Genomic DNA, 461,373 nt, shown 5'->3' on the forward strand with positions numbered 1-461,373 from the left:
ATCAATACCGCTGCGCCGGATGCCCTCACCCACGCCCGCTTCGTTGCCGTACTTGGCTGCCGTGTCGATGTGGCGGTACCCGAGCTCGATGGCGGTCGGAACAACAACAGCGACTTCAGCGTCGCCGAGGGGCCACGTGCCGAGACCGAGTTGGGGGATGCTGTGGCCGTCGTTGAGCGCAATCGAAGGGATCATCTTCTTAGGCTAAGCGACGGCGAGGACAGTGCGCGAGGACTCGCTCAAGCGAATCCCCGCGCACCAACGTGAGCTGGGTTGACGAACGCCCTTAGACCTCGAGGGCCGCCATCGCCGGGTCGGGGTTTCCGAAACGGTGAGCTGTGATCGAGAGCGACTGCTCGTGCACAAAGATCAACAGTTCGACGCGACCCGACGTTGTGACTGGACCGCTCCAGATCGCGACGTCAGGGTTGCCCTTAACCGCTTCCGAGAGCGCGACGGCCGAGCCCCCGATGAGGCGAACGCGACTTGTCTTGAGGCCATTCTGTGCAGCACGTTCAAGCCAACGAGCATCCGACTCGACGACGACGTCGGCCACCGACACCGCGGTGCCCGAGTCGAACGATTCGGTGAGCAGTGATGGCAGCGGAACGGCCGAGCTGATGTGGATCGTGGAACCGATGCGAGCCGCACCGGCAATCATGCGCACCAGGAGGCCAAGCGGTTCGCCCTCCGAGAGACGAATAGTCACCGGCACCGGACGGTAGCGGAACACGTTGCGCTCTACCCCAAGGTTCGACACATCGCGGCTGACACCGAACTCGGTCTCCCACGCACGCTGATCGCTTTCCGCGGCACGGCGAACACGGTCGAACTCATCAAATTCCATGCCCGACTGTGCCTTCTTGATGACCGACGACACCTGATCACTCAGGCCGCGCACCTGAATGTTGCCCGACGTGGGCTGCTCAACGGCTTCCCATTCGCCCAACGTCATCAGGTAGTTGGGGCCACCAGCCTTGGCGCTGCGGCCCACGGTCGAACGCTTCCAGCCGCCAAAGGGCTGACGCCGGACGATAGCTCCCGTGATTCCGCGGTTGACGTAGGCGTTTCCGGCCTCAACTTCGTCGAGCCACCGAGCGACTTCGTCGGGATCGAGAGAGTGGATGCCCGCCGTGAGCCCGTAATCCACGGCGTTCTGAATCTCGATTGCTTCAGCCAAGTTCTTGGCGCGCATGATGCCGAGCACGGGGCCAAAGTATTCCGTCATGTGGAATTCACTGCCGGGAACAACGCCAGTGCGAACGCCGGGGGTCCACTGCTTGCCTTCGTCGTCGAGCTGGCGAGGCTTCACAAGCCAGCTTTCACCGGGAGCGAGAGTGGTGAGCGCGCCGAGCAGCTTGCCCTGGGCGGGCTCCACAATCGGACCCATGGTGGTGAGGGGGTTCTGCGGAAGCCCCACGCGCAGCGTGCGTACCGAGTCGACGAGTTGGCGTTCGAAGCGCTCGCTTGTGCCCACTGATCCGACAAGAATCACAAGAGAAGCAGCCGAGCATTTTTGGCCGGCGTGGCCAAACGCGCTCTTGGTGACATCCGCTACAGCAAGGTCAAGGTCGGCGCTCGGAGTGACGATGATCGCGTTCTTGCCGCTGGTTTCCGCGAGGATCGGCAGGTCGCTGCGCCATTCGCGGAACATCGCAGCGGTCTCCCACGCCCCCGTGAGGATGACGCGGTCGACGGCGGGGTCGGCGATGAGGGTGCGCCCCAGCTCGCGATCTTTGAGGTCGACAAGAACGAGAACTTCGCGCGGCACACCAGCCTCCCAGAGAGCTTCCACCATGACGGCGGCGCTGCGCTGCGAGAGCTTGGCTGGCTTGATGATGACACCACTTCCCGCAGCGAGCGCGGAAAGCACGCTGCCGGCGGGAATAGCTACCGGGAAGTTCCACGGCGGGGTCACCACGGTCAGAGCGGAGGGCACGAACTTCGCATCCTCGATGGTTTCGAGGTCACGAGCGCGCTCAGCGTAGTAATGCGCGAAGTCGATGGCTTCACTAACCTCAACGTCGCCCTCGGCGATCGTCTTGCCGGCCTCGTTCGCCATAATCTCAATGAGGCGAGCACGGGACTTCTCCATCGAATCACCGGCGCGGTGCAGAATGGCAGCGCGCTCGGCTGCGGGCATCCCACCCCAGTTACGACCGGCGACTGCGGTACTGGCAATGATTCTCCACATCTGTTCGTGCGTCGTAACCGCACCGGCCTTGATCGAGTCGATGCCAAGTTGCGAATCGGCGCTGCGAGCCAGAATGGCACGACCCCACGTGCGGTTCTCGCCGATAGCAGGATCCGTATCTGCCACGTTATTGAAGGGGCGGTCACCGATCAGCGCCGCCGGCTGGGTGCGATCCTGCACGCGGTTCGTGGTCTGAGCCGGCTTATCGAGGTTTGCGAGCGACGCCAAGAAGCGATCCCGCTCGCGGATGAAAATGGCTTCGTTACTGGAGAGCTCGAACAGCCCCGACATGAAGTTTTCAGTGCTCGCGTTCTCTTCGAGGCGACGAACGAGGTAGCTGATGGCGGAGTCAAACTCGCTCGGCTGAACAACGGGCGTGTAGAGGAGGAGACTACCGACATCACGCTTGATCGCTTCGGCCTGCCCGGTGGCCATGCCGAGAAGCATCTCAAACTCAACGCGCTCGGTAACGCCACGCTCTTGAGCGAGGTGCCAGGCGAAAGCGATGTCGAAGAGGTTGTGACCGGCAACACCAATGCGCACAGCGTCCATGCGTTCGGGAGTGAAAGCCCAGTCGAGTACGCGCTTGTAGTGAGTATCGCTGTCTTGCTTGGCGCCCCACGTCGCGAGCGGCCAGTGGTGAGTGATGGCGTCGACGTGTTCCATGGCAAGGTTGGCGCCCTTGACGACGCGAACCTTAATGCCAGCGCCGCCGCGAGCGCGACGCTCCATCGACCAGCGAGTCAACTCCTGCAGCGCCGTGAGGGCATCCGGCAGGTAGGCCTGAAGCACGATGCCGGCCTCAAGTTCGAGCAGTTCGGGCTGATCCATGAGTTTCTCAAAGACCGCGATGGTGAGGTCGAGGTCTTTGAACTCTTCCATGTCGAGGTTGATGAACTTCTTGTCGGGGGCGTTCAGCGCGAGCATGTAGAGCGGGGTCAGACGGTCGACAACGCGGTCGACGGTCTCGTCGAAGGCCCACATGGAGAGTTGGGAGACAACCGACGACACCTTGATGGAGACATAGTTGACGTCATCCCGGCGCAATAGGGCTTTGGTGCCAGCTAGACGGCGATCGGCCTCGTCGTCACCGAGCACCGCTTCACCGAGCAGGTTGAGGTTCAAGTTCGAACCGTTGTCGCGCAGGTGGGTGAGCGCCTTGTCGAGCTTGGACGGCGTCGCGTCGATGATGAGGTGGCTCACCATCTGACGGAGCACCCGACGGGCGATCGGAACGATGATCCAGGGCAGTAGCGGCGCGAAGCCGCCACCGACGAGGATCGCGAAGCGGAGGTACCACGGCAGGAACGCGGGGATGATGTGGGTGAGGCGCTCGAGGTTGCGACCGGCAACGCGCACATCTTCGGGGCGCACGACCGTGTCGATGAACCCGAGCGTGAACTCGAGACCGTTCGGATCCTTCAGAACGCCAGCGAGGCGCGTGGCACTCGCATCGGCGGGAAACTCTTCACTTTCGGCCAGCCACCGGCGCACGGTACTGATCGTTTGATCCGCGATGTGCTGGTGTGAAGCACTGAGGTTGTCGGCAGTCGTTGACATGCTCACGAGAATAGGCCTCCGAACGGGGGTTGGGCTGGAACTCTCAGTGTGCGGCCAGAAAGGCCTTTAGCAAAAGCGACGGAATTCGCACGATATCGCTTAGAATAAGTTAACTATTGGAGGAGAGATGCTCGACGTTCGCCGGCTGCGCCTTTTGCGAGAACTCAAGCTTCGCGGCACCATCGCTGCCGTCGCAAGCGCCCTCAGCTACACCCCCTCCGCCGTGTCTCAACAACTGGCCCTTCTCGAGGAAGAAGCGCGGGTTCCGCTGCTCGTGAAAGCGGGTCGCCGTGTGCAACTGACGCCCGAAGCCGAACTGCTCGTGGAGCACACCGTCGCCCTTCTCGAACGACTCGAACTGATGGAAGCGGAGATCCATTCCTCCCTCACCGAAGTGCGCGGCACCGTTCGACTCGCCGTCTTCCAATCGGCCGCGCTCGGCATTATCCCGCAAGCCCTCAGCGTTATCGCTCAGGACTACCCGCAGCTCCGTATCGAGATGACGCAGCGTGAGCCCGAGAGCGCCCTCTTCGAAACCTGGACCCGCGAATTCGATCTGGTGATCGCCGAGCAGTACCCCGGTCACGCCGCGCCGCGGCATCCCGACCTCGACATGATCCCGCTCTACGCCGATCAGCTGTCACTTGCTGTGCCCGCCGGCAGCGACATCACAACCCTCGCCGAAGCTGCCTCAAGCTCGTGGGTGATGGAGCCCCGCGGCACCGCCTCCCGCCACTGGGCAGAACAACAGTGCCGACGCGCCGGCATCGAGCCCGACGTACGCTTCGAAACCGCCGACCTGCAGGCGCACATCCGCCTGGTCGAGTCCGGCCACGCCACCGCCATCTTGCCGGGGCTCGTCTGGGGTAGCCGCACCCCCACCGTCGAACTGCGGCCGATGCCCGGCCTGCCGCGACGGTCGGTTTTCACCTCAGTGCGCGAATCGAGCGTGAGCCGGCCGTCGATTGTGGCGTGCCGCGAAGTGCTCGAACAGGTTGTGCAGTCGTTCGCCGCGGAATAGCGGCTACGCCGAATCGCGGATGACGAGCTCGGTACTGAGCGTCGTCACGGTATCCACAGCGCGCTTCTCAATCAGCGCCACGATCTTCTCGGCCATGCAGCGGCCCATCTCTACCGACGGCTGGCGCACGGTCGTGAGCGGCGGAGTCGCGGTGCTCCCGTAGTTGTCGTCGTCGAAGCCGACCACGGCAATGTCTCCCGGCACCGACAAGCCAGCTTCACGGATGGCCGAGTACGCGCCAATCGCCATCTGGTCGTTGGCGGCAAAGATGCCATCGATGGGTTCGCCGCGCGCCAAAAGGCGGCGCATTGCCGCGGCGCCCGAGGGCGGCGAGAAGTCGCCGGTCTCCACGAGGTCGCTCGTGAGCCCGTGCTGCGACAGCGTGCTGTGAAAAGCCGAGAGGCGATCGACACCCGGGGGCATATCCTGCGGTCCCGCAATCGTAGCGAGACGCGTGCGACCGGATGCCACCAAATGCTCAACGGCAGAGCAGGCTCCCGTGAAGTTGTCGACATCCACGTAGTAGTTATCGCCGTCAACGTCGCTGAGCGGACGCCCACCGAACACGACGGGAAGGTTTCGGCTGAGCTCGGAGTAGGAGTGATCGCCGGTGTGGTGCGAGACGACAAGCGCACCATCCACATTGCCACCCAGGAGGTAACGACGAGTCTTGTGCGACGCCGAACCCGACTCGATGATCATGTTGAGCGTGTAATCGGTGTCTTCGAGATACTGCGCAACGCCCTGCACCACCGCAGCGAAGAAGGGGTCGTCGAAGACTTTGGCTGCCGATTCCGGAACCACCATCGCGATGGCTTGCGTGCGGCGGCTCACGAGCGAACGGGCAGCGCGATTGGGCACATAGTTCAGGTGCTCAATCGCGGCCTGCACAACTGCCGCAACATCCGGACTCACCTTGGGAGACTGATTGACCACGCGCGAAACGGTGGCGCGCGAAACGCCCGCCTCTGCCGCCACCATCTCTAGTGTCGGCATCGAACCGCTGCGCAATTTTTCAGCCACGAGCTCGCTCTCTACCTAATCGTTTCTCTAAGAGTAGCGATCAGACCGCGGCTTTCGTGGCCGCGATGAGCGCGGCGTACTCCTTGGCACTCTGCTTCGGGATGCGTTCCTGCGTCTCGTAATCGACGTAGACGATGCCGAAACGCTTGTTGTAGCCCCAGGCCCACTCGAAGTTGTCGAGCAGTGACCACACGAAGTAGCCGCGCACATCAGCACCGTCAGCAATGGCATCCGCCACCGCCTGAATGTGTTGCGCAATATAGCTAGCGCGCTTCGGGTCGTCGATGGAGTCGCCCTCGCGAGTGTCGTCGTACGAGGCGCCGTTTTCGGTGACGTACAGCGGCGGCAGCGTGGGGTATTCCTGGCCGAGTCGAACAAGGAGGTGGTGTAGACCGCTCGGGTTGACTTCCCAATCCATCGCGGTGCGAGGCAGGTCACGCGGCGGCATCGTCACAAACTCGCTCCCGACGAACATGGAGCGACCGGGCTTAGTGGTGGGGCGAAGTCCGGGTGCTGCATCAGCGGGAGCGGGATGACCGCTCACGTTGTCGTCGTGGTAGTGATTGACGCCCAAGAAATCGATGGGCGCCGAAATGATCTCCAAGTCTCCGGGCTGAACGTGCTGCTCGAAGTCGTAGTCGCGCATGTCTTCGATCACATCGGCCGGGTAGGCGCCCAGCACGAGAGGCTCAAGGAACATGCGGTTCCAGATGCCATCGATGCGACGAGCGGCGTCGAGGTCGACGGGATCGCTCGGGTCGTTCGGCACGGCGTTCGTGAGGTTCAGCGTAATGCCGAGCTCGATCTCGCGGCCCTGTTCGGTAGCGATCTCGCGCAACCGATTCGCTGCCAAGCCGTGCGCGAGGTGCTGGTGGTGCAACGCGGCAAGACCCTGGTGGGGGTCGGTGAGACCGGGAGCGTGCTCGCCCGCGATGTACCCGATGAGCGACGAACACAGCGGCTCGTTGAAGGTCGTCCAGTGGTTCACGCGATCGCCCAATACCGAATAGACAGCCTCGGCGTAATCAGCGAAACGGTACGCGGTATCGCGGTTAGCCCATCCGCCCTTCTCCTGCAGCGCCTGCGGCAAATCCCAGTGGTACAGCGTGAGCCAGGGCAGGATACCGGCCTCAAGCAGCGAGTCAACGAGACGGCTGTAGAAGTCGAGTCCCTCCGCGTTCGGGGTGCGATCGCCGGGAACGACTCGGGCCCAGCTTGTGGAAAAGCGGTATGAGTCGAGGCCGAGCTCTTTCATGAGCTGAACGTCGTCGGCCATGCGGTGGTAATGGTCGACCGCAACTTCGGGGGTGTCACCGTTGGCGACGGCAAGAGGCTGGCGGGCGTAGTGGTCCCAGATTGAATCTTCTTTGCCGCCCTCGTGAGCTGCTCCCTCAATTTGGGCAGCCGCGGTAGCGGAACCCCAGAGAAAACCCTTCGGCCAGGTGGTGGTACTGAGTGAATTCATTAGCCTTTTACTGCTCCTGCCATGATGCCCGAGACGAGTTGCCGTCCCGCGAGAATGAAGACGATCAGCAGTGGCAGTGTTGCCAATACTGCGCCCGAAAGAACGACTGAGTAATCGACGTATTTGGCGCTCTGCAGCTGACTGAGCGCCACCTGCAGAGTGGGGTTCTGCGGCGCAACGAGCAGCGGCCACAGGTAGTCGGTCCACGCGGTCATGAACGTGAAGAGACCGAGGATCGCCATGGCCGGGCGCGCGGCCGGAAGCCCCACGCTGAGGAAGGTGCGGAACATGTTCGCCCCGTCGACACGGGCAGCTTCGATGAGTTCATCGGGAATGACATCCACCAGGTATTGCCGCATGAAGAACACCCCGAAGGCGGTGACAAGGGTCGGTACCACTACCGCGCCGAGCGTGCCGGTCCAGCCGAGTTCTTTCATGAGCATGAACTGCGGGATGACTCCCAGCTGGGTCGGTACCGCGAGCGTCGCGATCACAAAGATCATGAGCCCTTCGCGGCCCCTGAAGCGCAACTTAGCGAAGGCATAGCCGGCGAGCGTGGAGAAGAAAACGACGGACGTCGTGATGATCGTCGAGACGATGATGCTGTTCAGTAGCGCCTGCCAGAAGGGAACCGTGTTGAGCACTTCGCCGACGTTGATCCAGAACCGACCGCCGGGCAAGAAGGGTGGCCACGTTTCGGTGAGTACGGTGTTGTCGCTTGAGCCGACAATGTACGACCACCACAGCGGGTAGGAGCCGCCAAGGAACAACGCAAGCAGGATCCCGTAGACGAAGAACCCGGGGCGCTCGGCAAGGCCGCGGGCACGGCCACGACCACGGCGGCTCTGCTGACCGTGCGGGCGCGCATCCGTCACGTTATCGGGGGCACGTGTGGCGCTTGTGGTGCTCATGAGCGCTTCTCCTCATCTACGACGGTTGCCGCCGGCACGCCGGTCGGGTTGGCCGCGGTGGTGGCGCGGTAGCGGGCAAGTTTTTTGGCGCGGCGCTTGGAGATGACCTTGACTTCGGTGGAGGCGATCCTGCGTGAGATCGCGAAGTTCAACAGTCCGAAGCCGACGATGATCAGGAACAGCAGCCACGCGATGGCAGAAGCTTTACCGAAGTCACCGCGGTTGAACGCCATGTCCCACAGGTAGAGCACGGTGGTTTGGTATTCACGATGGGCTCCGCCCAGGTTCGCGCTGGTGGGGTTGAAGAGCTTGGGCTCGGTGAAGATCTGCAGGCCACCGATGGTGGCGGTAATGATCACAAAGATCATGGTGGGGCGGATGCTCGGCAACGTCATCGAGAAGAAGCGACGCACAGCGCCCGCTCCGTCGAGCGCTGCCGATTCGTAAATGTCGCGGGGAACGGCCTGCATCGCGGCGAGAAGAATGAGGGCGTTGTAGCCGGTCCAGCGCCAATTGACCATCGAGGCAATCGCGAAGTGGCTTGCAAAGACTTCGCTCTTCCAGAGCACCGGCTCAATGTTGAATGAGGTCAGGATGTTGTTAATAAGCCCGTACTTTTCGCCAAACGCGCTCGAAAAGATGATCGCGACCGCTACCGGGGTAACGATGTACGGGATGAGGATGCTCATGCGCCAGAACGTCTTCGCGCGCAGGTTCTGGTCGAGCACTGCCGCGATGAAAACGGCAGCAACGAGCTGCGGAATCGCGCTCAGCAGGAAGATGCTCATTGTGTTGAAGAGCGAATTCCAAAAGTAGGGGTCGTTGAGTTCGGCGATGTAGTTGTCGAAGCCGATCCAGTCGCCGGCGCCACTCAAGATGTCCCAGTCGTTGAGAGAGACAACGAAGGTGTAGACGAGTGGGAAGAGCCCAATGAGCGCGAAGAGCACAAAGAAGGGGGCGATGTAGAGGTAGGGGGATGCTTTCACATCGAGACGACTAAGACGCTGCCGTCTGGTGAGCGTGGCCTGTGTCGGCCTAGAGCGTTTCTTCGCCGCACCAGTGTCTGGTCGAGGCGGGCTCGTCGTGGTCGTCATGAGAAAAGTCGCTTTCAAGAAATGAGGCCCCCGGCACGGGGCACGCCGGGGGCCTCAGTCGTTGCTAGGTGGTTAGTTGAGGTCGAGGTTCTTCAGAGCCTCAAGAGCGTTGTTCCACGCCGTGTCACCGTCAACGCCTGCGTCGAGCTCCTTGGTGGCGGGACCAAAGACCTGCTCCTGAACGACAGCGTCGTTCGGGCCCTTGAATTGCGCCTTGACGCCCTCTGCGCGCGATCCGAGGATCGTGCCGACGGGAGCGTCGTTGAAGAAGGTGCTGAGTTCGCTGCTCCCGGTGACACCGTCATCCGTCTGAGCTGCTACGACGCTGGGGAAGGTTCCCGCAGCCTGGAAGGCGGCAACTTCGGACTCAGCCGAGGTGAGGTACGCGGCAAGCTTTGCTGCCTCTTCCGGGTGCTCCGACTGGGTCGGAACGGTCAGGAAGGCGCCACCCCAGTTAGCTGCTCCACCGGGGAAGACATCGGCGAAGTCCCAGCCGCTGCTGGCGTCTCCGCCTGCTGCTTCAACCTGTCCCTTGACGACTCCGAGCATCCAGCCGGGGCACATGAACGTTGCGAAGGAGCCATCAACGAAGGCCTTTCCCCCGCCCCAGTCCCACGCGGTCTGCTCAGCCGAGAGGCCGGATGCTGCGCCATCGGCGAGCTTGTCCCATTGAGCCTTGAGGTCGGCGTTGCCTTCGATGTCGAGCTCACCGTCAGCGGTGTAGTAGCCCTCGTCGAGCTGGTTGACCATGGCGTTCCAAACGAATCCGGAGTGGTCGTAGAAAGCTTTGCCGGTTGCGGCGTTGTAGTCCTTACCAACTTGGAAGAAGTCATCCCACGTTGCGCTGTCCCCACCGAAGAGCTCGGCTACGGCGTCGCGGTCAGAGGGCATGCCGGCGGCCTCCAGGAGGTCTCCGTTGTAGCAGAGACCTTCGGGGCCGATGTCGGTTCCGTAGCCGATGATGCGGCCTTCTGCGTCGGTTCCCTGAGCCAGCTTCCAGTCGACCCAGCGGTCTTTGATGTCGTCGGCACCATAGTCACGAAGGTCGTGGAAGGTGTCAGAGACCTGCATGACCTGACCGAGCCATCCTTCTTCAACGGCTTGAACGTCGGGGAGACCGGCGCCAGCGGCCTGCTTGGTCTTCCAGTCTGTGAGGGCGTTTCCACCGGTGTCGATGTTGGTGGCCTTGATGGTGATGTTGGGGTTCTCGGCTTCGTACGCTGCGTACAGTTCGTCGAGACCCATCGTGCCGAAGGTGGTCACGGTGAGGGTGATGTCGCCATCGCTACCTCCACCGTCAGTTGCCGAGCAACCCGTGGCGAGAAGGGCAATGGATGCTGCGCCTGCGACGGCTGCAACCATCTTGGTGCGTCGTAGAGATTTCACGGTCACTTCCTTGTGAATGAGGGATGTTGGTGTCCGAAAGAGGTCCCCCATCAGGAATGAGAGCGCTCTCACGATTGCAGACTGATCTTATGAGAGCGCTCTCTTGAATGTCAAGAGAGCGCTCTCATATCCGCACAAGTCGTAGAAACAACTGCAAACGCTTGCTTCTCGACGCGATCACGATTACCTGCCCGCGCTAGGTGGCCGCGCACTCGCACACTCACGGGTCTAGGCTGACCACATGGAACTCGTTCAGACGTACCTTGCTGCACTGGCCGCCTCTGACACCGCAGCAATCTTGCCGCTCTTCGCCGAAGACGCTGTGGTGATCTCACCGCTCTACGGTGAACGTGCGCCCGCAGAGTTTTATCCGGCACTTTTCGCGGATTCGCAGAGCGCAACCCTCACTCTACGATCTGTGATGCGCGGAGAAAATGAAGACGGTGCCCCCACGGTCGCCTTCTGGTTCAACTTCGATTGGGTCTTGAGTGACGGAGTCCCCGCGCCATTCGTCGTGGTGGATGTCGCTGAACTCGACGAACACGGATTGATCACGCGGCTACACATCATTTACGACACGGTGACCGTGCGACCCGCGTTCGACAACGCCACCGTCAAGTAAATTTCTGAACGCGCTTACGTCCAGAGGGATGGAGCGTCGGCGCGACTGACGGGCAGCGCAACGTGGTCGGCCCACTCCTGAACCCACTCGGGCATGACGGGCTGTTCGTCATCCCATCCGATGGTTTCAAGAAGCTCGGCGACCGGCACCGTGCCGCCGCCGCGCTTCAGGAAGCGGGCGCGGGTCATGGCCTGCGCGTAAATCTGACCGTCAACGACGAAGCGCTGTTCGACAAAGACGGCCTTCTCATCGTAGCCAACGACGCGCGATTCGAGCTGAAACTTCTTCCACAAATCGAGCGACTTGCGAAAGCTGATCGTCTCGTTCGCCATCACCGGATAGAAGCCCTTGCGTTCGAGCTTCTGCCAGCCGCCGGCGCGAATCAGCAAGTCCATGCGGCCGATATCCATGATGGAGAAATAGCGGCCGTTATTCATGTGGCGCAGCAGATCAACATCGGTGGGCAACACCCGCATCGTCATGCTGCCGACATCGGTGATGCCAAGAGGCGAGCGACGTGTGCTGAGGATGCGGTGCAAGATGGTGCGGAAGATCAGATTCACTTGCCCAGATTAGGTGAATCGTGATCGAGTTCGTAAATCATTTGTAGGGATGCTCTAGCTCGCCGCTGCGCCAGAAACGCTGACCGGATGTCTCTGGACAGCCATATCCTGATTGAACCATGTACCTACTCACCGAGTCCGCTCTCGTTACGAGCGCCAGCGATCTGACCCAAGCCTCGAACTGCGAGTTTGGGTTTCTGCGCGTGCTCGACAAGCGGTTGGGGTTCTCGACCGATCCGCTGCCCGACGACGACGCAATGCTCATGCGGGCGGCCGAACTCGGCAACGCGCACGAGGCTCGGCTGCGGGATCGCTACCGCGCAGAGTTCGGTGACGCGATGGTCGAGTTCGACAAGCCTCCGGGGCGGGATGCCGCTGTGCTGCGCGACTACGCGGCACGCACGCGCGACGCGCTTCTAGCGGGCGCACCCGTCGTTTTTCAGGGCGTTTTCTTTGACGAATCCGACCCCGAGTCGCCGTTCATTGGTTACGCCGACTTTCTGGTCAAGCAGCCCGACGGCAGCTATCGGGTGGTCGACTCGAAGCTCTCGCGCCACGTGCGCGTCACCGCCCTACTGCAACTGGCGGCGTACCACGAGCAGCTTCAGAAGCTTGGGGTTCCCGCCGACGGCACCGTCGAGCTGATTCTCGGCAATGACATCTCCGAGCTCGCTGCGGTGGCCGACATCGCCCCCGTGTTTCGGCGCCGCCGAGCCCGCATGCACGCGATCATCGCTGAGCACCGCGCCGAAGGTAAACCGGTCGAGTGGAACGATGAGCGTTACGCGCGCGATGGCCGCTGCAAGTTCTGCAAGGAACCTTCCCAGCATGCCGATGACCTGTTTACGGTGGCAGGGCTGCGCGCCGGGCAGCGTACGAAGTTCATGACGGCGGGCATCCGCACCCTCACTGATCTTGCTGAAACCTCCGAGCGACCCGACGACCTGGCTATCCCGAAAGCGAGCTTCGCCAAGCTTCATCTGCAGGCCAAACTGCAGCACACCGTTGATCCGACTGACGCGCACGCGGTGCCGCCCGTCGTGGTCGTTGACCCGCTGCCGATCGCTAGCCTGCCGGCGCCCAACCCCGGTGATCTGTTCTTCGACTTCGAGGGTGACCCGATGTACTCCGAGCCGGGAATTGGTGGCGTCCCGCGCTGGGGGCTCGACTATCTCTTCGGCTGGGTCGACGCCGAGAGCGACTTCGATTGCCTCTGGGCTCACTCGCACGCGGAAGAAAAGATCGCGCTGCGGTCATTCCTCGAGTTCGTCACGAAGCGGCGGCAGCAGCATCCGGGTCTCCACATTTATCACTACGCCAGCTATGAGAAGACGCACCTGCTGAGCATCGCCGCCCGGCACGGTGAGGGTGAGGATGTCGTCGACCAGTTGCTGCGCGATGGCGTGCTCGTGGACCTGTACCCGATCGTGCGAGGTGCGCTGCGCATCGGAACGCCGTCGTATTCGATCAAGAAGCTTGAGCCGCTCTATATGGGTGAGGCCGAGCGCGCCGGGGTGACGAACGCCGCCGACTCCATCGGTGAGTACGTGGAGTCGAGTGTGGCGGCCGCGAACGGCAACGTGCAGCGCGCAACCGAGATTCGCGATGCGATCGCCCGCTACAACGAGTACGACTGCGTTTCGACACTCAAGCTGCGCGACTGGCTGCGGGCACTGCCCGAGGTGCAAGGCGTGAGGGTGGAGCCGGTGGATGAGGAATTCGAGGGCAAGGTCTTCGAACCCAGTGCGCTCGACCTCCAACTGCAGTCGCTGGGCGACAACGCCGAAGAGGCGGGCGATGACACCACTGCGAGCGCCTATCGCATGGCCGCAGCCGCCATCGATTATCACCGGCGCGAGGTCAAGAGTTTTTGGTGGGAGCACTACGACCGTCTCGAACAACCCTCGGATTTGTGGGAAGACACCCGCGGTATCTTCATCGTTGACAGCGGTTCGCTCGCTCGCGACTGGCACAAGGAGGGACGCCAGCGCACCGAACGTCGTCACCTTTATCTCCGCGGGCAGTGGGCACCGGGTAGTGGTGCTCCGCGCCCGGGCGGCGACGTTTTTCTCGTTTACGGCGACCCGCTGCCGTATCTTCCACCGGGCCATCGTGCCGGTGCGCGCCTCGCCCGCGGGGTTCGTTTCGCTGACCCCGCCGAGGATGAGGGCGGCATTTTCGTCATCGAATCGCGGCCCGATGACATTCCGGCATGGGATGAAATCCCCACCCACATCACGCCGGGGCCGCCACCGCGCGCCGACAGCATTGTCGCCGCGATTGAGGCGTGGGGTGAGACTGTCGTCGACGCTGCTCCGGCCTGGCCTGATGACGCGATGTCGGATCTTCTGCTGCGCAAAGCGCCCGCTGAGGTCGCTGCCCTTGAACCCATGACGAGCGCGGATGATGGCGTGCGCGCTGTGATCGCCTCACTGCTGTCGCGCGAGAGCGGCTACCTCGCGGTGCAGGGCCCACCCGGCACCGGCAAGACGTATCTCGCGGCGCACGTTATTCAGCGCCTGGTCGAGAAGCATCACTGGAAGGTCGGCATCACCGCGCAGTCGCACAAGGTGGTGGAGAACGTTCTCGACGCTGTGGTTCTCGATGCGAGCCTCGACCGGGAGCTTGTCGCCAAGGCGGTGCCGGGTGAGTTCGGCGTTGGTTATTACGCCGATGGCCCGTTCAGCGAGTTGCCGGCGAATGGTCACGCGGGCTTTGCGCGCGAGCATGACTCGGAGGGCTATGTCATCGGCGGCACTGCGTGGGATATGACGAATCGCAAGCGGGTGCAGGCCGACCAGCTCGATCTGCTCGTCATCGATGAGGCGGGGCAGTTCTCCCTCGCGAACACGATCGGCGTTGCGGCGAGTGCGAAACGCATTCTGTTGCTGGGCGACCCGCAGCAGCTCCCGCAGGTGAGCCAGGGCATCCACCCGGCACCGGTCGATGGTTCGGCGCTCGGTCATGTGATCGGCGAGCTCGCTGTGCTTCCGGATGACTTCGGCTACTTCCTCGAAGAGAGCCGCCGCATGGATGAGGCCGTCACGCGCCCCGTCTCGCTGCTCTCCTACGACGGACTGCTGCGGTCACACGCATCAACCGAGGGGCGGATGCTCGAGGGCTTTGCCCCCGGCCTGCACTCGGTTCCGACCGCTCACGTCGACAACTCGACGTTTTCCGCGGAGGAGGCCGAGCGGGTTGTCGAGTTAGTTCGTGCGCACCTCGGAGCACTGTGGACTTCGGAAGCCGGTGGCAAGGCGAAGCCGCTCGACGAGGACGGCATCATTGTGGTGACGCCCTACAACGCTCAGGTGGAACTCATCCGTGGCCGTCTCGATGCTGCTGGCTATTCGCGCGTCGTCGTGGGCACAGTGGACAAGTTTCAAGGTCGAGAAGCAGTCATCTCGATCGTCAGCCTCGCTGCTTCGAGCGCCGACGATGTGCCCCGCGGCCTCGACTTCCTGCTCTCCCGCAACCGCCTCAACGTCTCCATCTCGCGCGCCCAGTGGGCGGCGTATCTCGTCTACTCGCCGGCGCTGCTCGACTCGCTGCCGCAGTCGGCGGAAGGGGTAGCGACGTTGAGTCGGTTTATCTCGTTGGTCGAAGGTGCTGGGGCCTAAAGCGATGACCGACTAGCAGCGAATGGTTAGCAGCTTCGCAGGCTCTGACTCACCTATGACATTGGCGTGAAAAGGTCGAACGCTACTACACCCCCACATCTGGGGTGAGGGGTCGGGGACCGGCTGGTTGATAGGCCAAAGTGCGCGACGAACACGCTCGCAGCCGCTAATTTATTGACTATTCGTTGGATAGAGTGGCAAAGCCCGCATCGACGTAGCCGTCATGTCTGGGCGTAAGGGGATGACGTGACCGATGTACTTGCAACTGCTGGGGCACATGCTGGCGAGCTAGCCGTGGCGCCGGGCTCAATCGTCGAGGTTCGTGACGCGGTGTGGCTCGTGACGAAAGCGACCATGACGACGTCAGGCATGTTCGTCGAGGTGCAGGGACTCTCTGACCTTGTGCGCGACACGAAGGCCGGTTTCTACAGCGACATCGACACGATTGTTCCTCTCGACCCGGCTAAAGCGTCTGTGGTCGGCGACGACTCCACCGGGTATCGCAAGGCGAAACTTTGGCTGGAAGCAACTCTTCGCAAGTCGCCGGTTCCCCTCAACTCCCCCGGGCTAACGGTCGCCACACAAATGTTGGCTGACCCGCTTGGCTATCAGCAGGCGGCAGTGCGCAAGGCGCTTGATCCGCAAAACTTGCGTCCGCGCATCCTCATCGCCGACGCGGTGGGTCTGGGTAAGACTCTCGAGATCGGCATGATCTTGTCGGAGTTGGTGCGGCGGGGGCGCGGCGAGCGCATCTTGATCGTGACTCCGCGCCATGTTCTTGAGCAGATGCAGCACGAGATGTGGACGCGTTTTGCGCTTCCGTTCGTGCGGCTCGACTCGGTCGGCATCCAGCGGGTGCGGCAGAAGTTGCCCGCAACCCGCAACCCGTTCAGTCTGTACAAGAGGGCGATCATCTCGATCGATACGCTCAAGCAGGAGAAGTACCGCGCGCATTTGGCGAAGCATAAGTGGGATGCGGTTGTCATTGATGAGTCTCACAACATCACCGGTGCGACTCTCAACAACCGCCTCGCACGAATTCTTGCTCCCAACACCGAGGCGCTGATTCTGGCGAGCGCGACTCCCCACAATGGCAAGAAGGAATCGTTCGCCGAGTTGATTCGTTTGCTTGAGCCGACGGCCGTGACTCCAGATGGCGACATCATCGAGTCGGAGGCGGCCCGTCTCATTATTCGACGTCACCGTCACAGCGAAGAGGTTGCCCGCGAGGTTGGCGGTGACTGGGCCGAGCGTCTCGAGCCTCAAAACTTCTTGGTGGATGCGTCAGCCGAGGAAAACGCGGTCGCCGATGAACTGTCGAGCGTGTGGTTGCACCCCAGCGGTTCGTCCCCGTACTCCGGCGCGACATCGGCGCTGTTCCCATGGACTCTCGCGAAGGCTTTTCTGTCCTCGCCCGCCGCATTGCTTGAATCGATCAAGCAAAGGCTGAGTAAGCTCGACGCTTCTAAAAACGCCGCAGAGGCAAGGGAGGTCGAAGCGCTTGAACATCTGCACGACCTGGCCCAGTTCTCTCTCGCCGGCACGTCGGCCAAGTACGCAAAATTGCTCGACTATCTAAAGAGCATCAAGGTCGGCCCGAAGAGTTCCGAGCGCGCAGTAGTGTTCTCCGAGCGAGTGGCAAGCCTTAGTTGGTTGCGCGACAAGCTCATGAAAGATTTGGGGTTGAGCGCCGACCAGATCAAGGTGCTCCACGGCGGCCTGAGCGATGTTGAGCAGCAAGAAACGGTCGAGAGCTTCAAGCAATCGTCGTCTCCGATTCGAGTACTCATTACGGGTGATGTGGCATCCGAGGGTGTCAACCTTCATTCGCAGTGCCATGAGCTGATCCACTTCGACATCCCGTGGAGCCTTATCCGCATTGAGCAACGCAACGGGCGCATTGACCGTTATGGCCAGAAACACCCGCCGCAGATCAGCACACTGCTGCTCAACCCGACCAACGACAAGTTCTCCGGCGATGTACGCGTGCTGCAGCGCCTGCTGCAGCGAGAGCGCGAGGCCCACACAGCGCTGGGCGATGTCGCCTCCCTTATGGGCAAGTACGATCCTGGTGCCGAAGAAGACGAGATCAAGAAGGCTCTTGCTGCTGGTCGCGATGTGGACGAGATTGTCTCGACGGTCGAGCAGGTGAGCGCGAGCACCGACGATCCTATTGCCGCCCTCTTGGCGCAGCTTGCAAATGCGCAGGGCAGCGAAAGCAAGCCTGCCGCCGTAGCCCCGGAGCACACGGTAGATGCCACAACCGGTTTGTTTGCCGATGACACGTCCTTCCTCCGCGAGGCATTGGTGGAGACGTTCGTTGCCCCCGCTGCTTCCGCGGCGAACAATGGCGTGGAGTGGCTCGAAGACAAAGCCCATTCATTCGTCTCGTTGGTGCCGACCCGCGACCTCGTGCAGCGGCTCGAAGTGTTGCCGCAAAGTTATCTTCGTGACCGCAAGGTGACCGAGAAACTGAAGTTGGTGGTCGCAGAGCCCCCGGCGAAAGAACTGCTCAAGGACGCGCGCGACAACAAGGCAAGCACCTCGCTCTGGCCAGAGGCGCACTTTCTTGGCCCGCTACATCCGGTGTTGGAATGGGCGAGTGATCGCGCACTCTCAAAGCTGGGGCGCAATCAGGTGTTCGCCGTGCGTGGCGATGTTGAGTATCCGACGGTTCTGCTGCTGGCGTCATTGACTAATCGCCGAGGTCAAGTCGTGGCGAGTTCGCACGTGACTGTGCAGTTTCCCGATCCCAGCAATACGAAGCTGGCTCTAACCAATATCCATGCGACTGCGCAGGAGGCGTTGGCGGAGGTAGGCTTCGCCGCGGCCACCCGCGTGAACCCGGGAGCGGTGAAGACCGGCTCTCTGCAGCAACTCATCGCCCCGGCGGTGGAGAACGCCGCGTCGAGTGCTCGCCAGCTTGCAGTGTCGTCGACAGAGGCGATCGAGGCCCGCATTGAGTCGTGGTCGTCTCGAATCGAGGAGTGGGAGCGTAGCGCCGATGCCATGCCTCAACTCGAGGGGCTCAAGTCTCGTCGGGTGACGGTGGAAGAGGAGCGCACCATGGCTGAGTCGATGAAGCCAAACCAGCAGTTGGTCCGTCCGCTGCTCGTGGTGGTTCCGCAAGATTTCGTCGGCGAAGATACGGCAGAAGGAGTAGCCCATGGCTGATGAAGCGATCGTTATCGGTGAGGGTTGGCTCAGCGAGCACTATTTCACGACGGAGGCGAAGTCTCAGTCGTTCCGCGCGCAGGTGCTGGCCAGTCGCAAGCTGTGGGATGAGCAGGATGATGACGGCCACCCATCGGTGCGGGCACGGTTCAGCGCGATTCGGGCTCAGGTCGAGTCGCGATTGGCTGCTCTAGAAGCTGGCGACAACGATCTCTCAATTCGCGACGAGTTGTATCTACCGCTGCGACAGGCACTGGGCTTCAACGGCAGTGGCTACCACCTCGAGCAGGAGGGGCCGCTGCTGCGGCTGACCCAGCCGGGGCTATCGGAGGGCGCTCCGTTGGCGATTGTGGAGGGCCGCCCGGTCGACACGGTTGACGATTTGCTGGCGAAAGATGCACACACGCTTCTGGTTCCTTTCGAAGTCGATGACAACTCGAACCACGACATCGTTTCGGTGGCACGTCTCCTGTCGACGCTTTTTACTGAAGAGGAGGGCCCCAGCTTTGCGCTGGTATTCGCCGGCAAATGGATGCTGGTGGCCGAGCGTGAGCGTTGGGCTGAGGGTCGCTACTTGGCTCTCGATCTGCAGCTTGTGGCAGCTCGCAATGATGCCAAGAAGGGTGGCGAGATTGATCGCGCCCTCTGCTGTGTTTCTGCGGATGCTCTTGCTCCGGATGCTGAGGGCGACATCTGGTGGAACTCGATTCTGGATGAGTCGATCAAACACACGGTCGGAGTCTCGCAGGACCTCCGCGAGGGCGTACGTCTGTCGATCGAGATCATTGCGAACGATGTGGTGGCTCGTCGTGCCCGCGCTCAGCTTCCACCGTTGCCGCAGTCTGAGGCGCAGGTGCTGGCGAAGCAGTCGTTGCGATTCTTGTACCGCATCCTGTTCCTCTTATACGCGGAGTCGTCGCCAGAACTCAAGGTTCTGCCGGTCGGCACTTCCGAGTATGAAGAGGGCTACAGTCTTGACCGCCTGCGTGAGTTGACTCTGGTGTCGTTACCGACCGAAGAGTCGGAGCACGCAACACACTTCTACGAGTCGCTTGCGGTTCTCTTCCGCCTTGTCGACCAGGGTCACGGAACAACAGCAGCGCACAACGACGATTCACAAGACGACAACTCCGAACTACGCGAGGGCTTAGTCTTCAACTCGCTTCGGGCCGATCTCTTCCTGCCGAAGGCCACCCGCCACATCGACGAAGTTGGGCTGAGCGATTCCGAGCTGCAGAAGGTGCTTGCCCACTTGCTGCTCAGCAAGGAGCAGAAGGGCCGCGATCGGGGGTTCATCAGCTATGCCGATCTGGGTATCAACCAGTTGGGTGCCGTGTATGAGGGCTTGATGTCATACACGGGCTTCTTTGCAGAGACCGAGCTCTATGAGGTTGCCAAGGATGGTAACGCGGAGAAGGGCTCGTGGGTCGTTCCGGTTGAGCGGTCGCACAACATTGCCTCAAAGGATTTCGTTAAGACCACGAACCCGCTGACGGGCGAGGAGGTTGCGGTCATTCATGAGCCGGGCAGCTTCGTTTACCGTCTTGCCGGTCGTGAGCGTCAACAGTCGGCGTCCTATTACACGCCAGAGGTTCTTACCCGTTTCACGGTGTCGCAGGCACTAGAAGAGTTGCTCGATCAGGACGGCACCACCACAACTGCTGAGGAAATTTTGGGTCTAACGGTGTGTGAGCCCGCCTTGGGTTCGGGTGCCTTCGCCATTGAGGCGGTTCGGCAGCTTGCGGAACAGTATCTGAAGCGTCGACAGGAGGAGCTGGGCGAACGAATTGACCCGGACGCGTACCCTCGCGAATTGCAAAAAGTGAAGGCGTCGATCGCTCTCCACCAGGTCTACGGTGTGGATCTCAACGCGACCGCGGTCGAGCTGGCCGAGATCTCGCTGTGGCTCGACACGATGTCTTCGGATCTCAAGGCCCCGTGGTTTGGCCTCCACCTGCGTCGAGGAAACTCGCTCATCGGCTCGCGCCGTGCCGTCTACAGTCGTGACTCCATCAATTCGAAGTCGTGGTTGAAATCGGCACCACGGGATGTTCCCATGGCAAGCCTGCGTGAGGATATTGATACAGGCACGGTCGGTTCGGGTCTCTCGGGCTCGATTCATCATTTCCTCCTCCCGGCTGAGGGCTGGGGAAGCGCGGTAGACGCGAAGGAAGCCAAAGAGTTGGCTCCCGAGGCACTAGCCGCGTTGAAGGCGTGGAGACGTCAAATTGTCGCGAAGCCCAGCAAGAAGCAGCTTGATCAGCTTGTGGCGCTGTCGATGCGCGTGGAGACTCTGTGGCAATTTGCCCTGCGTCGACTTGAGATTGCGGAGCACGAGATCCGTCGCCACATCCCTCTCTGGGGAAGCGGCGAGAATCTCACAGCGAGAGAAGCTGGTGCACACGAAACTGTGACGCGCGAAGAGATCGAGGCCAAGCTCAGCGACGCCAATGGTGCCTACCAACGCCTGCGCCGGATCATGGATGCGTGGAACGCGTTGTGGTTCTGGCCACTCACCGACACCCTCACGCAGGGCGTTCAGCCGCCCACGCTCGACGAGTGGCTGGCTGGTGCTCGGGCAGTGTTGGGCGAACACACCGAGCGCAGCAAGAGCGCAACGGCGCACGGCGCCGTGACCCTCGGCTCTAGCGCGACAGGTTGGGCGGCGCTCAATGATGAGGAGCAGTACAACCTCGACTTCGCCGCAGCATGGTCAATCAACGATGCTCTGGCTCAACACCCGTGGCTAAAGGTGACCGAAGGAATCGCTGAGCAGCAAGGTTTCTTCCATTGGAACCTCGACTTCGCCACAGTCTTCGCCCGCGGAGGTTTCGACATGCAAGTCGGTAACCCCCCTTGGGTTAAGCCCGACTGGGATGAGACTGCGGCGCTAGCCGAGTATGACGTCTGGTGGGCCCTCACGAACAAGCCGTCCGTCACCAAGGCACAAGAGCATCGCTCCGCGGTACTCGCGGCCCCGAAAGCAGTATCGTTTTACCTCGATATGTTGACGGGAGCTATCAGCACTCGGTCAGCTGTCTCAAACGTAACGAGCTATCCGAGTTTGCTCGGTCTCCGCCCGGATCTCTATCGATGCTTCATGGAACTCACTTGGAGGCATAGTTCAGAGAGCGGAACGGTTGGCCTCATCCATCCCGAGTCGCACTTTACTGACGAGAAGGCCGGAACGCTGCGCGCGGAGACCTACTCGCGGCTACGTCGCCACTGGCAATTTATGAATGCGCTAATGCTGTTCGAAGTCCATGATCAGGTCTCATACGGCGTGCATGTTTACGGGAAAAGCGGCGAGGTTCGTTTCGAGATGGCGACTTCGCTCTACCACCCCGACACCGTCGAGCGTTCACGAGTGCACGACGGGACTGGAGCGGAACCTGGCCTAAAAGGCGCCGACGGCAAGTGGGACGTCCGCCCTCACCTCAATCGCGTCATTCGTGTCAATACCGAGACGCTCAAGACCTGGCATGCTGTGCTTGAAGATGAAGCAGTTCCGATTCGCAACACACGTATGGTCTACGCTGTAAACCAGGCAACTGCTGCTGTGCTCGACAAGCTATCCCGGAGCAAACGGCTTGGGGAACTCGGGCTCGAGTTTTCACAAGGTTGGAACGAAACCACTGATTTCAAGAACGGCTATTTCGCGAAACAGTGGGGCAAAGCAGCTTCCTGGAAGGACGCGATATTTCAGGGGCCGCACCTTTTCGTAGCGAACCCTTTCTACAAGTCGCCCAACGAGACCATGCTGCACAACCAAGACTGGTCTGCGGTCGACTTAGAAACGCTCGCGCCCGACGCACTCCCCGTCACGTCGTACAAACCGACAAAGCTTGCCGCCGAATACGACGCCGCCTACACTCACTGGGGCCCAGACCGCATCCCGGCCCGAGACCACTACCGTATTGCATGGCGAAGAATGGCCGCGAATACTGGCGAGCGCACACTGATACCAGCTGTGATTCCGCCCGGTGCGGCGCATATTGGCGGTCTTTCGTCGATTGCGTTTCCTGACCAGCCCGGAAATACGCTGGCGCTTGCAGGTGCATATATGTCTAGTTTCGTCGCGGATCTTTCAATTCGAGCGGCACCGAAATCAGATATTCGACAGTCAAGTGTCGAACGAATCCCAGTGTCTACCGGTCTACTCAACTCTGAACTTGTATTGCGGGCGGCAAGGCTGAATTGCCTAACGAGTGCGTATTCGGCACTTTGGGCAGAGAGCTATGAACCTGCATTCGCAAAGTCGACTTGGACGGGGGGACTTCCATATTCGGAGCGCCAGTCTCTAGGCCGAGTCGGCCCTGACTGGTCCGAAACTGTGCCCCTTCGGCGAGCGGCGGACCGCCGTCAAGCGTTGGTCGAAATTGACGCCCTTGTAGCGTTGACGCTAGGTCTGACTGCTGACGAATTGTGCACTATCTATCGAACGCAATTTGCCGTGCTTTACGGTTATGACCGGAACTCCTACCTGTATGACGCGAATGGCCGCCTAGTGCCGAAATCCGTATTGACTGTGTGGAGACAGAAACAAGATCGCATCAGCGAAGACGAGCGAACCGCAACAAACGCCTCGGGCAACAGCTGCACCTACGAGCTGCCCTTCGTGACGCTCGACCGCGAGGCAGACATGCGGCAGGCGTACGCGCACTTCGAGAAGATTCTGGAGGAGCGCTCATGAGTGAACTGCTCCCCACGCTGCAGGCCGAAGACGTGCGCAAGGGCCTAGTCGACTATCTCTCCACCACCTTCGCGCTTGCCGACGAAGACGCGCGTGAGGCGCTCGACAGCTTCTTGCGGCATCCAGAGAACGGCATCTTCAAAGGGCCCTACGTTCGGCTGCGGCTGCCATTCCGCCCAGCCGCAGAAGGATGGCGACAGAGCCTCGAATGGCACGAAGGGTTCCCGCCCTACGGACACCAAGCCGCTGCGTTTGCCCGGCTGAGCAGCGCCAACCTTGGGCCAGACAAACCGCGACCGCAGCCCACACTCGTCACCACCGGAACCGGGTCCGGAAAAACCGAAGCGTTCCTCTACCCGATCCTCGATCACGTGCTGCGGGCAAAACGTGAAGGCACCGGCGGCATCAAAGCGCTCATCCTCTACCCGATGAACGCCCTCGCCAACGACCAAGCACGCCGTCTCACCGAACTCATCACCACCAGCCCCGCGCTCTCCGGCGTGCGAGCCGCCCTCTACACCGGGCAAACCGGCCCCACCCGCAGCAAAGTCACCCCCGACGGCCTCATCACCGACCGCAAGACGATTCAGGATGACGCCCCCGACATCCTGCTCACCAACTACAAAATGCTCGACCAGCTACTGCTGCGCCCCTCCGACCAGAAACTGTGGAAGCAAAGCGCCACCAGCCTGCAATATCTCGTACTCGACGAATTCCACACCTACGACGGCGCCCAAGGCACCGACGTCGCCATGCTCCTGCGCAGGCTTGGCCTCGCCCTCAAACGGCACTGGCCCGACGGCGACGAAGATTCCGCCGCACATGTTGGCATCGATGACGCTGACCGTGCCCGTCCGCTCGGTCTCATCACACCCGTCGCCACCTCAGCAACCCTCGGTGACAAAGGCGACCCCAGCCGCATGGTCGAGTTCGCACGAACCGTGTTCGGTGACGAATTCGACGACGACAGCATCATCACCGAAACCCGTCTCGAACTCGACGAATGGGCTGACGGCGCCGGTGAGCGAATCGCTTCGGCTGGACTCATACCTCGAACCGTCGACGCCGCACTCGTCGCCCACATGGCCGACGTCATCAAAGAGCTCGGTGGTGATGGCCAGCGTGACGCAAAAATCGTTAGTGCAGCCATTCTCGGCAACCTGTACGAGCTCAACGGCAGTGACGCTGTCGAGTTCTTCGCGCAAGCCGCACCGGATTTGCTGCTCGACGCTGCCAAGGCACACCCCTTCATCCGCTCGCTCATCGCCGAGGCCCACGACGCTGTGTCGCTCGACACACTCGCGGGAGCGCTCTTCCCCGCAGGACTCACCGTTACCGAAACTGCCGAAGACCGAGACACCAGCCGAGCCAACTTTCTCCGCTCTCTTCTTGGCGCGCTCAGCCACATCCGCGCCGTTGTCGGACGCTCCGCCGCATCCGTCGACCTGCACCTCTGGGTGCGCGCCCTCAGCCGCGTCGACCGTGTCGCCGGCCCCAGCGTCGCCTACGACTGGACCGACGACGGCGGCAACGACGAACACGACAACACCGACGCCAACAGCAGCGAAGGCCGCCCACGATTCCCCGCCATCTACTGCCGACACTGCGGACGAAGCGGATGGGGTGTGCAGCTCGGACCCACCGGCTATGATCTCGACACCAGCGATACCGACATTCGCCGTAATCACGCCAGCAACTCGGCCAGCACCTCGCGGTTCCGCGCTCTCATTTACGCACCGCGCGAAGCCGACCAACAGGAACGCCTCGCCGCCGGCGCCTCACCAGTCGAAGGCCTCTTCTGGTTCGACGTAAAGCAACGCCAACTCAGCATCGAACACCCCCGCTACGACGCCGACGACATCTCCACCAACGTGCTGCCCGTGCTCACCCTTAACGGTGACGACGCCGACGACAACAGCAAGAAAGACGTCTGCCCCAACTGCCTCAAACCAGAAGGCATCCGCTTCCTCGGAAGCGCCATCTCCACCCTGCTCTCGGTGAGCATCAACACCATCTTTGGCGACCGCCACCTCGACCAGGGCGAAAAGAAAGCCCTCGTCTTCACCGACAGCGTGCAGGATGCCGCACACCGGGCCGGATTCGTGCAGAGCCGATCGCACGTCTTCAGCCTGCGCAACGCCATCCGTGAAGCCATCGGCGACGGTTCAGCCACCCTCGACGACCTTGCCGAAGAGTTGCTCCGACGAGCAGGAGACGACAAGTTCCGGCGCTACCGCCTGCTCTCGCCAGAGCTCGTAGATCGTGACACTTTCGCCCCGTTCTGGGAAACCGAAAAACTCAGCAAGGTACCCACCGCCACCATGCGTCTCGTGCGCCGACGCATCAAGTTCGACCTCGCCATGGAATTCGGATTGCAATCACGCGTCGGTCGCACTCTCGAACTCACCGGAGCGATCGCCGCCGAAGTCGACGGCGGACCAGCCTCACGGCTCGAAACCATCGGCCGCGCCACCGTCAGAGACTTCGACACCGCTGGCTACCTCGACGACGAAAGCGGCGGCGAAGTCAGCACCGAGAACCTTGTGCGCTGGGTGCGCGGAACCCTCGAACGCATGCGGGAACGCGGCGCCATCCAACACGAATGGTTTAAGCGCTACCTCGAAAACGACGGTGACGACTGGACCCTGTGGGGCGGTAGGCCTAAGGGCCAGGGAATGCCTGCGTTCCCCCGTGATCGCGAAGCGCCCGCCTACCCGAAAGTGGGTAGTACCAACTTTGGTACAGCCAAACGCCCCTCACGCCTCGACACCGTCACCTCCGCCCGCGGTTGGTACGCCCAGTGGACTCGAAAAGTTCTCGACGTCAGCGCCTCCGACGGCGCCAAGCTCAGCAAATTACTCCTCGCCGAACTCGCCAAGAGCGAGATCATCGAAAGTGTCACCATCGGCGGCAGCGGAGCCATCGCCTACCAGCTGAGCCCAAGCCGCATTCTCGTCAGCCCGGTCACGCTCGACGAGCAAACGCATGAGTACCCGATGCTCGAGTGCGACACCTGCCAGACTCCGGTTCCCGGAGCGTCGACCATCACCTCGCAACTCGGCGGTGGTCCCTGCCTAGTCGGGCGCTGCCTCGGCACCCTGCGACTTCATTCCAGCGGCACCAACTACTACCGGGACCAATACAACGACGGCGACATTCGCCGCGTCGTCGCGCGCGAGCACACCAGTCTGCTCAAGGATGACGTTCGGCTCGCGTACGAGAACGGTTTCAAAGCATCCATCGATCGACCGGATGCCCCCAACGTGCTCGTTGCCACCCCCACGCTCGAAATGGGTATCGACATCGGGGACCTCTCTGCAGTCTTTCTCGCCGGCCTGCCTCGATCCGTCGCCTCATATTTGCAGCGTGTCGGACGAGCCGGTCGTCTCACCGGAAACTCGCTCACCATGGCATTCGTCGTCGGGCGAGGCGACCAACTGCCGAAACTTGGCGATCCGCTCTCCGTCATTAACGGAGAAGTGCGCCCACCGGCTACCTACCTCAACGCAGAAGAGATTCTGCGCCGCCAGTACAGCGCCTCGATCATCGACAGGCTCTCCGCTGGCGGCAAATTGGGCATGGTCGCTACCGCGCGTGATGTGCTGGCCAGCACCAACGACAAGTCGTTCCTTGCGACGGTGATCGCAGACGCCGAGAGCAATGCAGCTGAGCACCTCAACGCGTTCCTCTCTACGTTCCAACACGTCGACACCACCTCAGCAGACGCACTCACCGGGTGGGCGACCCCCAGCGATGAGCCTCGCAGTAGCGCCCTTTCACAAACCCTCATCGGGGCTTGTGCCCGCTGGAACTCCGAAATTGAGACACTCGGCCACCGGCGCAAAGCCATCATGGAGTCGCTACCTGAACTCCAAACACAGGCGGATCACCCAGCCGCGACAGATGACGACAAAGTTGCCCTCCGCTCGGCAAAAGCCTCGCTCAAGATGGTGGATCGCCAACTGTACGAGCTGCGCACGGAACACTGGGTCGCCGCACTCGAACGATTCGGGGTTCTACCCAACTACACGCTTCTCGACGACAGCGTGCGGCTTGATGTCTCGCTCAGCTGGATCGACCCCGAAAGCCAAGAGTTCCAACACGACGCCATCAGCTACGACCGCGGAGCCGGAATCGCCATCCGCGAACTCGCGCCCGGCGCAACCTTCTACGCCCAAGGTGTCGAAATTCGCATCGATGCAGTCGACCTCGGCAGCGACGGGGCGCGCATCCAATCCTGGATCTATTGTCCAGAATGCGGTTACGCCCATGATGCGGGGGTGCCCGCAGAAGGTTCCAGCGCAAACGGCCCCGCTTCGTGCCCGCGCTGCGAAAGCCCCGGCATCGCCGACGCCAACCAGAGGTTCGACGTCGTAGAACTGGAACAAGTGTCGGCAGAAGTTCGCCGCGACGAGTCGAGTATCAGCGACAGCCGCGAAGAACGCCAGCGCGAGAGCTTCAGCGTTCAGATCGCCGCCGACATTGACCCCGCCAACGTCACACAACAGTGGTACGTCGAAGGCTCCGGATTCGGCGTCAAGTACATGCGCGAACTCACCATTCGATGGCTTAACCTCGGCAAGCAAGGTGGCGCTGGCGCACCCCGCATGATTGCTGGCGAAGAGCTCAGCCCACCTCTCTTCAGAGTGTGTGAGGCCTGCGGCAAGCTCGACCAAAAGGGTGAGACAAACAGCGCCCGGGAACACCGTGCTTGGTGCCGATACCGCAATTCCAAGACAGAGAATACTCGCCAACTCGCCCTCAGTCGCACCCTCAAGACGCAGGGTGTGCTGCTGCGCATCCCGAACTCCATCACGATCGGAGATGGACTCGGGCTACCCAGCATCACCGCCGCCCTTCAACTAGGCCTGCGTGAAGTGATCGGCGGAGACCCCGACCACCTGAGACTTGCCACCATCGTTGAACCGCTGCTTGGGAACGATTTCAACAACACCGCGATCCTCATTCACGATGCTGTGCCCGGCGGCACCGGTTACTTGGCGGACCTCGCCAACCAGGACAAGATCCGCAACATTCTTGAACTCGCGTGGAAGATCGTCGCCAACTGCGAATGCCGCAACGAAGGGCGCAGCGCCTGCCACCGCTGCCTGCTGCCCTTTGCTCCCGCAGGTGACCTCAACAACGTTTCACGGGCTAGCGCCGAGCGGAGCCTGCGGCTCATCCTTGGCATCAATGAGGAAGGAACCGGCGAAGCGTGGACAGTCACTGACATCGATCCAGGCACACAAGACCCTGAGTCGATGTTGGAACAATGGTTCCGGAAGGTGTTCAAGGACCGAGCCGCCGCGCTCGGAGCGACGATCAAAGAGATCCCGAGCGAGTGGGGCAACCGCCTTCAGATCACACTGCCCAACTCGAAACTCGTCTGGCGACTCGAACCTCAGCCATCCTTGGACTTCACCAGACCAGACTTCGTGCTCGAGCCGCTCGGCGGCGGCGGAACCAAGCTCGCCATTTACACCGATGGGCAGAAGTATCACGCTTCAGCACACCACAACGTGCTCGCCAAAGACGCAGAGAAGCGGCGCGGACTGCGGGCCAAAGGCTACTTCGTGCTCGGAATCACCTATGCCGACATCATGCGCGCCGACGCAGGCGAACCTGAACCTCAAGCGGACTGGTTCAGCCGTGACTTTGCGACGCAATTCGTCAGCAGCTTCACCCTGTCGCCGTCCGCAATCGATCACGTCACGGCGAATCCCATGACGCAAATCATGGAATGGATGCAAGACCCGGCGGCCGCGAAAGGACATTGGGAAGGCATCGCTGAATCTCTCCCGATGTTGACTATCAAACCGATAAGCGACTTCATTGCACCGATCGAGGCTGAGAGCAGCCTCGTCGCGCTAGCTGAATCGGAGCTCACCGGAACTCCAGCGGAAGCTCAAGGCAACCCCACACAGTGGCGCCTCAAGCGCGGGCCGCTAGTTATGTTGTCGCGAATGCTGGAGGGCGCCAAGCACCCCGAAGTCGTGCTCATGCTCGACGACCGTGATGCCGCTGTCTCCGCTGAAGACCATGCAGAGGGGTGGCGACTCTGGCTCAGACTCTCGAACCTTCTTGGCCCACGTCCCGAATTCCCGCCGACAACCATCATGACCGTGACCGAAGCACAGAAATTCGAACCGGCACAACAGATCGACGATTCGTTCACCGTTATCGGGCTCGAGTGGGAAGAAGTCATGGCTCTGGCGAACGACGGAGACAGGCAGCTCGTGAAGCTGTTGTCAGAAGTCCCCGACATGCCCGTGCCCGAAATCGGCAGCGAGGTCGGCGACGGCATCCCCCTCGACATCGCATGGCGCGACCGCAAAGTCACGGTGACTGGCGACCTTCAGCAGGACGAAATTTCTGAGCTCGAAGCATCCGGATGGATCATCGTGCCCGCAACCCTCGAAGACATTACCGCTGCGCTCCAACTGGAAAGGTAACCCCACCTGATGCCAAACATTGTGTTAACCAAGCTCAAAGGTCAGGACTACGACAAAGACGTCAAGTCCAAGATCATGACTTTTCTGATGAAACTTGCCGACGACGACACATCGGCAGGGCTCCACATCGAGAAGATGAACCACGCCGCCGACAAGCGAGCGCGCACCGCACGAGTGGATCTGTCGCTCCGAGCCGTGCTATATCGCATGGATGTGCCCGGCGAACCAGAGCGCACCTATGTTTATGCGGGAACGTGGGAGCACGACACCGCAAATAAACGCGCCATGAACCAAATATTGCGAAACAACCCCATCAATGGGGTGCCGGAACTAATCGACGCCACCGTCCCTGAGACCGCGCCGCAATCCGCACCCGAGTTCACGGCCGTTGAGGAAACGGTCGCACCGACTTCGTTCCTTGCTGATAACGGCTACCTCCTCAACGACCTGACCGAGGAGCTAGGGTTCGATTCCGCCGACGCGCAACGCATCTTCGCCGCGACGAGCGCCGATCAACTGCTCACCATGAGCGACAGTTTCGAGAACCAGTGGCAGTCGACAGCAATCATCGGCCTTGCGGTTGTCGATGCGGTCTCTAAGATCCGCACCGATCTTGGCTTCGACGACGCCGCAATCGCTAGTGACTCTGATGACGAAGATGCGCGACTGGTGAAATCGTTCCAGCTCCCCGCAGCGAAGATGCAGTTCGCCTTCGTCGAAGACGACGAAGAACTTCGCCGGGTGATCGAGGGCGGTGATTTCGGCGCTTGGCGAGTCTTCCTCCACCCCGAACAGCGTGCGTATGCCGATAAGGACTACAACGGCCCCTTCCGCCTCACTGGCGGAGCTGGAACCGGCAAGACTGTCGTATTGCTTCACCGCGCCAAGCGACTTGCGGATGCGGAACCCGCCAGCAGAACAATTCTTACGACGTTCACTAAGGCTCTCTCAGAGGCGCTGGAACGAGATCTCGAGCGACTCGACCCGTCCATCCCACGTGCGGCGTCGCTCGGAGGCGCTGGCGTTCTGGTGCGAGGAATCGATCAACTCGCAGCTGCAGTCAAAGAACAGGGCGGCGCTGATTTTTGGAAGGCTGCCCGCCACGTTTTTGGAGAAGAAACAGAACCTCGCCCCAACTTCGAGGTGAGCGATGATGCGTGGGAGAAAGTTTTCGATCTCGTGCCTGATCTCCCAGAATCGCTGCGCAATACTGCCTTTTTCACCGGAGAGTACCTGCAGGTGATCCTCCCTCACCGCATCACAACCGCACAGGACTACTTCAAGGTGCGCCGTCCAGGTCGCGGTGTGGCACTTGATCGACGCAAACGCGCAAACGTCTGGAAAGTGATCGAGCTCTACCGCCAGACCGGCCGCCAAGAAGGTCGAATCAGTTTTGCCGAGCTGAGCGCAGTCGCCGCTTCATATCTGAACGAGCATGCCGACCGCCGCGTAGCCGACCACGTGCTCGTCGACGAAGCACAAGACCTCTCGCCGTTGCACTGGCAGCTACTCCGCGCGTTGGTTGGCGAACACAAGAATGACCTATTCATTGCCGAAGACACCCACCAACGCATTTACGGCCAGCATGTCGTGCTCTCGCGTTACGGCATAAAAATCACCGGGCGTTCGCGCCGCCTAACGCTCAACTACAGAACGACGCAGCAAAACCTCAACTACGCACTGGGAATACTCGCGGGTGGGCTGTACCTCGACAGTGAAGAGTCACCCGAGGTTGATCACGGATACCGTTCTTCGCGCACCGGGCCAACGCCCCGTTCGCTACCCGCGAGTAACGTTGCTGAGCAATATGACGCCGTCGCGGAGGAGATCAAGAAGTGGAGCGTAGACCCAGACATTCGGGCGAGCACCATTGCAATTCTCACGCGTACGAACAAGCAAGCGGCAGAAGTGCGTGGACAGCTCGCCGATCGCGGAGTGGTAGTCAAAGAAAGCCACACGGGCGAGTCCGCGGGCGAAAAGCCGCTAGTGCTGACGATGCACAAGTCCAAGGGGCTGGAGTTCTCTCGCGTGGTCTTGTTCGACATCTCGCAGGGCTCGATCCCGGCAACGTGGATGCTCAAGGGGGTAGCTGAAGAAGAGATTGCGGACGTTCTGCTGCGCGAGCGCTCGCTGCTCTACGTGGCCGCAAGCCGCGCTCGTGATGAAGTCGTCGTGAGCTGGCAAGGAGAGCCATCGGAGCTTCTGAGCGGAATCAAGAATTCTGGGGAGGCTGTCTAGCCCATCCCCCACAGGCATCGGCGCTCGGGACATCCCACTGATCTAGCGAGCGGCGAGCCTGGGACCATGCGCCCGCGAACTATAGGTGCATGGCAAGCCTCAGCTACGAACGCTCAAAAACGATCCCGCTGCGCAACGGAAGACAAATAGTTGACCGCGTGTCCGATCTCGTGGGTGCAGCGAGCAGTGCACGGCTCTGGGTGCTCTTGCTCAACTCTGAGCGCGCGCAAATGCGGCACATGTTCATGGTCGACACCCAAGGCGTCAGCGGCGAACAAATCGCGCCCGGCGCAGCAGGGCTCGTTGCTGGAGCTTCGTCAATTGAAGGAGCTCAGTCTGCGATCTTCGTACTAGAGCGAGTCGGCGGAGAGAAGTTCACCGCCGTCGATCGTTCATGGGCAAAGTCGATCTCAGCGGCATGCCGATTGGAGTCCATCTTCTTGGCAGGGCTCGTCATCAGCCATTCTCAAGGCGTCCGTTGGCTCGCCGAGGACGACTTTGTTGCCTAGCATTCGTTTAGTTTCTAGATAAGTGCGCGCAGAACCGTAGACCAATCTGAAGCCTGCCGGGAGTCATCGCGCTAGGCGAATCGATTTGCCGTAGGTTCGAACGACGATCTGAATCTATCGGGGGAATACTTGTCTACAGCGGCGTCGACGTTCACCACTCATCCTTACTTTCTGAAGGACTTGCTTCGGGATTGCGAGTCAGGCAAGCTTCAGCTCCCCGACTTTCAACGGAGTTGGGTATGGGATGAAGACCGCATTAGTAGCCTGATTGCATCCGTTTCGCGAGGCTTTCCAGTCGGTGCGCTCATGACTCTTGAGTCTGGCGGCAACGTGGAATTCAAACCGCGTCCAGTTGAAGGCGCCCCGGAACAAGCGCGCACAGTGCTCTCGCCAGAGTCTCTGCTTCTAGACGGCCAACAGCGCATGACGTCTCTCTACCAAGTGACACTTCGCGACCAAGTCGTTCACACTGTGACTCCCAAGCACAAAAAGGTGAAGCGCTGGTTCTACATCGATATTAACAAGGCTCTGGATCCCGATATCGACCGCGAAGAAGCAATCGTGGGGGTTCCCGAAGATCGCATCGTGCGATCAAACTTTGGTCGCGAGGTCTCGCTAGACCTCTCCACTCGAGAGCTAGAAATCGAGAACTTGATGTACCCGATGTCCATGGTTTTCCGTTGGGACGACTGGATGGATGCGGTATTTGAGTGGGGCGAAGATCGAGAAAACTTTAAAGAGCTGCGAACGAAGGTGCGCCAGTTCAAGACAGAAGTGCTCGACAACTTTGCGAACTATCAAGTGCCCGTGATCGCGCTAGGAAAGTCCACTTCCAAAGAAGCAGTGTGCGTTGTTTTCGAAAAGGTGAACACCGGAGGCAAGCCCTTAGACGCGTTCGAACTAATCACCGCGATGTATGCCGTTGACGGCCATGAGCTGAGACGTGACTGGTACGGCGATGAGCAGTCGATCGGCCGGCAAGCGCGCCTCAAGGAGGCCTTGCGCCTTCCCTCCGAAAAATCAGGCGTTCTCAGCGGAGTCGGAAATACTGATTTTCTTCAGGTGGTCTCCCTGTTCCACACGCGAGACAACCGACGGAAGGCTGCGGAAGAAGGTAAACAGGGCAAGGATCTGCCGAAGGTTTCTGCAAACCGCCAGTCGCTGTTGAGCCTGCCGCTTGAGTCATACCTGCGCTACCAAGATCTTGCCGACGACGGATTTCTACGGGCGGCAAAGTTCCTCATCGGCCTGGGGATCTACCGGGTTTATGACCTCCCGTACCAGAGCCAGATCGTGCCTCTAGCGGCGATCCTCGCGGACTTGGGGAACAGAATCGAAATCACCTCGGTGCGAGACAAAGTAGTGCAGTGGTATTGGAACGGTGTTTTTGGCGAACTCTACGGTTCAACAACCGATACCCGAATCGCGAAAGACTTTCTGGAAGTTCCCGCATGGATCGACGGAGGGGCTGAGCCGTCTACTGTCTCCGACGCCGCCTTCCGTGCTGAGCGCCTCAAGACAATGCGCATGCGCCTATCCGCTGCGTATAAGGGTGTCAACGCGTTACTGCTGCGCGCCGGTGCAAAGGACTTTCGCACCGGACAACAATTCGTCCACACTGTTTTTTTCGATGAAAACGTGGATATTCACCACATTTTCCCTCAAGACTGGTGCAAGACACAGGGCATCGATCGCACCGACTTCGACTCGATCATCAATAAGACGCCTCTTTCTGCGAGAACGAATCGCATCATTGGAGGGTCTGCTCCTAGCGCATACTTGGGCAAACTTGAGAGTGCCGATACCAGCGACCACGCAGAGTCACATGCCGTAGACGAAGCGCTGCGAAGCCATCTCATTGATCCCGCGCTTCTGAGATCCGATGACTTCGCCGGGTTCATGCGAGCCCGCCAAGAGCAACTAGTGCTGCTGATCGAGGAGGCCACCGGGCGCCCTGTATTCCGCGAATTCAACACTGCCCAGGAAGATGACGCAGAGGACGACACGGACGACAACGAAGCTGAGATGACTATCGCGTCGTAGCTTTCAGCGAATAGAAGTTGGGTTGCGCGACGCGGGCATACCTCGGCTAACGTCCAGCGCGAGATCAGTCTTGGGTTGCAGCACGCTACGGTTGCCCCATGACCACCCCTCACGTATTCGTCACTCTTGGAGATCTCACGCACGTCCAGTGTGACGCGTGGATGCTTCCGACAGATTCCGACTTCACCGTCGAAGATAACTGGACTGACAACGTGAGCGGTCTCGCGGAGAAGATCGCTGGGTCGAAGACCGAGCTATTCGAACAGGGCTCGATGCTCGCTACCGAAATCCTCGACTGGGATTCAGATAGGCCACTACCTATCCTCACCGCGGTCCCATTCGAGGGCGTCGACGCGGATGCAAATCGCGCAAAGTTGGCGAGTGCCGTACGCGCGTTCATCACGCTCGGGGCAGCGCTGGCGAATAACCGCCGATCTAAGCACAGGCGCCCGAAACCACTTCTTGCGATGCCCGCATTGGGCACTGGCAAAGGCGGCGGCGGCGAGATACGTGGGCAAGTGCTTGAAACTCTTCTTGAGAGCGCGAGAGCTGGCGCTTTTGAGAATGACGTCGACGTCGTCATCGTCTTGAGAGACCCACAGATCTTTGCGCTCGCTCAGCAGAAGCGCGCCGGGGACGAGTGGCCCGAGTTGGGCCCGGCGCTCATCAAAAAAGCGCAGGAGCTGGCGGCATTCGCCCGGAAGGGAAAACTCGTGCCGTTTATGGGCGCAGGAGTGAGTGTGAGCGCTGGCGGCCCGAGCTGGAGTGAACTGATTAAGAAGCTAGCTGCGGGTATCGAGATGGGCGAATCCGAAACCGAGTCGCTCACTCGGGCAGATCGAAGCGCCCTCGACCAAGCCGCCTATCTGCGGGAGCGCTATCTCGATCGCGCACACGAAAGTGGCGTGGAGTCGGGCGCCGAAGACTTCGGCGCAGCAATAGCCGCAGCGGTGTCCGTCGAACGGTACGGGCTCGCACCCGCCTTGTTGGCGAGCCTGAGAACAGAGCAAGCCATCACACTTAACTACGATGATCTCTTCGAACGCGCAGCCTCGGATGCCAATGACCCCCGCACCGTAATCCCCGGTGCCACCTCCAAAACGGTGTCGAACAAATGGCTTCTCAAACTCCACGGATCAGTCGACGACCCCGCGAGCATCGTGCTCACTCGCGATGACTACCTCGGGTACAACACGACCCGCGAAGCACTCTCGGCCATCGTCAAAGCGAACCTCATCACCCATCACTTGATGTTCGTAGGCTTTGGGCTTGCCGATGATCACTTTCACCAGATCATCCACGACGTGCGTCAATCACTCCCGAACGATCCGAGTGGCCCAGGGTATGCCACCGCGATAACCATGCTGGCTGACCCTCTCGACTCGACACTCTGGAAGGGTCAACTCGATCTCCTGCCCATGGAGGGCTCGTTGCCCACCGAGGCCACGAGCACTGTCTCCGAACGAATTGCTCACTCTGGCCGAAAACTCGAGATCTTCCTCGATGCGCTACTAGTGTTCGCGACCGATTCCCACTCGTACTTGCTCAATGATGACTTCGCGTCGGCGCTCTCACCAGGCGAGAGTTCTCTTCGAGAAAAGCTCCTCGCTCTCAAAACCAGTGCGACCTCCGGCGAGAGGGATGCCGCTGGCTGGCGACTCGTTGAGCAGATGTTTGACGAGCTTGGTAGCTCAGACCTGAGCGAATAGCCGCGCAGGCTTCCCCACCGTCCCCGCCGCAACCTCGCCCGTCGGGCGCAGCTGCGGCTCCATCGCACGCCGAAAACGGTCGCGCATTAGCGATTCCCCTGCGACCGCCTCGTGCAGGTCCTGGAGCTGGCGGAGGGTGAAGGCGCCGTCCAAGAGGTGGAGCGGATCGGGCGCCGACGCATAGCTCGAGCGCAGCGTCGCCACCGCACGGTCGAGGATCTCGTTGTGCCCATAGGGCAGGGTGCCAACATCCGTCACCGGCACCACCCGCGCGAGGGCGGCATCAATGCTGAGGCGTGACCACGGCACGGCGTCCAGGTGCGCGACCGAGAGCACCCAGCCGCGATTGTCGCGGGCGGGGTCGTCGAAGACGTGGAGCTGGCGAGGCGACAAACCCGAGACTCCGGCCTTGGTCTGCAGCGAACGCAGCACGGCACCCGCGAGCCTCTCCCCCTCGTGGAGGAAGGTTCCGGGAAGGCGCCAGTCGTCACCAGTGCGCACCAGCAGCACGCTGAGGGCAGCGCCCGGCGGGACGGTCAGCACGGCGGTGTCGACGGCGACGGAGGGCCGCGGGTAGTCGGTGAGAGCTCGGTCGTGCGAGTCGCGGTAGGTCTCCATGACGCAATTATCGCAGATCCGCGCTAAATGTCAGTGGGGTGTCATACTCTGAATTTGCGCAACAATGCGCTAACTATCGGAGGCGCCATGAACGGACACACGAACAGCCACCCCAACAGACAAATCCCCCAACTCCACGTGGGGCACGGCAGCCACCACGGCAGCCTCAGCATCTTCCCCGTCTGGGTCGACTCGCCCAGAGTCACCGGCCTCGACTGGAAGGCCTCCAGCATCCGCACCGCCGAACGCGAAGGCTCCCCGTCGTCGGCGAACTCGTGCTGCACAACAGCACCGCCCGCCCGGTTGTCGCCCTCGAAGGCGATCTCCTGAAAGGCGGTTGGCAGGATCGGATGCTCGCCGCCAGCCTCCTCCTCGAACCGTTCGAAGCGCGGGTCGTCGCAGCGCTCTGCGTCGAGCACGGGCGGTGGGGCTCACGCACGTCGGAGGCCCAAGGCATCCACGAAACCAGCGGTCGGCGCAGCGCACTCAGCGTGCGGCACGGCAACGTTCGTGGCGTCGATCAACAGGGCGAGGTGTGGCGACGCATCGGCCGCTACGAGAACTCCCTTGGCGCTACCGCCAGTTCGTCGATGCTCGACCACCTCGACCGCTCCGCCCCCATTGACGCTCGCCTGCTCGATGGGCAGCGCGGCGTAATCATCGGCATCGGTGGTCGCGTGGTCGGCGCCGAACTCTTCGGCAGCCCCACCGGGCTGCGAACGCGGTGGCAGGGCATCCTCGATGCTGCCGCCCTCGATGCCCGGCTCGCCCCACACCGTCGCACCACCGCCCACGATGCTCGCGTTTTCGCTCGCCACCTGCAGGCCGTGACCCTCGAAGACGGAGCAGACGCGGGACTGGCCCGAGCGGTACGTTCACAAGAGGGCCGACTGCGGGCATCCGGAATCGTGCAAGCAAACGCAAGTGCAGCAATTCCGAGCATCATCCACCTGACTGCGTTTGACGACGCGCACCCACTATTGGAGAACGCATGAACGAGCTGAACACCACCCCGGAACGCCCCGCCATCGAGCCACAACGCTTCTACACCCGGTTCACCGACACCGGCTTTCTGCACGTCGGCACGTTCACCGGCATCACCCTTGACGGCGAGCGCCGCTACTTCATGTGGCAATCCGGAGCGTGGGGTGAGATCGACCTCGACCTTTTTGAGCACTATCGGGATGACGACGACACCCACTTCGCCGAAAGCACCCGCAGCGACATCGAGCAGCTTCACCCTGGCGCCGTCGACAGCATCCCGCGACACCTCCACCTCGCGGATGACAACGAAGAAGACGACATGCTCATGACCGAAGTGGATGCGATGGTGCAGCACGGCATCGCGGTCGGCATTGCGACGATCGCCCACCGCGGGCAGCTCGACAAGCTCGGCTACGACTACATCGATCATCCGGCGAGGGTTGCCGAGAGCTTCGATTGGCTAAATGAGCCGGTCGAGCACTGCACCGCGTGGTTGCACGATGTGATCGAAGACACCGACGTGAGCGCCTCCGACCTGTTGAAGGCGGGGATGCTGCCCGAGATCGTGACGGCGGTCGAGCTGATGACCCGGCGGGCGGATGTCGCTGACGCCGACTACTACGACCTCATCCGCCAGAACCCTGCTGCTCTCGCGGTGAAGCTCGCGGATATCAACGACAACCTCGCCGATTGGCGCTTTCGCAAACTCGACTACGACACTCAGGTGCGGTTGTCGAACAAGTACTTCCACGCACGGCAGCTTCTGCAGCCCGCGACGGACGAAACGGAGAACTCATGAAACTCACCTCTGCACAGAACGACCGCGCCAGTGGCGTCATGCTCGCGATGGCCTGTGGCGATGCGCTCGGCGCCGGCTACGAATTCGGCCCGCCCTTCGAGGGCGAGGTGCTCATGAAGGGCGGCAACGGCTTCAACTGGGCTCCCGGCGAGTGGACGGATGACACCTCCATGGCCATCCCGATTCTGCGGGCTGCGGCATCCGGCCGTGACCTGCGCGACGAAACGGTTCTCGACGAGGTCGTCGCCGCGTGGATCGACTGGGCGACAACGGCACCGGATGTCGGCGTGCAGACCAGCGGGGTGCTCCGCGGTATCGAGCCCACGGCATCCGCAGCTCGCGCCTCAGCGAGACGTGTCCACGACACTCGCGGCCGCAGCGGTGGAAATGGCTCGCTCATGCGCACGGCGCCGGTCGCTCTCGCCTACCTCAAAGACCCGACCGGGCTGGCCGAAGCCGCTCGTGCGATCAGCGATCTCACGCACTTTGACGAGGATGCCGGCGACGCCTGCGTGCTCTGGTGCCTCGCCATCCGTCACGCGATCCTCACCGGCGAAGCGGACGTTCGGGTCGGGCTCTCGGCGCTGGACCCCGATCGCGCTGCACTCTGGTCCGAGCGCATTGACGAAGCCGAGACGAAGCAGCCGCGCGACTTCACCAAGAACGGCTGGGTCGTCGAAGCGCTGCAAGCGGCCTGGTCGGCGATCGTGAACGGCGAGGGTCTCGTCGATACCCTCGAGCGCGCGGTGCGCGGCGGTCGTGATGCGGACACCGTCGCCGCGATTGCGGGCGGACTCGTCGGCGCCCAGTGGGGACTCTCCGCGATTCCCGCCGCCTGGCAACGAATCGTGCACGGCTGGCCCGGGCTGCGCAGCCTCGACCTCGTGCGCCTCTCCACCGAAGTGCTGCGGGGCAAGCCGACGGCGGAACGCGTCGACTACGCCGGGTATGGCGACGTGTCGACGCTCGTGCAGCATCCGCACGACCCCGGCGTCTGGCTCGGCGCGGTCGGGGCTCTCGACACCCTTCCACCCGAAGTGGATGCCGTGGTGTCGCTCTGCCGAATCGGCTCGAAGCAGGTGCCGGCCCGCATCCGCGAGCGCCTCGAGATTCGTCTGATCGACAGAGTCGAGCCCGCCGAGAACCCGAACCTCAGCTTCGTTCTGGCGGATGCTGCGGATGCCGTCGCCACTCTCCGCGCCGAAGGCCACACGGTGCTGCTCCACTGCGTGCAGGCGCAGAGCCGCACCCCTACGGTCGCGGTACTCTATGCGGCACGGCACCTCGACATCCCAATCGACCGCGCCCTGTCAGAAGTCTCAGCAGCGCTGCCGCACGCTCGCCCCAATAGCGCCTTCAGAAGCGCACTGTCGGCTCCCCACCTGAGCGGCAGCGTACGTCCGCGCTAGCGTAGCAACTTCGCCTGCTCGCCGACGCCGCCGACGCCGACGCCGACGACCATCACCAGTACCGAACCCAGAACGTCTGATCCTGGTGGAACAGCTCGCTCTCCCCATGGCGCGCGACAGGATAGTAGGTGCCGTGCAGCCAGCCGTAGTGCGCGGTGTGGGCGCCAGTGCGGCGAACATCGTCTGAGCCCTCGACCGGTTCTAGCGCGAAGGCAGCGTCGGTGGCGGCATCCGATACTCGGTCAAAGAGTTGGCGTCGCGGGTCGGTGGCGCAGGTGGCGCTAGCTTGGAATCCGGCACCGAAATCAGTGGACCAGAGCGCGCTGTCGATCGCGATGTGGTCGGGATGCGGGTAGGCGAAGCATCCGGTGTAGCCGCCTTCAGGTGTGGAGTACGAGCCCACGATTCCCGCAATGTGCACATCATCACCGGCCAGCTCGGGAACAAAGGTATCGATAGTGGCTCGCAGCGCCCACTCCACCTCTGCTTCGCTCAGGTCGCCATCGCCGAGGTCAAAAACCAGCAAGGCTCCGCGATCATCAAGGTCTCGATAAACATCGACCGTCGTAGTGCCCGCGCAGTCATCGGTGTCGTCGTGCCGGCACACGACACCCTCCGGGTCAGGCAGCGGTGCAGACGCCGTGGGGGCGTCGAACCGGCCAGGCACAGTCTCATCCTCCTGCGCCATGTCGACAAAATAGTTCACAAACGAGTTCACTCGCGCCTCGGCGCATGACTCGCTGTACTGCGCTTCGGGAAGAGGCTGGGGTGCCGGCTCCAGATCGGCCTGCCATCCCGCTTCAAGGCTCTCGGGAACACAGAAACCGGTTTGTTCGCCGCGCGTTAAGAGCACGACCACGCTGTACACATCGGCGCGGTCTTCGAACAACGACCAGTACTGAAATTCGTCATCCGGATGCGGCCCGACGTAAATCACAGCGCTCGGCTCGGCCGCGGTGCGTGCCTGCGCGACCACGCCCAAACTCACCGTCACACCACAGATCAGTGCGACGGCAACCAGCCACCTGAGAGTTCGACGACCGCTCATGGTTTCACGTACCAACCTCGACGGTGCAGCGCAATAACGAGGAGCACCCAGGCGGCGAGCCACAGCGTCGTCCACACTAGTTGCGCCAGCATCGCCGACGGGAAGAGGCTTGCGAAAGCGTCAGTAATCGACGTGCCATTGGGCAGCGGGCGACGCAGCAGCGCCATCAGCAGGTGGGAGCCGAAGTAGGCCAACAGGCTGTTGCGTCCGAGCGCAACCCACGGCATCCACACTCGGCTCTGTTGCTTCGTTCGGAATGCGCTTGACGGCAACGCGAGTTGGCCCAGCCACAGCAGCACACCGGCGAGCGCCGCAATGCTCAACGCAAAGGGTGCAGTCCACAGCCGCTTCATCGGAGGAACCGGGCCGCCGGCCAACAGATCGGAGCCCAGCCACAGCAGCGCTGCGAGGCCGAGCAAGGCGGCGATCGCCAGAGCAAGCGGCACGGTGGTGATGGGGATGCGTGTCGTGCTCGTGGCTTCAGCCGAGCGCAACTGCAAGATGAGGTGCCCCAGAGTGGCACCGGCCGCAGTAGAGGCAAGCGCGCCGAAAATCGCAATAATGCCCTCGGGGTCGTGCCCGGCAACACCGTTGGTGTAAATGTGCGATGCCCCAAAAAGCAGCGAGTCGAGTGGACCCGAGGGGTTGCACTCCGGGGTGAGCAAGGTAGCGACGCAAGCGCGAGCGAAAATCGACAGCATCGCCGTGTGCGCAACAGCGAGCAGGATGGTCAGCACTGCCCAGCCGCGCCAGCTGCGCGTCACGAGATGCAAGAGCGCCATCACGATGATGACCACGGCATAGAGTTGCAGCACTCCGGTGAACCGCAGCTCAGAGAATGATGTGGTCGCATCAACGACCGCGTTATAGCCGAGCCCTAAAACGAGAAGCACAAGCGCGCGCCTGACCACTCCCCATGGTTCCACACGCCGGTGGAAGGCGAACGCCATGCCGCACCCTGCGAGCGTGACGAAGAGCGGGAAGATCAGGTCGATGGGCATGACGCTTGCCCACGACGCATGACCGAGCAGCGGGATCGAGATGATTGCGCTATTAACGCCCAGGCTTGCGACGAGCATCCATCCTCGCGCCCAGTCGAGAGCGTCGATTCGCACTTTCGCCGCCGGTCGGAGTGGCGTCGATCGAGCGGCAGTTTCCGCCTCACGCTCGTTGGCCATGCGCTCCCGAATCCCGGCTCCCGGCCGACGTGACTGACGCAATCAGTGCCCCCAGCGGGCGGTGACTGCTCTGCAGCAGAATACCACCGGGGTCACTTCGGCAAGCGGAGCCCAGACACAAGAAAGAGGGCGGGTAGCACGCTAGTGCCGACGGTGGTCCTGAATCGTCATCCGCGGCCCGAAGGCCGGCTTGCGAAACCCGGATGCCGTGATGAGTCGCACGACCCGCTGGCGGTGTCCGCGCCACGGCTCGAGCAGTTCGAGCATCCGCTCATCGTCGACGGGTTCGCCAATCAGGGCCCAGCCGACGACGGCAGCCAGGTGGTAATCGCCGACGCTGGGGCTGTCGGGGTCGGCGTGGGCGCGCTGCATGGTTTCGGCGGCCGTCCACACACCAACGCCTACGACTGATCGCAGCGCAGCCTCGATGCGCGGCCCGCCTCGCCCCCAGTCGGTCGTGCGCTCAAGGGATGCCGCCACTTGTGTTGCGCGCATCACGGTCGCCGAGCGCTGCGGCCCGACTCCCGCGCGGTGCCACTCCCACGACGGAATTCGCGCCCAACCCTGCGGCGTCGGCACCACGCGCATCCCGGCCGGGGCTGGCCCGGGTGCCGGCGAACCATGCTTGGTGACGAGGATGCGCCACCCCCGTTTCGCTTCAATCCCGGTGACTTTCTGCTCGAGAATCGCCATCACGAGCGCTTCGAACACGAGCTTGGTGCGGGTGAGCCGCAGGCCGGGGTTCTGACGCTGAGCTTCGGCGGCAAACGGAAGCGCCGAGATATCGAAGTCGCTCCAGTCGTCGCCCTCCCCCAGCAGCTCGGGAACGCTGTCGATCGCCCACTCGGCTCCGGCACCCCACGCGGTGCACTCCACATGCGACTGGTGCTGCACGAGACGCAGAGTCGCGGGGCCGTGCGGCGTGAGCATCGTGCGCCAGGTGCCCGTGGCATCCACCTGCATGGTCGGGTCACCGACACCGCGCTTGAGCGGTCGCAGCGTCGCGCGAACATCGACGGGCCGCCCGGGCGCAAAACGCATGCGCACCGGCTCGTCGACGGCGAGCGCTTCGGTCATGAGCCCTAGATTACGCGCCACCCCTGACGTAGAGTTTGGCTCATGATATGGCTGATGATTATGACTCTCAGCGGGGCAAGCCTCGGCGTCTACCAAGCGCTCGCGACGGTGCCGCGGCTACGAGTGTTGCCTTTCGTTGGCGGAGCAGTACTCATCATGGGGCTGATCGTGTGGCCGAACATTCCGCCTAACGATGTCGTCACCCCGGCGTGGCTCAACCTCACCGGAATGGCCGCATTTCTCATCGCCACAGTGGTCGCCAACACTTTGTATTCGGCCAAGTTGTGGGTAGATTGCTTCCCCGAGGCCGGTCTCACGTACTGGCAATTCGTAAGGCGCGACTTCAGCGGCGCCCCCTACGTGCGACAGCAGTACGCGGCGATGCTCGCTGACCGTGAGGAACTGCGAGCGACTTGGGACTACGACGACCGTGGCGGCGGGTTAGGCACAACCAGCAAAAACAGCAACAACCACGGCCCTGCCGCAGCCGAAGAGTCTGCCCCCAGCCAACAGCCGTAAACTTGCCCTGTGGCTGTTCCCAAGATCCTTCTCTTCTATGTGTTCACGCCGCTAGCCGATCCGGAGGCTGTGCGGCTGTGGCAGCGCGACCTCTGTGAGTCCCTCGGGCTCGGCGGTCGCATCATCCTCTCCAAAGACGGCATGAATGGCACCGTCGGTGGCGAGCTCAAAGACGTGAAGCGTTATGTGCGCAAAACGCGCGAGTACCCGGCGTTCAAGAACATCGACTTCAAGTGGAGCGAGGGTCAGGGCAACGACTTCCCTCGCCTCAGCGTGAAGGTGCGCGACGAGATCGTCAGCTTCGGCGCTCCCGGCGAGTTGCAGGTCGATGAGAATGGCGTGGTCGGCGGCGGCACGAAACTCAGCCCCGAAGAGCTCCACGAGCTCGTGGCTCGCAAAGACGTCACCTTCTTCGACGGGCGCAATCCCATCGAGGCGGCAATCGGTAAGTTCGCCGATGCGATTGTTCCGGATGTCGACACCACTCGTGATTTCGTCGCCGAACTCGACAGCGGCAAATACGACCACCTCAAAGACACACCAGTCGTCACGTACTGCACGGGCGGCATCCGTTGCGAGGTGCTCTCCTCCCTCATGCGCAGCCGCGGCTTCGGCGAGGTCTACCAACTCGATGGTGGCATCGTTCGCTATGGCGAAAAGTACGGCAACTCCGGCCTCTGGAATGGTTCGCTCTACGTCTTCGACAAACGCATGGCCATCGACTTCACCGCCGAGACGAAACCGATCGGTGAGTGCTATCAGTGCGGCACCGCAACGAAACGGATCGAAAATTGCCACGATCTCTCCTGCCGCCACCAGTTCGTGGTCTGCGATGAGCACGCCGGTAGCGCTGCCTGCGCCGAGCATCCGATTGCCATAGTCTCCCGACCTCAATAATCGGCAAAGTTAACATTTTCTGGCTTTCGTGGCTTTCCGGCCGAAAAGTATGCGCCATGATGGTTGCATGAAGATCGGAATCCTGACCAGCGGTGGCGACTGCCCCGGCCTCAACGCCGTGATTCGCGGAGTGGTACTCAAAGGCACTCAGGTCTACGACAAAGAGTTCGTCGGCTTCCGCGACGGCTGGCGCGGTGTTGTTGAAGGCGACGCGATGCCGCTCGAGCGCAAAGACATCCAGGGGATCTCCAAGCAGGGTGGCACCATTCTGGGCACCTCGCGCACTAACCCCTTCGAGGGCACTGATGGCGCAGAAACGGTGCGCGAGAACATGGAACGCCTCGGCGTCGACTCCCTTATCGCCATCGGCGGCGAAGGCACTCTCGCTGCTGCCAAGCGGTTGACGGATGCCGGAATCAAGATTGTGGGCGTTCCCAAGACGGTAGACAACGACCTTTCGGCCACCGACTACACGTTCGGCTTCGACACTGCCACGCAGATCGCCACCGACGCCATGGACCGCCTACGCACCACCGGTGACTCGCACGGCCGCTGCATGGTTGCCGAGGTGATGGGCCGCCACGTCGGGTGGATCGCTCTCCACTCGGGTATGGCTGCCGGCGCGCACGCCATCCTCATCCCCGAGCAGAAGACGAGCATGGCGCAGATCGTGGAGTGGGTGAATTCAGCTCGCGACCGCGGCCGCGCTCCCCTCGTTGTTGTGGCCGAAGGTTTCACCCTCGACACCATGGACGACGCCCACTCCGAGCGCGGACTCGACGCGTTCGGCCGCCCCCGCCTCGGCGGTATCGGCGACCAGCTCGCGCCCGAAATCGAAGCCCTCACGGGCCTCGAGACGCGTTCGACCACTCTGGGTCACATCCAGCGCGGTGGAACCCCCAGCGCCTACGACCGCGTTCTCGCTACCCGCTACGGAATGGCCGCCATCGACTCCGTGATTCACGGCCGCTGGGGACGCATGGTTTCCCTGCGTGGCACCGAGATCACTCACGTGGCGTTCGAGGATGCCCTCGGCAAGCTCAATACGGTGTCCCAGTCGCGCTACGACGAGGCCGCCATCCTCTTCGGCTAACACCGTTGACACAGAATTCAGCCTGCGGTTCTAGGCTGACGGTATGTGGCGTGGAATCGAAGTAGTCAGGAACGAGTCAGACCCGAAAGCTCCGGCACACGTCGAGCTATCTGAACAGTTGGATGACAGCATCCTGATGCCGGGTGACGTCACGATCGACGTCGAGTTCTCCAGCCTTAACTTCAAAGACGGCATCGCTCTCACGGGCAAGCCGGGCATCGTTCGCGCGCCTCGCCTCATCGCCGGTATCGACCTGGTCGGGGTTGTTGCTGAGTCGAGCGATGACCGCTTTTCTGCTGGTCAGCGCGTGCTGGTGAACGGCTGCGGTCTGAGTGAAACCCACCATGGTGGGTTCGCTGAACGCGCCTGCGTTCCCGGTGACTGGGTCGTTCCCGTGCCCGCGGGCATCAGCAACCATCAAGCGGCTGCGATCGGCACCGCCGGGTTCACCGCGATGCTCTCCGTGCTCGCGATCGAGCGCGGCGGAGTCTCCGGCGAAGTACTCGTGACCGGCGCGGCCGGCGGGGTGGGATCAGTGGCAATCGCTCTACTGAACACACTCGGCTACAGCGTGACGGCATCCACTGGTCGCGAAAGTGAGCACGACTACCTGCGCCAGCTCGGGGCCACCACGATCATTGACCGTGCCGAACTCAGCGCGGAACCACGAGCGCTCATGAAGCAGCGCTGGGCTGGTGCGATCGACGCCGTGGGCGGCACGACGCTCGCCTCGGCCATCGCCGCCACCGAGTATGGCGGCACCGTGACGGCGTGCGGCAACGCACAGTCGAGCGAGCTGCACACGAGCGTGATGCCGTTCATTCTGCGCGGTGTCAGCCTCGTCGGCATCAACTCGGTGTTCACGCCGCGGCAGCTGCGGCTTGAAGCGTGGGGCCGCCTCGAACGAGATCTTGACCTCGGCACCCTCGAATCGACAACGTCCACGATCGGACTGAGCACTACGATCGCAGCAGGTGCGGACATCCTGGCCGGCCGCATCCGTGGCCGCACCGTTGTCGATGTGCGCGGGTAACAATCGCGCCTGTGCCATGCTTTTGGGCATGAACAGTCTTTTCGCCATTATCGGATCAGCCTTTGTCTTTCTCGCCGCCCTTGTTCACCTCATGATCTTCTTCATGGAGAGCGTGCTGTTTCACACTCCCCGCGTGCAACAGATTTTCGGCGTGCGGGCCCAAGACGTGGATGCCGTCAAGCCGTGGGCCTATAACCAGGGCTTTTACAACGTCTTTCTCGCACTCGGCGCCGGAACCGGCTTGGTGCTCATGGGCACCATCAGCATGTGGCCAGCGGGCATTGCACTCGCGATGTTTGCCGCGCTCAGCATGCTTCTCGCGGCCGTAGTCTTGATCACCTCGCAGCCTAAGCGGATGGCTCGCGCCGCCGTCATCCAGGGCGTACCGCCGCTGCTCGGAATTATCTGCCTCGTCTTAGCGCTCAACCTCGGCTAACTAGCCACCCTCGCGCTGAACACCGCGAACTTTGGCTGCTGGCGGAACTCACCACTCCGCTAGCGGTCGAGGTACTCCGCGAGGGTGTCGACAAGGGATTCGCTTGAGCGGTCTTCGGCAATGACGTGCACCGTGAGTCCCGCATCCCGAGCATCGAAGGCAGTTCGTGGCCCGATGCACGCAACGATCGTTTCGTCGGGCAGCGGCGCCAGCTGCTGAGCGACCTGCCGAGCCACCGATCCCGAACTCACCAGAATCGCTGAGATTCGTCCGGAGGCGACGTCGTCTCGCACAGAGTCCGCGACAGGAATTCCCACGGTGCTGTAGGCCGCTACCGCCACAACCTCATGGCCGAGAGCTCCGAGCCCATCGACGAGAGTGGTGTCGGCAAGATTGGATTGGGGCGCGAGTACACGCAACCCCGAACGAGAATCAGGCCACTCCTTAACGAGACCACGACCCGAGTTATCGAGCTCGGGGACGAAGTCGACGCGATGCCCGGCGAGAGTGAGGGCACTGGCAGTGGTCTCTCCCACCGCGGCAATTTTGGTGTTCTCCGGAATCTTCACGCCACTCACGGTCAACACATCGACCGTTGTCGCGCTCGTGACCGCGATCCAATCGAACTGTCCATCGTTGAGCTCATGGAACGCATTAGCGAGCGCGGGGATGTTCTCCGATGGCGCGAAATTGATGAGCGGAGCGATCACGGGAACTGCTGAGTGACCCCTCAGCAATGCCGCGACGCTGTCGCCCCAATTGCCGCCACGTGGAACAAGCACGCGCAAACCATCGAGTGCTTTGCTTGCCATGCTCTCTATACTCCACCTGTTGGGGAGTAAGACGCTAATCGAGCTAGTCGTCGTCGCTCAGAATCGCCCAGGCGACTACGGCAACAACCGAGACTGCGGCCGCTGCAGCGCCGATAATCCAGGGAAGTGGATTGGTCTCGTACGAGGTGCGAACGCGGGTTGCGACCTCGTCAACGCGCTTACCCACGTTGAACTTATCTTCGATCGCATCGAGCGTTGCTTCAAGTTCTGCACGAGCCTGCTCGAGCTTGTCACTCGTGTTCTCTGACATATCGGTACTTTCAGACATTATGACCTCCGCTTTCGAGTGCCCTTGATGGCACGAACGTCGCTCTTAATACTTTCGATCGTCTCAGTAGGAGCGGGCGGGGTGCCCTTCTTCACGAGAGCAACACCCACCAGTACGAGAATCGCTACGATCACCAGCAGAATGCCGGCGACGATGAGCGCTGCCGCCCAGGCAGGAACTACTTCAGCAAAGCCAAGTACTGCCGCAGCGATGAGTACCATGAGGGCGAAGAGCGCGAAGAACGCCGCCCCCGCAAACAATCCGATACCGATGCCGGCATGCTTGAGCTTGCCGACCATTTCGCTCTTGAGCGATTCAATTTCGCCGCGAACGAGTTCGCCCAAGAGACGCGGAACGTCTGCAACGAGAGCAGCGAGCGAACGCTTCGGGTCTGACTTCGGTGTGTCACCGTTCATGGCAGCCCCTATTTCGAGTTAGTGGACTTCGTCGTTGATGTCGATGACGAAGACTTCTTGGCGGCAGGCTTCTTGCTTGAGGAGCCGCTGGACGACGTCGAGGACTCCGACGCTGTGGCGCGTGACGAAGAGTTGCTGCTGTTGCTCTTGCTGCTCGCAACCTGCTTAACAACCTTCTTGGCGCCGTCTGCGAGGAACTCCGCAACATCCGGGGCCTTGTCTTTTACAAAGTCTTCAGCGTGGTGGCGCTGCTCCGCAATGCGGGGATCGTTCCACAGCTTGTTGGCGGTGGCTTTGATCTTTTCGTACTTTTCGCGGCCAGCGCGGGTGCCCAGCACGTAGCCGATGCCGAGTCCTACTACTAGGAGGATCTTGCCCTTCATGGTGAACTCCGTTTCTTGTTGGCGGTTGGTTATTCCAACATACTCGCGATAGCTGCAGCCCGTGGTCAGGGTTTTCTGGTATCGCAGGTAGCCAGTTTGGAGCATATTCTCAGATAGGCATAGCCCTAACGCGAGAACTCACACAGAGTTTGCAGTTCTGTTGCTGCGCGTTGTTCTACTCGGGAGCGGATGCCGCGGCGGCAGCCTTTGCGGCGGCGGGCAGTGCTTCGACAATCTTCGACACCACGCCATCGTCGTGGGCTGCCGACACAAACCATGCTTCGAAAACGCTCGGAGGTAGCGAAACTCCCGACTCCAGCATGGAGTGGAAGAACGGTGAGTAACGGTAGCCCTGCTGCGCCTTCACGTCAGTGAAGTTGAGGGGCGCTTCGGGCGCGAACACGAACGAAAACAGGTTGCCTGCGTGCTGCACAACGTGCTCAACGCCCTCGGCGGAGAGTGCGGCAGAGGTTTCAGTCGAGAGCGTTTCGGCAACTTGGTTCAGCCGGGAGTACACGGCGTCGTCAGCGAGCCGCAGCGTAGCGAGACCCGCTGCGACGGCGACGGGGTTTCCGCTCAGGGTGCCTGCTTGGTAAACGGGGCCGAGGGGAGCCAGCAACTCCATGATGCGGGCCGAACCGCCCAAGGCGGCCAACGGCATCCCGCCACCAATGACCTTGCCAAAGGTGACGAGGTCGGGAACCCAACGCGCCTCAGGCGCGTCAGGGTTCGCGACCGCCGCGGCACGCGCATCCAAGCCCCAGTAGCCGGCGGGGTCGACACGGAAGCCCGTGAGAACTTCGTCGCTGATCGCGAGGGCGCCGTGCTCGTGGGCGATGCGCACCACGGTTTCGTTGAAGCCGGGCTGCGGGGCGAGAACGCCCATGTTCGCGGCGGCGGCTTCGAAGATGACACCGGCGATGTCGTGGCCGTGTTCGGCGAAGACCTGCTCAAGAGCGGCAACGTTGTTGTACTCGATCACGAGCGTTTGAGCTGCGGTCTCGGCGGTGACTCCGGCAGAGCCGGGCATCGAGAGCGTGGCAAGACCCGAACCAGCTTCAGCCAAGAGTCCGTCGGAGTGACCGTGGTAGTGACCGGCGAACTTTACGAGCAGGCGGCGACCGGTGGCACCGCGAGCCAGACGGATGGCCGTCATGGTCGCTTCGGTGCCGGTGGAAACGAGACGCAAGCGCTCGATCGGGCTCACTCCCCCGACGCTAATGCGGGCACGCACGAGTTCGGCGAGCTCGGTCTCGGCGGGAGTGGATGCTCCAAAGCCGAGGCCGCGCGACGCCGCCTGCTGAACGGCGTCAATCACTTCAGGATGAGCGTGACCGAGGATGGCGGGGCCCCAGGAGTTGACGAGGTCGATGTACGACCGACCCTCAACATCCGTTACGTACGAGCCGGAGGCCTTCACATAGAAGCGGGGCGTTCCGCCGACGGAACCGAAGGCACGCACGGGCGAGTTCACGCCGCCCGGCAGCACGCCGCGAGCGCGGTCGAACGACTGCTGGTTGGTGGCGGGGGCGGGCGGGGTGTTGGACGTGGTGTCGCTCATCGGCGTAGCCATTCTGCAAGTTCGGTTGCGTAGTAGGTGAGCACCGCTTCGGCGCCCGCCCTCTGGATGCTGAGTACTGATTCTTCGATAGCGCGGCGGCGGTCGATCCAGCCGTTCGCTGCGGCGGCCTCGATCATCGCGTATTCGCCGGAGACTTGGTAGGCCCACACCGGCACGCTGCTGATGGCGCTGGCGTCGGCCAGCACGTCGAGGAAGCTCATGGCGGGCTTGACCATCACGACGTCGGCGCCTTCGTCGATGTCGAGTTCGACTTCGCGGATGCCTTCGCGGCGGTTGGCCGGGTTCTGTTGGTAGGCGCGGCGGTCGCCCTCAAGCGAGGACTGCACGGCTTCACGGAACGGGCCGTAGAAAGCCGAGGCGTACTTGGCGGCGTAACCGAGCAAGGGGGTGTCGGTGTGCCCGGCGGCGTCGAGCGCGTCGCGCACTTCGGCGACTTGGCCGTCCATCATGCCGCTGAGGCCCAGCAGTTGTGAGCCGGCTTCGGCCTGAGCTACGCCCATTTCGCGGTAGCGCTCGAGAGAGGCGTCGTTGTCGACGACGAGCTCGGTCGCACCGGTCACGGGATGAGTGCGCTCACGCAGCACACCGCAGTGGCCGTGATCGGTGAATTCGTCAAGGCAGAGATCGGTCTGCACCACGAGGGCGTCACCGGCCTCAGCGACAGCCGCGCGCGCAGCGACGTTGAGGATTCCGTTCGGGTCAATGGCACCCGAGCCTTCGGCATCCTTGTTCTCAGGAACACCGAACAGCATGACGCCACCGACGCCCAGCTCGGCGGCTTCGGCAATCGCACGGCGCATCGAATCGAGAGAGTGCTGCTGCACGCCCGGCATCGAACTAATCGGCACCGGTTCGCTCAGCCCTTCGCGCACGAACATCGGCAAGATGAGCTGGCCCGGGTGAGTGCGGTTTTCGGCGACCAGGCGACGCATCGCCGGGCTCGACCGCAAACGGCGGGGGCGGATGATCACGCCCGCGCTCCCGTGAGATCCCCGGCGCCCTGCGACAGTAGTTCGTCGGCGACCCGCTGTGCTGCCTCGCGCGCCGGGTCTTCGACGTCATTGACGTACAGCGCGTGCGAGCTGGTGAGGTAGCGCGAGCCATCGAGGGCGTAGACCCGGGCATCCAAGAACAGGAGGCCGTCGTCGATCACGGCGTGCGCTCCGAGGGGAGCCGAGCATCCGGCGTCGAGAAGGGCCAGAACGTAGCGTTCGGCCTCGGTCTTGGTGCGGCTGGGCTTGTGGTCGAGAACCCTGACGAGCTTCTCGTCACCGTCGCGAACCTCGATGGCGAGGGCACCCTGACCGGGAGCGGTGGGCCAGCCCGAAAGTCCGAGGTATTCGGTGATGGCGGCCGCACGACCGGCGCGGGCGAGGCCGGCGGCGGCGAGGATAACGGCATCCAACTCACCGTTCGTCACCTTGTCGAGACGCGAATCGATGTTGCCGCGAATGTCGACAACTTCAAGGTCGGGGCGACGCGAACGCAGTTGCGCTTGACGTCGCGGCGAACCGGTGCCGACGCGAGCGCCAGCCGGAAGAGTGTCGAGGGTGAGCTCATCGCGAGCACACAGCACGTCACGCTCGTCGGCGCGCTTGGGCACCGCCGCAATCGTGAGGCCAGGCACATTGGCGGTCGGCAAGTCTTTCAACGAGTGAACGACAACGTCGCACTCCCCGGCGAGCAGTGCTTCGCGAAGCGCGTTCGCGAACACACCCTGGCCACCGATAGTGGAGAGCGACTCGGTTGAGCGGTCGCCCTGAGTGGAGATCGGGATGATCTCCGTCTCGACGCCGGTCTTGCTTTCGAGCTGGCGAGCCACCGTGGTGGTCTGCGCCATGGCGAGAGTGCTTCCTCGCGTGCCAATTCGGATGACGGTCACGGTGCTACCCCCGCGGCTGCGGGCTTAAAGCCGAGCCGCACATTCTCACAGCACCCGGGACGACACACGTCGTACCAGGGGCCGAGCTTGGTCAGTGCGGGGCGATCTGCCACCGGCACTCCGTCCCGACGCTCCAACACGAGGTCAACAAGACCCGTGACGAACGCCGGATGCACGCCAGGCGTCGGAACGCGGACGGCAAACATGTTGTGCCCTCCCGCCGTTTCGAGCGCCTCCGTGTCGAGATCCCACTTCACTTCCATGTGGTCGGAGATGAAGCCGACCGGAACGATAACGACCGCTTCGATTCCATCGGCGGCGAGCGCATCAATCGCATCATTGATGTCGGGCTCGAGCCACGGCATCGAGGGCGGGCCACTGCGCGACTGGTACACGAGGCTGTGGGCCGGAAGCGGAGCCTCGGGCGAATCAACAGCCTGCGCTGCCATGACAACTTCGGAGACAGCGAGGTGCTGCGCGGCGTACGCGCCGCCTTCGCCAAAGCCACGCGACTCGGGGCCGCTCTTGGCGGCATCCGTCGAGGGGATGGAGTGAGTGACGAAAAGTACGTGCGTCTTTTCGGGAGCGATGCCCTGAGCAGCAACCTTCGCGAGGCCGTCGCGAACACCGTCGATGAACGGCTGAACGAAACCGGGGTGATCGAAGAACTGGCGAACCTTGTCGATCTGAATCGTGCCTTCGAGACCGGTCTGCTCGAGCGCGATCGCGTAATCTTCGCGGTACTGGCGGCAGCTGGAGTACGAGCTGTAGGCGCTCGTGCCGACGGCAATCAGCTTCTTGTAGCCGCGTTCGTTGGCCTCGGTGAGCGCATCGCTCAAGTAGGGATTCCAGTTACGGTTTCCCCACAGCACCGGCAAATCGATACCGCGGCGAGCAAGCTCTGCTTCGAGAGCGGCCTTCAGCTCGCGGTTCTGGTCGTTGATGGGGCTGACGCCACCAAAGGCGCGGTAGTGATGCGCCACCTCTTCGAGACGCTCTTCGGGGATGCCGCGGCCGCGCGTGACGTTGCGCAAGAACGGGATGACATCGTCTTGACCCTCGGGTCCGCCGAAGCTGGCGAGCAGAATGGCGTCGTAGGCCACCGCTTCTTCAACGTGTTCGGGGCCGGATGCTGCGGCATCCGTTGCTCCCAGAATGCGAGTCACGACAGCACCTCGGCAATCTCGTCGAGCGTGATGCGTCGGCCCGTGTAGAACGGGACCTCTTCGCGCACGTGCATGCGGGCATCCGTTTGACGCAGGTGACGCATGAGGTCGACAAGGTCAACGAGTTCGGGGGCTTCGAGCGCGAGCATCCACTCGTAGTCGCCGAGCGCGAAGCTGGCGACGGTGTTGGCGAGAACCTGCGGCATCTCGGACCCCTTGATGCCGTGGTCGCGCAACATCTTGCTGCGCTCGGCGTCGGGGAGCAAGTACCACTCGTAGCTGCGCACGAAGGGGTAAATGGTCAGCCACGCTTCGGGCTCCTTGCCGCGCATAAACGCGGGCATGTGGCTCTTCGAGAACTCGGCGTCGCGGTGCACACCCATGGCGTTCCACGTGGGGAGCAAGGAGGCGAGCGGCTCGCTGCGGCGCAATTCACGCAGCGCCCACTGGATGTCTTCGGGATTGTTGCCGTGCAGCCAGATCATGAGGTCGGCATCGGCACGCATTCCCGACACATCGTAGAAGCCACGAACGGTGACTCCACGGGCTTCGACCGCAGCAACGGCGGGAGCGAGATCGCCGGCGGCAGCGGGACGGTGCGGATCGCGACGGAACACCGCCCACAGGGTGTATCCCAAAACTTCGGCGGGCTTCTCGACGTCAGTCATGTCTTCCATTCTCTCCCCTGCCTTCTGGGCAAACGGGGAGAATACCTGTGAGTTAGGCGAACCTAACTAGCTTACCTCTTTGCTTGCGGTGGTCGGCCCATCGCCGGTCGCGGCACCCTCGTCGCCGGCCGCGGCATCCTCGTCATCAGCGGCGCCATCGGCCGCGAGCGCCAGAAGCCGATCCGCCGCAGCGTTCGCGTGCGTAACGATGCCGGCCAGCCCGGTGCCTCCGACGGTTTCGCCGACAACCACCACACCATCCGTGCGTTCAGCGGGGGCCAGCGGTGCGGGGCGAGTCCACTCGCGACGAGCGAAATCAACGACGGCCTCGACGGGAAGCGAGACGCCCAAGAGAACTTCGGCATCGCGGCGAGCAACCTCGGCAAAGTCACCGGCGGGCACTTCGTTGTACGAGAGGCGCACCACGTGACGACCCTCCGCCTGTTCCTTGAGCCACTGCCACTTCGCCGTGGCGTGTGTGAGTGCACGAGCAGAGACCTTCGTGCAGCCGGGCGCAACGAGCACTCCCGAGCCGCGGGGTTCGGCATCCAACTCCGGCGCATCGAGCACGAGAGTCGCGAGCGTGACCGTGCGACCACGAACCGGCGCGAGGATGCCGGGAGCAGCCACGATCACCGTGCCGTCGAGATCGGCGAGCGCCTCAACACTCTCGATGCGGCGTTCGAACTCAACGGCGACGCCGTACGTCGTGAGGTCGGCCGCGAGCTCGGTAACCAGTCGGTTGATGCCACCCCGGATGCCCTGAACCGCTGTTCCGGCCGGCATCGCGTGGCGCATCGAGCGCACCGCTGCCGCCAACGAACCGTGCAGCGCGAGGCGCTCCTTGAGGGTGGCGACGCGCTCGAGCGGCAAGTCGTTGGGGTGCAGCGAGTACACGCCGTGCACGACGGGAGCGACGAGCTTCTCCACGACGGCCTTGCCCATGCGGCGACGCACGAGCGCGCCAAGAGAAACGTCGGTGCGCTTGCCGAACCACGGAATCAGCGAATCGAGTTGAGCGCGAAAAGCGCCGCCCAGGCCAATTACCGCGATGGTGTCTTTGTCGAGCGGCGTCGCCGGAATGCCGAGAATGCCGGTGGCGGGCAACGGCAGGGCCGGGCCATCCACGGGCTGTAGCCACGCACCCTCGTCGCCCGGCGACACAATGTCATCGCCCAGACCCAGCTCGCGAGCGAGGTCGGCAACAGTATTGCCGCGGGTGGCGAAGCTTTCGGCTCCGGCATCCAGGTTGAGGCCGCCAACAAGGTGGGATGCCACGGTGCCGCCCAGATGATCGCTCGCCTCAATGAGACGCACGGTCCGTCCCGCCATAGCGAGGCGACGCGCCACAACGAGTCCGGCAATGCCGCCGCCAACGACGGTGAATTCTGTCGTGCTCACGGCACTAACCTTCCTGGTGAACGAGCTCCACGATCTTGGTGAGCACATCCGGATCGGTGTCGGGGCCAACGCCGTGGCCAAGGTTTACGACGTGCGAAGGAGCAACGCGGCCGCGGCTCATGACGTCGCGCACGTGTGCTTCGAGCACATGCCAGGGGGCGCCAAGAAGAGCGGGGTCAATGTTGCCCTGCAGCGGAACGCCGCCACCGAGGCGACGGTCGGCCTCGTCGAGCGGGATACGCCAGTCGACGCCCATGACGTCGGCGCCGACCGAGTGCATGGCCTGCAGCACTTCGCCGCTGCCGACACCGAAGTGAACTTTGGGTACGTCGTAGCCGCGCAAGTGCGAAAGCGCGCGCTTGGAGTGTGGGGCAACCCGGCGCACGTACTGCTGCTCTGAGAGCGAACCGACCCACGAGTCGAAGAGCTGAGCTGCCGAAGCGCCCGCCTCGATCTGGGCCTTCAAGAATTCGCCCGCAATGTCTGCACACCAGTTGAGCAGCGTGGCCCAGGTCTGCGGGTCGGAGTACATGAGCGTGCGAGCACGCTGCTGGTCCTTGCTCGGGCCACCCTCGACCATGTACGACGCGAGAGTGAAGGGGGCTCCAGCGAAGCCAATGAGCGGAGTCGTGCCCAACTGAGCAACGGTTTGCGCGACAGCTTCCCGGATGGGCGCGAATGCCGCAGGGTCGATGGGGTGCAGCGTGGCGACATCCGCCGCTGTGCGAATCGGGTTCGCGAAGACGGGCCCGCGGCCAGGAACGATCTCTACCTCAACTCCGGCGAGCTTGGCCGGAATCACGATGTCGCTAAAGAAGATGGCGGCGTCGACGTGGTGGCGACGCACGGGCTGCATCGTGATCTCGCTCGCGAGGTCGGGCGTGAGGCACGCCTCCAGCATCTCGTTGCCTTCACGCAGTTTGCGGTACTCGGGAAGCGAGCGGCCGGCTTGGCGCATAAACCAGACGGGGGTGGTTTCGGGGCGATCACCGCGGTAGGCCCGGATGATAGGCGAGTTAGCTGTGCGGCCGTCGAGAAGAGGATGGTCAGAATTCAAAGTCACGGGGTTAACATTAGGTTGTGCTCCTGTGTCTTAGCTCGAATCATCGCAACGCGAGCTTAGACGTACTCGAAAGTCTGTCTGAGGTCGCCGCTGCGGCTACTAACGACCTCGTTTCGACCAACGATTTCGTTGCCGGAGCCGTTCTCGTTGCCACCTGCAACCGCTTCGAGGCCTACCTCGACGTCGAAGAACCCCTCACTGCTGGTTCGGCCATCACCGTGTGTTCGCTGCTCGAATCGCTGAGTGAGCGCACCGGCCTCAGCGTCGACACCCTCCACTCCTCCATCGCCGTTCATGAGGGCGCGGATGCCGCAGCTCATCTCTTTGCGGTGACCTCTGGTCTTGAGTCCGTCGTGATCGGTGAAGCTGAAATCTCTGGCCAGGTCAGCCGAGCTCTCGATCAGGCTCGCAAGGATGGCACCACTACCCGCGACCTCGAGCGCCTCTTTCAGCGCGCAACGCACACGAGTCGCGGCATCAAGAACAACACCGCCATCGGCGGGGCAGGCAAGTCCCTCGTGCGCCTTGCGCTCGAACTGGCCTCAAGCCGCGTTGCCGACTGGTCGACCGCGAGCGTTCTTGTCGTGGGCACCGGCCGCTACGCCGTCACCACCGTCAACGCGCTGCGCGACAAGGGCGCCCTCGATCTGCGCGTCTTCTCGCCATCGGGCCGCGACGCTGCGTTCGCCCTCAAGCACGGCCTCACCCCCAGCGAAGACTTCGACGTTGATGTCATCGTCACGTGTACCGCGAGCGCCGTTCTCGGCACCGAACGATTCTCGGCCGCCCGCAAGTGCCTCGTGCTCGACCTCGGCCTCCCCCGCAACGTTGACCCCGCCGTGGGCCAGCTCGACGGCGTTGACCTGCTCGACCTCGAAACCATCAGCCTGCACGCACCACTCGAAGAACTGAACGCGCATGCGGATGCTCGCGACCTAGTTCGCACGGCCGCCCACGAATTCGCTGCCGAAAGCCAGGCGGAACCAGCCATCGTTGCGCTTCGCAAGCACCACTTCGCTCTCCTTGAGGCGGAAATTGCTCGCGCCACCGCCCGCGGAGCCGGCGACGAAACCATCTCCGCGCTGCGCCACCTCGGCGGAGTGCTGCTGCACGGCCCGTCTGTGCGTGCTCGCGAGTTTGCGGCTGAAGGCCGCGTGGCGGAGTTCGATGCTGCGCTCTCGGCGCTGTACAACATCCCGGTAGAGCGTTCGACTACGTCGGCGGATGCTCGCGCTCGACCACACTCGGCCTAACCGACTCCCCTCACTACCCACAACGACGAGGGTCTCCGCTGAGACCGTATGACTCGCTCGCTCCGATCGCCACCGAAGCTCTCGCCGTCACCAACGACTACCTGCAGCTGGCCATTGACCTGCTGGATGCCGTGCCTCCGGAGGCCGTGCAAAGCACGGCGGCCACTGATGCCAACGGCTCTGCGGCCGCCACCACTACCTCAGCCTCCGCCTCCCCCGGAGCCACGACCGAACCGCCCTCAGAGCGCCGCACCGTGATGATCGGCACACTGTATTTCAAGCTCACCAACGCCGAGCAGTCCACCGCAGAAATCGGCTGGGCCCTGCATCCGAATTTTCAGGGCAAGGGCTATGCCCGGGAGGCAGCATCCGCACTCCTCGATGCGGCTTTCGGCGAGATGGAGCTGCACCGAGTGACCGCGCTTCTCGACCCGCGCAACGGCGACTCCATCCGGTTGTGCGAGGCCCTGGGCATGCGGCGAGAGGCTCACTTTGTGGAAGACCTGTGGTTCCGCGGCGCCTGGGAAGACACCTACAGTTACGGAATTCTGGCTCGCGAATGGGCCTCGCGCTCACGCCGCTGAACAGGAACAGGATGGCGCGGAGCCTCCCAACTCTCCGTAAAGATGCCTGAGAAGCTCGCGTTTTTGCGAGAAAAACTTACACCCATTTACGGGGACAGACAGAACGTTCTGGTGCAGTTTTCCGGGGGTCGTGTCACCATGTCCCCCAAGTGGGGACTCGCGCATGGTGGCATCGCCTACGAGTCTGAATACAGCGCCAGTACAACCCGACTCGTACCGCCGCTATCTAGGCGCATCGTTTTGGCGCCTCTCACCGCACTCCAACCAACCGAAGTGGATCTATGTCTGAGCATGTCGTTTTGTTCGCTGGCCCGATGGGCTCCGGCAAGACGACCGCCATTCGCAGCCTGAGTGAGATCGACGTGGTGTCCACCGAGGCTACCAACACTGATCGCGACACCGCAGATAAAGAGACCACTACCGTTGCTCTCGACTACGGCGAGATCACGATCGACGACACCACGAAGGTGCGACTCTACGGAGTTCCGGGGCAAAAGCGTTTCGATTTCATGTGGTCAATTTTGGCTGGCCGCGCGCGCGGTCTGCTGCTGCTGATCAACAACGATGCACCCGACGCCGTCGACCTGCTCGTGGAGTATCTCAGCGACTTCCGCGAACTTCATGAGCGCGGCGCCGTCATCGTCGGCGTTACGAAGTCCGATGTTGCCTCCACTCCGACAGTCGCCGAGTACTCGGCCGCTCTCACGGCTGCCGTTCCCGAACAACTCATTCCCGTGTTCACCGTCGACCCCCGCAACGCTGAAGAGATGCGCACCCTTCTCTTGAGTTTGGTTGCCAGCGTCGAGATGCGTGAACTGCTCGCACCCGCACCGGAAAAGATCTGATGAACCAGCCACTTGCGCCCGCACCCGTTCCATCGCACCTCAACCCTGTCCACATTGAGGCAGGCCACCGTACGCTCGCTGAAATGCAAGACCTCGCGAGCTCACTCACTTTCGCGGCAATGCTCACCGACGACGGTTTCGAGATCGTTCACCTCAATGGTGCTCACACCGACGGCGGGCGCTTTGCCAGCATGTCCAGCTCGGTTCAGGCCCTCAGCGACGCTGTCGCCCACGAACTGAAAATTGGCGCGAACGAGTACGTGATCATCGCGTCTGAACTCGGCCACGTCATCCAGCTGCGCGTACAGGGTCACCCCATCGTGCTCGCCGCACTATTCGACACTCACGAAACTTTGGGCAAAGGCCTTTCGATCGCGCGCATCGCCGCGCGACGGATGGCCGAGCTCATCGCGTAACCACGCACAACTCGAAGTAACACCAACCCGACACCATAAACGGAGAACACAATGTCAAACATCACCGAAACCCTCACCGCTCTTCTCGACACCGATGGCGCCATGGCAGCCGCCGTGGTCGACAGTGGCTCGGGCATGCTCCTCGGAAGCGCTGGCAGTGGCATCGACCTCGATGCCGCAGCAGCCGGCAACACCGAGGTAGTGCGCGCCAAGCTCAAGACCATGAAGGCGCTGGGGCTCAACGACACCATCGATGACATCCTCATCACGCTGTCGAGCCAGTACCACATCATCCGCCCGCTGGCGTCGAACCCCGAGGTCTTCATCTACTTCGTGCTCGACAAGGCGAAGTCGAACCTGGCTCTCGCTCGCATCAACGCCAAGAGCGCCGACACGAGCTTGAGCCTCTAAATAACTTCAACTGTGGCGGTCACTGAATGTGACCGCCACAGTGGGCTCATCACCCAGAAAGATTCACTATGACCGACGGCACCGACGTTCCCGCAGGGTGGTATCGCGACCCGCTGGGTGGCGAACACCTCCGCTGGTGGGACTCACGTTCGTGGACCGAGCACATCGCGCAACTCGATAGCTCACCACAACCGCCCACGTCATCGGTGAACAGCACGACCGATTCCTTCACTACCGCATCGACTGCGCGCGAGCCCGAAGTCATGATCATTCACCCCTCGTCGAGCAAGCGCAGCACGCGCGGCACACGCGCTGGATCATCGTCGTCTGCAGCAGTCGGCGGTACGGGTTCGGATGACAACGGGACCGTTCTTGAGGAACCTACGCGCGCCAGCATCAAAGCGGCGGCCGCGGCCGCCGCCGCCAAGGAACCGGGTAAATCGGGTTTCTCCGACATTGCACTGACAGTGGAGACCTGGAACAAGCTCAACCGTGCCATCACCGATGCGGTCAACTCACCCACCGAGCCTCTCGTTGAGTTGCGCTTCTCCGATGCCCCCACGTTGGTCATCGATCCCCGTGGTTGCGCCTACTGGTGGGCAGATTCTCTCGACAACCTTGCAACGGCATCCGCCGACGGGGACGTCGAGACCGTTCCCCGCCCGCTCGGTATTCATCAGGATGAGGCTGGCCGCGACTGGGAACCCCTCGTCTGGTTGATCGGCACACACGCCCAACCCGACTCTTTCGACCCACTGAGCCTCTCGGGCGCGCGCTTCAAACTGCGACGCTGGCCGAACCTCACGACGCTGAGCCATACGACTGAGCAAATGGGTATGACAGCCATGCTCGGTGCCGCGTACCTCACCGTCACCGAACTCGCCTCGTTGGCCAAAGTCGAAGTAGATGAGGCTCGCCGCCTCATTTCCACATTCGAGCTCATGGGCCTGTTGACCCACACCGTCGACACCATTGCCGACGAGGCTCGCCAGCCCCTGGCTGCTCGGCCCGCGAAAGAGGGAATTTTCTCTCGCTTGAAGTCCCGCTTCAGCCGCTAACTACTCCCCACGGGCAGAGTTGCGCGGGCCGCGGTGCAGGCCCCACGCCCCTTAGTGCACATACTCCCCTTAGTGCACGTACTCCATGAGATCGAGTCCGAACGTGCGGAGCGCTTCGATCACTTGCAGGCGAGAGTGCATGCTCTTGTCATCAAACTGGATGGATGCCGCGTAGGCCACCGCACGCTTGTTGCCTCGCAGCGCTCCGGCTTCCGCTCGCACGCCTCGGTCGATGCCGGTCTTGTTCACCAGCAGAGTGTTGTGGTCGGCACCACGATGAGCCAAAGGATCAAGCCCGAACGCGCTCGACACGAGTGACAAGTCAGTGTTGAGCGAGAGCCAGCCAAGCACGCGTTGACTCGCAATGGAGTTCACGATTTCGCCGCGCGCAAGGGCGCCGAACAACCAGCTGAGTTCCACGGCGGATCCGACAGAAAGCTGAGGAGCATCGTCGGGGCCGCGGGTGTCACGCACGAGATCGAGCAGGGCCGTTTTGGTCAGGCCGAGGGATTCGGTGCGCGCCCGCACGGCATCCAGCCCAATCAGTCGAAGCAGAATGTTCGTTGCGAGATTGTCGCTGGTGGCGCCCACGAGGGCAGCGAGGTCAGCGACCGGCAGTGATGGCGCCTGCAAGTGTTGCCACAGACCGGCGGCACCGACGGATGCCCCGAGGACCTTGTCGAGAATGCCGTAGGGTGCAAAGTCGCTGCTGTCGAAGCGCGCCGAGACTTCGATCAAGAGCAGGATCTTGCCGATGCTGGCCGTGGGCAGTGCGACACGGTCGTCGATGCTGAGAACGGTGCGACCACTGTTGATGTCGACGGCGCTGGCAGACACGCGAACGCTGCGATCAGCGAGCTTCAGCTTTCCAAGCGCGGCAAAGGTGCTGGTGAAGTTGGGCTCTTCGCCAGCTCCGGCGTGCTTCGCAACTCGGGGGGTGCGAATGCGACTCCGGCGTTCTCGGGTTTGCTCGATCTCTACCAAATAGTGACGCGATCTTTCGGGTCCAGCCACAACGAATCGGATTTCGTCACACCAAATGTCTCATAGAACGCATCGATATTGCGAACAATTTGGTTGCATCGAAATTCGTTCGGCGAGTGCGGGTCGATCGCGAGCAGTCGAATGACCTCTTCGTCGCGCCCTTTCTGCTGCCAGGACTGTGCCCACGACATGAAGAATCGCTGCGCACCAGTGAGGCCGTCGATAACGGGCGCTTCGGCTCCATCGAGTGAGATTTGGTAGGCCTTCCAGGCGATCATGAGACCGCCGAGGTCGCCAATGTTCTCGCCGATCGTGAGCGAACCATTCACGTGGTGCTCAGGAACCTGAGCCGGCGCGAGCGCGTTGTACTGGTCGATCAGCGACTTCGTGCGCTCTTCGAATGCGGCCTTGTCTTCGGGAGTCCACCAGTCAATCAAACGACCATCGCCGTCGTACTTGGCACCCTGGTCGTCAAAGCCGTGACCGATCTCGTGGCCAATGACGGCACCGATCGCACCGTAGTTAGCGGCGTCATCCCGCGACTCGTCAAAGAACGGGTACTGCAGAATCGCTGCGGGGAACACGATCTCGTTGAAGCCGGGGTTGTAGTACGCGTTGATCGTCTGCGGAGTCATGAACCACTCGTCGCGGTCGAGCTCTTTGCCGATCTTGCCGAGTTCGCGCTGGAACTCGAATTCGTTGGCGGCGCGCACGTTGCCGGCGAGGTCATCCGCACTGATCTCAAGCGTGGAGTAGTCGCGCCACTTTTCGGGGAAACCGATCTTGGGAGTGAACTTCTCAAGTTTCTCGAGCGCACGCTGCTGCGTGGTTGGCGTCATCCATTCGAGGCCGTTGATCGACTGGCGGTATGCCTCGACCAGGTTGGCGACAAGAACGTCCATGGCCGACTTGGCGGTCGGCGGGAAGTGGCGCTCAACATAAATCTTGCCGACGGCTTCGCCGAGCACGCCCTCGACGAGGGAGACGCCGCGCTTCCAGCGTGCACGCAGTTGGGGCGTGCCCGAAAGGGTGCGACCGTAGAAGTCGAAGTTGGCCTCTACAAAATCACCGGACAAGTACGCAGCGTTATTGCGGATGACCTGCCACGACAGCCAGTCCCGCCACGCCTGCAGGTGGTCGTCGCTCAAGATCGCCTCAAGCCCCTCCACGAAGCTGGGCTGGCGCACAACGACCTCATCGAAGGAGTGGGCCGGAACATCGATGGCGTCGAGCCAGACGTTCAAGTCAATGGCACCCGTGAGCTCGTTGGCAGCCTGCCACGTCATCGGGTTGTAGGTCTTTTCGCTGTCGCGGTTGGCGACGTTATCCCAGTGCTTCGACGCGATCTCGGTCTCGAGAGCGACGATGCGAGCGGCGCGCTCGGCGGGAGCATCGAGACCGGCGAGCGTGAGCATCCGCTCGATGAAGGTTTCGTACTTGGTCAGAATCTCAGCGAACTTCTCGTCGCGGTAGTACGACTCATCGGGAAGGCCAAGGCCGCCCTGCTCGAGGAAGACGAGGTAGCGCTCGGGGTTGCCGGGATCGTTGTCGACGAAGAGCTGGAAGAAGCCGCTCGTGCCACCGCGTTCGAGGCGACCGAGGGTGCTGAGCAGAGTCGGGATGGAATCGACGGCAGCCGCCTCAGCGAGCGGCGCGGCGATCGGGGCTGCCCCAAGCTCGTCGGCGCGAGCTTCGTCGAGGAAGCTCGCGTAAAGATCGCCCACCTTGCGCGCTTCAGTGCCGGGCTCTGCCGATTGCGACTCGATGATGATGTCACGGACAGCCTCCTCGGCCTCCTCGGCAAGAACCATGAACGAGCCATAGCGGGCCTTGTCGGAAGGGATCTCGGTGCGGTCTATCCACGCGCCATTCACATGACGATAGAGGTCGTCTTGAGGGCGCACCGTCTCATCAAGATCGTTAACGGCAATTCCGGAGGACAATGACGATTCGGCACTCATGCACCCCAGCCTAGAGCGTTCTTCATAGGCGCACGCTGCAAATTTCAGACCCGTGGATAGCCCTACACTTAACTGATGACAGCCTCTGACTCGGCCGCCACACCACCATCCCTCCCCCACGGTCTCACCAACCGCAACGTGCTTTCATGGCGCAACGCGATCGCCACCCTCTTCGCACTCGCTGGCTTCTCTTTCTCCAGCTGGGTGGGCCGCATCCCGACGGTGCGAGACACCTTCGATGCCAGTCATTCGGAGATTGGCATCCTGCTCTTTGGGCTCGCTATTGGGTCTCTTTTGGGGCTCGTCGTTGCAGGCAAGCTTGTGGAACGGTTCGGCGCCAAGATTGTCGTGCGGGCGTGCGTAGTGCTCTTCGTGGCGTCACTCGCTGCCACTGCAATCATCATCGGAGTGTTCGGCAGCTTCTTCGGTGCGGTGATTTCCCTCGCCGTGTTTGGGCTCGCGTTCAGCACCTACGACGTCGCCATCAACCTGTCGGGCACAGCGAACGAACGGCTCCTCGGCCGCTCAAGCATGCCGACCCTGCACGGTTTTTACAGCCTCGGCACAATGGCCGGCGCAGGATTCGGCGCAGCGGCGGAAGCCCTCCACGTTCCCCTCGCCACTCACCTCGTGATCGTGTCGGCGATCGTGCTGATCACCGCACTCGTCGTTTCCGCGTTCATCCTGCCCGAACGCCTCGCAGACCCACCGCCCAACACCGTCGAGATGAAGATCGCCGCGGGAGAGTTGACCGTCCCGAAGCTCAAGAGCGTCTGGCTTGAACCCCGCACCGTCCTGATCGGCATCATCGTGCTGGGCATGGCCTTTGCCGAAGGCTCGGCGATCGACTGGCTAGCTCTCGCCATGGTTGACGGCTACGAAATCTCCAACGCCTTCGGCACTCTGATCTTCGGTATCTTCGTGACGGCAATGACGGCAACTCGCTTCTTTGGTGTTCGCGCCCTCGACCGCTTCGGTCGCGTTCCCGTGCTGCGGGCATCCGCTGGCCTGGCCGCTGCTGGCCTCTTGCTCGTCATTTTCTCGCCGGCGGTCTGGCTCGCCGTCATCGGCACCGCGCTCTGGGGCGCTGGTGCTGCACTCGGTTTCCCCGTCGGCATCTCCGCCGCTGCGGATGACCCCAAGCGCGCCACTGCGCGCGTCACCGCCGTGGCAACCATCGCCTACGCCTCGACTCTGATCGGGCCGCCGATGATCGGCGTTCTCAGTGACCAGGTCGGCGTGCTGCACGCGCTGTTGCTGATTGTGGTTCTCGCGATCATCTCTGGACTGCTCTCGCCCTACGCCCGCGAGCTGGCAGGCCGCCACGCGTACCCGTACGTCGACTTCTCGTCGCCGGGTCCGACATCCGCTGCCGTCACGATGGCGACCACCGAGATGCACTTCGTCATCACGCCCGAGCAAATCGAAGAAGCGCAGCGCGAGAACGCACGTCGCGGCCTCGGCAAGTTCAAGCGCAAGCGCAAGCGCCCCAGCAAATAACGCGGCATCAAATAGCACCACCTGTCGCACACCGTTAGGCTCATCGGGTGCGACTTGTCATAGCCAAATGCTCCGTTGATTACGCCGGACGACTCAGTGCCCACCTGCCCCTCGCGACGCGACTGCTGTTGCTGAAGGCCGACGGCAGTGTGCTCGTGCACTCCGATGCGCTCTCCTACAAGCCGCTCAACTGGATGAGCCCGCCCTGCGTGCTTTCCACCCTTGAACCCGAAGCCGAGCAGTCGGATGCCGGAGTCACCGAGATCTGGAAAGTCGCCCACACCAAGTCGGCCGACATGCTCATCGTCTCGATTCACGAAATCCTGCACGACTCAAGCCACGAACTGGGCGTCGACCCCGGACTGCAAAAGGATGGCGTCGAGGCCCACCTGCAGAAGTTACTGGCTGAGCACATCGACATTTTGGGTGACGGCTACCGTCTCGTGCGCCGCGAATACATGACCGCTATTGGGCCGGTCGACATTCTCGCCACCGACGAGAAGGGCGCGAGCGTTGCCGTGGAGCTCAAGCGCCGCGGCGATATCGATGGCGTGGAGCAGCTGACGCGCTACCTCGAGCTGATGAACCGCGACCCGCTGCTGGCTCCCGTCACTGGCGTGTTTGCCGCCCAGGAAATCAAGCCACAGGCACGCACGCTCGCGAAGGACCGGGGCATCCGCTGTGTGCTGTTGGACTACGACGAGATGCGCGGCCTCGACGACCCCAACATGCGCCTGTTCTAGTCTTCAGGCGTTGTTTTAGTGTTCAGGCACACGGCCTAGGCTGGTAGCGATGGCTACTAATTGGACTTGCATTCTCGTTGACCTTGACGGCACGATCGCTGACTCGGCGCCCGGAATTACGGCGTCGCTCGCGTACATGTTTGAGGAAATGGGCTACCCCGTGCCCTCCGCTGACGAGCTGCGCGCGTACGTTGGCCCGCCCATTGTTGACTCGTTCCGCGACCGCGCCGGGTTCACTCCCGTTGAAGCAGCGCAGGCACTCTCGATCTACCGCCGCCACTACATGGAGGGCAACAGCGCCAACGGAAGCGACATCTTCCCCGGCATGCCCGAGGTGCTGAAGACGCTGCACGCGACCGGCATCCCGCTGTCGCTGGCGACCTCGAAGCCCGAGTTTCCGGCATCCGTAATCTTGGATCACGCGAACCTCACGCAGTACTTCCGCGTAATGGCAGGTGCCTCGATCGACGAGATTCGTAGCGCCAAGAAGGATGTCGTGGCCGAGGCCATCACACGCCTCAAGATGATCGGGGCCGACGTGAGCAACCCGGTGATGATCGGTGACCGCTTCTACGACATCGAGGGCGCTGCCGAGCACAACATCCCCACGATTTATGTCGACTGGGGTTACGGCAACCCCGGCGAATCCGAGGGATCGCTCGCGGTCGTCTCGAAGGCTGAAGAGTTGCTGCCGCTGCTGCTTCCTAGCTAGCGGGCGAGAATGTGACGACCCGCGCTCTTAGGGAACCCGAAGCTCCTTAAGGGGGTCGCGGCGTGCGGCGGCCAGCGCCGGAATGAGCGCAGCAATGAGCCCGGTGACGATCGCCAAGATGGCTACCGCGAGGAAGAAGTTCAACCCCGGTAGCGGGTCACCGCTCAATTGCAGTCCAATCGCCGCGGCGACACTTCCGATGGTCGCGCCGATGCTGCTCAGAACTGCTACCTGTGTGAGGAGCAGCCCCACGATGAGCCCTTGGGAGGCTCCCAACGCGCGACGGCGGCCAAAGTCTTTTCGACGCAACATCACGAGCCCGTACAGAATTGCGGCAGCAAGCACTGCCGTTAACGCGAAGACCACGAGCACCAGGTTGCGGCCGAAACTGCCGAGCTGACCCTGCACTAGCGACCGCAACTCCGCCAAAGATTCACTCGTGGCAATGGTCACTTTGGTCGGGTCATCCACCGCGAGCACTGAGCGAACAGCCGCAGCAATCGGCGCAACGAGGTCTGGGCGCTCCGCAATCACGACGAGAACACTGACGTCCGCCGGCGCCGCCCCCGACTCCTGCTGCTGAGGCACGACAACGAGCGGTTCGAGAAAGGCGAGATAGTCGGGCACTGTGATGCGACCCGTGATCGCATAGTCGGCACCGCTGGAGGAAACTACTCCCCCGGTCTCGTCCGGCATCCCTAACTGTTCGAGCGCCATTTCTGACGCCAAGGCCGACACGTCGCTCAGCGGCAGCGCTCCAGTCAATGCCTGAATATCGTCACCGTAGGCCAGCCGCACCGGCACCGGCGGGCCATCCAGAATCGCAGCGTTGTGAACGTCGAGCGCTCCCCCGAAGGCACCCGCCCACGCGATGCCGTCCACGTTGGCTAGGCGCTCGAGAACGGAGGAGTTCAGACCGGCACCGCTCTCGGCACGCACCACCACAGCGCGAGTTCCCGTGGAATCGATGGTGCCAAGAACGGCCTGCTCGGCACCGACAGTGCGCCCCGTTGTCAGCAAGACGGTCGCGCACATTCCGGCGATCATGATGATCGTGACAACGGAGGCGACGGGCTGGCTGCGTGCCGTCGCAGTCCCCTCACGCAGGATGGCGAGCATCCGCCGCAGGGCACTCATAGTTGGATCACCCTGTCGCAGCGAGCAACGAGCGCAGGGTCGTGGGTGGCAACAACAACTGTGCCGCCGTGCGCCGCCTGCGCCCTCATCGCGTCGACGACGATGGTCGCCGAGTCGGGATCCAGGTTTCCGGTGGGTTCGTCAGCGAGCAGGATGCGAGGGTTGTTGAGCAGTGCCCGGCAGAGAGCAATGCGTTGAGCTTGCCCTCCCGATACCTGTCCTGGAGTGTGGTGCGCCCGCAGGTTGACGCCGAACTGAGACATCAGTTCAAGCGCGCGGCGCTGCGCGGTATCGCGTGGCTCGCCGCGGTAGAGAGCAGTCTCGATCACGTTATCGAGCACTGTGCGAGTCGCGTCGAGGGCGGCATCCTGAAACACGAAGCCGAAAAGGGTTGCCCGCAGGCGGGCGCGCTGGGCATCCGGCAGGCGCGTTGACTCGACGCCATCGAGCAGCACGTCCCCGGCGCCCGGTTTAAGCATGAGCCCGAGGAGGTAGAGCAGCGTTGACTTGCCTCGGCCCGAGGGCCCAGTGAGGGCGACGACTTCTCCGGCTGAGAAGGTGGCATCCCAGTCGGTGAGGATGGGCGTGTTTCGGTTGTAACCGAAAGTGATTCCGCGTGCTTCGAGCAGCTCGTGGGGCACGGCGCTACTCTCCAGACGTCGGGACCCGCACGCGCGTTCCCGCTGGCACGCCTTCGATCACAGACATGCCACGAGCGCTCGTGACGACGGTGACGTCATGGGCAACGGCCTCGGAGTCGATCACGCTGATGGTGCCGTCAGCGCCACTGAGCAATGCAGCCGAGGGAACGACAAGTCCGCTGACGGTCTCAACGGTGACAATGCGAGATGACAGCAGCGTTTGTCCCGTCACCGGGATCGTGGAGCATTCGTCGCCGCAAATGACACTGTCATCAGGGCCCGCGAGAATGATCGTGGTCTCCCCCGACTCCGAGGTTTCGCGATCGACAACGACCGCATCCCACACCGCGTCGCCGTTCGTGATTTCTACCCGGGTGCCGTTAGGCATGAGTGAGGACTGTGATTCGGTAACCGGAATTTCAAAAGTAGGCGCCGGGGGTAAGCCCTTCACGACGGCTTCGCCCCCGCTGAGACTTGCGCCGCGTTTGACCACGTCGGTGTCGAGCGCAAGGCGCGAGGGCAGCGAGGGGACAAAAACGAGATCGCCCGACTGCACGACTCCATCGCGCTCAAGGCCAAGGCTTTCTTGCCAGGCTCGAACAGCCCAGTAGGTGGCGTAATCGAACTCTCCATCGGGCGTCCACTCATAGAAACCGAGGTCGGACAGCATTGTCTGCAACTGCTTCACATCTGCGCCCTCTGCCCACAGTTCGAGAGAGCGGAACGCGGGGATCGATCCCTGGGCGACGACGACGGGCCGCAAGTTCACCGTGTAGAGGATGCTGCCCTGCTTCGCTTCATCGCCAGCCGCAATTGCCACACTCGTGACTGTTCCGGAGGCCTGATTGCTTCCCACCGGAACAGGCGTCCATTCAGCAACGGTGTTCAGGTTGATGCTCGATCCGACCTCACCGTCGACAACCTCGACAAAGGTGAACGCCGTTGAATCAAGTACATCCTTCGCCGGGGTGAGAACAGTGGATGCCGCCCAGCCCACACCGGCGCCCACGAGAAGCACAACGAAGCCGAGAGCCAACGCGGGCACGATGCGGCGCCGCGGTTTTTCGTAGAGGCTCAGTTCCGTCGACGAATCTGTCATTGTGAGGCACTTTCAATTTGAAGGAGTATTGAAAGAATACCTATGTTGCGCCGGCTGGTGCAGTGTGCGATCACCCGAAGAGGCCCTCGGGGTTCTGGGGACACTGCTCATTCAACGCCAACCACTCCGATACACCTGTTGCACTGGCGTACGGGGTCCACGAGCCTGCGCTGTAGGTTTCGAGGAACTTTTGGCGGCTGGGAGGTTCCTCAACAGTGATTCCTTCCGCAGTGAGGCAGTCGGTGAGGTCACCGGTGTAGTAGTCGTAAAGGTAATTGAGCTGCGCATCGCTGAACGGCACGGTATAGCGCGGGTCCATGGGGTACTTGATACTGCACGCGTACATCGCCACTGCATAGGGTTCCTTCTGAGCATCGGTCAATGTACCGCCTACGCCCTCATCCACCACATTGGTCTCAAACCCTTCCTCGTTCAGGCATTTGCTCATCACGTGGGGCCATTCCTTCAACGACACCAAGGCGACCTGCGATACTGTCGGCACGGAAGCATCCGGGTAAGAGACACGAAGTTCGGCGAGCAGGCGCTCATTCTCTTGCTCTACCGCGGCCATCGCTTCCTCCGGCGAAAGCGAAGACTCCACAGGCCCACCATTCCCGCCGAGGATCGAGCAGCCTCCCAGAGTCAGAACACCGACAAGGAGCAGAGAGGCCAACTTCGATACGTGATGCACGTTTTCCTCCTCGATTGAGAGCTGAACTGCACTCTCCCGCTGAGATTAGTTGCCGGGTGAGACCCAAGCAATGCAATTCAGCACATTTAGAGAGTATTAGTCGATTTTGGTGGGCGCGTAGCGCGCGGCATGCCCTCAGTCTCCGGAAGATGGCGTACTCAGCGGATGACGATCGCACGCGCTATCGCGCAGATTCAGCGCGCCAAACTCTCCACCACGCGGCCGTAAACGCGCGGCAGTCGCGCGGCGAAGGGCACGATGGCTCGGCGCAGCGGTGAGTTCGCCGCCGCCACAAGCCCGGTGGTGAGCATCCGAAAGTCGCGGGTCACTCGCCGCCATTCGCGCTCGTACCGTTCGGGTTCACCAGCAATGATGCACTCGATCGCGGCGCGCGCTTCCGCCAGCCCTAAGCGGATGCCCTCCCCCGTGATCGCATCGACGTAACCGGCGGCATCGCCCACGAGCAGCACTCGGCCCGCTCGCTGCCCGGTCGTGTTCTGCAATAGCGGACCAGCTCCCCGCACGCTCGACGCGGGAGTCGCGCCGCGCAGTCGTGCGGCGAGCGCCGGCACACTCGCCAGCGCCTCCTCGAACGACGTTCCGCGCGGACCCAGCACCGCAACGCCCACTTCGGTATCGCTCACCGGCGTGACATACAACTCCGCGGTCGGCGCCCAATGCACCTCCACAAGATCAGTCCACGGAGCAACCTCAAAGTGCTGCCGGATGCCGAACCGCCGAGAATCACGTCGCCTCACGCGGCGAGGGCGCGCGGCCAAGCCAACCAGCTCACGCACCGTGGAGTGCAGACCATCGCAACCGAGCATCCACCGCCCCTCGATGGTGCGACCGTCAGCGAGGTGCGCGGATACCGCGCCGCCAGGCTGCTCATCGTCGCCAGGCTGCTCAATCGCCTCAACCTTGCCGTGCTTAAACTCGACACCGAGCTCAACCGCGCGTTCGCTGAGCGCCCGGTGCAGTTCGGTGCGACGGACGCCGAGCGCAGCATCCGAAGCGAATCGGTGCTCGGCGGTGCGGGTGCCGTCTTGATAGCTGATGCCGGCGATCCTGCGCCCGTGCGGGTGAACCCCGAGGGCGGCGAGTTCGGTGACGGCTCCGGGCATGACTCCTTCGCCGCAGGCTTTGTCGATGGTGCCGGTGCGGGGTTCGATCACGAGCACGGTGAGGCCGTGCGTCCGCGCGTTGATGGCGGCAGCGAGACCGATCGGCCCACCACCGACGACGACTACGTCGACGACCGGCGAAACGCTCGGTTCTGCCACAACATCATCGGCCGCACCTGCAGCGACCGCATCCTCGCCCGCCGCACTCATGGCGTCAGTTCGCGCAGCGCCCGGTTTTCGGTCGGGATGCGGAACGCCAACAGCAGCACCGCATTCAGCACGGTGAAGACGATCGCGGTGACCCAGGCGGTGTGCACGAGCGGCAACGCGATGCCCTCGATCGCGACAACCAGGTAGTTGGGATGCGGCAGCCACGTCAGCTTGTACGGTCCGCGGTTCTGCACGCGGCCGGCCCCGGGCACCACGACTACGCGCGTGTTCCACTGGGCGCCGAGCGAGTTGATGATCCAGTAGCGCGCCGCTTGGCAGAGCAGGGTGATCACGAGCATCGGGATTCCGAGCCACAACAGGAAGGGGCGATCGGCGACGATCACTTCGACAACGCAGGCGATCAGCAAGCCGGTATGCAGGGCCACCATCCACGGAAAGTGCTTCTGACCATACTCACGACCGCCACGCTCGAACGCCGCAGCAGCGTTGCGCTTGGAGATGCGCAGCTCATAGAGACGCTCCATGCTCGTGCCCACGATGAGGGCGATATAGGCAATGACGGTCATGCTCACCACTCCAAGAGAACGAATTCGGCGCTCACGCCCGGACCGAGAGCGAAGGCGAGAGCGTGACTACCGGGGGCTGGCGAGGGGTCGGTGTGCAGAGCATCCGCCAGCACATGCAGCACGGCCGCCGACGACAGGTTGCCGACGCGAGCGAGGCAATCCCAACTCGACTGCAGGTCGCGGCGCTCGAGCCCAAGCGAACTCTCGAACGCTTCGAGCACACGCGGGCCACCCGGATGCGCGATCCAGGTGTCGATGTCGGCGATCGTCAGACCGTTGCGGCCCAGAAAATCGCTCACCTCACCCGGAAAGCTGTTCTGAATCACGTCGGCCACGCCCGCGCTCAGCACAATCTCGAAACCGGTGCCGCCCACGTTCCAGCCGATCACGTCGTGACTGTCGGCAACGAACGTGCTGCGGGTGTCGATCACGCGCGGGCCCGGCTCGTTGCGGTTCTCCCCCACCATCACGACCGCCGCGGCACCGTCGCCGAAGAGGCCGGTGGCGACAAAATTGGCCATGCTGTGGTCATCGCGCTGCAGGGTGAGCGAGCACAGTTCGACGCTCAGCAGTACGCCGACCTCATCCGGATGCCCGACCAGATAGTCATGCACACGGGCCAAGCCCGCGGCCCCCGCCAAACAACCCAAGCCAAACGAAGGAACCCGTTTCACGTCGGGGCGCAGCCCCAGCCGAGGAATCAGCAGCGCGTCGATCGACGGTGCCGAGATGCCGGTGACGGAAGTGAAGAAGACGAAGTCGACGTCGCTCGGGGCGAGGCCGGCATCCGCGAGCGCCGTGGTGAGAGCTCGGTCGAGTAACTCGGTCGAGATGCGGATGAACTCATCGTTGGTCTCACGAAAACTGCCGAGTTCGGGATACCGCTCGAGCGGAAGCGCCATGTGGCGACGGTCGATTCCGCTGGCGCCGTGCATCCGCTCGATCACCGCTCGATGGCGGGAATTCTCGGCCAAGAGTGGCGCGAGCATGCCGGTCATTTCGGCTTGCGTGTAGCTATATTCGGGCACCACCGGGGCGACTGCCACAACTCTGCTCATTCAGAGACTCCGCTCATTCACAGAAGTTATCACGCGCCGAGGGTGCGACCTCAGCAAAGCCTGTGCGCGCCTACGAGTCTTCGGGATCGCGTTGGTTGTGCGTTCGCGCCCACTGCCCTGAATTGCCGGGGATACCAAGCTCTCCTCGCCGTTTCGCTGACGCAACTTTCGCGTTGGAGCGCTGAGGCGAGCCAAGCGGGGCCGCACGCATTTCTAGGGCCCTATCACGGTTCGGCCCATCGATTGCTCGTCGTGAAGCCTCTGCAGCTTCGGGTGAAATTCCGTAGCCTAGGGCGATCTTCATCCAGTCGCTCGTGCGCTCCGCAACATCCCGCACAATCGCTGAGGCCTCGTCGCTACTGAGCCGAAACGCATCGTGGGCGTCGCGCAGTTCGCGAATATCTCGGCCATACCGTTCTCCGCCTTCAACGATGGGTGTTGCTTCGACCTGCTCTGGGCGGCGGTTGGGTTCGAGGTCGAATACTGGCGACAGCTTCCAGCCCGCATAGTCGCGGAGAAACCCGTGATTGCGAAAGTGATCATCAACGTTGCCGATGAGAAGACTGAGCGCAATCCGACGGAATAGCTCCGCTTGGTCAGCCCGCGGTGCGGGGCTGTGCTGGGCGAGCGTGTCGGAAATGTCGCTGTAAGACAGCGTCTGATTGTCACCCTTAGTTGTCAATGAATGTGCACTGATGTAACCGATTCGGCGGTCTTGTTCTCGGTCGAAACGGCGAGTGAGGAGAATCGACTGCGACTCCGAAAGACGCACAAGATCGAACTCGGGAGTGTCGACACCAGCACTTTTTGCCAGTGCAAGCGCGGCAGCTTCCCACGCCATTGGATCAAAAAACTCGGTTTCTCGAGCGAACTTCGCGATCCACAGTTCGCCGTTTTTACTGACCGTTGCTTTGGGGCGCGCACCGCCAGCGCTAGTGCCCGCTTCGACAAGAACCTGGAGTTCCTCATCCGTTTCTGCGCCTTCTTCAAAAGCACGGGCAGCAGCAACAATCCTGTCGAGGTCGTGCACTTCGGCTACCGGATGATTGCGGCCCCCCAGGTATGCGCCGCGCCCATCACGAAATCGGAGTGCCCCCTGCCTGGTGGCGTCGTTGACGTGCGCGAGGAAGTCAAAGGTTGTGCGCGCGGGGGTTCCCGCACGGATGATTCGTTTGCCCCAGTCGTCGGGCATCGAGTCACCAAATGCGCCGAGGTTTTCACGGCCGGACCATGTTCGGATGCGCCCGCCGGTTCGCGGCATGTCTGGAGAGAGAGCGTACCCGCGCGGATCGGTGAGGTAGCTGTCGGCGTACCTAAAAACGAGCGAGGCAGCAGCAGAACCAGGTGCTCCTTCGGTCGCGACGGTGCCTGCAGTAACTTCGTCGCCGTCGGGGAGAACAACGCGAACCTCAGCAGTGGTGAGCTGGTCAGCCATCAGTCCCCCTCGGTTCGCTTGGATGAGCGGGGAATCCGCACGCGTTCCACGCTTGCGCGCGCAAGGTTAAGGGAGCCAAAATCGCTCGCGACCGGGTCAGAGGCATCAACAACCGCTGCGAGGATTCCGACAGCACGCATCACCGCGAGCAAGTTCTCGGATGACGTAGAGCGGCCCGTTTCGATCGCTCGAAGAGTGTCACGGGATACGCCAGCGCGTTCGGCAGCGATCTGTGCCGTCAGCCCAGAAATTTTGCGCCACGACCTCATGTTGCGGCCGAGACGTTCCATCTCGCGCGAAAGACCCGCGCTCTGTGACGCCATAGTTTCTCCCCTATTAGTGCCGTAATATATATCCACTATAGCGCTTTATGACGGACTTTTACGGCACTAATAATTGGACTACTAGCCCTCCAACGCATTTTCGTCACGGCGATAGGCACGCCACGCGCGCCAGGCGCCGGTCGACCATAGTGCCCAGAGAACAAGCACGGGCTGGAACGGCATCCGAATCCAGCGTTTGAGGTCGGTGTCGAGCCCGAGCGAGTCGACCTGATTCACGAGCTGCGAGATGTTGCCGGGGTAAATCGCGATGAAGAACGCAGCGGCAACCCAGCCCACGTGCGGGCGGTACTTCTTGGCGAAGATGAGTGCACTGCCGAGCGCGATTTCGACAACACCGGATGCCACGACCACGAGGTCTTGGTCGAACGGTTGCCAATCGGGCACTTGGGCTTGAAAGTCCTCGCGCGCGAACGTGAGGTGGCTGATGCCGGCAAACACAAGCGAGGCACCGAGCGCGATGCGTCCGACGCGACGGCCGATATGGCTGGCTCGCGATGGCTCGTCGAGGGTGCTGGTGGATGTCGCGGGGTCAGTGCGCTCTGGTGTCTGCTCCATTTCTTCATTCTCGTGGGGTGGGCTTGGCATCTACCGAGTGTGGTTGCGCATTGCGGTCGCTCGGCACGCCGAATGCGGTCTCCGAATGCGGTCTCCGGATGCGCGGGTGCACACTGTTGGCATGACTGAAGACTCTGCGTCCTCCTCGCCTATTGCTTCTACACCCGCGGAGCCATCGCCCGATCTCGGCGTGACGTCGCCACCTGCAACCCGCGAGCGCCCTGTACTTCTCCGCCACTGGAATGCCGCCGCGATCACTTTCGCGGCGCTTTCCCTCGTCGGCTTAGTCGGCACATGGATCTTCAACGCGCTAGCGATCGTGCAGATGCGCGACTACCTCGGCGACTGGTTCGGCAGCGGCCCGGCCGTCAACTCGCTCGGCGTCGACCTTCTCGTCGTTGCCGTGGCGGGCAGCATCCTGATCATCATCGAAGCACGCCGCCTCGGGATGAAGCGGGCCTGGCTCTATATCGTGCTCTCAGGCATCACGGCCTTCGCGTTCACCTTCCCGCTGTTCCTCGCGATGCGCGAGCGCAAGCTCGTGGAGCTCGGGCGCCGCTAGCTTAGGGCACAAAAAAGGGGAGCAGCCGCAACGCGGCCACTCCCCTAATCACACAACTACGCCCGACGTATGAGCTTGCGGTTCACGAATTCGGCCATGCCGTATTCGCCAAGCTCTCGGCCCATTCCTGATGACTTCACTCCACCGAAGGGGAGGTCAGCCTGGGTTTGCGACGGGGCGTTGATTGCGACCATGCCGACTTCGAGCTGTTCGGCAACAGCTTGCGCACGCGCGTCGTCAGAGGTGAAGATCACACTTCCGAGTCCATACGGCGAATCGTTGGCGAGACGAATTGCGGCATCCTGATCCGCAACCCGGTACACCGCGGCGACCGGCCCGAAGATCTCTTCTGTGTAAGCGCGGGTGCCCGGCTGAACATCCGCGATCACTGTCGGCTCGACGTAGGCTCCGGGACGATCGATGCGCCCACCGCCGGTAAGGAGCGTTGCGCCATTGGCTACCGCATCCTCAACCTGTCCAACGACCTGAGCAGCAGCAGCTTCAGAAGACAAGGGGCCGAAGGCGACACCTCCCTCTCTAGGCTCACCCACCTTCAGCGCCTGAACCTGAGCCACGAAGCCCTCAACGAAACGGTCGTAGATCGCATCGAGCACAATGATGCGCTTCGAGTTGTTGCAGGCCTGACCGGCGTTGCCCATGCGGCCGGCAACCGCCCCCGCGATCGCCGCATCGAGGTCGGCGTCGTCGAGCACAATGAACGGGTCTGATCCACCCAGTTCGAGCACGAGCTTCTTCATCTCGCGGCCCGCGATCGCACCCACGGCACGCCCGGCACGCTCAGAACCGGTCAACGAGACACCCTGGATGACGGGGCTTTCGATGATGGTTTCAACCTGCTCGTTGGTCGCGAAAATGTTGACGTACACGCCCTCCGGGAATCCGGCATCCGCAAAGATTTCGGCAATAGCTTCGGCCGATTCTGGGCAGCTTGGGGCGTGCTTGAGCAGCATCGTGTTGCCCAATGCGAGGTTCGGCGCCGCAAAGCGGGCCACCTGGTAGTACGGGTAGTTCCACGGCATGATGCCCAGCAGGGCGCCAATGGGTTCGCTTCGAACATAAGCCGAACCGGATGCCACGTCGATGGGCTTGTCCGCCGCGAACGCCTCCGCGTTGTCGGCGTAGAAAGCGTAAATGCTCACGCACAGGTCTACTTCGCCAAGAGCTTCCGCGGTGGTTTTGCCCATCTCGCGGATGATGATCTCAGCAAGCCGTTCGCGATCGGAAGCATAGCGATCAGCAACCTTCCGCAGCATGGCCGCGCGCTCGGCGATCGGAACTTCACGCCAGGTGCGGTACGCCTCTCCCACCATGGCGAGCGCGTCACCCACTTGCTCATCAGTTGCAGTATCGAAGCTCTTGACGAGAGTTCCAGTCGCGGGGTCTGTTACGGCGTAGTGGGTCACGATAGTTCCTTCTCTTCGATTCCTGAGGTCGGGGCAAGCTCACCCTGCACGAGACGACGTGTGACGTCGGCCATCACGGCTAGCCCCGCCACGAGATCTTCATCCTTGGTGTATTCACCCTCGTTGTGAGAGATTCCATCAACCGACGGCACAAAAAGCATGACCGTCGGAACAAGGTCCTTCATGTTGGTGGAATCGTGACCAGCAACGGTCATGATGTCCATGTGCGAAAGTCCCAACTTTTCTGCGGATGAGCGGCTGACGTCGACACCAGCGGGCTGATAGGGGTTGATTCCCCACGAGTGCGAGAGTTCGCTCACAACAGCAACTTTGGCTTCCGCCTCGATTTCAGCAATCGTTGCGGCCAGAATTTCGTCCGCTTCGCGAAGCACGGCTTCATCTCCCGAACGCAGGTCGAGCAATAACGTCACCTGCGATGCCACAACGACTGGCGAATTCGGGTAGACGTCGAGCTGCCCAATGGCGGTGTGCAACTGGCCGGGGAATCGATCAGCGAGCCGACGCGCAGCGACAACCAGCAGCGAGGCACCAAACAGGGCATCCTGACGATCTTCCATCACGGTCGCGCCCGAATGTGCCTGAGCGCCGTTGACAACCACACGGTACTTGCTCGCCGCCCATGTCGCCGTAACAAGACCGATCGTGACGTGAGCATTCTCAAGCAGACGACCCTGCTCAATGTGGATTTCAGCACATCCGACCGCCAGCGGCCCATTCTCTGTGCCCACAAACCCAGTGTCCGCTAGAGCGCGTTCGACGCTCATCCCGCTGTGATCCGTAACCGCGAGCGCGGTTTCCAAGGCCATTTTTCCGGTGTAGACAGAACTGCCCATCATGGATGGGGCGAAGCGTGAACCCTCTTCATTGAACCAGTTGACCACCGCCAGGTTGTAGACCGGAGTGATTTCGCCACGTTCCCATTGATCTTTAAGTCTGAAGGCGGAGTGAGCTGCAGCGAGCACGCCGTACGCGCCGTCAAACTTTCCCGCCGTGGGCTGTGAGTCCATGTGCGAACCCACGATGATGTACGGCGCCCCCGGCACGAGTTCAAGCAGTCCAAATTGGTTAGCGATGCGGTCGTAGTGAACAGTGAAGCCACGCGACTCAAGCAATCCAGCGAACCAGCGACGCTGCTCGTTATCAGCCTCACTGGCAGCCTGCCGGTCAACCCCGCCGGAGCCTGTCGCTCCAAAGAGACTCATCGTGGCAAAGTCCGCCAAGAAGGCGGCGTCTGTGGTGATGTCGTTAGCGTCCACTAGAGAGGTACCCCTTCTCAGCCGTTCCTAGCCCAAGCGCTCGAGTCACGCTCAGCACACCCGGTTGTTGAAGAGTGCCGTCAGCGCTCAAAACTCCAAGAATCCACTGCACGTGCTCGGTAGCACCGTGGGCGTTCGAGTCCTCAATCGTGGCCCAACGAGAGACCTCGATGAATTCGTTCTCGTCCTCCACTCCTTGGTGAATAGCCCAACCAAGGCATCCGGGCTCTGCATGAGTCGCAAGGGCGATCGACTCGAACGCCTCCTTGACTGTTTCGCGTTGCTCCGGCGTCGCGATTGCGCGATACACAACCACAACTTCAGTTTCCATGCTCACGGGGTTCCTCTCTCAGTACTGTTGTTTGAGAATCGTTGATGGTCATCAAGCGCTCATTTCGGGTGCCGCAACAGGATGCGAGTTCACCGAGACAAGCGTGGAGTCCAGTTGCTCAGCCACACGGTTAGCCCGCGCCTGATCACTGCTCCAGACACTGGCCGAGAACATCGAGCGCACACCGTTGGCAAGCGCGATCGCCTCGGCTTCAGAGTCGAAGCGTTGTACAGCGATCACAGGGCCCAGAACGCGGCGTTGTGCGAGCAGATCTGCGGGCAAGACCCCCGAAACAATAGTGGGGGCGTAATAGAAGCCGCGGTCGCCAACGCGGTGACCCCCAGTTTCAATTGTGCTGTGATCCGGAAGTGACTGCAGAAGCATTTCCACCTGATCGCGATGGGCGCCGCTGATCAACGGGCCATAGAACGTGGTGGGGCTGTGCGCTCCCCCGGTTACCGTGCCAACGGCAGCATTCGCGAGTTGCGTGACCAACGAGGTGTGGATGTGTGAATGCGCAAGAACTCGAGATATGGCGCGGGAATCTTGCCCCGCGTTGAAGAAGCCAGAACTCACAATCTCCGCCGCAACGCCCCCAAGATCCACGTCATCAAACACCACCGCTGTGGGGTTCCCCGCAAAAATCGAGGTATCCGGATGCGCTTTGCGCAGTAGTGCCTTACTCGTTGCTGGCCCGCCAAAAATCACGTTCACAACACCGGGCGGCACGATTTCAGCCAACAGTTTCGCGAGAGTCCAGGCTGACACTGGCGTTGAATCCGAGGGAAGCAGAACTATGGTGCGTCCTTCAGCGAGTGTTCGCGCCAGAGTAGATACAGCACGCATGAAGGGGTAGGTCCAGGGAACTTGCACCGCGACGACACCCTGCAGCTCACGGCGGTCCGCGTCCCCGGTGGCACGGCTGAAAGTAGCGGTCGGATCCATACTCGCAAGCAACCCCGCGAGTTCTCGCACGTGCTCTGCCGACCGCAAAATTTCATCGTGACGCGTGGTCTCCGTTGGCTTGCCTGTGTTGCGAACCTCAGCCTCAAGAAGTTGCTGAGCATGCGCTTCAATGGCGTCCGCAATGCAAATCAGAAGCGCGCTTCGCTCCTCGTGCGAAGTGGCCTCCCAGTCAGCTACAGCCGCAGAGGCAGCGGCGAGAGCACGGTCAACATCGGCTTGACCCGAGTCAGGGGAGGTCGCGAAAACGAGCTCGGTCGCGGGGTCGACAATGTCGATGCGCGCGCTGGATGCGGCATCCACAAATTCCCCAGCAATGAAGTTGCGCAAGTAGAGCGCGTTCCCGCTCAACTGATCATTCCTTTTGCCCGGCGGTGGCGTTCGCGAGAACCGCAAGGAGGATGACGGCGCCCGTGACGATCGTCTGCCAGTAAGGCGGAACGCCCATCATGTTGAAGGCATTTTGGAGCAGCGCAAGGAGAAGCACTCCCACGACAGTGCGCCACATTGCTCCCCGGCCACCGGCAATGCTGGTGCCGCCGATAACTACCGCAGCAATCGCATTCAGCGTCATAGCGTCGGCACTCGAAAGCACACGGCCGACTCCCGTTCGTGAAGCCAGAATCATTCCTGCTAACGCTGCCGCGAATGCACCCAACACGTATACAAGCGTTCGGATGCGCACCTCAGAGATACCAGACAGTCGAGCGGCTTCTTTATTCGCACCGAGAGCAAAAATGTGCCGGCCAATCTTCGTGTACCGCAGAATTACAGTGAAAACGACAAACACCACGAGGCAGATAACGACCGAGATCGGCACGACGTCGCCGATGCGAGTTGTTCCTACGAAGGTGAACGTGTTGTTTGCAGACAAGTCGATGAGTTTTCCGGCAGTCGCATAGAGCGCGATGCCCGAAATGATCAAGCTGGAAGCCAGCGTGGTCAGGAACGAGTTGATCTTGAAGCGACTAATGATGAAGCCGTTGAACGCACCAATCGGGATTGCTACGAGAACTGCGACCAGAATCCCGAGAATCGGATTCGAGAACAGGTAAGTGAACTGAGTGCAGAGCACAATTGTGAGCGACATGATCTGCCCACTGGAGAGATCAAACGCCCCGGTAATAATCACGAACGTTGTCCCGAGCGCAATCAACATGAGGGGTGCATTCTGGTCGAGAATGTTCATGAGGTTGCGGGCAGTGAGAAAGTTCTCGGCCGAGAAACTGAGGGCGATGAAAAGCGCCACAAGAATGAGCAAGACACCGTAGTCACGAACGAGCGCCTTGTTTATCTTCCGACCGGAACCGATCGAACTAAGAGTCTGAGTCATTTCGTTGCCTTTGTTGTCTCGTGCGAGATGGGGTCAGTGGGAGTTGCTGCAAGAGCATCGGTGCCTATGGCCGCCGTCAGTAGTTGGCTTTCGTCGACATCGCCGTGATCAAACCACTCCGCGATGCTGCCCTTTGAGAACACAGCCGTGCGGTGGCAGAGATGAAGCACTTCTGCTTGCTCCGACGAAATCAGGATGACTGCGGTGCCCTGCGCGGCAATTTTCACGATGACGTCGTAGATGGCACGTTTCGCACCGATGTCGACACCGCGAGTCGGCTCATCCAAAATCAACAATGCCGGCTTAGTGAGAAGGCATTTAGCGAACAGCACCTTCTGTTGGTTGCCGCCAGAGAAGTTTCCGACTTCTTCGTCGAGTCGGTTTCCTCCGCGTAGCGCGAGCGGTTCGAGCACTTCAGTGACCTCTGCCCGCTCGCGCTTACGATTAACAAACCCGAAGATGTTCGTAAAACGGTCGAGGGATGCAGCAGAAGTGTTGGCGGCGACCGAAAGCCCCAGAAACAGACCTTGGTCTTTTCGGCTCTCGGGCAGCAATGTGATTCCGGAGTCGATCGAAGCGTGCGGCGAAGACACGTTCGCTACGCGGCCATCGACCAGAACCTCGCCCGCGAATTTTCCTGCCGCGCCCGCGAGAACGTGAGCGAACTCTGAGCGCCCGCTACCCACCAGTCCGTAGATTCCGACGATCTCGCCGGGGAACACATTCAGGGTGATGTCGGAGAGCACTCCTGGTTGCGAGACTCCTCGCACAGCGAGGGCCGGCTGAACGCTGATGTCCGGATGCGGAGGAAGGGGCGGGAACGCCGCCTCCATGCTCGTGCCGATCATAAGTTCGATCATCGACTCTTCGTCGAGGCTGGACGCCGGCCGAGTGGCGATCAGTTCACCGTTGGCAAGAACCGTAACGGTGTCCGCGATGGCGAGTACCTCGTCAAGGAAGTGCGAAACATAGACGACGGCAATTCCTTCGGCGGCGAGTCTGCGTGCTGTGTCGAGTAGTCGGTGCGCGTCTGTGCGATCCAAAGACGCCGTCGGCTCATCCATGACCACAAGACGAGCGTGCCGCGCGAGTGCCCAGAGCACGGCGACTTGCTGTTGCTCGCCCACGCGAAGCTCATCGACGATCGCGTTGGGATCAATCTCGAAGCCGGTGCGCTGTCGAAGCAGTTCGAACTCTTCTGCTTGGTGCTTGCGACGGAGGAAACCTGCTTGAGCAAACTCGGTTCCCAAGAAAACATTGTCGACCACACTCAGCTTTCCGGCGAGCGCGATCTCCTGCTGCATGATGGCGATTCCGTAACGCAACGCATCCGCAGGTGTCGAGAACGATACCTGTCGTCCGTCGACGGTGATGGTGCCGCCATCTAGGGCGTGCACGCCGGCAAGTACCTTACCCAGAGTTGATTTGCCTGCACCGTTGGCTCCAACGAGTGCGTGAATTTTTCCGGCCTCTATTTCAACGGACACTCCGTCAAGAGCCGAAGCCCCGGCGAACCGCTTCGAGACGTTGTGCATTGTCACGAAGGGTGCGCCGGGGTCGGTCGCGGGAAGTCCCGCGTGTGGTGTTGTAGCCATGAGCTGATCCGATTCGGAGCTTTAGTACGCCCGGTCGAGGATGTCGGGAACGTCGTTGACGGTCTCCGGGAAGATGGAGAGGCCGATGGCATCCAAGTCCTGAGTGTCAACGTTTTCCGGAATTTCGTCTCCCGCAAGACTTGTCAGCAGCAGGTCTACAGCTGCGCGTCCGTCGGCATTGGGCCGCGAGAAGGTGCTCATAACCCACTTGCCGTCAATGATCTGCTGGACTCCGTACTTCCGTGCGTAGGCACCGATGATCTTGATGTCGCTGTCGCCAAGGCCGAAAGTCATGCCGGCATCGTCAATTGCAAGTTCAGCTCCGTGAGCGGACTCGTCCGAACCCATTACGAGAACATCGAGGTCGGGATTTGCCGAGAGGCAGTCTGCGACAACGGTCTTACCCGAGTCTTCGGCGTACCCCGCGTCTGCTTCACACACGACGTTAATGTTCGAGTGCTCTGCGAGCATATTCAGCATCGGATCAACCTTGGCGGCGTCGAACGCAAGCGAACGAACACCCCAGCCAATACCGACCAAACAAGGGTCGACACCATCGCAGGTATCAATGGCTGCTTGAGCTTGAGCTTCAGCGATTCCGACGACGTCTTCGCGGATCTGCGCGACGACGCCCTCGACCTGCAGCGAGTCAGCAGTAACGTCGGCACCGATAGGGAACTCAATGCTCACAATCGAGATTCCGGCGTCAATTGCCTGCTTGGCGCATTCGACGATGCTCGCGCTGTCGATGGTCTGCATGATGATCGCTTGGAAGCGACCGGACGTTGCGGCGTCGCACAGCAGTGCGGACTGTGCGAGAGGATCGTAGCTGGGCGGGCCGGAGAATTCGGCCGTCGCACCGTAAAGCTCGGCCTCCGCAATAACCGCGTCCGCGAATGCGTTAGCGAGGTTGTTGTCCTGACCGAACCCGGTGAACATGATATTGATTCCGTCACCCGAGCCTTCAGCCGGCGTGGGAATTGTAACGGCGCCGCCTTCGTTCCACGAACGGTCGTTGCTGGAGTTCGCCGTTGAGGTGTCCTCGGCGTTGGTGCCAGTTTGATCAACTGCACACCCGGTGAGCAGGAGCGCGACCGAACCAAGCGCAATGATCGACCCCCCGATACTTTTGGTGATGTTCAGCATGAGCTGTGCCTTCTCTCAAGTAAATGTCATGTAATTGCGGCCCCTGATTGGCGCTGGGGAAAACCGATTGGTCAATGCTCGCAAGGTTGCGCCGGGGCGGCAATCGACGATTCGCGTATCATTGAGAGCAGATAGTGTGCAATTGCACAATTAGAAATCTGCCTGAAACGTGGCCGACATTGACTGAGCTCCCGATCCCCGAAATCCTGACGAACGCGACTCGCGCCTGCCTTTCAGAGGTCGATACGCTCGTCGCACGTTGGGCCGTCCACCTCGGTGCGATCTCCGCCTATAGCGAGGGATTAGTCGAGCGGGAACGCGTCGAGGCAGATTGTCGCCTCGTTTTCATCCGACTCCTGAGCGACATCGGCGGTCACGCGATCCCGTCCGAAGCGCGGGGTGTCTCTGAGCGTGTTGGCCACTCTCGTGCACTGCAAGGAATTCCGCTGAACGACCTGATGGGTGCCATCCGGCTCGACTATCGCATCATGTGGGAGGCAATCTCTGCCCACACCGATGATTCCGAGATGCGTGATGTCTTCGACGGCGTGCCCCGCATCTGGGATGCCATCGAACGCCACAGCCAAGAGCTCACGAACGCCTACATGGCAACCCAGTATGGGATGGCGCAAGTACGGCAGGATGAGCGCCGCCTCTGGTTTACGCGCATCCAAGAAACCGACGGCAAGAACCACGTACTCAATACACGCGCGTGCAAGATCTTGTCATTCTCGCCCGAAGGCGATTTCACCGTCTTCGCCCATGCAGACAAAGTCGATGAATCGCTCGAGAGCCTCCACACCACTCTGGAGCGCGCCGGAATCATCGCCCACCACCACGAAACGGAATCCGGGCCGGTGCTGATCGCCCAGTTACCCCGCGAAGGTTCACTTCCGCTCAATGCCATCAAGCACGAACAAAAAGTGCTCATGCTGGATAACATCCACGGGATCTCCTCGGTCCCTGCCGCCATTCGTGTTGCCCAGGGAGTCGCGTTGGTGTTGCCTCCCACCGACGCCCGGCTCATCAGCGTTGCGGACCATTGGCACGTTTCGGTCTTTCAGAATCCCTTCGATACTGGCCGCATCATCCACCAGCGCCACATCGACGCGCTGCTCAAACTTCCCTCTGCCGAACGCACCGTGCTCGAACGCACCGCGGAAGAATTTCTCTCTAGCGGCTCGATCGCGACAGCCGCACGCACCCTGTTTTGCCACCGCAATACGATCACGAACCGCCTTGACCAGCTCGAGCGTGTCACCAAGCTCGACCTGCGGCTGCCTTTAGAAGCCTCGCTGTACATTTTGGCTCGCAATGCTGGACGGGCCGAAGCCACCTAGCGCGCGATGAAAGTGGGAGAATCGAAGGATGAAGATCCTCTCGATTCAGTCCGCAGTAGCGTTTGGTCATGTCGGCAACTCTGCTGCGGTGTTCCCGCTGCAGCGCATCGGCGTTGAGGTGTTGCCGGTTTATACGGTCAACTTCTCTAACCACACTGGCTATGGCGCGTGGCGCGGACCAATGATCGACCCGAGCGATGTCTCTGAAGTCATCGCTGGCATCGAGGATCGCGGCGTCTTCCCGCAGATCGACGTCATCCTTTCGGGATACCAGGGTGGCGACGGCATCGGCGATGTCATCATCGACACTGTGGCTCGCGTCAAAGCGGCGAATCCGAACGCGATCTACGCGTGCGATCCCGTGATGGGCAATGCGAAATCCGGATGCTTCGTGGCCCCCGCCATCCCCATCCTGCTGCGTGAGCGCGTGGTTCCGGTCGCCGATATCATCACGCCCAACCAGTTCGAACTTGGCTTCCTTACTCATACGGAGCCCGACACGATCGAGTCGACTTTGGCATCCGCCGATCTCGCGCGCGCTATGGGCCCCAGCACGGTACTCGTGACGAGCGTTGAGCGCCCCGATCGTGAGGCCGACACCATCGAGATGTTGGTCGTGACGGATGCCGGAGCCTGGATCGTGCAGACCCCGCAGCTTCCCATGAAGGCCAATGGTTCCGGTGACGTGACCGCGGCCCTCTTCACCGCCCACTTCACTCAGACCGGCGACGCGGCGGATGCGCTCGCCCGCACGGCATCCAGTGTTTTCGACCTTCTCACCAAGACCCTCGAGTCGGGCGAACGCGAACTCCAGCTCGTCGAGTCGCAAGAGTTTTACGCGAACCCGCGGATGCAGTTCACTGCGCGCCAGGTTCGCTAGCCGGCAGAGAACCGGGGCAATCCCCTACAGACCAATAAGAAAAAGCCCACCAACCGGTGGGCCTTTTCTTTTACTTCTACTGTGCGATTGCACTGTGCGCGAGGGGGGACTTGAACCCCCACGTCCTTTCGAACACACGGACCTGAACCGTGCGCGTCTACCAATTCCGCCACTCACGCGTGGGTTGAGTTGAACACTCAACTGAGTGAGATTATCACAGCGTCGGGCTGTTCAACGATTCGTCGGCGAGGAGATGTTCAGTGACGATTCACAGCTTCGTCATATAAGCTCGATAGTTGTCCGTGTGCCTACAGCTGCGGGTAGAACCAGACTTGATCCACAACTGTCCAACCAGACAGAACACAGACCACACCCCTGGGGGTTACCGCGTGAAACGATTGCTGACACTCAGCGCAATCATGGCTGTTGTCGTGAGCGTGACTGTTCCAGCCGCTGCACACATGGAACCTTCGTCGCGCGATATCGAATCAACCGCATCCGCGGCGTCGGCATCGGCCGCCCTGCAGCAGGCCGTCGAGATCGCCGATACAGAGCCAGCGCAAACGGTGCCGATCCAGTCGTTCGCTTCGACCGTCGAAACCGAAATTTCCGCCGCTACCCGCGACAAGCTCACCATTAAGGAACCCGAGCCCGAACCCGAGCCCGAACCCGTCTACTCAGGACCATCTGGCTCGTTCGCTGGAACGTACGGTGGAGAGTTCGCCGGGTTCCTCGCGGTCTGGCCCGCCAATGCTCCCGTCAATGACGGCTTCGGCTACCGCGGGTCAGAGTTTCACGGCGGCATCGACATCATGACCGGTAGCGGAGCGACAATCGTCTCGGCATCGCCCGGTGTCGTCACCCAAGTCTCCTACGGGGGCGGCTGGGGCCAGTACGTCAAGGTTGATCACGGCAGCGGGGTTTCTACCCTTTACTCGCACATGATCGCCGGCTCGCAAATGGTCTCCCCCGGTCAAACTGTTGCGGCAGGCACTCCGCTGGGGCTGAGTGGAGCTACCGGATACGTCACCGTCGCCCACCTCCACTTCGAGACCTACGTCAACGGCACTCGCGTTGACCCCATGGGCCTCCTTCCTTAAATAGCTCGACCCCGGAGTAACGGGTTAGCCACACACACCGGCTAACATCGACGTACTACACCGAGCCACTACGAGGAGAGCTTTGGGTCTTCTGGACAACTTTGAGCGAGGTCTCGAACGCGCAGTAAACGGCGCTTTCGCTAAGACCTTCAAAAGTGGTCTGCAACCCGTCGAAATCACTAGCGCCCTGCGCCGCGAACTCGACACGCAGGCCGCGGTGGTGTCGCGCGACCGCATCCTCGTGCCCAACAACTTCACCGTTCGCCTGAGCGACACCGACTACCAGCGCATGGCCGGCCTCGGCAGCACGCTCATCTCCGAACTCACCGAGCTCGTTCAGCGACACGCCACCGCGCAGCACTATTCCTTCTCCGGCGGCATCTCAATCTCGCTCAGTCCCGACAGTTCACTGAGCCAAGGCATGATCGAAGTTGATTCCGTCAGCGTCAAGGGCACCGTGGCGTGGACTCCGGTCGTCGATATCAACGGCAACCGCCACACGCTTGTGCACTCACGCACCATCATCGGCCGCGGCAGCGAGGCCGATATCACGGTGGATGACACCGGAATCTCTCGCAAGCACGTCGAGATCCTCTGGGACGGCTCGCGCGCCGAAGTCAACGACCTCAACTCCACCAACGGGTCCAAATTGAACGGATCCCCAGTTTCTCGCGCACCACTCGCACCGGAATCCGTGATTGATATCGGTCGAACCCGTATCGTGTTCCGTGTGCTTGCCCAATCTGCCGATGCCGACCAGTCCGCTGATCGCCGCAATGACCGGGGGTTCACCTTATGAGTGAACTCACGCTCCTCCTACTGCGCATCGCGTTCCTCGCCATCATGTGGGGTTTCATTTTTGCGATCGTCTACGCCCTGCGCTCCGACCTCTTCGGAGAGAAGGTGCGTCGAATGCCCGTGCAGAGCGCTGCTCAGGCGCAACAAGCTCCCGCCACTCCCCCGACACCCGCTGCCGCGCAACCCACTCGTCCCGTAGCACCCACAGCGCCCGCTACCGGCAGTTCCCTCGATGCCACCCGCCTGGTGATTGTGTCCGGTTCTAAAGAGGGTCTGGAAATTTCTCTTCCCGAGGAGCAGCTCACGATCGGGCGTTCCAGCGAATCAGGCCTCGTTATTCGCGATGACTACACCTCAACGCACCACGCTCGGCTGTTGCGCTGGGCCGACAGCTGGGTTGTTCAGGACCTCGACTCCACTAACGGCACTTTCTTGGCAGGGCAGCGCGTGAGCGTGCCTACTCCGGTTCCGTTGAACACGCCGATCAAGATCGGCACTACTAGCTTCGAACTGCGACGGTAACTGAATGGCCACTTCGGGCAACAGTGCTGCCGCATCCCATGTGGGTAAGGTTCGGGCTAACAACCAGGACAGTGCCTACGCTGGCAGTCACCTCTTTATTGTCGCTGACGGTATGGGTGGCCACGCAGGTGGCGATGTTGCTTCGGCCATCACAATTAAGCACGTAGCGGAAGCAGATCGCAGTTTCGAGTCCGCGGACGATGCTGCTCAAGTACTCCACGACACTCTTCTTGCCGCCAACGGCATCCTTTCTGACACCGTCATCGAGCACAATGAGCTCACGGGAATGGGAACCACGGTCAGCGGAATGATCCGCGTGGGCAACAAAATGGCGATGGCTCACATCGGCGACTCTCGTATTTACTTGCTGCGCAAGGGTGAGATGACGCAGATAACGCACGACCACACCTTCGTGCAACGGCTGGTCGAGAGCGGTCGCATCACGCTCGAAGAGGCGGCCGTGCATCCACGACGCTCGGTTCTCATGCGCGTTCTTGGTGACGTCGATGCGTCCCCTGAGATTGACACCGAGATCTTCTCGACCGAACCGGGCGACCGTTGGCTGCTCTGCTCTGACGGCCTCAGTAGCTTTGTGGCCGAAGATAAAATCGCCGCGACACTGCGCCGGGTAACGGATCCCGAACTGGCTACCGAACGTCTTGTGCAGGCGAGCCTCGATCAAGGAGCCCCCGACAATGTGACCGTCGTGCTCGTCGATATCGGTGACGACGATTCATCAGCCCACGAGCCGCCCCTCATGGTGGGTTCGGCCGCCTCACCGCTCTCGTTCGAGCCGTCGATCGTCAAAAAGCCCGTCCGCCTACCGAACCTGCTGCTTCACCCGCTCAAGGCAACTCAGCCCGACGACAGCCACTTCGAACCCGAATCAGACGAGTACTATCAGGCGATCATCCGCGAAGACCGCCGACGTGTGCGTAATCGCCGCATCTCCTGGATTACCTTCATCACTCTTACCATCGCCGCCATCGTCACCGGCCTCGTTCTCGGGTACCAGTACACGCAACAGCAGCACTTCGTTGGCATCGAGGATGGCAAGGTCGCCATCTATCAGGGGGTGCAACAAGATATTGGTCCCATCTCTCTCTCCCACGTGTACCAAGTGACGGATGTGCGCGTCGTCGACCTTCCGCTTTACTTGAGGGCGAGCGTTGAAAATACGATCAACGCGACTGACCTCAATGACGCCCGCCGCATCGTAAGAATGTTGTCTGATGCCCAAGTCCCCTAGCGCCGACGCTCGTGCCTCGGCTTCGACCGGCCCACGAGAGATCACCGAGAACATCCGTCTCAAGCTGCGGGTGCCTGCGCGCTTGCGCAATCTTGAACTGTTGCTGATTATTGTGGCGATCTCGATCAACCTCGGGTCGATCGCTCTCGTGCAACTCGGCGCCATGGGTCACCTAGGGTTAACAGTTCTGGGGCTTTCTGGTTTGTTGGGCGTGCTGATTCTCGCCATGCACATCACACTGCGGGTGACAGCTCGGGATGCTGATCCGCTGATCCTGCCCATCATTACCGTGCTCAATGGTCTCGGTATCGCCATGATCTACCGCATCGATCTCGCGGACGAAGCTACCGGATGGTCTAGCGGCGGCATCCGTCAGATTGTGTGGACAGGTATCGCCATTGTTATCGCGATAGGCGTACTCATCATCATCAAAAATCACCGCATCCTGCAGCGGTACCGCTATATCGCAATGTTCGGTGGTATCGCTCTGCTTCTGCTTCCGCTCGCCCCCGTTATCGGAGATACCCGCTTCGGCGCCCGCCTCTGGGTTCAGATTGGTGCGTTCTCCTTCCAGCCGGGTGAGCTCGCCAAAATCGCTCTGGCCATCTTCTTCGCCGGTTATCTGGTCTCGGCACGTGACTCTCTCTCCATGGTCGGCCGCAAGTTCTTGGGGATGACCTTCCCGCGTGCCCGGGATCTGGGGCCCATCATCGTTGTCTTCGTCGCTTCCATGCTGGTGTTGATCTTCCAGCGCGATATGGGAACGGCCCTGCTTTACTTCGGTCTGTTCCTCGTGATGATTTATGTGGCCACAGGCCGCTCGAGCTGGATTCTGCTCGGCATGGGCATGTTCCTCGGCGGCGCCTTCATCGCCAGCCAATACCTCACGTATATTTCTGGACGCATCGACGCGTGGCTCGATCCGTTCAATCCGGATGTTTATCAAGCCACGGGTGGCAGCTACCAGTTAGTGCAGGGCCTCTTCGGGCTCGCTGAAGGCGGACTCATCGGAACAGGCCTCGGGCGCGGAAGCCCCGAAATCACGCCACTCGCCGAAAGCGACTACATCATCGCTTCGCTGGGAGAAGAACTGGGCCTTATCGGCATCTTCGCAATCCTCGCGCTATATCTTCTCTTTGTGTCTCGTGGATTCCGTATCGGTTTTGCCGGTCAAGATGATTTCGGCCGCCTCTTAGGCGTCGGGCTTGCCTTCGTGCTCGCGCTCCAGGTATTTGTGGTTATCGGCGGAGTAACGCGCGTCATTCCGTTGACCGGGCTAACAACTCCGTTCCTAGCGGCCGGCGGTTCGTCTCTCGTTGCCAACTGGATCATTGCAGCGCTGCTATTGCGGCTCTCGGACACCGTGCGGCATCAGCCGCAGCTCGTAATCGAGCCGACGATCGACAACCGATTGGTGGTGGGACAGTGAATCGCGAACTCAAGCGAGTCAGTACGGTAGTGCTTCTCATGTTCGTGAGCTTGTTCATTTCAAGCTCCGTCATTCAAGTTGTTACCGCCGACCAGCTTCAGGCGGATGGCCGCAACGTTCGCACTCTGTACGCCAGTTACTCCGCCGAACGTGGCCCGATTCTCGTCAATGGCGAACCAATCGCATACTCAGAACCGGTCGATGACGAGTTCAAGTTCTTGCGCGTCTACCCAAAACCCGAACTGTACGCCCCGGTCACCGGCTATCTGACTCTGAATCAGGGCAATACCGGTCTCGAAAACTCACTCAATGACTACCTCAGCGGTTCGTCAAACGACCAGTTCTTCGATCAGGTCAACTCGATCCTCACTGGCCAGAACCCAACAGGCGCGGCCGTAGAACTCACACTGGATCCGGTTATTCAGCAGGCGGCGTGGGATGCGCTTGGTGATCTCAAGGGTGCTGTCGTAGCCATCGACCCAAAGACCGGCGAGATTCTCGCGATGGTGTCAAAGCCCTCCTACGACCCCAACGAACTTGCCGTGCACAACACGAGCGACGTCATTGACGCTTACGATCGTTTGCTGAACGATCCCGATGAACCGTTCTTCAACCGTACGCTTGCGGGCCCCCTGGATCCGCCCGGCTCAACATTCAAACTCGTTGTTGCCGCGGCTGCTCTAGAGAGTGGCGACTACACCGCCGAAAGCTCTTTCGCTAACCCCGCCGAGCTGCAACTTCCCGAGAGCACCTTCAAGATCAGCAACGCAGACAGTGGCACGTGTGGCAGCGGAAGCAAAGCAACCATCGCCACGGCCATCCGGCTGTCCTGCAACATCCCATTCGCAGAACTGGGCGATGAGTTGGGCTCGAATGCGATTCGCGAGCAGGCGAATAAGTTTGGATTCAACGAGAGCGTTTCTGTGCCCCTCGCCTCGACAGAGAGTGTGTACCCTCGCGCGCTTGACCGCCCTCAGACGATGCTTTCGGCATTTGGGCAATCGAGCGTCCGCGCTTCCCCACTTCAAATGGCTATGGTGTCGATGGCGATCGCCAATAGCGGCACCCTCATGCAACCCAATCTTGTTGAGAGCATCGTTTCTTCTGATCTCACAACCATTCAGTCCTTCGAACCGGCGCTGTTCAATCAGGCAATTAGTCCGCAGACCGCGGCCTCTCTCACTCAGATGATGGTGGATGGGGTCAGTAACGGTGCAGCGAACACTGCCGCGATCGATGGTGTCGAGGTCGCAGGAAAAACCGGCACAGCAGAGAACGGAGAAGGCGAGCCATACACGCTATGGTTCACCGGATTCGCGCCGGCTAATGATCCAGAAGTTGTAGTAGCGGTAGTGGTGCAAGACGGTGGCGGGCTGGGACAGTCCGGTACCTCGAGTGGCCTCTCCGCACCAATTGGGCGTCAAGTACTAGAGGCGGTGCTAAACAGATGAGACCGACCAGTGGACTCACTTTCGGTGGCAGATACCAGCTGTCCAGTCGTGTAGCGATTGGTGGCATGGGCGAGGTGTGGGAAGCCACAGACCTTGTTATCGGTCGAACGGTCGCGATCAAGATTCTCAAAGATGAGTATCTGGGCGACCCCGGGTTCCTTGAGCGTTTTCGCGCCGAAGCTCGTCATGCGGCTCTCGTCAATCACGAGGGCATCGCCAACGTCTTCGACTACGGCGAGGAAGAGGGTAGCGCCTACCTCGTCATGGAGCTTGTTCCTGGCGAGGCCTTGAGCGCCATCCTCGAGCGTGAACGGATGCTCGACCCCGACCGCGTGCTCGATATTGTTGCGCAGACAGCGGCCGCCCTTCAGGCTGCCCATGCTGCGGGACTCGTGCACCGCGATATCAAGCCCGGAAATCTCCTCATCACCCCCGAGGGCCGAGTAAAGATCACTGACTTCGGTATCGCGCGCATTGCTGACCAGGTTCCGCTAACCGCCACTGGACAGGTTATGGGAACGGTGCAGTATCTGTCGCCGGAGCAGGCCAGTGGTCACCCCGCGTCTCCCACTACCGATATTTATTCGCTCGGCATTGTCGCCTACGAAGCCCTCGCTGGCCGTCGTCCGTTCACGGGCGAGTCCCAAGTTGCGATCGCCATGGCGCAAATCAACGAGACTCCGCCGGAGTTGCCGATCACGGTCGCTGAGCCCGTGAGGAATCTTGTCTACGCGTGCTTGGCGAAATCGCCCGGCGATCGCCCCGCGTCCGCGTCGCATCTGTCGCGCGCCGCTCAGTCACTTCGCCGCGGCGACATCGCTGCCGCGGCTGCGGCGGTTCCTGGAATCATGGGGGACAACTCCCACGCCGCGACGGTTGGGCTTAACTACGGCAACGCGACACAGGCGACACGCGTTTTGACGACTGCCGGTGCAGCTGGAGTAGCGGGTACGGCTGGGGAGCCTGCGACGGCTGCCGAAATTGCCGCAGAGTCGAAGCCCCGCAACCCGTGGACATGGCCCATCGTTGCCGTGATCTCGCTTCTGGCAGTCGTATTGATCGGCGTCATCATTGCGTTGCTTGCCAGCCCGGGAGAGGAAGAACCTCCCGTAACCAGCAGCGCAGCGCCGTCAACGCCATCCCAGACATCGGAACCAGAACCCACGCCGAGCTCGACCTTAGTGGCGCTCAGCGAGGACGAACTTCTCGATCGCAAAGAAGCAGCCGTTGAGAGTCTGCTCACCGAGAAGGGCTTGCTTCTCGACGCCCAAACCGGAACCGTTGCCCCTGCGCCAGAAAAGGTCGGATTCTCGTACCGTGCGGCGCCCACGGGGAACGTTGCTCAAGGAGAGACCATCACGGTGTACTTCTACGACGCTATTCCTGAGACACCGACACCTCCGCAGCCTCAGGCAAATCTCTTGGAGCCTGCGGGTCCCTACGCACCCGGTGACACGGTCACGGTGAAGTGGAATGCCTACGAGGATTGCCCTTCCGGGCATCCTCGCTCGGGCTACAGCTTCTTGATCCAGGGTGGTCCCAGTGCTGGCTCGTCGACATGGGGTACGAACGATACTGAGTTCGACATCACGTTGCCCGACGATCCAACCGTCGAAACCAAGATCTCATACTCGGTCTCATGCACGGATCTATCGTCACCGGCTTCCGAGCAGGTCATTGTGAGCGTTACAGCTCCGTAAGCAAAAATCACCTTTCCCAGCCGATAGACTGAACCGGTACTTTCCGCGACCATTAACAGGAGTGAACACGTGAGCGAAGGCGTTGCACAGGGCGTACGCCAGCTCGCTGGGCGGTACCAGATTGGCGAGCTTCTCGGCCATGGCGGTATGGCCGATGTTCACCTCGGTATGGATTCACGGCTCGGGCGTCGGGTCGCTATCAAGCTACTCAAGCCGACGCTCGCCAACGATCCCGCGTTCCGCACCCGGTTCCGTCGCGAAGCTCACGATGCAGCGAAGATGGCGCACCCGACCATCGTGCGTATTTTTGATGCGGGTGAAGAATCCGTCATTGATGCTTCAGGTCATGAGACGCTCATCCCGTTCATCATCATGGAATACGTCGACGGTCGCCTGCTGAAAGACATCGTTGCCGAAGGCCCGCTCGCACCAGAAGAAGCAGCGCGCATCGTTTCGCAAGTGCTCACCGCGCTCGAGTACTCGCATCGCGCCGGCGTCGTTCACCGCGACATCAAGCCCGGCAACATCATGGTCACCAATGGTGGCCAGGTGAAGGTCATGGACTTCGGTATCGCCCGCGCGGTCTCCGATTCTGCCGCTACCATCGCCGAGTCCAGTGCCATCGTCGGCACTGCGCAGTACTTCTCGCCGGAGCAAGCTCGCGGTGAAGGAGTGGATGCTCGCTCCGATCTGTACTCGACCGGCGTCGTGCTGTTCGAGCTACTCACCGGCAAGCCTCCGTTCAACGGGGCGAACCCCGTTGCCGTTGCCTACAAGCACGTTAATTCGGAACCCGTTCCGCCGAGCACAACCACCGCTGCCGTATCGCCGGCACTGGATGCTGTTGTGTTGCGTGCACTCGCGAAAGATCGCTTCGATCGGTATCAGAGCGCGGCTGAGTTTCGCACAGACGTCGAGGCTGCTGCCGCGGGTTCGGTACCTGAGCGCAAACAGCTCGCCTCGACGGAATTCAATGCGACACTCTTTGGTGTTAACCCGAGTTCCACGGCGGGCAGTGATGCTACCTTCCGCCAACTCGCCGTCGACGAAAACGATCGCACTCCCCGCACCCAGAACCGACCGCCCGTCGCCTGGATTTGGGGCGGTATCGCCCTCATGGCGGTCATCATCGTCTCTGTCGTCGTGTGGGCTTTCAGTCTCAGTCCGGCTCAGCTCAGCGGAACGAGTGCCGTCGACATTCCCGATGTCGCTGCGATGACCTACGACGACGGCGCCGCGCTACTGACTGAGTTGGAGTTAGTTCCCAAGCGCGTGAATCAGGCGAGCGAAACCGTCGAAGAAGGTGTCATCATCCGCACGGATCCTGGCCCTGGCCAAACGGTATCCCTCGGTTTCGAAGTCCAAGTGGTGGTATCACTCGGCCGCACCCCTGTGACCGTTCCCAATGTGGCAAACATGCAAGAGGACGCTGCCATCAAGCTACTTGAGTCAGCCGGCCTCGTTTATGGCTCCACTTCGCAGACCTACTCACCCAACCTCAAAAAGGGAACCGTAATCAGTTCTGACCCGCGCGGTGACGCCGAGCGAAACTCTGACGGTGAAATCATTCGCGAGGGTGAGACGGTGAACCTCGTTGTCTCGAACGGTCTTGTACAAGTCCCCGATGTCACAGGTAAAGACATCGGCGAAGCCAATAGCACTCTCACCGGTATTCAACTGAGTGTGAGGCTCAGTGCTGACTTCGGGTGCTCAGGCAATGTCGTGAGTTACCAGTCGATTGTGGGCGATCAGCCTCAGAAGTCCGAGATCACGCTTCAGTACTGCGCCGGTGAATAACGCTGTTGCGAACTATTCGTATTCGCATTCGCTGAACATTGGCTAGTGGTGCACTAGCGGCGTGAGCGTTTTCGCAAGGGCCGGGGCTTCAGGCATACCGATCTCGGAAAGCCAATTTCCTAACATGAGGTAGCCGCCCTGAGTAAGCACAGACTCCGGATGGAACTGCACTCCGTACACCGGTTGCGTTGCGTGCTGAACACCCATGATCACCCCACCCGGCGTACGCGCTGTCACCACGAGTTCCTCGGGCACGGTCCCATCCACAATCGCGAGCGAGTGATAGCGCGTAGCGGTGAACGGCTGCGGTAGATCGCGGAAGATGAGGCTGTCGTCGTGCTCGATCAGCGAAGTCTTGCCATGCATTAATTCGTCGGCGTGAGTGACCGTTGCTCCCAAGGCTTCAGCAATCGCTTGGTGGCCAAGGCAGACTCCGAACAGTGGTTTGCTCGCGGCAAGCGCGGCATGAACGATTGGGATGCTCACGCCGGCGTCGGCCGGGGTGCCGGGACCGGGCGAGAGTAGAACGGCGTCGTACTCGGCGATACGTTCCGCTGCGTCATCCGCGCCGAAAGCATCGTTGCGTACAACATCGGTTGTGGCGCCGAGCTCGAGAAGATACCCGTTGAGGGTGTAGACGAAGCTGTCGTAGTTGTCGACGACGAGAATGCGGGTCACTGTTGCACCGTCGCATCCAGTGGGGTCACCAGGGGCAGAACCCACGGGAACACCCACGCGAAGAGCACGGCAACAACGGCTGCTGCCAAGACCAGCAGAAGCAGAACCCGCACGAGGGCTGGGCCGGGAAGAACACGCCAGAGTGCTGCATACATTAGCCAGCTCCTTCGAGGTTTTGGGCGATCGCGGCGATCTCAGAGGGAGCTCCCTCTGCGCGGGGATACCACGTGTCATACACCGCGTAGGCGATAATCCGCTCATCGGCCGTGTGAATGGGGTTGCAGCTCGTGAGCGTCATGATGCGGTCGCTCGCGGCGGCGCCTTCGAACTGCGGGACTGGGTTCAGGACTCCAACACCTGATGCCATCACATATTCCAGAGAGCGGAACACGTAGCGGTACCAGCCAGCTTCAGTTTCGACGTAAATGCTGTCGCCGATCTGCAGCTTATTGATGTCGTAGAAGGGATCTCCCCACCCGGTGCGGTGTGCGGCGACAGCAAAGTTGCCGACCTCACCGGGCATCTGGGTGCCCGTGTAGTGTCCGACACCGCGAGTATTGAGTACCTGCTCGAGGCTGACACTCTCGGCGATGGGTCGCGTGTAGTCAGCACCGAAACGCGGAACGATCAGGGTACCGAACACTTCAGCACGTGCCGGAGCCTCATCCACGACCGGTACACCGGGATCGGCGCGCTCGTCGGGCGCGAGCTTTACGGCCTCGCCCTTGTTCCACTCTTGGCTCAGCTCAACGGCTTCGTCACGCTGTGTATTGCTGACGAATATGTTGTTCACCCAGGTTTGCCAGACCAAGAAGAGCAGCACGACTACGCCGGCGGTAATGAAGATTTCGCCGAGAATTCCAATGAAGGAGACAGGGCGGTGGGCTTTCGCACTGCGCCGCGGTCGGCGGCCGTCTTCGAGAACCATAGGCGCAATTCTATCCGCAGTCTTCCGTGCGTTTCCGCGCAACCGATCGTCACTCAGGGGCTTCGCGCTAGAATCTCACCCATGGCCCGTAATTCTGCAGAAAAGTCACCGTCGCGTCCCGCTGAAGACGCCCCCAATCCGGTCTGGTTTAAGCCCGTCATGTTCGGCTTCATGCTGATCGGGCTCGCCTGGATCATTGTGTTCTACGTCAGCAACCAGCAGCTGCCTGTTGCATCGCTAGGCAGCTGGAACATCCTCGTCGGCTTTGGCATTCTCTTCATCGGATTCCTGATGACAACCCGGTGGCGCTAGAAATTACACGCGTGTAGTTATACCCAGTGTTAATAAACCTGTGGATAACTTTTAGTCACCTATAGAACGAAGATCCGCACCAAAGTCAGACTGATGAGGGCGGCAACGACGAGGGCAACAAGGGCAATTTCTGCGTTCGCGGATGCCTTGTTGCGCTGCCGAAGGAAGACCAGGGCAAGCACCGCACCGGTGATCAGTCCACCCACATGCGCCTGCCATGAAATGTTAAGTCCGGGAATAAAGCCTGCGACTAAGTTCACCGCGAGAACGATGAGAAGAACGCGGTTATTCACTCCCATGCGCCGCTGAATAACAAAGAACGCGGCAACGATGCCAAAGATTGCTCCCGATGCTCCGAGCACAACGGAACCGGGAGCGAGAAGCAACACCGCAACCGAGCCGCCCAGTGCGCTCACGAGATACAGCGCGATGAAGCGAGCTCGTCCCAGCGGTAGCTCCAAAGCACGCCCGAAAATGAAGAGCGTGAACATGTTGAATCCGATGTGGAAAACACTGTTCGTGGAGTGTAAGAACGCCGACGTTATCATCCGCCACGGTTCGAACTCAGTCAGCGGCGGGTAGTAAACAAGCGCCTGAGTAACACCTAAGCCGGGGATCAACTGAAGAAGAAAAATCAGGCCAGTCAAGGCCATGAGGGTGTAAGTGACTACCGGTTTGCCTCGCGAGGCGCGAGACGCGCGAACTAAGACTGGCTTGCGCTTTGGCCCATTAGCGCGGGCTTCCTTGACGCATTCAGGGCAGTGTACGCCCACAGCTGCCTGCGTTTGGCAGCTGGGGCATACAGTACGCCCACATCGTTGGCAGAGAGTGAAACTTTGCCGGTCTGGATGCCGATAGCAGTAATTACCGCTGGCATCCGGCGATGTGGTCACGAAGGTTAGACCTCGTCGATCGTGACGCTCTCAATGACAACGTCGGTGAGGGGCTTGTCGCTACCGTCGGTGTCGACGGCCTCAATGGCGTCAACAACCTTCTTCGACTCCTCATCAGCAACCGCACCGAAGATGGTGTGCTTGCCCTGGAGCCACGGAGTAGCGACCGTGGTGATGAAGAACTGCGAACCGTTGGTTCCCTTGCCACCGCGCGTGCCGGCGTTTGCCATGGCGAGGATGTAGGGAGCCGAGAAGTCGAGCTCGGGGTGGATTTCGTCGTCGAAGTTGTAGCCTGGGCCGCCGATGCCCTTACCCAGGGGATCTCCACCCTGAAGCATGAATTGCTTGATGATGCGGTGGAAGATGACACCGTCGTAAAGAGGTGCGGTGGTCTTCTGACCGGTGGCGGGGTGAGTCCATTCGATGTCGCCCTTGGCGAGACCGACGAAATTGGCAACGGTCTTCGGCGCGTGGTTGCCGAAGAGGTTGAGACGGATTTCTCCGTGGTTTGTCTTGATCGTGGCAACTGCGGTGTGTTGAGACATAGCGTCAATTCTTACATAGCGAAGCTGAGCCTCAGATACCAGTTCTTCAGCCTGCTCACAGGTAAAGCAGTGCGGACTCGGAAGGCACCGTGGCAGTATGGAGTCACCGTTCGACCATCTTTGGAGGTTTCCCGTGGCACTAACTCGCAAACGCCGGAAAGAACTCAAGCGCTTGAAAGGTCAAGCTGAAGACCTGTGGCATGACCAGAAAGAGCTGCTCGACCATGCATCTGCCGTCGTCCGAGAGGCGAGCCAGCAAGCCGCCAACTACGCTCGTGAAGAAGTAAGCCCCAAGATTCACAACACGATCGATACTCGGGTGAAGCCCGTTGTTTCCTCGTCAGTTGCCGGCGCGCGCTCGGCTGCGCACAGCACTAAGTCCAAGATTAAGGGCGACGTACTGCCTGCGGTCACTTCGGCGCTCGGTACAGCTCTCGCAGCGCTCGAGGTAGCTAAGAATCAGCAGGTTCGGGATGCCTTCGCTCGCGTCTCCGGACTCGCGGCAACCGCGGGCGAAAAGACTGGCCTTGTTAAGCCTCAGCCGAAGTCGGCTGGCTTCGGCCGCTACATCCTCATCGGTGTCGGCGTAGTAGCTGCTGCCGGCGTCGCCTACGCCGCTTGGCAAACGCTTCGCGCAGACGATGACCTGTGGATTGACGACGAAGCAGAGACTGCCTAATTTCTCTCTGCTGCTCACCGCCTGCGGTGTAGCCACAACCTCTTAAACAGTTCTGGCCCGGTTCTTGTGAATCGGGCCAGAACTGTTTTGTCGTTGAAGGAGGGGCTAGGCAAGCCCGCCGTTAGCGAAAACTACCTGCCCGTTCATCCACCGCGCAGGGCCTGCCAGGAATGCCACAACCTCGGCAATGTCCTCAGGCTGCCCGAGTCGCTCGAGCGGAGTCGCCTGCGCGAGCCGTTCAATCGTCGCGTCATCCTTGCCGTCAAGAAAGAGGCTGGTTGCCGTCGGCCCCGGAGCAACCGCATTGACCGTCACGTCTCGGCCGCGAAGCTCGCGTGCCAGCGTCAAGGTCAGGCTTTCCACCGCCGCCTTGCTCGCCGAGTATGCCCCGTAGTTGGGAAACTGCGTGCGGGTGACCGAGGTCGAAAAGTTGATGATGGCTCCCCCGGCGCGAATTCGACGGGCGGCCTGCTGCGAGACGACGAACGTTCCGCGAACATTTGTGCGGTGCATCCGATCGAAGTCATCAAGGCTGAGCTCGGCAATTGGCGCCAGGGTCATGATGCCGGCAGTGTTCACGACCACATCGACTCCGCCGAATTCCGCTTCGACGGCAGTGAACGCGCCAGCTACGTCGCGGTCGTCTGCGACGTCACCGCTTACCGCGAGAGCGCGACCACCCGAAGCAATGATCTCTTTCACCATGTCGAGGGCTCCGATCTCATTCCCGCTGTAATGAACGGCCACTGCCATGCCATCGTGCGCAAGACGCAACGCCACCGCGCGACCGATACCGCCGGAACCACCGAACACAAGCGCAACCCGCTCCGAGGACTCCCGGTCGGTCTGGAGAGCATCCGCTGTCGCGTGCTCCCGACTGTGCCTGTTTTCCGCGTTGTATGTCATGAGTGTGCTCCTTCGACTGTCGAAACGGTGTCGTCTGTGTTGAATCGGGCGAGCCACTCATCGAGGAGCGTTTGCTCGGCGCCGGTAAAGATCGGCGCATCCAGCCGGGGTAGCGCCGCACGCAGCGTGATCGCCGCGGCCACGACCGCCTCTGATTTGGAGCCAGATGCACCCTCAGCCTTCGCAGCCAGGCCAGCGGGGGTCGATGGCTCGCCCACTCCCCCACCGACAAGGATCGAATGGATGACGCTCTCCCGCATTCGCTCGGAGAGCTGCGGGTCGTCGCTCTGCTCCGGTCGCAGAATCATGGCAAGCGCTACACCGCTGTTTGCGGCCATCACGTGCTGCGCGGCGACCTCGGGTGTCACCCGCAGGTGTCCTTGGGCCGCCAGACGCTCTAGGACGCCCTGCAGGAGCCGAACAGCCTCGGTGCCAGACTCTGCCCGCGCAACCGCGTTTGAGCCGAAGAGCAGCCTGTAGGCGTTCGGGTTGGCGAGCGCAAAGGCGGTGTGGCCATCCCAGCCCCGGCGAAGATCGGCAAGCGGGTCACTCGAGGCCTCCGCTGCCCGCTTCATGCTCAGATATTTGTTCCACACGTGATCAACAGTTGCTTCAAGCAGGGCGGCTTTATCGCCGAAGATTCGATACAAGGCGGGTTGTTGAATCCCGGATGCCTCACACACCGCCCGTGTGGAGATATCGCCGTCGGCAGACTGAGCCAGCAATCGCGCTGCGGCCTCGATGATCGTGAGTTTCGCATCCATGATAGCGACGCTAACATTAATATGTAATCAACGCTATCGCGGAGTTGGCTTCAGAGTTCGGTGCAAGGGCTTGGCGAACGCGACGGCGGAGCGCGGATACGCAAAAACCCCGACCAGATAACTGGCCGGGGTTTTTGTTGTCGTGCTGTGGAGCCTAGGGGAATCGAACCCCTGACCTCCTGCTTGCAAAGCAGGCGCTCTACCAATTGAGCTAAGGCCCCAGTTGAGGAACTTCTTGTGGAAATTCCAGTGGGGGTACGTGGACTTGAACCACGGACCTCTTCGTTATCAGCGAAGCGCTCTAACCGCCTGAGCTATACCCCCGTTGGGCAGATACGAGAGTACCGCATTCTGCCCGTTTGGCGTAATCGACTAGTTGTTAGTGAAACCCACGAGGATTCCACCGGTCAGTCGCACGCTGAAGTTATAAAGCATACTCGCAATCGCACCGAGTGCAGTACCCACGAGAACATTGAGAATTGCGACTACAAACGAGAACCCGGCGACCTGCCCCAGCGAGAAACTCGTCGCAACGCTGAAAGTTTCATCACTCAAAACGTCGCGGAAGATCTCGTCGAGCTTTCCAAAAATTCCAGTGGAGTTGAGAACGATCCAAATCAGGAGCGATGCCACCACAAGAACGATGCCGAGCGACACGGCCACGAGGAACGAGAACTTCACGGCCGACCAGAAATCGATGTACACCAGCTTGAGGCGAACCTGTTTGACTGATGTTTGGCGCTGCGACTTGCGCTGCAGCTTCTCTGCGACACTACTCATCTACCGACTCGTCCTTCCCAGCAGGGGCATCTTCACTCGGAACACTATCGTCCCCAGCTTCAAGTTCTTTGTTGTCTAGATTTCGTTCGCTATTTCGTGCGATTGCAATGATCTTGTCTTCCGCTGCAAAACGAGCGAAGACAACGCCCATCGTGTCACGGCCCTTGGCCGGAACCTCAGCGACAGAAGAGCGTACCACCTTGCCACTGGCGAGAACCACAAGAACTTCGTCCTCATCCCCCACCATGAGAGCACCCGCCAAATCTCCGCGAGTTCCGTCGAGTTTGGCAACCTTGATACCCAAACCACCACGGCCCTGAACGCGATACTGGTCCGCGGCAGTACGCTTCGCGAAGCCACCCTCGGTGACCACAAAGACGAAACCACTCTCGGGAACAACGCTGGCGCTCAGCAACTGGTCGTCTTCACGGAAGCTCATGCCCATGACACCCGAGGTCGAACGACCCATGGGACGCAGGGCTTCATCGGATGCCGTGAAGCGAATCGACATTCCCTTGCGAGATACGAGCAAGACATCGTCCGTGCTCTCCACGAGCATTGCCGAAACGAGTTCATCGCCCTCGCGCAGGTTGACGGCGATGATTCCACCGCTGCGATTCGTATCGTATTCAGCGAGGGCCGTCTTCTTGACGAGACCATTTCGCGTGGCAAGCACAAGGTACGTTGACTGCTCGTAGTCACGGATGTCGAGAATCTGAGCAATTTCTTCACCCGGCTGCAGCGCCAAGAAATTGGCTACGTGCTGACCCTTCGCGTCGCGGCCGCCCTCTTGCAGTTCGTAAGCCTTCGCACGGTACACGCGACCGGTGTTGGTGAAGAACAGCAACCAGTGGTGAGTAGTAGTGACAAACAAGTGGTCGACCACGTCATCCGCTCGCAGCTGCGCGCCCTTGACGCCTTTGCCGCCGCGGTGCTGGCTGCGGTAGTTGTCGCTGCGCGTGCGCTTGACGTAACCGCCGCGCGTGACCGTGACCACCATCTCCTCCTCAGGGATGAGGTCTTCCATGCTCATGTCGCCGTCGAAACCCATCATGATTTCGGTGCGACGATCGTCGCCATACTTAGCGAGGAGTTCAGTCAGTTCTTCACTGACGATGTTGCTTTGACGTTCCTTGCTGGCAATGATCGCCTTGAAATCGACAATTTGCGCTTCGATTTCGTCGTGTTCATCAATAATCTTTTGACGTTCGAGCGCGGCAAGGCGACGCAACTGCATGTCAAGAATTGCGCGGGCCTGAATTTCGTCGATGTCGAGCAGCTCGATGAGGCCGTTGCGGGCATCGTCGACGGTAGGTGAACGCCGAATGAGTGCAATGACCTCGTCGAGTGCATCCAACGCCTTGAGATAGCCACGCAAAATGTGAGCACGCTCTTCGGCCTTACGCAAACGGAACTCGGTACGGCGAACAATCACGTCGATCTGGTGGGTGGCCCACTCAGTGATGAAACCGTCGATCGAGAGCGTACGCGGGATGCCGTCGACGATCGCAAGCATGTTTGCGCCGAAGTTTTCCTGCAACTGAGTGTGCTTGTAAAGGTTGTTGAGAACAACTTTGGCCACCGCGTCGCGCTTGAGCACGATGACAAGACGCTGACCGGTGCGGCCCGACGTCTCATCACGGATGTCGGCAATGCCGGCGAGTTTGCCATCCTTGACGAGGTCGGCAATTTTTAGTGCCAGGTTGTCAGGGTTTACTTGGTACGGCAGTTCGGTGACGACGAGGCAGGTACGACCCTGCAGCTCTTCGACGTTGACCACGGCACGCATCGTGATCGATCCGCGACCCGTACGGTAGGCATCCTGAATTCCTTTGACGCCAAGAATCTGTGCGCCCGTCGGGAAGTCCGGTCCCTTGATGCGTTGAATGAGTGCTTCGACGAGCTCTTCACGAGTCGCGTCGGGATTGGCAAGGTGCCAGAGGGCACCCTCTCCCACTTCGCGCAGGTTGTGCGGCGGAATGTTCGTGGCCATACCGACCGCGATACCGACCGATCCGTTGACGAGAAGATTGGGGAAACGGCTCGGCAGAACCGTAGGTTCCTGCGTGCGACCGTCGTAGTTGTCTTGGAAGTCGACAGTTTCTTCCTCGATGTCCCGAACCATTTCCATGGCAAGTTGGGCCATTTTGGTTTCGGTATAACGGTGAGCCGCAGCGCCGTCATTTCCGGGTGAACCAAAGTTTCCCTGGCCCAGCGCCAGTGGGTAGCGAAGGCTCCACGGCTGAACCAAACGAACGAGTGCGTCGTAGACCGACGAGTCACCGTGCGGGTGGAACTGGCCCATCACGTCGCCGATGACACGGGTGCACTTGGAGAACCCCTTGTCGGGACGGTAGCCGCCGTCATACATCGCGTAGATCACCCGACGGTGCACGGGCTTGAGACCATCGCGCACTTCAGGAAGCGCACGCCCCACGATGACGCTCATGGCGTAGTCGAGGTAGGAACGCTGCATTTCCAGTTGGAGATCAACCTGGTTGATCTTGTCGTGACGCTCGTCTACGGGTGCGTCCTCGAAGGTCTTCTTCGGAGTTTCTTCGTCAGCCATTGAATTTCAGTTCCAGTCTGTATCTGTCGCGAGTGCGGGCGCCGAGAGCTCGGTGAGAGCTAGATGTCCAAGAAGCGGACGTCTTTGGCGTTGCGCTGGATGAAGTTTCGGCGAGACTCAACGTCTTCACCCATGAGAGTTGAGAAGATTTCGTCGGCTGCGGCAGCGTCATCCAAGGTGACTTGAAGAAGCGTGCGAGTGGCGGGGTCCATCGTGGTTTCCCACAGTTCCTTGTAGTCCATCTCACCAAGACCCTTGTAACGCTGGATGCCATTGTCCTTGGGCATGCGCTTACCTTCTGAAAGCCCCAGTTCGGTTAACGCATCGCGCTCAGCGTCGCTGTAGACGTATTGGTGTTGCGCGTTGCTCCACTTCAGGCGGTACAGCGGCGGCTGAGCTAAGTAGACATAACCGAGATCAATGAGCGGACGCATGTAGCGGAACAGCAGGGTCAGCAGCAGCGTCGTGATGTGCTGGCCGTCGACATCAGCATCGGCCATCAAAACGATCTTGTGATACCGAGCCTTCTCGGGGTCGAAGTCTTCGCCGACTCCGGCACCGAAAGCGGTGATCATGGCCTGAACTTCGGCATTGCCGAGGGCACGGTCAAGACGCGCCTTCTCGACGTTCAGGATTTTGCCTCGCAGCGGAAGAATCGCCTGGAACTCGGGGTTACGGCCCTGAACGGCGGAGCCGCCAGCCGAGTCACCCTCAACCATGAAAATCTCGGAGAGCGAAGGATCCTTGCTCGAGCAATCCCGCAGCTTTCCGGGCATTCCGCTCGATTCAAGCAGGCCCTTACGTCGAGTCTGCTCGCGAGCCTTGCGAGCAGCGAGTCGCGCTTGCGATGCCTGAATCGCCTTGCGAATTACATCGCGGGCCTGAGAAGGGTTGCGATCGAACCAATCACCGAGTTGTTGACCGGCGATGCGCTGAACAAAGGCCTTCGCTTCGGTATTGCCGAGCTTGGTCTTGGTTTGGCCTTCGAACTGAGGTTCACCGAGTTTGATGGAGATGACGGCGGTCAACCCCTCGCGAACGTCGTCGCCGGAAAGGTTGTCGTCCTTTTCCTTGATGATGTTTTTTTCGCGCGCGTAGCGGTTGACAAGAGTGGTCAACGCAGCGCGGAAGCCCTCTTCGTGGGTTCCACCCTCGTGAGTGTTGATGGTGTTCGCGTAGGTATGAACACTTTCGGAGTATCCTCCGGTCCACTGCATCGCGACTTCGAGCGAGATTTTCTTCTCGGTATCTTCTGATTCGAACGCGATGACATCCGGATGAATGAGCTCGTTCTTTTTGGCCTTGTTCAAGTACTCGACATAGTCAACAAGGCCACGCTCGTACATGTAGCTCTCAGTGACTTCTTCTTCGCCACGCTCATCGGAGATCGTGATGCGGAGCCCCTTGTTGAGGAAGGCCATCTGCTGGAAGCGGGCGCGGAGCGTCTCGAAATCGAACTCGACGGTCTCAAACGTGTCTTTGCTCGGCCAGAAAGTTTGTTGGGTTCCTGTTTCGTCGGAACTTTCGCCCTGAGTCAAGGGCCCCGTAGGCACGCCGTTCTCAAATCCGATACGCCACACGTGGCCCTGTCGACGAACTTCGGTTTCGACTTTCTCCGACAGCGCGTTGACAACGGAGATACCCACACCGTGGAGTCCACCCGATACGGCGTAGCCGCCGCCGCCGAACTTTCCCCCTGCGTGCAGGATCGTCATGACAACTTCAACCGTCGACTTCTGCTCTTGTTGGTTGAGGTCGACGGGGATGCCGCGGCCGTTATCGCGGACTCGAACGGAACCATCTTTGCGAATCCACACATTGATGGTGTCGCAGTAGCCGGCGAGGGCTTCATCAACAGAGTTGTCGACGACTTCATAAACCAGGTGGTGCAAGCCGCGAGGCCCGGTGGAACCGATGTACATACCGGGGCGCTTGCGCACAGCTTCAAGACCCTCGAGGATCTGAATCTGGTCGGCGCCATAGCTATCAGCGGCAACATGACCGTTGGCGGTAATTTGGCTCTCGGGCACGTCGTTCTCGGGCGTCGATGTCATCTGAAGTTAGGCTCCTGCCGCTAGTTCACACAGGCCATTCAGAGCGGATAACTCCACAAGGAGGTGCGTCCGACGGCTCCTGAGATTCTAACAAATTCCGAGCGGTCGCGACGGTCAAATCGCGTTCTGCGGGAGTTTCTTTAGCAGCGTGACCTATTTTGTCTCCCTAACCGTAAGTATCGCGCGGGCCCCTACCTGGAATTGATCTGGGGCCTCTTTTCCATGAAGGGGCGTTGGGGCCTTCGAAGCGCACCGTTTCTACACCCGCTTCTGGATACTGTTGGGCAATCGTCGTGGTGATGTGTCCACGCATCAGTCGCAGCTGTGTCGCCCACGCTGTGGAATCGCACCGAATGGTAAGTACTCCTTCTTCGATTCCTACCGGTTCGGAGTGCTCCGCTGTTTCAGCGCCGACGATCGTGGTCCACGCCAGAATGAGTTCCGAACGAGCAAGCGGGGACTTCCATCCCATAGTGGAAGTGAGGCTGTCCATCACATCGCCTAATCCGTGCGGATCGCGGCCTGGAGCAAAGGGAACACTGGTTCCGGGCTCCTTCTTGTTGCGCTTTCGCGCCATATACGAACGTTTCGTGGCGTCGCCAAAGACATCGCGAAATCTCAGATAAACGGCGACGTGTTCGTCAATGTTGGGATCGCGCTCATTCACCGACGATCACCTCGCCCGCTTTGATGCGCACCACGTTGGCTGCGAGTTCTTCAGGAACATCTCCGAATACAGCGGCCGTGATCAGTACCTGTTCGAATCCGGAGATCGAACTTGCCAATCGTTCGCGACGCGACTGGTCGAGTTCGGCGAACACATCATCCAAGATCAGCACTGGGTCACCGGCCGATGAATCGCGACGCAACAGCTCAGCGGATGCCAGTTTGAGCGCCAGCGCGAATGACCACGATTCGCCGTGGCTGGCATAGCCTCGAGCCGGCAAGCCGTTGAGTCCGAAAATTAGGTCGTCGCGGTGCGGGCCAACCAGAGTGATTGCACGATCACGTTCAGCTTTTCGTACGGAAGCGAGGGCGGCCGTGAATGCTGACGTCGCGTCAGCGACCGAAATTATTTCGCCGACGGCGTTGGTAGCGACAGCATTGTCCGGATCATCCTGTCGCGAAATGATGCTCAATGAGTTCGCAAGGGATGCGCCATGATCTGCGCCCACGATGCGCTCGTACGCGCGGGCCACTTCAGGGCTGAGATCGGCGATGAGCGCGCTTCGAGCACTGATGATTTCTGAACCGAAAGCGACAAGCCGTTCATCCCACACCTCAAGGGTGCTCAACTGTGTGTCACGAACGCCGGATGCACGGGCCGATTTGAGCAGCATGTTCCGTTGTTTCACGACGCGCTCGTAATCACTCATCACTCCGCTGAAGCGGGGTGACCGCAACACAAGGAGGTCATCAATGAAACGTCGGCGGCCGGACGGTTCACCGCGAACGAGAGCGAGATCTTCGGGAGCAAAGAGAACACTCGAAAAGTATCGTGGTAGTTCTCGGGTGCGGATGACGGAACGATTAATCTGAGCACGATTGGCCCCGGAACGGTTGATCTGCACTTCGACCAAGAACGTGCGATCGTTGTGTTCGAGACGAGCTCGAATGATCGCGGCATCCATTGCTTGGCGCACCATTGCATGATCGGTGGAGACTCGATGCGATCCGAGGGTGCTCAGAAATCCGAGTGCCTCGACCAAATTTGTTTTGCCCTGGCCATTCGATCCGACAATGAGAGTTGGCCCAGCACCGAGCTCGAGAGTGAGCTCTTTGTAATTTCGAAAATCTTTGAGTTCGACGTGAGTGACGCGCATTGCCAGCAGAGCTTAGCTCTTGCGGACGCTGTGCCCGCCAAACTGATTGCGGAGAGCAGCGACGGCCTTCATCGACGGCGAGTCTTCTTGACGAGACACAAAGCGGGCGAAGATTGCCGCGCTGATAGTAGGGACAGCAACGGCCTGATTAAGTGCTTCGTGCACTGTCCACCGGCCCTCCCCCGAATCTTCGACGTAACCGGCGATGTCAGCGAACTCGGGATCTTCTTCTATTGCTTTCACCAGGAGTTCGAGCAACCATGATCGAACGACCGTGCCGCGTTGCCAGGCTTTAAATGTTCCGGGAACGTCTTGGATGAGGTCTTTGCGACTTTCGAGCAGTTCGAATCCTTCAGCCCAGGCCTGCATCAACGCATATTCGATGCCGTTGTGAACCATTTTCGCGTAGTGCCCAGCGCCAACGGGGCCAGCATGCACGAATCCTTCATCGCGAGGGCCTTCAGGGCGAAGCGCGTCGAATATCGGCATCGCACGCTCGATGTCAGCTTTTTCGCCGCCGGCCATAAGCCCGTACCCGTTTTCGAGGCCCCACACTCCGCCCGAAACTCCGACATCCACGAAGTTAAGCTCTAATTCAGCTAGCTGGTCTCGGTGCAGCTGGTCATCGGTGAAACGGGTGTTTCCGCCATCGATGACGAGATCGCCCGGCTCAAGAAGCGCTGCTACGTCGCTAATTACCGAGTCGGTAATGTGCCCAGAAGGCACCATGACCCACACGATTCGTGGTGTGGGCAATGCATCCACGAGGTCGGTTAGTGCGGCAACATCGGAGACTTCGGCGTTCGGGTCGTAACCGGTGACCGTGAGACCGGAAGCTCGCATGCGCTCGCGCATGTTGCCGCCCATTTTTCCGAGCCCGATGATTCCGACGTGAGTGGTGTCTGTCATGAACTACCTCAACAACAGATTGGGCTGCAGAAGGTACTTGTAGTTGTCACTGCCCGGTTGGTCTTTCGACGATTGACTAGTGATCAACACGGGACCTGGCTTGTTCGGGTTTTCTGTCTTGGTGAACGAAATGCGCACAAACTCAGAGTGCACGGAACTCAAGCCATCAATGAGGAATTGTGGTTTCAGCGAGACGACCGTCTCATCACCGGTCAAGAACGCATCGATTGTTTCGGATGCCTGAGCCTGCTCAGATCCGATCGCCTCGAGCGTGACACCTTCATCGGTGAACGTAAAGCGCAATGCGGCTTCGCGTTCGAGCACGAGAGAAACACGACGAACAGCTTCGATCAGTTCTCCCGTGTTCATGACGGCGAAGTTATCCACAGTCTCGGGAAAAAGTCGGCGAACCGGTGGAAAGTTGCCCTTGATGAGCAACGACGTCACAGTTTTCTTGTCTGCTTGGAAGGCGATGAGCTCGCGCTCGTCGGTGCTCGTGATGGCCACGGAAATTTCTCCGCTATTTCCGAAGGTTTTCCCGACCTCCATCAGCGTCTTCGCCGGTACGAGAGCGGTGGCGGTTTCAACGCCCGATGCGCCGGCATCCCATTCGATGTCGCGAACGGCAACGCGGTAGCGGTCTGTCGCGACCAGCGAGATGTTGTTTTGAGAAACCTCGAGTTGCACACCGGTAATGACCGGGGTGACATCGTCGCGCGAAGCGGCAACGGCAACCTGCGAGATCGCGGCCGAGAACAGATCCGCTTTGAGAGTCCCCACCTTGTCGGAAATCTGCGGAAGGCTTGGATACTCCTCGACGGGCATGCTCGACAATGTGAAATGCCCGGTTCCGCAAGCAACGATGATCTTGTTGTCATCAGTACTGAAACGCACGGGAGCATTGGGGAGGCGGCTGGCAATATCGGCGAGGAGCTTGCCAGAGACGAGGATGCGGCCAGACTCTTCAACTTCAGCAGCGATCTGCGTGCGAGCAGAAACCTCGTAGTCGAAGGACGACAGTGTCAGACCCTCATCGGTGGCTTCAATTAAGACTCCACTCAAAATGGGCAGCGTTGTGCGCTGCGGCAGCAGTTTGACCGCAAACGAAACGGCCTCGCTGAAGATGTCACGATTGACCTGAAACTTCATGAACTACCCCTAACCGGATCACGCTCTGGCCGTTAATACTGGCACAGCCGGTCCACTTGCGAACTACAGGTTATTTGGGATTCACATTTCATTCTTTAAAGGTCACACTCTTAACCGCTGTGGATTGTGTGTATAACTCGGTGAAATTCTTGTAATTACTGGAAACTACATCCTTGTGAGTTGTTGACGATCCGTGGAGAACACTCTCACTGCTCGTGGAAACCGGAGTTACAAGAATTTTCAATTCCACAGAAAGATTTTTGTGATCAACAATCTTTCCGGCGAGTTGACGAGGTTATCCCCAAGTTATCCCCAAGTGGGAAACCCTATTTCTGAGTGAAACGGTGATTTTGTTTGATGCGACTGGTCAGTTCAGTGACCTGGTTGTAGATCGAACGTCGTTCTTTCATCAGCTCGGTGATCTTCTTGTTCGCATACATGACCGTCGTGTGATCGCGATTGCCAAAGAGCTGCCCAATTTTGGGCAGTGACAGATTCGTCATCTCTCTACAGAGATACATCGCGATCTGTCGTGCGGTCGCTACGGCTTGAGAACGAGACGACCCATAGAGGTCATCGACCGTGAGTTTGAAGTAGTCAGCCGTGTGATTAATGATGTCAACCGGTGCAATGACGTTGTCTTCGTCGAGAGTGATGAGGTCTTTCAGTACGGTTTGAACCAGTGCCATGTCGACTTCTGTGCGATTGAGGCTTGCAAAAGCGGTCACGCGGATAAGCGTGCCTTCAAGTTCGCGGATGTTCGATGAGACCTTGGAGGCCATAAATTCGAGAATGTCGTTGCCGACTTGCATCTTCTCGCTCTGCGCTTTCTTACGCAGAATGGCGATGCGCGTTTCGAGATCTGGCGCCTGTACATCCGTGATCAGGCCCCATTCGAAGCGCGACCGCATCCGATCTTCGAAACCGGTGAGATGTTTGGGAGGCAGGTCGCTCGTGATGACCACTTGTTTGTTGTGGTCATGCAGGGTGTTGAAGGTGTGGAAGAACGCTTCTTGAGTGGAGTCTTTACCCTGCAAGAACTGGATATCGTCAATGAGCAGAATGTCGATTTCACGGTAGCGCGACTGAAATACGGATGCGCGGTTGTTCGCGATCGAGTTGATGAAGTCGTTGGTGAATTCTTCCGAGCTCACGTATCGAACGCGGATGCCGGGATAGAGGCTCTCGGCGTAGTGACCGATTGCGTGCAAGAGGTGAGTTTTACCGAGACCTGATCCCCCATAAATGAAGAGCGGGTTGTATGCCTTGGCGGGAGCTTCGGCCACTGCGACAGCGGCTGCATGAGCGAAGCGGTTAGAGCCGCCGATAACGAAGTTGTCGAAACTGTACTTGGGGTTCAATCGAGAGTCGCTGCGGCGAGGGGAAGCAGCTTTTTCGACGGACGCGGGAGGAGTTGGTTCGATATAGGGCTGCTCGGTACGGGGAAGTTCCTGGGATAGAGCATCCTGTTGAATCTCGGGATTCACGACTGTCGCAAAATTGTTCACCCCGTGCGAGTCATCGAGTGCTGCGATCGCATCGATGAAGGGTTGACGAAGTCGCTGTTCGAGCATTCCGCGGGTGAGCTCGTTGGGTACCTCGAGATAGAGGGTGCCGGCCATGACACCTTTTGGCTCAACGAGGTTCACGAAGCCCTGCAGTTGCGGGGTAATTCGCTCGTCACCGTTGAGATGCGTCAGGACTTCTTGCCACAGTCCCTTAGTCGGGTCGGGTGTTTCCGACATTCTTTTCCCATCCCTTTGCCGTAATTACTCACAGGCTTATCCACTGGTGAGTAAAGCTATTCTCGCTGAAATACTGTGCTCTTTTGGCCGTTATGCACCGATAGTCACCTTAGTTGTCCACAGCATGTCGTTACCAATACCGATGTATTCTGTGTGGATAATGCTGCGTTCTTCGCACTGCGGTTTGACCGCACCGCTTTAACGCCGTAGTTTTAATCAGTTGACTTCCGGCCTTAGGGCCTACCAATTCTTCCCGGCCGCTAGAGCTGGGCCTTGGAGATATAGCTATGAGCAAGAGAACTTTTCAGCCGAACAACCGTCGCCGCGCGAAGGTTCACGGTTTCCGTCTTCGCATGCGTACCCGTGCCGGTCGCGCGATTCTGAGCGCGCGTCGCCGTAAGGGACGCACCGAACTCTCCGCGTAATCCCGTCCGGTGCTGGCTAAGGCGAACCGCGTCGCGTTACCAAACGATTTTCGTTTGGCTGTACGTCGGGGTCGTCGTTTCGCAGCACCGCACTGCGTTGTCCACATTGTGAACAACGAGCGGTCTCATGGCGCACGCTTTGGCTTTATTGTTTCCAAGGCCGTAGGAAACGCAGTTACTCGCAATCGAGTACGTCGTAGGCTCAGGGCTGCTTCTGCTCACTTACTTCCTGAGATTCATGCGAACGTGGACATCGTTGTTCGGGCTCTTGCAGGTTCTGCGCAAGCTGAGTGGACTACGCTACAGGCTGAGATCGCAGAAGGGATTGACCGCATCGTGGTGAAAGCATGAGCTCCGTCAGCACTTTTGCGATGCTCTTACCGCGAAACATCTGTGTTCTTATCTTGCGCGTTTACCGCGCAGTGATTTCCCCACTTTATGGTGATGTCTGCCGTTACTACCCTTCGTGTTCTCACTACACTCTGCAGGCTATTCAGGAGCATGGCGTCATCCGCGGTGTGTGGCTTGGCTCCCGTCGCATTCTTCGGTGTCACCCGTGGGCAGAAGGTGGAATCGACGACATCCCGGCCCGCCGGCATGACCGCTACCAGATCACCCGGTTCGGCTTTGTTGTAGCCGCAAGCCACGAAAGGGGCTAACCACTTCATGGACTTCTTCGCTTTCTTTAGCAGTCTGCTCTGGCCCATCAAGTGGGTTATCGAGGCGATTCTCGTTGCGTTCCACGAGATCATCACGTTCTTCGGTATGGACCCAGATGCGGGACTTACGTGGGTTCTCTCGATTGTTGGCCTGGTATTGGTGGTTCGGGCAGCTCTCATTCCCGTCTTCGTGCGGCAGATCAAGAGTCAGCGGCGCATGATGGAGGTAGCCCCGCAACTCAAGAAGATCCAAGACAAGTACAAAGGTAAGAAGGATCAGTTTTCTCGCGAGGCGATGTCCCGCGAAACCATGGAAATGTATAAGAAGGCGGGAACTAACCCCTTTAGCTCGTGCCTTCCTCTCTTGCTTCAGATGCCAATCTTCTTTGGTCTCTTCTCGGTGCTGCGTGAAGCACAGCTAGAGGATCACCCTGCTGGTGTCGGTCTACTGAACGCGGACCTCGCGGAGTCTTTCGGTACATCCTCGCTCTTCGATATTGCGCCGTTGCACTTAGCGATCAGTACCGCTGAAGGTAACGTTGCCGTGATCGTGACCGCCGTCATCCTGGTGATATTGATGACGGGATCGCAGTTCATCACGCAGCTTCAGATCATGTCGAAGAACCAGTCGGCGGAGATGAAGGCAAGCCCCATGTACCGCCAGCAGCGGATCATGTTGTACCTACTCCCCCTCGTTTTCGCCTTCTCCGGTTTCACGTTCCCGCTCGGGGTCATGTTCTACTGGCTGGTTTCGAACTTCTGGACGATGGGCCAGCAATTCTTGGTCATTCGCAATATGCCTACCCCCGGTAGTGAGGCCGCACTCGCGCGCGAGGCTCGTCTAGCCAAGCGCAATCAGCGTAAAGGCATCGTGGAAGAACTTCCGGATGCCGGCACGATCATTATCGAAGAGCCAAAGAACCCGCAACGGGAGCAACCCGTGAGTAAAAACCGTGCAAAGAAGAAGCAGGGAAAGAAGAAATGACGAACGTTTCTGACACCGATAGCGCCGCAGTCGACACCACCGCGGTAGATGATCGTGATAGCCGCACTACAGCGCAGCTCGAAGAAGAGGGCGATATTGCTGCGGATTACATTGAGGAGCTTCTCGACATAGCGGACCTCGATGGTGACATTGAGATTGATACCCGCGCCGGCCGCTCCTACATTTCAGTGACGTCAAGTGAAGACACGAATCTTCGGTTGTTGTCGAAACCAGATACTGTTACGGCTCTACAAGAGCTCACCCGCATCGCCGTTCAGAACAAGACTGGAGCTTTTTCTCGGCTCATTCTGGATATTGGTGGATCCCGCGAGGCGCGCGCCGCCGAACTTGCGAAGCTTGTCGATGCGGCAGTTGCTCGCATCGAAGCCGGGTCTGATTCCGCAGCACTCCCCCCGATGTCCTCGTATGAACGCAAGCTCGTCCACGACGTTGTCGCCGAACGCGGTTTTGTTTCGCAGTCCAGCGGTGAAGGCCGCGACCGTCACACCGTCATTACTCGTTCATAGTTTCACGTGAAACATTGACCAACGGAGTAGTGCTCGAACAAGAGCCCGAGATTGCGGCTGAGCTATTTGGCCCGCGTATCGATTTAGCGCGCGCGTATACCGAGAGCTTGGCCCTTCGAGGTGAAGAGCTCGGTCTTATCGGTCCCCTAGAGGTTCCACGCTTGTGGTCGCGTCATATCGTGAACTGTGTGCTCGTCGCTCCCCTGCTTCGACCAGGGCTGGTCGGTGATGTTGGTAGTGGTGCGGGGCTTCCTGGTCTAGTACTAGCGATCGCTCGCCCCGATGTAAATTTCGTTCTTATCGAGCCCATGGAACGCCGAGTTGACTGGCTCAATGCAGAGGTCACTCGCTTGGGTCTCACGAATGTTGTCGTTGATCGCTCTCGTTCGCAGGATGCTCCCTATGCAGAAGCGCTCACTCAGATCACAGCACGAGCGGTTACCGCTCTGTCGAAGTTGATTCCCGCCACTGAACACCTGTTGGCGCCGGGTGGTGAGATGCTTTTCATGAAGGGTGCGCGCATCGCTGAAGAGATCGAAGCTGCCGCAAAAGTTATTCGCAAAGCGCGTCTCCACGACGTTGAATCGCTCGTTCTTGGCGAAGCTATAACGACGGAGATCACTCGTGTATTTCGGGCTAGAGTGGACTAATTCGGCAGCTACCGTCGCAAGCTATAGTCTTTCCCGTTTTAGAGCAGTCTGAGAGAAAGTTTCACGTGAAACATCCCGAAAGCGAAGTCAACGAACAAGGTAAGTCGTTCGATGAAACCACGCCGCTTGCGCGGGAAATCGCGGATCTGACCCGGCGTCGCCAAGCAGTTGCTTCAGCCACTCTCCCTCTCCCGTCTCAACCCCGTGTTTTCACGGTCGCGAATCAGAAAGGTGGGGTGGGAAAGACTACGTCGACCGTAAACTTGGCGGCCGCGCTGGCACGTACGGGTGCGCGCGTGCTGGTGATCGACTTGGATCCGCAGGGTAATGCATCTACGGCTGTGGGGGTCGAGCACCGCTCAGAGACTCCGAGCGTGTACGACGTGATGATTAACGACGTTGCTATTGCTGACGTGATCCAGAAGAGCCCCGAGTTCGACGCTCTCTACTGTGTACCAGCGACTATTCACCTTGCTGGCGCGGAGATTGAACTAGTGTCGCTCGTCGCGCGTGAACAACGTCTTCGGTCTGCTCTTGATGTGTTCTTGTCTGAAGCCCCCGAGCCGTATCACTACGTATTTATTGATTGTCCTCCATCGCTCGGCCTCCTGACCATCAACGCCTTTGTTGCCGCTCAAGAGGTTCTTATCCCGATTCAGTGTGAGTACTACGCCCTTGAGGGATTAAGCCAGTTGCTCAACAACATCAAACTCATTGAGCGGCACCTCAATCCGCGTCTTCGGGTCTCTACGATTCTGATGACGATGTATGACTCGCGCACAAATTTGGCGAATCAGGTGGTCGATGATGTTCGCGCGCACTTCCCGAAGCAAGTACTGACGACGGTGATTCCGCGTTCCGTACGCATTTCTGAGGCGCCGAGCTACGGCCAGAGCGTCATCAGCTATGACCAGAACTCCCCCGGCTCCCTTTCTTATCTTGAAGCCGCAGCGGAGATTGCACACCGAGGAGCACCCAAATAATGGCAGCACCGAAACGAACCGGTTTGGGTCGTGGAATTGGCGCGCTGATTCCATCTACCGATGAGAATGAAGAGCGTCCCGTAGATGTCTTTTTCCCTGGCGGCGAGATTGACCCGGAGCGTCTTCGTTCAGTGCCCGGCGCTCGCCTTGTCAGCCTCTCACCTCTCGACATCGTTCCCAATTCTCGACAGCCGCGGAGCGAGTTCCGTCAAGAGGAACTTGAAGAACTGATTGTCTCTATTCGTGAGATTGGTGTTCTCCAGCCAATCGTCGTACGACCACTTAGTGATGCTGAGCCAGGGGGCCCCCAGTACGAGCTCATTATGGGCGAGCGGCGTCTACGCGCCACCAAACACTTGGGTCTAGCTACGATTCCTGCGGTAATTAAGAGCACTGCAGACGAAGACATGCTTCGGGATGCGCTGCTGGAGAACCTGCATCGTGCGAATCTAAACCCACTCGAGGAAGCATCCGCGTACCAACAGCTGCTTGCCGATTTTGGAATCACGCAGGAACAGCTTGCGGAGAGAATCGGCAGGTCACGACCTCAGATTACGAACACGATGCGTCTTTTGCGCCTTCCAGAAAGCGTTCAGCGTCGCGTCGCGGCAGGAGTTCTCAGCGCGGGACACGCTCGCGCGCTCTTGTCTCTTCCTGACAACGCCGGCATGGAGCGTTTGGCTGAGAAGATTGTCAACGAAGAACTCTCGGTTCGTGCGGCCGAAGCGGCAGCAGGTTCCCTTTCTACTAAATCTCCTCGATCAAAGCCGGCCCGCGGCAAGAAGCAGGGTCATTTAGATGAGATTGCGGAGCGACTCGGCGATCGGCTCAATACCCGCGTTAAAGTGACGCTCGGTGCGAGCAAGGGACAAGTTGTTATCGACTTCGCTACGGTGGCTGACCTCAATCGGATTCTCGAGGAACTGGGCGATACGGGATTCCGTTCTTAGTCTTGTTGAATGGCTAATCGGGAGACCGGAGGGGCCGCGTTCTTCCGGCTGATCAGCTCAGTGTAGATAGCTGACGAGCTATTGCTGCGGTTCGGGCGGTTCGGGTCTCCCCTAGAATCCTCGTTGAGGGCCGGCATAACCCGATGCAGTTCACGCGGCTCAGCCTTTTTTGGCGCGACGCTCTGGCCGGCAGCTCTTCGGGTGATGAGAGCACGAAGAGCTACCGCGCGTTCGGGGAACTCAGGAGCACTAGCCCCATTGCTATAGGCAGAATCGGTATTGCTGTCGCCATGTTTCACGTGAAACGTTGCTTGTTGCTTGTTGCTTGTTGCTTGTTGCTTGTTGCTTGTTGCTTGTTGCTTGTTGCTTGTTGCTTGTTGCTTGTTGCTTGTTGCGCATGCGGCGCGGGCACCGAACGACCCTAACGGAAAATCCACGATGTAAAATCCAGGACGCAAAACCACGATCTAGAACCCAGGACGTGAAACCGGCAGTTCCCTACTGTCTTTCGTGCAATTCGACAGCGGGGTGTACCGCGTAGCGTAGAAAAACTAGTGCGCACGTTTGGCCGGCTAGGACACGCCGGCTGCGAGTCTCGCGCGTATGCAGCGTAGGCCCTGTGTGTGTTCCACGTGAAACATATGGTCCGCAGTGTTGCGCTGCGACGCCCTACTGTGAGCCCACGAGCGCAGTGCAGTGCAGTGCAGTGCAACGCGACGCAACGCAACGCGACGAGTCGGATCGCGTCCCGTCGTGTCCCGTCGCAGCGAAGCGACAGTGGGCGGCTCGCTCAGTGCGTGTTGGAGCTTTCCGGCACACGACTAACCGAAGAAAAAGAGCTGGCGCTAGTTCTCTAAAGCCATATCAGCGAGGGCTGCATACACCCAACCCACATCGTGCCCACCGGCAACTAATGCCTGTGGCAGAATCGAGGTTTCTGTGAGCCCCGGAAGCACGTTGGCTTCCAAGAACCACGGTGTGCCTGCGCCATCAACGATGAGATCTACCCGCGAAAGATGGCGAAGCCCCAACGCGGAGTGCGCAGTGAGAGCGGCTTCAGCAGCGCGATCTGCAGTTTCTTGGTCGATGCGCGCGGGGGTATAAAAACGGGTCTGACCAGCATTATAACGAGCCTCGAAAGTGTAGGCCCCTTCGAGCGGATCGATCTCTACTGCGGGGAGAGCAACCGGCCCCATTCCGCTATCAAGGATGCCAATAGCAATCTCGACGCCCGTGATTCGTTGTTCGATGAGGGCGACGTCGCAGTAATTGTAAGCGCTGACCATTGCGCTGGGAAGATCCGCGCGATCGGTGACGATTGATACACCCTGAGCCGAGCCTCCTTGAGCGGGCTTGACGACCAACTCCCCCGACAACTCGTCAGCGAGTTCATCCAGAATGCTGTGCGCTCCCAGCTCACGGAACGAGTCCCGCGAAAGAGCAATCGACAGCGGGGTCCGCACGCCAGCCCGCGATACTAGCGACTTCGCAGTCGGCTTATCCCACGCTAGGCGCGCAGCATCGGCGCGCGATCCAACATAAGGAATACCGATTAGATCGAGAAGACCACGCAGGGCGCCGTCTTCGCCGCTGGCACCGTGAAGCGCCGGCCACACCACATCCGGTCGGGATTCACGCACATAGGGCAACAGCGTGGCATCCGGATCACGGAGTTCAACGATCTTGCCCTGCGCGCGAAGGCCATCAGCGACACGTCGACCAGAGCGTAGTGAGACATCCCGTTCGTGCGAAATTCCGCCGGCAAGAACGAGTACGCGGGTGGGTGAATCGTTCATCGGTTTCCTAGCTGAGATTGGCGGGAGGGTTGATCATCGATGGCGCGGGCGGCGCTACCGTCAAAGGTGTCGTCTGCGAAAAAGTGTTGAGAAGCTCGAGTTCGCCGTTGATCACAGTGGAAAGCCGCCGGATGCCTTCGCGAATGAAATCGGGGGTCGGATAGCAGAACGACAAACGCATATTGCTACGCCCGTTTCCATCCGCATAGAAGGCGGTGCCAGGAGTGTAGGCCACTAGCTCTTTCACTGCGCGGGGCAGCATCGATTTAGAATCCAGATTATCGGGCAGAGTGACCCAGATATAGAACCCACCGTTGGGCACCGTCCACTCAAGATCGGGGAGATAATCGCCGAGTGCACCCAACATGGCGTCACGACGTTCGCGGTAGACCCCGCGGAAGGTGTCGATTTGACCCTTCCAATCGGCGACACCCATGTACTCGCTAATGATGTTCTGCGTGAATGAACTCGGCGACAACACCGCAGCCTCATTCGCTAAGATGAGTTTCTCTCTAATTGCGTGAGGCGCGAGGACCCAGCCTACGCGGAACCCCGGCGCCAGAGTCTTAGAAAACGTACCGAGGTAAATGACGCCGTCTTCTTCAACCGAGCGCATCGCGTGAGGCGGCGGTCCATCGAAATAGAGCAGTCCATAAGGATTGTCTTCAAGAACGAGGATGCCGTTCTCGCGCGCGATCTCAAGCACTTCGAGGCGACGCTGCCAACTCAGGGTGACTCCGGCTGGGTTGCTGAAGGTAGGAACTGTATAGAGGAACTTGATCGTTTTACCCGCGGCGCGTACCGAGGCAATGTGAGCGCGGAGTGAATCGGGAACAAGCCCGAACTCATCCATCTCGACGTGGGTGATCTCGGCCTGGAACGACTTGAACACGACCATTGCCGTGACATAGCTCGGCCCCTCGGCGATGACGACATCACCGGGATTAATGAATAGTTTGGTGACGAGCTCAAGAGCGTGCTGCGAGCCCGTGGTGACCACGACATCGTCGACGCTGGCACGGATGCCTTCTAGCGCCATGACATCGAGGATCTGTTCACGGAGAGCCGGGAGTCCCTGCCCCGAGCCGTACTGGAGAGCGGCCGGCCCCCGGTCGCGCATGACGCGGTCGATCGACTCCGTAACGAGGTCTTGGGGCAGTGCTGAGACATACGGCATGCCGCCAGCAAGCGAGACAACTTCGGGCCGTGAGGCCACGGCAAACAACGCTCGTACTTCAGAGGCGGCGAGTCCTGAGGCGCGATCGGCGTAGTGGTCGAACCACTGGTCGAGGTTGTTTGGCTGTGTTGTCATGGGTAGTCCCGTTCGGTTGACTTTAAACAATAGGCGTTTGAGGGTTCTGACCCGAAACTGAGCCTTCATTGCGACGTGCACGCGCACAATCTACGGCGGTGTCGGCTCCGAATCACCTTCGCAGTAGCCCCACGGAATTCGCCGACGCGCTCTACGGTTCTACAGTGAGCAGAGCGGCACGTTGTCTGCGCTTCTCCCCATATCTCTTCCTTCGATATCACTACGAAAGCTGAACATGAACGCTCGCACCGACTGGACTGAAGACGAACTAGGGGATCTCTCTGGCAAAGTCGCCATTGTGACCGGTGCCAACTCTGGGTTGGGCTACGAAACCAGCCGTGCGCTCGCGAAGGCCGGAGCCCATGTGGTGATGACAATGCGCAGCGAGGAGAAAGCAGTCTCAACCGTGAGCAAGCTCACCGCTGACCTCGGGGAGGTTTCGCTGGAGACCATGCTTCTGGATCTAGCCGATCTCGAGTCGATTCGGCGTTTCAGCGAAGTGTTTCACGGGAAACATTCACGTCTCGACCTGCTGATCAACAACGCCGGAATCATGATGACGGATGCCCAGCTCACGATCGATGGTTTTGAATCGCAGCTCGGCACCAACCACCTCGGGCACTTCGCTCTCACTGGGCACCTGCTCGACGTCATCCGCGTCACCCCCGGCGCACGGGTCGTGAGCCTCTCGAGCGTCGCCCACCGCTGGGGATTCATGGAGTTTGGGAACCTGATGTTTCAGAACGGCTCCTACACTCCCCGTGCTGCGTACGGCCGTTCTAAACTCGCCAATCTGCTCTTCGCCTACGAGCTGCAGCGCCTCTTCGAGGCAGCCGATGTCGACGCGATTTCGGTAGCCGCGCATCCGGGAACCGCCGGAACCGGGCTCGCCGACCACTTGTTCAACCGCTGGTATTTGCGCCCGCTGAAGCCGTTGGTATTCCTGGGGATCCAGACCCCCAAGCAGGGCGCTCGCCCGTCGCTGCGGGCTGCGACAGACCCGCAGGCGAAGGGTGGCGACTACTTCGGCCCCGGTGGCCGCAAGGAATACCGCGGCGCCCCTGTGCTGGTCGAGTCGAACGCTGCTTCGCACTCGGAGGTCGACGCTCGTAAGCTCTGGGTTGAATCCGAACGCTTGACCGGCGTTAACTACGAAAGCCTCCGTACACCCACCGAATAGTGGATGCCGGAGGCTCTCGGCAGAGACGAAGCTTTACGCCAGGAACTCTGCGAGGTCTGCTTCGATCGCAGGCTTCGGCTTGGCGCCGATGACGGTCTTGACGACCTCGCCACCCTTGAAGACCTTCATCGCGGGGATGGAGGTGATCTGGTACTTCATGGCCATCTGCGGGTTGTCGTCAACGTTGAGCTTGACGATCTTGATCTTGTCGGAGTTTTCCGCAGCGATCTGATCGAGGATGGGGCCAACCTGGCGACAGGGGCCACACCACTCAGCCCAGAAGTCGACCATGATGGTCTCCCCTGAGTTGATGACGATCTCTTCGAAGTTAGCGTCGGTTACATCTGTTGCTGAAGACATGTTGTGTTCCTTTGTTCGGTGAAACGATTAGACGGTGGCGGCGACGGGCGCTGCGGGTTCTGGGGGCTGTACTGCGCTGGCGACGAGTTCGCGCGGCAGCGATGCGAGGTAGTGCTCCGCATCGAGCGCAGCAACAGTGCCGGAACCGGCGGCTGTGACTGCTTGACGGTAAGTCGGGTCGATGACGTCGCCGGCTGCGAAAACTCCGGTGATGTTGGTGCGAGAGGAACGACCATCCACGGCCACTGTTCCGTCAGCGTTGATGTCGAGCTGACCGTGCACGAGGTGTGTGCGGGGGTCGGCGCCGATAGCAATGAAAAGACCGCTGACATCGAGGTGAGAAGTGGAACCATCAACGGTGTCCGTGAGGTCGATACCGTCCACGAGGTCGGAACCGGTAATGCCGGTTACAGCCTTGTTCCAGACGAATTCGATCTTCGGATCGCTGAAGGCACGCTCCTGCATGGCCTTGGAGGCACGCAGCTCATCCTTGCGGTGAACAACGTAAACCTTCTCGGCAAACTTGGTGAGGAAGGTTGCTTCTTCCATGGCCGAGTCTCCCCCGCCGACAACCGCAATCGTCTTCTGGCGGAAGAAGAAGCCGTCGCACGTGGCGCACCACGACACTCCGTAGCCGCTGAGGCGTTCTTCGTCGGCAAGGCCAAGCTTGCGGTAGGCGGAACCGGTTGCGAACACGACAGCGAGTGCTTCGTGAACGTCACCATTGCCGAGAGTAACCTTCTTGACTTGGCCTTCCAGCTGAAGGTCGGTCACGTCGTCGAGAACGATCTCGGCACCGAAGCGTTCGGCCTGCTTCTGCATTTCGAGCATGAGGTCAGGGCCCTGGATGCCGTTGGCGAATCCGGGGTAGTTCTCGATCTCGGTGGTCTTCATGAGCTCACCACCGGCCTCGACAGAACTAGCGATCACCAGCGGCGCGAGGTTTGCGCGCGCCGCATAGATCGCAGCGGTGTAGCCGGCCGGGCCGGATCCGATGATGATGAGTTGGCGCACTTTTCGTGTCTCCTTGGGATTGTGATTACCCGGTTCAACACATCCTAGCTACGGAGTATTCCGAGCGGCTGTGGCGTGCGGGCTAGCTACAGAAAGTTCGTAGCCGAGACACTTTTAGTTCGCTTTCGTTCGCTAGAAGGCTGCGTTACGCGAAGCGGAGCGGAGCCGTTTGCGGAGCCGTCTGCGCGCCTGCCTAGCGACGAGTGAGTCGCGCCATGATCGGGCGCACAAAGGCAAAGAACTCATCGTTCTTGGTGAGAGCGAGTACCGCTGCGTAGACAGCGAGCATTGCTGTACCCGTAATGGCGATGGAAGCGAAGCCGCCCGCGAAGCCGGAGACGACAAAGGAGCCCTCACCGAATCCGCCCAACAGCATGAGGATGCCGTAGCCAACCCCGGCGGCCGGAATCATGGCGGCGGCAAACCACAGAATGCGACGCAGCAGAGGAAGCAGCTCGAAGCCAGGTACGCGTTTGCGAATCACGAAGAGAGCCACCGTGGTCTGGATTGTTCCGGAAATCGTGATCGCTGTCGCGAGCCCCATCGCAATGCGCTCTACCGGGAGAGTGGAGACGAACAGCGCGCCGCATATGTAGAGAACCACTTGAAAGCTCTGCAAGAAGAAGGGAGTGCGGGTGTCTTCGAAGGAATAGAACACGCGCTGCAGCACGTACATCATGCTGAACGGCACGAGCCCGACGAGGTAAACCATGAGCACCCCGGCGAGAGAGAGCACTTGCTCGTAATCGTTGCCGAACAGGGCACTAAATGGAAAGGCGATGACGATTAAGCCGATCGCGGCAAAAACGAGCAGCATCAGGATGGAGCGAAGTGCGCCAGAAACATCGGTGCGCATCGCGGTCAGGTCGTTGTCTCGCGCGTGGCCGCTCAATCGTGTGAAATATGCCATCCCGATCGAGACTGCGATCACCGAGTGCGGGAGCATGAAAATGAGCCATGCCGTGCTCATGGCGAACACCGAGGCGCTGCTCGAGGCAAGAGTGGCGACGTTGGTTTCGACGACGGCCCCGATCTGGGTCACCAGAATCATGCCGAAGGTCCACGCTGCAGCCTTTCCGGCGTTGCCAAGGCCCACTCCGCGCCAACGGAACTCAGGGCGATAACGCAAACCGGCGCGATGCCAGAAATAGCCCAACAGGGTTGCCTGCACGACGATGCCGAGCGTCGCGCTGCCGGCGAGCAACGCAATCATCTCGGGGGTCCAGGCGGTGGAGGCAAGGCCATCTGCGCTGCCGAAAATGAATTGGAAGACGATCAGGCCGGTGACCATCACCACGTTGTTTGCGACAGGAGCCCAGGTAAAGGGCCCGAACTTGCCGCGAGCATTCAACACCTCGCCAAGGAGTGAGTACAGCGCATAGAACAAGATCTGGGGCAGGCACCAGTAGGCGAAAGCGGTTGCCAGAGCGACCTCGTCGGCTCCGAACTTCGCTGTCGACTGTGTATAGAGATCGACCAGAAGCGGCGCGCTGAGCGTTGCAGCGAGTGTCACCGCAACGAAAATGACAATGCCGAGAGTAACGAGCCGGTTGATGAATTTTTGTCCGCCGTCTTTATGAAGGGCAGCGCGAACAATCTGCGGCACGATGACCGCGCTCAGCATCCCCCCGGCCACAATGGCATAGACGCTCTTGGGTAACTGATTGGCGATGGCATAGGCATCTGCGCCAGAACCGATAACACCGAGGGTGCGTGCGAGCAATAGAGCGCTCAGAAACCCGAGGATGCGCGACACGAACGTCCCCGAGGCAAGCAGTGCGCTCGCACGACCGATGGTTGACGTTTTTTGATCGGGAAGCCCCACCGAAGCTGACGGCAGGCCAGGCTCCGGCTCGGCTTCAGGGCCGGGCTGATTAGTCATCTTCTTCTGGCTTTCTTCGGCGAACAATGCTGCGAACGAGGCCGACAGCAAAGATCACGACGACGACGGCGGCGAAGGAGAGCACAATGGGGGTCTCCCAACCGGCTCGAACATTGATTTCGCTTGTGATCGAATCTCCGATTGGGACTCCGCTGCCGCTAGTGAGGCTGATCTCTGCCTCCACTACGCCGTTCGAGAGCGATTGAACGGGCACATCGCCTTTGGCTTGCGAGTTTGGCTCGATACGCAACTCAACTCGCGAGTCCTCTACCGCAAGAAGCCCTGTGAGGGGGTCGACGGTGATGTAGACGGTTACCGGCTGGTTGAGGCCGTTGCTCACGGAAACCGGCAGCGGACCGTTGTCTGCGATCAACAGAAAGTTGCTCGACTCGACCACGGTGACTGCGTCGAGCGTCTCCCGCGAAGTGACTAAGAATCTGTTTACGGTGGTGAGCCATTCCGATGGATCATCGGTGGGTTGAGTTCCAATGACGTCGAGGAGCGCTAGACGGCGTTGTGCAATGAGCGCCTCGGGGTCATCGGCGATAGAAAAGAAGGAGCGTTCTTCTTGTGCAGCAGCAAAAAGTCGAGCAGCGTCGCGAATGCGCGACTCGCTCTGCGGCATGTCCTTGATTTCGGCAGGAACGGGCGTCGCTGTCGCTAAATCAGCGAGTGAAATCATTGTTATCGAAGGGCTCGCGGTGAGAGTGGCGAGTGCCGCATCGAGCCGCGCGGCGCTCAACTCAAGTGAGTGATCAATGGCGATGAGAACGGAAGCGGTGCCCGCCGTTTGAGCGGCGCCGGCATCCAACACTGCCTGGCTAAGGGCCGTGTCGGCTGCGGTGACATCGCGGTCGAGCGTGGAGCCGAGGGCGTTATCCATCGCGGCGGATGCTGTGGCATCGGAGATAAGAGCGGTGACACCGTCGATGGTGGTTACTGCACCCGCTCCGGCGGCGCGTGCCACGTTCGTAGACGACAACACGATGGTGCTGTAGCCACTTTCCGCAAAGATCGGAAGATCGTCAGAGACCACAGAGTCGGTACGTGGACGAAGAAAATCCTCTATCGCGTAATCCCAGCCGAGGAGCTGCTCAGTAGTGGGGTAGCCGGAAACCGCCTCGCCCCCGTTGTCTAAAGGCTCAGCGGTGGCGGTCGGAGTAGGTTCGCTGAGATCTGCTGCCGGCTCAGCAAAGTTTGACTCATCGAGCGCGAAATCGAACGAAAGCGGGCCGGGCGTTGACTCGAGTCCACTTTGAGTGGCGAGAGTGACATCGGCGTGCGCGTACGGAAGCGGAACAACATCGTTGCTGATCCGCGAAAGCCGTTCCAGCCAGTCGCGAGCTGACTCTGGTGCACTGGTGCCGAGAACGCGAATGGAAGCCACGATCATCGGATCGATAGCGATCGCGAGGGGTTTACCGGCCACGGCATCCAATTGACGGGTGAGTAAACCCAAGGGTTCGGTGTAGTCGGCAAGAGTCGCGGAATCGAGAAGGCCACCGCTACCCGCCGGCACCGTCAAGGGAGCAATGATCGCTACCTCAGTAGCCGCGGATGCGGTCGTCACGCTGGGAACACTGCTGACGTTGAGCGCGGCGCTGGCTCCGGTCGCGGCGAGCGTAAGCCCGAGACCGAGTGCCACGGCGGCACTGAAGACTCTTATGGGCAACGGGAAACCCCGTACTTTCGCTCGGCCAGCATGGTGTGAGTTTATTCGTCCTTGCCTGAATGGTGGGTGCTTTGGGGCTAAATGAGCAAACTTCATCCGGGGTCCGTGCGAAACTAGTCGCACCATGGAGAGTGTTGCCCACGCGATCGAGAGTCTCGACAAACTTGCCGACTCTAAGACAGTAGCCACCCTAGCGGCGCGATTCGCCGCCGAGGGCTTCGAACTCGCGCTTGTGGGCGGACCCGTGCGCGATGCGTTCCTTGGCCGCCGAGTGACAGACCTTGACTTTGCCACGAATGCTAAGCCTGACGACATCCTGCGCTTGGTGAAGCCGATTTCGGATGCGCACTGGGACATCGGGCGTGATTTCGGCACGATCGCGGCCCGCATCGAGGGTGAAACCGTGGAGATCACGACGTACCGGGCGGACAGCTACGATGGCGAAACCCGCAAGCCCGTCGTAGCGTTCGGCGACTCACTTGAGAAGGATCTTGAGCGTCGTGACTTCAGCGTCAACGCCATGGCATTGCGTCTACCGGAACGCGTCCTCGTCGATCCTTGGGGAGGAGTAGAGCACCTCCTGACCAAAACGATCACTACCCCCGGCTCCCCCGAAGTGTCGTTCGGCGATGACCCGCTGCGGATGATGCGGGCTGCACGTTTCACAGCGCAGCTAGGTTTCACGGTTGACCCCGCGACGGTGGCGGCGATGACGGAACTGGCTCCGCGGCTTGCCATCGTGAGTATTGAGCGTGTGAGTGATGAGCTGACGAAGCTCATGAAGACGGATGACCCCGTTCCGGGCATCCGTCTCATGGTCGAGACGGGCCTTGCGGACCACGTGCTGCCAGAAATTCCTGCTCTGAAGCTTGAACGGGATGAACACGCTCATCATAAAGATGTGTATGAGCACTCACTGACCGTGGTGCGGCAGGCGATTGACCTCGAAACGAGCAGGCCCGGGATCGAGGGGCCCGACCTTATCCTTCGCCTGGCAGCGTTGCTGCATGACATTGGCAAGCCATCGACTCGCAAGATCGAGCGCGGTGGCGTAGTGACTTTTCACCACCACGACGTCGTTGGCGCCAAGCTTGCCTCCAAGAGGCTACGAGCCCTGCGCTTCGATAAAGAGACCACTAATTCAGTCGCGCGCCTCGTCGAACTGCACTTGCGTTTCTTTGGGTACACCGAGGGTGCTTGGACCGACTCGGCCGTACGGCGATATGTGCGGGATGCTGGCGATCAGCTCGAGCGTCTGCACATCCTCACCCGGGCGGATGTCACCACCCGCAACGTGCGCAAGGCTGATCGTTTGTCGTTTGCCTACGATGACCTCGAAGAACGCATTGCTGCCATCGCTGAAGCAGAGGGTATCGCTGCTGTACGTCCCGATCTCGACGGTGAACAAATCATGGCCATTCTGGGACTCAAACCCAGTCGAGAGGTTGGCGAGGCCTATAAGTTCTTGCTTGATCTGCGCCTCGACGAGGGGCCGCTCGGGGTGGAGAAGGCTGAAGAACGGCTACGAACCTGGTGGCAAGAGCGGTCCTAACGGTCAATCTTGCCCTCACCTTGAGTATTGACTCCCCCAGCAACTACACTAGGCAGGTTGTCTGACTGCTTTCAGGTGGTCGGATGAACGTCAACACCCTCCTGTTACAGACCGTCTGTAACCGTTTAAGTCCGAAGGAGGTGGGTTTGTGACGCATCAGTACGAACTCATGGTTATCCTCGATCCAGAGATCGACGAACGTACCGTGGCTCCCAGTCTCGACAAGTTCCTCAATGTCATCCGCAATGACGGTGGCACCATCGATAACATCGATATTTGGGGTCGCCGTCGTTTGGCCTACGAGATCAACAAGAAGACCGAAGGCATCTACGCCGTCGTCAACTTCACCGCAGAGAGCAAGTCGACCGACGAGCTCGACCGCCAACTCTCACTCAGCGAAGCTGTCATGCGCACCAAGGTGCTGCGTGCAGAAGCTGGGTTCGCTCAGGTAGCTGCCGCCAAGAAGGTTGCTGAAGAGAAAGCTGCTCGCAAGGCTGCTGCTCCGGCAAAGACTCCTGCTGCTCCCGCTGCTGACTCCAAGGCTGAAGCGGAAGCTAAGTAACCGTGGCCGGCGAAACAGTCATTACGGTCGTGGGAAACCTCACGGCAGATCCCGAACTGCGTTACACGCAGGGTGGACTTGCCGTAGCTAACTTCACCATTGCCTCTACGCCGCGCACCTTCGATCGAGCATCCAACGAGTGGAAAGACGGAGAAGCACTATTCCTCCGCGCTTCCTGCTGGCGTGAATTCGCCGAGCACGTTGCCAGCTCACTGACAAAGGGAACCCGCGTCGTTGCGCAGGGTCGCCTTCGTCAGCGTTCCTACGAAACCAAAGAGGGCGAGAAGCGCACGAGCATGGAACTGGAGATCGACGAAATCGGTCCCAGCCTCCGCTATGCGACGACGCAGATCACCCGCGCCCCCCGTGACAGCTCAGCTCCTCGCGGAGTTCAGCAGAATAACGGCGGCGGCCAGTCAAACGAAGAGCCGTGGGCAGCTAGCGCTCCCGCAGCATCCTCGGGCGACGTGTGGAACACCCCTGGCAACTACTCCGACGAGACGCCTTTCTAGGCCCTCGGCGCTCAGTCTTAAATACAGAAAGAAGTAACACTCATGGCAGGAAAGAGCAGCGGCGACCGCCGCAAGCCCATCCGCAAAGGCAAGGACGGCAAGAACGCCGCACCAGCCAAGTCGATCCGCGTAGGCGTCATCGACTACAAGGATGTCGCAACGCTTCGTAAGTTCATCTCCGAGCGTGGAAAGATCCGCGCTCGTCGTATCACCGGTGTTTCCGTTCAGGAGCAGCGTCTCATCGCCACGGCCGTCAAGAACGCCCGTGAGATGGCATTGCTGCCCTACGCCGGCGCAGGCCGTTAAGGAGCCACCGACATGTCAAAGCTCATCCTCACTCACGAAGTGACCGGTCTCGGCGCGCCTGGCGACGTCGTAGATGTAAAGAACGGCTTCGCTCGTAACTACCTCATCCCCCAGGGCTTCGCCGTGGCGTGGACTCGCGGTGGCGAAAAGCAGGTTGAATCCATCAAGGCAGCACGCGCATCGCGCGAGCACGCCACTCTTGAAGAAGCGCAGGACCTCAAGGCTCGCCTCCAGGCGACCAAGGTCAAGCTCACCGTGACCGCTGGTCAGGGTGGACGCCTGTTCGGTTCGGTTAAGCCCGCACACGTAGCGGATGCTGTTTCCGCTGCAGGACTTGGCGACATCGACAAGCGCAAGATCGAGATCACTTCGGCGATCAAGGTTGTTGGAGATCACGAAGCGACGATTCGTCTGCGCGACGACATCGTTGCGACGATCACCCTCCAGGTGGTTGCTAGCAAGTAACTGTTCGAGAACGAGGACGACGGGCCGCTTGGCTCGTCGTCCTTGTGTTTTAAGGCCCGTTGTCAAGGGTTTTGTGCACAGGATTAAGAAAAATGCGGAACCCTCAAGCAGGACTTTAGGTCGGTTTCTGCACACCGTGTGTGAAAAATAAAAATGCAGGTCAAGGGCTGTTTATCACGATAACCGGCCGTGCTTTACACAGGACTTTCCACAGCTTGTTCACACGACGCTCGGCGTTTCGCTGGAGTTGTGCACAAGGTTATCCACAGCCCCAGTTGTGGGTGATTGATTCTCGTTCGTAAGGTGAAGCAGCCGTGAAGCGGAACTCGCTCTGAAGCTGTCCCGAGTGTCGGGGGCTGCCCGTATAACTGGGGTTGTCCCACTAGGAGGAAAACTATGTCGATTGCGCATCTTGGCCTTGCTGGCGACGATCGCCAATCGGGCGAATCTCGCGGCGGTTCGCGAGGCGATCGTGTCCCCCCGCACGACCTTCTGGCTGAGCAAAGCGCGATTGGCGGAATGCTCCTGAGCAAGGATGCCGTTGCTGACGTTATCGAGACCGTGCGTGGTATCGACTTCTACGTTCCCAAGCACGAAACCATCTTCAACGCCGTACTCACTCTTTACTCGCACGGTGAACCAACGGACGTCATTGCGGTCACCGACGAGCTCACCAAAACGGGTGAACTCTCGCGTGCCGGCGGGGTCGAGTACCTGCATACTCTGACAGGCCTCGTTCCTACTGCGGCCAATGCTGGCTTCTACGCAACCATCGTTACGGAGAAAGCGGTACTGCGTCGCCTCGTGGAGGCAGGCACCCGCATCGTTCAGATGGGGTACGCCAGCGAAGGTGAAGTTCTCGACCTCGTCAACAACGCTCAGGCGGAGATCTACTCGGTCACCGGTGGCGTAGAGACCGAAGACTATGTTCCTCTCACGATGGCGGTCGAAAGCGCCATCGATGAGATTGAGGCAGCGCGCGGCCGTGATGGCCAGATGATCGGTGTTCCCACCGGGTTCTCTGAGCTTGATGAACTCACCAACGGACTACACCCGGGTCAGTTGATCATCTTGGCCGCACGACCAGCTATTGGTAAGTCGACTCTTGGCTTGGACTTTGCTCGCGCAGCATCCATTCATAACGACATGCCCTCAATCGTGTTCTCGCTCGAAATGGGTCGAAGCGAGATTGCTATGCGTTTGTTGTCGGCCGAAGCCAGCGTTCCTCTGCAGCACATGCGTAAGGGATCGGTGCACGCCAACGACTGGACCACGATCGCCCAGACGCGTGGTCGCATCAACGACGCGCCCCTGTATATCGATGACAGCCCCAACATGACCCTGGTAGAGATTCGCGCCAAGTGTCGTCGGCTTAAACAAAAGGTCGGCCTGCGCATGGTCATCATTGACTACCTGCAGCTCATGACGAGTGGTAAAAAAGTCGAATCGCGTCAGCAAGAGGTCAGTGAGTTCTCGCGTGCTCTCAAACTTCTTGCCAAGGAACTCGAAGTTCCGGTTATCGCAATCTCACAGCTGAACCGTGGTCCTGAGCAGCGAGCCGACAAGAAGCCTGCGCTCTCCGACCTTCGTGAATCAGGATCGCTCGAGCAAGACGCCGACATGGTGATCCTGCTGCACCGCGAAAGCGCCTACGAAGCGGATAGTCCTCGCGCCGGTGAGGCTGACCTGATTATTGCCAAGCATCGTAACGGACCGACACGCACCGTCACCGTGGGCTTCCACGGTCACTTCTCGCGCTTCGTCGATCTTCCGCCCGGCTCCTAAGCCCCAGCACAAGAGATCGTTGCAAGCGGCCTAGACTAGAAGCACCCGCTTGTTCAGAAAGAAGGCGATCGCTTGACTAGTGCTCACACCGAGCCGCTGCCTGCATCTACTGCGTGGTACGTGCCCTTAGCCCGTGCGATCCCCGCGCTGATTCTCGCTATTGTCATCACATTCTCGGCTGATCATTCGTCGCGCCTCGGGCTTGTCACGCTGGCCAGCTACACGCTCATCGTCGGCGCCGTATTGTTGACCGCGAGCGTACTCTCCACGCACCGCGGAATCGGGCGCAATCTCACGATTACCCAGGGCGCCCTTTCCATCGCTACCGCCACCGCCGCCTTCATTGCGTCCAACGGCGGGCAAGCCTATTTCGTCTTCCTGCTCACCGCGTTCGCCGCGATCACCGGTTTCATTGAGCTTTATCTCGGGCTGCGCAGCCGCGGCCGCGACGCATCATCGCGCGACTGGGTTTTTGTGGGCAGCCTCACAGCCCTGCTCGCCCTGGTGGTGCTGCTCGTGCCGCCGGGATTCAGCCAACCCTTTACGGGGCCGGATGGTATCGACCGTGAGCTCACGGCATCCATCGTGGTGGTCGGAGTTCTCGGAGCCTATTGGGCCATCCTTGGTGTGTACCTAGTGATTGCTGCACTCTCCCTCAAGTGGAGCACAACCGATCATGTTGCTGTTACTGCAGCCGTGCAAGAGAAAGAGGATCAGTGACTACCCCAGACAAGCGTGACCGCACGCGCCCCGCAGAGATGCTCGGCCTCTCCGCAGTTTTCGGGCTGTTCACGGGACTGGTGGTTTTCATGGCTACCCGCGACCTAATGCTCGGCCTGATCTTTGCCGGTGTTGCCTTTATCGTGTCGCTGGTCGTTATCGCGATGCTCACGCTCGCGGTGCGCCCCGACAAGAACGAACTTCTCGATCTCGACGAACAGGATCGCGAAGCAGGGCACTAGCTCCAGCCCGCGCACCGAGCCGCACCGAGCCGCACCGTGGCGCATCGTGGCGCATCGTGCCGTGCCGTGCCGCATCGTGGCGTGCTGTGCTGTGCTGTGCTGTGCTGTGCCGAGCCGAGCCGTGGCGTGGCGTGGCGTGGCGTGGCGTGGCGAAGCCAGTTTGTCGCGCCCAAAAACTGCTGCCACGAGGGCACTTTGCCCTTTGACTCTCGGCGAACACTAAGGTTAGGCTTACCTAAGCAACACTCGCTGCAGCGGGTGTTGCCTTTTTACGCCCGACCGCTTTCGGTCATCCGAAAAACTAAGGACACCATGAACTTTTCACGAACCCGGCACGGAGTACTCGTTGGAGTACTGGCTCTCGCGCTTGCTGCCTGCAGCACCGCGACGCCTGAAGCTGCAGATTCAGACGGAGCAGAAGCATCCGTTCAGTTCGAGGACAACAACGGGAGCCAGACCGTAGCTACGCCTTTCACTTCGGTCGTTGCCACGGACAACCGCACGTTCGAGACGCTCGCCTCGTGGGGCATCGAACTTAGCGCCGCGGCCGTAGCGCTGATGCCGAGCACCATCCCCTACACTCAGGACGATTCGATCGTCGACCTCGGCAACCACGGCGAGCCTGACCTCGAGGCCGTCGTTGCCGTCCAGCCCGACGTGATCATCAACGGACAGCGGTTCTCACAGTTCCACGATGACTTCGCCAAGCTCGTGCCGGACGCTGTGATCGTTGAGCTCGACCCGCGCGAGGGGGAGCCCTTTGACGCCGAGCTCAAGCGCCAGACCACCGTTCTTGGCGAGATCTTCGGCAAGCAGGCAGAGGCCGAACAGCTGAATGCGGACTTCGACGCCGCCATCGAGCGCGTGAACGCGGCGTACAACAGCGAAGACTCCGTGATGGCTGTCATCACCTCGGGCGGAGAGATCGGTTACTCGGCTCCGAGCGTCGGACGTACCCTCGGCCCGCTCTTCGACATCTTCGACTTCACCGCGGCGCTGGACGTCGACGACAGCAGCGAAGACCACCAGGGTGACGACATCTCGGTAGAGGCAATCGCTGACTCCAACCCCGACTGGATTCTCGTCATGGACCGCGACGCCGCGATTCTCGCCGACGACCCCAGCTACGTGCAGGGCAGCGAAGTTCTTGAGAACTCCGAAGCACTCTCGGGCGTCACCGCAGTGAAGGAAAGCAACCTGGTGTACATGCCAGCCGACACGTACACGAACGAAGGCATCCAGACGTACACGGAGTTCTTCAACGCACTCGCTGACGCGCTAGAAGGAAAGAACTAGCGTCACTCACGCCGTTCGGTGCTGAAGCGTGCCTACGGGCGAACTTCAGCACCGAACGGTTCTGGCCTTCAATCAGAAACCCTCACTCACGGATGACGTCAACACTGGCCCGACGGCGGCCCGCCACCACGACCACCCTCTTCGACTGGAAACTCCTGCTCGCGACGGTGGGCGTTGTACTGCTGCTGATTGCCTCGCTGTTCACGGGTGTCTACGACATCTTCGGGGCGGATGACGGCCAGAGAATGTTTGGCATCACGCGGGTTCCGCGAACGATCGCCCTGGTGCTCGCGGGCGCCGCGATGGCGATGAGCGGCTTGGTCATGCAGCTGCTGACGCAAAACCGTTTCGTGGAACCAACCACGACGGGCACTACCGAGTGGGCAGGTCTTGGACTGCTCACCGTCATGATCCTCTTTCCGGGAGCCAGCATCCTCGCCCGTATGAGCGGTGCGGTCGTAGCCGCGTTCATCGGCACCGGAATCTTCTTCCTCTTCTTGCGCCGCGTCACGCTGCGTTCCTCGCTGATCGTGCCGATCGTCGGCATCATGCTCGGTTCGGTGGTCGGCGCCATCTCCACCTACATTGCTCTCTCGACGGACATGCTTCAGAGCCTCTCCGTGTGGTTCGCCGGCAGCTTCACCTCGGTGATGCGCGGGCAATACGAACTGCTCTGGATCGTTGCGCTCGTCGTCGTCGCGATCTTCTTGTTCGCCGACCGACTCACCGTTGCGGGGCTCGGCCAAGACATAGCGACGAACGTCGGCGTGAACTACAACCAGATCTTGCTCATCGGCACCGCGCTCATCGCAGTCGCGACCGGAGTGGTGACGGTTGTCGTGGGCAATCTGCCGTTCCTCGGCCTCATCGTTCCCAACATCGTGTCGATGTTCCGTGGCGACGACCTGCGCAGCAACCTTCCTTGGGTCTGCCTGCTGGGCATCGCGATCGTGACGGTGTGCGACATCGTCGGCCGGACGATCATCATGCCGTTCGAAGTTCCCGTGTCGCTCATCTTGGGTGTCGTGGGCGCGATCGTCTTCATTGCCCTCCTGTTGAAGCAGCGCCGTCGTGCATAGCCCCGTGGATGCGCAGGAAAGAGTGACTGTTGGCGTCGGCTCGCCCGGCGTGACGGGGCCGTTCCCCACGGTGCGGGCGCGACGCCGCTACTGGACGCTGCTCAGCATCCTGAGTGTGCTCGCTGTGGCGATCGGCTTCGGCCTGCTCGCCTGGAACAACCCGATGCCGGTGGGCACCGAAGGGTTCTGGCTCATCGCTGAGCTGCGCGCCACCAACGTGATCGTGATTGCCGTCGTGGCCTTCTGCCAAGCGATTGCAACCGTGAGTTTTCAGACGGTGACAAACAACCGGATTCTCACGCCATCCATCATGGGCTTCGAGTCGCTGTATGTGGCGGTGCAGACCTCTGCGGTGTACTTCCTGGGCATCAGCGGCATCGTCGCCCTGCAGGGTCTCCCCCAGTTCTTGCTTCAGGTCGCCCTGATGGTCGGACTCTCGCTACTGCTGTACGGCTGGTTGCTTTCCGGCAAATACGGCAACCTGCAGATCATGCTGCTCGTCGGCATCATCATTGGCGGTGGGCTGGGAGCAGTGTCGACGTTCATGCAGCGCCTGCTCACGCCCAGTGAGTTCGACATCCTGACGGCCCGCCTGTTCGGCTCCATCTCCAATGCGGATGCCAGCTACCTGCCGATCTCGCTCGTGCTCTGCCTGATAGCCGGCACCGTGCTGCTTTCGCAGGGCCGGCGCCTTAACATCATTGCGCTGGGTTCAGACACCGCCACGAATCTAGGAATCAGCTACCGCTTCGAGATCATGCGCGTGCTGTTCTTCGTATCGATTCTGATGGCTGTCTCGACGTCGCTCGTCGGCCCGATGACCTTCTTCGGGTTCTTGGTCGCCACGCTCGCCTACCAGTTCGCGGACACCTACGACCATCGCCACATCTTCCCGATCGCGGTGTTGGCCGGGTTTGTGGTGCTGGGCGGAGCGTACTTCGTGATGAAGAACCTGTTTTACGCGCAAGGAGTGGTCTCGATCATCGTTGAACTTGTCGGAGGAACCGTCTTCCTCATCGTCATTCTGAGAAAGGGCCGACTGTGATCACCCTGAACAATGTGGGCAAGAGCTACGGCCACGAAATCACCATTGGCCCCGTCGACCTCACGATTCCCGAGGGAGGCATTACCGCGCTGGTTGGCCCGAACGGTGCGGGCAAATCCACCCTGCTGACTATGATCGGTCGCTTGCTCGGAATCGACTCCGGCCACATCGAAGTCGCAGGCTACGACGTCGCCAAGACTAAGTCGAAAGACCTCGCCAAGATCATCGCGATCCTGCGGCAAGAGAATCACTTCATCGCCCGCCTCACGGTGCGTCAGCTCGTGGGGTTCAGTCGCTTTCCGTATTCGCAAGGTCGACTGACCGAAGCGGATGAGGTGGCGATCAACAACTCCATCACCTTTCTGAACCTTGAAGGCCTGCAAGACCGCTATCTTGACGAGCTCTCAGGCGGACAGCGCCAACGCGCCTACGTTGCCATGGTGCTCGCGCAAGACACCGAATACGTGCTTCTGGATGAGCCCCTCAACAACCTCGACATGAAGCATTCGGTTCAGATGATGCGCCACCTGAAGCGCGCCGCCCAAGAACTTGGCCGCACCATCATCATCGTGCTCCACGACATCAACTTCGCGGGGCACTACGCCGACCACATCTGCGCCGTCAAAGATGGCCAAGTCACCGAGTTCGGCACGCCCGCTGAGATCTTGACCGATGACGTGCTCACCCGAATCTTTGACACACCCGTTCACGTCATCGACGGCCCTAACGGTGCTCTCGCTGTGTACTACTAGCGCTGCCTCCGCACGCTTTCCGTGTGGCAAGTTCGCGTCGGCTCGACAGCAAGACGTGTGGCTTTGCTTCGGAAATTCAGGAAATCGTACGACGCGGGACTGCGTGTGCTCCTAAAACCCCTGGTGGGAGGGGCCTCAGCGGTCTTCGTCGCGAGGTTTCCTGAATTTCCGAAGGTGGCCATGGGGCAGAGCCGGGTTCGAGGGAGACGGAAGAGGCCCGGCACAGACGGAAAGCGCCGAGCGGACGCCAAGCCGTGGAAACACTAAAGGCCGGCCTTACGAAGAGACCGGCCTTCTGCGCGCGAATGCGTAGAGCGTGAACTACTTGGTGTCGCCGAGGTAGTCGACGAGCGAGCTGGCAAGGCCGACATAGGTGGCCGGCGTCAGCGCCTGCAAACGGGCTTTGGCATCCGCACCAATGTCGAGCCCTGAGATGAACTCGGTGAGGTCGACAGAGTTGATGCGCTTGCCGCGCGTGAGTTCCTTGAGGATGGCGTAGGGGTCGCTGATGGTGCTGCGGCCCGCGGTGACCTCGGCGCGAATGACCGTCTGGATGGCCTCGCCGAGGATCTCCCAGTTGCTGTCGAGATCAGCGTCGAGAGCCACCGGGTCAAGGGCGATCTCCTTGAGGCCGCGCTCGATGTTGTCGAGAGCGAGCAGCGAGTGACCGTAGGCGACGCCCACGTTGCGCTGCGTCGTGGAGTCGGTGAGGTCGCGCTGGAGTCGTGAAGTCACGAGAGTCTGAGCGAGCGACTCGAGAAGAGCGCTCGAGAGCTCGAGGTTGGCCTCAGCGTTTTCGAAGCGGATCGGGTTGATCTTGTGCGGCATTGTCGACGAACCGGTGGCGCCCGCCTGCGGAATCTGGCGGAAGTAGCCCATCGAAATGTACGACCACACGTCGGTGCAGAGGTTGTGCAGCACGCGGTTGGCGTGACTGGTGGCCTGGTACAGCTCCACTTGCCAGTCGTGCGATTCGATTTGCGTGGTCAGCGGGTTCCAGTCGAGCCCGAGGGATTCCACGAACTCCTTCGAGAGGGCTGGCCAGTTCTGCTCGGGGTCTGCAGCGAGGTGGGCGGCGAACGTGCCAGTAGCTCCGCTGAACTTGCCGAGGTAGCTGATGCCCTCAACGCGAGTCAGGATGCGGTCGAGACGGTACACGAAGACCGCGAATTCCTTACCCATAGTGGTCGGCGTCGCCGGCTGACCGTGGGTGTGAGCGAGCATCGCGTTGTCGCGCATGAGCTCGGACTGCGCGCGAAGGGCATCGATCACGGTACGGAACTTGGGCAGCCAGACTTCGCGTACGGCATCCGAAATGGTGAGCGCGTAAGAGAGGTTGTTGATGTCTTCGCTGGTGGCGGCGAAGTGAGTGAGTTCAGCGATCGCGGTGAGGCCCAGCTCGTCGAGCTTGGCGCGCACGAGGTACTCCACGGCCTTGACGTCGTGGCGGGTGGTGGCTTCGAGGCGAGCGAGTTCATCGATCTGCTCTTGGCCAAAATCGGTGGCGAAGGCGCGCAGGGCGGTGACCTGATCGGCGCTCATCGGGCTCGAACCGAACAGGCTCTTGCTCGTGAGGAAAATCAGCCATTCGACTTCAACGTGCACGCGGGCCCGGTTGAGGCCTGCCTCGGAGAGGTGCTCGCCCAGAGCCGAAACGGCGGGACGGTAGCGACCATCGAGGGGGCTCAGTGGTTGAACGGGCAACGGGCTCATGGGGCTCCCTAGTTGTTGGGGGTTGGTGCGGTGATGCCTGGCGTGATCTGTCGGAAGAGCGAACCGCAGGCTTTCTCGATCATGCCGAGCACGTGATCGAAGAGTGCGGCATCCGAGTAGTAAGGGTCGGGAACATCGATGAGAGGAGCGAGTTCGCTGTCAAAGCTCAACATGGGTTGCACCTTCGACCGGTCTTGGTCGTTGGGTGCCCACGTGCGCAGAATTCGTTCCTGTCCTCGATCAAACGCGACGATGAGGTCGAATTTGCGAAACCACTCGGGGTCGAACTGGCGGGCGCGATGCCCAGAACCATTGTAGCCGCGCGCCGCAAGGGCATCGATGGTGCGGTCGTCTGCTGGCTCGCCCACATGCCAATCGCCGGTGCCGGCGGAGGTGACGGATATGCGGTCGTCAAGGCCAGCTTGCGCAACGAGGTCTCGGAAGACCGCTTCGGCCATGGGCGACCGGCAGATGTTCCCGGTGCACACGAAACATATCGAGAACACTGTCGAGTCAGAGGCTGCTCGCTCGAAGGTCATGCTTCATTCTGTCGCAGTTTCGACTCCTCAACAGGGGTGGCCGCTGGATTCTCATCCCCGATACCTACTGGCAACCCGTCTGTCGACGGGAGTTTGGCGAGAGTTGTCACGGCGAAAGGCGACCAATGGACACAACTCTCGAGGCGACGGCGCGTGCCGCGCTCGACTTTCAAGCACAACAACTCCGAATGATCAGCGAACGACTGAACTACGTCGGAGCACTCTTGCCTGCTGGCGGAGTGGACTGGCGCGGACCAGCGCAACAGCTGTTCGACAGCCAGGTGGTGCATTTGCACCGCGACTTGGCGCGGGCACGCACCCTCATCGAGACCGCAGAAAACCGAACAGTGATGGCACGTCAGCAGCTTGGTTCCTATGTCGGATGACTTGATCATCTCGGGCGGAGGTACCAGGCACTCGGTTTCCACCGAGGAAATGTTCGTGAGTGCCGACCAGCTTCAACGAGCAGCCGACATGACCCGCGATATAGCGTGTGCCATTCAAATGGTGGATGCACGGCTCGCCAGTCAACAACTGGTGTCTCTCGGGATTCCGAGCGCGGCGATGCTCGCCGAAGACGATCTCGACTTCGCGTATGCCAACCTTCAGCGGGTTGTCCGACGGGCAGAGCTCTTGAGCTGGCAAGTGAGAACGGCCGCTCAGGGCTATGGGATGGCCGAAATCTTTGCGCAAGATCTCTCCCGTAGAGTCGCGGCGGATGCTGCAGCCCTGCTCGGGTTTCTCTTTCCCAAGCACCTCGTGGCTTTTGCGCTCGCCACCACGGCGGTCCCCTTCGTGATCGGATTGGCAGCTGCAGCATTCGTCACCGGGCGCTCTCCGGCCGAGATCTTGGCCAGCGAGAAATTCACAACCGCACTCAACGAGCTCATCACCGACCCCGCGTTCGTCATGGCCGTACGTGCCGGGGTCATGAACGTTGATGAGTTCATATTGGGCGCAGCAGGCCTGCCACCCGTACTCGTCAACGCCTTGAGTGCGGCCGGGGTTATCGGCCTTCCTACAGCGGCGAGAGGGGTTCGGCAGCTGGGAGGGGTTACGAGACTGCTGAACGAGACGCCCGTCGCGCTTGTGGGTACAAGTGACACGACTCGTGTGCAACCTGCACAATCTGCCCTCGAAAGGACCAACCGGATCCCCCAACCCACACCCGATGAGCCGTTTCAAGTGCGGATCGAAACGACGTCGTCACCGGGGGAGCCTGACTCGTTCGAAGTTTACATCTCGGGCACCGTTGAGTTCGCTTTTGCTGGATCCGAGGAGCCGTTTGACGGCACAAGCAACCTCAGTAATGCGGCAAAACAAGAGGCAGCCGCGACTGCGGCCGTTATCACCGCAATGAAGGAGGCCGGCGTTACTGCTGAAAGCCCCGTAAGCGTGACGGGTCACTCACAAGGAGCGGCGATTGCTGCCCTTATCGCAGAATCGGGTGAGTACAACGTCACCGCGCTATTTGCCCTCGGCGGAAACACCGGCCAGATCTCGATTCCCGACAAGGTGAACGCGGTCATCGTGGAGCATAAGGATGACATCGTCCCTGCGGCCGGAGGGCTACAAGATAACCACCATGCGGTGCTCGTGACACGAGAAGCTTTCGAGGACCGACCGTTGCCAGAAGGAGTCCCCGTGCCGGCGCATCAACTCGTCGAATACCGAGAGACAGCTCGTCTCATGGACGAAGAAAACGATGAGGTTCTTCGAGACGCGATCGCGAACCTCACTCCCCCGGCCCCTGCTGGAGCTGTAACCACCGTGACAAGTTACGAGTTCGAGCGGGTGCAGCCCTAGTGGCGCTTACCGACGATCGGGCGAATCAAGATGCCGATGAACCAGCTGATGAGACCGAGCACGAAAGCGCCGAGTACGCCCCACCAGAAGCCATTGACGACAAGTCCGAAGCCGAACAGGCTCGAGATCCAGCTCGTGAGCAGAAGCAGCAGGCCATTCACCACAAGTGCGAGCAGGCCGAGAGTCAGGACATACAGCGGGAAGGCAACGATACGAATGAGGTTGCCCAGCACTCCATTAACGATTCCGAAGACAGCCGCGACGAGTAAGAACGTCAGCACAACCTCAAGAGTTCCTCCGGGCGAAAAAGGCACAATCTCGACCCCGGCGACGACCACCGTAGTCAGCCACAAAGCAAGAGCATTGATCAGCAAGCGCACGATGATTCTCATGCGTTAACTATGCACCCCGAATTTAGGAAGCCGCAATGCTTGCTCGCCTCTAGGCTGGTGACGTGACCAGCAACCGTGTACAGCTCCGCCCCGAAATCGCCGCCATCGTGCCCTACCGTCAAGGCGCGCCCGCCGCAGCGGATGCCTTCAAGCTGTCTTCCAACGAAAACCCCCACGAGCCCTTGCCCTCAGTGCTGGCGCAACTCTCCACGCACACGATCAACCGTTACCCCGACGCCTCCGCCCTCGAATTGCGCACGCAGCTGGCAGAACGTTTTGGCGTCACCGCCGACAGTGTTCAAGTGGGAGCTGGTTCCGTTGCCGTGCTCGCCCAACTCGTCAGCGCTGCCGCAGCCCCGGGTGACGACGTTATCTACGCCTGGCGCAGCTTCGAGGCGTACCCGCTGCTGGTTTCCTCGGCAGGCGCCACGAGCGTGCAGGTCGCGAACCAGGCCGACCACCGACACGACCTTGCCGCCATGAGTGCCGCAATTACGGCATCCACTCGCGTGGTGATCGTCTGCAGCCCCAACAACCCCACCAGCACTGTGGTTACGGATGCCGAATTCCGTGAATTCATGGCCACCGTTCCCGAGAACGTCCTTGTCGTTCTCGACGAGGCCTACCGCGAATTTGTGACAGACCCCGAAGCCGTGCGGGGAGAAACCCTCGTGGGTCAGTACCCCAACCTTGTACTGCTGCGTACCTTCTCCAAGGCCTACGGCCTCGCCGGCCTCCGAATCGGGTACGCCATTGGCCCCGAGTATGTGATGGATGCGGCGCGCGCGGTAGCGATTCCGCTCTCGGTCACGGAGCTTGCTCAGAAAGCTGCCACCGCATCCCTCGAACATGAAAATGAATTGTTAGAGCGCGTCAGCCGTATTAACGAGGTACGCGAGCAGATCGTGGCAGGGCTTCGCGAGCAGGGTTGGGCGGTACCAACGCCCAACGGCAACTTCGTGTGGTTGCCCACTGGGGCAGCAACCGACTGGGCTGCAGAGGTTTTTCGTAGCCACGGCATCGTCGTTCGAGCCCTCGGCGAGGGCCTACGAATCAGCGTTGGCGAAGCCGAATCTGTGGAGAAACTCCTAAGAGCAGCCCAAGAGGTTGTCGCTTCGCAGAAAACGAATTGAGCCAAGCCGCGTTAGATTAGTCGAATGTCTTATACCGCCGCGACGGTTCAGCTGCTGTCTCCCGAGGGCACGCTCGTTCACAGCGATGCCAGCGAACAGTATCTTCCGTATGTAGACAAGCTCAGTGACGACGCTCTTCAAGAGTTTCACCGCCACATGGTGGTGATGCGCCGCTTCGACATCGAGGCCGCCAATCTGCAGCGTCAAGGTCAACTTGCCCTCTGGGTGCCGAGTCACGGCCAAGAGGCTGCTCAAGTGGGTTCGGCGCTCGCGGCAAAGCCGCAAGACCACATCTTTCCCTCATACCGCGAGCATGTCATCGCCCTTATGCGCGGCGTAGACCCGATTACCATCCTCGCGATGTTCCGCGGACTCAGCCACGGTGGCTGGAATCCGAAAGAACACGACAACTTCCACCTCTACACGCTCGTCATTGGTTCTCAGACTTTGCACGCCACGGGCTATGCGATGGGCATGGGTCTCGACGGCCGCAGCGGAACCGGCGACCCTGAGAAGGACGCCGCCGTGATGGTCTACTTCGGCGACGGCTCCACAAGCCAGGGTGATGTGAGCGAAGCAATGGTCTTTGCGGCCAGCTACCAAACCCCTCAGGTCTTCTTCTTGCAGAACAACCACTGGGCGATCTCGGTTCCCGTGTCACGCCAGTCGCGCACCCCGCTCTACCTGCGCGGCGAAGGCTTCGGCATTCCGAGCGTTCAAATCGACGGCAACGACGTTCTTGCGAGCTTCGCCGTAACCCAGGCGAACTTGGATGCTGCCCGCTCCGGCACGGGACCGCGCTTCATTGAGGCCCTCACCTATCGCATGGGTGCCCACACCACGAGCGACGACCCCTCGAAGTACCGCGACAACAGTGAGCTCGAGTTTTGGACGCAGCGTGACCCCATTACTCGCTTCGAAACGTATTTGCGGGGCCGCGGCGCGAGCCAAAGCTTCTTCGACGAGATCGCGGCCGAAGGCGACGACTTAGCCGCCGACATCCGTAAGCGCGTTCTTGAGCTTCCGGTGCCGGCTTCGTCAACGCTCTTCGACCACGTCTACTCCGACCCTCACCCCGTGATGGATGCGCAGCGCCAAGCGCTCGCAGACTTCGAAGCATCGTTTGAGGAGGGCAACTAATGGCGGAAACCATGACAATGGCGAAGGCCCTCAACGAGGGGCTGCGTGCCGCTATGAGCGCCAACGACCGGGTTCTCTTGACGGGCGAAGACATCGGACCGCTCGGCGGCGTCTTCCGTGTCACTGAGGGTCTGCAGGCCGAATTCGGCGACAAGCGGGTTCTCGACACTCCGCTGGCTGAGTCCGGCATCGTGGGCACGGCGATCGGGTTGGCGATGAGCGGATTTCGCCCCGTGTGCGAGATCCAGTTCGACGGTTTTATCTTTCCCGGCTTCGACCAGATCACGTCGCAATTGGCCAAGCTGACCGCGCGCCACGAGGGCGCGCTGCAGATGCCTGTCGTGATCCGGGTTCCCTACGGTGGCCACATTGGCGCGGTTGAGCATCACCAAGAGAGCCCGGAGGCGTACTTTGCGCACACCGCCGGTCTTCGCTTGCTGAGCCCCGCCACACCCCACGACGCGTACTGGATGATCCAAGAAGCGATCGCCAGTAACGACCCTGTGATGTTCTTTGAGCCGAAGTCGCGCTACTGGCAGAAGGGTGAGGTCGACCGCGGGTCGCCCGGTATCGCTACCCATGCCAGCCGGGTGGTTCGCGAGGGCACAGAAGTGACGCTCGTCGGGCACGGCGCTATCGTCTCCACCCTGCTGCAGGCGGCAGAACTCGCTGCTGAAGAGGGCACGAGCATCGAGGTTGTTGACCTTCGATCGCTCTCCCCCATCGATTACGACCCGATTGTGGCATCCGCCCAGAAAACAGGCCGCGTCGTTGTTGCTCAAGAGGCCCCGGGGAATGTCAGCGTGGGCTCCGAGGTTGCCGCCACGGTAACCGAGCGCGCGTTCTACTCACTCGAAGCCCCCGTGCTGCGGGTGAGTGGCTACGACCTCCCGTTCCCTCCCGCCAAGCTGGAATCCGTGTACTTGCCCAGTGTTGACCGCATCTTGGATGCTGTTGACCGGGCATTGGCTTACTGACGAAGGAGGCCCCCGTGGCCGTATCTGAATTTCCTCTCCCCGATGTGGGCGAGGGGCTGACTGAAGCCGAGATCGTCTCCTGGAAGGTTGCGCCCGGTGACGAGATCACCGTCAACCAAGTGCTCGTCGAGATCGAGACTGCGAAGTCGCTCGTCGAGCTGCCCTCGCCGTTCGCCGGCACCGTGCAGAAGCTGCTGGTGGAGGAGGGCGCGACCGTCGAAGTCGGCACCCCGATCATCAGCGTGCAGTCTGTCGGGGGTTCGGTTGAGCTGACCGCACCGGGCTCGGGCGAAGACGAAAGCCACGGCATGATGTCCGATGTCGGCACGGAGAGCGGTGCAGCAGATGACACTGCCGCTGCTGTTGCTGACACGGCATCCACCATTGCTAACGAAGAGGACAAGCCCGGAGCCGTGCTCGTGGGCTACGGCACCGGCGGACACGTGAACTCACGTCGCCGCAAGGGTGGGCAATCGGCCAAAGCTGAGACAACCGCCGTGCCTGCTGCGACTAAGCCGCGTCCGGCATCCGTGCCTGCGTCGTTTGCTAGCCCGATCATTGCCAAGCCGCCGATTCGCAAGCTGGCCAAGGATCTTGGGGTTGAACTCGCTGAGGTTGCCGCCACCGGTCTCGCTGGCGAGACCACGCGCGAAGATGTGATTCGTCATGCGTCGCAGGCGAGTGTGTTCCGTAACATCGAAACTCCCGCGTGGGGCGACGAGCGCGAAGAGCGCATTCCGGTGAAGGGTGTGCGCAAGGCCATCGCTAAAGCCATGGTGCACAGTGCCTTCACCGCTCCGCATGTGAGCGTCTTCACCGACGTGGATGCCACGCGAACCATGGAGTTCGTGAAGCGCCTCAAGAACTCCCCCGACTTCGCTGGCGTGCGCGTGAGCCCGCTGCTGATCATGGCTAAGGCCGTGAACTGGGCGGTGCGCCGCAACCCCACCGTGAACTCCAGCTGGACCGACAAGGAGATCATCGTTCACCACTACGTGAACCTCGGTATTGCCGCCGCAACCCCGCGCGGTCTCATCGTGCCGAACATCAAGGATGCTCAAGACTTGAGCCTCTTCGATCTCGCTAAGGCCCTTGAACAGCTCACGCTCACCGCGCGCGATGGCAAGACGCAGCCCGCGGAAATGGCGAACGGCACGATCACGATCACCAACATCGGTTCGTACGGCATGGATACGGGTACGCCGATCATCAACCCGGGCGAGGCTGCGATTGTGGCTCTTGGCTCGATCAAGCAGAAGCCGTGGGTTGTCGACGGCGAGGTACGCGCCCGCTACGTGACGACCGTGAGCGCAAGCTTCGACCACCGCATCGTTGATGGGGATGTCGCTAGCCGTTTTGTCGCTGACCTCGCGAGTGTGCTCGAAGAGCCTGCACTGCTGCTCGACTAACAAGCGAGCGTTCGCCACTAGCGAGTCGATGCTGCACCGGATTTGGTGCAGCTGTCGGTAGTCTGGCGGCATGGTCACGAAGAAGAAGTCGCCTGCAGCGGCGTCTGCATCCGAAGCGAAGCGCCCCGGAATTCACGAACTGTGGACCGACCGCTTAGGCGCCTGGTCCATTCGGGCGCTGCAAGTTCTCCTGCTGCTCACGCTCGTTTCGGTGATCGTCTTTGCACTCACGCAGATCAAGCTCGTCGTCATACCGGTACTGATCGCGCTGATCTTTGCTGCAGCCGCGAGCCCGATTGTGGTGTGGCTGCGCCGCCGTGGTGTGGGCCGAGCGCTGTCCACGTGGATCGCTTTGCTGGGCGGGATCGCCCTATTGGGTGGTCTCATCACCGCTGTGGTCTTCGCGGTTGAGGACCAGTGGTCGCAGTTGTCGGCGTCAGCGGTCGAAGGGTTTGAGCAGCTCAAGGACTTTGCGCTCGATGGACCTTTCCCGATTGATCAGACCGCTCTCGACGACGCATGGAACGCCGGCATTGACTTCGTCACAAGTGCCACGTTCGGCCTGGGCGCTATCCAAGGCGTCTCCGCAGCGGCTCAAGTCGTCACCGGCATTCTGCTTGGTTTCGTGATTCTCTTTTTCTTTCTCAAAGACGGCGATCGCATTTGGGAGTTCTTCCTGCGCCCCATGACGGGTGAGCGCCTTGAGCGTGGCCACCGTATCGGGCACACCGCTGTGCGCACTCTCGGTGGTTATGTGCGGGGCACCGCAACGGTCGCCGCGGTTGACGCAATCGGGATCGGTATTGGACTTGCGATCTTGCAGGTACCGCTCGCGTTGCCTCTTTCGGTGATCGTCTTTTTGGGGGCGTTCATTCCTCTCGTCGGCGCGACCGTCGCCGGCATTTTGGCCGCCGTTGTCGCTCTCGTCACTAACGGTTGGGTCGTCGCGCTCATCGTTCTGGGCATCGTTGTGTTGGTCAATCAGCTTGAGGGCAACTTCCTCCAGCCGGTCGTCATGGCTCAGTCTTTGAGCATCCACCCACTGGTGATCTTGGTGGCGTTGACCGCGGGAACAATCTTGGGCGGAATCGTGGGGGCCGTGTTGGCCGTGCCGATTGCCGCGGTGGGGTGGGCGATTCTCAAGACGTGGGACGAGAAGGGCCACACGCCCAACCTTGAACCCGCCGCGCCTCAATCGAGAAAGAAGTAGCGAGCTAGCGTGGCCCCAGAGTTCGTTCGAGGAACGGGTTCCAGAACTTGCCGTGCGGGTCGTACTCTCGCTGCAGCGCGACGAACTCGGTGCTCCGCGGGAAGCGTTCACGGATGATGTCAGCCCCGTAGTGAAACAGCTTGCCCCAGTGGGGTCGAGCTTCGAACGGCGCCAGAGCCTCTTCGATGATGGGCAGTAGCGCTGCGACTTCGGCTGGATGTTTAGCCCACGTCAAGCCAATGCAGAGAACGTCGCGCTCGTACGCGGGGCTCATCCACAGCGCGTCGGCGGCGGCAGTGCGGATCTCCGAGATCAGCAGGTGGGGCGAGATTTTGGCACCAAGGGTTCGCAGCGCTTCCAGCGCCTCAACGCCGTGCTCCCGCGCCACGTAGTACTCGCTTTGCAACTCGTCGCCGCCATTGGAGGGCTGGCCGTCGAGGCGAAAGTGCGGCATCCGCTCTGACCACGGGCCGGGCACGCTTGCGCGCGGGTTCACATTCTCGGGATTGAGTTCGTCAGCGTCGTCATACCAGGAACCACCGAACAGAGCGGATGCCAAGGGCGGCTCAGCGCCGTCAGCGAGGCGCGTCTTGAGCCAAACCTGCGCCACGGTGGGGCTCGCGAAGTCAGCAAGAAGGCTCACGCTGTAGGCGCTCGCCATCACCTCATCCAGTTGAGCCAGCACGGTCTCCCAGGGGGCGAACCGGTACACGTCTTGCCGAACGACATAACTGGGTTGGATGTCGAGGGTCACGCGCGTGATGATGCCAAACGCACCGAGGCCCACAGCCAGCGCTGGCAGGTCGTCGCTGGAGCGATCGACCCTCACGAGCGTGCCGTCGGCCGTGACAAGTTCAACCTCAGCGATGGCCGTGGAGAGGATGCCGTTGCCGTCTCCAGAGCCGTGGGTGCCCGTCGCGGTCGCGCCGGCAACAGAGATGTGCGGCAGCGACCCCGTGTTGTGGAGGGCGAACCCGTGGCGTTGCAATTCATCGATCAGGATGCCGAAGCTGGTGCCCCCGGTGACGCTGACGGTCATCGATGCCGCATCGATCCGGACGTCAGGATCAAGCCCAGCCAGGCTGACGAGCGCTCCGGGCGTATCCGCAATATCGGTGAAGGAGTGCCGGGTGCCGAGCGCTCGCACGCGCGGCCAGCGGGCGACGAGCTCTTGAACCTCCGCCACTGTGGCCGGCTGCAGGATCGTTTCGGCGCCGTAGGTGAGGTTGCCCGCCCAGTTGGTGGTGTTCGCCATTCTGATCCTCTCGCAGCCCCACCCCGCCCACGGCGGCGCAGGGTTAGCCGCGCCGGGGCATGGCCCACTTCGCGGAAAGCGTCACGATGATGGCCAGAAAGGCCAGCTCGACCCCGCTCGCAAGCACATAGTATCCCCACTCTCCGATAGCGGCCCCGACAATTGTCACGGCAAAGAGGGGTGCCACGATGAGGTTTGTGAGCCGGTTTGAGCGGTGGGGCAGCAGCACGCTCAGCGCAATCATCAGTGTTGGGATCGTGACGTACATGATGATCCCGAACATGAACGGTTGACCAACGTCGAACACGAAGACCCGTCCGGCCTCGATCTGTTCGCGATAGTCGGGCCGGTAGAAGCCGAAGATGTCGACGAAGGCCACGAGCACCATCGTTGCGGTCCAGAGAGCAGCGAGCCGGATGCGCACATCGAGCGGGGCGAGGGGTGAAGTGTTGGTGGTCACGGTGAGTGCCTTTCGGGTGTGTCGGTTCTGTGATCGTTCGAAGTATAGGCTTACACCTGTAAGGGGCGCAACAATAGGGACATGAGCGTACGAGGAACGTTGAGTCGCGAGCGGATCGTGGATGCTGCGGCTGCGGTTGCGGATCGAGACGGTCTCGCAAGCGTCAGCATGCGCACCGTCGGGGCTGAGCTGAAGGTTCAGGCGATGTCCCTGTACCATCACGTCTCCAACAAAGAGGCGCTGCTCAATGAGCTCGCTGAGTGGGTGTTCTCGCAAATAGAGCTGCCCGAGATCGATGCACCTTGGCGTGAGCAAATGGTGCGCCGAGCGCAGTCGGCGAGGCAGGTGTTGCGTGCGCATCCTTGGGGTTTGGGGATGCTCGAATCTCGACCGGCTCCCGGCCCAGCGCTGTTGCGTCACCACGATCGGGTCATGGGGTGCTTGATGGCCCACGGGTTTTCGGCGGCCCTCGCGACACACGCCTTCTCGACGATTGATGCGTTCATTTACGGGTTTGTGTTGACGGAAGCGGGGCTTCCGTTCGCTTCTGGCGAGGGCGCGGAGGCTCAGTTTGCTGCCGAGGTTGCGCCGTCAGCGGAGGAATATCCGCACCTAGCTCGCGCGCTCGTGGAGCTCTTTGGTGCCGGTGAGTACGCCTTTGAAGAGGAGTTTGGGAGCGGGCTTACGCTGATTCTGGATGGTCTCGAAATGAGGCTCGGCGGCGCGGCCGCGAACTAGCGCTAAGACCCCTGGGTGCTCAGGCAGGTAATCATCATGTATTCTATTGATAACGAATCTCATTACCGGTATCACTCACAGTCTTAGAAGGACAGCTCGATGTCTCGCTTTACCACCCCAGCCTTTGCACGCCACCGTTCCCGTGCCCTCACGGCCGGAGCCGTGCTTGCGGCCTCCGCCCTTACTCTCGCCGGCTGCTCAGCTAGCGAACCCGCCGAGGACGACGGCACACTTTCGGTTGTGGCTTCCACGATCGTGTACGGAAACATTGCCGCCTCGCTTGGCGGAGATGCTGTCACCGTGACAAGTTTGATCGACAACCCGGCACAAGATCCGCACAGCTATGAAGCGTCGTCCCGCGATCAACTCGCGGTGTCTGAAGCAGACCTCGTGATTCTCAACGGTGGTGGTTATGACCCCTTCGCCGAAGCCCTTTATGAAGCTGCGGGCGCTGACGCGATCCTCCTCAACGCTGTCGAGGCATCCGGCCTTCTTGACGACGCCGAAGACCATGACCACGATGAGCACGCCGACGATGAGCACGCCGACGACGAGCACGCTGACGATGAGCACGCCGACGAAGACCATGCTGACGACGAGGCCGACGATGCCCACGCCGATCACGACCACATTGAGGGCTTCAACGAGCACATTTGGTACAGCTTTCACGCGATCGAGCATGTCGCTGAGCACATCGCTGAGGAGCTCACGGAACTGAGCCCCGAGAACAGCGACGCTTTCGAAGCAAACCTCGGTGAGTTCCTTAGTGAGCTCGAAGGCCTCGAAGAGCAAGCCGCCACAATCGCAGAGTCAACCGATGGGCAAGGGGCTGCCGCAACGGAGCCTGTAGCCGTCTACTTGCTCGAAGCAGTCGGCCTGCACGATGACACCTCGCCCGACTTCACTGAAGCTATTGAGGAAGGTTCCGACGTTCCTCCGGCGGCGCTCCTCGACGTTCTTGAACTTGTCGCCTCCGACCACGCGGCGCTCTTGGCCTACAACGAACAAACCTCAAGCCCAGAAACCGAACGTGTGCGCGCTGCGGCAGAAGAGGCGGGCCTTCCCGTGGTGTCATTTACGGAGACGCTACCTGAGGGTGCAGACTACATCGAATGGATGTCTTCAAACTTGGATGCACTCGCGGTGGTCCTTGTCCCGTAATGAGGCAAACCTCGTGAGCGCGTCATCCGCGTCACCCGCGTCACCGGGAACTGCTGCGGCCGCTTCGGCCTCCGCAGCAGGTACCGTGCTCAGCATCCGTGATGGGGTGCTGGGCTTCGGCGCGCGCACCCTCTGGTCGGGACTCGACCTCGATGTGGCGCCCGGCGAGTTCGTGGCGGTGCTTGGCTCAAACGGTTCCGGAAAGTCGAGCCTGCTGAAGGCGATACTGGGGCAGCAAAAGCTCGACTCGGGCACGATCACGGTGGCCGGGCATCCGGTTCGCCGCGGCGATCGTTGCATCGGCTACATTCCGCAGCAGAAGCTCGCGGCGCCAGGAACACCGTTGCGAGGCCGCGATCTGGTCACGCTCGGCGTGAACGGCCACCGCTTTGGGGTGCCGACCCTCCCCCGCGCTGTAAAGACGCGCGTGGATGAACTCATCGCCGACGTTGGTGCGACCGATTACGCTCGCCAACCGCTCGGTTCGTTGTCGGGGGGTGAACAGCAACGTTTGCGGGTGGCGCAATCCTTGGCCGCTGACCCGGTTCTACTGTTGTGCGACGAACCGCTGTTGAGTCTTGACCTTCAGCATCAGCGCGGAGTCTCTGAGCTGATAGACCGGCGACGACGCGAACACAACACCGCCGTACTGTTTGTGACCCACGATGTGAACCCCATCCTGAGCATGGTCGACCGCGTGCTGTACTTGGCCGGGGGTAAGTTCACGATCGGCACACCGGACGAGGTCTTGCGCAGCGACGTGCTGAGCGAGCTCTACGGCACTCCCGTCGAAGTTGTGCGAGTGGGCGGTCGCGTTATCGTGGCCGGAACCCCGCATGGCGATCACCACCACGAGGAGGAGATCGCGTGACCTTTGACGAATTCTGGGGCCAAGTCGTGAACTTCAACGATTATGGCCAACTGCTCGACCTCGTGCGCTTCTCGCTTATCGCCGCGGCGGTGCTCGGTATCGCCGGCGGCCTCATTGGCGTTTTTGTCATGCAGCGAGATATGGCGTTCGCGGTGCACGGCATCAGCGAACTCTCGTTCGCGGGAGCCGCCGCAGCGCTCCTGTTTGGGGCCAACGTGGTGGCGGGTTCGATTGTCGGTTCCCTTGTTGCGGCTCTGCTGATCGGGATGCTCGGGGCGAAGGCTCGCGATCGAAACTCGATCATTGGCGTGCTCATGCCGTTCGGTATGGGTCTGGGAATCCTGTTTTTGGCGCTCTATCCCGGACGTAGTGCCAACAAGTTCGGGCTCCTCACTGGGCAAATCATTTCAGTGGATGGCGAACAGCTCGGCCTGCTGATCGTGATCAGTGTCGTCGTGCTGGCCGCGTTGTTCGTGGTCTGGCGCCCCCTCACCTTCGACAGCCTCGACCCCGAAGTGGCTGCCGCGCGCGGCGTTCCCTCACGCGCACTCTCGCTCGGCTTCATGGTGCTGCTGGGCCTCATGGTCGCCGTGGCTGTGCAAATCATTGGCGCCCTGCTCGTGATGGCCCTGCTGGTGACACCGGCCGCGGCCGCGATGCGAGTGTCGTCGTCTCCGCGGCTTGTGCCGGTGCTCAGCATGATCTTTGGATTTGTCTCGGCGACGGGCGGTGTTTTGCTTGCGATCGGCGGCTCGTTGCCGATTAGTCCCTACATCACGACGATCTCGTTCCTGATCTACCTGGTCTGCCGAGTTGTAGGTGCTCGCCGCGGGCGTAGTCGCAGGCTCAGCGTGCGCCGAGCATCCGCGACTGAACTCACCCCTGTTTCACGGGCGGCGAAAAGTTAGGATGGTGACCATGAAGCGCAATACGTGGCAGCGAGAAGCGGTGCGGGAGGCTCTGACGCAGTCAGAGGGTTTCGTGAGTGCTCAATCACTGCACGGTGCGTTGCGCGACGCAGGTAGCTCCATCGGTCTCGCCACCGTTTATCGTGCCTTGGCCGACCTGGCCGGAGCGGGCGATGCCGACTCACTTCAACAGGATGGCGAAAGCCTGTTTCGGGCATGCACTCCAGATTCGCACCATCACCACCTGATCTGTCGTCAGTGCGGAACAACAGTAGAAATTAAGGCGGATGCGGTCGAACAGTGGGCCAAAAATGTTGCGGCCGAGCATGGCTTTACGGAGCCGCACCACATCGTTGACGTCTTCGGCTTGTGCCGAGCGTGCTCTACCACGTAACATATACCGTTGACCGAGCGGTATCTTCCGCTCTCGCAGACACACCCCACCCTGATCGAAACCGCGTAAAAGTTCGGTTTGAGAAGAACGCAGTGTGTGTGCCGACAAGTGATCTTGGGTAAGGCTGAGTCCTTACGGTAACTAGAACAGGAGCATCACCATGGCAGCAACCTGCCAAGTGACCGGCGCCATTCCCGGCTTCGGACACAACATTTCGCACTCGCACCGTCGCACCAAGCGCCGTTTCGACCCAAACATCCAGAAGAAGACGTACTACGTACCGTCGCTTCGCCGCAACGTAACTCTTCAGCTGTCCGCAAAGGGCATCAAGGTAATTGACGCTCGCGGCATCGAATCCGTTGTCAAGGACCTCCTTGCACGTGGGGAGAAGATCTAATGGCTAAGGCACAGGACGTACGTCCGATCATCAAGCTCCGTTCAACTGCGGGAACGGGCTACACCTATGTGACGCGCAAGAACCGTCGCAACAACCCTGACCGCCTCGTGCTCAAGAAGTACGACCCGGTGGTCCGCAAGCACGTTGAATTCCGCGAGGAGCGCTAAATATGGCTAAGAAGAGCAAGATTGCAAAGAACGAGCAGCGCAAAGTTATCGTTGCGCGGTACGCCGAGCGTCGTCTCGAGCTGAAGAAAGCCCTCGTTGACCCGAACGGAACTGACGAGTCGCGCGAGGCAGCACGCCTCGGGCTTCAGAAGCTTCCCCGCAACGCATCGCCGGTCCGCGTACGCGGTCGCGACGCCATCGACGGTCGTCCCCGTGGATTCCTCAACCAGTTTGGTGTATCCCGTGTTCGCTTCCGTGAAATGGCTCACCGGGGCGAGTTGCCCGGAATTACCAAGTCAAGCTGGTAGATTCCAAGCGGTTCCGACGTTTTCTAGCGTTTCGGACCACCTAACTGCACTACGTCCGAGGAGGACCACCTTATGGCTGACAAGTCGCTAAACCGTACTGAATTCGTAGCGGCGGTTGCCGCAGAGTCTGGCCAGAGCCAGGCTGCCGTTTCCGGCGTCGTTGACGCTTTCTTCTCCGTACTGTCCAAGTCGGTCGGCGAGGGAACCAAGGTTTCGATCCCCGGTTGGATGGCTGCAGAGCGCACCTTCCGCGAGGCTCGCACCGGCCGCAACCCGCAGACGGGTGAAGCTATCGAGATCAAGGCCAGCCACGGCGTCAAGCTCAGTGCAGGCAGCAAGCTCAAGGCAGCAGCCAAGGGCTAGGTAGTACTTCTAAAAAGGGCGGCATCCTTCGGGATGTCGCCCTTTTTTGCATCCCGGCACCGCCCTCGAGTGTGTGAGCGGGCTGTTTGCTCTGCTGTCGACTCCGGACTGGGCGCACTCCCGGATAACCGCGAGTACTCTTGAAGCGTGTTACGAATCAGCCGGATAGCCGGTCCCGCGCTGCTGATCATCGTTGCCTTCGTCGTAGCAGTGGCCGGGTTGCGTTTCGGCGGAGGAGCAGAAGCCCCCATCCTGCTCGACCCCGGTGCTGTTGTGCGGTGGGGCTTGCCCATCTCCAAGCTGTTCGTAAACCTCGGCCTCTCTGCCACGATCGGCGCGCTCATGATCGCGATCTTTGCGATGAGCCCCAAGCGCGAGGAATTCAGTCTCACTCTCGACTTTGCGGCCGCAGGCGCCGCCGTGTGGGCGGTGGCATCCGCCTTCACCGGGTTCTTCACTTTTCTGGCCGTACGTAACCAGCCAATCGACCTCTCTAGCGCCTTCGGCGACGTTCTCGCCAGCTTTCTGGCCGTCACCGAACTCGGCCAAGCCTGGCTAGCCACAGTGCTCATAGCGGCCGCTGTGACCGTTCTGTGCTTCGCAGTGCGCAATATGAGCGCCCTCGCCTTCGTTCTTGTTCTCGCTGTAGCCGGTCTCATCCCCATGGCGCTTCAGGGCCACAGCGGTGGAACAGAAGACCACGACGCGGCCACGAGCGCCATCTACCTGCACCTCGTCTTCGCCGCCCTCTGGCTTGGCGGACTTCTCGCGATCGCAATCGCCCGCTCCGCCTTGGGCAAAGAGCGCCTCGCGATCGTGCTGCGCCGCTACTCGACCATCGCGCTCGTGAGTTTTATCGTGGTGGCCGCCTCCGGCTATGTGAGTGCAGAAATTCGTGTCGAAAACCTGACGAACCTGCTGTCGCCGTACGGCATCCTCGTGCTCGTCAAAGTCTTTGCCTTAATCGTGATGGGGCTCTTCGGGGCCGTGTACCGCAACTATGCGATCGGCCGGCTCGAAGCTAGCCCGCGCAAGGAACGCGGATGGTTCTGGTGGATTGTCACTGCCGAGCTCGGCTTCATGGGCCTCGCTTCGGGTGCTGCCGCCGCTCTGGCGGCGACTCCCACTCCCGTTCCGGAGATCGTGGCCGCCGATGTGCCCGACTCCTCCCCCGCCGCGTACCTCACGGGCTCGCCGTTGCCGCCACCCGTCAGCGCCGGCAACCTTTTCACCCTGTGGAGCTTCGACCTCATTTGGGTACTGATTTGCGCCTTCGCGATCTTCTTCTACCTCGCAGGCGTGTGGCGCTTGCGCAAGCGCGGCGACAGCTGGCCCGTGCACCGCACCGTGTTCTGGGTGCTCGGGATGCTGCTGCTGTTCTACATCACCAACGGTGGCGTCAACGTGTACGAGGGCTACCTTTTCTCGATGCACATGCTCGGGCACATGACGCTCGGGATGATGATTCCGGTGCTGCTGGTTCCGGGAGCGCCGGTGACGCTTGCGATGCGTGCGATTAGCAAGCGCACCGACGGCAGTCGCGGAGCGCGCGAGTGGATTTTGCTGATTGTGCACTCGCGGTACTTGGCTGTCATCGGGCATCCGCTCGTCGCTGCCGGCATCTTTGTGGTCTCACTGTGGGTGTTCTACTACACGCCGATCTTCCGCTGGGCGACGACCGACCATGTGGGGCACGAGTGGATGATCATCCACTTCTTGGGCTCGGGCTACCTGTTCGTGCAGGCCCTCATCGGCGTCGACCCGACCCCGCACCGCACGTCGTATCCGATTCGCTTGTTGCTCTTGCTGGGCACGATGGCCTTCCACGCGTTCTTCGGCTTGGCACTGATGACGGGTACGGGACTGTTGCTCGCCGACTGGTACGGCGCAATGGGCTGGGACACCGGCGTCAGTGCGCTTGAGGATCAGCGCATCGGAGGCGGGATCGCTTGGAGCGTCGGGGAAATCCCGACGATCGCCCTCGCGATTGCGGTGGCCATCATGTGGCGCCGCAGCGACAGCCGTGCCTCAGCGCGCTACGACCGCAAAGCGGAGCGCGACGGGGATGCCGAACTCGACGCCTACAACGAGATGCTCGCTAAGCGCTAAGCGCTAAGCGCTAAGCGCTTATGTTGCAGCGCTAGTTGGGGTACTGCGCGGTGATGAGCAACTCATCCTCCGGCATAAACGTCACGAGGTAACTTGCGGTGAAGTCGACGTCTTTATCGAAGGTGGAGACTGAGCCATCGAAAATGGAACGGACATCGACCTTGAGGTGTGCTGCGGCATCCGTAGCAGGCATAAGCCAACTTCCGGCGTCGCCGCTGGGAACGAGTGTGACCTCGGGGTAACTGGCGATGCTCCACTCCGGAGTCGTCACAATGCGGTTGGCCATCGGTTGGCCAAACGGGCATCCAGTGGGCAGAAGAACCACCTGGGTTGCGCACTCATCGAGGTAGTCGTTGACCTCGCGCTGAACCTGCGCGATCATCGCGTTGTTAGCGACGACGTTGAGGTTGGCGCGCACGGTATCGCCCGGCGTTACTGCGGAGACCCGGATGGGGTCAGCCGTCAGGAATGTTGACGTGTGACTGATTTCAAAGCTGCTGGGCGTGAGCACGACGTAGGGTGTGGGAGTGTTGGGGGTAGGGGCCACAAATTCTGAGCCATTGGCCGTGAAGTTCTGGGCGTTCGACACCGTCAGTCGCACGATTGTCAAGGGCGTGCTGACAAACTTCCAGTCGGCGAAAACGCCGAAGCGCGCTCCGTCACGCTCGACAGTGAACGCTGAGCTTGTGGTGGTGCCATCGAGGTCGTAAACGAAAGTCACAGTCTCGGTGCCATTGGAGTTCACCGTGCGGTCAGCAAGCTCGATGTTCTCGATAGTGCTGAGTGCTGAGGGGCGAAGGAGGTCGTGCGATCCAGCCAAGAGCAGCGAGCCTGCGCCCGTGGTGTCGATTGGCGTAGCGCCGGAGCCATCATCGGAGGCGGCGCCATGCTCGTCAGTCACATGGATGTCGGCAATCTGCAGAGCGGCCGCCATGTCATGACGGGCTAGCGCGCCCAGATAGCTGCGCACAAAACCATTCGCGCTGAACAGGGTGGAATTCACGATCAACACCGTCGTGACAAAGGCAGCAACGATCAGCCCGAGCACAATAGACCAGGTGACAAGCTCGCGACGCATTCACACATCCTAAACCGTTGAGGTGAGGGATACCCTGCACACAGATTGCGGCGCGCAGGCACTGGTGGAACCACCGGCAGCATTAGGGTGATTGAGTGTCTGAAATAACCCTCTCGCCGGAGCAAGCAGCCGTCTTCGCTGCTATTGAGACGACGCGCGACAATCTCTTTGTTACGGGGCGTGCAGGTACGGGTAAATCGACGCTCCTCAACCACTTGGCACACAAAACGTCGAAGCAGATCGTGATCTGTGCCCCCACCGGAGTGGCCGCCCTCAACGTGGGCGGGCAGACCATCCATTCGCTGTTTCGGCTGCCAATCGGCGTTATCGCCGACCACGAGCTTGAGCAGACCGACCAACTGCGCAAACTGCTGAACACCATCGAAACCCTCGTTATCGACGAAGTGTCCATGGTCAACGCCGACCTTCTCGATGCAATCGACCGCAGTCTGCGTCAGGCGCGGCAGCGCAAGAATGAAGCGTTCGGTGGTGTGCAGGTCGTTCTCTTCGGTGATCCTTATCAGCTCGCTCCCGTTCCCGGAGATCCGGACGAGCGTGCCTACTTCGAGGATCGCTATCGTTCTATTTGGTTCTTCGATGCTCTCGTGTGGCAGGAGACCGACCTGACGATTTACGAACTCACGAGCATCCATCGCCAGCATGAGGATGAGTTCAAATACATGCTCAATGCCGTACGTCACAACGGCGTCACCGCTGAAATCGCGGGGCGTCTCAATGCGGTCGGCGCGCGGCCCGCGCCCGACGACGGCACCATCACGCTCGCGACCACGAACAGCACTGTGACGCGTATTAATGCGTCGGCACTCGCCCGACTGCCCGGTCGAGTGCTCACGGCGAAGGCCGAGATCTCCGGAGAGTTTGGTGGGCGGGCGTACCCAGCCGATGAATCGCTTGAGCTCAAGGTGGGGGCGCAAGTGATGTTCTTGCGCAACGATACTCAAGAGGGCGGCACCCAGCGCTGGGTCAACGGCAGCGTCGGCACCGTCGTCAAGATCGCTGACACCGTCTGGGTGGAGATCGACGGGCGCGACTACGAAGTGAAGCCCGCCGTCTGGGAGAAGTTCAAGTACTCGTACTCGGCGCGCACGAAAGCGCTGCGCAAGGATGTCGTGGCCGAGTTCACGCAGTTTCCGCTGCGCCTCGCCTGGGCCGTGACGATCCATAAGTCGCAAGGCAAAACCTACGACAGTGCGATCGTGGATCTCGGACCGCGCTCGTTCGCCCCCGGCCAGACCTACGTTGCACTCAGCCGCATCAGTCGCCTCGAAGGGCTCTACCTCACGCGACCGCTACGCCCGAGCGACATCATCGTGGATGAGAACGTGGTGCGCTTCATGTCGCGCTCGAAGCCGATTCCCGCCATTCAGGCGTAGAGGCTAGGCCTGCGCTCCCCCGAAGTGGGGATCGCACTCCCCCGTTGCGACTGCCGCAAATTCACGCTGCCGCTACTCCACTCTCCCGCTACTTCACGCTGCCCGCCGTGATGCCTTCTACGATCTGCTTGTTGAAAACGATATAGATCACGATCATCGGCAGTGTGACGATCGAGAGCGCCGAGAACAACAGGCCGTAGTCGGTTACATACCGACTAGAGAATGCAAGCAAGCCGGTCGGAATCGTCTTGAGCGCGTCATCCTGGATATAGAGCAGGGCGAGCAAAAACTCGTTCCAGCTCGAGAGCGCCGAGAAGATCGCCACTGTCGCCAGGCCGGGGCGAAGTAGCGGGAGCGCGATCGATCCGAAGACGCGCAAGTCGCTCGCTCCGTCGATGCGGGCAGCCTCAAAGAGCTCGTTGGGCACGGCATCCAAATAGACCTTGAGCAGGTACACGGCCAAGGGCAACCCCATGGCGGTGTACGGGATGATGAGGGCCCAGCGCGTATCGGTAATAGCCAGCTGCGTGAACATCGTGGACTGGGCGATGAAGTAGGACTGCAACGGCAGCAGGAGGCCGAGAGCTAGTAACCCCATCAGCAGGTTACGGCCCCGGAAGCGGTAGCGACTGAACGCGAAGGCGGCAGCCGCCCCGAACAGGAGGATGCCGAGGACCGAAGCCCCCGTGACGATGATGCTGTTGAGCGCGTACTGGCCGATGTGGCCGATCTCGAAGGCCTCGACCCAGCGGCCAAAGTCGATCTCGGTCGGCAGGGCGAAGGGTGACGCAAAGATCGCGGAGTTTGACTTGAAGCTGGAGAACACCATCCAGAGCATGGGGAAGAAGAACACCACAGCGACGACCGCGAGGGCTCCGGTGAAGAGCACATCGGGGATCCGCAGGGGAGTTCTGCGTGCGGTGCGATGTGTGCTTCCTGAGCCCCGCTGCAGGGAGGTCGGGGATTTACGTTCGGTCAGGCTCATGAGCGCACATCCTCTGGCTTCTCACGATTGACTCGCGTGAAGACGAGGCCTAACGCCACAACAACAGCCGTGAGCACAACCGCCATGGCAGAGCCGTACCCAACATTCTGGAAAGTGAATACAGATTTCACCAGGTAGGTTGTCGGGATCTCGGTGGCACCGTAGGGTCCGCCGTTGGTCATGACATAGAAGAGGTCAAAGCCTTGGAAGCCGCCGGTGATGCAGAGAAGTAGTGCGACAGTGATCGCGTTGCGGATCATCGGCACCTTGATGCGGCGAAAGAGCTGCCATTCGTTCGCACCATCGAGCCGAGCCGCCTCGATCACCTCGGTGGGCACCTGGTTGAAGGCCGCGTAGAAGATGGTCATGTAGAAACCGGCATATACCCAGCCCGAGACCACGCTGACAGCGAGGAGCGCGGTTGCCGGATCGCCGAGCCACACCCGCTGCAGGCTGTCGAGACCGAGGAACTGCAGCGCTGCGTTGAGAAGACCGAAGTCGTTGTTGTAAACGAAAGCCCAGAGCACAGCCACAACCACCATCGGCAGCATCACAGGCGTGAAGATTGCCACACGAAACCAGAGCGAACCGCGGCGGCGCACACTGACGAGACCCGCAAGAACAAGGCCGACGATGACCTCCAGCACAATGGTGACGGCGATGTAGATGAGCACGTGCACGAAGGAGTCTCGGAACAAGGCGTCGTTTGCGGCCTTGATGTAGTTGTCGATGCCGACAAACACCATGGTGCCGTAGCCATTCCATTCCGTGAAGCTGTAGGCGAAGGTCATGATCACGGGGAAGAGCACAGCGAAACCGAAGACGGCCATGGCGGGCACCACGAAGAGATACGGGGTGGCCGTACGGTTCGCCTTCATGGGTGGTTCCCTCCGGGAGAAAGAAGCTGGTCGTCCGCCTTCGGGTGACGGACGACCAGCGGTGGGGCTAATGAATGGGGATGGTTAGCCCAGCTTGGAATCGATACCCGCAACGGCATCCGCGGGAGTGGACTGTCCGCCGAGCACTTCGGCAAGTGCAGCATAGAACGCGTTGGCGGTTTCGAGGTCGTACCCGGTGTCGGGCGGCAACACAATCGCCGGAGCTGTTTCAAGCATGTCGATGAGGCCAGCGCTTCGGGAGTCGATCTCTTCACCCGACGATGCGGAGAGCGCCATCGGAGTGAGTTCAGCAGCGATGAACGCCTGAACGTTCTCGTCATTGTTGAGCAGGGCAAGGAACTCGGCAGCGAGGTCTTGCTTGCTGCTCTTGGCGTTGACGACGTAGCCGGTAACGACACCGATCACGCTCTCCTGATTGCCCTCACCGGGCATCGTCGGAAGGTTTACGTAGTCGAAGTTGAGGTCAGGCGCCTCGTCGATGGCCCAGCTCACGAGCCATGATCCGATGGCGTGCATGGCCGCTTTGCCCTGGAAGAAGAGCTGAGCACCCTCGTTGTCGTCGACAGCGTTCGCGCTTTCGTTGACGCAGTTGTGGTCAGCGAGCTCTTGGACGTAGCCAAAGGCCTCAACCCACTCGGGAGTGTTGAAATCTGCCTCGCCCGACAGCGCGGCGCTGTAAGCCTCTTCGCCAACAACGCGCGAGGTCACGTGGGCGAGCCAGTTGCCCGCGGCCCACAGATCCTTATTGCCGGAAGCGATCGGGATGATTCCCTCGGCATCGAGGGCGTCACACGTGGCGAGCAGCTCATCCCACGTGGTGGGAGGAGTGAGCCCGGCAGCCGCGAAAATGTCTTCGTTGTACCAGAGCACATTGGCAACGTCGGCAGCGTGCGGCACCATGACGATCTCGCCGTCAACGGTGAGCGAGCCGAACACTTCGTCATCGAAGAGCCCAGCAATGGGGCCGGAGGTCACGGCCTCGGTGAGGTCGGCCGCGAAACCATCGGCGGCGCGTTGTTCGAGTCGAGCACCGGCCCACTCGAAGTAAATGTCGGGAGCATTGCGCCCGTTGAGCAGGTTCGGGAGCCCAATGGTTTGGTACAGGTCGTCGTCTTGATAATTCATCTCGACGGTCAGATCGGGGTTCGCAGCCTCGAACTGAGCCGCTACGTCATCCCAGACACGGATCTGAGCTTCACCAGGGGAGCCCATCGCGATGCGGAGAACGTTGTCGTCGGAACCTCCTCCGCCGGCTGAACAACCGGTGAGGATCAGGGCTGAGGCGCTGAGAGCAGCGACAGCAGCGAGAGTCTTCTTTCTCGTGACGGGCATGATCATTCCTTTGCTGTAGGTGATGCAGTGTCGGGTGATGCAGTGCGGGGTCGTGCGGGTGAAGCAGGTGATTCGGGTGGTGAACCCCCGACGGAAACGAGCTCCGCCAAAGTCATATCGAGCAAATCGCCGAAAACTCGGCGGCGAGCGGCGCGCAGCGCATCGAGGAAGGGACGAAGCCGCGACGGGCCATCGGTGGCGAGCCGGCCTGCAGCGGCGAGCTGCGCGACCTCCACGAGGGCGTGGGCGCCCACACGGAACGACTCGAGCCACGGGCGAACCTCGTCAATGAGTTTCTGGTTGGTGACCGGACCATCGAGCAGCCGATCAGCGCTGCGCACCATCGAGTCTGCAATCGTGAGCAACTCGGATGCCGCGGCGGCGGGATCGCCGTACTCCGACTCAAAAGTGAAGCGCTCGAGGGCCTCGCCCAGGGCGGGAGCGTCGTCAGCCGAGAGGCACGAGGAACGAACGGTATCGGCGAACATGCTGAAGTCTTCGGCGTTGTCGGGACCAACGACATCCAGAATCGCTTGCTTCCAGCTGGCCTCGGGGTCGTAGCCCGCGGGGTCGCGCAGATAGTCGGCGATCGTAGCGAAGGGAATCTTGGAGGACTCGAAGAGTTCCATGCCGTTGGCGATGATGCCGGTCGAGAAGCGGTGCAACTGCGGATCACGGCCGCGATAAGGCCCGATGTGCAGCTCATGGCCCATCGCGACATCGTTCACGGGGTAGTTATCCCAGTAGGTAGCGGGGCGACCAGTGGCGCGGGCAAAAACAGCGGCATCGGCGAGATCGAGCGTGGCTGAGCAAATGGCGCGACCCGTCCAGAAAAGGTCGATGCGCGGGTCAATGCCGAGCCCGAGCCGGCTGATGTACTCCTCGTCGCCATAACCCCAGTACTGCGTGGGGCACACGGTGAGCTGAGTGCTCGAGTCGAACTGGGCAAACACGCGGCCAATGACTGACTGGTGAGCGGTGACGAGATCGGGGAAGGTGGCTAGGTCGGCTGGATGCTGCAGCCGGGCCGGGATGTCATCCAGCAACAGTCCGAAGCTCGTGACGCCCAGTTCGCGCACGGAGTCGAACTTGGCGAGCAGCATCGCGATGTCGTCATCGCTGGAGTACTTCATCGTGAGCCCGGGGGAGAGGCAGTACATGAACGTCATGTCGTGCGTGGCGCAGCGGGCAATGAGTTCGGCCAGGCGGGCGAGTTCGGCACCCTCGTAGGGAGTTCGCCAATCGTGCCGAACGAGCGGGTCGTCCTTGGGGGAGTACACGAAGGTGTTCATTCCGCGTTCGCCGAGAAAATCGATCAGGTCGAGACGTTGTTCATGGCTCCAAGGCGCGCCGTAGAAGCCCTCGATGACGCCGCGGACGGCGAAAGGAGAGGCTGTAGCGCTGACCTGAGAGTGAGTGGTCATGGTGTGGTTATCCGGCCACTGAATCGGTGGTTGCTGACATCGCCGCTGGAGGTATTGCTGCTCTCGTAGATGTCGGGGATCACTCCGGCATCCACCGAAAGCTGAATGGCTTCGGCCATCACGGCGTTGAGAATTGCTGCTCCCACCACAGTAGAGGTCGCAGACACTCGGCTATCGAGGCCAGCGATGTCGACGGCAGCATCGCCGACGGCGCCGCCATTGTCGATCACGACGGTCGCAAGCTCGTGAAGGCGGGGAAAGGTGGTCGGGCGGGCCTCGGGGGAGGTGGCGTGAGTGAGGCTCGTTACGGCAATGACGGGAGTACCGTTTGCCATCGCCAACTGCACAAGCTCAGAGGTCACAGCGTTGCTGCCGGAATTGGATGCCACGATGAGCACGTCATCCGGAGCGATGGGGTGATCGCGCAACAGCGCCTCGGCGAGGCCGGGAAGACGTTCGAGGGAGGTGCTGAGCAGCGCACTCGTGTGCAGCATCAGCCCTTCGAATAGAAGAGGCTTTACGTTTACGAGGCCGCCTGCACGGTAGTACAGCTCTTCGGCAAGCATGTGGGAGTGGCCAGTGCCAAAGATGTGGACGGTGCGTTGAGCAATGAGCGCATTGGCGACGATGCGAGCCGCGGCCACAATATTGCCGCCTTCCTCGGTGCGCAGTCGTTCAACGAGAGTAGTTGCGACGCTCAGATAGCGCGCGGCCGGAGAATTGGCGTCGAGGGCGGTGGGGCTCATGGTGCTCATGCGGGGTTTCCTTCTTTCCACACGTGGATGAGGCTGCGATAAAGCGTCGTGGTGTCCCCGGAGCCGATCAGCAGGGCGCCTTCCAGCGCTGAACCATCGGCGGGCCGGAAGGACATTCCCTCCGAGGCGAGGTGCTCGACTAAGCGAGCGAAGAGCAGAGTGTTCGGGCCAAGTAGTTTGCCGCCGAGCGCGAGCGGAGCATCCGCCGCCACCCAGTCAACGGCAACGCGAGCGGTGAGAAAGAGTTCACGAGCAGCCTCTTCGACTATCGCGTTGGCGACAGTGTCCCCGTCTTGTGCTGCGGAGAGAACAGAGCGTGCGAACTGGGCGATGCGATTGACCGGTCGGTGTGCGCTGTGAAGACGCGCGGCAAGATTGTCTACTCCATCGAACTGCTCGGCAGCGTGATGAGTGAGAGAGGTAAGGTCACCGCGGCCGTCACGGGCGCGAAGCACAGCGGAAAGTCCTCGACCGCCAATCCAGAAACCGCCACCGGAATCCCCAAGAAGGTAACCATCACCGTCGACAGTGTGGGACTCCCCATTTTCGCGGACGGCGAGGCAGGCCACCCCAGTGCCGGTGTTGAGTGACACGCCCGCCTCGGCGCTGAGGGCGCCCGCATGGGAAGTGACAGTGTCATTAGCAATCCAGATTTCGCCAGCACCGGTAGTTGAGGCAACCAGCTCAGCCAACCGTGCGGTCGATGCCGCATCAGCCGGGGAGGTTGTGAGGCCGAGTATCACGCGATCCACGGGCGCGAAGTTACCGTGGCTCCACGCGGTGGCGATGGCACCAGCAACGGAGCGCATGGTGTCACCTTCGAGTCGGCTGACCCCATCCACTTCGACCGTTCCGGGCTGCGCGTTGCTCTTGAGGCGAATACCAGATTGGCCGCCGTCGACAGCGAGCACGCGAAGCATTAGCTGTTCCGGGTCGGATCGGGGGAGAACGCGCCACCTGAGACCTGGGCAGTGAGCTGGTACTTGTCGCCGCGGTAGAAGCAATTGGCAATCATGATGATCTTTCCGCGCGCGTCAGAGTCGACCATCCGGATGCGCAAGCAGGCCTGATTCTCGCTAATGGTCAGCAGCTCGCGCACTCGCTCATCGGGTAGCACGGGTTCGATCGAGACGTTCGCGGCGCCGGGGACAACGCGGTAGCGGTTGCTGAGCAGCTCGTACAGGGACCCGCCAAGGTCACTGCCGTTAATGCCAGGAACGAGGGCTTGCGGAATCCACACCGTTTCGACAGCCATGGCCTCGCCGCTGCCGAGACGCAAGCGCGTAAAACTGACGACAGGGTCGCCCGGAGTGATCTGCAACTGGGTAGCCATGGCGGTGTCGGCCGGGGCAACTCGGTAAGCCAACAGGCGGGCGCTGGGCTCAAGGCCGCGGTCACGCATATCTTGTGAGAAAGACGTGAGCCCGAGCAGTCGCACAAAAGGCTGCGGGGTAACGTACGTGCCAGAGCCGTGGCGACGTTCGACGAGGCCCTCGGCGACGAGCGCATCGACCGCGCGGCGGATCGTCATGCGGGCGACGCCCCAGCGGGCGCTCAAGTCGCGTTCGCTGGGCAGGCTCTTGCCCACCTCTGTCGACGCTACGAGTTCTCGTAAGCGCGCGCGAAGGGTGTGCCGGGTGGACTCCTCTACGACTGTCACCCTCACATTGAAGCCTATGTCGAGGCGAATGGTAAAGAGTTGACGAGACCACTCCGGGGTACATCGTGCCGTAACACGATCGAAACATTCCCGGTGAATGCTGCACGATGCCCCGCGAATACTGGGTTCTAGCGCAGACCACTAGACCACTGTTGTTCTGATCTCTGGTGCACGATGTAGACCAATTGACGCGAGCGATATGGTGAACCCATGAGCAACATTCGTCCTGCGGGGCCTTACGATCTTCCCGGTAGCTATCGCGTGTGTCTTCAGACCGCGGATGCCGGGGCCGATGGGAGCGCTCTCTTCACGAATCCTGACCTCCTGGGCCACATCTACGTGGGCCCGTATCTCGTGGGTGCCCCCGATCTCGCGTTCGTCATTGCGGACGAACTCGGAGTCGCCGGTTACGTTCTCGGTGCCGCCGATACCCGCGAGTTTGAACAGTGGCAAGAACGGGAGTGGTGGCCGGTGCTGCGTGAGCAGTACCCGGAGACTTCCGGTAGTTCGCTCGACGACGAGCTGATCTCTCACCTCCACTCGCCGGTGACAGCACCGGCGGCGGCGGTCGAGAATCACCCCGCGCACCTCCACATTGACCTACTGCCGCGCGTGCAAGGTGGCGGCGCGGGGCGAGCAATGATGGAGACACTCTTTACGGCATTGCGTGCTCGCGGAGTACGCGGGGTTCACCTCGATGTTGGCGAAGACAACCACAATGCGATCTCGTTCTACCACCACCTCGGCTTCGCCGAGTTGGCGCGCGGAACTGACTCGATCTACTTGGGAATGGAACTGTCGTGATTCTGCCTAACTCCACCGCTACGCCACTTCGAGGCGGCCCCACGCTGCGCTGGGGCGTGCTCGCTCCCGGCGGCATCGCCACCGACTGGGTGGCGGCGATGCACGCCAACACCGACCAGCGGGTAGTGGCCGTGGCGTCGCGTTCGGCCGATCGCGCGGCAGAATTCGCTCAGAAGCACGGCATCGAGCGCAGCTACGGCAGTTACGACCAGCTCGTTGCCGACCCTGACGTCGACATCGTCTACATCGCTGCGCCCAACGTCTTCCATCAACCGCTGGCGCTACTCGCGATCTCTGCGGGCAAGCATGTCTTGATCGAGAAGCCCCTCGGTATTGACGCCGCAGACGCCCAAGTCATTGTGGATGCCGCACGGGCTGCGGGCGTCTTTGCCATGGAAGCCATGTGGACCCGCTTCTTGCCGCAAACCACGATCATCGCGCAGCTCTTGGCTCAGGGCGAGCTCGGAGACGTGGCGATGGTCACGGCAGATTTCGGCGCCAACTTTGGGGAACCATCCGGTCAACCCGTCTTCGACCCTGCGATGGGTGGTGGTTCGCTGCGCGACATCGGCATTTACCCCGTGTGGTTCTCACAGTTTGTGCTCGGTGCCCCGAGCGCAGCCGTGACAACGGGGCGGATGCTCGCGAGCGGTGTTGATGCGCAGGCGGCCATGATTCTCGACCATGCCACCGGTGCCCAGGCCGTGCTGCACACGACGATGCTGGCCGACACCCCTACGGAGGCCCGCATCAGCGGCACGCGCGCTCGCGTTGAGGTGCGCACTCCGTTCTACGCGCCGAATGGCTTTGCTTTCGTGCGCGACGAAGAACGCATCGAGTTCACTGACGGCACGGGATTGCGCGGCCGCGAAGGGCTCGCTTTTCAGACGACGGCGATTGCCCAGCACATTGCAGCGGGGCGAACGGAAGCGCCCGAGCATCCACTCGATACGTCGCTCACGGTGTTGCGCACACTCGACGGCTTGCGCGAGCAGATTGAAGCACAGGGCTAACTTTCTCCGGCTTACTCCCGCAATCGCGGGGCTGTAGTGGAGAATTGACGAATGGAATTCTCCTTCGCCTTTACTCCTGACCTCATCGCGGTCTTTCTCACACTCTTCGTTCTCGAAATTGTGCTCGGCGTCGACAACGTCATCTTCATTTCGATCCTCGCATCGAAACTGCCGAAGGACCAGCAGGCGAAGGCTCGGAACCTAGGCCTCACTCTCGCGATGCTCATGCGCATCGTGCTTGTGCTGTTTGCGGGCTGGATCATCACGTTGAAAGACGAAATCTTCGTCGTCGGCGAGTTGGGGTTCTCGTGGAAAGACCTCATCCTTATCGCAGGTGGTGTGTTCCTCGTCTACAAGGCTGTCACCGAAATTCACCACAAACTAGAGGGTGACGAGGAGCACAGCTCTGGCGGTGGCAAGAAGGCGGTCACGTTCGGGTCGGTTATCGCGCAGATTCTGGTGCTCGACCTCGTCTTTTCTCTCGACTCCGTCATCACGGCCGTCGGTATGACAGAAAACCTCGTCGTGATCATCACCGTGGTTGTGCTGTCGTTCGGCATCATGCTCTTCGCGGCGCGCTTTATCTTCACCTTCGTCAACAAGCATCCAACAGTGAAGATGCTGGCCCTGTCGTTCTTGCTCCTCATCGGAGTCTTCTTGATCGCCGAGGGATTCGGGGTCTACATCGACAAGGCTCTTATCTATGCGCCGATGGCCTTCGCCATCATGGTCGAGGCCCTCAACCTGATCGTTGCGGCTCGACGAGCGAAACGCGAAGAGCGCAAGCGACGCCCTGTGGGTTTGCGCCCACGGTACGCCGACGTCGATGAGTCGATCGCGGTGCACACTGCGCTCGCGGGTCGCTCCAGCGCCGGGTCAGTGGGGCTGTCGAAGAAGCCCGTTGAGGGAGCGGCGGATTCCGAAGCTGAGGGCGTTCGCGAAGAGCGCGCGGGGCTCGGCTAACGCTCCTCCAGCGTCGGCTAGCGGTGGGGGCGCTCATGTAGGCAGCGGAGGAGAACGCTGCCCAAGGCGGGCCGTGCCGGTTCGGCGACACGACCCGCGCGGCAGGCTAGGCGGCCGCTTTCGCGCGCGACAGGTCGATGAACAGGTCGGTGTTGAACTGGTATGCGGCGAGCACTTCTTCAATGACTCGGTCGCGTTCAGTGTCATCCCACTCGACAGCATCGAGTTGGTCGCGGTACGTGTTTTTAAACTCTTTGGGCTTCGCGATCTCGTCGAACAGGTAGAAGCCGACACCGTTGGTTTCGAAACCGAACTGGCGTTGCATGATGGTGCGGATGATCTGACCGCCCGAGAGGTCGCCGAGGTAGCGGGTGTAGTGGTGGGCGATGAAGCCGCCGGCCCAGTTCTGGGCAGCGACTTCGCGTACGCGAGCGGCGTAGGCCGCTGCGGTCGGTAGTGCCGAGATCTGATCGCGCCAGTTGGCGCCAATCAAGAACGCGAGGTCGGCTTCGATCGCGGGAAGGCGCGTGAGCTGTGACGTGATGAAGGGCGCCGCTACGGGGTCTGTCGAGAACTGGTCGGCGGCCGCTTCGATTGCTTCGTAAATGAAGTAGTGCTGAGCGACGAGGGCGATGTAGTCATCGCGGGTGCCCTTGCCCGTCATGAGGTCTTTCATGAAGTCGGCTCCCTCGCTGTCGCCGTGGCTTGACCAGGTGCGCTCGCGGAGAGCCTGCGAGAACGGAATGACGGCCACGGGGTCTCCTAGCGAAAGCGGGGTTAGGTAACCCTCACTCTAGCGAAGCCGAATTGGGCGAAACATCATCCGAAAGTTGGGTATTCCGCATCACGCTGGTGACGTCAGGAACAGTGCGGAGCTAGTGACCGTCGTGGTCGGGAAGGTTGAACATGTCGTCAACGCCCTCGCCAGTGCCCTCGTCAGCGGGAATGTCGCGTTGCGGAGTGAATGATCCATCGTGTTCGCCATGGGGTTGGGCGTAGATGCCGGCCTCCGTGGCAGCAAGAGCGGGGGTCGTGAGGGCGCCGACGGCGAGCGCACCCACTGTGAGGGCGAAGAGGTAGCGGCCTGCGCTGGGCGCTGACGTAGCGGCGCCCCTGCCCTCACGAGCTCGACGAGAGTGGAATGCGAGCGTGCCCGCCACAAAGATTTGGAACAGGGCAGCGATTCCCCATGGCACAACATCCAGAGAAGCACCCAGCGCTGGGTTCTGGAAGACGGCTGCGGCGGTCATCAGCAGGGCCCAGGCAACAAGTGGCGCCACCGCGACGACCATGGTGATGCGAGCAAACGGCAGTGAGTCGCGGGTGAAGGCCAGAATGCCCCACCCGAACTCGACGGCACCAAGAATCGCCAGAGGGATGCCCAGAGCGAGAGGAGAACCGATCACGAGGGCAATGTGGATCAGGCCGGTGCCTACTGCGGCAAAAGCGATCCAGGTTCTGGTTATTGCGGACATGACGGTTCTCCTCTCGGGAAGTGATCTGGGACTTGTGGTGCGCGTTAGGCGGTAACGCCAGCTGCACGCTTGTCGGCGCCGAGGCCAACAGCAAGCAAGACGGCGGCGCTAGCAAAGTGCAGCACGTTGTCAGCAGCGTTCAGGGCCAAGATGTTCAGCGCTGACCCTACGAGGAAGAGACCGAGGAGGCCGAGCGCCAGATAAGCGAAACCGATTACGGAGTTCACGGTGCGGGCGGCCTTCACGTTGGAGAGGCCGGCTAGCAGCAGGGCAGCTCCAATGATGAGGTGGGCCACGTTGTGGAAGATGTTCACTTCGAACAGGCCCAGCAGCAGCCCGCCCTCGGTGGCAAAGAATCCAACGCCGTTCGTGACGGTGAAGCCGAGCAGTCCGACGAGAATGTAGACCGCGCCGAAAACTGTTCCCAGCAGGCGGTTAGGTGATTTAGTCATGACAGTGCCTCCTCTGCGCAAACCCTGTGCTCGCGCGGTTGACTCTTATTCGTACCCCTCGCCCGAGTGGTTTGGAGTGCGTACTAGTGAGTCGTGGTGGCGTGAAGATGTGCCGCCCGTTCGGCGAGGGCTAGACGCTCACGCCCGTGGCGCGGCTGTCGGCGCCGATGCCGACGAGAAGTAGCAGTACCGCGGCCGCAAAGTGCAGAACGTTGTCGGCGGCATTGATTGCCAGAACGTTGAATTCTGTTCCGATCAGCAGCAGCCCGGCGAACCCGAGCACGAGCAGGGCGAAGCCAAGTCCGGAGTTAACGGCGCGCGCTGCGGCACGGTTTGCGAGAGCAGCGAGCACCAGTGCCGCACCAATTAAGATGTGGATAACGTTGTGGAAAACGTTCAGTTGGAAGAGATTGCCGAGCATCCCGCCCTCGGTCGCGAAGAAGCCAACACCGCCGGTGACGGTGAAGCCGAGTAAGCCGAAAAGTACAAAGAATCCGCCGACAATGGCCCCGAGCATGCGGTTGGGTGATCGAGTCATAGTTACTTCCCCCTTGTGCGCACACTAGGTGAGTGCGCAATGCTGCTTCTTATTCGTACTCCTCTTTCCTAGCGTTTGGCTAGGGCAGGGGAGGGTGAAAGTTGCTCAGTTCACCGCAGTGGTGGATGCCACGGCGACGCTAGCTGTGCGGTCGAGCTTCGACGCCCAACTTGTCACACGCAGCATCGTAAAGCTTCACGATCTCCTGGCGGATCTCCGCGCGCTCGGTGATCTCCGTGCTCCAGGGCACGGTCACGTGGTGTTCGATGCCGTCGACATCCGAATACTGCCAGGTGCCCTCGGTGCCATCGAGTGACACCATGGCCGCGGAGATGGCGGCTGATTCCGCGAACGCACGAACGATGAGCAGATTGTCATCGTTGTGGTCGCTATTCATGTGGGCGAGAACTGCGGACACGATTTCCTCACTGAAGGTGGTCACGGCTCTACGGTAGCTGGGAGTTGAGTTCTTTGGGTTGAGCCATACCCTCTAGGGGTATAGCGTGGCGCTCATGGATCACTCTCACCATGTCGCGCAGTTCCGCCGCCTGTTCTGGATCATGCTGGTGATGGCAATCCCGGTTGCCGGATTCAGCATGATGTTTGCGCAGATACTGGGGTACTCGCTGCCCGATGTCGCGCTCCTTCACTGGATCTCGCCGGCTCTCGGCACCGTCATGTACTTCTGGGGTGGCAAGCCGTTCCTCACGGGAGGCTTCTCGGAGCTGAAATCCCGCAAACCGGGAATGATGCTGTTGATCTCACTGGCGATCACCGTCGCCTTCGTTGCCTCGTGGGCATCCACCCTGGGCCTCATTGCGAACGAGCTCGACTTCTGGTGGGAGCTTGCGCTACTCATCGTCGTAATGCTGCTCGGCCACTGGGTCGAAATGCGGTCGCTGGCTCAGACCTCGAGCGCGCTCGACTCTCTTGCCGCCTTGCTTCCGGATGAAGCGGAGAAGGTTGAGGGCGATGACTTCGTCACCGTGCCGCCGTCTGAGCTCGTTGTCGGCGATGTCGTCATCGTGCGCCCCGGCGGACGCGTACCCGCCGACGGCGAAGTGATCGACGGTTCAGCCGAGGTGGATGAGTCGATGATCACGGGAGAGTCGCAGCCGGTTGCGCGGGGTGAGGGCGACCGCGTTGTGGCGGGAACCGTCGCTACCGATAACTCGATCCGGGTGAAGGTCACGGCGATTGGCGATGATACGGCGCTCGCGGGTATCACCAAGCTGGTTGAAACGGCGCAGAGCTCGTCGTCACCTGCGCAACGCATCGCCGACACCGCGGCGGGCTGGTTGTTCTGGTTCGCTCTCGGTGCTGCAGCGCTCACCGCCACCGTGTGGACCCTCGTGGGCAATCCGGATGACGCGATCGTGCGCACCATCACGGTGCTCGTCATTGCGTGCCCGCACGCTCTTGGTCTTGCCATCCCGCTTGTCGTCTCCATCTCTACCGAGCGCGCGGCGCGCGCCGGAGTGCTCGTGAAAGACCGCCTTGCCCTCGAAACGATGCGCAAGGTCGACACCGTTCTCTTCGACAAGACGGGAACCCTCACGAAGGGCGAGCCTGCCGTCACGCACGTTGCGGCGGTCGGGGATGCGAATGAGGATGACGTTCTTCGACTCGCGGCAGCGGCGGAGAACGACAGCGAGCATCCGCTGGCGAAGGCGATCGTGGCCGCCGCGAAGGAGCGCGAACTCGAACGAGTCGGAGCCTCAAGCTTCAGCTCATCGAGCGGTGTTGGCGTCGAAGCGACTGTCGATGGAGCCACCATCAGCGTTGGCGGGCCGAGCATGTTGCGCCAGCACAACCAGCAGCCCATCGACGTAACAACCGAGTGGGCGGATGCCGGCGCGATCATTCTGCACGTGCTCTCTGACGGTCACGTTATCGGGGCGATCGGGCTCGCGGATGAAGTGCGCGAAGACTCGCGCCAGGCGATCGATGCGCTGCACGCGCAGGGCGTCACGGTCGTGATGATCACGGGAGATGCGGATGCTGTGGCACAGTCGGTAGCCGCTGAACTCGGCATCGACCGGGTGTTCTCGGGCGTGCATCCAGAAGACAAAGCCAGCAAGGTTGCCGAGCTGCAGAAGGCGGGCGGCACCGTGGCGATGGTCGGTGACGGCGTGAACGATGCGCCAGCGCTCGCCCAGGCGGATGTCGGAATCGCGATCGGCGCCGGAACTGACGTGGCCATCGCCTCGGCCGGTGTTGTGCTCGCGAGCGACGACCCACGCTCGGTGCTCGCCGTGTTCGAACTCTCGCGCCGCAGCTACGGCAAGATGCGCCAAAACCTGTGGTGGGCTGCCGGCTATAACCTGATCTCGGTGCCTCTCGCTGCTGGCGTGCTCGCACCGATTGGGTTCGTGCTGCCGATCTCCGTCGGTGCTCTGCTCATGTCGGCTTCGACCGTCGTTGTCGCGGTGAACGCGCAACTATTGCGCCGCCTCGACCTGCGGCCCGAAGCGGTTATCGCGCGTAAGGACTAGCGGCCGAGCCAGCCGCCATCCGCGTTGAGGATGGCGCCCGAGACGTAGTCGGAGGAGCGCGATGCTGTCGCGAAAACGTGATGCCTAGCTGCGTTCGTTCACCCCGCGACTCCCCAACCTCCTCTGAGCGCGCCGTTAGTCGCTCCTCTCTGCCGGCGGTTGAGCGCGCGAACTCAGACTGCTGACTAGAACCTGAGGATGGCGGCTGAACTGGCACACGAAATGGGTCCGAACCCGGGAAACCAATCATTGTGTTCCTGCACGGATCGAGTCCGCGTTCATTTCCGGCATCGTGACTTCGAAAGTGACCGGCATCCCGCGCGCAGTGCAATGGGTTGCGTCACTCATGGCTGGCACGCGTGGATCTCGCGGCGCGAAGTGACCTCTGGCCTCTCGCCCGCATAAGGATCACGATGCCACGGATGACCGTCAATCTGCCCCCCATGGCTGAGTGGTACACTATCCCGTACCACCCACCAAGGAGTCGTCATGCCCGCAATTACAGCAACCGAGGCGCGCAAGAGCCTGTTTGGACTCATCCAGCGCGTCAACGATGACCACACCGCGGTCGAGGTTGTTTCCAAGCACGGCAACGCAGTCATCCTCTCGAAAGACGACTACGACGCGATCACCGAGACGGCTTACTTGCTGCGCAACCCCGCAAACGCTGAGCGTCTACTTGACGCGATCGAGCGCGCTCGACGTGGCGAGTTTGAACAGCACGATCTTCGCGACGCATGAGCCGCACGCTCGCGTTCGACAAGAACGGTTGGGAAGACTACGTCTATTGGCAAACCCAAGACCGCAAGACGCTCAAACGGATCAACACGCTCATCGCTGACGTGCTCGGCGACCCCTTCACCGGGATCGGAAAACCGGAACCACTCAAGCACGTCCTCAGCGGCGCCTGGTCGCGGCGCATCGATGAAACGAACCGACTCGTCTACTACGTCACCGACTCCCACATTGTGATCCTCCAAGCACGCGATCACTACTGAGCGTCACCAGAAACAACTGTTGGCACCCACCGACGAGGATGGATGCCAACAGTCTGCGGGGGAGAACTAGCGGCCGAGCCAGCCGCCATCCACGTTGAGGATGGCGCCCGAGACGTAGTCGGAGGAGCGCGACGCGAGGAACACGGTGGCACCCGCGAGGTCGCTGCCGACTCCCCAGCGACCGGCGGGAATGCGGTCGAGGATTGCCTTCGAGCGGTCGGGGTCGTCTTGCAATGCCTGGGTGTTGTCGGTGGCGATGTAGCCAGGGGCGATCGCGTTCACGGTGATGCCCTTGCTGGCCCACTCGTTCGAGAGTGCCTTGGTGAGGCCGGCGATGCCCGACTTCGCTGCCGTGTACCCGGGCACGTTGATGCCGCCCTGGAAGCTGAGCAGTGATGCGGTGAAGATGATCTTGCCGCGGCCACGCTCGATCATCGAGCGGGCGACGGCCTGGGTGAGCGTGAACTGGCTCGACAGGTTCACCTGAAGCACCCGATCCCACAGTTCGGTGGGGTGCTCGGCGGCGGGGGCGCGCTCGATGGTGCCGGCGTTGTTGACGAGGATGTCCACGTTGCGGGTCGAGAGTGTCTCGCCCAGCGCGGCGACGGCATCCGGGTCGGCAAAGTCGCAGGCGATGCCCTCGAAAGTGCGGCCATAGGAGGTGACCGCCTTCTCGATGTCGCTGCCCGAGGCCTCAATGGTGGCGCTCACGCCGATGATGTTCGCGCCAGCAGCGGCGAGTGCCTCGGCCATGGCGAAGCCGATTCCGCGCCGTGCGCCCGTAACGACCGCGGTGGTTCCGGTGAGGTCAAACATGCCGTTCATGGGGTTGCCCTTCTGTTCCGTGCTCACTTCTGGCCCGCGACATCCACAAGAATCTTCATCGCTTTGCCCGCGGCAAGGTCAGCAAAAGCTTCGCTGGTTTGCGACAGCGGCACAATGCGCGTGATCAGCAGCTCGGCGGGGATGACGCCGTTATCGATCAGCTCGATGGCCTTTTCAAAGTCGGTGCGCTGGTAAACGCGCGCTCCCATAATGGTGAGCTCGCGCCAGAAGACGCGCTGCAGATTGATCTCGCGAGGCGTGGGGTGAATAGCGACAACCACGAGAGTTCCACGCACCTTCGCGAGGTCGGTGGCGCCGAGCACGGCAGCCGCAGCACCCGAAACTTCGAAGACCACGTCGGCACCGGCATCCGCGGTCCACTCGTTGACCCAGGCGACCTGGTCGACCTCGAGCGGGCTGATGGTCGTGAAGCCAAGCGCTTCGATCTGAGCGCGACGACCAGCGTCGATCTCAATGACCGCTACCTCAGCGCCAAACTCGCGGGCGACGGATGCGATGAGCACCCCAATCGGACCGCCACCGATAATCACGGCCTTATCTCCGGGCACCAAGCCCGAACGGCGAACGTCGTGCACCGCAACGGCGGCGGGCTCCACGAGCGCGGCGTGATCGAGGCGCAGCTCGGGTGGGAGGGCGACAAGTGTTTCGGCCGGAACGTTCCACTTGCCCTGCAGGGCGCCGGGGGAGTCGATGCCGATGAAGTCGAGATTCTGGCAGATGTGCTGGTTGCCGGCGAGGCAGGCGGGGCAGCTGTTGTCCCACCAGAGCGGCATGACGGTGACGTGGTCGCCGACGTTCCACCCCTCAACACCGTTGCCGAGAGCGGAAATGGTGCCGCTCATCTCGTGACCGAAGGTCAAAGGCATTTGCACGCGGGCATCCATGTTGCCGTGCAGGATGTGCATATCGGTGCCGCACAGTCCGTTGTAGGCGACGGCGATTTGAACCTCACCGGCGGCCGGAGGCTTCGGTTCGTACTCTTTGACCTCAAGGCGTTGCTCGCCTACATAACTCACGCTCAGCACTGGTGCGCTCCTTTGCGATTAGTGGACACGAAGGGCGGATGAGGGGAAACGACGGTGCTCGGCACCGGATGTCGCGGCCTGGTTCCCTTGCGTGTATTTCTGCGTCATACTAGCATGATCAAACGATTGTTCACGAGGATCAACAGAAGGCTGAACAGCAATGACTGACGACAACGGCGCACCAACGGAGTCTGCGCCAATGGACCGCCCCCTCGAGGGCATTCTGGTGCTCGACTTCAGCCAATTCTTGGCCGGACCAGTCGCCGCGATGCGTCTCGCAGACCTCGGCGCCCGCGTCATCAAGGTCGAACGCCCCGGCACGGGCGACATCGGTCGCACCCTCGCGTTCGCCGGTCGAGAGTTCGACGGAGACACAGTCTCCTTCCACGCGATGAACCGCAACAAAGAGTCGATCACCGCAGACCTCAAGGTCGCTGACGACCTCGCCTACGTGAAAGAACTCGTCGAGCGTGCCGACGTGATCATCCAGAACTTCCGCCCCGGCGTGATGGAACGCATCGGGCTCGACTTCGAATCAGTGCGCGCCATCAACCCCGGCATCGTCTACGCCAGCGCAACCGGCTATGGCGAAGAGGGCCCGTGGAAGGATCGTCCGGGGCAAGACCTGCTCGCTCAGTCGATGTCGGGCATCCCGTGGCTCAATGGCTCGAAGACCGACGGCCCCGTGCCGGTCGGGCTCTCGATTGCCGACCACCTGATGAGCTGCCACATTGCCCAGGGAGTGACGGCACTTCTCGTGCGCAAATTCCGCACCGGCAAGGGCGGGCTCGTGCAGACCAGCCTGCTCGAAGCGATGCTCGACCTGCAGTTCGAACTGCTGAGCACCAAGCTCAACGACGACACCATCACGGTGCAGCGTCACGGCGAGCACTCGGCCCACGCCTTCTTAGCGGCGCCCTACGGCACGTATCCCACCACAGATGGTTACATCGCGATGGCCATGAACGCACTGCCGAAGATCGGTGACCTGCTTGGCATGCCCGAGCTCAGCGAAATGCATGACCCGCAACTCGCGTGGGATCGCCAAGAGTACGTCGAAGACCTGCTCGCCGCGCGCTTTGCCACCGGCACTACGCAACGGTGGCTCGACATTCTCGATGCCGGCGACGTGTGGTGCGCTCCGGTGCTCACGCTCGACGAACTACTTGCCTCGGGCGGCTTCGAAGCGATCCGGATGACGCAGCCCGTCACCCGCGGAGGCAACGAACTGCTCACCACCCGCAGTCCCATCCGCGTTGACGGCCACATTCTCACGAGCACTAAAGCGGCCCCGACTCTCGGAGAAGACAACGACAGCGTGCGTGCTGAGTTCCCCTCCCGCGCTGCTGCAACCGCCGCCGGTGCCGCACCTGCAGGCGCCCCCGCAACCGAGGAGGCCTCCGCATGAGCCCGACGATCATCAACGGAATGACCTGGGAACACGAGCGCGGCTACGGCAGCGTCGTGAAGGCCGCCGAAGCGTATCGCTCGGTTGCTCCCGATGTTGAAGTGCAGTGGGAGTACCGCTCGCTACAAGCTTTTGCCGACCAAGATCTGGAGAGCCTGGTTGAGCAATACGACCTGCTCGTGATCGATCATCCGCACATTCCGATTGCGGCAGAAGACAAACTCTTTACGCCGCTGAACGGTCGCGGGTTCGACGCCGAACTCGAGACGCTGGCCACTCAGTCGGTCGGTCGTTCGCACGAGTCGTACCAGCACCTCGGGCAGCAGTGGGGCCTCGCGCTCGACGCTGCAGCGCAGGTCGCCGCGTACCGCCCCGACCTTCTCGAGTCGCCGCCCCGCACCTGGGATGAGGTGATGGCGCTCGCCGAAGAGGGTCGAGTGCTGTGGCCGTTCAAGCCCGTCGACTCGTACTCGAGCCTCATCACGATCGCGGCCGGATTGGGGGAAGACCCCATGGCGACGCCCGGCGTTTTCCTCTCCGAAGATGTGCTGACCCGGTCGATGGAACTGCTCACGCGCCTGGCCCGCTTAGTGCCCGCCGACAACGCGGGTTTCAACCCGATTCAGGTCGCCGATGTGCTGGCCGAGAGCGACACCTTCGCGTACTCGCCGCTGCTCTTCGGGTACACGAACTATTCCCGTGCCGGCTACCGCTCGAACCGCGTGCAGTACATCGACATCCCGAGCTCGACTCGTGGCGTTGCGGGCTCCCTGCTCGGTGGTGCCGGTATCGCAGTGTCGTCCCGCAGTCAGGTGATAGATGCCGCGATCGCCCACGCTTTCTGGCTTGCGTCGGGTCCGGTGCAAGAGGGTTCGTACTACGACGGCGGTGGCCAGCCCGGCAACGCGGTCGCGTGGGAGAGTGCGCGCACCAATGCCGACAGCCTCGACTTCTTCACCGGAACGCGCGCGACTCTCGAAGGCGCCTACATGCGCCCGCGATTTGCGACCTACATCGAACTTCAGAATGCGGTCTCCCCGCTCGTGACTTCGGCTCTCGTGGGCGAGATCACAATCGCTGAACTACGCGAACGCCTCGATGCGGGCGTCGCAGAATGGCTGGTGCGCTGATGCTCACGAAAGACCGCTGGTACGAAGACCACGAAGTAGGGGAGCGCCGCGAAACCGTCGGCCGCACCATCACCGAAGCTGACATCGTGCTGCACGCTGGCCAAACCGGTGACTTCTTCCCGCACCACATGGATGCCGAATGGATGGCAACGCAGCCCGCCGGTCAGCGCATCGCCCACGGCACGCTCATCCTCTCCGTCGCGGTGGGAATGACGGCCGGCGACATCAACCCGCAGGCTATGAGTTACGGCTATGACCGCATCCGCTTCATCCGCCCCGTCTTTATCGGCGACACCATTCGGGTGACGGCCGAGATCAACGAGATGTCGTTGCACGCGAAGCGACCGGATGAGGCGGGCTACCTGCACGAGCTGGTGACGGTAACCAACCAACATGGTGACACCGTGATGGTGCTGACTCATCTTTATCTGGTCAATCGACGTACCAGCGGATAGTTGCCCGAATACACTGGCAACCATGGCTACTTTGAGTGATGTTGCAACCCGCGCTGGAGTTTCGGTGTCGGCGGTCTCGCGTGTGCTGAGCGAAAAACCAGGCGTACGCGTAAGCGAAGCAACGCGGCAGCGTATTCACGATGCCGCGAAAGAGCTCAACTATCGCCCCAACTTCACGGCGCGGGCCCTGAAAGCATCACGTACGCATGCCGTGGGGCTCGTGGTTCCCGGCGTGACGAACGCCATCTTCGCCGAGCTCATGCGCGGTGTTGAAGAAGAGGCAAAGTCCAAGGACTACATGGTGCTGATCGCGAGCACCGAACGGTTGCCCGAGGGTGAAGAGTCGATTCCGCGCCTCATGGGCGAGGGCCGTGTTGACGGTGTTCTCGTGCAGTTCGGTGACCATTTGAGTGGCGACGACTTGCGCACCGTGACCGACAGCGGTTTGCCCGTGATCTCGATCAACACGATTAATCCTGGCCGAGGCGGCTCGGTTCGTTTGGAAGACGAGGCCGGGATGCGCCTCGCGACCGAGCACCTCATCGAGCTCGGCCACACCCGCATCGGGTACGCCGGTGGTGTGCCCACCTCGGAATCCGGACAGCGCCGACTCGCCGGATTCTTGGGCGCGATGGCCGACGCTGCACTCACGGTAGAACCGGAACTTGTGACCGAGTTCGGCTACTACCCCAAGCAGGGCGCTCAGGCTCTGGATGCCATGGCCGAGCTGTCGACGCCTCCCACTGCGGTGGTCGTGGCGAACATCAACGCCGCGCACGGTGTGCTCTCTGAGGCACGACGGTTGGGCATCCGCGTTCCTGAAGACCTGTCGATCGTGGCCATGCACGACACCTGGACGGCCGAAATTGCGTGGCCGCCGCTCACCTGCGTGCGCCTGCCGCTCTACGAGCTGGGCCGCGCCGCCATGGCGAGCCTGTGGGACAACATCAACTCCGGCACCGCCGAAGACCGCGTTATCGCCGATCCAGCACCGGAGCTGATCGTGCGCGAATCAACAGCGCCCCCGGCGCGCTAACACTCCCTGGAGGGCCCAATAGTGAAAACCAGATCAACTCAGCGTGGACTTGAACTGACAGAGATCGGCCTCGGCGCCGCACAGTTGGGCAACCTCTACCGTGAAACTACGGACGCCGAAGTTGAAGAGGGCGTAGCCGCCGCGTGGGATGCCGGAGTTCGCTATTTCGACACCGCGCCGCACTACGGGCTGGGCCTTTCTGAACGTCGCCTCGGCGAGCAGCTGCGTACGCACCCGCGCGAGGACTACGTGATCTCGAGCAAGGTCGGCAAGCTCCTCGTGCCCAACCCCGGTGGAGAAGACCGGATGGATGACCAGGGCTTCGCCGTGCCCGCCGTCACCAAGCGCCAATGGGATTTCAGTCGCGACGGCATCTTCCGCTCAGTCGAAGAATCTCTCGCCCGCACCGGACTCGACCACTTTGATGTGCTCTACATGCACGACCCCGACGACCACTTCGAGCAGGCGTCGACCGAGGGAATCAGTGCGCTCATCGAGCTGCGGGAGCAGGGCGTCGTGAAGGCAGTCGGGGCCGGAATGAATCATGCCGCGCCACTTGCAGAACTGATTCGCCGCGCCGACGTTGACCTGCTCATGTGTGCCGGCCGTTTCACCCTCATCGACGATGAAGCGGTCAGCGATCTGTTGCCCCTCGCGCTCGAACGCAACGTCGGCATCGTTGTTGCCGGCGTCTACAATTCCGGACTCTTGGGCCGCAACCGCCCCAGCCCCGACGCGACCTTCGACTACGAGCCGGTGCCGCCCGCCATTCTGGAACGCGCCAACCGTGTGGCTGACGCGTGCGAAGCCCACGGCGTCACACTGCCCGAAGCGGCCATCGCCTACGTGCTGCGGCATCCGGCTGTCGTCTCGGTGGTGGTCGGCGCTCGCGGTGGCGAGCAGGTGCGCTCGAACATTGAGCGCTACGCGGCCACGATGCCCGAGGGTCTGTGGCGTGACCTCGAGGCTGCCGGACTGGTCGCTGCGCTTTAGCTCGTTGGGCTAATCGCAGCGTGCCCACTTCAACCGTGCCCACTGAGGCCACCCCCCCCAGCTCTAAGGTGCAATTGCGCGGATGCGGTCTCACATGCTTGTGATCAAACGATTGATCAGATACCGTAACCACTATCGCTCGCTATTAGAAATGAGGCGCCCTTCACATGGGACTCACTGACACAGCCCTAACCATTACCGCCGTGCGCGCAGTGTTGCTTTCGCACCGGTACCAGCCCGGAGAAGAACTCACGTGGGTAGGAGGCACCATTTGGTCATGGGATGCCGCCCTCGTCGAAGTAACCCTCTCAGACGGAACCACCGGAGTCGGGGAAGCGGGAGCGGGCATCATGGCCGCCGCCGCCGTGCCCGGAATCGTGGATGCCTTCCGCCCCTACGTTCTCGACCACGAGTTCGCTCACCCCCTCGAAGTCGCCGACCACCTGCGCGCCTACACCGCCTTCTGGGCGCGGGGCGGAATGCTCAACGGCGTTGCCGGAGCAATCGAAACCGCTGCAGTGGATGCCGTGGGCAAGCGCCTCGGAGTTCCCGCCTACGAAGTGCTCGGTGGCCTCAAGCGCGACTGGATCGAGTCGTACGCCAGCGGCGGACTCGGCACCACGTTCGGCGAGGTTTCCGACTGGGCCGCAGCCCAGATCGATGCCGGCTTTGGCACCGTAAAGTTCCGCGCCATGACCGACCCCGACACCACCATCAAGCTGCTCGACCACGTGACCGCGCTGCTGCCCGAGGGCGTGCAGTTCGTCATCGACGCCGTGCAGGCCTGTGCCTCTGACCCGTGGCCCGTCGACGAAGCGATTCGCGTCGGGCATAAGGCCGCCGAACTTGGCGCCCGCTGGTACGAAGAACCCTGCCAAGCGGATGACGTGGCCGGCTACGCAGCCGTGCGTGCCGCCGTGAACGTACCGATCTCCGGTGTCGAATCCAACGGAACCGTGCGGGACTTCGCCCAACTGCTCGACGCGAACGCGCTCGATGTTGCCCAGCCCGATGTCACATTCGTCGGCGGCCCCAAGGCCTTCGCGCAGGTCGCCGAGCTTGCTCACGTCACCGGCGTGAAGACGGTTCCCCACGTGTGGGGCAGTGGCGTCACCTTCGCCGCGAACCTGCACACCGTGCTCGCCAACCCCTACGTGGAGCTCTTCGAGTACTGCACCCTGCCCAATCCGTTGCGAGACGCGATGCGGGTCGAAGAAGTCGACTTCAAGGACGGCGGCATCGTCGCTCCGAAGGCACCCGGCCTCGGCATCCAGCTCACGCCAGAGATCGAAGCCCAGTTTCCGTTCAGCCCCGGAGGTGGCCATGTCATCCGCTAATGCAGGTTTCACGCCGTTGCCCGGCGACGAGCGCCTCACGACCGCGATTCTCAGCGATTCGTGCGACGAATCGGGCCTGCGCAATCAGGTGCTGAAGCAGCGACTGGCTCCGATCACTCCGGGCTCGCGAGCTTTCGGCCGCGCCCGAACGGTGCGCTTCGCTCCGGCGCTCGAGTCAGATCTCGATGACCCGTACAAAGAGTCGATCGACTTCATCGACGGCATCGGTGCCGGGCAGATGATTGTGATCGCCACCGACAACAGCAACGACTCCGGTTTCTGGGGCGAACTGTTCAGCGCGGCAGCCTTGGGCGCGAAAGCCTCCGGCGTGATCACCGATGGCAACCTGCGCGATACCGACAAGATCGCCGAACTCGGCTTTCCCTCGTTCTCACGTTCGCGCCGTCCCATCGACTTTCGGGCCCGGATGCGTGTGATCGCCTCCGACGTCGTGGTCGAGCTGGGTGGGGTGCTGATTGCGCCCGGCGATCTGGTGATGGCCGATGATGACGGTGCCGTCGTGATCCCGCAGTCTCACGAAGACGAAGTGCTCACCCGCGCCCGCACGCGCGCGGCCAACGAATCAACGGTCTTGGCCGAACTGCTGGCCGGAGACTCGCTGCGCACCGTGTGGGAACGCCACGGCATTCTCTAAACTGGCCATCGGAGAAGGGACTACACCGTGGTTTTTCCAATCATCGACGCTCACCAGCACATCTGGAACCCCAATCGGGCTCACTATGACTGGCTCGACGAATCACTGGCACCCATTAATCAGGTGATGACCCTCGATCAACTCCTTCCCGAGTTGCGGGATGCCGGTGTCGATTACACCGTTCAAGTGCAGTCGGCCGACAACTCCGATGACACTCGCTTGATGACGGAGTGCGCGGCCGCCAACCACGAGGTCGCGGCGATTGTGGGTTACGCGCCCATCGACCGTCCGGAGCAGGCAGCGCGCACGATCGAGGCGTGGGAAGGCGACACCCGCATGGTCGGGGTGCGCACTCTGATCCACAATCAAGAAGATCCGGAATGGTTGCTGCGACCCAACGTTGACGAGGGGCTCACGGTGCTGGAGCGCGCCGGGCTCACCTTCGACGTGGTTGCAGTTCTTCCGGAGCACTTGGCGATCGTTCCGGAATTGTCGCGGCGGCATCCGGAGCTTCGTATGGTCATCGACCACTTGGCCAAGCCACCAATCGGGCTCGAGGAGCGTGAGCCTTGGTGGTCGGCGATTGAAGCAGCCGCCGAGAATCCCAACGTGTTCGCCAAGGTCAGCGGCCTGTATTCGGCAGCCGGTGACCCGCAGCAGTGGACCACGGAATATGTGCGGCCGTTCTTTGAGCGAGCCCTCGAGGTATTCGGCCCTTCGCGCCTGATGTATGGCGGCGACTGGCCTATTTCGGTGCTCGCCGGCGGCTACACGCGGGTGTGGCAGGGCCTTCAACCTCTCTTCGACAGCGTGGATGCCGCTGACCGCGAGCAGTTGCTTGGCCGTACCGCTGCGGAGTTCTACCGCATCGATCCCGCACGCATTGGCTACTAAAGGGTCGAGCGTGCACGGCGAGATAACAGTTGAAAAACCTTTGATCAAACGTTTGCACAACTTCCGCGGTTGGTATAACGTTTGAGCACCGGAGAAACCGAGTCGTTCCAGCGGCCCGTATCTCTCCACTACGAAGCAGTAGTAACCCCACCAAGGAGTGTCAATGAAGACGAAGAGGTTCCTTTCCGCCAGTGCAGGAGTGGCAATGATTTCCGCCGCTGCACTCGTTCTATCCGGTTGTTCAGCTGACGGAGGCGCTACCGCCCCCGAGCAGACTGACTCGGGTGGAAAAATCACGGTGTGGGTTGACCCGCCCCGTGTTCCCGCCGCAGAAGCTTTCCAGGAAGCTCACCCCGAGATCGAAATCGACGTTGTTCAGATTGACGGAACCGTTGGTGGCCAGACGGTGAAGCAGGCTTTCGCTAACTTCGACTCCGCAGGTTCAGGATGGCCTGACGCCATCTTCTTCCCCTCCAACGACGACATCGCGTGGGCAACCGGCGCAGCCAGCAACTACGCAGCCGACCTCACCGATCTGCTTCCCGATGTCATCGATGGTTACGACCCCGCAGTGCTTTCGTTCTGCGACATCGATGGTCAGATCCGTTGCCTCCGCAACGACGCTGCTCCCGACGTGTTCTGGTACAACAAGGCGTTCTTCGACGAGAACGGCTACACGCTGCCCACCACGTGGGAAGGCTACGGTGACCTCGCCGTACAGATCGCTGCAGAGCACCCTGACAAGATCAGCGGATTCCTCGGCGACGCCTATGCCGTAAACCGCTACCTCCAGGCAGCCGACTGCCCCACGAACGACCGCCTCTCGGAGTCGGAAGTTCACATCAACCTCGATGACCCGAACTGTGTTCGTGCCAACGAACTGCTCACGCAGATGTACGAAGGTGGCGCACTCACCACTCAGGGCATCTTCGACGGTGACGCCGCTGCTGCTGGTGTGAACCTCGTCATGAGCCCCGGTGCTGTCTGGTGGGGTAACTACCTCTTCCGCGACACCTGGAAGATCCCGGCCGAGCAGATGAGCGCAAGCGCACCGCTGACCTGGGAAGGCGAATCAAGCCCGACCGCCGGTAACGAAGGTGGCGGCCTCTGGGGCGTTTCCTCTCACATCACCGGAAAGCAGCTCGAAAACACGCTGACCTTCGCAACCTTCGTTGCGACTGACCCGGCGTGGCAGGTTGAGCTTTCAACCGGTCTCCCCGGTTACGGCCCGATTCAGGATGCCTGGCTCGAGAAGCTCGAAGCTGACGGCTACTTCGCCGATGTTGCCGCTGTTCAACAGGCATTCAAGGATGCCGCTGGCGCCGTAGCTCCGTACTCATACATGCTCTACGACACCGGTGCGGCCTGGACCGAAACGGTCAGCCCCACGCTGATCGCCGACGGATCCATCAGTGATGCGCTCAGCACCTTCGGTACTGAACTCGTGAACCGCGCTAACTCGGTCGGCTACACGGTCACCGCCGAATAGAAGTAACCAGCTAGGCACAGCATGTGTGGGGGTTTCAGATCCTTGAGGCCCCCACACTCTGTTCCACTCCCCAACTCAGAGGCGAGGAATACATGAGCAGCTCAACGCTAGCCACGAAACGCACGGAGCCTCCGGCTGCCGGCGCTCGTGCATCCACCACACCCCGGCGTCACCGCACACGCCACGCAGAATCGCGCGGCGCCTGGATCTTGCTCGCCCCGTACCTCGCGCTCTTTCTCGTCGCAGCGGCGATTCCCATCGGCTACGCCTTCTGGATCGCCCTGCAGAAAGCGCCAACTCTTGTTAACCCGGCAAGCGGGTTTGGCGGCCTTGACTCGTTCATCACGGTCATCACCGACTACCGGTTCTCCGGAACGTTCATCAACATCTTCTCCGTCATGATCGTGTGGTTGCCGCTCATGATGCTGGGCATCGTTGGCTTAGCCCTCCTGGTTCATGCCAGCCCCGGTCGCTTCGGCTCCACGATGCGCTTCTTCTACTTCATCCCGGGTGCGTTGAGCGGTATCGCCAACTTCGTGCTCTGGGTTTACCTGCTGCACCCCACGCAATCGCCCCTCGCGCCGCTCTGGCAAGAAGTCGGATTCGGATCGTTGAAAGAAATCGTCACCGACGGCAACATGCCGATGATCCTCACCGGCATGCTGTTCTTCCAGGGCGTGGGGACGTGGATCATCGTCGTCAACGGTGGCCTTAACGGCATCCCCGACGAAATCTTCGAAGCGGCCAAGATTGACGGCGCGAACGCGTGGGATCTGGCCTGGCGAATCAAGCTGCCGCTCATCCGCCCCTGGATTGGCTACGCCGCCCTCATGAACTTGGCCTACGGCTTCCAACTCTTCCTTGAGCCGTACCTGCTGCGACAGATTTCATCGGGAGCTATCGCCGGGGAGTGGGCGCCAACTCAGTTGGGTTACGCCTTCGCCTTCACTAACCGAAACTTTCCAGCCGCCGCGGCGCTGTCCATCATTCTGCTCGTGATCACCCTGAGCATTGGAGTCATCATCGTGATGAAGAGCGGACTCTTCGGCGATGAGAAGGAGGAGAAGCGATGAGTAACAGCGCTCCGGGCGTCGTAGGCGCCAAACACTGGACTATCGGGCGAATCGCTCGCATCACCGTGATGGTGATCATCGCTGCCGCGTTCATCCTGCCCATCATTGGCTTTATCGCGATGGCCTTCCGCAGCCAAGAAGGCGTGTTGGCCGGAACCGATGGCTTCCTCGGCCTCGGTGGGGTGTCATGGGAAAACGCGGTCTACAGCTGGAGCCAGATCAACGGCTTCGGTCCGGGTAGCGGGGGACTCTTCACCCGCTGGGTTGGCAACTCGCTCGTTGTGGCCGTCGTGGGTGGAGTGCTTGCCCTCGTGGCAGCCTTGCCGGCAGGCTACGCGCTGGCTCGACTGCGGTTCCGTGGTCGCAAGGTCTTGCTCTTCGCCACACTGCTCGCGATGGTGATGCCCAACACGGTGCTCGTCATCCCGCTGTTCCTCGAAGTAAACGCAATCGGCGCGATCGGGGAACTGTGGCCTGTTGCGGTCATCATGGGGTTCTTCCCCTTCGGCACGTACCTCGTCTACATCCACTTCATGACAACGATGCCGCAAGAGCTCGTCGAGGCAGCTCGTATCGACGGACTGAGCGAAATCGCAACCTTCTTCTACGTGGCACTTCCCATCTCGAAGCAGGTCATTGCGCTCGTCGCCTTCTTCTCCTTCGTGGCCAACTGGACGAACTTCTTCCTGCCGCTGGCACTGCTCACCTCGAACCAGGAGAACAAGACGATCTCGATCGGCATCCAAGAACTCATCGGAGCCAGCCCGCTGTTCAACGCCACCGTTGCAGCCGGTCTCGACGTGAAGCTCTACATGCCGCAGCTCGCGCTCGCCACGTTCCTCTCGATGATCCCGCTGCTCATTGTGTTCCTCACGGCGCAGCGCTTCCTTATTCGTGGACAAACCGTTGGTGCGGTGAAGGGATAACAATGAAGCGAGTAGCCCAGGTCATCGGCCTGCCACCCGAAAATCGCGAAGAGTACGAGCGATACCACGCCGCTGTGTGGCCAACCGTTCTCGAACGACTCGCGGCCAGCAACATCCACAACTATTCGATCTATCGCCACGGCGACCTGCTGTTCTCGTATTTCGAATACACGGGTGACGACTACGAAGCCGACCAAGCCGCCATCGCGGCTGACCCCGAAACTCAGCGCTGGTGGGCTCTGCAAGAGCCGCTGCAGCAGCCGCTGGATGACCGGGCGGAGGGCGAGTGGTGGAAAGAGCTGCCCGAGGTCTTCCACGTTGACTAGCTGACATCGCGACCCACACGCACTACCGCGCACCGCAGCGCACCTAGACGCGCCTCACCCGCGCACCTACCTTTTATCGGTTCTGAGCAAGGAGAACTCTTCAGCATGACTACCATCACCAGCGTTGACGTCTATGACGTGCGTTTTCCGACGTCGCTCACCGCCGACGGCTCAGACGCCATGAACAAGGATGGCGACTACTCGGCCGCCTACGTTGTACTCCGCACTGACGAAGAGGGCGTCGCGGGCTACGGCTTCACCTTCACCATTGGCCGAGGAAACGACATTTGCGCACTCGCTGCCGAGCAGCGGGCCGCACCGCTCGTGGGCCGGGATGTCGACGAGATCGTCGGCGACCTCGGTGGCATTTACCGCGAGCTGAAGTCTGACTCGCAACTGCGCTGGCTTGGGCCAGAAAAGGGTGTCGAGCACCTGGCGATGGCCGCCGTGATGAACGCCGTGTGGGATCTCGCCGCTCGTCGGGCCAACAAACCACTCTGGCGCCTGCTCACCGACATGACTCCGGAGCAACTCGTTGACACCGCCGACCTCAAGTACCTGAGCGACGCCATCACTCGTGACGAAGCCATCGCGCTCCTCACCGAGCTCGCCGACAGCAAAGAGCAGCGCATCGCCGAGCTCACCGAGACGGGCTACCCCTGCTACACGACGAGTGCCGGTTGGTTGGGTTACTCCGACGAGAAGCTTCGCCGTCTCTGCCAGGAGGCTGTGGATGCTGGCTACCGCCACATCAAGCTGAAGGTCGGCGCGAACCTCGACGAGGACATCCGTCGCTGCCGCATCGCCCGCGAAGTAATCGGCGATGACGCCAAGCTCATGATCGACGCCAACCAGGTGTGGGATGTCGACGAGGCCATCGACTGGGTGAAGGCGCTCGCCGAATTCAAGCCGCTGTGGATCGAAGAGCCGACGAGCCCGGATGACGTGCTCGGCCACGCAACCATCCGCAAGGCTGTTGCCCCAATCGGCGTCGCCACGGGAGAGCACGGCATGAACCGGGTGCTCTTCAAGCAAATGTTCCAGGCCGAAGCCATCGACTTTTGCCAGCTCGACTCTGCCCGCCTCGCCGGCCCGAACGAGATCATTGCCGTCTACCTGATGGCCAAGAAGTTCGGCGTTCCGGTCTGCCCGCACGCTGGTGGCGTTGGCCTCTGCGAGCTCGTGCAGCACCTCTCGATCTTCGACTACGTTGCCGTATCAGGCACGCTCGAGAACCGGGTAACCGAGTTCGTCGACCACCTGCACGAACACTTCGTTGACCCCTGCATCGTCGAGAACGGCGCCTACCGCGTGCCGATGGCACCGGGCTACTCGGCCCAAATGCACGAAGCGTCGCTCGCAGAGTTCTCGTTCCCGGCAGGGAGCTACTGGGCGGGTGTCGCCACGTCCGTCGCGTCGTAACGGGGTGGGAGTGCGTGGCCGCGGGGCCAGGCATCCGATTCATTTCGGGGCTCGTGAATGCGGCTCGCGCTCAGTCGCACGGAATAGCGTGGCGTAGCGGGTGGTTCACCCTTGCGACGACCTTTCCTCAATCATTGGAGCGCCATGAATCTCACCCAGCAGCTCAAAGAGCGTGCCGATGCCACTGCGGCTAGCAAGTCAGCCGAAGATCTCGCAACGCTGACCAACTCGGTCACCGAAGTAGAGAAGGCTGGCGTTGTGAATAACGCGCTGAAGGTCGGCGACACTGCCCCCGACTTTGCTCTCGCGGATGCCGAAGGCACCATCGTGCGGCTGAGTGCGCTGCTGGAGAAGGGCCCGGTTGCTCTCGCGTTCTACCGCGGAGCCTGGTGCCCGTACTGCAACCTCGAACTTAAGGCATTGCAAGAGATGTTGCCCGAGTTCCGTGCTTCCGGGGCAACCCTCGTCGCGATTTCGCCCCAGACCCCTGACGAGTCGCTGTCAACCGAACAGAAGCACAACCTGGAGTTCCCGGTGCTCTCCGATAGCAACCTCGAGGCGATTAATGGTTTCGGCCTTCTTCACCCCGTGGATGACCGTACTAAGGAGTACTACGACAACGCAGGGTATGACCTTGTGAAATACAACGGGGCTGTTGGTTGGCAGCTGCCTCTGCCGGCAACCTATGTCATCGCGCCCGACCGCAGCATCCGTTTTGCTTTTGTGAACGCCGATTACAAGTTGCGCGCCGAGCCCGCCGACGTTGTTGAGGCGATCAAGGTGATCTAAACACTCGATTCGAGCGGGTTTTCCTGCCGCCCGAATGCGAAGCCCTGCAGTGTTCGCTGCGGGGCTTTTTGCGTGGTCAGACCCTCCTTTTGCTGGTCAGCGGGGCGGGCGGGGCGAGAGTCTCGCGCCCAAACATGAGGAAAGGTGTTCGTTGTTTGTGTTGACACGTTGGCTCTACAGCCCTAATTTGGAACGGTATTCCAAAAACTTGTTTCTAGTAAAGGGTGAGTATGATCAGCCAAGCACCATGCGGCATCGCGATTCTCGGAGCGGGCCTTATCGCTCAGAATGCACACCTGCCAGCCTGGGCAGAGCAACCTCGAGCTCGCGTGCTCTGGATCGTCGATGTTGATGCCGAGCGAGCCGAAGAGATCGCTGCCGAGTTCAACGTTCCGCACTGGTCAACCTCGCTCGACGAGGCGCTGGCAGACCCGGCTGTTACTGCCGTTGATATTTGCTTGCCGCCGCATTTGCACCTCGACGCAACGCAGCGATGCCTCGCTGCAGGCAAACACGTACTCGTAGAAAAGCCCATCGCCGCGACGATGGCGGAGGCTCAAGCGTTAGTACGGTTGCAAGAAGTGACGCCCCTCACCGTCATGATTGCTGAGAACTGGCTATTCTCGGGCACCGTGTCGGCAGTGCAGTCAATGCTCGTAGATGGCAGTCTCGGCGCTCCGTTCCTCTTCCGCTCTCACCATGAGAGCGACCAACATCTCGAGTCCGGACTTCAGCCAGCTTGGACCTACAACATTGACACGTCCGGCGGCGGCTATCTCATGCAAGCGGGGATACACGCAATTGCGATGGCGCACATGATGCTTGGGCGAATAGTTTCCGTCTCGGCGCTGTCGACCGAAAAGAACGCCAGCGGCGGTGCCGTACTCGACCGCGACACTGTTGTGTCGCTCGAGTTTGAATCCGGAGCGATTGGCAGTTTGAGCGTGACCGCTGCCTCGCGCCACCCGGGAGAGCGACGCCTGCATCAGTCAATCTTTACCGACCGTGGCATTGCAGAGTTTGATGTGTTGAGCGGCGAATTGAGGTGGACCATTGGAGACACCACGGTCGAGAACCCCGGACCGGCTTCTCGAGGTTTCATCGAAGAACTTGGTCACTTCCTCGACTGCATCGAAACGGGTGAAGAGCCACTGACCTCGCCTCGGCGCCAGATTCACGCACTCGCGGTCGTTCTCGCCGCTTACCGGTCTTTGGCCGAGCGACGCGCGATTGAGCCGTCCATTTTCGAGAATGTTGACTCGTCAGCGAGCTCGCGGTGAGTTCTCGACGGGGCACGCAAGTATCGCTCGTTTTCGGCATCCCCACAGCCGGCGATGGAGTGCACATACCCAGCGATAGCGCCCGGCCCACCTCGGTGAGCCGTGTGCCGTCGTCTGCAAGAGGGAATCACCGACACCAATTCAGCAACTAACCCCTGCACCATCCGCGTATCCCACATAGTGGATATCTCAATGAGGAGAAAAATGAAATCGCTCACCCGATCACGAAAGATCGCCGCGGTCGCCGCGCTCGCGCTCGCAGCGTCGCTCACCGCGTGCGCAGCAGACGATGGCACAAATGATGGAAACGTCGCCATCAGTATTCCCGTCGGCGTCTCAATCGCATACGCACCGTGGGATGTCGCCGCGGATCAGGGCTACTTTGCCGATGAAGGACTTGACGTAACGTTGCGATCCTTCGACAGCGGAGTAGACGGAACCAACGCCATGCTCGCCGGTCAGGTGCAGGTAGGTGGGACCGTTGAGATCGCAATGGTGTCGTTCCTCGACCAGGGCGCCGACCTCGTGGTTCCAGCTATCTGGTACACCGGGCAAGAGGCTCGGATTCTGGTCCCGTCGAGCGTAAAAAAGCCCTCTGACCTTGAGGGTATGACGATCGGGGTTCAGCAGGGAGGCGTTTACGACTACGGCTTCACTCGCTGGCTCGAGGCAAACGGTGTGGCCGACGACGCCGTCACGCGCGTGAATGTTGCCGGTGCTGAGCAAGTGGCGGCACTCGCTAAAGGCGACATTGATGGCATCGTGAACCAAGAGCCGATCATTGGTCGTGCGCTTGAAGAGCTCGGTGACAGCGTCGACTTCCTCACTCCCGGCCTGGAGCAGGTGTATACCGCGCGTAACTGGATGCAGTTTGAGCGCAGCTACGCTGAAGCGAACCCTGAAGTAGTAGAGGGCATCCTCGCAGCGCTTCAGCGGGCAAATGAGTTTCTGAAGTCAGACCCCGAAGCCGCGGCCACGATCGTCGCGGCCCGCCTCGGCATCTCAGCTGACGACATCCCTCGCCAGTGGGAAGAAGCGGGAGCCTCGTGGGACGTTTACCTCGACGATGAAGCTAGCGCCAGCTACCAGGGCGTCGCTGACTGGATGCTCGCAAACGACCGCATCAAGAACGAGCACCCTGAAAGCGACTTCGTCGACGACAGCTACCTCACCGCCGTCAACAACCGATAACCAGAACAACCGACACGAAGAATGAGCAGCGCAATGATTGAACTGAAGAATGTGTCGAAGTCCTTTCGACGCGAAAGCGACAATCAGATCTATCGCGCTCTCACCGACGTCTCGCTGACGGTCCAAGAAGGCGAATTTCTGTGCCTTCTTGGGCCGAGCGGCTGCGGTAAGAGCACCCTCCTGAACATGATTGCCGGCTTCGACCACGCAACCTCTGGCGATGTTCTCATGCGAGGTGAAAAGATCACTGCGCCGGATGCTGAACGTGGCATGGTCTTCCAATCTGAGATCGCGGTATTGCCGTGGCTCACTGTTGAAGAAAACGTGGCGTACGGTCCCAAAGTACGCGGTGTCAGCCGTGCCCAAGTAAAAGAGATCACGGACACGAATCTAGAGCTGGTCGGGCTCGCCGCCCACCGCACCAAGTACCCCCGCGAACTTTCCGGCGGCATGAAGCAGCGTGTGCAGATTGCGCGCATCCTTGCTAACGACCCCACGTGTTTGCTGATGGATGAGCCCTTTGGGGCTCTTGATGCGCAGACTCGAACCAACCTCCAGCATGAGCTTGAGTTGATCTGGTCGCGGGACCGCAAAACAGCAGTCTTTGTGACGCACGACATCAGTGAAGCCATCTGGCTTGGTGATCGAATCGCTGTTATGTCCCGCGGGCCGCACTCCAACATCCACTCCGTCCACACCAACCCGCAGGCTCGTCCACGGGACCGAATGGATGCCGACTTCATCGACCTGTACAACACGCTCAGCGCCGAGATGGCTGAGCTGAGCGCGTGAGCAGACAAGGAAGAACGATGACTAAGACAACAAACACGGCGGATGCGCTGACACGACCAGTCGGAACGATCGACGATGTGATGCAGAAGCCGGGACTCAAATACCGAACCCAACTGATCCAAGCCGGGGCCGTCGTCGCGGCACTCCTGCTGTGGGAACTTGCTGCTCTCGGCACAAGCAAGCTCATCCTTCCGGCACCCTCAGAAATTGCGGTTGCTGGTTGGGAAACCGTCGCTAGTGGCGAACTTTTGGCAAACATCCAAATCTCCTACTTCCGCGTGCTCGTCGGTTGGGGTTTGGGTTTCGCTCTCGCTGTACCGCTAGGAATCCTGGCTGGGCGAAGCAAGCTCGCTCGTGTAATGCTTGAGCCGTTCACGAACTTCTTTCGGTTCATCCCGCCGATCGCATTCATCACTCTGTTCCTTATCTGGCTGGGACTGGGTGAATCGTCGAAGATTGCTCTGATCGCGTACGCAACGTTCTTTGTGATGTTCCTCAGCACTACGGCGGGGGTGCAGCGACTGCCCGTTGAACGCAGTCGGGCGGCTGAATGTATGGGCGCGAGCAAAGGGCGCGTACTGAGTTCCATCGTGTTGCCGGGTATAGTCCCCGACATCGTCACGGCTGGGCGTGTGGCCATGGGCAACGCGTTCATGACAGTGGTTGCCGCTGAGCTCGTTGCCGCCGAGTCCGGTGTGGGATTCATGATCATGAGTGCTCGCCTCTTCGCTCGAACCGACATCGTATTTGTCGGAATCGTCGCGCTAGGGCTCATGGGGCTCGTGACCGACTTGGTCTTCCGCCTCATCGCGCGCAGGATCGCCTACCGCTACGACCTCAAGTTCTAGCGGCAGCCATGATCGCCTCAAATGCACGCACCACGGAACTAGGACTAGGGCTCGTGAGCTTGTGGTTCTCGCATGCCACCGAGATTGCTGATCGGGCTACGAGCCTCGACGGTGTCAAAGTGCGTGCCGGCTGGGACTCCAACGCCGAGCGAGGCCGCACATATTGTGACGCGCTTGGCGTCCCCTTCATCGATGACCTTGACGTCTTGCTCGCGAGGGACGACATCCACGCGGTTGCCCTGTGCGGCCCGGCACACCAACAGGCGTCGCTCGCGTTGCGTGCAATCGCTGCAGGCAAGCATGTGATCGTCGAAAAGCCGATGGCGACATCCGCAGCGGAAGCCGAGCGAGTGGCACAGGCGGCCCGAGAACGTGGAGTTCAGGTAATGCCCGCGTTCAACCTCCGTTTCAACCCCGCAGCGGAGTACCTCAAATCGGTCGTGGACTCTGGTGTTCTGGGGCGCATCACCCGGGTACGCCGTCTTCATGGGCACTTCGATTATGAGGACGTCGATTACGACGCAGCTCGGATCTGGGCTGGCTGGCGTGAAGGGGCAAGTGAGCTTGCTCTCGGTTCCATTTTTCACTCGGGCTCCCACGCCGCACTGTGGTTCGACTGGATGTTCGGAATGCCCTCCTCGGTGCAAGCACGAGCGTGGAAAACTACGCCGGGGCTGGATGTCGAAGATAATGCGACCGTATTGCTCACCTACCCCGACTTTGTGGCATCCATGGAGACCAGCGAGACCCTAGTGGTGCAGCAGGCGGTCACCGAGATTCAGGGGACTGAGGGTGCAATCTTTCAGCTCCGTGGTGACTTGCCGGCGGTCCGCTCTCGCGGCCAATCGTCGAGTCCAATTCTTCAGTTCGATAAGAAGCGTGGCTGGTTTACGCCTGATTTGCCGACAGGGTTCATTCGACACGAGCCCGAGTACTCCAGTGCTGGTCGTTTCTTGATGGCACTGCTCAATGACGAAGAGGTGCCGACGACAGTGGAGTCGGGCGCCCGTTCGATCGCCATTCTTGAGGCTGCGCGTGAATCCGCGGCCACCGGTCAGGAGGTGGTGCTTGATGCCTTCGCCTAACGAGAGCGAGACGAGCATCGATTCCGAGCTCGTGTTGCCGCCACGGTTTCGCCACGACGCGGATATCGACGCCGCGATCGCACTACTCGCCGCCGGCAAGATCGGTGGGCTGCGGACGATTGCCGTCACCATCGGCTGTGGGTCGCGGAGCGACAGCGCGTGGGAGCGCGGTCGATCCGCCCCTGAGACATCGATCGCCGCCGCTGCGGCTGCGCTCGAACTTGTTTCAGCCCTTGCTGGCACTAGCGCGGTGGACGTTCTCTCCGTGCAACTGGATGAAGCTACGGGGAGCATCGTGGGCACGGTCGGAGAGAGTGCTCACTTTCTGATTGATGTGATCCCGGCGGCCACCATTCCCGAAACCGACATTGCCGTGACTGTGTCAGGAGACAAGGGGCGCATCGCTCTGAGGATGCCGGGAGCCCCTGATGACCTGATGGTGCGATCGACAGGGGACGTGGGCTGGAGTTTTCCGCCCCTGCGAACGAGCAAACCCAATGCAGCTCAGCCCCATAGTGCAACAGCGGCGGGCGAACTGTTGGCTGCACACGAGGCGCTTCACGATCCGCAACGAGCGATCGCCATCCACGACTACACCCTTGCCATTGCTCGATATACCGAATGCGTACTGAACGCCAACGAACGCTGGAAGGCACCACAGCAATGATGGTTTTAGAGATTGACCTGCAGTCATCAGATGATGACGCACTGCGAGAGATGTTCACCGAACACTACGTGCCTGCGTTGCGTCGTCAACCTGGGTTTGTGGATGCCGAACTCATTCGAGCCTTCGATCCGTCACGCATGGCGCAGATTGATGGGCTCGCGACAGCGCACTCGCACGAACTCCGGCTGCGCTTTATCTCGGAGGATGCCCGACTCGCGTGGGTTTCTTCCGAGGATCACGGTGCAGCCTGGAAGGCTCTCATTGCAACGGCAGTTCCACAGGGACACCGCGCCTCGGAGGTGCTCGATGTTCAGGCGGCCGATGAAAACCGCGCGACGGTCGAGGAGCCTGCCACGCTTGAGGCCTACCTCAACGATGCGCAATTGGTCCGCAGCATTCCCGTCGAGTTGCGCAGTCGAGAACTCAGCAGCCGGCAGCCGATGGACGACGCCGAACTAGTGGTCTGGATTGGAGGCAGCGGAACCCCCAAGATTTCGCACAGCCGCTCTGGCCCATCAGTGGTCTGCGGGATCGGTGAGTCTACCGTCGTCATCGATTGCGGCAACGGCACCCCTCAGATGCTCTCCCGCCTCGCACGTGATCCAGCCCGATTGACCCATGTCTTCATCACCCATCTGCATATGGACCACGTCGCTGATCTGGCCCATCTCATCCTCAGCCCGTGGGTCATGATGGAGAAGCGAGCGGTTCCGCTCCACATTGTGGGGCCTGCCGGTACTCAGGAGTTCGTCGATCGTTTGCTGAGCGCCTATGACTATGACGTGCGCGTTCGATTGCCCCACGGCTTTGATCCTGGAGCATTGGCGCCACGGGTTTCGGAAGTCGGCGATGGTGCTGAGGTCATGGTCGACGGAGTGCTATTTACGGCATTCTCGGTAAACCACCAACCGGTCACTCATGCGCTCGGCTACCGTCTGGAGGTTGAGAACGGCGGTAGCAGCTCTCGCGTTGTCGTCTCCGGCGACACAACGCCGACTACCAACTTGGTCGAGTATGCGCAGGGAGCCGATGTGCTCATCCATGAAGCGCTGATGCCCGGCTTTGGGATCCCGAGCTATCACACGAGTGTGGATGATGCGGCCGACCTTGCAACGGCCTGCCGTGCCAAGCGACTAGTGCTCACGCATTTGTTGCCGGGCCACCTCCCTGACGAGCAATGGCTTGAACGAGTGCGCCCGCGTTTCAGCGGAGAAGCCGCAGTTGCGTGGGACGGCCTCAAAGTTTTCGATACATCAGTTGCTGACACCTCAGAGGAGAACAAATGACATCGCTTGTTGACGCCGGCATCATTGCCCGGGGAGCCGAACGCGAGCAGCTTCTCACCGGGTTCATGTTTCTTGAAGGACCCGTCTGGGACACCAGCACCAATCGACTGATCTTCAGTGACATTCCCGGTAATGCCATGTACACGTGGTCGGCGGCGCAGGGAGCCACCGTCTTCCGGAAACCCAGCAACATGGCAAACGGCAACGCTCTCGACCACGAGGGGCGATTGGTCAGTTGCCACCACGCGATCAGCAGTGTCTCGCGCACTGAAGTAGACGGAAGTGTCACCATTCTTGCCTCGCACTACTCCGGGGCAGAACTCAATAGCCCAAACGATGTTGTCGTCGGCCCCGACGGCGCCATCTATTTCACCGATCCGACGTATGGGCGCCAGGCCTACTTCGGAGTTCCTCGGGAACCCCAACTCAACTTTCGTGGGCTCTACCGCATCGATACCGAGGGGGTACTCAGCCTTCTTGCTGACGATTTCGATCAACCGAACGGACTGTGTTTCACTCCCGACGGCGCGCTGCTGGTGTGTGACACAGAGCGCTCACACATCCGACGCTTTGATGTCTCTGAGTCGGATGCCGTAACGGGCGGAGAAGTCTGGGCCACTATTGGCGGAGAGGGAGAAGGTGCTCCCGACGGGCTAAAGTGTGATCGTCGGGGCAATGTCTACTGCACTGGGCCCGGCGGAGTACACGTCTTCGACGCCGCAGCGACGTGGTTGGGGGTCGTTAATGTGCCGGAGATCTGCGCCAACTTCACATTCGGTGGTACAGATGGTGCAACAATGTTTCTTACAGCCTCCACGAGTCTTTATTCAATCAGGATGGTAGCCGAGGATGACCATAGCGAACACAAGTGATGACCGTCACAACGGTAACGCGAGTAAGGGCCTAGCCAAAGGCCTTGATCTCGTACAAATCGTTGCTGATGCACTTGTGACAGAGATGAGTCTCGCTGACCTCTCTCGAGCGGCCGGAATGCCCAAACCGACAGTCCACCGTCTCGCTACGGCGCTTGTCGATTTCGGCTTGTTGTCTCTCACCGAGTCAGGCGCATATCGGCTCGGCGTGCGTACGCTCACGTGGGGCACCACGTTTCTTGAGCGCGTTGACCTTCGGGATATCGCGAAACCGCACCTCGTCACGCTCGCACAATTTTCTTCAGAGAGCGTTCATCTGGGAATCCGGGAGCGCACTCGTGTGGTGTACATCGACAAGATCGAAAGCAGTCAGTTGGTGCGCATGGCCTCGCGTGTTGGTTCAGTGAGCCCCATGTATTGCACAGGCATTGGAAAGATCTTTTTGGCCCACGGCGAGGACCTCGTCGACGATGTGTTCGCAGAAAACCCCGAACAACGCACCGAGAAAACCATCACCAACATTGATGACATGCGTCGTGAGATTGACACGATCCGCGCCCAAGGGTTCTCTGTCGACGACGTTGAAAATGAGCTGGGCATTCGGTGCACGGCAGCACCAATCCTCAACCACCTTGGCGAGTGTGTTGCCGGCATCAGCATCGCGGGCCCGGCATTTCGCATGACCATCGAGAAAGTCGACGAAGTCGCCCCTGAGTTGTTGCGCACAGCGGAGAATATTTCGCGTGCGCTCGGTTACGGCGGCGTCTTCCCGCCCGTCGAGTTCTCGCTCAGTCCGCAAGAGGCGAGCGGGTAACGCGATTCGTGGCATTGCCACGTCGTAGTCTGGGGACGCACCGCGTCGCCGTTCGGAAAGTAGAAACCGCATGACTCACCAGTTCTCTAGCTACGTCGCCATCGGAGATAGCTTCACTGAGGGCGTCGGAGATGAACTGCCGGATGGGCGGGTGCGCGGTTGGGCCGACCAAGTGGCGCTGGGGCTCGCGCTCGCCTCGCCCGACCCGGTTTCCTACGCCAACCTCGCCATTCGCGGCCGGCTTTTGGCGCCCATTGCGGGGGAGCAGTTGCAGGCGGCTGTTGCCCTCCGGCCTCAGCTGATGAGCATTAACGGTGGCGGAAACGACATTATGCGCCCCAAGGTTTCGCTGGAATCGATCACCGACCAGCTGCTGGCCGCTGTTGACACGGCTACGGCCAGCGGCATCCACGTTCTCTTGCTGAGTGGGGGAAACCCGAGCAAACACTTGCCGTTCGGATCAGTAATGGCGACGCGCGGCGACCGCTTGGCTCACGAGGTGATGTCGCGGGCGTCGAAAGACAACGTGACCTTCGTGAACAACTGGGCCGATCAGGAGTTGACCAAACTCCAGTATTGGTCGGTCGACAAACTGCACCTCAACGCGCGCGGTCATGCTCGCGTTGCTAGCAACGTGCTGTCGGCACTCGAGATTCCGGTGCCAGATTTTGCTGCGGATGAGGGGCCAGCGGATGACGCCCGCCCCCGCACCGCGGCCTACTGGCGTGAATACGTGCTCCCTTGGATCGGCCGCCGTCTTACCGGTCGTTCCTCGGGCGACAACCGCGAACCCAAGAGCGCGACGTTGCAGCCTGTGGAGATCGTGGGGCGCTAGTGCTTAGCAGCGCGGCGAGGCTCGGCAACTGGCTCTCATCAGTGAGTGCCGAACCGACCGCAACGACCTTCGCGCCCGTAGCGAGAGCCATCGCCTATCGGTGAAAACCCTAGTTACGAGTCGGTTAGTCGCCCATCGTGCATCAGAACCACACGGTCGCACCGTTCGGCGACCCGGGGGTCGTGGGTGGCGACAAGAAGAGCTCCGCCACGCTCTCGCACCGCGAGAAGAAGATCGATGATCCCTTGTCCGGTTGCCGAGTCGAGTGCCGCTGTCGGCTCATCGGCGAGCAAGATCTTCGGATCGTTAACAATCGCACGCGCAACGGCGACCCGCTGACGCTCGCCCCCCGAGAGAGCACGCGGGCGTGCGTCGATCGCCCAAGGCAGACCGACCAGCTCCAAAGCGGACTGCACTCGCCTCCGACGCTCACCCCGCGTCCTCCGCATCTGCGAGTAGTCGAGGGGGATGGCGACGTTGTCGCGGACTCGCTCGACATCGATGATGGCGTAGTCCTGCTGGATGTAGCCGAACGTTGCGTTTCTCAGGCGAGCGCGCCCTCTCTCGGTGGTCGGTGCCGGAATGCCAAGCACCTCTACTATTCCTGAGTTGGGGCGGGAAAGCAGGCCGAGGAGTGCCAAGAGTGATGACTTTCCGCACCCTGAAGGGCCCATTAGTGCCACCGCTTCGCCCGCTTCAACCCTGAGCGTCGACTCCACGACACCGGCGACTCGGTGATCGTCGCTTCCATACAACTTGCTAACTGCTGAGGCCTTCAGGAGCGTGGTCATCGTGCTACCTTTCCACGGGATCGTGCGCGAGAATTCGGGCTGCGGACGCCACCGTCATGATCACGACAGCGCCGACGAGCAGGGTGACAAGCCCTACGGCGGCGGTCCGAACCGAGCCGCCGACCACTGTCACGAGCAGCAGTGCGGCGATGGGCACGGCGAACACGCTGGCGAAGAATCCTCCGACCCTCAGAACGACGGCTCCTGGTGGCGCCCCATAAATACGGCGGATCGCAAAGGCATTTCGGTTGCGGGAAAAGATGCTCGCGGCGACCAGCCACATTGCCAACAGTGCGAGCGAGAGGAAGGCGACGAGTCCGATGACGTACATCATCGACCTGATCATGATGTCCCGGAAACGGCTGGGCTGGTCGGCGTTTACGTCGCGCGGAACAAGAAATAGGCCCTCAGCTACCGCTCTGGTGAGGTACTGGTCTACCACCGTAGCGTCTGGTGCGAGCAGCACGGCTTTCATCAGGATCTCTTCGCGCTCATAGGCGTCGAATTGCGTCAGGTTGGCGGCGGGCACGCGAAGCACGATCTTGCTGTCGAGTTGCAGGCCTGCGACGTTCGGGTCGAGGAGCGTAGCGGAAGGCGCGAGGGTGTCGAAACGACTAAAGCTCTCGCCCGCAAATTGGACGTCAGGGATGAATCTTCCGTCAAGCTCGGCGCCCCGCATTGCGCAGGGGGCGGGCGAACATAGTCCAAGCCCAGGAAACAACGCGAGTACAGCATCCCCCACCAACACCACGACCGAGGTGCCATCTGCGGAGTTGGGGTCGTCGACCTGAACATTCGACACGACTATGGAGTATGCGTCGCCGTTGGCAATCTCAACGCCTAGTTCGTCCATCGTCTCGTCCGAGATGGTGCTCACTTGGGAGGAGGTGTAGTACGGCGTAAAGGTGACGGCGTGATTCGCGCGAAGAGCAGCGCCACCTTGCAGCACTTGGGTCTGGGAGATCACATCCGAAAGGATGAAGCTTGACAGTACCCCCGCGATTGTCACCATCCCCGCAATCGCGACCAGTCCCGGCCACGAGCGAGCCGCGAGTCGGACGCCACCTCCCGCATCACCGCGCACGACGGGAACTCCGGGTCATTCCTGCCACTGATCCGATGACTGCGGCCGCCCAGAGCAGCGTCGAGATGAGCATCGAAAGTATCACTGCGAATGCGAGTGTGGTGAGTTCGGCGGGCGAGAGCCCTTGCGCGCCGATGATCCTGGTCGACGCCCCAGTGATCGCCACTCCGACCACGCTTCCGGCGAGGAGCGCCGGAATTGTGCGGCCCCACCAGCGCACTACGAGCGCGCCTCCCGTTGCCCCGTGGATCCGACGGATCTCGGCCTCATTGTGGCGTCCGAGGGTGATCAGAATGATCGCGCCGCCGGCGCACAGAGCGCCGGCGGCGAGGAAGGCGGCGGTCACATTCACGAGCGAGTTGTGCGTCACATCTGACAGAGTCGTTCGCGGCTGTGTGCCCTGCACTTGCATGCCGGCGCGACTCAGGGAGTCCTCGATTTTCGAGATGAGCGCGGGGTCGGTCGATCCGAGAACATAGCTTCCCACGGCCACCGGAGACCCGGCGAGGGGACGGATAAATTGAAGGTCGCCGACGGGCGTGCCCGGATCGACCGCCCCAATGACGCGGGCTCCATTTGGCAGCAACGACACCTTGGCATCGTTCGTCCATTGGCGGGCCGAGAAACTCGAGCGGATGACATAGACGTCACCGGGTGTGGCGGAGCTGAGCCCCCGCGCCCACGGCAATCGATCGCCCGAGTCGTCGATTAGCAGCTCTGGAACTCCGTCGCCGACGGACGCGACAACGAGACTCACGTGCGCTTCGTGCAGCGCCGCGATGATCTCGTCGCTTGCCTGAGAGTTCGCGGTGGAGGCGACCGCTTCCGGCCCGATCGTGGTGCTGAAGACCGTCGTGGCTCCTGGGAGTCCATAAACCGACTGTTCCCGATCTCCCACTGACCAGAAGACGGCCCAGCAGAAGAAAGCGACGAGAACCGCGATGAATCCACTCATGGCGAACGAACGCATCGATTGGCCCTTTCCGCGCATCGCGAGGCGGGTGGCGGATCGCTCCGCCACCCGCCCTCGTCTTTTAGAAGTAGAGGATTCCGTAGTAGTAGCGGGTCACGTACGGGTCGCCCCACAGCACTGAATCCCACACCTGATCTTGGCGGGACCGCACGGTCGATGACGTGGCCGAGGTCGCCGACGAGGTGTACAGCCGACCGGTGTCCAATGAGGGCCCGGCATCTCTAATGAAGCGCTGGTATCCCGGCTTCGCGTGACGGCCGCTGTCGTAGTAGGAGGCCTGAATCTGTACATAGCCATTGACCAAGATTCCGCCTACCCCGCTTTCCCAGGACTTGCCGTAGTTTGACCCAGCGGCTACCGCAGGGGTAACCGTCGCGGCGACGATCGCGATCGCGGCGACAGTCGCGACCACAGCCTTCTTTGTTGACATCATTTTTCTTTTCGCATCATGCTTGGACTCAGCGCCAGGTTTATTCGTTGGTGAATAAAGCACAAATTACAAGAGGACCGGTTCGAAGTCTCGGTTTGTGTCCAATATGTGCCTTTCGGCACATACGGTCTGCCGGTATCGTGTGTGGTCATGGATGCATTCGCCGCGAAGCGTTCTCGACCCCGAAACCACGCCGGACTGCGGGTGCTGATCGCGGACGACCACGCCTTGTTCCGTGAGGGGCTCTGTGAAATTGTCGGGAAGTCACCGGAGGTAGCGCAGGTCGCCGAGGCAATCGATGGCGACGATTGCCTGGAAATCGCGGCAAGCTGGCAGCCGGACGTAGTGTTGCTCGACGTCAGCATTCCCGGCCCCCACGCTTCGGTCGTAGTGCGACGTTTGCGCCGGGTCGTCCCTGCGGTTCGAATTCTCGTTCTGACGATGTTCACCGACAGGCTCCTCGAGAAGCAACTACTGGCCAACGGTGCCGATCTATTCCTAAGTAAGTCCATGCCAAGCGCTCAGCTCATCTCATTGCTCAAAACCGGTGCTGGGCCAGACCCTGCGGTGCCCGCCGCCGCCGTTTCACCGCTTTCGCCACGGGAGGGCGAGATCCTGCTGCAACTTGCTGAGGCGCGCAGCACTCGGGATATCGCGGCGAGCTTATGCATTTCTGAGGGAACGGTGAAGCGGCACGTCGGGTCGATACTCTCGAAGCTCGACGCCCGCACGCGCATGCAAGCCGTGCTCGCCGGCCGACGGTTGGGAATCCTCGAGGACGCTCGATGAGTCAATCCGAGAAGCCGGCAGTTCGTGCGGCAGCTGCCGCAAAGGTGCTTGGTGCTGTATTGAAGGCCCTGACGGAGGCACTGCGAGAACGCGGAAGTCCCCTGGTTGGTGAGGCTGGGCTCGATCCATCTCTCGAGGTACAAACCGTCTCCATCGTATATGAGACGCTCGCAAATGCGCGCGATGACGAGGCCCCCGTGCCCTTGGTGGGGTTCGAGTACGGGGCGCCTGAAACTCTCGCTCGGCACGGGCGTTTGGTGGCTATGCGCGGCGTCGACCCTTCCCAGCCGCTGATGGCTGCTGAGATTCTCTTCGGGGTAGCCCTGCCGATCATCGTTGAACACTTGACGCGCGAAAGTGACGTGCCTGATGACATCAGAGTGTCGCTGGCACTGCACGCCGCGATCTGGCGACGGTTCCCGCCGGGAGCGATTGCCTACGTCGAGGTGATGCGGGAGCAGATCGAGCGTGCGCATATCGAGTCCCAGCTGCGGATGAGTCGAGAGCTTCACGATCGTTTCACGCACGGGATCGCGGCAGCGATCCTTCGCGTCGATCTTGCGCAGTCCGAGACCGATTCTGATTTGGTCAATGGGCATCTCGATCGTGCTCGTTCCTCACTGACTACGGTCGTCGAGGACATGCGGGAGCTTGCTTTCGATCTTCGACAGTTGGTAGGTGACGGTGAGTTGACGACCGCCATCGACCGCTATGCAGACCAGGCAGGACTGACGCCCGAGCAGATCAATGTCGTCCATTCGGGTGTGAGCCGAACTCTGCCGGTTTTTGTGAAAGAGCAGTGTTTCGCGATCGCCATCGAGGGGATCCGTAACGCCATGCAGCATGGTGGGGCTAATGGAGTCGAGATCGAGGTCGAGGTCGCTTGGACTGAGGTTGAGTTAGTAATCGCGGTTCGCGGTCCGGGCGCCGACAAGGGGGTGCCGATGGTTCGCTTACGGGGGCTCGGCTTACCGGGGCTCACTGAGCGTGCTGAGAGCATCGCGTCCGAGGTGCGTTTCGTTCAGGATGCGACGAGGACCGAGCTGACATTGGTTGTCCCGTTCGCGTAAGAAGGTCGATGCTCAATCTCGGTGTTGCCGAGGCCATAACCGTCGTCGGGAAGTATTGTGATCCACTCTGGGGGGTGAATCGAATCGGTCTCGCTTCTCCCGGGGCCGGTCGAGCTTGGGGTGGTCGGCGTAATCACGTAAAGCGAACTAGCGACAAAACCGCGCTCGATGTCGGTTCTGCTGGTGGGCTAGCCGCGGGCGGCAAGCAGCTCAGCGAGGCGCGGCAACTGGGTTTCATCGGCGAGTGCCGAACCGACCGCAACGACCTTGGCGCCTGCGGTGAGGTATTCGCCGGCGTTGCCCGCATCCATTCCGCCGGTCGCGACGAAACGCATCGCGGGGAACGGTCCGCGCATGGCGCCAAACCAGCCGGTGCCCAAGAGTGATGCCGGGAAAGCCTTCACCCAGGTAAGCCCAGCAGTCTGCGCGGCCTGAACTTCAGTTGCGGTCGCGACGCCAGGAAGCGGCGGCATGCCTGCTTCGAACGAGGCGCGAACGACGTCGAGGTCGAAGCCGGGGCTCACGGTGAATGCTGCTCCGGCATCCGCTGCTTGACGCACGTGCTCGAGAGTGACGACGGTTCCGGCGCCGACTGACTTGCCGAGCTCTTTGCCCGCAGCAACAACGGCGCGCAGCGCTTCAACATCTTCGTCGCTCTGGATGGGTACTTCGACGGAGTCGATGCCGAGTTCCCACGCGGTGCGCGCCAGAGCAACACTGCGCTCGACACCGAAGCCGCGAAGGATCGCCATGAGGGGCTGACCGTCGAAGAGCGGGTCGAGCGATGCGTTAGAGATCTGAGCCATGAGAGAGCCTTTCAGAAGCGAGCGACAGTGAGGAGGGAGGAGTTGGTGGAGTAAAAGTTAGAGCGTGGGGAGGTCGGTGGTGGATTTCAAGACCAGCGCTGCGCGATCGTGGCCGAGGCTCAAGCGCTGCTCGGGGGAAAGCCCGGTGAGGTAGCCGCTGAGGTAACCAGCTGCGAAAGCATCTCCGGCACCGACGGCTTCGACGACATCCACCTTGTGGGCAGGTTCGAACACGTGACCATCCGCGTTGAATTCGGTGGCACCGACGTCGCCGTCTTTGATCACGAGAAAGTCAGGATCGCCGAGTAGCGCGCGCACTTCTTCGGGAGTCGTGGTGCCCCAGAGCACTGCGGCTTCATCGAGACCGACAAGCACGATGTTCGCACGACGGGCGAGAGCGAGCAGCGTGGGGCCGGCTTCGGCGACCGGCCAGAGCGCTGCACGGTAGTTCACGTCAAAACTGACGACAGTGTCGCTCTGCTGAGCGCGATCGAGCACTGACTCAATGAGCGCGGCACAGGTGGCCGAGAGTGACGGCGTGATCCCCGAGATGTGAGTGATAGCAGCCTGGTCAAAAGGAACCTCGGCGAGATCATCCGGTGTCATGGCCGATGCAGCAGAACCCGCGCGATAGTAGGTCACACCGTTGCCGGGATCTTTGAAGTAGAAGCCGGTGGGGGCATCCGCGCGAAACTTGACGAGGCTGGTGTCGACGCCGCGTTCGCGAAGCTGCCGTTCGACACGGCGACCGAACGGGTCGGTGCCGAGGTGGCTTGCCCAGGCGGCGTGGTGGCCGAGAGCCGAGAGATGTACGGCCACATTCGATTCCGCCCCGCCCGTTTCGAGACGGAAGAGTTCGGCGGTTTCGAGAGGCTCGGCGACCGTGGGTGTGATGAGCACCATCGTTTCGCCAATCGCAATAATCTCCGGTTGGGTTGTCGTCTGCACGCTTCCACTATCGACCATGTGCGCATTCTGTGCAACACTGTTGCATATAATGCAACATGCGGGCGGGGCGAAGCTCTGCCCGTGCAGCGATGAGAGGGAGCCCGGATGTCGCAGAGCGTTCGTCGTGCAGCACGCATCGTCGATTCAATCGCCCGTCGCCCGGCGAGTGTCGGTGAGCTCGCCGAAGAGTTCGGAGTGCACCGCTCCACAATGTTCCGCGAAGTGCAGTCGCTCGAAGAGGTCGGCTACCTGCGCAAGCGAAAGAACGGCGAGTATGTGCTCGGCCTGCACCTCATCGCACTCGCCCATCAGGCATCCGACAGCCTTGATCTGCGGGAGATCGCGCACGACCGCCTGTTAAAACTTCATCGCACGGTCGGCAACACTATCCACCTCGCCGCCCTCGTTGACCACAGCATTGTGTATGTCGACAAGGTCGAAGACACCAGCGGAGTGCGCATGTACTCGCGCATTGGCAGCCCAGCGCGCCCCTACTGCAGCGGCGTCGGCAAAACAATTCTGGCCGAACTGCCCACCAGCGATCGGGATGCCATTCTTGCCGGCGTCGTCTGGGAGAAGTACACCGAGAACACGGTGGCGTCTCGCCCAGAACTGGATGCCGAACTCACCACCGTTGCTGCGCGCGGTTGGGCGGTTGACGACGGCGAATTCGAAGACTTCGTGAACTGCGTCGCCGTGCCCATCCACGGACCAGCCGGTGTAGTGGGCGCGCTCTCGATCACCGCGATCCGGATGGCGGCCGACCTGAACGCGCTCAAGGCGCACCTGCCGCTGTTGCATTCAGTCGCCCGCGACATCTCGACGGAGCTCGGCGCAGCCTGAACGGAACTTTTCTCGCTTATTCGCCTAGGGTTGCAGCATGGCCGCCATCACCACGCTCCTCTATCGCCTCGGCGCGATGGCAGCGAACATCGCGCAGAGCGTTTTGCAAGCCAATGGCGGCGGCAACGGTGATCCCCAAGTCTTCGACGAGACGTCGAAGCGCGCCACGAAGCCTGTCGTGACCGCTGCGGAAGAGCCCGAGGATTCCGAGAAGCGGCACGACCGGTAGTCGATCGATGACCAGCGAAGCGCGATTTCTCGTCAGTAGAAACTTTGCGTTGCTGTGGGTCGCTCAAGCCACCTCTTCGTTCGGTGAGTTCATTCTCGGAGCGACCGTGACGGTGTGGGTTGTACTCGACCTGGCTAAGGGTGATCCGCTACTTCCCACTTACGTGGCTGCCGTGGTGATTGCGTCATCAGCCCCGCGACTTTTTGTGGCGCCGTTCGCCGGGGTATGGGTAGATCGGTGGAGTGCCAAGCCCACCATGATCAAGGCCGACCTGATGCGTGCCGTCCTGATAGCTCCGGTCATTGTTCTCGCAGCGACCACGCCCAGTAGAGGACTGATGATCGGCTCGTTGCTCTGTCTGCTCGTGTGCATCTCGGTGCTTTCGCAGTTCTTCAATCCAGCACGAGCGGCCCTCATGCACGTAGTGATCCCGGTTTCGCGGCGCGTAGATGCGTCGAGCAAGAGCATGTTCGCAAGCCTGGGTGTCGCGAGCATCGCGGCTGCGCTTGGCCCCACGTTGTTTGCGCTCTACGGCGCCATCCCTGCGCTCACGACAACCATGCTGACCTTTTTGGTGTCGGCGCTAGTCATAACCCAAACGAGAAAGCTCGCGGTGGTACCGGTTTCCGATCCCGAGATCACGGCGTTCTGGTCTCGCTTTCGAAACGGGCTCGCAACGGCATGGCGAGTGCGATCGGTACGGCTTGTGATCGTGGGTGTTGGCCTCTACGGCGTCGCGTTGGGAATCAACAACGCCGTGTTGTCGCTCTTCGCGCTCGAAACGCTTCAGCTCAGCGCCGCGCAGTATGGCATCGTTGCTGCGACATTCTCGGTCGGCGGGCTCATTGGCGCTGTCTTCGCCATCCCACTTCTGCGTAAGCTCGGAAGTGAACGGCTCTTCCCGATCGCGATTGTTCTACTCGGCTTGAGTTATTTCGGCTACGCCTTTACCCGTGACTTCTGGTCGGCATCACTACTGATGCTGCTTTCCGGAATCGCGTTTGCCGTCTATGTGGTGGCGCAGGGTCCCATTCTGCAGGCCGCCACCCCGCCCGGATTCATGGGGCGCATCACCGCAGTGAGCGTGCCTATTCTTGGACTTTCTTCAACGCTGGCGACGATAGTCACGTCGCAGCTTCTCTCGTGGGTTTCGTTCCGTGCTTCTGCTGCGGGAGCGAGCTTGGACTCTCGAGCGTATGCAGTAGCTATTGCGGTAGGTGCAGCGGTGCTGTGCATCGGCGGCACGGCCATGGCTGTGGGCTCGCGACAGAAGTCGCGGGGGTCGACGCCGTAGGCGTCGTCGCCGGACGAGAACAGCGCGGAGGTTTTACCGAATGACTGACCGGATCATCGCTAAGCGAGCGAAGCGCGCACGCGGTCGCGCTCTGGCTGCGGTAGGCGTTCCGTGGCGCGACGGATGGCGGGCCGCGGCATGCTCGCGGCGTGCGTCTCAAGAAACGCGAGTACGGCATCCGGATGCACGGCCAGCAGTTCGCGCAGCACCCAACCGAGCGCGTTCGAGACGGTTTCGCGCCGGTCGCCCGTGCAGTTGGCGAGCACACGAAGGCTGGGCTCGATCGGCAGGAAGACGGCGTTCTTGCCGCTGTAGTGGATGAGGCTCACCATCGCGATGCGGCGCTGCCATTCGTTGTCGGAGCGGCTCCACTCCTCGAGCGTCGGGAACACGAGTTCTGGCTGGTCGGCCAGCGCGAACGAATACAGTCGGGCAAGTTCGTCGGCATGAGCCCAGTTGTCAATGCGCTCGATCCAGCCCACGGCGGTGCTCCAGAGCCCGGCGCTGTCGTCGGGAGTCCAGGAGCGCGAACCGATCCGTCGCCGATAGAAATCGAGTGCCGCAAACATCACGTCGCCGTTGTTGGTCAGGTTCCAGATCTCGTCCCACGCAGCGAGGACGGATGCCGAATCCTGGCCGGTGAACGAGAAACCAGCGGCGCCTCGGCGGCGTCGGTCGGGCGTGCGCAGACCGAAGTACTCGAACTCGGAGCGACGATCAGCCCGCACGAGTTCACCCCGTTCAGGCGAGATGCCAGTTTCGCGGGCGAGCGCGGCAAGCGCGCCGAGTACTTCGTCGTGGTATTGCTGCGCCGTGGGAGAGCTCACGCTTCACCCTCCCACAGCGACTGCGGCTGTTGTGCGGTGGCGGCTTAGGAAACCGCGCTCGATGCTGCCCACAGGTTGATGCCGGCATCCTTGGCGTGCTCGTCGATTGCAGCCAGTTCAGCATCCTCGAAAGTAAGGTTCTGAACCGCGGCAAGGTTCTGTTCGAGCTGCGTCACGCTTGAGGCGCCGATGAGGGCCGAGGTGACACGGTCGTTGCGCAGTGCCCACGAGATGGCGAGCTGGGCGAGTGACTGGCCTCGCCCCGAAGCGATCTCGTTGAGCGCCTTTACGCGACCGAGCGTTTCGTCGTTGAGCATTCCCGACTTGAGCGAGCCACCCTTGGCTGCGCGCGAGTCGGCGGGAATCTCACCGAGGTAGCGGTCGGTGAGTAGACCCTGGGCGAGCGGCGAGAAGGCAATAACGCCGAGGCCGAGTTCGTCGACGGTGTCGAGAAGGTCGGCTTCGATCCACCGGTTGAACATCGAATACGAGGGCTGGTGGATGACCAGCGGCGTTCCGAGGTCATTCATGATTCGCACGGCTTCGCGCGTGAGTTCGGGGGAGTAGCTCGAGATTCCCGCATAGAGTGCGCGGCCCGACGTGACGGCAGTGTGCAGGGCACCCATCGTCTCCTCCAGAGGAGTGTCGGGGTCGGCACGGTGAGAGTAGAAGATGTCAACGTAGTCGAGACCAAGGCGGTTGAGGGACTGGTCGAGGCTTGCAAGCAAGTACTTGCGCGATCCCATCACACCGTACGGGCCCGGCCACATGTCGTAGCCAGCCTTGCTCGAGATGATCATCTCGTCGCGGTACGGGCGGAAGTCTTCGCGCAGAATCTGGCCGAAGTTCGACTCCGCAGAACCGGCGGGAGGGCCGTAGTTGTTGGCGAGGTCGAAGTGGGTGACGCCGAGATCGAAAGCGCGGCGCAGGATGGCGCGCTGGGTGGCGATCGGCTTGTCATCCCCAAAGTTCTGCCAGAGTCCCAGCGAGACGGCGGGCAACTTCAGGCCACTACGCCCCACACGGCGGTAGGGCATCGGTTCGTAACGGGCATCATCAGCGACATAAACCATGTGCTCATGCTGCCACGACTTGGTGTGAACCAAAGTCAGGAACGCGCAGCGAGTGTCGTTACTTGGCCTTGCGTGCAGCTTCCGCTCGGCGCAGATCGCGGGCGGCATCGGCCGCTGCCGCTTCTTCTGGAGTGGGCGCGGTGCCACCCAGGTGGCGCGGGAACCACCATTGGCCTGCTCCCTCGACGGGATACGACTTCTGCGCGGTTTCGAGCAGGCCTTCCATTGTGGTCTTGAGCTTCGCGGTCGCCTCGATGGCGTCGTCCGTCGGGGCTACCGTGATCGGCTCACCCACGACCATCACAACAGGAACATTCGTGCGCTCACTCAGCGTGATCTTGCGGTTCTTCGTGAGAAGACGCTGGCCGCCCCACAGAACGAGGGGCACAAGAGGTACGCCCGCTTCGGCGGCAAGTCGTACCGCCCCCGTCTTGAAGTCGCGAATCGTGTACGACGCGCTCACGCCGGCTTCGGGAAAGACACCGATGAGTTCGCCCGACTTCAACGCCTTCACCGCAGCCGCGTAGGCCGAGGCTCCCGCCTTCATATCAACGGGGATGTGTTTCATGTTGCGCATGAACGAGCCAACGATGGGTTTGTCGAACACGCTCTTCTTCGCCATGAAGCGGATGCGGCGGCGATTGTGCAGCCACAAAGCCCACTCGACGAGGGCGAATTCGAGATACCCGAAGTGCGTCATCGCAATGACGGCGCCGCCCGAGTCCGGCAGATTCTCGGCGCCGATGACGGTGCGACGAACGCGGAGAGCACCGAACATGGCACGGCCCGCACCGATCGCAGCCGTATAGATCGGCTCGTTTCGGTACTTCATGGTTCCACCATAGGAGCACCGTATGGGAGTTTGCCGCCGAGGCTGACTGAGCTCGAACCCGAGCTACTGCGACGGGCTAAGCCCTCAGTTCGCCGGGACAGCCCAGAGCGCTTCGCACGGCAGGCTCACGGTAACGAGATCACCGACCGAAAGCGGATGCCCGGGGGCTGCCTCGGTGTACACCTCGGCATCCGCGACCTGCACGATGATCTCGCGGCGCGGGCCCCGCTGAACGGTGGACGTGACGACACCGTGCAGTTCGCGCGGGCCGAAGCGTTGGCACGCGGCAGCATCGGCGTGACGGGTGGCGAGAGCGTCAGCATCCGCCCCGCTCGTGGGTTGGCGCAGGGTGGAGGTGACGGCTTCATGGCGAAAGACGAGCGTGGCGGGGCCGGATGCGACATCGCCGTCGAGCGCGACGTCGCCGAGAGCAGAACGGTGCACGCCATTCTCGATCGTGCCCGCGAAGGCGTTCTTGCCGCCCAGCAACCGGGCGACCGCGAGGGAGGCGGGGCGATGAAAGACGTGATCGACGGTGTCGTGCTGCAGCAGCTGCCCGTTCTCAAGAACGACGATGCGCTCGGCCATGGCGCTGGCCTCATCGCGGTCATGCGTTACGAACAGGATGGTCGGGTTCACGGCCTGGCGAATCTCGGCGATCATCGCGTGCATGTCATCTTTGAGCCCCGGATCGAGAGCGCTGAACGGTTCGTCGAGCAACAGCACCGAAGGCTTCGCGGCGAGCGCCCGGGCGACGGCAACCCGTTGCTGTTGGCCACCCGACAGCGAGTGCGGGGAGCGCCCACCAAACTCCGCCATGTGTACGAGTTCGAGGTGTTCGCGCGCACGGTCGCGCGCTTGCGCTCGGCTGAGACCCGCGGCACGATCGGCAAACGCAACGTTGTCGAGCACCGTCAAATGCGGGAAGAGCAGCGGGCGTTGAAAGACCATCGCAATGCCGCGCTCTTCGGGAAGCAGTGCCGTGACATCGCGACCGGCCAAGCGCACCCGGCCGCCATTGGCATCCTCGAGGCCCGCAATGATGCGCAAGATTGTGCTCTTACCTGAGCCACTCGGCCCGACGATGGCAGTGCTCGTGCCGGGCAGAATGTCGAGGTTCACGCCCTGCAGCGCCGCCGGCGATGTTGCCGAGTAGGTCTTTGTGACGCCGGTGAGCGTGATCGCCGAGGGTGCGGCTTCGGCGGCTACTGGCCCCGCGGCTGTTGGTGCTGCGGCTGTTGGTGTGGGGGTCATGACTGCTTCCCTGGATTGAGGTTGCGGGCACGCGAAACGAACGCGAGAAGGATAAGCGGCGGGAGCACCGCGGAGAGCGACAGCACAGCCACGCTCGACTCATTGCCGATGCCGGATGCACTGGAAGCGATGATTAGCGGCAAGGTGACCAGTTGCCCGCCACCCACCACCAGAGTGACGAGGTAATCGCTCCAACCGACCACAAACGCGAGGAACGCCGAGCGGGCCAACGCCGGCGCAATAAGCGGAAGGTGGATGCGCCACAGCGCGAACCGGGAGGTGGCACCGAGCGTGCGCGCGGCCTCATCGAAGCCGTCGTCGTAGGCGGCATACGCGACTCGCATCGAGAAAGTTGTGTACGGGATCGCCACGACCACGAGCACCAGAATCACCCCGAACTCGGGCGGCACCCACGCCCGCAACAGCACCACGTTGATGCCGAGAACGGCGGCGAACGGGGGAAGCAGCACCGGGGAGAAGAGCAGCACACTCACGAGCCGACCGAACGGCAGGGTGCGACGGGAGAGCGCGCGGGCCGCCATGGCTCCGAGGGGAGTGGCGATGGCAGCGACGATGAGCGAGAGCAGCAGCGAGTCACCAAAGGCAGTCACAGCACCATTCGCGAGGGCGGCGGTGAGACCATCCACCCCCAGCGTCATCGGCAGCAAGTCGGGCGCCGACCACGAGTTCGCGAACGACCACAGCACGAGCGGCAAGAACGGCAGCGCGAACCACAGCGACATGAGGGCGGTCGAGCCGATGCGCGCGGTGCGCATCACTCCCCGGGACTGCGAAAGGGGGCGGCCAGCGTCGCCCGGCATCCGGCGTTCGTGCTGAACCCGCTGCGCGCGATCGACGTCGACGTTGCTGGTGGAGAGAGTCATCGCCACGCTCGCATTCGTCGCAGTCCGAGCATCGCGGCGGCCACAACGACGGCCGTGAGCATGACGGTAATCACGCCAATGGCTGCTGCCTCTGGGCGAGCGGTAAGGCTTGCGGAGTTGAAGAGGCGCAGCGCCATGACCGAGAGCGGTTCGGGGTACGTCTGACCGAGCATCCACGCCACTTCATAGGAGCCAAGCGTGTACGCGAAAGCGATCGCGGATGCCACCAGCAGTGACGGTGCCGCCAACGGAAAGAGCACGAGTCGCAATCGCGCGAAACGGTGCGCGCCGAGAACGGCGGCGGTTTCGTCGTACGACGTGATGCGAGTGGCGAGGGTTCCGACGATGATGAGCGCGATGAAGGCCGACTCTTTCCACGCGTATTCGGCAATCACGGCGAACCAGGTGGGGCCAGCAACGAGCGCAGGCCACGCGTCGGGCGCGACCCCGAACAGTCGGGCGAGCACGCCGGAGTCGGAGAGCAGCAGCCCTACGGTTGCGGCGCCGACGAGGTGCGGAACCGTCACCGCTGCGGCACTCACGGCGGCGACGATGCGGCCGCCCCAGTTACCCGAAATGATCACGACGGCGGCGAAAAAACCGACGACCGCGGCGATGGCGGTGGAGACCACGGCGATCGAGAGGGAAAGCAACGCTGAGGTGAGCAGCTCATCGCTGTCGTCGAAGGCCGCCGTACTGAGCTCGGCGGAACCGACCAACGGCATGAGACCGAGGCTCTGCAGCAGAGTCGTGCCCACTCCACCGATCGCCACGAAGGCAACCGGGATGACCGCGGGCAGAACGAGCAGTGCCGCGCGCAGCTGGCGTCGCAGCGGTCGCACTGGTCGCGTCAGGGCTGCTGTCATTGACCCGCAGCGATCCGAGTGCGCCAGGCCTCGTCGAGGGCGGGAACCCACTCGGCAGAAAGCTCCGGGTTGGCGTTGCGCGACAGCACGTCAAAGCTCGGCACGATCGGTGATTGCGGCAGAGCGTCGAAGAGTTCGCGATCAGCGGCGGAGAGAGCATCCAGATCAAGAACGGTGAACTGACCCCACACCGCAGGGTCAGCCTTCGCGACCTGCTGCTCCACCGACAGGGCTTCGTTGGCGACAACCATGGCACCCGCGATGTTGCCCGAATTGCTGGGGATGCCGAAGAAGCTGGCGTTGCCGAGCGTGCCGTCCTCCACCGTCAGCACTCGCGTGGTGTCGGGCAGGGTGCCGTTCTCGACGAGGGCCGTGAGGGTCGCTGGGCCGTAGGTCATCATCATGTCGATCTCGCCGTCGGCGAAGAGCTTGGTGAGTTGTTCGGATGTCGCGGGGTAGGTGCTGCCTTCGCGCCACAGTGACGGGGCGAGCGCTTCCAACCGATCGAACAGCGCAGGGGATAACTCGTCGAACGCCTCATCACTGAACGTCGATGGCACATTCTCGTAGCCACCAGACTCGCTGTACAGCACCGACCGCAAGAAGGCCGAGCCCGTGAAGTCGGGAGCGGCAGGGTAGGTGAAGCGGCCGGGGTTAGCCTCGGCCCAATCGAGAATGCCGTCGACCGTCGTCGGCGGGTTCTCAACGTTTGCCGCGTTGTAAACGAAAGAGAACTGGGCCTTGTGCCAGGGGGCTTCGCAGCCGTCAACGGCTGTTCCGAAGTCTTCCGTGAGTAGCGGGTCGGTGGCGGAGACCGCGGTCATGTTGGGCAGCAGGTCGGTCCACTCGCAGAGCCAGGCATCCGCTTGCTTGCCGGTGCGAAAGTTGTCGCCGTTGATCCACACGAGGTCGACAGCGCCATCCGTGTTTCGGCCAGCCTGCAGCTCAGTAAAAACGCGATTGAGGGCATCCTTCGTGTCCGCGATCGGCACCCGTTCGAGCGTGACGCCCTGCGCCGCCGCGGCCGGAGCCAACACATCGTCAACGTAGGCGTTGCCCTGATCGTCACCGCCCCACATCCACAACTTCACGGTCTGACCGTCGGCAGCACCCTGTACGTCAGACCAGTCAGTGAACTCGAGACCCACCGGGGCTGGTGACGGTGCCGAGCACGCGGTGAGAACAACGGTGCTCGCTGCCGCGACCGAGAGAGCGGCAACAGCGCGGCGCCGTGCGCGCCCGGGGCGGAATGGAGTCATGAGGCGAAACTGCGACCAGGTGTGCACGCAAGTGCTCCTTAGAGTGTGAGGGCCAACAAGTAGGCTGCCCAGATGCCCGACGCAGCGCAGTCCCACATTAAGGGCGCACAACATCTCCCTTCAGTAAGCCACATCACAAACGAAGTCGGAACCCCCGCCCTACGATTGAGCCATGACTAAGAAACGTTCCGCTGCTCTGTGGAAAGCTGGCGCGTTCGTCGTCTTTCTTATCGCCATCGTCATCGTGGCGGTGACAATCGAAATTCCCTCAGTGGATGCGATTCAAGAGTGGGCAGAAAGCACCGGGCTAACCGGCGCTGCGATCTTCATCCTCGCCTACGCGATCCTCACTCTTACGCCCGCCCCGAAAGCGGTCATCAGCATTGCTGCGGGGCTCGCGTGGGGGCTGTGGGTTGGCACTCTTCTGGTGCTGGCCGGAGCTGTTGCGGGAGCGGCGGCATCGTTCTGGATCGGGCGGATGCTCGGCCGCGATGCTGTGGAGCAGTACACCGGTGGTCGTGTACGTGCCGTCGACGACATGCTGAAAAAGCGCGGGCTGCTCTCGATGATTGTGCTGCGCCTCATTCCGCTCGTTCCCTTCACCGTGATCAACTACGCTGCAGGTCTTACGGCGGTGCGTGTTCGCGATTACATGATCGGCACCACCATTGGCATCATTCCCGGCACGATGGCTTTCGTTGCCGTCGGTGCCTACGGGGCCGAGCTCAACGGAGGTTTCTATGTCGCTCTCGCCGCTCTCGCAGTCTTGACGATTGGCGGTGGGATTGTCGCCGGTCGTATTCGAAAGAAGGATGCCGCCGCAGCAGCGGCCGCAGGCACAGACTCGGCTCTCGCAACTCCCGAAACAGCAGAGATCGCTGATCCCGCCACCGACCCTGCCGCGGTGGAGAACGACTAACCGTGCTGGATGTCCAGCTGCGTCGAGCAGTCAGCAAGCCTCTGAACACCATGGCTTCCGCTATTGACGTGCCCTGGATCACGCCCGACCGCCTCACTGTGGCCGGACTCGTTCTCGGCTTGAGCAGTGCGGCGCTCGCCGCCACTCAATTGTGGGCGCTAGCGGTGGTCGCGTGGCTGGGGTCGCGAGTGCTCGACGGGCTCGACGGAACGCTGGCTCGGCGCCGGCTCGCGGCGGCATCCGCGCCTCGTTCGCCTACCGCAAGCGAAGCGGGCGGCTTTCTCGACATCGTCGCCGACTTTGTGGCGTACGGCGCGACCGTTCTGGGCGTTGCGGTGGGTGCGACGACCGCGTTCGGTGCGCCGTGGTGGCCGTTCCTGGTCGTCTTGTTTGCCTATTACATCAACGGAGCCGCGTTCTTGGCGTTCTCGTCGATCGCTGAGCGCACGGGCCGCACACTCTCTGACGACGACAACCGCTCGCTGTTCTTTCTCGGTCGCATCGCCGAAGGCGGTGAGACAGTGTTCGTTCACACCCTGTGGCTTGTGTTGCCGTTCATCGCCTGGCAGATCGCGATCGTCTGGAGCATTGTCGTTCTTGTCAGTGCTGCCCAGCGCATGATCGTCGGCTATCGCCTGCTGCGCTAGCTGCTTCGTCGCAGCACGCAGCACGCAGCACGCGCGCCACGACCGCACGCCTCACCACGCTAGGCGCGGGGCTTGCCCACCATCGCCCGACGCACGCGAACCAACAACTGGATGCCCGCCTTCACAATGCCGCTCTTCAAGCGGTACTGCACGTCGGCGATGGCGGCGTTCCACAGCGCATCGCTGAACGTCGGATAGGCGTGGGTGGCGCTAGCCAGCGCGCTCGTCGACAGCTTGGCGCTCACGGCGACAGTAAGTTCGCCAAGGCTCTCGCCAGCACGGGGCCCGACGATGGTTCCCCCGAGAACGCGGCCGCGTGAGCTCACGACGATTTGCGCGAATCCATCCTTTTCCCCCTCGGCGATGGCGCGGTCGGTGGAGCCATGCTCGCCCGTGAAGACGCGGTGCTTGCCGTCGACGGCATCCGCAGCGGTGAGGCCGACGGCGGCGATTTCGGGGGAGGTGAAAGTCACGCGGGGCACGACCGCTTCGTTGAACGTGCGACGCAATCCGAGGATGGCGTTGGTGCCGGCGATGCCGCCGCTCACACCAGCAATGTGGCTGAACTTCGGCAACCCAGCCACGTCTCCCGCCGACCAAATGTGCTTATTGGCGGTGCGCAGTGAGGCATCCACGTCAACGTAGCCCTGGTCGGTGACGGCAACGCCGGCGGCTTCGGGGGCAAGGGTGTCGAGGTTAGGGGTGCGGCCGATAGCGGCGAGCAGTCGATCAAAGGGCACGTGGGTGCCGTCGTCAAGAATGAGTTCGCCACTGAGACCGTCGCTCGAAACCACTTCAACGGCGCTGCGTCCGTTCAGCACGGTGATGCCCTCGTGGTCGAAAGCCGTTTGAAGCACGGCGCTGGCGCGCTCTTCTTCTCCGGGAAGGATGCGGTTGCTGCGGTTCACGATCGTCACGTCAGAACCGAGTCGCGCCATTGCCTGGCCGAGTTCACTGCCAATGGCGCCGCCGCCGAGCACGACGAGGCGCTGGGGGAGTACATCGAGCTCCCACATACTGTCGCTCGTGAGCATCTGGACGCTGTCGGTGCCCGTAAAGGTGGGAACGCGCGGCACGGTGCCGGTAGCGATGACCGCCTGCACGAAGGTGTGGCGGGTGCCGTCGATTTCGAGAGAGTGGCGGCCCGTGAAACGCGCCTCGCCGTGAGCGACCTCGATGCCAAACTCGGCGAAGGCTTCCACCGAATCGTGCGGTTCAATCGTCGCCACGGCGCTCCGCACGTGGCCCATTGCCTTCGCGAAGTCGACCGTCACGTTCTCAGCGGCGACGCCGAAGCGTTCCGACGTGCGTGCAACGTTGGCGGCATGAGCGGCGGCGATCAGTGATTTGGAGGGAACGCAGCCGGTCCACAAGCAGTCCCCACCGAGGCGGTGTCGTTCAACGAGCAGCACGCGCGCCCCAAAGCGAGCGGCGGTCTTGCTGGCCACGATTCCGGCGCTGCCGGAGCCGATGACGATGAGATCCCACTGAGCGGGCATGCGTAATCCTTTCGAGAAGGGCGTCTGCCCTCAGTCATGTTTAGCAGCGCACTGTTCAGCGAACCGTACGCTAGATCACAGTTCGCAGGGAGGGCTCGCCCGTAGCATCGGGTCATGGCTACCGAAACTACTGAGAATTCTGTTCCCGCCGGCGCTCCCCGCTACGACGGGCTCAAGGCTGTCTTCATCAACTGCACGCTCAAGAAGAGCCCCGAGCTGAGCCATACGCAGGGGCTCATGGATTCGAGTATCGACCTCATGCGTAGTGCCGGAGTTCATGTCGACAGCCTGCGTTTCGTCGACCACGACATTGCGATCGGCGTCTACCCCGACATGCGCGAGCACGGCTGGGAGAAGGACGCCTGGATCGACGAAGTCTGGCCCCTCATTGAAGCGGCCGACATCCTCGTCATTGGTGGACCGATCTGGCTCGGCGACAACTCGTCCGTGACGCGGATGCTCATCGAGCGTCTCTACGCGATGAGTGGTGAGTTCAACGACAAGGGCCAGTACGTCTTCTACGGCAAGGTCGGCGGCGCGCTCTTCACCGGTAACGAAGATGGCGTCAAGCACTCCGCCATGTCCGTTCTCTACAGCCTGCAGCACATTGGCTACGTTATCCCTCCCGCAGCGGATGCCGGCTGGCTTGGCGAGATCGGCCCCGGCCCCAGCTACCTCGACGAGGGCTCGGGGGGCCCAGAGAACGACTTTACGAACCGCAACACCACCTTCATGTCGTGGAACCTCATGCATCTGGCCTCGATCCTCAAGAACTCCGGCGGCATCCCCGCCTACGGCAACTCGCGAAAAGAGTGGAACGATGGCGAACGCTTCGGCTTCGACGCCAATCCCGAGTACCGCTAATAACCAGCCTGACCGTGTAATTATGGTTTCCTGTGGCGCGCAGGTTGCGTCTGCACCGCTGGCGAGCGACCGCCCGTGGTCGCCGCAGCGAAGGGATCAGGAACCGCTCATGCCAATCGACAACGGTTCCTTCAGTTGCCTGAGCGAGGTAGATCTTTTCGCGGATCTCTCTGCTGACGAGCTCGACGCGATGGATCGGCTCGCCCCGTCGCGTTCCTACGCGGCGGGCGAGCTGGTATTCAGCCAAAGCCAACCCGTCACCGCGCTCTTCATTCTTAAGAAGGGCCGCATCCGCATCTTTCGCGTCACCGAAGACGGTAAAGCCCTCACGATGGCGATCCTCGAACCCGGTGCAGTCTTTGGCGAGATGATGATGGTCGGCCAGCGCATGTACGACAACTACGCCGAAGCGATCGACGACGTCGAGATCTGTCTCATGAACACAGCGGATGTCGAGCGCTACCTCATCGCCGACCCACGCATCGCAATCCGCATCTCGCGCCATCTGGGGGAGCAGGTTGTGCGGCTCGAAGAGCGGCTCACCGATCTCGCTTTGCGTCCGCTGCAGTCGCGAGTGTGCAGCACGCTGCTTCGGTTGGCGGAGTCTGCCCGCACTCCGCGATTCACGCATCCGACCATCCGTCTCAGCCATGACCAACTCGCGGGCCTGCTCGGCGCAACTCGCGAATCGACCAGCAAAACAATGTCTGAACTGGCCAGCCGCGGCATCATTCGGCAGGGCCGGGCTCGCGTTGTCATTGTCGATGCGGATGCTCTGGGCCAGCTAGCTCGTCAGTCGAGCTAGCGGCGCTCGCGGGCACTCCGCGCGGGCAATGAAGTAACTATTACTCTCTTCCTCTCGGCAGGTTGCGGGGTTACTCTTCAGCTATGAACAGTGGGTGGGACAGAAAGATGATGGCGGCTGCGGCATCCTCGGTGTTTGTGGGTGGGATGCTTGCCGGATGCGTTTCTGCGGAGCCAGAAAGCGCAACGACAGCGAGCGCTCCACCAGCCACGGCGTCGCCGAGTTCTAGTCCGATTCCGACCCCGGACCCGCTGATCCTCCCGGGCTGTGACACGCTGCTGCCGCTGAACGACGCGAAGAATCTGTTCTCTCCCTCGACCGTTGTTTTGGGGGCTGACGACGCGATTCCGGTTCGCGGTGACGAGCTGCCCGAGATCGACACCGCGGCGGGCAATGCCTCCATTGCTAAGAACTGTATTTGGGGTGTTCCGAATTCGGATGGCGGCTTTGGTGTTGCGGTAGCCGATATTTCCGACGCGGATGCCACCGCACTGCGCGAGGCACTTCTCAGTACGGGATTCACTGGTGCGAGCTCGGGGATGGTGTCCACGCTGGAGAAAGAGTTCGAGACTTCGGTGGGGTGGACCGCGCAGACTCACTATCTCGTGAACGACCTGTGGATCTATGTTTCGGGGACGAGCACGCAACTCACGGGAGATGTCGCCGATGCGGTTCTCGACGAGGTGCGAGCGGCGAACCCTACGCGCACCTACTGACCGGCGCCTACCTCCGCTAACGTCATAAGAAACCGTGTGTGCGCCCTCCGGCGCGCATTGCGTCTCACCAACGCGTCTTCTCGCCCGCGAGTGTTGCGCGTGGGGAAGGCGGCTGCAGTGATGGAAAATCAAGTTTGCACAGTCAATCTTGATCATGTACGTTTTGTCTAGCCATCCAATGACGGATACGGCCTAGGAAGGAACCTGGATCAAAGTGAAGACACCTCTTGACTCCAAGAAATTGCGAGGCCTCGGCATCGCAGGACTCTTGGCCACAGCACTCACGCTCTCCGCCTGCACAGCACCCGAAGAACCTTCGATTCCCGACGCTGACGACCTCCTGATCTCCCAAGAGGCGTGTGACCGCAACGCCGCGGCAGGCACCATCACCTACATCTCCGGCTACGGCTACTCGGCCAGCGCCGGTCAGGTCGACGTATTCCTTGCTGACGAACTCGGCTACTTCAAGGACCTGTGCCTTGACGTGGAGATCAACGCCTCGGGAGCGAACGGGCAGCAGCTCGTTTCCTCAGGTCAGGCCGAATTCACCGCCCTCGGTTCGGCATCCGACGTCATGCTCGCCGCCGCCAATAGCCAAAACCTCACGGCAGTAGCGACTTACGGCAACACCCCGCCGTTCTCGATCTTCGCCAACGAGAAAATCAAGAGCCTCAAGGACCTCGAAGGTGGTTCGCTCGGTTACTTCATCAACCTCACGCCCATCGCCTCGGCGATGCTGGATGCCGCTGACGTCGATGTCAGCAAGGTCGAACTGATCAAGATGACCAACTACGACCCCACCGTCGTCACCCGCGGCCAGGTCGATGCCATCGTCGGCTACGCCTCGAACCAGCCCGAGAACCTGCGGGCACAGGGGCTTCCGTTCAGTGAATTCTTCCCCTCCGACGTTGGTGTTGAAGGCACCTACAACGTCATGGAGGTCAACTCTCAGTTCCTCGCCGAAAACCGCGAAGTCGCCGCTGACTTCATGCGCGCTTCACTGCACGCTCTGCAGTTCTGCCTTGACAGCTCTGATGAGTGCCTCGACATGATCGCGCAGCTGGCCGAAGACAACGGCCAAGGATCTGCCTTCCCGCGCGAACAGCTCGAACGCACGTGGAATGTGGAATCGCAGTGGGTCAAGAACAGCAACAGTGGGCTCCCCGGAGCCCAGACTGCCGCTGACTGGGAGGCCGAGTACGAACTCGTCAAGCAGTACGGCAACGTCGACAGCCTTCCTGCTATTACCGACATGATGGATGAAACCCTCGTCTCTGATCTCTATACAGACGGCGAACTGATCTGGCCGGGAAACTAACCCGACCACCCCGCTCGGATGCCGCACCACCCCACCCGGTGCGGCATCCGGCATCACAACTCAGGGAGTAACTGTGGAAACCGCACAGCCACACGCCGGCGTTCATATTGAGGACGTCTCTAAGAGCTTCGGCCCCGAGGGGGCGCGTTCGCTCGTGCTCAACCACGTGAGCCTCTCCATCAAGATGGGCGAGTTTGTCTCCGTTATCGGCCCGAGTGGCTGCGGAAAGTCGACGCTGCTCAAGACCGTTGCCGGCCTCATCGAAGCAGACAGCGGCACCGTCAAGGTCGACGGGATGACGGTGAAAGCCGCCACGAAGAACAAGATGATCGGTCTTGTTCCTCAGTCGCCCGCACTGCTCCCGTGGCGCACGGTGCTCGACAATGTGCGCCTACCGATGACGGTGAACCCCCAAGCGAATGCAAACCGCAACCTGCGTGATCCGCGCGAGATTCTGGAATCGTTCGGTCTGGGCGCCGCGCTCGATAAGTACCCGGGGCAGCTCTCTGGCGGTATGCAGCAGCGCGTCGCCATTGCTCGCGCTTTCGTGTTCGACCCGAGCGTGCTCCTCATGGACGAGCCCTTCTCTGCTCTCGATGAGATGAACCGCGATGCTCAGCGACTCGGCCTTCTCGATTTTTGGCAGTCCAACCGCAAGGCCGTCATGTTTGTGACGCACTCGGTGCCGGAGGCCATCATGCTTTCCGACCGCATTGTGGTGATGGGGGCCCACCCCGGCCACATTGCGGAGATCATCGATGTTCCCTTGCCGCGCCCGCGCACGGTCGACGTCTACGCGACCGATGAGTTCCGCGACCTTGAAGGTCACGTTCGCGAAACGCTGCGCGAAGTGATGGGACAAAAGAGTGCCTAGGTCACGCAAGAACGAGGACACCATGTCAACAACTGAAACCTCCGCCCTCGCCGTTCAGGCAGCGACAAGTGCCACGGGCCGTCGATTCTCGCCGCTGGCTTCCGCCAAGTTCAAGCAGAATCTGCGCTGGACTAACTGGGCCCCGGCGGTAATCACCTTCGTCATTGCGGCCGCGCTCTGGCAGATCACCGCGATAGCGAATCCCTACGTGATTCCGACAATCGACCAGGTCTGGATGAGCCTCATCACGGATGCCGACACGTACTGGGCGAACATGCTCGTGACGAGTCTTGAGGTTGCCGTGGGCGCGAGTTCGGGCATCCTCGCTGGCTTCATTCTGGCGATCATCATGGCCGAGTTCCAGATCATGGAGCGCGCCATCATGCCGCTGGTGGTCGTCGTGATGGTGACTCCGATTGTCGCAATCGCTCCCGCGCTCGTCGTAGCTTTCGGCTTCGGCATGACCCCCAAGTTCATCGTGACCGCACTTGTCGTGTTCTTCCCCATGCTCGTCAACTCGCTTGCCGGGCTGCGAGATGTGGATGACCGTGCTCTCGACGTGATGAAGACACTGCATGCCAGCCGCTGGGAGATCTTCCGTGACCTGCGCTTCACCGGTTCGATGCCGTATGTCTTCGCGGGGCTGCGCATTGCGCTTCCCCTCGCGATTGTCGGCGCGGCCGTTGCCGAGTTTGTCGCCGCAGGTCAACAGGCCGGCCTTGGATCACTCGTCACGATCGCCGCTGCACAAGCCAACCTGCCGGTGACGTGGGCGAGCATTGCGCTGCTCTGCGTCATGGGAGTCATCCTTATTTCTCTTCTCGCTCTCGTTCGCAAGCGAGTGCTCTGGTGGAGTGACGGGGCCGCCGCGAACCGCTAAATCGAGCGCCTCGGCACCTTTTCCCGCCACCACTCTGCCCTCTTCCGCCCCCCACACTTTCTTCCCACCACGAAAGGTTTCACCATGAAGAAGCTCCGCTTCGGTCTATTCGAAAACCCCCAGGCCAACGACTCGGGAACGTCCACGTGGCGTCATCCCGACAACAAGCGCGACATGTTTGACCGCCTCGACTACTGGCGTGAGATCACTGCCGTCTGTGAAGAGGCCGGCTTTGATTTCATGTTCTTGGCGGATGCCTGGGGTTGGGCTGACGTCAACGGTGAGCGTCCCGAGATCTGCTCGGTCGAGGGCCTCGACCTGCCGCGCCTCGACCCCGCGATTCTGGCTGCTGCCCTCATCTCGACGACCACGAACCTCGGACTCGTGCTCACGGGATCCACTCTTCTTGAACAGCCCTACGCTTTCGCTCGCCGCATTGCGAGCCTCGACCACCTCTCCGGTGGGCGCATCGGGTGGAACGTCGTCACGACGGGTACCGCTGAGACCGCATCGCAGGCGTTCGGTGTTCCGATGGTGGCGCACGATGAGCGTTATGACATGGCGGATGACTTCATGGAGGTCGTCTACAAGTTGTGGGAGGGCGCCTGGGAGCGTGACGCGCTCGAGCGCGACAAGAACGGTCGCTTCGCTGACCCGGCCAAGGTGCACCGCATCGAGCACGATGGTCCGTACTTTAAGTCACACGGTTACGGAAACTCGTCGTACTCCCCGCAGGGCACCCCGGTGCTCTTCCAGGCCGGCACGTCACCGCGCGGTCGCGAGTTCGGCGGCAAGCACGGCGAGGCTGTCTTCCTCGGTGGCGGTTCAGTCGAGAAGGTGGCCGAGCAGGTCGCCTCGATTCGCGAAGAGGCTGTCAAGAACGGTCGCGCGGCCGACTCGGTCAAAATCATGTCGGCCTTCACGTGCGTGATTGGCGACACCGCCGACGAGGCCAAGGCCAAGCTGCAAGCGGTGTTGGATGCCGAGAGCCCCGACGTTGCTGTCGCCTCCTACGCGTGGTTCACGGGCCTCGACCTCTCCTCCTTCGACCCGGCAACGCCGATGAAGGAACTGCACACCGAGCTTTCGCAGACCCAAATCACGCGCTTCGGCGACCAGACGGTCGGCGACGTTCTGGCGCAGTGGCACGGTAATGGGGTGCGCAGCAAGCCCTTCGTGGGCACTGCTGAGCAGATCGCCGAGGAGATGATCGCTCTCGCTGAGGGTGCCGACCTCGACGGCTTCTTGCTGACGCCCATGATTCAGCCCAGCTCGACGGTGGAGTTCATCGAGAAGGTGCTGCCGATTCTGCGCGAACGCGGAGTTACTGGTGAAGGCTATGACGCTCCGACCTTGCGCGAGCGTTTGCTCGGAACCGACGACTCGATTCTGCGCGACGACCACCCTGGAGCGGCGTACCGCGCTACCGCGGGAAACTCAGCGGCGGCCGGGTCGGCGCACTAGTCGGCAGTGGCTCGAGCGGGGCGGTCGCCATCTTCACCGGCAAAGATGTAGTCGCCGGCACTGATGCGCTCGCTTACCTCTCGGGCCCACTGCTGTTCTCCGCGCAAGCGCGAAGTGGCCAGTTCGAAAATCTCGCGCACGTAGGCTGGCGTCGAAACCGAGGCTGCAACATCGCCGATGTGGTACGTGTTGCTGGCGATGCGAGCGTCGATCTCGGTGATGCGGTGGGCGAGCCCGGCGAGCACTTCCTCGCGCTGCAGGGCGTACATGAACGAGGTGAGAACCATGACGGGTTTGGTGTCGAAAACCTCGACTGTCCAAAGCGTGTCGCGCAGCATCCGGAGCAGTTCAACTTCGCCGGCTTCGGTCATGCGGTAGGTCGTGCGCTCGGGGCGGTTGCCGGCCGATTCGGTGCCGTTTTCGGCGAGGTAGCCGTCGTTCTTGAGCGAGCGCAGCGCGTTGTAGATCGATCCGGGCTGGATGTTGGCCCATTCGTCGATGTGCCAGGTCATCAGTTCGCGGCGCAAGAAGTAGCCGTGAACTGGTTGGAACTGGTTCACAGCTCCCAGTACGACAAGGCGAGTTGTAGTCGACATGCCCCCAATCGTAGGGCAAGCATCCCTGTTCTCGGGGGAAAAGTCGCTTGTTTACATGATCAAAAATGACTAACATATAGACCATTGTTCAAACTTGACTAGCAGTCGCTGGTTGAACATCCTCAGCAAAGGAGTCCGCTCATGTCGCTCAAAGCCACTGCGGAAGAAGTTTCCCCTCAAGTTGCTCTCCGTCGAGCCCTCTCCCTGTTTCCCACGGGAGTTGTCGCGCTGGCCGCCGTCGTCGACGGCAAGCCCACCGGTATCGCCGTGAACTCCTTTATCTCGGTTTCCCTTGAGCCTCCACTCGTGGCCGTGTGCCCGGCGCGCACCTCGACCACGTGGCCGGTCCTCGCCCGGGCGGCACGCATTGGCCTGAGTGTGCTTGGTGCCGATCAGGAACAAACGGCACGCAGCCTCGCTTCGCGCGCCGGCGATCGCTTCGCCAACATTGACTGGCGCGCGACCGAGGGCGGGGCTATTCATATGGATGGCGCGGCGCTGTGGTTAGAGTGTGAGATTCGTCACAGCTTCGATGGTGGCGACCACGAGATCGTGACTCTTGAAGTCATCAACTCCGAGGCTTTTCCCGAGGTGACTCCGCTTGTCTTCCACCTCAGCCAGTTTCGCGGACTCTAGGCGCGCTCCCGCAGCTAGGGTTAGCCTCATGGGGCATCCACCGACGCTGAGTTTTCGCGGCACTGTTGTTCACGGTGACAAGCGTGGCCGCGAACTGGGCTTTCCCACTGCAAACATCTCGATCGCTGACCACGCGGCGCTTCCCGTCGATGGCGTGTACGCCTGTTGGGTCACGTTCCCGCCGGCGACCGAGCACCACGGTGCCACGATCAGCATTGGCGACAATCCCACCTTCGACGACGTCACCGATCGCCGCGTCGAAGCGTTCATTCACGATTTCGATGGCGACCTGTATGACGCCGAGGTCGAGTTCACGGTGCACGCCTGGCTGCGCGGAATGTTCCGTTACGAGAGCCTCGACGAACTGATCGAGAAGACGGCGGCGGATGTCGCGGCCTCCCGCATCGCTCTTGCTCTTCCACCACAACTGCCGTAACCATCGCGACTCCTCAGATTTGCTCATCTGAGCACCTTGCGGCCGCGATTTCGTTAGTCTTAGGCCATGCTTCTCAGTGATCGCGACATCCGGGCCGAACTCGACTCTGGCCGCATCGGCCTCGACCCGCTTGATCTCGACATGGTGCAGCCGTCGAGCGTCGACGTGCGGCTTGATCGCTTTTTCCGTCTCTTCGATAACCACAAGTACCCCTTCATCGATCCGTCGGTCGATCAACCTGACCTCACTCACCTCATGGAAGTGGATGCCGACCAGCCGTTCATTCTTCACCCCGGTGAATTCGTGCTTGGCTCCACCTTCGAACTCGTCACGCTGCCCGACGACGTCGCGGCGCGGCTGGAGGGCAAGAGCTCTCTCGGGCGCCTCGGCCTACTCACGCACTCGACGGCCGGCTTTGTTGACCCCGGCTTCTCGGGCCACGTCACCCTCGAACTCAGCAACGTCGCAACGCTGCCGATCAAGCTTTGGCCCGGCATGAAGATCGGCCAGCTCTGCTTCATCAAGACAAGCTCGCCGGTGGAGTCACCCTACGGCTCGGGCCAATACGGCTCGCGCTACCAAGGCCAGCGTGGGCCCACGGCCAGCCGCAGTTTTCAGAACTTCCACCGCACCGACGTACGGGCCAATGACGCGGGTTCGCTCGGCGGCTAGCTCGCGACTACTTGCCTTGCGAGCTCGGCGAGGGTCACGCGACGCGCCTAGCGCTGGGCTTCTAGCTGCTCCAACTGCCAGCCGAGCCACGGGCTGAAGGCGAACGGCGTACCGGCCACGGCGGCGTGCAGCGATGGGGGATCAACCCACTCGAATCCGTCAACTTCGTCGGGGTTCGGGGCTACGGCATCCGTCGTCACCGCACGGTAGACGGGGCAGATCTCGTTCTCGACGATGCCGGAGGAATCGACGGCGCGGTAGCGAAAGTCGGGCAGCACGAGCTGAACATCGCTGACGGTGATTCCGAGTTCATACTGAGCGCGACGGATGATGGCCGCCGCCAGATCTTCGCCGGGAGCAGGATGCCCGCAGAACGAGTTCGTCCAGACGCCCGGCCAGGTGAGCTTGGAGAGGGCACGACGCGTGACGAGAACCTTGCCGTCGGCGTTGTATACATGACACGAGAAGGCGAGATGAAGGGCAGTATCGGTCGTGTGCACGAGGGCTTTGTCGGCCACGCCGATGTGCTCACCGACGTCGGAGAGAAGAACGACCTGCTCAGGGATTTCACTCATGTTCGCGATAGTCTGCCTAGGTGGAACGAAACGAAATGCCGCACCTCATGTGTCGGCCTGCACTCAGCCTAACTAATGTGACTGAGCACGTTGAGAGCGGCCGCGCGTGAGCTCACGCCTCACGCTCTACGACCGTGTCGCTGAAGACGCGGCCAGCATCGTCATCCGAAGCTATTCCACGTCTTTTTCTGCTGCTTCTCGCCTGCTCGGTGTAGATGTGCGGCACCACGTTGAGAACATTTACGCCCTCGTTCGCGTGGCCGATGAGATTGTCGACGGCGGTGCCGAAGAAGCCGGTCTCGATCTGCTCGAAACATCGCGTCAACTGAACGAACTTGAACGCGAAACGGAACTCGCGATCGAGCAGGGCTTTAGCTCTAACCTCATCGTGCACGCCTTCGCACTCACCGCCCGCGAAGTGTCATTCGGGGCAGAACTCACCGCGCCCTTTTTCGAGTCGATGCGGATGGACCTCAGCGAGAAAGAGCACGACCAAGAAAGCTTCGACCGCTACGTTTATGGCTCCGCCGAAGTGGTCGGGCTCATGTGCCTGTGCGCTTTCTTGCACGGTCATGACGTCAGCGACGAGCAGCGGGCCAAGTTTGTTCACGGAGCACGCGCGCTCGGTGCGGCCTTTCAAAAGGTCAACTTCTTGCGCGACCTGGCCGACGACTTTGAAACTCTCGGACGCAGCTACTTTCCCGGTGTCGACGTCGCGTCGTTCACCGAAGCCGAGAAAATTCGGCTGCTCGATGACCTCGATGCCGATCTGCGGGATGCCGCCATCGGCGCGGAGTTGCCGGCGAGCAGCAAGAAGGCCGTTGCGCTCGCACACTCCCTCTTTGCCCAGCTCTCCAAGCGCATCCGGGCAACCCCGGCGAGCGAATTGGTGAAGACCCGGGTGCGCGTTCCGAATGTTGTTAAGGTGCGGTTGGCTGCGGCGGCCGCGATGGGAGTGACCCCTCGACCATGAGTGACGTTGTTGTAATTGGTGGCGGTATTGCTGGGCTAGCGAGTGCGGCATTGCTCGCGAAAGAGGGTCATTCGGTCACGCTGCTTGAGGGGCGCCCCGAGGTGGGCGGCCGGGCTGGTTCGTGGGAACACGAGGGTTTCCGTTTCGACACGGGCCCGTCGTGGTATTTGATGCCCGAGGTCTTTGACCACTTTTACAAACTCATGGGTACGAGCGCCGCCGAGCAGCTCTCGCTCGTCACTCTTGACCCCGGTTACCGGGTGTACTTTGAGGGCGAGAAAGAGCCCCTCGACATCTCGACAGAGCTCGAAGAGAACCTGGCGCTGTTCGAAAGCATCGAGCGCGGTTCGGGTGCTCGCATGCGTAAGTACCTGGCCTCGGCCGAAGACACGTACGAGCTCGCCAAGAAGTACTTTCTGTACACGAGCTTTGCCGACCTGCGCACGAGTGCAACGAAGGAGGTGCTCGCGAAAGCGGCACGCTTCATCCGGTTGCTTGTTGAGCCGCTCTCCAAGCTCGTGGCCCGCACGGTGAAAGACGATCGCCTGCGCAAGGTGCTCGGTTACCCGGCTGTGTTCCTCGGATCATCGCCGTACCTCACGCCGAGCATGTACCACCTCATGAGCCACCTCGATCTATCGGATGGCGTGCTCTATCCCATGGGCGGCTTCACCCGGGTGATCGAAAGCATCGCCGACATTGCGCGCACGGCGGGCGTCGACATCCGCACCGACTCGAAAGTCACACGCATCGTGACGGTCGATGGTGTTGCCACCGGCGTCGAGTACACGGATGCCGCGGGCAAGTCCCACACGCTGCTGGCCGACACAGTTGTCTCGGCCGCCGATCTCCACCACACCGAAACCACCATGCTCGAGTCACACGAGCAGACGTACCCGGCCGGGTACTGGGCCAAGAAAACTCCTGGCCCCAGTGCACTGTTGTTGTACTTGGGCGTCAAGGGCGAACTGCCTGAGCTCGAGCACCACACGCTGCTGTTCATGAAGGACTGGCAAGAGGGCTTCGAGGCCATCTTCGGCCACGAGCCGAGCGTGCCCGAGCCGGCATCGCTCTACATTTGCAAGCCGAGTGGTGTTGACCCCACTGTGGCGCCCGAAGGCTACGAGAATGTTTTTGTGCTTGTGCCGATCCCGGCCGATCCCAGCATTGGTCACGGCGAGATCGATGGTGACGGTGACCCGCGAATCGAACAGCTCGCCGACAAGGTGATTGCTCAGATCAGTGACTGGACTGGCATCCCCGACCTCGCTGAGCGTGTGACCGTGCGTCGCACGATGGGCCCCGGCGACTTTGCCGACGACCTCAACGCGTGGCGCGGCACCGCCCTCGGGCCAGCTCACACGCTCAAGCAGAGTGCATTCTTCCGCGCCGGCAACGTGAGCAAGAAGGTCAAGGGTCTCTACTACGCGGGCGGTTCGACCATCCCCGGCATCGGCCTGCCGATGTGTCTGATTAGTGCTGAAGTTCTCGTGAAGCGCCTGCGCGGCGACACCTCGGCCGGCCCGCTCGCCGAGCCGCTCATGCCGGTGGTTGCACCAGAACCAAGGCCGTGGCCGTGATCGTTCTTTACCTACTCGCGCTTCTCATTTCGCTCACCGGCATGGTCGTTCTCGACCGCCGCTTCGGGTTGTTCTTCTGGCGAGACGCTCGTCGTGCCCGCATCGTATTACCGGTCGGGGTGCTGTTCTTTCTCGTCTGGGACCTGTTCGGGGTCGGCCTCGGAATCTTCTTCCGTGGCGAAACCGAGTTCATGACCGGGCTGGTGGTTGCCCCCGAAGTGCCGATCGAAGAAGTCTTCTTCCTCACCCTGCTCTGCTACCTCACGATGAACGTCTACGGGGCACTCACGCGCGAACGCGCGGCAGCTACCGAGGGGAGCGCAGCATGACGTACTGGCTGCTCAACGCCGTGTTCTTGGCTCTCGTCGCGGCGCTAGTGATTGCCGTTGTGGTGCGGCGGCGCTCGCCGCAGTGGCGCGCCATCGCGATCACGATGGGCATCCTGCTCGTGATGACGGCCGTCTTCGACAACGTGATGATCTCCGTCGGCCTCGTCGGCTACAGCGCGGATGCCATCAGCGGCGCCTTCATCGGAGTCGCTCCGCTCGAAGACTTCGCCTACGCGGTCGCGGCCGTCGTGGCGCTGCCGTGCCTGTGGACGTTGCTGGGGTCGCGCCAGCCGGCCGTCCGCGCCTCGGCCAGCCCCGACCTCCGCCCCGCTTCGGAGGATCGCCATGCTTAAGGATCTGTTTCTCTCGTCGCGCCCGCTGAGCTGGGTCAACACGGCGTTCCCTTTCGCCGCGGCGTACTACTTGACCACGGGCGCGATCGATCTTACGTTCGTGCTCGGCACCATCTTCTTCCTCGTGCCCTACAACCTGGCGATGTACGGCATCAACGACGTGTTCGACTACGAGTCCGACCTGCGCAACCCGCGCAAGGGCGGAGTTGAGGGCGCGCTTCTTGACCCGCGGATGCACCGGCCAACGCTCATCGCGGCCGCCGTCACGACCATCCCGTTCCTGATCTATCTCGTGATCGTCGGCAATCCACTCTCGTGGTTCGTGTTGCTGATCAGCATGTTTGCCGTCGTCGCCTACTCGGCGAAGGGCTTGCGCTTCAAGGAGCGCCCGTTCCTCGACTCGCTCACCTCGAGCACCCACTTTGTGTCCCCCGCGATCTATGCGCTCGCACTCACCGGGGCGGTGTTCACGCCGCAACTCTGGGCAGTACTCGCCGCTTTCTTCCTCTGGGGCATCGCCTCGCACGCCTTCGGCGCCGTGCAAGATGTGGTGGCCGATCGAGCCGCAGACATCTCGTCCATCGCGACCGTGATTGGAGCGCGAGCCACCACCCGCTTCGCTGTTATTGCGTATCTGGTCGGCGGCATCCTGCTGCTGTTCTCGGCGTGGCCGGGCCCGCTCGCCGCCATTCTCGTGCTGCCCTATGCGGCGATGTGCGCGCCATTCTGGAACATCACGGATGCCACAGCCGAGTCAGCAAACCGTGGCTGGAAGAACTTCCTGGCCCTCAATTTCGTCACCGGATTCTTCGTGACGATGCTGCTCATCTGGTGGGCGTTCATTCGCTAGGCGGCACCGTCGCCGGCAGCCCTATGGGCTCGGCGGCACGGCTCCATCGCGCTGGGCGCTCAGGTTCTTCGCCATCGTCTCCAGCACCGTGACCGTGGTCTGGTACTGCTCGTCCGTTACTCCCGCCGTCGCCTTGGTGCGTTCACCCGCGATCACTTCGGCGAGCCGTTCCACTACGCCGCGCCCGCGTTCGGTGAGTTCGTAGAGCGAGCCGTCGGTCGTGAGCCAGTCGCTTTCGACGAGTTCCTCCAGCGACTCTCGAGACGTCGTGTGCGGGTCGAGCGAGGGCGGGGCGGATGCGTTTTTCGGCATCAAGAAAGGCGCGATCTCGATATCGAGACGGTCGATACCGGCGGGCCCCTTCATGAGGACGACGAGCAGCTGCCATTGGCGGCGGGTGATGCCGTGTTCTTCGAGGGTGATGGCGAAGAGGTCATCGATGATCCGATCGACTACCTTGACCCAGTAACTGATGGGTTGTTGCGTGTCCATAAACCGACATTACTCCTGTTTTTAGTACACGAAGCCGAGTTCCTCGGGGTAGTCGCCCAGCGCCGTCAGCTGCGTTGCGGCCTGCTGCAGGTGGGCCAGAGCAAGGCCGAGAGTGCGAGGACCAAAGCTGACCCGAGCAACACCCAACTCGGCCAGACGCGTCAGCGGAATATAGCCAGCCCCACCGATTACTGAGATGGGCCCGTCAATCTGCTCGATCGCCTGAGCAACCATCTGCTCGTCTGCAAGCCCGAGTACAAAGATGCAGTCGGCGCCCGCTGCGAGGTAGGAGTTCGCGCGGGTGACCATGTCATCCCACTCGCCACCGCCGGCGAGAACGTCGACGCGCGCGTTGATCGCGATGGGCACACCCGTCGCCTGCGCGGCCGCCCGAGCTGCGCCGACCCGAGCGGTGGCATGGCTGAGGTCGAAGAGTGGAGCTTTGGCCGGGCCTGAGCTGTCTTCGATGTTCAGTCCGGATGCTCCTGCCGCGATCAATCGTTCGACATTGGCCTGCACGCCGGCGGCATCCACGGCGTAGCCCTTCTCGAAGTCGACGGAGACGGGGATCTCGACAGCGTTGCAGATGATGGATGCGGCGTCGAGGGCTTGCTCCACCGTGAGGCCTTCGCCGTCGGCCACGCCGTGCGCGAAGCTCACCGCGTGGCTCGCCGTGGCGAGGGCGCGCACTCCGGGCGCTTCGGCGACGATGCGGGCGGTGATGGCATCCCACACGTTGGAAACAATGAGCGGCGTTCCGGGCACGTGAAGAGAGCGCAACAGTTCGGCGCGAGCGGCGAGGGTGGTGGTGTTTTCGGTCATGAGCCCAGCATCCTCCGCGTGCGCACTGGGCGCCAGTGATTTTCAGACGCGACCAGCAAACTCTCGGAAAGGCGAGCGGTGGGCGACGTGAACTAGTCGATCACCGACTGCTTCGCCTTCACCGGCAGCATGAGCACGAGGCCCGCGAGCAGCACGATCACGATTCCGATGATGCCGAAGCGAGTGTCGCCCGTCATGGCCACGAAGAGTGTGAAGAGTCCTGGCGCCAAGAAGCTGACGGCGCGACCCGTGGTGGCGTAGAGGCCGAAGATCTCGCCTTCGCGGCCGGCCGGGGTGATGCGGGCCAAGAAGCTGCGACTTGCGGCCTGCACCGGTCCAACGAAAAGGGTCAAGAAGAGTCCGGCGATCCAGAATCCGGTTTTGGCGTCGCCCACGAAGAGCACGGCGAGGCCGGCGAGCACGAGACCGATGAGGGAGCCGATGATCACGTTCTTGGCTCCGAGCTTGTCGTCGAGCCATCCGCCAATAAAGGTTCCGATGCCGGCGACGAGGTTAGCGGCTACCGCGAAGTAGATGACCTCGCTGGGGCTGAAGCCAAAGACCTGCGCGGCGATGATCGCACCGAAAGTGAAGACGGCGGCGAGGCCATCGCGGAACACCGCGCTCGCGAGCAAGAACATGAGCACCTGCGGGCTCTTCTTGGCAAGAGTCTTGATGGTGCCGAAAAGTTTGGCGTAGCTGGCGAAGAAGCTCACGCGGTTCTCACGGGCGCCGGCGGGGATCTCGGGAACCGCAATCAGCACCGGAATCGCGAAGATGGCGAACCACGCTGCCGAAGCAAGAACGGCGTAGCGGATGTCGAGAGCGCCGCCTTCAGTGCCGGAGGGTGCGTTCAGCAGCCCGCTGCCGGTTTCGCTTCCAAAGTCTTGGATAAACAGCGCGAGCAGGATGATCAGCAGAACGATGCCGCCGATGTAGCCCATGCCCCAGCCGAAGCCCGAAACGCGGCCGACGGTCTTGGGCGTGGAGACCTGCACGAGCATCGCGTTGTAGTTGACGCTCGCGAACTCGAAGAAGATGTTGCCAGCGGCGAGGAGCGCGGCGCCGAGGTAGATGTAGGACGGCACCGGCACGACGAAGAACATGGCGCCCATGGCGACTACGACGAGCCCGGTGTTGATCGCGAGCCACAACTTGCGGCGACCGGAGCCGTCAGAGCGCTGACCCAAAATCGGCGCCAAGATGGCGACGAGAATGCCCGCAATCGTGAGTGCGCCGGAGATGACAGTCGTGTTGTTGGCTTTCGCAAGAACCAGTGCCGGGTTCTTCTCATCATCGCCCGCGGCGGCGACGATCTCGGGGTCAATAAAGAGCCCGCTCGCGAGGTACGTGCTGAAGACAAAAGTGGTGACGACGGCGTTGAAGGCGGCCGAGCCCCAGTCCCACAGTGCCCAGGCGCGAACGCGGCTCTTGGGGATGGTGGCATCTGCAATGAGCCCCTGACCCACGGTGCCGATTGCGCGCGTGTTTGAGACGCGCGGAACGGCGGGAATTCTGGGGGCGTCGTTGTCGCCAGTGTTGTCCGTCATGCGAACAGGCTAGCGGTGTGCGGTAAACAATGGGGGCTACTGGCGCCGCAATCTGCGGGTGAAAAAAGTTCTTTCGAATCCCACGACCGCGCTCGCGCACGCACAAAGCCCCCCATCCGCACGTTTCCGGGGCTGTCAGTGCTTGGGGGGACAAAATGGGGGACATAGACAGACCGTTTCACCCGCCTACTAGGGCTACAGGCGTTTGTAGGACCTGACGTACCGTGGTGCACGGTGTTACAAATCTGTCCTCCCTATCGAGGACTAGACGCGAACACCACAATCCCGACAACACCCAAATTATCTACGGCCTACACCCGAATCTAGGTAGGCCCTAGGTCAATCTTTAAGGCTCTTACCCCGTGAAGTTTTTGCTGCGCTCTTTGCTCATTGCTGCCCTCTTGGCCGCTGGAATTACGGTTCCCGCCACGGTCGCTACCGCCGCCGGTACGCCGGATGTCGAACTCACTCGACAGGTGAGCGCCTCGACGCTCTACGGCAGCGACGTTTCGGTGACGCTCTCCGCGCAGCAGACCTCGGGAAGCAACGCCTATAACTTGACCTTCACCGATGTGTTGCCTGCGGGGGCAACCCTCGAAGACTCCACCTACCCGGTGAGTGAAACCATCGCGCTGGCGGGCGGCGCGACCAAGCTCATCTGGAACAACGTGGCAGACCTCTCGTCGGGAGTCGTCGTGCCACTGACCTACTCGTTCTCCTACAACACAACCACCTACGACGTCGGCGATAGCTTCACGAGCGAAGCCGAGGCGTTCGTCAACTCGAACCCTCGCGTACTCGTCAAGTTCAACCCGACCACGGGCAACGTCATCACGAGCAGCCGCACGGGTTGGGATGCCGCGGAGTCGACGACTCTTCTCGTTCCCTTCGTTCTCGACAAGGCAGAGCCCAGCACTGAGGCTGAGCTGCAGCGTGGTGTGCACGACAACAAGACCGTTTACACGCTGACGATCACGAACAACAGTGTCAACGACTCCACCAACTTCTCCATCACTGACTACTTGCCTGCTGGCCTCGAGTTCCTCGGCTGCAGCAACCAGGACAATAGCGCTGCAGCAACCGAGGAGTACCCGGGTTCGGGCCGCATCGATGACACCCCGCTTCCCGCGACCGTGGACTGCGCCGGATTCGTCCCGACCTCCGAAACTGTCACGGTTGACCCTGACGGCAGCGGCCCACTGCCCAACGACGTGTACACCAAGGTTGACTGGACGTCGCTCGGCACGATCGCTGCCGGTGCCACGCTCACGATCAAGTACGCCGCCGCTATCCCGCTGCGCGAGAACGTTGACATCGACGGCGAAGCCACCGCAAACCTCGACAACAACACCGGCGACCTCACCGAAGACGAGCAGTCGCTCACCAACTACGCGGTTGCGACCGGCACGTACGGCGGCACCGTCTACACGGATGACGCCTCGGCGACGATCACCGCTGAAGACGTTGCTATCCAGAAGAGTGCTGACGAGACATCCATCTCTCAGGGCGCGACGACCGTGTGGACGCTCTCGTTCCAGTCGTCTGAATACGCTCTGTCAACGAGCATCATCACCGTGACAGACACGATTCCGGATGGCCTCGACTACGTCTCGAGCTCGCTCGCCCCGGAGTCTGTCGTTACGAACACGGATGGCACGATCACCGTCACGTGGGATGCCGACGCATTCGCCGCAGCATCCGACTCGGGCGAGATTACTGTGACGACCCAGACGCGCGAAAACTACCGCAATGGCGGCGGTCCGGTCAGCTCGAACGACTCGTGGACCAACAGCGTCGACCTCAGCGCCACCGCGACAATTATCACCGCGAACGACGGAAGCACTTCTGAGCTGCCCGTTGTTGATGACTCGAGCGCCGGCCAAACTGCCCGCGGCATTGAGATCGACAAGAAGGTCGCCGCGCCCGCCTCGATCGCGACCACTTGTGCCGACGCGACTGGCCTGAGCTTCAGTGACACCGTCACGGGCCCCTTCCACCCCGGCGACCGCGTTTGCTACGAACTGACCGTGACCTTCCCGGGCAGCCTCGACACTCTCGACAACCAGGTCAATGACTTCCTGCCCGCAGGTTTCACGTATGAAAGCTTCGAATACACCGCGGCCAGCACGGTTACTGACACCGATGGTGTCACGTTCGCCAACATCGCTGGCGACCCGCTCCTCACCTGGAACATCGGCGACGTGGATGCGGCAACAGTCTTCCAAGTTCTCGTCACGGCCAAGATCACTGATCCGGCCGCGATCACCGACGGTGACATCACCGCCAACATCATGAAGATGACGTACGAGAACACGGCAGGAAATGTGTTCCAGCTGCGGGACCAGGCCGACACTCTTGTGGAGAAGCCGATCGTCACGCTCAGCAAGGGCATCACGCACCTCAACACGAGCCCGGTTTCGGGCGCCCCGGTCGATGAGCTCACGGTTCAGGCTACCGACCGCGTGACGTACGCGGTAGTGGTCAGCAACTCGGGTAGCCAAGAAGCATTGAACGTTTCCGTGCGCGACGTGTTGCCTTCACTGATTGAGTGCGCGGATGACGTATCCAACATAAGCAACTCTGGCGTCTGTGCTTCGGGTGCCATCAATTGGACCATCGCCTCGATTGCTCCCGGGGGCAGTGCCACGGTCACCTATGACGTCGTGACTCCCTCTGACTCTTCCGCCGGCGACGTGTTCCTCAACACCGCGGGCGTGCGCAATTACGAGGGTGAAACCAACACGGGCACCCCGCAGGTTTACGTGCCCGTCAATAACATCGATCCTGCGCTCGAGAATGCTGCCAATAGCGTCGAGGCGAAGGACGCGGCCCGCACGAGCCTGCGTCTGCCCGTTGTGGTCAAGTCGACGACGACATCTGTTTCCGAGTCCGGCAACAACGCGGGAACTCAAGCGACAATCGGTGAGGTCATCACCTACACCGTGACGACCACGATCCCCCAGGGGTCGACCGTCTATGTCAACCCGACGGTCACCGACACCGTCAATAGTCGACTCGCGATCGTGGGTACCCCTACCTTCACTATCAACGGTGGCAGCGCTCAGAACGCTAGTGTGTCTGGCCAAACCGTTACGGCACGACTGGGGGAGAACTACGTCAACCCCGCCAACAGCGGCGACGATGATGTGGTTCTGACGATTAATGCTCGAGTGCTTGACGTGGCTGGCCCCGTGCGCGGCAACACCATTAACAACAGCGCTACCTTCACGTGGCAGTCCGCCAACGCGGCCTCGGGAACTCCGCGATCGGTAGCGAGCAACACGGTCTCGAATCGAATTGTCGAGCCCGACATCAACATCACCAAGAAGAGCAATGCTGTTGACGGTCAGGTCGAAGCCGGCCAGATCGTGACGTACACGCTCGAGTTGCGCAACAGTAACGCGGCTAACGTTTCGACGGCGTACGACACCACGGTCGTCGACCATGTTCCGAACACGGTTCAGCCGGTTGATGCCAGTAATGTGCCCGTCACGACTGACCAGACTCTGCCCGGTGGTGGGATCTGGGACGAGAGCGAGCGCACGATCACCTTCACTGTTGCATCAATCTTGCGCGGACAGGGCCCCGACCTGAGCTACAACGTTCGTGTCGTCGACCCGCTCTTGAGCGGTGCGACGATCGTGAACACTGTCGACGCGATTACGTCGTCGATTCGGGGCGGCAATCCGAACGAGCGCACAGCGCTCTCGCCGCTCGGAACCGAAGCTAACGGCTACCAGGCCAACGACGACCTCACGCTGCGCGCCCCCGAGTTGGGCGTCAGCAAGTCGGCGTCGCCCGGCACCCGCACGATCGGTGAAGTCATCACCTACACCGTTGACGTAACCATCCCGAAGGATGTCGTTGCCTACGACGCCACGATCATCGACACGATGCCCACCAACGTGCGCTTCGGCCAGTTCCTCGACTCGACCTGCGACCAGGCCGGTACTCCCTGTGCGGAGTCCGCTGTACTGATCGGATCACCAACCGTGACCGACCGCACCGTCGGCTACTTCATCGGCGACATCGACCCGGCTGCGGCCGAAGCGCGTACCGTCACAATCACCTACACCGGCATCGTGACGACCGCTGCGGCATCCGGAAACACGGTGACCAACACGGTTCGCCCGTACTGGAACAACACCGACACCATCACGGGAACCCCGACGACCGTTCCGGCGCCCGGCGACTTCGACAAGGTGGGCACGCCGTCGACCGCCAACGTTTCGATCATTGAGCCGCGGCTCACGATCGATAAGGACGTTGCGGGTCAGGTCGGCGACAGCGACACCCGTCGTGCTAAGCCCGGGGACGAACTCGAGTACACAATTGTGGTGCGCAACACGGGTAACGCGCCTGCGTACGATGTGACGGTTACCGACACCCCTGACCCTCGAGTCACGGACTACACCTCTGCCGGTGTTGTGGGAGTAACCCCGACCGACATCGACCCCTCTGACGGAACACTCGGCTGGACCATTGCTGGCCCGATTGCCGCTGGTGCGTCTGTCACGATCACGTACACGGTAACGATGCCCATCGTTGACGAAGAGAGTGAGATCGTCGCGGCGCAGGAAGTTATCAACACCGCCGATATTCCTCACTACTTCGGTGTCGCCCCCGGCGATCAGGTTTCCGGCATCGACTACAAGGACTACGACAACGTGACTCCGGATGTCGTCAGCGTCGAGCTCGACCTTGCGTCGATCGGTGACTACATCTGGTTCGACGTCAACAACGACGGTGTGCAGGATGCTGGCGAGCCCGCTCTCGAGGGAGTTGGCGTCACGGTTCTCTACGCGGGAGCAGACGGAGTCTTCGGTAACGCCGACGACGAAACCTTCACTCGCACGACTGACAGCAATGGCGAGTACCTCGTCAACCAGTTGCCCGGTGGCACGTACCGTGTGACCGTGGACGCATCCACGCTCCCCGCCGGTATGGCGCCGAGCTATGACCTCGATGGCACCACCGCTACGCCTAACGGCATCTGGCAGGGCACCCTCGCCGAGAATGACAAGAAGCGCGACGTCGACTTCGGTTACACGGGAACCGGCTCGATCGGTGACTTCATCTGGTTCGACCAGAACAAGGACGGCGTTCAAGACAGCAACGAACCCGGTCTGCCCGGTGCGACCGTCACGGTAGTCTTCGGTGGCCTCGATGGCGACCTCGCGACGACCGCTGACAACATCACGTACACAACGTCGACGGATGCCGCTGGCGCGTACACGGTTGGCCTGCTTCCTGCTGGCCCGTACACCGTCTCAGTGAGCGACCTGCCCGCAGGCTACGACGTTGTCTCCGACCCCAATGGCGGAACGAGTGCGACCTCCACGACGTCATTGACGGCCGGCCAGAACCGTGTCGACCAAGACTTCGGCTACGCGGGCACCGCATCCATTGGTGACTACGTGTGGATCGACCGCAACGGCGATGGCGTTCAAGACGCCGACGAGCCCGGAATCTTCGGCGCAGACGTTGAGCTGACCTGGTTCGGCGAAGACGGCGTATTGGGCGGCGGTGACGACGGAGTTTTCACTACCACCACCGACGGCGACGGGCTCTACAGCTTCCCGAACCTGCTCCCGGGCAACTTCTCGGTCGCGGTGACCGGCGGTCTGCCCGCTGGCGCAACGAACAGCTACGACCGCGACGGCGACAACGACTCCGAAGCTCCCGTATCGCTCTCCGTCGGTCAGGCAGTTACCGACGTTGACTTCGGTTACGACGTGACCTCCGTTATCGGAGACCGCGTCTGGTGGGACCGCAACAAGGACGGCGTGCAAGACGCCGACGAGCCCGGATTGGCGGGCGTGGGCATCCGCGTCACCTACCTCGGAACCGATGGTGTTGAGGGCGGCGCTGGCGCTGCGGGCGATGTGGTCTTTACGGCGACCACCGGCCCCAACGGAAACTGGACCGTCACTGACATTCCTGACGGCAATTACATCGTCGAGGTTGTCAGCGGTGTCCCGGCTGGCTTCAGCCCGACCTTTGACAACGACAGTGGAACAACGTCGCCCGACGAAGAGTCTGCGGTCACGTTGGTCGGCTCTGACCTCATGCAGGACTTCGGCTACGCAGGAGACTCGAGCATCGCCGACACGGTGTGGCTCGACCTCAACAAGGATGGTGTTCAGGATGCGGGCGAGCCCGGTCTGTCCGGCGCCGAGGTCACTCTGGTCTGGTTCGGTCCGGATGGCGTAGCGGGTGGCGGCGATGACGTCACGTTCGTGGAAACCACGGACTCCAACGGTGAGTACCTCTTCGAGGGTCTGCCCGAGGGCAACTACACCGCCACAGTTGACACGACGACGCTGCCTGCTGGTGTGACGCCGACGTTCGATGCGGATGCTGGTCCCAACCAGCCGACGGCTGAGACTCGGGCATCCGGTGTTGGCCCTAACTCCACGACCGCCATCGCGCTGCCGGCAGCGACCGACCTCGACAACATCGACTTCGGTTACGTGGGCACGGGGAAGATTGGCGACACTGTCTGGCTCGACCAGAACGGTGACGGAATCGTTGACCCGACCGAGTCCGGCATCGCCGAGGTAGGGGTGACGCTGACCTGGGCGGGCCTCGATGGCATCCTGGGCAACACCGACGACGTTGAATCGAGTACGAAGACGGATGCGAACGGCAACTACCTCTTCGAGGACCTGCCGTCAGGGCTCTTCACTGTCGAACTGTCGGGACTGCCCGCGGGGCTGACCTCGACGGCTGACCCCGACGGTGGGGCTGATGACCAGTCCGAGCTTTCGCTCGCTGGCGCTGAAGAGAACCTCGATCAGGACTTCGGTTACCGTGGTGATGCGGGAGTCGGCGACCTGCTGTGGCTCGATGTCGACAACGACGGAGTGCAGGGCACGAACGAGCCTGGTCTTCCCGGCATCGAGATGATCGTCACGAGCCCCGGTGCTGACGGAGTGTTTGGTACCGAGGACGACATCGTTGTCACGACCACCACGGATGAGAACGGTAACTACCTCGCTGAGGGGCTTCCCGCTGGCGAAGTGAAGGTCTCGTATGACCCCACAACGCTGACCGAAGGTTATGTTCCGAGCTCAGACCTCGATGGCGACGTGCTTTCTGAGACGACGGCAACGCTCGTCTCGGGGGAGACGCTCCTCGATGTTGACTTTGTAGTGATCGGTAGTGCAACGCTCAACGGTGTTGTGTTCGACGACCCGAACGGTAACGGTGTTCGCGACAGCGGCGACCGCGGCATCCCCAACGCTGAGTTGGATGTCGTGTGGGACGGCCCGAACGGCCCCGTCACCGTGCGCGTCACCACCGACGAGAACGGCGCGTGGGAACTCACGAACCTGCCGGCGGGAACGTACACCGCGAGGGTTGATCTCGCGACGGTTGATGCCGAGTACCGCCCATCAACGGGTACTGCTTCCACGGTTGAGTTGCCCGCCTTCGGCGAGCGCTCGGTCATTCAGGGGCTAACGACGCTGATGCTTGCCTTTACCGGCTCGAACATCGCGCTCGGGGGCCTGCTCGCTGGACTGCTCTTGTTGAGTGGACTGTTGCTCCTCCTGCCTGCACGTCGGGTACGTGGCGGGGGCAAGCGCGTCCTGGCGCTCACCGAGTAGCCGCAGCGAGCGAGAGGCGCGACGAGCGCGCTGGGCGTCGGGCCCAGCCTGCTCGTCGCGCCTTACTTCGTTAAGGGCATGAGCTCATGGCGTGAGTCCCGCTGATGCCGTGGATTCCACGCAGCGGCGGGGCTCTCGCTGTAACCTTGAGTCTCTCCCACTCAACTTTCAGCTACCCGGCTTGACTCTCGTGGCGGCGAGGCGCAAACTTGATACATCGCGACTCAAGTTCGCAATCCCAAACGCTTAAAGGAGTAAGAGCACATGGCTCGAGCAGTAGGTATTGACCTCGGAACAACGAACTCCGTAGTTTCCGTTCTCGAAGGTGGAGAACCCACCGTCATCGCAAACGCCGAAGGAATGCGCACCACGCCATCCGTCGTCGCATTCACCAAGGATGGCGAAGTCCTCGTTGGTGAAACCGCCAAGCGTCAGGCCGTCACCAACGTTGATCGCACCATTGCTTCCGTCAAGCGCCACATCGGCACTGACTGGACCGTGAAGATCGACGACAAGAAGTACACCCCGCAGGAAATCTCTGCTCGTACGCTCGCCAAGCTCAAGCGCGACGCCGAGCAGTACCTGGGCGAAGACGTTACCGACGCGGTCATCACCGTTCCCGCTTACTTCAACGACGCGGAGCGTCAGGCCACGAAGGAAGCCGGTGAGATCGCGGGCCTCAACGTTCTGCGCATCATCAACGAGCCCACCGCTGCTGCACTCGCGTACGGCCTCGACAAGGGCAAGGAAGACGAGCTCATTCTGGTCTTCGACCTCGGTGGCGGAACCTTCGACGTTTCGCTGCTCGAAGTAGGTAAGGACGACGACTTCTCGACCATTCAGGTCAAGTCGACGTCAGGTGACAACCGCCTGGGTGGAGACGACTGGGACGGCCGCGTCGTTGACTACCTGATCCAGCGCTTCAAGGACTCGACCGGCGTCGACGTTTCTGGCGACAAGATCGCTAAGCAGCGCCTTAAGGAAGCTGCCGAGCAGGCAAAGAAAGAGCTCTCGTCGCAGACCTCGACGAGCATCCAGCTCCCGTACCTCTCGCTCACCGAGAACGGTCCAGCCAACCTCGACGAGACGCTCTCGCGCGCCAAGTTCGAAGAGCTGACCGCCGACCTGCTTGAGCGCGTTCAGAAGCCCTTCAACGACGTCATCAAGGAAGCCGGCGTGAAGCTTTCTGACGTATCGCACGTTGTTCTCGTTGGTGGATCGACTCGTATGCCCGCCGTTGTTGAGCTCGTCAAGAAGCTCACGGGTGGCAAGGAGCCCAACAAGGGCGTCAACCCCGACGAGGTTGTCGCTGTCGGTGCTGCACTACAGGCCGGTGTCTTGAAGGGGGAGCGCAAGGACGTTCTCCTCATCGACGTCACGCCGCTGAGCCTCGGTATCGAGACCAAGGGCGGAATGATGACCAAGCTCATCGACCGCAACACGGCTATCCCCACCAAGCGCAGCGAGACCTTCACCACGGCGGATGACAACCAGCCTTCCGTGTCGATTCAGGTCTTCCAGGGTGAGCGTGAGTTCACTCGCGACAACAAGAACCTCGGCACCTTCGAGCTCACCGGCATTGCACCGGCACCTCGCGGCATCCCGCAGGTCGAGGTCACCTTCGACATCGACGCCAACGGTATCGTGCACGTGTCCGCCAAGGACAAGGGCACCGGCAAGGAGCAGTCGATGACGATCACGGGAGGCTCAAGCCTCTCGAAGGAAGACATCGAGCGCATGGTTCGCGAGGGCGAAGAGCACGCTGCAGAAGACAAGGCACGCCGCGAGGCAGCTGAAGTTCGCAACAACGCAGAGCAGCTCGCGTACTCAACCGGAAAACTCATCACCGACAACGCTGACAAGCTGCCAGAAGACGTGAAGACCGAGGTTCAGGCCGACGTTGACGCGCTCAACACGGCACTTGCCGGCGATGATGAAGCTGAAGTGAAGACGGCTTTCGAGAAACTCACTGAAAGCCAGCAGAAGCTCGGCGAAGCAATCTACAAGCACCAGGAAGAGAACCCTGAGGCCGCTGCAGAGGGCGACGATGCACCCGCTGGCGAGAGCTCGGACGAGGACATCGTCGACGCAGAAGTTGTTGACGAAGACGAAACCGACTCGGACAAGAAGTAAATGCCTGACAAGAACCACGACCACGACGAGAACCAGGAGCCGGTGATCAACGACGCAAGTCAGAGTGATCCGGAAACCGGCGACGTCAGTGCGTCTGACTCGGCTGCCGCAGAGGAATCTGCGGCAGCCGAGGGGCAGCCCGCTGCGGAAGATGCAGTCGAGACTGACACGGACGCCGACAAGGCTCCCGACGAGCTGAGCGAAGAAGACCAACGTCTTCTTGAGGAAGCCAGCCGGGACCTCGTTGCCGACATGCGCGAGCAGATGTTGCGTGCGCAGGCCGAACTGGTGAACTTCCGTACTCGCGTAGAACGCGACCGTGTTGCTAACCGTGAAGCCGTGATCGCCGACGTTGTTCGCTCGATGCTGCCTGCCCTGGATGACCTCGACCGTGCCGACAAGCACGGAGACATTCTCGAGGGAACGCCGATCGCGCTTGTTGCGCAGAAGATCAACTCGAGCTTCGAGCGGTTCGGCTTGCGCAAGATCGGCGAAAAGGGCGAGCCCTTCGATCCCGCTTTCCACGAGGCAGTCGTTCACGTGAACGATCCGGAAGCAACCGAGAACACAATCGCTGACGTCATCGAGCCTGGCTACATTCTCGGTGAGCGCGTAGTGCGTGCCGCGAAGGTCGCCGTCTCTGGCCCCACTGAATAGGGCGGGGGTGGCGTGTAGTGGCTAGCCAAGATTGGTTCGATAAGGACTTTTACAAGGTTCTTGGGGTGTCAAAGGATGTCTCCGAAGCTGACTTGAAGAAGACCTATCGCAAACTCGCGCGCCAGTTTCACCCGGACTCCAATCCGGGGGATCCCAAAGCGGAGGCTCGTTTCAAGGAAATCAGTGAGGCCCATTCGGTGCTTGCTGACCCGGAAATGCGTCGCGAGTATGATCAGGTTCGCGCCATGGGCTCGGGCGCTCGCTTTCAGGCGGGCGGTCAAGCCGGCGGCTTCGAAGACGTCTTTGGTGGCATGTTCGGTGGCGGTGGCCAGAGTTATGGCGGCCAGCGCTACGGCGGAGGCCAGTCGAGCGCGAGCTTCGAGGACCTCCTCGGTGGCATGTTCGGCGGCCAAGCCGGCCCTGGCGGTGGTCCCGGTTTTCGGGGCGGCCCCGCGAAGGGTCGCGACCTAGCCGCGACCACGACGCTCGATTTCGCAACCGCGATTAACGGCGAGACGATCAAGCTTCAACCTGCAGGCGGCCGGCCAATGAACGTCAAGATTCCCGCGGGAGTCAGCGACGGTCAGAAGATCCGCCTCAAAGGCAAGGGCGAGCCGAGCCCGAGTGGCGGCCCGGCTGGAGATCTGGTTCTCACCGTGACGGTGCGCAAGCATCCGGTGTTCGAACGCGAAGGCAATAATCTTCGGGTTATTGTTCCCGTGACGTTCTCAGAAGCGGTGCTGGGAGCCACGATCGAGGTGCCTACTCTCGGCGGTGCTCCCGTGAAACTAAAGGTTGCACCGGGAACCCCGAGCGGGCGAGTATTGCGAGTGAAGGGTCGCGGCGTCGCGACAGCGAAAGCAACCGGAGACCTGCTTGCCGAAGTGCAAGTGGCGGTGCCTAACCGCATCCCGGAAGCTGCGTTGGCGCACCTTGAGGCCTTTGCAGAAGCGATGCCCGCAGAGAACCCGCGGGACGACCTGATTGCCCGAGCCAGGAGCTAATAGCTATGGATGAGCTAACCCCCGCGTTTGCTATCGCCGTTGCGGCGGAGCTTGCGGGAATGCATCCGCAGACGTTGCGACAATACGACCGTCTGGGTCTCGTGTCCCCCACGAGAACCAGCGGTCGGTCGCGGCGTTACTCTATGCGCGACGTGATGCAGTTGCGCGAGATCGCGGCGCTCAGCGCCGAGGGTCTCAACCTCGAAGGCATCAAGAGAATTCTTGACCTGGAAAATCAGGTCACCGAACTGACCTCTCGTGTTCGCGAACTCGAAACGGCGCTGGCCGATGAGATGCTCTCCAAGCCGGGTCGCCGCGTGTTCGCGGCGGGTCAAGCCGGCGAAGTGATCTCACTGCGCGCCGGAACGCGAGCCGAACGCACCGACCAAGTCGTGCTGTGGCGCCCCTTCCTGCGCCGCGATAACCAGCTTCCCCGCTGATGATGCGCGCGGCGTCGAACATCCACACGTCCTTGCGGCGGGTGCCCTGATGTTTCGCGAAGCGCCGCCCCTTGGTGGTCCTGCCATTCTGCGCCAACGCTGGAGCGAAGTCTCCTTTCTGCACTGGCGCGTAGACCCCGCCGTCGTCGCCCCGTTCATGCCCGAGGGGTGTCGCCCAGACACGCTCAACGGCAGCTCCTGGGTGGGGCTCATTGCGTTCCAGATGTCGCAGAGTTCGTTCTTCGGCGGGCCTCGCATCCCGTGGCTCGGCGACTTTCCCGAAGTAAATGTGCGGCTCTACTCGGTCGACGAGAAGGGCCGGCGCGGTGTCGTCTTTCTCTCGCTCGAAGCCTCGCACCTGATCCCCGTTCTCACCGCACGGGCAGCTTTTGGCTTGCCCTACCAGTGGGCTTCGATGAAGATCGGGCAGCGCGACGGGCAGGTTGCCTACAAAACGAAACGGCATGGCCGACCGGATGCGGCATCCCACATCATTGTGCGCCCGATCGATGACCCGGCGGCCAGCGTTTCCCTCGCGGCTGACGCCGAGGCAACGTTCTTGACGGCGCGGTGGGCGTTTCACGAAACTCACCGTGGACGAACGATCTACTGTCGCAACCACCACGAGCCGTGGCCCCTGCAGTCGGCCGAAGTGGTCTACCTCGACGACGGTTTACTCGCGGCAGCCGGGTTTGAGGGTCTGGCCGACCGTGCGCCTGATTCTGTTCTGTACGCGAGCGACGTGACCACGGTGTTTGCCGCCCCTCAACAACCGTTCGAGATTCGTGCGCCGCAGTCGCGGCCGGTGTGGACGTCTGCGCGCTCTTCGTAGCTTCCGCGAGCAATATGCCTAAGTTGCATAGACAATTTTGGGCAATATGGTCTCACCAGCACAAATGAGCATTGCCTCTCGCGTCAGTCGAGGCCATGATGAGTAACCACAACGTCATATAGGCACAACACGATTGAAACGATGAACCCGGAGAATGAACGCACGGGGATAGTTCCCGTTCGCGCGTCACTTTCCCGGTTTATCACCGAAGGCAATGACGCCGAATAACGCAGGAGGCACCATGACGACAGTTCGCGCAGCAATCACACAGACCACTTGGACAGGCGACAAGGAGTCGATGCTTGACAAGCACGAGCAGTTCGCTCGGGATGCCAAAGAGCAGGGTGCTCAAATCATCTGCTTTCAGGAGCTCTTCTACGGCCCGTACTTCGGGATCACTCAAGACAAGAAGTACTACCGCTACGCCGAGCCTGTTGATGGCCCGATCGTTACGCGCTTTCAGGCCCTGGCTAAAGAGCTCAACATGGTCATGATTCTGCCGATCTATGAAGAAGCGATGACGGGCGTGTATTACAACACCGCCGTCGTTGTTGACGCTGACGGCACGAACCTTGGTTCGTACCGCAAGCACCACATTCCTCACCTCGACAAGTTCTGGGAGAAGTTCTACTTCACGCCCGGCAACCTCGGCTTCCCCATGTTCAACACCGCCGTCGGCAAGGTCGGCGTTCACATCTGTTACGACCGCCACTTCCCCGAGGGATGGCGCGAACTCGGGCTCAACGGCGCCGAGATCGTCTTCAACCCGAACGCCACGAAGCCCGGCCTCTCCAATCGCCTCTGGGAGGTTGAAGGCCCCGCAGCAGCAGTGGCCAACGGCTACTTCGTACTTCAGCCCAACCGGGTCGGCCTCGAAGACAACGAGTACGGCGACGAAGCCGTTGACTTCTATGGCACCAGCCAGGTCATCGACCCCCGCGGAAACTTCGTGGGCGAACGAGGCTCAGGCACTGATGAAGAGCTCATGATTCGCGATCTCGACATGAACCTCGTGCAGGAGATGCGCGACGACTGGCAGTTCTACCGCGACCGTCGCCCTGACGCGTACCTGTCGATCCCTAAGTAAGCCCAACGTCAGCCCCAGGCTGTCTTGGTGCCCTGGGGAACAGTAGGCACTCGACATCGCAGAGGAGCGAATCATGGCCACCACTCTCATTTCTGGCGGAACAGTCGTCAGCTCAACGGGGCGCGCCCCCGCAGACGTCTTGATCGACGGCGAAGTAATCAAAGCCGTGCTTTCACCCGGCAGCACGCTGTTTGGAACGGATGTTGCGGCATCCGTCGACACCGTTATTGATGCCACGGGAAAGTACGTCATTCCCGGCGGCATCGATGCGCACACCCACATGGAGCTGCCCTTCGGTGGCACCGCGGCAATCGACACGTTCGAGACGGGCACTCGCGCTGCGGCGTGGGGCGGCACGACCGCGATCATCGACTTCGCGGTGCAGACCTTTGGCGAGCGCATCGAGGATTCTCTCGCAGCGTGGCACGGCAAGGCATCCGGCAACTGTGCGATCGACTACGGCTTTCACCAGATCGTTGGTGACGTTACGCCTGATTCGCTGAAGGCCATGGCGAAGCTACCCGACGAGGGCATCACGAGCTTCAAAATGTTCATGGCGTACCCGGGCGTTTTCTACTCGGATGACGCTCAGATTCTGAAGGCCATGCAGGTGTCCCGCGACACCGGCCTCATGACCATGATGCACGCCGAGAACGGCCCGGTCATCGATGTTCTCGCCGAGCAGCTCGTGGAGCAGGGCAAGACCGACCCGTACTATCACGGTGTCGCTCGCGCCTGGGAGATGGAAGAGGAGGCGACGCATCGCGCGATCATGCTCGCCAAGCTCACCGGTGCTCCGCTCTACATCGTTCACGTCAGTGCGAAGCAAGCGGTCGAACAGATCGCCGGCGCTCGCGACCGTGGCCAGAACGTGTTTGCTGAGACCTGCCCGCAGTACCTGTACTTGAGCCTCGAAGAACAACTGGGCGCTCAGAGCGAGCAGTACGGCCACTTCGAGGGCGCCAAGTGGGTGTGCTCGACTCCGTTGCGTTCGCGCGAAGAGGGTCATCAGGATGCCATGTGGCAGTCGCTGCGTACGAACGATGTGCAAATGGTCTCCACCGACCACTGCCCCTTCTGCATGAAAGACCAAAAAGAGTTGGGCCTCGCGGACTTCCGCAAGATCCCCAACGGCATGGGAACGGTCGAGCACCGTATGGACCTCATGTACCAAGGCGTTGTCACGGGAGAGATCACTCTCGAACGCTGGGTTGAACTAACGAGCACCACCCCCGCTCGAATGTTCGGAATCTATGGCCGTAAGGGCGTCATCCAGCCCGGTGCCGATGCCGACATCGTCGTCTACGACCCCAACGGTCACACCTCGATCGGTATGCCGGTCGACGAAAACGGCAAGCCAACGGGCAAGAAGCACCACATGAACATGGACCACGCCGCCTGGGAAGGTTTTGAGGTCGACGGTCACGTCGACACCGTCATCTCCCGTGGCAAGGTCATTGTGGACAACGATCAGTACCTCGGTTCGAAGGGTGATGGCCGCTTCATGAAGCGTGGCCTCACCCAGTACCTCACCTAAAACAGGTTCTCGTGCAGCATCCGTGTGGCTGAGGCCAGCGGATGCTGCCTTGGCCTCCCTTCCACCACGAACGAGGAGCACCATGGATTTCGGAGCAGTACTTCAAACTAACCCGCCCGCAGCACGAACCGTTCAACTAGCGAAGCTCGCAGAGGCGCACGGCTTCAACTACGTCTGGACCTTCGACTCACACATCTTGTGGCAAGAGCCCTACGTGATCTACAGCCAGATTCTGGCCGAGACGCGCAAGGTTATCGTCGGCCCGATGGTCACGAACCCGGCCACCCGCGACTGGACCGTCACGGCATCCACCTACGCCACGCTCAACGAGATGTACGGCAACCGCACGGTCTGCGGCATTGGCCGCGGCGACTCAGCGGTGCGCGTGACCAACGGCAAGCCCACCACTCTGAAGGATCTTCGCGAGTCGATTCACGTCATCCGTGAACTCGCCAACTCGCGTTCGGTCGAATACGGCGGCGCCCAGTTGCAGCTGCCGTGGAGCAAGGGCTCAGAGCTCGAAATGTGGGTTGCCGCCTATGGCCCCCTCGCCCTCAAGCTCACCGGTGAAGTCGGAGACGGCTTCATTCTGCAACTTGCCGACTTGGACATCGCTGCCTGGATGATCAAGAAGGTGCGCGACGCCGCTGAGGCTGTCGGCCGCGACCCCCTGTCGATCAAGTTCTGTGTTGCCGCTCCGATGTACATCGGTGATGACTGGGAGCACATGCGCGACCAGTGCCGCTGGTTCGGTGGAATGGTGGGAAACCACGTCGCCGACATCGTCAAGAAATACGGCACCGACGGAGACGTACCCAAGGCTCTCACCGACTACATCGAGAAGCGTGAAGGCTACGACTACAACCAGCACGGTCAGGCGGGCAACACCCACGCGGCGTTTGTTCCGGATGAGATCGTTGACCGGTTCTGCCTCATGGGCACCGCCGAGCAGCACATCGAGAAACTCGAGAAGCTACGCGAGCTGGGGGTCGACCAGTTCGCTGGCTACCTGCAGCACGACAACAAAGAGGAAACGCTGCGCGTCTACGGTGAGACCGTGATTCCGGCTCTCACCGAAACAGTGACGGCGAAGGCCTAACCCGATGACGGCAACCCACAACGACAAGCGCGGGGAGGTTGCCGTCCGCCCCGCGAGTTCGCCGGGTGCGCTGGCTAACCCCGCGCGCGCTCGGCTGCTCGGTGGCTTCGGCTGGGGCATCGCCGGCGTTCTCTTCATCGCGCTGATCTGGGAGGGCTACAAGTTCTTCGGTCCAGACAACGGTGTGCTGATTGGTGAACTCCGCGTGCTCCCGCGCACGACCGACCTGGCCATGCCGCACCTCTGGGACATGATGGTGCGGTTGGCTGAGCCGGTTACGCGCGCCGACGGTGCACTTCCCCTCTGGGCCGTCGTTGCGCTCGCCGCGCTCACCACGCTCGGCATCGCCGCCGCGGGCTGGGCGGTAGGAGTGATCGTGGGCATCGCCTTCGCGCTCCTCATGCAGCGCTGGCGCCTCGCCGAATTCGGACTGCTGCCGTGGATCGTCATCAGCCAGACCGTGCCGCTCATCGCCTTCGCCCCCGTGGTGAAGAGCTGGGGCTCCCGCGTCGAGATCGGCTCGTTCGAGTGGCAAGACTGGATGTCGGTCGCACTCATTGCGAGCTACCTCGCGTTCTTCCCGATTACGGTCGGCGCGCTCAAGGGGCTGCAGTCTCCCGACCGCATCCACGTTGAGCTGTTCGAAACCTACGCTTCGGGCTACTGGCCGACTCTGCTGCGCTTGCGAATGCCGGCATCCGTTCCGTATCTTCTTCCGGCACTTCGCCTCGGTGCGGCTAACGCCGTCATCGGTGCGGTTGTTGCCGAAGTCTCAACGGGGCTTCAAGGCGGCATCGGTCGCTTACTTATTCAGTTTGCCGGTCAAGCATCGGGTGACCCCTCTAAGGCGTGGGGCCCCATCTTCGGCGCGATCGTTCTCGGGCTTGTTGCGGCCGGTTCGGTCGCCCTGCTCGGCGTGATTCTCAAGGACTACAGACGAACCGAGGAGGCCGCATGAGCGACCAGATCCCGACCACTACTTCTGCCATCAACCTCGGTGCCAGCGTGACAGCGGATGCCGCTGCCGTGCAGGTGCGCGGAGTCAACAAGCAGTTTCAGACCGCGACCGGCATCGTGCATGCGCTCGAGAACATCGACCTCACGGTTCAGGCCGGCGAGTTCGTTTCGCTCATTGGGCCGTCGGGCTGTGGCAAGTCGACGCTCATGCGCTTGATCGCTGACCTTGACGACCCGACCTCGGGGGAGCTGACGGTGTTTGGCAAGACCGCTACCCAGGCTCGCCTCGATCAGGACTACGGCATCGCGTTCCAGCAGGCCGGGCTATTGCCGTGGCGCTCGGTGGCCGCGAACGTTGCGCTTCCGCTCGAACTGCACGGCGTCGCATCCGCTGCCCGTCGCACTCGCGTTGCGGAACTTCTCGACATGGTGGGCCTCACCGAGTTTGCCGACCGCTTTCCCGATCAGCTCTCGGGCGGAATGCAGCAGCGCGTTGCCATTGCGCGGTCGCTGGCGGAACAGCCGCGCCTGCTGTTGATGGATGAGCCCTTCGGAGCGCTCGACGAGATGACCCGCGAGAAGATGCAGACCGACCTCGTGCGCATTGCCGCCGACACCGGTGCTGCCGTCGTCTTCGTGACGCACTCGATTCCCGAAGCCGTGTTTCTCTCTGACCGCGTCGTCGTCATGTCGCCGCGACCGGGCCGCATCAGCCAAATCGTTCCTATGCGATTGGATGCCGCTGACGGCCGCGAAGAACGCGACGACGACTTGCGCGAAGCATCCTCCTTCTTCGAAATGGTTACCGAGGTGCGGGAAGCTCTGCACGGCGGAGCCGACCACTCGACCAGTGATGGTGTGGCCACAGCGCGGGGAGTGGACACTCGATGAGCGCGAGCACCAGTACTTCTGCGAACACGATCGTCGGTCGCGGAGTAGGAGCGCGCCGGTCGAAAGGCTGGAGCCCGCGCACGGAAGCGACGCTGCGCATCGTGGCCCCGATCAGCTTCGGGCTGATCGTGCTCGTGATCTGGCAACTGCTCGTGACCGTTGGTGGTGTCTCGGACTACCTGCTGCCCAGCCCGATCTCGATCGTGACGGAGCTCGTTGAGTTCTGGCCCTCGGTGGTGTCGGCAACGGCGCTCACCGGGACTAACAGTCTGCTCGGCCTCGTGGTCGGCTCGCTCGTCGGAATCGTCGGGGCAGCGCTCGCGGCCCGCTCGCGCATCGTCGACCAAATGAGTGCCCCGATCGTGGCGGCCCTCGCGGTGGTTCCGATCGTGGCTCTCGCCCCCGTGCTCAACTCGATGTTTGGCGCCGACAGCCAGTTCGGCCGCCAAGCGATTGCGGCCATTGCCTCATTTGTGCCGATCTTCATCAACACGTTGCGGGGGTTTCGCCAGACGAAGCCCGTGCACCGCGACCTGATGAAGGCCTACGCCACGAACTCCGGACAGATGCTGATGAAGCTCACGCTGCCCACCGCACGTCCCTTCATCTTGACCGGCATCCGCATCGCCTCCTCGCTCGCCGTGATCTCCGCCCTCGTAGCGGAATACTTCGGCGGACCGCGCGGAGGGCTCGGCAGCCTGATTGCAACCTCGGCAGCCTCTAGCGCGTATGGCCGCGCTTGGGCGTATGTCGTGGCATCCATTGCTCTCGGTCTGCTCTTCTACCTAGCGACGCTCGCCCTCGAACGACTGGTGCTGCGTCGCGTACCGACCGGGGGTTCCCGATGAGAACAGCCCGCGCAGCACAAGGAAGGAGATAACCGCTCCACCCGCAGTACAGCAGTACCGCAGTATCCACTTGCACCGTGAATCTGGAAGGTCTGACATGAAGTTCACCAAACGCCGCTCACTAGCGGCCGGAGCGTTTGCCGTAACGGCAGCGGTCCTCCTCGCAGCATGCTCCACCGGCGACGGAAGCGACAGCGGTTCGTCCGAGAACGCTGACGGCCTCACCGAAGTGAAGCTCCAACTCCAATGGCTCCCTCAGGGACAGTTCGCTGGCTACTTTGCTGCCGCCGATCAGGGCTACTTTGAAGAAGAGGGCCTTGACGTCGAAATCATCCCGTCGGGCGGCGACATCGTTCCGCAAGACGCTCTCGCTAACGGCGACGTTGACTACGCCGTAGCCTGGGTTCCCAAGGTTCTCGGCTCCATCGAACAGGGCGCCAACCTCACCAACATTGCCCAGATCTTCCAGAAGTCGGGCACGCTTCAGGTCTCGTGGGCTGACTCGGGTATTGACTCGGTCGCCGACTTCGAGGGCAAGAAGATTGGTTCGTGGGGCTTCGGAAACGAGTGGGAAATCTTCGCAGCAATGGCTGCTGAGGGACTCGACTCCTCCACCGTGCAGATCATCACGCAGGACTTCAACATGAACGCCTTCCTGCAGGGTGACATCGACGCCGCTCAGGCCATGACGTACAACGAGTACGCCCAGCTGCTTGAGTCGACCGACCCCGACACCGGAGAGCTTTACCAGCCCTCTGACTTCAACGTCATCAGCTACGAAGAGACCGTTGGCGCCATGCTCCAGGATGCGATCTGGGCTGACACCGAGCGTCTCGACAGCGACGAGGACTACCAAGACACCACGGTCGCCTTCCTCAAGGCCGTCGTCAAGGGTTGGATCTACGCTGCTGAGAACCCCGAGTCTGCTGCCGAAGGCACCGTTGCTGCCGGTTCCGGTTGGGGCCCCAGCCACGAACTGTGGATGGTCAACGAAACCAACAAGCTGATCTGGCCGGCCGCTAACGGCATCGGCGTCATCGACGAAGCTGCGTGGGACCGCACCGTAGAGGGTGCCATCAGCGCCGTCAACGAGTCGGGCGCAAGCCCCATCACCACGGCCCCGCCGGCAACGGCATGGTCGAACGACTGGATCATGAAGGCGCTTGAAGAACTCGAAGCCGATGGTGTCGACACCACCGGTTCCAGCTTCGAGCCCATCGACGTCACCCTCCTCGAGGGCGGCAACTAGTCGCACTGGACGCTAATCGGATGCCGCCCTTACGCTCGTGAGGGCGGCATTCGTTTTCGCAGAAGCACTGTTTCCTTGCTCAGAAAGGCCTCGCGCCATGACCGGACCCCACGACGACCTCGACGCCTACGCGCTCGAACTCGATCAGGCGCACATCTTTCATTCGTGGTCGGCGCAGACTCCCGCCCACGCTGCGGCCGTGAGCATCACGAGTGGGCTCGGCACCCGCGTGTGGGATCACGCCGGAAATGAGTATCTCGACTTTTCTAGCCAGCACGTTAATGTGAATTTGGGGCACCAGCATCCGGCCCTGCTCGAAGCGATCCGGGTGCAGTCTCAGTTGCTCGCGACGATCTCACCGCCGACCGCCAACATCACGCGGGGCGAGGCTGCGAAACGTCTGGCAGCGATTGCGCCCGAGGGATTCAACCGCGTGTTCTTTACTAACGGCGGCTCTGACGCCAACGAGAATGCGATGCGGATGGCGCGGCTCTACACTGGACGCGACAAGATTCTCTCGGCGTACCGCTCGTATCACGGCAACACCGGCAGCAGCATTGTGGCCACCGGTGACCCGCGCCGCATCCCGAACGAGTTCGCGCGCGGCCACGTGCACTTCTTCGGCCCCTACCTGTTCCGCAGCGAATTCTGGGCGACGACGCCCGAGCAAGAGAGCGAGCGTGCGCTGCAGCACTTGCGGCGCGTGATTGAAGCCGAAGGTGCGCAGACGATCGCGGCCGTGCTGCTCGAACCCGTGCCGGGAACTCCGGGCATCCTGCTGCCGCCGCCCGGCTACCTCGCGGGCGTGCGCGAACTGTGTGACGAGCACGGCATCCTGCTGATCTTCGACGAAGTGATGTGTGGCTTCGGGCGCACCGGTGAGTGGTTCGCGTTCGACGCCTTCGATGCGCGCCCCGACCTCGTGACCTTCGCCAAGGGCGTGAACTCGGGCTATGTTCCCATCGGCGGTGTGATCATCGATGACCCGATCGCGGCGCACTTCAACGACCGGGTGTTCCCCGGCGGTCTCACCTACTCGGGGCATCCGTTGGCAGCGGCCACCGTCGTGGCGTCGCTCGACACCATCGCCTCCGAAGGCGTACTCGAGCACGTGCGCGACATCTCAGAGAACCACTTGGGGCCAGCGCTGCACGCGCTCGCCGAGCGTCATCCATCAATCGGCGAAGTGCGCGGTCGCGGAGTGTTCTGGGCCCTCGAACTCGTGACCGATCGGGCGACCCGTGAACCTGTGCCCGCCGCAACGATGGGGCGCATTCGGGCTGGCCTTGTGGAGCGCGGGCTGCTGCCCTTTGTCTCAGAGAACCGCATCCACGTTCTGCCCCCGTGTATTGTCACGCCCGCCGAAATCGCTGAGGCGATGGAGATTTACGATGCGGTGCTGACGGCGGAGTTGGGTTAGTCAGGCGCAGCGTGTCTCACCATCCGGGGTAGGGGCCCGGGTTGGGGGCGGCATCCCAACCAAGGGTTTCGCGAGCCTCGGCTACGCGGCCGAACGGAGCGAGCGGAAAAGCTGCGGGTTGTAAGCGTGCGAACCCGGGGATGATGGCTCGCACAGCGTGAAAGCCTGCCGCCCTTACTCGGTCGGTTGTGACATCCACGGTGATGAGGGTGCTTGCGACGGCGGCGGCTGGCGACAGGCCCTGATGCGGTTGCGGACGGGGTTTCATGCGCGGTTGAGTGCGTTGACGCGCGTGCTCGATGACAGCGGGATCGAGGCCGTACTGCACGTGCGCCATCGGATCGATGAGACCGCGATGTTGAGGGCCGAAAGCGTGAGCGTAGCGACGCTGGGGGTCCCACGAAACAAGGCCAGCAATTGCTCCGTTGCCGAGCGCGGCGGAGTCGCGAATGAGGCTGTTCTCCTGCGCAAGATCGTGCGCGGAGGCGTGCTGAATGAGCGCCTCCACGACGGCGAGTTCGCTCGCGGTGTCGCCGTCGGTGTGTGCCGCGAACCCGAGCGAGAGGATGGTGTTGTTCACGTCATCCACCACGGCGAGACGCACGGGAATGCCCGTGGTCGACGGGATGGCGAGGATGTGAACCTTCAGTTCGGACTCCGCGAAAACGGTCGCGACCGATTGCGGTAGTGGAACCGCGCTCGCGGCGGCCGTCGATGACCACCACACCGCCACGGCATCGTGGGCCACGGCATGGGCGGCGGCTCGTTCGGTGGCGTCGGCCAGAGTGCGCCCGGCCTGTTGCCCCACCAGGTTGTTGGTGTTCGTAGCGAGCGCTGAGGTGCGACTGCCGCGCAAGTAATCGGCGAATACAAGACTCTGCGGCACCCAGATGTCTCCTGCCGCATCCTGACCCCGAACCCAATCGATGCGCGTATCGGCGCGCAGCTCGACGAAGGGGAATCCGGCCAGCGCGTGCAAGGCCGGATCGTGGGGCTGCCACGCCGCGATCTCGAAAGCTCGCTCATGGGTCTGCTGCAGTTCGGTAAGCGAAGCGCGCGTGCGGACGCCCTGCTCAAGGTCGGCCCCGCAATAGTGGGCGATGCCCGAAAGCAACGCGGGCTCGAGCAACTGTGGCTCAGAGCGCGAGCCATCGTCGAGCGCTCCGGCGGGAGCCAGAGCATCCGGAGTGAACGTGGCCTTGACGCTCCGCAAGTGCGGTAACTCGGCGTGCCAGTGAACGAATCCGGTCGGCAGTGGTGCGAGATTGGTGCGTCGTCGTACCTGGTGCAGGATGCCGGTCACCGGGTCAACGAGGGGCGCCGGGGTGAGCGCGTGGGTGGCCCAGCGGCCGTTGCGCCAGCGCTCGAGGATGCCGGGGCGGGGCGCGAGGATGGAGTCGTCGTTGAGGTCACCAGCATCGATGCGGGTGGCGGGGGAAGTCGTGACTGTCGGCCGCATCAAGGCGGATGCCGTGGCGGGGTCAGCGATAGTCGCCGCGAGGCAGTCCGCCGCGAACTGGGCGCTGCCGACGGCGCTTCCCGCTTCGAGCAGCAGTCGATGCCAGTGCCCCGCGAAGGGGAAGAGAACGCCGAACGACATCGTGGGCTCGTCACTGTCGCCGTCATCGGCGCCGCAGTCACAGGAGCAGCCGCCGACACTGTTGTCGAGAAGCCGAGCGAGGCCGAGCATTTCCAGTACCGAATCGAACCGAACGTCGTGAGGCGATACTCGGGGAAGCGGCGTCGGTTGCACGGTGACACGAAGTCGTTCCCGAAGGTCGGCGGTCACCGCGCTCGCCGCCACCGCAAGGTGCCACAACTGGCCATCGCTCCCCACCGCAATGCACGATTCTGCTGCGAGCGGCACGAGCGCGATTCGCTGCTCGGGCGCCGGCCCGGCGGCAGCGACCGTCGTCGCCACCGCCGCGTCCACTGTGTTCGCAGAGTTCACTAAGTCGTCCGTACCCTGCGTCGCCTCTGTCATTACGCGTGCGGCAGCGGGAAGTAGTTGAGGTCGGCCTCGGCGAGGGGAGTGTCACGCCATCCGAGTTCCACCGCGAGATCTTGCACGCGACGCTTGCCCAAGAACGGGAAAGCGGCGGGCGCGTTACCCACGGTGCCGGGAACGATGACGCGCACTGCCGCCATGCCGGTGCTCGCGACATCCGCCGACGTAATGTCGACGACGATCACTTCGTGACCCTGTGCTTCGATAGCGGCCTGATAGCCCGCAACCGAACGATCGGGCAGCGCGGGGATGTCACCGATGGGGCGGCGAGCGGGGCGATCGACGAGCGGTGCCACGTGGTCAACCGCACGGGAGTCGAGCAAGACTTGCTGCTGCACCATGAGGTCGTCGCAGTCGCGCATGTCGTCACGGTAGGAGTCGAGGTACGCGCGGTCGGCACGCCACGGCTTGAACGAACGGCTGTTGAGCTCACCGCGCGCCATCGCATCCCAGTGAGCGCCATCGGTGCGCAGCAAATCACGGCTGCCTTCTTGCAGGGTGCACGCTTCGGTCCACGCCTTGAGGGCGGCAGCCTCAGCCGTGTTGCGGCAGGCGAAACCGACGTTCACGAGAGTGTCGACATCGTTGTGCAGGATGCCCGCTGCCACCGGAACGCCAAACTCGTTGTCGAGCATGACAATCGAGGGGCGCTGGCCGTAGGAGTCCGGAACGCCAGCCCAGAGAGCATCCATTTCGGGCGTCGGAACGATCGCGGCGTGCTGCTGTTCGTTGAGCCACCACACCATCGTGACGTGGCGTTCGATGATTTCTTCGAGTGCGGAGGCGACCGCGTACTCCATGTTCGGCCCGGCCGCGATGCCGGCGAAGGGGCAGAAGTTGGTGACGGGAGCGGCCGAGTATCCAGCCGTGAACCAGTTCACGTAGACCATGCTCGCGGGCACCAGAATGTCGTCGTTGGTCGTGAGCGAGCGACCGGGAACCCAGTGGATGGGGAGATCGGCCGTCATGCGCACGAACGGAAAACCAGGGGTGTCGTACTGCTCGTCGGAGTACAACACGAGTGAGTCAGGGTCGAGCATCCGCACCGCTGACTTCGCCGAGAGTTCGCGGTAGCTGCCGAAGGTGACCGGCAAAGTGTCGAGAAGGTTGCCGCAGTAGCGTTCGACCGCTTCGCCCACAGCACTGGCGGCAGCTTGCCCCGGATCGTTGAATGCCGAGCCCTGGCACGAAGTGTTGTTGGCCCAGCGTGAGACGCGGCGCATGTTGCAGACATCGCTCTGAGCGGTGGCGAGTGAGGCCGGGATGCTCGGGTGGTGAGTCACAGCGCGAGTGCGTTGTACCAGGCCTGTGACCGGATCGACGAGATCGCTCACCGAGTGCGGCAACGAGTGCGAGATCACGCTCGCGGGTAGCGGGAGTACGGGATGTTCGGTTGCGCCTGTGGTTGCGACTTCCCACACGAGGTCGCCGCGCCGTTCTGTGGCGTTGGCCACAGTGCGCGCGACTGTGGCGAATACCGCTGACAAGAGCTGAGGGTGTGCGCCGCTGTCACCGCCAACAGCGGGGGTGCGCAGAGCGCGGTGAGCAACTGGGTCGAAGGCGGCCGCAAGTCGACGAGCCGCGAAGTCCTCATAGTTGGCTCCCGTGCCGGGACTCACGAACGGCCCAAGCCAGGCAACCGAGCGCGTGAGTTCGAGAGCAACCCACGGCGTGCGGGCATCAGAGCACAGGCGATCAAACGCGATGAGGGTCGCGTCATCGCCACCCCGCAGGCAGTGGACGAGCAATTCGCCCGTGCGGAACGCGCGGTGGATGACGCGCTGCCAGTCGTCGGCCGGAACAACACGCACTGCAGGTACCGAGCCTGCGTCGGCGGTGCCGCCGGCCGCGGCAGGGAGGTTGCCCATCGCAACGACCAAGGCGGAGGCAACGGCGCGATCGCCCATCACAAGCAGGTCACCGGGCTGCGCGGTTGCGCCATCGCTGTCGTCGAAAGCGACCGCATCGAACTGCGGGGCTGCGGCATCCGTATTTTCGTGGTTGTCGCTACTGCTGTCGGAGCTATCGCCGTGGGCACTCGCGAAGACATCCTCGGCGGTGAGCAGTTCGCGCAGTGCGGTCGCATTCGTCTCCCACTCGGCGGGTAACTTCGGCGAGATGGTGCCGGTCGAAAGCGCCTCCACGAGGGCGACGACGATGTCTGCGGGGAGGTCGAGAGCGAACGAGTTGCCACGCGGAGTCGTGAGGAGGGTGCGATCGCTGGGGAGCGCACGAATCTCGAGGTGAGGCGTGGTGGTGACGGTGCTGGGCATGATGCCTTCCTGCGGGCGAGAACGGGGACGAGAACGAGGAGAAGTGGGGAGCGTTTTCGGGTGCCCCGCCGCCGAGCAGCGGGGCACCCTCTGTTAAACGCGGGGGCTTAGGCCCAAGCGAATGCGGTGGACACGTGTCCGTGGTTGTTCGCGTTCGGAGCGAGGATCTGGTCCTCGTTGCGCTCGGTGGCGATCGGCGTAATGGCGATGGTCTGCATAGTTGTCACCCCCTTTCTGCGGTTGTGATGGAACTCGACAGAACCGTCGAGTGGTCGGGGGATGCTGCGGCCGGGTGGCCGAGCAGTGATCGGTACTCTGCGCTCGACGCCAGCAACTCGCGGTGGCTGCCGTCGGCGACGATGCGCCCGTTCGCGAGCAGGACCACGCGCGGAGTGCGAGCGATCGTGGCGATGCGGTGGGCAATGACGATGGTGGTTTTCCCGGTACGGCGACGAGCGATGGCGTCACCCACGGCGGCTTCGCTTACGGCATCCAAGTGCGCAGAGGTTTCGTCGAGCACGAGCACGGCGGGGTCACGCAAGAATGCTTGGGCGAGAGCAAGCCGTTGCCGTTGGCCTCCGGAGAGTGTCGCGCCGGCCTCACCGATTGTGTGGTCGAGACCTTCGGGCCACGAGCGAATGGTGGAACCGAGTGCCGCATCGTCGAGAGCGGTCCACAACTGGTAGTCAGCGGCATCCGGATTCGCCAGCAGCAAGTTCGAGCGTACGCTGCCACGAAAGAGATACGGATGCTGGCCAACGATAAGGACGTCGTCGCGCACGTGTTCGCCGGCGCGCGCTCGCAGCGGCACCCCATCGAGCAGGATGTCGCCCTGAGTGGCATCCCAAAACCGTACGAGTAGCGCGCCCATGGTCGACTTTCCTGAACCGGAGGCGCCCACGATGGCCACGGTTTCCCCTGCGGTGATCTGAAGATCGATGCCGGTGAGCACGGGTTCGGTGGGGGAATAGCCGAAGTGCACGTCGGCGAAAGTGATCGCGCCGGCAGCGCGCGAGCCATCAGCCGCGTGGGTGCCAGTCGGATCCGCGACAACGCTCGGCGCCTTAATAACCTCCATGACACGTTCGGCCGCCGCCGACACATCGCCCAACTTCTGAGCGACCGCGAAGATCGCAACGGCCGGCGCGAAGGTAGCGGCAGTCAGCACGAGCACCACGGGGAACAGTCCCGCAGCGAGCTCGCCCGCGGCGACGCGGTCGGCCTGCACGACCAAGGTGGTGATGGTCGTGACGGCGACAACGGCGTCCGCCAACGCGGTTTCGATGCCGGAACGAAGGGCAAAGGACCGTTTGCGGCGCTGCAATCGACGAGTGGCGGTGCGCACTTCGTCTACGTGGCGAGCGCTCAGCCCGAGGGCGAGAAGCTCGCGCAGACTCTCGGCGCCCTCAAACGAAATAGCAGTGAGGCGACCCAATTCGGAGCGAACGGCGCGGCCCTGGCGAGCCTGAAGCGAAGCAAAGAGCGACGGAATCGAGACGAGCGCGAGCGCGCCGCCGAGGGCGATGAATCCCGTGGGCCCCACGAGAACAACGAGCGTCGCGGTGACAACGAGTGGCCCCACCACGGCATTCGCGGCAGAGCCGAGCGTGTGTGCGTAAAACCATTCGAGGGCTTCCACGTCGGCCATTGCAGAGCCCGCGACCTCGCCGGCCCGGCGTCGTTTCATGCCGGCGGGAGTGATGCGTTCGATGGCGTCGTGCACTTTCAGTCGCAGCGTTTCGATCACCCGGTACGCGAGCACGTGACTCAACCACGACTCAACCCAGGTGAAGAGGCCGTTCGCGATTACCGCGATCACGAGGCCGATCGCGAGCACCGCGACGATTCCGGAACCGAGGTCAACGTCGGTTGATTGCGTCGTCACGGCGGCGGCAAGGCCAACGCTGATCGCGCCGGTGGCAGCGGCGAACAACTGAAACGCCGTCATGCTCAGCGTCGACCGCAGCAAGAGCATCCGCTGTGATTCCAAAACCGAGAGAAGTTGGATGATCGGGCCGAGTAGCCGCACCGGCGTCGAGTTCAGCAACACAAGTTTCATGCCAGAACCCCCGAGGTTTGCGCGGCGTGCAGCCGAGTGAGAACGCCGTCGCGGGCGAGCAGGTCGTTGTAGGTCCCCGATTCGGCGAGGCATCCATTCTCGAAAACGAGCACGAGGTCGGCGCTGCGGATGGGGGCGAGCCGGTGAGCAATAACGATCACGGTGCGAGCAGAACCGTCTGCCCTGCGGGTTTCACGCAGTCGCTCAAGGATCGCGTTTTCACGGCGAGCATCGAGCGCGCTGGAGGCCTCGTCGAGCAACAGGATCGGGCTGTCGCGCAGGAGCGCGCGAGCGATCGCGAGGCGTTGGCGTTGACCGCCCGAGAGCAGCCCGCCGTTGTCACCGACCGGTGCATCAAGCCCACCACGGCTGGGGTCGAGCAGCTCTTCGGCACCCGCATCGAACAGCGCGCGGGAGAGATCGCTATCGCTCGCCCCGGGAGCAACGAGGTGCAGGTTGTGGCGGATGCTGCCCGTGAAGAGAACCGGATCTTGCGCGACGAGCGACACGCGCGGCGAGCATCCTTCGTGCCCGAGGAGTGCTGTGGATGCTCCTGCGATGACGAGCTCACCCGTCGTGGGTTGCGCAAAACCGAGCATCGCTGAGGCGAAGGTCGACTTGCCCGAGCCGGACTCTCCAACGATGGCGACCGTGGACCCTGTAGGGATAGTGAAGTTGAGGTTGTGCAGCGCATCGCTGTCGGCGCCAGGGTAGCGAAAGCTGAGACTGTCAGCGCGTACGACAATGTCGGAGGGGTGAGCTGCCGGATGCGGTGAGGTGAGACCGTGAGGTGCGGCTGCTGTCACGCCGGTCGCAGCTGCAGCCGCAGTCGCAGTCACAGCCCCGCCGGTCACACCGCTACCGACCTGCTCGGCATTCGCGAGCAGTGCCGAAATCCGGTTGCCCGCCGAGACTCCGGCGTAGCCCGCGTGCCAGTACTGCGAGAGGTCGCGGAACGGCCGGAACACCTCGAACGACAGCATCGTCACGAGAAAGAGGGTGGTGGGGGCGAGCTCGCCACTGCTGACGCGGGCGGCGCCCACGAGCAGGGCGACGGCGGGGCCGGCAACGAGAAAGAAGCTCGTGAGGCCTGATTCGACCAGGGAGAGCTTCAGCTGCGAGAGCGTCGCGCTGAGCAGCGAGTCTCCGGCTGCCGAGAGCTGCTGGCGGCGAAGGTGCACAGCGCCGAGCGCTTTGAGAGTGGGCATCCCGCGGATTGAATCCACGACATCCGCGTGCAACGACGAGTAGGCGGCCCAGTGCTGTTCGCCGCGTCCGGCGAGGGCGGCATCCCAGAAGCGCGGGATGAAGGGCACGGCCAGCGCTATGGCGCCGACCACGATTCCGACTACGGGGTCGATCATGATCAGCGCCGCTACGAGGGACCCTCCGGTGACGAAGGTCACCACGAGCTGCGGGAGGTAGCGGCCAAAGTAAGGTTCCAAGTTTTCAACGGCGTCAACGAGAAGCGATTGTCGTTCGCCGCTGCGAGAAGCGCTGCTCGCGAGCGGGCCCGCGGCGATTTCTGCGGCGAGGATACGGCTGCGCAATTGCACTTTGATGCGGCCGGCGACAGCGTGCACGGTGAGTTCGCGCGCCATCGAGAGCACCGGGCGTACGAGTAGCGCGCCCGCAAAAACGACGGTCGCGACAGTGAGACTCTCCAGCGCCGCACCGGTGACGATGCCCGTGAAGAGCTCAGCGGTAGCGATGGCTTGCGCAATGGCGACAGCGCTCAGGGCGATGCCAGCGAGCACGATGGCGCTCAGTAGTGCGGTGGCAGTTCCGGCGAGCCGGAGTAGGCGGAAGTGGATCACAAGGCCTCGGTCTAATTTGACTTAATAATGAGAATCGTTATCAATTAAGTATCACAGTCCCCCAACGAAACGAAACCGTGACAGCAATAGTGCGACTATCTCGAGGCACGTGGATCACCGCATTGAGCATCATCCTCCTGGCGTCAGCGATCGTGACGGTCGGCATCGGACCCGTTGCGATCAGCCCCGACATCGTCACCCGCGTGATCGCCTTTCACGCCTTTGGCATCGGTGAGCAGACTCCCGGATCCGACGACAACATCGTCTGGCTCATCCGCGTTCCCCGCGTTGTGCTGGGAATCCTCGTCGGCGCCGCCCTCGCGATGACGGGCGTCGCGGTGCAATCGCTCGTGCGTAATCCGCTCGCCGACCCGTACCTCTTGGGAATCTCATCTGGCGCATCCACGGGCGCAGCCGCCAGTATTCTCTTCGGATTCGGTGCGGGTGCCGGCGCTCTCGCCTTGACCGGCAGCGCGTTCCTCGGCGCTGCGGCCGCCATCGTTCTCGTGTTCTCGATCGCCCGTCTCGGCGGTCGCCTCATCCCGACCCGACTCGTGTTCGCCGGCATCGCAGTGAGTTTCGCCCTCGCAGCCCTCACCAATTTCTTGGTGTTCGCGAGCGACTCCCGCGACGGCACGCGAGCGGTGCTGTTCTGGATGCTCGGCTCGCTCGGTCAGGCCCGCTGGCAGTCACTGCCCATCGCCCTGGCTGGAGTCGCGATCGCCGCCTTTTTCTTGATGCTGTGGTCGCGAAAGCTCGACGCGATCGCCATCGGCGACGACACAGCGCGCGCCCTTGGCACCAATCCCACGCGCTTTCGAGCGGTCGCGGCGTTGATCGTCAGCGTCGCGATAGCTGCCGCTGTGTCGGTATCGGGAGCGATCGGTTTCGTGGGGCTCGTTGTTCCTCACCTCGCGCGACGCCTCGTTGGTTCGACCCATCGAGTGTCGTTGCCTGTCGCCGGTCTGCTCGGCGGAACCCTGCTGATTTGGGCAGACGCTCTGGCTCGCACCGCTTTTGCTCCACGAGAACTCCCGCTCGGGGTGCTCACCGCACTCATCGGCACACCGCTCTTGATCGCTCTCGTTCGTCGGCTCAATGCCCGCTAACTCGGTGTCGAGAAACCGCTTTATCCACCTTGGTCAACCGACCGAAGAACCACCCCAACAAGAAAGAAAACCCCTGATGGACCACACAATAACCCGACGTAATGCGGCGCGACTGCCGCTGATTTCTGTTGCAACCGCAGCACTCCTCTTGGGAGTCGCAGGCTGCGCAACTTCTAGTGCCAGCGAGACAGAGGGCGAGTCCGCGACCAGCGCGGGCTACCCAGTTTCCATCGACAACTGTGGCGCTGACCTCACGATCGAGAGCGAGCCGCAGAGCATCCTCACCATCGGCACATCAGCACTCTCTCTGCTTGACGCTGCCGGGGCCGCCGACCGCATTGTTGCCCGCTCGGGCGAGTTTGGCGCAGCGCTTCCCGAGGGAATGTCGGTCGACCTCTCTGGCGTCGAGATCGTTGACCCGTCTGACCCGACCACCGAAAAAATCGTCGGGGCTAACGCCGATGTTGTTGTCGGTTACGGACTCTTCAACTCCACGGATGAAGACCTTGCCGCCTCCGGAATCACCAACATCGTGATCGACGGCGAATGCAGCCACGACGCTGCCCTCACTGACCCGACCGACTTCGAGGCCATCTTTGCCGACATCGAACGTCTCGGCACTGTCTTCGACACGAGCGATGTTGCGGCCGAAAACGTTGCCGCCCTGCAGGCCGAACTCGATGAGCTCGAAGCGGATGCCAGTGCAGCGGCAGACCAGTCTGCGGCTGTTATCTACTACTTCTCGCCCGCATCCACCCTGTCTGCACGCGGTGGTCAAGGTATCGCAAACGACATTCTGGCGCGCGCAGGAATGAGCAACGTGTACGCAGCGGAGCCTTCCGTGTACCTCGAAACAAACATCGAAACGCTGCTGGATGCTGACCCCGAGGTCATCGTGATTGCCTACGGCCTCTACGGCGAAGACTTCGACACCGCGAAGGCACTGTTCTCTGCGGAGCCAGGAACCAGCGACCTCACCGCCGTCAAGAATGGCGCCATCATCGGCGTTCTGGCCTCCGATCTGGCACCTGACCCCGATGCCATTCGCGGGCTGCGCACCGTCATCGACAGCGCTGCCACTCTCTCCGAATGATCACTGTCGGCGACCTGTCCGTGAGATACGGGCAGGTCGCCGCCGTGGCGGGGGTCTCCCTCTCGGCACTGGATGGTGGAACCCTGGGGCTCATCGGCCCCAACGGTTCCGGCAAATCCACGGTGTTGCGTGCAATTTTGGGGGCTCTCGATTCTGCGGCGGGAACGATCATGATCGACGGGGATGACGCCCGCGCCCTGACCTCTCGCGAGCGGTCACGACGATTGGCGATTGTCGCTCAGGAGGAACCCTCGGGGCTACCGCTCACGGCGTGGGACTCGGTGATCCTCGGGCGATCGGTGCATATCTCGGGGTGGCAGAGCTACCGCGATGAAGACGAGCGTGCCGCCGAACAAGCAATGGTCGACACGGGCACGCTGCACTTGCGCGACCGCTCCATGGACGAGCTCTCGGGTGGTGAACGTCAACGCGTTCTCATCGCGCGTGCGCTCGCTCAGGCGGCCTCTCACTTGCTGCTCGACGAGCCCACCAATCACCTCGATGTGCGGTACCAACACGAACTGCTTACGGTCGTGGCGGGGCTTCCCCTCTGCACCGTCGTGGTGCTGCACGACCTCAACCTGGCGGCGCGTTACTGCGATCAACTCGTGCTGCTCGACGGCGGCACTGTCGTTGCCGCGGGCGACCCGGCGACGGTCTTGACGCCCGACAACCTTGAGCCGGTCTACGGCATCGATGTCACCCGTACCGACCTCGACGGGGTGCCGCAGTTGCTGTTCACCCCGCGCTAGGGCAGAGTCCGCGCTAGCCGACTGCCGGGCCGCCGCGGTTGCCTGCACGGTAGGCCCGCGGAGGAACACCGTGAATCTTACGAAATTGCCGGCTGAAGTAGAAAGGGTCGGTGTAGCCGACGGCGGCCCCGACTTCGGCAATGGCCAGAGTTGTCGTGTCGAGAAGCTCGCGTGCTCGAGACATCCGTGCCTGGGCTTGATAGTCGATAACCGAATAACCGAACGCTCGCCGAAACTCTGCCGAGAAGTGAGACGAGCTGAGATGGGCGATCGCTGCTAGCTCGGCCACACGGATGTTGTCGGTCAGGTGGGTGCGGATGTGTTCCGCAGCTTTCTGGATCGCCATCCCTGTTGTCGTTAACCCTGACTGATCCGCGCCCACCAGTGCGAGTAGATGCCACGCGGCGCCGGCGGCGCGCAGCATGTTTCGCGTCGTGAGGTCGGTCTCGATCGCGCGCATTATTTCGCTGAGCAGGCCGGCGATCTCATGGAACTCAATGGGCTGGATGATGGGGGAATCGACCGCGATTCCAAGAGCTGCGCGAAGGTCGGGGAGGCCCGCTCCGGCGAGGTGTGCCCATCGTAAAGTCCATGGAGCATCAGAACTTGCTCCATACGAGTGGGGCTCTCCCGGGGGGAGCAGTACAACATCTCCTGCGCGCACCACGAAGCGCCCTTGGGGGGTCTCGCACCACCCTTCGCCCTCCATGCATGCCAGCACGACAAGCTGATTAATTGGAGAGTCCCTCACCATTCCATGCATCTTCGCGCGAGGAAAGTAGCCGCAGGCGGTAACCACGATTGATGGGTTAACGGCCGAGTGTTCAAACTCCTGAGTGCGGGTTCGGGGCAGCACAAGAATGCGTTGTCCGGGGAAGCCGTCGGAGATCAGCATGCTAGTCAGGGTAGCCTAGATCAGCGATTCGTCCAGTTATCCCGGTCGATCGTTCTTCCCGTCGGCTGTCCAGCGCGCCACACTGGTGGCAGAAGAACCGCGACTGAACTGCAATCACTTGATCATCAGTAGCGCACACATCCTCGATCCCGTTGGGTATCGGGCCTAAACGAAAGTGGAGTCAATGATGACCCGAAAGCGAAGTCTCCATAAGGCGATCACGCGAACGCTTGCCGTTGGCATCGTCGCAATCCTCGCTGGATGCACAACTGCAACGAGCACTAATGGCGGGTCGGGTGACCTCGTGCTGCAGTCGCTGTTCACCGGAGCAGAAGAAGACGGGATCAATGCGCTCGCGGATTCGTTCAGTGATCTCAGCGACAGCGCGGTCACCGTCAACACGATCCCAACGGAAGACTTCCGTGCTCAGCTTCCGACCTACCTCTCTTCCCCCACGCCGCCAGACGTACTGACATGGTTTGCCGGCAATTCGACGCAGGTGTTTGCTGACCAGGGCGCTTTGCTCGATGTAAGTGATGTGTGGGAGGACAACCTACAGGGCTACCCCGAGGCGCTCAGGGAGCTGAGCACGGATTCCGCTGGCAACCAGGTGTTCGTGCCCGTGAAGTACTACTGGTGGGGCATTTACTACAAGAAGTCGCAGTTCGCTGAACTCGGTGTTGAGGTTCCGACGACGTGGGACGAGTTCCTCGACGTGGCAGCGAAGATCGATTCGCAGGGTGTCACGCCGCTGGGTATTGGTCTTGCCGACAACCCCTGGTTGGCATCTGCGTGGTTCGACTATCTCGACATCCGGATCAATGGCGGCCAGTTCCATCTCGACCTGCTTGCGGGAAAGCACAGCTTCGAGGATCCCGAGGTTGTTGCGGTGATGGATGCCTACGCTGAGCTTCTGCCCTACTTCGACGAAGATGCTCTCGGCGTCTCGTGGAACCAAGATCAGGCCAACTTTGCTCAGGGTTCAACGGCGATGACTCTCACGGGTGCCTTCTTCCAAGAGATGGTTCCGGATGACGTACGAGACGATCTCGGATTCTTCCAGTTCCCGATCATCGACCCTGACGTTCCCGTGGTCGAAGAGGCTCCGGTAGATGGCTTCATCGCCAGTGCCGGCGGCAAAAACCCTGAGAAGGCCAAGGAACTACTGGCCTACCTCGCTTCCGCTGAAGCTCAGGAACTCTTGCTTTCGAGCCAGGGCGGTACAGCCCTTGCGGCCAACCCTGAGGCTAATGCTCCGGAAGATGAACTCGCTAAGCAGGGTAAGGAAATGATTGAGTCGGCAGCTCAGCTCACTCAGTTCTTCAACCGTGATGCTGGCGAATCACTCCAGCCGACCGCCGATGCGGCGCTCACGGAGTTCTTCTCGCAGCCAGAGAAGGTGCGCGACATCTTGAAGTCATGGCAAGCAGCCGCAGAAAGGGCTCGTTGAGCAGTATGAGCACGACAACGCCAACAGTGGCGACCGGCCGGCGGTGGGTATCGTTCCCACCGCCGGTGGTGTTGCTGCTCCTTGCAATCCCTCTGGTTATTGAGCTCTCCGGCGTCTTCTTGCCGGCTGTTCAAGGAGTAGGTCTATCGTTCACGCGATGGAACGGACTGGGTGAACCCGAGTTCGTTGGGGTCGACAACTACGTGAGCATGTTCGGTGATGACATTTTCATCACTGCACTTCGCAACACCGCGTTGTGGTTGGTGTTCTTTGGTGGGATCTCCTTCGTTGCGGGACTCGCCGTTGCAGTGCTCCTCCAGTCGGAACGGCGCGGCGTCACGATCTATCGTGTCGCGCTGTTCTTGCCGGTGGTTTTCTCGTTCGTCGTCACGGCCCTGATCTGGACGGCCATCTTCCAACCCGACGGACTCATCAATGGAATCCTTGAGGCTGTCGGCCTTGGCGATCTTTCGCGAGTCTGGTTGGGCGACCCTGACACCGCGCTCTTCGCGGTGATCATCGCCGCGCTGTGGCGAGAGATCGGTTACGTCATGGTGCTCTTCATCGCGGGACTTAAGTCCATCGACCAGAGCACCCTCGAAGCTGGCCGTGTTGATGGAGCTAACTATCTCCAACGCTTTCGCTATATCGTCTTCCCGCAGCTGAGGAATGTGAATCTGGTCGTGCTCTCGGTCATCATCATTGACTCGTTGCGCTCGTTCGACATCGTGTGGGCAATGACTCGCGGTGGCCCATTCCACAGCACGGAGCTACTCAGCACCTACATGTTCTCGGCCGCGTTCCAACAGCGATCGCTCGGATACGCCTCGGCGATCAGCGTCATCATCGTCGTACTCGCACTGGGGTTCATTATTTCTTATCTCAGTCGCGCTCTCTCGGAGGAGAAAGAATCGTGAGCACCATGACAGCTACTCCGCTGCGCCGGCGGCGCGGGGGTCGCCTAGCGACCGCTAGTTTCCACACCGTCGCCATCACGCTCTCTGTGCTGTGGTTCTTCCCGATCCTCGTTGTTATCTCGACCTCGATTCGTCAGGCCGAGGATGTCGCACGCAATGGAATCGCGAGCCTTCCGCAGTCGTTTACATTCGCGAGTTACGCCGAGGCGTGGGAATCGGGCGGACTCTTCCAGTCGCTGATCAACAGTTTCGTCGTGACGGTTCCCGCGGTCGTGCTCTCCATGGCGCTTGCTTCGGCGGCGGCCTACAGCCTGAGCCGCTTCCGTATCCCGTTCCGGCGCACCATCTTGCTCATCATGCTGGCCGGCAACCTTCTGCCGATTCAGCTTGCGCTCGTGCCGGTCTCGCGCATCAGTCAGTCGCTCGGGTTCTATGACCAACTCGCTGCGGTCATTGCGGTGCAGGTTGCGTTCGGCGTCGGGTTTTATACGTTCGTGCTGCATGGCTTCATGCGTTCGATCCCGGGCGAGATTCAGGATGCCGCGTCCGTCGACGGAGCGGGACCTTTCCGCCTGTTCTGGCAGATCATCCTTCCGCTGGCCCGCCCGGCGCTTGCAGCGCTCTCTGCACTCTCCTTCACGTGGATCTTCAACGATCTGCTGTGGTCGGTGACCCTGCTGCAAACGCAGTCGAAGCTGCCTATCACCGCTGCCGTCTTGTCACTCAACGGACAGTTCGTGACCTCCTGGGCTGTCGTCGCAGCGGCGACGGTTATCGCCGCCTTGCCCTGCATCGTGGTGTTCCTGATTTTCCAGAAGCACTTTGTTAGCGGCCTCACTCTGGGATCGGTGAAGTAATGAATGACATCGTGACGCCTCTGCAGCCCGGCACTCAGTGGAAGCTTGACACGCGCGCAAGCACCTATGCCTTCAGCCTTGTGGGTGACGGTTCGGGGATTGTGCTCGACTACTGGGGTCCGAAGCTTGCCGGTGCGGTTCCGCAATGGAACGAGCCGCTGCATCCCACTAATTTTCGCGCTCGTCACGACCAAGCTCCTGTGGAGTTCGCGTCGGCGGGTCAACGTCACTCGAATTTCTCCGAACTCTGGGTCGAGGAATCATCCGGTCGCACAGGGGTTTCGTGGAACTTTGAGTCATCGCGACCGTTGACGAACGCAATTGCTGGCAGCGAGACCACCGGCATCACCGTCGTTTTCGGGGATCCCACGGGCGCGCTCGCGCTCGAGCTCGACTTCGAGACCAGCACGAGTTCGGATGTCGTGCGCCGTCGTTCGCGAGTAATCAACCGTTCGTCGTCAACCACTGTCGATCTCACTCGTGCACTGAGCGCCGCGTGGAATCCGATTGTCGGAGACACTGCCCACGTCGAGTTTTTGGCGGGGGATTGGTGCCGAGAATTTCAACGTCACAGCACCAGCCTGAGCCGCGGCACGTTTGCGATCGGCAGTCGCCACGGTGTGACGAGTCACAGCTTCAGTCCCATCGTGATGGTGCAGCCCAGCGATGAACGAGTGGCGGGCGAACGCTTCGGCATCGGCCTGGAGTGGAGCGGCAATTGGTCGATCACCGTTGACGCTGAGCAACCTGGCCCGAGAGTTCGGGTGTCGTGCGGTATTGATAGCGACACAACGACGATCCAGTTGGAGCCCGGGCAGTCGTTCGAGGCGCCGGTATCGATTGGGGTGTGGAGTGCGGGTGGCGCAGAGGCACTCGCGGAGAAGTTGCGCGCGTATCACCGCGGTCGTGCTCGCAGCCTCAGCGCTGAGCACCGCCCTATTGTGTACAACTCCTGGTACGCCACTGAGTTCGACGTCACCGTTGACCACCAATTGGCCCTTGCCGATCGTGCCGCCGAGATTGGCGTTGAAGCGTTCGTGGTGGATGACGGTTGGTTTGTGGGTCGCACCACTGATCGAGCGGGTCTGGGTGACTGGTTCGTCGACCCGAACAAGTTCCCTGCTGGGCTTGGCGCCTTCGCTCAACAGATTCTCGACCGCGGGATGCGCTTTGGGCTGTGGATCGAGCCCGAGGCCGTGAATCCTGACAGCGACCTCTACCGCGAGCATCCGGAGTGGGTGCATGCTGATGATCGTCGTTCCCCACAGATGCATCGCAATCAGTTGGTGTTGAACTTCGGCATGCCCGAGGTCGTGGAATGGATGAAGAACACGCTTCGCCGGATTCTCGATTCTGCTGAAATCACCTATCTCAAGTGGGACATGAACCGTCCCATCACGGACGGCATGAACCCTGATCCTGCGCTCAACCGTTCGTGGTCGGTGGCTCACACTCGCGGGTATTACGAGGTCATGCAGATGATTCGCGACGAGTATCCGCAGGTCACTGTGGAAGCCTGTTCGGCGGGCGGTGGTCGTATCGACGGCGCCGTTCTTGCCCTCGCTGACGTGGTGTGGCCGAGTGACGAGACGGGTCCCCGGGATCGGCTCGCCATTCAAGACGGGTACCTCTCTGCCTACCCGGCGCACGCGATGAGTTCGTGGGTCACGGATGAAGCGGGGCTGAACGATCAGTCGGGCGTTAGTTTCGAGTTCCGTTTCTTGCTCGCGATGAGTGGCGTTCTCGGGATCGGTGCCGACATCCTTCAATGGACTCCGGAACAGCGAACCAGCGCTGCCGCTTTCATTGAGCAATACCGGAGTATCCGCCAGACAGTGTTCGAGGGCGAGATAGTGCGCCATGGCACGCCACAATCGCGCACTTATTCATTGGAGTACGCGATCGAGGGCGCTGCGGATTCCCCGCTCGTGTTGTTTGTCTTCGATCGTGCGCGCGACCGCCAGCTCGGGGTGGATTCCGACCCCGTTGTAGTCCGCAGCTCTCTTGCCCGTACCGGTCAGAACTACCGTGTGCGGTCGACCGAGCAGGTGATCTCGGGCGAGGTGTTTCGCACTCTCGGCATTGAGGTACCGTTCACGGTCGCGAACGATGCTGACCTGATCGTGCTTGACCCGTGCGAGTGAACCACACCGCTGCCGCCTATTCGAACGATGCGACACCAGTGCCGACACAGTTTGTGTTGAACGCGGGCGGCGCCACGATGAGGCTCGAACAACGGGGCGCCCGTATCACTTCGCTTGTGAGTGCCAGCGGCCGGGAATGGTTGTCCCAATTGCCGGGCACCCCGAGTGCGGCTGAACCGCGCGGTGTGCCCTTTCTCGATAACGGCGTCTCCGGCTGGGATGAGTGTTTCCCCACGGTGGATGAATGCACTTTCGAGGGAACCACTATCGATGATCACGGCGATGTGTGGAACCGCGACTGGACTGTTGATCACGCCGATGCGGAGTCTGTGACTCTCAGCGTTGAGGTTCCTCAGCTCGGTGTGACCTTGTCCCGGCGCATCGGCGTGCGCGCTGATTCGTTCAGTTTCGAGTACACCGTCACTGCCAGCGATTCACGGGTTCCCTTTCTCTGGGTAGCACATCCGCAGTTCGTGAGCCCACCCGGCACCACCGTCGAGCTGACTGGTAGTGAACCTCGCTTCGTGGAAGCCGGCCGATTCCCGGCAATGACGCCCATCGAGCACGGCCCTGTGTTTGGCATCGATGCGCTTCAGGCGGGAGCGTCACAGAAACTGTGGGCGCTTCCGGATACACCCGTCACAGGGGCAACCATCAAGCATGCGGATGGCGGCGAGCTCACGCTGCGGTGGAACCATGGCGTTCCGTACTTTGCGCTGTGGCTCGACAACGCTTGCTTCAGCCATGAAGCAGTGATCGCACTTGAGCCGGCCAGTGGTCACGGAGATTCGCTCGCCGTTGTCGCGCAAACCGGGCGGGTGCGCCAGGCTCAACCACTCACACCAGCACGCTGGCGTATGGAGTTGAGCCTCAGCTAGCTCGCACCGAGCATCCGCTCATCACGACAGCGACGGTGCTACTCGGGAACGAACTCTTGACGCACGGCACCGTTGCTCGCGCTCTCGATGTAGCCGAAATCGTGGTCACTATTGAGGATGATCGCGTCGTTCACGACCGCATAGGCTGCGATCAGGCAGTCGAAAGCACCAGCCGCGCGGGGGCGTCCGCTTGTCCAGAGAGCGTGTTGGATCTCTAATGCGTGGTTGGTTGAGGGGTGATCGAGCGCGGGAAGCAAATATTCCATGTCTTCACGCAGCTCTGCGTACTCGGCCTTCGTTCGAGCCGAATGGCAGTACTCCAGCACTTGTGGCGGGCACGTCATGATGAGGTGCTGAGGTGAAAGCGCTCGCAGTCGTGCCGCTATGGTCGTGCTTCGAGCGGCTCCTCTTTCTATATATTCGAATATAGATAGAGCCGCCTAGGTGACGAGCCGGTAGAAACTATTCGCGCTCGTCGGCTCCGCGGGCGAGGCGTTGCGAGACCCACACGGGAATGAACGAGGCGAGAATCACGACGGTCGCGACGACGTTGACGAGGGATGCCTCGTTGGGTCGTGCCATCTGGTTCATGATCCAGAGTGGCAGGGTGTCGACGCCGGGCGGGGCCGTGAAGATCGTGACAACGACCTCGTCGAAGCTCAGCGCGAACGCGAGAATCGCTCCGGCGACGAAGGCGCTGCGGAACTGCGGGAACGTCACGAGCCGGAAGGTTTGAAGCGGCGTCGCGCCGAGGTCGCGGGAGGCTTCTTCGATGCTGGGGTTGATGCGGCGTAAACGGGCGAGCACGTTGTTGAAGACCATGACGATGCAGAAGGTGCCGTGGGCAATGATCATGCCGAAGTATCCGACCTCAATGCCGATCGGCTCGAGCACCTGGTTGTAGGTGTTGTTCAAGGCGACACCGGTGACGATGCCGGGCAGAGCGATCGGCAGCACGACGAGCAGGTTCACGGTCTGCTTGCCGAAGAAGGTGTAGCGCTGCAGGGCAAAGGCCACGAGCGTGCCAAGGATGAGCGCAATCACCGTGGCGCCAAGGCCGACGATCACCGAGTTCAGCAGCGCAGCCCGGATGGGTTCGCTCACGAATGCCTTCTCCCACCAGATGGTGGAGAACTCCGCGATCGGCCAGCTCGACAGGCGAGCGGCGCTGAACGAGTTGATGACCACCAAAAACAGTGGGATGTACATGAACGCGAGGGCAATCGCGACGATAGTGCCGAGGGTGAACTTGGCGCCGAGGGAGAGTCTCAACATGGCGGCATCACATCCGTTCCAGTGCGCCGGTGCGCTGCACGCTGACGAGATAGATGACAACAAAGGCGATCGGCACGAGCGAGAACGCGGCGGCGATCGGAGGGTTCAGGTTGATGTTCGAGGCGATGATGCTGCCGATCATCTGGGTCGAGCCACCCACAAACTTGGCGGCGATGTAGTCACCGAGGCTGAGGGAGAACGTGAAGATCGAGCCGGCAATGATCGCGGGCCTAATAAGAGGAAGAACGACAGTGCGGATCGTGAACCCGGCACCTGCGCCCAGGTCCGACGAAGCGTCGAACAGATTGGGCGGCAGCTGACGGATCGCGGTGTACACCGGCACCGCCATGTACGGCAGCCACAGATAGGTGAGCGTCAGCACGACGGTGACGATGCTGAAGCCGGGGCCGCTGATACCGAGCGGGCCGAGCATCGAGTTGAAGAAACCCTCTTCGGTGAAGGTGATGCGCATGGCGAGAATCTTCACGAGGTAGCCGGCCCAGAGCGGCAAAGTGATCGCGACGGCCAGAATGGCGCGCAGCTTGGGCGAAGCGACCTTCGCCATGAAGATGCCGAGTGGAACGGAGATTAGGATGCTCAACACCGTGACCGCGAGGGCGATGCCTAGAGTGCGCAGCGAGGTTGACGCATACGCGGGGTTCGCGATGATCTGCTCAAAGTTGCGGAGGGTGAAGCCCGGCTTCACCTTGGAAGTAAAGGGGTCGGTCACCCAGAAAGCCGTCACGAGAAGCATGACGAGCGAGAAGATGTAGATGCCGATGAGCCACAGCATGGGCAGCGCCAGCAGAGCCGAGAGTTGCGCGCGGCGATTCATGGGAGTCCGATCGATTGGTGCGTGTGGGGAGTGCAGCTCGTAAGCTGCTGGTCGAGCGAGGGACGAGGGGTGAGCGAGCGAGGCCGCCCACCCCTCGGGCTAGCTAGCTCTTGACGGAGAGCCAGGCATCCGTCCACTGCTGGAAGTTCGTGCAGGTGACGTCAGTGCGACCATCGATGCACTGCTCGATGGGGGTGGTCCAGAACCAGACGTTGCTGAAGTACTCTTCGTCGGTTGCGTTGAAGTACTCGCAGTGTGCTGCGGCTTCGTCGCTCGTCTCGCAGAAGGCAGCGTTGGCGGGAGCCATGCCGAAGTTGGTGGCGATAGCACCGTTCACGTCAGCGGAGCTCGTGTAGTCGATCCACGCGTAGGCGCAATTCGGTGACTGTGACTCGGTGGCGATCATCCACGCGTCCGACCAGCCGGTCGAACCCTCTTCAGGAAGAACGCTCTTGAACTTGTCGTCGTCAGTGAGCTTGCGCAGGATCTCCCACGAGGTGCCGAGCGAGGTAGTTCCACCGGCGAACGAGGTGATCTGAGCGGCAGGGTCAGCCCAGTACTCGGAGACGATCTTGTTCTGCTGCTTGAGCAAGTCGATCGCAGCGTCAAGCTGATCCTGGTCAAGGGCGTACGGGTTCGTGATGCCGAGGTCAGGCTCGTGAGCCATCAGGTACACGGCGGCGTCAGCGATGTAGATCGGTGCGTCGTACGCGATGATCTCGCCGGCGTAGGGGCTGTCAGCTTCCCACGCAACATCCCAGCTCGTGGGCTCTTCGGTCACAACATCGCTGTTGTACTGCAGGATGTTGGCGCCGCGGCCGATCGGAACGCCATACGACTGGCCGTTGATGGTGTCATAAATCTGACCCTTCATGCCCTCAACGATGTCGTCACCGAAGTTAGGAATGAGGTCGAGGTTGATCGGCTGAACGTCGCCACCGGCAATGAGGCGAAGGCTCGCGTCACCCGAAGCGGAAACGAGGTCGTAGTCGCCCGTGCGCATGAGCTGAACCATCTCGTCGCTGGTGCCAGCAACGCGACGGTTGACCGTGCATCCGGTTTCTGCCGTGAACTCGTCGGACCAGGCAGGCTCAACGAAGCCACTCCACGCGACGATGTTGACTTCGCTTTCCATCTCGCCCAGTTCTTCGATCATGGGGATGTCGGGAACGTCGATGCTGAGGCCGCCGGCAGCAGTGCTGGTGCCGTCGGTGTCAGCGGAACAGCCGGTGAGGGCGAGAGCGGCAACGGCGATGAACGCTGCGCCGGTCATGATTGTGGATCTCATGATTACTCCTTGGTGTGATTGATGAGTGCTGAATTGCGTGTGTGCTGCGTGTGCTGCGTGTGCTGCGTGTGTTGTGGCTGGCCCGGTTGTGCCGGAATCGCCGGTGTTGCAGGGGTGATCTGTTAGCCGATCTGCGAGGCGTGATCGGTGGTCCATTCGACGCGCACCCGGTCGCCGCGCCCGAAGGCGGATTCGGCGGAGGGGTGATGGTCGTTGGCTCGTTCGGCAATCACGCGCACACCCGATTCGGTGTCGACAAGAAAGCGCGTGGTTGGTCCGGTGTAGACGGTTTCTGACACCGTGCCGAGCAGGGAGACGGTTCCGGCGCTCGCCGCGGTGTCGGCGGTGAGCAGGCGCACACGTTCGGGGCGCACGCTCGATTGCACGCCATCCGCAGACAGTTCGGCGGGGATGAGGTTGGAGAGCCCGAGGAACTTCGCGACAAATTCGGTGGCCGGGAATTCGTAGACTTCGCGGGCGGTGCCGACCTGCTCGACCCGGCCGTTGTTGAAGACGGCAACGCGATCGCTCAGGGTGAGGGCTTCTTCTTGGTCGTGGGTGACGAAGATGAACGTGATGCCGACTTCGCGCTGAATCTGTTTGAGCTCGATCTGCATTTCTTCGCGCAGTTGCTTGTCGAGGGCGCCGAGCGGCTCATCGAGCAGCAACACTTGGGGCCGCAGGATGAGCGCGCGAGCCAGGGCGATGCGCTGGCGTTGGCCACCCGAGAGCTGGTGGGGCAGACGGTCGGCCACGGCCGAGAGGCGAACCTGCTCGAGCGCGACGCCGACCTGGGTTGCCCGTTCGGCGCGGCTGACGCCGGCAACGCGCAGGCCGTAGCCCACGTTCTCGGCGATCGTGAAGTGCGGGAACAGCGCGTAATCCTGAAAGACCGTGTTGACCTGGCGGGCGTGGGGCGGGACCTGGGTGACGTCGACTCCGCTGAGGTGGATGTTGCCGCTCGTGACGTTCTCGAAGCCTGCGATCATCCGCAACACGGTGGTCTTGCCCGAGCCGGAGGGGCCGAGCATCGAGAGAAACTCGCCGGGCTTCACGTCGAGGTCGAGGGCTTCGACGGCGGTGAAGTCACCGAAGGTCTTGGAAACACCGGCGAGGCTGACGGCACCGGGCGCGGGAGCGGAATCCGTTTCGGACGGGGCTTGCTGAGCGGACGCGTGCACGAAGGACTCCTTGGAACGACGGTGATCTCTGAGTGAGAGTAAACCTATAGAACCAGAGTTCATATTTCAAGCGTGTGTCCAAATCGTCACAAAAGGGCAACGGCTCAGGTGATCGGTGCGAGAATTGAGCAATGCACTCGACCGACTCGGCAGACGCGCCGCGAAAAAGTGCGGTGGTCGCCGATGACACCGCACGCTCTCGCGATGCCTCGAGGCCTGGCCGCTTGCAGGGTGCGCTCTTTCAGTCGATCGGTGATGCCGGTCGCGCCGAGCTCGTGGAACGCCGTCTCGCCAGTGCAATTACGGGCGGCCATCTACGGGCGGGGGAGCGTCTTCCCTCTGAAAACGACCTCGCTCGAAGCTTCGGCGTAGCGCCAACAACCGTGCGCGAATCCCTGTTGGCTTTGCGCAGCCAGGGTCTCGTGGTGACTCGTCGCGGTCGCAATGGCGGCAGCTTCGTGGCGGACTCAGCCGACCCGGTAGCTCACGCGCGCACCTCGTTGGCGGCAACATCCCGCGTCGCCCTTCGTGATCTGGGCGCCCACTATGCCGCCATCACGGCTGCGTGCGTTCGCTTGGCTGCGCGCCGAGCGGTGCCCTCCGAAGTGCAGCAAGTGCGTTCACGCCTGGGTCGTCTCGACGAGTCAGATCTCGAACAGTGGCGCAGCACCCTCGACGATGCGCAGATCGAACTCGTCGCGCTCAGCCAATCGGCTCGCCTCACGCGGGAACAGATGCGATTGCAGGCCGAGATGTCGCCGATGCTTCGCCTGATCGACGTGGATGAGACATCCCGTCGGGCTCAACCCGTGCTGCTGGCCAGTGTGGTGGATGCCGTTGAAGCCGGCGATGACCACGAAGCCGTTGCGGCCACCGAACGCATGGTGGATGCCGTGATCAACGCCCTCATCAATCTACAGTCCCAATCACGGTGAACTAGCGGTGCGGGGCATCTGGTGCATAGGATGCCACGAACAGGATCAGTCAGAGTAGGCGGCACCCGATGATTACCAGCCAGAGCGCGGCGCAGCGATGACGACAGTAACGAGCACGAGCACAGCAGCTCGCGCGGCGGCCATCGTCTCGCAGTATTTCAGCGCCCCGATTGCCAGCCTCGAAGCCACCGCAACCCAGCTCGGCACTGAGCTCGCGGCATCCGGAAGTCTCGGCCCGCTCTCGTCTCAGCGGCTTGATGCGCTGGTCGAACCGCACGCTCTCGCGACGGTTGCGCTGCCCGATGTTCACATCTACGGCGCCGGGTTTATTGCGGCAGTCGGACTGCTGACGGATGAGCGTAACCACCTTTCGTGGTGGCAGGGCGATGACCCCAAGCGCCTGCTTTTGGCCGCGCAGTCGGTGAATAAAGAGCACATCGATTACAGCGAGCTTGAGTGGTTCCGCGTGCCAATGGAGACCGGCCGTGGCCACGTTGCCGGGCCCTACGTCGACTACCTCTGCAGCGACGAATACACGATCACAATCGCTGCTCCCGTGCACATTGATGGCACGTTCGTCGGCGTCGCTGGCCTCGATTTGCTGATCGATTCGGTCGAGCGGCAACTGCTGCCGAAGCTTGCCGCACTCGGCGACAAAGTGACCCTCGTCAATAGCGTCGGTCGTGTCGTTATCTCGACGGATGCGAGTCACGCTACCGGCGATGCCGTGCGTGCCGGAGCACTTGCTGAACTCGCGTGCACTGCGTGTGAGGGCGTCGCGCTGGAGATTATCGCGGAGTAGTTTGGCGCAGAGTTCGCCGGCTTCGGTCCCCGGTCGCGATGGTCGGCCGCGATGGTTGGTCACGATGGCCGACCGCAACCTCCGGCAGCGACCCCGAACGCACAAACGGCCTCCCGGTTATCCCGGAAAGCCGTTTGAGGGGGTGTGCGTGAGCTTAGGCGGCGGCGGTGGCCAGCTGCTCGGTGCGAACGGATGCCATTCCGCGGGTCCAGGCGGTGAGCTGGTCGACCATCGGGGCGAGCGTGCCGGCGTTCTGCTCGGTCGGTGCGAAGACGCTGAAGTTTTCGAAGTCGGTGAACAGCGAGAACATGACGGAGCGCTGCACGTGAGCGACCTGAAGTTCAGAGAGCACTCCGCGCAGGTGCTCGACGGCGCGAACGCCACCCATCGAACCGTAGGAGACGAAGCCGGCGGCCTTGTTGTTGAACTCAGCGTTCAGGTACGACAGGGCGTTCACGAGAACGGGGCCGGCGCTGTGGTTGTACTCGTGGGCTACGAAGATGAAGCCGTCGAACTCGCTGATCTTGGCTGACCACGCCTTGGTGTGGTCGTTTTGGTAGTTCTGGTACGCCGCGGGGTAGGGCTCGTCGAGCATCGGGAGGTCGAAGTCGGCAATGTTGACGAGTTCGAACTCAGCGTCGTCGCGGGTCGAAACCTGGGCGAGAACCCATTCGGCTACGGACTGGTTGACGCTGCCGGGGCGGCTGGCGCCCGTGATGATCGCAATCTTGGTCATGCTGTATCCCCTTAGGACGAGTTTTGTTGACGTGTCACTAAAGATGTTGTCATATCAACAATAAAGTGTCAAACTAAATCTTGCGAGTGATGAAAAGAGGCTGTCGTGACGAACGCACGAGAAATGGATGACCGCGAAAACGCCGTGTGGCGCGGTTTTGTGAGCGCAACGCAGCAGCTAGTTTCGTCTCTCGATAAGCAGCTGGTGCAGGATGCACAGCTCTCCGGCCCGGAGCACGCGGTGCTCACAGCTCTCGCCGAGCACGCCGAACAATCGGACACTCTCGTTCGCGCCCGCGACCTCGGATTGTCCCTGGGCTGGGATCGCAGCCGACTCTCTCACTTGCTCAAGCGGATGGAAGCCCGCGGCCTCCTTGAGCGCACAAGCTGCCCCTCGGATGCGCGCGGCCTAGACGTGCAGATCACCGCCGCGGGTCTCGAAGCCGTGCGGCAGGCAGCATCCGGCTATACCGAGTTTGTGCGCACGCACTTCTTCGAAGTGCTGACCCCGGACGAGCAGGATGCTCTGGCCTCGGTCAGTCGCAAGATCAAGTCCACCCTCGAGCCGCAGTGCGATTCGGAGGGCCCCACCTCGTAGTTGCGGATGCGTCCGAAGCGCATCGCGTGCGCCTATTCGGGGATTTCGTCGATCGGTTTCTGGCCGGAGCTGATGGCGAGGGCTATCAGCGCGACCACTGAAATGGCGAAGAGCGCGAACCCCGCAACGGTCGCAGCGGCGACCCAGTCCGCGGCCCAGATCGGGTCGAGTCCTTGCTCTTCGCGGAGGCGGTAGTTCACGCCCTCCATCACAATGAGTGCAACCGCGGTGATCAGCCCGAGGCCGCCGATCACGGAAAACCAGACGATGGCGCGCTTCACTGGGCATCGCTTCCGGCAGCGGCAGCAGTAGTCGCAGCGTTGCTCGACTCTGGATGCTGCCCTGCTGTTCCGAGCGTCTTGGTGAGAACTTCAAACTGCAGGTCGTCGCGCCGCGGGGTGCCGACGCGCTCATCGCCATACGGGAATGGCTTCGTTATTCCGGTGCGCACGTAGCCGCGGCGTTCGTAAAACGCGATGAGTTCTTCCCGAACATCGATCACTGTCATCTGCATCACGGTGACGCCCCACTCGCGAGCCGCGTAGTTCTCGGCCTCGGCGAGCACCACGGATCCGAGACCGCTGCCCTGCTGAGCGGGATCGACCGCGAACATCCCGAAGTAGCCTTCGCCGTCGACATCCGCCACGTGGGCGCAGGCCACAAGCTGGTCGACGCGCTCTGCCAGCAGGATGATCGAACGGTCCCGCGATAGATCCGCTTCCAACGCTACGGCGTCGATGCGCTCGCCATCGATCAAGTCGGCTTCGCTCGTCCATCCGGTGCGGCTAGCGTCGCCCCGATAGGCCGACGTGACCAGCACAACCAGGGCGGGGATGTCTTCGGTCGTTGCTGCGCGGAACGTCAGGGTCGTCATGGCAGCAGCTTAGGCGCGAGCATGCTGCGGAATCTCATCTTTCTCATTTCTGCGGGTTGCGACTGGCGAACTCCAGCGTGATGAACGGGAGCTGCTCGCGGGCAACCACGGCGGTGAGTGTGCCGCCGCTCGCGAGTTTCGCCCCCACCGCGTACACAAAAGGATCGGTGTCGATCTCGACGCCAGGCACCATCTCTCCGTCGATCGCGACGTCAATCGGTCGCGTGATCCTGCGCTCTGGCAAGCGTGTTGGCGCCTCCCCGTCGTGCGCGCTGAGTCCGAGTTCTTCGCGGAATTGATTCATGAGGATGTAGTTGGCGTGTTGGTTGAGGAGGAAGCCGGGGGCGCTCAGCTTTGATTCTTCTCGGTGCCAATGCGTCTGCACCGCTTCCCACAGCGACGGATACCGCATCATGTCGACCCGCTCGATCAACCATTCCGGCCGTGGCAATGGTGGCACCTCTGCGATTGCGCGGCGAGTTCTGTCATCAAGCTCAGCAAGGTTTGCGGGGTCAGCCTTGTTGACAGGATTTCGCCACAGGGTGGCTGAGATGCTGGCGGTCATGGAGGAATAGCCGTCGCTGTCGGTAGCGAAGCTGACGCCAACATCCGTCACTTCTAATGAGGGTTGTGTCGTGAACTCGATCACCGGAACTGGCATCCGTTCCAGCCGCTCAGCATGCTGCACCCGTGGGTCAGGCGCGTCTTCGGGAAGAACTCCGGCGAAATGCATGTTCTCATCGTCCGCTAGCGCGCGATTAATGACAAGTACTCGGGAAAAATGCACCTACGACCGTCAGCGCCTTGAATTAGCGTGCGATGCAAGCTAGCGTGTAATGCATGACAGCGGATGTGGGCACTCAACTCCGAAAGGGCGTGGTCGAATACTGCGTGCTTGGCTTGCTTTCGCGCGAGCCGATGTACGGCTGGCAGCTCTCAGAACGGCTGGTTTCCGCGCACATGATCGCGAGCATCGGCACGCTCTATCCGATGCTTTCGCGGCTGCGCAGCCAAGGGCTCGTCACGACCTATGACGAGGCTTCTGCCTCGGGGCCGGTGCGCAAGTACTACCAATTGACCTCTCAAGGGTCAGCGCAACTCGAAGCATTCCGTCTCCAGTGGGAGCCGTTTGCGGCGACCGTTCTTCAATTCGTGGAAAAGGAAACACAGTGACCAACGACACCCCACTCGTCACCCGCGACTATCTCGCACAGCTCGAGACGAACCTCTCGGGCGTGCGACCCGACGTGCGCGCAGAGATTGTGGCGGGCATCCACGAAGAACTCGATGGACTCGACACCGACGCGGCGGCCGCACGGATCAAAGACCTTGGCGACCCTGCTTTCATCGCAGCCGAAGCGAAAGCCGCCACAGCCGATGATGTCCCGCCAAGCGCATCGCCGGCCGCGCCACAAACAGAGCCGGTGCCCAGTCGAGCGCTTCCGATCACCGCAGTATTGCTATTGATAGTCGGCACGTTTGTGGTCCCCATCATTGGCCCGCTTATCGGGTTGGTTCTGGTGTCGTTCTCGGTGGCGTGGTCGCGACGAGAGAAGATCATCGCTTGGCTGACTCCGCTGGCGGCGTCAGTGGTGTTCGGCGGTGCGAACGCGATTGTCAACGCGATGCAGACCTCAACTGTGAGCGAGGGAGTGAACCCCCTGGTTCCCTTCTCGGGCCTGGGTGGATGGCACGTGATTATCTTGCTCCCCTACCTAGTGCTTCCCCTTATCGGAATCGTGCTCTTCGTGCGGGCCAGTCGCAGAAACTGGCAGATCTAGGGGCAGCTACGAGTCGCTGGGTTAGCGATCATCCACGGTCGTCGCACTCCCCGCTGCCGAGGCCGCCAACCGGGCGACCGTTACCGCACACGCTTCCCCCGACTGGTGCGGAGTCGACCACACTGGATGTCACCGCTGTCCACCCGACAACTTCTCCCGCAAAGACGGGCACGAGCTTGCTGTCGAAAAGTTGAATCAGGCGTTCGCCAATCAGCAGGCCCGTCTCGGGGTCGATGACGATTTCATGCAGATAGCCATTTTTGTCTTCGATACCAAAAGCCATGCCCGTGCGCCCATTGAGCGTCGCTGCCTCCTCGGTGATTTCGACACCGGGAATCCCGGCAACAGCACGGTAGAGTGCGGCGCGCAGCTCTGCGGGAACCGCCCCCGTGCGCAGAGTCGCCGAGATGAAATCAAACGCCTGGTAATCGACACCAGGTCCTTGACCCGCGGTAACACGGTAGACGTAATTGAGGAGCTGCTGAGGGTCACGCGGCAGTTCAGCGAGACCCAGATCTTTGGGCTCCCCGTTATAGAACCGCCCCTCGGAGGCACGAATTACTTCTTCGACCGACCCCTGTTCTGCTGCCCATTCTTCAACTTCGTCCTCGAAGCCAACGCCAAAAACCTTGATCGCCTCGCTCGGCTCGCGAACCCACACCCAGTCGTCGCCGTAATCTGCGGGAATGTACACCTGGCCATTCTGGGTTTCCAAATAGGCGATGTTTTCCCAGTCCGCATTCTGCGCCTGGATCACGTAGACCGCCTCTGTATCGATCTTCAGATACTGGCCCGGCCCGACTACGGGATCGGACGTTTCGATAGTTGCGGCCGCAGCGTCGCTGAGGGCGGATGCGGCAGCGGCATCCGCCCCACCGCGCCAGCCGGCCAATCCGAGTACGTTCGTGAAGACCAGAGTCGCCACGAGCGCTCCGGTGGCTAAGGCAGTCGTGCCACTCAGCAGTGCAAAGCGTCTACTAGACCTCGACTTGGGGGCCGTCGGCCGTGACCCGATATGTTCGACCAAGCCACGACGGCCCCGGCTGAGAGCACCTTCTGACGGGTCAGCAACATTCTTACCGAATGCTTGGAGCTGTTGAAGTTCGTCCACGATCCACCTCCTGTGCTGGCGTGATGCCAGCGGATAGGCGCAGCACTCGCCGCGCGCGATTGAGACGTGACCGAACAGTCCCGACGGGAATGTTCAAGGCGAGTGCAACGCCCTCATAGTCGAGGTCGCCCCACGCGTACAGCAGCAGCGCATCCCGGTCGCGAGCAGGCAGCTTGCGAATCGCTCCCGCCAAAGCGCGAACGGAGATGTCCGCGTCGAGGCGATCATCGTGATTCTCAACGACCGTCGCCGGTGGCCCAGAAGCCACGACCGCACGCAAAAACCGCGCCTCAGAACCCCGATGTTTACGGATCAGCACTGTCGCGATTCCGAGTAACCACGGCAGAGCACTCTCGAAGGCGCTATCGAAGCGGTTTCGCCGCTCGAACGCCACCAGAAAAGTTTCGGCCATGATGTCATCCGCTGTGTCAACGCCCGCTCGCCGTGCCGCATACCGATAGACGGATGTTGCATGGCGGTCGTACATCTCAGCAAAGACCGCAGGGTTATCCCACGACCTCCGGATGATCTCGTTATCGCTAGTCACACTAGGTATTGCTCCCTAGCTTGAATTAAGTTCACGATTGGTTCCTCGGGCGAGCGTAAACCAGCGGAGAAAGTCTCCTAACGACGGCTCAGTCGCGTGTGGTTTTAGCTCGCCCGGCCCGAAGTACCGCGGGCGCCCGCACGAGTGCAGCGACAAGCAGCGCTAGCGCCGGCGCATGGATGACGAGCACCGTCTGCCAGCCAACCAGAAACGGGATGACAACCGCGGGGAAAGAAGTCGGCCATCCCGCAGCGCGAAAGACCGTGACGAAGCTCAAGACTGCGATGAAGTAGCCCACGTAGAGGGCGGTGCAGAATAGCGAAATTGGCCACCACGAGGTCCAGCGTGCGAAAAGCTGCGGGATTATCAGCACGAACAACGGGATGAATTGAAGAAAAATCGAGAACCTGAAACCCACAGGAACGATTTGCGTCAGTCCCAGCAAGGCCACAATCGTCAGGGGCGTGTAGATGGCGGCGGTAATCAGTTGCAAGCGTTTGGAAAGCAGCGATGCGGGCGGGCGGGCGACTTTCCCGGCGGTCAAGTCGTTTTGCTCTAGACCCGATCGCGCGATATCGCTGGGGGCGCCGATGGATTCACTAAACGGTCTCGGGTCATCTTGGGCGTCCTCGAGATGTTCGTTGACGTCTCGAAAGATGTCCTCGCGCAAAGCTGGCGGCAGCACGGCTAGTTCTTTGTTGAGAACTTTCACGTAGTCACGCTGCTCGGCTGCGCGGTCATGGAGGGTGGTGGGTGTCATGGCGTCGTCTCCAGTAGTTCGTCAACGGTGTCCCGAAGCGGAACCCAGGCCGCTCGGAATCCGTCCAGGCGGGCCCGGCCCGCAGGGGTGAGTGTGTAATACCGCCGTTGGCGCCCATCCGCTGGATCGCTCAACTCTGTGTCAACAAGCCCCGTGGTGCGAAGTCGCGAAAGCAACGGATAGAGCGTTCCCTCGCTGGCGATCAGCCCTCGTTCGCTCAAGCTGTGCGCAAGGTTGCGCCCATAGCCGCGTTCCTTCGCCAGCGCAGCGAGAACGGAGAACTCGAGTACGCCCTTCCGTAGGTTGGTGAGGATCTTGTCCTCGTCGTTGCTCATGGGCTTACAATACCTTGCATAACAAGGCCTTGCAATGCTTGGTTACGAAATCAAATGCTATGGCCTGAGGGAGACAGTTCAGTAATGCCATAAAAGTATCGGTTAGTCGTGTTTAATGATACTTTTATGGCGTTAAGGGAGGTTTCGTGGCCTACAACATCAAAAAGCAGCAGGAGACATTCGGCGATTCTGTGCGCGCATGGCGGATGGTGCAGGGGCTCACTGCCCAGCAGGTGTGCGAACGCGCTGACATCTCTCTCGTCACCTTGCGCAAGCTGGAACGCGGCGACGGCTCGGTTCGACTCGCAACAGCGTTCCAAGTTGCGCGCGCTCTCGGCATCCTCGACAGCATTGTTGATGCGGCTGATCCTCTGCGCACCGATCTTGGTCGTGCGCGCGCTGATCTCGTGAATCGGAAGCGCGTGCGATGACTGACGTCGAAGTTTACGTAAACAGGGAGGGCGCGCCGGTTGTTGCAGGCGTTGCGCACTTCACTCGCGAGCGCCAGAGGGTCACGACCACGTTCACGTATGCAGCGAGCTACCTCGCTGACGGAAAGAACCGACCGATAGATCCGGGTCTGCCGCTGTTCTCAGGAAACCAATACGTGCCACGGATGCCGGGGGCGTTCGGAGACAGTGCCCCCGACAGGTGGGGACGAAACCTTCTCACGCGTCGAGAGCGACAGCTGGCTGCGGAAGAGAAACGGACTGCCCGAACCTTCGACGCGGTTGACTTCCTCTTGGGCGTCAATGACGAGACCCGACAGGGTGCCCTGCAGTTCTCGAAAGTTGGGAGCAGGGAGATGCTCTCTCCGCGAGCCGACGTGCCGAAACTTGTCGAGCTTCCGGCTCTGCTGCGGGCAAGCGATAGCGTCGCTGCAGATAGCGACGGTACCGACGCGTACAAAGTGCTTCTTGCAGCGGGAACCGCGTCGCTTGGTGGTGCGCGCCCGAAAGCGTCAGTGCGGCTCGCCAATGGTGCGCTTGCGATAGCGAAGTTTCCGCACGCCCACGATGAGTGGGATGTGATGGCGTGGGAAGCACTTTCACTCGAACTGGCAGAGCGTGCTGGCATTTCTGTTCCCCCTCGTGAACTCGTGAGGGTCGGCGGGCGGCATGTACTCCTGGTGCAAAGATTCGATCGGGCAGACACCGGCCGAATCGGTTACATGAGTGCAATGACGATGATGCAAGTTCAGGATGGCGCGTCAGGGGACTACATAGAGCTGGCTGAGACGCTCGCTGACCACTCGGCCGCGCTCGCCAAAGACCGGCTGGATCTGTTCGACCGTGCAGTGCTGAATGTCGCCCTCCACAACACCGATGATCACCTGCGAAACCACGGACTAGTCGATACCGCGGGCGGCTGGAGACTGAGCCCGGTTTTTGACATCAACCCCAACCCTGCGCTAGCTGAGGTGCGTGCCACATCGATCGCCGGCGCCATTTCTGCCGCCGATGAGGGCGCGGGCCTCCGGGAGCTTGCGTCGGCCTGCGGCCTTAGCCCCGCTGAGAGTCGAGAGCGCATTGCACGCGTGGTGACCGCTGCCGAGTCGTGGCCTCGGGTTGCCAGCGAGTACGAGATTTCTGATTCGGAGCAGCAGAAGATGGCGACTGTGCTTAACGAGCGCATCGCGATGCTCCACGAGTTATCAATGCCAGGTCAGCCGACCGCCCAAGCCGATGCAGGCAGCGCCCCTCGGGGTAAAACCACACGCAAGTCCAATTCCGGGTCGTTCGCGCCGCGACCATAATGGGTCAATGCCGATCCTCAATAAAGACATGACCGTGTGCATTTCGCTGGCCGCACGACCCTCCAACCTGGGGACGCGGTTCCACAACTATCTGTACGAAGAACTCGGCCTGAACTTCATCTACAAAGCCTTCACGACCAGCAACATTGAGGATGCCATCGCCGGAGTCCGTGGCCTGGGCATCCGGGGTAGTTCCGTTTCGATGCCGTTCAAAGAGGCAGTGCTTGAGCTCGTGGATGTTGTCGAGCACTCGGCCGCAGCGATCGAGTCGGTGAACACGATCGTGAACAATGACGGCGTGCTCACGGCATCCAACACCGACTATGAGGCCGTCGCCGACCTGATCGCACGCCACCAGCTCGACCCGTCTTCGTCGGTGCTGGTTCGCGGATCGGGTGGCATGGCCAAAGCGGTCGTCGCTGCCTTCCACGGTGCCGACTTTGCTGACGTGACGGTGCTCGCCCGCAACATCGAGGCGGGCGAAGCGCTCGCCACGAAGTATGGCTACCGCGCCGTGAGCGTCGACCCGCAGCCCGGCCACGCGGTGATCGTCAACGTCACCCCGCTCGGGATGGCGGGCGACGCCGCCACCGAACTCGCGTTCACGCCCGACCACATTCGCGCCGCGCAGACGGTGTTCGATGTGGTGGCGTTCCCGGCCGAAACTCCGCTCATTCGGGCCGCTCGGGATGCCGGAAGGCTCGTCATCGCGGGCGCCGAAGTCATCGCACTCCAGGCTGCGGCGCAGTTCGTTCGCTACACCGGCGTCACGCTGACGCCCGAGCAGATCGCTCGTGCTTCGGCATTCTCGCGGGGGTAAGGCTCAAGCGCTGGGCGCTCTCGAGGGCTAGTCACCTTGAGGTCCGGTTGGTTTCCCCGCCCGATACAGAACGGGCACGAAGACAGCGAATATTCCCGCTCCGATCCAGCCGCTAATCGGCGCGATCGCGGGGACGAAGAACAGGGCGATTGTTCCCACGAGAACGAGCGCGCCAGCAAGTGCCGCGAACGACTTCATCCCGTAAAGCGAGATGAAAGTGAGGTAGTGGGCGCCGACGATGATCAGCGAGGCTGGGAAGAACAACTCGGGGGCGTAGGCACCTAAGGCAATCGCGACGAGAAGCCCCAGTGGATTTGTGAACGCTGACTGCATCGCGAGCCCGATCGAGGGATGACCCTTCGGAAGTGCGCTCTCGCCCGGTGTCAGTTTGAGGACTACGGCGGAGAGCGGAAAAATCAGCATGCCTCCGAAAAAGAGGGTGACCATTGCAGCCTCCGGCGACACAAGAAAGTAGACCGCGTTTGCGGCGGCCCACAGAATCGCCGAAACCAGCGGACCGCTGTAGCCGCCCCGGTAGATTCGGCGAACATCCGCTTGTGCCTGAGTTATCGTCATGCTCTATTGAAGCAGGTAATCTCGTCGCTTCCCCGGCGAATGACCACTATCGAGCCGCAACTCACGAAGGGATGACGCCCGTCATCTGCAAGGCGGGAAAGATGACGGCGGGCGAGCTCGTCATCAGATTCACCACGAAGTGTGAGATCGCGATGGGCATGAGCCGTTTCTGTTTCTGAGCGATCAGCGCTGAGTCGGTTTAGTAGGTGACGGGTGCTCAAATTGTAGTCATAATGGGGATTCATAACGGAGGTGTAATCGATGGCGCTCCTCAAAGCCCACAAGACCTCCCGGCTGCAGCTCGCATTGCTTGGCATCGAGGCGGCTATGTTCGCGACTGCACTCATCGTCGCTCAAATCGGCAGTTACGGGGTGATGTTTGCGCTCTTCCCTCTCCTGTGGTTGATCGCCGCGGTGGCGTTGATGGCGGGCGTTTCCAATGAGGGCGCTCGTACCGCGCACACCACGGGCGCAGGAATTCTCGGTTTGGGCGCATCACTGGGGCTGCCCCTGTGGGTGTTTGGAGTCACGCTTACGGTTTACCCCGATGATGTGGAGCGAGCATGTGCCGAAGCTTTCGGTAAAGCAGGGCTCAGTCAGAGCCCGGAGATTGTGCGGAGCCTGGTGCCACCGGGCCTATTTTGTGTGCCCGAGGGCGGCGGATCGGCTCCGATTCTCGCGAGCTCGGCATCCGATCTGCTGGTGGGTTTGGGTATCCTCCTTCTCATCATCGCGGCGTTGGCCTGCGCAGTTCTTCTCAGTGCTCGTGCGCTGGATTCAGCAGTGAGTGAAGGCGGGATGCGTTCACCCGCCGCACGGTGACGGCGGGCCTGCGGGAACCTCGTCAGGACCCGTCGCGGGCAAGTGCAACGATTGCTCCCTGGGACCGCTCGCCCGGCGAACGCCTGACCTGCGAAGTGTCGACGTCGAAGCCCGCCGCGCTTAGCTCGTCACTGAGCGCATCCACCGACCATCGGTAGGCGGGAGCGACAGCGTGCGCGAACTGCTCAACAACGGGTCCTTCGAAGAAACCAACAAGCAGGGTGCCGCCGGGGTGCAGCGCGCGGCGAAATTCTTGCAGGGGGAGCTGGATGTCGGTGGGCTCGTGGTGGATCAGGGAGAACCACGCGAGCACAGCAGCTACCGAATCGTCTGGCACTTTTAGATCGTTGAGGGACCCGGCCGCGAAGGCCACTTCGGGGTAGGTGCGCCGAGCGCGCTCGATGAACTCGGGCACTAGGTCGATACCGTGGGCCGCAAGCCCCAGCTCGGCGAGGAAATTCGTCCACTGGCCCGGACCACAACCGGCATCAATGACGCCGCTGCCGGGCTCGATGCCGCGGGCCCACGCCTCGACCAGCTGACGATCTTGCGGATGCACGGCATCCATCGATCCGAACCGCTCGACGTATTCCTGTGCCCGAAGTGAATACGCAGCGCTGACTTCATTCATCACGATCCTCAGCTTAGGTGGCAGGGCTCGCCGGATCGGGCGCAGAAAGAGCGACAGTCGTCAGGATGCTCGCGGTGCGTTTCGTGAAGCCCCAGATGCCGTCGCGCCGCTCGAATTCATCGCGGTAGCGGCCCCCGCTCAGCACAGTGGATCCGTCCGCGAGAGTGGTGAGTGCGGCGACATCGTGCTCGCCCGTGGCGTGGTCGCCGTTGATGTCGTAGCGGGAGTTAGAAGTCCAATGCTGCATGTTCCGGAATGTCTCCCACTGGTGTGCAACCGCCGACATGATCTCTGGTCGTCCGCAGAAGACGTGTGTGCCGACATCCCAGACTGCGTCCTCATGCCAAACCGAACTGAACAGCGCAGCGTCCCGGGAGTCGGCCCCGCGACAGTACAACGCTGCAAGGTCTTCCAAGGCTGCTCGATCTTCTAGCAGCCGCACCCGTTGCTCCAGAGTCATGCGGATGAAGCTACCACCGAACTGGCGCTCAAACACGGCGTTCGGACGGAAGACTCGACTCAAGCTGCGACACGGTCGCTCTGGTTGTCTCAGTGCTGTTTTCGCCGATTTAGGGTTTCTGTGCGAGAAGCTCAACCACGCGTGATCGATCATCGATCCATGACGCGAAATCCACATCGAGGTATCTCGCCACGGTGAGGAGGTCGTCATAACGGGCGGTGAGGTCAATCGACCAAATTCGATGATGGTGACCAATCCGGTTTCGGAAGTCACGCAGGCGAGCTACCGGTTCTTGCACGGTTTTCTGGCCCCGGTTGGGACTGTTGGGGAACGCCCCGGCAAGATCCGGCCATAAGAACAGTTGGCTTTTCGAAACCATTTGGTGCCAAAACCCGAATGAGATTTCGGAGATGATTTGCCCGGTGCTCACGGGCATGTTGTTGCGCCTGACGCGCTCTATCGCGATCGCAACATCTTTGTAGGGCTGCTTGTGCTGGCGTGGCCCAAAACGGTCGCGGCCGAGCTCCTTGGCGTCATCAAATATCCAGTGCCCGGCCCGGCCTTTGCCCTCATGGATAGACGTCAATTCACTGTCAATGGCGTTTCGCAGACCGACTTCGAGAAAGCTCAGGGATTCCCAGAGCGCAGCAGAGACAGCAGCGTTCCACTCGTAGAGCCTCGCTACCGCAACTGGATCACCTTCGCATGCATCGAGGTAATGCTGCAGTCCCGCCGATGCAAAGTGCTGTTCATAGAACGACCACTGCTGAGAGTTGACCACTGACCCGCTTGCCTTTAGCGTTGTTTTCAACACCCCGGATCCGTCCCTGTAGTCCTCGTGAGAGGACCGGTCACACGGCCGGGGTTCTGCTGTTAACGATCCTGCCACTCCAGTGCTCTTCGCCGCCGGAGTCTCCACATCGCTCATTAGCGGCAAGCCTCCACTGCGATTGAGTAGCTATTCCCGCACCGAGACCGAGACCGAGACCGAGACCGAGACCGACACCGACACCGTGAACTCGCTGTTGCGTCCCGCCTGGCGGGTGAGGCCGACCGTGCGGTTTATAGGTAGTCGCGATACCCGAGGTGGGTGTTGAAGACCGCCCACAGCGTGGCCGAGGTTGAGGTTGAGATGTAGGCGCCTGCCGACGGCCTGGTGAAATTGAGTTATCGCGCCGGTCGTACGGCAATTGGTTCAGAGGCAGTCTCGGGGGAATTAAACAAACCAGTGCACTCAGAAAATGACAACCGACAGCGTACGAGAGAGTCGCCCATTTGCTGTAATCGGTAGTCAATGGCGGGAGAGTAAGAAGGCGGATCCTGCGGGATGCCGACCATCCACGCAGGACTGGGTGATCGGCTGTCGGGGTGGGGCCATATGGCGCTGCCTCACCCATCCAGAAAGTCAATCCGATCGGTCGGTTTCCGAGCCAGCACTCAGCCACCCGAACACGGGTAGGCAGCCTAGTCTGACAGGGGTACGTTGGTGAGGAAAGCCCTCAAGGGGGACGCGAAGAGCTGGCAGAGCGGCCAAGTATATCTGGGGTCGGGTCAGCTCGGAAAGTAGTCAGGGAGTGAATGTATGAAACTTAACAAACGCCGTTTGGCGACTGCTGTGGGAACAGCGACTGCCCTAACTGTTTCGCTGTTGGGGTCCCCGGCCAGCGCCCTTGAGGGCCCATCTCAAATCTCACAAGCAGCACCAACTGGCATGATCAACTCGGAAAACTCCCTCTCTGCAGATGAAGAGGATGCAATCTACAAGCTGATAGCCGCGACTGACCGAGAGGCTGGAACTTTCGACAGCGACCAAGCGCTCGCAGCAGGCGTGGAGGCGGAAGCAGTCGCAGAATATGCGGCGGCGTTCTCCAGCCCTGCTGACTTGTCGTCGAGGGCTCAAGACGACGCTCTTGGTTCACGTGAAAGCTCGGCGGCCACGGCGGCGGCTTGCACTGGTCAGCGCGGATACACGGGCTTCTACGGTTGGGGTTGGCAGACAGCTTTGAACTCGTGCGACACGAAACTCCTTATGGCGGCTATAGGTCTCGGCAGCGGCGGCGCTTTCGCAATCTCAGGAGTGCTCCTTGCGGCCGGTGTTACTGCCCCGGCAGCAGCAGTCACCGCTGCGGTAGGCGGGCTTATCGCCGCGGGGGTCGGCGTAGTTGCTGTTTGTCAAGCTGCGAGCTACACAAAGAACGCTATATATCTCAACGCTTTCGTGACTGGAGGTGTGGGATGTTGGGGCCAGTAATTAATGCGATGAGGAAGAGGTCATAATGCAACCAACGCTCGCGCTCAGAGTTTGGGGCGGTGTCGGAGCCCTAATTTGTGTAATCGGGATTGGGCTCCTAGTTTTTGCTTTTAGTGTCTGGCGTCCCTTAGACACGGCGCCAAGCTTCTACATGGAAATAGCTTTCAGTACTCTCATTTTGGGTAGTGCCGTCGTCATCGCAACCACATTGACGTTTGTACTCAAGTCACGTCGGCAGAGTTCAACCAATCAAAGTTAGGCCTGTGCGACCCGGTGCAGCTTCGTGCCTCGCCTGCACCGGGTCGCACGACCGCAGAGGCGGATATCTCTCCGCTTTCTGCCTAATGCTCAATCCCGTTCGGCGACCTACGAAAGCGATTCCCGCACCGAAACCGTCACGGTGAACTTGCTGTTGCGTCCGGCCTGGCGGGTGGGGCCGACGGTGCGGTTCAGGTAGTCGCGGTATCCGAGGTGGCTGTTGAAGACGACCCACAGTTCGCCGCCGGGTTTGAGCACGCGGCGGGCGTCAGCCAGCATCCGCAGAGCAACACCCGCGTGCACAGTGGCGCCCGTGTGGAAGGGCGGGTTGCACACAATCAGATCAGCACTGGCTGTCGGTCGTTCGGTGAGGGCGTCTTCGCGCGCAGCCTCAACTCGCGCTCCGACACCGTTCGCGTCGGCCGTTTCGCGGGTCGACGCCACGGCGGCACTGGACTGGTCAACGGCAACCACGTGCAGGTCGGGGCGGGCGAGAGCGAGCGAAACGGCGAGCACCCCGGTGCCGCTGCCCAGATCAACTGCGGTGGCGGCATCCGGTTTCATCTCGGGCAGGAAGGTCAGCAGAAAACGCGTGCCCATGTCGAGAGCGGCACCGGCGAAAGCTCCACCGTGGGCGCTGACCGTTAACTCGTCAACGGGAAGTTCTGGTTCGCGCAGCATCGAGGTCACCGGGTAGCGAGCTTCGGCAGCGTCGCGCTTTGCGCCCAACGAGGTGAGCGTGCGTGACTTCTGGCGTCCACGGCCCGCATTCACATCGTCGAACGAGCGACCGAGCACCTCATTCATCGCCAACGTCATGTGCTTAATGCGGCCACCCGAAATCACGGTCACGTCAGGCGACGCGTAGCGGGCAATGGCTTGGGCCCATTCATCCAACTCGGCGAGGCTGCGCGGCAACTGCATCAGCACCAGCCGTGCACCCTCGAGCAACTCGGCGCCCAAAGCGTGCGAGCTGTAGTGCGGGGCGAGGTCGCCGGCGTTCTCGGCCAGAGCAAGCTCCGATACCAAAGAGTCTTGGAACACGCGGATGCCGCGGCAATCGTGCAGGGTGGCAGCCCCGAGCGTGAGCGCCCCATAGTTGTCGCCCATCACCACCAGCTCGCCCGGTTGGGTATCGGCCAGCTGCGGAGCGGCCTCATCAAGAATGAGGCGATCGCTGGCATCCACCGCAAAAAGATTAGGGGCTTCCACGTCGGGCCAACGTCGCAGAGTGGCGAACAGATGCTCAGACATGGGGACTCTTTCGGTGGCGCGGCGCCGCACACAGCGCGTGCGGCGGAGCCTCAAGCGTAACCGAGCGCCCTGTGCCCGTCCGGCAGGGGTTGGCGCTACTCGCGCGCGTGAACGTGGCAGACTCTACAGTTATTCTGGCGGCCGGCCCGCCTGCTCATTCAGCCGGAAGACTAGGCTTCGAGGACTTTGTTGGACTTGCTGCGGTTGCAACGCCAGCAGAGGGCTTGAAGGTTTTCTACAGCACTCAACCCACCTTTGGAAACTGGCTTAATGTGGTCTATCTCTAGGAGCAAGTGAGGTTCCATGGCGACTGACACTGAGCAGTGCTGGCATGTGTAATTGTCACGAATTTTGATGGACTCTCGTAGGCTCGCCGTCATCAAAGCGCGTTGTCCCGCTGCACTCTGTATAGAGCGAATCTTGAGAGACAAGGTATCGACCAAGGAGTCGATTGTTGGGGTGTCCATCGTCACAGTGGTCTTTTGAGCGCTGTTTCCGCCGGCGCTCACATACTCGAAGACGTACGTCGAGTAGGGAACTTCAACTTGGGAGAGTTCCAAGCCGATCTGAGCCATGAACTCACTTTGATAGTGCTTGAGGATGAATGCGGGCGGGCTAATAGCGTGCGCAATACCGGCTTCTCGCTGCCGAAGATTCTCAACGGCGTTTTCAAGTCGAGAAATCTTTTCACCAAGGTCCTCGATCTCAACAAGAGTTGTTTCATCAGGCTTGATCTTGAAGTACTTCATGACGTACTTAATGGGCTCGGCGCCCGCGTTCCGAACCACCTGCAAGGAGCAGTTGTGGACGTTTTCATCCCGATACGACGCTAAGTTTCGATCACGGCGGTAGCCCTGCCGGCTCGTGTTTTCGAAAGTGGCTAGGTGAGCCTGTGTGCCTGTGGAGGACGACCCTATTTGGAATGAACCCGATTCGCGGATCTCAGCTACGTAGCGGGTGATCTCGTTGTGCTCTTCGACGACTGCCGCTATTGCCTGCTTGTGTTCCAGGAATTTCTCACTCTTAAAGTAGCGGTTCTTGCGAACCGTCCGAATGATCCGGTAAACGAGGTCTGCGACAACGAAGAGCAGGTACGCCGCTAGGACTGCCAATGCGACTGGCCATAGGAAAATCAATAGTGCGCCGACAATCGCTAAAACCACCAAATACTGCAACAAGCACCCCCTACTTTTACGACTACACGACGCCATCCTGAGTTTTTCTTAACAGCTCTGCGTAAACATAGCCAATTTTTGCCGCAGGAGCGCGAGGCTGCTGGCGGAAAGCCGTCAACGGCTGAGTGGTCAGACAAGTTTTATGAGCGTGTTAACCCAGAAAGCGAGCAGCCCCGGCACTAGGTGGGGCCACTCGCTCACGGGAATCTAGTTGTAGCCGCGCGTGATGTTCGGCTCGTCAACGCACAGAGGACATTCCTCGAGATGCGCTGACGGGATGCAGTTGCACATTAGCTGTTAGGAACGAGCGTGTACTTAGTAGAGAGGTACTCGTGGATGCCCTCCGAGCCGCCTTCGCGACCGATGCCGGACTGCTTGACTCCGCCGAACGGTGCTGCCGCGTTGGACAGTACGCCCACGTTGAGGCCCATCATGCCGGTGTCGAGAGCATCGATCATCCGGTTTCCGCGAGCAAGGCTTTCGGTGAACACATACGAGACGAGACCATATTCGGTGTCGTTCGCGAGGCGCACGCCTTCGGCTTCGTCAGTGAACTCCACGATGGAGACAACCGGGCCGAAGATCTCTTCGCGCAGGATGTCGCTATCGGTGGGTACGCTCGACACGATCGTGGGCTCATAGAAGCTTCCATCGCCCTCGACGCGCTTGCCGCCGGCGACGAGGGTCGCGCCGCGCTTCACTGCATCCTGAACCAACTCGTCGGCCTTGTCGACGGCCTTGTCATTGATGAGCGGGCCGATGTTGACGCCGTCTTCGGTGCCGCGACCGATCTTCATGTCGGCGACGCGAGCGGCAATCTTCTCGGCGAACTCGGCAGCAACCGAGCTGTGCACGATGAAGCGGTTGGCGGCGGTGCAGGCCTGGCCAATGTTGCGGAACTTAGCCGCAATCGCACCATCTACAGCCTTGTCGAGGTCAGCATCGTCGAAGACGACAAACGGGGCGTTGCCGCCGAGTTCCATCGACGTGCGCAGAACGTTTTCGGAGGCCTGCTTGATGAGGGCCTTGCCCACCGGAGTGGAACCGGTGAACGAGAGCTTGCGCAGGCGAGAGTCGGCAATGATGGGCTCTGACACTGCGGAGGAGCTCGACGTCGTGACAACGTTGAGCACGCCTGCGGGGAGGCCGGCCTCTTCGAAGAGCTTCGCCAAGAACAGAGTGGTGAGCGGGGTGAGCGCGGCGGGCTTCACCACGACGGTGCAGCCGGCGGCCAGCGCTGGCGCGATCTTGCGGGTCGCCATTGCGAGCGGGAAGTTCCACGGCGTAATAAGGAAGCACGGTCCAACCGGGCGCTGCGACACGATCATTCGACCGGTGCCCTCAGGGGTGTTGCCGAAGCGACCCGAGATGCGAACGGCCTCTTCGCTGAACCAGCGCAAGAACTCGCCACCGTAGGTGACTTCACCGTTGGCCTCGGCGAGCGGCTTGCCCATCTCGAGTGTCATGAGCAGCGCGAGGTCATCGCGGTGCTCCTGCACGAGGTCGAAGGTGCGGCGCAGAATCTCGCCACGTTCCCGAGCAGGTGTCGCGGCCCAGGAATCCTGAGCGGCAACCGCAGCGTCGAGCGCTCGCATGCCGTCCTCTGCCGAAGCATCCGAAATAGTGCGGATGACCTTACCGGTAGCGGGGTCGGTCACGTCGAGCGACTTGTCGCCCGAGGCGGCAATCCACTCACCGCCGATGAAGAGCTGGTTCGGCACGGCTTCGAGAAGCTGGGTTTCGGTGGAGTTCGTCATACGGTGTGCACCTTTCGTGGTGGGAAATCTGCGAGTCAGTCAAACAGCGCAAGCTGAACTTCGGCTTGGCGCCGCGTGGGCGGGCACTGAACGCGCGCTCAGTGCCCGCTGGCCGCGAGTTAGGCCTTGGCGAGAGCGTCGCGAACGACGTCGAGGCCGTCAGCGATGAGCTCGTCAGAGATCGAGAGCGGCGGGAGGAAGCGGATGACGTTGCCATAGGTTCCACAGGTCAGCACGACAACACCGGCGGCGTGCGCTGCCGCTGCGATCTTCGACGTCAGGGCGGCGTCGGGCTCTTTCGTGGTGGGGTCGACGAGTTCCATGGCGATCATGGCGCCACGGCCACGAACATCTCCGATGCGGGGGTCGCCGGCGCGGAGTCCGTTGAGGCGGCCACGGAAGGTGGTTCCGATTTCGCGGGCACGCTCGATGGCGCCCGACTCTTCGAAGGTGCGGATCGTGGCGAGCGCTGCGGCACAGGCGATGGGGTTTCCACCGTAGGTTCCGCCGAGTCCGCCGACGTGAGCGGCATCCATGACATCGGCACGGCCGGTGACGGCCGAGAGCGGAAGGCCGCCGGCGATGCCCTTGGCGGTCACCATGATGTCGGGAACGAGGTTCTCGTGGTTCGAAGCGAAGAGGTCTCCCGTGCGAGCGAAGCCGGTCTGCACTTCGTCAGCGATGAAGAGCACGTTGTTGGCGGTGGCCCACTCGGCGAGTGCCGGGAGGAATCCGGGGGCGGGCTCAATGAAGCCACCCTCGCCCTGGATGGGCTCGATGATGATCGCGGCGAGGTTGCTCGTGCCGACCTGCTTCTCGATCTGCAGGATGGCGCGGGCTGCGGCATCCTCACCGCTGATTCCGCCATCGCGGAACGGGTACGACATGGGGGCGCGGTAGATCTCCGAGGCGAACGGACCGAAGCCGCTCTTGTAGGGCATCGACTTGGCGGTGAGACCCATCGTGAGGTTGGTGCGGCCGTGGTACGCGTGGTCGAAGGCCACAACGGCCTGCTTGCCGGTGAAATAGCGGGCGATCTTGATCGCGTTCTCAACGGCTTCGGCGCCCGAGTTGAACAGCGCGGTGCGCTTCTCGTGCGTGCCGGGGGTGATCGCGTTGAGCTTCTCGGCAACCTCGATGTAGCTTTCGTAGCCGTTGATCATGAAGCAGGTGTGCGTGAACTGGGCGACCTGAGCGGTGACGGCTTCGACAACGGCGGGTGCCGAGTTGCCGACACCGGTCACGGCGATGCCGGAACCGAAATCGATGAGAGTGTTGCCGTCAACGTCACGAAGAACGCCACCGCCGGCGGCTTCGACGAAGACGGGAAGGGTGATGCCGATGGCGGCGGCGACGGACTGCTTCTTGCGCTCGAGCAGTTCGAGCGAGCGCGGTCCGGGAATCGCGGTGACGAGTTCGCGCTTCTGCGGAAGCGAGGGGCCGCCGACCGGGGCCGTGGTGCTGGAAGAAGAAGTAGACATGGCCACCGGAATCCAATCTGTGTAGTCGACCCGCGACCGCGGACGGCGGGCGGTGTCGTGCAAAACGTGTGGTTCAACCTAGTTCGCGGATGCCCGGCGCAACAGTCACAAAGTGGCAGTATCTGGCGCGATTGCTGACAGAATGGCAGCAGGAGGATTGCCGTGCCCACACCCCTCAGCGAGATCATCGCGACCGAGCGCCTTGCGCTGCGCCCGCTCACCGATTCGAGCACCTTTGATCGCTCGGTCACGTGGGTGCACAACTCCGACCTCAACGACCCGACGCCGTTCGTTTCTGAGGGCCAGTTGCTGCTCACGACCGGCCGCCAATTCGTTGACAGCGCCGACCCCACGGCGGAACCAGTTGCTGTTCCTGCCGCGGCTCCCGATTTCGTCGGCTACGTCGCTCGGCTCGTCAGCGCCGGAGTCGCCGCGATCGGTTTCGGCACCGAAGTGATCACCCACGGGGTGCCCGCCGGCCTCGTCGCCGCCTGCGCCACGGCCGGCCTGCCGCTCTTCGAAGTGCCGTACCGCATCCCGTTCATCGCCATCAGCCGCCTCGTCGCCGACAACGAAGCCGAACAAGCGCGCGCTGGCTTCGACCGCGCGCTCGCCGCCCAAAACGACATCGCCCGCGCAGCCGTCGGCAAGGGGCGCTTGAGCTCCGCCGCGATCAGCGCTGCCGAACACCTCGACTGCCGAGTGTGGATCTTCGACGCCGACGGCGAGCTCGTGAATGAACCCCACCGCGACAGCCACACGCGACGGTCGCTGGATGCCGCCCCCGACATCCGCCGATCAGTCACCGACCTGCTGGGTCGGGCTCGTCGCGCACGCGTCGCCGATGACGCAGCGGACGAGCATCGCGTCGTGCAGACTCTCGGCTCCACCGGGAGGCTGTGCGGGGCCATCGCGTGGGCCCGCGACACCGAATTCGGGGCGCTCGATCGTTCGGTGATGACCGTGTTGGCGGCGCTCGCCGAGGTGTCGCTCGAGCAGACGGAGAATTTGCGGGTGGGGCATCGGGCGATTCTGGAGCAGTTGTTTCAGCTGCTCAAGGACGGCCGGGTCGACAGCGTGCGGCGTGCGGTGCGGGTGGCGGGCATCGAGTTGCCGGCCGACCGGTTTGCGGTGGCGGCGCTCGATCTCAGCGAGACGAGCGCGAGCGTGCGTGACGTGCTCGAGCGGCGAGCCGCGCGGTCGGACAGTCGCATTTTCGCCGTGGCAGATGGCCGCCACTTGCTCGTGCTGATCGATGCCAAGCAGCTCGCCGCCGAACGTCGGTTCTTTGTCGCGAGCGATCTCACTGTCGGTCTTTCGGCCGAAGTTGGCTGGCCCGAGCTCACGGTCGCGATCACTCAGGCCGTGCGCTCACTCGAAGCATCGGCGCCCGCGACGGTCACCGAATTCGCCAGTCTCGTGGGCGAAAGTTTCTTCGGCCTGCTGGCGTCGAGTTCGGTCGCCGATATTGCCCACGCCAGGCTCGCGAGCGTGATCGAATCCGCCGAGGGAATCGGGCTGCTGCGGTTCGCGCAAGTGTGGCTTCGGCACAACGGTCAGTGGGATCCCGCGGCGCGCGAGCTGGGCATCCATCGGCACGGTTTGAAGTCGCGGATGCAGCGGCTCTCCGAGCTCACCAATCTGAGCCTCGACACCTTCCAGGGCCGCGCCGAATTGTGGGCAATGTTGGCCGCGATCGACCTTGGCGAAACCGGCTCCTAGCCGCACCACTTGTGCGAGCCGCGACGGCCCCTCACGGCGCCCCGGAAAAGCTCTGACTTCCAATTTTTAGGATTTCGCATGTAGCCTACGAACAATTCTCGGCGGCGTCGCCGGACCTTTTCGAGCAGCGAGGAACCTCTCATGAAGACTTTTCAAGTGATCAACCCCTACACCGGCGAAGAGGGCCCAGCGCACCCCGCCGCGAGTGACGAAGTCATCGAGCAGATTGTCGCTGCAGCGCATTCTGAGTACAACGGCGGAATGAACCGTGATCAGGTAAAAGAGCGCGCAGCGATCGTCACGCGCATTGCCGATCTCCTCAAGGAACGCTCGGCCGAATTTGGCGAAATTATCGTGCGCGAAATGGGCAAGCCTTTGGCTCAAGCGGTGGGTGAAGTGGAGTTCTCCGCTGACATTTTCCGTTACTTCGCCGACAACGCTGAGGAGTTTCTCGCTGACGAGCAAATCCCCGCCGGCTCTGGCACCGCGTGGATTCGTAAGAGCCCCATCGGCCCCGTTTTGGGCATCATGCCGTGGAACTTTCCCATCTACCAGATCGCTCGTTTCGCCGGGCCCAGCATCATTCTCGGCAACCCCGTTTTGGTCAAGCCAGCGCAGCAGTGCCCCGACTCTTCGGCGGCGCTTGAAGCGCTCATTCACGAAGCCGGTTTGCCGGTCGGTGGCTACCAAAATGTACTCGCCGACAACGACCAAATCGCCGCGATGATCGACGACCCCCGCATCCAAGGAATCTCCCTCACGGGCTCCGAGCGTGCCGGTGCAATCGTGGGTGCCGCTGCGGGCGCCAACCTCAAGAAGAGCGTGCTCGAGTTGGGCGGCTCAGACCCGTTCATCCTCATGTCGACGGACGACATGGATGCCACGGTCGAGGCCGCGGTCGCCGCTCGCATCGACAACAACGGTCAGGCCTGCAACGGAGCCAAGCGCTTTGTCATCATCGACTCGCTCTACGAAGAGTTCGCCGAGAAGTTCAGCGCCGCTATGGCGGCCATCACGGTCGGCGACCCCATGGATGAAAGCACCGAGCTTGGCCCGATGTGTTCGGTAGCCGCAGCCAAGGGTCTCGAAGAGCAGGTTGCTGAAGCGGTTGCTGCTGGCGCCACCCTGCGTGTTGGAACCGGCAAGCGCGATGGCACCAAGTTCGCTCCCACCGTGCTTGAGAACATCAGCCCTGAGAACCCCGCCTACGTCACCGAGTTCTTCGGGCCGGTGGCTCAGCTGCACCGCGTGAGCAGCGAAGAAGAGGCCCTGGTGCTCGCTAACGCGACGCCGTTCGGTCTCGGTTCGTACGTCTTCACGACGGATGCCGAGCAGGCCGACCGCATCGCTGACGGCATCGACGCTGGCATGGTCTACATCAACGAGGTCGGTGCGGATGCTCCCGAGCTGCCCTTCGGCGGAGTCAAGAACTCCGGCACCGGTCGCGAGCTTGGTCCTTACGGCGTCGACGAGTTCGTGAACCGCAAGCTGGTCAAGCGCCCGTAACGGGGGCGCACGCTCGGCGGCGGGTCAGCTGCCGCCGAGCGTCAGCATCCGTGTGTCACTAGACGAGTTACGGCTGCGCTTTTTCCGCCAGGGAACGCGTGCCCGTAGCTCGTCTTTTCTTTCCTAGCGCGTCGTAGCAGTCGGCCAATTCGCGGTTCGCTCCGGCGAGCATCTCGGCATCACCGCGGGCGTTCTTCACGACTGTTTTGAGCAGTTTGATGGCGTCTTTGGTTCGCCCCTGCTCGGCAAGTAGCTCCGCAGCGAACCGCTCGATAGTGAGGGCTTCGCGGGGGTCACCGGCTGAGCGAAGGGCCGCAGCAGCCTTTGCCGCGTGCTCGATGGCATCCGGGGTTTCTCCCAAAATACGGAGAGCGCGAGCCTTGCCATCGAGCGCTGTCGCCCAGAGTCGCATCGCGTTGTTTCGCGAGGTTTCCGCGACGATCTCGTCGAACGTTGCAAGGGCGGCGCGATCATCCAATCGTGCTTGGGTCATGCCGAGGGAGTGCAGCACGCCAACATAGAGAGCGCCGTCACCCTCTGATTCGCGCACAGCTGCGGCCGCGACCATCAAGAGCTCCCGGGCGGCTTCGTGGTGATTTCGTTGTGTCTGGAGAACCGCTGCGTTGTAGTTGGCGCGAGCGAGGTCGTCGAGAGCGCGGGCCTCGGTGTAGAGGTTCGAGGCCATGGCCCACACTTCGATGGCGGCATCCGGTTGCTCGGTTGCGGCGAGTGAGTGCGCCATGAACTCGAGGCTTTCGGCCCGCACCTCTGGGGGTGCCCCCGTGGCAGTTTCGTGGTTATAGACCTCGGTGAGCATGCCGATGGCTTCGGTGTGGTTATCTGTGGCCACAAGCGTGTTGGCGACAGCTTTCCGGGCCTCGCTATTGTCGGTGCCTAGCTGATCGGCGAGCGTCACCGCGTAGCGGAAGCGGCCCAGTGCGACAGCACGCTCGCGGGCATCCACCGCGAGGCGCCCTCCCAGAAGCGTGGTGTTGTAGAGCCGTTCGGGCAGGTCGATGGCGGCATAGAGGTCAATGGCGAGATTGACCGCATGGAGGGCTTCGGTCGGTTGGTGCACGCCGCTCAGAGCCAGTGCGTGAAACGTGTGTGCTTCCGCGCGTGCAGTTCGGTTGCGTGCTGAGGCGAGGAGAAGATCACAGAACTCCAGCATCCGTGGCGCATCGCCGGCGTCGTAGGCGATCTGCACGAGATAGCGAAGAGCGCGGAACTGGGTTGACCCTTTGTCCTCGGCGACGTCAGCCTGCAAGTAGGCCAACCCTGCTGAGGAATGAATGTTCTCGAGGTCACGGAATCTCTGGCGCCACATCGCATCAGCGTGCGCGAGTAAGGCAATGGCGTGGAGTCGCGGAGGAAGATCGGCCGCCGCTCTGGCCTCACGTTCGAGAGCCGCGAGGTCGTAGGGTTCGGCCCGCCCAAAACGCGCCAAGCCCATTTTTGCTTGACTGGCGGCTTCGAGCGGGCGATCGAGTTCGATCAGGAGGTCGTGGCGCTGCTGAGCAACGATTTCGGCGGTCTCGAACTGGCCGAGTTGCACGCAGCATGCCGCCACTACTTCGAGAGCGTTGATCCGGGCCATGCCAGTCGTGAGCAGCACGGCTTGGTTGCCGGCGCTGAGAGCTAGCGCAAACTCTTCGCCCGTGAAAAGCTCCTCGGCGCGAAGCAACCATTGTTCGCCCTCGGTGGGGGCATCGATATCAGAAAGAGCGAAGACCATGCTGAAATTATCTCAGCCACCGCGCGAACTGCACTCCCCGCCTTCGTGGGGCACAGTGACGTTCTCTCGCTAGCTCACGCCCTCCGCGATCGCCCGGGCGGCAGCAGCATCTGCCGTGCGTCCGAGGGCGTCGAAGCTTTCGGCAAGTTCGAACGCGGCCAGGGTGCGCAGTTGCTCGTGGTTGGCGGCCTGCTCGATGACCGACTGCAGCACGGTCACCGCTTCGTCGTGGCGCCCTTCTTCGGCCAGCACGCCTCCGACGAAACGCTCGGTGTTGGCGGCCGAGAGCGGGTCGCCTGCGGCGCGATAAGCATCAGCGGCGGTCAGGGCAAGCGCAACGGCTTCTTTCGCGCGGCCCAAACTGGCCAGCGAGCGCGCTTTCGAGTCGGTGACATCGGCGTGCAGCCAATCGGCGTCGTGCTCGGTGGCGAGGGCGAGAACCTCATCCAGCGTGGTCAGGCCTTCGGCGTTGCCGACGTCAGCCTGGGCGCGACCCTGCTGGTGCAGCACGCGCACAAGCAAGTTGAGGTTGTCTGGCGTGGCCCGTGCATGGGTCGCCGCCGCTTCGAGCAAGGTTGCCGCTTCTTCGGGGCTGCCATTGGCACTGTGCAGGCTCGCGTTTTCGGCGAGCGTGCGGGCAGCACTCTGGGTGTCCCCCGACTCGAGGTAAAGCTCGGTTGCCGTTTCCCATGCCCCCACGGCGGATCCAGGTTCTCCGGCAGCAACGAAACCGTGGCCGAGCCAGTACAGCGTTTCACCACGGCTGCCGGGAGGAGCTTCGGCGGCAGTCTCTTCTTCGTAGAGAGCAATGAGCAGTTCAATAGCTTCGGATGCCTCACCGCTGCGCACAAGGGCACGACCGAGCGCGTAGCGAGCGCCGACCGTGTCGATCTCCAGTCGCTCGGCGTAACGCACCGCGAGCCGGAAGCGGCTGCCAGAGTCAGCAAACATTTCGGCCTCGTCGTAGAGGCGGCCAGCAAGAACGGTAGTGTCATGCAGTGGCCCGAGAGCATCGATCGCATGGGCGCATTCGCTCGCGGCATCCGCACTGCGGGCGCCCTCTTCGAACTGGCCGGTGCTGCCCATGATGCGGGCGCGGAGTGCGTGGGCATGAGCCGCAACACCGCGGTTCTCCGTTGCCGCAAGAATCGCGTCGACGTACTCGAGCGACTTCTCGATCTCGCCCATTGAGGCCGAAAGATCAGACAGGTAGCGCAGCGCATTGGTGCGAGCGAACACAGCGTCGCCCTCCTCGGCGTGGCCGAGAGCGCGCACGGCAAGAGCGTGAGCGGCCGCCACATCGGGCTCTTCAGCGCGCAGGGTCAGCCCCAGCAACGACAGCTCGAGATCGGCGACCTGCGTCGGTGCGAGATCGCCCGACACCTCCACGGCCACCCGCAGGGCATCGAAGTCAGCCTCTTCGCCGCGGCCGAACAGCGCCAAACCGAGCAGTTCCTCGAGCGAGGCCTGAGCATCGTCGCCGTGCTCACGCAGAGCCGGGATGCGTTCCTCCAGTGCCGATTGTGCCGCCGCGAGGTCGCCGGTAGCCACTAGCCCGGCAATTAACGCTCCGAGGGCGGTCGTGCGATCCTTGCCGGTCGTCAACTCCACAGCCTTGCGAGCTGCGGGGAGCGCGGCCGGAAGCCAACCAATTGCGGTCAGTTCTTGCGCGCGCAGCAGCCAGCCGGCGGCATCCGTCGGCGTAGCGTCTGCGGGGGCAACGAGGCCGAGCGTCTCGCTCGACAGCTTGAGCGGGTAGCGCTCATTGGCCAGTTCTTTGGCCTTCTGGATGCGGTTAGCCCGGTAATCATTGCCAGCCCGCTGGTCGAACTGGTCGCCAATGCGGCGCGCAGCAGCCCACACGGCGGTGGCGAGTTCTTCGGCGGTCCAGGCGCCATCGTGTTCTCCGAAGAGCACTTGCAGTTCGCGGCTCTCGGCGCCCCGAACGGTCTGCTCGCCGAAGCCGGCAGCGGTCACCGCGTCGAGCAAAACGCCCGCCGCGAGGAGACCGGCGAACTGACCGTCGGCATTGAGCTGATCGTGCACGAACCACGAGAGGTGGCGCTCAAGCATCGAGAGGCCGCGTGCTTCGTTGCCAGTGACGGCGCAGAAGATGAAGTGGTTGGCGATGATGCTGAGGTTGTCGGCATTATCGCGAGCGAGGGTGTAGCTGCGAAAGTGGGCGGCGCGAGCATCGTCGAAACGACCTGCGCGCAAGTAGGGGAGCAGGGCACGCGAGAGGGCAGCTTCGGGCTCATCGCCACAGCTATAGCCGCCTTCGATGAGTTCGTCGAAGAGCACAATTGCCTCCGCGTCGCGGCCCATTTCGGTGAGGAACCCGCTGGCATCGCTGCGCACGCAGGCATCGCAGTGGCTGTAGTCGTCGCGCGGCGTGACGGCGAGCTCGGCGCGCAGTTTCTCGGCGCGCTCCAATTCGCCTAAACGCCAAGCAGTGGCGAACTGCGAGGTCAGCACGCCGCTCTGCCCAATGCCGGCCTTGCGGTAGTGGCTCTCCATGTCGGCGAGGGCGCTCGAGATGTCATCCGTACCGAAGATGGGCGAGCTCGCCAGCGTGGTGGCAATCCATTTGAACTGCCACATGAGGCCGGCGCCTTCGTGACCGATGTCATCCGGAAATCGCACGGGGTCTTCGTCGTGCTTGGCCAAACACCACGCGAATGACGAGAGCAAGGTTTCGGTGTCACCGAGCATGTTGGCGGATGCCGTCTGCCGAATCCGTGCCCGATACTCGAGTTCTTCGTCACCGATTTCAATCGCCAGAGCAATCGCCTCGTCCACGCGAGAGCGCTCCTCGGGGCCGTAAGCCATGCCGTCGATTTCAGCGAACAGTTCTTGGATGCGGGCCACGCTCATAGGGAGTTTCCTTCGGGGAGGTCGTCGCCGAGCTTCACGCTCATCGCGATCAGGTCGGACATGGAGTTGGTCATCATGGCGCGGTCGTGCACGCTGAGGGGGCGCTGGCTGGTGAGCAGAGCCTGCACGTAGAGCAGCTGAATTGTGCGCGAGAACACGGCGTCGTCGCTCAGTGTCGAGAGAGTGACGACAACGGGGTTGTTCCAGTTGAGGCAGAGGCGAGCGAGACTCTTGCTGATGCCGTCGCTCGCGATGCGTTCGTCAGCGAAGGCATCCACTTTGCCGAGCACGTTCTGCCACAGGCCGGGTTTGCTCACTTCGCGCGCCGAGCGGCGATCGATCGAGCGCAGAACTTCGGGGTCGGCCAAATAGAGTCCGGTCACGTCGGCGCTCGGCACGCTGCGCACGATCACCGAGCAGTCGGCGTCGGCGAGCACGGCGCTGGCACGGTCTTCGAGTCGCGCAACAGCGGTACGGGCATCCAGTGGCGGCACTTCTAGAAAGTCGAGTTCGTCGAGCACACTCACACGATCAACGGTGAGGCCATCAACAATCGTGGGCAGCAGGCGGGCGATCTCGGTGTCATACACGTAGCCGCCGTTGATCACGGGGCGGTCGGCGCTCGCGATACTCGCTATCTGGCGGAACTCATCCACTGACTCGGCGTACCGCAGCGCCTTGTGGTCGCGCGTGAGAGTCTCGACCGTCATGCGACCGAGCGTCGTCTCGACACTGAGCCAGGGTGTGATGAATGTCGCCAACTCCTCGTCGTGAATCACAAGCGACTTGAGGGCGAGCGAGTGCAGGTTTACAAAGTCACTGAGTTGGCCCGGATTGCGGGCAGCGAGCTCCAGCACCCAGTGGCGAAGCGTCGTACCGATCGCGGATCGCGTGTGCTCAAGCAGATCGTCATCCACGAGGGATTCCCGGCTCGCGGTGGGAGTGAGAGCCGTGCTGTTCAGTACGACCCGCACGAAGAAAGCCCAGTCGGGCAGCAGCGCGTCAACGTTCTCGCTGAGCAGCATGCGGCCGAGGTAGACGCGGTTGGCCTGGCGCGCGCCCGGAGGTGGCGAACTGGGCAGCACGTACGCCACACCGGTCGTGCTCGTACCCGGCACGCTCAACGGAATCGCGGCAAAAGGATCGGCCCCCAGCAGCTCGCGACCGTATGCCAGCAGCTCGGTCGGCTCGGTGGTGTGCGGCTCGATGAACGGCGCCGCGTGCGTCACGGTCTCGCTGCCGCCGTGGGGGAGGTCAACGCGCACCGTCACAGGCAAGAACTCGGCGAAGGTTCTCGCGAGTGCCGTCACAGTGGTCGTGCTCAGCAACTCGTGCTGATCGAAGCGCGGCTTGAGCGAGACGGTGGTGCCGATGGGCAGGTCGCCCTCCAGCTCGCGCACGCTGAACGTGCCGTCGCTATTGCCAATCCATTCGACCGGAGCTGAGCTGCGAGCGGAGCGTGACTGAATCACAATCTGGTCGGCCACCATGAAGCAGCTGAGCAATCCGATGCCGAACTGGCCCAGATAGTCGCTGCGGGGCAGGTCGAAGATGTCGCGCTTGGATGATCGGCCCACGGTCGACAACAGCTCGGTCATTTCGGCGGCGGTCAACCCGATGCCATCATCCTGAAAGCGGAACGTGTCATTCGTGTCGCTCAGTGGAGTGATGCGGATGCCGCGGCTCGCGTCGTTTCCGTCAAGCTCCGCCCGCGCGGCCAAGGCGTCGCGCCCGTTCTGCAGCAGCTCGCGTAAATACACGCGCGGACTCGAGTAAATGTGCTTGCTCAGGAGGTCGACAACCCCCGTGAGATTAACTTGGAAGGAGTGGAGATCGTCGTCGGGAGTCACGGTCACCGTGAAATTGTCTCATTGCGGGGCAGTTCTCTGCGAGCGCACAGGAATCGCCTAGCCACGAACGGCTCCGCAGGTATAAACTTGAGTCGTCTTAACTCAAGTTTGTGGAGGGTGTGTAATGGCGAACATGCAGGGTGCCCCAAGTACCGATGAGGAGCAAAAGAGTGCTCTGGAAAAGTACGGGGTAAATCTCACCGAGATTGCGCGCAGCGGCAAGCTCGACCCTGTGATCGGGCGCGACGCTGAGATCCGCCGTGTCAGCCAGGTGCTGACCCGTCGCACCAAAAACAACCCGGTGCTGATCGGGGAACCGGGCGTCGGAAAGACCGCCGTGGTCGAGGGCCTTGCCCAGCGCATCATCGCGGGCGATGTCGCCGATTCGCTCAAAGACAAGCAACTTATTGCGCTTGACCTCGCCGCGCTTGTGGCGGGCGCCAAGTACCGCGGTGAGTTCGAAGAGCGACTCAAGGCCGTGCTCAAGGAGATCAAAGACTCCGACGGCGAGATCATCACCTTCATTGATGAACTTCACACCCTCATGGGCGCTGGCGGTGGCGATGGTTCGGTCGCGGCATCCAACATGCTCAAGCCGATGCTAGCCCGTGGAGAACTGCGACTCATCGGCGCGACAACCCTCGACGAATACCGCCAATACATCGAGAAGGATGCCGCACTCGAGCGTCGCTTTCAGCAGGTGCTCGTCGGTGAACCGTCAGTCGAAGACACCGTCGCGATTCTTCGTGGTCTTAAAGAGCGTTACGAAGCACACCACAAGGTCGCAATTGCGGACTCTGCTCTTGTCTCTGCGGCGACGCTCAGCAACCGCTACATTTCGGGCCGCAAACTTCCCGACAAGGCAATTGACCTGATCGACGAGGCTGCTAGCCGCCTCAAGATGGAGATCGACTCTTCACCGGTAGAGATTGACCAGTTGAAGCGAGCCGTCGATCGACTTCGCATTGAAGAACTCGCGCTCAAGAAAGAAAAGGACGACGCGTCGAAGGCGCGTTTGACCAAGTTGCGCGAAGACCTCGCGGTACAGAGCAAGCACTTGAGTGAGCTCGAAGAGCGGTGGAAGCTCGAAAAGTCAAGCCTCACCGGGGTCGGTGAGCTCAAGACTCGCCTCAATGACGCGCGCATTGAACTGGACCGTGCGATGCGCGATGGTGAATATCAGAAAGCCTCCAAGCTTAACTACGAGACCATCCCGGCGATTGAAGAGGCGATCGCAACCGCCGAAAGCAACGAGCCGACAGGCCCGCGTATGGTCAACGATCAGGTGACCGAAGAAGACATCGCCTCGGTCGTAGCAGCATGGACAGGTATTCCCGTCGATCGTCTCACCGAGGGAGAAACCGAGAAACTGCTTCACCTTGAAGCTGAACTCGGCAAGCGCCTCATCGGCCAGAAGGATGCAGTTCAATCAGTGTCTGAGGCCGTACGCCGCACCCGCGCAGGCATCTCCGACCCCGACCGCCCCACGGGTTCGTTCCTCTTCCTTGGTCCCACTGGTGTCGGAAAAACCGAGCTCGCTAAGGCTCTGGCTCAGTACCTGTTCAACGACGAGAAAGCTCTCGTTCGCATCGACATGAGCGAGTATGGCGAGAAGTTTTCTGTCTCGCGCCTCGTGGGGGCTCCTCCCGGCTACATCGGGTTCGAACAGGGTGGCCAACTCACTGAAGCCGTGCGTCGGCGCCCCTATTCGGTCATCCTGCTCGATGAGGTCGAGAAGGCGCACCCCGAAGTCTTCGATGTTCTCTTGCAGGTGCTTGACGACGGTCGGCTGACCGACGGCCAGGGCCGCACTGTCGACTTCCGAAACGTGATTTTGATCTTGACGAGCAACTTGGGCAGTCAGTTCATTACCGATCAGGAATTACCGTGGGATGCCCGCAAGGCTGCCGTTGACGACCTTGTGCGCAAGTCGTTCAAGCCCGAGTTCATTAACCGGCTCGACGACATCGTGGTGTTCCAGCCGCTGTCGACCGATGACCTCAGCCAGATCGTTGAACTCGACATCGACCGGCTCAGCGGGCGCCTCACTGACCGCCGACTGCAGTTGGCGGTGACCCCGGATGCTCGCAGCTGGCTCGCTGAGCGCGGCTACGACCCGATCTATGGGGCACGCCCGTTGCGCCGCCTCATGCAACGCCAGATTGATGACAAGCTCGCTAAGGCATTGCTCGCTGGTCACATCCGTGACGGCGACACCGTACTTGTCGATCTGGCCAGCACGGGCGACGACCTTCAGGTCACGCGGGGTCCGGGCTCTGGCTCCGCTTAAAAGGGTGTAGTTGAGCGGCTGAAGGTAGCGACCGCCGGCCGCTGAGTCCCTAGAGGAACATCGGCCGATCGTCGTCGTTCTCGGTATCAATCGCGAGGTCGACGACGACGGGAACGTGGTCGCTCGGGCCATCGCCCTTGCGCTCTTCACGGTCAATGGATGCTTCGGTCACGAGTTGATCGAACGCGGGCGACCCCATCACAAAGTCGATGCGCATGCCCTCGTTACGGGGAAAGCGCAGGCGTTGGTAATCCCAGTAGGTGTAGCCCTCAACGTTGCGGCTGCGGAGAGCATCGACCATCCCGGCCTCTTCAAAGGCGCGGAAGGCGGCCCGTTCGGCGTCGCTCACGTGGGTTTTTCCCTCGAAGGCCGCGATGTCCCAGACGTCGTGGTCGAAGGGAGCGATGTTGAAGTCGCCCATCAGCGCCAGCGGCTGCTCGGGGTTTTCTCGCATCCATCCGACGGCCTGCGTCTTGAGGTTGGCTAGCCATTCGAGCTTGTACGGGTAGTGAGGGTTGTCGAGCTCGCGGCCGTTGGGCACGTACAGGCTCCAGAGGCGCGCGCCTTCTACCGTGACGCCAATCGCGCGGGCTTCGATGGGCACGCTGCCGTCATCGAGGGGCTTGCCGAAGCCGGGCTGGGTATCGAAGCCGACTGTCACGTCATCCATGGGAAGACGGCTCGCGAACGCGACACCGTTCCACTGGTTGAGCCCGTGGAGTTCTACCTCGTAGCCAGCCTCGGTGAAGGCGTCCATCGGAAACTGCTCGGGCTTGCACTTGATTTCTTGCATCGCGAGCACGTCAATGTCTTCGCGAAGCAGCCAGTCGACGACCCGACCAACTCGGGTTCTGATGGAGTTCACGTTCCAGGTGGCAATGCGCATGGTTCAACGGTAATAGGTCTACCCCTGTATTGGGCGACGACAGAGTCGGAGCCGCCGCGTAGAGTCGGTCTATGCAGCAGCTCTCTTTTCGCGACGATGAGGTGGAGCAGTGCCTTAAAGAAGCTGAACAGGCTGATCGTCTCGACCGTCGCAACGCCATCATCGTGGCGGTATTGGGCTTTGTGGGCGTCGTCCTCTCGGGCGCTTTGTTGATTCTGGGGCAGAGCGGCCTCTAAAGCGCCGCCCGCAATGGGTATTCTGTACTCGTGACCGACGCCAAGCAGCAGCTCATTGAGCACATTTCCGCCGATGCCGTGTTCCACGGCGACTTCACTCTGACGAGCGGAAAGAAGGCGTCGTACTACGTCGACATGCGCCGCGTCAGCCTTGACTACCGCGTCGCGCCCCTCATTGGTCAGGTCATGATCGACCTCATCGCTGATCTTCCCGATATTTTCGCGGTTGGTGGGATGACAATGGGAGCCGACCCGATCGCTTCCGCCATTCTTCACCAGGGTGCCTTTCGCGGTGTCAACTACCACGCCTTCGTCGTTCGCAAGGAACCCAAGGATCACGGCCGTGGCCGCCAAGTGGAGGGCCCGGAGCTCGAAGGTAAACGCGTAATCGTTCTTGAGGACACGTCGACCACGGGTGGCTCGCCGCTCGCAGCGATCGAAGCTCTTGAGAAGGTCGGCGCAATCATCGCGGGCGTCGCCGTGGTCGTCGACCGTGACACTGGCGCAAAGGAACGCATCGAAGCAGCGGGATATCCCTACTATTCCGCGATTGGGTTGGGTGAATTGGGGCTGGCTCCGTGACAGCCGGAGACAACTCCTCGGGTGCCGGTAACGGTAACGAACCCCGGCAGTCTTCCTTCAACTGGGGGCTGACCCCGAGCGACCCCGAGGAGCTTGCGGCCGCGGCAGCACCTCCGGATCCGCCTGTCGAGCCGACCGCGCCTGTGGTTCCCGGGGCAAGCGCTCTGGAGGTTCCGTTGCCTCCGCTGACTCCCGCTCCCGAGCTCCCACCTGCCACCCCTGCAGAACCGCCCTCGGCGACTCCGGAGATTCCTGGCCTGCTCAAACTCCCGCCCGTCGCGGGCGAGACTCCGCCTTCGGCGCAGCCAGTATCGCCGCCGGCCCCCCTCGTGGAGCCGCCCGCTACCGAAGCGATGAGTGTGGCCGATCTGCCGACCAGCGCCATGGGTGTAGCCGATTTGCCGACCGGGGCCATGGACATTAGTGATCTCCCGACGGGAGCGATGGATGTAGCCGATCTGCCTACTGCAGCCATGCCCGCGCCCACTCGCCGCGAGAGCCACGCGCCTCCCGCAGTGGATCAGTCCCTCGATGGCGCAACCGAAGTCCTCAATGCCCAATCGTTGGCGGGAATCTCAGCGGAAGCGGAGTCTGTCGAGCATGACGCGGTCGGAGACCTCTTCGGAGAGGACAAATTCGTTGAGTACGACGACCAACTTCTTGCTGCGTCCTCGGCTGAGGTGGTGGTGCGGCAGCGGGTTCCTGCACCTCCCCGTCCGCCGATTCCACGCGGCCAACTGATTGCTTTGGCGGTTGGCGGTGGGCTTGTCGCAGCTCTGGCCCTGATCGCCCTGTTCCTGCTGGGCACGCGTCTCGGCGAGAATGCTGAACCCGCTGTCGCGGTTTCGGCGACCCCCACAGCTGCTCCCACACAAACGGTCCCCGTTGTCGGCCCTGTTGCGCCAGGCACCTACCAGTGGGACGAACTCGCCGGAGGGGAATGCCTCGAGCCTTTCGCCTCCGCATGGGAGCAGGAATATACCGTCATCGACTGCGCCCAACCGCACGCTGCCCAACTGCTCACGATCGGTCAATTTGACGACGCGGCCTCCGACCCCTATCCGGATGTCGAAGAGTTGGCCTCACGCACGGCACAAGCCTGCTCCACCGATTCCGTTATCGACTTCGCCGCAGCCACATCCTTTACCGATCTTGAGATTGTCGCGAGCTTCGCCGCGACCACCGACGATTGGGATGCCGGAAACCGCGACTACTACTGCTTCGCTACGCGAGCGGGAGACGATGCCCTCACGGAATCGGTCGCCCAGCCGCAAACGCCTGAAAACTAGTTCAGTAGGTCGGCGACGCTGTCGAGAACTTCGTTCGGGCGGAACGGGTAGCGGCCAATTTCTTTCTGGTCGCTGATGCCCGTCAGCACCAGAACGGTGTGAAGACCTGCCTCGATGCCGGCGACGATGTCGGTGTCCATGCGGTCACCGATCATGCCGGTCGTCTCGCTGTGCGCACCAATCTTGTTGAGTGCCGAGCGAAACATCATGGGGTTGGGCTTGCCGACGATGTACGGCTCGCGTCCCGTTGCCTTGGTGATGAGAGCGGCGACCGCGCCGGTGGCGGGCAGGGGGCCGTCAGCGCTTGGTCCTGTGGCATCCGGGTTGGTCACGATGAAGCGGCTGCCGTTGCCAATGAGGCGGATGGCTTTGGTGATGGCTTCGAAGGAGTAGTTGCGGGTTTCGCCAATCACGACGTAGTCGGGGTTGGTTTCAGTCATGATGAAGCCGGCTTCGTGGAGGGCGGTCGTGATGCCCGCCTCGCCGATGACGAACGCACTGCCTCCGGGAATTTGCTCCTTGAGGAAGTCTGCGGTGGCAAGCGCCGAGGTCCAGATGGCTGACTCGGGCACGTCGAGGCCGGAAGCCTTGAGGCGGGCGCTGAGGTCGCGTGGGGTGAAGATCGAGTTGTTGGTGAGAACCAGATAGGGCTTCTCTTCGTCACGCCACTTTTGCAGCAGTTCGGCGGCGCCGGGCACGGGGTGGTTCTCGTGTACCAATACACCGTCCATGTCGGTGAGCCAGCACTCGATCTCGTCTCGATTTCTCATGCGCTCACTTTAGCGAACACAGTCTCGTTGGAGAGGCGACTTGTGATGATTTCGATCGCGGCGGGGTTTTGTTCCACGAGCACAACGCGACGCGTGAGCGCTTGAGCGACTGCTCCGGTGGTTCCGCTGCCGGCAAAAAAGTCGAGTACCCAGTCGCCGGGTTGGGTGGACGCCTGAACGATGCGCCTCAAAATGCCTTCGGGCTTCTGGGTGGCATAGCCTGTTTTCTCTTTGCCGGTGGGCGAGACGATGGTGTGCCACCAGACATCCGTGGGCAGTTTTCCGCGGGCGGCCTTCTCGGCGGTCACAAGGCCGGGCGCCATGTAGGGCTCGCGGTCGACCTCCTCATTGTTGAAGTAGTAGTTTTTGGGGTTCTTCACGTAGACAAGAATCGTGTCGTGTTTCGACGGCCACTTCTTCGTAGCGCGGGCACCATAGTCGTAGGCCCAGATGATCTCGTTGAGGAAGCTGTCGCGGCCAAAGAGGGCATCGAGAGCGACTTTGGCATAGTGAACTTCGCGGTAGTCGAGGTGCAGATAGAGCGTGCCGCGGTCATCGAGCAACCGCCAGGCTTCTTGCAATCGCGGCTCCAAGAATTCCCAATAGTCGGCGAACGTATCGTCGTAGGAGTAGAGCACTCCCTTGATCGTGTCGTAATTGTTGCCTCCGAAGCCCACGCGCGTTCCTTCGGGCGATCGTTGCGTGGTCAGCGCTTGGCGACGCTGGGTTCTGCCCGTATTGAACGGCGGGTCAATGTAGATCAGCCGAAAACTCTCGTCAGGAAAAGTGCTGATCACGGACAGGTTGTCGCCGTGCACAATAAGGTCGGGTCCGTCGGGGGTCCAGGGCGGCTGCATCCTTTGAGATTAACAGCCAACGACGTGCGCGAGGTGACGTACGTCGCACGGCGTTCGAAACTCGGTCAACGAAAGAGCTTATGGCCCCAATACAGGGTGAAGCTCGGGTGCTAGGGGTGCCCAAAACCTCGACCAACGGTTTATGGTTGAAGAAGAGGCGCTCACCCGAAGGGCAATTCATTGATGATGCGGCGACCCGCAAAATCAGGAATGTTAACCCGGGGGAGTAAGAAATTGCGGCACAGCAGCATCAACGTGGAGCGCAGGCACCGTCGCGTTCGTAGTGCGTTAATGCGGGGTGTGGCTTCCCTGGTCGCCTTCGGTCTTCTCGTTGCTGGTTTGACGGTGATGCCCGCAACTCCCGCCGAAGCCGCCGTCGTTCAGTGGGGTACTAACGCGGGTACGTCTCCGAACTACCAGACCACCGTCAACGGTGACTTCCTGATGGCGGGTAACGGCGTTCTCGCCTGCAATCGGCCGCTGTATAGCGCTGCGCTCATCGGCACCTGTACTGATCTGCATTCTGCGTCGGGCGGAAACGGCAATACCGCCAACGACAACTTCTTCCTCGAGAACTCGAATACTGTTGCCGGCTTCACGACAAACTCAAGCTCGGCAAACATCACCATTCCCGCGGGCGCTTCAGTCAAGAAAGCCTTCCTCAGCTGGAGTGCCAACACCGGGGCATACACCGGGATCAGTGACTACGCCTGTGCCACTCCGAACTCGAGCCGCGGAATTGCGACGATGCCCGCCGGTTCTCCCACGGGCTACCGCACTGCGCCAGCCAAATTTAAGGTAGGGCTCGCCCCTGTCACCACGGTGGCGCCGGCGACGATGCTCGAAGACCCCGTCGGTACGCCCTCCTCGATTTACTACAGCGCGAGTGCCGACGTGACGACGGCATTCGCTGGAGCTGTCACGGGAACTCCCCTCACGGTTTCCGCCGGTGACCTCTGGGCCCCTCAGGGCGCTGGTTGCTACGCCGGTTGGACCTTGACCGTGGTCTATGACTACGGAATCTATATCCCGAGCCAACCGCTCTCGCAGCCACACCGCATCATCTTCTACGAAGGTCACGTACGCATGACCGCGGCCGAGGCGCCTCTGACGGTTGCCTTCAACGGCTTCAGCGCTATCGAAACCGGAACGCGCGCCGGCTTCTCACTCTACGAGGGTGACCGCATCATTCAGGGCGACATCGCCGAGTACTCGCGCGGGGGCGGCGGCTACACCCAGATCGCCAATAGTGCCGGGAACAACAACAACATTGGTATCGGTCGAGGGGAGGGCTCTGTTCGGTATACGGCACCGCTCGACCCGGGGCCCTTTACTAACCAGAGCGTGGATGTCGCTACCGTCAACCTCACAAACGTGCAGGCCGGCGACACCTCAGTAAACCTGCGCATGAGCACGAGCGGCGACTCGTACCTACTGCAAAACGCCGTTCTCTCGGTGCCCAGCGCCGGAATCAACATTTCAAAGTCGTACGACGGAACCCTCGACCAGCAGTCGCGGACGGCAACGGAGGCGGCGACCTTTACGATTACCGTCACGAACTCCGGCGTCGGAATCCTGCAGAACATCGTCGTAGCCGACGACCAAACGGACTGTGCGCGAACTTTGACCGGAGTGACCCTCGCTCCGCTTCAGTCGTACACGTATACCTGTGTCGCAAACGGACCGACTACGGCTAGCTATGACTCAACTGCCTCAGCCACGGCGAGTACCGTGGTGGGAAATAGTCCGGCGTCGGGTAGCGACTCCACGCGGGTGCTGCTTTCTTCACTCTCGCTGGCCAAAACGAGTGCCCTCGCCGGGGGAGCCACCGGCCGCGCAGGCGACACCCTCAACTACACCTTCACCATCAAAAACAACGGTGACTCGCCTCTCACGGGCGTTGCTGTCACCGATCCCCTGCCCGGTCTCTCAGCGATCACCTACACGTGGCCCACGGGTACAGCAGGGGCGCTTGCGCCCGGAGCGTCCGCCACCGGGACGGCGACCTACACGCTTACGCAAGCCGATGTCGATGCGGGGTCTATCGCAAACACCGCGACCGCAACGGGAACGGATGCCGACGGCGGTGTGAAGCCGACAGCCACCGCCAACCGCACCACACCGATCCCCGTGAACGCGGTTCTCGAAACCAAGAAAACTGCCGCCTACGCGGGCGCCGGCGTCGGAAATGTTGGCGACACGGTTAACTACTCGTTCTCGGTCAAAAACACCGGTAACGTCACCCTCACCTCGGTGACGCTCACCGACCCGCTTACGGGGCTCTCGGCCATTGCCGTTACATGGCCTGGGACGGCAGGGCGACTAGCCCCGGGCCAAACCGCCACAGGAACCGCCACCTACACGGTCAAGCAGGCAGACGTGAACGCCGGCAAAATCGTGAATCAGGCGACTGTTACCGCTCGCACGCCCAAGAACGTTGCCGTCACCGGGGTCAGCAATGAGGTGACGCTGGCGACCGCACCGGCCGCTCCGGCACTCACTACGACAAAGTCGGGAACCGTCGCCAACCCCAAGGGCGTGGGCAGTGTTGTCACCTACAATTTCAGCGCCAAGAACACCGGAAACGTCACGCTCACCGGCGTAACGATCACCGACCCGCTCGCGGGGCTTTCCGCCCTGACCTACTCGTGGCCGGGAACCGCCGGAACCCTGGCTCCCGGCCAGACGGTGACCGCCACCGCGACCTATACCGTGAAACAGTCCGACGTGGATGCCGGACTGGTGCGCAACACAGCGACCAGCTCGGGAACATCACCCAGCGGCACTGCCGTTACTGCGGCATCCCCTCGCGTGGACGTTCCGCTGCAAACTCGCACCCCCGCAATTTCGCTGACCAAGGCCGGGGCGCTTGCGGGCGGCTCGACCGCAGGCAGCACCGTGAACTACTCGTTCGTTTTGACCAACTCGGGCAATGTCACCCTGACGAACGCGGGCATCACCGACCCGCTTTCGGGTCTCTCGGCGATTACGTACGGCACATGGCCCGGCGCCGTCGGCACCCTTGCTCCCGGCCAGTCCGTCACCGCCACTGCCACGTACACAGTGAAGCAATCGGATGTCGACGCGGGTGCTGTTGTGAACAGCGCGACCGCAAAGGGCACGCCTCCGACCGGAGCGGATGTGACGCGTACGACGCCCGCGACCGTTCCGATCACCGCCGATGCACAAATGGTGGTTACTAAGTCGGGCGCGTACACGTCGGGATCCGGCGCTGTCGGCTCGGTCGTCACGTACACCTTCAGCGTCAAAAACGACGGAAACGTCACCCTCAGTCAGGTTTCGCTCACCGATCCGCTCTCAGGGCTGAGCCCGATCTCGGTGACATGGCCCGGCGCCTCAGGAGTTTTGGCTCCCGGCCAAACCGCTACCGGTACCGCGACCTACACGGTGAAGCAGTCCGATGTAGATGCCGGCTCGGTCAGGAACACCGCAACCGCCACGGCAAAGACGCCGGCCGGCGCGACCGTGACCCAGCCTTCTGCGCAGTCGGTCGTGCCCACGGTGACGCCCACGCGACTCATCACGACCTCAAAGTCGGCGATAATTGCCGGTGGCGCCAGCGGCAAGGTTGGCGACGTTATCAACTACTCGTTCAGCGCGAAGAATGATGGAAACGTCACCCTCTCCGGTGTGACGATCGCGGACCCCCACGCGGGCCTCTCGGCACTGACCTACACGTGGCCCGGCGCCACGGGGGTTCTTGCTCCCGGCCAGACCGTTACCGCGGTCGCCACGTACACGATCAAGCAGTCCGATGTGGATGCCGGTTCCGTCAAGAACATTGCGACCGGTAGCGGTACTCACGCCGGCACCACTGTCAGCAACCCCTCGCCTGAGATCACGGTTCCCACTGTTGCGGCCAACCCTGTCATCACTACCCTCAAATCGGGTGCGCTCGCCGCCGGTTCCACCGGCCGCGCTGGCGATACCGTGAACTTTTCGATCAAGCTCACCAACTCGGGAAACGTCACCCTGACCTCGGTGTCGGCAACCGACTCCCTGCCCGATCTCTCGGCACTCACCTACGGCACGTGGCCCTCGGGAACCGCCGGAACGCTCGCGCCCGGCCAGTCGGTTACTGCCACCGCCACCTACACGCTCAAGCAGAGTGACGTGGATGCTGGCTCGGTATCGAACACGGCCACCGGTTCAGGCACCCCGCCCACCGGCGCCGCAGTCACCAGCGTCAGCCCCGCCACCGTTCCAATCACGGCTGGTCCCGCGCTCACTGTCTCCAAGTCGGGGGCCGTCACGACCGGCAACGGTTCTGTCGGAGACACCGTCACGTTCTCCTTCGTGGTGCGCAACACCGGTAACGTCACCGCGACCAGCGTGGGCATCACCGACACGCTTCCGGACCTCTCCGCAGTCACCTTCGGCACGTGGCCGAGTGGCACGGCAGGCACGCTGGCCCCCAACACTCAGGTCACCGCTACCGCGACGTACACGATCAAGCAGGCCGACGTTAACGCGGGCTCGGTCAAGAACACTGCTACGGCATCCGGCAGTACGCCCTCGGGGGGAACCGTGACGGCGACTTCTCCGCAGGCGGTAGTTCCGACCGTCGCTTCGGCGCCCGCAATCGATACGCAAAAGAGCGCGAGCGTTGCAGGAACCGGTGCCGTGGGCGATGTCATCACGTACACCTTTGTCGCGAAGAACACGGGAAATGTGACGCTCACCGGGGTCTCGATCGCTGACCCACTCACCGGCCTTTCGGCGCTCACCTACGGTGCCTGGCCGGGCGGCGTAGCGGGTACTCTTGCACCAAACACGCAAGTCACAGCCACCGCGACGTACACCATCGTTCAGTCCGATGTGGACGCCGGCTCAGTAAAGAACACCGCGACCTCAACGGGCAGTTTTGGCGGAAAGACTGTCTCAGACCCCTCGCCGCAGGTGACGACGCCCACCGTCGCTGCCGTGCGTACCATTTCGCTCGCGAAGGACGCCGAACTCGCCGCGGGTGCCACCGGAGTCGCGGGCGATACGGTGAACTACACCTTCGTTGTGCGTAACACCGGTAACGTCACTCTCACCGGGGTCGGCATCACGGATCCGCTGCCCGGCCTCTCCGCTGTCACGTTCGGTACATGGCCCAGCGGCACTGCGGGTCGCTTGCTCCCCAACACGCAGGTCACGGCCACGGCAACGTACGTGCTGAAACAATCGGATGTCGACGCTGGTTCGGTATCGAACACGGCAACAACGCGCGGTACGCCTCCTACCGGTGCCGCCGTCTCTGCGACTGACCCGGCCACGGTTGCTGTTGCTGCCAACGGTGCTCTCGCTGTGGCGAAGACGGGCGCCGTCACCTCGGGCGCCGGTGGCGTCGGAAGCACGATGACCTTCTCGTTCACGATTACGAACCCCGGAAACGTCACGATGACGGGGGTCGCCATCGCGGACTCACTCGTCGGCCTCTCGGCGCCCGTCTACTCGTGGCCTTCCGCTACCGCGGGTCGCATCGCTCCCGGTGAGACCGCGACAGCAACGGCCACCTACACGGTGAAACAGGCTGACGTTGACGCTGGTTCGGTATCGAACACGGCGACCGTGTCGGGCAAGACTCCGACAAACGCGACGGTCACGTCTGCGCCGTCAACAGCTAATGTGCCAACTATCGCTGGTGCTCCTGAGCTCACAACTACCAAGTCGGCGAATCTCACGTCGGGTGCCAAAGTAGGCGACTCCATCACGTACTCCATCGCGATTTCGAACAGCGGAAACCAGACGATTACCGGCGTGACACTCACGGACTCCCTTGTGGGACTGGCCACACCGGTCATCACGTGGCCCGGCGTCGCCGGCACGCTCGCACCGGGCCAGACGGCTACCGCTCTTGCTAGCTACACCGTGCGGCAGTCGGATGTCGACGCCGGTTCGATTACGAATATCGCGTCGGCTGACGGTACCGCTCCCGGCGCGACTCCCGTCGACGACGATTCGAACCCCGTGGTCACTACGACTGTCGCGGCGGCGCCAACGCTCTCGCTCGCGAAGTCGGGAACGCTGCCGGCTGGTTCTACCTCGACCGCCGGCGAAGTGGTGACCTACAGCTTCGTCATCCGCAATACCGGTAACGTCACGATTACCGATGCTGAGGTTTCCGATCCGCTCGTGGGTCTTTCGACAATTACGTATGGCACGTGGCCGTCTGGTACCGCTGGACGGCTTGCGCCCAATACTCAAGTCACGGCGACCGCTACCTACACGGTGAAGCAGTCGGATGTCGACGCTGGTTCAATCGCGAACACCGCGACGGCCACGGGAACGGGTGTCATTGGCGGCGCCGCTGCCCCACAGACCAGTAGCGCGACGATTCCGCTCGCCTCCACGGCAAAGCTCACCGTCTCTAAGACCGGTGCCGTCGCTGCGGGTGCCAACAAGGTTGGCGACACCGTCACCTTCTCCTTCGTTGTGAAGAACACCGGTAACGTCACGCTCTCGAGCGTCGGCATCACTGACAGCCTCCCGGATCTCTCGGCCGTCACGTTCGGCACCTGGCCGGGCGGCACGACCGGTGTTCTCGCTCCCAACGCGCAGGTGACGGCGACAGCGACCTACACAATCAAGCAGTCCGACGTGAACGCTGGCTCCGTGAAGAACACGGCTACGGCATCCGGAACCCCACCATCGGGCCCGGTCGTTACCGCAGTGTCGACAGAAGCGGTTGTTCCGACCGTTGCGGCATCTCCCGCGCTTGTCACTACCAAGAGTGCAGTGGTGGGCGGTACCGGTACCGGTGCGCTCGGCGACACCATCACGTACACCTTCACAGCCAAGAACACCGGTAACGTCACGCTCACGGGCGTCACGCTGACCGACCCGCTGCCCGGACTCTCCACCCCCACGTACACGTGGTCGGGCGGCGTGAGCGGTCAGCTCAACCCCAACGGCACCGTCACTGGAACCGCCACCTACACAATTACGCAGGCGGATGTCGACGCCGGTTCGGTCAAGAACATTGCGACCGCAACGGGTACACCTCCCACCGGCGCCGCTGTGACTGCACCGTCGCCGCAGCTCGTCACGCCTACCGTCACGGCCGCTCCGAAGCTTGGAGTGACCAAGTCGGGCGCGCTTGCGCCTGGCGCGCAGGGCGTTGCTGGTGACGTTGTCACGTGGAGCCTCTCACTGACAAACTCAGGCAATGTGACGCTTACCTCGGTGTCGGTCACTGACTCTCTGCCCGGCATCTCCTCCGTGACCTACGGCACGTGGCCCTCGACGGCGGGAACCTTGGCTCCGGGCCAGAGCGTCTCGGCGACGGCAACGTACGTGCTCACGCAGGCGGACATCGACGCTGGCGCGGTCTCGAATACCGCCAACGGTTCGGGTACTCCGCCGCGTGGTTCACCCGCAACGGCCACTGCCCCGGCAACCCTTCCGCTCGCATCGAACTCCAGCATCACGCTCGACAAGACCGCGGCCATCGTTTCTCCCGGCACCGGCGTGGTGGGTGACACCATCCGCTACACCTTCACCGCTGAGAACACCGGTAACGTCACGCTGACCAACGTGATCATTGCGGACCCGCATCCTGGTCTCTCCGCCCTCACGTATGGCACGTGGCCAAGTGGCACCGCCGGTCGCCTCGCTCCGGGCCAGACGATTACGGCAACCGCTGACTATGTGATCCGTCAGGCCGATCAGAACGCCGGGGTTGTGAACAACACGGCATCCGTTTCGGGCAAGCCGCCCACGGGCCCGAACACGACAGCATCGTCTGCAGCAGTCGCGACACCGACCGCGCCGCGCGTTCCGGGCATCCTCACCACTAAGACTTCGAGTGTTGCGGGAACCGGTGCTGTTGGCGATGTCATCACGTACACGATCACGGTTCGCAACACGGGAAACACGACCCTCACTTCGGTCTCGGCGAGTGACCCGCTTCCCGGTTTGAGCGCGCTCACTTACGGCGCGTGGCCCGGGGGTGTCACCGGCACCCTGCAGCCCAACACCCAGGTGGTCGCCACCGCCAAGTACACGATCAAGCAGTCCGACGTTAACTCCGGATCTGTCACGAATACGGCAACAGGTCAGGGCACGTCTCCCTCCGCTGGCGTCATCACCGATCCTTCGGATGAAGTGGTTACGCCGACGGTGGCCGCCAACCCCGCGGCGACCTTCTCGAAGACCGGTGCGCTCGCTCCCGGTTCGCTCGGGCTAGCGGGCGACACCATCACGTACACCTTCACGACAAAGAACACCGGTAACGTCACATTGACGGGAGTCGCCTTCAGCGACCCACTGCCCGATCTTGGCGCACTTACCTACACGTGGCCAGGCGCTACAGGTGTTCTCGCTCCGGGGCAAACGGCCACGGCAACCGCTGACTATACGGTCAAGCAGTCCGACGTGGATGCTGGTTCCGTCAGCAACACTGCAACGCTCACCGCCACCCCGCCGTCGGGTACGCCGTTCACCGAAACCGATTCGGAGACGGTCTCGATCACGCCTGACCCGCGCATCGAAGTGCAGAAGACGTCTGAAGTAATCGGCGATGGAGCCCTCGGAGACACCGTTATCTTCACGATGACGATGCGCAACACGGGAAACCAGACCCTTACTGTCGTTACCCTGATCGACAGCCTCCCGGGACTGAGCACGCCTACCTTCACGTGGCCAGGAGCTGACAACGAGCTTGCGCCCGGTGAGACGGCTGTGGCAACGGCGTCGTACGTGATCAACCAAGACGACATCAATCTCGGCTCGGTAACAAACACAGCCACCGTGAGCGCTCAGCCGCCGGGAGGCGCGCCTGAAGTGAACGCCTCCTCGGGCCCCGTCACCGTGGCGACGGGTCTCCAGCGGCCGGAACTGACGACGACAAAAACCGCGAGCTCGGTTCCTAGCCCTGCCGCTGAGGGTACCCAAATCACGTACTCGTTCTCGGTGGAGAACACGGGTAACGTCACGGTCGAAAACATCGTCTTGAACGACCCACTCCTTGGTGCGGCGACGCCCACTCTGTCGTCAACGACTCTGTTGCCGGGCGAGATCGCGACAGCAACAGCGAACTACACGATCAGTCAGGCTGACGTTGATGCGGGTTCGGTCACGAACACCGTGAAATCCGAAGGAACGTTGCTCGGCGCGGTTCCGATCGAAAGCCCAGTTTCGTCGGTGACTACTCCGACCGAGCCCGCAGCGCCCGGAATTGCGGTCACGAAAACAGGCACCGCCGCGCAGGACGCCGGTGACCTGATTGACTGGAGTTTCACGGTAACCAACACCGGCAATGTCACGCTCAGCGGTGTCACCCTCAACGATGCGCTTGCTGGTGTAAACCCCGTCTTCGGTACCTTCCCCAGTGGTGTCTCCGGTCAGCTCGACCCCGGTGACGTTGTAGCGGCCACTGCTTCCGGCTACGAGGTGACGCAGGCGGATGTCGACTCGGGTTCCGTTGTGAACACCGTGACCGCATCCGGTACTCCGTCTCGTGGCGCCGTCGCAAACGCAACCACCGCGGCGACCGTGCCCTTGGCTCCCGATGCGGGAATCACCATCGTCAAGGCTGAAGACGCCTCGCCCGCAGCCCGCGGGCTCGGTGACTCCGTTAGCTTCACCTTCACCGTCACTAACACCGGCAACGTCACGCTGAGCTCGATCAGCATCATCGATGACCTCGACGGTGTTTCGGCGATCAGCTACGACGACTGGGACGGCAACCCCGCCGGTTCCCTCGGCCCGAACGACGTGTTGACGGCAACTGCCACTTACGTCCTGACGCAGGAAGACATCGACCGCGGTTTCGTCGACAACGACTCGAGCGTGCTCGCTTCGACGCCGGCCGGCGACACCCTCGATGAAGATTCCAACACCGTCACCGTCACTACCGACGCTGCGGCGCCCGCCCTTGTCACGACAAAGGATGCTGTGCTCAACGGCGCCGGCGTGGTTGGCGACACGATCAGCTACACGATCACACTGCTGAATGACGGAAATGTCACGCTGACGGATGCGGCGATCACCGACTCGCTCGCGGGTCTCAGTACTCTCGTCTACGGCGAATGGGTCTCCGGTGTTGATGGCGAACTTGCTCCCGGTGAATCCGTCACGGCCACCGCGAACTACACGATCACGCAGGCGGATGTCGATGCTGGCTCGGTCAGCAACATCGCGACCGGTGACGCCGAGTCCGCTCGCGACGGCGCTGCCGTCACGGATGACTCGCCTGCCGCGGTCACGCCTCTCGTCACTCAGGCCGCTGCTATTTCGGCGACCAAGACCGGTGCGTTGGAATCCGGCTCTGAGGGTGAAGCGGGAGACCTCATCGAGTTCGCCTTCACGATCACGAACGATGGAAACGTCACACTCACGGGCGTCACGTTGGCTGACCAGCTCACCGATCTGTCGGCCATCACCTACACCTGGCCCACCGCGACCGACGGCGTCTTGGCGCCGGGCGAGACCGCAACGGCGGTAGCGACCTACGAGCTCAAGCAGAGCGACGTGGACTCTGGTTCTGTGGTGAACCTCGCCACACCATCCGGTGTTGACCCCAACGCCGTTGACGTGGACGGCACCGAAGTCGCCGCAACAGTCGTTGTTGAACCCGACGCAAGCCTCAGTGCGATCAAGACGGGCGAGCTGCGTGCCGGGGGAATCGGCGAAGTCGGTGACATCATCGACTACTCCGTGACCGCCACCAACACCGGAAACGTCACGCTGCACGACGGCCAGTTGGTCGATCCGCTTCCGGGCATCAGCGATCCCAACATCGTCTGGCCAGATCCGGCTCAGCCCGGCGTTCTCGGCGTGGGCGAGTCCGTCACCGGAACCGCGGAGTACACGCTTACTCAGGCCGACATCGACCGTGGGTACATCGAGAACACTGCCGACGTGCAGGCGTTGACGCCGAACGACGCTGTCGTTCCTGCGGTCTCTAATACTGTCGTCATTCCGACGGTGCGCCCCGCCCCGATCTTGAGCGTCGACAAGACTGCTGTTGTTGCCGACGCGGGTGAGGTTGGCGATGAGATCGCCTACTCGTTCACGATCACGAACGATGGAAACGTCACGATCGACGGCATCACCCTTGCTGACCCACTGCCCGGTCTCACGGGCCTCACGGTCAACTGGGATGTCGCGAACACCACCCAGACGCTCGCCCCCGGCGACAGCGTCACCGCCACGGCAACGTACGAAATCACTCAGGATGACGTGAACGCGGGAGAGGTCGTGAACACGGCGACCGCCAGTGGAACCGGTGCGCAGAGCACCCCGGTGAGCGGCTCCTCGCCCGAGGTCGTTACCGAGATTGTTGAGGCTGACCCCTCGCTCAGCGCGACCAAGAGCGCGGCACTCGCGGCCGGCGCTACGGGTGTCGCGGGTGACACCGTGGAGTACACCTTCACCGTGACCAACGACGGAAACGTATCACTGACATCCGTCGATCTGATCGACCAGTTGCCGGGCCTGACTGACGTAGCGTTCGGAACGTGGCCAACGGCGACTGACGGTCTGCTCAACCCGGGCGATGCCGTCACGGCCACTGCAACCTACACGCTCCTCCAGAGCGACATCGATGCTGGTTCGCTCGCGAACAGCGTCAATGCATCGGGCACGCCTCCCACAGGATCCGCGGTAGGGCAGCCAGCATCGGCGACGCTCCCGCTTACGGCGTCACCCAACTTCACCATCACGAAGACCGGTGACTTGGGAACCCAACTGGGCGAAGTGGGTGATGTTGTCGACTACGGCTTCAGCATTACCAACTCCGGAAACGTGACCCTCACCGGTGTTGTGCTCATCGACTCGATGCCGGGCGTGAGCAGCCCGGTAATCACGTGGCCGGGAGCTGACCGGGTGTTGGCTCCCGGTGAGACGGCAACGGCCACCGCCACCTACACGATCACTCAAGCAGACGTTGACGCCGGCGAAGTGACGAACACGGCCGAAGCGATCGGCTCCCTACCCGACGGCACCGAGTACCTCGAATTCTCGGACCCGGCCGTCAACCCCACGGTCGAGCGCACGGATTCAGTAACGATCGACAAGGTTGGAAGCACCCCTGATGGCGCGGGGTTGGGCGACCTCGTGCACTACGACTTCACGCTGCAGAACACCGGAAACACAACGCTCACGGGTGTTGCGATTGATGACCCGCTCGTCGGCCTCTCAACCATTGTTTATTCGTGGCCCGGTGCTGCGGGTGAGCTTGCTCCGAATGAGACCGCGACTGCAACCGCGACCTACGCAATCACGCAATCCGATATTGACCTCGGCTACGTGCGCAACTCGGCGGATGTTGATGCCACATCGCCGCTGGGCGCAGTCGATGATTCCGTTGGCCCCATCGATGTACCAACGGTCACTGCTGCTGCAGCGATTGAGACCACCAAGAATGGTGCGCTCGAGGCCGGCGCTGCCGGATTCGCGGGGGACACTGTCGAGTACTCCTTCACCGTACGCAACAGCGGAAACGTCACGCTCACTGATGTTGAGCTCTCTGATCCGCTTACGGGACTCAGCGCACTGACCTACACGTGGCCGACTGCGACCGACGGAACGCTTGCTCCGGGACAAAGTGCGACTGCAGTTGCGACCTACGAGCTCACGCAGGACGACGTCGACGCGGGCAAGGTCGACAACGAAGTCACGGCCGAGGGCACCACTCCCACGGCGGACACGGTGAACGACACCGCGACAGAGACCGTCACGATTGCTCCCGCTCCGGTACTCACTCCGCTCAAGGAGGGCGTCGTTCTCAACGGAGGCGTTGGTGCTGTCGGAGACACGGTCGAGTACACGCTCACCGTGACCAATGACGGAAACGTCACCCTGTACGATGGCCAGCTGCTTGACCCGCTGCCGGGGCTTTCGGTTCCGGTTATTACGTGGCCAGACCCCGCCAAGCCTGGCGAGATTCCGGTCGGCCAGTCGGTCGTCGGCGTCGCAACCTACGAGCTGACGCAGGAAGACGTTGACCGCGGCTTCATCTCGAACATTGCAGATATGTCTGCCGAGACTCCGAAGGGTGTTCTCGTGGTCGAGACCTCCAACGAGGTCATCGTGCCGACCGTTCTGCCTGCCCCGAACATCACCGTGAGCAAGTCGGGCGCGCCTCAAGGCACGGCTGACGTTGGCGACACCATCGACTACTCTTTCGAGATTCTCAACTCGGGTAACGTCACGCTGGACTCGGTCACGCTGACAGACCCGCTTCCGAACCTCTCCGCGATCACGATCACGTGGCCCACGCCGGCGAGCCCCGGCCTGCTCGCTCCCGGTGAGATCGCTACGGCGACGGCCAACTACGAAATCACGCAGGATGACGTGGATGCTGGCGCCGTTCTGAATATCGCGACCGCTGATGGCGTTGACCCCAACGGCACCACTGTCACGGATGACTCTGAAGCGAACACGGTTCCGACCGAAACGATTCGTGCCGAGGTGGAACTCACCAAGAGCGGCGTGCTCGCCGACCCGGCTCGCGCCGACGAAGGGGACACCGTTAACTGGTCCTTTGAGCTCAGCAACACGGGCAACGTCACGCTCACGGGTGTAGAGATCGTCGATTCCCTCGCGGGTATTTCGGCTCTGACCTACACGTGGCCCGGCACCGACGGCACTCTCGAGGTGGGCGAATCGGTCACCGCAACGGCAACATCCACATTGACGCAGGCGCAGATCGATGCGGGCACCGTTGAGAACGATGCTGTTGGTTCGGGAACGCCTCCGCGCGGTGACGCCGTCAGCGACCCTGCGAAGGCGTCGGTTGCGCTCGCTCCGCAAGCCGCGATGGCCGTCACGAAGGTCGGGAATGTGGCTGTCGACGGCGGTCTCGGCGACACCATTAATTACGACTTCGGAATCACCAACACGGGTAACGTCACCTTGACTCTCGTGGATCTGGTTGACGCGCTCGTCGGTGTCAGCAGCCCTGTCTTCTCTTGGCCGGGAACGCCCGGAGAGCTGCAACCAGGTGAGACGGTTACGGCTACGGCCAACTACACGATCACTCAGGATGACGTCGACCGCGGCAGCGTGTCGAATATCGCGACCGCCAGCGGAAAGCCGCCGATTGGCGACACCATCTCGGTGAGCACGACGGTTACCGAAACAACGGTTGCTCCCGCCGCTGCGTCACTGCTTTTGACGAAGTCATCGAGCACGGGGGCGAGCGCTGGTGTCAACGACATCATCACCTACACGTTCGAGGTGGAGAACACCGGAAATGTCACGGTAGATGACATCGTGATCTCCGACCCCCTGCCCGGCCTCAGCACTCCTGTGGTGACCTGGCCAGGCGCCAACGGCGTGCTCGCTCCGGGAGAGACCGCCACGGCGACCGCGACGTACGCGATCACTCAGGCCGACGTCGATGCGGGTACGGTCGACAATACGGCCGTCGCTAACGGCACTTCACCGACCGACGTCGCCGTTGCGAGCAACACGGCGCTTGAGTCGACGCCGACGGATGCGGCTGCGCCCGCCATCCTCGTCACCAAGAGCGGTGCCCTCGCTCCCGGTTCGACCGGCTTCGAGGGTGACCTCGTCGAGTACGAGTTCTCACTCACGAACAACGGTAACCAGACGCTGACCGCGGTATCGCTGGCTGATCCACTTCCGGGCCTGTCCGCTCTCGTGTACTCGTGGCCCACTGCGACGGAGGGAACGCTGGCGCCCGGGGCCACCGTGACGGCTACGGCGACTTACGCGCTCACTCAGGATGACATCGACTCCGGTTCCGTCGCGAACATCGTCACCGGTAGCGCGACGCCGCCATCAGGCACCGCGTTCACCGAGACTGCGCCCGCCGCTGTCTCGATCGCCGCGAACGGCGAACTCGACGCCACCAAGTGGGGCGAGTTGCGCGCCGGTGGAATCGGGCAGGTTGGCGACTGGGTCGACTACCGTCTCGAAGCAACCAACACGGGTAATGTCACGCTCGTCGATGGTGAACTGCGCGATCCACTTCCTGGACTGAGCGTTCCCGTTATTACGTGGCCGAACCCTGCGCAGCCTGGCGTTCTGTTGCCCGGAGAAACCGTCATCGGTGAAGCGTCGGTCCAGCTCACGCAGGCCGACGTGGACCGCGGCTACATCTCGAACATTGCGGATGTTGGTGCGACCGATCCGAACAATGATGACGTTCCGGCGACGACCAACGAGGTCATCGTGTACACGGTTCAGCCGCAACCGAGCATGACGGTAGTGAAGTCGGGCGAGCTCGCTCTGACGGGCGAGAACGGCGTCGGCGACACCGTGGACTTCGAGTTCGAGGTTCGGAACACCGGTAACGTCACGATCGGTTCGATCGCTGTTACCGACCCGCTGCCCGGAATGACCACGCCCGATGTGCAGTGGCCGACCGCGGTAGAGACTCTCGCTCCCAACGAGACGGTCATCGCAACGGCCAGCTACGTCATCCGCCAGTCGGATGTTGACCGTGGCTTCGTCGAGAACACCGCGAGTGCCACGGCGGTTCCGGTGCGCGGCGATCCCATCTCCGCCACCTCGAACACGGTCGAGGTGCCCACCGAGGCTCCGAGCGTTGTCGTTTCGGTGACCAATGTTGGCGCTCTAACGAATCCCGGTCCGGCCGTCGAAGGCGACACGGTCACCTGGAACTACAGCTTTACGAGCACCAGTAACGTGACGCTCTCCGGCGTTGAGCTCAGCGACTTCCTCGGCGCACTGCCGGCTGGAGACTACACCTGGCCGGGTGCCGTCGGCGTTCTCGAGCCCGGCGACACCGTCACGGCCGTGCGAGTTCAGACGTTGACCCAGGCTGACATCGACTCCGGTGCTGTGTCGAGTGTCGTCACCGGTGAGGGAACCCCTCCCGTGGGTGCGGCCGCGACCGCTACCGCTCCCGCAACGGTCGCTCTCGCGGCTGACGGCGTGCTGCAAGTAACGAAGAGCAGTGAGCTGGCTGTTGCTGGCGAGAACGGTCCTGGCGACACTATCGATTACACGATCGTCGTCACCAACATCGGAAACGTCACGCTGCGCTCGGTGACCATCACCGACAGCATTGACAACGTTTCGATCAACTCGATCGCGTGGCCCGCCAACAGTGGCGTGCTCGCTCCGGGTGAGTCGGCGACGGCGAGCGCGACCTACGTTCTCGAACAGGATGACGTTGACCGCGGCTATGTCGACAACACCGCATCCGCTCGGGGGCTCACGCCCGGCGGCGACGCTGTCACGGCGACGTCGAACGTTGATCGCGAACCCACGGCAGCGTCGGACCCCAGCATCACCGCTGAGAAGTCCGGCGTGATGACCTCGGGTGCGGGCGAAGTTGGCTCGGAGATCACCTACAGCTTCATCGTGACAAACACAGGAAATGTCACGCTCAATCTTGTTGAAGTGATCGATCCGTTGATCGATGTAGTTCCCTCCGATCTCACCTTCCCGTCGGCCACCGGTATTCTCGGCCCGAATGAGCAGGCCGTCGGTTCTGTTGTGTACACCGTGACGCAGGCCGATGTCGACAGCGGCACCGTGGAGAACACGGCGACGGCGATCGGAACGGCGCCAGACGGTACCGAAGTGACCGGTGTCTCGAACACTGTGCTCAGCCCGACCGAGGATGCTGCGCCATCCATCGTCACTTCGCACACTGCGGCCCTCGCTGCCGGAGCAACGGGTGTGCTCGGCGACGGCATGGACTACACGTTCACGATCACGAACGACGGAAACGTCACGCTCGATGGTGTGACGCTCTCGAACACAATCCCGGGTCTCACCGGCTTCGTCTACACGTGGCCAGACCCGGCCGCTCCGGGCGTTCTCGCACCCGGCGAAAGCGTCACCGTCACGGCGACCCGTCTTGTTGATCAGGCGGATGTCGATGCTGGTGAAGTGCGCAACATCGCGACCGGTGCGGGTAACTCTCCTGCCGCAACCGCCGTTGATGCTGATTCTGCCGTCACCGTGGTTCCGCTCATCGAGGCGCTGTCGAGCATTGACATCGCTAAGGCGGGCGAACCGCGCGACGCGGTGAACCCCGTGGTCGTGGGTTCCTGGATCGATTACACCTTTACCGTGGAGAACACGGGAGAAACCACACTGAGTGACGTCACTGTCACTGACCCCAAAGTCGGAACGACAGCGGTTGCGTACGGTTCTTGGCCTGCAGCAGTGGGCGTGTTGGCTCCGGGAGAGTCGATTACGGCAACCGCGAGTTACCAAGTCACACAGGCTGAGTTCGATGCCGGTTCGGCGTCGAACACCGCAAACGTAGCTTCGACGAATCTGGCGGGCGATGACATTGTCGACACGTCGAACACTGTTGTGGTGCCGACCGCGGCAGGTTCGCCTGACATTGAGATCACGAAGACTCAGGTGCTCGCCGTTGGCGCGACCGGCAACGCGGGAGACACCGTGGAGTACAGCTTCGAGGTCACCAACACCGGTGATGTCACGCTGAACGGTGTCACGATCGCCGACGACCAGATCGATCTCAGCGCGCTGACGATCACCTGGCCGGGCACTCCGGGCGTTCTCGCGCCGGGCCAGTCGGCTACGGCAACCGCAGCGTACGTGCTCACTCAGGATGACGTGGATGCTGGTTCGATCAGCTCCGACGCCTCCACGGCGGGCACGCCGGCAGTGGGCGCTGTGGTGACGGACACGGCCACCGGCTCAACGCCGATCGTCGAAAACCCGTCGATGACCATCACGAAGACGAGTTCGTTCGCGACCTTCGGCCAGCAGGGTGCAACCGTGAACTACGTCATCGAGGTCGTCAACACCGGTAACGTCACGCTCACCGGAGTCGTAATCACCGATCCCAAGCCGGGCGTCTCCGCGCTCACCTACAACTGGCCGGGTACTCCTAGCGAGTTGGCTCCGGGTGAGTCCGTGACGGCAACGGCAACCTACGTGATCACTCAGGATGACGTGGATGACGAACAGACCACGAACGTGGCCACGGTCGACGCGAACGCGCCATCAGGCCCCATCGCGCCGGAAGAGGCCACTGACGTTCTCCCGATTCCGAACGAGCCAAACATTGCACTGACGCTCTCGGGCGTGCTCGGCGCGGGCCAGCAGGGTTTCCCCGGCGATGTCGTGATCTTCACCTACGTGGCCACCAACACGGGAACGCTGCCGCTGACGAATGTCTCGATTGCCGATCCGCGTTCCGGCCTCTCGCCGATGAACTACGGTGCCTGGTCTGGCGCAGTCGGCGTGCTCGCTCCTGGTGAGTCGGTCACAGCGACGGCGACCTATGTCATCCGGGAAAGCGACGCGGGAACGACGCTGTACGAAACGGCGACGGTCACCAGCACCGAAATCAACTCGGGAGACCCCGTGGTGGCAACGGCACAGACAACTTTGCAGCTACCTACCAAGGCTCTCTCTTACACTGGGTCGGATCCCCGAGGAACACTCGCAACCGGGTTGGGCGCGCTACTCGCCGGCCTCGCCCTGATCCTGCTCGCACGCAGAAGACAACGACAGGAAGAATCATGAAGCTCCGCACACGACTGACCGCTACCGCTGCACCATTCGCGATCCTCGCGCTGACGCTTGCGGGGTGCACGAATGACGGCACCGACGGACAGCCCGACCCTGATGAGACCTCGAGCTCGGCCGAGCAGACTCCGGGCGTGACCGATATCACGGATGCTCCCGGTACTGGTGAGAACCTGCAGGGTGCTCTTGCTGACTCCACCGTCAACGAGTGCGAGCGCACGGGCGACGAGTGGACCGTCTCGGGTGTCGTGACGAACTCGACCGATGCCAGCGCTACCTACCGCATCTATGTCTCCCTGCTTAACGGCGCCAACGACACTCGCGCTCTCACTCAGGTGGATGTCGACGCGACCGAGCCGGGAGACACCACCGACTGGGAGACCGTTATTGATGTCGCGGAAGACGACCTCACGTGCGTTCTCCGGGTTGAACGCTACGAAGGCTAGTCGCGCGGGGTCGCCCCGAAGGGCAGTGCTCCAGCCTGTGGTGCCGCTCCGAGGCGGTACTCAGGCGGGGTCGCCGACGACTATCGTGGAATCGTGACTGAACCGAACCCCAGCGTCGAGCTGTCGACCAACGGGGTGGGGCCGTGGCAGGGCGAATGGCCCACCGAACCCCACTACGATCCCGTGCTGCTCGAACGCGGCGATACCCGCAACGTTATTGACCGGTATCGCTACTGGAACATGGAAGCGATCGTTGCCGATCTCGACGTGACGCGGCATCCATTCCACGTGGCCATCGAGAACTGGCAGCACGACATGAACATCGGTTCTATCGTGCGCAGCGCCAACGCCTTCGGTGCCGACACCGTGCACATCATTGGGCGGCGGCGCTGGAACAAACGCGGCGCCATGGTCACTGACCGTTACCAGCACGTGCTGCATCATCCGGATGTCGCGGCCTTCGTCGAGTGGACTGCGGCCAACGACCTGCCTATCATCGCGATCGACAACGTGCCCGGCAGCGTCATCATCGAAACTTTTGACATGCCCCAGCGCTGCGTGCTGCTGTTTGGCCAAGAGGGCCCCGGGCTCTCGCCCGAAGCAATCGATGCCGCCACGGATGTCGTGGAGATCAGCCAGTTCGGTTCAACCCGATCCATCAATGCGTCCGCCGCGGCTGCCGTAGCGATGCATAACTGGATTACCCAGCACGTCAGCTTCACGAAGTAGGGAACCATGACACAGCCTGCGAAAGTCACCATTATTGGCGCCGGAATCGTAGGGCTGTGCACAGCCTGGTTTTTGCAGGAGCGTGGCGTAGAAGTCACGGTTCTCGACCGCACGGGTGTTGCTGCCGGTGCGTCGCTCGGTAACGCCGGCTGGGTTGCTCCCGCACTGACGCTTCCGCTGCCCGAGCCCTCGATCTTCAAAGTCGGCATCAAGGCCGTTATTGACCCCACCTCGCCGGTGTACGTTCCGGTCGCCGCCAACTCGACGCTGCTGCGCTTCCTCGCCGGCTTCGCGCGTCACTCGACGCCCACAATGTGGCGGCGCAACATGGTCACCTTCGCCGAGATCAACAAGTGGAGCCTCGAATCCTTCGACCGCATGGAAGACGGGGGAGTCTCCGCCGCCCTGCAGCGCGCTGAACCCTTCCTCGCCGCCTTCACGAGCGACGCCGACCGCCAGATCATCACCCACGAATTCGATGAGGTTGCTGCCGGTGGCGGACACGTGAGCTTTGAGAAGATCACCGGCGACGAGCTGCGAGAGTTCGAGCCGAGTGTCTCGAAGATCGTGACACATGGGCTGCGCGTGGATGGCCAGCGCTTCATCAACCCGCCCTCGTTCATGCACGTGCTGGCGGCATCCGTGCGCGCTCGCGGCGCCACGATCGTGGAGGGTGCGAAAGCGACCGGCATCCGTGACCTCGGTGCTGCCGGCGTTGCCGTTGATGTCGAAGGCCAGAATGCCGTGCTCAGCAACGACGTTGTTATTGCTACCGGAACCTGGCTCGGCGACCTCGCCCGCCAGTTCGGTGTGCGCCAAGTCGTGCAGTCCGGCCGTGGGTACAGCTTCAGTGTGAAGCCGCCCGTGATTCCGACGCACCCGATCTACCTGCCCGCTCAGCGCGTAGCCTGCACGCCCCTGGGCGACCGGCTGCGGGTGGGAGGCATGATGGAATTTCGGTCGGCCGATGCGCCCGCCGATTCTCGCCGCATCCAAACCATCGTCAACGCGGCCAGCCCCATGTTCGACGGCGTCGACTGGGATGCCCGCGAAGAAGAGTGGGTCGGCTCGCGCCCCTGCACTCCCGACGGCTTGCCACTCGTCGGCGGCACGCGCTCGCCGCGCGTTCACGTTGCTGGCGGTCACGGCATGTGGGGAGTCACCCTTGGTCCGCTCACGGGGCGGATCCTTGCCGACTCGATCACCGGTGGCGAGAAGCACCCACTGCTCGAGGCGTTCGACCCGCTGCGCTAGCGTTCGCCGTCGGGCTCGTCCTCACCGCCGAGCGGGTCGGTCTCGTGCTGCGCGTCAGAACTGTCTTCGGTCTCTGTCGCGGGTGAAGCTTCAGCGTCGCATTCCGGTGCGGGCTGCGACTCGGGCTGCGGGCGTCGCGGGCTCGAATCTGCTTCCCGCACGCGATCAACCAGTTCTCGCCACGGTCCCACGAGCTGCTGCTCGGGAACGACGGCTTCGTGCGGTTCGCAGTGGATTTCGTAGGTGTAGCGGTCGGGCATCGCGTTCTCGACCGGATGCTCGTTCCATGGGATCTCGGAGATCAGCACATACCACTGGTCGGGATCCGGCTGTTCGTCGACAACGACAGCCCACTCCACGCGTCGACCGAGGAGGCCGCCGCTTCGCCACACCTGTACTTTCACACGTGCATGCTATCCCGTTGCTGTGAGGGCGAACAGGCCAGCGGGCCACCGGATCCGAAAGGCGGGGGAGCTAACAGCGCTGAACCCGCGGGCGCTTAGTGCGCAGTGGTTTAGTTCGTGGTCGGCACTACTCCGACGAGTGCCCAGCCGGCCTCGACCGCGCGCTGTTCTTCTGACCCGTCGCCAAAGCGCGCCACCGCCGCCGCGATGGTGGCCGCAGCGAATTCCGAGAAATCACTGCGGGGTGTGAGCGAGCCATTCGTGAGGGTGTCGAACCAGATTTGACCGGCACGCTCCCACGCGAAGCCGCCGAGCGTATCGGCAGCGCTCCAGAAGGCGCGGTTGGGGATGCCCGAGTTGAGGTGTACTCCACCGTTGTCTTCTTGAGTCACGATGAAGTCATCCCAGTGCGCCGGCTGCGGGTCTTTGCCGAGCACGTCGTCGTCGTAGGCGGTACCCGGCGCGCGCAGGGATCGCAGCGCATTGCCCTCGACCTCGTCGGTGAAGATTCCCTCGCCCACGAGCCACGATGCTTCGCCTGCTGCCTGCCCCCAGGCATACTGCTCGACGAGAGCCCCGAAAACGTCGGAGACGTGCTCATTGAGCGCACCACTCTGCCCGCGGTACACAAGCCCGGCGGTGAACTCGGTAACTCCGTGCGCAAGCTCGTGCCCAATTACGCTGAGCGAGCGAGTGAAGCCGGTGAAGATCTCACCGTCACCATCGCCGAAGACCATGCGGCTGCCATCCCAAAAGGCGTTGTCGTACTCCCGGCCAAAGTGCACGGTTGCCTCGAGCGGCGAGGAGCGGTCATCGATCGAGTCGCGCTCGAACACCTCCCAGAACAGGGCGAAGGTGTGGCCGAGGCCGTCATAGGCCTCGGAGACTGACGCGTCGCCCGTCTCGGGCTCACCCTCTGACCGCACCAGAACGCCGGGAAGGGTCTCGCCCGTCTGAGCATCCGAAATGGCCCGGCTGATGGTGCCGCGCGCGACGGCCGTCTTATCCGGGCGCAGCGATCGCGGCGGGAGCGTGTGCTCGTGGCGGCCATGATCGAGGTGATCGTGGCCGATATCGGTCAACGAACGACGCGCGGCATGTGCGGCTCGCTCGAAGCGAGGGTCGTCAAGCGTCGCGATTCGCGAGAGCAAAAACGGGGGCACAATCGCGCACAGGGCGCGGGGCGATTCGGTGGGGGAAACGGGGGAGTTCGGCATCCGGAACATGCTTCATGCTGACACGGACCACTGACCGTGGCGACGATGGCTCACGATTCTCACGGAGTCCCCAGCAACACTCACCACGCAAGAAATCGCTACGGCAAGCAAAAGTCTGCTCTCGGGTAGACTGAGGTGTAATCCCCCCACTTCTTCGAAGGGATCCACCATGCCAGCAATCGTCATCATCGGCGCCCAATGGGGCGACGAGGGCAAGGGAAAAGCAACCGACCTCCTCGGTAGCCGCATCGACTATGTCGTCAAGTTCAACGGTGGCAACAACGCCGGTCACACGGTCGTGATCGGTGATGAAAAGTACGCTCTTCACCTTTTGCCGTCGGGCATCCTCACCGAAGGCGTCACCCCGATCATCTCGAACGGCGTTGTCGTCGACGTCGAAGTTCTCTTTGAAGAACTGGATGCCCTGATCGCCCGTGGCGTCGACGTCTCCAAGCTGCTGATCAGCGCCAACGCGCACATCATCACCAACTACCACCGCACCCTCGACAAGGTGACGGAACGCTTCCTCGGCAAGCGCCAAATCGGCACGACCGGTCGCGGAATTGGTCCGGCGTATGCCGACAAGATCAACCGCGTCGGCATCCGAGTTCAAGACCTCTTTGACGAGAACATTCTTCGTCAAAAGGTCGAGGGCGCTCTTGACCAGAAGAACCATCTGCTCGTGAAGGTCTACAACCGTCGCGCGATCGAGGTTGACGAGATCGTCACCGAGCTGCTCAGCTACGCCGACCGTTTGCGCCCCATGGTCGCCGACACCGGGCTGCTGCTGAACCAGGCCCTCGACAAGGGCGAGGTTGTGCTCTTCGAGGGTGGCCAAGCCACGATGCTGGATGTTGACCACGGTACGTACCCGTTCGTCACGTCCTCCAACTCCACTTCCGGTGGCGCGGCGACCGGTTCGGGCGTTGCCCCTAACCGCCTCGAGCGCATCATCGGAATCGTCAAGGCCTACACGACACGTGTGGGTGCTGGCCCGTTCCCGACCGAACTGCACGATGAGTCGGGCGAGTTCTTGCGTTCCAACGGTTTCGAGTTCGGAACCACCACCGGGCGCCCGCGTCGCTGTGGTTGGTACGACGCCCCCATCGCTCGCTACACGGCGCGCGTCAACGGTGTCACCGACTTCGTGCTCACCAAGCTCGACGTGCTCACCGGCCTCACGACCATCCCCGTCTGCGTTGCCTACGACGTTGATGGTGTGCGTTTCGACGAAATGCCGGTGTCGCAGTCCGACTTCCACCACGCCGTGCCGATCTACGAAGAGTTCCCCGGCTGGGATGAAGACATCACCGGCGCTCGCACCTTCGAGGACCTGCCCAAAAACGCGCAAGACTACGTGCTCGCCATCGAAAAGATGAGCGGCGCCCGCATGTCAGCGATCGGCGTCGGCCCCGGCCGCGACGAAATCATCGTTCGTCACGACCTCGTCGACTAAGCACTTCAGTAAGCAGCTCGCAGCCAAGCGGCACGCACCGGAGAGATCCGGGGCGTGCCGCTTTTGCGTTGGCGGGTTTGGGTTGTCGTGCCGTGGGGTGCCGTGCCGTGCCACGTCGTGCCGTGGAGCGCTGGTGGGGTAGCCAATCGGGGATTGCTGGACTGAACGGCAGAAATCGGTGGGTAAACGTCCGAAAACCGCGGGTGTGCGTCGCTCGCGAGGTGGGAAGATTTGTGAGTGACCGTAACGCGCCCGCAGCCCCGCATCCTTCAGGGAACTTTCGTCTCCGTTGAGCCCCTGACCGAAGCGCACCTTGCCGACCTCTGGCCTACCCTCGGTGTGCCCGAAGTGTTCGCCGGTGGCTACGGCGGCGGCCCTGCCGGGTTGCCCGCCGACGAAGCATCCTTCATTCACTGGATGCGCGCCGGCTACCTCGGTTACGCCGACCGGATGCCGTTCGCCATCCGCCTGAGCTCCGGCCCCGACGCCGGCCGTCTCGTGGGGGTCAGCACCCTTGGAGACCTCGACGAGGCCCACGCCAACGCGCACATCGGCTGGACCGCCTACGCGCCGAGCGTGTGGGGCACCGCTGTGAACCCTGAAACGAAACTCCTACTCCTGGGCTTCGCCTTCGCCAGCGGCTACAACCGCGTGCGGCTCCAAGCGGATGCCATTAATGCCCGTTCGCGAGCTGCCATCCTCAAGCTCGGCGCCACCTTCGAGGGTATCCAACGTCAACACCTGCTGCGGGCCGACGGCTCGTGGCGCGACACCGCGGTGTACTCCGTGATCGACAGCGACTGGCCTGGCGTGAAGGCCGGGCTACTTGCGCGCCTCGACGGGACTGCTGCGCCCAGCGCTGGTGCTGCGTCCGACGCGGGCATCGCGACCGGCGCTAGCGCGACCTCCCGTGACGCTGCCGAGCAGGAGCCGCGCGCGTGAGCGCCCCCGTTGCTCCCGTTGGCCGGGTCGAGAAGCATGACACGGCATCCACTTTGGGCACGACGCTGCGCTTTGCCGCAGCCGGTCTCGTGTGGGGCTCAAGTTTTCTCTTCATCAAGGTGGCGCTGGATGGCGTGAGCTTTGGCCAGGTCGCCTGGAGTCGGGCAGTGCTCGGAGCTCTCGCGCTCGTCGTGGTGTTTGCGGTCAGCCGCCGTAAGCTCCCGCGCCAACCGATCGTGTGGGCGCACTTCACCGTGCTCGCGTTCTTGTTCGCGGTGTTCCCGTATCTGCTGTTTGCGTGGGCAGAACAATACGTGAGCTCGGGGCTCGCCAGCATCTACAACGCGACGACGCCCATCATGACCGCTATTTTCGCGACGCTCGTGTTCCGGGTCGAAAAGCTGACGCGCTCGCAGATTGCGGGCGTCACGCTCGGCATCTTTGGCGTACTGGTGATCATCGCGCCTTGGCAGGCCGGCGACATCAGCGGCAGTCTGCTGGGTCAACTCGCGTGCCTCGGCGCCGCGCTCTGTTACGGCGCCGCCATGAGTTACCAACGCAAGTTCGTGGCGCCCTACAAGGTGCCCGGCGTTACCTCCGCCACCATGAACATCGGCATCGCCGCCGTCATCTACGTTTTGCTCACCCCGATCATCGCGACCGGACCGGTGAACCTCACCCTCCCGGTCGTGGCCAGTCTGCTCGCCCTCGGCATTCTCGGCACCGGAATGGCGTACGTGTGGAACTTCCGCGTGCTCGCCGAATGGGGCCCCACCCGCACCTCGACCGTCACGTACATCACGCCAGTCATCGGCGTGATCCTCGGCTTCGTCATCCTCAAAGAAACAATGTCGTGGCATGAGCCTGTCGGCGCCGTGATCGTGCTGGTGGGAGTATTGCTCGCGCAGGGGCGGCTCAAGCTGCCCGGCCAGGGTTCCCGGAACGCTACCCGTTGAGGGCAGCGTCGACGATCGCCTTCGCTTCGGCCTGCACGAGGCGCAAGTGCTCGGCGCCCTTGAACGACTCGGCGTAGATCTTGTAGACGTCTTCCGTGCCACTGGGGCGCGCAGCGAACCACGCAAACTCCGTCGTCACCTTCAGGCCGCCAATCGCGGCGCCATTGCCCGGAGCCTCCGAGAGCTTCGCCGTGATCGGGTCACCCGCGAGTTCGGTGGCCGCGATTGCAGCCCCACTCAACTTGCCCAGCTTGGCCTTCTGCTCCTTGCTGGCCACGGCATCCACTCGTTCGTAGGCCGGGTCGCCGAACTCTTCGACGAGCTCGGCGTACAGAACGGATGGCGTCTTGCCGGTGACCGCCAGAATCTCGGCGGCCAGTAGGGCGAGCAGGATGCCGTCTTTGTCGGTGGTCCAGACGGAGCCGTCTTTGCGCAAGAAGCTCGCGCCAGCGCTCTCCTCGCCCCCGAACGCAACCGAGCCATCAACGAGTCCGGGCACAAACCACTTGAAGCCGACGGGCACCTCGATGAGGTCGCGGCCCATGGCGGCAGCAACCCGGTCGATCATCGAACTGGAGACGAGCGTCTTGCCGACGGCGGCATCCGGGTTCCAGCCCTCGCGGTGCGTGTAGAGGTACTGAATGGCGACGGCCAAGTAGTGGTTGGGGTTCATGAGCCCGGCGTCGGGCGTGACGATGCCGTGGCGGTCGGCATCAGCGTCGTTGCCGGTAAGGATGTCGAACTCATCACGGCGGGCAACAACGGAGGCCATGGCCGACTTCGACGACGGGTCCATTCGAATCTTGCCATCCCAGTCGAGCGTCATGAACGCCCACGTGGGATCAACGTCGGGGTTCACGACCGTGAGATTGAGGTCGTACTTCTCCGCGATCAACTTCCAATAATTGACGCTCGCGCCACCCAACGGGTCTGCTCCGATGTGGATGCCGGCCGTGCGGATCGCATCAATGTCGATGATGTTCTCGAGATCGTCAACATAGCGCCCGCGGAAGTCGTAGCTGCCCGCTGCCGTGTTCGCGGCGTCGGCTGCAGCGGCCGAGCCCGTGCGCTTCACGGCCGTGTTTCCATCGGCGATGATCGCATTCGCGCGGTCGGCGATCCAGCCGGTCGCATCGCTATCGGCGGGGCCGCCGTGCGGTGGGTTGTACTTGAAGCCACCGTCGCGGGGCGGGTTGTGGCTGGGGGTGATGATGATGCCGTCGGCCTGGTCAGCGTTGCCCGCCGCGTTGTAGGCAATGATCGCGTGGCTCAGGGCGGGGGTGGGCACGAAGTCGTCGAACTCGTCTTTCAGCGCGAGCACACCGTTGGCGGCAAGCACATCGAGCGCAGTGGTTTCGGCGGGCTGGGAGAGCGCGTGCGTGTCACGACCGATGAACAGCGGGCCCGTGATGCCCTGGCCGGCGCGGTATTCCACGATCGCCTGCGTGATGGCAGCGATGTGCACTTCATTGAAAGCAGTGTCGAGCGAAGAGCCACGGTGGCCGCTCGTGCCGAACACCACGCGCTGCTCGGGGATCGACACATCCGGAACCAGCGCGTAATACGCCGCCACTAACTCGGTGACGTCAATGAGGTCGGATGCCTGGGCTGTCGTGCCTGCGCGATCGTTCATGCAAACCAGTCTTCCACCTTCACTCGGCGGTGCGCGCGTCATGTGGCAAACACGCAGCCTTCAGAACCCCTAAAGTCGTTGTATGGCAGCAGGAGATCAGGCCCACAACGACAACGTCGACCCCGAAGTGCGCGAGCAGCTTCTGGGCGCCCGCCGCAGCATCGACAACATCGATGCGGCCCTCATCCATTTGCTGGCCGAGCGCTTCAAGTACACGCAGCAGGTCGGTCATCTCAAGGCCACTAAGGGTCTGCCCGCGTCAGACCCCAACCGTGAGCGCGATCAGATCGCGCGCCTTAAGTCGCTCGCCGAAGAGTCCCACCTCGACCCGGCCTTCGCCGAGAAGTGGTTCAACTTTGTCGTCGCCGAGGTTATTCACCACCACGAGCAGATTGCGTCGGGCAGCGAGCCCGAGTCGAGCAAGTAGCGCGTCTGAGGCGGCGACCCTAGCTATTCACTGAGGTTGTCGCTCAGCACATCGAGCACGAGCGCTCGCGTCTGATCGGCGGTCTCGCCCAGCTCTGAGGCGACAAGCCCGACGAGTGACTCCAGCAGAATCGTGTGCGAGACCCGCGAGGTGTGCTCCAGCTCATGACGGAACGACCCCGTCGCTGGCGCAATCACGATCGCGTTGTCGGCAAGTTCCACGAGCGGGGACTGCGCAAACGACGTCACCGCGATCAGGTGCGCTCCCGAGGCGCGAACGGCGCGAGCGGAACGCAGCGTCGCCTCATTGGCGCCACTACCGCTGATCACCACACAGGCATCCTCGGCGGCAAGGCCGCGGGCGGCAATCTGCTGGCCTATGGCATCCGCCACATACTCCGATGGTCGACCGATCGCGGTCAGTCGCATGGCTAGGTCGCTGGCTTGGGCCGACGAGAGTCCATTAGCGATCACGAGCAGGCGTCGAGCGGTGGCGATGCGGGTGATCGCCGCATCGAGGCCGTCACTATCCAACGCGGCCGTAATGTGCGGCAGGGCGGCGGCGAGAGCATCCACTTCGGCTCGGATGCGGCCAAGCGCACCCTTTTCGTAGGTGACATCGCGGGCCTCGGTTTGGGCAAGCTCGCGCGTGAGGGCAACCCGCAACTGCGGGTACCCACGGTAGCCGAGACGCTGGCAGGCGCGGATGACGGTCGAGCGAGCAACGCCGGCCCGGTCCGCGATCTCCTGAGCGGTGTTCTCGACCGCGGCCGCCGGATCGTCGAGCAACAGCTGAACGAACTTCTCTTCGCTCGGAAGCAGTGCGTTGCGCACCGTCGCGATGCGCGCGGTGGGCGAAGCATCAGAGTTTCCCATCCAACTCATGCCAGGCGTGCTCCTTCGGTGATGTGGCGGCGGATGCGACCCGAGATCGCGTCAATGGTCATCGTGACGACCACGACAACAATCAGCAGCATCCCGACGGTCGACCATTCTCGGTACTGAGTGTAGGAGGTAAGCATGTCACCGATACCGCCTACGCCGATCAAACCGAGCACGGCTGACGAGCGAACATTGATCTCAAAGCGGTAGAGCCAGAACGACATGAACTCGGGGCTGGCTGAGGGCCACACTCCCCAGCGCACCACCTGTGCCCACGAACCACCCGCAGCGCGCGTCGAGTCGATCGGGCCGCGGGGCACTCCTTCGATGGATTCGTAGCCCCACTTGCCGAGGGTGCCGATGCCGTTGATGCCGAGCGCGATCGCTCCGGTGAGCGGAGTGAGTCCGGTGACCGAGAGGATCACAATCGCGATGATGATTTCGGGCACCGCGCGAATGAGGGAGAACCCGACGCGCAGCACCGCGCGCACGGGCGCTGGCCCGAAGTCGCGGGCGGCCACGAAACTCAGTGGGGTGGCGAGCAAGATTCCGATGACCGTGCCGACCCAGGCCATCGCGACCGAGCGCCACGTTTGAAAGAGTGCCTCGGGCAGTTTCGTCCAGTCGGGGCTGGCAAACATCAGCCACGTGTAGCGGGCGATCTCGGCGGGCAGATCGAGCAGGCGATCCCATTGGATTTCGACCGACCAGAAGGCGGCAACCACAATTGCGGTCGTCACTAACCAGAGCGCGTTGCGCAGGGTGCGGCGTGGCCGCGGAGGAGCAGTGAGAGTCATACGAGCCTCTTTCGAATCGATGACGACACCACGTCGATGACGACGACCACCACCAGGATTTCCAGGATGATGAGCGACAGTTGGTCGTAGCGGTAGAAGGTGCGCACGGCGTCAATCAGCAGGCCAAGACCACCGGCGCCCACAAGGCCGAGAACCGTGGATGCTCGCACATTGAGTTCGAGCACATACAGACTCTGATTGGCGAAGGCAGGCCATGCATCGGGCAAGGCTGCTGCGCGGTTCACTTGCGCTCCCGTGCCGCCGGCAGCGCGCGCAGCTTCGAGCGGGCCAGCATCGTTGCTTTCGATCGCCTCAGACACCAGCTTGACGATGATGCCCACGTTGAACAGCACGAGCGCGATGATGCCGGGCAGGGCGCCAACGCCTACCATCGCGACAAGAATGGCGGCATACAACAGTTCGGGCACAGCACGGATGACGTTCAAGATCGTGCGCACGATCCCACGCAACAGCGGGTGCGGGTTAGTGAGACGCGCCGCCCACAGGCTCAGCGGGAGCGAGATGAGGGCGCCAACCGCGGTCGCAATAACCGCCATCTGGAGGGTTTCGAGTAGCGGCGCGAGAGTGCGCGGAAAGAACGACCAGTCGGGAACCAGCAGTTGCGCGATCTTGCCCGCACCGTTCTGCCAATTGCGAGCAATCGCATCAAAGGAGAAGGCGACTCCCCACTGCGGGCTGAAGGTGATGATCGTGATGACGAGCACGACAGCCACGGCAACCCACGCCTTCCAGCGGCCTCGCGGGCGTGGCGGCACGGTCAACGCGGGGTGCGCTGAGCCTGCGGCGGGTGCTGCGGGAACGGATGCCGGGGTGGGGCCGGGCGTCGGCGTTGCGGTCGTCATTCGCCCAGCACATCCTCCGGCGCGATGCTGCGCCCGTAGATGGCCTCGAAGTCGGCGTCGGTGGCGCTTGCCGCTGGGCCGTCGTAGACAACCTCGCCGGCACGGAGGCCGATCATCCGCGTCGTATAGGTGCGAGCGAGATCCATGAGGTGCACGTTCGTGATGACGGTGATGCCGAGGGTGCGGTTGATGCGCCGCAGGTCGTTCATCACAGCGTGGGCCGTTGGCGGGTCAAGGCTGGCGACCGGTTCATCGGCCAACATGAGGTGCGGTTGTTGAGTGAGTGCGCGCGCAATGGCGACCCGCTGCTGCTGACCGCCCGAGAGGCTGGATGCCCGATCCCAACACTTGCCCAGAATTCCGACGCTCTCGAGCGCTTCGAACGCGAGCTGCTTGTCGGAGGCGTGATGCAAGCCGAGCAGGGTGCGCCAGGTCGGAGTGTGAGCGAGCCGCCCGACAAGAACGTTGTCGAGAACACTCGCGCGACCGGCCAAATTGAAGCTCTGGAAGATCATGCCGATGCCGCCTCGCAGGGCGCGCAAGTCGCGGCCGCGAGTCGTGGCGAGATCACTGTCGCCGACCGTGAGTGAACCAGAAGTAACAGGAACCAACCCGTTGATGGTGCGGATCAAGCTCGACTTGCCGGAACCCGACAGGCCAACGACAGAGACCATTTCGCCGGCGGCAATATCGAGGGAGACATTCTTGAGCGCGGTCACACCGTTGCCGTAGCGCACGGTCAGATCGCGCATGCTGATTGCCCACGACGCAGCGGCCGGAGTGGTGGCTCCGGCCGCTGCGCTGGGTGCGGGAATGCTCAATTACTGAAGACCAAGCTTCTCGGCGGCGCGAGCCACAACATCAAGCGAGCCAGGGTCAGCCGGAGCAAGCTTGGTGATCGAGTAGATTGACTGCAGAACGTCCGAGCCCTCTTCGGTGTTCGAGTAGTCCGCAAGAGCATCCGTGATCTTCTGCTGAAGCTCAGGAGAGAGGCTGCTCGTGAGAGCGACGCCATCGTTGGGGATCTCTTCGCTCAGGGCGAAGACAACGACCTCTTGGCCGACATCCGGAACATCCTTAGTGACGATGTCGCGGGCATCCCAGAAGCTGAAGCCCACTTCGGCGTCGCCGTTGTAGACGGCGAGAACGCTCGCGTCGTTGGCCGTTACTGGCACTTGTTCGATGTCGGTGTCAGTGTTGATGCCGGCCTCTTGCAGGGCGAGGATCGGGTAGATGTAGCCGGCGGGCGAGCCGGGGCCGAGAAGGGCAACGGTGGTTCCCTTGTCGATCTTGGAGATGCTGTCGAGACCGGCAGGGCCCACGAGAGCGTCGGCGCCGTTGCAGAACAACTTGCCATCGCGCTCGACGGGCTCGTCGTCGCAGTACTTGTCTGGATTGTTCGTCATGAACTGAGCCGGGTAGCTGATGTTGCCGTTACGTTCGGTCTGCAGCACAACACTCGCGCCGTACATGTCGTTCGCCTGCCAGAGCTGCAGCGATGGCAAGAAACCGATCTGTGCCTGATCGGCACCCATTGCTTCGACGGCGGCCTGGTAGTCCTTCGAGACCACACCGGTGACCTCCATGCCGAGGGCTTCGGTCAAGTAGTCGGTGAGGGGTTCGGCGGTGGTGACGAGTTCGCCCTGGTCTTGCGAGGGAACGAGAGCGAGAACGAGCGACGTCGGGTCGTTGGCTTCAGTGCCTTCGGCACTGTCGGCACTCGTGCTGCACGCGGACAGTGTGAGAGCAGTTGCGGTGAGAGCAACGCCGGCAACCAGTGCGCGAGATTTTTTACTGAGGGTAATCACGGGTGTTTCCTTTCGAATAGCTAGTTGAGAACTGCGGGTGGTGCGGTGGTGGTGGGTTATGCAGTGGTGGGTGGTGCGGCCTGCGGTTCACGGTGGGTTCCGTGAAGCCAGGAGTTGAGGGCCTCGTACAGTTCGCCGAGGGTCGCAGCCGTGAAGTCGGCGTGCGGGTGAGAGGTGTCAGAGAGGAAGGCAGTGGTCGCTCCGCGGCGGTAGGCGGGCTCAAGGTCGTTGGCCCAGATGTCGCCGATGCTGAGAAGCGGGCCGGCGGGCATCCATTCGTCGAGCACTGCGTCGAGGCCAGCCGGCTTGCCGACGCTCGTGTAGATGTGGTCGAAGTAGTCGGCGACGCCGAGACTGTCGAGCGTCTCAGTGATGCGGATGTCGGGGGCGTTTGTGGCGAGCACGATGGTGGCGTGCTCGCGGGCAGTGCGGAGAAACTCGGCGAGGCCGGCAGGAGCGGTGACGGGTGCGGCGTCGGTGGCGAGCAGTTCGCGGCTCGCGAGGTACGCCGCGTTGTGGGCGTCGGCGGCTAGCGGCAGCGACCCTGAGGCGAGGCGAACGAGTTCGTAGCCGTCGGCTGCTCCGGCGAGCGGATGCCCGGGCTCGCGCAGAAGCGCGGTGCTGACGTCGCTCAGAAACTTATCTGCCGCAGCGGGACTGAGGCTCGAGGCGACCGCGCGAGCGTACGCGATGATCGGGCCATCGCCGAGAGCGATGGTGCCATCGAAGTCGAAGACGATGGTGTGTGTGCGGGGGTGAGTGGCTGCGGTGGACATTGCGTCCAAGATATAAGACGCTCAGTGACGTTTGGGCCATTTTGGGTGAACGGGAGGTAAATCATTCCCGGTACATGCCCCGCCGAGCTTACGATCAAAGCGTGGACGAACAACATTTCACCCTCGTCGAACTCGACGCGAGCGCTCGCCGTATCGCCGCCGCGACCGGTGAGCGGGCGGCGTCTCAAGCGCACATTCACACGATCATTAGCAGGGAACTGCCCTGGCTTGCTGAGCAGATCAGGGCCGACCGTGCCGAAGGGCGATTCGCCGAATGGGCACGGTCGACGGCGATCGACGAAAACACCGGCGAGGCCGTTCTCTCTCGCGAACTGTTCGAGGTGCTACACGACCTCGCCGGGCTTGAGGCACAGTGGCCGATCGGCAACGCCGGCCTGCTGCACTGCTACGGTTACCTGCTTTCGACAGCATCCACCCCTTATGGGCTCAAGCGCGACCGCTGGGTCACGAGCGAGCTGGCCACCGCGTTCGGTCTCGCACCCGATGCACTCACTCCGTGGAAGGGCAGCGAATCGTTGCTGACCCGGGTCGCGAACGTGATTGTTCCCGTGCTCACTAACCCGCCTGCCGACGCGCTCGCCGTGCATACCGCGATCACCGAACCGGATGCCGCAGGCATCTCCCACGCAACGCGAACGGTGGTCGTGCAGCGGAACGGTGTCGCAGCTCTGGCCTATGGATTCGTAGTGCAGCACGCGGGGGTTCGCGTGCTTCGGCCTGTGACGGTGTTCCCGGTTTCGGCATCCTCCGACTGGCTCGCGGAGCTCGCCGCCGACACCTCGCGGTTGCGCTTTAACGCTGTCGCAGGAGGCTAGCGCGCGGCACGCAGCAGGCTAGACCGCGCGGATGCCGTGCTGGTCGAGCACGTCGAGGAACGTCGTCGGCTCTGGCCGCACCCGGTGATTGTCGGTGTGCTCGGCCCAGAGCACGGTTCCGGTGGCGTCGGTGATGATCACGGTCGGTACGACGGTGTCGCCATTGGCTGGGGCTCCCGCGCTGAAGATGACGGGCGTGCCGCCGGACTGCACGATGTCGAGCGCGGCGGCGGCCGAGGCATCCGCATCGATGTAATAGGTGACCGGGATGTCGAAGCGTTCGGAAAGTTCGACGGTGTCTTCGGGCTTTTGCGGGCTGATAATCGCGACAGCGACGCCGCGGCGGTCGAGCTCGCGGTACTGGTCGGCGATCTGGGCGACCTGGGCCATGCAGAACGGGCACCAGTTGCCGCGAATGAACATGATCACGTGCGGTTGCTGGGTGAGCACGCTGCTGTCGACGACAGCGCCATCCACGGTGGTGAGCGGGAACGAGGGCAGCGGCTGCCCGACCGTGACCGGCCCGCTGGAGACGTGCTGCACGGAGTACCAGTAGTTGTAGCCGAGAATCACGGCTAGGCCGAGGGCGGCCACGAGCACGGCAAGCGGCCCGGCGAGAATGGCGGCAAAGATCGCTACCCCGGCGGCAGCAAGCTGAACCCACGGATGCCGGCGCTGCACGACAACGAGGCGCGTCATCAGCAGCCCCAAGTAGAGCGCGTATGCCACCCACGGCAGGGCAGCAGCGAGCCACCACGGTTGTGATTCCGTGATGGCGCGCACGACGACGAGTGCGATCACCCCGAGGGCGAGCGCGGCCGTGACCTCGCCGTAAACCCTCTTGATGAACTGCACGTTAGGCGCCGAAAGCCTCCGCGAGCGTTCCGCGGTGAGCCGTGAGCAGCTCTTCGAGGGTCAGTGTGAACTGGTCCTGGATTTCGAGGGCGGGAGCGGCAGCATCCGTAACTCCGATGCGCACGGCAGGGTAGCCGCGGCCTTCGCAGAGTCCGCGGAACTTCACGTCGTCTTCGCGCGGGATCGACACGATCATGCGACCGGTCGATTCGCTGAAGAGGGCCGTGGCGGCGTCGATCTCGTCACGCTCAAGCAGGTCGCCCAACCAGATGCGAGCGCCAACGCCGAAGCGCATGACGGACTCGGCGAGGGTCTGAGCGAGCCCACCGTCGGCGAGGTCATGCGCGCTGGCGATGATGTTGAGCTCGTTGCCGGCCTTGATAAGGTCGGCAAGCTGGCGCTCGGCGGCGAGATTAACCTTGGGCGGCAGGCCACCGAGGTGGTCGTGAATGGTGCCAGCCCAGGCCGAGCCGTCGAGCTCGAGTGAGGTGGTGCCGAGCAGGTAGATGTTGTTGCCTTCGTCTTGCCATCCACTCGGGATGCGCTCAGCAACGTCACGGATCAGGCCGAGCACCGCGACCACAGGGGTTGGGTGGATGGGCACATCGCCCGTCTGGTTGTAGAACGAGACGTTTCCGCCGGTGACAGGGATTTCCATCTCGAGGCAACCGTCGGCGAGACCTTCAACGGCGCGGCTGAATTGCCACATCACTTCGGGGTTCTCGGGGCTACCGAAGTTGAGGCAGTCACTGACGGCGACCGGGTTCGCGCCGGTGGCGGCAACGTTGCGGAACGCTTCAGCAAGAGCAAGCTGGGCTCCGGCGTAGGGGTCGAGCTGGCAGAAGCGGCCATTGGCGTCGGTCGCGACAGAGAAGCCGAGGCCACTCTCTTCGTCGATGCGCACCATGCCGGCGTCATCCGGGAAGCTCAACGCGGTGTTGCCGAGTACGTAGCGGTCGTACTGGTTGGTGATCCAGCTCTTGTCGGCGAGGTTGGGGCTCGCGAGAAGCTGAAGCATTTGGTCGCGGAGCTCGATGCCGTCCTTGGGGCGGGCGAGGCCTGAAGCGCTGTCGGCCTGAAGCTTGTCAATCCACTTGGGGTACGCAACGGGGCGGTCGTAGACAGGGCCATCGATCGCGACGGTGCGCGGCTCGACGTTCACGATTTCTTCGCCGTGCCAGTTGATGATGAGGCGGCCGGTGTCGGTGACTTCACCGAGCACGCTGGTTTCGACATCCCACTTCTCAACAACCTTGAGGAAGCCTTCGAGCTTCTCGGGCTTCACGATCGCCATCATGCGTTCTTGGCTCTCGGACATCAGAATTTCTTCTGCCGTGAGGGTGGGGTCGCGCAGCAGCACCTTCTCGAGTTCGATGAACATTCCACCGTCACCGTTCGAGGCGAGCTCGCTCGTTGCGCAGCTGATGCCAGCCGCGCCGAGGTCTTGGATGCCCTCAACGAGGTCACCTTGGAAGAGTTCGAGGCAGCACTCGATGAGTACCTTCTCGGCGAAGGGGTCGCCGACCTGAACGGCGGGACGCTTGGTGGGGCCACCCTCTGAGAAGGAATCCGAAGCGAGGATGGATGCTCCGCCGATGCCATCGCCACCGGTGCGGGCACCGAACAGCACAACCTTGTTGCCTACGCCGCGAGCGTTAGCCAGGTGCAGGTCTTCGTGGCGCAGCACTCCAACGGCTAGCGCGTTGACGAGCGGGTTGGCTTGGTAGACGGAGTCGAAGTAGGTTTCGCCGCCGATGTTGGGAAGGCCGAGGCAGTTGCCGTAGAAGCTGATGCCCGAAACCACGCCTTGAGCAACGCGCGCGGTGTCGGGGTTGTCGATGGCGCCGAAGCGGAGCGCATCCATGACAGCAACGGGGCGAGCGCCCATGGAGATAATGTCGCGGACGATTCCGCCAACACCGGTCGCCGCACCCTGGAAGGGTTCGATGTAGCTGGGGTGGTTGTGGCTTTCGATCTTGAAGGTCACAGCCCAACCCTGACCAACGTCGATGACGCCAGCGTTCTCGCCCATGCCCACCATGAGGTTCTTCGACATATTGGCGTTGACCTTCTTGCCGAACTGGCGCAGGTACGTCTTGGAGGACTTGTAGGAGCAGTGCTCACTCCACATGACGGAGTACATGGCGAGCTCACCGCTGGTGGGGCGGCGGCCGAGAATTTCGCGAATCTTCGCGTACTCGTCTGGCTTGAGGCCGAGGGCGCCGTAGGGCTGCTCTTTCTCGGGCGTAGCCATCGCGTTCGACACCGTGTCGGCAACATGCTGGCGGGAATTGGTTGAGACGTCAGTCACGAGGGGCTTCTCCCAGAAGATGGTGGATGCCGGGGTGCTCACGCCGGCCGGTTCCAGTCTACCTAGGTGTGCCGGCGCATTTCAGCGCGTCAGAACGCCATCAGCGCGAAGCCCGCAACGACGCTCAGAAGGCCGATTCCGGTGAGTATCGAGCCGATGATGATGGCGGCGTTCGTGCGGCGGGGCCGCGCGAGACTCCACCGAGAGGGATGGCACTGGTCGCAGTACAGAGTGACGTGTGTGCCGACATCCATGATGGGAGCTTCTGACGGCTCGTGAAGGATGGAGTGCTGCCTGCCATCGCTATCGGACCAGCGGAATCCCTGAAAGCCCCCGGCTTCGAATACCTCGGCAGTGGTCACGATCCACTTGCAGGCCCGCAGAGCGAGAATCCAGCCGAAAAGGAGCAGCGGGATGCCGGGAACGAGGCCGACCCACGACATCGTTTCGAGCACCACTCCTAAAGCGCCCTCAGGTCCGGTCATCCTGCAATATTATCCGTTGTGCTGCCGACAGATCGCGAGCCCTGAGATGGCTTCACTGCGGGTTATTCCAACGTGCTTTCGACCACTTTGCTGACTTTCAGTGCATCGCGAAGAGTGGCTTCGCTGGGAGTCCGATCGCGCACCCATCGCTCACCACCTGACGTCCGCTACGCACAGACCGTCTGCGCGCTCGCGGTAGAAGACGAAACTTGGGCTGACGTCGCTAGTCTCGCTCGATCCTTCGAGGTTGATGCTCCAGGAGGCATCGAGCGACGGTCGATCGATAGAGGTGCCGGCATCAAACTGTTCGGGTTCTCCGGCACGCAATCCGTTCCAGGCTTGCGCGTCGCCAAAGTCCGCTGAAAAGTCGTCGCACGCGAGCGCGTCTTGACCACCTGAGGATGCAGCGCGGATGAGCTGCCTCGTCGTGTCGATGACACGAGCACCGTCGGCGCCCCAGATGGCGGTGTCGATCCAACGCCCCGCAAGGATCGCCAAGGCTACGACCGCAACAATGACACCCCCGATCGGCAGCGGCTTTCGTGTATTCATGGGGTCGCCATGCGGGTCACGCAGTGAAGCGCGACTCGTCGTTGAGCCCAGACAGGCTGACCACGAAGCCTCCGATCATGGGGATTCCGGCGATGCTGCCACTGGAGCATTAGCCCTGTCCTGGCCCGCCCCAGCGCCCACCGTCGGGAGGTTCTGGGCAGACGGTGTCCTCGGTGAAGACTCCGATTTCTGCGCGCACGGCGACTCCGCCTGCGGTGCGGTTCACCGTATAGGCGATGCCTTCGAGGGAGTCTAGTTCCGGAACGTTACCGAGGGTCGCGCTATCTATTTCCGGCCCGCCGGATAGCGGTAGGCCCGCGGGGTCAATTAGCCCAGCGGTCGGATGCTCCTTGAGCCAGTTCGCGGTATCGACAACGTCGGCTCCCGCGATGAGCCAATACCCCGTCCGCGTCTCCATGGACGAGCAAGGCCACGCATAGTAAGAGTATGCGAAAGGTGGTGTGGTTGCGGGTGCGCTTTCGGAGGGAACGGCATCGGGCGGCAGGATCGCGCCTTCGAGCCACGAGTCGGCCTTTGCGACGGCAGCAGCATCCACTTTCATGGCGGCGGGAGAGGCGGAAGTGGCTAGCGATGGTTCCGGAGCGGCAGCCCCCCCTCATCCGCTACCGCTGCGCAGCCCGCCAGAAGCATGGCGCTTACCGACAAGACGAAGACACTGCGTAGACGTGGCATTTGCTCATCTTACGCTTCGAGGGTGATTCTGACCAGATGGTTAACGGGTTCAGACCTTACTGGGTCAGGCGCGTTTGACTTCAGCGCACTCTCGATTCGCCGCCCAAAGACGCTGCTGCGCTGAAGGAAAGCTAGGGATATTGTCGTACTTGGGCACTGCCGTTCGTGGTTTAAATGAGTGACCGTTCGGGTCGCCGCAGCCGAGGGCCACGCGAGGCCATCGTGCCTACGAGAGGAGACGATGGTGTCGAAATATTTGATCGCGTTCAACGATGAATGGGTGCCTGACCAGACGGCTGACGAACTGACGAGCAAGAGCGCCGCCTCGCAAGCCGTGCTCGATGAGATGACAAAGGCTGGCGTGTTCGTTTACGCGGATGGTGGGATTGGTGCCTCAACTGCGATCTGCAGCGTCGTCAGTAGTGACGGGGCGCCGGTGTTCGCTGATGGTCCGTACGTCGAGGCTCAGGAGCATCTCGGAGGGTTCACTGTCGTAGATGTGGCGGATGACGACGCCGCTCGGCACTGGGCCGGCCGGTTGGCGGTCGCGTTGAATTGGCCGCAGGAAGTGCACCGGTTTCCTTCCGGTGTTGCAGAGATCAACGAACGGCGCTCGAAGGAGAGTGAGTGACATGGCTAGATATCTACTGTCTGTGTTTGGGCCGGCGGAGCGCACCGAGTTTGGCGCGTACTCCTCTAAGGAGGAGATGCTGGAGGCGTTCGCCGACACGGGCGCGTTCAACGACATGTTGGAGCGCGAAGGCCATTTCGTTTTCGCGGACGGATTGGAGCCGGCTAGTGCGGCTACCACCGTAGACGGGCGGGGAGCGGACACGATCTTCACCGACGGGCCATACCTTGATTCCCAAGAGCACCTTGGTGGGTTCTGGGTTATCGAAGCCGCCGATCTCGACGAGGCTCTCGCCCTAGCCGCGCAAGGGTCCAAGGCGTGCCGGGGCAAGATCGAGGTGCGTCCCTTCCAGTCTGCAGAATCCTTCCAGACGCTGCTGGAGTCGTGACCAACTCGTAGGCTGATCGCCGGGATTAGACAGCGGCGAGATCGAGCGCACTCTTACGGCCCGCCAGCGCAAACCAGCGCCCATCGTGTTGGCCGATGCGGATCGGATGCGCGAAGGCGGCGGTGACGTTCTCGGTGGTCAGCACCTGCTCTGCTGGCCCGGCCTGCGAGATCCGCCCGTCCGCAATCAGTGCGGCATGGGATGTTGTTGAGGGCAGCTCTTCGAGGTGATGCGTCACGAGAATCGAGGCCAGTCGCGGAAAGCTGTGGGTGAGCGCGTCGATGGTTTCGAGGAGTTGCTCGCGCGCCGCGACATCCAACCCGGTGCTGGGTTCGTCGAGAAGCAGCAGGTCGGGTTCGGCGATCAGTGCGCGCGCGATGAGTGCTCGGCCGCGTTCTCCCTGTGACAGCGTCGGCCACCGGTGGGCATCTTTGCCTGCGAGCCCTATCTGTTCGATCAGCTCTGCCGCGCGTTGGGTCTGCTGCGCGGTGGGTTCCCAGCGCGGAGGAGTCTCGAGAGAACCAGTCAAGCCAGTGAGTACGACATCCCGAATCGTGAGGGGTGCGTGAAGCGGATGACGCGGGTTGACGTGCCCGATCGAGCGACGCAGTGCTTGCAGTTCGACCCGCCCGAGGCGTTGCCCCAGGATCTCCACGGTTCCGGAGGTCGGGTGTGCTGAGGCGCCAACGAAACCGAGAATGGTGCTCTTGCCGGAGCCGTTGGGGCCGAGGAGCGCCCAGTGCTCGCCCGCGCGCACGGTGAGGTCGACCTCGTGGAGGATGGTGCGCTCGCCGCGGCGGAACGTGACCCCGCGCAGTTCAACGATGGTGGGGTTGTTGCTCACGAAGGTGCTGTCGTTCATGGAGGTGCCGTCGCTCACGAGAGGGCTCGGTGCACGCCGGTGAGGTGCGCCCGGCTGCACTTGGCAGCGGCGGCCGGGTCTCGCTCGGCGATCGCTTCGACCAGCGCGCTGTGAGCGGCTTGGTCTGCCTCGTAGTCGTGGATGGGGCGCAGCTTCAGCATCTCGATCATCGCTACCCGCACTCGCGGCACGAATCCGTCGAACAGTTCGAGCAGTACTTCATTGTGGGATGCCGCGACGACTTCCCGATGAAGCGCCATGTCAACGTCAGCGAACTCTTCGGCAGAGTGGTGCGAGCCCGAGCGGCGAGCTAGTGCTCGGCGCATAGCCCGCAAGTCTGGTGGTGTGCGTCGATGCGCTGCGAGCGCGGCAGCCTCGGCCTCGATAGCGACCCGAGCTTCGATGACGGATGCAACGGAGACTCGACGCAGCACGACATCCCAGTCCTCGGCGATGTCGGTTGAGACAACGAAGACGCCCGAGCCTTGACGGCTTTCGAGCACGCCTTGACCGGCGAGTTCGCGGATGGCCTCCCGCAGTGTTGAGCGCCCGACCCCGATCTCGGCGGCCAGTGTCGTCTCGCCCGGCAGCTTGTGCCCCAGAGGCCACTCGCCGGCACGGATGCGCCCCAGCAGGACTTCGGCTGCCTGCGCGGCGAGCCGGCCTTGTTGCGCTGCCGGTGTCATGCAGGTGCTCCGATCACTGTGTTTATCTGCCTCGCAACTCTACACCTCAGACAAGTTGGGTTCGCCGTGTGTGCTTATAAAGCGCGTGGCCAAAGTGGCGAGCGCGAGGTGATGCCGGCCATAAGGGAGTTTTTCGCGTTTGCTGCCGCTGCAGCGCCATATTTACGGTCACACTTGCTGGCAGCACGCATACCGGGTATTCTCGAAGGGAAGCAAGTCTTCGCTCTCCGAGTTTTCACTTCGACTGCGATGATGGCCCCCGATTTGATTGCTACGGCACCCGGGGGCTGCTTCTTTTAAACGGGGCTGCCATCATCCGACGTACGTGATTTTGTGCTTGAAGTTGGCGACGTAGTTGAATTCTGGTCCTCGGTACAGGTGATTCACGGCGAAGGAAGCCACGTCGGGAACCCATAAGAGGCTCTCGACCGTCGGTGACAGCGGCAAGACCTGCATGTTGCGATCAATTCGACCTGATGCGCGAGCCGCCTTGATAGTGGCTGCGTCGGCGTTCCTGTGCTTTTGATCTTTGCGCTGCTCCATTACAGCAAGTGCAACCTGATGACAGATTGCTCCCGCGCTGAGGGCAGCGAATAACTCGGTGAGGCAGTGTTTCCTGGCAAGTTCCCCATCACTGTCCACGACCTCGATTGGTCTTTTCACCGATATGACAATTCGTTCGTCATCTTTGCCCTCACCGATGTACCGGCAAAGCTCTTCTATGACAGGCCGTCGTGCCTCGTCGCGATGAGCGTCCGTGGTGTGCCAGTAAGCGCCACCCACTATTTTTTGAAGGTCTGACCGGATGAAATTGAGATCCGCACACGGAGCTATGTACGCAGTCACCACATAAAACGGAGTCTGAGCGAAACGGTTTGACGGCAGAAGATAACTCTCGTCTATGTAGGCGACGTGCGGGAGCTTGTTGGCGGCGTAAGCGCGCTCGAGCAAGCTTCTGGCAACGGCGGTTGACGCGAGAGACATTCTGACATTCTCTCACTGGCGCTGTCGAGTCACGGTCAAAACTCGAGTTCGCATGAGTATCCGCACGTGCGCGTCTTTGTGGAGCCACTTGAAAGCCGGGAAAGCGGACCGTCAGAGCAGAAAGCGGCTCAAAGTCCAGGGAAGGAGTTCGAGGTGTCCGCGACCGGGGTTACTGTCTGTCTGACCCAATTGTGGGGTCGGATGGACAAAACGGGCGCCCGCGGTCATGTACTGAGTGAATGTAATCATCGGAGGGCACGCCATGGACAACGCTGAACTCGAACTCTTGCTTCGCAATACGGCACCCCAGCCGCCGCTACCCACAGGGCTGGCCAGGCATCGTGAGCGAATCCTCGCCGAACCAATACCCCGCCGCGCACGACGTTTGCGGGCATGGACTGCCGGGGTCGTAGCTGCGGGGTTGCTTCTCGGCGGAGGGACAGCGGCGATGGCTGCCGGCGGCATGGAAACACCCTGGGGCTGGGTCGCAGACAATGTCTTCTCTGTTTCTAATGGTGACGAGAACTGCTTCGCCGGCTTCACCGTCAGCTTCTCAGATGGAGTGAACGAGAACTCAGAAATCGCACAGGAAACGCGTGCGTTTGTGGGCGCGCTCGATCTGGAAACGTTGGACACGGCGCAAATGGAAGCCGAGATCCGCGAGTCGAATCGCACCGCTCAAGATGAAAATGGCGACACGGTTCCGATCTCTCGCAGTGATGCTGAGGTCAAACAGATTGCTGTGTGGCGGGTGGCCTCGAACTTGACGTGGGAGCACTTAGAAGCAAAAGGGTATGACCCCAATCTCGTGGGCTTTGATATGGCCGCGGAAGGGTGCGGCTTGTGAGCGCCATTGACGAACAGGCGCGATTCGCGGCTGTAATCAGGGACAACGAAGGCGACTTATATCGCTACTTCTTGCGCAGGATCTCGAACCCTGCTGATGCCGCCGAAGCATACGGCGCGTTGCTCATCACAGCATGGAAACTCCATCGCAAAATGCCTGCAGGAGAGACTGACGCACGCATGTGGCTCTTCGGAGTCGCTCACAATGTGTTGCGAAGCACCAGCCGCAGCTCCGCACGTCACTCCGCCGCGGTGCGAAGGTTTGCCGACGAACTGCGAACCACCCCGCCGCCGCCGGCTGAGGACAAGGGTGCTGAGCTGCGCGATGCAATCGCATCACTGTCCGCTGCTGACGCAGAGTTAGTCCGGCTGATCTACTGGGATGGCTTCAAATCACACGAGGCAGCAGCAATCCTCGGAGTTAAACCTTCAACCCTGAGATCCAGAATGACAAGCATCAAGGTGCAGCTGCGAACGCTGCTGTCGCCGGTGCCGACTCAGCCAACGAACCCTGCGCACACTCCGTGTCTATCAGCGCGATAGCTCGCGAATAGGAATCAGGCGGGTCTCTGATCGGATCGCACAGGGTTCGTTAGGGGATCGGCTAACGGGATGGTCGTTCGTTCACATCGAAGGCCAGGTGAATTCGGTCGCCGTACTTGATCGCTCGCTTCTGTTCGTCAGCAAACAGATCGTGGAGAAAGTCAGTATCGGGGTCGCACGCGACAAAACCACAATTCGAATAAAAAGGCGCGTTCCACGGGATGGTTACGTAGGTTTTGAGCGTGATGCGTGCGCAACCGCGCTGGCTCGACTCAACCTTGACCGCTTCCACAAGCGCACGCCCAAGGCCCCGGCGCATCATCGTCGGCCGGACCGACAGTTGTTCCAGATGATCACCGCCAGGGATTCCGAGGACATCGGCGAATCCGAGAGGCTCCGAATCACACTTGTCGCTCACTACGAGAATGTAGCCAGACTGCGGCCAGCTTCGGGTCGAACGTTTGCTGACATCCGCATAAATTTCGAGCCGTCGCTTCAACGCTAGACACCGATGACTTCGCTCCGAGCCGTGCGGGAGGGCTAATGCGACCGGGAGAGCAATCTCCAATTGCCGGTGCCGCGGACCTGGACGATCGATCTGCCGCGTTTCTCTCGGTGAGCTTGTTCTTCTGTCGGGGCCGAGGTTAGTCGCTAGCCGCGGAAGTTTTCACGCCAGCGAAGTAGTCGTCCCAGGATTGGTGGGGGCGTCCGACTACGGCGCCGAAATCGCTCTCGGTGTCGTACGCGCCTTCGCGGATGCCCTGATAGATGCCCGCGATGATTGGCCCAAAGAAGTCGCCGAGCGCGGCGGACCTGTCGGCGACGTACTCTGCATCGCTGATCGGGCGGTAGGCAATCTCTGTACCCACAGCCTCACCGATGCGCTCTGCCAGTTCGTACTGGCTGAGTGTTGAGCCGCTGAGGTTAACTGTGCGTCCGTCGTGTCGGTCGGTGGTGAGCAGCGCAGCGTAAGCCTCGGCCAGTTCGGGGCGTGTGGTGTACGCGCAGCGTCCGTCTCCGGCGCTGTTGACTATTTCGCCTTCTAGCGCATAGGTCGCGGCATACTCGACGTCAGGTTCAATATAGATTCCGTTGCGGCCGATGGACCATTGCAGTCCACTGGCCTTGATCAAATCTTCGGTTTCGATGCTCACCTGCACGACAGGGGAGAAGGGCGTGCCTGATTCCGGACCTTGGATGCCCGTGAAAACGATCTTGCGCACGCCGCTCGCGACAGCCGCCTCGATGACGTTTCGGTGCTGCTCGATTCGCTCGGAAGGGGCGCTGATACCGGAGACGAGAAGCACAGTATCGACGCCTCGAAGAGACTCCGTCAGTTGATCGCGGTTGTCGTAGTCGCCGGGACGCACCTCGACCCCCAAGTGTTCAGCCTTCTCTGGCGTCCGAGCGAGGGCAACGATATCGTTTGGTCCGATTTTCGCGATGAGAGCTGAGGTGACAGCAGACCCGAGCTGGCCGCTCGCTGTGGTTATTGCAATGGTCAAGGCGACTCCCCGGTGGTGAACGCTGGGTCGTCCGACCCAGACCTAGATATTTTACCGCCGGAGCATCCGCTACTTAGTCGCAGCGCTCTCTCGTGCGATGCCGCCCAATACTCGACGCCTTCACCACAAGTTATCTTGAGTTATTCAAAACAACTGGTACCGTCGTAGGTATGGAAACAGTGACGGATGCGGCGCTCGCCGACACTCTGCGAGAGGCCGGTCTGAAAGTGACCGAGCCCCGCGTCGCTGTGCTGAGCGCCCTCACCGACATCCCGCACTCCGATGCCGACACGATCTTCGGGGCTGTACTGCCGAGTTTGCCCGGCACCTCCCTCCAAGCCGTGTACGGAGTGCTGGCGGCGCTGACGACGGCGGGCTTGCTGCGCAAGATCGAACCGGCAGGGTCATCCGCTCTCTATGAACGCCGCATTGGCGACAACCACCACCACCTCGTGTGCACCGAATGCGCTGCCGTGCGTGACGTGGACTGTGTTGTTGGTCAGGCGCCGTGCCTCACGCCATCCGAAGCCGGTGGCTTCACCGTGCACACCGCCGAAGTGAACTTTTGGGGAGTATGCCCCGATTGCCAGAGCGCTCTCAACCAAAAGAGCGCAGACTGAACAACAGAGACAGAGCTGTCTACGCTGTCGCCCAATCTTCAATTCGCCAATAATCCCACCCACACAAAGGAGACATCGTGACCAAACCCACGACTACCCAGGCCGGCGCACCCATTGCGAGCGACGAACATTCGCTCACCACGGGTCCTGATGGCGTAACCGCACTCCACGACCGTTTTCTGGTCGAGAAGCTCGCCTCGTTTAACCGTGAGCGTGTGCCGGAGCGCAACCCTCACGCCAAGGGTGGTGGAGCATTCGGAGAGTTCGTCGTCACTGAAGACGTATCGCAGTTCACGAAGGCCGCCGTCTTCCAAAAGGGTGCCAAGAGCGAAACGATTCTGCGCTTCTCGTCCGTAGCCGGTGAACAGGGTTCGCCTGACACCTGGCGCGACGTTCGTGGATTCGCACTGCGTTTCTACACGACCGAGGGCAACTACGACATCGTCGGAAACAACACTCCCGTGTTCTTCCTCCGCGACGCCATGAAGTTCCCCGACTTCATCCACTCGCAGAAGCGAATGGGCGACTCCGGCCTGCGCAACGGCGACATGCAGTGGGACTTCTGGACCCTCTCGCCCGAAAGCGCCCACCAGGTCACGTACCTCATGGGTGACCGCGGCCTCAGCAAGTCCTGGCGTCACCTCAACGGCTACGGATCGCACACCTACCAGTGGATCAACGCTGCCGGTGAGCGCTTCTGGGTTCAGTACCACTTCCACTCCCGCCAGGGCGTGGAGCTAATGGAAGCCGCCGAAGCTGAGCGCATCGCCGGAGAAGACGCCGACTACTACCGTCGCGACCTCTTCGAAGCCATCGCCAAGGGCGACTACCCCTCGTGGGATGTCTCGGTGCAGATCATGCCCTACGACGACGCGAAGACGTACCGCTTCAACCCCTTCGACATGACCAAGGTCTGGTCGCACAAGGACTACCCGCTGATTCCGGTTGGTCACTTCACGCTCAACCGCAACCCGGAGAGCTTCTTCGCGCAGATCGAGCAGTCAGCGTTCTCGCCGTCGAACATGGTTCCCGGTACCGACATCAGCCCCGACAAGATGCTGATGGCGCGTGTGTTCTCCTACCCGGATGCCCAGCGCAACCGAATCGGAGCCAACTACAACCAGCTCCCCGTCAACCAGCCTCACGCCTCCGAAGCGCGCAACTACCAGCACGAAGGCGCCATGAACTACAAGATCGGCGACGCAGCTGACCGCGTCTACACGCCGAACTCGTTCGGTGGACCGGCAGCTCAGCCCGAGCTTGCTGGCGAAGGCGGTTGGGCAAGCGACGGCGAACTCATGCGCAGCGCCCAGACCCTGCACTCAGAAGACGACGACTTCGGCCAGGCCGGAACGCTCTACCGCGACGTCTTCTCCGACGAGTCGAAGGCACGCTTCATCGAAACCCTCACCGGACAGGGCCGTGGCATCACGATCCCCGAAATCCTCGAGCGTTTCTACTGGTACTGGGGCAGCGTGGATGCCGAACTCGGTGCCACCCTGCGCAAGACCGTTCCCGGCAATGGCGACACCGCCAACGAAGAAGCTGACCCCGTAGGAGTCGGCCCCGCCGAGTAACACTGAGTCGAAACGGCAGCGCTAACGCGAAGTCGAACACCGGATGCCCGGTCCCGAACGTTGGGGCCGGGCATTCGTGCGTTAAAGAAGGCGGCGGGCCAAACCGCAAGCGCCCGGGCGTTAGCTCGCGAGAGCGAGAGCGCCGTCGATGATCGCGACGGTTCCTCCGAGGTAGGCCACGATGATCACCGCAATGCGAGCTGCTCGATGGCTGATGTGACGAGTGAGCACTTCACCCAACGCGAGCCCCACAAGCAGCGACCCGACAACGAGGGCCCAGCTGGCGACATCCAGATCAGGCAGTACGCCGCCCGAGAAGAGAGCTTTGGTAGCGAGCGACGCCAGGCCCACGATCACAAAATACGGCTGCAGAGTGGCCGCGAAATTCACTTGCGGCCAGCGCATCAGCACCGCATAAATGCTGAGGGCCGGGCCGCCGACTCCCGCCGCCGTGTTCATGAAACCGGATGCCGCCCCCGCGACGATTGCTGCTGGGCGGGCCGGAACGATGTGTTCCGCGCGCGTAATGAGCAGGGTCGCGGTGAGGGCAACGATCACGAGCACGCCGATGCCGAGTTGCATGACAGCACCCGGAAGGCGAGTGACAAGGAGCGAGCCTGGGATGATGGCCGCCACCGCGGGGATCGCCAGCCATGCCAGAGTACGCCACTCAATATGACGCCAGACCCGCGGGATGATGAGCAGCGACGAGACGACGCCGCAGAGGTTCACGACCAGCACACCATCGAAGGGGCCGAGCAAAATCACGATCAGCGGAGACGCGACGAGCGCAAAGCCCATGCCGGTGATGCGTTGAGAGAGTGCTCCTATAACAACGGCGAGAGCGACAAGAGCGAGCACCGCCCTAGCCTATGCCGATGGTCAGCTACAGGTTTTTCGCGTAGCAGACGCTGAGCGGTTCGCCCACATAGTCGCCAAAGTTCTCAATGCGCGAGTATCCCTCGCGCTCGTAGAACCGCATCGCGTCAGGCTGGGCTGTTCCTGTTTCCAGTGCCAACGTTGTTGCCGATTGTGCGCGAGCCCATTCCTCTAAGCCTTTGAGTACCGCGACCGCGATTCCGGTGCCGCGCTGCGCTGGAGTGACGTACATCCGCTTCACCTCGAAGATCTCGTCGCTAAGCTGACGAAGCCCGCCGCACCCCGCGGGAACCCCATCGACGTAGGCGATGAGGAACACGACAACCGAATCAGCATTGGGCTTAACGCCGGGTTCGCTGTCTTCCGTACCGTACCGTGCGGTGAGCTCAGCGCGCTGCGCTGACCGCAGCATCACCGAGTCTGCATGCTCGAAGGGAACGCTACGGAGTTCAAGTTCGTAAGTGTCTTCCACGTCAGAATCCTAGTCTGCGTGTTGTCGTGAACGCGCCGAGAGCTTTCGGGGGCTCGCGCGTGTATGGCGGGATACACGTGCGCAGTGACTCAGCACCCGCAGATTCTTGGAAGCGCACGTGAGTGCAAATAATGCTTGCGCCTAAACTAAGCATCTGCTTAAATTGGGCGCATTGCAGTGCACTCAAAGGAGAGACAGTGTCAGAAACGCAGTTCATTACTCACAGCACTATCGCGCGTGCTGAGGCAGGCCCCTTCGAAGTGGGTCACGTGCAGTGGCTGAGAGAAGGCGGCGCGGGAAGCCGGCCGGAACTGAGCGCGGGCTACTGGTTCGTCACCCCCGAAGAAGCCCCGGAGCCAATGCAGATCGTAAGTGCCGCCGACGAAACGATCTACATCGTCGAAGGACGTATTCGTATCCGCCCGGCCGAGGGAGACGCTTTCGAGCTCACCGCGGGAGGATCCGCTTCGCTCAACAAGTCCACCGTTGCCGAGTGGACGGTGCTCGAGCCCACGGTGGAATTCTTCGTCTACAGCTAGAACCTGACCCGGGCGAGAAACAACAACACGAAATGGAAATTCAATGACGAATACATTCGACACCATTGTTGTCGGAGCAGGCTTCGCCGGGCTCACAGCGGCACGAGAGCTGACGCAGGCGGGACAGAAAGTCGCGGTCCTCGAAGCACGGGACAGACTCGGTGGCCGTACATGGCTCGCCGAGCGCATGGGGCTCGAACTGGAGCTGGGCGGAACATGGGTTCACTGGGTTCAGCCACACGTGTGGGCTGAAATGACGCGTTACGGCATCGGTACCGTGCCTAGTCCAGAACCTGAGCAGGCATTCTGGTGGAACGGCACTCACGTGGAGTCATGCGCTCCCGAGCGGCTCCTTGAGATGCTCGACTCACCCAATTCTCTTCTCACGGCTCGGTCACGCGAAGTCTTTCCTGATCCTTATCGACCGCTCGACTCGACGGAGGTCGCGGCCATCGATGGGCTGACGGTTGCCGAACAAATCGACTCCCTCGACATCAGTGATGAAGAGCGTGTGCTTCTTCGGTCATTCTGGACGTTGAACTTTAACGGCAAGATTAGCGACGCCGCCTTTACGCAAGCCCTGCGTTGGGTCGCGCTGACCAACGGTGATTGGAAGGTCAACTTCGAAGCGTGCGCCACCTACAAGATTGCAGGCGGAACGAAAGCATTGGCCGCAGCACTTCGTAGCGACACCACCGCAACGTTTGAGTTTGGTGCTGACGTTCGCGAGATCCGCTCGACTGGCACTCTCTCTACTGTCGTGACAGCCAGCGGCAAGGAGTACGTTGCGCAGAATGTAGTTCTCGCGATCCCTCTGCAGTCGCTCGCCAGAGTGCAGTGTTCGCCCGCTCTTGCACCGGAAGTGATCGATGCAGCAGAGAAAGGCCAGGTTGGGCTCGGCACAAAAGTCTGGTTCACCATCGAAGGAGAACGGCCTCCCTTCGTTGCGTTCGGCGACCCAGAGTGGCCCCTCAACTTCTTCCAAGCGGAATACGTTCACGACGGTAAGACATACATCATTGGGTTCGGTTCAGACGCTCACGCCATTGACCCCGAAGACCCTCGTGCGATTGAGAAAGTGCTCGAGCAGCTCATTCCGGGCGTGAAGGTCGTTGAAAGTGCCGGTCATAACTGGGTGACCGACGAACTCGCGCAAGAAACCTGGCCCATGCATAGACCAGGGTTCCTCTCTGAATCGTTGCGCTCACTTCAATCCCCTCACGGAAACATTCATATCGCAGGCGCGGATGTAGCCAATGGATGGGGAGGCTTTATCGATGGAGCGATCGAAAGCGGGTTAACGGTCGCCAGCCGTATCTTGCGGGGCAAGCCCAACCCTCCTCCTGCCCACCCTCAAGGTTTGCGACTCGTCGAATCCTGACGCGGTCGTGCAAGTAGTGAACGCGCGCGGTCAAATCTGCAGCACGTCACGCAAGAAGAATGACACAACACCCGTCAATCGTTACGGATTGCGGGACCTGCTTAATTACCCACAGAACACCCTCAGCCAAAGATGTCCGGAGGCCCGAAATGTCAACATCACCTGTGACGCAGTCGTCACACGAATCTGAACACAAGCTCAAGAAAACACTCACGTGGAAAGATGGCTTTGCGCTATCTCTCGTGATCCCCAACGGTCTGTTCGTTACTTTCGGCTTTCTCATCGGGGCCGTCGGTGCGTGGACTGCAATCGCAATCTGGGTTGCAGCCACGATCGTGTCGATGCTGCAGAACGCCATTCTGGGGGAGCTCGCCGCGATGTTCCCCGGCAAGTCGGGCGGTGTCGCCCGCTACGCAATTGAAGGTTGGAAGAAGTACTTCATCCCGATTGGCGCCGTAGCCTCCTTCGGATACTGGATGGGATGGTCACTTTCTCTCTCGGTAACGGCCGTAGGACTCGGCTATTTGCTTCAGACTTCCTTCGTGCCGGCAGCGACTGCGAGCGTCGGCTTTGCAGGAAATGATCTTGGGCTTGCCCACGTGATCGCGATCGCAGCGATCGTCGTGGCTTGGTTGCTCAATCGCCGCGGCGTGAAGCTCGGCGCAACGATCAACAAGTGGCTGGGTGTGTTTGTCATCATCGGCCTCATGATCGTTGCCTTCGGCCCTTACGTGGTCGACGGTGGAATCTGGGACGCTTCACGGCTTACGTGGCACGTTGAAGGCGACTGGATGACCGTTGTTGTTGTCTACTACGCGACAGCCTGGGTGACGTACGGAACAGAGATCTGTGCTTCCTTCGCTCCCGAATACAAAGACACTCCTCGGGATACGTCTAAGGCGCTTTTGAGCTCATCGGCCTTCATGCTTGCCCTGTTCACGTTGGTTCCGCTAGGAGTCATCGGCTCGATTGGTGAGGAAGCAGTGAGCGCCAACCCCGTGGGCTACATCGGCACGTCTTTCGAAACCCTGCTGGGATCCGGCGCCTGGATCGGTGTCGTAATCGTCGCTGCGAACATGTTCATCGCCATGATGTCGGGTACGGCAGACGGTGCACGTGCTCTCTACGGTCTGGCGCAAGAAGGGTTCACGCTCCGTCAGCTCGACAGCATCAACAAGTACGGTGTTCCCGGTCGAGGCTTGGCGCTGGACGCGATCGTCAACATTGTGATCTTGATCCTGCTTGCAAACCCAGTAAGCATCTTGCTCGCTAGCAACCTTGGTTACCTCACCTCGATCACGCTGGGAGTCGCAGCCTTTCTGCTCCTTCGCAAGGACCGCCCCGAGTGGCCGCGTCCGATTCGGCGGTCAGCGATCTGGATCCCAATTGCGTGGTTTATCGTGCTTCTCAACGCGTTCGTCATCTCGATTGGAGTTGCGCGACCCGACCTTGCTGGCTACGGCAGTCATGTACAGACGATCATCGGGCTCTCCATCCTTGCGCTGTCGGTGGTGCTCTACATCTACCGGCAGGTCGTTCAGGATCGTAAGAAGTTGGTCTGGCGCGACCGAAGCGAGCAGATCCCTAACCCCGCAGACTTCGCGGAATAGGGTCGCGTAACCGTCACTGTGTCAATGGAAACTGCAAGCAGCACTGGCGTGTCCCTCGATGTCCCTCAGGGCGTCGAGGGACACGCTGTGCTTGTGCGAATTAGCCGCGAGTGCGACCTAAGTGAGCTCTCGTGGCCTCGCGCTAATAGCTTGTGCGTTGTGCTGGCTCTCGAAGGGGAGTGCGACGTTCAGTTGGCACAGTCTGAGTTGCGGCTGGAAGCAGAAAGATTTGTGCTGCTGGATGCTCGAAACACCCCGCGTTTGAGGCCCGCAGAAGCTAGTCATGTGGTCGCGATGACATTTCCGGAATCCTCGCTCGGGGTGGCAAAAGAGCTTGTGCGGGCGACCTGCGGGGTTTCGTTGGCGACGAACGACAGCGTCAGGGAGGTATTCGTTTCCCTCGCCCGCTCCATCAGCACGAACAGCAGTCTTCGAGCTGGCCAGGTGAACCTGCACCTCGCCGATGCTCTCATTGCCCTATTGGCTGCCTGTCTTCTGGAGTCGCCAGGCGCTCAGATTCAAAGCCCTGACCGGCACGCCAGCCTATTGTTGGCCGTGCGGCGCACTATAGAACGTCGGCTGCAAGATCCTGGACTGCGTATCGCGGAGGTCGCGAGTGCGCATCACATTTCTGTAAGTACGTTGCAGAAGCTCTTTGCTGCTCAGGGGGAGAGTGTCACAGGGTGGATTCGCGAGCGAAGACTAGAGCGTTGCCGCCGTGACTTTGCTAATCCGGAGCTTGCGAATCTCTCGGTATCGACGATCGCGAGTCGCTGGGGTTTCACTAACGCGGCTCACTTCTCGCGCACGTTCTCGAAGAGCTTTGGGATGACGCCTCGCGAGTATCGGGCTGTCTCGCGACGAGAGAACGCCAATGTTTTTGTCGGCGAGGGGGCGTTGTGAGCAAGTGTGAGTGTCGCATCAAGTTCGGTATGCGATCAGGCAAGAGCCCCGCCACTGAGCGTTCGAAGATGAGGGCAGCGGCGAATTGGCCGTGTGTGATCGAAAGGAATGACCGATGACATCGACGTCGTCAGACAGTGTGAGGGCCTCTATGGAGAACGGGTGGCAGTTGCCGGCCTATCTCTATTCGGACCCAGAGATCTTCGAACTCGAGAAGAAGGAGATCTTTGCTAAAGGGTGGGTCTTCGTCGCGATGATGGAGAAGTTGTCCGAAACGGGAAGCTACGTCACCGCGACGCTGGGCGACGTGCCCGTTGTCATTACTCGAGATGCGCAGGGCGAGCTGCATGGACTGGTGAATGCGTGTCTACACCGACTCCACCCGGTTGCGTCGGGGGACGGCTGTTCTCGCATCCTCCAGTGCAAGTATCACGGTTGGACCTATGGTCTGGACGGTCAGCTCAAGACCGCTCCTCGATCTCAGGCCGACCCCGATTTCGATCGTAAGAGCATGGCTCTTCCCACAGTCCGGGTGGAGTCGTTCGGCGACTTCGTTTTCGCGAACGCGTCTGAGGATGCTCCGGGCCTGTTGGAGTACCTAGAGCGAGCTCCCGAGCTGGTCGAGAAGCTGCAGCTCGGATTTAGCGGGTGGGACCATGCAGGGCACTTCAGCTACGACGTGGACGCGAACTGGAAGTTGTTCATGGAGAACTCGCTGGAGTGCTACCACTGTGACCTTGTTCATCACGACACATTTGGCCGAGCGATCGCAACGGACCCCGACAACTACATTTGTGACAACTACGAGAACGTTCTGACGCAGGTCGCGCCGATTCAGCATGCGCCGCTCGCTGAGCAACGAGATTCGAGTGAGCTCGACGATTTTCGACTGCTGTATGTGTGGCCTTCGACGGCGTTCTCTGTAGACGAATATGCGGGAGCGATTACCAGGTTGGTTCCGCTCGGACCGAAATCGTGCCGGTTCATCGTAGACGTCTATGCGCGGCCCGGCGTTGACCCTGAGGTTATGCAGTCATGGCTCGAAATGTACGACTCCACTTTCAACGAAGACAAAGTCGTTGTGGCTGCGCAGCAAGCTGGATATGACTCCGGGAGGGTGCCGCAAGGAAGACTGCTGGCCCAGAACGAATCGTCAATTGCAATGTTTCAGAAACGCACGTGGCAGGCTCTCGAGCCGAAACTGACCGGTGAAGGAGTCTCACAGTGAAGATTATCGCTGACACAACGCTGTGCCAGGGTTACGCAAACTGCATGGTTGCTGCACCCGACATTTTCGACATCGATGATGAGGGAAAAGTTGTCGTTCTCGAAGAGACCCCCGCGGCATCAGATCAGGACCTCGCCGCCGATGCGGTCTCTTCGTGCCCAGTGCGCGCTCTTCGTGTTGAGAGCGCCTCATGAGTCCGGGGCTCGTCGTCGTCGGGGGAGGCATCGCTGCGATTCGCACTATCGAAAGTGCTCGCGCAGCAGGGTACAGCGGTCCGGTCACCCTGATTGGGATGGAAAGCCATCGCCCCTATGAACGTCCGCCATTGTCGAAACAGGTACTCACGGGGAACTTCGATGAGAGAGTACTTTTTCCTCGCAATGGGGATGAACTCGCAGAGTTGCGCACTGACTTTCGCCTCGGTGTTGAGGCGGTCAAGCTTGACGTTTCTCGACGAGTAGTTCATCTGAGTGACGGATCACAGGTGGAGTACGAGACCTTAGTGATCGCGACGGGGGCTCGAGCTCGCCCACTTCCGTTTGAAGTACCTCCCGGCGTGCATGTGGTTCGAACGCTCGACGACTGCCGCGCGATCTCTGAAGCTCTCGCGTCGCATCCCCGTGTCGCCATCATTGGCGCGGGTTTCGTGGGGCTCGAAGTTGCGGCAACTGCCCGCGGTATGGGGTCAGAAGTCACGTTGATCGAGGCAGGCCGCGTACCGCTAGTGCGTGCGCTCGGTCCGGTCATGGGCGCTAACTGTGCCGCGCTTCATGAACGAAACGGTGTGAAGGTTCGCACTCACGGGCGTGTGCTCGGGTTCACTTCCGGCGAGAGCGTCAGCGGGGTCATTCTCGAAGACGAGACAATTCCTGCAGAGCTTGTCGTTGTTGGAATCGGGGCGATGCCCAACCAAGAGTGGCTAGAAGGTAGCGGTCTAGCGCTCGGCGACGGCGTACAGTGTGCCTCGAATGGTCAAGCCGATTCAGCGGGCTCGGTTTATTGCGTAGGCGATGTGGCCGCGTGGTGGTCGGAAGAGCACGGTTCGCACGTGAGGCAAGAGCACTGGAGCTCAGCGGTTGAACAGGCGAAGTACGTCGGGGCCGCGATTGCCGGGGCGGCATTGCCGCCCTACGAGTATCAGCCGTACTTCTGGTCCGACCAGTTCGGGATCAAGATCCAGATGCTGGGGGTGGCTGAGCCCACCGACACCCTCTCGGTGCTCGCAGGGTCTGTCGCGCACGGAAAATTCTTGGCTGTTTACTCTCGCGGGCAGCAAGTCACCGCCTTGTTGTCATTCGGACTCGTTCGAGAACTTGTGCGTGCTCGCCCCCTTTTCGATCGAGGCGCTCCGCTGTCGGAGTTCCTGACGTTGAGAGATCAGTTCGCTGGCTCGAATCTCACCGCTTCAACCGTCTAAACCCCGAAATAAAATCCTCAAAGGAGAGAACGATGTACGACTATCAGAGCCTGCTCGCCACCATTTCACCGAAGGATGGTGCAGAAAGCAGGGAAGTTTTTGACCCTGCGACGGGTGAACTCATCGGAAAAGTCGCAGTGCAAGATGTTGCGGACCTCAACGCGGCTATCGATCGCGCAGAAGCAGCCCAGGCTGCGTGGGCCGCGCGGGACGATTCCGAACGCAGTGCCTTGCTTCATCAAGCTGCGGACGCTATTGAAGCGTCAGCCGAAGCGCTGGCGGAGCTGCTTTCCCGAGAACAGGGGAAGCCGCTGAACGGTCCGAACGCACGATTCGAAGTAGGCGGCTGCGTGGCCTGGACGCGAGTTCCCGCTGATACGCCATTGCCTCATGAAGTCTTGATCGATGACGAGTCGGGTTATGCAGAGATGCACTATCGGCCGATTGGCGTAGTCGGCGCGATTTCGCCCTGGAACTGGCCAATGATGATCTCCATCTGGCAGATCGTTCCAGCGCTACGTATGGGCAACACCGTGGTGATCAAACCTGCGGATACGACCGCATTGTCAGTCTTGGCCCTCGTCACAGTGATGAACGAGGTTCTGCCAGAAGGCGTGCTGAATATTGTTACGGGCCCTGGGCGCACTGTTGGCGATGCCCTCACGCGTAGTCCCAAGGTCGGCAAGTTGATGTTTACCGGATCCACTCCGGTGGGTAAGGGCATCATCGAGGCAAGCGCCGCCAACGTAACTCGCCTTACGCTGGAACTCGGGGGAAATGACGCCGGCATCGTGCTTCCGGATGTCGACCCTGCGGCAATTGCTGAAGATCTGTTCTGGGGCGCCTTCATCAACACCGGGCAAACCTGTGCTGCCCTCAAGCGTCTGTATGTTCACGACTCGATCTACGACTCGGTAGTTGAGCACCTGGCGGAGTTCGCCAAGACGGTTCCGATGGGTGTTGGGCTTGATGAATCGAGCCTCTTGGGTCCCCTTCAAAACCGCGGTCAGTTCGCGGAAGTGGACCGATTGGTGGAGTCGGCGAAGGCATCCGGCGCGCGCATTGTTATTGGCGGCAACCCTGACCGGGACGCCGTGGGAAACTTCTACCCGACCACGATCGTCGCTGACATCGCGAATGACCAAGACCTGGTTGTCGAAGAGCAGTTCGGGCCGGCTCTCCCGGTAATCCGGTACTCAGATCTTGACGCGGTAATTGACGAGGCAAACGCGCTCGAGGTTGGTTTGGGGGCGTCCGTGTGGTCGGCCGATAGGGCGAAGGCCCAGCAGATCGCCGCGCGTCTGGAAGCTGGAACTGTCTGGATCAACTCGCACGGCGGACTTCACCCCATGGTGCCCTTTGGCGGAGTCAAGCACTCCGGCTACGGTCGCGAGTTTGGGGTTGAAGGTCTGAAAGCTGTATCGCAGGCACAAGTAATCAGCGGTTAGAGCGGCAGCCCTCAACTGCGCGGTCAATGTCGCGCAGTTGAGGGCTGAACGGTAGGTACAGTTGCTGTATGGCTCGAAATATTCGGTACGGCGAGGGGCGCGATCTTCTTGTTTCTTCAGCGATCCACGTCGTTGCAGACAAGGGACTGCGAGGCTTCACATTTCGTGCCGTGGCCGAGCACGCTGGCGTCAACAATTCCCTGGTTGCTCATCACTTTGGCAACCGCGAAACCTTGCTGTCGTCGGCGTTGGAGTGGGCTGTCGAACGGTCGATCGACACGACACTGCTGATCGACTTTTCGTCGGAACAGCGTTTTACAGATGCCTTCGTTCGCACCGTCACGGCGAATCCCGAGCTGCAAATCTTCCAGTACGAGATGATTCTCGAAGCGCGCAGAAACGAGCGCTTTCGCGGCCCAGTGCAACATCTCTACGAGCGATATTTTGAAGTAACCCGCGATAGCCTCGCCGGCTTGGGTGTCGTCGACGATGTCGACGCTACAGCGCGCCACGTCTTTGCGGCTCTCGATGGGCTCGTTCTGCAATCTCTCGCGGGCGTTGGCGAAGTGTCGTTGCGCGGAGGGGTGCATCAGTTGTGGGCGTCAATAGGCCGTGCGCTGCCGGCCGAAAGCGCTATGCGGGACTAGGCGAGGTCACATCTCCGTCGAGCGCTGCTAGCACTCGTTCGGCGGCGTGGATGAGGCGTCGTGCAATGACAGAGGAATCATTGTCGCTAGTCAGATAGACAGCGGCTAACGTCGCGGGCGCTTTGCCGCGCACCTGCAGGGGGACAGCGATCGAGTGCAGGTTCGGGATGACCTCGTTGTGAGTCTCAGCCCAGCCCATCGTTGTCGCTAGCTCCACGGCAGTGTGGAGTTCGGGCGTTGTGTTGTGAGGCCATTGGGGGTGGGGAAGCTGCATGAGTAATGCTCTGCCGGGGGCTCCTATCGTGACCGGGTGTCGAGTTCCTGGTCGTTGAGCAACCGTTGCGACTGTGTGGCGCGGTTCTACGCTCGCGAGCGTTACACACTCGTCGTGGTCGAAAGTGGCAAGAAAGCACGTGATGCCGAGGTCGTTTGCTGCTGACGTGAGCTCGGGAAGTGCAGCGGAATAGAGGTCGCGAGCTACGCCGGTTGCCAGCGCTGCAAGGCCCGCGCCGAGCCGGAGGGTTCCATCTGTTCCCCGTTCAACGAGGCGATGCAGTTCGAGCGTTCGAATCAAGCGGTAGGTGACCGAGCGGTGCAGCGATAGCCGCGTCGCGACCTCATCGATTGAATGCGATTGAGTGCTGTCGGCCAACAGCTCAAGGATGCTGATTCCGCGGCTCAGCGTTTGAGACGGGGGAACTTCGGGCAGCTTCGTCTGTGACATGGGAAGGCTCCATTGCAATTGAACGGGCTGAGGGCTACTATCGCATTCAATAGTAGAACGTTGTGTTCTATAAAAGAATACACGCTGTGACAGAAAAGTCCAGAGCGTCAACGACGACACGTGAGGATCATCATGCAGTTCCACCATTTCGGCTACGTATCCGGGGACCCGCGAGTGCAGCCTGCGTCTCAAATCCAGCGCCCGACCACACTGCCGGACGAGGTCGACGTGCTGATCGTCGGCGCTGGGCCTGCTGGCATGATCCTTGCCGCGCAACTCGCGCAGTTCCCAGAGATTAACGCCAGAATCATTGAACGGCGACCTGGTCGACTGGCCATCGGGCAGGCAGACGGGATTCAGGCTCGAAGCGTAGAGACCTTCCAGGCTTTCGGCTTTGCGGGGCGAATTACGGATGAGGCCTACCGCATTACTGAAATGAGTTTCTGGGGCCCCGACTCGCAAGACCCCTCTCGAATCGTGCGCACTGACCGTGCCGAGGATGACGCGTCAGGAATCAGCGAGTTTCCGCACTTGATCGTGAACCAAGCGCGAGTTCTCGACTACTTTTCCGAAGCGATGCACAATGCGCCGTCGCGCATGACCACTGATTACGGCTTCGAGTTTGTCGACCTTGAAGTGGCGGACGAGGGAGAGTTTCCTGTCGCCGTCACGGTGCAGGATGAGCAGGGCAACACGCGCGTCGTGCAGGCGAAGTACGTAGTGGGTTGTGATGGCGCTAGAAGTAAAGTGCGCCAATCTATCGGGGTGGAGCTCGAGGGAGCATCCGCAGCACACGCGTGGGCCGTTATGGACACTCTCGCGGTGACGGACTTCCCCGATATTCGCACCAAGTGCGCCATCCAGTCGCAAGCGGGAAGCATTCTGCTGATCCCGCGTGAGGGCGGGCACCTCTTTCGCTTGTACGTTGATCTCGGCGAGGTCGCGGAGGGGGACAATGGCGCCGTGCGTCAGACGACTGTTGAGACGGCCATCGAGCGCGCGAACGCGATTTTGCATCCGTACACGTTGGACGTGAAAGAAGTGGCCTGGTCCAGCGTTTACGAGGTTGGTCATCGTCTAACGAACAAGTTCGATAACGTACCCGTCGACCAGACCCTCGGGTCCCCGAGGGTCTTCATTGCTGGAGATGCTTGCCATACCCACAGTGCCAAAGCTGGCCAAGGGATGAACGTCTCGATGCAAGACGGTTTCAATTTGGGCTGGAAGCTTGCCCACGTTCTTCTCGGAAGAAGCCCGGAACGCATTCTGGAGACGTACTCGGGGGAGCGCCAAGTCATTGCCCAGAACTTGATCGATTTCGATCGCGAGTGGTCGAGTCTCATGGCCAAAAAGCCTGAGGAGTTTGAAACTCCTCAGGCTTTGGGGGAGTTCTATGTGCGAACGGCGGAGTTCCCGGCGGGATTCATGACTCAATACTCTTCGTCGATGATCACGGGGGACACAACGCATCAGGGGCTCGCCTCAGGTTTCCCGATCGGTAAGAGATTCAAGTCTGTGCCCGTGGTCCGCGTCGCTGATGGGGTGCCTATCCATCTCGGTCACCACCATCGGGCGGATGGTCGTTGGAGGATATACGCGTTCCCGGCCGCACACGACCTTGAACGAGGAGCAGCGAGCGTCTTCGAAAAGTGGGCGGAGTGGTTAGCGTCATCTCCTGAATCTCCGGTAGTGAAATACACTCCGTCGGGCGCTGACATCGACTCGGTGTTTGACGCAAAGGTTGTGTTTCCGGGTCACCACCACGACGTCGATATCTCAGCGGTCCACCCCATCTTTTTGCCGCGGGGTGGTCCCTTTGAATTGATTGACTACGAGAAGGTGTATGCCTGCGATGGCGAGGACCTCAACCGTTCACGGGGTCTTGATGCCAGCGAAGGGTGTGTTGTTGTGGTCCGACCGGACCAGTATGTGGCCCATGTCGTGCCGTTCAGCGGTACCGAGCAGCTCGTTAATTTCTTTGCGGGGAACATGCTTGCGCAACCGTTCGACGACTAACTGACGTCCTGTTTTCACAAACCCTTGGAAACGTGTACTAAATCGTATACGATCTGAATATAGCCCTCCAGCGTAGGTCGGGTCAGCCAACGGCTCTCTCGCCCTTCTCGTGACTTCGTATTAGGAAGAGAGTGACAATGGCATCGCAGCACATCCCCGAGGGACTTCCCCAGAAGATCCAGCACTACATCAACGGCGAGTTTGTCGACAGCGTTTCGGGCGAAACGTTCGATGTACTCAACCCTGTAACGAACGACACGTATGTCACCGCGGCAGCGGGCCAGCGGGAAGATATCGATCTAGCTGTTGCCGCAGCCCGGAAAGCCTTTGACGATGGTCCGTGGCCCCGGATGCTCCCGAGGGCTCGGTCGCGAGTCCTCAACAAGATCGCAGACATCGTCGAGTCGCGCGATGCCACCCTCGCCGAATGGGAGTCTTTCGATTCGGGGCTGCCCATTACTCAAGCGCTCGGGCAAGCTCAGCGTGCCGCCGAGAATTTCCGTTTCTTCGCAGATCTGATCGTGGCCCAGGCAGATGACACCTACAAGGTCCCTGGGCGTCAGATGAACTACGTGAACCGAAAGCCTAAAGGGGTCGCCGGACTGATCACGCCGTGGAATACCCCGTTCATGTTGGAGAGCTGGAAGCTTGCGCCAGCGCTCGCTTCGGGGTGCACGGTCGTTCTCAAGCCAGCAGAGTTCACGCCCCTTTCGGCAAGCTTGTGGGCTGACATCTTCCGCGAGGCGGGAGTTCCCGATGGCGTATTCAACCTCGTGAACGGTCTCGGTGAGCAAGCCGGCGACGCTCTCGTTAAGCACCTCGATGTCCAGCTCATTTCGTTTACAGGCGAAAGCACCACGGGGCAAACGATCTTCGCCAACTGTGCGCCCACTCTGAAGGGCATGTCGATGGAACTCGGCGGCAAGTCGCCAGCTGTCATTTTTGCTGACGCAGACCTTGACGCCGCCCTCGATTCCACCCTGTTCGGAGTTTTCTCGCTGAACGGCGAACGATGCACCGCAGGATCGCGCATCCTCGTCGAGCGTTCTGTCTATGACGACTTCGTTGCGCGTTTCGCAGCACGGGCGAAGAGCATCGTCGTTGGTGACCCACATGATCCAAAGACTGAAGTCGGGGCGTTGGTTCACCCGGAACACTTTGACAAGGTAATGAGCTACGTCGAGCTCGGTAAGAGCGAAGGGCGCCTTGTCGCAGGAGGCGGTCGCCCCGAGGGGCTTCCGACTGGAAACTACGTTGCGCCGACCGTCTTCGCGGATGTGAAACCAGAGGCACGAATCTTCCAGGAGGAGATCTTTGGCCCGGTGGTTGCCATCACACCCTTTGACACGGATGACGAGGCGCTTGAACTGGCCAATGGCGTCAAGTACGGTCTCGCTGCTTACATCTGGACGTCGAACCTAGAGCGGGGGCACCTCTTCGCACAAGCAGTTGACTCGGGCATGGTGTGGCTCAACTCGCACAACGTTCGCGACCTTCGCACTCCCTTCGGCGGAGTCAAGGCTTCCGGTCTTGGCCATGAGGGCGGCTATCGCTCTCTCGATTTCTATTCCGATCAGCAAGCCGTTCACATCACTCTCGGCGAAGTGCACACAGCACGCTTCGGCGCTCACTAACACTCCACCTCACTAGGACACCTCATGACTACACACAACAGCAACGCCGCTATGATTCCCACGCCCACTGCTACACCGCCGGACATCCTGCGTTGTGCTTACATGGAGCTCATCGTCACGGACCTCGCGGCGTCGCGAGAGTTCTACGTGGACATTCTCGGTCTCGCCGTCACGGAAGAAGACGAGAACGCGATCTACCTGCGTAGCTTCGAAGAGTTCATTCACCACAACCTGGTTCTGCGTAAGGGACCTGTCGCGGCAGTGGCGGCATTCTCCTACCGCGTGCGCACGCCGGAAGATGTTGACCTCGCTGAGGCCTACTACAAGGAACTCGGATGTCGCACCGAGCGCCGTCGTGACGGGTTCGTCAACGGCATCGGTGACTCCGTTCGCGTTACAGACCCTCTGGGCTTCCCCTACGAGTTCTTCTACTCCGTTGAGCACGTCGAGCGGCTGGCCTGGCGCTACGAACTGTACGGACCCGGTGCGTTGGTGCGTCTCGACCACTTCAACCAGGTCACTCCTGACGTTCCTCGCGGACGCAAGTACATGGAAGACCTCGGCTTCCGGGTAACGGAAGACATTCAGGATGAAGACGGCGTCACCTACGCCGCGTGGATGCGTCGCAAAGACACCGTTCACGACACCGCCCTGACCGGTGGCGATGGACCGCGCATGCACCACGTTGCCTTCGCGACTCACGAGAAGCACAACATCCTTTACATTTGCGACAAACTCGGGGCGCTGCGCAAGAGCGACGTCATCGAACGCGGTCCCGGCCGTCACGGTGTCTCGAACGCGTTCTACCTCTACATCACCGACCCTGATGGTCACCGTGTGGAGATTTACACTCAGGACTACTACACGGGTGACCCAGACAACCCTGTCGTCACGTGGGATGTTCACGACAACCAGCGTCGCGACTGGTGGGGAAACCCGGTTGTGCCGAGCTGGTACACCGAGGCTTCTCCCGTGCTCGACCTTGACGGAAATGTGCAGCCCATCATCGCTCGCACCGATGCTAGCGAAATGGCTGTCACGGTGGGTGCGGATGGCTTCTCCTACACGCGCAAAGATGACCGTGACCAGGGCTTCAAGCTCGGTACTTCGCTGTGACAACCGAAGCAGAGTTACTCGCGAGCGTTCCGCATCAACTCTTCATTGGCGGTCAGTGGGTCGATTCTCATTCGAAGAAGACCCTTGACGTCAATGACCCGTCCACGGGCAAGGTCATCGCGACCATTGCGGACGCGGACGTTGTTGACAGCGCGAACGCCATGGATGCTGCCACTGCTGCTCAGGAATCCTGGGCGGCGACGGCGCCGCGCGTGCGTAGCAACATCTTGCGGGGTGCATTCGATCTGCTCAATGAGCGCAAGGAAGATGCTGCGCTGTTGATGACGCTCGAAATGGGTAAGCCGCTTGCGGAAGCTCGAGGCGAGGTCGCTTACGGCGGCGAGTTCTTGCGCTGGTTCTCTGAAGAGGCTGTGCGTATTTTTGGCCGCTATGGCAGCAACCCTGAAGGAACCGGTCGTATGACGGTCACGCAGCGCCCGGTGGGGCCTGCGTTCATGATTACGCCGTGGAACTTCCCCCTGGCCATGGCTACGCGCAAACTTGCTCCGGCGATTGCTGCCGGTTGTGTCTCGATCATTAAGCCCGCAGCTTTGACCCCACTCTCCACGCTCTTCTTGGTGAAGTTGCTTGAAGAGGCGGGACTTCCTGCTGGCGTAGTGAACGTGCTGACGACTCAATCGAGTGCTGCGGTGTCTGCCACGATCATTTCTGATCCCCGACTGCGCAAGCTCAGCTTCACTGGCTCGACGCCGGTGGGAGTTCAGCTCATCAAGCAGGCGGCAGATAACGTGCTCAACACGTCGATGGAGCTGGGCGGAAACGCTCCGTTCATCGTCTTCGAAGACGCTGATCTCGATCTCGCGATCGAGGGCGCAATGCAGGCCAAGTTCCGCAACATTGGCCAGGCGTGCACTGCCGCTAACCGCTTCATCGTTCACGAGTCTGTTGCTGAGGAGTTCGGTACCCGCCTGGCTGAGCGTGTCGCAGCGCTCACGGTTGGTCGAGGAACGGAAGATGGTGTCGCGATAGGGCCACTCATCGACAACAAGGCGGTCAACAAGGTTGCGCAGCTCGTTGATGACGCTGTTACGCGAGGCGCTGACCTGCTCGCGGGGGGCTCGGCTTTGGGCGGTGCCGGCTCGTTCTTCCAACCCACTGTTCTCGACAACGTTCAGTCGGGGAGCGAGATTCTCCGCGAGGAGATCTTCGGCCCGGTCGTGGCAATTACGCGATTCTCGGATGAGGGTCAGGCCGTTGCCGAAGCGAATTCGACCGAGTACGGGTTGGTTGGCTACGCGTTCACTCAGAACTTGGCCCGCGGGCAGCGCCTCATTGACTCGCTAGAGACCGGAATGCTCGGTCTCAACACGGGGGTAGTTTCCAACGCCGCCGCACCATTCGGTGGCGTCAAGCAGTCGGGTCTCGGCCGCGAGGGTGGTATCGAAGGCATCCACGAGTACCTCGAAACGAAGTACACGCTGTCACCTAACCTGCCGCTTTAAGTGTCGCGGTGGCGGGAGCGAACACAGGCGCTCCTGCCATCGCTGACGTCTGGACTGAGGTCTCCTAGAGCCAGCGGTGCTCTGTGGTCGCCACGCGGGCAGCTTCGGCGAAGCGCGCGAACCGTTCGCGCTCCACAGCGTCATACGTTTCGGCGGCAACGGATGCTTCGAGCCGGTCGATCTGCTCCGCCACCGCTTCGGACTGCTCGGTGCGTTGCGCCCGGTAGCCCACCTCTTGCAGCAGTTGGAACAAACGCTCAACCACTCCGGGATCGCTCGCGCCATAGCGGCGCGGCTGAGTGAGGGCGATATCGAGCAGGTTGATGAAGTTGTGCGGCTTGATGATCACGCGCACGATGTCGTCGTCATCGGTGAGGCCGCGCGACTGAATCTCCAGGTCGGCGATCGAGCACAGCGTCGCCGAAATGTGCCCGAGCGTGTGTACGGCCGTCGTCGGGTCGTTGACTCCGGGGGAGAGGGCGCGCGCCGTGATGTCGACGAGTTGCCGGATGCCAAAACCGATATCTTGGCTGGCCGTGCGCTCGTAAGCGAGGCTGACGGCACCAACCAAAGCGCTGGTGATGGTGGCGCGTTCTTCGTCATCCACATGGCGCATCGGATCACGCGGCCACCAGCGCAGCACCGGGGTGCCACTGACCACGTGATGACCAACGGTGTGTTCTTCGCGCGCCACGATGTCGTATTTGATCGCGATCGTGAGCAGCCGCGAACGGTCGCTTGACCGAATAAACCCCGAGCGCTTCGCAAGGCTTAGCTCAATGCGTTCGGCGGGCGGCCACTCGGGCAGTTCCGTTTCGCCGGTGGCCATGGTGGATGCCACGAGCTCGATGGTCTTGCCGGTTTCGAGGTAGACCTGCCGCATCGTCGTCTCAATGCGCAGCTGCCGCGCGAGGTGCGCCAGGAACAGCGTGAGCATGACAACACTCGCCAAGGTCGCCAGCGACGCCAAGGTCACCGCCAGGCGCGGAACGATCGGCTCGATGCTTTCGTCACCGTCTTGAACCGTGCGTAGCACGGTGAGCGCATAGGCAAAAGTGCCAACGAACACGGCGAGCGTCCAGTGCACTGTTTGATCTTTGAGGAAGGTTCGCAGCACTCGGGGTGATGCTTGGCTGCTGGCCAACTGCAATGCAACGACCGTGAGCGAGAAGGTGAGTGAAGTCGCGGTGATGAGCGAGCCCGCGATTGCAGAAAGAACAGCGCGGGCACTTTCGGGCCCACCAGCGAACAGAATGCGCTCGAATAGCGCGGGAAGGGAATCATCGACGGCACGGTCGACAAGGGGCAAGACGATACCCAGAATGACAGCGAGAATGATGGCGATCGTGGGAAGTGGCCACAGCTCAGCCGCGATGCCCTCGCGCATGGTCGCGATCCACCGGCGCAGGGAATTTCGACGCGCACTCTGTGTTGCTAGCTCGCTCATCACATCCCTCTCGAATCGCCCTAGTCAATCACGTCAGGCTTTGTTGTGGTGCCTACCCCTAGGGTGGAACAACGCGAACGAAAGGAAACTACTCGATTGTTTGAATGGGTATCGTGGCTCGGGCTTGCTGTAGCTGTCGTGATTGCGCTCGCAGCTGTCTTTATCGCTATTGGTGTGATCTCCCTTGTAGTGCGGGGAATCGCTCGATTGCGCCCGGGGGTTTATCAGACCCTTGCCCAATCCCGGCAGCGACTGCGGGTGCTCCTGGCATTGCTTGCCGTGTGGGCAGCGGTATCGATCACGCTGCCGGTGAAGGAGTTCAGTGATGTCGTCAACTACGTGTTCCGTATCGCGGTCATCGCGGCGAGCGGGTGGTTGCTCATCGCTATCATCAATCTTCTGCTCAACCGCACTATCGCTCGCTACCCGACGGATGTGCCCGACAACCGTGCTGCACGTCGCGTGCGCACTCAAGTGCAACTGATTCGTCGCGTTCTCACTGCTGTGATCGTCATTCTCACTATCGGCGCCATCTTGCTGACGCTGCCTGGCGCCCAAGCCCTTGGCGCGAGTGTTCTCGCCTCAGCCGGCCTCGTTTCCGTAGTCGCCGGTATCGCCGCGCAATCGGCTCTCGCCAACGTGTTCGCCGGAATCCAACTCGCCTTCAGCGACGCCATCCGAGTGGATGACGTTGTTATTGCCGACGGCGAGTGGGGCCGCATCGAAGAGATCACCCTCACCTACATCGTCGTGAGCATCTGGGATCAGCGCCGCCTCGTGCTGCCCTCCACCTACTTCACGACCACCCCATTCCAGAACTGGACCCGCAACGCCACCGAGCTCCTCGGCGAGATCAACTTCGACCTCGACTGGCGCGTCAACATCGACCAGATGCGCGCTCACCTCAAGAAGATCGTTGCCGAATCCGACCTGTGGGACGGCCGCACCGCCAACATCCAGGTCGTGGATGCCACGGGTGGCTTCGTGCGCGTTCGTGTACTGATCAGCGCCGCAGACTCCGGCGCACAGTGGGACCTCCGCACGCACGTTCGCGAAGAAATGGTCACCTGGCTGCAGGCCAAGAACCCGGCCGCGCTGCCCCGCACGCGCGTACTCATGGTCGAGAATGAGGCGCGCGGCCGCACCAAGGGCGCCGTCGAACCCCAAGACCGTGGTCTCTTTAGCGGCAGCGCCGAAGCGGATGCTCGCCGTCAAGAGTTCACCGGAGCGATTCCCGTTCAGGAGAATGTTCCCGAGAACGTGGTTGGCCCAGAAGAGACCAATGCGGATGAGGCGCAGACCTCGACCGCCAAGCGCACTTCTATCGATTAGGAGCCATGCACGATGCCTGCACTCGACAGCGCTGTCAGTTCGCCCCCACTCAGTTCACGCAGTTGGGGGCTTGTTCCCGCAGCGTTGCTGAGTGGCTCGGCGGTGCTGATGTTCTCCCTGCGGTTGCCACTGCTCGGCTATGTGGTCGTGGCTGTGGCGCTCGCCGCAGCGTGGTTCACCGACAGCCGCAAGCTCACCGAGGGGCTCACGAAAGACCTGCTGCTGATCGCCGTCGGCATGATCATCGTCTCTACGGTGTCGGTTGAAGCCGACATCAGTTGGGGCAACTTCTTCTTGCTGGGGTTCGTGCTGGCAGCGGCGGTTGCCGTGCCCTACGCGCTGTCACGCTTCGTGTTCAAGGATCGCCTCATCCGGTTTCCGTGGCGGGGCGGATGGCCGTGGACCCGCGTTCAGTGGGGCTACCTGTTTCTCGTGCTCTTTCTCGGCTGGCTCATCTTGCCGTTCTACTTCATCACGAGCGGGGTGTACCTCAACTGGCCGATCGTCACGACGCCCGACGAGATCGGCCGCCTCTTTGTTGGTGTGAACGCGGTGGGCACGTGGGATGAGCTGTTCTTCATCCTCACCGTCTTCGTGCTCTTCAAGCGACACTTCCCGGTGTGGCAGGCGAACCTGCTGCAAATGGTGATCTTCGTGGCGTTCCTGTGGGAACTTGGCTACCAGTCGTGGGGACCGCTGCTGACGATCCCGTTCGCGCTGCTGCAGGGCTGGATCTACTCGACCACCAAGTCGCTCGTCTACGTGCTGAGCGTGCACCTACTGTTTGACGCGGTCGTGTTCCTCGTCATCGTGCACGCCAGAAACCCGGGAGTGATCCCGTTCTTTTTGCTGTAGCGAGCGGTGCTGCGAGGCCGCCGATCCGGCGAGGTTACTCTTTGCCGCCGGGAGGGCCCGCAATGAGAAGCACGACGTAGAGCAGAATGACGGCGCCCGCGATGAGGGCCACCAAAATGTACGGGTGGTTCAAGAACCAGCGCATCGTGCGGTCAATCCAACCAGCATCCCGCGGATGATCGGAAGCTTCCTTGCGCCAGTCACCCGTGAGGCGACCCGAGCGTGCCAGCCACAGTTCCACCGGAATCGTGGCGTACGGGATGACCGCGCTGCCAATCGTGAGAACGGCGGTGCCGACGCTCCAGCGCTGGTTCACCGTTAGCAACACGGCAGTGGCACCGTAGGCCAGGAAGACGAAACCGTGAATGGCCCCGCCGATCGACACCGCGACATCCAGCCCCGCCGTAGCGCGCAAGATGAGGCCGGTGATGAGCAGTGTCCACGTGACCGCTTCAGCGAACGCGAGAACGCGGAACAGTGACTTGGGAGTCGCAAACATGAGGCTGAACTTTCAGTTTTAGGCGTTGGCCATTAACGAGTTGATTGCGCTCGTGAAGAACGTGAGGCCGTCGGTGCCCGAGCGCATCGCCGCGCGAGTGTCTGGGCCAAAGCCAGGCTCCGTCGCGTGTTCGGGATGCGGCATCAAGCCGACAACGTTGCCGCGAGCATTCGAGATGCCAGCAATGTCGTTCGCCGACCCGTTGGGGTTGACCTCGAGGTAGCGGAACACAACCTGGCCTTCACCCTCAAGGCGGTCAAGAGTGGTCTGGTCGGCGATGTAGCCGCCCTCACCGTTCTTGAGCGGGATGATGATCTCTTCGTCTTCTTTGAAGGCGTTGCTCCACGCCGTGTCGACATTCTCGACGCGCAGTTTCTGGTCGCGGCAGACAAAGTCACCGTGATCGTTGCGCACGAGGCCGCCAGGAAGAAGGTGGGATTCCACCAAGATCTGGAACCCGTTGCAGATACCCAGAACGGGCATTCCGCCGTTGGCGGCCGCAATGACCTCGCTCATGATGGGCGAGTGGGCTGCGATAGCGCCCGCACGGAGGTAGTCGCCGTAGCTGAAACCACCGGGCAGAACGATGGCATCCACGTTCTTGAGGTCGTGGTCGCCGTGCCACAGGGCTACCGGCTCACCGCCACCCAGCTTGACCGCACGCTGAGCGTCGCGGTCGTCGAGCGAACCCGGGAAGGTGATGACTCCGACGCGCACTATGCGCCCTGAGCGTCGTCGGCACCGCGAGCCTCGCCGACGTAAATCACATCTTCGATCACCGTGTTAGCGAGAAGATCGTTAGCGATCTCGCGGGCCTCAGCCAGCAGCTCCTCGGTGATCGGGCCGTCAACGGTGAGCTCAAAACGCTTACCGATGCGCACCGAAGTGAACTCGCTCTTGTCGAGGCGGACGAGGGCGCCGGCTACGGCCTTGCCCTGAGGATCGAGGATTTCAGCCTTGGGCATTACCTCGACGACGATTGTTGGCACCGAATCACTCCATGATTTCGCGCGGTTGGATGCCCACAGTCTAGCGGAGCCGAGCGGTGCGCCAGACTGTACTCATGGACATCGACCGCGCAGTGCAATCCCGCATCGTCCGCACTCTCGTTGCGGGCCAAGTGCTCGCCGGGTTGGGTCTCGGTGCGACCGTGGCGGTGGGCGCGATTCTGGCTGCCGATCTGGGCGGTGAGGAGCTCTCGGGCGCGGCTGCGACATCCAGCACCCTGGGGGCAGCTCTTGTGTCGATTCCCCTTGCTCGGCTTGCTCAGCGTTGGGGCCGCCGGCCAGCCCTCGCGCTCGGCGCCGGTATCGCGGCGGGTGGCTCGCTCATCACCGTGGTCGCGGTGGGCGTCGCATTTTTCCCGCTGCTCATTCTTGGCTTCGCGATGCTCGGCGTTGGCACCGCGGTTGGCCTGCAGGCGCGCTTTGCGGCGACGGATGCTGCGGCTCCCGAGCACCGCGGTCGTGACCTCTCGCTTGTGGTCTGGTCGACTACGATCGGCGCTGTGGCCGGTCCGAACCTTGTCGGCCCGGGTGAGGCCATTGCTCAGTGGCTGTCGCTGCCCCTCAACACGGGTTCCTTCGTATTCGCGATCGCGGCCCAACTTGCTGCAATGATGCTGTACCTCGTGGCATTGCGCCCCGATCCGCTCGCGCTCGCTCGCAATCGTCCGGTCGACACGGCGGTGGCAGCGGATGCCGGAATCGTGCGCGGTAAAGGCCCGTTGGTCTTCGCCGTTGCTGCTATCGCGATTAGTCACGCGGTGATGGTCTCGATCATGGCAATGACGCCCGTGCACTTAAGTCACCACGGAGCGAGTCTCACGATCATCGGCTTCACGATCAGCCTGCACATCGCCGGCATGTACGCGCTCTCGCCGGTGTTCGGCTGGGCGAGTGACCGGTTCGGCCGCATCCCGACAATTCTTGCTGGGCAGGGCTTCTTCGCGGCATCCGTGGTGGTCGTTGCTCTGGGCGAGCTCAGTAATACGGCTGTCACCGTGGGGCTCGTTTTGCTGGGTCTGGGCTGGAGCGCGTCGACCGTTGCAGGTTCGGCGCTCGTTGCTGACCTGGCCACGGGTAAAACGAAGCTGCGCATTCAGGGTCGAAGCGACACCATCATGAGCCTCGCGGGTGCTCTGGGCGGCGGTTTTGCCGGGCCGATCTTGGCGATGGTCGGGTACGCCGGGCTCGCGTGGGGCGCCGGGGTTCTCGTGCTCATCATCGTCGTGGCCGCGCTCGCCGTGTGGCGAAGCGCCTCTGTGGCCGCCGCCGAAGAGCTGCTGCTGGCGGAGAGTGCCGACGCGGCGTCGTAACCGGATGACTGGAGCTCGCTATTGCACGGTGTGAGCGCCGGGAGCGCACTCAGCAATCGTCAAGGTCACCCACAGCATCCGGCGAACAAATGGCGAGTCAGACTGGGTAGGCTCGCACTATGGACACCACGGGACTCGACGATTTTCTTGAGCACAACGACTTCTCTGGCACGGTCCTGATTAAGCGGGGCAATGCCACCATTTACGAAGCTGTCGCCGGTCAGGCTAGCCAGCGTTGGGACGTACCGAACACGGCAGATACCCGCTTCGATTCCAGCTCCATCACCAAGCTCTTCACGAGCGTGGCGGTACTGCAGCAAGTGTCGAAGAATAACCTCGACCTTGAGACATCCATTCATCACTATGTCGACCTCGCCGATACCGAGATCGACCCCGCCGTCACGCTGCTGCATGTGCTCACGCACACGAGCGGCATTGCGGATGACGTGGATGAAGAAGAGGGCGAAAGCTACGCCGACCTGTGGGCAGAGTTCCCCACCTACACCATTCTTGAGCCCGCCGACCAGCTCCCCACCTTTGTGAACAAGGAGCCACTGGCCGAGCCCGGCGTCGAGTGCATTTACACGAACGCGGGCTATGTGCTTGCCGGTCTGGCGCTTGAGAAAGTCACCAAGAGCGACTACCGCCAGTACATTTTCGACGAGGTCTTCACGCCAGCAGGCATGATCGATTCGGGGTTCTATGACCGTCGGGATGCCGCACCGCGCGTTGCCGAGGGCTGGGACTACATCGACGGCCGTTGGGTTTCCAACATCTACAGTGCCCCGCCCATTGGTCTGCCCGATGGCGGAGCGCACGTTACCGCTGCCGACCTCGTGCGTTTCATCCAGGCCGTGCGCAACGGTGAGCTTCTCGACACCGAGTTCACGGAAGAGTTTCTCACCCCGCAGGTTCAGTACGACGACGAGACCTGGTACGGCTTCGGCCTTGAGTTCGACATGAACGAAGACGGCAGCGTACGCAGCTACTTCGCCGACGGTGTGAGCCCCGGCGCCTCCGGAATCGTTCGCCACTACCTCGAGAACGGTCTCGACGTTGTCGTGCTCTCGAACTCCGAAGAGGGCGCCTGGCCGGTCATCCGCGAGATCGACGAACGCCTCGGCGGGTAACGTGGCGGTTCGCTCGTTCGCTCGCTAGTATTTCCGGCGGCTAGCGCGCTAGTGCACGCTACGGCGCGGTGCTCACGCGAATCTGGTTGGCCCACGGGTCATCGAAGCTGAGGGTCTGACCATCGTGACGCAGCGGGATGCCGTGGTGCGTCATCCGTTCACCTAATGCTCCGAGGTCGTCGGCGTTCGGCACCGCTATGTCGATTTGGGCGAGTCCGAGTGCGGGCAGGCGCGGACCGGCACCACTGGAGTTCCACGTGTTCATGGCCATGTGGTGGTGGTAGCCGCCGGCGCTCACGAACACGGCGCTGCCGGGAATCTCGGTGGTCGCTTCGAAGCCAAGCTGGTTCACATAGAACTCGCGCGCGGTTGCGACGTCACCGACTTGCAGGTGCACGTGGCCGACACGGGCGCCACCGATCACGGGTCGTTCGACTGCCGCCTCGGTGAGGTTCTCTTGCAAGAAGTCGTTGGGGTCGAGAAACAGGGTCGCCATTTCGATCGCCCCGTGGGTCCAGCTCCACTGGGTGCGGTCGCGATCCCAGTACAGTTCGACGCCATTGCCCTCGGGGTCGGTGAAGTAGAAGGCCTTGCTCACGAGGTGGTCGGCGCTGCCGGTGAACGTCTTCGGGTAGCGAGTGGCAACCGAGTAGACGGATGCCGCGAGCGCTTCTTCCGTGTCGAACAGGATGGCCGTGTGGAACAGCCCGGCATCGCGAGGGCTCGCGTGCTTGAGCGCGGGTGAATGCTTGAGGATCACGACGGGTGTGGTGCCGCGCCCGAGAACGACCTTGTCAGAAGACTCGCTGAGCACCGTGAGGGCCACGGCATCCCGGTAGTACGCGGTGAGCGCGTCGAGGTTTGCAACGCTGAGCGTGACGGCGCCCATTGCGGTGTCGGCGGCAAGGAGGTCGGTCATGATGCCTACAACCTTGCCGCCACCAGCGGTATTCCGAAAGCCCCTTCGAGCGGAACAGTCGAACGGGACTGTCGAACGGGGTGCGGAGAGCGCGCGAATCTAAGCGGCGGCGCTGACGCCTTTGAGCTCCGCGAATTCGCGCAGGCCAGCGGCCAAGCGCGAGACGCCTTCTTGGAAGACTTCGTCGCGACCGTTCGAGCCGTACATCACGCGGATGTAGCCTTCGCCGGCCGACCCGAACCAGTTGCCGGGCGAGACTCCGAGCTGCTGAGTTTCGACGAGGTGCTTGACCACTTCGAGCGAGGTGCCGAGCTCGGAGACGTTCACCCAGTGGTAGAAACCACCGGCCGGCATCGACGCGCCAACACCGGGGATGCCCTGGAGTGCATCGTAGATGTCGTGGCGGCGCTTGTTGTAGATCGTGAACCACTCGTCGGTGTAGGTGGGGTTCTCGTAGGCTGCGGCAACACCGTACTGGGCGAAGGTGTTGGTGGGGCCCACGTAGTTGAAGGTCGCGATCTTGAGCATCGGCATGATCTCGGCCGGAGCAACGAGGTAGCCCACACGGAAGCCGGTGAGGCCGAGGTCTTTCGAGGTTCCGAAAACGGTGAGGGTGCGCTCACGCATGCCCGGCAGAGTGGCGAAGTTCACGTACTCTGCGCCGTCGTAAATCTGGCGCTCGAAGTCTTGGTCGACGATCACGCCGAGGTCGAACTCTTCAGCAAGAGCGGCTAGCTCCAACAGGTTTTCGCGCGTGTAGACGGTGCCGGTGGGGTTGTTGGGGTTGGTGATCACGATGGCGCGGGTGCGTTCTGTGATGCGCGAGCGGAATTCATCCATCCGCAGAGCGAAGCCGTCTTCTTCGTAGGTCGGAACCTCAACGCAGACCGCGCCCATCTGGTGGATGTCGTTGATGTTCTCCGCGAAGCCGGGGCTTGTCACGAGAACCTCATCACCCTGCCCGGGGCGGATGCAAATGCGAATCGAGAGAAAGAGGGTGAAGGCTGAGCTGGGGCCCACCATCAGTTCGGTTTCGGGGTCGATCTCCATGCCGTTGAAGTCGCGCAGCTTGTTCACGAGCGCGGTCTTGAGGCGAGGTTCGGCGTAGCCGTTGTCGAGCGAGTAGTGAGTCTTGCCCTCGTCGAGCGCCTGCTTGGTGGCGTCGATGACGTGGTCGGGGAGGCACTTGTCTGGTGCGAACGGGTCGGCACCCATCATCATGATCCGACGCTCAGGATCGAGCCCTGCGTAGAGGGAAAAGTCGGGGGCGGCGAGGTCTCGCCACGAATCATCGATGCGCACGGGGCTACTTTCTGTTGGGGCGGTTAGTCGTCTAAGTCGAGAATGTGGGTGAGCGGCGACGTGTCGTCGACGCGGCCCAAGCTGATCATGGCTTCCACGCGCTGAAGACCGGCAACGGCTCCGAGTTTCTCCAGCAGGAGCGTCTGCAGCTCGGCGTGATCCTTCAACCGGAAGCGCGCCATCATGTCGTAGGTGCCGCTCAGAATTAGAATCTCGGTGAGCGAGGGGATCGCCTGCAGAGCCTCGATGACGGTCAACATTTTGGCGTCCGCAGTGATCTTGATGGGGATCACAACGAGCATGGGGCGACCCATGGCCGACCAGTCCATCTCGATGCTGCGGCGGCGAATGACACCCGTGCGTTCGAGGCGCGCAACGCGCTCGCCCACACTGGGGGCCGACATCCCGACGAGTGCACCGAGGCTGCGCAGCGAGACGCTGGCATCTTCGTGCAAGTGGCGAATCAGTTGAAGGTCAACCGGGTCAAGCTCGACCTTGGGGGTACTCGGCTCGAGTAGATCAATGATCTTGGATGCTTCGGTGGCCGCTACCGGATCAGTCATTGTTCGCGAACCCGTTGGCCTCAAGGTTGTTGAGCAGGTCAAGAGTGAACTGGATGTGGGTGAGGTAGTCCTCGAGGTAGCCGTGTTCGTTGTAGCCGTGCATATTTCCCTCCGGTCGCAATGTTCCGGTAGGCGAAATCAGGGGAGCCCCGAGATGCTCCAGGAAGAATGCTCCGGGACCGGAACCAGTCATCACATCGTAGATGACGGGTTCTGCCTCGAAAGCTTTCGTCGCAGCTTCGAGAACGGAGACCGCGAACGGAGTGTCTACCGGCGAGAACGCTGGCTGCATGGTGCGGATGAGCTCGACCTGAATGTCGGGAGCGGTCTCAGCGAGGAACACCTTCACGGTCTCGAAGCAGGCCTGCGGGTCCATGCCGGGAACGAGCCCGAAGCGAACCTTTGCGGTGCCCTTCGCCGGAACGCTGTGGCTGACGCTGGGGTCGATGTCGAAGCCCGAGAGGCTCATCGACGGGGTGAAGATGAACCGTTCCTTCAGCTCCGCCTCGGGCAGATCCTTGAGGGGGCTGATGCCGGGGACGCTGATGGCGTCGCCGGGAAGTGAAAGTTCTTGCGTGCGAGCCTTCGCCGCGGCATCCGGGCGCAGCGCAGAATCCGTGAAACCGGGAACGGCGATGAGGCCGTCCTCGGTGACGAGAGACGTGATTGCGCGCATCAACTCGAGCGGTGCGGAACGCAGAATTTGCGAGTACGAGGGGTGTTGATTGGAAGCCAGGATGTTCAGGCTCAGGCTGATCTCCATGCCGCCACGGCATCCGAAGCCGACTGCGGGGCGACCATCGTCTTCACGAAGGTAGCTTTCCCACAGCACGGCGTCGGCGCTGAGGCGTTCGGCATTCTCGGCCAACACTGTTTCGAGGCCAGGGCTACCGATCTCTTCACACGGGTCGGCGAGGTAGATCATGCTGTACGGCAAGCCGTTCGGGTGATCCTCGATGAACAGTTCGAGAGCGCGTAGGCGGCTCGTGACATCGGCCTTATCGTCACAGGCACCGCGGGCCCACATGGCACCGTCGCGGATTTCGGAGTCGAAGGGCCCCGAGATCCACTGGTCGAGGTCGCCGACAGGCTGCACGTCGTAGTGGTTGTAGAGCATGAGCGTTTTGTCGCTCGCTCCGGGGAAGTAGGCGACGACGACCGGCCCGTATTCGGGAATCTCGATGCGTTCAACGCGCTCGCTGAGTCGGCGAAGCTTCTGCTCCAGCCAGTCAGCGGCAGCTTCGATTGCAACACGATCGCTCGCCACGGAGGGGAAGCGACAGAATTCCTGCCATTCGCGGATGCTCTGCTCGCGAGCGGCATCAATACGGGGGTCGCGCACGCTTAGACTCCTCGGGAAATCGCGACGGGGGTGAGCTCGTAGGGGTAGTCCGTGATGAGCTCTGCACCGTCTTCGGTGACGAGAACGATGTCTTCGAGGCGGACTCCGCCGAAGCCCTGGCGGTAGCAGCCGGGCTCGATGGCGATCACGTCACCGGCAACCAACACGGCGTCGTTCTGGCCAAGGCCGGGAGCTTCGTGAACTTCGAGGCCGATTCCGTGGCCGAGGCTGTGGAAGTAGCCCTCGTTGAGAACCTCGCCCGGCTTCTTGGTGAGCTGCGTGGGGTAACCCGCGTTGCTGATCGGCTCGCACGAGATGCGGTGCAGCTCGGCTACGGGGAGACCGGGGCGGATGGCTGCGAGCGTGTTGTCGAAGGCTTCCTTCACGATGCGCCAGTAGGTCTGGAGCTCTTCGTTGATCTCGCCCTTGACGAAGGTGCGGGTCATGTCGGAGTTTCCACCGGACGCGGTGTCGCGGGGGCAGATGTCGACCGTGACGGGCTCGCCCTCGAAGATCTGGCCCGAGCCAGCGTGGTGGCCAATGCATGTCTGCTCGCCGTGAGCCACGATGAGGCCGGCGTCTTCGCAACCGTTGCGCAAGAAGGCGGCGCGGATGCCCGTCTTCAGGTCTTCACACGTGAGGGGCTTGCCGTCGATGAGCAATCCGCCATCGGCGCCGACCGTTGCGGCTTCCATCTGGGTGGCGACGTGGGCGACGCCGGCTTCGGCGGCGATCTGAGCGCGGCGCATGCCAGCGAGTTCGGCGGGTGACTTTACGCGGCGACGCATCTCGAAGAGGTCGTTGTCGACGTTGAGCTCGATGCCGGCGGCACGGAGGTGGTCGGCGACGCCGAGCGGGAAGGTGGAGGGAACGCTCGCGCTTTTCACTCCGGTGCGGGCGCATGCCTCAACCAGGCAGTTGAGCTCGGCGAGGTCGGGACTTTGCCCAGCCGAGCGGAAGTCATCGAAGCCGAGCTCTTCAAGAGGGAAGACGGTCATGTTGTCGACATCGCGCATCCGGGCTGCTTCAAGGGACTTGATGGCGGTGTACCGCTTTCCGTCGACCTCGATGTAGAGGAACGGGTCGTGCACCTCGTGGGTGATTACGTGCCGCATATCGGCGGACATCGTGCTCGAAAACATGAGGATTGGCGCGCTCGTCATCGTCTCTACTTCTTTCTCTGCTCGGTGCGGCGGGATGCCGTCATGGCGAAACCCTACGGCATCCACCTGAAAGCAATGATAGGTCATGTGTCGTTTTTGTAAACTTTTGTAAGGCACCACGGCTTTTGAACCTAACAACGAGGTAACATTCTGACTGTTTACGCTAGGAGTCGAGCTATCGCCCCTAAAGTATTCCCAACGCCCGGGGCAGCTCACCGATTGCACCGTAGGCGCTCATTGCACAGGAGGAACCATGAAGACAGCACGTTTCGGGGTAGGCGCAGTAGCGCTCGTCTCTGTTGTCTCGCTCACTCTCGCTGGCTGCGCAAGCAGTGACAACGGCGGAGAATCGGGCGACATCAACAAGGTCATCACGACAAACGGAAGCGAGCCCCTGGGCCCGCTCATCACCACGGGAACCACCGAAGTGGGTGGCGGCAAGATCCTGACCTCCATCTATGCGGGTCTGGTTACCTACGCGGCTGACGGAAGCATCCAGAACGACGTCGCTGAGTCGATTGAGTCAGAAGACGGCCAGAATTGGACCGTCACCCTCAAGGATGGTTGGACCTTCACGAACGGTGAAGCTGTCACCTCGCAGTCGTTTATCGACGCCTGGACCTACGGCGCCACGTTCAGCAACGCGCAGGCTTCTTCCTACTTCTTCGACAACATCGAAGGCTTCAACTATGAAGAAGACGCAGAACTCACCGGCCTCACCGCCGTTGACGACCTGACGTTCGAAGTAGCTCTCACCTCGCCCGAAGCTGACTGGCCCCTGCGCCTCGGCTACACGGCGTTCATGCCGCTGCCGACCGTCGCTTTCGAGGACATGGAAGCCTACGGCGAGAACCCCATCGGTAACGGTCCGTACATGATGGACGGCGAAGACGCGTGGCAGCACGACGTTCAAATCGACCTCGTGACGAACCCTGACTATGACGGTGTTCGCACCCCCGCCAACGGTGGAGTGACCTTCAAGTTCTACACCTCGCAGGATGCTGCCTACGCAGACGTTCTGGGGGGAAACCTTGACATCCTCGACGCTGTTCCCGACAGTGCGTTCAGCATCTTTGAGGACGAATTCGGCGACCGTGCCATCAACCAGCCTGCAGCCATTTTCCAGGGCTTCAACATCCCCTTCTACCTTGAGCACTTCAGCGGGGAAGAGGGAGAGTTGCGTCGCGCCGCTATCTCGATGTCGATCGACCGTGACGAGATCACCGACGTAATCTTCCAGGGCACTCGCACGCCGGCCACCGACTTCACGTCGCCCGTCGTAGACGGCTACTCGAGTTCGCTCAAGGGTGCCGACGTGCTGCAGTACAACCCCGAAGAAGCTCAGAAGTTGTGGGCTGAAGCTGACGCCATCGCACCGTACGGTGACACTGTGTTCGACATCGCGTACAACGCCGACGGCGGACACCAAGCATGGGCTGAAGCTGTAGCAAACAGCATCAAGAACACGCTCGGTATTGAAGCTGTTGGCAAGTCGTACCCCGACTTCAAGTCCTCACTCGAGGACCGTGTTGCTGGCACGCTGACCGGTGGAACGCGCGCCGGATGGCAGGCCGACTACCCGTCGCTGTACAACTTCCTCGCACCCCTGTACCAGACCGGTGCCGGTTCGAACTTCGAGGGATACACCAACCCCGAGTTCGACGCGATCCTGAAGGAGGGTGCAGCTGCTGAGTCCGTCGACGAGGCAACCGCGCTCTACCAGCAGGCTCAGGAAGTTCTGCTCAAGGACCTGCCCAGCATTCCGCTGTGGTACTCCAACGCCACCGGCGTCTCGGCTGACACGGTCGAGAACGTTGAGTTCGGTTGGGATTCGGTTCCGCTGTACTTCCAGGTCACCAAGAGCTAATACCGCTCACGTGAGCTAGCACCAGGGATCAAGCCCGGGTCGACTTCGGTCGGCCCGGGCTTTTCTCTGTTCGCGTGAGGTGGGGCGTTGTTCGAAAGACGGCAAATTGTCTGGGAGTGTGCTGGCGCGCTTGACCTAGAGTGCGCTCCAACTCTTAGAGTCACAAGCATGATCTCCTCCGCAGAAATGATCGCCCGCCAACAGCCCCTCGAATCAAGTTTCGGCTACCGCAGTACGGCATCCGAAGTAATTGCCGGCTTCGACCTCGCCGGCAAGACCGCTGTCGTCACCGGCGGCTACTCGGGCCTCGGCTTTGAAACCGTGAAGGCGCTCGCCGACGCGGGCATGACAGTAATCGTTCCTGCCCGTCGCCCCGACAAGGCAGCGGAAGTGCTCGCCGGTGTTGACGGCGTTCAGATCGAGGCGATGGACCTCGGCGACCTCGACTCCGTCGCCGCCTTCACCGCCGGGATGCGCGACGCAGGCACCCCCGTTGACCTCATGATCAACGCCGCCGCCGTCATGGCAACGCCCGAACTGCGCACCGCTCAAGGGTGGGACCTGCAGTTCGGCACCAACCTGCTCGGGCACTTCGCGCTCGTCGCGGGCCTCGAGCCGCTGCTGCAGGATGGCGCACGCATCGTGTCGTACTCGTCCGTTGGCCACTGGCGCTCACCCGTGAACTTCGACGACATCAACTTCGACTCCACCGACTACGAGCCCTGGGTTGCCTATGGCCAGTCGAAGACAGCGGATGCCCTTCTCGCTGTTGCGCTGGATGCTCGCCTGACCGGCCGTGGCATCCACGCGTTCTCGGTGCACCCCGGTGGCATCATGACTGATCTGCAGCGCAACATGCCCCGCGAAGAACTGCTTGCTCGTCAGTGGATCGACGAAGACGGCAACCCGAACCCGCTGTTCAAGACGCCTGCCGAAGGTGCATCCACGGGACTGTGGGCGGCAACCGCTCCCGAGCTCGCCGACCGTGGCGGTGCCTACTGCGAAGACTGCTCCATCAAGGGTGTGGTGGCCGATGACCACACTGACATGATGACTGGCGGCGCCAAGGCGTGGGCGATCGATCCCGAGGCTGCCGAGAAGCTCTGGGCTGTTGCGGTCGAGGCGACCGGCTTGGATCCGTTCACTAGCTAGCGGGCGGCCCTAATCGTCCCTCTCTTGCGACGCCCAGATCGCACGAAGAACCCGGGTGGTTTCTTCGAGGTCGACACCTGCGCGCCCGCTGGTTTCAGCGAGAGCGCGCGCAGCTTCGACAACGGCGAGAGGTGTAGCCGATGCCGTTGCGCTGACGCGGGTTCCTCCTCCGGTGTGGGTGCGAAGGTGTCCTTCAGATTCGAGCGCTTTGTAGGCTTTCGCGACCGTTCCGGGGGCAACGCCGAGGTCTTTTGCAAGTTGCCGAACTGACGGTATTCGTTCGCCAGCGGCCAAAGTTCCGGCGGCAATAAGGCCGCGAATTTGGTCGCGAATTTGGTCGGCAGCGGGGGAGGACCCCGCCAAGCTAATCATCATGATCGAACGGTGGCGGTGGCGGTGGCGGTGGCGGTGCCGGGGCTCGTGCGACGCATGAACGCCGCAGAAAGTAGAACCCCGAACCAGAGCGCATATCCGAGAGCAGCAATGCCGAGGCCGATAAAGAGGAGAGCTGGCTGCATCGCAGCAAACGGGGTTGTCCACGAACCCCAGCCATTTTCGCCGATGGCGGCGCCGCCCCGCAATGACGCTGTATTGGACAGTGACGTGAATATTGAGCCGAGGTGAATCAGGAGAGCTCCGCTCGCGATAGCGAGGATATTCCGGGTTCTGAGGTGACGCATCCGCACATCGTCGTCGAGGTTGGCGCTGAGCGAAGGGCGGGCGATGAGCCAGAGTACGACGATGGTGACCGCGATGAGTGCGGCGAGAAGCATCAACGCAGGCACCGAGTAGTACCAGCCGTAGATTCGGGTTCCGAACGAGATTGAGCTCCCGGCATCCACGGTGTAGTTGCGCCAGAGGCCCTCTTCGTCTGGTTCGGAAGCCATCCCGGCCAGCACGGAAACGGTGACGATCGTGCCGACAATTGTGGTGACGCTAGCGAACCACCACCGACGGCCGAAGCTGAACGGTGTTCGCCGGGTGAGGCTTGCGTGACCACGCGGTGTGTGGGGGCCGATGGGTATGGCACAGAGCGCGACGGCGAGGATTCCGATCGCGAGAGCCCAGAGAACGCGCATCTCGAATACCCATAGCGGAAGATGCTCGGACAACGGGGGCTGGAGTACGGGGAACCCGATGGCCGCATTCAGGTAAATGAGGCCGGTCAGAGCTAGGGAAGTCGCGGTCGCCGTGACTGCAGCGGTCAGTCCGGTGGGCAGCCGCCTTGTGCGCCCTCGTGTCAGCCACCACGCAACTGCCAGTGCCAGCCCAATGATGATGGAGCGGAAACTCAACCAGATGAGTACGACGAGATCGGGCATGGAGGCAGCTCCGTAAAGATTGAATGTACTAATGGCAAAGTACATTCAATGTAGCACGCACTTGGTACACTTGAGAGACCAAATGTCGTCAAAATGCCAGAAACGTCATTCGTGGCTGGCCGCTCAAGTGGCGCGTTAGCTTGGCTCGAAGGTCGGGTAGTCCGTGTAGCCCTCGGGACCGGCGCCGTAGAAGGTGGCGGCGTCGGGCGTGTTCAGCGGCAGGTTTTCTTGCCAGCGATAGACCAGGTCGGGGTTGGCGAGGGCTGGGCGGCCCACGACAACTCCTTCGGCGTGACCGTCGCGCACGAGCTCGAGTGCTTCGTCGCGAGTCGTCATCTGTTGAAAGCCGCTGTTAAGCAGCACCGGTCCGCCAAAGCGGGCGCGCAGCTCTTGCACGAAGGTGCCGGTGGGGTCGGCGTTGAGCACGCTGAGGTACGCAAGCCCTAGTGGGGCAAGGCCGTCGACCAGCGCGCCGTAAGTCGCGAGGGCATCCGCATCGTCTGTTTCTAGGGCGTCTTGGATGTTGTGTTGTGGTGAGATGCGCAGGCCAACGCGGCCGGCACCGATCGCCTCGGCGACCGCGGTAGCGACTTCGATCACGAAGCGAGCGCGGTTTTTGGGGGAGCCGCCGTACTGGCCCTCGCGCTGGTTGGAGGTGGGGGAGAGAAACTCGTGCAGCAGGTAGCCGTTGGCGGAGTGAAGCTCCACGCCGTCGAAGCCCGCCTCGACGGCGTTGCGCGAGGCCGTCACGAACTCGTCAATCACACCGGTGAGCTCGTCATCGGTGAGCGCATGCGGAACCGGGTAGGGCTGCTTGCCGTCGTAGGTGTGGGTCTGGCTGTTGATCGCGATCGCGCTCGGGCCGACCACGGGGTATCCGCCGTTGGTGGCTTCGTGGGTTACTCGCCCGGCGTGCATCACTTGTGCGACGATCTGGCCGCCCGCCGCGTGCACTGCGTCGGTGACGTGCTGCCATCCCACGAGCTGTTCGGGCTCGACTAGGCCGGGCTGACCCGGAAAACCCTGCCCGGCGTGGCTCGGGTAGGTGCCCTCAGACACGATCAGGCCGAGCGAGGCGCGCTGGGCATAGTGCTCGACGACCATCGGGCCGGGAACGCCGGTCTTCCCCGAGCGGGTGCGAGTGAGCGGTGCCATCACCAAGCGGTTGGAGAGGTTCAGCTCGCCGAGGGTCGTGGGAGAAAACAAGTTCACAGCGGATCTCTTTCTGTCGGTCGTATCAACGTCAACACCGACTGGCACGCACTATTCCTCCCTGAGAAGATGCTCCTATTTGCGGCCCGGACTGAGCGTCTTGCGCATTTGCTGCGTGGTGACGGCGTAGCCCGAAGAGTCGTACAGCGAGACGGCGGGCGTGTTGTGCCCGAACACGTTTAGCTCGAGAGCAGGCACCCCAGCATCCACGACAGCGGCTTCGACTGCGGCGAGAAGTGCGCGACCGAAGCCCATGCCGCGGCGCTCTTCTGCCACGTGGATGTCGTACAGAAACGCCAAGTCGGGTGACCCTTGCGGGTGGTCGAGACTGACCCACGCGTGCCCGACAGTCGCGCCGTCGGCATCCGTTGCCTGCAGGAACAGCATGCGCGGAGTGTTCATGCCCTGCGGCAGGCGTGAGGTGTTGTCGGCGATAGCCCGCTCGACCGAACCTTCGAGCGGCCAGCGCCCGATCGCGACTTGCTCCGCGGCGAATTCTGCGGTCGTTGCGTGTTGCCACGCGTCAAACTCGCTCGCGGTCATGGGGCGGACGTTCACTGTGCTCATGGAGCAATGATCGCAGAGCAGTGATGGCAGAGGTCTAAGGTAGGCGGCTCCAATCGTTGGGAATTCGGCGGCTGCCCCCTTGGGGGAGTTCGCGGATGGTGCCCACAATGGCGAGGGCTGAGACGGTGGCGATAATGATTGCGATGAACATGGCACCAACGCTACGATCGTATAAATAGTGCCAACAGTGGCAGCTATGCCATCTATCGAACGAATACTGCCAACTTTGTGAGTGGCGTATCCAGTGAAGAGTTGAGGTTCCCATGGAGCGCGTCGCAGTCATCGTGCAGGACGGATTCACGCCATTCGAGTTCGGGCTCGCCTGCGAAGCCTTCGGACTCGATCGCACGGATGACGGCATCCAGCCATTCGATTTTCGGGTGCTCACTGCAGACCCGGGCGCGATCCGCAGCAGTATCGGCTACACGATGAACGTCGACAACGACCTGTCGTTCGCCGATGAGGCAGACGTGATTGTGCTCACCCCGATTCCTCGTGCAATGTGGGGAACCGTGGATGCCCGAGTCTCCGCAGTGCTCGAGCGGGCGGTCGCGCGCGGAGCCTGGGTGCTGGCCATCTGTAGCGGCTCGTTCACTTTGGCGGCATCCGGACTGCTGGATGGACGCCGCGCAACAACGCACTGGATGTACGCGCAGACCTTTGCCGAGATGTATCCCCAGATCGACGTCGACCCCGACGTTCTCTATGTGCAGGATGACCGCATCATCACGAGTGCGGGAACGGCGGCGGGTATCGACGCCTGCCTGCACCTCTTTCGGCAAGAACTCGGGGCAGAAATCACGAATCGCATCGCGCGCCGCATGGTGATCGCGCCGCAGCGAGATGGCGGCCAAGCGCAGTTCATCAACAAGCCCTTGCCGGTCGTGAAATCCGAATCGTTTGCCGCGGTGACCGATTGGATGCTGCAGAACCTTCGCGAGGAGTTGCCGGTCGAGGAGCTTGCTCACCGCGCGCAAATGTCGTCGCGCACCTTCGCCCGACGCTTCAAAACGGATCTCGGCACCACCCCCGCAGCCTGGCTCGGGAGGCAACGACTGCTGCACGCGCAACGACTTCTTGAGGAGACCGAGCTGGGGCTCGAGCAAGTGGCGTGGGAGAGCGGCTTCGGTTCCGCTGCTGTTCTTCGCCAGAACTTTGCGCGCAAACTTGGCCTCACGCCCAGCGCCTACCGCAGTCGCTTCAGCTGCGGCACGTACGAGCCCGTCTCGGCCTAGCGCAGCGACTCGCCCCGATTCACTGCCAATTCTTACGGTTTTGACTCATCTTGAACCCTGCCGCCGTCTATACAGCAGCCGCGTCTAGGGTTGGTTGTGACTCCTGTTTCGGCGGTTCTGGAAGAGGGCGTTCAAAGTCCAGCCCGGCGTCTAGACCCCCGGTCTCTCGTCTTACTGAGGAAGAAGCGATTTGCCTGTGACCACCGCGACGAAGACTGCCCCGCCCGTCGAACTGAGCGTAAAGCGCATCCGCACCTGGTCGGCAGTTCTTGGCGTGCTCAGTGCTGCCGTGGTGCTCGCCGTCGCCGAATTCTTTGCCGTGTTCATCTCTCCCGCCAGCAGCCCCGTGCTTGCTGTCGGTTCCCTCGTCATTGACCTCGCGCCGTCATGGTTGAAAGACCTCACGATCGCGCTCTTCGGCACCAACGACAAGATTGTGCTGCTGCTGTGCGTGGGGCTGCTCGTGCTGGTTCTCGCTGTGGCAATCGGTCTCGTTGAATACGCGCGGCCCAGCTGGGGCGTCATCCTGCTCGTCTTCGTCGGCGTGATCGCGACGATCGCCGTGACAACCCGCGCCCAAGCGACGGCAAGCTGGCCGATGCCCACCGTTCTCGGCGTCGTCGCTGGCGTTCTCGTGTTGCGCATCACCATGATTCGGTTGCGACGCTGGGTGAACTCTGCCCCGGTCGCTCCCGCCACGACGCCTGCCGGAAGCGCGGCGGCCGCGCGTGCCGCTAGCGCTCAACGGTCATCCGCCACTCCCACCCGGGTGCCGGCCGCGTCGCGTCGCGATTTTCTGCGCATCGTGGGTGTGGCATCCGTCGGTGCAGTTCTCGTGGGCGTCGGCGCTCGCGTCGTCAATGCCAGCGCCACGGTTGTGGATGCCGTGCGTACCGCCCTCAAGCTGCCGGCGCCGGCCATTGCCGCCCCTGCCATCCCCGCCAGCGCGAGTCTCGATGTGCCCGGCATCTCGTCGCTCATCACCCCGAACTCAAACTTCTACCGCATCGATACCGCCCTCGTCGTTCCCAATGTCGATGCGGATGAGTGGCGACTGCGCATCACCGGAATGGTCGAGAACGAGATCGAGCTTTCCTTCGCCGAACTGCTTGAGCTACCCCTTGTCGAGACTGCTGCGACGCTTTCGTGCGTCTCGAACGTTGTCGGTGGCGATCTCGTCGGCAACGCCATGTGGCTGGGCTACCCCATCCGCGATCTGCTCGCGAAAGCGAAACCGCTGGCGGGGGCCGACATGGTGCTCTCGCGCAGCATCGACGGCTTCACGGCCAGTACGCCCCTCGAAGCGCTGCAAGATGAAAACCGCGAAAGCATTTTGGCGGTCGGGATGAATGGCGAGCCGCTCCCGCAACAGCACGGCTTTCCGGTGCGGATGGTCGTGCCTGGGCTGTACGGCTACGTCTCCGCCACGAAGTGGGTTGTCGAGATGCAAGTGACGCGTTTCGCCGATGCCACGGCGTATTGGACTGATCGTGGTTGGTCGGCCAAAGGCCCTGTCAAGACTCAGTCCCGCATCGATGTGCCGAGCGCAAGCGCCACGGTCGAAGCGGGTACTGTCGCCGTGGCTGGTGTCGCTTGGGCCCCGAACACCGGAATCGCTGGCGTCGAAGTCCGCATCGACGGCGGCGCGTGGCAGGATGCCGAACTGGCGACCGCGATCTCCGCAGACACCTGGGTGCAGTGGGTCTACCCGTGGGAAGCCACCAGCGGCAACCACATTATCGAAGTGCGGGCCACGGATGCTGACGGCACAACGCAGTCGGAAACTCCCGTTCCCGTCGTACCCGACGGTGCCGAGGGCTGGCATCGGGTTGGGGTGCAAGTCTCGTAGCTTCGCGGGGCGAGTAGCTGTAGCGGGGACTCAAGAGCAGTTGTCTGTGTCGATCGGCTCGACGCCGTAGGACTCAAGAAACCAATGCAGCGCATGCAGCAGCCGCGAGGGCACGGCAGGGCGCTGGTCGGCCGGCGGCCTCGAGGATTACGGCGAGCTCATCGTGCAATTCAACGAGATGCCAGCGGGAAGCTAGCACCCGAAATTCTCCTTACGGGCCATGGCCCGCAGGTTCGTCCCTCATCGGACGTCACTGTGAGCAACCCTGCGATTGTGCACGGGGATCATGATGAGGCCCGGAAGAAACAGGAGGACCACGAGGGCGGAGCTCCAATAGCCGCCCGCAATTGCTGAGGCCCAACCAAGGAGAATCATGCTCTCGATCCCACCACGCCCAAACCTGGAAAGCAAGTGTCGCTCAGGTTAGATCTGTCCGTGGTCTAGTCGTGGGTGAGAGTCGGCGCGCGGCGTTGTCGCTGTGCAGTGTGCTTGTGAACTACGCACGGTCGTGGAGCGTGATCTGGTAGCCATCGAGGTCGGCGAACGTAAAGGTGCGCCCGAAGGGGCCATCAACGGGAGCCGAGGTGATTGTGATGCCGTCGGCAGCGAGGGCGTCGTGGATGCTTTGAGTGTCAGTGGCGTGCATCCAGATGCCGACGCCGAGTCCGAGTTGCGAGACCGAGTCGAGGTCAACGCCGGGGGCGGGGGCGCGCACTGCGAAAGCTGTCGCGGTGGTGCCGAAAACGATCGCGTGGGGCGGCCCGGGCTGGCGGCTGAAGCCGAGGTATTTTTCGTAGAAGGCGCCCGCGGCTTCGAGGTCGCGAACTTGCAATGAGATGAAATCGGGGCCGGATGCGGGGTTCATAGTTCTCCTTTTATGCGTGTCAATTAGTTGACATCGCACACTCTATGTCAGAATATTGACATGACGCAACCGCCGACCGGAATCGATCTCGATACCTCGCTGGGCTACCTCCTGAAGGAAGCGTCCAGTGCCCTCCGGTCGTCCATGGAGGCCGTGCTGCGTCCGCTCGGCATGAACATCACGCACTACTCGTGCCTCGAACTGCTGGCCCAGCGACCCGGCCTCTCGAACTCCGAGCTTGCCCGCGGTGCTTTCGTCACTCGCCAAGCGATGAACGTGTTGCTGCAATCTCTTGAGCGCGACGGTTTCGTAAGTCGACCCGAGCAGCCAGTCGCTGGTCGCGTACTCCCCGTCGAACTCACCGCCAGCGGCCGACGTCAGCTCGTCACCGCAAGCGCGGCAGTCAGAGAAGTAGAAGACCGGATGAAGTCGAAACTCAGCGTGGACGAGCAAGCGATCTTGGGTGACCTGCTCTCACGGTGCGTGAGCTCGTTGCGCGAGCATCCCGCGGCATCCACGTCTCAGCAAGCCGGATCGCGGTCGCAATCGTGAGTGAGTCGGTTTACCGCCGTGTGCTCGGTGCCGAGCTCGACACGCTCGCTCTTGAGCTCCGCCCCTACTTCGACGGTGGTCAGCGCGTTGGCGTCGGCAGTGGAGTGTTCGACGCAGCGGGCGCGCCGCTGCGCATCCTGAAACCGGTGCTGGCTTTCATGGCGTGGCAGCGCATCCTCTTTCCCGAGTACGAGCACAACGTGCCCTTCGATGTCCTCAACACCCCCACCACGGATGGTGCCCTCGGCGCCGTACGCACCTTCCACTTCGCCGGCCGCGACCGCGTCTTGCAGGATGAGATGCGCGTCGTTGACGGTCACCTGCACGATTTCTTGGGGCGCCGCGGCGGCTTCGAGGTGCGCATGATGCTCACCGTTATTGATGGCCGCATGCAGCTGAGGTCCGATCGCCAGTGGCTACATCTGGCGGGCCTGCGGGTCCGAATCCCCGCTCTCGCTACGGTTACGGTCGACGAATCGTGGGCCAATGGACGCCAGCAGGTGGATGTTCGGCTCCGCACTCCGCTGCTGGGCGACTGGTTCCGCTACGCCGGGCACTTCACCTACGGCTACACGACTCGCTAGATCCACCCCTGCTGCCACGCCTTATCGGCGGCATCGTGCCGCGAGCGAGCGTCGAGTTTCGTCATCGCGGACGACAGGTAGTTGCGCACGGTTCCGGGCGCGAGGTGCAGAGCGTCAGCGATTTCCTGCACGCTCATCGTGGAGCGACTGAACCGCAGTGCGTCGAGCTCGCGATCCGTGAGAGGGCAGCGGTCGGCGGTGAGGGCCGTCGCCGCAATTTCGGGATCAATGTAGCGTTTGCCGGCCACGACATCACGAATCACAGCGGCCAAGTCTTCGGCGGGCGTCGACTTGGGCACGAAGCCTGAAACGCGTGCGGCGAGAGCGCGGCGCAGCACGCCGGGTCGAGCGTGGCGGGTCACAATGACGACCTTCGTCGCGACCGTCGAGAGGATGCGCGTGGCCGCCTCGATGCCATCGGCCTGCGGCATTTCGAGGTCGAGCAGGCAGACATCCGGTTGAAGTTCGAGCGCTTGCTCTGCCGCAGCAACACCGTTGTCGACGCTCGCGACGACCTCGATATCGGCTTCCAAGTTGAGCAGTGCACTCAGCGCACCGCGAATGAGATGCTCATCGTCCGCAATGAGCAGGCGGATGATGCGGGGTGCTTCGCTGGCCCCACTCGCGCCAGTCCCGCTCACGCTGTCACCCGCGACCGCTCCGGAATCCGCACGCTCAGCTCGAAGCGATCTCCGTTGTCATCAACCTCAGTGGCGAGCTCACCCCCGAGGGCAGCGACTCGGCTGTGGAGCCCGACAAGCCCGCTACCGGGAGTCTCTCCCGCCGCGGCCGAGCTCCGCAGCTCGTTGTTGCTGATCACGAGAGTACTTTCGGTGTCGCTGCTAGTGAGCTGAATCGACACGTGGCTGGCTTCGCTGTGGCGCAAGATGTTCGTGGTCGCTTCGCGCACGGCGAGCCCCAAGGCGCGCCTCACGTCGGCATCGTCCGGCATTCGGCCAATCACCAGATCGCAGTGCGCGCCCGCCGCGGCGAGCACTTCGCGTGCGTTCTCGAGTTCGTTGTCCAGCTCGACTTCGCGATAGCCGGCCACGAGGGAGCGGGTCTCTTCGAGGGCTTGCTTGGCGATCATCCGAGTTTCGTGAATGTGTTCGCGGGCTGCTGCGGGGTCGATGGCCAGCATCCGCTCGGCCAGCTCAGATTTGAGGGCGATCACTTGCAGGTGGTGCCCCTGAATATCGTGCAGGTCAGAGGCGAAACGCAGTCGTTCTTCGGTCACCGCGAGTTCGGCAGCGCTCGAACGAAGGCGGTCGAGGGTGACGACAATGTCCCACCACCACAAACCCGTGAGCACCATCACCGGCAAGAGCAGGCCGTAGAAGAGCACGAGCCAGAAATCGCCCGTCACCCCGGCATTGACGGGGTTGCCGAGAACGGTGGTCGAGAGCACGGGATGAGCAATCGAGAGAGCAAGTCCACCGCCCAGCACACTCCAGAGGTGGCGTCGCGGCAGGAGCGGTGCGATAACGCAGAAGCCCATCCACAGCGGAAGCGCCGCCAAGAATCCGATCTCGGGCCTGAACAGCCCAAGCACCCATACGGTAATGGCGGGCGCGAGAAGAGCTGCGAGCCACATGGTGCTCGGGATGCCGCGCCCGCGCTCCGTGCGAAGAAACCAGCATCCGCGAACCTGGGCTGCAGCCGCTGCCACCGCCAGCGCGATGAGGGCCGCGTCAATCGGGGAGCGTGAGGCGGCGAAGGCCACGAGCATGTTGAGAATCACGATCGCGTTGAGCACGATGTAGAAGAACACGATCGAGCCGAGCGTGTAATTCCAGGTGGCGCGTACGCCGCGAACACCGCGAGCGTGTTCGCTGCCGCCGGGCATCGCAGGCGTGGTGGTTTCAAGCATGGCCCCAGCGTAGAGCAGTGACATTTGTCACAGTCGCGGGTGCGAAAGTGCACTGGATGCCGTGACGCCGCGGCACTGCCCAGCGCGGTCGGCTGCGGCGAGGATTGATACATCGCCGGCACCTCAGATAGTCGCAAGCCGGACGAACTACGTCATCCCCTTAAGAAAGGCACACCATGTACGACACCCTCAGCTCCTTCACCGCTGGACTCCCCGAACTGCTGCAGTGGGTAGGCGTGATTCTGATCGCCGCGATTCCGTATGTGGAATCGTATGGCGGGTCGGTGATTGGAATTGTCACCGGCATTAATCCGATGGTCGCGATCATCGCCGCGATCATCGGCAACGTGATCTCGATGCTGATCTTCGTGTTCGTAGCGCACCGGGTTCGTGCCAAGGTTGCAGCGGGCCGCGAGCCCAAGCCCGAAGCGCCCCGTCGCCAGAAGCTGCGCCAGCGTTTCGATCGCTACGGAGTTGCCGGAGTCAGCCTGCTCGGCCAAACCCTCCTGCCCAGCCAGATCACTTCGGCCGCGATGGTGTCGTTCGGTGCTTCGCGCAACGCCGTCATCGTCTGGCAGATCATCTCGATCATCATCTGGGGCGTGCTGTTCGGTGTGCTCGCCACCTTCGGGGTCACTGCCCTGCGCTAAGGCTTTTGGGCCAAGGGCCGTTCTCCGCCTTGAGTTGCAAAGAGTGACTTCGAGCGGGGTTCGGCCCTCACGACTGCTGGCTTGTCTCCTCAGTCCGCTTCATCATCGAACCGACGTCGAGCGTTCTCGACCTCGGGCATTTTCGTATCCACCCAGTGGAGGACCTCATCGATGGGGGAGCGAAGCGTTTTGCCCAGCGGAGTGATGAGATATTCGACCGCTAAAGGGCGGGTGCTGAGAACGGCGCGTTCGATGATGCCGTTGCGCTCCAGGCGGCGCAAGGTTGTGGTCAGCGACTTCTGCGAGACAGCGGGGATGGCGCGGCGCAGTTCGCTGAAGCGAGACGGCCGATCGCAGAGCAAGTTGAGAACTTCGAGGGACCACTTATCGAGAACGTGGTCGAGCAGCTCGCGATGCCTCGCGCCGATCTCGAAGCGTTCGCTGGTGGCGGCTATCGCCGTGTCTCGCGTTACCGTCATGACACCTAGTTTCGTTGAAGTAACCGCTAGATACCAACTATCAATGGACTACTGCCCTACGAATCAAGGAGTCAATCATGAGTGTTCAGTTGTTTTCGCCCGAGGGCCTAATGCAGCCCGTTCCCTACCATCACGTCGCGGTCGCGTCGGGATCGCGCCAAGTCTTTGTTGCGGGGCAAGTGGCGCGGGATGGGGGAGGAGCCCCGAGCGGATCGAACGATCTCGCGGGGCAGGTTGCGCACGCGCTTCGCAATGCGAACGTTGGCCTGACCGCCGCTGGCGCTAGTTTTTCCGACGTGGTTCGAATGGTGTTTTACGTGACGGCATGGGCGCCGGAGAAGATCGGCGAGTTTATGGCAGGCATCGAGTTGGTGACTCGCGAACTCGGCATCCCTTTTCCGCTGCCGCCAGCTTCGCTGATCGGAGTTGATTTCTTGTTCGAACCCGACGTGCTCGTTGAAGTGGAAGTCACTGCGGTTCTCGATTAGCGAGTGCGCCTAAGTTGCGGGAGAGGGCAAGAGCCCATGGTGGTGCGGTAGCCGGCTATCGCGCCATGCGAACGCCGATGAACGGCGGTGTCGCCCAGGGTCGCGTCGAGCTGGATGCTCAACTCCTTACTCGGGCTGTTGAGGATGTGATCCCACATCGTCTGTCGCTTGGCCAGAAACTCGGCGGTGAAGAAGTCCTACGGCGGCAGGTACGAATACGCTTCTTGCGAGCTCGCGGGAAGCAATCGTGCGAGAGCACCGGCGTCGGCAGGCGCTGGGTCGCGAAGGATGGTCGACCGTGCTCTATTGCGCGTACATTGCACTGGGTGTAGCGTTTTGCGTACATTGAACTAAATGGTCGGTTTTGCGTACAAACGGTTTATGGGTGAGCGTTACGGAAACTAATCCGGCAGAAAGGGGACCCGATGGCGATCTTGGTGACAGCTGCCGATGTGGGGCGAGTAATCCGCGATAAGCGCCGAAAGCTCGGACTCACCCAACAGGACCTTGCTGACCGGGTGGGAGTCGCACGTCAGTGGGTCGTCAAAGTCGAGAAGGGTAAGGCTCGAATCGACCTCGAAGCGTTGCTGCGGACTCTGTTTCAGCTCGAGCTTGAATTGCACCTCGATGACACCCCGCCCGCTGACGACTTAGACGATTACGTACAGTCATTCGCTAGCAACAACAGCGTAGGAAACGCCCCGAGTGAGGTTCCAGAATGAAGCGAATGCTCGCAGTTTTCATGGGTTCACAGCGCGCTGGAACCCTTGAATGCGACGTGCGAGCTTCCAGCTTTACCTATGAGCGGGAGTATCTACAGGCACGCGGCTCGACCCCGTTGTCGCTCTCGCTGCCGCTTCGAGTGGGAGTGCATCCCCCGGCCGCCGTCGACCCATTTCTGTGGGGGTTACTGCCCGACAATCCTGAAACTCTCCAACGCTGGGCGGTGCTGGCGAGTCCGCAAGCCGACGAGCACAATCCGTTCTCCCTCCTTCAGCACTACGGTCGGGATTGCGCGGGCGCAGTGCAGTTCTTGCCCGAAGGCGAGCGACCGGATGACGCTCACGAAGTGCAGCGGGTCGACGATGTCGCGATCGGCGCGCAATTGCGTGCACTCAACGCCGACCCTAACGCGTGGACGTTCGATGACTCCGACGGTCGGTTCAGTCTGGCCGGAGCGCAAGCGAAGTTCGCGCTCGTAGCTGTTGAAGGAGGGTGGGGTCGTGCACTCGGCAGCACTCCAACAACCCACATTGTGAAGCCTGGCATCCCGCAGTTTAGGGAGCAGGCGCTCAATGAGCATGTCTGTCTCGCCCTCGCTCGTGAGCTGGGGCTACCAGCAGCGCTCACCCAGATTCGTTCTTTCGACGGCACTCACGCGATTGTCGTCGAGCGTTACGACCGGCGAGTGACGCCGGCGGGCATCCAGCGCCTGCACCAAGAAGATCTCTGTCAAGCCCTCAGCGTGTCTCCCTCGCAAAAATACCAAGACGATGGCGGGCCCGGGATCATCGACGTTGTTCGTTTACTGCGGCGCGCTCAGCCCAAGGATCGCGCCGACGCCAGCGCTCACCGATATTTGCTGGCGGTGGCCTTCAACTGGCTGATCGGTGCCCCGGATGCACACGCGAAGAACTACTCGCTCCTTGAGCGGGGTTCCGCTGTCGCGCTTGCCCCGCTCTATGACATTGCGACTATCACGCCCTACGACACGTTCAACACCAAGACCGCACGCCTCGCTCAATCGGTGGATGGCAACTATCGCTTGGCGGCTATCGACGCGAACGCATGGCACACGCAGGCCGAAGATATCGGGCTTGATGGCTCGGCATTCGTGGATGACCTGCGTGCGCTCGCCGCGCGCGCACCCGAGGCGGTCGCGAGATTGTGCGCGGCGGATGACGTACGAGCGATAGACACACCCTTCGCAGGAGCATTGAACGTGGCTCTCCAAGAGCGGATCGCTGTGGCGCTGTCGCAATTGCGCTGATGAAAGGCAAGGCGGCTGACACCGTTCGCAGCTCTACACGGGGCGAATGCCGAGCCGCCTTCTGACTGAAGATGACCGGTCGCTTCTGAGAGAGGCAACATTGGCGAACATGAACTGATGCGGGCTGCGTTTCAGCTTCGATGACCTCGACCAGTCAGCAGAACTCGCGCACTACTATTCTGGCTTCCCGAGCGGGCTGATCATGATCCATTCAAGCTAACACTGAGCTACGCGGTGAGCCGCTCAATGAGCTCGCGATACCGCGCCGCAGTCTGCTCCACGATGTCGGCGGGCAGCTCGGGCGGAACGCCCTGCTTGTCCCAGTTGGCGGAGAGCCAGTTGCGCACGATCTGCTTGTCGAAGCTTGCGAGGCGACCGGGGCCGCCGGCGGCGTAAAGTTCGGCATCCCAGTAGCGGCTCGAGTCGCTCGTCAGAACTTCGTCGGCGAGAACAAGAGCACCGGTCTCCGGGTCGGCGCCGAATTCGAACTTGGTGTCAGCGAGAATCACGCCGCGAGTCTCCGCGATGGCGGAGGCTCGGGCGAAGATGTCGAGCGAAGCATCCCGAAGCGCAGTCGCAACCTCAGTACCCACGAGCTCGACGGTACGCTCAAAGCTGATGTTCTCGTCGTGCTCACCCATCGGCGCTTTCCACGCGGGGGTGTAGATCGGTTCGGGCAGGCGGTCGCCATCGCTCAAACCGGCTGGCAGCGCAATGCCGCACACGCTCTGCGACTCCTGATATTCAAGCCAACCGCTACCCGACAGGTAGCCGCGAACGACACACTCCACCGGATACATCTCCAGGCGCTTCACGATCATCGACCGGTCAGCCAGTTCCGCAGGCGCATCAACGCCAGCGGCATCCGCTAAATGGTTCGGAACGTCAGGCAGCTGCGCGAACCACCACTTGCTCAGTTGCGTGAGCAGCGCGCCTTTGCTCGGGATGCCCGGCTCGAGCACGTGGTCAAACGCACTGACCCGATCACTGGCAACCATGAGCACAAGCTGGGGCTCGTCGGCGCGCACATACAAGTCACGGACCTTGCCGGAATACGTCAGCGTCCACGCGCTCGCAGCATCGTTCACGCCAGCACCTGCTCCAGCATCGTTCACGGCGTTACTCACTGGGCGACGCGAAGCGCGATGTCGGTGCGGTAGTGCCCGCCCTCGAGGGTGATGTGGCCGAGCGCTTCGTAGGCGCGTTCGCGGGCGACCGCAAAGGTTGCGCCGGTCGCGACAACGCTCAGCACGCGTCCGCCGGTGGCGACAAACTCGTCACCCTTTCTGGCGGTGGCGGCGTGGGCGATGGTGATTCCGGGAACGGCGAGTGCCGCATCCAACCCTGTAATCGGACGACCGATCTTGGGGTTCTCGGGGTAGCCCTCGCTGGCGAGCACAACGGTGACGGCCACGTCGTCGGTGAAGACGGGAGTCGCGTGGTCGGGCAGGCCGCCGGTCGCCGCTGCGTAGAGCAGCGAGCTCAGCGGCGTAACAAGGCGGGGGAGTACAACCTGCGTCTCGGGGTCACCGAAACGAGCGTTGAACTCGATAACGCGGATGCCGTCCTTCGTGACAATGAGGCCACAGTAAAGAAGGCCAATGAACGGCGTTTGCTCGTCGGCGAGCTGGCGGATCGTGGGGATCGCGATGGTGTCGATGACTTCTTGAACGAAGTTATCGGGGAGCCAGTTGAGGGGGGAGTAGGCACCCATTCCGCCGGTGTTGGGGCCGTTGTCGCCGTCGTAGGCGAGCTTGTAGTCCTGGGCGGGCGAGAGCGGAACAACGTTGTGGCCGTCGCTGAGCAAGAAGAGGGAGACCTCTTCGCCGGCGAGGTACTCCTCGATGAGAACGCTGCCCTGGCCGAGCCAGAACGTTGCGTGGTCAACGGCGGCGTTGCGGTCGCCCGTCACGAGAACGCCCTTGCCTGCGGCGAGGCCATCGGCCTTCACTACGTAGGGGGCGCCGAACTCGTCGAGAGCCTCGATCGCTTCGTCCAAGGAGCCGGCGCGGTGGGCGCGACCGGTGGGAACGTTGGCGGCATCCATGATGCGCTTGGCGAAAGTCTTGCTGCCTTCAAGAGCAGCGGCAGCCTTGCCCGGGCCGAACACGGCGATGCCGCGGCGACGCAGATCGTCGGCGACACCGGCCACGAGAGGAGCCTCGGGCCCGATAACAACCAACTCAATGTTGTTGTCGAGCGCATACTCGGTGACAACGTCACCACGCGTGGGATCGAGCGCCACCGTCTCAACCACCGAAGCGATACCGGCATTGCCGGGCGCAGCGGTGATTTCGTGCGCCTCTTCCTCGCTGAGGAGAGACGTAACGATGGCGTGCTCGCGGGCACCGGAACCTAGAACAAGAATTCGCACAACGACAGCCTAACCAAGCCCACAGCCTCAGTTGTTAGCGTTCAGCCCAACTTGCTAGCGTTCAGGCATGGCAAAGCTGAAAATAGCCCCCATTGCAGGCGAGGCAAGCATCCGATTGGTGCGCGACGGTCGGGCAGACCGCGACGCTATCGCGACTGCTGTGCGCTACCTCTTGCAGGTGCTTGCCAACACCGCGGAGGGCAACTCAGTTGAAGTTCGAGTGCCACCGCACGGCGCCGTTCAAGCTATCGAAGGCCCTAACCACACGCGCGGCACCCCACCGAATGTTGTTGAGATGGATGCCGAGACCTGGATTGCCCTCGCCACGGGAACACGCGAGTGGGCCGAGGCCCTCGACTCCGGCGATATCAGCGCCTCGGGGTCGCGTGCCGACCTCAGCGAATACCTCCCAGTTGTGTGGGAGAGAATAGCTCCGTGAGTATTACGCCAGAACACGAGCCCGCGGCATCCGCCCCGCAGCAGCCTGCGATGAAGACCACGGTCGAATCGACGGGCGTGAGCATTCGCCGTGCGCCCAAGTACGGCGCGTTCATGATCGTCGGTGGCGGGCTCGGTGCCATCGCGACGTTCATTCTCACGATGTCGTTCCCCGTGGATCCGTCAGTCGGATTCGGGGCGCTCTTTGGCTACTTCAGTCTCTTTGGAATCACTGCCGGCGTTGCCGTCGGAGCTCTCGTCGCGCTCATCGCCGACCGTTCATCGCGCCGTCGCGCCAAGACCGGCACGGCCGAGCATGAGATCTCAGAACCAGAATCCTACGAGGGCACGCTCGAATAGCGGCGCTTAGCCGGCCCTCGCTAAGTCGAAGATTTCTTAGCAAAGAGGCTTAATGTGCTGCTTCGACTGGCATACTCCACTTTATGAAGCGCACGACGTTTGCTGCGGTGGGGAAGCGCGCGGTGGCCGCAGGAACGACTTTGCTCGTCGCCGTGTCGCTCAGTGGCTGCTATTTGTTCGACCAGAGTTGGAAGCAAGATCGTCTGGACAATCTCGACGGTGCTGTGGCTGATTTCGAGGCGTCGAATGTCGGAGACGTTATTTGCGAGGGGGCTGGCGGCGAACCAACTCCGAAGAATGGGTACACCCATTACTTCGTCTTTGTGGGAGACGATATGCCCGCTGCGGTGGGCGCCCGACTCGAAATGCTGGAGTACACCGGGTTCACTCGGCCAGATTCTCTGAGCTACACACGGCCCGATGGAATTGCGGCCGTTGGGTACGTGATGGACGACAGTGATGAAGCCGGCCGAATAGAAGTGTGGCTGGCGGAAGACGGCTGCGAGTTCCCGAGTACCGATGCGATGTGGGTGCAGTTTCAAGAGTCGCCCTAGGTGGAAGGCGCTCACCGACAGGTGTTTCGCAAGAACATGTCAATACTTTCGAGTGTTCCTGGTGCGGCTAGCCCGACTGCCTACGCTCGAGCCATTCGAGGTAGTCGGTCGTGTTGTTGCCCGAGACGCACTAGTCGTCACTAAACCGAGGATTTTTTAAAGAACGGACTCAATTCGTTCTTTCGACTGCGATACTTTTCTGCATGACACAGGCGAGCATGAACACGATGGGCAAGCGCGCGCTTGCCGCGGGCACGATACTGCTGCTCGCAAGTTCGCTCAGCGGCTGCTTCTTGTTGGACCCGAACTGGAAGCAAGATCGTCTGGACAACCTCGACGGAGCGGTGGCGGATTTCGAGGCAGCGACCGTTGGTGAAGTGATTTGCGAAGGGGCTGGTGGTGAGCCCACACCAAAGAACGGTTACACCCACTACTTCGTGTTGGAGGGCGACGATATGCCCGCCGCGGTTGGCGCCCGACTCGAACTGCTGGAGTACACCGGCTCCACTCGGCCAGATTCTCTAAGCTACCGACGCACGGGTGGTATCGGAGTCACCGGGCATGCCATGGACGATAGCGACGAAGCCGGTCGGATAGAAGTATGGCTAGCAGAAGACAACTGCGACTTCCCAGGCACCGGTGCGACGTGGGTGCAGTTTCAAGAGGCGCCCACGGAGACCGACGCCGACTAACGTGCCGTTCGATTCGTCACGGCCAACGCCGTCCTGCAGCGGTTAGTGCCGCAGCCTAACTAGCTCAGTTGCGTTTGCTCGAGCCAGTCGAGGTAGTCGGGGGTGATGTTGCCCGAAACGTATTCGCCCGTGAAGCAGCTCATTTCGAGCGAGTTCACGTTCGAGCCTTCGGTGATCGCAGCCTGCATGTCTTCGACCTCTTGGTAGATGAGCGCATCGGAGCCGAGCTCCATGGCAATTTCGGGGATCTTGCGACCGTGACCGATGAGCTCCGCACGGGACGGCATATTGATGCCGTAGACGTGGGGAAAGCGCACTGGCGGCGCTGCTGAGGTGAAAGTGACCTTGTTGGCGCCAGCCTCGCGGGCCATCTGCACGATCTCCTTCGAGGTCGTTCCGCGCACGATCGAGTCATCGACGATCAGGATGTTCTTGCCCTTGAACTCGGTACCCATCGCGTTTAGCTTCTGCTTCACGCTCTTCTTGCGCTCGGCCTGGCCGGGCATGATGAAGGTGCGGCCCACGTAGCGGTTCTTGTAGAAACCTTCGCGGTATTCAACACCGAGCTTCTGGGCGACCTGCATTGCGGCGGGGCGCGACGAATCGGGAATCGGCATGACTACGTCGATGTCACCCATGGGCGTGTACTTGGCGATCGTGTCGGCAAGCTTGTTGCCCAAACGCAGGCGAGCCTCGTAAACGGAGATGCCGTTCATGATCGAGTCTGGGCGAGCCAGGTAGACGTATTCAAACGAGCACGGAATCAAGACCGGAGCCTTGGCGCACTGCTTGGAGAACATCTGACCATCGGGCGTAATGAAGATAGCTTCACCGGGCGCGACATCCCGCACAAAGTCGTAGCCGGCACTTTCGAGCACGAGAGATTCGGATGCCACGATCCATTCATCACCGACGAGACCTGTTTGGCGGCGGCCCAGCACGAGCGGGCGAATGCCGTAGGGGTCGCGGAAGGCGAGCAGCCCGTGGCCGGCGATCAGTGCGATCGCGGCGTAGGAACCTTCAACGCGGTCGTGCACGCGCTCAATGGCGGTGAAGACCTGCTCAGGGTCGAGGTCGAGACCCGAAACCTGCTCTTGAAGTTCGTTGGCCAACACGTTGACGAGAAGTTCGGTGTCGCTCGTGGTGTTGAGGTGGCGGCGGTCGATGCGGAACAGCTCGTCAGTGAGCTGCTGCGTGTTCGTGAGGTTGCCGTTGTGAACAAGGATGATGCCGTAGGGCGCGTTCACATAGAACGGTTGCGCTTCTTGCTCATTGAACGCGTTGCCCTTGGTGGCGTAGCGAACGTGGCCGAGACCGGAGGTGCCGACGAGGTTGCGCATGTCACGCGTGCGGTACGCCTCGCGAACCTGGCCGTTGGCTTTCTGCAGGTGCAGCGTGCTGCCGTCTGCCGTGGCGATACCCGTGGAGTCTTGACCGCGGTGCTGCAGAAGCAGCAGGGCGTCATAAACCTGCTGGTTGACGGGTTGAGAAGAGACGATACCGACAATGCCGCACATGCTTTCGCGTGGCTCCCTGAGGTCGTAGAGCGCGTACCCGGGGTGAGTACGGTCTAGTTTCTCATACCCCGGCGCATCTGCGGCGACTGGATAACTGCAGACCGGTACGCTAGAGCGGTGACCGAGAACTCTTCCTCCAGTTATGCCGCAGCCGGTGTTGACACCGCCGCTGGTGACCGTGCCGTCGAACTCATGAAAGCGGCCGTCAGCGACACTCATGGGCCCAACGTGGTCGGAGGGTTCGGCGGCTTCGCTGGCCTCTATGACGCCTCGTTCTTCAAGGACTACAAGCACCCGCTCATGGCGACATCGACGGATGGTGTTGGCACGAAGGTTGCGATCGCTCAGGCGCTCGACAAGCACGACACCATCGGTCAAGACCTCGTCGGTATGGTCGTTGACGACATCATCGTCGTGGGCGCCAAGCCGCTCTTCATGACCGACTACATCGCGTGCGGCAAGGTCGTTCCCTCACGCATCGCCGATATCGTCGCCGGTATTGCTCGTGGATGCTCGGCTACCGGCACCGCGCTGGTCGGCGGCGAAACGGCAGAACACCCCGGTCTTCTCGGCCCCGACGACTACGACGTTGCTGGTGCAGCAACCGGCGTGGTTGAAGCCGGATCTCAGCTCGGCCCGCACCTCGTGGCCGATGGCGACGTTGTTATCGCGATGGAGTCCTCGGGCATCCACTCGAACGGTTTCTCGCTCGTGCGCCACATTCTGGCGAACAACAAGGTCGGATACAGCGACCACCTCAACGAACTCGGCGGAGTCGTCGGCGAAGTGCTCCTCGAGCCGACCCGCCTCTACACAATGCCGCTACTCAACCTGCTCGAGGCTCAGCCCGGCGCCGTGCACTCGCTCAGCCACGTCACCGGTGGTGGCATCGCCGCCAACCTCGCACGCGTGCTGCCCGTTGGCTCGTGGGTCGAAGTTGAGCGCTCAACCTGGTCGCCGCCCGCCGTATTCCGTGTGCTCTCGGACATGGCTGGTTCCAGCCTCGAAAGTGCCGAAGGAACCTGGAACCTCGGCATCGGCATGATCGCGATTGTGGCGGCGGATGCTGCCGACGCGACCATCGCCGCCCTCACGGCCGACGGCATCCCCTCGTGGGAAGTTGGTCGTGTTTCGACGGCCGCCCACGATCTTTCTGGCTTCGAACAGGGTGCCAAGGGTGTGAATGGTGGTGCTGTGCGCTTGAATGGGCGCTATGGCAACTAAGCAGCCCGACAACTCGGTTGACGTCGACAACGACGTGCAATCAGCAGAACCCGAAGACGTGTCCACCGTGGTGGACGAGAACCAGGACGACAGTGCGGCTAGCGACGTCGACGTCGACGCGGAAGCCGCCGAAACAGATGCGGACGCAACACAGCGCCCCGAACCCCTTCTGACGCGAGACGGGTCACGCGCCGCCGCGCTCTGGAGCCTCAACTCGCGCTGGCGTCACATCAATCACGGCTCCTACGGTGCCGTTCCGGTCTTCGCCCAGCTGCGCCGCCTCGCCTACTTGCAAGAAGCCGAAGGTGCGCCGCAGCGGTGGTTCGGCGCTGCGCCCGAACGTGTTGCGCAGGCTCGTGCTGACCTTGCCGATTTCATCGGAGTGGATGCCGACCGCTTCGCTTTCGTGCCGAACGCCAGTGCTGGCATGACGGCATCCATTCGCGCGTTGCAGCTCAAGCCCGGCGACGACGTTGTCATCACCGACCACGCGTACGGCGCCGTCGCCTTCTCGGCCAAGCGTGAAGCCCGTCAACGCGGAGCCAAAGTGCGCACCGTGCCGATCGAGTTGGATGCTTCGCCGCAGCAGATCGTGACCGTGCTCGGCAAGGCGCTCGCCAAAAAACCTGCGGGCCTCATCATTGACGCATCGAGTTCGTCCACGGCGCGCGAGTTCCCCGTCGCCGAACTCGCCACGCTGGCCGCGAAGCATGGCGTGCCTCTTCTTGTGGATGCAGCGCACGCGCCCGGCGTGCAGCACCGGCCTGCAGAGGGCGTCGCAGCATCCGCCTGGGTCGGAAACCTGCACAAGTTCGCCTGCGGTTTTCGCGGCACAGCCGTGCTCGTGGCCGAGAAGAAGTTCGCGAAAGAGCTGTACCCGGTGATCGACTCGTGGGGAATGGACGAGCCCTTCCCCGCGCGCTTCGACCAGCAGGGCACGATGGACTACACGCCCTATCTCGCCACAGTGGACGCGATCACAGGTCTGGAAGATCGCATCGGCTGGGATGCCATTCGCAGCTATATCGAGTCGCTGCTCGACTACTCCACCGATATTGTCGCGGATGCTCTCGACGCTGCCTCAGGCGAAGAATCCCGGGTGGATGTCGCAGCCCCCGCCCCCGGAATGCGCCTGCTGCGCTTGCCCGGCACCCTCGCGGCAACGGGCCCCGAGGCTCAAGCTCTGCGCCAGCGCATCACCGACGAGCTCGGTTTCGAAACGCAGATCACCAACTGGCGCGACGCCGGCTACCTGCGTCTTGCCGCTCACGCCTACAACACCGCTGAGGACTACGAGCGATTCGCTGAGGATGCCGTGCCGACGCTCGTGGGCTGGAGCCGCGAAAGCTAGTCGCCGAGGCGGCCAGCTGTTCGTAGCGAGACGCGGGAATTAACGACTGAGGCGAGCATCCGGCCCTGCGGGGTTAGATGCTCGCCTCAGTCTTAGAACGTTGCGGTGAAGACGGCGTGTTAAGCGCTACGAGTTTCTTCGTCGTCTTCGTCTTCGACGTCGTACTTGTCGCTGTACGAGTCAGCGGCGTATTCTGGCCACTTCTCACTGTCGTCGGAAACCGGGGCAGTGTTTTCTGATCCGCTCAACTCTCGAGCGAGCGCACCGTAGTTAGTGTCTGGGCTGAAGTACTTCAAATCCCGAGCAACTTTGGTGTGCTTTGCCTTTTGACGGCCGCGTCCCATGCGAGACCCCCTCATACGTCTGTCCCGGTGCACTGACGGTAGTCAGCGAACGAGCGAACAGGGATGGATGAAAACTAACCTGAAGTTTAGCATGCGAGACAGAAAGGTCTTGGTTGGCGATGCACAGGTGGCGTTCGGGCGGGTAACGTTAGCCCGTGACATCCACTACCGAAACCGACACCTCCGTTGTCGTTATTGGTGCTGGCCAAGCGGGCCTCTCCGTTGCTTATTACCTGCGACGACTCGGTCTCGACCCCGGAAACGACTTTGTGCTGCTCGATCGCGGCCCGGGAACGGGCGGCGCCTGGCAGCATCGGTGGGAAGCGCTGCGCATCGGATCGGCACACCGCATTAACGATCTACCGGGTCTCGACGAACTCGGGCTGAGCTTCGAAACCGCCGACCGTCATATGCCAGCCAAGAAAGTAGTCGCCGACTATTACCGAGCCTACGAAGAGCATTACGGCTTTCAAGTGGTGCGAAGTGCGGATGTGGTGGCCGTCGATAACTTGGGTGAGCATCTCAACGTGACGTTCTCCCTCGACGGCGAGGAGATGAAATCGGTCAGCACGATGCTGATCATTAACGCGACTGGTACGTGGGGTGCACCCTTTATCCCTTGGTATCCGGGACTCAAATCGTTTGAAGGTCGCCACTTGCACACGAGCGAGTACCGCAGTGCCCGCGAATTCACCGACCAGAGCGTGGTTGTGGTGGGCGGCGGAACCTCCGCCATCGGCTTCCTGCTCGAACTCGAAAACCTTGCCTCGAACCTCACGTGGGTCAGTCGCCGTCCGATTGATTTTCTTGAAGACGGCCCGCTCAATCTCGAAGCGCGCAAAGAAGCAGTGCTCCTTCAAGACGAAGCGGCGCGTGCCGGGCGAGTGTTGCCGAGCATCGTTAGCGGCACGGGCGTACCGCGCACCCGCCGCATCCAAGCCGGAATCGAACGGGGCGTTCTGACGCCGCGTCCGATGTTCTCGAGCATTGAACCGAACGGGGTGCGCTGGAAAGACGGTGCCTTCCAGCAAGCGGATGCCATCATCTGGTCGACCGGCTTTAGGCCAGAACTGCGCCACCTTGCTCCGCTGAAACTGCGCGAGAAGGAAGGCGGCGTAGCTGTGGGGCAGGGCGTGGCGTGGCGAGACCCGCGCGTCTTCTTCGCCGGGTACGGCCCGCAAGCCTCCACCATTGGCGCCAACCGAGCGGGACGGATGATCGCCCGCCAGGCCATCGCCACCCTCAGCAAGATTCAAGCCATGAAGAACGGGCGCTAGCGAGCGCTGTTCGTGCGGGCTCTGTTGGGCTGGCGCTGTCGCGCGGGATTCGGGAGAGTGGACACGGCCTGCGGCGTGGCAATGACGGCTGTTGAGCTTAGGCTCGCGGCATGATCACGACGCTGGCGATTGACGGTTTCCGCTCTTTGCGGCACATAGTGCTGCCCCTCACCGGGCTCACGGTGATCTCGGGAGCTAACGGCGTCGGAAAGTCGAGCGTCTACCGCAGCTTGCGCCTGCTTGCCGAGGTTGCGCAGTCCGGTGCCATCGCGGCGCTCGCGAGAGAAGGCGGCGTGCAGTCCCTGTTGTGGGCGGGGCCCGAGGCAGGCGCCTCTGCGGCACGTCGTTCCGGGCATCCGGTTGAGGGAACGATGCGTCGCGATGTCGTCGCACTCAAGCTCGGTTACGCCAGCAGCGACTTCGGCTATGCCGTCGATTTCGGGCTGCCTACCAATCAGCAGACCATGTTTGCTCGTGACCCGGAGATCAAGGCAGAAGCCGTCTTCAGCGGCTCGGTGTTGCGCCCGGCCACCGCGCTGACCGAACGGCGCAACGGGGCAGTGCGCGTACGGGGTGATTCGGGCGGATGGGTGCCGCACGACTACCGGCTGCGGCCCACCGAGAGCATGGTGGCCGCGTTCGCGGACCCTTCGGCAACCCCTGAACTGCTGACGGTGCGCGAAAACCTTGGTTCATGGCGCTTCTACGATCACTTTCGCACCGACCCGCACGCGCCAGTGCGGCAGCCGCAGCTGGGCACTCGTGCTCCGGTGCTGAGCCACAGCGGAACCAACCTTGCTGCCGCACTCCAGACGATTCGCGAGTTCGGCAATGCCGCTTTGCTCGATCGCACAATTGCACGAGCCTTCGATGGCGCTTCGGTGAAGGTGCAATCCAGCGACGGGTTGTTCTCGCTCGTCATGGTGCAACCCGGGCTCTTGCGCCCGCTCGATACCCACGAGCTCTCGGATGGCACCCTGCGGTTCTTGCTGCTGGTTGCGGCACTGTTGTCGCCCAACCCGCCCGCGCTGCTCGTGTTGAACGAGCCCGAGACGAGCCTGCATCCCCGGTTGCTGGCACCCCTGGCGCAGCTCATCCAGGCGGCAGCCGAGCAGACTCAGATCGTGGTGGTATCGCACGCCTCTGCGCTGGTTGACGAACTCGACGAATCAGGAGCGAGCCGCATCCATCTCGTCAAAGTCGACGGAGAAACCGCGGTTGACGGGCAAGGGATGCTGGATGAACCCGCGTGGAGTTGGCCGAAGCGCTAACGACCTGAGCGTAAGTAGCCCGTCGCTCACGGTCCGAGTACTCTCGTCACCGGGAGCGACAACAACTTGAACCAACTATTTGTGAAAATCTGTGGCATCAGTACGCCGGATGCCGCCCTGACGGTAGCGGAGGCGGGTGCCGATGCGATCGGATTTGTCTTCGCTCCCGGCAGCCCGCGTCTCGTGACTCCCGCTTTGGCACGCTCGCTCACGCAGGGGCTGCCTTCGGAGATGGAGACCGTTGGAGTTTTTCGCAACCAGCCGATTGACGAGGTGCTCGCTATCGCTGGCCGTGCCGGCGTCGCGACCGTGCAGTTGCACGGCGATGAGAGCGACGCCGACTTCGATCGGCTGCGCACCGAAGGTTTCGGTACTATTCGGGCTATCTCGGTGGAGGACCATCGCCGCCGCAGCCTCGCCGGTCAATTGCGAGCGGATGACCGGCTCCTGATTGACGCCGTCGAGCCCGGTGCTGGCGCTACCTTCGATCCGGCGCTTCTGGAGGGCACCGCTCTGCCGGAGTCGTGGATTCTCGCCGGTGGGCTCACGCCCGACAACGTCGCCGAACTCGTGCGCACGCTGCAGCCCGATGGGGTGGATGTCTCGAGCGGTGTCGAAGCGAGTCGCGGCGTGAAAGATGTGACGCGCATCCGCGACTTTATCGCCGCTGCGCGCTCGGCCTAGGAAGCGAGCGCGATCAACCCGAAGTAGGTGGCGGCGGCGACGCCGATGCCGACGACGAGGTTGGCGAGCACGCTGATCACCGCAACGCGCATCCGCTTCACGGTGACGTTCTGCATCGTCTCCACGCTCAGTGTGCTGAAGGTGGTGAGGCCGCCGCACAGTCCGGTGAGCAGAATGACCTCGAGGTTTGCGTCAATGGTGCCCAGATGGGCGAGCCCGGCGAGGGTGCCACCGAGCGCGGAACCGACAACGTTCACCACGAGCACGGCCCAGGGGAAGCCGGTGTACGACGAGAACGCGCGCGCCGTTAGGTAACGCAGTACTGCCCCGGCAGCACCCGCCCCGAGGATCGCAACGACAACTCCGGCGGTCATTCGTTCACCAGATCGGGGCGGCTCCGACGGGCAAGCCCGATGCGCAGTCCCAGAGCGGCGGCAGCAAGCCCGAGCACGAGGGTGGCGGCGACGTAGATGAGGGCGGGGAGCCACTGATCAACGCCAATGAGATGCACGGCGGCCACTGCGAGAGCAGAGAAGGTGGTGAACGATCCGAGGAGGCCGGCCCCTAAGCCGGCGCGGGCCCATGCGGGGGATGGTGCCCACAGTTCGGCGACAACGAGCGCCAAAACGAAACTACCCAGGATGTTGGCGATCAGGGTAGAGACAGGAAACAGCCCGTCATCGGTAGCAAAGGCAAGGTCGAGGGCAAAACGCATTCCTGTGCCGAGTGCGCCGCCGACCCCGACAGCAGCTATTTCACGAATCATGTGCTGCCTTTCGTGTGCCACGGCTCATGCGGGTTCTGCCTCCACGATCACCCTAGGGCAAGCGGCAGGGATGCTGCGTCACCCACCCCCGTTTGGCGGGACCCTGTGCAGTCCTAGACTGAAGCCATGACCCGAATTGCTGCGCGCCGCCGTCGTTGGCCGTGGATTGTGCTCATCATTGTTGTGGTGTTGCTCGTGCCGATCGCCATCATCGTCGTGCCGATCCTCACCCACGAGAGTTCGGGTCAGTCGAGCCAGCAGCTCGTTGACGGAGAATGGCCGCTTTCGGTCACTGCCGAGGGAGACGACGGTCGCACCCGCACGTTGACTCTCGCCGGAGAAGATGGCGAGCCGATCGATACCGAGGCGCTCGTTCGTGGCGAACGGGTAGTCGTGACGGGAACCGGTTACGACGGAACTCAAGGCGTTTATGTTGCCGTGTGCGTCATCCCAGAAACGTCGGCTGACAAGCCGGGGCCGTGCATCGGTGGCGTGCCAAGCCAGCAGCAAGAAAACGTGGCCGAAGGCACCGTGCAGTGGGCTCCGAGCAACTGGATCAATGCCGACTGGGCTTGGCGTCTCTTTGGCGCTCGCAGCTATGACGACACCGCTACGGGTACCTTCACCGCGTATCTCGAACTGGGCGACCCGCTCGGCGAAGACGCCGATTGCATCACCAACGAGTGCGGCATCTTTACGCGTAACGACCACACGGCGCTCAATGACCGGGTTCAGGATGTCTACGTTCCGGTGCGATTTACCGAATAAAGGCACTGCCGGATCGCCCGCTGCGGGCAGTCGCGTCGGGGCTAACGCGAACTTTCGCTTGACATTGACGTAACGTCAATCTCTACCGTCGAGGTATGGCACACGACAGCACCGCACCCACCGAGCGTTCCATCAACGACGTCGCCCGCATCACGGGCACCACGTCGCGCACGCTGCGGCACTACGACGACATTGGGCTCCTCAGCCCGAGCCGCATCGGCACCAACGGCTACCGCTATTACAACGCGGATGCCCTCGCCCGCCTTCAGCGCATCCTGCTGTTGCGCGAACTCGGGCTCGGCCTTCCTGCCATCGCCGAGATTCTCGCCGGGCACCGCGATGACCTGAAAGCGCTGAGTGACCACGTGCGCCTGCTGGAAAGCGAGAAGCAGCGCATCGATCGCCTCATCGCGTCGGTGACCAGCACCATCCACAAGATTGAAGAAGGAGAGCCCCTCATGGCTGAAGAAATGTTCGACGGATTCGACCACACTGCGCACAAAGACGAGGTGGAGCAACGTTGGGGTGCCGACTCGTACGCGGCAAGCGACAGCTGGTGGAAGGCGATGAGCACCGCCGACCGCGCAACATTCGTGGCAGCGCAGAAACAACTCGCGGCCGACTGGTCCGCCGCTGCCGAACGCGGTGACGACCCCGAAAGCGACGAGGCTCAGGCGCTTGCGCAGCGTCAGTTCGACGGGCTCGTCGGAATCCCCGGCACCCCGAGCGAAGGCAAGGCGGGGCCGCCGCGCGAGTACTACCTCGGCCTGGCCGACATGTACGTGACCGACCCGCGCTTCGCTCGCAACTACGGCGGACAGGCGGGCGCCGAGTTCGTGCGCGCGGCTATGGTCGCGTTTGCCGCCACACACTGGGGCTAGAGCGCCGGGGCTCGCGCTGGGACCAGGGCGCGGGCGACACGGCTCCAAAGCTCACGAGGCTGCGTTGCTCGAGCAGCGCAGCCTCGTTTCCTAGCTTCGTTCGTCGACGGCGGGGTCGGAGCTCGGCTCCGGCGTCGCCACGGCGTCGGCCGTGACAGCTGCGGGCACCATCAGCCAGGGCATCGTAAAGTGCACGATGGGTCCGATGAGTAGCGCGAACGCGAGGGTACCCCAACCGAGATTTCCGCCCAAGATTGCGCCGATCGTCAGCACCACAAGCTCGATGCCGCTGCGCACGATCCAAATCTTGCCGCCGTAGCGGTGGTGGATGCCCGTCATCAGGCCATCGCGTGGCCCGGGGCCGAGGCGTGCCCCGAGGTAGAGTCCGGTAGAAAAGCCGAGCAGGAGCAATCCCGCAACGAAAACGAGAATGCGTAGTCCGAGCCCCTCGATCTCGGGCAAGACCCAGAGCCCCACTTGAGCGCTGGGTCCCACGAGGGCCACATTGAACACGGTGCCGATGCCGGGCTTCTGACGGATAGGGATCCACAGCAGCAGCACGACTAAGCCGACGATGTTGGTGACGAGGCCGAAGGGTATGCCGGTCGTGAGCGAGACGCCTTGCCCCAGTACGTCCCACGGGGCCACACCGATTTCCGCGCGAATCATGAGCGCGATGGCGAAGCCGTAGAAGAACAGGCCGAAGCCGAGCTGCGCGATTCGTCGCGTCATGGTGAGGCGGGGAGTCATAAAAGCATCCAATTACGAAATTGGACTCCTAACAAGAGGCCAATCGGGCTATGGTGGCCTCATGAATAGCCTTTCGGCCCGCGCATTGGTCGTCATGATGGGTGAGTGGCGCGCAGCAGGATCCACGGCGGCGTATTTGGCCGTCTCGGACCGCATCCGCCTTCTTATCATGGATGGCCGCATCCTTACCTCGACGCGCCTGCCGGCCGAACGTGAGTTGGCGCTCGCTCTCGGCATCAGTCGCACAACAGTGTCGGCGGCCTACTCGGCGCTGCGCGAAGGCGGTTATGTGGAGAGCACCCGCGGTTCGGGCAGTGTTGCCCAGTTGCCGCATCGGGCCAGTCTGATTCCCGACCCGGCGGCGCCACAAATGCTCGACTTCAGTAAGTCCACAATTGCAGCCGCCCCTGAAGTCGTCGAAGCGTCCCGCCGTGCGGCCGAGCAGTTGCCGGCCTATCTGGGTGAGTCGGGCTTCGATCCCGTGGGGATCCCCGCGCTGCGTGAGGCCATCGCTCAGCGTTACGCCGACCGCGGTCTGCCCACGAGCCCCGACCAGATCATGGTGACGCTCGGCGCCCAGCACGCCATCGCGCTCATCTCTCGCACGCTCATGTCGCGCGGTGACCGTGCCCTTATGGAAAACCCGAGTTACCCGCACGCGCTCGATGCGCTTCGGGCGGCCGGCGCTCGCCTCGTGCCGGTCGGGGTCTCGACCGAGACTGGCTGGGATGCCATCGCCGTAGAGCAGGCCATCCAGCGCACGAGCCCCTCGCTTGCCTATCTCATGCCCGACTTTCACAATCCGACGGGCCAATCGATGCCCGACGAGCTGCGTGCAAAGGTGCTGTCGCTTGCGGCTCGCCAGGGCACTGCTGTGATCGCTGACGAGACGATGGCCGAACTCGATCTCGATGGCACCGGCAGTCGGCTGCCCTTCGCCGCGCACGGCAACGCCATCTCCGTGGGTTCAGTCGGTAAAACGGTCTGGGGTGGTCTGCGCACCGGTTGGATCCGCGCCGACCACGCCACTATTCGCCAACTCGTGCGTGCTCGCTCCGCCGGTGACCTCGGAACCCCGCTGCTCGAACAGCTCGTCGTCACCAACATTCTCGAGACTTTTCCCTCGATTCTGGATGCTCGGCGCACGTCTCTGCGGGCCGGCCGCGAGCACCTCTCCTCCCTCCTCGCCGAGCAACTGCCGTCCTGGCAAGTGCCGCATACCCCGGGCGGAATGACCGCGTGGATCGGCCTCGGCCAACCTGTGAGCTCACAGCTCGTACTCGCCGCCCGCAACGAAGGCCTCGTCATTGCGGCCGGACCGCGCTTCGGGATGGATGGCGCGTTCGAACGCTTCCTGCGCATTCCGTTCAGTGTGGGGTCCGCCGAATTGGAGCACGGTGTTTCGGCGCTCGCCGCAGCCTGGTCGACCGTGATGCGGCATCCGTTCTCGCCGGCCAGCAACGAGTTCGCGAACGTGGTCTAACGTTCAGCGTGCACCACGGGCGATAGTGCGCCACCGGCGGCAGCGGCAGGATTAACGCAGATGTAATCTCGCGAGAGTACGCGGAATACTGAGGGTGCTGAGAGAATTGATCTAACCAAGAAGTGGTTTTGCGACCGCGCCCGCGTTTAACAGCAACGAAAGTTCCCCGTGCATCTGCTCTCCGTTTTCTCTTTGCGCAACCGAGCCCTCATCGCGCTTGTCACCATCGTCATCGGAATCTTCGGTGGCGTGGCGCTCACGTCGCTCAAGCAGGAGCTCATTCCGTCGCTATCGTTGCCGCAGATTTTCATCGTTTCGACGTACCCGGGGGCTTCGCCAGCGGTCGTCGACAAGGATGTTTCGGGCCCCATCGAGGCCGCCATCCAGAACGTTCCTGGGCTCGAGTCGACCACCTCGACCTCGAACTCCAACTTCTCCAACATTTCGGCGTCGTTCGAGTACGGCACCAACATCGCCACGGCTGAGCAGAAGATTCAGCTCGCGATCAACCGCATCTCGGGCCAACTTCCCGATTCCGCGGACACTCAGGTCTTCACGTTCAACTTCACCGATCTGCCGGTGGTGCAAATTGCGGTGTCGAGCGATCTTGATCCGCGTGAGCTATCGCGCAAGCTCGAAGCATCCACTCTCGTTGATATCAAAAAGGTGGATGGCGTCAGCGACGCAAGCTTGCTTGGTACGTCAACGCAGCGGGTGGTAATCACGCCCGACGCCGACAAACTCTTCGCTAATGGTCTCAACAACCAGGACATCACGGCCGCCCTCGATGACAACGGTGTGCTGTTGCCCGCCGGTGAGATCACGGAGGATGGTCAAACCCTGACGGTGCAGGCCGGTAACCGCATCACGACGGTTGACGCGATTGAAGCGTTGCCGCTGCTCGGCGGTTCAAACACTGAGGTCGTGACGCTGAGCGATGTTGCGACGGTCGAGGTTATCGACGACCCGGAGACCGGGATCTCGCGCGTCAACGGCGAAAACGCCCTCACAATTGCGATCACCAAGAGCCCGGCAGGTAACACTGTCGCCGTTTCGCAAGCCGTGAATGACCTCATTCCGGAGCTCGAAAGCGCGCTCGGCAGCAACACTCAGTTCACCGTGGTTTTCGATCAGGCGCCGTTCATCCAGGAGTCCATCGACAGTCTCACCACTGAAGGTTTGCTCGGCCTTGTCTTCGCCGTGATCGTGATTTTGGTGTTCTTGCTGTCGATTCGCTCGACGCTGGTGACGGCGATTTCGATTCCGGCATCCGTGCTCATCACCTTCATTGGGATGCAGGTTTCGGGTTACACGCTCAACATCATCACCCTCGGAGCGCTCACGATTTCGATCGGTCGAGTGGTGGATGACTCGATCGTGGTTATAGAGAACATCAAGCGCCACGTCACCATGGGGGAGCCGAAGCTGCAGGCGATCCAGGCTGCGGTGAAGGAAGTTGCGGGAGCCATCACGGCATCCACCGTCACGACCATTGCCGTGTTCTTGCCGCTCGCTCTGGTCGGCGATGTCACGGGTGAGCTATTCCGACCGTTCGCGCTCACCACGGCGATTGCGCTTGCTGCTTCGCTCTTTGTATCGCTGACCATTGTGCCGGTACTCGCGTACTGGTTCTTGGGCAACAAGGCTGCGCCGCGTCACACCGAGGAAGCTGTCGAACACGCTCACGCCGCTGGTCTTCCGCAGGAAGAGAAGGTCACTGCTCTGCAGCGCGGCTACCTGCCGGTAATCAACTGGACGCTCAAGCGTCCGCTCGCCACCCTGCTTGCCGCGGTGCTGTTGCTCGGAGGTACCGTGGCACTTGTTCCGCTGATGAAGACCAACTTCATTGGTGACAGCGGCCAGAACACCCTGACGGTGAGTCAAACTCTCCCGCTCGGTGCCAGCCTTGAAGAGCGTGACATGGCAGCGCAGAAGGTCGAAGAAGTGCTGATTGGTCTGGAGGGTGTCGAAACCGTCCAGCTCTCCATCGGCTCCAGCGGAGGTTCGCTGAGGGCAGCGTTCTCGGGTAGCGGAGCGAGCACCTTCTCGCTGACGACTGACCCCGAGGTCGACCAGGTTGAACTCCAAGAAGCTGTTCGCGACGCTGTCTCAGATCTCGACGATGCCGGCGAGATCACACTCGACTCCGCATCGAGTGGTTTCGCCTCCACGGACATTGAGATCAACATCACCGCTACAAGCGATGCCGAACTGCGGGAAGCGTCGGATTCCTTGCTCGAACAGGTACGCGATCTTGACGTCGTTGCCGAAGCCACGAGCAACCTCTCGGAGCAGCAGCCGTTCATCTCCATCACGGTGGATCGTGAGAAGGCCGCGAAACTCGGCCTCAGCGAAATTGCTGTCGGTGGAATTGTTGCCGGTGCGATGAATCCGAGTGCTGTCGGCAGCGCCGTCATCGACGAAGCGACCCTCTCGATTTATATCCTCAACGAGATCGCCCCCGTCACGATTCAAGAATTGCGCGACTTCGAGATTCCGAGTGCCGCCGGTCTGGTTCCGCTCACCGACGTCGCGACTGTGGACGTGCAAGATGGCCCCGCGAGCATCACCTCGGTGAAGGGTGTGCGTAGCGCCACTCTGAGTGTGACGCCGAGCAGTGACGATGTGGGTACGGCATCCGCTCTGGTCGCGGCGGCTGTGGACGAGGCTGATTTGCCGGCGGGTGCTTCGGCAGCCCTCGGTGGTGTGGCCACGGAACAGACGGATGCATTCCAGCAGTTGGGTCTTGCTCTCCTCGTTGCGATCCTGATCGTCTATGTCGTGATGGTCGCAACCTTCAAGAGCTTGCGCCAACCGCTGCTCTTGCTCGTCTCGGTGCCGTTCGCGGCGACCGGCGCTATCGCACTTCAGGTAATTTCGGGCATCCCGCTCGGTGTCGCCTCGCTCATCGGTGTGCTCATGCTCATCGGTATCGTGGTCACTAACGCGATCGTGCTCGTCGACCTGATCAACCAGTACCGCGCGCGCGGTATGCGAGCTCGGGAGGCAATTGTCGAAGGGTCGTCGCGTCGACTCCGCCCGATCCTGATGACGGCAGCGGCAACGATCTTTGCTCTGCTGCCCCTCGGAATCGGTCTCACGGGAGAGGGTGGCTTCATCTCGCAGCCGCTCGCGATCATTGTGATCGGTGGCCTCATCTCCTCGACGCTGCTCACCCTCGTGGTGCTACCGGTTCTGTACTACGTCGTCGAAGGCGCCAAGGAGCGTCGTGACGATCGCCGGGCGGCCGGTACCGACCGCAAGAGCCGTCGCGCCGCCACGCGGGCCAGCCGTGAGACAACCGGCGTAGCCCCCGCGGAATAGTTCTCACCGCAGCACGCGGGCCCAACCGACGATCCGTCGGTTGGGCGATCCCCACGCCGAGGGAAAGCTGCCCGTCAATGGTGGGTCCGTGGGGCACTGTGGTTGCTTAGCAGTTAATGGTTGTCAGACGTCTGACTCAGATGTACTATCGAGGTATCGACTAGAAATTCGAGGCTTGGAGACGGTATGAGTGCACAGGGTGGTACGCAATTCGGTGGCAAAATATCGGGGCGCGACCGGCGGGACGCTCTAGCCTCGTTGGGCCACGGCGATCTGGATGTGCTCGTGATCGGCGGCGGCGTTGTTGGCGCTGGCGCTGCGCTCGACGCTGTCTCTCGCGGACTACGAGTCGGGATCGTGGAAGCTCGCGACTGGGCCAGTGGTACGTCGAGTCGTTCCTCCAAGTTGGTGCATGGCGGAATTCGGTACCTCGAACAGCTCGATTTCAAGCTCGTGAGGGAGGCGCTATCCGAGCGTTCGTTGCTTCTTCAACAACTCGCACCACACCTTGTGACGCCGATCCCGTTCCTTTTTCCTGTCACTAAGCCGCTCATCGAGAGGGCTTACGTGGGTGCAGGTATGGCCCTGTATGACTTCCTGAGCTATCTGGGAAAGAGACGCCCCGGTGTTCCTCTCCATCGTCACCTAGGTCGAGCGGCTCTGCGTAAGGAAATGCCCGGGTTGAATACGTCCGCCTGCCGCGGAGGCATGGTTTATTACGATGCTCAAGTGGACGACGCGCGGTTGGTGACGACGCTCGTGCGCACTGCCGTCGCGGAGGGCGCGACCGCCGTGTCGAGGGTGAGCGTGGTCGGGGTGCATCGCGTCGCTCGTGAGCGAATCGCCAAAGAAGAACCCAGGTTTGTGGTCGATCTCCGCGATGAGGAGACTGGAGAACTGCGGGAGGTTCGTGCACGCGCAATAGTCAACGCGACGGGCATCTGGACTGAGGAGTCTCTTGCCATGTTGGCTGGAAGATCGGCTCCGGATGGCGCGGAGGCCTCGCCTGGGTTGAACGTTGCCATGTCTAAAGGGGTGCACATCCTCATCGACAGGGAGCGACTAGATGCGGATGCGGGTTTGCTGCTTCGCACCGAGAAGAGCGTTCTCTTTGTGATTCCGTGGGGGCGGTACTGGATCGTCGGAACAACCGATACTCCGTGGAAGCTCAATAAGGCTGCGCCGACGGCCACGGCCGCTGACATTGACTATCTCCTCTCTCACGTCAATCGCGTGGTGAAGCATCCCATTGCTCGCGACGACATTCGGGGGGTCTATGCCGGGTTGCGCCCCTTGGTTGCGGGCAGCACGAACAGCGCCACCACGAAGCTGAGCCGCGAGCACGTAGTGGATGTGCCTCAGCCCGGCATTTCGGTCATAGCGGGAGGCAAGCTAACCACCTACCGCATCATGGCGCGAGATGCCGTCGACTCGGCGGTCAGAGGCTGGAGTGTCGCGCCCCGGCGTTCGCAGACGGAGCACCTGCCACTACTGGGTGCAAAGGGCTTCGACTCAAGTGGCGAGACCGCCCGTGTTCGGGCGGCGAGCCTTGGGCTGGATCCCCGTGTAGGAGAGCGACTGTCGGGGCGTTATGGGGCGCTGCTTCACGAGGTTCTAGATTTGGTCGAGAGGGACTCGAGCCTGGGCCACGCCATCGCCGGCGGTAGCGGCGCAATCGTTGCCGAAGCGGTGTACGCGGCGACCCATGAAGGGGCGCTTCACCTTGAAGACGTACTCGTGCGGCGACTCCGGATATCAATGGAGGCCTCAGACGCGGGTAGGGAAGCTGCGCCACAAGTCGCTCAAGCGATGGCTCGAGCGCTTGGCTGGAGCGAGCACAGGGTGACTACCGAGGTCAAGAGCTACCTCGCATTCGCCGACGCAGAGTCTCACGCTCGAGCTTTGCCGGACGATACTTCCGCAGACGCCGTTATGGCGTCGTTTGCCTCGCCGTCTCGGTGGACTTTGACTGAGGAGAGCAGCGGGGAAGACCTCGTTGCTGCATCTTTCGGTGACGCCGATAGCGTGCTACGTTATTCCAGTCATCAGACGACTGACGTATAACAACATCTTCATAACCCCGCAAAGGAGCAGGAAATGTCAGAAGTGAAAGTTGAAAAGTCTGTGGGGGACGCCGCTGTCCCCAAAAAGCTCAACAAAGTCGCAGGGCCCGTTCTGCTCTGGGGTGTGGGCGTCGGCGCCGTCATCTCCGGTGATTACTACGGTTGGAACGCTGGTCTCGGCTTGACCGGCTACTGGGGGTACCTGATCGCTATCGGCATCATGGGAGTGCTCTACGCCGGGCTATCTGGCGTCATCGGTGAGCTCGCCGCAGCAATCCCTCACTCGGGCGGCGCTTATGCCTATGTCCGAACGGCTCTTGGTCGCGTGTGGGGTTACCTCGCTGGAGTTAGCGTGCTTCTTCAATTCGTGTTCGCGCCTGTTGCCGTCGCGCTCACCGTGGGCGCTTACGTGCAGGTTTTGTTTCCGAGCGTTCCGATTCTGCTGAGTGCCGCGGTGCTGTATGTAGCGTCGACCGTCGTTCACCTGCTTGGAGCGAGCGGCTCATTGAAAATTGAGTTTGTCTTCACCGCGGTCGCGTTAGTCGGTCTCGTAGTATTCATTGCGATCGGGGCCCCGCAAATGACGCTCGAGAATCTGAACGCATATTCTGAGGGTTCGATTCTGCCGAACGGTATCGCGGGCCTGTGGGCGACATTGCCGCTTGCGGCCTGGTTCTTCTTTGCCATTGAAAGTATGCCGATGGCTGCCGAAGAGACGCGTAATCCCGGCCGAGACATTCCGCGGGCGCTCGTCTGGACATTTCTCACTCTTGCCGTTGTTGGCGTTGGTACCTTGACGGTTGCAGCCGGCGTCGGCGGAGAAGATCTCCCCGGGGCCGCTGCGCCACTGACTGTTGCGTTGGCAAACGTCGTTGGTTCGCAAGCGTGGATTGTTCCAACCATTGCAATCTTTAGCCTTGCTGCGCTTATCGCGTCCTTCCATGCGATCGTTCTTGCTTATTCACGCCAGACGTTTGCGCTTTCGCGTGCCGGTTACTTGCCCTCGTGGCTTTCCATGCTCAACACTCGTCACGCTCCGACGTGGGCGCTCATCGTGCCGGGGATTGTCGGGTTCGTCTTCGTAGTGCTTGGTGACACGGTGCTGCCCGATGCAATCCCGGTCCTTGTGACGCTCTCTGTGTTGGTTGCCGCAATTTCCTATATCTTGATGATGCTCGCGGCACTGGTGCTTCGTTCAACGCGGCCCGATCTCAAGCGCCCCTACTTGACCCCGGGTGGTCGTCCGATGATGGTGATCGCGATGGTGCTCGCCGCCATGCTCATCCCGGCGTCTCTCGTCAGCTTTCCCTTGGCTTTTGTTGTTGGAGCAATTTGCGTGGCCGGCTTTTTGGCTTACTACTTCGCGGTAGGGCGCAAGCGAGTTGGGCAGCTCACTGCTGCCGAGGAACTTGCCCTCGTGGAGGAGGCGGAAAGCCTTCTGGACTAGGCGCGGATCTTCTGGGGCTGCCCATCCCGAATGGGCAGCCCCGCAATTTTAGCTAGATCAAGTCGTCAGTCGTCTGACTTAAAGGTTGGGTCCCGGCGGCACATTCGACAAATGCACGTGAAAGGAAAGCCAATGTCATTGGATCAGTTGACGCCAGCAAGCCTCGCACCTTCGGTGCGGGACTACTTAGGGTACGCATTCGATCTCGACGGAACCCTCTATCTGGGAGACGGAGCAATTGAGGGCGCAAGCGAGACCGTCGCTGCCCTTCGTGAGCGAGGAGCGCGTGTTGTCTTTGTTACCAATAAGCCGCTCGAAACCTCACGCGACTATGCGAACAAACTCACGCGGTTAGGAATACCCGCAGAGCCATCCGACGTAATCTCTGCCATCGATGCGCTGGTGCTCTATCTGGCGGAACATCACTCTGGGGCAAGAGTGCTCGCTATCGCTGAGTCCGTGCTCGTAGCAGCGTTACGCGATGCCGGCTTTGTCGTCACCGATGACCCAGCTGAGACGGATGTGATCGTCGTTTCATTCGATCGCACATTCGACTATGACAAGTTGACACGCGCGTACTCGGCAGCGACGGCCGGGGCCGCGATTGTCGCTACGAACCCGGACGCCTACTGCCCGACGCCAGAGGGTGGTCTACCCGATTGCGCTGCGATGCTTGCCGCCATCGAGGCATGCTCCGGAGCGACTGCGGAAGCGATCGTCGGAAAACCGAGCGTTCACATGGCAAACGCTTTCTTGCACCGTCTCGGCGTTCCCGCTTCTGAGGCCGTGATGGTTGGAGATCGCTTGAACACCGATGTCGCGATGGGCATCGAGGCCGGCATGGACTCCGTACTGGTGCTCTCAGGAGCAAGTAACCGAGTGGACGTTGCCGCTTCGTCCGTCGTCCCGACTCATGTTCTTGACGATGTGCGGGGTCTCGTCGCGAATCCCCACTAGATCACTCGTCGTGGCTTTCGAGCCAGGCAGCTTTTGTGGCCACAACTTCATAGCAACTGCACGCATCCATCGATTCAATTAGGAGAAATAATGTCTGAGTTCATTTTCATGCTCACGCACAACGACCGCACAGTGGACAACGCGCTTGAGGTCCTCGATCAGGTTAAAGATACAGGGCTTCGTCACATCGGCTTCAAGGACGTCGGAGCGACGCCCGAGAAGCAGCGAGAGCTGACTGCTGCAGCACATGCAGCAGGCCTCGAGGTTTACCTCGAAGTGGTCTCGGTAGATAAGGCCGACGAAATGGCGTCGGTGGACGCCGCCATGGCTGCGGGCGTTGACTGGATCGTCGGCGGCAAGTTCGCGGCGGACGCGACCGCGAAGCTTGCCGGAACCGGAATCAAGTTCGCGCCGTTCCCGGGAACAGTGGTCGGGCATCCGAGTGCTCTCGAGGGAAGCCTCGACGAGATCGCGGCGCACGCCGCTGAGCTCTCGGCTATGGACGGTGTGCACGGCGTTGATTTGCTCGCTTACCGCCACCGCACGGTCGATCCATTGGAGCTCACCAAGGCTGTAGCCAAGGTTGTCGAGGGTCCCGTTATCGCGGCGGGCTCTGTGGTTAACGAGGAGCAAATTCGAGGCCTCGCGGCAGCGGGGGCGTGGGGCTTCACTATCGGTGGGGCTATCTTCGATGGTGCTCTTCCCGGTGACAAGGGTGTTGTCTCGCAGGTGCGTACCGCACTTGCGATGGCTGCAAGCGCCTAGTTGCAGCCTTTGGGCTAACCCCACGCGATAGACTTGAGGTTAGCCCAAAGGAGGAAGCATGGCTGGTCGCCGACCGACGCTTGTTGATCAGGTTCGAGAAGGGCTCACTGAACTCATCAGCAACGGTACGTATGACGTTGGTGATCGACTTCCCAATGAGCAAGAAATGTGCGAGAGATTTCAGGTCAGTCGCGCAACGGTTCGAGAAGCATATAGAGCACTGATAGATGCCGGATATCTCTCCCGTCGGCACGGAACGGGAACTTTCGTTTCCCGAATTCCTCAGCGACATGCTTTAGACCTCAATCTCAGTTATACCGCGATGATCCACGCAGCGGGGTTTACTCCGAGTATCCGTGTGGTCTCGCAAGAGCGTAAGTTCGCTGACGACGGTGATCTCCAACGGCTTCGACTCGCGCCTGGGAGTGAGATCATCAGTATCGAGCGAGTGCGGTATGCCGACGATCGGCCAGTGGTCTACAGCATTGACCGACTTCCTATTGAACTGGTTCCTCTTGAAGTGCGAGACAAATTGGAGCCTTCGCTCTTTGCAATGCTTGAAGATGCGAAACACGGCCCGCGTAACGCGAGAGCGCGACTCTTGCCTGTGTTGGCTGGCCAGCGTGAAAGCGAACGACTGAACGTGAAGCTCGGCGCTCCGCTCTTGCATTTCGATGAAACTGATTTCGATGAGAACGGTCTGCCAGTGCTCGCTTCCTTCGAGTGGCACACAAGTGATGTCTTTGAAATGTGGCTCAATCGTCAGGGTCGACCGCATCAGTAGTCCACACTCAAACCCCTACCCGTTCCGGGTGGGGGTTTTTGAGTGGTCGGGCGCAGGCGGGCGGTCCGCACGTGGAGCTCGACGCATCCTTTGCCCCACATTCCGAGTCATCATCAGACGTCTGACGAGTTGTGTTACAGTGTGAGTGATGCGCAGCGGAGCCGGTGCGAGGGAGCGCGTCTATCTCTCACAATCCCTCGTGTAAGGCGCAACGGGTACAAGGGAGTGTTTCGTGGGATATGTTCTTGGCTGTGACCTAGGGTCGCAGAGCGCAAAGGCCGTGCTGGTGTCTCCAACCGGGGAAGTTTTGCAAACAGCAAGTTCCGCTTACACCATGAGTCACCCACGCAGTGGGTGGGCCGAGCAGAACCCCGCCGACTATCGCCGTGGTCTCGCGGGATGCATCGCTCAAGTGATGGCGAGCTCGGGAATCTCACCTGCCGATGTCAGCCATTTAGGCCTATCGAGTCAAGTCGATGGCGTCATCCCGCTCGATGGCAAGCTCCGACCGCTGGCTCCGGCGATAATTTGGCTAGACCGTCGCGCGACAGAGCAGGTAACGAGACTAGGCAACGCAATTGATCCAGCTCGATTGTTCTCTCTGACGGGGTTGAATCTGGATGCCAGCCACACCGCGCCGAAAATGATGTGGCTCGCCGACCACAAGCCAGACATCTATCGAGCGGCAGACTCTTTGCCTTCGGTTGGTGGATATGCCGTGGCATGGCTGACTGGGCGTTCGATTCAAGATCACGCAAATTCTTCGTCAACGCTTCTTTACGATGTAGTCGCGGGAGGCTGGAGTGATGAACTCATTGACGCGGCCGGCCTTGACCGCACAAAGCTACCCGAGATTGGCAATGCGAGCGACGTTGCAGGCAATCTGACTACGGAAGCTGCAGAGACTCTCGGCCTGACGACGGCTTGCCAAGTGGTTGTCAGCACAGGGGATGATCATGCTGCGTGTCTGGGAGCGGGAGGCGTTACCCCTGGCGTGGTCATTGACATCCTCGGGACCGCTGAACCAGTCGGAGTGGCGAGCAGCACAGCAGTTTTCGATGAAACCAAACTATTGGAAACGCACGCTCACGCTGTTCCCGGTCAGTATTTGATTGAGAATCCAGGCTTCGTGTCGGGCGGAAACACCCTGTGGTTTGCAAAGAACGTGCTCGGCGTGAGCCAACAAGAATTTTTTGATCTTGCTGGGCAATCCGAGCCGGGGGCCAGAGGTGTACGTTTCATTCCTGCGCTATCGGGCGCCATGGCGCCGCGCTGGAACGACTCCATGCGCGGTACGTTCTCCGGGCTATCCATGAACCACACCTCAGCAGATATGGCGCGTTCGATCGTCGAAGCGAACAGTTTTGCCTTTCGTGACGTCTTTGATCGACTTGCCTCGCTTGGCCTCGCAGACACTGTCCGCGTGGTGGGGGGAGGGGCACGCAGCGAGCTTTGGCTGAGCGCCAAAGCGACCCTCTGCAATACCTCGATCCAGCGCGTCGCGACCGAAGAGACGAGTGCGATTGGTGGTGCGATACTCGCGGCAGTGGCTGCGGGCACGTTCCCCAGTATCGACGACGCCGTCGCGAATTTTGTTGAGCTCGATCCCGTGACGGTGGACCCCAACCCGGACCACGCTGAGCAGTACGAAGCTGCCTATCACGAGTATCGCGCGCTTTTTGATGCACTCGAATCAATGCCACGAAAGGAAGGCGCACATGTCGCTGTCAACTGATCTCACGGAGTCTCTCGATCACCCCTCCGTTGGCCTAAGCCGGGTCGATATCGGTCCTAGCGCGATCGACAACCTTGTCGAAATCGTGGAGGCTTTGGAGCCGCGCGGGCGAATCTTATTACTCGTCGACGAGGTTGAGTACTTCGATTCCAACCATCGGACCGTGAAGCCTTATGTCCAAGAAAGACTCAGCGCGCTGGGCACTGTCGCGACCTTGAGCCTGCCGGGGGACGTGCACGCAAATGAGGTCACGGTTGAAGCAGCGGTTGCCGCAGCCCACGATGTCGATGTGGTCGTGACAGTCGGCTCAGGGACCCTGTGTGACATCGGTAAAGTTGCCGCTGGCGTGCGGCCGCACGTGGTCGTTCAAACGGCGGCGTCCGTTAATGGTTTTGCTGATGATCAATCTGTGCTGCTCATCAGTGGGGTAAAACGTACGACTCACTCGGGCTGGCCCACCGCACTGGTAGTCGACAGCGCGGTTCTGGAGGGCGCCCCCGTCTCGCTCAATCGTTCCGGGCTTGGCGATATGATCTCGATGTTCACTGCGCCAGCGGACTGGTATTTGTCGTCGCTAGTCGAGATGGACCGTGGATGGGATGCCGACGCGGCTGTTATGACGCGACGCTACGGAAATGTACTACTGGACATTGCTGCCGGTGTCGGAAACTCTGCGCCAGACGCTCTCTCGACGCTCGCGGAGTTTGTCACCCTCAGCGGCATATCAATGGGAGTCGCCGGCCAGACGTCGCCGTCTTCGGGTATGGAACACACCGTAAGCCACATGTTGGATATGGCTGCGGGGGCCCGGGGCTTGGGCAACGCACTGCACGGCGCACAGGTGGGTGTGGCGACAGTTGTGGTTTCGATTCTTTGGCGAAGGATGCGCGAGCGTATCGCCCGCGGCGAACTTGGTGGCGTCTCGTTGCTCGATGAACGCGGGGCCGAAGCCGCAGTGAGGGGCGCATTCGACTGGATGGACGAATCAGGGTCTACGAGCGACGAATGCTGGGCCGACTATTCGAAGAAACTTGAGCACCTTCGACGGAGCGATGCAGCCGCGCGAGTAGCGTCGTTTGTCGAGGTCTGGCACGAACACGAGCGCGTGCTGGACGGACTTCTCGAATCACCCGAGGCCATCATCAAGGCTCTCCGTGCCGCGGGTGCTCCGGTTCGCTTCTCCGAACTCGACAATCCTGCGAGCGAGGAGGACATCTTGTGGGCGCTGCACAACTGCCACCTCATGCGAAACCGTTTCACGATCGCCGACCTCGCCTTTGTGACCGGAAATTGGACGATTGAGGATGTTCGCGCTGCGATGGCGGAGGCAGAAACGCTCGGCGCAGGCTTCTAAGCGTCATAGGTCGGGCTCGTTCGACGGTGGTGGCCGTCGAACGAGCCCGGCCTGTTCGAGTTGAACCTTTATTCACCCCGCGGAGGGGGAGCGTAAAAGCGGGGCAGACTGCCTCAGACGATGTCCAGAGAGTGGAGCAGACAGTGCTCTGGCCAGTATGCACACTTGCACTCCAATTTCAGCGCACGCCGTCGAAGATCGAGCGAGAGAATGTGCGTGTCGCGCTATGGTCGTACCCGCCGTCGCGCCGCCTCAGCGCTCGACTCTGTTTTCCCGCATGCCTTAAGCTGGTAGAGGGGGAGTGGAGATTTTTTCATGAACAATGCTGGGGGAAACAGCGCTGAGGGGCAGCAGATTCCTGTGCCTACCGTGCGCGCGGACATGTTCAGCTGGGCTCAGACGACGTGGGCAGCGAAGCCAGTTATTTGGCCAGAGCTGCCGCCGAAGGTCGCACCGTTAACGCTCGGTACCCACATCCTGCTTGCGGTGTTCGTTGTCGCTGGGTTAGCCGGCGCCGCCACCTACTTTCTGGAGTACCTCGCGGCTGACGCCAGCGAGGCGAATCGACAACTGGTCCTGGGAACCGTTGCAGCCGAACTCCTCGTTGCCCTCGTGGCGGTGGCGTTAGCCCGCTTCGATATCGCCGTGGGCGCTGCACGATTTTTCTTCCTGTTCTTTGTGGTTTCTGCAGCGTTGGCCGTGATCGGTACGGTGCTTGCGATCCTGTTCGATCCCGAACTCGCGTTCACGTTCTCCACCATCCCTCAGCTCGCCAATCTGCCCTCGCTGATCGTCGCCGGGGTCTTCGTCGCGCTTTCAATCGTGGTGTGGGCTACGGTCACCGCTCAGGTCAGTAGCTTCTTCCACTGGCGCTCGAATGTGCTCGCCGCCAGACGAACCGTCTTTCCCCACGGTGAACGCGAGCGTCACTTCGTCGGCGCGCCGGTCATGATCGATGAAACCTCCAGCGAACTTGAACGGCGGCTTGCAGTTGCCGAACGGTTGACGGCGCCCCTGCTGCAGCAGCTCACCCGGCTGCCCGGGGTCTCAATCGTTCAGGGCGTTGAGGTGCCGGGGTCGCGTTCGGTGCACATCGGGCATGCTGTCGTTGCCGGAAACCAGATCGCGTTCATTGATTCGCTGTTGTGGGCGCCGGGAGAGTACGTCTTGGATGCGTGGGGGCGTGTCGTGCGTGATGGAAAAATTGACGAACACATTCACGTGACCACCTCGGTCGCTGCCCAAAGGCTCGTGGCCGATCGGCCCCAGTTAGTTACCAAAGCGTGGGCCGTGGTCCACCGGCTGGCGGATGCTCCGCTCACAATTGCGAGCGATTCCAGTAACGCCGTTCAGCTCGTCACGCCCGAGGAGATGCTCCGCGAGGTTGGCGACTGGCTGGCCGCGGTGGGAGAGCAGTTAGACACTTTCGCGCTTCAGTTTGTGGTGAATTCTCGCCTCAAGTAGGAGCGAGCCTCCAGCGCACTCTCGCTATTGGGTGCTCAATGTCGTAAAGTTGACCAGTCGGCTCAAGACAGCGCGAAATCTCGCGTATGGGTTTGTAAGTCTTGCGGGCCGGTTTGCCAGTCCATCCAACTGGTGACAATCACACGAATGTATGTGACGGCCTCGGTCAAAGACTGCCCGGGTTCAGTAGTACAGCGTACGAAAACTCACGCTAATGAGTGTGTAGCTAGTCAGTGACTAGTTACTAAATTGGCCAATGTTGTCGTGCGCCCGTGCTCCACGCACTAGATGTGTTCCATCTAAGAACAACCCGGAAAGAACAATGCCTAAATTCAATAAGCCTGCCACCGGACGTGGCCGAAGCGACTTCAACTCTGGTGCTCCGAAGCGCGGCGGTTCACGCAGCGAAGGTCACCGCGGATTCCGCCCCGACCAAGGCGAAACCCCCAAGCGTCGATGGACTGCGGATGACCGTGCCGCTCGTACCGGCGACCGTCGCCCCGGCTCCGCGCGGCCCAGCCGCGATGATCGTCGCCCCGACTGGACTCCTCGTGAGAAGCCTGCCCGCGGCGGACGCCCCGAGTACGGCGACCGCAACGAGCGCCCCTCGTACGGCGACCGTCCCCAGCGCAATGAACGTGGCGCCTACGGTGACCGCAGCCAGCGCGACTCGCGCCCCGAGCGTGGCGGCCGTCCTTCGTACGGTGACCGTCCCGAGCGTGGCGGTTACGCCGGTCGCAACGAGCGTCCGTCGTACAACGATCGCAACGACCGCGGTGCTTCTGCTGGTCGTGGCGAGCGTCCTTCGTATGGAGATCGTCCCGACCGTGGTGGTCGTGGCGAGCGTGGCGGTTACGCCGGTCGTTCAGAGCGTCCGTCGTACAACGACCGCAACAACCGTGGTGCATCCGCTGGTCGTGGCGAGCGCCCCTCGTACGGTGACCGTCCCGACCGTGGTGGTCGTCCTTCGTACGGTGACCGCAACGAGCGCCCGCAGCGCACGGAGCGTCCCTCCTACGGTGACCGCAACGACCGTGGCGCACGCCCCGAGCGCTCAGAGCGCCCGTCGTACAACGATCGCGCCCAGCGCACCGAGCGTCCTTCGTATGGAGACCGCGGTGCATCCGCTGGTCGCTCCGAGCGCCCGTCGTACAACGACCGTTCCCAGCGCACGGAACGCCCTGCCTACAACGACCGTGCCCAGCGTTCAGAGCGCCCTTCGTACGGTGACCGCCCCGAGCGTGGTGGCCGTCCCTCGTACGCTGGCCGCAACGAGCGCCCGCAGCGCACCGAACGTCGCGAAAGCTCCTACTACCCCAACCGTGACGAGAAGTCGTCACACGAGCTGCAAGAAGATGTTGTTCTTGAGCGCCTCGAAGCGAAGGTAGTCACCGCCAGCGAGGTTGAAGGTAAGACCTTCCTCGATCTTGGTATCGGTTCGAACATCTCGCGTCAGCTCGCATCCATGGGTGCAGAGTCGCCGTTCCCCATTCAGGCAGCAACCATCCCCGACGTTCTCGCTGGCAAGGATGTTCTTGGCCGCGGAAAGACCGGATCGGGAAAGACCATTGCTTTCGGTGCCCCTCTCGTTGAGCGCCTGATGGAAAACAATGGTGGCAAGGACCGAAAGATGGGCCGCAAGCCGCGCGCCCTCATCCTGGCTCCGACCCGTGAGCTTGCTCAGCAGATCGACCGCACCGTCCAGCCCATCGCTCGCAGCGTTGGTCTGTTCACGACGACTATCGTCGGTGGCGTTCCCCAGTACAAGCAGGTTGCTGCGCTTCAGCGCGGTGTCGATGTCATCATTGCGACTCCCGGTCGTGTGGAAGACCTCGTCGAGCAGGGTCGTCTTGACCTCAGCCAGGTGAAGGTCACTGTTCTCGACGAGGCAGACCACATGTGCGACCTCGGGTTCCTTGAGCCCGTTCAGCGCATCCTGCGCGAGACCAGCGATGGCGGCCAGAAGCTGCTGTTCTCTGCGACTCTCGACAAGGGTGTTGCCACGCTCGTCAACGAGTTCCTTGTTGACCCGGCCGTGCACGAGGTTGCTGGCGAAGACCAGGCGTCCTCCACGATCGACCACAAGGTTCTGCTCATCGAGCAGCGTGAGAAGCGTGCCATCATCCGCCAGCTTGCTGGTGGCGACGGCAAGACTCTCGTCTTCACTCGTACGCGTGCGTTCGCTGAAGAAATGGCTGACTACCTGGAGGATGCCGGAATTCCGGCCACGAGCCTCCACGGCGACCTCAACCAGTCGCGTCGTACCCGCAACCTGCAGCAGCTCACGAGTGGACGAGTCAACGTGCTCGTTGCCACTGACGTTGCAGCCCGCGGCATCCACGTGGATGACATCAGCCTCGTTATTCAGGCTGACGCCCCCGAGGAGTACAAGACGTACCTGCACCGCGCCGGCCGCACTGGTCGTGCAGGCAAGGTCGGAACCGTGGTCACGCTTATCAACCGCAACCGTCGTCGCAAGATGGACGAACTGCTCGGCCGCGCAGAGATCGACGCAGAGTCGATCAACGTAGCGCCCGGCGATGCTGTTATCGACAGGCTTGCAGCGCTCTAGCTAGCGCGCAGCTCACTCGAGCATAAGAAAGCCCCGGATGCCCCACTCACGTGGTCGGCGTCCGGGGCTTTTGCGTGTTCGGCCCTGCTGCGATGCGCGCAGCAGTTATTCGAAAGTCCTCCGAAATGCCGACTGAGATTATCTCGAGAAACAGTTACCGTGACAATTACGTGATTATCATTCGCGTAATTGATTCCCAAGAGTGGGGGGAAAATGAAAAAACTCACACGATTCGCTGCGGTGGCAAGCATCGCAATTGGCATGGTGACCGTTGGTGTCGCATTGCCGGCTCAAGCCGCCCCGGTTGGTTCGTGTTCGGCGGGGCCGGCGTGGGATTCCTCAGGGGCGTTTGGTGTCGCATCCTGCAACGGGAGCTTCTGGCGCGTTAGTGTCTCGTGCGTGAACAACTCGACAGTGTACGGCGCGTGGGGTGGGCCTCGTACAGCGGTAACAAAGCACGAGGGCTGCCGAGGAAACTGGTTCGTTTCTGTTAAGACCCAGTAAGAGCAGAGACTGAGGCAAAATGAGGTGCACCGCTATAGCGCGGGCCCACATGTTGCGAATAGTTGGGTTTGTTCTAGAGCGAGGGTGCTCTGGAACAAACTCGACGCTATGAGTATGGGAGAGGTATGTTGGGGAAAATCACCCGGGCGGTTGTTGTGGCGTTCGTCGCCATTGGTGCGCTCGCCGGATGCCAGAGCGCAACTGCTCCCCACGCGGCCGACCCCGATAGCTTTTCGGCCGAGGAATATCAGGATGCCGCCTGGCGATCCATCATGTCGGGCTACCCCGAAGCTGAACGCCCTGCTGTCCAAGCAGTCCGCGTCATTGGTAACGAAGACTTTCCCGCCTTGTTCACTGAGTGCATGAGCGATGAAGGTTTCGATGTGGCGGTGAACGAAGACACGTCGTTCGAAGCGACTGTTCCACCTAGCCAAGATGAGGCGTTCTCGTTGGCCAATTATGTGTGTGAGGCGACTTACCCTCGTCCGCTCATCCTTGCTCACGCGGACGACGATGAGTCAGGACGCACGCTTTACGCCTACTACCGGGACGAACTGATTCCCTGCCTTGTCGGTCTGGGGTACACGCCAGATGAATTGCCAAGCGAACAGACCTTCCTCCAGCAATTGAATACCGCACAGCGCTTCGATCCGTATGCAGCCCTCATTTCGGCAGGGGGCGGTCTAGACATCGATAGCTGGGATGCGGCTAACGAGCAGTGCCCTCAGCGACCATCGTCGTTGGGCGGTTAAGGAGTCCTGACTGCGGCTGGCTGGGCGAGGGTCATCGAGAGCGAGCACCCTCATTCTCGACAGCGCCCAGAACGACAGCCAGTCGGGCGGTGAAGTTGTCGGGCACCTCGGCGGGCAGCGCGGTGGTGGGGAACCAGCGAACGTCTTCGCTCTCGTCGCTGATGGCGATATCGACATCCGCCGCGGCGAGAGCGACGAAGCCAACGTCCCAGTGAGCGGCGCACGAGAAGCCACCGTGCAACTCGTGACGATCGAGATCGACGATGGTCTCGGAGCGAAGAGTGAGGTTCGCGATGCCTGACTCCTCACGCGCTTCGCGCAGGGCCGCATCCGCGACGGAAGCATCCTGGGGTTCGAGGTGGCCACCAAACTGCACCCAGAATTGTCCCTTGCGGTGATAGCACAAGAGCACGCGCTCGAAGTCGGGGGAGAACACAAAGCAGGAGGCGGTGACGTGTTCGGGGCCGCCGTCACGCTGCAGGGCGGCGGCACCGCCAGCGGCGACAAAAGCCAGGTAGCGCTCACGGTCGGGAGACGCAGGCAGAGCGGCAAGGCTGGTCAGAAAGTTTTCGGCGATCACTCGGCAATTATCCGTCGTCCCAGGCACAGCGCTGTGCCAGTCCTGCGTCGCGGAGGGTTGTCAGGGTTCGACCGTACTGTTTGGGCATGACTTCTCATGACAAAACCCAAGATGAACCGATGATGGATGGCGCTACGGACGCGACCGAGAGCGAAAAGCAACAGGGAAAGAAAGAGCAAGTGGAGGCGGACGCAGTGCGGAATGGCGCGCCCGAGGATGGCGTGCCCGACGACGGCACGCTCGAGGATGCCGCGCTTGAGGACAGTGTTCGCAGTGTTCGTGCGGTCGGCGAAGATCGCACTGCAGAAAGCGCAGATAACGAGTAGCGCGCAGACAGAGCGGTATGCGTCGCTCGCGTAGCCGTACGCTCGTGCGTGCTGTCCCAGTGCGCGCAACTTAACCCAGCGCGCACCGACAAGAACACAAGTGTGGCGGTCGTCGCGAAAGTGCAATAGGGTGTCGGCATGTCTGATAACCACAGCGAGCGTGCCCTAGAAGACGAGATTGTCACCGACTTTAGTAAGCGGATGTCGTACGGCTCGTATCTGGAACTCGACACGCTGCTGAGTGCCCAGACTCCGCAAAGCAAGCCCGAGCATCACGATGAGATGTTGTTCATCATCCAGCATCAAACCACCGAGCTGTGGCTCAAGCTCGTGATTCACGAACTCCTCTCGGCCCGTGCCCTCATCGCAAGCGACAACCTCTCGATGGCGCTCAAGCACATCGCGCGCGTCAAGCACATTCAGCGCACGCTCACCGAACAGTGGTCGGTGCTCGCGACGCTGACCCCGAGTGAGTACTCGCAGTTCCGCGACTACTTGGGCAGCTCATCCGGATTCCAGTCGTATCAATACCGTGCGGTGGAGTTCTTGCTCGGCAACAAGAACGCGGGCATGCTCAAGGTGTTCGAAGCGCATCCCGAAGCTCACACCCTGTTGAGCAAGCTGCTCGCCGAGCCGAGCGTGTACGACGAGTTCTTGCGCTACCTCAGCCGCCATGGCTACGAGGTTCCCGAGGCTGTTCTCAACCGCGATGTCACGCGCGGCTACGAGCAAAACGACGACCTCATCGAGACGTTCCGCCACATTTACGACAACGAGAGCGAACACTGGCTCGCCTACGAAGCCTGCGAAGAATTCGTGGATCTCGAAGACAACTTCCAACTCTGGCGCTTCCGTCACATGAAGACCGTCATGCGCATCATTGGCATGAAGCGTGGCACCGGCGGCTCCAGCGGCGTCGGGTTCTTGCAGAAAGCCCTCGATCTCACGTTCTTTCCCGAGCTGTTCTCCGTGCGCACCGAGATTGGCCGCTCGTGACCGCAGAACCGACTCCTCAATCAGCGCCACGGTCGGCATCGCACCGAGCGGCGGCGACCGACTCGACCTCCGATCCTGCCCTCAGCGTCGACTACGCCGTCGACGGCTATTGGCTGCGGGGGTGGCACGGCCCCGCCACCGTGCGGGTGAGCCCCCACGGCATCCGGCCGATAGCGGATGCCGCAAGCCCCACCGCAGTGCGTCTTCCGGGAGTGCTGCTTCCGGGCTTTCGCGACGCGCACGTGCACCTCGGATTGATTGAGCCGCGCGCTCTCGTGGCTGGCGGTCTCGCCGCCGTTGACGACTTGGGCGGGCATCCTGATCGGCTGCGTGAGTGGGCTCACGACGATGCCGTGGCAGCGGTGCAGTACGCCGGGGCGTTCATCGCGGCGCCCGGCGGTTACCCGAGCAAGCGGGCCTGGGCTGCGACGCTCGCGGTCGCCGAAGTTTCCACGGGCGAGGAGGCGATGGCTGCTGTTGCGCAGCAGCTCGCTGATGGCGCCACCTTTATCAAGGTCGCTCTCAACGCCGAGGATGGCCCCGTTCTCGATGACGATACGCTGAGCGCTCTCGTCGAGTACGCCCACAGTCGTGGCGCTGAAGTGGTGGTGCACGTGCAGGGCGTAGGTCAAGCTCAACGTGCCTTTGCTGCCGGAGCTGACCGCCTCGCACACACGCCGTGGACCGAGAAGCTCAGTGACGCCCTGATCGAGGAGATGGTGCAACCGAACTCCCGTTTTCTTGCCGGGCGGCACTCGTGGATCAGTACTCTCGACATCCACGGCTATGGCCAGCGTGGCCGTGATTTCGCGACCGCGAGCGACAACCTTCGCCGCTTCCATGCCGCCGGTGGCACCGTTCGCTACGGCACCGACATGGGCAACGGTGACCTTCCGCCCGGGCTGAACGAGCGCGAATTGACGGCGCTTCAGGATGCCGGCGTGCGCTACGACGCTCTCTTGCGAGCGCTGTGCTTGCCCGGTTTTGGTAGCACCGTCAGCTACCTGCCGACCGTGCCAAGCGCGGATGCTGGCCTCGCGTCGTGGCTCATGACCGCCACCGTCGTGACCGCCCGCGAACTGCTCCACCCCGAATTTGCTGCCAGTGCAGTGCGCGTGGCCGCTGAGAACCACGGAGGCAACGATGCCGTTTCCGCCGCTACAACCCCCATCCCGACCACATGGAGGATCGACCTATGACCGACAGCAACGCGCCGACTGCTGCGCACGACGACGCGACGGCTGCGCCCACCGGAGCCAGCGCGCCACTCGACACGAGCGCTGCAGCAGCCGCTGCTCTCGATGCCGCTGACCCGCTGAAGCAGTATCCGCCCAAGTTCGTGCGATCGACCGAAGTGCGTGCCTACCTCGACGGTAACTCGCTCGGGCGACCCACGACCGCGAGCGCGGCCCGCCTGGCCGAGTTCGTTGACGAACAGTGGGGCGGCCGCCTCATCCGTGGCTGGGATGAGGACTGGTACGAGCTGCCTCTGACCCTCGGTGACCGCCTCGGCGCCGCCACGCTCGGTGCCGCCCCGGGCCAAACCTTCATCGGCGACTCGACGACCGTCGTGCTCTACAAACTAATCCGCGCTGGCCTCAGCGTCCGCCCCGACCGCAGCGAGATTGTCATTGACACCGGCAACTTCCCGACCGACCGCTACCTGGTCGAGGGCATCGCTGCCGAGCTCGGCAAGACGCTGCGCTGGATCGACCCCGCAAGCGACGGCGGAGTCACCGCCGCCGAAGTGAAGGCCGTGCTCAACGAGAACACGGCCCTTGTCGTGATCAGTCACGTCGCCTACCGTTCGGGCTACCTTGCCGATATGCCCGGCATCACCGCCCTCGCCCACGAGGCCGGAGCGCTCGTGCTCTGGGATCTCTGCCACTCCGCCGGCGTTGTCGAAACCGAACTCGACGCGTGGGGCGTCGACCTTGCTGCCGGATGCACCTACAAATACCTCAACGGCGGCCCCGGTTCCCCCGCCTTCGGCTACGTGCGCGCCGAGCATATCGAGGCGATGACCCAGCCGATCCAGGGCTGGATGGGCAGCAACAATCCCTTCGAAATGGGTCCAGGCTATGCGCCGCATCAGGGCATCCGACGCTTCATCAGCGGTACGCCCTCGGTGGTGGGTTCGCTCGCGATGCAGGACATGCTTGGGCTCATTGAAGAGGCGGGCATCCCCGCGGTCCGCGCCAAATCGGTCGCCCTCACCGAGTACGCCCTCGCTCTCGTTGATGAACTGCTCGTGCCGCTCGGCGTCACCGTCAGCTCCCCGCGGGATGCCGCCGAACGGGGCAGCCACGTCACGATCGACCACGAGAGCTTCGCCGCGGTGAACGCCGAACTGTGGAAGCAGGGGATCATTCCTGACTTCCGGCGGCCCCACGGCATCCGTCTCGGGTTGTCGCCGCTCAGCACGACCTTCGCCGAAGTGCAGCTGGGTATCGAAGCCATTCACGAGCAGCTGACGAAGTAGCCGCCCGTGATTCTGGATGACTTCGACTCCCGCCCGGGCAGTGCAACAGCTCTGCTCCGCACCTTTGTAGGATCGCAGCTGCGTCAGCTTGGCGGTTGGATCTCGTCAGCGCATCTCGTGCGCATCATGGAGGCGCTGGGAGTCTCGGCCAATGGCGCTCGCAGTGCGATTGCGCGCGTGAAATCCAAGGGTCTGCTGGTGCCCGAAATGGTGAATGGCCAACAGGGCTACCGAGTGAACGCGGAGGCTGTGCCGATGCTCGAGAGCGGCGATCGCCGCGTCTTCAGCTTTCGCCAGCAGCGCGAAGACGACCCGTGGTGCCTCATCTCGTTTTCGATCCCCGAATCACGGCGCGATGACCGCCACCAGCTTCGTCGTAGGCTCGGCTGGATCGGGTGCGGAACCGTCGCTACCGGACTCTGGATCTGCCCGGCGCATCTCAAGCCAGAAGTGTTGCGCATTTTGGACAACCTCGAGCTGAGTGAGTGTGCGACGCTGTTTATTGCGGGGCGGCCCGAAACGCGTCAGTCGTTCACGGATGCCGCAGCGCAGTGGTGGGACCTCGACCGCTTGCGTGAACTACACGAAAGCTTTCTCTCGCAACACTCCGATTTGGTTGGCCCCGCGTCGAGCGACGCCGAAGCGTTCGCGTGCTACATCCACGCTCTTGATCAGTGGAGGGTGATTCCGTACCTTGATCCTGGGCTGCCGAACTCGGCTCTGCCAGTGGACTGGCCGGGGCAAGCGAGCCTCGACCTCTTTGGTCGCATCTCGCGTTCCTTGGCGGCGCGAGCGCACGCTTTTGCGCGCACCAGCAGCACGTAGAGGCGCTGATCACGCGCGCACAAGAACAACGGGTTACGCGCACATGAGCAATCCGTTTAAAACCTTGGAATGAGCTGTGGGCGGGGCTATCGTCTCAGGTACCCCTGTAATGGGGTAGACCGTTGCTTTCACAATTCATAAGGGGACCGCCCGCTATGTATCCACGAAACAGTAGGCCAACGCGGCTAACGATCGGGGCTCTTGCCACGTCGTGCGCCATCGCGTTGACTGCGATTACCGCTCCGGCTGCCCTCGCCGCCGAAGCGACAACAACTATCGCCGAAGTTCAAGGAACTTCCGCCGCGAGCACTATGGTTGGCGACACTGTCACCGTCGACGGTGTTGTCACCGCTGACTACCGGGGAGCCTCCGGCTACCGCGGCATTGTCATTCAAACTCCCGGATCGGGCGGAGCAGACGATGCCACTCCTGGAGCTTCCGACGGAATCTTCGTTTACTTGGGAAGCGCAAACCCCGCTGTCTCGATCGGAGACAAGGTCACCGCCACCGGAACCGTCGACGAATACTACGGTCTGACCCAGCTTGGTTCCGGCGCTCGCGTAGCGTTGGTTACCGCCGCCGCCGACCTTGACCCGGCTGACGCTGTTGAGCCCTCCGCTCTCGATGCGAGCACTGTCGGCGACGATCGCGAATCCCTCGAGTCGATGCTCGTCACCCCCACGGGCGACTACCTCGTCAGTTCGAGCCACCAGCTCTACAACTACGGCACCCTCTGGCTCAGCCCAGACGAGCTCGCCGTTAAAAGCACCGAGACCACGGATGCCGGAGCCGACGCCGACGCGATCGCCGCCGCCAATCGTGCCAGCCGCATTCTGCTCGATGACGGCTACAGCATCCAGATTTCCAATGGTGCTCACCCCGGTGAGCAGCCCTACTTCTCGGCCGACACCGTTGTGCGCAATGGCGACACGGTTCAGTTTCCGGCCAACCCCTACGTTTTGAGCTACGGCTTCGACGACTGGCGTTTGCAGCCGACGGTCGCGATCAACGACGCGAGCCCGGCGGAATATCGCCCCACGTTCGAGTCCACGAACCCGCGTGAGGAGTCGGCTCCCGTTGTGGGCGGAGACTTCAAGGTTTCGGCCTTCAACGTCTACAACTACTTCACGACCCTGAAGAGCGAAGATTCGGATGCTCGTGGTGCGGCTACGGCAGAAGAGTTCGCTATCCAGCAGTCGAAGATCGTTGCGGCTATCAACTCGCTCGATGCGGATGTTGTTGGTCTCATGGAGATCGAGAACTCCATCAAGCTGGGTGGAGACCTCGACGAAGCGCTCATGGATCTCGTCGGTGCGCTCAATGCCGCCGCCGGCGCTGGAACGTGGGACTACGTTCGCACGCCCGCAGCGCTCAACGATGCAGCCATCACCGACTTCATCACGAACGCGATCATCTTCAAGCCGGCCGCTGTAACGCCCGTGGGCGACAGCTTCACGCAGGTTGACGAGACGGTCTGGGACATCGCGCGTGAGCCGATTGCTCAGACGTTCGAGTCCAACGGTGAGCTCATCACGGTGGTCGCTAACCACTTCAAGTCAAAGGGTGGATCGGGAACCGAGCCGACCGACGGTCAGGGCTTCTTCAACACGGAGCGTGTGGAGCAGGCCAACGCCGTCAAGGATCTCGTTGACTCGATCGCCGCTGATGAAGCCAAGAGCGACCAGGTCGTTCTCGTCGGAGACTTCAACGCCTACTCCGAAGAAGACCCCATTCAGGTCTTCACCGAGGCGGGCTACATCGACACTCTCGCCGCCGAAGGCGACAACGAGTACACGTACACCTTCGATGGTGAACTCGGATCGCTCGACCACATCATCGTCTCACCGTCGCTCGCCGACCATGTGACCGATGCTGCTGTCTGGAACATCAACTCGCCCGAGTGGTCAGACCGTGGCTACGCCTACGGTGCGGCGGAGGCGGGAACGGTCTTCCGTTCGAGCGACCACGACCCCATCAGCGTCGGTCTCAGCACTGAGGCTGCGCCGGTTGAGATTGAGATTCTCACCACGAATGACTTCCACGGTCGACTTGAAGTCGACCGCGGCATCCCGGGGGCAGCAATGCTCGCCGGAATGGTGCGTTCGTGGGAATCGCAAAACCCCAACACCACCTTCGTCGGTGCCGGTGACTTTGTTGGAGCCACGACGTTCACCTCGTTCATCCAGAACGATGAGCCCACGATCGACGTGCTCAACGAGATCGGACTCGACACGAGCTCCTTCGGTAACCACGAATTCGATCAGGGTCGTGCCGATGTCGACGACCGCATCTTGGATGCCGCCGACTGGCCCTACCTCGCAGCAAACCTCTACGACCGCGACATCAACATGCCCGCGTACGACGAGTACTTCCTGCAGGAGTTCGAGGGTGTCAAGGTTGGATTCATCGGTGCTATCACCGAAGATCTCGAAGAGCTTGTCAGCCCCGCTGGCATCGCTTCGCTTGAGGTTCGTGGAGTGGTCGAGGAAGTGAACCGCGTTGCGGACTACCTCACTGACGGAGACGACACCAACGGCGAAGCAGATGTTCTCGTCCTGCTCATTCACGAAGGCGCAGCATCCACCGATATCGCGGCCTCTATGGATGACTCGGCATTCGGCCAGATCGTCATGAACGTGAGTCCGAAGATTCAGGCCATCGTCTCGGGACACACCCACCTCGCCTATGACCACGAGATTGCGGTTGATGGCATGGATGACCCGCGACTGGTGATCTCTGCCGGTCAGTACGGTTCGTACTACGGTCACTTCGACCTCAACGTCGACCCGGCAACGAAGGAGATTATCGACTTCGAGGCTGAGGTTCTGCCGATTGAGGGCTTCGAACCGGATGCTGCTGTGCAGGCGATCGTCGACGAGGCTACGGCTGCGGCGGCGGAGCTGGGCAACGCCACGGTCGGAGAGATCTCCGAAAGCATGTTCCGCGCAGTGCAGACCCCGGTTGACGGAACTCCGTTCCCCGAGAACCGTGGTGGCGAGTCGACCCTCGGCAACTTTGTTGCCGATGTTCAACTGTGGGCCGCATCCGATTCGGGTGCAGAGATCGCGTTTATGAACCCGGGTGGTTTGCGTACCGACCTTGTCTACGAAGCATCGGGTGCTGGAGACGCCGACGGCGAAGTCACATACCGTGAGGCTGCGAACGTGCAGCCCTTCGGCAACACGCTTACGACGATGTCGCTGACCGGTGCTCAGATCAAGTCAGTGCTCGAAGAGCAGTGGCAGCCCGAGGGTGCCCAGCGTCCGTTCCTCAAGCTCGGCGTTTCGGAGGGGCTCACGTATTCGTACGACCCCACCGCAGCCCAGGGCGAGCGAGTGACCGCGATGTACCTCAACGGTGTTCCAGTGGATGTCGCAGCCAGCTACACCGTGGTCGCTAACTCCTTCCTCGCGGCCGGTGGCGACAACTTCGCTACTCTCGCCGAGGGAACCGACCGGGCCGACAGTGGCCGCGTTGACCTGCAGTCGATGGTCGAGTGGTTCGAAGAGAACACGATCGCTGACCCGCCGCTGGAACAGCGCGCCATCGGTGCTGTTGTTTCGGCTCCGGATGCTGACGGCTACAACCCCGGAGACGACGTCACGCTCGACCTCTCATCGCTCACGTTCAGCCGTGGCGGCTCAGACGCCACCACGGTCGAGGTCTCGGTTGAGGGAAACGTGCTCGGTTCGGCAACGATCGACCGCACCATCGTCGACACCACGGATGAACAGGGTCGCGCGAGCGTGACCGTCACGATCCCCGCCGGTGTACCTTCGGGCACGCTCCCGCTGACCGTCATGGTTCCGGGCACGGATACCGCTGTGGTGGTTCCGATCGAGGTTGCGACGACTGCTGAGGCCATCGAGAACACTAAGGCACCGGGCATCCGCGGCAACGTGCAGGTGGGCAAGACAGTGAAGGCCACCCACGGCAACTGGAGCGTGAAGTCACCTGACTACAGCTACCAGTGGCTGCGTGACGGCGCACCGATTGCTGATGCGACCGACAGCCGCTACCGCATCACGACCGACGACATCGGAACCGAGCTAAGCGTGCAGGTCACGGCAAGCAAGGACGGTTACTCGGATGGCGTGGCTGAGTCCGACGCGCAAACGGTGGAGAAGATCTCCTCGAGTGTTCGTTCGAGCCTCTCCTCGTGGTTCGTGTGGGGCAACCGCTCCGTCACGGCGGATGCGAGCGTCAAAGCCGGCAAGGATGGCACGACCGCCGGCGAGGTGACCTTCTATGACGGTCGCGATGCTGTCGGCACGAGCACGGTAGACAAGCGCGGCAATGCCTCGCTGAAGCTCCCGAAGCTCAGTCGTGGCATCCACTTCATCTGGGTCGAATACTCCGGTAATGACACGGTGGAGTCGAGTTCAAGCTGGCCGCGACTGGTGTTCGTCTTCTAGAGAACACCGGGCAGCTAGCCCACTACTGCGAAGAGGGTCCCGCGCTGCGGGGCCCTCTTTTGCGTGGGATCCATCACAGATATATCCAGCTTGATGAAATAAATTTGGCGCGCTGATTGCTAGTAACTATGGTGAGCAAGCTCCCATCGATCTCCGACCCACGAAGGAACCTCTGAATCATGGCTAGTCGTATCTATAAGAACATCACCGAACTTGTCGGTAACACTCCTCTGGTTCAGCTGAACGCAGTAACAGAGGGCGCTGGAGCTACGGTGCTCGCGAAGCTCGAATTCCAGAACCCTTCGGCCAGCGTGAAGGACCGCATCGGTGTTGCGATCATCGACGCCGCTGAAAAGGCCGGAGCGTTGAAGCCCGGTGGAACCATCGTGGAAGGAACCAGTGGAAACACCGGGATCGCGCTCGCGATGGTCGGTGCCGCTCGCGGTTACCGCGTCGTCCTTACGATGCCCGAGAGCATGAGCAAGGAGCGCCGCATGTTGCTGCGCGCCTTCGGTGCCGAGCTCGTGCTTACCCCTGCCGCTGACGGTATGCGTGGTGCAGTCGAGAAGGCTGCAGAGATCGTCGAGAACACGGAAGGAGCGGTCGCGGCCAAGCAGTTCGCTAACGCTGCCAACCCCGCCATTCACCGTGCCACCACGGGCCCCGAGATCTGGGCCGACACCGATGGCGCCGTCGACATTTTCGTTGCCGGTATCGGAACCGGCGGAACCATCTCTGGTGCGGGTGGCTTCCTCAAGGAACAGAATCCCGAGATCAAGGTCGTTGCGGTTGAGCCCGAAGAGTCGGCGATCCTCAACGGCGGAGCTCCTGGCCCGCACAAGATTCAGGGAATCGGTGCCAACTTCGTGCCCGAGATTCTTGACCGCGATGTCTACGACGAAGTTCTCGACGTCAACATCACGCAGTCCGTCACCATGGCTCGCCGCCTTGCTGCCGAAGAGGGCATCCTCGCCGGTATCTCCTCGGGAGCTACCGTGCACGCCGCTCTCGAACTGGCCAAGCGCCCCGAGAACGCCGGCAAGACCATCGTCGTTATCGTTGCGAGCTTTGGCGAGCGTTACCTGTCGACTCTGCTGTACGAAGACCTCGTCGACTAAGGGGCCCGTCGACTACGACGGGGTTTCTTCACTTCAGCGCCGCTAACCACTACTAACGACGGATTTTCCTATTGTTTGCTCGAACTCGTGAAGACATTGCCGCTGTGCGCCGCCGCGACCCGGCTGCCCGCGGCTCCTTCGAGATTTGGCTCACCTATTCGGGAATGCACGCCGTGTGGGGTTACCGGTTTGCGCACTGGTTGTGGACCGCGCGGGCACGCTTTATTGCCCGCGTGGTCTCCCAGTACGTTCGTTTCTTGACGGGCGTAGAGATTCACCCCGCGGCGCAACTTGGTCGCCGCGTCATTATTGATCATGGTTCGGGCGTCGTTATTGGCGAGACCGCCATCGTGGGTGACGACGTTCTCATCTATCACGGCGTCACTCTCGGTGGCACGAGTTCTGAGGGTGGCAAGCGCCATCCGACGCTTGGCAGCGACATCGTCGTGGGCGCGGGCGCCGCCATTCTGGGTGACATCACCGTTGGTTCTGGCTCCGTTGTGGGCGCCGGTGCGGTTGTGGTTGCGGATGCTCCCGCCGATTCTCTCCTCGTCGGAGCCCCCGCTGTAGCGAGACCCAAGCGTGGCGCGAAAGCCCCTCTCGATGACTTCGGCTACACCGATCCTGCGATTTACATTTAGCGAGGGCCCGCCGGAGTTGAGGCTGCAATGTCTCATTCGTGTTGCGGTAGACAGCTCTGTAGCGCAAGCGCTTGCATAACTCTGTAGGCGTCGCTTAGCGTGAGTCATGAACGCGCTCTCTCGCGCCGCGCGCGGAGGGTATGTTCAGAGCTGCAGTTGTTCCCCCGCACGCTGCTCGGTCTGCGGGCAAACCTCGACGAGGAGGATTTGTATGATTTCC

The 461,373-nt window shown here is 61.7% G+C and carries 426 protein-coding genes, 3 tRNA genes and 1 pseudogene (2 of these 430 only partly in view); 245 read left to right on the top strand and 185 right to left on the bottom strand.

Annotated elements, in window-relative coordinates; all coding sequences use genetic code 11:
- Positions 1-195, bottom strand: the 5' portion of a protein-coding gene (locus ACR3YK_RS04695; protein WP_486176060.1) for an aldo/keto reductase. The gene continues 618 nt to the left of window position 1, outside the view; the window shows 195 of its 813 coding nt (coding positions 1-195); the start codon lies at positions 193-195; its stop codon lies beyond the left edge, outside the window.
- A gap of 91 nt (positions 196-286) precedes the next feature.
- A complete protein-coding gene (locus ACR3YK_RS04700; RefSeq protein WP_486176368.1) occupies positions 287-3,754 on the bottom strand; it encodes a bifunctional proline dehydrogenase/L-glutamate gamma-semialdehyde dehydrogenase in 3,468 nt (1,155 codons plus the stop codon).
- A 127-nt stretch (positions 3,755-3,881) separates the two neighbouring features.
- Between ACR3YK_RS04700 and ACR3YK_RS04705 the strand changes: the two genes are divergently transcribed.
- Positions 3,882-4,775, top strand: coding sequence for a LysR family transcriptional regulator (locus ACR3YK_RS04705; protein WP_486176061.1), 894 nt, complete (start codon positions 3,882-3,884; stop codon positions 4,773-4,775).
- A 3-nt stretch (positions 4,776-4,778) separates the two neighbouring features.
- Here ACR3YK_RS04705 and ACR3YK_RS04710 read toward each other — a convergent pair whose 3' ends face one another.
- From ACR3YK_RS04710 to ACR3YK_RS04730, 5 genes are all read right to left on the bottom strand, one after another.
- Positions 4,779-5,771: a LacI family DNA-binding transcriptional regulator gene (locus ACR3YK_RS04710; protein ID WP_486176369.1), complete on the bottom strand. Its 993-nt coding sequence runs from the start codon at positions 5,769-5,771 to the stop codon at positions 4,779-4,781.
- Positions 5,772-5,838: 67 nt separating this feature from the next.
- The gene (locus tag ACR3YK_RS04715) at positions 5,839-7,263 is read right to left on the bottom strand and encodes a GH1 family beta-glucosidase (protein WP_486176062.1); all 1,425 of its coding nucleotides are present in this window, start codon (positions 7,261-7,263) and stop codon (positions 5,839-5,841) included.
- On the bottom strand, positions 7,263-8,174 hold the full coding sequence (locus tag ACR3YK_RS04720; protein WP_486176063.1) for a carbohydrate ABC transporter permease: 912 nt from the start codon (positions 8,172-8,174) through the stop codon (positions 7,263-7,265). The genes ACR3YK_RS04715 and ACR3YK_RS04720 overlap by 1 nt, the downstream gene beginning before the upstream one ends.
- On the bottom strand, positions 8,171-9,268 hold the full coding sequence (locus ACR3YK_RS04725) for a carbohydrate ABC transporter permease (RefSeq protein ID WP_486176064.1): 1,098 nt from the start codon (positions 9,266-9,268) through the stop codon (positions 8,171-8,173). Before ACR3YK_RS04725 ends, ACR3YK_RS04720 begins: the two co-directional genes overlap by 4 nt.
- 72 nt (positions 9,269-9,340) lie before the next feature.
- Complete coding sequence (locus ACR3YK_RS04730; protein ID WP_486176065.1) at positions 9,341-10,654, bottom strand: ABC transporter substrate-binding protein; 1,314 nt, start codon at positions 10,652-10,654, stop codon at positions 9,341-9,343.
- Between the two features lie 241 nt (positions 10,655-10,895).
- Between ACR3YK_RS04730 and ACR3YK_RS04735 the strand changes: the two genes are divergently transcribed.
- On the top strand, positions 10,896-11,276 hold the full coding sequence (locus ACR3YK_RS04735; RefSeq protein WP_486176066.1) for a nuclear transport factor 2 family protein: 381 nt from the start codon (positions 10,896-10,898) through the stop codon (positions 11,274-11,276).
- Positions 11,277-11,290: 14 nt separating this feature from the next.
- On the opposite strand, the gene ACR3YK_RS04740 is transcribed toward ACR3YK_RS04735, so the two are convergent.
- Positions 11,291-11,839 carry a thioesterase family protein gene (locus ACR3YK_RS04740; protein WP_486176067.1) on the bottom strand — a complete coding sequence of 183 codons (549 nt, stop codon included), beginning with the start codon at positions 11,837-11,839 and terminating at the stop codon, positions 11,291-11,293.
- Positions 11,840-11,958: 119 nt separating this feature from the next.
- On the opposite strand from ACR3YK_RS04740, the gene ACR3YK_RS04745 reads away from it, so the two are divergent.
- From ACR3YK_RS04745 to ACR3YK_RS04780, 8 genes are all read left to right on the top strand, one after another.
- Positions 11,959-15,459 (top strand): TM0106 family RecB-like putative nuclease, encoded by a 3,501-nt coding sequence (locus tag ACR3YK_RS04745; protein WP_486176068.1) that lies wholly within the window; start codon positions 11,959-11,961, stop codon positions 15,457-15,459.
- Positions 15,460-15,705: 246 nt separating this feature from the next.
- Entirely contained in the window at positions 15,706-18,633 is a 2,928-nt protein-coding gene (locus tag ACR3YK_RS04750; RefSeq protein ID WP_486176069.1) for a helicase-related protein, read from the top strand.
- Positions 18,626-23,326 carry an Eco57I restriction-modification methylase domain-containing protein gene (locus ACR3YK_RS04755; protein ID WP_486176070.1) on the top strand — a complete coding sequence of 1,567 codons (4,701 nt, stop codon included), beginning with the start codon at positions 18,626-18,628 and terminating at the stop codon, positions 23,324-23,326. Before ACR3YK_RS04750 ends, ACR3YK_RS04755 begins: the two co-directional genes overlap by 8 nt.
- A complete protein-coding gene (locus ACR3YK_RS04760) occupies positions 23,323-29,778 on the top strand; it encodes a DEAD/DEAH box helicase (RefSeq protein WP_486176071.1) in 6,456 nt (2,151 codons plus the stop codon). Before ACR3YK_RS04755 ends, ACR3YK_RS04760 begins: the two co-directional genes overlap by 4 nt.
- 9 nt (positions 29,779-29,787) lie before the next feature.
- Positions 29,788-32,016: a UvrD-helicase domain-containing protein gene (locus ACR3YK_RS04765; RefSeq protein ID WP_486176072.1), complete on the top strand. Its 2,229-nt coding sequence runs from the start codon at positions 29,788-29,790 to the stop codon at positions 32,014-32,016.
- Positions 32,017-32,105: 89 nt separating this feature from the next.
- On the top strand, positions 32,106-32,525 hold the full coding sequence (locus tag ACR3YK_RS04770; RefSeq protein WP_486176073.1) for a hypothetical protein: 420 nt from the start codon (positions 32,106-32,108) through the stop codon (positions 32,523-32,525).
- A 180-nt stretch (positions 32,526-32,705) separates the two neighbouring features.
- The gene (locus ACR3YK_RS04775) at positions 32,706-34,568 is read left to right on the top strand and encodes a GmrSD restriction endonuclease domain-containing protein (protein WP_486176370.1); all 1,863 of its coding nucleotides are present in this window, start codon (positions 32,706-32,708) and stop codon (positions 34,566-34,568) included.
- 98 nt (positions 34,569-34,666) lie between these two features.
- Positions 34,667-36,277, top strand: coding sequence for an SIR2 family protein (locus ACR3YK_RS04780; protein WP_486176074.1), 1,611 nt, complete (start codon positions 34,667-34,669; stop codon positions 36,275-36,277).
- Here the strand turns inward: ACR3YK_RS04780 and ACR3YK_RS04785 are convergent.
- The gene (locus ACR3YK_RS04785; RefSeq protein ID WP_486176075.1) at positions 36,260-36,895 is read right to left on the bottom strand and encodes an NUDIX hydrolase; all 636 of its coding nucleotides are present in this window, start codon (positions 36,893-36,895) and stop codon (positions 36,260-36,262) included. The genes ACR3YK_RS04780 and ACR3YK_RS04785 overlap by 18 nt on opposite strands.
- 87 nt (positions 36,896-36,982) lie before the next feature.
- On the opposite strand from ACR3YK_RS04785, the gene ACR3YK_RS04790 reads away from it, so the two are divergent.
- Genes ACR3YK_RS04790 through ACR3YK_RS04805 form a run of 4 tightly spaced genes read left to right on the top strand, consistent with a single transcriptional unit; the run spans position 36,983 to position 40,087 of the window.
- Positions 36,983-37,225 carry a hypothetical protein gene (locus ACR3YK_RS04790; protein WP_486176076.1) on the top strand — a complete coding sequence of 81 codons (243 nt, stop codon included), beginning with the start codon at positions 36,983-36,985 and terminating at the stop codon, positions 37,223-37,225.
- Positions 37,171-37,890: an ARPP-1 family domain-containing protein gene (locus ACR3YK_RS04795; protein ID WP_486176077.1), complete on the top strand. Its 720-nt coding sequence runs from the start codon at positions 37,171-37,173 to the stop codon at positions 37,888-37,890. Before ACR3YK_RS04790 ends, ACR3YK_RS04795 begins: the two co-directional genes overlap by 55 nt.
- Complete coding sequence (locus tag ACR3YK_RS04800; protein WP_486176078.1) at positions 37,887-38,678, top strand: hypothetical protein; 792 nt, start codon at positions 37,887-37,889, stop codon at positions 38,676-38,678. Before ACR3YK_RS04795 ends, ACR3YK_RS04800 begins: the two co-directional genes overlap by 4 nt.
- Positions 38,675-40,087, top strand: a complete 1,413-nt coding sequence (locus ACR3YK_RS04805) for an ADP-ribosylglycohydrolase family protein (RefSeq protein WP_486176079.1) — start codon at positions 38,675-38,677, stop codon at positions 40,085-40,087. The genes ACR3YK_RS04800 and ACR3YK_RS04805 overlap by 4 nt, the downstream gene beginning before the upstream one ends.
- 52 nt (positions 40,088-40,139) lie before the next feature.
- Here the strand turns inward: ACR3YK_RS04805 and ACR3YK_RS04810 are convergent, their stop codons facing one another.
- The 3 genes from ACR3YK_RS04810 to ACR3YK_RS04820 form a co-directional block, all read right to left on the bottom strand.
- On the bottom strand, positions 40,140-41,135 hold the full coding sequence (locus ACR3YK_RS04810) for a hypothetical protein (protein WP_486176080.1): 996 nt from the start codon (positions 41,133-41,135) through the stop codon (positions 40,140-40,142).
- The gene (locus ACR3YK_RS04815; protein WP_486176081.1) at positions 41,132-42,313 is read right to left on the bottom strand and encodes a heparan-alpha-glucosaminide N-acetyltransferase domain-containing protein; all 1,182 of its coding nucleotides are present in this window, start codon (positions 42,311-42,313) and stop codon (positions 41,132-41,134) included. The genes ACR3YK_RS04810 and ACR3YK_RS04815 overlap by 4 nt, the downstream gene beginning before the upstream one ends.
- 141 nt (positions 42,314-42,454) lie before the next feature.
- Positions 42,455-43,390, bottom strand: a complete 936-nt coding sequence (locus ACR3YK_RS04820; protein ID WP_486176082.1) for a DNA-3-methyladenine glycosylase family protein — start codon at positions 43,388-43,390, stop codon at positions 42,455-42,457.
- Positions 43,391-43,432: 42 nt separating this feature from the next.
- Between ACR3YK_RS04820 and ACR3YK_RS04825 the strand changes: the two genes are divergently transcribed.
- The 5 genes from ACR3YK_RS04825 (at position 43,433) to ACR3YK_RS04845 (ending at position 47,368) form a co-directional block, all read left to right on the top strand.
- Positions 43,433-43,909, top strand: coding sequence for a hypothetical protein (locus ACR3YK_RS04825; RefSeq protein WP_486176083.1), 477 nt, complete (start codon positions 43,433-43,435; stop codon positions 43,907-43,909).
- 9 nt (positions 43,910-43,918) lie between these two features.
- Complete coding sequence (trhO, locus tag ACR3YK_RS04830; protein ID WP_486176084.1) at positions 43,919-44,806, top strand: oxygen-dependent tRNA uridine(34) hydroxylase TrhO; 888 nt, start codon at positions 43,919-43,921, stop codon at positions 44,804-44,806.
- 67 nt (positions 44,807-44,873) lie between these two features.
- Positions 44,874-45,899 carry a 6-phosphofructokinase gene (locus tag ACR3YK_RS04835; RefSeq protein ID WP_486176085.1) on the top strand — a complete coding sequence of 342 codons (1,026 nt, stop codon included), beginning with the start codon at positions 44,874-44,876 and terminating at the stop codon, positions 45,897-45,899.
- A 43-nt stretch (positions 45,900-45,942) separates the two neighbouring features.
- Positions 45,943-46,932, top strand: a complete 990-nt coding sequence (locus ACR3YK_RS04840; RefSeq protein WP_486176086.1) for an MDR family oxidoreductase — start codon at positions 45,943-45,945, stop codon at positions 46,930-46,932.
- A gap of 28 nt (positions 46,933-46,960) precedes the next feature.
- A complete protein-coding gene (locus ACR3YK_RS04845; protein WP_486176087.1) occupies positions 46,961-47,368 on the top strand; it encodes a DUF1304 domain-containing protein in 408 nt (135 codons plus the stop codon).
- Positions 47,369-47,427: 59 nt separating this feature from the next.
- Here the strand turns inward: ACR3YK_RS04845 and ACR3YK_RS04850 are convergent, their stop codons facing one another.
- The 11 genes from ACR3YK_RS04850 to hemE form a co-directional block, all read right to left on the bottom strand.
- A complete protein-coding gene (locus ACR3YK_RS04850) occupies positions 47,428-48,180 on the bottom strand; it encodes a uroporphyrinogen-III synthase (protein ID WP_486176088.1) in 753 nt (250 codons plus the stop codon).
- 43 nt (positions 48,181-48,223) lie between these two features.
- Positions 48,224-48,469, bottom strand: coding sequence for a DUF3618 domain-containing protein (locus tag ACR3YK_RS04855; protein WP_486176089.1), 246 nt, complete (start codon positions 48,467-48,469; stop codon positions 48,224-48,226).
- Positions 48,469-48,885, bottom strand: a complete 417-nt coding sequence (locus tag ACR3YK_RS04860) for a phage holin family protein (protein ID WP_486176090.1) — start codon at positions 48,883-48,885, stop codon at positions 48,469-48,471. The genes ACR3YK_RS04855 and ACR3YK_RS04860 overlap by 1 nt, the downstream gene beginning before the upstream one ends.
- Positions 48,886-48,893: 8 nt before the next feature.
- Complete coding sequence (locus ACR3YK_RS04865; RefSeq protein ID WP_486176091.1) at positions 48,894-49,268, bottom strand: YtxH domain-containing protein; 375 nt, start codon at positions 49,266-49,268, stop codon at positions 48,894-48,896.
- Positions 49,269-49,443: 175 nt separating this feature from the next.
- Positions 49,444-50,841, bottom strand: a complete 1,398-nt coding sequence (gene hemL, locus ACR3YK_RS04870) for a glutamate-1-semialdehyde 2,1-aminomutase (RefSeq protein ID WP_486176092.1) — start codon at positions 50,839-50,841, stop codon at positions 49,444-49,446.
- Positions 50,826-51,782: a porphobilinogen synthase gene (gene hemB / locus ACR3YK_RS04875; RefSeq protein ID WP_486176371.1), complete on the bottom strand. Its 957-nt coding sequence runs from the start codon at positions 51,780-51,782 to the stop codon at positions 50,826-50,828. The genes hemL and hemB overlap by 16 nt, the downstream gene beginning before the upstream one ends.
- Positions 51,783-51,817: 35 nt before the next feature.
- Positions 51,818-52,732, bottom strand: a complete 915-nt coding sequence (gene hemC / locus ACR3YK_RS04880; protein WP_486176093.1) for a hydroxymethylbilane synthase — start codon at positions 52,730-52,732, stop codon at positions 51,818-51,820.
- Positions 52,729-53,898 (bottom strand): ferrochelatase, encoded by a 1,170-nt coding sequence (locus ACR3YK_RS04885; RefSeq protein WP_486176094.1) that lies wholly within the window; start codon positions 53,896-53,898, stop codon positions 52,729-52,731. Before ACR3YK_RS04885 ends, hemC begins: the two co-directional genes overlap by 4 nt.
- The gene (gene hemQ / locus ACR3YK_RS04890) at positions 53,895-54,575 is read right to left on the bottom strand and encodes a hydrogen peroxide-dependent heme synthase (RefSeq protein ID WP_100387724.1); all 681 of its coding nucleotides are present in this window, start codon (positions 54,573-54,575) and stop codon (positions 53,895-53,897) included. Before hemQ ends, ACR3YK_RS04885 begins: the two co-directional genes overlap by 4 nt.
- A 57-nt stretch (positions 54,576-54,632) precedes the next feature.
- Positions 54,633-55,967, bottom strand: a complete 1,335-nt coding sequence (locus ACR3YK_RS04895) for a protoporphyrinogen/coproporphyrinogen oxidase (RefSeq protein WP_486176095.1) — start codon at positions 55,965-55,967, stop codon at positions 54,633-54,635.
- Positions 55,968-55,971: 4 nt separating this feature from the next.
- Positions 55,972-57,030, bottom strand: coding sequence for a uroporphyrinogen decarboxylase (gene hemE, locus ACR3YK_RS04900; RefSeq protein ID WP_486176096.1), 1,059 nt, complete (start codon positions 57,028-57,030; stop codon positions 55,972-55,974).
- A gap of 17 nt (positions 57,031-57,047) precedes the next feature.
- Here hemE and ACR3YK_RS04905 point away from each other — a divergent pair, with 17 nt between their 5' ends.
- The 6 genes from ACR3YK_RS04905 to ACR3YK_RS04930 all read left to right on the top strand — a co-directional run bounded on the left by ACR3YK_RS04905 (position 57,048) and on the right by ACR3YK_RS04930 (position 61,597).
- Positions 57,048-58,283 (top strand): glutamyl-tRNA reductase, encoded by a 1,236-nt coding sequence (locus ACR3YK_RS04905; RefSeq protein ID WP_486176097.1) that lies wholly within the window; start codon positions 57,048-57,050, stop codon positions 58,281-58,283.
- Positions 58,284-58,414: 131 nt separating this feature from the next.
- Positions 58,415-58,867, top strand: a complete 453-nt coding sequence (locus ACR3YK_RS04910) for a GNAT family N-acetyltransferase (RefSeq protein ID WP_486176098.1) — start codon at positions 58,415-58,417, stop codon at positions 58,865-58,867.
- A 281-nt stretch (positions 58,868-59,148) separates the two neighbouring features.
- Positions 59,149-59,712: a GTP-binding protein gene (locus tag ACR3YK_RS04915; protein ID WP_486176099.1), complete on the top strand. Its 564-nt coding sequence runs from the start codon at positions 59,149-59,151 to the stop codon at positions 59,710-59,712.
- Positions 59,712-60,128, top strand: a complete 417-nt coding sequence (locus tag ACR3YK_RS04920) for a roadblock/LC7 domain-containing protein (RefSeq protein WP_486176100.1) — start codon at positions 59,712-59,714, stop codon at positions 60,126-60,128. Before ACR3YK_RS04915 ends, ACR3YK_RS04920 begins: the two co-directional genes overlap by 1 nt.
- Before the next feature lie 51 nt (positions 60,129-60,179).
- Positions 60,180-60,539, top strand: a complete 360-nt coding sequence (locus tag ACR3YK_RS04925) for a hypothetical protein (protein ID WP_486176101.1) — start codon at positions 60,180-60,182, stop codon at positions 60,537-60,539.
- Between the two features lie 68 nt (positions 60,540-60,607).
- Positions 60,608-61,597: a DUF2510 domain-containing protein gene (locus tag ACR3YK_RS04930; protein WP_486176102.1), complete on the top strand. Its 990-nt coding sequence runs from the start codon at positions 60,608-60,610 to the stop codon at positions 61,595-61,597.
- A 69-nt stretch (positions 61,598-61,666) separates the two neighbouring features.
- Here the strand turns inward: ACR3YK_RS04930 and ACR3YK_RS04935 are convergent, their stop codons facing one another.
- Both ACR3YK_RS04935 and ACR3YK_RS04940 read right to left on the bottom strand, forming a co-directional pair.
- Positions 61,667-62,581: a serine hydrolase gene (locus tag ACR3YK_RS04935; protein WP_486176372.1), complete on the bottom strand. Its 915-nt coding sequence runs from the start codon at positions 62,579-62,581 to the stop codon at positions 61,667-61,669.
- Complete coding sequence (locus ACR3YK_RS04940) at positions 62,575-64,542, bottom strand: M13 family metallopeptidase (RefSeq protein WP_486176103.1); 1,968 nt, start codon at positions 64,540-64,542, stop codon at positions 62,575-62,577. Before ACR3YK_RS04940 ends, ACR3YK_RS04935 begins: the two co-directional genes overlap by 7 nt.
- 75 nt (positions 64,543-64,617) lie before the next feature.
- Here ACR3YK_RS04940 and ACR3YK_RS04945 point away from each other — a divergent pair, with 75 nt between their 5' ends.
- From ACR3YK_RS04945 to ACR3YK_RS04955, 3 genes are read left to right on the top strand one after another with little or no spacing between them, the layout of a single operon-like run.
- Positions 64,618-66,042, top strand: coding sequence for an MFS transporter (locus tag ACR3YK_RS04945; protein WP_486176104.1), 1,425 nt, complete (start codon positions 64,618-64,620; stop codon positions 66,040-66,042).
- A 47-nt stretch (positions 66,043-66,089) separates the two neighbouring features.
- Positions 66,090-66,785, top strand: coding sequence for an endonuclease NucS (gene nucS, locus ACR3YK_RS04950; RefSeq protein WP_486176105.1), 696 nt, complete (start codon positions 66,090-66,092; stop codon positions 66,783-66,785).
- A 49-nt stretch (positions 66,786-66,834) separates the two neighbouring features.
- Positions 66,835-67,497: an HAD hydrolase-like protein gene (locus tag ACR3YK_RS04955; protein ID WP_486176106.1), complete on the top strand. Its 663-nt coding sequence runs from the start codon at positions 66,835-66,837 to the stop codon at positions 67,495-67,497.
- Between the two features lie 27 nt (positions 67,498-67,524).
- Here ACR3YK_RS04955 and ACR3YK_RS04960 read toward each other — a convergent pair whose 3' ends face one another.
- The 10 genes from ACR3YK_RS04960 to ACR3YK_RS05005 form a co-directional block, all read right to left on the bottom strand.
- A complete protein-coding gene (locus ACR3YK_RS04960) occupies positions 67,525-68,634 on the bottom strand; it encodes an FtsX-like permease family protein (protein ID WP_486176107.1) in 1,110 nt (369 codons plus the stop codon).
- Positions 68,631-69,275: an ABC transporter ATP-binding protein gene (locus ACR3YK_RS04965; protein ID WP_486176108.1), complete on the bottom strand. Its 645-nt coding sequence runs from the start codon at positions 69,273-69,275 to the stop codon at positions 68,631-68,633. Before ACR3YK_RS04965 ends, ACR3YK_RS04960 begins: the two co-directional genes overlap by 4 nt.
- 4 nt (positions 69,276-69,279) lie before the next feature.
- Entirely contained in the window at positions 69,280-70,374 is a 1,095-nt protein-coding gene (locus tag ACR3YK_RS04970; RefSeq protein WP_486176109.1) for a peptidoglycan-binding protein, read from the bottom strand.
- A gap of 70 nt (positions 70,375-70,444) precedes the next feature.
- Positions 70,445-70,975, bottom strand: coding sequence for a hypothetical protein (locus ACR3YK_RS04975; protein ID WP_486176110.1), 531 nt, complete (start codon positions 70,973-70,975; stop codon positions 70,445-70,447).
- A 284-nt stretch (positions 70,976-71,259) separates the two neighbouring features.
- A complete protein-coding gene (locus tag ACR3YK_RS04980; RefSeq protein ID WP_486176111.1) occupies positions 71,260-72,399 on the bottom strand; it encodes an NAD(P)/FAD-dependent oxidoreductase in 1,140 nt (379 codons plus the stop codon).
- Entirely contained in the window at positions 72,396-72,926 is a 531-nt protein-coding gene (locus ACR3YK_RS04985) for an isoprenylcysteine carboxyl methyltransferase family protein (RefSeq protein WP_486176112.1), read from the bottom strand. Before ACR3YK_RS04985 ends, ACR3YK_RS04980 begins: the two co-directional genes overlap by 4 nt.
- Before the next feature lie 2 nt (positions 72,927-72,928).
- Positions 72,929-73,972 (bottom strand): type III polyketide synthase, encoded by a 1,044-nt coding sequence (locus tag ACR3YK_RS04990; RefSeq protein WP_486176113.1) that lies wholly within the window; start codon positions 73,970-73,972, stop codon positions 72,929-72,931.
- Positions 73,973-74,054: 82 nt separating this feature from the next.
- Positions 74,055-75,419 (bottom strand): type II toxin-antitoxin system HipA family toxin, encoded by a 1,365-nt coding sequence (locus ACR3YK_RS04995; protein ID WP_486176114.1) that lies wholly within the window; start codon positions 75,417-75,419, stop codon positions 74,055-74,057.
- Positions 75,419-75,742: a helix-turn-helix domain-containing protein gene (locus ACR3YK_RS05000; RefSeq protein WP_486176115.1), complete on the bottom strand. Its 324-nt coding sequence runs from the start codon at positions 75,740-75,742 to the stop codon at positions 75,419-75,421. The genes ACR3YK_RS04995 and ACR3YK_RS05000 overlap by 1 nt, the downstream gene beginning before the upstream one ends.
- 81 nt (positions 75,743-75,823) lie before the next feature.
- Positions 75,824-76,318 carry a DoxX family protein gene (locus ACR3YK_RS05005; RefSeq protein ID WP_486176116.1) on the bottom strand — a complete coding sequence of 165 codons (495 nt, stop codon included), beginning with the start codon at positions 76,316-76,318 and terminating at the stop codon, positions 75,824-75,826.
- A gap of 121 nt (positions 76,319-76,439) precedes the next feature.
- On the opposite strand from ACR3YK_RS05005, the gene ACR3YK_RS05010 reads away from it, so the two are divergent.
- The gene (locus ACR3YK_RS05010) at positions 76,440-76,880 is read left to right on the top strand and encodes a DUF2834 domain-containing protein (RefSeq protein ID WP_486176117.1); all 441 of its coding nucleotides are present in this window, start codon (positions 76,440-76,442) and stop codon (positions 76,878-76,880) included.
- Between the two features lie 56 nt (positions 76,881-76,936).
- Here the strand turns inward: ACR3YK_RS05010 and ACR3YK_RS05015 are convergent, their stop codons facing one another.
- Genes ACR3YK_RS05015 through ACR3YK_RS05045 form a run of 7 tightly spaced genes read right to left on the bottom strand, consistent with a single transcriptional unit; the run spans position 76,937 to position 84,949 of the window.
- Positions 76,937-78,304 carry an NAD-dependent succinate-semialdehyde dehydrogenase gene (locus tag ACR3YK_RS05015; protein ID WP_486176118.1) on the bottom strand — a complete coding sequence of 456 codons (1,368 nt, stop codon included), beginning with the start codon at positions 78,302-78,304 and terminating at the stop codon, positions 76,937-76,939.
- Positions 78,301-79,581 carry a M20 family metallo-hydrolase gene (locus ACR3YK_RS05020; protein WP_486176119.1) on the bottom strand — a complete coding sequence of 427 codons (1,281 nt, stop codon included), beginning with the start codon at positions 79,579-79,581 and terminating at the stop codon, positions 78,301-78,303. Before ACR3YK_RS05020 ends, ACR3YK_RS05015 begins: the two co-directional genes overlap by 4 nt.
- Positions 79,571-79,912 (bottom strand): putative quinol monooxygenase, encoded by a 342-nt coding sequence (locus tag ACR3YK_RS05025; protein ID WP_486176373.1) that lies wholly within the window; start codon positions 79,910-79,912, stop codon positions 79,571-79,573. The genes ACR3YK_RS05020 and ACR3YK_RS05025 overlap by 11 nt, the downstream gene beginning before the upstream one ends.
- A gap of 51 nt (positions 79,913-79,963) precedes the next feature.
- Positions 79,964-81,226 (bottom strand): aldehyde dehydrogenase family protein, encoded by a 1,263-nt coding sequence (locus ACR3YK_RS05030; protein WP_486176120.1) that lies wholly within the window; start codon positions 81,224-81,226, stop codon positions 79,964-79,966.
- 4 nt (positions 81,227-81,230) lie between these two features.
- The gene (locus ACR3YK_RS05035; protein WP_486176121.1) at positions 81,231-82,208 is read right to left on the bottom strand and encodes an ABC transporter permease; all 978 of its coding nucleotides are present in this window, start codon (positions 82,206-82,208) and stop codon (positions 81,231-81,233) included.
- Positions 82,205-83,803 (bottom strand): sugar ABC transporter ATP-binding protein, encoded by a 1,599-nt coding sequence (locus ACR3YK_RS05040; RefSeq protein ID WP_486176122.1) that lies wholly within the window; start codon positions 83,801-83,803, stop codon positions 82,205-82,207. Before ACR3YK_RS05040 ends, ACR3YK_RS05035 begins: the two co-directional genes overlap by 4 nt.
- Before the next feature lie 21 nt (positions 83,804-83,824).
- Entirely contained in the window at positions 83,825-84,949 is a 1,125-nt protein-coding gene (locus ACR3YK_RS05045; protein WP_486176123.1) for a sugar ABC transporter substrate-binding protein, read from the bottom strand.
- A 179-nt stretch (positions 84,950-85,128) separates the two neighbouring features.
- Between ACR3YK_RS05045 and ACR3YK_RS05050 the strand changes: the two genes are divergently transcribed.
- Entirely contained in the window at positions 85,129-86,289 is a 1,161-nt protein-coding gene (locus tag ACR3YK_RS05050) for an RsbRD N-terminal domain-containing protein (RefSeq protein WP_486176124.1), read from the top strand.
- A 28-nt stretch (positions 86,290-86,317) separates the two neighbouring features.
- Positions 86,318-87,169 carry a pyridoxal kinase PdxY gene (gene pdxY / locus ACR3YK_RS05055; RefSeq protein WP_486176125.1) on the top strand — a complete coding sequence of 284 codons (852 nt, stop codon included), beginning with the start codon at positions 86,318-86,320 and terminating at the stop codon, positions 87,167-87,169.
- Between the two features lie 95 nt (positions 87,170-87,264).
- On the opposite strand, the gene ACR3YK_RS05060 is transcribed toward pdxY, so the two are convergent.
- Positions 87,265-87,348 (bottom strand) — tRNA-Leu (locus ACR3YK_RS05060).
- Between the two features lie 210 nt (positions 87,349-87,558).
- Here ACR3YK_RS05060 and ACR3YK_RS05065 point away from each other — a divergent pair.
- The 8 genes from ACR3YK_RS05065 to pknB all read left to right on the top strand — a co-directional run bounded on the left by ACR3YK_RS05065 (position 87,559) and on the right by pknB (position 97,215).
- On the top strand, positions 87,559-88,269 hold the full coding sequence (locus ACR3YK_RS05065; RefSeq protein WP_486176126.1) for a M23 family metallopeptidase: 711 nt from the start codon (positions 87,559-87,561) through the stop codon (positions 88,267-88,269).
- An 82-nt stretch (positions 88,270-88,351) separates the two neighbouring features.
- Entirely contained in the window at positions 88,352-89,068 is a 717-nt protein-coding gene (locus ACR3YK_RS05070; protein WP_486176127.1) for an FHA domain-containing protein, read from the top strand.
- Positions 89,065-89,589 (top strand): FHA domain-containing protein FhaB/FipA, encoded by a 525-nt coding sequence (locus ACR3YK_RS05075; protein WP_486176128.1) that lies wholly within the window; start codon positions 89,065-89,067, stop codon positions 89,587-89,589. Before ACR3YK_RS05070 ends, ACR3YK_RS05075 begins: the two co-directional genes overlap by 4 nt.
- Positions 89,590-89,593: 4 nt before the next feature.
- Positions 89,594-90,838, top strand: a complete 1,245-nt coding sequence (locus ACR3YK_RS05080) for a Stp1/IreP family PP2C-type Ser/Thr phosphatase (protein WP_486176129.1) — start codon at positions 89,594-89,596, stop codon at positions 90,836-90,838.
- Positions 90,822-92,267, top strand: coding sequence for an FtsW/RodA/SpoVE family cell cycle protein (locus ACR3YK_RS05085; protein WP_486176130.1), 1,446 nt, complete (start codon positions 90,822-90,824; stop codon positions 92,265-92,267). The genes ACR3YK_RS05080 and ACR3YK_RS05085 overlap by 17 nt, the downstream gene beginning before the upstream one ends.
- Complete coding sequence (locus tag ACR3YK_RS05090; protein ID WP_486176131.1) at positions 92,264-93,718, top strand: peptidoglycan D,D-transpeptidase FtsI family protein; 1,455 nt, start codon at positions 92,264-92,266, stop codon at positions 93,716-93,718. Before ACR3YK_RS05085 ends, ACR3YK_RS05090 begins: the two co-directional genes overlap by 4 nt.
- A complete protein-coding gene (locus ACR3YK_RS05095) occupies positions 93,715-95,418 on the top strand; it encodes a protein kinase domain-containing protein (RefSeq protein WP_486176132.1) in 1,704 nt (567 codons plus the stop codon). The genes ACR3YK_RS05090 and ACR3YK_RS05095 overlap by 4 nt, the downstream gene beginning before the upstream one ends.
- Positions 95,419-95,487: 69 nt before the next feature.
- Entirely contained in the window at positions 95,488-97,215 is a 1,728-nt protein-coding gene (gene pknB, locus ACR3YK_RS05100) for a Stk1 family PASTA domain-containing Ser/Thr kinase (protein ID WP_486176133.1), read from the top strand.
- Positions 97,216-97,257: 42 nt separating this feature from the next.
- Here the strand turns inward: pknB and ACR3YK_RS05105 are convergent, their stop codons facing one another.
- From ACR3YK_RS05105 to ACR3YK_RS05115, 3 genes are read right to left on the bottom strand one after another with little or no spacing between them, the layout of a single operon-like run.
- Positions 97,258-97,893, bottom strand: a complete 636-nt coding sequence (locus tag ACR3YK_RS05105) for an anthranilate synthase component II (RefSeq protein ID WP_486176134.1) — start codon at positions 97,891-97,893, stop codon at positions 97,258-97,260.
- Complete coding sequence (locus ACR3YK_RS05110) at positions 97,890-98,048, bottom strand: hypothetical protein (protein WP_486176135.1); 159 nt, start codon at positions 98,046-98,048, stop codon at positions 97,890-97,892. The genes ACR3YK_RS05105 and ACR3YK_RS05110 overlap by 4 nt, the downstream gene beginning before the upstream one ends.
- Positions 98,048-98,821 (bottom strand): class E sortase, encoded by a 774-nt coding sequence (locus ACR3YK_RS05115; protein ID WP_486176136.1) that lies wholly within the window; start codon positions 98,819-98,821, stop codon positions 98,048-98,050. The genes ACR3YK_RS05110 and ACR3YK_RS05115 overlap by 1 nt, the downstream gene beginning before the upstream one ends.
- A gap of 81 nt (positions 98,822-98,902) precedes the next feature.
- On the opposite strand from ACR3YK_RS05115, the gene ACR3YK_RS05120 reads away from it, so the two are divergent.
- Positions 98,903-99,133: a cell division protein CrgA gene (locus ACR3YK_RS05120; RefSeq protein WP_486176137.1), complete on the top strand. Its 231-nt coding sequence runs from the start codon at positions 98,903-98,905 to the stop codon at positions 99,131-99,133.
- A 59-nt stretch (positions 99,134-99,192) separates the two neighbouring features.
- Here ACR3YK_RS05120 and ACR3YK_RS05125 read toward each other — a convergent pair whose 3' ends face one another.
- Complete coding sequence (locus ACR3YK_RS05125) at positions 99,193-99,786, bottom strand: rhomboid family intramembrane serine protease (protein WP_486176138.1); 594 nt, start codon at positions 99,784-99,786, stop codon at positions 99,193-99,195.
- Between the two features lie 245 nt (positions 99,787-100,031).
- Positions 100,032-100,571: a peptidylprolyl isomerase gene (locus ACR3YK_RS05130; RefSeq protein WP_486176139.1), complete on the bottom strand. Its 540-nt coding sequence runs from the start codon at positions 100,569-100,571 to the stop codon at positions 100,032-100,034.
- A gap of 133 nt (positions 100,572-100,704) precedes the next feature.
- On the opposite strand from ACR3YK_RS05130, the gene ACR3YK_RS05135 reads away from it, so the two are divergent.
- Positions 100,705-101,250, top strand: coding sequence for a hypothetical protein (locus ACR3YK_RS05135; RefSeq protein WP_486176140.1), 546 nt, complete (start codon positions 100,705-100,707; stop codon positions 101,248-101,250).
- 105 nt (positions 101,251-101,355) lie between these two features.
- Here ACR3YK_RS05135 and ACR3YK_RS05140 read toward each other — a convergent pair whose 3' ends face one another.
- From ACR3YK_RS05140 to dnaA, 12 genes are all read right to left on the bottom strand, one after another.
- A complete protein-coding gene (locus tag ACR3YK_RS05140) occupies positions 101,356-102,156 on the bottom strand; it encodes an SDR family oxidoreductase (protein ID WP_486176141.1) in 801 nt (266 codons plus the stop codon).
- The gene (locus ACR3YK_RS05145; protein ID WP_486176142.1) at positions 102,153-102,920 is read right to left on the bottom strand and encodes a TetR/AcrR family transcriptional regulator; all 768 of its coding nucleotides are present in this window, start codon (positions 102,918-102,920) and stop codon (positions 102,153-102,155) included. The genes ACR3YK_RS05140 and ACR3YK_RS05145 overlap by 4 nt, the downstream gene beginning before the upstream one ends.
- 148 nt (positions 102,921-103,068) lie before the next feature.
- A tRNA-Ala gene (locus tag ACR3YK_RS05150) sits at positions 103,069-103,141 on the bottom strand.
- A 29-nt stretch (positions 103,142-103,170) separates the two neighbouring features.
- Positions 103,171-103,244: transfer RNA gene (locus ACR3YK_RS05155), tRNA-Ile, on the bottom strand.
- A 48-nt stretch (positions 103,245-103,292) separates the two neighbouring features.
- A complete protein-coding gene (locus tag ACR3YK_RS05160) occupies positions 103,293-103,700 on the bottom strand; it encodes a DUF3566 domain-containing protein (protein ID WP_486176143.1) in 408 nt (135 codons plus the stop codon).
- Positions 103,693-106,269, bottom strand: coding sequence for a DNA gyrase subunit A (gene gyrA, locus ACR3YK_RS05165; RefSeq protein ID WP_486176144.1), 2,577 nt, complete (start codon positions 106,267-106,269; stop codon positions 103,693-103,695). The genes ACR3YK_RS05160 and gyrA overlap by 8 nt, the downstream gene beginning before the upstream one ends.
- A 59-nt stretch (positions 106,270-106,328) precedes the next feature.
- The gene (gene gyrB / locus ACR3YK_RS05170) at positions 106,329-108,323 is read right to left on the bottom strand and encodes a DNA topoisomerase (ATP-hydrolyzing) subunit B (RefSeq protein WP_486176145.1); all 1,995 of its coding nucleotides are present in this window, start codon (positions 108,321-108,323) and stop codon (positions 106,329-106,331) included.
- A 166-nt stretch (positions 108,324-108,489) separates the two neighbouring features.
- On the bottom strand, positions 108,490-108,990 hold the full coding sequence (locus ACR3YK_RS05175; protein ID WP_486176146.1) for a DciA family protein: 501 nt from the start codon (positions 108,988-108,990) through the stop codon (positions 108,490-108,492).
- Entirely contained in the window at positions 108,983-110,146 is a 1,164-nt protein-coding gene (recF, locus tag ACR3YK_RS05180; RefSeq protein WP_486176147.1) for a DNA replication/repair protein RecF, read from the bottom strand. The genes ACR3YK_RS05175 and recF overlap by 8 nt, the downstream gene beginning before the upstream one ends.
- 12 nt (positions 110,147-110,158) lie before the next feature.
- A complete protein-coding gene (gene gnd / locus ACR3YK_RS05185; protein WP_486176148.1) occupies positions 110,159-111,055 on the bottom strand; it encodes a phosphogluconate dehydrogenase (NAD(+)-dependent, decarboxylating) in 897 nt (298 codons plus the stop codon).
- Positions 111,056-111,058: 3 nt separating this feature from the next.
- Positions 111,059-112,204, bottom strand: a complete 1,146-nt coding sequence (dnaN, locus tag ACR3YK_RS05190; protein ID WP_486176149.1) for a DNA polymerase III subunit beta — start codon at positions 112,202-112,204, stop codon at positions 111,059-111,061.
- Between the two features lie 326 nt (positions 112,205-112,530).
- Entirely contained in the window at positions 112,531-113,949 is a 1,419-nt protein-coding gene (gene dnaA, locus ACR3YK_RS05195) for a chromosomal replication initiator protein DnaA (RefSeq protein ID WP_486176150.1), read from the bottom strand.
- Positions 113,950-114,236: 287 nt separating this feature from the next.
- On the opposite strand from dnaA, the gene rpmH reads away from it, so the two are divergent.
- From rpmH to ACR3YK_RS05235, 8 genes are all read left to right on the top strand, one after another.
- Positions 114,237-114,374 carry a 50S ribosomal protein L34 gene (rpmH, locus tag ACR3YK_RS05200; RefSeq protein ID WP_022895130.1) on the top strand — a complete coding sequence of 46 codons (138 nt, stop codon included), beginning with the start codon at positions 114,237-114,239 and terminating at the stop codon, positions 114,372-114,374.
- A 9-nt stretch (positions 114,375-114,383) separates the two neighbouring features.
- Positions 114,384-114,725: a ribonuclease P protein component gene (rnpA, locus tag ACR3YK_RS05205; protein ID WP_486176151.1), complete on the top strand. Its 342-nt coding sequence runs from the start codon at positions 114,384-114,386 to the stop codon at positions 114,723-114,725.
- 20 nt (positions 114,726-114,745) lie between these two features.
- Positions 114,746-115,033, top strand: a complete 288-nt coding sequence (yidD, locus tag ACR3YK_RS05210; RefSeq protein ID WP_486176374.1) for a membrane protein insertion efficiency factor YidD — start codon at positions 114,746-114,748, stop codon at positions 115,031-115,033.
- A gap of 7 nt (positions 115,034-115,040) precedes the next feature.
- Positions 115,041-116,018, top strand: a complete 978-nt coding sequence (yidC, locus tag ACR3YK_RS05215) for a membrane protein insertase YidC (RefSeq protein ID WP_486176152.1) — start codon at positions 115,041-115,043, stop codon at positions 116,016-116,018.
- The gene (locus ACR3YK_RS05220; protein WP_486176153.1) at positions 116,015-116,545 is read left to right on the top strand and encodes a Jag family protein; all 531 of its coding nucleotides are present in this window, start codon (positions 116,015-116,017) and stop codon (positions 116,543-116,545) included. Before yidC ends, ACR3YK_RS05220 begins: the two co-directional genes overlap by 4 nt.
- Before the next feature lie 14 nt (positions 116,546-116,559).
- Complete coding sequence (rsmG, locus tag ACR3YK_RS05225) at positions 116,560-117,195, top strand: 16S rRNA (guanine(527)-N(7))-methyltransferase RsmG (protein ID WP_486176154.1); 636 nt, start codon at positions 116,560-116,562, stop codon at positions 117,193-117,195.
- Positions 117,196-117,260: 65 nt separating this feature from the next.
- Positions 117,261-118,178 carry a ParA family protein gene (locus tag ACR3YK_RS05230; protein WP_486176155.1) on the top strand — a complete coding sequence of 306 codons (918 nt, stop codon included), beginning with the start codon at positions 117,261-117,263 and terminating at the stop codon, positions 118,176-118,178.
- A complete protein-coding gene (locus ACR3YK_RS05235; RefSeq protein ID WP_486176156.1) occupies positions 118,178-119,128 on the top strand; it encodes a ParB/RepB/Spo0J family partition protein in 951 nt (316 codons plus the stop codon). The genes ACR3YK_RS05230 and ACR3YK_RS05235 overlap by 1 nt, the downstream gene beginning before the upstream one ends.
- On the opposite strand, the gene ACR3YK_RS05240 is transcribed toward ACR3YK_RS05235, so the two are convergent.
- From ACR3YK_RS05240 to ACR3YK_RS05250, 3 genes are all read right to left on the bottom strand, one after another.
- Positions 119,125-119,592: a hypothetical protein gene (locus ACR3YK_RS05240; protein WP_486176157.1), complete on the bottom strand. Its 468-nt coding sequence runs from the start codon at positions 119,590-119,592 to the stop codon at positions 119,125-119,127. The genes ACR3YK_RS05235 and ACR3YK_RS05240 overlap by 4 nt on opposite strands.
- A 381-nt stretch (positions 119,593-119,973) precedes the next feature.
- On the bottom strand, positions 119,974-120,924 hold the full coding sequence (locus tag ACR3YK_RS05245; RefSeq protein WP_486176158.1) for a D-alanine--D-alanine ligase family protein: 951 nt from the start codon (positions 120,922-120,924) through the stop codon (positions 119,974-119,976).
- Between the two features lie 7 nt (positions 120,925-120,931).
- Positions 120,932-122,236 carry an aminotransferase-like domain-containing protein gene (locus ACR3YK_RS05250; protein WP_486176159.1) on the bottom strand — a complete coding sequence of 435 codons (1,305 nt, stop codon included), beginning with the start codon at positions 122,234-122,236 and terminating at the stop codon, positions 120,932-120,934.
- 235 nt (positions 122,237-122,471) lie between these two features.
- Between ACR3YK_RS05250 and ACR3YK_RS05255 the strand changes: the two genes are divergently transcribed.
- Entirely contained in the window at positions 122,472-123,416 is a 945-nt protein-coding gene (locus tag ACR3YK_RS05255) for an oxidoreductase (RefSeq protein WP_486176160.1), read from the top strand.
- Positions 123,417-123,449: 33 nt separating this feature from the next.
- On the opposite strand, the gene trxA is transcribed toward ACR3YK_RS05255, so the two are convergent.
- The 4 genes from trxA to ACR3YK_RS05275 all read right to left on the bottom strand — a co-directional run bounded on the left by trxA (position 123,450) and on the right by ACR3YK_RS05275 (position 128,344).
- The gene (gene trxA / locus ACR3YK_RS05260) at positions 123,450-123,776 is read right to left on the bottom strand and encodes a thioredoxin (RefSeq protein WP_100387791.1); all 327 of its coding nucleotides are present in this window, start codon (positions 123,774-123,776) and stop codon (positions 123,450-123,452) included.
- Positions 123,777-123,803: 27 nt separating this feature from the next.
- Positions 123,804-124,790: a thioredoxin-disulfide reductase gene (gene trxB / locus ACR3YK_RS05265; RefSeq protein WP_100387792.1), complete on the bottom strand. Its 987-nt coding sequence runs from the start codon at positions 124,788-124,790 to the stop codon at positions 123,804-123,806.
- Between the two features lie 193 nt (positions 124,791-124,983).
- A complete protein-coding gene (gene murJ, locus ACR3YK_RS05270) occupies positions 124,984-126,672 on the bottom strand; it encodes a murein biosynthesis integral membrane protein MurJ (protein WP_486176161.1) in 1,689 nt (562 codons plus the stop codon).
- The gene (locus tag ACR3YK_RS05275; protein WP_486176162.1) at positions 126,665-128,344 is read right to left on the bottom strand and encodes a DUF6049 family protein; all 1,680 of its coding nucleotides are present in this window, start codon (positions 128,342-128,344) and stop codon (positions 126,665-126,667) included. Before ACR3YK_RS05275 ends, murJ begins: the two co-directional genes overlap by 8 nt.
- 124 nt (positions 128,345-128,468) lie before the next feature.
- Here ACR3YK_RS05275 and ACR3YK_RS05280 point away from each other — a divergent pair, with 124 nt between their 5' ends.
- The 12 genes from ACR3YK_RS05280 (at position 128,469) to ACR3YK_RS05335 (ending at position 138,660) form a co-directional block, all read left to right on the top strand.
- A complete protein-coding gene (locus tag ACR3YK_RS05280; protein ID WP_486176163.1) occupies positions 128,469-129,896 on the top strand; it encodes a CCA tRNA nucleotidyltransferase in 1,428 nt (475 codons plus the stop codon).
- Between the two features lie 148 nt (positions 129,897-130,044).
- The gene (gene rpsF / locus ACR3YK_RS05285) at positions 130,045-130,458 is read left to right on the top strand and encodes a 30S ribosomal protein S6 (RefSeq protein ID WP_486176164.1); all 414 of its coding nucleotides are present in this window, start codon (positions 130,045-130,047) and stop codon (positions 130,456-130,458) included.
- 2 nt (positions 130,459-130,460) lie between these two features.
- On the top strand, positions 130,461-130,970 hold the full coding sequence (locus ACR3YK_RS05290; RefSeq protein ID WP_100387797.1) for a single-stranded DNA-binding protein: 510 nt from the start codon (positions 130,461-130,463) through the stop codon (positions 130,968-130,970).
- 42 nt (positions 130,971-131,012) lie between these two features.
- A complete protein-coding gene (gene rpsR, locus ACR3YK_RS05295) occupies positions 131,013-131,276 on the top strand; it encodes a 30S ribosomal protein S18 (protein WP_009773575.1) in 264 nt (87 codons plus the stop codon).
- Positions 131,277-131,288: 12 nt separating this feature from the next.
- Positions 131,289-131,741 (top strand): 50S ribosomal protein L9, encoded by a 453-nt coding sequence (gene rplI / locus ACR3YK_RS05300; protein WP_486176165.1) that lies wholly within the window; start codon positions 131,289-131,291, stop codon positions 131,739-131,741.
- Between the two features lie 396 nt (positions 131,742-132,137).
- The gene (dnaB, locus tag ACR3YK_RS05305; RefSeq protein WP_486176166.1) at positions 132,138-133,526 is read left to right on the top strand and encodes a replicative DNA helicase; all 1,389 of its coding nucleotides are present in this window, start codon (positions 132,138-132,140) and stop codon (positions 133,524-133,526) included.
- A 72-nt stretch (positions 133,527-133,598) separates the two neighbouring features.
- Entirely contained in the window at positions 133,599-134,246 is a 648-nt protein-coding gene (locus tag ACR3YK_RS05310) for a hypothetical protein (RefSeq protein ID WP_486176167.1), read from the top strand.
- A complete protein-coding gene (locus ACR3YK_RS05315; protein ID WP_100387801.1) occupies positions 134,243-134,488 on the top strand; it encodes an FXYD domain-containing ion transport regulator in 246 nt (81 codons plus the stop codon). The genes ACR3YK_RS05310 and ACR3YK_RS05315 overlap by 4 nt, the downstream gene beginning before the upstream one ends.
- Before the next feature lie 312 nt (positions 134,489-134,800).
- Complete coding sequence (locus tag ACR3YK_RS05320; protein WP_486176168.1) at positions 134,801-135,784, top strand: siderophore ABC transporter substrate-binding protein; 984 nt, start codon at positions 134,801-134,803, stop codon at positions 135,782-135,784.
- Positions 135,785-135,876: 92 nt separating this feature from the next.
- Positions 135,877-136,863: an ABC transporter permease gene (locus ACR3YK_RS05325; RefSeq protein ID WP_486176169.1), complete on the top strand. Its 987-nt coding sequence runs from the start codon at positions 135,877-135,879 to the stop codon at positions 136,861-136,863.
- Between the two features lie 4 nt (positions 136,864-136,867).
- Positions 136,868-137,908 carry an iron chelate uptake ABC transporter family permease subunit gene (locus ACR3YK_RS05330; protein WP_486176170.1) on the top strand — a complete coding sequence of 347 codons (1,041 nt, stop codon included), beginning with the start codon at positions 136,868-136,870 and terminating at the stop codon, positions 137,906-137,908.
- Complete coding sequence (locus ACR3YK_RS05335) at positions 137,905-138,660, top strand: iron ABC transporter ATP-binding protein (protein ID WP_486176171.1); 756 nt, start codon at positions 137,905-137,907, stop codon at positions 138,658-138,660. The genes ACR3YK_RS05330 and ACR3YK_RS05335 overlap by 4 nt, the downstream gene beginning before the upstream one ends.
- A gap of 321 nt (positions 138,661-138,981) precedes the next feature.
- Here ACR3YK_RS05335 and purB read toward each other — a convergent pair whose 3' ends face one another.
- Positions 138,982-140,373, bottom strand: coding sequence for an adenylosuccinate lyase (purB, locus tag ACR3YK_RS05340; protein WP_486176172.1), 1,392 nt, complete (start codon positions 140,371-140,373; stop codon positions 138,982-138,984).
- Positions 140,374-140,381: 8 nt separating this feature from the next.
- The gene (locus ACR3YK_RS05345) at positions 140,382-140,912 is read right to left on the bottom strand and encodes a low molecular weight protein-tyrosine-phosphatase (protein WP_486176173.1); all 531 of its coding nucleotides are present in this window, start codon (positions 140,910-140,912) and stop codon (positions 140,382-140,384) included.
- Between the two features lie 125 nt (positions 140,913-141,037).
- Here ACR3YK_RS05345 and ACR3YK_RS05350 point away from each other — a divergent pair, with 125 nt between their 5' ends.
- Positions 141,038-141,298 (top strand): hypothetical protein, encoded by a 261-nt coding sequence (locus ACR3YK_RS05350; RefSeq protein WP_486176174.1) that lies wholly within the window; start codon positions 141,038-141,040, stop codon positions 141,296-141,298.
- A 49-nt stretch (positions 141,299-141,347) separates the two neighbouring features.
- A complete protein-coding gene (locus ACR3YK_RS05355; RefSeq protein ID WP_486176375.1) occupies positions 141,348-142,718 on the top strand; it encodes an alpha/beta hydrolase family protein in 1,371 nt (456 codons plus the stop codon).
- Here ACR3YK_RS05355 and ACR3YK_RS05360 read toward each other — a convergent pair.
- Complete coding sequence (locus ACR3YK_RS05360; RefSeq protein WP_486176175.1) at positions 142,715-143,110, bottom strand: phage holin family protein; 396 nt, start codon at positions 143,108-143,110, stop codon at positions 142,715-142,717. The two genes, ACR3YK_RS05355 and ACR3YK_RS05360, sit on opposite strands and share 4 nt — an antisense overlap.
- Positions 143,111-143,172: 62 nt before the next feature.
- Here ACR3YK_RS05360 and ACR3YK_RS05365 point away from each other — a divergent pair, with 62 nt between their 5' ends.
- The 5 genes from ACR3YK_RS05365 to ACR3YK_RS05385 all read left to right on the top strand — a co-directional run bounded on the left by ACR3YK_RS05365 (position 143,173) and on the right by ACR3YK_RS05385 (position 148,979).
- Complete coding sequence (locus ACR3YK_RS05365) at positions 143,173-144,243, top strand: histidinol-phosphate transaminase (RefSeq protein WP_486176176.1); 1,071 nt, start codon at positions 143,173-143,175, stop codon at positions 144,241-144,243.
- A 24-nt stretch (positions 144,244-144,267) separates the two neighbouring features.
- Complete coding sequence (locus ACR3YK_RS05370) at positions 144,268-145,383, top strand: thiamine pyrophosphate-dependent dehydrogenase E1 component subunit alpha (RefSeq protein WP_486176177.1); 1,116 nt, start codon at positions 144,268-144,270, stop codon at positions 145,381-145,383.
- Positions 145,383-146,360, top strand: coding sequence for an alpha-ketoacid dehydrogenase subunit beta (locus tag ACR3YK_RS05375; RefSeq protein ID WP_486176178.1), 978 nt, complete (start codon positions 145,383-145,385; stop codon positions 146,358-146,360). Before ACR3YK_RS05370 ends, ACR3YK_RS05375 begins: the two co-directional genes overlap by 1 nt.
- Positions 146,361-146,374: 14 nt before the next feature.
- Entirely contained in the window at positions 146,375-147,769 is a 1,395-nt protein-coding gene (locus ACR3YK_RS05380) for a dihydrolipoamide acetyltransferase family protein (protein ID WP_486176179.1), read from the top strand.
- A 70-nt stretch (positions 147,770-147,839) separates the two neighbouring features.
- Positions 147,840-148,979, top strand: coding sequence for an AI-2E family transporter (locus ACR3YK_RS05385; protein ID WP_486176180.1), 1,140 nt, complete (start codon positions 147,840-147,842; stop codon positions 148,977-148,979).
- Positions 148,980-148,983: 4 nt separating this feature from the next.
- On the opposite strand, the gene ACR3YK_RS05390 is transcribed toward ACR3YK_RS05385, so the two are convergent.
- Together ACR3YK_RS05390 and ACR3YK_RS05395 are read right to left on the bottom strand one after the other, a co-directional pair.
- The gene (locus ACR3YK_RS05390) at positions 148,984-150,234 is read right to left on the bottom strand and encodes a D-arabinono-1,4-lactone oxidase (protein ID WP_486176181.1); all 1,251 of its coding nucleotides are present in this window, start codon (positions 150,232-150,234) and stop codon (positions 148,984-148,986) included.
- A gap of 43 nt (positions 150,235-150,277) precedes the next feature.
- Positions 150,278-150,694, bottom strand: coding sequence for a DUF6326 family protein (locus ACR3YK_RS05395; RefSeq protein ID WP_486176182.1), 417 nt, complete (start codon positions 150,692-150,694; stop codon positions 150,278-150,280).
- Positions 150,695-150,775: 81 nt separating this feature from the next.
- On the opposite strand from ACR3YK_RS05395, the gene ACR3YK_RS05400 reads away from it, so the two are divergent.
- From ACR3YK_RS05400 to ACR3YK_RS05445, 10 genes are all read left to right on the top strand, one after another.
- Positions 150,776-151,432, top strand: coding sequence for a TetR/AcrR family transcriptional regulator C-terminal domain-containing protein (locus tag ACR3YK_RS05400; protein WP_486176183.1), 657 nt, complete (start codon positions 150,776-150,778; stop codon positions 151,430-151,432).
- Between the two features lie 99 nt (positions 151,433-151,531).
- Positions 151,532-152,593 carry a metal ABC transporter solute-binding protein, Zn/Mn family gene (locus tag ACR3YK_RS05405; RefSeq protein WP_486176184.1) on the top strand — a complete coding sequence of 354 codons (1,062 nt, stop codon included), beginning with the start codon at positions 151,532-151,534 and terminating at the stop codon, positions 152,591-152,593.
- A gap of 85 nt (positions 152,594-152,678) precedes the next feature.
- Positions 152,679-153,464: a metal ABC transporter ATP-binding protein gene (locus tag ACR3YK_RS05410; protein ID WP_486176376.1), complete on the top strand. Its 786-nt coding sequence runs from the start codon at positions 152,679-152,681 to the stop codon at positions 153,462-153,464.
- The gene (locus ACR3YK_RS05415; protein ID WP_486176185.1) at positions 153,461-154,372 is read left to right on the top strand and encodes a metal ABC transporter permease; all 912 of its coding nucleotides are present in this window, start codon (positions 153,461-153,463) and stop codon (positions 154,370-154,372) included. Before ACR3YK_RS05410 ends, ACR3YK_RS05415 begins: the two co-directional genes overlap by 4 nt.
- 10 nt (positions 154,373-154,382) lie before the next feature.
- Entirely contained in the window at positions 154,383-154,766 is a 384-nt protein-coding gene (locus ACR3YK_RS05420; protein ID WP_486176186.1) for a Fur family transcriptional regulator, read from the top strand.
- Between the two features lie 160 nt (positions 154,767-154,926).
- Positions 154,927-155,163 carry a 50S ribosomal protein L28 gene (gene rpmB, locus ACR3YK_RS05425; protein ID WP_022885355.1) on the top strand — a complete coding sequence of 79 codons (237 nt, stop codon included), beginning with the start codon at positions 154,927-154,929 and terminating at the stop codon, positions 155,161-155,163.
- Complete coding sequence (gene rpmG / locus ACR3YK_RS05430) at positions 155,163-155,330, top strand: 50S ribosomal protein L33 (RefSeq protein WP_009773536.1); 168 nt, start codon at positions 155,163-155,165, stop codon at positions 155,328-155,330. Before rpmB ends, rpmG begins: the two co-directional genes overlap by 1 nt.
- Positions 155,331-155,332: 2 nt before the next feature.
- The gene (gene rpsN, locus ACR3YK_RS05435; protein ID WP_486176187.1) at positions 155,333-155,638 is read left to right on the top strand and encodes a 30S ribosomal protein S14; all 306 of its coding nucleotides are present in this window, start codon (positions 155,333-155,335) and stop codon (positions 155,636-155,638) included.
- A gap of 72 nt (positions 155,639-155,710) precedes the next feature.
- Complete coding sequence (locus ACR3YK_RS05440; RefSeq protein WP_100387826.1) at positions 155,711-156,001, top strand: HU family DNA-binding protein; 291 nt, start codon at positions 155,711-155,713, stop codon at positions 155,999-156,001.
- A gap of 147 nt (positions 156,002-156,148) precedes the next feature.
- Entirely contained in the window at positions 156,149-158,110 is a 1,962-nt protein-coding gene (locus ACR3YK_RS05445; protein ID WP_486176188.1) for a bifunctional copper resistance protein CopD/cytochrome c oxidase assembly protein, read from the top strand.
- Positions 158,111-158,141: 31 nt separating this feature from the next.
- Here ACR3YK_RS05445 and ACR3YK_RS05450 read toward each other — a convergent pair whose 3' ends face one another.
- A complete protein-coding gene (locus ACR3YK_RS05450) occupies positions 158,142-159,188 on the bottom strand; it encodes a hypothetical protein (protein WP_486176189.1) in 1,047 nt (348 codons plus the stop codon).
- Positions 159,189-159,283: 95 nt separating this feature from the next.
- Between ACR3YK_RS05450 and ACR3YK_RS05455 the strand changes: the two genes are divergently transcribed.
- Positions 159,284-160,582 carry an ATP-dependent DNA helicase gene (locus tag ACR3YK_RS05455; protein WP_486176190.1) on the top strand — a complete coding sequence of 433 codons (1,299 nt, stop codon included), beginning with the start codon at positions 159,284-159,286 and terminating at the stop codon, positions 160,580-160,582.
- Positions 160,583-160,670: 88 nt separating this feature from the next.
- Here the strand turns inward: ACR3YK_RS05455 and ACR3YK_RS05460 are convergent, their stop codons facing one another.
- The 7 genes from ACR3YK_RS05460 to ACR3YK_RS05490 all read right to left on the bottom strand — a co-directional run bounded on the left by ACR3YK_RS05460 (position 160,671) and on the right by ACR3YK_RS05490 (position 167,637).
- The gene (locus ACR3YK_RS05460) at positions 160,671-161,471 is read right to left on the bottom strand and encodes a carbohydrate ABC transporter permease (protein WP_486176191.1); all 801 of its coding nucleotides are present in this window, start codon (positions 161,469-161,471) and stop codon (positions 160,671-160,673) included.
- Positions 161,472-161,563: 92 nt separating this feature from the next.
- Positions 161,564-162,445, bottom strand: a complete 882-nt coding sequence (locus ACR3YK_RS05465; RefSeq protein WP_486176192.1) for a carbohydrate ABC transporter permease — start codon at positions 162,443-162,445, stop codon at positions 161,564-161,566.
- A gap of 84 nt (positions 162,446-162,529) precedes the next feature.
- On the bottom strand, positions 162,530-163,798 hold the full coding sequence (locus ACR3YK_RS05470) for an ABC transporter substrate-binding protein (protein ID WP_486176193.1): 1,269 nt from the start codon (positions 163,796-163,798) through the stop codon (positions 162,530-162,532).
- A 2-nt stretch (positions 163,799-163,800) separates the two neighbouring features.
- Positions 163,801-165,222 carry a protein O-GlcNAcase gene (locus ACR3YK_RS05475; protein ID WP_486176194.1) on the bottom strand — a complete coding sequence of 474 codons (1,422 nt, stop codon included), beginning with the start codon at positions 165,220-165,222 and terminating at the stop codon, positions 163,801-163,803.
- Positions 165,219-165,977: a sugar isomerase domain-containing protein gene (locus tag ACR3YK_RS05480; protein WP_486176195.1), complete on the bottom strand. Its 759-nt coding sequence runs from the start codon at positions 165,975-165,977 to the stop codon at positions 165,219-165,221. Before ACR3YK_RS05480 ends, ACR3YK_RS05475 begins: the two co-directional genes overlap by 4 nt.
- Positions 165,974-166,897 carry an N-acetylglucosamine kinase gene (locus tag ACR3YK_RS05485; protein ID WP_486176196.1) on the bottom strand — a complete coding sequence of 308 codons (924 nt, stop codon included), beginning with the start codon at positions 166,895-166,897 and terminating at the stop codon, positions 165,974-165,976. The genes ACR3YK_RS05480 and ACR3YK_RS05485 overlap by 4 nt, the downstream gene beginning before the upstream one ends.
- A complete protein-coding gene (locus ACR3YK_RS05490; protein ID WP_486176197.1) occupies positions 166,897-167,637 on the bottom strand; it encodes a GntR family transcriptional regulator in 741 nt (246 codons plus the stop codon). The genes ACR3YK_RS05485 and ACR3YK_RS05490 overlap by 1 nt, the downstream gene beginning before the upstream one ends.
- A 210-nt stretch (positions 167,638-167,847) precedes the next feature.
- Between ACR3YK_RS05490 and ACR3YK_RS05495 the strand changes: the two genes are divergently transcribed.
- The 3 genes from ACR3YK_RS05495 to ACR3YK_RS05505 are packed head-to-tail and all read left to right on the top strand — an operon-like array spanning position 167,848 to position 170,417.
- The gene (locus tag ACR3YK_RS05495; protein ID WP_486176198.1) at positions 167,848-168,441 is read left to right on the top strand and encodes a GNAT family N-acetyltransferase; all 594 of its coding nucleotides are present in this window, start codon (positions 167,848-167,850) and stop codon (positions 168,439-168,441) included.
- Positions 168,438-169,454, top strand: a complete 1,017-nt coding sequence (locus ACR3YK_RS05500) for a Gfo/Idh/MocA family protein (RefSeq protein WP_486176199.1) — start codon at positions 168,438-168,440, stop codon at positions 169,452-169,454. The genes ACR3YK_RS05495 and ACR3YK_RS05500 overlap by 4 nt, the downstream gene beginning before the upstream one ends.
- 51 nt (positions 169,455-169,505) lie before the next feature.
- Entirely contained in the window at positions 169,506-170,417 is a 912-nt protein-coding gene (locus ACR3YK_RS05505) for a TerC family protein (protein WP_486176200.1), read from the top strand.
- 106 nt (positions 170,418-170,523) lie between these two features.
- Here the strand turns inward: ACR3YK_RS05505 and ACR3YK_RS05510 are convergent, their stop codons facing one another.
- The 5 genes from ACR3YK_RS05510 to ACR3YK_RS05530 all read right to left on the bottom strand — a co-directional run bounded on the left by ACR3YK_RS05510 (position 170,524) and on the right by ACR3YK_RS05530 (position 173,324).
- Complete coding sequence (locus tag ACR3YK_RS05510) at positions 170,524-171,171, bottom strand: biliverdin-producing heme oxygenase (protein WP_486176201.1); 648 nt, start codon at positions 171,169-171,171, stop codon at positions 170,524-170,526.
- 121 nt (positions 171,172-171,292) lie between these two features.
- A complete protein-coding gene (locus ACR3YK_RS05515; protein WP_486176202.1) occupies positions 171,293-171,892 on the bottom strand; it encodes a hypothetical protein in 600 nt (199 codons plus the stop codon).
- 44 nt (positions 171,893-171,936) lie between these two features.
- Complete coding sequence (locus ACR3YK_RS05520) at positions 171,937-172,344, bottom strand: DUF4383 domain-containing protein (protein WP_486176203.1); 408 nt, start codon at positions 172,342-172,344, stop codon at positions 171,937-171,939.
- Positions 172,345-172,474: 130 nt separating this feature from the next.
- Entirely contained in the window at positions 172,475-172,882 is a 408-nt protein-coding gene (locus tag ACR3YK_RS05525; protein ID WP_486176204.1) for a DUF4383 domain-containing protein, read from the bottom strand.
- Between the two features lie 139 nt (positions 172,883-173,021).
- Entirely contained in the window at positions 173,022-173,324 is a 303-nt protein-coding gene (locus ACR3YK_RS05530) for a DUF2470 domain-containing protein (protein ID WP_341618748.1), read from the bottom strand.
- A gap of 70 nt (positions 173,325-173,394) precedes the next feature.
- Between ACR3YK_RS05530 and ACR3YK_RS05535 the strand changes: the two genes are divergently transcribed.
- The 3 genes from ACR3YK_RS05535 (at position 173,395) to ACR3YK_RS05545 (ending at position 176,375) form a co-directional block, all read left to right on the top strand.
- Entirely contained in the window at positions 173,395-175,377 is a 1,983-nt protein-coding gene (locus ACR3YK_RS05535; RefSeq protein WP_486176205.1) for a heavy metal translocating P-type ATPase, read from the top strand.
- 489 nt (positions 175,378-175,866) lie between these two features.
- Positions 175,867-176,118: a type II toxin-antitoxin system Phd/YefM family antitoxin gene (locus tag ACR3YK_RS05540; protein ID WP_486176206.1), complete on the top strand. Its 252-nt coding sequence runs from the start codon at positions 175,867-175,869 to the stop codon at positions 176,116-176,118.
- Positions 176,115-176,375 carry a Txe/YoeB family addiction module toxin gene (locus ACR3YK_RS05545; RefSeq protein ID WP_486176207.1) on the top strand — a complete coding sequence of 87 codons (261 nt, stop codon included), beginning with the start codon at positions 176,115-176,117 and terminating at the stop codon, positions 176,373-176,375. Before ACR3YK_RS05540 ends, ACR3YK_RS05545 begins: the two co-directional genes overlap by 4 nt.
- Before the next feature lie 66 nt (positions 176,376-176,441).
- On the opposite strand, the gene ACR3YK_RS05550 is transcribed toward ACR3YK_RS05545, so the two are convergent.
- Both ACR3YK_RS05550 and ACR3YK_RS05555 read right to left on the bottom strand, forming a co-directional pair.
- Positions 176,442-177,200 carry an SDR family oxidoreductase gene (locus tag ACR3YK_RS05550; RefSeq protein ID WP_486176208.1) on the bottom strand — a complete coding sequence of 253 codons (759 nt, stop codon included), beginning with the start codon at positions 177,198-177,200 and terminating at the stop codon, positions 176,442-176,444.
- 23 nt (positions 177,201-177,223) lie between these two features.
- Positions 177,224-178,246: a zinc-dependent alcohol dehydrogenase gene (locus tag ACR3YK_RS05555; protein WP_486176209.1), complete on the bottom strand. Its 1,023-nt coding sequence runs from the start codon at positions 178,244-178,246 to the stop codon at positions 177,224-177,226.
- Positions 178,247-178,406: 160 nt separating this feature from the next.
- Between ACR3YK_RS05555 and ACR3YK_RS05560 the strand changes: the two genes are divergently transcribed.
- From ACR3YK_RS05560 to ACR3YK_RS05675, 24 genes are all read left to right on the top strand, one after another.
- Positions 178,407-179,654 carry a CaiB/BaiF CoA transferase family protein gene (locus ACR3YK_RS05560; RefSeq protein WP_486176210.1) on the top strand — a complete coding sequence of 416 codons (1,248 nt, stop codon included), beginning with the start codon at positions 178,407-178,409 and terminating at the stop codon, positions 179,652-179,654.
- Positions 179,651-180,784, top strand: coding sequence for an extracellular solute-binding protein (locus ACR3YK_RS05565; RefSeq protein ID WP_486176211.1), 1,134 nt, complete (start codon positions 179,651-179,653; stop codon positions 180,782-180,784). Before ACR3YK_RS05560 ends, ACR3YK_RS05565 begins: the two co-directional genes overlap by 4 nt.
- Positions 180,769-181,239 (top strand): MaoC family dehydratase, encoded by a 471-nt coding sequence (locus tag ACR3YK_RS05570; protein ID WP_486176212.1) that lies wholly within the window; start codon positions 180,769-180,771, stop codon positions 181,237-181,239. The genes ACR3YK_RS05565 and ACR3YK_RS05570 overlap by 16 nt, the downstream gene beginning before the upstream one ends.
- 22 nt (positions 181,240-181,261) lie before the next feature.
- Positions 181,262-182,275: a LacI family DNA-binding transcriptional regulator gene (locus ACR3YK_RS05575; RefSeq protein ID WP_486176213.1), complete on the top strand. Its 1,014-nt coding sequence runs from the start codon at positions 181,262-181,264 to the stop codon at positions 182,273-182,275.
- A gap of 21 nt (positions 182,276-182,296) precedes the next feature.
- Positions 182,297-183,268, top strand: coding sequence for an aldo/keto reductase (locus ACR3YK_RS05580; RefSeq protein WP_486176214.1), 972 nt, complete (start codon positions 182,297-182,299; stop codon positions 183,266-183,268).
- 167 nt (positions 183,269-183,435) lie between these two features.
- Positions 183,436-184,605, top strand: coding sequence for a mandelate racemase/muconate lactonizing enzyme family protein (locus ACR3YK_RS05585; RefSeq protein ID WP_486176215.1), 1,170 nt, complete (start codon positions 183,436-183,438; stop codon positions 184,603-184,605).
- Positions 184,592-185,260, top strand: coding sequence for an RraA family protein (locus tag ACR3YK_RS05590; RefSeq protein WP_486176216.1), 669 nt, complete (start codon positions 184,592-184,594; stop codon positions 185,258-185,260). The genes ACR3YK_RS05585 and ACR3YK_RS05590 overlap by 14 nt, the downstream gene beginning before the upstream one ends.
- A 27-nt stretch (positions 185,261-185,287) precedes the next feature.
- The gene (locus tag ACR3YK_RS05595; RefSeq protein WP_486176217.1) at positions 185,288-186,154 is read left to right on the top strand and encodes an amidohydrolase family protein; all 867 of its coding nucleotides are present in this window, start codon (positions 185,288-185,290) and stop codon (positions 186,152-186,154) included.
- A 163-nt stretch (positions 186,155-186,317) separates the two neighbouring features.
- Positions 186,318-187,643 (top strand): ABC transporter substrate-binding protein, encoded by a 1,326-nt coding sequence (locus ACR3YK_RS05600; RefSeq protein WP_486176218.1) that lies wholly within the window; start codon positions 186,318-186,320, stop codon positions 187,641-187,643.
- A 92-nt stretch (positions 187,644-187,735) separates the two neighbouring features.
- Positions 187,736-188,716, top strand: coding sequence for a carbohydrate ABC transporter permease (locus tag ACR3YK_RS05605; RefSeq protein ID WP_486176219.1), 981 nt, complete (start codon positions 187,736-187,738; stop codon positions 188,714-188,716).
- Positions 188,713-189,642, top strand: coding sequence for a carbohydrate ABC transporter permease (locus ACR3YK_RS05610; RefSeq protein WP_486176220.1), 930 nt, complete (start codon positions 188,713-188,715; stop codon positions 189,640-189,642). The genes ACR3YK_RS05605 and ACR3YK_RS05610 overlap by 4 nt, the downstream gene beginning before the upstream one ends.
- A 2-nt stretch (positions 189,643-189,644) precedes the next feature.
- Positions 189,645-189,968 carry an L-rhamnose mutarotase gene (locus tag ACR3YK_RS05615; protein ID WP_486176221.1) on the top strand — a complete coding sequence of 108 codons (324 nt, stop codon included), beginning with the start codon at positions 189,645-189,647 and terminating at the stop codon, positions 189,966-189,968.
- A 105-nt stretch (positions 189,969-190,073) separates the two neighbouring features.
- On the top strand, positions 190,074-191,390 hold the full coding sequence (locus ACR3YK_RS05620; protein WP_486176222.1) for an L-fuconate dehydratase: 1,317 nt from the start codon (positions 190,074-190,076) through the stop codon (positions 191,388-191,390).
- A gap of 144 nt (positions 191,391-191,534) precedes the next feature.
- Positions 191,535-192,179: a peroxiredoxin-like family protein gene (locus tag ACR3YK_RS05625; RefSeq protein ID WP_486176223.1), complete on the top strand. Its 645-nt coding sequence runs from the start codon at positions 191,535-191,537 to the stop codon at positions 192,177-192,179.
- Between the two features lie 230 nt (positions 192,180-192,409).
- Positions 192,410-193,459, top strand: a complete 1,050-nt coding sequence (locus ACR3YK_RS05630; protein ID WP_486176224.1) for a Gfo/Idh/MocA family protein — start codon at positions 192,410-192,412, stop codon at positions 193,457-193,459.
- Positions 193,460-193,663: 204 nt separating this feature from the next.
- Positions 193,664-194,650 (top strand): ABC transporter substrate-binding protein, encoded by a 987-nt coding sequence (locus ACR3YK_RS05635; protein ID WP_486176225.1) that lies wholly within the window; start codon positions 193,664-193,666, stop codon positions 194,648-194,650.
- Between the two features lie 33 nt (positions 194,651-194,683).
- Entirely contained in the window at positions 194,684-195,442 is a 759-nt protein-coding gene (locus ACR3YK_RS05640) for an ABC transporter ATP-binding protein (protein WP_486176226.1), read from the top strand.
- Positions 195,443-195,459: 17 nt separating this feature from the next.
- On the top strand, positions 195,460-196,290 hold the full coding sequence (locus tag ACR3YK_RS05645) for an ABC transporter permease (RefSeq protein WP_486176227.1): 831 nt from the start codon (positions 195,460-195,462) through the stop codon (positions 196,288-196,290).
- Positions 196,291-196,298: 8 nt separating this feature from the next.
- Entirely contained in the window at positions 196,299-197,375 is a 1,077-nt protein-coding gene (locus ACR3YK_RS05650) for a Gfo/Idh/MocA family protein (RefSeq protein ID WP_486176228.1), read from the top strand.
- Positions 197,362-198,042, top strand: a complete 681-nt coding sequence (locus ACR3YK_RS05655) for a hypothetical protein (RefSeq protein WP_486176229.1) — start codon at positions 197,362-197,364, stop codon at positions 198,040-198,042. Before ACR3YK_RS05650 ends, ACR3YK_RS05655 begins: the two co-directional genes overlap by 14 nt.
- Positions 197,997-199,328 (top strand): MBL fold metallo-hydrolase, encoded by a 1,332-nt coding sequence (locus ACR3YK_RS05660; protein WP_486176230.1) that lies wholly within the window; start codon positions 197,997-197,999, stop codon positions 199,326-199,328. The genes ACR3YK_RS05655 and ACR3YK_RS05660 overlap by 46 nt, the downstream gene beginning before the upstream one ends.
- Positions 199,325-200,200 carry an SMP-30/gluconolactonase/LRE family protein gene (locus ACR3YK_RS05665; RefSeq protein WP_486176231.1) on the top strand — a complete coding sequence of 292 codons (876 nt, stop codon included), beginning with the start codon at positions 199,325-199,327 and terminating at the stop codon, positions 200,198-200,200. The genes ACR3YK_RS05660 and ACR3YK_RS05665 overlap by 4 nt, the downstream gene beginning before the upstream one ends.
- Positions 200,178-201,014, top strand: coding sequence for an IclR family transcriptional regulator (locus ACR3YK_RS05670; RefSeq protein WP_486176232.1), 837 nt, complete (start codon positions 200,178-200,180; stop codon positions 201,012-201,014). The genes ACR3YK_RS05665 and ACR3YK_RS05670 overlap by 23 nt, the downstream gene beginning before the upstream one ends.
- 70 nt (positions 201,015-201,084) lie before the next feature.
- On the top strand, positions 201,085-201,849 hold the full coding sequence (locus ACR3YK_RS05675) for an SGNH/GDSL hydrolase family protein (protein ID WP_486176233.1): 765 nt from the start codon (positions 201,085-201,087) through the stop codon (positions 201,847-201,849).
- Between the two features lie 113 nt (positions 201,850-201,962).
- Here the strand turns inward: ACR3YK_RS05675 and ACR3YK_RS05680 are convergent, their stop codons facing one another.
- The 4 genes from ACR3YK_RS05680 to ACR3YK_RS05695 all read right to left on the bottom strand — a co-directional run bounded on the left by ACR3YK_RS05680 (position 201,963) and on the right by ACR3YK_RS05695 (position 205,130).
- On the bottom strand, positions 201,963-202,640 hold the full coding sequence (locus tag ACR3YK_RS05680; protein ID WP_486176234.1) for an ABC transporter ATP-binding protein: 678 nt from the start codon (positions 202,638-202,640) through the stop codon (positions 201,963-201,965).
- 4 nt (positions 202,641-202,644) lie between these two features.
- Positions 202,645-203,652, bottom strand: a complete 1,008-nt coding sequence (locus ACR3YK_RS05685) for a hypothetical protein (RefSeq protein WP_486176235.1) — start codon at positions 203,650-203,652, stop codon at positions 202,645-202,647.
- A 61-nt stretch (positions 203,653-203,713) separates the two neighbouring features.
- Positions 203,714-204,745 carry a hypothetical protein gene (locus ACR3YK_RS05690; protein WP_486176236.1) on the bottom strand — a complete coding sequence of 344 codons (1,032 nt, stop codon included), beginning with the start codon at positions 204,743-204,745 and terminating at the stop codon, positions 203,714-203,716.
- A gap of 13 nt (positions 204,746-204,758) precedes the next feature.
- The gene (locus ACR3YK_RS05695) at positions 204,759-205,130 is read right to left on the bottom strand and encodes a hypothetical protein (RefSeq protein WP_486176237.1); all 372 of its coding nucleotides are present in this window, start codon (positions 205,128-205,130) and stop codon (positions 204,759-204,761) included.
- 147 nt (positions 205,131-205,277) lie between these two features.
- On the opposite strand from ACR3YK_RS05695, the gene ACR3YK_RS05700 reads away from it, so the two are divergent.
- Both ACR3YK_RS05700 and ACR3YK_RS05705 read left to right on the top strand, forming a co-directional pair.
- Positions 205,278-205,916 (top strand): response regulator transcription factor, encoded by a 639-nt coding sequence (locus ACR3YK_RS05700; RefSeq protein WP_486176238.1) that lies wholly within the window; start codon positions 205,278-205,280, stop codon positions 205,914-205,916.
- The gene (locus ACR3YK_RS05705; RefSeq protein WP_486176239.1) at positions 205,913-206,986 is read left to right on the top strand and encodes a sensor histidine kinase; all 1,074 of its coding nucleotides are present in this window, start codon (positions 205,913-205,915) and stop codon (positions 206,984-206,986) included. The genes ACR3YK_RS05700 and ACR3YK_RS05705 overlap by 4 nt, the downstream gene beginning before the upstream one ends.
- Before the next feature lie 188 nt (positions 206,987-207,174).
- Here ACR3YK_RS05705 and ACR3YK_RS05710 read toward each other — a convergent pair whose 3' ends face one another.
- Together ACR3YK_RS05710 and ACR3YK_RS05715 are read right to left on the bottom strand one after the other, a co-directional pair.
- Positions 207,175-207,792 carry a bifunctional 4-hydroxy-2-oxoglutarate aldolase/2-dehydro-3-deoxy-phosphogluconate aldolase gene (locus ACR3YK_RS05710; RefSeq protein WP_486176240.1) on the bottom strand — a complete coding sequence of 206 codons (618 nt, stop codon included), beginning with the start codon at positions 207,790-207,792 and terminating at the stop codon, positions 207,175-207,177.
- A gap of 57 nt (positions 207,793-207,849) precedes the next feature.
- Positions 207,850-208,758 carry a sugar kinase gene (locus ACR3YK_RS05715; protein WP_486176241.1) on the bottom strand — a complete coding sequence of 303 codons (909 nt, stop codon included), beginning with the start codon at positions 208,756-208,758 and terminating at the stop codon, positions 207,850-207,852.
- A gap of 87 nt (positions 208,759-208,845) precedes the next feature.
- On the opposite strand from ACR3YK_RS05715, the gene ACR3YK_RS05720 reads away from it, so the two are divergent.
- The 3 genes from ACR3YK_RS05720 to ACR3YK_RS05730 are packed head-to-tail and all read left to right on the top strand — an operon-like array spanning position 208,846 to position 211,106.
- Positions 208,846-209,583, top strand: coding sequence for an IclR family transcriptional regulator (locus ACR3YK_RS05720; protein ID WP_486176242.1), 738 nt, complete (start codon positions 208,846-208,848; stop codon positions 209,581-209,583).
- A 37-nt stretch (positions 209,584-209,620) separates the two neighbouring features.
- Positions 209,621-209,812, top strand: a complete 192-nt coding sequence (locus ACR3YK_RS05725) for a hypothetical protein (RefSeq protein ID WP_486176243.1) — start codon at positions 209,621-209,623, stop codon at positions 209,810-209,812.
- Between the two features lie 7 nt (positions 209,813-209,819).
- Positions 209,820-211,106 (top strand): MFS transporter, encoded by a 1,287-nt coding sequence (locus tag ACR3YK_RS05730; RefSeq protein WP_486176244.1) that lies wholly within the window; start codon positions 209,820-209,822, stop codon positions 211,104-211,106.
- Between the two features lie 59 nt (positions 211,107-211,165).
- On the opposite strand, the gene ACR3YK_RS05735 is transcribed toward ACR3YK_RS05730, so the two are convergent.
- From ACR3YK_RS05735 to ACR3YK_RS05765, 7 genes are all read right to left on the bottom strand, one after another.
- The gene (locus tag ACR3YK_RS05735; RefSeq protein ID WP_486176245.1) at positions 211,166-211,933 is read right to left on the bottom strand and encodes a DNA alkylation repair protein; all 768 of its coding nucleotides are present in this window, start codon (positions 211,931-211,933) and stop codon (positions 211,166-211,168) included.
- Positions 211,934-211,977: 44 nt separating this feature from the next.
- Positions 211,978-213,006, bottom strand: a complete 1,029-nt coding sequence (gene mgrA, locus ACR3YK_RS05740) for an L-glyceraldehyde 3-phosphate reductase (RefSeq protein ID WP_486176246.1) — start codon at positions 213,004-213,006, stop codon at positions 211,978-211,980.
- 58 nt (positions 213,007-213,064) lie between these two features.
- The gene (locus ACR3YK_RS05745) at positions 213,065-213,838 is read right to left on the bottom strand and encodes a lysophospholipid acyltransferase family protein (RefSeq protein ID WP_486176247.1); all 774 of its coding nucleotides are present in this window, start codon (positions 213,836-213,838) and stop codon (positions 213,065-213,067) included.
- A gap of 84 nt (positions 213,839-213,922) precedes the next feature.
- Positions 213,923-215,092 (bottom strand): ABC transporter ATP-binding protein, encoded by a 1,170-nt coding sequence (locus ACR3YK_RS05750; protein ID WP_486176248.1) that lies wholly within the window; start codon positions 215,090-215,092, stop codon positions 213,923-213,925.
- The gene (locus ACR3YK_RS05755) at positions 215,089-215,976 is read right to left on the bottom strand and encodes an ABC transporter permease (RefSeq protein WP_486176249.1); all 888 of its coding nucleotides are present in this window, start codon (positions 215,974-215,976) and stop codon (positions 215,089-215,091) included. Before ACR3YK_RS05755 ends, ACR3YK_RS05750 begins: the two co-directional genes overlap by 4 nt.
- Positions 215,973-216,842 carry an ABC transporter permease gene (locus tag ACR3YK_RS05760; protein WP_486176250.1) on the bottom strand — a complete coding sequence of 290 codons (870 nt, stop codon included), beginning with the start codon at positions 216,840-216,842 and terminating at the stop codon, positions 215,973-215,975. The genes ACR3YK_RS05755 and ACR3YK_RS05760 overlap by 4 nt, the downstream gene beginning before the upstream one ends.
- A complete protein-coding gene (locus tag ACR3YK_RS05765; protein WP_486176251.1) occupies positions 216,839-218,128 on the bottom strand; it encodes an ABC transporter substrate-binding protein in 1,290 nt (429 codons plus the stop codon). Before ACR3YK_RS05765 ends, ACR3YK_RS05760 begins: the two co-directional genes overlap by 4 nt.
- Before the next feature lie 145 nt (positions 218,129-218,273).
- Between ACR3YK_RS05765 and ACR3YK_RS05770 the strand changes: the two genes are divergently transcribed.
- Positions 218,274-219,020, top strand: a complete 747-nt coding sequence (locus ACR3YK_RS05770) for a TVP38/TMEM64 family protein (protein ID WP_486176252.1) — start codon at positions 218,274-218,276, stop codon at positions 219,018-219,020.
- Positions 219,021-219,070: 50 nt separating this feature from the next.
- On the top strand, positions 219,071-219,667 hold the full coding sequence (locus tag ACR3YK_RS05775; RefSeq protein WP_486176253.1) for a CDP-alcohol phosphatidyltransferase family protein: 597 nt from the start codon (positions 219,071-219,073) through the stop codon (positions 219,665-219,667).
- Between the two features lie 59 nt (positions 219,668-219,726).
- Here the strand turns inward: ACR3YK_RS05775 and ACR3YK_RS05780 are convergent, their stop codons facing one another.
- Positions 219,727-221,166, bottom strand: a complete 1,440-nt coding sequence (locus ACR3YK_RS05780) for a dihydrolipoyl dehydrogenase family protein (protein WP_486176254.1) — start codon at positions 221,164-221,166, stop codon at positions 219,727-219,729.
- Positions 221,167-221,280: 114 nt separating this feature from the next.
- On the opposite strand from ACR3YK_RS05780, the gene ACR3YK_RS05785 reads away from it, so the two are divergent.
- From ACR3YK_RS05785 to ACR3YK_RS05815, 7 genes are all read left to right on the top strand, one after another.
- The gene (locus tag ACR3YK_RS05785) at positions 221,281-222,030 is read left to right on the top strand and encodes a flavodoxin family protein (protein WP_486176255.1); all 750 of its coding nucleotides are present in this window, start codon (positions 221,281-221,283) and stop codon (positions 222,028-222,030) included.
- A gap of 109 nt (positions 222,031-222,139) precedes the next feature.
- On the top strand, positions 222,140-222,835 hold the full coding sequence (locus tag ACR3YK_RS05790; RefSeq protein ID WP_486176256.1) for a Crp/Fnr family transcriptional regulator: 696 nt from the start codon (positions 222,140-222,142) through the stop codon (positions 222,833-222,835).
- Between the two features lie 83 nt (positions 222,836-222,918).
- On the top strand, positions 222,919-223,551 hold the full coding sequence (locus ACR3YK_RS05795) for a hypothetical protein (RefSeq protein ID WP_486176257.1): 633 nt from the start codon (positions 222,919-222,921) through the stop codon (positions 223,549-223,551).
- Positions 223,552-223,765: 214 nt separating this feature from the next.
- A complete protein-coding gene (locus ACR3YK_RS05800; protein WP_486176258.1) occupies positions 223,766-224,869 on the top strand; it encodes an ABC transporter substrate-binding protein in 1,104 nt (367 codons plus the stop codon).
- A gap of 73 nt (positions 224,870-224,942) precedes the next feature.
- Complete coding sequence (locus ACR3YK_RS05805) at positions 224,943-225,743, top strand: ABC transporter ATP-binding protein (RefSeq protein ID WP_486176259.1); 801 nt, start codon at positions 224,943-224,945, stop codon at positions 225,741-225,743.
- 22 nt (positions 225,744-225,765) lie between these two features.
- The gene (locus ACR3YK_RS05810; RefSeq protein ID WP_486176260.1) at positions 225,766-226,623 is read left to right on the top strand and encodes an ABC transporter permease; all 858 of its coding nucleotides are present in this window, start codon (positions 225,766-225,768) and stop codon (positions 226,621-226,623) included.
- Positions 226,624-226,707: 84 nt separating this feature from the next.
- Entirely contained in the window at positions 226,708-228,087 is a 1,380-nt protein-coding gene (locus tag ACR3YK_RS05815) for an NtaA/DmoA family FMN-dependent monooxygenase (RefSeq protein WP_486176261.1), read from the top strand.
- On the opposite strand, the gene ACR3YK_RS05820 is transcribed toward ACR3YK_RS05815, so the two are convergent.
- A complete protein-coding gene (locus ACR3YK_RS05820) occupies positions 228,084-228,683 on the bottom strand; it encodes a PadR family transcriptional regulator (protein ID WP_486176262.1) in 600 nt (199 codons plus the stop codon). The two genes, ACR3YK_RS05815 and ACR3YK_RS05820, sit on opposite strands and share 4 nt — an antisense overlap.
- A gap of 141 nt (positions 228,684-228,824) precedes the next feature.
- Between ACR3YK_RS05820 and ACR3YK_RS05825 the strand changes: the two genes are divergently transcribed.
- The 3 genes from ACR3YK_RS05825 (at position 228,825) to dcd (ending at position 230,427) form a co-directional block, all read left to right on the top strand.
- Positions 228,825-229,319: a flavin reductase family protein gene (locus ACR3YK_RS05825; protein WP_486176263.1), complete on the top strand. Its 495-nt coding sequence runs from the start codon at positions 228,825-228,827 to the stop codon at positions 229,317-229,319.
- 28 nt (positions 229,320-229,347) lie between these two features.
- On the top strand, positions 229,348-229,755 hold the full coding sequence (locus ACR3YK_RS05830; protein WP_486176264.1) for a riboflavin kinase: 408 nt from the start codon (positions 229,348-229,350) through the stop codon (positions 229,753-229,755).
- A 66-nt stretch (positions 229,756-229,821) separates the two neighbouring features.
- Positions 229,822-230,427: a dCTP deaminase gene (gene dcd / locus ACR3YK_RS05835; protein ID WP_100387910.1), complete on the top strand. Its 606-nt coding sequence runs from the start codon at positions 229,822-229,824 to the stop codon at positions 230,425-230,427.
- Between the two features lie 47 nt (positions 230,428-230,474).
- Here the strand turns inward: dcd and idi are convergent, their stop codons facing one another.
- Positions 230,475-231,002 (bottom strand): isopentenyl-diphosphate Delta-isomerase, encoded by a 528-nt coding sequence (gene idi / locus ACR3YK_RS05840; protein WP_486176265.1) that lies wholly within the window; start codon positions 231,000-231,002, stop codon positions 230,475-230,477.
- A 106-nt stretch (positions 231,003-231,108) separates the two neighbouring features.
- Here idi and ACR3YK_RS05845 point away from each other — a divergent pair, with 106 nt between their 5' ends.
- Genes ACR3YK_RS05845 through ACR3YK_RS05865 form a run of 5 tightly spaced genes read left to right on the top strand, consistent with a single transcriptional unit; the run spans position 231,109 to position 235,087 of the window.
- Positions 231,109-231,975, top strand: a complete 867-nt coding sequence (locus tag ACR3YK_RS05845) for a phytoene/squalene synthase family protein (RefSeq protein WP_486176266.1) — start codon at positions 231,109-231,111, stop codon at positions 231,973-231,975.
- The gene (crtI, locus tag ACR3YK_RS05850; protein ID WP_486176267.1) at positions 231,972-233,555 is read left to right on the top strand and encodes a phytoene desaturase family protein; all 1,584 of its coding nucleotides are present in this window, start codon (positions 231,972-231,974) and stop codon (positions 233,553-233,555) included. Before ACR3YK_RS05845 ends, crtI begins: the two co-directional genes overlap by 4 nt.
- Positions 233,552-233,884, top strand: coding sequence for a lycopene cyclase domain-containing protein (locus tag ACR3YK_RS05855; protein ID WP_486176268.1), 333 nt, complete (start codon positions 233,552-233,554; stop codon positions 233,882-233,884). The genes crtI and ACR3YK_RS05855 overlap by 4 nt, the downstream gene beginning before the upstream one ends.
- Entirely contained in the window at positions 233,881-234,237 is a 357-nt protein-coding gene (locus ACR3YK_RS05860; protein ID WP_486176269.1) for a lycopene cyclase domain-containing protein, read from the top strand. The genes ACR3YK_RS05855 and ACR3YK_RS05860 overlap by 4 nt, the downstream gene beginning before the upstream one ends.
- The gene (locus ACR3YK_RS05865) at positions 234,230-235,087 is read left to right on the top strand and encodes a prenyltransferase (RefSeq protein WP_486176270.1); all 858 of its coding nucleotides are present in this window, start codon (positions 234,230-234,232) and stop codon (positions 235,085-235,087) included. The genes ACR3YK_RS05860 and ACR3YK_RS05865 overlap by 8 nt, the downstream gene beginning before the upstream one ends.
- Before the next feature lie 21 nt (positions 235,088-235,108).
- Here the strand turns inward: ACR3YK_RS05865 and ACR3YK_RS05870 are convergent, their stop codons facing one another.
- The 3 genes from ACR3YK_RS05870 to ACR3YK_RS05880 all read right to left on the bottom strand — a co-directional run bounded on the left by ACR3YK_RS05870 (position 235,109) and on the right by ACR3YK_RS05880 (position 237,951).
- Entirely contained in the window at positions 235,109-235,579 is a 471-nt protein-coding gene (locus ACR3YK_RS05870) for a MarR family winged helix-turn-helix transcriptional regulator (protein WP_486176271.1), read from the bottom strand.
- A gap of 21 nt (positions 235,580-235,600) precedes the next feature.
- On the bottom strand, positions 235,601-236,401 hold the full coding sequence (locus tag ACR3YK_RS05875; RefSeq protein WP_486176272.1) for an isocitrate lyase/PEP mutase family protein: 801 nt from the start codon (positions 236,399-236,401) through the stop codon (positions 235,601-235,603).
- Between the two features lie 92 nt (positions 236,402-236,493).
- A complete protein-coding gene (locus ACR3YK_RS05880; RefSeq protein WP_486176273.1) occupies positions 236,494-237,951 on the bottom strand; it encodes an MFS transporter in 1,458 nt (485 codons plus the stop codon).
- Positions 237,952-238,313: 362 nt separating this feature from the next.
- Here ACR3YK_RS05880 and ACR3YK_RS05885 point away from each other — a divergent pair, with 362 nt between their 5' ends.
- From ACR3YK_RS05885 to ACR3YK_RS05950, 14 genes are all read left to right on the top strand, one after another.
- A complete protein-coding gene (locus ACR3YK_RS05885; protein ID WP_486176274.1) occupies positions 238,314-245,561 on the top strand; it encodes an SdrD B-like domain-containing protein in 7,248 nt (2,415 codons plus the stop codon).
- A 264-nt stretch (positions 245,562-245,825) separates the two neighbouring features.
- Positions 245,826-247,694, top strand: a complete 1,869-nt coding sequence (gene dnaK / locus ACR3YK_RS05890) for a molecular chaperone DnaK (RefSeq protein ID WP_486176275.1) — start codon at positions 245,826-245,828, stop codon at positions 247,692-247,694.
- Positions 247,695-248,351: a nucleotide exchange factor GrpE gene (locus ACR3YK_RS05895; RefSeq protein WP_486176276.1), complete on the top strand. Its 657-nt coding sequence runs from the start codon at positions 247,695-247,697 to the stop codon at positions 248,349-248,351.
- Between the two features lie 17 nt (positions 248,352-248,368).
- Positions 248,369-249,355 (top strand): DnaJ C-terminal domain-containing protein, encoded by a 987-nt coding sequence (locus ACR3YK_RS05900; protein ID WP_486176277.1) that lies wholly within the window; start codon positions 248,369-248,371, stop codon positions 249,353-249,355.
- A gap of 5 nt (positions 249,356-249,360) precedes the next feature.
- Complete coding sequence (locus ACR3YK_RS05905; RefSeq protein ID WP_486176278.1) at positions 249,361-249,795, top strand: heat shock protein transcriptional repressor HspR; 435 nt, start codon at positions 249,361-249,363, stop codon at positions 249,793-249,795.
- A gap of 49 nt (positions 249,796-249,844) precedes the next feature.
- Positions 249,845-250,627, top strand: coding sequence for a YqjF family protein (locus tag ACR3YK_RS05910; protein WP_486176279.1), 783 nt, complete (start codon positions 249,845-249,847; stop codon positions 250,625-250,627).
- Between the two features lie 241 nt (positions 250,628-250,868).
- Positions 250,869-251,714: a nitrilase-related carbon-nitrogen hydrolase gene (locus tag ACR3YK_RS05915; RefSeq protein WP_486176280.1), complete on the top strand. Its 846-nt coding sequence runs from the start codon at positions 250,869-250,871 to the stop codon at positions 251,712-251,714.
- 73 nt (positions 251,715-251,787) lie between these two features.
- Complete coding sequence (gene hydA / locus ACR3YK_RS05920) at positions 251,788-253,251, top strand: dihydropyrimidinase (RefSeq protein ID WP_486176281.1); 1,464 nt, start codon at positions 251,788-251,790, stop codon at positions 253,249-253,251.
- 82 nt (positions 253,252-253,333) lie between these two features.
- Positions 253,334-254,350: a TIGR03842 family LLM class F420-dependent oxidoreductase gene (locus ACR3YK_RS05925; protein WP_486176282.1), complete on the top strand. Its 1,017-nt coding sequence runs from the start codon at positions 253,334-253,336 to the stop codon at positions 254,348-254,350.
- 4 nt (positions 254,351-254,354) lie between these two features.
- Positions 254,355-255,308 carry an ABC transporter permease gene (locus ACR3YK_RS05930; RefSeq protein ID WP_486176283.1) on the top strand — a complete coding sequence of 318 codons (954 nt, stop codon included), beginning with the start codon at positions 254,355-254,357 and terminating at the stop codon, positions 255,306-255,308.
- Complete coding sequence (locus tag ACR3YK_RS05935; RefSeq protein WP_486176284.1) at positions 255,305-256,198, top strand: ABC transporter ATP-binding protein; 894 nt, start codon at positions 255,305-255,307, stop codon at positions 256,196-256,198. The genes ACR3YK_RS05930 and ACR3YK_RS05935 overlap by 4 nt, the downstream gene beginning before the upstream one ends.
- On the top strand, positions 256,195-257,046 hold the full coding sequence (locus ACR3YK_RS05940; protein WP_486176285.1) for an ABC transporter permease: 852 nt from the start codon (positions 256,195-256,197) through the stop codon (positions 257,044-257,046). Before ACR3YK_RS05935 ends, ACR3YK_RS05940 begins: the two co-directional genes overlap by 4 nt.
- 97 nt (positions 257,047-257,143) lie before the next feature.
- Complete coding sequence (locus ACR3YK_RS05945; protein WP_486176286.1) at positions 257,144-258,295, top strand: ABC transporter substrate-binding protein; 1,152 nt, start codon at positions 257,144-257,146, stop codon at positions 258,293-258,295.
- Positions 258,296-258,392: 97 nt separating this feature from the next.
- Positions 258,393-259,715: an aminotransferase class III-fold pyridoxal phosphate-dependent enzyme gene (locus ACR3YK_RS05950; protein WP_486176287.1), complete on the top strand. Its 1,323-nt coding sequence runs from the start codon at positions 258,393-258,395 to the stop codon at positions 259,713-259,715.
- Between the two features lie 16 nt (positions 259,716-259,731).
- Here the strand turns inward: ACR3YK_RS05950 and ACR3YK_RS05955 are convergent, their stop codons facing one another.
- The 4 genes from ACR3YK_RS05955 to ACR3YK_RS05970 all read right to left on the bottom strand — a co-directional run bounded on the left by ACR3YK_RS05955 (position 259,732) and on the right by ACR3YK_RS05970 (position 267,872).
- Positions 259,732-261,666 carry a YcaO-like family protein gene (locus ACR3YK_RS05955; protein ID WP_486176288.1) on the bottom strand — a complete coding sequence of 645 codons (1,935 nt, stop codon included), beginning with the start codon at positions 261,664-261,666 and terminating at the stop codon, positions 259,732-259,734.
- A gap of 32 nt (positions 261,667-261,698) precedes the next feature.
- Complete coding sequence (locus ACR3YK_RS05960) at positions 261,699-263,996, bottom strand: YcaO-like family protein (protein WP_486176289.1); 2,298 nt, start codon at positions 263,994-263,996, stop codon at positions 261,699-261,701.
- A 223-nt stretch (positions 263,997-264,219) separates the two neighbouring features.
- A complete protein-coding gene (locus ACR3YK_RS05965; protein ID WP_486176290.1) occupies positions 264,220-266,055 on the bottom strand; it encodes an ABC transporter ATP-binding protein in 1,836 nt (611 codons plus the stop codon).
- Positions 266,052-267,872 carry an ABC transporter ATP-binding protein/permease gene (locus tag ACR3YK_RS05970; RefSeq protein WP_486176291.1) on the bottom strand — a complete coding sequence of 607 codons (1,821 nt, stop codon included), beginning with the start codon at positions 267,870-267,872 and terminating at the stop codon, positions 266,052-266,054. The genes ACR3YK_RS05965 and ACR3YK_RS05970 overlap by 4 nt, the downstream gene beginning before the upstream one ends.
- A 77-nt stretch (positions 267,873-267,949) precedes the next feature.
- Here ACR3YK_RS05970 and ACR3YK_RS05975 point away from each other — a divergent pair, with 77 nt between their 5' ends.
- The 3 genes from ACR3YK_RS05975 to ACR3YK_RS05985 all read left to right on the top strand — a co-directional run bounded on the left by ACR3YK_RS05975 (position 267,950) and on the right by ACR3YK_RS05985 (position 270,826).
- The gene (locus ACR3YK_RS05975) at positions 267,950-268,981 is read left to right on the top strand and encodes a FecCD family ABC transporter permease (protein WP_486176292.1); all 1,032 of its coding nucleotides are present in this window, start codon (positions 267,950-267,952) and stop codon (positions 268,979-268,981) included.
- A gap of 76 nt (positions 268,982-269,057) precedes the next feature.
- Positions 269,058-270,074, top strand: coding sequence for an ABC transporter substrate-binding protein (locus tag ACR3YK_RS05980; RefSeq protein ID WP_486176293.1), 1,017 nt, complete (start codon positions 269,058-269,060; stop codon positions 270,072-270,074).
- A complete protein-coding gene (locus ACR3YK_RS05985; RefSeq protein WP_486176294.1) occupies positions 270,071-270,826 on the top strand; it encodes an ABC transporter ATP-binding protein in 756 nt (251 codons plus the stop codon). The genes ACR3YK_RS05980 and ACR3YK_RS05985 overlap by 4 nt, the downstream gene beginning before the upstream one ends.
- Positions 270,827-270,839: 13 nt before the next feature.
- On the opposite strand, the gene ACR3YK_RS05990 is transcribed toward ACR3YK_RS05985, so the two are convergent.
- Positions 270,840-271,721: a helix-turn-helix domain-containing protein gene (locus ACR3YK_RS05990; RefSeq protein WP_486176295.1), complete on the bottom strand. Its 882-nt coding sequence runs from the start codon at positions 271,719-271,721 to the stop codon at positions 270,840-270,842.
- Positions 271,722-271,908: 187 nt separating this feature from the next.
- Here ACR3YK_RS05990 and ACR3YK_RS05995 point away from each other — a divergent pair, with 187 nt between their 5' ends.
- Genes ACR3YK_RS05995 through ACR3YK_RS06015 form a run of 5 tightly spaced genes read left to right on the top strand, consistent with a single transcriptional unit; the run spans position 271,909 to position 277,967 of the window.
- Entirely contained in the window at positions 271,909-273,171 is a 1,263-nt protein-coding gene (locus ACR3YK_RS05995; RefSeq protein ID WP_486176296.1) for an ABC transporter substrate-binding protein, read from the top strand.
- Between the two features lie 5 nt (positions 273,172-273,176).
- The gene (locus ACR3YK_RS06000; protein WP_486176377.1) at positions 273,177-274,088 is read left to right on the top strand and encodes a carbohydrate ABC transporter permease; all 912 of its coding nucleotides are present in this window, start codon (positions 273,177-273,179) and stop codon (positions 274,086-274,088) included.
- A 5-nt stretch (positions 274,089-274,093) separates the two neighbouring features.
- Entirely contained in the window at positions 274,094-274,945 is an 852-nt protein-coding gene (locus ACR3YK_RS06005) for a carbohydrate ABC transporter permease (RefSeq protein WP_486176378.1), read from the top strand.
- On the top strand, positions 274,945-277,089 hold the full coding sequence (locus ACR3YK_RS06010) for an alpha-galactosidase (RefSeq protein ID WP_486176297.1): 2,145 nt from the start codon (positions 274,945-274,947) through the stop codon (positions 277,087-277,089). The genes ACR3YK_RS06005 and ACR3YK_RS06010 overlap by 1 nt, the downstream gene beginning before the upstream one ends.
- The gene (locus ACR3YK_RS06015) at positions 277,086-277,967 is read left to right on the top strand and encodes a hypothetical protein (RefSeq protein WP_486176298.1); all 882 of its coding nucleotides are present in this window, start codon (positions 277,086-277,088) and stop codon (positions 277,965-277,967) included. The genes ACR3YK_RS06010 and ACR3YK_RS06015 overlap by 4 nt, the downstream gene beginning before the upstream one ends.
- A gap of 38 nt (positions 277,968-278,005) precedes the next feature.
- Here the strand turns inward: ACR3YK_RS06015 and ACR3YK_RS06020 are convergent, their stop codons facing one another.
- From ACR3YK_RS06020 to ACR3YK_RS06040, 5 genes are all read right to left on the bottom strand, one after another.
- Entirely contained in the window at positions 278,006-278,395 is a 390-nt protein-coding gene (locus tag ACR3YK_RS06020) for a PIN domain-containing protein (protein WP_486176379.1), read from the bottom strand.
- 34 nt (positions 278,396-278,429) lie between these two features.
- Entirely contained in the window at positions 278,430-279,242 is an 813-nt protein-coding gene (locus tag ACR3YK_RS06025) for an ABC transporter permease (RefSeq protein WP_100387943.1), read from the bottom strand.
- A 7-nt stretch (positions 279,243-279,249) separates the two neighbouring features.
- The gene (locus tag ACR3YK_RS06030; protein ID WP_100387944.1) at positions 279,250-280,077 is read right to left on the bottom strand and encodes an ABC transporter permease; all 828 of its coding nucleotides are present in this window, start codon (positions 280,075-280,077) and stop codon (positions 279,250-279,252) included.
- A 103-nt stretch (positions 280,078-280,180) separates the two neighbouring features.
- Positions 280,181-281,365, bottom strand: coding sequence for an extracellular solute-binding protein (locus ACR3YK_RS06035; RefSeq protein ID WP_486176299.1), 1,185 nt, complete (start codon positions 281,363-281,365; stop codon positions 280,181-280,183).
- A 122-nt stretch (positions 281,366-281,487) separates the two neighbouring features.
- Positions 281,488-282,546 carry an ABC transporter ATP-binding protein gene (locus tag ACR3YK_RS06040; protein ID WP_486176300.1) on the bottom strand — a complete coding sequence of 353 codons (1,059 nt, stop codon included), beginning with the start codon at positions 282,544-282,546 and terminating at the stop codon, positions 281,488-281,490.
- A 131-nt stretch (positions 282,547-282,677) separates the two neighbouring features.
- On the opposite strand from ACR3YK_RS06040, the gene ACR3YK_RS06045 reads away from it, so the two are divergent.
- Positions 282,678-283,481 carry a FadR/GntR family transcriptional regulator gene (locus ACR3YK_RS06045; RefSeq protein WP_486176301.1) on the top strand — a complete coding sequence of 268 codons (804 nt, stop codon included), beginning with the start codon at positions 282,678-282,680 and terminating at the stop codon, positions 283,479-283,481.
- A 97-nt stretch (positions 283,482-283,578) separates the two neighbouring features.
- Positions 283,579-284,283 (top strand): cache domain-containing protein, encoded by a 705-nt coding sequence (locus tag ACR3YK_RS06050; RefSeq protein WP_486176302.1) that lies wholly within the window; start codon positions 283,579-283,581, stop codon positions 284,281-284,283.
- A gap of 154 nt (positions 284,284-284,437) precedes the next feature.
- Here the strand turns inward: ACR3YK_RS06050 and ACR3YK_RS06055 are convergent, their stop codons facing one another.
- Complete coding sequence (locus ACR3YK_RS06055; protein WP_486176303.1) at positions 284,438-285,019, bottom strand: NADPH-dependent FMN reductase; 582 nt, start codon at positions 285,017-285,019, stop codon at positions 284,438-284,440.
- Between the two features lie 105 nt (positions 285,020-285,124).
- Here ACR3YK_RS06055 and ACR3YK_RS06060 point away from each other — a divergent pair, with 105 nt between their 5' ends.
- Complete coding sequence (locus tag ACR3YK_RS06060; RefSeq protein ID WP_486176304.1) at positions 285,125-285,616, top strand: MarR family winged helix-turn-helix transcriptional regulator; 492 nt, start codon at positions 285,125-285,127, stop codon at positions 285,614-285,616.
- Positions 285,617-285,648: 32 nt separating this feature from the next.
- Here the strand turns inward: ACR3YK_RS06060 and ACR3YK_RS06065 are convergent, their stop codons facing one another.
- The 3 genes from ACR3YK_RS06065 to ACR3YK_RS06075 are packed head-to-tail and all read right to left on the bottom strand — an operon-like array spanning position 285,649 to position 287,223.
- Positions 285,649-285,897, bottom strand: coding sequence for a hypothetical protein (locus ACR3YK_RS06065; RefSeq protein ID WP_486176305.1), 249 nt, complete (start codon positions 285,895-285,897; stop codon positions 285,649-285,651).
- Entirely contained in the window at positions 285,894-286,490 is a 597-nt protein-coding gene (locus tag ACR3YK_RS06070) for a GNAT family N-acetyltransferase (RefSeq protein WP_486176306.1), read from the bottom strand. Before ACR3YK_RS06070 ends, ACR3YK_RS06065 begins: the two co-directional genes overlap by 4 nt.
- 43 nt (positions 286,491-286,533) lie before the next feature.
- Positions 286,534-287,223, bottom strand: a complete 690-nt coding sequence (locus ACR3YK_RS06075) for a hypothetical protein (RefSeq protein ID WP_486176307.1) — start codon at positions 287,221-287,223, stop codon at positions 286,534-286,536.
- A gap of 107 nt (positions 287,224-287,330) precedes the next feature.
- On the opposite strand from ACR3YK_RS06075, the gene ACR3YK_RS06080 reads away from it, so the two are divergent.
- On the top strand, positions 287,331-287,663 hold the full coding sequence (locus ACR3YK_RS06080) for a PadR family transcriptional regulator (RefSeq protein WP_486176308.1): 333 nt from the start codon (positions 287,331-287,333) through the stop codon (positions 287,661-287,663).
- On the top strand, positions 287,660-288,271 hold the full coding sequence (locus tag ACR3YK_RS06085) for an HAAS signaling domain-containing protein (protein ID WP_486176309.1): 612 nt from the start codon (positions 287,660-287,662) through the stop codon (positions 288,269-288,271). Before ACR3YK_RS06080 ends, ACR3YK_RS06085 begins: the two co-directional genes overlap by 4 nt.
- A 28-nt stretch (positions 288,272-288,299) precedes the next feature.
- On the opposite strand, the gene ACR3YK_RS06090 is transcribed toward ACR3YK_RS06085, so the two are convergent.
- From ACR3YK_RS06090 to ACR3YK_RS06105, 4 genes are all read right to left on the bottom strand, one after another.
- Positions 288,300-289,382 (bottom strand): CU044_5270 family protein, encoded by a 1,083-nt coding sequence (locus ACR3YK_RS06090; RefSeq protein WP_486176310.1) that lies wholly within the window; start codon positions 289,380-289,382, stop codon positions 288,300-288,302.
- The gene (locus ACR3YK_RS06095; RefSeq protein WP_486176311.1) at positions 289,348-289,929 is read right to left on the bottom strand and encodes an RNA polymerase sigma factor; all 582 of its coding nucleotides are present in this window, start codon (positions 289,927-289,929) and stop codon (positions 289,348-289,350) included. The genes ACR3YK_RS06090 and ACR3YK_RS06095 overlap by 35 nt, the downstream gene beginning before the upstream one ends.
- Positions 289,930-290,017: 88 nt before the next feature.
- Entirely contained in the window at positions 290,018-290,689 is a 672-nt protein-coding gene (locus ACR3YK_RS06100) for a DUF1700 domain-containing protein (RefSeq protein ID WP_486176312.1), read from the bottom strand.
- Positions 290,686-291,024 (bottom strand): PadR family transcriptional regulator, encoded by a 339-nt coding sequence (locus ACR3YK_RS06105; protein WP_341618939.1) that lies wholly within the window; start codon positions 291,022-291,024, stop codon positions 290,686-290,688. The genes ACR3YK_RS06100 and ACR3YK_RS06105 overlap by 4 nt, the downstream gene beginning before the upstream one ends.
- Before the next feature lie 146 nt (positions 291,025-291,170).
- On the opposite strand from ACR3YK_RS06105, the gene ACR3YK_RS06110 reads away from it, so the two are divergent.
- The 3 genes from ACR3YK_RS06110 to ACR3YK_RS06120 are packed head-to-tail and all read left to right on the top strand — an operon-like array spanning position 291,171 to position 293,600.
- Complete coding sequence (locus ACR3YK_RS06110; RefSeq protein ID WP_486176313.1) at positions 291,171-291,455, top strand: helix-turn-helix domain-containing protein; 285 nt, start codon at positions 291,171-291,173, stop codon at positions 291,453-291,455.
- Positions 291,452-292,780 (top strand): type II toxin-antitoxin system HipA family toxin, encoded by a 1,329-nt coding sequence (locus ACR3YK_RS06115; protein ID WP_486176314.1) that lies wholly within the window; start codon positions 291,452-291,454, stop codon positions 292,778-292,780. The genes ACR3YK_RS06110 and ACR3YK_RS06115 overlap by 4 nt, the downstream gene beginning before the upstream one ends.
- Positions 292,781-292,787: 7 nt before the next feature.
- A complete protein-coding gene (locus ACR3YK_RS06120) occupies positions 292,788-293,600 on the top strand; it encodes a shikimate 5-dehydrogenase (protein WP_486176315.1) in 813 nt (270 codons plus the stop codon).
- A 27-nt stretch (positions 293,601-293,627) separates the two neighbouring features.
- On the opposite strand, the gene ACR3YK_RS06125 is transcribed toward ACR3YK_RS06120, so the two are convergent.
- A complete protein-coding gene (locus ACR3YK_RS06125) occupies positions 293,628-294,176 on the bottom strand; it encodes a DUF7010 family protein (protein ID WP_486176316.1) in 549 nt (182 codons plus the stop codon).
- Positions 294,177-294,437: 261 nt separating this feature from the next.
- On the opposite strand from ACR3YK_RS06125, the gene ACR3YK_RS06130 reads away from it, so the two are divergent.
- On the top strand, positions 294,438-294,998 hold the full coding sequence (locus ACR3YK_RS06130; RefSeq protein ID WP_486176317.1) for a hypothetical protein: 561 nt from the start codon (positions 294,438-294,440) through the stop codon (positions 294,996-294,998).
- Positions 294,999-295,020: 22 nt separating this feature from the next.
- Here ACR3YK_RS06130 and ACR3YK_RS06135 read toward each other — a convergent pair whose 3' ends face one another.
- From ACR3YK_RS06135 to ACR3YK_RS06145, 3 genes are read right to left on the bottom strand one after another with little or no spacing between them, the layout of a single operon-like run.
- Positions 295,021-295,629, bottom strand: a complete 609-nt coding sequence (locus ACR3YK_RS06135) for a class I SAM-dependent methyltransferase (protein WP_486176318.1) — start codon at positions 295,627-295,629, stop codon at positions 295,021-295,023.
- A gap of 13 nt (positions 295,630-295,642) precedes the next feature.
- Entirely contained in the window at positions 295,643-296,299 is a 657-nt protein-coding gene (locus tag ACR3YK_RS06140) for a nuclear transport factor 2 family protein (protein WP_486176319.1), read from the bottom strand.
- Entirely contained in the window at positions 296,199-297,017 is an 819-nt protein-coding gene (locus tag ACR3YK_RS06145) for a hypothetical protein (RefSeq protein WP_486176320.1), read from the bottom strand. Before ACR3YK_RS06145 ends, ACR3YK_RS06140 begins: the two co-directional genes overlap by 101 nt.
- 654 nt (positions 297,018-297,671) lie before the next feature.
- Between ACR3YK_RS06145 and ACR3YK_RS06150 the strand changes: the two genes are divergently transcribed.
- Positions 297,672-298,340, top strand: coding sequence for a hypothetical protein (locus tag ACR3YK_RS06150; protein WP_486176321.1), 669 nt, complete (start codon positions 297,672-297,674; stop codon positions 298,338-298,340).
- A gap of 366 nt (positions 298,341-298,706) precedes the next feature.
- Here the strand turns inward: ACR3YK_RS06150 and ACR3YK_RS06155 are convergent, their stop codons facing one another.
- From ACR3YK_RS06155 to gabT, 4 genes are all read right to left on the bottom strand, one after another.
- Positions 298,707-299,852, bottom strand: a complete 1,146-nt coding sequence (locus ACR3YK_RS06155; protein ID WP_486176322.1) for a class I SAM-dependent methyltransferase — start codon at positions 299,850-299,852, stop codon at positions 298,707-298,709.
- 170 nt (positions 299,853-300,022) lie between these two features.
- Entirely contained in the window at positions 300,023-301,027 is a 1,005-nt protein-coding gene (locus tag ACR3YK_RS06160) for an HNH endonuclease (RefSeq protein ID WP_486176323.1), read from the bottom strand.
- 290 nt (positions 301,028-301,317) lie between these two features.
- Positions 301,318-302,784, bottom strand: a complete 1,467-nt coding sequence (locus ACR3YK_RS06165; protein WP_486176324.1) for an NAD-dependent succinate-semialdehyde dehydrogenase — start codon at positions 302,782-302,784, stop codon at positions 301,318-301,320.
- A gap of 119 nt (positions 302,785-302,903) precedes the next feature.
- Entirely contained in the window at positions 302,904-304,265 is a 1,362-nt protein-coding gene (gabT, locus tag ACR3YK_RS06170; protein ID WP_486176325.1) for a 4-aminobutyrate--2-oxoglutarate transaminase, read from the bottom strand.
- A 162-nt stretch (positions 304,266-304,427) separates the two neighbouring features.
- On the opposite strand from gabT, the gene ACR3YK_RS06175 reads away from it, so the two are divergent.
- Positions 304,428-305,987: a PucR family transcriptional regulator gene (locus ACR3YK_RS06175; protein ID WP_486176326.1), complete on the top strand. Its 1,560-nt coding sequence runs from the start codon at positions 304,428-304,430 to the stop codon at positions 305,985-305,987.
- A 141-nt stretch (positions 305,988-306,128) separates the two neighbouring features.
- Positions 306,129-307,493, top strand: coding sequence for an NAD-dependent succinate-semialdehyde dehydrogenase (locus ACR3YK_RS06180; protein ID WP_486176327.1), 1,365 nt, complete (start codon positions 306,129-306,131; stop codon positions 307,491-307,493).
- A 67-nt stretch (positions 307,494-307,560) separates the two neighbouring features.
- Here ACR3YK_RS06180 and ACR3YK_RS06185 read toward each other — a convergent pair whose 3' ends face one another.
- The 3 genes from ACR3YK_RS06185 to ACR3YK_RS06195 form a co-directional block, all read right to left on the bottom strand.
- A complete protein-coding gene (locus tag ACR3YK_RS06185) occupies positions 307,561-309,228 on the bottom strand; it encodes a hypothetical protein (RefSeq protein ID WP_486176328.1) in 1,668 nt (555 codons plus the stop codon).
- Positions 309,229-309,297: 69 nt separating this feature from the next.
- Positions 309,298-312,102, bottom strand: coding sequence for an ATP-binding protein (locus tag ACR3YK_RS06190; RefSeq protein ID WP_486176329.1), 2,805 nt, complete (start codon positions 312,100-312,102; stop codon positions 309,298-309,300).
- The gene (locus ACR3YK_RS06195; protein WP_486176330.1) at positions 312,099-313,958 is read right to left on the bottom strand and encodes an HSP90 family protein; all 1,860 of its coding nucleotides are present in this window, start codon (positions 313,956-313,958) and stop codon (positions 312,099-312,101) included. The genes ACR3YK_RS06190 and ACR3YK_RS06195 overlap by 4 nt, the downstream gene beginning before the upstream one ends.
- 118 nt (positions 313,959-314,076) lie before the next feature.
- Here ACR3YK_RS06195 and ACR3YK_RS06200 point away from each other — a divergent pair, with 118 nt between their 5' ends.
- On the top strand, positions 314,077-316,242 hold the full coding sequence (locus ACR3YK_RS06200) for an ATP-dependent Clp protease ATP-binding subunit (protein ID WP_486176331.1): 2,166 nt from the start codon (positions 314,077-314,079) through the stop codon (positions 316,240-316,242).
- Positions 316,243-316,291: 49 nt separating this feature from the next.
- Here ACR3YK_RS06200 and ACR3YK_RS06205 read toward each other — a convergent pair whose 3' ends face one another.
- Positions 316,292-317,128 carry an exodeoxyribonuclease III gene (locus ACR3YK_RS06205; RefSeq protein WP_486176332.1) on the bottom strand — a complete coding sequence of 279 codons (837 nt, stop codon included), beginning with the start codon at positions 317,126-317,128 and terminating at the stop codon, positions 316,292-316,294.
- Positions 317,129-317,199: 71 nt separating this feature from the next.
- Between ACR3YK_RS06205 and ACR3YK_RS06210 the strand changes: the two genes are divergently transcribed.
- From ACR3YK_RS06210 to ACR3YK_RS06220, 3 genes are read left to right on the top strand one after another with little or no spacing between them, the layout of a single operon-like run.
- On the top strand, positions 317,200-317,364 hold the full coding sequence (locus ACR3YK_RS06210; protein ID WP_486176333.1) for a hypothetical protein: 165 nt from the start codon (positions 317,200-317,202) through the stop codon (positions 317,362-317,364).
- A 30-nt stretch (positions 317,365-317,394) separates the two neighbouring features.
- The gene (pyrE, locus tag ACR3YK_RS06215; protein WP_486176334.1) at positions 317,395-317,946 is read left to right on the top strand and encodes an orotate phosphoribosyltransferase; all 552 of its coding nucleotides are present in this window, start codon (positions 317,395-317,397) and stop codon (positions 317,944-317,946) included.
- Positions 317,943-319,235, top strand: a complete 1,293-nt coding sequence (locus ACR3YK_RS06220) for a septum formation family protein (protein WP_486176335.1) — start codon at positions 317,943-317,945, stop codon at positions 319,233-319,235. Before pyrE ends, ACR3YK_RS06220 begins: the two co-directional genes overlap by 4 nt.
- Here the strand turns inward: ACR3YK_RS06220 and ACR3YK_RS06225 are convergent.
- On the bottom strand, positions 319,232-320,005 hold the full coding sequence (locus ACR3YK_RS06225; protein ID WP_486176336.1) for an HAD-IIA family hydrolase: 774 nt from the start codon (positions 320,003-320,005) through the stop codon (positions 319,232-319,234). The two genes, ACR3YK_RS06220 and ACR3YK_RS06225, sit on opposite strands and share 4 nt — an antisense overlap.
- On the bottom strand, positions 320,002-320,862 hold the full coding sequence (locus ACR3YK_RS06230; protein ID WP_486176337.1) for a DNA-methyltransferase: 861 nt from the start codon (positions 320,860-320,862) through the stop codon (positions 320,002-320,004). The genes ACR3YK_RS06225 and ACR3YK_RS06230 overlap by 4 nt, the downstream gene beginning before the upstream one ends.
- Before the next feature lie 300 nt (positions 320,863-321,162).
- Between ACR3YK_RS06230 and ACR3YK_RS06235 the strand changes: the two genes are divergently transcribed.
- The 4 genes from ACR3YK_RS06235 to ACR3YK_RS06250 all read left to right on the top strand — a co-directional run bounded on the left by ACR3YK_RS06235 (position 321,163) and on the right by ACR3YK_RS06250 (position 341,753).
- The gene (locus tag ACR3YK_RS06235) at positions 321,163-339,321 is read left to right on the top strand and encodes a DUF7507 domain-containing protein (protein ID WP_486176338.1); all 18,159 of its coding nucleotides are present in this window, start codon (positions 321,163-321,165) and stop codon (positions 339,319-339,321) included.
- Positions 339,318-339,770, top strand: coding sequence for a hypothetical protein (locus tag ACR3YK_RS06240; protein ID WP_486176339.1), 453 nt, complete (start codon positions 339,318-339,320; stop codon positions 339,768-339,770). The genes ACR3YK_RS06235 and ACR3YK_RS06240 overlap by 4 nt, the downstream gene beginning before the upstream one ends.
- Before the next feature lie 93 nt (positions 339,771-339,863).
- Positions 339,864-340,499 (top strand): TrmH family RNA methyltransferase, encoded by a 636-nt coding sequence (locus ACR3YK_RS06245; RefSeq protein ID WP_486176340.1) that lies wholly within the window; start codon positions 339,864-339,866, stop codon positions 340,497-340,499.
- Positions 340,500-340,505: 6 nt separating this feature from the next.
- Entirely contained in the window at positions 340,506-341,753 is a 1,248-nt protein-coding gene (locus ACR3YK_RS06250) for an NAD(P)/FAD-dependent oxidoreductase (RefSeq protein WP_486176341.1), read from the top strand.
- Here the strand turns inward: ACR3YK_RS06250 and ACR3YK_RS06255 are convergent.
- Both ACR3YK_RS06255 and ACR3YK_RS06260 read right to left on the bottom strand, forming a co-directional pair.
- Complete coding sequence (locus tag ACR3YK_RS06255) at positions 341,750-342,157, bottom strand: protealysin inhibitor emfourin (protein WP_486176342.1); 408 nt, start codon at positions 342,155-342,157, stop codon at positions 341,750-341,752. The genes ACR3YK_RS06250 and ACR3YK_RS06255 overlap by 4 nt on opposite strands.
- Before the next feature lie 110 nt (positions 342,158-342,267).
- Positions 342,268-343,374 carry a M4 family metallopeptidase gene (locus tag ACR3YK_RS06260; protein ID WP_486176343.1) on the bottom strand — a complete coding sequence of 369 codons (1,107 nt, stop codon included), beginning with the start codon at positions 343,372-343,374 and terminating at the stop codon, positions 342,268-342,270.
- Between the two features lie 169 nt (positions 343,375-343,543).
- Here ACR3YK_RS06260 and ACR3YK_RS06265 point away from each other — a divergent pair, with 169 nt between their 5' ends.
- The 3 genes from ACR3YK_RS06265 to ACR3YK_RS06275 all read left to right on the top strand — a co-directional run bounded on the left by ACR3YK_RS06265 (position 343,544) and on the right by ACR3YK_RS06275 (position 346,728).
- Positions 343,544-344,830, top strand: a complete 1,287-nt coding sequence (locus ACR3YK_RS06265; protein ID WP_486176344.1) for an adenylosuccinate synthase — start codon at positions 343,544-343,546, stop codon at positions 344,828-344,830.
- 237 nt (positions 344,831-345,067) lie between these two features.
- Positions 345,068-345,772: a GNAT family N-acetyltransferase gene (locus ACR3YK_RS06270; protein ID WP_486176345.1), complete on the top strand. Its 705-nt coding sequence runs from the start codon at positions 345,068-345,070 to the stop codon at positions 345,770-345,772.
- Positions 345,769-346,728: a DMT family transporter gene (locus ACR3YK_RS06275; RefSeq protein WP_486176346.1), complete on the top strand. Its 960-nt coding sequence runs from the start codon at positions 345,769-345,771 to the stop codon at positions 346,726-346,728. The genes ACR3YK_RS06270 and ACR3YK_RS06275 overlap by 4 nt, the downstream gene beginning before the upstream one ends.
- Here the strand turns inward: ACR3YK_RS06275 and pgm are convergent.
- Positions 346,718-348,361 carry a phosphoglucomutase (alpha-D-glucose-1,6-bisphosphate-dependent) gene (gene pgm / locus ACR3YK_RS06280; RefSeq protein WP_486176347.1) on the bottom strand — a complete coding sequence of 548 codons (1,644 nt, stop codon included), beginning with the start codon at positions 348,359-348,361 and terminating at the stop codon, positions 346,718-346,720. The genes ACR3YK_RS06275 and pgm overlap by 11 nt on opposite strands.
- 82 nt (positions 348,362-348,443) lie before the next feature.
- Between pgm and ACR3YK_RS06285 the strand changes: the two genes are divergently transcribed.
- Complete coding sequence (locus ACR3YK_RS06285) at positions 348,444-348,788, top strand: chorismate mutase (RefSeq protein WP_486176348.1); 345 nt, start codon at positions 348,444-348,446, stop codon at positions 348,786-348,788.
- 23 nt (positions 348,789-348,811) lie between these two features.
- On the opposite strand, the gene ACR3YK_RS06290 is transcribed toward ACR3YK_RS06285, so the two are convergent.
- From ACR3YK_RS06290 to ACR3YK_RS06315, 6 genes are read right to left on the bottom strand one after another with little or no spacing between them, the layout of a single operon-like run.
- Positions 348,812-349,663 (bottom strand): MurR/RpiR family transcriptional regulator, encoded by an 852-nt coding sequence (locus ACR3YK_RS06290; protein ID WP_486176349.1) that lies wholly within the window; start codon positions 349,661-349,663, stop codon positions 348,812-348,814.
- Between the two features lie 5 nt (positions 349,664-349,668).
- The gene (gene phnE, locus ACR3YK_RS06295; RefSeq protein ID WP_486176350.1) at positions 349,669-350,466 is read right to left on the bottom strand and encodes a phosphonate ABC transporter, permease protein PhnE; all 798 of its coding nucleotides are present in this window, start codon (positions 350,464-350,466) and stop codon (positions 349,669-349,671) included.
- The gene (gene phnE, locus ACR3YK_RS06300; protein WP_486176351.1) at positions 350,463-351,329 is read right to left on the bottom strand and encodes a phosphonate ABC transporter, permease protein PhnE; all 867 of its coding nucleotides are present in this window, start codon (positions 351,327-351,329) and stop codon (positions 350,463-350,465) included. The genes phnE (ACR3YK_RS06295) and phnE (ACR3YK_RS06300) overlap by 4 nt, the downstream gene beginning before the upstream one ends.
- Positions 351,326-352,150 (bottom strand): phosphonate ABC transporter ATP-binding protein, encoded by an 825-nt coding sequence (phnC, locus tag ACR3YK_RS06305; RefSeq protein WP_486176352.1) that lies wholly within the window; start codon positions 352,148-352,150, stop codon positions 351,326-351,328. The genes phnE (ACR3YK_RS06300) and phnC overlap by 4 nt, the downstream gene beginning before the upstream one ends.
- Positions 352,151-353,137 carry a phosphate/phosphite/phosphonate ABC transporter substrate-binding protein gene (locus ACR3YK_RS06310; RefSeq protein WP_486176353.1) on the bottom strand — a complete coding sequence of 329 codons (987 nt, stop codon included), beginning with the start codon at positions 353,135-353,137 and terminating at the stop codon, positions 352,151-352,153.
- A gap of 56 nt (positions 353,138-353,193) precedes the next feature.
- A complete protein-coding gene (locus tag ACR3YK_RS06315) occupies positions 353,194-353,913 on the bottom strand; it encodes an HAD family hydrolase (RefSeq protein WP_486174091.1) in 720 nt (239 codons plus the stop codon).
- A gap of 101 nt (positions 353,914-354,014) precedes the next feature.
- On the opposite strand from ACR3YK_RS06315, the gene ACR3YK_RS06320 reads away from it, so the two are divergent.
- Positions 354,015-354,749 (top strand): amino acid deaminase, encoded by a 735-nt coding sequence (locus ACR3YK_RS06320; RefSeq protein ID WP_486174092.1) that lies wholly within the window; start codon positions 354,015-354,017, stop codon positions 354,747-354,749.
- Between the two features lie 18 nt (positions 354,750-354,767).
- Here ACR3YK_RS06320 and ACR3YK_RS06325 read toward each other — a convergent pair whose 3' ends face one another.
- From ACR3YK_RS06325 to ACR3YK_RS06345, 5 genes are all read right to left on the bottom strand, one after another.
- Positions 354,768-355,604: a peroxiredoxin family protein gene (locus tag ACR3YK_RS06325; protein ID WP_486174093.1), complete on the bottom strand. Its 837-nt coding sequence runs from the start codon at positions 355,602-355,604 to the stop codon at positions 354,768-354,770.
- 1 nt (position 355,605) lies between these two features.
- The gene (purL, locus tag ACR3YK_RS06330) at positions 355,606-357,858 is read right to left on the bottom strand and encodes a phosphoribosylformylglycinamidine synthase subunit PurL (protein WP_486176380.1); all 2,253 of its coding nucleotides are present in this window, start codon (positions 357,856-357,858) and stop codon (positions 355,606-355,608) included.
- 146 nt (positions 357,859-358,004) lie between these two features.
- On the bottom strand, positions 358,005-358,400 hold the full coding sequence (locus tag ACR3YK_RS06335; RefSeq protein ID WP_486174094.1) for a hypothetical protein: 396 nt from the start codon (positions 358,398-358,400) through the stop codon (positions 358,005-358,007).
- A gap of 150 nt (positions 358,401-358,550) precedes the next feature.
- Positions 358,551-358,952, bottom strand: a complete 402-nt coding sequence (locus tag ACR3YK_RS06340) for a hypothetical protein (protein ID WP_486174095.1) — start codon at positions 358,950-358,952, stop codon at positions 358,551-358,553.
- 109 nt (positions 358,953-359,061) lie between these two features.
- Positions 359,062-359,514, bottom strand: a complete 453-nt coding sequence (locus ACR3YK_RS06345) for a hypothetical protein (RefSeq protein WP_486174096.1) — start codon at positions 359,512-359,514, stop codon at positions 359,062-359,064.
- Positions 359,515-359,889: 375 nt separating this feature from the next.
- On the opposite strand from ACR3YK_RS06345, the gene ACR3YK_RS06350 reads away from it, so the two are divergent.
- Together ACR3YK_RS06350 and ACR3YK_RS06355 are read left to right on the top strand one after the other, a co-directional pair.
- Positions 359,890-360,276 (top strand): YciI family protein, encoded by a 387-nt coding sequence (locus ACR3YK_RS06350; protein ID WP_486174097.1) that lies wholly within the window; start codon positions 359,890-359,892, stop codon positions 360,274-360,276.
- Between the two features lies 1 nt (position 360,277).
- Positions 360,278-360,664, top strand: a complete 387-nt coding sequence (locus tag ACR3YK_RS06355) for a YciI family protein (RefSeq protein ID WP_486174098.1) — start codon at positions 360,278-360,280, stop codon at positions 360,662-360,664.
- A 25-nt stretch (positions 360,665-360,689) separates the two neighbouring features.
- Here ACR3YK_RS06355 and ACR3YK_RS06360 read toward each other — a convergent pair whose 3' ends face one another.
- From ACR3YK_RS06360 to ACR3YK_RS06370, 3 genes are all read right to left on the bottom strand, one after another.
- Positions 360,690-361,544: an ABC transporter ATP-binding protein gene (locus ACR3YK_RS06360; protein WP_486174099.1), complete on the bottom strand. Its 855-nt coding sequence runs from the start codon at positions 361,542-361,544 to the stop codon at positions 360,690-360,692.
- Positions 361,541-362,212 (bottom strand): FadR/GntR family transcriptional regulator, encoded by a 672-nt coding sequence (locus tag ACR3YK_RS06365; RefSeq protein WP_486174100.1) that lies wholly within the window; start codon positions 362,210-362,212, stop codon positions 361,541-361,543. The genes ACR3YK_RS06360 and ACR3YK_RS06365 overlap by 4 nt, the downstream gene beginning before the upstream one ends.
- A gap of 312 nt (positions 362,213-362,524) precedes the next feature.
- Positions 362,525-363,196, bottom strand: coding sequence for a hypothetical protein (locus tag ACR3YK_RS06370; RefSeq protein ID WP_486174101.1), 672 nt, complete (start codon positions 363,194-363,196; stop codon positions 362,525-362,527).
- A 448-nt stretch (positions 363,197-363,644) separates the two neighbouring features.
- Between ACR3YK_RS06370 and ACR3YK_RS06375 the strand changes: the two genes are divergently transcribed.
- Both ACR3YK_RS06375 and ACR3YK_RS06380 read left to right on the top strand, forming a co-directional pair.
- On the top strand, positions 363,645-364,043 hold the full coding sequence (locus tag ACR3YK_RS06375) for a hypothetical protein (protein WP_486174102.1): 399 nt from the start codon (positions 363,645-363,647) through the stop codon (positions 364,041-364,043).
- Positions 364,040-364,585 carry an RNA polymerase sigma factor gene (locus ACR3YK_RS06380; protein ID WP_486174103.1) on the top strand — a complete coding sequence of 182 codons (546 nt, stop codon included), beginning with the start codon at positions 364,040-364,042 and terminating at the stop codon, positions 364,583-364,585. Before ACR3YK_RS06375 ends, ACR3YK_RS06380 begins: the two co-directional genes overlap by 4 nt.
- 61 nt (positions 364,586-364,646) lie before the next feature.
- Here ACR3YK_RS06380 and ACR3YK_RS06385 read toward each other — a convergent pair whose 3' ends face one another.
- Positions 364,647-365,153, bottom strand: coding sequence for a GNAT family N-acetyltransferase (locus ACR3YK_RS06385; protein WP_486174104.1), 507 nt, complete (start codon positions 365,151-365,153; stop codon positions 364,647-364,649).
- A 76-nt stretch (positions 365,154-365,229) separates the two neighbouring features.
- Positions 365,230-366,090 carry an SDR family oxidoreductase gene (locus ACR3YK_RS06390; protein ID WP_486174105.1) on the bottom strand — a complete coding sequence of 287 codons (861 nt, stop codon included), beginning with the start codon at positions 366,088-366,090 and terminating at the stop codon, positions 365,230-365,232.
- Between the two features lie 170 nt (positions 366,091-366,260).
- On the opposite strand from ACR3YK_RS06390, the gene ACR3YK_RS06395 reads away from it, so the two are divergent.
- Together ACR3YK_RS06395 and ACR3YK_RS06400 are read left to right on the top strand one after the other, a co-directional pair.
- The gene (locus tag ACR3YK_RS06395) at positions 366,261-366,710 is read left to right on the top strand and encodes a Fur family transcriptional regulator (RefSeq protein ID WP_486174106.1); all 450 of its coding nucleotides are present in this window, start codon (positions 366,261-366,263) and stop codon (positions 366,708-366,710) included.
- A 77-nt stretch (positions 366,711-366,787) separates the two neighbouring features.
- Complete coding sequence (locus ACR3YK_RS06400) at positions 366,788-368,287, top strand: catalase (RefSeq protein WP_100387984.1); 1,500 nt, start codon at positions 366,788-366,790, stop codon at positions 368,285-368,287.
- A gap of 120 nt (positions 368,288-368,407) precedes the next feature.
- Here the strand turns inward: ACR3YK_RS06400 and ACR3YK_RS06405 are convergent, their stop codons facing one another.
- Entirely contained in the window at positions 368,408-369,148 is a 741-nt protein-coding gene (locus ACR3YK_RS06405; protein ID WP_486174107.1) for a sulfite exporter TauE/SafE family protein, read from the bottom strand.
- 25 nt (positions 369,149-369,173) lie between these two features.
- Positions 369,174-369,638 carry a GNAT family N-acetyltransferase gene (locus ACR3YK_RS06410; protein WP_486174108.1) on the bottom strand — a complete coding sequence of 155 codons (465 nt, stop codon included), beginning with the start codon at positions 369,636-369,638 and terminating at the stop codon, positions 369,174-369,176.
- Between the two features lie 197 nt (positions 369,639-369,835).
- Between ACR3YK_RS06410 and ACR3YK_RS06415 the strand changes: the two genes are divergently transcribed.
- The 9 genes from ACR3YK_RS06415 to ACR3YK_RS06455 all read left to right on the top strand — a co-directional run bounded on the left by ACR3YK_RS06415 (position 369,836) and on the right by ACR3YK_RS06455 (position 378,811).
- Positions 369,836-370,177: a cupin domain-containing protein gene (locus ACR3YK_RS06415; RefSeq protein ID WP_486174109.1), complete on the top strand. Its 342-nt coding sequence runs from the start codon at positions 369,836-369,838 to the stop codon at positions 370,175-370,177.
- A gap of 43 nt (positions 370,178-370,220) precedes the next feature.
- Positions 370,221-371,558 (top strand): flavin monoamine oxidase family protein, encoded by a 1,338-nt coding sequence (locus tag ACR3YK_RS06420; protein ID WP_486174110.1) that lies wholly within the window; start codon positions 370,221-370,223, stop codon positions 371,556-371,558.
- A gap of 149 nt (positions 371,559-371,707) precedes the next feature.
- Complete coding sequence (locus ACR3YK_RS06425) at positions 371,708-373,168, top strand: APC family permease (RefSeq protein ID WP_486174111.1); 1,461 nt, start codon at positions 371,708-371,710, stop codon at positions 373,166-373,168.
- A gap of 294 nt (positions 373,169-373,462) precedes the next feature.
- On the top strand, positions 373,463-374,071 hold the full coding sequence (locus ACR3YK_RS06430) for a helix-turn-helix domain-containing protein (RefSeq protein WP_486176381.1): 609 nt from the start codon (positions 373,463-373,465) through the stop codon (positions 374,069-374,071).
- A 151-nt stretch (positions 374,072-374,222) separates the two neighbouring features.
- Positions 374,223-375,299, top strand: coding sequence for an aromatic ring-hydroxylating oxygenase subunit alpha (locus ACR3YK_RS06435; RefSeq protein WP_486174112.1), 1,077 nt, complete (start codon positions 374,223-374,225; stop codon positions 375,297-375,299).
- Complete coding sequence (locus ACR3YK_RS06440) at positions 375,296-375,493, top strand: ferredoxin (protein ID WP_486174113.1); 198 nt, start codon at positions 375,296-375,298, stop codon at positions 375,491-375,493. The genes ACR3YK_RS06435 and ACR3YK_RS06440 overlap by 4 nt, the downstream gene beginning before the upstream one ends.
- Positions 375,490-376,716: an NAD(P)/FAD-dependent oxidoreductase gene (locus ACR3YK_RS06445; RefSeq protein ID WP_486174114.1), complete on the top strand. Its 1,227-nt coding sequence runs from the start codon at positions 375,490-375,492 to the stop codon at positions 376,714-376,716. Before ACR3YK_RS06440 ends, ACR3YK_RS06445 begins: the two co-directional genes overlap by 4 nt.
- A gap of 32 nt (positions 376,717-376,748) precedes the next feature.
- Positions 376,749-378,164, top strand: a complete 1,416-nt coding sequence (locus ACR3YK_RS06450) for an aldehyde dehydrogenase family protein (protein ID WP_486174115.1) — start codon at positions 376,749-376,751, stop codon at positions 378,162-378,164.
- A gap of 68 nt (positions 378,165-378,232) precedes the next feature.
- Positions 378,233-378,811, top strand: coding sequence for a TetR/AcrR family transcriptional regulator (locus tag ACR3YK_RS06455; RefSeq protein ID WP_486174116.1), 579 nt, complete (start codon positions 378,233-378,235; stop codon positions 378,809-378,811).
- Here the strand turns inward: ACR3YK_RS06455 and ACR3YK_RS06460 are convergent.
- On the bottom strand, positions 378,798-379,535 hold the full coding sequence (locus tag ACR3YK_RS06460) for an IclR family transcriptional regulator (protein WP_486174117.1): 738 nt from the start codon (positions 379,533-379,535) through the stop codon (positions 378,798-378,800). The genes ACR3YK_RS06455 and ACR3YK_RS06460 overlap by 14 nt on opposite strands.
- Before the next feature lie 132 nt (positions 379,536-379,667).
- Here ACR3YK_RS06460 and ACR3YK_RS06465 point away from each other — a divergent pair, with 132 nt between their 5' ends.
- The 4 genes from ACR3YK_RS06465 to ACR3YK_RS06480 all read left to right on the top strand — a co-directional run bounded on the left by ACR3YK_RS06465 (position 379,668) and on the right by ACR3YK_RS06480 (position 385,764).
- Complete coding sequence (locus tag ACR3YK_RS06465; RefSeq protein ID WP_486174118.1) at positions 379,668-381,551, top strand: FAD-binding monooxygenase; 1,884 nt, start codon at positions 379,668-379,670, stop codon at positions 381,549-381,551.
- A gap of 137 nt (positions 381,552-381,688) precedes the next feature.
- Positions 381,689-383,185: a 5-carboxymethyl-2-hydroxymuconate semialdehyde dehydrogenase gene (gene hpaE, locus ACR3YK_RS06470; protein WP_486174119.1), complete on the top strand. Its 1,497-nt coding sequence runs from the start codon at positions 381,689-381,691 to the stop codon at positions 383,183-383,185.
- Positions 383,186-383,209: 24 nt separating this feature from the next.
- Positions 383,210-384,301, top strand: a complete 1,092-nt coding sequence (gene hpaD, locus ACR3YK_RS06475) for a 3,4-dihydroxyphenylacetate 2,3-dioxygenase (protein WP_486174120.1) — start codon at positions 383,210-383,212, stop codon at positions 384,299-384,301.
- Complete coding sequence (locus ACR3YK_RS06480; protein WP_486174121.1) at positions 384,298-385,764, top strand: NAD-dependent succinate-semialdehyde dehydrogenase; 1,467 nt, start codon at positions 384,298-384,300, stop codon at positions 385,762-385,764. Before hpaD ends, ACR3YK_RS06480 begins: the two co-directional genes overlap by 4 nt.
- Before the next feature lie 64 nt (positions 385,765-385,828).
- Here ACR3YK_RS06480 and ACR3YK_RS06485 read toward each other — a convergent pair whose 3' ends face one another.
- Positions 385,829-387,211, bottom strand: a complete 1,383-nt coding sequence (locus tag ACR3YK_RS06485) for a DUF2254 domain-containing protein (protein ID WP_486174122.1) — start codon at positions 387,209-387,211, stop codon at positions 385,829-385,831.
- A 96-nt stretch (positions 387,212-387,307) separates the two neighbouring features.
- Between ACR3YK_RS06485 and ACR3YK_RS06490 the strand changes: the two genes are divergently transcribed.
- Both ACR3YK_RS06490 and ACR3YK_RS06495 read left to right on the top strand, forming a co-directional pair.
- Positions 387,308-388,543 (top strand): mechanosensitive ion channel family protein, encoded by a 1,236-nt coding sequence (locus ACR3YK_RS06490; RefSeq protein ID WP_486174123.1) that lies wholly within the window; start codon positions 387,308-387,310, stop codon positions 388,541-388,543.
- 12 nt (positions 388,544-388,555) lie between these two features.
- Entirely contained in the window at positions 388,556-389,398 is an 843-nt protein-coding gene (locus ACR3YK_RS06495) for a CPBP family glutamic-type intramembrane protease (protein ID WP_486174124.1), read from the top strand.
- Between the two features lie 34 nt (positions 389,399-389,432).
- On the opposite strand, the gene ACR3YK_RS06500 is transcribed toward ACR3YK_RS06495, so the two are convergent.
- The 3 genes from ACR3YK_RS06500 to purS are packed head-to-tail and all read right to left on the bottom strand — an operon-like array spanning position 389,433 to position 390,886.
- Positions 389,433-389,897 (bottom strand): DUF3817 domain-containing protein, encoded by a 465-nt coding sequence (locus ACR3YK_RS06500; RefSeq protein ID WP_486174125.1) that lies wholly within the window; start codon positions 389,895-389,897, stop codon positions 389,433-389,435.
- Between the two features lie 18 nt (positions 389,898-389,915).
- A complete protein-coding gene (gene purQ / locus ACR3YK_RS06505; RefSeq protein ID WP_486174126.1) occupies positions 389,916-390,614 on the bottom strand; it encodes a phosphoribosylformylglycinamidine synthase subunit PurQ in 699 nt (232 codons plus the stop codon).
- Entirely contained in the window at positions 390,614-390,886 is a 273-nt protein-coding gene (gene purS, locus ACR3YK_RS06510) for a phosphoribosylformylglycinamidine synthase subunit PurS (protein WP_486174127.1), read from the bottom strand. Before purS ends, purQ begins: the two co-directional genes overlap by 1 nt.
- A gap of 74 nt (positions 390,887-390,960) precedes the next feature.
- Here purS and ACR3YK_RS06515 point away from each other — a divergent pair, with 74 nt between their 5' ends.
- Positions 390,961-392,214 (top strand): MFS transporter, encoded by a 1,254-nt coding sequence (locus tag ACR3YK_RS06515; protein ID WP_486174128.1) that lies wholly within the window; start codon positions 390,961-390,963, stop codon positions 392,212-392,214.
- Positions 392,215-392,333: 119 nt separating this feature from the next.
- Entirely contained in the window at positions 392,334-393,344 is a 1,011-nt protein-coding gene (locus ACR3YK_RS06520) for a serine hydrolase domain-containing protein (RefSeq protein WP_486174129.1), read from the top strand.
- Positions 393,345-393,402: 58 nt separating this feature from the next.
- On the opposite strand, the gene ACR3YK_RS06525 is transcribed toward ACR3YK_RS06520, so the two are convergent.
- The 5 genes from ACR3YK_RS06525 to ACR3YK_RS06545 all read right to left on the bottom strand — a co-directional run bounded on the left by ACR3YK_RS06525 (position 393,403) and on the right by ACR3YK_RS06545 (position 398,720).
- On the bottom strand, positions 393,403-394,263 hold the full coding sequence (locus ACR3YK_RS06525) for a VOC family protein (protein WP_486174130.1): 861 nt from the start codon (positions 394,261-394,263) through the stop codon (positions 393,403-393,405).
- A 99-nt stretch (positions 394,264-394,362) separates the two neighbouring features.
- Entirely contained in the window at positions 394,363-395,565 is a 1,203-nt protein-coding gene (locus ACR3YK_RS06530) for a pyridoxal phosphate-dependent aminotransferase (RefSeq protein ID WP_486174131.1), read from the bottom strand.
- Positions 395,566-395,588: 23 nt separating this feature from the next.
- Positions 395,589-396,128, bottom strand: a complete 540-nt coding sequence (locus ACR3YK_RS06535; protein ID WP_486174132.1) for an Lrp/AsnC family transcriptional regulator — start codon at positions 396,126-396,128, stop codon at positions 395,589-395,591.
- Positions 396,121-397,470, bottom strand: coding sequence for a M20/M25/M40 family metallo-hydrolase (locus ACR3YK_RS06540; protein WP_486174133.1), 1,350 nt, complete (start codon positions 397,468-397,470; stop codon positions 396,121-396,123). Before ACR3YK_RS06540 ends, ACR3YK_RS06535 begins: the two co-directional genes overlap by 8 nt.
- 2 nt (positions 397,471-397,472) lie before the next feature.
- Positions 397,473-398,720 carry a M24 family metallopeptidase gene (locus tag ACR3YK_RS06545; RefSeq protein WP_486174134.1) on the bottom strand — a complete coding sequence of 416 codons (1,248 nt, stop codon included), beginning with the start codon at positions 398,718-398,720 and terminating at the stop codon, positions 397,473-397,475.
- 166 nt (positions 398,721-398,886) lie between these two features.
- Here ACR3YK_RS06545 and ACR3YK_RS06550 point away from each other — a divergent pair, with 166 nt between their 5' ends.
- Together ACR3YK_RS06550 and ACR3YK_RS06555 are read left to right on the top strand one after the other, a co-directional pair.
- The gene (locus tag ACR3YK_RS06550; protein ID WP_486174135.1) at positions 398,887-400,500 is read left to right on the top strand and encodes a peptide ABC transporter substrate-binding protein; all 1,614 of its coding nucleotides are present in this window, start codon (positions 398,887-398,889) and stop codon (positions 400,498-400,500) included.
- 168 nt (positions 400,501-400,668) lie between these two features.
- Positions 400,669-401,652: an oxidoreductase gene (locus tag ACR3YK_RS06555; protein ID WP_486174136.1), complete on the top strand. Its 984-nt coding sequence runs from the start codon at positions 400,669-400,671 to the stop codon at positions 401,650-401,652.
- A 9-nt stretch (positions 401,653-401,661) separates the two neighbouring features.
- On the opposite strand, the gene ACR3YK_RS06560 is transcribed toward ACR3YK_RS06555, so the two are convergent.
- The 4 genes from ACR3YK_RS06560 to ACR3YK_RS06575 all read right to left on the bottom strand — a co-directional run bounded on the left by ACR3YK_RS06560 (position 401,662) and on the right by ACR3YK_RS06575 (position 404,753).
- On the bottom strand, positions 401,662-402,027 hold the full coding sequence (locus tag ACR3YK_RS06560; protein ID WP_486174137.1) for a GntR family transcriptional regulator: 366 nt from the start codon (positions 402,025-402,027) through the stop codon (positions 401,662-401,664).
- Positions 402,024-402,974, bottom strand: a complete 951-nt coding sequence (locus ACR3YK_RS06565) for a hypothetical protein (protein ID WP_486174138.1) — start codon at positions 402,972-402,974, stop codon at positions 402,024-402,026. The genes ACR3YK_RS06560 and ACR3YK_RS06565 overlap by 4 nt, the downstream gene beginning before the upstream one ends.
- A gap of 135 nt (positions 402,975-403,109) precedes the next feature.
- Entirely contained in the window at positions 403,110-404,186 is a 1,077-nt protein-coding gene (locus ACR3YK_RS06570; RefSeq protein WP_486174139.1) for an alkene reductase, read from the bottom strand.
- Positions 404,187-404,261: 75 nt separating this feature from the next.
- The gene (locus tag ACR3YK_RS06575) at positions 404,262-404,753 is read right to left on the bottom strand and encodes a GNAT family N-acetyltransferase (protein WP_486174140.1); all 492 of its coding nucleotides are present in this window, start codon (positions 404,751-404,753) and stop codon (positions 404,262-404,264) included.
- Positions 404,754-405,016: 263 nt separating this feature from the next.
- On the opposite strand from ACR3YK_RS06575, the gene ACR3YK_RS06580 reads away from it, so the two are divergent.
- Both ACR3YK_RS06580 and ACR3YK_RS06585 read left to right on the top strand, forming a co-directional pair.
- Positions 405,017-405,988, top strand: coding sequence for a GlxA family transcriptional regulator (locus ACR3YK_RS06580; RefSeq protein ID WP_486174141.1), 972 nt, complete (start codon positions 405,017-405,019; stop codon positions 405,986-405,988).
- Positions 405,989-406,184: 196 nt separating this feature from the next.
- Positions 406,185-407,837 (top strand): molybdopterin-dependent oxidoreductase, encoded by a 1,653-nt coding sequence (locus ACR3YK_RS06585; protein ID WP_486174142.1) that lies wholly within the window; start codon positions 406,185-406,187, stop codon positions 407,835-407,837.
- 496 nt (positions 407,838-408,333) lie between these two features.
- On the opposite strand, the gene ACR3YK_RS06590 is transcribed toward ACR3YK_RS06585, so the two are convergent.
- Entirely contained in the window at positions 408,334-408,702 is a 369-nt protein-coding gene (locus ACR3YK_RS06590) for a VOC family protein (protein WP_486174143.1), read from the bottom strand.
- 60 nt (positions 408,703-408,762) lie between these two features.
- On the opposite strand from ACR3YK_RS06590, the gene ACR3YK_RS06595 reads away from it, so the two are divergent.
- Together ACR3YK_RS06595 and ACR3YK_RS06600 are read left to right on the top strand one after the other, a co-directional pair.
- Entirely contained in the window at positions 408,763-409,254 is a 492-nt protein-coding gene (locus ACR3YK_RS06595; RefSeq protein WP_486174144.1) for a MarR family winged helix-turn-helix transcriptional regulator, read from the top strand.
- Positions 409,251-409,838 carry a DUF4166 domain-containing protein gene (locus tag ACR3YK_RS06600; RefSeq protein WP_486174145.1) on the top strand — a complete coding sequence of 196 codons (588 nt, stop codon included), beginning with the start codon at positions 409,251-409,253 and terminating at the stop codon, positions 409,836-409,838. The genes ACR3YK_RS06595 and ACR3YK_RS06600 overlap by 4 nt, the downstream gene beginning before the upstream one ends.
- Here ACR3YK_RS06600 and ACR3YK_RS06605 read toward each other — a convergent pair.
- Together ACR3YK_RS06605 and ACR3YK_RS06610 are read right to left on the bottom strand one after the other, a co-directional pair.
- Positions 409,835-410,437 carry a response regulator transcription factor gene (locus ACR3YK_RS06605; protein ID WP_486176382.1) on the bottom strand — a complete coding sequence of 201 codons (603 nt, stop codon included), beginning with the start codon at positions 410,435-410,437 and terminating at the stop codon, positions 409,835-409,837. The two genes, ACR3YK_RS06600 and ACR3YK_RS06605, sit on opposite strands and share 4 nt — an antisense overlap.
- Positions 410,438-410,475: 38 nt before the next feature.
- Entirely contained in the window at positions 410,476-411,708 is a 1,233-nt protein-coding gene (locus tag ACR3YK_RS06610; protein WP_486174146.1) for a sensor histidine kinase, read from the bottom strand.
- Between the two features lie 176 nt (positions 411,709-411,884).
- Here ACR3YK_RS06610 and ACR3YK_RS06615 point away from each other — a divergent pair, with 176 nt between their 5' ends.
- Positions 411,885-412,358: a hypothetical protein gene (locus tag ACR3YK_RS06615; protein WP_486174147.1), complete on the top strand. Its 474-nt coding sequence runs from the start codon at positions 411,885-411,887 to the stop codon at positions 412,356-412,358.
- An 89-nt stretch (positions 412,359-412,447) separates the two neighbouring features.
- On the opposite strand, the gene ACR3YK_RS06620 is transcribed toward ACR3YK_RS06615, so the two are convergent.
- Entirely contained in the window at positions 412,448-412,837 is a 390-nt protein-coding gene (locus ACR3YK_RS06620; RefSeq protein ID WP_486174148.1) for a winged helix-turn-helix transcriptional regulator, read from the bottom strand.
- Between the two features lie 77 nt (positions 412,838-412,914).
- On the opposite strand from ACR3YK_RS06620, the gene ACR3YK_RS06625 reads away from it, so the two are divergent.
- From ACR3YK_RS06625 to ACR3YK_RS06635, 3 genes are all read left to right on the top strand, one after another.
- On the top strand, positions 412,915-413,325 hold the full coding sequence (locus ACR3YK_RS06625) for a RidA family protein (RefSeq protein ID WP_486174149.1): 411 nt from the start codon (positions 412,915-412,917) through the stop codon (positions 413,323-413,325).
- Between the two features lie 425 nt (positions 413,326-413,750).
- On the top strand, positions 413,751-414,047 hold the full coding sequence (locus ACR3YK_RS06630; protein WP_486174150.1) for a helix-turn-helix domain-containing protein: 297 nt from the start codon (positions 413,751-413,753) through the stop codon (positions 414,045-414,047).
- On the top strand, positions 414,044-415,315 hold the full coding sequence (locus ACR3YK_RS06635) for a type II toxin-antitoxin system HipA family toxin (protein WP_486174151.1): 1,272 nt from the start codon (positions 414,044-414,046) through the stop codon (positions 415,313-415,315). Before ACR3YK_RS06630 ends, ACR3YK_RS06635 begins: the two co-directional genes overlap by 4 nt.
- A gap of 227 nt (positions 415,316-415,542) precedes the next feature.
- On the opposite strand, the gene ACR3YK_RS06640 is transcribed toward ACR3YK_RS06635, so the two are convergent.
- Both ACR3YK_RS06640 and purD read right to left on the bottom strand, forming a co-directional pair.
- Positions 415,543-416,430 (bottom strand): phosphoribosylaminoimidazolesuccinocarboxamide synthase, encoded by an 888-nt coding sequence (locus ACR3YK_RS06640; RefSeq protein WP_486174152.1) that lies wholly within the window; start codon positions 416,428-416,430, stop codon positions 415,543-415,545.
- 8 nt (positions 416,431-416,438) lie between these two features.
- Entirely contained in the window at positions 416,439-417,689 is a 1,251-nt protein-coding gene (gene purD / locus ACR3YK_RS06645; RefSeq protein ID WP_486174153.1) for a phosphoribosylamine--glycine ligase, read from the bottom strand.
- Between the two features lie 67 nt (positions 417,690-417,756).
- Between purD and ACR3YK_RS06650 the strand changes: the two genes are divergently transcribed.
- The 4 genes from ACR3YK_RS06650 to ACR3YK_RS06665 all read left to right on the top strand — a co-directional run bounded on the left by ACR3YK_RS06650 (position 417,757) and on the right by ACR3YK_RS06665 (position 419,733).
- Positions 417,757-418,128 carry a sterol carrier family protein gene (locus ACR3YK_RS06650; RefSeq protein ID WP_100388032.1) on the top strand — a complete coding sequence of 124 codons (372 nt, stop codon included), beginning with the start codon at positions 417,757-417,759 and terminating at the stop codon, positions 418,126-418,128.
- Complete coding sequence (locus ACR3YK_RS06655) at positions 418,125-418,487, top strand: hypothetical protein (protein WP_486174154.1); 363 nt, start codon at positions 418,125-418,127, stop codon at positions 418,485-418,487. Before ACR3YK_RS06650 ends, ACR3YK_RS06655 begins: the two co-directional genes overlap by 4 nt.
- 83 nt (positions 418,488-418,570) lie before the next feature.
- Positions 418,571-419,041 (top strand): hypothetical protein, encoded by a 471-nt coding sequence (locus ACR3YK_RS06660; RefSeq protein ID WP_486174155.1) that lies wholly within the window; start codon positions 418,571-418,573, stop codon positions 419,039-419,041.
- Between the two features lie 203 nt (positions 419,042-419,244).
- Complete coding sequence (locus tag ACR3YK_RS06665) at positions 419,245-419,733, top strand: hypothetical protein (RefSeq protein WP_486174156.1); 489 nt, start codon at positions 419,245-419,247, stop codon at positions 419,731-419,733.
- A 59-nt stretch (positions 419,734-419,792) separates the two neighbouring features.
- Here the strand turns inward: ACR3YK_RS06665 and purF are convergent, their stop codons facing one another.
- Positions 419,793-421,250 (bottom strand): amidophosphoribosyltransferase, encoded by a 1,458-nt coding sequence (gene purF, locus ACR3YK_RS06670; protein WP_486174157.1) that lies wholly within the window; start codon positions 421,248-421,250, stop codon positions 419,793-419,795.
- Between the two features lie 117 nt (positions 421,251-421,367).
- On the opposite strand from purF, the gene purM reads away from it, so the two are divergent.
- Both purM and ACR3YK_RS06680 read left to right on the top strand, forming a co-directional pair.
- Positions 421,368-422,474 carry a phosphoribosylformylglycinamidine cyclo-ligase gene (gene purM / locus ACR3YK_RS06675; RefSeq protein ID WP_486174158.1) on the top strand — a complete coding sequence of 369 codons (1,107 nt, stop codon included), beginning with the start codon at positions 421,368-421,370 and terminating at the stop codon, positions 422,472-422,474.
- A complete protein-coding gene (locus ACR3YK_RS06680) occupies positions 422,464-423,825 on the top strand; it encodes an aminotransferase class V-fold PLP-dependent enzyme (RefSeq protein ID WP_486174159.1) in 1,362 nt (453 codons plus the stop codon). The genes purM and ACR3YK_RS06680 overlap by 11 nt, the downstream gene beginning before the upstream one ends.
- 119 nt (positions 423,826-423,944) lie before the next feature.
- Here the strand turns inward: ACR3YK_RS06680 and ACR3YK_RS06685 are convergent, their stop codons facing one another.
- Positions 423,945-424,169: a DUF3073 domain-containing protein gene (locus ACR3YK_RS06685; protein WP_486174160.1), complete on the bottom strand. Its 225-nt coding sequence runs from the start codon at positions 424,167-424,169 to the stop codon at positions 423,945-423,947.
- A 155-nt stretch (positions 424,170-424,324) separates the two neighbouring features.
- Here ACR3YK_RS06685 and ACR3YK_RS06690 point away from each other — a divergent pair, with 155 nt between their 5' ends.
- The 3 genes from ACR3YK_RS06690 (at position 424,325) to ACR3YK_RS06700 (ending at position 427,401) form a co-directional block, all read left to right on the top strand.
- Positions 424,325-425,446 (top strand): NAD(P)-binding domain-containing protein, encoded by a 1,122-nt coding sequence (locus ACR3YK_RS06690; RefSeq protein ID WP_486174161.1) that lies wholly within the window; start codon positions 424,325-424,327, stop codon positions 425,444-425,446.
- Between the two features lie 110 nt (positions 425,447-425,556).
- Entirely contained in the window at positions 425,557-426,717 is a 1,161-nt protein-coding gene (locus ACR3YK_RS06695; protein WP_486174162.1) for an AAA family ATPase, read from the top strand.
- Between the two features lie 66 nt (positions 426,718-426,783).
- Complete coding sequence (locus ACR3YK_RS06700) at positions 426,784-427,401, top strand: phosphoribosylanthranilate isomerase (RefSeq protein WP_486174163.1); 618 nt, start codon at positions 426,784-426,786, stop codon at positions 427,399-427,401.
- Here the strand turns inward: ACR3YK_RS06700 and ACR3YK_RS06705 are convergent.
- Positions 427,398-427,775, bottom strand: coding sequence for a fluoride efflux transporter FluC (locus tag ACR3YK_RS06705; protein WP_486174164.1), 378 nt, complete (start codon positions 427,773-427,775; stop codon positions 427,398-427,400). The genes ACR3YK_RS06700 and ACR3YK_RS06705 overlap by 4 nt on opposite strands.
- A complete protein-coding gene (locus tag ACR3YK_RS06710) occupies positions 427,772-428,167 on the bottom strand; it encodes a fluoride efflux transporter FluC (RefSeq protein WP_486174165.1) in 396 nt (131 codons plus the stop codon). The genes ACR3YK_RS06705 and ACR3YK_RS06710 overlap by 4 nt, the downstream gene beginning before the upstream one ends.
- A gap of 126 nt (positions 428,168-428,293) precedes the next feature.
- Here ACR3YK_RS06710 and ACR3YK_RS06715 point away from each other — a divergent pair, with 126 nt between their 5' ends.
- On the top strand, positions 428,294-428,935 hold the full coding sequence (locus ACR3YK_RS06715; protein ID WP_486174166.1) for a hypothetical protein: 642 nt from the start codon (positions 428,294-428,296) through the stop codon (positions 428,933-428,935).
- Positions 428,936-429,030: 95 nt separating this feature from the next.
- A complete protein-coding gene (locus ACR3YK_RS06720; RefSeq protein WP_486174167.1) occupies positions 429,031-429,816 on the top strand; it encodes a MerR family transcriptional regulator in 786 nt (261 codons plus the stop codon).
- 90 nt (positions 429,817-429,906) lie between these two features.
- Here ACR3YK_RS06720 and yczE read toward each other — a convergent pair whose 3' ends face one another.
- On the bottom strand, positions 429,907-430,566 hold the full coding sequence (yczE, locus tag ACR3YK_RS06725) for a membrane protein YczE (protein WP_486174168.1): 660 nt from the start codon (positions 430,564-430,566) through the stop codon (positions 429,907-429,909).
- A gap of 61 nt (positions 430,567-430,627) precedes the next feature.
- On the opposite strand from yczE, the gene yczR reads away from it, so the two are divergent.
- The 13 genes and pseudogenes from yczR to ACR3YK_RS06790 all read left to right on the top strand — a co-directional run bounded on the left by yczR (position 430,628) and on the right by ACR3YK_RS06790 (position 449,770).
- Positions 430,628-432,049, top strand: coding sequence for a MocR-like transcription factor YczR (yczR, locus tag ACR3YK_RS06730; RefSeq protein WP_486174169.1), 1,422 nt, complete (start codon positions 430,628-430,630; stop codon positions 432,047-432,049).
- Between the two features lie 168 nt (positions 432,050-432,217).
- Positions 432,218-435,373, top strand: coding sequence for an efflux RND transporter permease subunit (locus ACR3YK_RS06735; RefSeq protein ID WP_486174170.1), 3,156 nt, complete (start codon positions 432,218-432,220; stop codon positions 435,371-435,373).
- A 186-nt stretch (positions 435,374-435,559) separates the two neighbouring features.
- Entirely contained in the window at positions 435,560-437,437 is a 1,878-nt protein-coding gene (locus ACR3YK_RS06740) for a glycerol-3-phosphate dehydrogenase/oxidase (protein ID WP_486174171.1), read from the top strand.
- 33 nt (positions 437,438-437,470) lie between these two features.
- On the top strand, positions 437,471-438,883 hold the full coding sequence (locus ACR3YK_RS06745) for an amino acid permease (RefSeq protein ID WP_486174172.1): 1,413 nt from the start codon (positions 437,471-437,473) through the stop codon (positions 438,881-438,883).
- Positions 438,884-439,015: 132 nt separating this feature from the next.
- On the top strand, positions 439,016-439,840 hold the full coding sequence (locus tag ACR3YK_RS06750; protein WP_486174173.1) for an HAD-IIA family hydrolase: 825 nt from the start codon (positions 439,016-439,018) through the stop codon (positions 439,838-439,840).
- A 90-nt stretch (positions 439,841-439,930) separates the two neighbouring features.
- Entirely contained in the window at positions 439,931-440,605 is a 675-nt protein-coding gene (locus tag ACR3YK_RS06755; RefSeq protein WP_486174174.1) for a hypothetical protein, read from the top strand.
- A gap of 58 nt (positions 440,606-440,663) precedes the next feature.
- A pseudogene (locus tag ACR3YK_RS06760) lies at positions 440,664-440,864 on the top strand (winged helix-turn-helix domain-containing protein); the annotation flags it as partial.
- 63 nt (positions 440,865-440,927) lie between these two features.
- Entirely contained in the window at positions 440,928-441,389 is a 462-nt protein-coding gene (locus ACR3YK_RS06765; RefSeq protein ID WP_486176383.1) for a GntR family transcriptional regulator, read from the top strand.
- A gap of 232 nt (positions 441,390-441,621) precedes the next feature.
- A complete protein-coding gene (locus tag ACR3YK_RS06770) occupies positions 441,622-443,124 on the top strand; it encodes a xylulokinase (RefSeq protein WP_486174175.1) in 1,503 nt (500 codons plus the stop codon).
- Positions 443,108-444,478: an iron-containing alcohol dehydrogenase gene (locus ACR3YK_RS06775; protein ID WP_486174176.1), complete on the top strand. Its 1,371-nt coding sequence runs from the start codon at positions 443,108-443,110 to the stop codon at positions 444,476-444,478. Before ACR3YK_RS06770 ends, ACR3YK_RS06775 begins: the two co-directional genes overlap by 17 nt.
- Before the next feature lie 315 nt (positions 444,479-444,793).
- Entirely contained in the window at positions 444,794-445,942 is a 1,149-nt protein-coding gene (locus ACR3YK_RS06780; protein WP_486174177.1) for a hypothetical protein, read from the top strand.
- A gap of 322 nt (positions 445,943-446,264) precedes the next feature.
- Entirely contained in the window at positions 446,265-448,514 is a 2,250-nt protein-coding gene (locus ACR3YK_RS06785; protein WP_486174178.1) for a DEAD/DEAH box helicase, read from the top strand.
- A gap of 629 nt (positions 448,515-449,143) precedes the next feature.
- Positions 449,144-449,770 (top strand): hypothetical protein, encoded by a 627-nt coding sequence (locus ACR3YK_RS06790; protein ID WP_486174179.1) that lies wholly within the window; start codon positions 449,144-449,146, stop codon positions 449,768-449,770.
- A gap of 31 nt (positions 449,771-449,801) precedes the next feature.
- Here ACR3YK_RS06790 and ACR3YK_RS06795 read toward each other — a convergent pair whose 3' ends face one another.
- On the bottom strand, positions 449,802-450,350 hold the full coding sequence (locus ACR3YK_RS06795) for an NUDIX hydrolase (protein WP_486174180.1): 549 nt from the start codon (positions 450,348-450,350) through the stop codon (positions 449,802-449,804).
- An 86-nt stretch (positions 450,351-450,436) separates the two neighbouring features.
- Here ACR3YK_RS06795 and ACR3YK_RS06800 point away from each other — a divergent pair, with 86 nt between their 5' ends.
- The 9 genes from ACR3YK_RS06800 to ACR3YK_RS06840 form a co-directional block, all read left to right on the top strand.
- Positions 450,437-450,676 carry a hypothetical protein gene (locus tag ACR3YK_RS06800; RefSeq protein ID WP_486174181.1) on the top strand — a complete coding sequence of 80 codons (240 nt, stop codon included), beginning with the start codon at positions 450,437-450,439 and terminating at the stop codon, positions 450,674-450,676.
- Between the two features lie 138 nt (positions 450,677-450,814).
- Positions 450,815-451,672 (top strand): tryptophan 2,3-dioxygenase, encoded by an 858-nt coding sequence (kynA, locus tag ACR3YK_RS06805; protein ID WP_486174182.1) that lies wholly within the window; start codon positions 450,815-450,817, stop codon positions 451,670-451,672.
- Complete coding sequence (locus ACR3YK_RS06810; RefSeq protein ID WP_486174183.1) at positions 451,669-452,871, top strand: amidohydrolase family protein; 1,203 nt, start codon at positions 451,669-451,671, stop codon at positions 452,869-452,871. Before kynA ends, ACR3YK_RS06810 begins: the two co-directional genes overlap by 4 nt.
- The gene (locus tag ACR3YK_RS06815) at positions 452,868-454,154 is read left to right on the top strand and encodes a kynureninase (RefSeq protein WP_486174184.1); all 1,287 of its coding nucleotides are present in this window, start codon (positions 452,868-452,870) and stop codon (positions 454,152-454,154) included. The genes ACR3YK_RS06810 and ACR3YK_RS06815 overlap by 4 nt, the downstream gene beginning before the upstream one ends.
- 6 nt (positions 454,155-454,160) lie before the next feature.
- On the top strand, positions 454,161-454,979 hold the full coding sequence (locus ACR3YK_RS06820; protein WP_486174185.1) for a PaaX family transcriptional regulator: 819 nt from the start codon (positions 454,161-454,163) through the stop codon (positions 454,977-454,979).
- A gap of 224 nt (positions 454,980-455,203) precedes the next feature.
- Positions 455,204-459,394 carry an ExeM/NucH family extracellular endonuclease gene (locus ACR3YK_RS06825; RefSeq protein WP_486174186.1) on the top strand — a complete coding sequence of 1,397 codons (4,191 nt, stop codon included), beginning with the start codon at positions 455,204-455,206 and terminating at the stop codon, positions 459,392-459,394.
- 179 nt (positions 459,395-459,573) lie between these two features.
- Entirely contained in the window at positions 459,574-460,512 is a 939-nt protein-coding gene (gene cysK / locus ACR3YK_RS06830) for a cysteine synthase A (protein WP_486174187.1), read from the top strand.
- Positions 460,513-460,583: 71 nt separating this feature from the next.
- Positions 460,584-461,153: a serine O-acetyltransferase gene (gene cysE, locus ACR3YK_RS06835; RefSeq protein ID WP_486174188.1), complete on the top strand. Its 570-nt coding sequence runs from the start codon at positions 460,584-460,586 to the stop codon at positions 461,151-461,153.
- Between the two features lie 211 nt (positions 461,154-461,364).
- A protein-coding gene (locus tag ACR3YK_RS06840) for an ABC transporter substrate-binding protein (protein ID WP_486174189.1) crosses the window boundary here: on the top strand, positions 461,365-461,373 show its 5' end (the start). The gene runs 1,323 nt beyond the window's last position; 9 of the gene's 1,332 nt are visible here — the first part of the coding sequence; it begins with the start codon at positions 461,365-461,367; the stop codon falls past the right edge of the window.

This window comes from Salinibacterium sp. 10G20-15 (assembly GCF_057365065.1).

Bases quoted from the DNA above. Each gene is read 5' to 3' on its own strand.
- ACR3YK_RS06105 (WP_341618939.1), bottom strand. From the start codon at position 291,024: ATGAGCAACGACGAGGACAAGATCCTCACCAACCTACGGAAGGGCGTA.
- ACR3YK_RS06780 (WP_486174177.1), top strand. From the start codon at position 444,794: ATGAACAATGCTGGGGGAAACAGCGCTGAGGGGCAGCAGATTCCTGTG.
- ACR3YK_RS06445 (WP_486174114.1), top strand. From the start codon at position 375,490: ATGAGTCCGGGGCTCGTCGTCGTCGGGGGAGGCATCGCTGCGATTCGC.
- ACR3YK_RS06745 (WP_486174172.1), top strand. From the start codon at position 437,471: ATGTCAGAAGTGAAAGTTGAAAAGTCTGTGGGGGACGCCGCTGTCCCC.
- ACR3YK_RS06225 (WP_486176336.1), bottom strand. From the start codon at position 320,005: ATGAGAAATCGAGACGAGATCGAGTGCTGGCTCACCGACATGGACGGT.
- ACR3YK_RS06430 (WP_486176381.1), top strand. From the start codon at position 373,463: ATGACATTTCCGGAATCCTCGCTCGGGGTGGCAAAAGAGCTTGTGCGG.
- ACR3YK_RS06620 (WP_486174148.1), bottom strand. From the start codon at position 412,837: ATGACGGTAACGCGAGACACGGCGATAGCCGCCACCAGCGAACGCTTC.
- ACR3YK_RS05570 (WP_486176212.1), top strand. From the start codon at position 180,769: ATGGCTGGTGCGCTGATGCTCACGAAAGACCGCTGGTACGAAGACCAC.
- ACR3YK_RS05440 (WP_100387826.1), top strand. From the start codon at position 155,711: ATGGCTGACAAGTCGCTAAACCGTACTGAATTCGTAGCGGCGGTTGCC.
- ACR3YK_RS05115 (WP_486176136.1), bottom strand. From the start codon at position 98,821: ATGGTTCTCGAAGACGGCCGCCGACCGCGGCGCAGTGCGAAAGCCCAC.
- ACR3YK_RS05110 (WP_486176135.1), bottom strand. From the start codon at position 98,048: ATGTATGCAGCACTCTGGCGTGTTCTTCCCGGCCCAGCCCTCGTGCGG.
- ACR3YK_RS05895 (WP_486176276.1), top strand. From the start codon at position 247,695: ATGCCTGACAAGAACCACGACCACGACGAGAACCAGGAGCCGGTGATC.
- ACR3YK_RS06705 (WP_486174164.1), bottom strand. From the start codon at position 427,775: ATGACCGCCGGAGTTGTCGTTGCGATCCTCGGGGCGGGTGCTGCCGGG.
- ACR3YK_RS04760 (WP_486176071.1), top strand. From the start codon at position 23,323: ATGAGTGAACTGCTCCCCACGCTGCAGGCCGAAGACGTGCGCAAGGGC.
- ACR3YK_RS06250 (WP_486176341.1), top strand. From the start codon at position 340,506: ATGACACAGCCTGCGAAAGTCACCATTATTGGCGCCGGAATCGTAGGG.
- ACR3YK_RS06120 (WP_486176315.1), top strand. From the start codon at position 292,788: ATGCCGATCCTCAATAAAGACATGACCGTGTGCATTTCGCTGGCCGCA.
- ACR3YK_RS06720 (WP_486174167.1), top strand. From the start codon at position 429,031: ATGGCACACGACAGCACCGCACCCACCGAGCGTTCCATCAACGACGTC.
- ACR3YK_RS05035 (WP_486176121.1), bottom strand. From the start codon at position 82,208: ATGACTCAGACTCTTAGTTCGATCGGTTCCGGTCGGAAGATAAACAAG.
- ACR3YK_RS04930 (WP_486176102.1), top strand. From the start codon at position 60,608: ATGACCGACGGCACCGACGTTCCCGCAGGGTGGTATCGCGACCCGCTG.
- ACR3YK_RS05670 (WP_486176232.1), top strand. From the start codon at position 200,178: ATGACCATAGCGAACACAAGTGATGACCGTCACAACGGTAACGCGAGT.
- ACR3YK_RS06685 (WP_486174160.1), bottom strand. From the start codon at position 424,169: ATGGGACGCGGCCGTCAAAAGGCAAAGCACACCAAAGTTGCTCGGGAT.
- ACR3YK_RS05480 (WP_486176195.1), bottom strand. From the start codon at position 165,977: ATGAGCACCATGAGCCCCACCGCCCTCGACGCCAATTCTCCGGCCGCG.
- ACR3YK_RS06150 (WP_486176321.1), top strand. From the start codon at position 297,672: ATGAAACTTAACAAACGCCGTTTGGCGACTGCTGTGGGAACAGCGACT.
- ACR3YK_RS06610 (WP_486174146.1), bottom strand. From the start codon at position 411,708: ATGCTTGAAACCACCACGCCTGCGATGCCCGGCGGCAGCGAACACGCT.
- ACR3YK_RS05635 (WP_486176225.1), top strand. From the start codon at position 193,664: ATGAAATCGCTCACCCGATCACGAAAGATCGCCGCGGTCGCCGCGCTC.
- ACR3YK_RS05935 (WP_486176284.1), top strand. From the start codon at position 255,305: ATGAGCGACCAGATCCCGACCACTACTTCTGCCATCAACCTCGGTGCC.
- ACR3YK_RS06340 (WP_486174095.1), bottom strand. From the start codon at position 358,952: ATGAATACACGAAAGCCGCTGCCGATCGGGGGTGTCATTGTTGCGGTC.
- ACR3YK_RS05520 (WP_486176203.1), bottom strand. From the start codon at position 172,344: ATGACTAAATCACCTAACCGCCTGCTGGGAACAGTTTTCGGCGCGGTC.
- idi (WP_486176265.1), bottom strand. From the start codon at position 231,002: ATGAGTGAAATCCCTGAGCAGGTCGTTCTTCTCTCCGACGTCGGTGAG.
- ACR3YK_RS04765 (WP_486176072.1), top strand. From the start codon at position 29,788: ATGCCAAACATTGTGTTAACCAAGCTCAAAGGTCAGGACTACGACAAA.
- ACR3YK_RS05605 (WP_486176219.1), top strand. From the start codon at position 187,736: ATGAGCAGCTCAACGCTAGCCACGAAACGCACGGAGCCTCCGGCTGCC.
- hemL (WP_486176092.1), bottom strand. From the start codon at position 50,841: ATGGCTACGCCGATGAGCGACACCACGTCCAACACCCCGCCCGCCCCC.
- ACR3YK_RS06070 (WP_486176306.1), bottom strand. From the start codon at position 286,490: ATGACGACCCTGACGTTCCGCGCAGCAACGACCGAAGACATCCCCGCC.
- ACR3YK_RS05655 (WP_486176229.1), top strand. From the start codon at position 197,362: ATGCCTTCGCCTAACGAGAGCGAGACGAGCATCGATTCCGAGCTCGTG.
- ACR3YK_RS05660 (WP_486176230.1), top strand. From the start codon at position 197,997: ATGCGTACTGAACGCCAACGAACGCTGGAAGGCACCACAGCAATGATG.
- ACR3YK_RS04850 (WP_486176088.1), bottom strand. From the start codon at position 48,180: ATGGCAAGCAAAGCACTCGATGGTTTGCGCGTGCTTGTTCCACGTGGC.
- ACR3YK_RS06695 (WP_486174162.1), top strand. From the start codon at position 425,557: ATGATCACGACGCTGGCGATTGACGGTTTCCGCTCTTTGCGGCACATA.
- ACR3YK_RS06285 (WP_486176348.1), top strand. From the start codon at position 348,444: ATGGCAGCAGGAGATCAGGCCCACAACGACAACGTCGACCCCGAAGTG.
- ACR3YK_RS04945 (WP_486176104.1), top strand. From the start codon at position 64,618: ATGACAGCCTCTGACTCGGCCGCCACACCACCATCCCTCCCCCACGGT.
- ACR3YK_RS06435 (WP_486174112.1), top strand. From the start codon at position 374,223: ATGGAGAACGGGTGGCAGTTGCCGGCCTATCTCTATTCGGACCCAGAG.
- ACR3YK_RS06185 (WP_486176328.1), bottom strand. From the start codon at position 309,228: ATGGTCTTCGCTCTTTCTGATATCGATGCCCCCACCGAGGGCGAACAA.
- ACR3YK_RS06290 (WP_486176349.1), bottom strand. From the start codon at position 349,663: ATGGGAAACTCTGATGCTTCGCCCACCGCGCGCATCGCGACGGTGCGC.
- ACR3YK_RS05130 (WP_486176139.1), bottom strand. From the start codon at position 100,571: ATGTCTCAACACACCGCAGTTGCCACGATCAAGACAAACCACGGAGAA.
- ACR3YK_RS05640 (WP_486176226.1), top strand. From the start codon at position 194,684: ATGATTGAACTGAAGAATGTGTCGAAGTCCTTTCGACGCGAAAGCGAC.
- ACR3YK_RS06660 (WP_486174155.1), top strand. From the start codon at position 418,571: ATGAAGCGCACGACGTTTGCTGCGGTGGGGAAGCGCGCGGTGGCCGCA.
- ACR3YK_RS05575 (WP_486176213.1), top strand. From the start codon at position 181,262: ATGGCTACTTTGAGTGATGTTGCAACCCGCGCTGGAGTTTCGGTGTCG.
- ACR3YK_RS05675 (WP_486176233.1), top strand. From the start codon at position 201,085: ATGACTCACCAGTTCTCTAGCTACGTCGCCATCGGAGATAGCTTCACT.
- ACR3YK_RS04780 (WP_486176074.1), top strand. From the start codon at position 34,667: ATGACCACCCCTCACGTATTCGTCACTCTTGGAGATCTCACGCACGTC.
- ACR3YK_RS05725 (WP_486176243.1), top strand. From the start codon at position 209,621: ATGGCCGCCATCACCACGCTCCTCTATCGCCTCGGCGCGATGGCAGCG.
- ACR3YK_RS04860 (WP_486176090.1), bottom strand. From the start codon at position 48,885: ATGAACGGTGACACACCGAAGTCAGACCCGAAGCGTTCGCTCGCTGCT.
- kynA (WP_486174182.1), top strand. From the start codon at position 450,815: ATGTCTGATAACCACAGCGAGCGTGCCCTAGAAGACGAGATTGTCACC.
- ACR3YK_RS06630 (WP_486174150.1), top strand. From the start codon at position 413,751: ATGGCGATCTTGGTGACAGCTGCCGATGTGGGGCGAGTAATCCGCGAT.
- ACR3YK_RS05760 (WP_486176250.1), bottom strand. From the start codon at position 216,842: ATGACAGCAGCCCTGACGCGACCAGTGCGACCGCTGCGACGCCAGCTG.
- ACR3YK_RS06455 (WP_486174116.1), top strand. From the start codon at position 378,233: ATGGCTCGAAATATTCGGTACGGCGAGGGGCGCGATCTTCTTGTTTCT.
- ACR3YK_RS05235 (WP_486176156.1), top strand. From the start codon at position 118,178: ATGGCAGCACCGAAACGAACCGGTTTGGGTCGTGGAATTGGCGCGCTG.
- ACR3YK_RS05120 (WP_486176137.1), top strand. From the start codon at position 98,903: ATGGCCCGTAATTCTGCAGAAAAGTCACCGTCGCGTCCCGCTGAAGAC.
- murJ (WP_486176161.1), bottom strand. From the start codon at position 126,672: ATGACTAATCAGCCCGGCCCTGAAGCCGAGCCGGAGCCTGGCCTGCCG.
- ACR3YK_RS04955 (WP_486176106.1), top strand. From the start codon at position 66,835: ATGGCTACTAATTGGACTTGCATTCTCGTTGACCTTGACGGCACGATC.
- ACR3YK_RS04970 (WP_486176109.1), bottom strand. From the start codon at position 70,374: ATGACAGATTCGTCGACGGAACTGAGCCTCTACGAAAAACCGCGGCGC.
- ACR3YK_RS06800 (WP_486174181.1), top strand. From the start codon at position 450,437: ATGACTTCTCATGACAAAACCCAAGATGAACCGATGATGGATGGCGCT.
- ACR3YK_RS05450 (WP_486176189.1), bottom strand. From the start codon at position 159,188: ATGCGTCGCGAGCTTGTCACCTGGTCTATTGTGCTCGGGCTGATCGTT.
- rplI (WP_486176165.1), top strand. From the start codon at position 131,289: ATGTCAAAGCTCATCCTCACTCACGAAGTGACCGGTCTCGGCGCGCCT.
- ACR3YK_RS06560 (WP_486174137.1), bottom strand. From the start codon at position 402,027: ATGATGATTAGCTTGGCGGGGTCCTCCCCCGCTGCCGACCAAATTCGC.
- ACR3YK_RS06765 (WP_486176383.1), top strand. From the start codon at position 440,928: ATGATCCACGCAGCGGGGTTTACTCCGAGTATCCGTGTGGTCTCGCAA.
- dnaK (WP_486176275.1), top strand. From the start codon at position 245,826: ATGGCTCGAGCAGTAGGTATTGACCTCGGAACAACGAACTCCGTAGTT.
- hemB (WP_486176371.1), bottom strand. From the start codon at position 51,782: ATGCGTCGCCTGGTCGCCGAAAACCGCACTCACCCGGGCCAGCTCATC.
- ACR3YK_RS06115 (WP_486176314.1), top strand. From the start codon at position 291,452: ATGACTGACGTCGAAGTTTACGTAAACAGGGAGGGCGCGCCGGTTGTT.
- gabT (WP_486176325.1), bottom strand. From the start codon at position 304,265: ATGTCTACTTCTTCTTCCAGCACCACGGCCCCGGTCGGCGGCCCCTCG.
- ACR3YK_RS04820 (WP_486176082.1), bottom strand. From the start codon at position 43,390: ATGACCGAAGCGCTCGCCGTCGACGAGCCGGTGCGCATGCGTTTTGCG.
- ACR3YK_RS04985 (WP_486176112.1), bottom strand. From the start codon at position 72,926: ATGACCGTCATTGCCTATATCGCCCTCATCGTGGGCACGAGCATGGAG.
- ACR3YK_RS06680 (WP_486174159.1), top strand. From the start codon at position 422,464: ATGGCAACTAAGCAGCCCGACAACTCGGTTGACGTCGACAACGACGTG.
- ACR3YK_RS05405 (WP_486176184.1), top strand. From the start codon at position 151,532: ATGTCTCGCTTTACCACCCCAGCCTTTGCACGCCACCGTTCCCGTGCC.
- ACR3YK_RS05745 (WP_486176247.1), bottom strand. From the start codon at position 213,838: ATGAAGTACCGAAACGAGCCGATCTATACGGCTGCGATCGGTGCGGGC.
- ACR3YK_RS05075 (WP_486176128.1), top strand. From the start codon at position 89,065: ATGAGTGAACTCACGCTCCTCCTACTGCGCATCGCGTTCCTCGCCATC.
- ACR3YK_RS05140 (WP_486176141.1), bottom strand. From the start codon at position 102,156: ATGACATACAACGCGGAAAACAGGCACAGTCGGGAGCACGCGACAGCG.
- ACR3YK_RS04710 (WP_486176369.1), bottom strand. From the start codon at position 5,771: ATGCCGACACTAGAGATGGTGGCGGCAGAGGCGGGCGTTTCGCGCGCC.
- ACR3YK_RS06460 (WP_486174117.1), bottom strand. From the start codon at position 379,535: ATGTCACAGACGAAGCTGCCCGAAGTTCCCCCGTCTCAAACGCTGAGC.
- ACR3YK_RS05545 (WP_486176207.1), top strand. From the start codon at position 176,115: ATGAGCCGCACGCTCGCGTTCGACAAGAACGGTTGGGAAGACTACGTC.
- ACR3YK_RS06520 (WP_486174129.1), top strand. From the start codon at position 392,334: ATGGACACCACGGGACTCGACGATTTTCTTGAGCACAACGACTTCTCT.
- ACR3YK_RS04915 (WP_486176099.1), top strand. From the start codon at position 59,149: ATGTCTGAGCATGTCGTTTTGTTCGCTGGCCCGATGGGCTCCGGCAAG.
- ACR3YK_RS06545 (WP_486174134.1), bottom strand. From the start codon at position 398,720: ATGACCTATCATTGCTTTCAGGTGGATGCCGTAGGGTTTCGCCATGAC.
- ACR3YK_RS04755 (WP_486176070.1), top strand. From the start codon at position 18,626: ATGGCTGATGAAGCGATCGTTATCGGTGAGGGTTGGCTCAGCGAGCAC.
- ACR3YK_RS05600 (WP_486176218.1), top strand. From the start codon at position 186,318: ATGAAGACGAAGAGGTTCCTTTCCGCCAGTGCAGGAGTGGCAATGATT.
- ACR3YK_RS05320 (WP_486176168.1), top strand. From the start codon at position 134,801: ATGAACTTTTCACGAACCCGGCACGGAGTACTCGTTGGAGTACTGGCT.
- ACR3YK_RS05910 (WP_486176279.1), top strand. From the start codon at position 249,845: ATGTTTCGCGAAGCGCCGCCCCTTGGTGGTCCTGCCATTCTGCGCCAA.
- gyrA (WP_486176144.1), bottom strand. From the start codon at position 106,269: ATGGCTGACGAAGAAACTCCGAAGAAGACCTTCGAGGACGCACCCGTA.
- ACR3YK_RS05985 (WP_486176294.1), top strand. From the start codon at position 270,071: ATGATCACTGTCGGCGACCTGTCCGTGAGATACGGGCAGGTCGCCGCC.
- ACR3YK_RS05965 (WP_486176290.1), bottom strand. From the start codon at position 266,055: ATGAAACTTGTGTTGCTGAACTCGACGCCGGTGCGGCTACTCGGCCCG.
- ACR3YK_RS05750 (WP_486176248.1), bottom strand. From the start codon at position 215,092: ATGACCCCCACACCAACAGCCGCAGCACCAACAGCCGCGGGGCCAGTA.
- ACR3YK_RS06790 (WP_486174179.1), top strand. From the start codon at position 449,144: ATGTTGGGGAAAATCACCCGGGCGGTTGTTGTGGCGTTCGTCGCCATT.
- ACR3YK_RS06565 (WP_486174138.1), bottom strand. From the start codon at position 402,974: ATGCCCGATCTCGTCGTACTCATCTGGTTGAGTTTCCGCTCCATCATC.
- ACR3YK_RS05590 (WP_486176216.1), top strand. From the start codon at position 184,592: ATGTCATCCGCTAATGCAGGTTTCACGCCGTTGCCCGGCGACGAGCGC.
- ACR3YK_RS05475 (WP_486176194.1), bottom strand. From the start codon at position 165,222: ATGACCACTCACTCTCAGGTCAGCGCTACAGCCTCTCCTTTCGCCGTC.
- ACR3YK_RS04790 (WP_486176076.1), top strand. From the start codon at position 36,983: ATGAACGGACACACGAACAGCCACCCCAACAGACAAATCCCCCAACTC.
- ACR3YK_RS05695 (WP_486176237.1), bottom strand. From the start codon at position 205,130: ATGATGTCAACAAAGAAGGCTGTGGTCGCGACTGTCGCCGCGATCGCG.
- ACR3YK_RS04845 (WP_486176087.1), top strand. From the start codon at position 46,961: ATGAACAGTCTTTTCGCCATTATCGGATCAGCCTTTGTCTTTCTCGCC.
- ACR3YK_RS05400 (WP_486176183.1), top strand. From the start codon at position 150,776: ATGAGCGTACGAGGAACGTTGAGTCGCGAGCGGATCGTGGATGCTGCG.
- ACR3YK_RS06635 (WP_486174151.1), top strand. From the start codon at position 414,044: ATGAAGCGAATGCTCGCAGTTTTCATGGGTTCACAGCGCGCTGGAACC.
- ACR3YK_RS06260 (WP_486176343.1), bottom strand. From the start codon at position 343,374: ATGCCGAACTCCCCCGTTTCCCCCACCGAATCGCCCCGCGCCCTGTGC.
- ACR3YK_RS05325 (WP_486176169.1), top strand. From the start codon at position 135,877: ATGACGTCAACACTGGCCCGACGGCGGCCCGCCACCACGACCACCCTC.
- ACR3YK_RS06025 (WP_100387943.1), bottom strand. From the start codon at position 279,242: ATGTTGAGACTCTCCCTCGGCGCCAAGTTCACCCTCGGCACTATCGTC.
- ACR3YK_RS05860 (WP_486176269.1), top strand. From the start codon at position 233,881: ATGACGTACTGGCTGCTCAACGCCGTGTTCTTGGCTCTCGTCGCGGCG.
- ACR3YK_RS05370 (WP_486176177.1), top strand. From the start codon at position 144,268: ATGTCTTATACCGCCGCGACGGTTCAGCTGCTGTCTCCCGAGGGCACG.
- ACR3YK_RS06055 (WP_486176303.1), bottom strand. From the start codon at position 285,019: ATGACCAAGATTGCGATCATCACGGGCGCCAGCCGCCCCGGCAGCGTC.
- ACR3YK_RS04715 (WP_486176062.1), bottom strand. From the start codon at position 7,263: ATGAATTCACTCAGTACCACCACCTGGCCGAAGGGTTTTCTCTGGGGT.
- ACR3YK_RS04735 (WP_486176066.1), top strand. From the start codon at position 10,896: ATGGAACTCGTTCAGACGTACCTTGCTGCACTGGCCGCCTCTGACACC.
- ACR3YK_RS04835 (WP_486176085.1), top strand. From the start codon at position 44,874: ATGAAGATCGGAATCCTGACCAGCGGTGGCGACTGCCCCGGCCTCAAC.
- ACR3YK_RS06125 (WP_486176316.1), bottom strand. From the start codon at position 294,176: ATGACGATAACTCAGGCACAAGCGGATGTTCGCCGAATCTACCGGGGC.
- ACR3YK_RS05025 (WP_486176373.1), bottom strand. From the start codon at position 79,912: ATGGAAACTGAAGTTGTGGTTGTGTATCGCGCAATCGCGACGCCGGAG.
- ACR3YK_RS05980 (WP_486176293.1), top strand. From the start codon at position 269,058: ATGGACCACACAATAACCCGACGTAATGCGGCGCGACTGCCGCTGATT.
- ACR3YK_RS06335 (WP_486174094.1), bottom strand. From the start codon at position 358,400: ATGACCGGACCTGAGGGCGCTTTAGGAGTGGTGCTCGAAACGATGTCG.
- ACR3YK_RS06575 (WP_486174140.1), bottom strand. From the start codon at position 404,753: ATGAGCACAGTGAACGTCCGCCCCATGACCGCGAGCGAGTTTGACGCG.
- ACR3YK_RS06100 (WP_486176312.1), bottom strand. From the start codon at position 290,689: ATGACACCCACCACCCTCCATGACCGCGCAGCCGAGCAGCGTGACTAC.
- ACR3YK_RS06355 (WP_486174098.1), top strand. From the start codon at position 360,278: ATGGCTAGATATCTACTGTCTGTGTTTGGGCCGGCGGAGCGCACCGAG.
- ACR3YK_RS05950 (WP_486176287.1), top strand. From the start codon at position 258,393: ATGACCGGACCCCACGACGACCTCGACGCCTACGCGCTCGAACTCGAT.
- ACR3YK_RS05040 (WP_486176122.1), bottom strand. From the start codon at position 83,803: ATGGCTACAACACCACACGCGGGACTTCCCGCGACCGACCCCGGCGCA.
- ACR3YK_RS05515 (WP_486176202.1), bottom strand. From the start codon at position 171,892: ATGTCCGCAATAACCAGAACCTGGATCGCTTTTGCCGCAGTAGGCACC.
- ACR3YK_RS05550 (WP_486176208.1), bottom strand. From the start codon at position 177,200: ATGAACGGCATGTTTGACCTCACCGGAACCACCGCGGTCGTTACGGGC.
- pgm (WP_486176347.1), bottom strand. From the start codon at position 348,361: ATGAACGATCGCGCAGGCACGACAGCCCAGGCATCCGACCTCATTGAC.
- ACR3YK_RS06165 (WP_486176324.1), bottom strand. From the start codon at position 302,784: ATGACGAACTCCACCGAAACCCAGCTTCTCGAAGCCGTGCCGAACCAG.
- ACR3YK_RS06365 (WP_486174100.1), bottom strand. From the start codon at position 362,212: ATGACACCGGCAGCGCAACAAGGCCGGCTCGCCGCGCAGGCAGCCGAA.
- rpsR (WP_009773575.1), top strand. From the start codon at position 131,013: ATGGCAGGAAAGAGCAGCGGCGACCGCCGCAAGCCCATCCGCAAAGGC.
- ACR3YK_RS05420 (WP_486176186.1), top strand. From the start codon at position 154,383: ATGAAGCGCAATACGTGGCAGCGAGAAGCGGTGCGGGAGGCTCTGACG.
- ACR3YK_RS06210 (WP_486176333.1), top strand. From the start codon at position 317,200: ATGCAGCAGCTCTCTTTTCGCGACGATGAGGTGGAGCAGTGCCTTAAA.
- ACR3YK_RS06375 (WP_486174102.1), top strand. From the start codon at position 363,645: ATGGCTGCCGGCGGCATGGAAACACCCTGGGGCTGGGTCGCAGACAAT.
- rpsN (WP_486176187.1), top strand. From the start codon at position 155,333: ATGGCTAAGAAGAGCAAGATTGCAAAGAACGAGCAGCGCAAAGTTATC.
- ACR3YK_RS04800 (WP_486176078.1), top strand. From the start codon at position 37,887: ATGAACGAGCTGAACACCACCCCGGAACGCCCCGCCATCGAGCCACAA.
- ACR3YK_RS04840 (WP_486176086.1), top strand. From the start codon at position 45,943: ATGTGGCGTGGAATCGAAGTAGTCAGGAACGAGTCAGACCCGAAAGCT.
- ACR3YK_RS05680 (WP_486176234.1), bottom strand. From the start codon at position 202,640: ATGACCACGCTCCTGAAGGCCTCAGCAGTTAGCAAGTTGTATGGAAGC.
- ACR3YK_RS05785 (WP_486176255.1), top strand. From the start codon at position 221,281: ATGGCTACCGAAACTACTGAGAATTCTGTTCCCGCCGGCGCTCCCCGC.
- ACR3YK_RS06500 (WP_486174125.1), bottom strand. From the start codon at position 389,897: ATGTTTGCGACTCCCAAGTCACTGTTCCGCGTTCTCGCGTTCGCTGAA.
- ACR3YK_RS06710 (WP_486174165.1), bottom strand. From the start codon at position 428,167: ATGATTCGTGAAATAGCTGCTGTCGGGGTCGGCGGCGCACTCGGCACA.
- ACR3YK_RS05875 (WP_486176272.1), bottom strand. From the start codon at position 236,401: ATGACCGAAAACACCACCACCCTCGCCGCTCGCGCCGAACTGTTGCGC.
- ACR3YK_RS05360 (WP_486176175.1), bottom strand. From the start codon at position 143,110: ATGAGAATCATCGTGCGCTTGCTGATCAATGCTCTTGCTTTGTGGCTG.
- ACR3YK_RS05790 (WP_486176256.1), top strand. From the start codon at position 222,140: ATGCCAATCGACAACGGTTCCTTCAGTTGCCTGAGCGAGGTAGATCTT.
- ACR3YK_RS05780 (WP_486176254.1), bottom strand. From the start codon at position 221,166: ATGCCCGCTCAGTGGGATCTCATCGTCATCGGCTCCGGCAGCGCCGGA.
- ACR3YK_RS04785 (WP_486176075.1), bottom strand. From the start codon at position 36,895: ATGGAGACCTACCGCGACTCGCACGACCGAGCTCTCACCGACTACCCG.
- ACR3YK_RS05375 (WP_486176178.1), top strand. From the start codon at position 145,383: ATGGCGGAAACCATGACAATGGCGAAGGCCCTCAACGAGGGGCTGCGT.
- ACR3YK_RS06775 (WP_486174176.1), top strand. From the start codon at position 443,108: ATGTCGCTGTCAACTGATCTCACGGAGTCTCTCGATCACCCCTCCGTT.
- ACR3YK_RS05350 (WP_486176174.1), top strand. From the start codon at position 141,038: ATGGACACAACTCTCGAGGCGACGGCGCGTGCCGCGCTCGACTTTCAA.
- ACR3YK_RS06625 (WP_486174149.1), top strand. From the start codon at position 412,915: ATGAGTGTTCAGTTGTTTTCGCCCGAGGGCCTAATGCAGCCCGTTCCC.
- pdxY (WP_486176125.1), top strand. From the start codon at position 86,318: ATGAAGATCCTCTCGATTCAGTCCGCAGTAGCGTTTGGTCATGTCGGC.
- ACR3YK_RS05665 (WP_486176231.1), top strand. From the start codon at position 199,325: ATGACATCGCTTGTTGACGCCGGCATCATTGCCCGGGGAGCCGAACGC.
- ACR3YK_RS04810 (WP_486176080.1), bottom strand. From the start codon at position 41,135: ATGAGCGGTCGTCGAACTCTCAGGTGGCTGGTTGCCGTCGCACTGATC.
- ACR3YK_RS05355 (WP_486176375.1), top strand. From the start codon at position 141,348: ATGTTCGTGAGTGCCGACCAGCTTCAACGAGCAGCCGACATGACCCGC.
- dnaA (WP_486176150.1), bottom strand. From the start codon at position 113,949: ATGTCGGAAACACCCGACCCGACTAAGGGACTGTGGCAAGAAGTCCTG.
- ACR3YK_RS05560 (WP_486176210.1), top strand. From the start codon at position 178,407: ATGACTGACGACAACGGCGCACCAACGGAGTCTGCGCCAATGGACCGC.
- dnaB (WP_486176166.1), top strand. From the start codon at position 132,138: ATGTCGATTGCGCATCTTGGCCTTGCTGGCGACGATCGCCAATCGGGC.
- ACR3YK_RS06075 (WP_486176307.1), bottom strand. From the start codon at position 287,223: ATGCATTTCGCCGGAGTTCTTCCCGAAGACGCGCCTGACCCACGGGTG.
- ACR3YK_RS05630 (WP_486176224.1), top strand. From the start codon at position 192,410: ATGATCAGCCAAGCACCATGCGGCATCGCGATTCTCGGAGCGGGCCTT.
- ACR3YK_RS06230 (WP_486176337.1), bottom strand. From the start codon at position 320,862: ATGCAGCCGCCCTGGACCCCCGACGGACCCGACCTTATTGTGCACGGC.
- ACR3YK_RS05990 (WP_486176295.1), bottom strand. From the start codon at position 271,721: ATGCTGATCTCCGACGGCTTCCCCGGACAACGCATTCTTGTGCTGCCC.
- ACR3YK_RS06755 (WP_486174174.1), top strand. From the start codon at position 439,931: ATGTCTGAGTTCATTTTCATGCTCACGCACAACGACCGCACAGTGGAC.
- ACR3YK_RS06315 (WP_486174091.1), bottom strand. From the start codon at position 353,913: ATGTCCACCGCAGCCACTCACCCCCGCACACACACCATCGTCTTCGAC.
- phnE (WP_486176351.1), bottom strand. From the start codon at position 351,329: ATGACGACCGCAACGCCGACGCCCGGCCCCACCCCGGCATCCGTTCCC.
- ACR3YK_RS06615 (WP_486174147.1), top strand. From the start codon at position 411,885: ATGTACGACACCCTCAGCTCCTTCACCGCTGGACTCCCCGAACTGCTG.
- ACR3YK_RS06180 (WP_486176327.1), top strand. From the start codon at position 306,129: ATGAAGACTTTTCAAGTGATCAACCCCTACACCGGCGAAGAGGGCCCA.
- ACR3YK_RS06035 (WP_486176299.1), bottom strand. From the start codon at position 281,365: ATGAGATCCACAATCATGACCGGCGCAGCGTTCATCGCCGTTGCCGCT.
- hpaD (WP_486174120.1), top strand. From the start codon at position 383,210: ATGACTACACACAACAGCAACGCCGCTATGATTCCCACGCCCACTGCT.
- ACR3YK_RS05280 (WP_486176163.1), top strand. From the start codon at position 128,469: ATGGAGAGTGTTGCCCACGCGATCGAGAGTCTCGACAAACTTGCCGAC.
- ACR3YK_RS04995 (WP_486176114.1), bottom strand. From the start codon at position 75,419: ATGGCTGACCAGCTCACCACTGCTGAGGTTCGCGTTGTTCTCCCCGAC.
- ACR3YK_RS06665 (WP_486174156.1), top strand. From the start codon at position 419,245: ATGACACAGGCGAGCATGAACACGATGGGCAAGCGCGCGCTTGCCGCG.
- ACR3YK_RS06205 (WP_486176332.1), bottom strand. From the start codon at position 317,128: ATGCGCATTGCCACCTGGAACGTGAACTCCATCAGAACCCGAGTTGGT.
- ACR3YK_RS04805 (WP_486176079.1), top strand. From the start codon at position 38,675: ATGAAACTCACCTCTGCACAGAACGACCGCGCCAGTGGCGTCATGCTC.
- ACR3YK_RS05830 (WP_486176264.1), top strand. From the start codon at position 229,348: ATGGGGCATCCACCGACGCTGAGTTTTCGCGGCACTGTTGTTCACGGT.
- ACR3YK_RS04960 (WP_486176107.1), bottom strand. From the start codon at position 68,634: ATGAGTGCCCTGCGGCGGATGCTCGCCATCCTGCGTGAGGGGACTGCG.
- ACR3YK_RS05535 (WP_486176205.1), top strand. From the start codon at position 173,395: ATGGATCACTCTCACCATGTCGCGCAGTTCCGCCGCCTGTTCTGGATC.
- ACR3YK_RS04705 (WP_486176061.1), top strand. From the start codon at position 3,882: ATGCTCGACGTTCGCCGGCTGCGCCTTTTGCGAGAACTCAAGCTTCGC.
- ACR3YK_RS05125 (WP_486176138.1), bottom strand. From the start codon at position 99,786: ATGGCCTTGACTGGCCTGATTTTTCTTCTTCAGTTGATCCCCGGCTTA.
- ACR3YK_RS06535 (WP_486174132.1), bottom strand. From the start codon at position 396,128: ATGACTGATCCGGTAGCGGCCACCGAAGCATCCAAGATCATTGATCTA.
- ACR3YK_RS06345 (WP_486174096.1), bottom strand. From the start codon at position 359,514: ATGAAAGTGGATGCTGCTGCCGTCGCAAAGGCCGACTCGTGGCTCGAA.
- ACR3YK_RS05010 (WP_486176117.1), top strand. From the start codon at position 76,440: ATGACTGAAGACTCTGCGTCCTCCTCGCCTATTGCTTCTACACCCGCG.
- ACR3YK_RS05000 (WP_486176115.1), bottom strand. From the start codon at position 75,742: ATGGCGTCACAGAGCGCGGGTCTTTCGCGCGAGATGGAACGTCTCGGC.
- ACR3YK_RS05250 (WP_486176159.1), bottom strand. From the start codon at position 122,236: ATGACAACACAGCCAAACAACCTCGACCAGTGGTTCGACCACTACGCC.
- ACR3YK_RS06595 (WP_486174144.1), top strand. From the start codon at position 408,763: ATGACGCAACCGCCGACCGGAATCGATCTCGATACCTCGCTGGGCTAC.
- ACR3YK_RS06815 (WP_486174184.1), top strand. From the start codon at position 452,868: ATGACCGACAGCAACGCGCCGACTGCTGCGCACGACGACGCGACGGCT.
- ACR3YK_RS05945 (WP_486176286.1), top strand. From the start codon at position 257,144: ATGAAGTTCACCAAACGCCGCTCACTAGCGGCCGGAGCGTTTGCCGTA.
- ACR3YK_RS05715 (WP_486176241.1), bottom strand. From the start codon at position 208,758: ATGGTCGATAGTGGAAGCGTGCAGACGACAACCCAACCGGAGATTATT.
- ACR3YK_RS06030 (WP_100387944.1), bottom strand. From the start codon at position 280,077: ATGAATCGCCGCGCGCAACTCTCGGCTCTGCTGGCGCTGCCCATGCTG.
- phnE (WP_486176350.1), bottom strand. From the start codon at position 350,466: ATGACTCTCACTGCTCCTCCGCGGCCACGCCGCACCCTGCGCAACGCG.
- ACR3YK_RS05915 (WP_486176280.1), top strand. From the start codon at position 250,869: ATGACGACAGTTCGCGCAGCAATCACACAGACCACTTGGACAGGCGAC.
- purF (WP_486174157.1), bottom strand. From the start codon at position 421,250: ATGTGCGGCATTGTCGGTATCGTCTCTTCTCAACCCGTCAACCAGCAG.
- ACR3YK_RS04725 (WP_486176064.1), bottom strand. From the start codon at position 9,268: ATGACGACCACGACGAGCCCGCCTCGACCAGACACTGGTGCGGCGAAG.
- ACR3YK_RS06495 (WP_486174124.1), top strand. From the start codon at position 388,556: ATGCCTGCACTCGACAGCGCTGTCAGTTCGCCCCCACTCAGTTCACGC.
- ACR3YK_RS05045 (WP_486176123.1), bottom strand. From the start codon at position 84,949: ATGCTGAACATCACCAAAAGTATCGGGGGGTCGATCATTGCGCTTGGT.
- ACR3YK_RS05905 (WP_486176278.1), top strand. From the start codon at position 249,361: ATGGATGAGCTAACCCCCGCGTTTGCTATCGCCGTTGCGGCGGAGCTT.
- ACR3YK_RS05565 (WP_486176211.1), top strand. From the start codon at position 179,651: ATGAGCCCGACGATCATCAACGGAATGACCTGGGAACACGAGCGCGGC.
- ACR3YK_RS05390 (WP_486176181.1), bottom strand. From the start codon at position 150,234: ATGGCGAACACCACCAACTGGGCGGGCAACCTCACCTACGGCGCCGAA.
- ACR3YK_RS05645 (WP_486176227.1), top strand. From the start codon at position 195,460: ATGACTAAGACAACAAACACGGCGGATGCGCTGACACGACCAGTCGGA.
- ACR3YK_RS05925 (WP_486176282.1), top strand. From the start codon at position 253,334: ATGGATTTCGGAGCAGTACTTCAAACTAACCCGCCCGCAGCACGAACC.
- ACR3YK_RS06580 (WP_486174141.1), top strand. From the start codon at position 405,017: ATGGAGCGCGTCGCAGTCATCGTGCAGGACGGATTCACGCCATTCGAG.
- ACR3YK_RS06395 (WP_486174106.1), top strand. From the start codon at position 366,261: ATGGAAACAGTGACGGATGCGGCGCTCGCCGACACTCTGCGAGAGGCC.
- crtI (WP_486176267.1), top strand. From the start codon at position 231,972: ATGAGTGACGTTGTTGTAATTGGTGGCGGTATTGCTGGGCTAGCGAGT.
- ACR3YK_RS05865 (WP_486176270.1), top strand. From the start codon at position 234,230: ATGCTTAAGGATCTGTTTCTCTCGTCGCGCCCGCTGAGCTGGGTCAAC.
- ACR3YK_RS06555 (WP_486174136.1), top strand. From the start codon at position 400,669: ATGATCTCCTCCGCAGAAATGATCGCCCGCCAACAGCCCCTCGAATCA.
- ACR3YK_RS05540 (WP_486176206.1), top strand. From the start codon at position 175,867: ATGCCCGCAATTACAGCAACCGAGGCGCGCAAGAGCCTGTTTGGACTC.
- ACR3YK_RS05095 (WP_486176132.1), top strand. From the start codon at position 93,715: ATGAGACCGACCAGTGGACTCACTTTCGGTGGCAGATACCAGCTGTCC.
- yidD (WP_486176374.1), top strand. From the start codon at position 114,746: ATGCTCTTACCGCGAAACATCTGTGTTCTTATCTTGCGCGTTTACCGC.
- dnaN (WP_486176149.1), bottom strand. From the start codon at position 112,204: ATGAAGTTTCAGGTCAATCGTGACATCTTCAGCGAGGCCGTTTCGTTT.
- purB (WP_486176172.1), bottom strand. From the start codon at position 140,373: ATGAGCCCGTTGCCCGTTCAACCACTGAGCCCCCTCGATGGTCGCTAC.
- ACR3YK_RS05685 (WP_486176235.1), bottom strand. From the start codon at position 203,652: ATGGTGACAATCGCGGGGGTACTGTCAAGCTTCATCCTTTCGGATGTG.
- ACR3YK_RS05940 (WP_486176285.1), top strand. From the start codon at position 256,195: ATGAGCGCGAGCACCAGTACTTCTGCGAACACGATCGTCGGTCGCGGA.
- ACR3YK_RS05585 (WP_486176215.1), top strand. From the start codon at position 183,436: ATGGGACTCACTGACACAGCCCTAACCATTACCGCCGTGCGCGCAGTG.
- ACR3YK_RS05620 (WP_486176222.1), top strand. From the start codon at position 190,074: ATGACTACCATCACCAGCGTTGACGTCTATGACGTGCGTTTTCCGACG.
- ACR3YK_RS05710 (WP_486176240.1), bottom strand. From the start codon at position 207,792: ATGGCTCAGATCTCTAACGCATCGCTCGACCCGCTCTTCGACGGTCAG.
- ACR3YK_RS05495 (WP_486176198.1), top strand. From the start codon at position 167,848: ATGAGCAACATTCGTCCTGCGGGGCCTTACGATCTTCCCGGTAGCTAT.
- ACR3YK_RS05650 (WP_486176228.1), top strand. From the start codon at position 196,299: ATGATCGCCTCAAATGCACGCACCACGGAACTAGGACTAGGGCTCGTG.
- ACR3YK_RS06005 (WP_486176378.1), top strand. From the start codon at position 274,094: ATGACAGCTACTCCGCTGCGCCGGCGGCGCGGGGGTCGCCTAGCGACC.
- ACR3YK_RS04700 (WP_486176368.1), bottom strand. From the start codon at position 3,754: ATGTCAACGACTGCCGACAACCTCAGTGCTTCACACCAGCACATCGCG.
- ACR3YK_RS05085 (WP_486176130.1), top strand. From the start codon at position 90,822: ATGCCCAAGTCCCCTAGCGCCGACGCTCGTGCCTCGGCTTCGACCGGC.
- ACR3YK_RS05005 (WP_486176116.1), bottom strand. From the start codon at position 76,318: ATGGAGCAGACACCAGAGCGCACTGACCCCGCGACATCCACCAGCACC.
- ACR3YK_RS06590 (WP_486174143.1), bottom strand. From the start codon at position 408,702: ATGAACCCCGCATCCGGCCCCGATTTCATCTCATTGCAAGTTCGCGAC.
- ACR3YK_RS05930 (WP_486176283.1), top strand. From the start codon at position 254,355: ATGACGGCAACCCACAACGACAAGCGCGGGGAGGTTGCCGTCCGCCCC.
- ACR3YK_RS05825 (WP_486176263.1), top strand. From the start codon at position 228,825: ATGTCGCTCAAAGCCACTGCGGAAGAAGTTTCCCCTCAAGTTGCTCTC.
- ACR3YK_RS05525 (WP_486176204.1), bottom strand. From the start codon at position 172,882: ATGACTCGATCACCCAACCGCATGCTCGGGGCCATTGTCGGCGGATTC.
- yczR (WP_486174169.1), top strand. From the start codon at position 430,628: ATGAATAGCCTTTCGGCCCGCGCATTGGTCGTCATGATGGGTGAGTGG.
- rpmB (WP_022885355.1), top strand. From the start codon at position 154,927: ATGGCAGCAACCTGCCAAGTGACCGGCGCCATTCCCGGCTTCGGACAC.
- ACR3YK_RS06715 (WP_486174166.1), top strand. From the start codon at position 428,294: ATGACCCGAATTGCTGCGCGCCGCCGTCGTTGGCCGTGGATTGTGCTC.
- ACR3YK_RS05795 (WP_486176257.1), top strand. From the start codon at position 222,919: ATGAACAGTGGGTGGGACAGAAAGATGATGGCGGCTGCGGCATCCTCG.
- ACR3YK_RS06135 (WP_486176318.1), bottom strand. From the start codon at position 295,629: ATGAATGAAGTCAGCGCTGCGTATTCACTTCGGGCACAGGAATACGTC.
- ACR3YK_RS05960 (WP_486176289.1), bottom strand. From the start codon at position 263,996: ATGCCCAGCACCGTCACCACCACGCCTCACCTCGAGATTCGTGCGCTC.
- ACR3YK_RS04925 (WP_486176101.1), top strand. From the start codon at position 60,180: ATGTCAAACATCACCGAAACCCTCACCGCTCTTCTCGACACCGATGGC.
- gnd (WP_486176148.1), bottom strand. From the start codon at position 111,055: ATGACAGACACCACTCACGTCGGAATCATCGGGCTCGGAAAAATGGGC.
- ACR3YK_RS05815 (WP_486176261.1), top strand. From the start codon at position 226,708: ATGAAGAAGCTCCGCTTCGGTCTATTCGAAAACCCCCAGGCCAACGAC.
- ACR3YK_RS06265 (WP_486176344.1), top strand. From the start codon at position 343,544: ATGCCAGCAATCGTCATCATCGGCGCCCAATGGGGCGACGAGGGCAAG.
- ACR3YK_RS04745 (WP_486176068.1), top strand. From the start codon at position 11,959: ATGTACCTACTCACCGAGTCCGCTCTCGTTACGAGCGCCAGCGATCTG.
- ACR3YK_RS05870 (WP_486176271.1), bottom strand. From the start codon at position 235,579: ATGGACACGCAACAACCCATCAGTTACTGGGTCAAGGTAGTCGATCGG.
- ACR3YK_RS05995 (WP_486176296.1), top strand. From the start codon at position 271,909: ATGACCCGAAAGCGAAGTCTCCATAAGGCGATCACGCGAACGCTTGCC.
- ACR3YK_RS06145 (WP_486176320.1), bottom strand. From the start codon at position 297,017: ATGAGCGATGTGGAGACTCCGGCGGCGAAGAGCACTGGAGTGGCAGGA.
- ACR3YK_RS06525 (WP_486174130.1), bottom strand. From the start codon at position 394,263: ATGACCGACCTCCTTGCCGCCGACACCGCAATGGGCGCCGTCACGCTC.
- ACR3YK_RS06140 (WP_486176319.1), bottom strand. From the start codon at position 296,299: ATGACGACCTCCTCACCGTGGCGAGATACCTCGATGTGGATTTCGCGT.
- ACR3YK_RS06420 (WP_486174110.1), top strand. From the start codon at position 370,221: ATGACGAATACATTCGACACCATTGTTGTCGGAGCAGGCTTCGCCGGG.
- yczE (WP_486174168.1), bottom strand. From the start codon at position 430,566: ATGACTCCCCGCCTCACCATGACGCGACGAATCGCGCAGCTCGGCTTC.
- ACR3YK_RS05810 (WP_486176260.1), top strand. From the start codon at position 225,766: ATGTCAACAACTGAAACCTCCGCCCTCGCCGTTCAGGCAGCGACAAGT.
- ACR3YK_RS04980 (WP_486176111.1), bottom strand. From the start codon at position 72,399: ATGAGTGCGGCGGGCGAGGATGCGGTCGCTGCAGGTGCGGCCGATGAT.
- ACR3YK_RS05880 (WP_486176273.1), bottom strand. From the start codon at position 237,951: ATGACGGACAACACTGGCGACAACGACGCCCCCAGAATTCCCGCCGTT.
- ACR3YK_RS05465 (WP_486176192.1), bottom strand. From the start codon at position 162,445: ATGAAGGCGAACCGTACGGCCACCCCGTATCTCTTCGTGGTGCCCGCC.
- ACR3YK_RS05255 (WP_486176160.1), top strand. From the start codon at position 122,472: ATGAACGCTCGCACCGACTGGACTGAAGACGAACTAGGGGATCTCTCT.
- ACR3YK_RS05485 (WP_486176196.1), bottom strand. From the start codon at position 166,897: ATGCTTCGCGTGCTCGCTGTCGACGGCGGCCAATCTGGTATTCGCCTC.
- ACR3YK_RS06200 (WP_486176331.1), top strand. From the start codon at position 314,077: ATGGCGAACATGCAGGGTGCCCCAAGTACCGATGAGGAGCAAAAGAGT.
- ACR3YK_RS06785 (WP_486174178.1), top strand. From the start codon at position 446,265: ATGCCTAAATTCAATAAGCCTGCCACCGGACGTGGCCGAAGCGACTTC.
- ACR3YK_RS05625 (WP_486176223.1), top strand. From the start codon at position 191,535: ATGAATCTCACCCAGCAGCTCAAAGAGCGTGCCGATGCCACTGCGGCT.
- ACR3YK_RS05700 (WP_486176238.1), top strand. From the start codon at position 205,278: ATGGATGCATTCGCCGCGAAGCGTTCTCGACCCCGAAACCACGCCGGA.
- ACR3YK_RS05770 (WP_486176252.1), top strand. From the start codon at position 218,274: ATGACTAAGAAACGTTCCGCTGCTCTGTGGAAAGCTGGCGCGTTCGTC.
- ACR3YK_RS05755 (WP_486176249.1), bottom strand. From the start codon at position 215,976: ATGACTCTCTCCACCAGCAACGTCGACGTCGATCGCGCGCAGCGGGTT.
- rpmH (WP_022895130.1), top strand. From the start codon at position 114,237: ATGAGCAAGAGAACTTTTCAGCCGAACAACCGTCGCCGCGCGAAGGTT.
- ACR3YK_RS05145 (WP_486176142.1), bottom strand. From the start codon at position 102,920: ATGGATGCGAAACTCACGATCATCGAGGCCGCAGCGCGATTGCTGGCT.
- ACR3YK_RS04825 (WP_486176083.1), top strand. From the start codon at position 43,433: ATGATATGGCTGATGATTATGACTCTCAGCGGGGCAAGCCTCGGCGTC.
- ACR3YK_RS05470 (WP_486176193.1), bottom strand. From the start codon at position 163,798: ATGCCCGTCACGAGAAAGAAGACTCTCGCTGCTGTCGCTGCTCTCAGC.
- ACR3YK_RS06045 (WP_486176301.1), top strand. From the start codon at position 282,678: ATGCACTCGACCGACTCGGCAGACGCGCCGCGAAAAAGTGCGGTGGTC.
- dcd (WP_100387910.1), top strand. From the start codon at position 229,822: ATGCTTCTCAGTGATCGCGACATCCGGGCCGAACTCGACTCTGGCCGC.
- ACR3YK_RS06740 (WP_486174171.1), top strand. From the start codon at position 435,560: ATGAGTGCACAGGGTGGTACGCAATTCGGTGGCAAAATATCGGGGCGC.
- ACR3YK_RS05080 (WP_486176129.1), top strand. From the start codon at position 89,594: ATGGCCACTTCGGGCAACAGTGCTGCCGCATCCCATGTGGGTAAGGTT.
- ACR3YK_RS06515 (WP_486174128.1), top strand. From the start codon at position 390,961: ATGGACATCGACCGCGCAGTGCAATCCCGCATCGTCCGCACTCTCGTT.
- hemQ (WP_100387724.1), bottom strand. From the start codon at position 54,575: ATGGAAGACATGACTGACGTCGAGAAGCCCGCCGAAGTTTTGGGATAC.
- ACR3YK_RS05160 (WP_486176143.1), bottom strand. From the start codon at position 103,700: ATGAGTAGTGTCGCAGAGAAGCTGCAGCGCAAGTCGCAGCGCCAAACA.
- ACR3YK_RS06080 (WP_486176308.1), top strand. From the start codon at position 287,331: ATGACAGCGGATGTGGGCACTCAACTCCGAAAGGGCGTGGTCGAATAC.
- ACR3YK_RS05730 (WP_486176244.1), top strand. From the start codon at position 209,820: ATGACCAGCGAAGCGCGATTTCTCGTCAGTAGAAACTTTGCGTTGCTG.
- ACR3YK_RS04720 (WP_486176063.1), bottom strand. From the start codon at position 8,174: ATGAGCACCACAAGCGCCACACGTGCCCCCGATAACGTGACGGATGCG.
- ACR3YK_RS06130 (WP_486176317.1), top strand. From the start codon at position 294,438: ATGGCGCTCCTCAAAGCCCACAAGACCTCCCGGCTGCAGCTCGCATTG.
- hydA (WP_486176281.1), top strand. From the start codon at position 251,788: ATGGCCACCACTCTCATTTCTGGCGGAACAGTCGTCAGCTCAACGGGG.
- ACR3YK_RS06465 (WP_486174118.1), top strand. From the start codon at position 379,668: ATGCAGTTCCACCATTTCGGCTACGTATCCGGGGACCCGCGAGTGCAG.
- ACR3YK_RS06450 (WP_486174115.1), top strand. From the start codon at position 376,749: ATGTACGACTATCAGAGCCTGCTCGCCACCATTTCACCGAAGGATGGT.
- trxA (WP_100387791.1), bottom strand. From the start codon at position 123,776: ATGTCTTCAGCAACAGATGTAACCGACGCTAACTTCGAAGAGATCGTC.
- ACR3YK_RS04940 (WP_486176103.1), bottom strand. From the start codon at position 64,542: ATGAGTGCCGAATCGTCATTGTCCTCCGGAATTGCCGTTAACGATCTT.
- ACR3YK_RS06425 (WP_486174111.1), top strand. From the start codon at position 371,708: ATGTCAACATCACCTGTGACGCAGTCGTCACACGAATCTGAACACAAG.
- ACR3YK_RS06485 (WP_486174122.1), bottom strand. From the start codon at position 387,211: ATGAGCGAGCTAGCAACACAGAGTGCGCGTCGAAATTCCCTGCGCCGG.
- ACR3YK_RS04865 (WP_486176091.1), bottom strand. From the start codon at position 49,268: ATGAAGGGCAAGATCCTCCTAGTAGTAGGACTCGGCATCGGCTACGTG.
- ACR3YK_RS04815 (WP_486176081.1), bottom strand. From the start codon at position 42,313: ATGGCCAACGAGCGTGAGGCGGAAACTGCCGCTCGATCGACGCCACTC.
- ACR3YK_RS06010 (WP_486176297.1), top strand. From the start codon at position 274,945: ATGAATGACATCGTGACGCCTCTGCAGCCCGGCACTCAGTGGAAGCTT.
- ACR3YK_RS06650 (WP_100388032.1), top strand. From the start codon at position 417,757: ATGGCAAAGCTGAAAATAGCCCCCATTGCAGGCGAGGCAAGCATCCGA.
- ACR3YK_RS05720 (WP_486176242.1), top strand. From the start codon at position 208,846: ATGTCGCAGAGCGTTCGTCGTGCAGCACGCATCGTCGATTCAATCGCC.
- ACR3YK_RS06190 (WP_486176329.1), bottom strand. From the start codon at position 312,102: ATGAGCGTGGCCCGCATCCAAGAACTGTTCGCTGAAATCGACGGCATG.
- mgrA (WP_486176246.1), bottom strand. From the start codon at position 213,006: ATGGTTTATGTCGCTGATGATGCCCGTTACGAACCGATGCCCTACCGC.
- ACR3YK_RS05705 (WP_486176239.1), top strand. From the start codon at position 205,913: ATGAGTCAATCCGAGAAGCCGGCAGTTCGTGCGGCAGCTGCCGCAAAG.
- ACR3YK_RS04855 (WP_486176089.1), bottom strand. From the start codon at position 48,469: ATGTCTGAAAGTACCGATATGTCAGAGAACACGAGTGACAAGCTCGAG.
- ACR3YK_RS06050 (WP_486176302.1), top strand. From the start codon at position 283,579: ATGACGACAGTAACGAGCACGAGCACAGCAGCTCGCGCGGCGGCCATC.
- yidC (WP_486176152.1), top strand. From the start codon at position 115,041: ATGGACTTCTTCGCTTTCTTTAGCAGTCTGCTCTGGCCCATCAAGTGG.
- ACR3YK_RS05820 (WP_486176262.1), bottom strand. From the start codon at position 228,683: ATGTCGACTACAACTCGCCTTGTCGTACTGGGAGCTGTGAACCAGTTC.
- ACR3YK_RS06155 (WP_486176322.1), bottom strand. From the start codon at position 299,852: ATGTCTGAGCATCTGTTCGCCACTCTGCGACGTTGGCCCGACGTGGAA.
- purL (WP_486176380.1), bottom strand. From the start codon at position 357,858: ATGGCTACGCCCGAGAAAGAGCAGCCCTACGGCGCCCTCGGCCTCAAG.
- ACR3YK_RS04920 (WP_486176100.1), top strand. From the start codon at position 59,712: ATGAACCAGCCACTTGCGCCCGCACCCGTTCCATCGCACCTCAACCCT.
- ACR3YK_RS05245 (WP_486176158.1), bottom strand. From the start codon at position 120,924: ATGAACGATTCACCCACCCGCGTACTCGTTCTTGCCGGCGGAATTTCG.
- ACR3YK_RS06240 (WP_486176339.1), top strand. From the start codon at position 339,318: ATGAAGCTCCGCACACGACTGACCGCTACCGCTGCACCATTCGCGATC.
- ACR3YK_RS05345 (WP_486176173.1), bottom strand. From the start codon at position 140,912: ATGACCTTCGAGCGAGCAGCCTCTGACTCGACAGTGTTCTCGATATGT.
- ACR3YK_RS05505 (WP_486176200.1), top strand. From the start codon at position 169,506: ATGGAATTCTCCTTCGCCTTTACTCCTGACCTCATCGCGGTCTTTCTC.
- ACR3YK_RS05220 (WP_486176153.1), top strand. From the start codon at position 116,015: ATGACGAACGTTTCTGACACCGATAGCGCCGCAGTCGACACCACCGCG.
- cysK (WP_486174187.1), top strand. From the start codon at position 459,574: ATGGCTAGTCGTATCTATAAGAACATCACCGAACTTGTCGGTAACACT.
- ACR3YK_RS05775 (WP_486176253.1), top strand. From the start codon at position 219,071: ATGGCTTCCGCTATTGACGTGCCCTGGATCACGCCCGACCGCCTCACT.
- ACR3YK_RS05615 (WP_486176221.1), top strand. From the start codon at position 189,645: ATGAAGCGAGTAGCCCAGGTCATCGGCCTGCCACCCGAAAATCGCGAA.
- rpmG (WP_009773536.1), top strand. From the start codon at position 155,163: ATGGCTAAGGCACAGGACGTACGTCCGATCATCAAGCTCCGTTCAACT.
- ACR3YK_RS06370 (WP_486174101.1), bottom strand. From the start codon at position 363,196: ATGTCTCTCGCGTCAACCGCCGTTGCCAGAAGCTTGCTCGAGCGCGCT.
- ACR3YK_RS06550 (WP_486174135.1), top strand. From the start codon at position 398,887: ATGAAGACAGCACGTTTCGGGGTAGGCGCAGTAGCGCTCGTCTCTGTT.
- ACR3YK_RS06000 (WP_486176377.1), top strand. From the start codon at position 273,177: ATGAGCACGACAACGCCAACAGTGGCGACCGGCCGGCGGTGGGTATCG.
- ACR3YK_RS04770 (WP_486176073.1), top strand. From the start codon at position 32,106: ATGGCAAGCCTCAGCTACGAACGCTCAAAAACGATCCCGCTGCGCAAC.
- gyrB (WP_486176145.1), bottom strand. From the start codon at position 108,323: ATGACATCGACGCCCGAGAACGACGTGCCCGAGAGCCAAATTACCGCC.
- ACR3YK_RS06750 (WP_486174173.1), top strand. From the start codon at position 439,016: ATGTCATTGGATCAGTTGACGCCAGCAAGCCTCGCACCTTCGGTGCGG.
- ACR3YK_RS05385 (WP_486176180.1), top strand. From the start codon at position 147,840: ATGGTCACGAAGAAGAAGTCGCCTGCAGCGGCGTCTGCATCCGAAGCG.
- hpaE (WP_486174119.1), top strand. From the start codon at position 381,689: ATGGCATCGCAGCACATCCCCGAGGGACTTCCCCAGAAGATCCAGCAC.
- recF (WP_486176147.1), bottom strand. From the start codon at position 110,146: ATGCGCGTCACTCACGTCGAACTCAAAGATTTTCGAAATTACAAAGAG.
- ACR3YK_RS05610 (WP_486176220.1), top strand. From the start codon at position 188,713: ATGAGTAACAGCGCTCCGGGCGTCGTAGGCGCCAAACACTGGACTATC.